The following is a 445849-nucleotide window of genomic DNA, read 5'->3' as shown; positions in this document are numbered from 1 at the left end:
CCCCTGCGGCTGCAAAACGGCTGGTACGTGCAGCGCTACGCGCCGATGCTGCGCGTGGCCGTGCCTTACGGCGAGCTCTCGAGCCGCCAGATCCGCGTGCTGGCCCGCATCGCCCGCGAATATGACGAGCCCGAAGCCGAGGTCTACAAGAAGGCCATCGAGACGCAGGGCCTGCTTGGCAGCCACAAGCTCCCGACCCACTACGCCCATTTCTCGACGCGCCAGAACGTCCAGTACAACTGGATTCCGCTCGCCAAGTCGGCCGACGTGATGGACCTGCTGGCTTCGGTCGACATGCACGGCATTCAGACCAGTGGCAATTGCATCCGCAACATCACAAGCGATGAGCGCGCCGGCATCGCCGTCGACGAAATCGCCGATCCGCGCCCGTTCGCGGAAATCATGCGCCAGTGGAGCACGCTGCACCCCGAGTTCGCGTTCTTGCCGCGCAAGTTCAAGATTGCCATTACCGGCGCCACTGAAGACCGCGCCGCCACCGGCTGGCACGACGTGGGCCTGCACGTGGTGAAGAACGAAGCCGGCGAAATCGGCTTTCGCGTGCAGGTGGGCGGCGGCATGGGCCGCACCCCCATCATCGGCACTGTGCTGCGCGAGTTCCTGCCGTGGCAGCAGATCATGAATTACCTCGAAGCGGTGATCCGGGTCTACAACCGCTATGGCCGCCGCGACAACATCTACAAGGCGCGCATCAAGATTCTGGTGAAGGCCGAAGGCCAGCGCTACATCGACGACGTCGACGCCGAGTACAAGCAGATCCTCGAGCATGACGGTGCGCCGCACACCATCACGCAGGAAGAGTACGACCGCGTGGCCGCCTCCTTCGTGCCGCCGACGCTCGCCACCCGCGTGCTGCAAAGCGCCGAGAAGACCGACGCCGAGCTGCGCGCCCACGCCGCCGACGACGTGCAGTTCGCCCGCTGGCTCGCCCGCAACGTGGCGCCGCACAAGAACCCCGCGCTGCGTGCCGTCACGCTGTCGTTCAAGCGCCTGAAGCAGGCGCCCGGCGACGCATCGGCCGACCAGCTCGACACGCTCGCGCAACTGGCCGACCGCTTCTCGGCCGGCGAAGCCCGCGTGACGCACGACCAGAACGTGGTGCTGCCTTGGGTGCATGCCGAAGACCTGCACGCGCTGTGGCTCGCCGCCCGCGCCGCCGGCCTCGCCAGCGCCAACGTGCACCTGCTGACGGACATGATCGCCTGCCCCGGCGGCGACTTCTGCGCGCTGGCCAATGCGCGCTCCATTCCCATCGCCGAAGCCATCACCGAGCGTTATCAAGACCTCGACGAGCTCGACGACCTGGGCGAGATCGACCTGCACATCAGCGGCTGCATCAACTCGTGCGGCCACCACCACAGCGGCCACATCGGCATCCTGGGCGTCGACAAGGACGGCAAGGAGTGGTACCAGGTCACCCTCGGCGGCTCCGACGGCTCCGAGCTCAGCGGCACGCCGCAGGCCGGCAAGGCTGTCGGCCCCTCGTTCTCGGCGGCGGAAGTGCCGGGCGTGATCGAGGCCGTGCTCACCACCTACCGCGACACCCGCGAAAGCGGCGAGAACTTCATCGACACGCTGCGCCGCGTAGGCCCGGACCCGTTCAAGGCCGCCGCCAACGGTGCACGCTTCAAGGTGGAGGAAGCAGCATGAACAAGAAACTCAACATCCTCTCGGCAGAAGAACACATCGACGACGGCGATCCGAAGGTGCTGCAGCTCGCCAACGATGCCGACCCGCTCGCCATCGAGGTGTGCCTGGCCGACATCGAGCGCATCGACCTGAACTTTCCGAAGTTCACCGATGGCCGCGCCTACAGCCAGGCCTTCCTGCTGCGCCGCCGCCTGGGCTTCCAGGGCGACATCCGCGCCACGGGCGACGTACTGATCGACCAGCTGGTGCAGATGGAACGCACCGGCTTCTCCAGCGCCGTGCTCAAGGAAGGCGTTGACGCCTCCGACGCGCAGCGCCAGTTCGACCGCTTTGCCGCCTTCTACCAGGGCGACGCGGTGCAGACCGCGCCGCACTTCGCGGCCGGCAACTGAGAGCGGATGGGAACCTTCGACATGAGCATCGCCACGGACATCGACTTCGCACGCATCAACACCGAACTCGGCCGCAACGCCGAGGGCCTGGTGGACTGGGCGATCGGCCTGGGCCAGCCCGCGATCATCACCACCAACTTCCGCCCTTTCGAGGCCGTGATCCTGCACATGGTCACGCGCGCAAAGCGCGATGTTCCCGTGGTCTGGATGGACAACGGCTACAACACCGAGGCCACCTACCGCTTTGCCGACGAGGTGACGAAGCAACTGGGCCTGGACCTGCACATCTACCTGCCGCGCCGCTCGCGTGCGCATCGCGAAGCGGTCGAGGGCCCGACCCCGGCGCTCGACGATCCGCGCCATGCCGCGTTCACGGAAGAAGTGAAGCTGGAGCCCTTTGCCCGCGCGCTGCGCGAGACGGCACCGAAGGTCTGGTTCACCGCACTTCGGGCCACCGACACGGCCGTGCGCGCGCAGATGGAACCGGTCAGCGTCAATCCGGACGGCCTGATCAAGGTCGCGCCGCTGCTGCACTGGTCGTCCAAGGATCTTCACGAGTACTGTGTGAAACACGGCCTGCCGAACAACTTCGACTACGTGGACCCGACCAAGGGCGAAGACAACCGCGAGTGCGGATTGCATCTCGCGCACTGAGAGCCAACGGCTCACCGATCCTCTGCATCCAGCACCCCATCCGATGAACGCCCGTACCGAAACCGAACTGCTGCTCTCACCAGCGCACCTCTCCAACACGCACCTCGATGCGCTGGAAGAAGAAACCATCTTCATCCTGCGCGAGGTCGCGGCCGCCTTCGAGCGCCCCACCCTGCTGTTCTCGGGCGGCAAGGATTCGCTGGTGCTGCTGAAGTGCGCGGAAAAGGCCTTCGGCGTGGGCCGCATTCCCTACCCGCTGCTGATGATCGACACCGGCCACAACTTCCCTGAAGTGACGGCCTATCGTGACCAGCGCGCGAAGGAACTGGGCGCCGAGCTGATCGTGCGCAGCGTCGAAGATTCGATGAAGCGCGGCACGGTGCGCCTGGCCCATCCGGGCGAGTCGCGCAACGCGCATCAGTCGGTGACGCTGCTCGAAGCGATCGAAGAATTCCGCTTCGACGCGCTGATCGGCGGCGCCCGCCGCGACGAGGAAAAGGCCCGCGCCAAGGAACGCATCTTTTCGCACCGCGACAGCTTCGGCCAATGGCAGCCCAAGGACCAGCGCCCCGAGCTGTGGACGCTGTTCAACACCCGCCTTGCGCCGGGCGAGCACTTCCGCGTGTTCCCGATCTCGAACTGGACCGAACTCGACGTGTGGCAATACATCGAGCGCGAGCATGTCGGCCTGCCGTCCATCTACTACACGCACAAACGCGAGGTGGTCGAGCGCCGCGGCCTGCTGGTGCCGGTGACCGAGCTCACCCCGCCGCGCGACGGCGAAACGGTACAGGTGCGCGACGTGCGCTTTCGCACCGTAGGCGACATCACGACCACCTGCCCGGTCGAGAGCCTCGCGGCCGACGCGGGCGACGTGGTGCTGGAGACGCTGTCGGTCGACGTCAGCGAACGCGGCGCCACGCGCATGGACGACATGACGTCCGAAGCATCCATGGAAAAACGCAAGAAAGACGGTTACTTCTGATGAGCGCGACGACGACTGCTACCCCTGTGAACACCAACGTCCACGGCGACACCGGCACCGCGCTGCGCTTCATCACCTGCGGCTCGGTCGACGACGGCAAGAGCACGCTCATCGGCCGCCTGCTGGTCGACAGCAAGACCGTGCTGCAAGACCAGCTCGCCGGCGTGCAACGCGGCGGCGAAACCGACCTCGCCCTGCTGACCGACGGTCTCTCGGCCGAGCGCGAACAGGGCATCACGATCGACGTGGCCTACCGCTACTTCTCGACCGCCAAGCGCAAGTTCATCATCGGCGACGCGCCGGGCCACGAGCAGTACACGCGCAACATGGTCACGGCCGCTTCGGCCGCCGACGCTGCCGTGGTGCTGGTCGACGCAACCAAGCTGGCCTGGGCCGCCGAGGTCGAAGACGGCACCGTGGTCAAGCGCGAGCTGCTCCCGCAGACGCGCCGCCACACGCTGCTGTGCCATCTGCTGCGCGTGCAGTCGATCGTGTTCGCGGTGAACAAGCTCGACGCCATCGACGACGCCGGACTGGCATTCGAACGCATCTCGACAGCGCTGCACGCCTTTGCAGAAGCGGCCGGCGTGCAGGTTGCGGGCATCGTTCCGATCTCGGCGCTCAAGGGCTGGAACGTGGCCACGCGCCATGCCGACTGGGTCGGCTACGAAGGCCCGAGCCTGCTCGAGCTGCTCGAGGAGCTGCCCGTCACGGCGCAGGACGAGGCCGTGCCCTTCGCATTCCCGGTGCAGTGGGTCGAGAAGTTCTCTTCTTCCGCCGACACCTCGCAGGGCCGCCGCGTGTTCTGGGGCCGCGTCGCCTCGGGCCACGTGGAACCCGGCCAGCGCGTGACCGTGCTGCCGAGCAACCAGACCGCCACGGTCGCGCAGGTGCTGAGTCACACGCGCCAGCCGAAGGCGGTGCATGCAGGCCACAGCGCCGGCATCGTGCTCGACCGCGAGGTCGATGTGTCGCGCGGCGACTGGCTGCTGGCGCCCGGCGCCTTCGAGCCGGTGCGCGAGATCACCGCCACCGTGGCCTGGCTCGACGACGAGCCGCTGGTCGCGGGCCGCGTGTACTGGGCGCTGCAGGGCCACCGCTGGGTCAAGGCCAAGGTGGCGCGCATCGTCGATCGCGTGAACATCACGACGCTCGAATCGGAGCCGGCAACGCAGCTGGAAGCCAATGCCATCGGCGACGTGGTGCTGGCATTGCAGCAGCCGCTGGCCGTGCTTCCCTTCACGCAATCGCGTGCTTTGGGCTCCCTGGTGCTGGTCGATACCGCCTCCCACAAGACCGCCGCTGCCGTGCTTGTGCAGCCCGCCGCCGCAAAGGCCTAAAATCTCGGGTTTCCCCCGATCTCACACTGACGTTAAAAGACAAATGACTCACGTCGTCTCCGAAGCCTGCATCCGTTGCAAATACACCGACTGCGTGGACGTTTGCCCCGTCGACTGCTTCCGCGAAGGTCCCAACATGTTGGTGATCGACCCGGACGAATGCATCGACTGCGCGGTCTGCATCCCCGAATGCCCGGTCAACGCGATCTACGCCGAGGAAGACCTGCCGGCCAACCAGATCGCCTTCATCAAGATCAACGCCGAGCTGGCCCTGGCCGACGGCTGGAAGAGCATCACCAAGCGCAAGCCCGCCCTGCCTGACGCCGAAGAGTGGAAAGACAAGACGGACAAGATCGGGGAGCTGGTGCGCTGAGCACCTTGGCTACCCCCATCGAAACCGACGCCCTGATCGTCGGTGCCGGCCCCGTGGGGCTGTTCCAGGCCTTCCAGCTGGGCCTGCTCGAAATCTCCTGTCATATCGTCGATGCACTGCCCGCCGCGGGCGGCCAGTGCGTGGCGCTGTATGGCGACAAGCCGATCTACGACATTCCCGGCACGCCGGTGACCAGCGGGCGCGGTCTGGCGCAGTCGCTGTTGCAGCAGGTGGCGCCGTTCAAGCCGCAGTTTCATTTCGGCGAGCAGGTTGCCACGCTGGAGCGCCAGGCTGACGACCGGTTGCTGCTGACGACTTCGGTCGGCACCGCCTTCCTGGCGAAGACGGTGTTCATCGCGGCCGGCGTCGGGGCCTTCGTGCCCAAGCGCATTGCCGTCGAAGGCATTGCGCAGTTCGAAGGCAGCTCGCTCTTCTATCACCCCGATTCGCTGGACCGTTTCGCCGGGCAGACAGTGGTGGTGAATGGCGGCGACGACATCGCGCTCGAAACCGCCATTGCGCTCACGGCCACAGCCAAGCAGGTCACGCTGGTGCACAGGCGCGACGGCTTCCAGGCTGACGAGGCCAACATCTCAGCTATGCGCGCCCTCGTGGCCGCGGGCAAGCTGGCCTTCAAGGTCGGCCAGCCCACTGCCTTCGACGGCAAGCAACTGCAGATCACCACGCCTGACGCCACCACGGTCGATCTGCAGCTCGACGCGCTGATCGCCTGCCTGGGCATCTCGCCGCGCCTCGGCCCCATCGCCGACTGGGGCCTGGAGTTGGAGCGCAAACAGGTGCCTGTCGACACCGAGAAATACGAAACCCGCGAGCGTGGCGTATTTGCGGTGGGCGACATCAACACCTACCCGGGCAAGAAGAAGCTCATCGTCTGCGGCTTCCACGAGGCCACGCTGGCCGCCTGGGGCGCCACGGCCATCGTGTTCCCAGGCAAGGCCGTGCCGCTGCAGTACACGACCACCAGCACGCGTCTGCACGAGCTGCTGGGCGTTTCCGGCTCCCGTTAACGCGCGCCGGGCAGCAGCGCCCGGTATTCGCCGATGAAGCTGCAGATGGCGGCGACGTAGCGGTCGATATCCGCATCCGCCAATGGCAGCGACAGCACGACGAAGCCGCGCGGCGAGGTGTAGATGCCCTCGCTCAGCAGGTGGAAAAAAAGCAGCTGGCGCAGGCGGCCATCGACTGGTGCCAGATCGTCGACGCTGCGCACCTCGCCGCCCACGAAATGCGCGTTCATCAGCGAGCCCAGCCCGGTGAACTGCATCGCAACGCCCTCTTTCACGCACAGCGCATTGAGCCTCGCCCGCATCGCCTCGCCCCGCTCCGCCAGCGCGCCGGCCGCCTCGGGCGTGAACAGCTTGGTGAGGCCTGCATAACCGGCGGCCATCGTCAGCACGTTGTTGTTGAAGGTGCCCGAGTGGGCCAGCGACCCGGTGCGCGGGTCGAACAGCGCCATCACGTCGGCACGCCCGCCGAAAGCGCCGAAAGACATACCACCGCCGATGTACTTGCCCAGCGTGGTGAGGTCCGAGCGGATGCCCAGCTTGTTTGCCAGCCCGTGCGGCGCCAGGCGGGAGGTCATCACCTCGTCGAAAACCAGCAACGCACCGACGCGCGTGGCCGATTCGCGCAGCGCCTCCAGGAAGTCGAGGCTCCCCGGAATGCAGCCACTCGCGCCCTGCATCGGCTCGACCAGAACTGCGGCGATCCCGGCGCCGTGCCTTTCGATCTGCTCGCGCGCCGTCTGCGCATCGTTGTAGGGCAGCACCAGGAAATCGAACGGCACAGTCGTCGGCAGCGGCTTTGCGCCGAAACCCAGCACGCCACCGTGGTAGCCGCCCGCAAACACCACGATCTTGCGACGCCCCGTGAAGTGCAGCGCGGCAGTCAGCGCCATCAGGTTCGCCTCGGTGCCCGAGTTGGTGAAGCGCAACTGCTCGATCTGCGGAAAACGCTCGCAGATAAGCCTTGCCAGCCGGCCTTCGAGCAGGTTGTGGCCCGTGAGGTTGATGCCGCTTTGCATCGCCTCGGTGACGGCTTCACGGATCTCGGGTGCGGTGTGGCCGTAGACGCCGGCCGTGTACTCGGCGATGAAGTCGGCATAGCGGTGGCCGTCGGCATCCCACAGCGCAGCCCCCTCTCCCTTGGCAATGGTCAGCGGAAACGGCGCGTAGAACAGCACCGAACGGCTGTTGGCGCCAGGCATGTAGCGCGCCTGCTCCTCGAACTGATGGCGGCTGGCGGGGTTGCTCTCGGTGAAGCGCTGGTATGCGCCGGCAAGAGCCTGGTCGATGGCGGCATGGGTCATGGCGGATGTCCTTCGGGTGGTGATGCGATCGTCGTTTGCGGCGCAGTTTATTGGTCAGTGCTCAATTAATATTGTTTATACAGTCAACCCGGCTGCCGCACAATGGCCGCAACCATGACGAAGAAATCGCCTCCCAAGCCCCGTACGGCCGGCCGCCCCGCCGGCGGTGGCGGCCTGACGAAACAACGCATCGCCGAAGTCGCACTGGCGCAGATCGACGAATTCGGCCTGGGCGCCTTCAGCATGCGCGAGGTCGCGGCGCGGCTCGATGTCTATCCGGCCACGGTGCACTGGCACGTGAGCACCCGCGAGGCACTGCTGGCCGAAGTGGCCGCCACCGTCATGGCCGAAGTCACGCCGCCGCCCGGCAAGCTCGAATGGCAGGCATGGATCACCGAACTGTTCCGCCGCTGCCGCACCGCGGTGCGGCGCCACCCGAACGTGGCGCAGCTGCTGGGCGCGCAGCTGGTGTCGAACGGCAGCCTGCCGATCGAGCTGGTCGAAGGCGTGCTGGCGGCGCTGACCGAAGCCGGCTTCGAGGGCGAGCCGCTGCTGGAGGCCTACAACTGCGTGGTCGCCGCGATGCTGGGCTTCCTGACGATGGAGTTCTCGCCCCTGCCCGTGGACAACACCCAGGCCTGGGCCGAGGAGCTGCGCGAGCGCGTGCACACGATTCGCCCACTCGACCACCCGGTGCTCACGCGCAACCTGGCGCAGTTGGCCAACAAGGCCTTCATCCTGCGCTGGGACAACGGCACGACGGTGCCGCTCGACAGCAGCTTCGAGCGGCACATCCAGATCACCATCGACGGGCTGGAGGCGTTCGCGCGCAAGGTCAGGGCTGCGTAGGCCCAAACAGCTCGTACAGCACCATGCGCGCCTGCCTGCCGCGCAGCTCGGTCGTTTCCTCGATGCGACGGGTGGCGAGCCGCCCACCCAGTCCCTCGAATGTCGTCTGCGAGATCAGCGTGCGCGTGCCCAGTTCCTTGTTGGCGCCCTCGATGCGGCTTGCCGCATTGATCGCGTCGCCGATGGCGGTGTAAGACAGCCGGTTGCTCGACCCGAGCACGCCCGCGATCACGTGGCCGGTGTGGATGCCTACGCGCGTGCGGAATTCGTGCAGGCCTTCGCCCCGCCACTTGCCGTTGAGCACGTCCATTTCGGCATGCAGTTCGAGCGCCGCGACGCAGGCCCGGTATTCCGCATCTTCCAGGTCGGACGGCGCGCCCCACAGCACCATGATGCCGTCGCCCATGAACTTGTCGACCACGCCGCCATGCCGCGCAAAGATGCCGGCCGCCAGGTTGAAGTACTCGGTCAGCTGCCTCACGAGCACGTCGGCTTCCATCGATTCGGAGATGGTGGTGAAGCCCTCCACGTCGGTGAACATCGCGGTGATGCGGCGCGGCGAGCCGCTGGGCGCGAGCGCGTGGCCCTCGGCGACGAGCTGGCGGATGATGTCCACCGGCACGAACTTGCGAAAGGCCTGCAGGCTGCGCGCCGATTCGTCCAGCGCCTGGTTCAGATGCTGGATCTCCAGAACCCGGCTCGGCTCGAGCGGCAGGTTGTCTAGCTCCAGCCGCCCGATGCGGCGCGCGACAAGCGCGAGGTTTTCGATCGGCTGGGTCACGAGCTTCGACAGCCGCAGCGAGATGAACAGCGCGATGCCGAGAAAGCTCAGCGTCAGCAGCAGCGCCCAGAGCACCGAGCGATGCAGGCCGCCGAGCAGCAGATCTTCGGGCTCCCAGCTGACGAGTTGCCACCGGGTGTGCGGGATGTGCGACGTCTGCACGAGGTATTTGCGCCCTTCATGCTCGATGGAAAAAGCCATGTCGTCGGCGCCACCCGCCTTGCCCGCGGCAAGCATGTGCGCATGCAAGGCGCCTAGCACACCGGTGTCTGGCGACTCCAGTTCGCGCACCGGGTCGGGGTGGTCGCTGCGCGCAATCACGTGATGGTCGGCGCTCAGCAAGGCGCTCTCGCCGGCCCCCAGCGCGCCGAAGATGCGCACGAGCTTCGACAGATGCCCCAGCGACACGTTGCCGTCGATCACGAGCTGGCGTGTGTGCCCCTCGTCGTCGACACGTGCGCTGGGCAATGAATGGCCGATTGCAAGCTCCTGTGAGTCGCTCATCAGGAAAGGCTGGGTCCACACGGGTCCATGCGCCTTCATGGCCTCCCGGTACCAGGTGCGCTTCTCGGGGTCGAAGTCGCTGCGATAGGCCGTGATGGCCGTCGTAGCAAAGCGCTGCTTCGCGTCGCCGCCCTCGGCGTCGGGCGAGCGCTTGTACTGCCAGGTTTCGGTGCTGAAGTCGGGGCCGCGCAACACCTGCCGGATGGCCGGGGTCGGGTAGCGCACAGCCATCAAGACGTGGCCGTCGTCGGTGGCCACGTTGATGCTGTCGAGCTCGGGGGTCTGCTCGAGCATGGTCCAGAGCATCTCGGCGGTCTGTTCGCCATCCTCGCCGGTGGCGTGCACGCTGGGAGAGTCGGCAATCGATCGGATGACTCCCTCGGTCTTGGCGAGGAAGGCGAGCACATTGTCCTCGACCCTGTCATGGTTGATCTTGTGCGAGGCCGTGCCCACCCTGGACACCAGCTTCTCAGCGGCCCAGTAGCCGAATGCCACCAGCAGCAGCGACTGCAACAGCGCGACGGCGCAGATGATGGTGCCTACGTCGACCCTGAAGCGCCGTAGGCCGGTGCCAGCGAAATCCCTATCTGCCATGCAAGTCCTTCTTCATTTCTTGTTCCTGCTCGCTTATCGGCGCGCGCTCCCGTTTCTTTGATTGGCAGTTCTTCTTTGGACGCCGATTCTCTCGTGGCCTGTGCACGCTCTGCGGGTTTTCCCTGCCTCGCAAAGGCACGCATGCTGTTGCGGCTTCCCCGCAGGGGATAAACTCCGCCCCGCGCCGTGGGTTCCTCGCGGCGTACTTGCTAGGGGTGTTGGGCGGCTTGCCGTCCGGCTGAGAAAGTCCCTTTGAACCTGATTGAGGTAATCCTCGCGCAGGGAAGCTGGTCCGGTGGCCTCTCACGTTCTCTCGCGTGATGGCCGCGCCACTGGGGCCCCGCCCACCTGCCAAACCTTTTGCACTGGAGCAAATGGATGGCAAACGACAACAACGACGCGACCGTCTCGAACGAGGCGCTGACGCCGCTGCCCGCGTCCCAGCGCGTGTTCGGCTGGCACGACCATGCTTCGCTCTGGTTCAGCCTCGGCGTGGGCCTGCTGGTGATGCAGATCGGCGCCTACCTGGTGCCGGCCGTGGGTACGCGCGATGCGGTCATTGCCATCGTGCTCGGCTCCTGCGTCGGCGCCGGCCTGCTGGCCTGGACCGCGCGACTTGGCTGCGAGAGCGGCCTGGCGAGCGCCGGCCTGATGCACGCCACCTACGGCAGTGCCTTCGCGCGGCTGCCGGTGCTGCTCAACATCGTTCAGCTGGTGGGCTGGACCACCTTCGAGCTGGTCATCATGCGGGAAGGTACGCAGGCCATCGGCCAGTCGGTGGTCGGCCCCTCGCTGGGCACTGCCTGGGGCGGCGTGCTGACCACGCTGCTGTGGGGCGCGGTGCTGCTGGCGCTGCTCGCGGGCTCGATGGTCAAGCTAGTGCGGCGCTTCGTGAGCCGCTTCGGCCTGCCGCTGGTGGTGCTGTCGCTGATCTGGCTCACATGGCAATTCGCGACGCGGCTTCAGGCCAAGGGCCTGGACGCCTTCTGGGCACGCCCGGGCGACGGCACGATGGGCATGTTCAGCGCGCTCGACCTCGTGATTGCGATGCCGGTGTCTTGGCTGCCGCTGGTGGCCGACTACGCGCGACATGGCAAACGTAATGCCGGAGGGCTGGGCAGCGCGTTCAGCGGCACCTGGATCGGCTATGCGCTGGCGAACATCTGGTGCTACGCATTGGGCGTGATGGTGGTGAGCGTGGCCGAGCCCGGCGTGAGCCTCGTCACCGCGCTGCTGCTGGCGCAAGGCGGACTGGTGGCGCTGGGCCTGATCCTGATCGACGAACTCGACAACGCGTACGGCGATGTCTATTCAGGCTCGGTCTCCACGCACAGCCTGCTGCCGCGCTGGAGCGTGAAGCGCTGGGGCCTGCTGCTGGCCGCGCTGTGCATCGCATTGGCGCTGGTGCTGCCGATGCACACGCTGGAGCCCTTCCTGCTGCTTCTGAGCTCGGTGTTCGTGCCGCTGTACGGCGTGATCATCGGGCGGCTGGGCAGCGGCCAGTCGGTATCACTGGCCGGTACGCGCCAGATCGACTTCGGCGCGGCGCTGATCTGGATCGCGGGCATCGCGGCGTATCACGCGCTGGCCAAGTGGGCGCCGCAGTTCGGCTCCGCCCTGCCGACGCTGGCGGCGACCTTCGTGCTGGCCTGGCTCAGCCGGCCGAAGCTGACAACGGCAGGCGGTGCGTCGGCACTGGCGCAAAGCCGTGGTTGAGGGGGCCATGACCCGCGCCGATCTTCACATCCGCACCGGCAGCCATCGCGCCGAGGATGTAGGTGCGCGCCCGTTCGACCGCCTCGGGCAGCGCCGCACCCAACGCAAGGTGCGCGGCAATGGCGGACGACAGCGTGCATCCCGTGCCGTGCAGGTTGCGGCTGGCAATGCGCCTGGAAGCCAGGCGCCTGCGCTCACCGCCGGATTGCAGCAGCACGTCGACCACCTCATCGCCCGGCAGATGGCCGCCCTTGAGCAGCACGGCCTTCGCGCCGAGCGCGAGCAACTCGTTTGCCGCGTCATCGAGCGCATCGACGCCATCGATGGCATGGCCGATCAGCAAGGCCGCCTCGTCGAGATTGGGCGTGACGACCACGGCGCGCGGGAACAGTTCGCGCACCAGCACCTGCACCGTCTCGGCGGCGATCAGGCGGTCGCCGCTGGTGGCGACCATCACGGGGTCGAGCACCACGTTCTTCAGCTGGTAGCGGTCGATGGCCCAGGCCACCACCTCGACCATCTCGGGCGCATGCAGCATGCCGAGCTTGACGGCATCGACGCCGATGTCCTCCACCACGGCCTGGATCTGCGCCTTGAGGAAATCGGGCGGCACACCGTGGATGCCCGATACGCCGAGCGTGTTCTGCGCAGTGAGCGCGGTGATGGCCGTCATGCCGTAGCAGCCGAGGGCCGCGAAGGTCTTGAGATCGGCCTGGATGCCGGCGCCGCCGCCGCTGTCGGAGCCGGCGATGGAAAGCACGCGTGCGTAGCGCTGGGTGGGTCCTTGGGTCATGCCGAAAATTATCGGCGGTATCGGCAATGCGAAGGAGCACGGCTGTGAGCCTTCCTTTTCAATCGGCCGCCATCCTCGGCGCGGGCCTCATGGGCCGCCTGCTGGCGGTGACGCTCGCGCAGGCTGGCTGCAAGGTCGATCTGTTCGAAGCCGGCAGTCCCGATGCCGAAGGCGCTGCCGCGCGCGTGGCAGCGGCAATGCTTGCGCCGCTTGCCGAATCGGCCGTGGCGCCGGTGTCGGTCGTGCGCATGGGGCAGCACGCGCTCTCGCGCTGGCCCGAACTGCTGGCCTTGCTGGCGCAGCCCGTTTTTTTCCAGCGCGACGGCACGCTGGTGCTCTGGCACCGGCAGGATAGCGCCGAAGCCGCGCGGCTTGCACGCGTGCTCGCCAGCACCGGCACGCAGGTGCCCGAACTCGCGCCAATGCAGACGCTCGACGGCCCGGCCATTACAGCGCTGGAACCTTCACTGGGCCAGCGCTTTGCGCAGGGCCTGTTCCTGCCCGGCGAAGGCCAGCTCGACAACCGTGCGCTGTTGGCCTCGCTGCTCGCGACGCTGCAGGCCAGCCCTCGTGTCACGCTGCACTGGCAATCGCCACGCGCACCGTCTGATTTTTCACCCGGCACGACAGGCCAGCCCGACTGGGTGATCGACTGCCGCGGCCTCGGCGCCAAGCCCCAGTGGAGCGCGCTGCGCGGCGTGCGCGGCGAAGTAATCCGCGTCCATGCGCCCGAAGTGAGCCTGCAGCGCCCCACCCGCCTCGTGCATCCGCGCTACCCGCTCTACATCGCGCCCAAGCCCGGCAACCTGTTCGTGATCGGCGCGACCGAGATCGAGTCCGACGACATGTCGCCCGCCAGCGTGCGCTCAACGCTCGAACTGCTGAGCGCCGCCTATGCCGTGCACAGCGGCTTCGCCGAAGCGCGCATCGTCGAGATCGCCACGCAGTGCCGCCCCACGCTGCCCGACAACCTGCCCGCCATCCGCCAGCCGCAGCCGCGCGTGCTGCAGATCAACGGCCTGTACCGCCACGGTTTCATGATCGCGCCCGCGCTGCTCGACGCCGCGATGGAGCTGCTCGCGCACGGCCACTCGGCCCTCGCAAGGAGCTTCGGCATGGAGACCTCCGACACATGAACATCCTGATCAACGACAAGCCTTTCGTGCTGCCCGACCACGCCACGCTCACCGACGCGCTGGCCGCACTGAACGCCACGCCGCCTTTCGCGGTGGCCGTGAACCGCGAGTTCGTGCCGCGCTCGGCGTATGCCGCGCGCGCACTGCAGTCCGACGACCGCATCGAAGTGATCCGCCCCGTGACGGGCGGCTGAATGATGGAGACAAAGAACATGACGACCACGAACGACCCACTGGTGCTCTACGGCGAAACCTTCCAGAGCCGCCTGCTGCTCGGCACTGCGCGCTACCCCTCGCCCGACTTGCTCGAAGCCGCGGTGAAGCGCGCAAAGCCAGCGATGTTGACCGCCTCGCTGCGCCGCCAGACGGCGAGCCAGGGCTCTGGCAACAGCGACCTCGGCAACGGCTTCTGGGAGTTGCTGCGCAAGCTCGACGTGCCGGTGCTGCCCAACACCGCCGGCTGCCACAGCGTGCAGGAAGTGATCGCCACCGCGCAGATGGCGCGCGAGCTGTTCGACACGCCTTGGATCAAGCTCGAGCTGATCGGCGACGACTACACGCTGCAGCCCGACACGCTGAACCTCGTCGATGCGGCCTCGCAGCTGATCCGCGACGGCTTCAAGGTGCTGCCCTATTGCACCGAAGACCTGGTGCTGTGCCAGCGACTGGTCGATGTCGGCTGCCAGGCGGTGATGCCATGGGCCGCACCCATCGGCACCGGCCGCGGGCCGGTCAACCCCTATGCGCTGCAGGTGCTGCGTGATCGGCTGAAGGTGCCGATGCTGGTCGACGCGGGCCTGGGGCTGCCGTCGCATGCTTGCCAGGTGATGGAATGGGGCTACGACGGCGTGCTGCTCAACACAGCCGTTGCGCTGGCGCAAGACCCGGTCGCGATGGCGGGCGCTTTCGCCGATGCGGTGCAGGCCGGCCGCACCGCATATCGCGCCGGCGCCATGGCAGCGCAAGACGCCGCCCAGCCGAGCACGCCCGTACTCGGCACGCCCTTCTGGCATCACGCACCATGAGCACCGCGAACGACGCCCGCGCCATCGCGCACGCCATTGTCGCGGCCCACGGGCTGCGCTTTGGTGCCATCACATCCGCGCCCATCAGTGCACCGAACTTCTCTTCGGACGATCCGGTCTACCGCGGCGCCAAGCAGGCCTGCACGGCCCTCGGCTTCATCGAGATCGATGCCGAATGCCTGGCCCATGCCTGGCGCGCACAGACACAACGTCTGAGCAACTTCGACGCCACGCTGTGGCCCGACGCGCCCGAAGACTTCGGCATGCGGCCGTTTCCGCCCACCGCGCGCGACGACGCATTTCCGACCTGCCCCGAACGGCTCGGCCTGTACGCCGTGCTGCCCGACGCGCAATGGGTCGGCCGCATGGCGCGTGCAGGAGTACCGACAGTGCAGCTGCGCTTCAAGTCCGACGATGTCGCAGCCATCGAGCGCGAAGTGCAGGCGGCCGTTGAAGCGGTGCAAGGCACCGGTGCGCTGCTCTTCATCAACGACCACTGGCAGATCGCCATCGCGGCCGGCGCCTACGGCATTCACCTCGGCCAGGAAGACCTGGACGCGCTCTCGCCCGACGAACTGGCGCAACTGCGTGCTTCGGGCCTGCGGCTGGGCGTCAGCACGCACGGCTATGCCGAGATGGTGCGCGCCGACAAGGTGAGCCCGAGCTACATCGCGATGGGCGCGGTGTACCCGACCACGCTCAAGAAGATGGCCACCGCGCCGCAGGGCGCGGCCCGGCTCGGCGCCTATGCACGCCTGCTGCGCGGCTATCCGCAGGTCGGCATCGGCGGCATCGATGCCGTGCGGCTGCCCGAGGTGCTGGCCACCGGCGTCGGCTCCGTCGCCGTGGTGCGCGCGCTGGTCGCGGCCGAAGACCCCGAGGCCACGGCCGCGCAATGGATGGCAGCCATGAGCACCGCTGCGGTCAGCAACTGAACAGAATGAAGCAACACACCCTCTCGCCTCTCTCGTGCGCCATCGCCGCAGCCCTTCTTGCCACGGCCTGGAGCGCCAGCGCGCAACAGGCCGCGCTGCCTGAAGTCACCGTCAACGACGCGGCCGCGGCGCCGCAAGCCGACGTCAGCGGCTTTGGCGACGTGCCACTGCGCGAACTGCCGATCTCGGCCACCGTGATCGACAGCAAGCAGCTGCGCGACAGCGGCGCACGCCGGCTCGCCGACCTCACGCAGTTCGACGCCTCGGTCACAGACGCCTACAACTCCGCGGGCTACTGGGACTACCTCACGGTGCGCGGCTTCGTGCTGGACAACCGCTTCAACTACCGGCGCGAAGGCCTGCCGATCAGCGCCGAGACATCGATTCCGCTCGACAACAAGGAGCGCGTCGAAATCTTGCGCGGCACCAGCGGCATCCAGGCCGGCACCAGCGCGCCGGGCGGGCTGGTCAACTACGTCGTGAAACGGCCCACCGAGCAAGACCTGCGCACGGTGCGCATCGAGACCACGAGCCGTGGCAGCGTGCTCGGCGCGCTCGACCTCGGCGGGCGCTTCGGTGAAGACCGCCAGTTCGGCTACCGACTCAACGTGGCGAGCGAAAACCTCAAGCCGCTGACGCACAACCTCGACGGCAACCGCAACCTTTTCTCGCTCGCGGCCGACTGGCGCATCACGCGCGACTCGGTGCTGGAGTTCGAGATCGAGCAAAGCCGCAAGACGCAGCCGAGCCAGAATGGCTACAGCCTGCTGGGCAACGTGCTGCCGGCGCCGGTCGACCCGCGCATCAACCTCAACAACCAGCCGTGGTCGCAGCCCTCGGTGTTCAAGGCGCTGACGGGTACGGTACGCTTCAGCCAGGCGCTGAACGCCGACTGGCGCTGGAGCGCGCAGATCGGCCAGCAACGGCTGAAGAGCGACGACCGCCTGGCCTACGCCTTCGGCTGCAGCGCCGAAGGCAACTACGACCGGTATTGTTCGGACGGCACCTTCGACGTCTACGACTTCCGCAGCGACAACGAGCGCCGCACGCAGACGGCGGGCAGCCTCAACCTCAAGGGCAATGTGATGACGGGCAGCGTGCGGCACGAGCTCGGCTTCGGGCTGCTGCAAAGCCGCGTGCGCAACCGCTTCGACAACCAGGCCTACAACTACGCGGGCACCGGCAACATCTGGGGCACAGCCGTGGTGCCGGCGAGCCCGGACGCCACCACGCCGCAGACCAACCGCGACGAGCGCTCGACCGAACTGTCGGTGCAGGACGCGATCCGCTGGAACGATCGCTTCACCACCTGGCTCGGCGTGCGCCACACGCGGCTCGACCGCAGCAGCATCGGCAACGACGGCTCGAGCCCGACCGGGTACAAGCAGGACGTGACCACGCCGTGGATCGCGGCAAGCTACACCATCCAGCCGGGGCTGCTGGCCTATGCAAGCTGGGGCAAGGGTGTCGAGTCGCAGGTCGTGCCGAACAGGGTCTCGCAGTACAGCAACGCGGGGCAGGCACTGCCCGCGCTCACCTCGCGCCAATGGGAACTGGGCCTGAAGGGCGGCAGCGAGGCATTGAACTGGCAAGTGGCATGGTTCGACATCTCGCGGCCGATGACCAACATCGACCTGTGCGGCGCCTATTGCGAAGTGCGCAACGACGGGCGCGCGGTGCATCGCGGCCTGGAGGCCGGTGCGCAATGGAGCCAGGGGCCGTGGCGCATCGGTGGCAGCGTCGCGGTGATCGATGCCAAGCGGCGCGGCAGCACTGCGAATCCGGCGCTCAATGGGCAATCGCCGACCAACGTGCCCAAGGAAGTGCTGCGTGCGCAGGCTGCGTACCGCGTCGCATCGGTGCCGGGCCTTGAAATCGCGGGGCAGCTTTCGTATGAAGGCCGGCGCAACGTGCTGCCCGATGGTTCGATCACGCTGCCTTCGTGGACACGCGTCGATGCGGTGCTGCGCTACGACACCAAGCTGCGCGGCGTGAACACGAGCTGGACGCTGGCCGTCGACAACTTGTTCGACCGCCGCTACTGGAAGGAATCGCCCTACCAGTTCAGCCACGTGTATCTGTTCCCGGGTGCGCCGCGCACGCTGCGTCTGGGCCTGAGCGTTGCGCTTTGAACGCACTCTTGAGAAGCCGTAAAAAAGCACGCTATAATCTAAGGCTTGTTCCTCGATAGCTCAGTTGGTAGAGCGCCGGACTGTTAATCCGTAGGTCCCTGGTTCGAGCCCAGGTCGAGGAGCCACTACAAAGCCGCAAGGCCTCTGAATGCCCCGCTACTCAAAAGGTAGCGGGGCATTTTCAATTGCGGTGTTGCAGACAGTCATCGCATCAGCGCAAAAAAGCAGCCGGCCGGCTCAGGATCGGTAAATCCATTGCATATAATTTAGGGCTTGTTCCTCGATAGCTCAGTCGGTAGAGCGCCGGACTGTTAATCCGTAGGTCCCTGGTTCGAGCCCAGGTCGAGGAGCCAATACAAGCCGCAAGGCCTCTGGAAAGCCCGCTGTCTTTTACGGACGGCGGGCTTTTTCTTTTTCTTCGCTTCACAACGCTACCAGCGCGCGCGCACGCCAGCAGACCCTTGCAACGACGACCGTGCCCGCGTGTCGCCGCCCATCGCATAGAGGCGACCGATCTCGCCATAGACACTGGCGGCTCGCGAAAGCGGCAAGGTAAATCCACCGGCCAGCTCCACGCTGCGGTAGCCGGTGGCACTGGCGATGCGCGTGACGGCCGCCGCGTTGATGAACTGCGCGACGTCGGTGCCCGCGCTGGCGCTGTAGAGGTTCAGGCGTGCATAGGGCTGCAGCAGGCCGGCGGCCGTCGCAACTTCACCGCGCACGCGTACGCCAAGGCGGCCTAGCCAACCGCCACCGGTTTGCTGCGACACATTGGCACCGGAGAGAACTGCGTCGTCGAGCTTCAGCTTCTGATAGACGACCTGGGCCTGCGGCTCGATGCGCCAGCCCGGAGCGAGCCCGAAGGCCTGTCCGACCTCCAGCGACGCCAGCAGGCCGCGGCCCTTGCCCCAACTGGCCTGGTTGCCCGTCGCTTCCACGCCGTAGCGGTGGCTGCCGCCCTGCAGGACGGCGTCGGCATAGCGATCGTTCTCACCGTCCTTCCACGTGGCGTAGGCCGCCAGGTAGCGCGAGCGCAGGTCGTTGCTGCCCACAGTGCCCTGCACGCCACGCGCAAAGCCTTGCACGCCGACACGGCCTTCGAGCTGGCCGACGTACACACCGGCGCGCCATGCCGAGCCCGTTGGCGCATACAGGTCCACACCGGTCTGGAAGCCGCGCAGGCGCCCGTCGCTTGAGGGCGTGACCGTACCTTGCTGGCGCAGGTCGATGTCGGCGTACACCAGCCGGCCCCATGCGGCACGCTGGCCCTGCGGCGCACTTTCATTCGACGCGACACCATCGCCATCGCCCATGCGCCGGTGCAGGTTGCCCAGCATCGCCAGATCGGCCCGCCGAAGTTGCGACGGCAGCGCGGCGAACAGGGGAACCTCGGCGCGGTAGGTTGGCAAGGTCGCGGTGGCCGGGCCTGTCGGACTCGCGGTCGCCGGCGCGGTCGAGCGCAGGTACCAGTTCTCGCCGGCCCCTGAGGCGTCCGCGCTGTAGAGGCGGTACTCGTAGGCGCCGGCGTCCACATGGCCGCCAGCCAGGGAGAAGCCATTCTTCGTGGTCTGCGCCGTGGTCGTCGCTCCATTGATGGCGCTCACGAGCATGATGCCGTCGCCCGTCGTCAATGCGCCAAGGCCGCCTGCATTGCTCACTTGCAGCGTGGTGGTGCCACTCACGGTGCCTGCGTTGATGACGATGCGATCAGTCAGTGAGCCGGAGTCCCCGAGGGCAGTGCGCATGCCCACGATGCCGCCCTGCCCCACCCAGTTGCCGTTGACGGTGAGCGTCTGCGGCACGAAGCCGGAGCCCGCCGAACCAGGCGGCTGGAAGTCGATTCGCCCCGCGAGCGTCACGCTGCTCAGCGACGAGCTGCCCGTCATCGTCCAGCGGCTCGTGGCATCGACGGTGAGGTCCACCGGATCGATGCTGCCCGCGAGGCTGGAACCGTTCAACAGGCGCATGTCGACGACGCTGGTGGTGTCCGTCACGACGTTGCCGCTCAGCGTGCTGCGATCGGCGGTGAAGGTGAGGCTGCTGCCGTTTAGTGCCTGCAGCAGGTTGCCGGAGCTGCTGGCGGTGGCGCTCGTGTTCTTCAATGTGAGCACCGCGCCAGTGGCTGCATCGACGCGCACGAGGTCGCCCGATACGCTTGTGATTGCAAAGCCGTCGAAGCTTGCCGTCTGGCCTGAGCCCGAGAGAAAGCCCAGCGCACTGCCAGCGGCGGTGATGGAGCCGGTGCCGGTGGCGCTGATCGAAGGGCCGCTGGCGAGCATCGCGGCGCCGTAGCTGCTGGCGTCGGTGGTGGTGATCGCGAGCGAGCCCGTCGCGTTGATCGCGCCGCCGCCGGTGACCAGCAGGCCCGCGGCGTACGACTCCTGCGTGCCGCTTGGCGTGTTCGCCTGAGTGACGCCGGTGGCCTGGATCGCCACGGGGCCCGCCAGGTTCACCTGCGAGCCGGCATCGCGCACCGAGATGCCGATGCTGTTGATGCCGCTCGAATGGATCGTGGTGCTCGACGATGCGGCGGCCGTTGCCACGCCGCCCGTGACCGCACGGATGCCCGACCCGTTGAGGCCCGAGTTGTTCAGGCTTGCCGTGCCCGTGTAGGTGATGGTTCCGGCGCTGGTGATCTTGAGCGCCGAGGCCTGCTGGCCGCTCACGCTCAGGTTCAGGCTGCCGTTGAGTTGCGCGGTGCCGCCAAGATCGGTCGCGATCGCATCGGACCTCGAGTCGCCAGCCGCGCTGATGACCATCGCGCCGTTCGACACGAGGCTGGCCCCCGTAGTCATGCGAATGCCGGGAGAGTACGAAGCCCCGGCTCCCATGGTGATGCTGGTGTCGCCGTTCAGGATGACGCGGGTGTTCGCCAGCTCCGCGTAAATGCCGTAGTTGCTGGCCCCGTTGGACAGCGTGATCGACAACGGCCCGTTCACGGTGACGGTGCCCCCGCTCGCCGCGCGCAGGCCGCGAATGCCCGTGCTTGCGCCGGGGCGGTCCAGCGTCAGGCCACCGAGCAGGTTGATCTGCGAGTCGGTGCCCGTCGCGTACACGCCGTTGATGCCGCTCTGGGACATCGTCATGGTGATGAGGCCCGCGGCATTGACGATGCCGCCGCCCGATGCGCCCAGTGCTGATTGCCCCCCGGGCACGCCGCTGCTGCCGTAGCTGCCGGCCGCGCTGCACACGGAGCCCGCCGTGGCCTGCAGTCTCACGCCCGAAGTGCTGGTGCAGGCCGCCATCGCGTCGCCCGCCGACCACAGCAGCAGCGCGCCGAAAAAGCATGTGCGGGGAAGGACACCAAGGGCGAAGAAATGCGGGTGCTTCAAAGACGGCTCCAGATGCACGCCATGACGATGGTGTGACAGACCGCAACTCTAGATTAGCACCAATGTATTCAATTGTGAACAAATCCGCGTTTGGAGCCTTTCTTCGGGCAGATCAGCAAGCCCCGGCATCTTTTTGAATATGCGCAAAGTCGGCTAAGTACCGGCCCGGCGAAGGATGCAAACTCCCGCGCATGGAAAGCCGTCGAACCGAGCAGGACTACCGGGCCCGCGTGGCGCGCGCAGTCGCGGCCATCGTCGCGGACCCGATGGCCGATCACCGGCTCGAAGACCTTGCGCGGCTCGCGCACTTCTCGCCCTTTCACTTCCACCGCGTCTACGCAAGCGTGGCCGGCGAAACGGTGGCCGCCACGGTCCGCCGCGTTCGGCTGGCGCTCGCCACCCGCCTGCTGGAAGGCGGTACCCAGAGCGTCACGCAGGTCGCGCTGGCCGTGGGCTACGAGAGCCCGCAAGCCTTCACGCGCGCCTTCGGCCAGTTCACCGGACAGTCGCCGCGCGCATTCCAGCAGCAGATGGCGCGGGCGATCCTCGACGTCGATGCGCTGCCGCGTTCCGGTGAGAACAACGAAGGCGCTGCACCGGCCGTGCGGATCGTCGAGTGCCCGGCGCAGCGGCTGCACGCGCTGCGGCACCAGGGGTCATTCGCGACCATTCCCCATACCCATCGGCGGCTGCGCCTGCAGGCCGGTGGGCGAGTCATCTCGGACCGGTGGGGCGCCTCGTTCAACGAACCCGAAGACTCGGCCAGCTTCAGGTACTACGCCGCCGTCGCCTCGCCCGACCCCTGGCCGGAAGACGCCGAGGTCCAGATGCTCGACATTCCCGGTGGCTGCTACGCCGTGCACCGCCTGGCCGGCCCCTACTCCCAGATCAACGCGGCCGTGCGCGCCCTCTATGTCCGGTGGCTGCCGGCCAGCGGCTACGAGCCGGACGACCGGCCCACGCTGGAGCACTACCTGAACTCGTCCCGCAAGGTCTCGCCGTCCGAACTGCGCACCGATCTGCTGATTCCCATCCGCCGCGCGAGCGCTTCGTGACCTTGTCGCAGGTGCCGGCTTTTCTCAGACAACACCTTGGCCCACATCGCGCTTACCGGCAAGGCACGTGAGGCCATTGCTTGATGGTCTCGCAGCACGTCCCTACACTCGTCCGGATGGCCCCCTCGTCCGTGTACCGCAAACACCCTGCACGCGCAGCCCTGCCCCAGGCAGCGGCAGGCCGTCGCGCGGATGTTGCCGCTGCGGCGACTACGGCGGTCTTGCGACGCACCTCCGCACTTTCCTGAGCCCGGCGGTCCGCTACCTTCCTTCCTGATGCGCGAACCATTGACCGCCGGGCACCCGCCGCGCGGCAGCGACTTCGCCCGCTCTCCTGCACAGGGCGAGGTCGCATTCAACTGGAGTGCTTCATGCTTGCAACCATTCACGGGGAGCGCACGCTCACCGAACTCGACTTCGTCCGTCTCGGCAAACTGCCGGGCCAGCAGCTTCCTCCCGCGCTCACCGAGCTTCTCGATGCGGCGGACGTGCTGCCCTCGCGCGAGGTACCTCCGGACATCGTGACGATGAATTCCCAGGTGGAGGTGGAAGACCCTGCCACGCACCAGCGGCAGAAGATCACCCTCTGCTACCCCGGCGACGCGCAGCCGGGTGAGGGCTTCGTCTCGGTGCTGTCGCCCGTAGGTATCGGCCTGCTGGGCGTGAGAACGGGCACGCTCGCACGCTGGCAGATGCCCAACGGCGCGGAAGGCGCGGCGCGCGTGGTCGCTGTGCTGTTCCAGCCGGAGGCCAACGGCGAATACACGCGTTGACGATGCCTGTGCCTCCAGGTCGGTCGATCAGTGCTTCATGACGACGCCGGTGCGGTCCTTTGCGCTGTCGATGGTCGCGCTCACGGCGCTGGTGTTGACGGCCAGGGCCACCAGGATGGAGCCGACGAAAGCCGGGTCGGCGGCTCCGGCGAAGTTCGAGGCCCCTGCGATGGCCAGGGCCTGCTGCACCTGCTGGCGGGTCAGTTCCGCTGCCGCTTCTCCAACGACGTTCTTCCTGGTTGCCATCTGAAAGCTCCTCGGAGTGAAGGCCCGACTGTAGCTGCCGGGTGGGCCACGCCCGCATGCCCATGACTTTCGGCACTGGTGCACCGGACACGCGGAATGTATGTTCGCGCGGTCGCCGGCGGCGCGTCGAATCGGGAGGTCGAACAGGCCATGGCAATTCCATCTTCGGTCTTGATCAAGCGACGTCCGCACCGGGCATCTCATTCTTTTCACCTGACAGATCGGACATGGCTTTTTCCAAACTCTCTCTCGCAAGTGCACTCGCGGGCCTGCTGGCCCTTTCAGGCTGCCAGACCATGGACATGCAAATGGGCAGCCAGTCGGCCAAGACCGTGGCCACCGGCAGCGCCGCAGGCAGCGCAACCTCCGGCGAAAGCAGCCAGCTCGAGCGCTGCGATTCGCCACTCGGCACGGTCTCGCTGATCGAGAACGTCAATGCCGGCTGGTACACCATCCTCACCGGCGAATACAAGCTGCCTCCCACTGCCAACCTGCTGCGCCTGCTGGTGCAGCAATCGAACTGCTTCGTGGTGGTCGAGCGCGGTGCAGCCGGCATGAACGCCATGACGCGCGAGCGCGCGCTGATGCAGTCGGGCGAGATGCGCGGCGGCAGCAACTTCGGGCGCGGCCAGATGGTGGCTTCCGACTACGGCCTGTCGCCCGAGATCGTCTTCAGCAACAGCGACGCCGGCGGCCTGGGTGGCGCTCTTGGCGGCCTGGTGGGTGGCGGCCGCGGCCGCGCCATCGCCCAACTGGGCGCGAGCATGCAGACCAAGGAAGCCAGCGCGCTGCTGACCCTGATCGACAACCGCTCTGGCGTGCAGGTTGCGGCCGCCGAAGGCAGCGCCTCCAAGACCGACTTCGCGGGCTTTGCGGGCCTGGGCGGCCTTTCCGCCGCGGGCGGCATTGGTGGCTACACGCGCACGCCGCAGGGCAAGGTGATTGCCGCGGCCTTCATGGACGCGTTCAACCAGATGGTCCGCTCGCTGCGCAACTACAAGGCGCAGACGGTGCGCGGCCAGGGCCTCGGCGGTGGCGGCCGCCTGGGCGTGGACGGCGGTGCGGCGCCCTCGCAAACCTCGGCGCCGGGAGCAGCAAAGCAGCAGCGCCGCAGCAGCAAGCAGGCGCAGTAGCGCACATCGCCGGCCGGCCCGCCTCGTTCAGAGGTAGCGCGTTTCGGCCGGCGGCTCGAACCAGTTGTTGTTGCGCCCGTCCATGTACCGGACGGGTGCCGCCGACAGCTCTTGCGGCGTGACGTCGTCCAGGCAGCTCACGTTCACGCTGACATAGGCACCACCGATCTCGGGCACATTGCCACGCCCGAACGACCGGATGCCGCAGTGCCTGCAGAACAGGTGCTCGGTGCTGTGCGTGTTGAACTGGTACAGCGACAAGTCTTCTTCTCCCGACAGCAGCGTGAAGGCCTCCGGCTTCACGATCGCGCCCCATGCGCGGGCCTTGGTGCAGATCGAGCAATTGCATTTGCCCGTGCCCTCGGCGAGATCGATCAGGGCCTGGAAGCGAACCTTGCCGCAATGGCAGCTGCCGTTGTATGTCTTCTTCATGGGTCTGTGTCCCGGGGTTGAGATGAAAGCCAAGGCTACGACCCATTGCGGACAGATACTGTCCTCGATCGCGGGCATCATGCGCACATGCTGTCTGCCTCTGCACGCCTGATCCGGCTTCTTTCGTTGTTCCAGGCACAACGCTCCTGGACGGGCGCCGAACTCGCCGCCCGGCTCGAAATCACCGAGCGCACCTTGCGCCGCGACGTGGACCGCCTGCGCAGCCTCGGCTACACGGTCGACTCCACCTCCGGCGTGGCAGGCGGCTACCGGCTGGGCGCGGGCACTGCCCTGCCCCCGCTGCTGCTGGAGGACGAAGAAGCCATCGCCGTCGCGCTCGGCCTGGGCAACCCGGTCGGCGCCGCTGGCGACATCGAGAACGCCTCGATGCGCGCGCTGGCCAAGCTCGAACAGCTGATGCCGCCGCGACTGCGCCGCCGGCTCGACAGCGTGCGCGCGTCGGTGGTGCCGGTGCTGCGCGGCAAGTCGCCGGTGCGGCTGAAGGCCGTGTCCTTTCTTGCCGAGGCCTGCACCGACCGGCTCGAACTGCGCTTCGGCTATCGCGACCACCACGACGCCGTCACCGAACGCACGGTGGAGCCGCACCGCGTGGTGCAGACCGGGCAGCGCTGGTACCTGCTGGCCTGGGACACGACGCGCCAGGACTGGCGCACCTTCCGCCTCGACCGCATCGTCGAACCCACGCCCACCGGCGCGCGATTCACGCCGCGCCGACTGCCCCACGGCGACGTCGCGTCCTACATGGAACACGCGCTGCAGGTGTCGCCCTATCTGCACCATGCGCAGGTCGTGGTGCATGCATCTGCCAAGGCGCTCGAGCCGTACCTCGGCTGGGTCAGCGGCACGCCGCAGGCCATCGACGAAAGCTCTACGCGCATCGCCACCGGTGCCAATTCGCTCGACGCGCTGGCTGTCTGGCTTGGCTGCCTGCCGCATGACTTCGAGGTCGAATCGCCGAAGGAACTGGTCGAGCACCTGGCGCTCGTGGCCGCCCGGCTCGGCAAGGCGGCACGCAGGCCACGGAAAGCGGTGGGCCGCCTCCCCCGTATATAGGATGGGCGGCACGTGGGCCGCCCTCTACTCTTTGCGCCATCCAGCAGCAACCCAGAGCCTTCTCCATGCGCCTCGCCCCCACGTCCTGCATGAGCGCATACAGCCTCCCCGGGCCGGCGCAAGCATGACCGCAGAAACACAGGTTGCCCTCGTCGAAGACGACACCGGCATGCGCGAGCGCATCTCGCGCGTGGTCGATGCCGACCCGTCGCTGAGCCTGGCCTACAGCGCCTCCAACGCCGCCGACATCCTCGGCTGGCTGGTCGACAACCCCATCGACGTGCTGCTGGTCGACCTCGGCCTGCCCGACCGCCCCGGGCTGCAGGTGATCAGCCAGTGCCGCAACATGCAGCCGGCCTGCGCGGTGATGGTGCTGTCGATCTTCGGCGACGAGGCCAACATGGTCCAGGCCTTCGAGGCCGGCGCCAGCGGCTACCTGCTGAAGGACGGCACCGAGGCCGACCTCGCCACCCACATCCGCCACCTGCGCGCCGGCGGCTCGCCGATGTCGCCGGTGATCGCGCGCAAGCTGCTGCGGCGCTGGCAGGCTCATTCGGGCGGAGCGCCACGGCAACAGCAACCCGCTGCCGCCAAGCCCGCCAGCACCGCACCGAGCGCTTCGACGATCGCTCCCGAACGCCTGTCGCCACGCGAGTTCGAGGTGCTCGACCTGGTCTCTCGTGGTTTCACCTATGTCGAAGTCGGAACGCAGATGGGAGTCTCGGCGTCGACGGTCCAAACCCATATCCGCAATATCTACGGCAAGCTGGATGTGCACAACAAATCGGAAGCGGTGTTCGAGGCGCGCAACCTCGGTTGGCTTCCCTAGTGTGGCCGGCGGCATTCATCGCCAGCTCTTTGCGGCGCTGCTGTGCCTGTGGCTTGCGCTGGCGGGCGTCCACGCCCATGCCGCCGGGACACCCGGCTCCACCATCGACATAAGCTCGGCCGAGGCCACGCTCGAACCTGATGGCCTGCCTGCGCAGAGGCGCTGGGTGCAGCTGCCCTTTCGCTGGGACCACGAGTTTCCCGGCCTCGGGGGCAAGGCGACCTACCGCATCGACCTGCCTGCCGCCGCAGTGCCGGGCGATGAACCCGCGGCCCTGCTGATGTCGGGCGCAGGCAACCAGGTGGCGATCTCGTTCAACGACGCGCTGGTGGCCAGCTTCGGCACGCTGGGCGTGCCGAAGCACGACGCGACCAAGAGCAACCTGCTGGTTCCGGTCCCGGCCGTGCTGCACCGTACGGGCCAGCCGCAGTCGCTGGTCGTGCGCACGACCATCCAGCGCCAGCGTGGCGCGGGGCTGGCCAGCGTCCAGTACGACACCGAGGCCTCGCTCGCGGCGCTCTATCGCGACCGGCAAAGCTGGCGCAACACCTCGGCCATCGTGTATGCCGTCAGCCTGCTGCTGATGGGCGGCATTGCCGGCGGCCTGTGGCTGCGCCAGCGCGATGCGCTCTACGGCTGCTTCGCGCTGGCCGCGCTCTCGGGCGTGGCGCGCAACCTCGACCGCGTGTGGCCCGACGTGCCGATTCCCTGGCCGCTGTGGGGCGCGGTGGTGGCGGTCTGCTATGCCTGCCACATCGGGCTGATCGCGCGCTTCGTGCTGCTGGTGCTCGAGCGCAATCCGCCGTGGCTGGTGCGCTCGATCCACGCCGCACTCGCGCTGTCGGTCACGCTGGCATGTGCTTCTTTCGCCTTTGCGCGGCCTTCGCTGTGGACCGCCGGCCTGGTCGTCCTGCAGCTGACCAGCATCGTCTGCCTGCCCTACGTGGTGTACGGCGCGCTGGTGGATCGGCGGCGCATCGCGGGCGTGCTGATGGCGGCGGGCACGCTGGCCATCCTGGCCGGCGCGCACGATCTGCTGCTGGTGCGCATGGGTCTCTTCGGCGGCGCCTACTTCACGCTGACGGCGCACGCGATGTTCTTCTTCGTGATGATCCTGGCCGGCCTCGTGGTCGAGCGCTACAGCCGCACCGTGGCCGACTACCGCGCGCTCAACACCAACCTCGCGGCCCGCGTGGCGGAGCGCGAAGATCAGTTGCGCAGCGCCTTCGAAACCGTGCGCCAGCAGAATCAGGAACAGGCCGTGCTGCTGGAGCGCCAGCGCATCATGCGGGAGATCCACGACGGCGTGGGCTCGCAGCTCGTGGGCCTGCTCAACGTGGTGACGCAGGCCAAGCCGGACCGCGCCGTGATCGAGGAGCACGTGAAGCTCGCGCTCGACGAAATGCGCATGGCCGTCGATTCGCTGCAGCCCACGCACGACGACCTGCCGACCGTGCTGGCCACCCTGCGCTACCGCCTGCAGCCGCGGCTCGACGCAGCCGGCATCGAGCTGGTGTGGGACGTGGAGGTCATTCCGCCGCTGGAGCCCTTCGCCGCGCGGGCGGCCCTGCAGCTGCAGCGCATCCTGCTCGAAGCCTTCACCAACGTGCTGAAGCACGCGGCGGCCACGCGCATCGTGATGCATGCGAGCTGGCATGGCGACGAGACTCCGTCGCTGGTGCGCATCGTGCTCACGGACAACGGACGCGGCCTGCCGACGGCGCCCCCCGGTGGTGGGCACAGGGGACACGGCATCGCGAACATGCATGCGCGAGCCCAGTCCATCGGCGCGCGGCTGCAGATCGAAACGGTGGACCCCGCAACCGGGGGAGCGCGCATGCAGCTCGACTGGCCCTGCGCACGGGCCTGAGGGGCTTCTTTCAGCGCAGCGCGAACGCCAGCGTCACCGCCCCCAGCGCCAGCAGGCCAAGGCCGGCGATGAAGACCATCTCGCCCCAGGCTTCGAGCCGCGCACCCGATCTGCGGGCGCGCATCGAGATGAAAGACAGCAACGCGCTGGCCAGGAAGACCAGCGCGTCGACGGCCAGCAGGCGATCGATCAGCAGCCGCATGTCGTCGCGCGGCCCGAGGTGCCCGATCGACATCACGGTCATGCACACGCCGATCATGGTGGCCGACGTGGGCAGGATGTGCGCCGAGAGGCCGCCGGCCGGCGAGCGTTCGTGGATCACTTCCAGCTGCAGCTTGCCTGGCGGCTTCATCGGGCCGTCGTCCCTTCGATCAGCCGATGCGAACCGGCACGAAGATCTTGTCTTCGCCGCGCTGGATCAAGAGCGCCACCGACTTGTTGCTGGCCTTGGCCACCACTTCGCGCACCTGCTCCACGCTCTGCGCCGGCGTGCCGTTGATGGCCAGCAGCACGTCGCCCGCCTGCACCCCGGCCTGCGCCGAGGGACCGGCCGCGTCTTCGATCAGCAGCCCGTTCTCGACAGCGGCCTCGCGCTTTTCCTGCGGCTGCAGCGGACGCAGCGCCAGGCCCAGCTTGCCCTGCCCCACGTCGGCATCGGCCTTCGCGGCCTTGGCGGGCTTCTCGCTCGCGTCGCCGAGCTTGGCCTGCAGTTCCTGGCGTTCGCCCTGGCGCCACACTTCGAGCGTGACCTTCTTGCCCGGCGCCTGCTGGCCGATCACCGCGGGCAGGTCACCCGAGGACACGATGGCCTGGCCGTCGACCTTGCGGATCACGTCGCCCGCCTTCAAGCCTGCCTTGTCGCCGGGGCCGCCCTTCTCGATGTTCGAGACCAGCGCGCCTTCGGGCTTGTCGAGCTTGAACGAATCGGCAAAGGCCTGGTTCACTTCCTGCACCGCCACGCCGAGCCGGCCGTGCGTGGCCTTGCCGGTCGCGACGATCTGGTCTTTCACCTGGATCGCCACGTCGATCGGAATGGCGAACGACACGCCCTGGTAGCCGCCGCTGCGGCTGTAGATCTGCGAGTTGATGCCGACCACTTCGCCACGCGTGTTGAGCAGCGGCCCGCCGGAATTGCCGGGGTTCACGGCCACGTCGGTCTGGATGAAGGGCACGTAGCTGTCGTCGGGCAGCGAGCGGCCCTTGGCGCTCACCACGCCGGCCGTCACGGTGTTCTCGAAGCCGAAGGGTGAGCCGATGGCCAGCACCCATTCGCCGACCTTCAGGTCCTTGGTGTTGCCGAGCGCGAGCACGGGCAGGTTCTTCGCGTCGATCTTGAGCACCGCAATGTCGGTCTTGGCGTCGGCGCCGAGCACCTTCGCTCGGAATTCGCGGCGGTCGGTCAGCTTGACGGTGACTTCCTTCGCGTCCTTCACGACATGGGCATTGGTGATGATGATGCCGCTGGGGTCGACGATGAAGCCCGAGCCCTGTGCGCGCACCGGCACTTCGCGCTGCTGCTGTTGCTGGCCGCGCGGGTTGATCTGGCCCTGGAAGCGGCGGAAGAACTGGAACATCGGGTCATCGGGGTCGATGCCCTGGATCTCGGCGGCAGCCTCGTCGTCGGAGGCCTTCATGGTGCCGGTCACGCTGATGTTGACCACGGCCGGGCCGTCGCGCGAGGTGATGGTCGAGAAGTCGGGCAGCGTGACCATGGCCGCGGGCGCCACGGCGGTGGCATTGGTGGTCGGCGTGCCCACGGCACGGGCGCTGGTGTAGGCACCGGCACCAACGGCACCGATCACGCCCGCGCTCGCCAGGGCAATCACCAGGGCGCGGGGCGAAGTCAGACGGGAGTTCATTTGTCGGTTCCTTTCAGGGCGCTTGGGCGCCAAAACGATGAAAGGAATGTCGTCGGTCTGACTTAAGCGCCGCTTAAACGCCCCGGCCCGCGGGAAAGCGCACCAGCACGCGCAGGCCGCCGAGGCTGGGCGACTGGTCGAGCGCCACCGTCGCCCCGTGCAGGTCGGCAATCGACTTGACGATGGCCAGGCCCAGGCCGCTGCCGGGCGCCTGCGTTTCGCCCGAGCGATAGAAACGGTCGAGCACGCGCTCGCGTTCATCGGGCGGCAGGCCCGGCCCGCTGTCGTCCACGGTGAGCTCGGCCGCGTCGCTCTGGCGGGTGATGCCGATGTCGACCCGGCCCTCGATGGGCGTGTACTTGATCGCGTTCTCGAGCAGGTTGCGCAGCAGCATGCGCAAGGCCTCTGACTGGCCGTTGACCACAGCCGCATCGGCATGCGCGATGCCGATGTCGATGCCGCGCGCCTGCGCTGCCGCCACGGCATCGGACACCGCGAGCCGCGCAACCTCGGACAGATCGACCGGCTCGGGCTTCGCACCGGCCGCCATGCTGGCTTCGTGCCGGGCCAGCGCGAGCATCTGCTCGACGAGCCGCGTGGCACGGTCGATGCCCGCCACCAAGCGGCTCACGGCGAGGTCTCGCGACGCATCGTCAGGCGCGCGCTGCAGGCCTTGCACCTGCAGTTTCAGCGCAGCCAGCGGTGAGCGCAGTTCGTGCGCGGCATCGGCGACGAAGTGCTTCTGCGCATCGAAGGCGTGGCGCACGCGGTCGAACAGCAGGTTCAGCTCCTGCACCAGCGGACGCACTTCCTCGGGCAGGTTCTCTTCGCTCACCGGCGACAGGTCGTCTGCCTGACGCGACGCTACCTGCTTACGCACGCGCGCCACGGGGGCGAGAGACCGGCTCACGACCCACCACACGACCAGCATCAGCAGCGGCGCCATCAGCGCCACCGGTGCGATGGTGCGCAAGGCCAACGTGCCGGCCATGTGGCGCCGCGCCGCCATGTCCTGCGCCACCTGGATCACCAACCCGCGCGTCTGCATCGAGAACACGCGGTAGGTGGTGCCGCGCGCGTGCACGTCGGCAAAGCCGAGCACCGCTAGCTGCGGCAGCGCGGCATCTTCGGCGGATTCGAAGATGCGCACGCCTTCGGCGGTCCACACCTGCACGACGAAATCGAAATTCTGTTCGCCGGTGCCGATGCCGCCTACCGCCGCACTCGGCGGTAGGCCTGCGCGCAACGAAAGCGCCATCTGCTGCATGTGGTAGTCGAAGATGTCGTCGGCCTCGGCGAGCACCGTGCGATAGGCCACCAGCGCCTGCGCGCCCGCGGCGAGCACGATGGCCGCCAGCAGGAACCACAGCAGCCGTGCGCGCAGCGATCCGGTCAGCGCCCTCCTCATACCTTCGGCACCATGTAGCCGACGCCTCGCACGTTGCGGATCAATTCGGCGCCGAGCTTCTTGCGCAGGCCGTGCACATAGACCTCGACCGCGTTGCTGCTGATCTCGTCCTTCCAGCTGTAGAGCTTTTCCTCGAGCTGGGCACGCGACAGCACCATGCCGGGCCGCGCGAGCAGGGGCTCCAGCACGGCCCATTCGCGGGCCGACAGCACCACCGGCTGGCCGGCCACGGTGACCTCGCGCGTGGCCGGGTTGATGCTCACGCCCATGTGCTCGTACACCGGCTCGGCGCGCCCGGCCGCGCGGCGCAACAGGGCTCGGATGCGGGCCAGCAGTTCGTCGAGGTCGTAGGGCTTGAGCACGTAGTCGTCGGCGCCTGCATCGAGGCCTTCGATGCGCTGCTGCACCGAGTCGCGCGCGGTGGCGATCAGCACCGGCATCCGCTGCTTGCGTGTGCGCAGGTTGCGCAGCACCTCGAGGCCGTCGCGCCGCGGCACGCCGAGGTCGAGCATCACGAGATCGTATTGCTGGGTGCGCAGGGCGGATTCGGCGGCTTCGCCGTCTTTTACCCAGTCCACCGCGTACTGTTCGGCGCGCAGCAGGTCGAGTACAGCCTCGCCGATCATCACGTCGTCTTCTAGAAGGAGGAGTCGCATGGTTGTGTCCGTTTCGGGGGTTCGAGGCGCGGGCCACGGCCAAAGTTCAGATCAGAGCAACGAGCGGACTTCGCGTGCGGCCTCGAAGAGCAGCGGCAGCATGTCCCGCTGCAGGGTCTCTTCCTGATAGCGCGTGCCCGACAGCACCACATTGAGCGCGGCCACCGTGTGGCCCTGCATGTCGCGCAGCGGCACCGCCAGCGCCTGCACGCCGAGCTCGTGCTCCTCGCTGGCAAAACAATAGTCGTCCTTGCGCGCGCGGGCAATCAGCTGCCGCAGGCCGCGCGCCTGCGTCACTGTGTTGGGCGTGAGCCGCGCAAGGTGACGGCCCTTGAGCCATTGCGTGAACTGGGTCGGCGCCAGCGCCGCCAGCAGGACACGGCCGGTGGAGGTGGCATGCGCAGGCAGCCGTGCACCGAGGTGCAGGCCATAGGCCAGCACGCGGGTTGGCGTGCCGTAGCTGCCGCTGCGCGCGACGATGACCACCTCTTCCCCGTCGAGCACCACCGCCGAGAACGACTCGCCGGTCTGCGCCGCGAGCCGGTTCAGCGTAGGCTGCAGCGCGCGCGGCAGACGCGACGATGCGAGATAGCTGCCCGAGAAGCGCAGCACCTTGGGCGCCATCCAGAAATAGCTGCCGTCGGTTTCCAGGTAGCCCAGGTGGGCCAGCGTCAGCAGATGCCGGCGAGCCGCGGCGCGCGTGAGGCCCGCACGCTCGGCGGCCAGCGTGGCATTGAGGCGCTGGCGCTCGGTGTCGAAGCTTTCGAGCACCGCCATTCCCTTGGCGATGCCCTCGATGAAGTCGGCTTTGGCGATGGTCATGCGTCGGTGGTTCGTCGTCCGGTCGAAGTGTTGCGCGATCATCGCGCACGCGTTCGCATGATCGCACAGAGCCTCGCGAGCCACCGCCACAGACGCCCGCATGCGGCCTACGCTCCACGAAACCCTCTCGGAGACACGAACATGCGCACCCAGGTCGCGATCATCGGCGCCGGCCCCGCCGGCCTACTGCTCGGGCAGCTTCTGCACAAGGCTGGCATCGACAACGTCATCGTCGAACGCCAGAGCGGCGACTATGTGCTGGGCCGCATCCGCGCCGGCGTGCTGGAACAGGTCACGATGGACCTGCTGGCGCGTGCCGGCGTCGACGCCCGTGCCAAGGCCGAAGGGCTGCCGCACGAGGGCATCGAGCTGCTGTTCAAGGGGGCACGCCACCGCATCGACATGCACGGCCTCACGGGCGGCAAGCAGGTCACGGTGTACGGCCAGACCGAAGTGACGCGCGACCTGATGGAAGCGCGCACGGCCGAGGGGCTCACCACCATCTACAGCGCGGCGAATGTCAGCCTGCATGACTTCGATTCGGGCAAGCCGCGCGTGCGCTACGAGAAAGACGGCCAGACGCACGAGATCGAATGCGACTTCATCGCCGGCTGCGACGGCTACCACGGCGTGAGCCGCGCGAGCGTGCCGGCCGATGCAATCCACACCTACGAGAAGGTCTACCCCTTCGGCTGGCTCGGCGTGCTGGCCGACGTGCCGCCGGTGTCGCACGAGCTGATCTACGCCAATACCGAACGCGGCTTCGCGCTGTGCAGCATGCGTAGCGCCACGCGCAGCCGCTACTACGTGCAGGTGCCCACTGAAGAGCGCGTGGAGAACTGGAGCGACGAGGCCTTCTGGAACGAACTGCGCGCGCGCCTCGACCCCGAAGCGCGCGAACGGCTGGTGACGGGACCTTCACTCGAGAAAAGCATTGCACCGCTGCGCAGCTTCGTCGCCGAGCCGATGCGCTTCGGCTCGCTGTTCCTGGCTGGCGATGCGGCGCACATCGTGCCGCCGACGGGTGCCAAGGGGCTGAACCTGGCAACTGCCGACGTGGGCTATCTCTCACGCGCTTTCGAGATCTTCTACAGCGAGAAGTCGGCCTCGGCGCTGGACCGCTACTCCGACCTCTGCCTGCGCCGCGTCTGGAAGGCCGAGCGCTTCTCGTGGTGGTTCACCTCTCTGATGCACCAATTTCCGGAAACGGGCGCCTTCGGCCAGAAGATCCAGGAGGCCGAGCTCGATTACCTGGTGCATTCGACCGCTGCCTCCACCGCGCTGGCGGAGAACTACGTCGGCCTGCCGCTGGAAGACTTCTAGGCGGCCGCCGAAACGGTACGCCCTTCGAGCGTGGCCTTCATGGCCGCACCGCCCTGCTCCATCATCGGCCCGATGTAGGCCGCCATGGCGTCGGGCAGCACGTCGGTGATCCAGACGAAGCGCGAACGACCCGCACCTTCCTCGAACACCTGCGCCGTTGCGTGGTGATGCGCGGCCTGTCCACCGGTGACGGTGTAGGCCAACCGGCGATGAGCGTCGTCGATGCCTACCAGCACCTCGCGCGCGACAAGCCCGTTGGCGAAGGTGAGGATGCGGGCACCCTCGGCGTCGATCGTGCAGCCGGTGAGAAAGCCCGGCGCGAGCCGCGTATGCACCGCGCTGAAGTCGCGCAGCGCGTCCCACACATGGGCTGCATCTGCTTCGACGATGAATTCCTTGTAGACCGTGGCCATGGCAAACCTCGCTTCAGGGGCAGACAGCTTCGACGTTGTTGCCGTCGGGATCGATGAGAAACGCCGCGTAGTAGGTCGGGCTGTAGTCCGGCCGCGGGCCCGCGCCGCCGTTGTCGGTGCCGCCTGCTTTCAGGCCGGCCTTGTGGAAAGCCGCCACGGCCTCGTGGTTCGGCGCGCGGAAGGCGATGTGAGTGCCGGACCCTTTCGCGCCCTTGCCCGCGTAGAGCCACAGCGCGGGCTCGTCAGCCGGGCCGATGCCCGCATAGCTGTCGTCATGCGGGCCCGGCACATGGCCGAGCGGCGCGAGCGCGGCTTCGTAGAAGCGGCGGCTCGCGGCGAGGTCTTTGACTTTCAGTCCGATGTGGTCGTACATGATGGCTTCCTGCTCGATGGATGGATCAGGCGGTCATCATGGAAGAGCGCGGCAATGCGGTCTTGGAAAATCTTGCGGTCGCCCTGTGCCGCCTTGCGGAAGCTGCCCGGCGATACACCAGCGGCGCGGTGAAAGGTGCGCACGAAATTGCTGAGGTCGGCAAAGCCCACGTCGAGCGCGACCTCGGTCACGGGCCGGCTGTCGTCGTCGGCCAGCAGGCGCGCGGCATGCCGAAGGCGCGAGCGCACGAGGTACTGATGCGGCGTGACGCCCAGCACCTGCGAGAACAGCCGCAGGAAATGGAAGGAGCTCAGGCCGGCCTCGGCGGCCGCGCCGTCGAGGCCTATGTCGTGCTGCGAGTGGGCGTCGATCCACATCGCGGCATCGACCGCGCGGCGGCGATCACGTGCCACAGCGACGGGCGCGGTCTTGGGCTTGGTCTGATCGGACACGACTTCGACGAAACGGCTCGCGAACCACATGCCCAGCTCATCCAGGCCCACGTCGCTCTGCCCATCGGCCGCAGCCTGCGCGAGCTCGCCGATGACCACGAGCTCGGCCAAGGGCGGCAGGCCGCCGGTGCGCCAGGTTTTCTGGCCGCCGCCGATCAGGTCGACAAAACCCGGTGAAAGGTGAAAGGCCAGGCACTCGTCGCCGCAGACGTGATGATCGTGCGTGCAGACGTACTCATCGCCCGGGCAACCGACCAACACCGAACCGGCGACCAGCTCGTAGGCATGGCCGCGCGTGCGGTAGCCGAAGCTGCCCTTGCGCACATACGAGACCGAATAGCCCTCGTGCAGCTCGGTGAAGGGCTGCGCATCGGGGCCCGCGTCGCAGCGGTAGCTGGAGACGCGGATCGGGTCGGTCTGCAGTTCGGTGGTGACGAGCATGGCCGGCGCCTTTCTGTCCCACGGAAACGATTGCTCAATCGACCGTTTGCATGGCCTGCCACACGCGTGCAGGGCTCAGCGGCATGTGCAGGCGCGGTGCGCGCGTGGCCAGGCCGTTGCGCGCGAAGGCGTCGGCCACCGCATTCACGATGGCCGGTGTGGCGCCGATGGTGCCGAGCTCGCCCACGCCCTTCACGCCCAGCGGGTTGTTCTTGCACGGCGTCGATTCGTCCATCTCCATGTTGAACATGGTGTCGACGATGTCGGCGCGCGGGGCCGCGTAGTCCATCAGGCTGCCGGTGACGGGCTGGCCGGTTTCGTGGTCGTACACCACCTGCTCGTACAGCGCCTGCCCGATGCCCTGCACCGCACCGCCTTCGAGCTGGCCGCGCACGATCATCGGGTTGATGACGCGGCCCACGTCGTTGACCGAGCTGTAGGCCACCACGCTGATTTCGCCGGTGGGCGGATCGATCTCGATCTCGCAGATGTGGCAGCCATTGGGCCAGGTCGGGCCGGCCACGGTGCTGGTGGAATCGACGAAGATTTCGCGCTCGGGCTGCTTGGCGGCGAGCGCGAAGAGGTCGAGCTCGAGGTCAGTGCCGGCCACGTTGAAGACACCACGGCTGTAGACGATGTCGTCGATGGAAGCCTCGAACTCCTGCGCGGCCAGTTCGCGCGCCTTGTCGATGGTGCGCTCGGCGCCGATGCGCACGGCCGAGCCGCCGGTGAACAGCGAGCGCGAGCCGGCGCTGCCGAAGCCGTCGCCTCGATCGGTGTCGCCAAGCACCACGCGCACCTTCTCGATGGGCACGCCGAAGGCATCGACCGCCAGCTGAGCCAGCGAGGTGGCAATGCCCTGCCCCATGGCATTGACGGCGGAGAACACCTCGATCACGCCATCTGCCTGCACCGAGACGGTGACGCGCTCTTCGAACACGTTGCCGCCGGTCCATTCGAGGAACGTGGCAATGCCCAGGCCGCGGTGCTTTCCCTTGCTGGCCGACTCGGCCGCGCGGGTCTCGAAGCCCTGCCAATCGGCGAGCGTCAGCGCCTGGTCCATCACCGACTCGAAGTTGCCGGTGTCGTAGGTCTGCGCCATCGGGTTCTTGTACGGCATCTGCTCGGGGCGGATGAAGTTGCGGCGGCGCAGCACGATGCGGTCGATGCCGGTCTGGCGCGCGGCCTCGTCCATCAGCCGCTCGATGGTGAAGATGGCCTCAGGGCGGCCAGCGCCGCGGTAGGCGCCGGTGGGCGCGGTGTTGGTGAGCACCGCCTTGAAATGGAAGTCGATGGTCTGGATGTCGTAGACGCTGGTTTGCACCCAGGGGCCGATCAGCAGCTGGATCGCGACGCCGGTGCCGGTGGCGTACGCGCCCACGTTGGCAAGGGTCTTGATGCGCAGGGCCAGGATCTTGCCGCTGGCGTCGAGTGCCATTTCGGCACGCGCCTCGATGTCGCGGCCGTGTGCGCTCGAGAGAAATTCCTCGCTGCGGTCGGCCACCCACTTCACCGGCCGGCTGACTTGCAGCGCGGCGAAAGCGACGGCGATGTCTTCGGGGTAGGCGCCGGTCTTCATGCCGAAGCCACCGCCGACGTCGCCCACCACCACGCGCACCTTTTCCTTGGCAAGGCCGATGGCGGCGCAGACGGAATCGCGAACGCCGGAGGGCATCTGCGTGCTCATGCGGATCATGAGGCGGCCGGTTTCGCCGTCGCGCACCGCGAGCACGGAGCGCGGCTCGATCGTGAGGGCGACCACGCGCTGGTTGTTCACGTCGAGCGCAACCACATGGCTGGCCTTGGCGAAGGCGGCGATCGCGGCCTCGCTGCTGCCGTGGCGCATTTCGGCGGCGACGTTGCCGGAGGCTTCTTCGCACAACTGCGGCGCGCCATCGGCGGTGGCGCTTGCGAGATCGACCACCATGGGCAGGTCTTCGTAGTCGACCACGATGGCTTCGGCCGCATCGCGGGCCTGCCGCACCGTGTCGGCCACCACGGCGGCCACTGCCTCGCCGACGAAGCGCGTGCGCTCATGCGCGATGGCGTAGCGCGGCGGGCTGGCGCTGTCGCTGCCGTCTGCGCGCTTGAAGCCCGCGGCGCCCGGCATCGGCTTGACGCCGGCCTGGGCCATTTCCGCGCCCGTGATCACGCGCAGCACGCCGGGCATGGCGGCGGCGGCACTGGTGTCGATCGAGACAATGCGTGCGTGCGGGTAGGAGGATCGGAGGAAAACGAGATGCGCCTGATCGGGGAGCGTGACGTCGTCGGTGTAGCGGCCGGCGCCTGACAGCAGGCTTTCGTCTTCGAGGCGGCGCACCGCCTGGCCGCTGCCGAAGCGCGTGGGATTGGGTTCAGTGGTCAACGTACGTGGTCCTCTTGTGCTCATCCCCGGCGTATGTGCGGGCCTGCCTGATTTGCGTGGGTCTGCGAATGCAAGCTGCGCACTATAGGGTTTCCGGCGGGTTTTGTGGTGCCGTGGCGTGTGAGCCGAACCCTTGTGGCGGTGTCGGCTGTGTGCGATTTTCGCCCAACTGGAGTGGAATTTGCGAAGCCGTGTATACCTACGCCCATGCGACAACTGCCTTGGCTCGAACCCGGAGATGCCTTGCCCGATCCTGCATCGGCCTGGGGTATGGCCGACCCCGTACCCGGCCTGCTGGCGGCCGGTGGCGCACTCGATGTCGATACTTTGATGCAGGCTTATGGCAACTGCGTCTTTCCGTGGTTCAGCGAGGACCAGCCGATCCTCTGGTGGAGCCCGGACCCTCGCATGGTGCTGCAGGTGGCGCAGTTCAAGCTGCACCGCTCGCTTCGCAAGACCCTGACGCGCTTTGCGCAGACGCCGGGTTGCGAGGTGCGCATCGACCACGATTTCGCGGCCGTCATCAAGGCCTGTTCGGGCTCTCCGCGCGTGGGCCAGTCAGGCACGTGGATCGTGCCGGACATGGTGCGGGCCTATACGAATTTGCACCGCGCCGGCCACGCCCACAGTGTCGAAACCTGGATCGACGGCGAACTCGCGGGCGGGCTTTACTGCGTTTCGCTGGGCCGCGCGGTGTTCGGCGAGTCGATGTTCACCCGCCGGCCGGACGCTTCGAAGATCGCGCTGGCCGCGCTGGTGTCGCTGTGCCGGCATTCCGGCGTGCAGATGATCGACTGCCAGCAGAACACCGCCCACCTCGCAAGCCTCGGCGCCCACGAGATGGCACGCAAACGCTTCGTCGCGCACGTGGCCAGGGCGCGACAACAAGAGGGCCCACGGTGGCGATTCGACCCCGTATACTGGTCCGAACTCCTTTCCGCGCGACCTCTTTCCCCGACGTGACGCACCTCAAGGACCTCCCGCTTCACACGCTGCAGTTCTACGCGACGGCGCCCTACCCCTGCAGCTATCTGCCGGACCGGCAGGCCCGCTCGCAAGTGGCCACGCCCAGCCACCTGATCCACAACGACGCTTATTCCGACCTGGTGCTCAGTGGGTTCCGGCGCAGCGGCATGTTCACCTACCGGCCCTATTGCGACGGCTGCCGCGCGTGCATCCCGCTGCGCGTGCTGGCCAACGACTTCCGTCCCACGCGAAGCCAGCGGCGTGCGGTGAAGCAGCATGCCGACCTGCAGGCGCGCGTGCTCAAGCTGTGCTTCATGCCCGAGCACTACCAGCTCTACCTGCGCTACCAGAACGGCCGCCACGCAGGCGGTGGCATGGACCACGACAGCATCGACCAGTACACGCAGTTCCTGCTGCAGAGCCGGGTCAACTCGCGGCTGGTGGAGTTCCGCGAAACGCTGCCCGACGGCAGTGCCGGTGCACTCAAGATGGTGTCGATCCTCGATGTACTGAACGACGGCATCTCGGCCGTCTACACCTTCTACGAACCCGAGACCAGCGCGGGCTACGGCACCTACAGCGTGCTGTGGCAGATCGAACAGGCCCGCAAGCTGGGCCTGCCGCACGTCTACCTCGGGTACTGGATCGAGCACAGCCCGAAGATGAACTACAAGGCGCGCTTCTCCCCGCACGAAGTGTTGGTAGACGGACATTGGCAGGCGCCGGGCAATTTCACAAGGTAAAATGGCGCCCGGTCATCACCGCAAAGCGCCATGAGAAAAAACCAATCCGACATTCCCGCCGTCCCCGTGATCCAGGTGATCGAGCGCATGTTCGCGCTGATCGATGTCCTGGCATCCCGCGAGGAGGCCATTTCGCTGAAGGAGATCAGCGAAAAAACCGGGCTCCACCCGTCGACCACGCACCGCATCCTGAACGACCTGGCGGTTGGTCGTTTTGTCGATCGGCCCGAAGCCGGCAGCTACCGGCTGGGCATGCGCCTGCTGGAACTGGGCAACCTGGTCAAGGGCCGACTCAACGTGCGCGACGCCGCCCTGGGCCCGATGCGCGAGCTGCACAAGCTGACGCAGCAGCCCGTCAACCTGAGCATGCGCCAGGGCGACGAGATCGTGTACATCGAGCGCTCCTACAGCGAGCGCTCGGGCATGCAGGTGGTGCGCGCCATCGGCGGCCGCGCCGCCCTGCACCTCACCTCGACAGGCAAGCTCTTCCTGGCTGCGGACGATCCGCAGCGCGTGCGCAGCTACGCCACGCGCACAGGTCTGGCCGGCCATACGCGCAACAGCATCACCCAGTTGCCGGCACTGGAGCGCGAACTGTCGAAGGCGCGCCAGTACGGCATTGCCCGCGATAACGAGGAGCTGGAGCTGGGCGTGCGCTGCATGGCCGCCGGCATCTACGACGATCAGGGCAAGCTGGTGGCGGGCCTGTCGATCTCCGCACCGGCTGACCGGCTGGACGAAGGCTGGCTACCCAAGCTGCAGGCCACCGCCAATGAAATCTCGGGCGCGCTGGGATTCAAGGACGGCACGGCTGCGACGCCGTCGCCTTCGGGCAGCACGCCGCCAGCAGGCGCCTGACCCGGGCCTGTCCCCAAAAGCAAACAGGCCCTGTGAAGGGCCTGTTTTCGTTACAGCCTGCGGTTGACCGATCAGCCCGCGACCTGATAAGCAGCATTGCGCGACGAAGCTGCCGGCGAACCGACGGAATGCGTAGCCTCAACCCAGCGGCGAACCCGCTCGGCATCTGCAATGCGGCTGAACTTGCCGGCCGAATCCAGGAACACCATGATCAGCTTGCGCCCGGCGACCTTCGCCTGCATCACGAGGCATTGGCCGGCCTCAGAGATGTAGCCCGTCTTCTGCACGCCGATTTCCCAATCGGGGCTCTTCACGAGGCGATTGGTGGTGTTGAATTGCAGCACGCGGTTGCCGACTTCGACCTGGTATTCCGGCGAGGTGGACAGCGAACGTACCGTGGCATCGGAATAGGCGGCATTGACCAGCAGCGCCAGATCTTGCGCGCTCGACTGGTTGCTGCTCGACAGGCCGGTAGGCTCGACGTAGCGCGTGTCCTTCATGCCGAGCATCTTGGCCTTGGCGTTCATGATGCTCACGAAGGTCGTCAGGCCACCCGGGTAGGTGCGGCCCAGCGCATGCGCGGCGCGGTTTTCGCTCGACATCAGCGCCAGGTGCAGCAGTTCGCCGCGCGACAGCGTAGTGCCGACCGTCAGGCGCGAGCTGCTGCGCTTTTCGGTGTCGACGTCGTCCTGCGTGATGGTGATGAGCTCGTCGTTCGAAAGATGGGCTTCGCTGATGAGCAGGCCGGTCATGAGCTTGGTGAGCGACGCGATCGGCAGCACGGCGTGGTCGTTCTTGCTGAACAGCACTTCGTGCGTGTCCTGGTCGATGACCAGCGCGACGCTCGACTTCAGGTCGAGTACGTCTTCGGTGCCATGCAGGCCGGCCATCTGGCCGAAGGATTGGCGCGGGGGCGCCTCGACGACGCGAACCACCGAGCGGCGCTGCACGGCCACCACGGTCTTGCCATTTCTCTTGTGGATGGTGGCTACGACATTGCGGCCACCGCGAACGACCTTCTCGGCGCGCTCACTCTTCTCGGCACGGCCGCCGCGCTTGGCGACAACAACGGGCACAGGACCGCGCGCGGTTTTGGACGAAGCGGCGTTGCGCTTTACCTCGACCGGCACCGGACCCTTCGCCTTCTTGGCGACTGTGGTCTTGGCGGCAGCGGGCTTTTCTTTCTTGGCTGCCTGGGCGCCAGGCAGCAAAAACGCCGTGGCGCACAGCGCGACGGCGATGAATTTGAACGCGGGTAGAAACCGCTGGCTGGAAACTCGGCGTAGACGGGCTTCGGGCATTAATAAATCTCCAGCGGCGACAAACGAGGACCGCAGTGTATCCAAATCAAAAAAAGCACGCAATATCAGTTACTTGCATCCTCTTCTTCAATCGAATACCAAGGATCGCCTGAAAACCTAACCTTGTGCCGCAACTCTCTCAGCTTGGCTCTGTAACTTATTGAGCGCACTCAAATAAGCCTTTGCCGAAGCAACCACGATGTCCGGGTCTGCACCCACACCGTTGACCACCCGCCCTGCGTTTTGTAACCGGACTGTAACTTCTCCTTGGCTTTCCGTCGAGCCACTGATGGCATTTACAGAGTAAAGAACCATCTCGGCGCCGCTCTTGACATGCGACTCGATGGCCTTCAGGGAAGCATCAACCGGGCCATTCCCGTCGGATTCGCCGGTGACTTCCTTGCCCTGGACGGTGAACACGACCTTCGCCTGGGGGCGCTCGCCGGTTTCGCTGTGCTGGGAGAGAGAGACGAAAGCAAACTGCTCACCAACGTTCGACACCTCTTCCGCGCTGACGAGCGCGAGGATGTCCTCGTCGAAAATTTCGGACTTGCGGTCGGCCAACTCCTTGAAGCGCAGGAACGCGGCGTTGATGTCGCCTTCGCTGGCCATGGTCACGCCCAGTTCCTGCAGGCGCTGCTTGAAGGCATTGCGGCCGCTGAGCTTGCCCAGCACGATCTTGTTGGCCGTCCAGCCCACATCCTCGGCACGCATGATCTCGTAGGTGTCGCGCGCCTTGAGCACGCCATCCTGGTGAATGCCCGAGGCGTGCGCGAAGGCATTGGCGCCCACCACCGCCTTGTTGGGCTGCACCACGAAGCCGGTGGTCTGGCTGACCATGCGGCTCGCGGCCACGATGTGCTGCGTGTCAATCCTGAGGTCGAGCCCGAAGTAGTCCTTGCGGGTCTTCACCGCCATGACGACTTCTTCGAGCGAGCAGTTGCCCGCGCGCTCGCCCAGGCCGTTGATGGTGCATTCGACCTGGCGCGCGCCGCCGATCTTCACGCCGGCCAGCGAGTTGGCCACGGCCATGCCGAGGTCGTTGTGGCAATGCACCGACCAGATCGCCTTGTCGCTGTTGGGAATGCGCTCGCGCAGCATCTTGATGAAGTTGCCGTAGAGCTCGGGAATGGCGTAGCCGACGGTGTCGGGCACGTTGATGGTGGTGGCACCCTCGTTGATCACGGTTTCGAGCACGCGGCACAGGAAGTCCGGGTCGCTGCGATAGCCGTCTTCGGGGCTGAACTCCACGTCGGCCATCTGGTTGCGCGCGAAGCGCACGGCCAGCTTGGCCTGTTCATGCACCTCGTCGGGCGACATGCGCAGCTTCTTTTCCATGTGAAGCGGCGACGTTGCGATGAAGGTGTGGATGCGCCCGCGGGCCGCGCCCTTCAGGGCTTCGGCCGCGCGCGCGATGTCGCGGTCGTTGGCACGCGAGAGGCCGCACACCGTCGAGTCCTTGATGGCGTTGGCAATCGCCTTCACGGCCTCGAAGTCGCCGTTCGAGCTGGCGGGAAAGCCAGCCTCGATGACGTCGACCTTCAGCCGCTCCAGCAGCTTGGCAATACGCAGTTTCTCGTCGCGCGTCATCGAGGCGCCGGGCGATTGCTCGCCGTCGCGCAGGGTGGTGTCGAAAATAATAAGTTGGTCGGTCATCGTGGGTCTCCGTTGTTCATCCCCCACGCGCACCCGACCAAGGTCGGCGCGGCAGCGTCAGGCGACTTCAACCGCTGATTGTGCTCCGTGCGCGCCCCGGGTCCGTGCACGCTGCACGCCCGAAACAATCGCTTTCAGCGACGCCGTGATCACGTTTGCGTCGATGCCCACGCCGAACAGCGTCTGGCTTTCGTCGACGCGCAGTTCCAGATATGCCACCGCCTTGGCGTCGGCACCTGCGCCGATGGCGTGCTGGTGGTAGTCCATCACGCGCACCGTGTGGCCGGTGGCCTTGCTCAGTGCCTGCGTGAAGGCATCGATGGGGCCATTGCCGCGGCCTTCGATGGCGTGGACTTCAGCATCCCACGGCAGATCGCCGCGCAGAACCACGGAAGCGTTGGCGCCCTCGCCTTCTTCCTCGATCACGCGGTTCTGCAAAGACTGCGCGGTTTCGATGCCGTACTCGCGCACGAACAGCTGCCAGAGGTCAGCAGCCGTGAGTTCCTTGCCGGCGACGTCCATCACGCGCTGCACGGTCTGCATGAACTCCATCTGCAGGCGGCGCGGCATCTCGATGCCGTATTCGCTCTCGAGCAGATAAGCCATGCCGCCCTTGCCGGACTGGCTGTTAACGCGGATCACGGCTTCATAGCTGCGGCCTACGTCCTTTGGGTCGATGGGGAGGTAGGGCATGTCCCAGATGTCGCCCTCCTTGCGCGCGGCGAAGGCCTTCTTGATCGCGTCCTGGTGCGAGCCCGAGAACGAGGTGTAGACAAGGTCGCCCACATACGGATGGCGCGGATGTACCGGGATCTGGTTGCAATGCTCGACCGTGGCGCGGATCTCGTCGATGTTCGAAAAATCGAGCTCGGGCGAAACGCCCTGCGTGTAGAGGTTGAGCGCAACATTCACGAGATCGAGGTTGCCGGTGCGCTCGCCATTGCCGAACAGGCAGCCTTCGATGCGCTCGGCGCCGGCCATCAAGGCCAGTTCACCGGCGGCGGTGCCGGTGCCGCGGTCGTTGTGCGGATGCACGCAAAGCACGATGGAGTCGCGGCGCGCGAGGTTACGGTGCATCCACTCGATCATGTCCGCGAAGATGTTCGGAGTGGAATGCTCGACCGTGGTTGGCAGGTTGACGATGCACTTGCGCTGCGGCGTAGGCGCCCAGACTTCTGTCACCGCATCGACCACGCGCTTCGAGAACACGACGTCGGTGCCCGAGAACATTTCGGGCGAGTACTGGAAGGTCCACTGCGTGTTCGGCTGCTTGGCGGCGAACTCATTGAACATGCGCGCGTGGCTGCTCGCAAGTTCAACGATCTGGTCTTCATCCATGTTGAGCACCACGCGGCGCATCACGGGCGCGACGGCGTTGTAGAGGTGCACGATGGCGCGCGGAGCACCCTGCAGCGATTCGAAGGTGCGGGCGATGAGGTGGTCGCGCGCCTGCGTCAGCACCTGGATCGTCACGTCGTCGGGAATGCGGTCTTCCTCGATGAGCTTGCGCACGAAGTCGAATTCGATCTGCGAAGCCGAAGGAAAGCCGACTTCGATTTCCTTGAAGCCGATAGCCACGAGGGTCTCGAACATGCGCATCTTGCGCGCGATGTCCATGGGCTCGACCAACGCCTGGTTGCCATCGCGCAGGTCGGTCGACAGCCAGGTCGGCGCCTTGGTCAGCACGGCATCGGGCCAGGTGCGGTCCTTGAGGCCGATCGGGGCGAATGCGCGGTATTTGCTTTGAGGTTGCTTGAGCATGTCGATTTCTCTGAGATGGTTGGTGATCAACCAGCAACCCCAAAAACAAACGGCCCGTTGCTGGTGCGAACGGGCCGTGGTGAGGGATTTGCGCGTGCGCTACCGTCTCCGCCCGTGAGGGAGGGCTAGTAGAGCCAGCAGCGAAATCTTGGTCATGAGGGTTGCGAATGTAGCACAAGCCACCGGGTCAGTTGTGCAGACCCCGTTCGTCGGGCTCTTCCGTCGAGGTGCTGATCACACTGACCGGCTGACCCTTGGCCTTGCGCCACGCATAGACCACGTAGCCGCTCAGGCCGTAGATGACGAACAGGCTGAACAGCACAGTCGGCGGATGGATGTTGATGACGGCAATGCCCAGCGCGATCAGCACGATCACCGCGAAAGGCACGCTCTTCTTCATCTGGATGTCCTTGAAGCTGTAGAACGGCGCATTGGTGACCATCGTGAGACCCGCGTACAGCGTGAAGCCGAAAGTGACCCAGGTGATCTGCGTCCACGAGAGATACAGCACCTCGCCGCCGCGCTTGCCCCACTCGTTCACAAGCCAGATGAAGCCCGCCACGAGCGCAGCGGCCGCGGGCGACGGCAGGCCCTGGAACCAGCGCTTGTCGACCACGCCGGTGTTGACGTTGAAGCGCGCGAGCCGCAGCGCCGCGCAGGCGCAGTACACGAAGGCCGCAATCCAGCCCCAACGGCCCAGGCCCTTGAGCGACCATTCGTAGGCGATGAGCGCGGGCGCCGCACCGAACGACACCATGTCGGACAGCGAATCCATCTGCTCGCCGAACGCGCTCTGTGTATTCGTCATGCGGGCTACGCGCCCATCCAGGCTGTCGAGCACCATCGCGGCGAACACACCGAGCGCCGCGAGGTCGAAGCGCGCATTCATGGCCATCACAACCGAATAGAAGCCGCCGAACAACGCCGCCAGCGTGAACAGGTTCGGCAGGATGTAGATGCCTTTGCGGCGTTTGCGCGGCTGCACATCGTCGGGGAGCGTGTCGTCATGCATTGAATTTGCCTCCGTCCCTCATGGGCACTGCGCGAGCAGCTATCCATTCGATAGCATCTTGATCTTTGAATCGCATGGCTCGCAGTGTAGTTCAGGGGCTGCGTCGCCCCCGTCAAACAAAAGGGCCACCGCAACGGGTGGCCCTTGGGAAACGGGTGCCGAAGCACCCTCGTGGTCCGCAGATCAGTTGCGGGTCTGGTCGACCAGCTTGTTCTTCTTGATCCAGGGCATCATCGCGCGCAGCTTTTCGCCGACGACTTCGATCTGGTGCTCGGAGTTCAGGCGGCGGCGGCTGATCAGCGTCGGAGCGCCGGCAGCGTTTTCCAGCACGAAGCTCTTGGCGTATTCGCCGGTCTGGATGTCCTTCAGCACTTGCTTCATGACCTTCTTGGTCTCTTCGGTCACGACGCGCGGGCCGGTGACGTACTCGCCGTATTCGGCGTTGTTCGAGATCGAGTAGTTCATGTTGGCGATGCCGCCTTCATAGATCAGGTCGACGATCAGCTTCAGTTCGTGCAGGCATTCGAAGTACGCCATTTCGGGCGCGTAGCCGGCTTCCACCAGCGTTTCGAAACCAGCCTTGATCAGCTCGACCGTGCCGCCGCACAGAACCGCTTGTTCGCCGAACAGGTCGGTCTCGGTTTCTTCGCGGAAGTTGGTCTCGATGATGCCGGCCTTGCCGCCGCCGTTGGCGGTGGCATAGCTCAGCGCGAGGTCACGCGCCTTGCCGGTCTTGTCCTGGTGCACGGCCACGAGGTGGGGCACGCCGCCGCCTTGGGTATACGTGCTGCGCACGGTGTGGCCCGGGGCCTTGGGAGCAACCATCCACACGTCGAGGTCGGCGCGGGGCTGGACGAAGCCGTAGTGCACGTTGAAGCCGTGTGCGAAGACCAGCGAAGCGCCTTCCTTGATGTTCGGTGCGACGTCGTTCTTGTAGACGTTGGCGATCTGCTCGTCGGGCAGCAGGATCATCACGACGTCGGCGGCCTTCACGGCGTCGGCGACTTCAGCGACCTTCAGGCCGGCCTTCTCGACCTTGGGCCACGAAGCACCACCCTTGCGCAAGCCGACCACGACCTTGACGCCGCTGTCGTTCAGGTTCTGCGCGTGCGCATGGCCTTGCGAGCCATAACCGATGATTGCCACCGTCTTGCCCTTGATGAGGCTCAGGTCCGCGTCTTTGTCGTAGTAAACCTTCATGTGTATCTCTCCTAAAAAATCTCGAGCATCCGTAGCGGGATGCATTTCACTCAGAGGCCGGAGGAATTCCGGTCCTTCATTTGCTGGTTGATGGACACGAGGCTGTCGTGGATGCGGAACAGCACGATGAGCAATTCACTGTAGATGCGAACGCCAATGGTGCCGAAGATCAGGACCGTGAAAGCCGGCAGGTACTGGCGCTGGTACAGCGCCGCCACCGCCAGGACGATCACACCCAGCAGGCCGAGAAAGTAGAGCCCCCGGACGATCGCCGGGGTCACCATCTTGTCGAAACCGAGCAGACCTCGCATCACTCTTGCCTCATGTGTGGATGAACGTATGAACTGAGGGCGCTTTCACCCTCCTACACGCGCAGGATGCGCTCGCCGCGCCCGATGCCGCTGGCACCGGTACGGACTGTCTCGAGGATAGCGCTACGTTCGATCGCTTCAAGAAAAGCGTCGTTCTTGCCGTGGTCGCCGGTGAGTTCGATGGTGTAGCTCTTGTCGGTCACGTCGATGATGCGGCCGCGGAAGATTTCTGCCATGCGCATCATTTCCTCGCGCTCCTTGCCGACCGCGCGCACCTTCACCATCATGAGTTCGCGTTCGGTGTAGGCGCCTTCGGTCAGGTCGACGACCTTCACCACTTCGATCAGGCGGTTCAGGTGCTTGGTGATCTGCTCGATCACGTCGTCGGAACCGGTAGTAACGATGGTCATGCGCGAGAGGCTTGCGTCCTCCGTGGGCGCCACCGTGAGCGATTCGATGTTGTAGCCGCGGGCCGAGAAAAGGCCCACCACGCGGGAAAGAGCACCCGGCTCGTTTTCCAGCAGCACTGCAATGATGTGTTTCATGTTTGCGTGACTCCTCTTTTCGCCGCCCTCCCCCGCGCACGGTAATGCGCGGGCTCGGCGAGCAATAGATTCGTCAGTAAAGAGTTGAGCGAATGTTCCGAGGATCAGAGATCTTCGGAACCCAACAGCATTTCGGTGATGCCCATGCCGGCCTTCACCATCGGGAACACGTTTTCGGTGGGGTCGGTGCGGAAGTCCATGAACACCGTGCGGTCCTTGAGCTTGCGTGCTTCGCGCAGCGCGGGCTCCACGTCTTGTGGACGCTCGATCAGCATGCCGACGTGGCCATAGGCCTCGGCGAGCTTCACGAAGTTGGGCAGTGCATCCATGTAGCTGTGGCTGTAGCGGCCGGAGTATTCGATCTCCTGCCACTGGCGCACCATGCCCAGGTAGCGGTTGTTGAGCGAGCAGATCTTGATCGGCGTGTTGTATTGCAGGCAGGTGGAGAGTTCCTGGATGCACATCTGCACCGAGCCTTCGCCGGTGATGGTGAACACTTCCGAATCGGGCTTCGCGAGCTTGATGCCCATGGCGTAGGGAATGCCCACGCCCATGGTGCCCAGGCCGCCCGAGTTGATCCAGCGGCGTGGCTCGTCGAAGCGGTAGTACTGGGCAGCCCACATCTGGTGCTGCCCCACGTCCGACGTGATATACGCGTCGGCGTCCTTGGTCATGTTCCAGAGGGTCTCGACCACGTACTGCGGCTTGATCACGTCCTTGTTGCCGCGGTCGTACTTCAGGCAGTCGCGCGAGCGCCAGGCCTCGATGGTCTTCCACCAGTCGGACAGGGCGCCGGCATCGGGCTTGGTGGTGCTCTCGCGGATCATCGAGATCAGCTCGGTGAGCACGTCCTTCACGTCGCCGACGATCGGGATGTCGACCTTCACGCGCTTGGAGATGCTCGACGGGTCGATGTCGATGTGGATGATCTTGCGTTCGTTCTGCGCGAAGTGCTTGGGATTGCCGATCACGCGGTCGTCGAAGCGCGCACCCACGGCCAGCAGCACGTCGCAGTTCTGCATCGCGTTGTTGGCTTCGATGGTGCCGTGCATGCCCAGCATGCCCAGGAACTTGCGGTCGCTCGCCGGATAGGCGCCCAGGCCCATCAGCGTGTTGGTGACCGGGTAGCCGAGCATGTCGACCAGCGTGCGCAGTTCGTTGCAGGCGTTGCCCAGCAACACGCCGCCGCCGGTGTAGATGTACGGACGCTTGGCAGCCAACAGCAGCTGCAGCGCCTTGCGGATCTGGCCGCCGTGGCCCTTGCGCACCGGGTTGTACGAGCGCATCTCGACCTTGTCGGGATAGCCGGTGTACGGGACCTTCTTGAACGAAACGTCCTTGGGCACGTCCACCACCACGGGGCCCGGACGGCCGCTGCGTGCGATGTGGAAGGCCTTCTTCATCGTCATGGCCAGATCCTTCGGATCCTTGACGAGGAAGTTGTGCTTGACGATGGGGCGGGTGATACCGACCGTGTCGCATTCCTGGAAGGCGTCAAGGCCGATGGCAGCCGTTGGCACCTGGCCCGAGATGATCACCATCGGGATGGAGTCCATGTACGCCGTCGCGATGCCGGTGACCGCATTGGTCAGGCCGGGACCGGAAGTGACCAGTGCCACGCCGACTTCGCCGGTGGCGCGCGCATAGCCGTCGGCCGCGTGAACGGCGGCCTGCTCGTGGCGCACCAGCACATGCTGGATGGTGTCCTGCTTGTAGAACGCGTCGTAGATGTAGAGAACCGCGCCGCCGGGGTAACCCCAGACGTACTGGACGCCTTCGGCCTGCAGTGCCTTGACCAGCACTTCAGCGCCCATGAGTTCTTGCGTCGGGTTGCCGGCGCCTGAGGACGCGGCTGCTGCGGAAGCGATTTCCGCCTTGGAGATTTCCATGATCAACCTTTGTTTATTTCGGGAACGAAATACCTTGGGTGCCCCTTGCCAACCCTTGTGAGGTCGCGCCAGGACTTGAGGCCAAAGCCATGAGCGGACTGATGTTCCGCCGGACCGTGACCCGTTTGCCTTTTGACTTGCAGGGCGGATTATGACATTTCCGAGCGTTCAGATTCGCTTCAGCTGCCTTGTAAAGCTACAAAGGCATAATCCGCGGCGGTAAACATACGCGATCGCTAGACCCTCTTCCCCACGCGGCGCGCCCTGCGCGCCCCCTCTCGCTTGGCCACTGAACAAGAACTCTCCGACTTCCTGAAAAGCGTTGAACGACGCGCTTTCAAGCGCTCGGTCTACCACGTGCGGGATGAAGAAGCGGCCCTCGATATCGTGCAGGACAGCATGATGAAGCTGGCGCAGCACTACGGCGACAAGCCCGCGGCCGAACTGCCGATGCTGTTCCAGCGCATCCTGTCGAACTGCACGCTCGACTGGTTCCGCCGCCAGAAAACCCGGCGCGCCCTTTTCTCCAACCTCAGCGATTTCGACTCGGTCGACGACGACGGAGATTTCGACCTGCTGGAGAACTTCGTCTCGCCGACCGACTCTAGGGAATCGGAGAGCGCCGAAGACACGACCCGCCGCGCCCAGGTCTTCCACGAGATCGAGGAACAGATCGCAGCACTGCCGGGCCGTCAACGCGAGGCTTTCCTGATGCGTTACTGGGAGGAAATGGACGTCGCAGAGACGGCCGCTGCGATGGGCTGCTCCGAGGGCAGCGTCAAAACCCATTGCTCGCGAGCCGTTCACGCTCTGAGCAAGGCGCTCAAGGCCAAGGGAATATCGCTATGAACACTAAGGTTCCAACCTCAACATCCACCACCGCCGAAGACCAGTTCGGCCAGCGTCTGGTTGCCCGCCTTTCGGCCGGCAATCGAGAGCTGCCGCACGACATCGGCGAGCGGCTGCGCGTGGCGCGAGCGCAAGCTGTGGCCGCGCGCAAGCAGCCTCCGCAGTTGCGGACTGCGCCTGTGGTGGTGCAGTCGGGCCACACGCTCACACTGGGTGGAAGCTGGTGGACCCGCATCGGCTCCGTGGTGCCGTTGATTGCGCTCGTGGCCGGCCTGATCACCATCAGCGTGATGCAGGACGACGATCGCGCCAGCGAGCTGGCCGAAGTGGATTCCGCGCTGCTGACGGGCGACCTGCCGCCCGCTGCCTACACCGACCCCGGCTTTGCCCAATTCCTGAAGGCCGACAGCGCCTCCGACTGATTTTTCATCGACCGAATGCGACGCCGCTCCACCTCCAGCGCAAACACCCCCCGCCCGTTGCGCCCGCTCCCGGCGGGCGCAGTCGTTTGGGCAGGTGCGCTTGCAGTCGCAGCCTTCAGCCTGACGCTCGCCTGCGCCCAGCCGCCCTCCGAAGCAGCTGCCAAGGCTGCGGCGGGCCCGGCTTCGGCGAGCTCCGCGTCAGCCACCAGCCCCAAGGCCATCTCAACGACCAAGCCGCTCTGGAGCGAACTCACGGCCGAGCAGCAGCAAGCCCTGAAGCCGCTGAACGCTCACTGGAACACGCTGAACGTCGGGCAAAAGAAAAAGTGGCTGGCGCTGTCGCGCAACTTCGCGAGCATGTCGGCGGACGAACAGACCACCCTTCACAGCCGCATGATCGAATGGACCGCCCTGAGCAATCAGCAGCGCGCCCAAGCCCGCTTGAACTTTGCCGAGGTCAAGCGCATTCCGCCTGACGAGCGCAAGGTCAAATGGGAGCAGTACCAGGCCTTGAGCGAGGAAGAAAAGCGCAAGCTCGCGGAACGCGCCCCACCCAAGCCACGCGGTGCCGCCATTCCCGTGCGGCCGGTTTCGTCCCAGAAGCTCGTGCCGGTGCCGGCCGTCACCCCCGGCGTACAGCACACGCCCAGGATTTTGCTGGCCCCGCCGCCCGCCCCCGCTGCCACGCCGGCCACGATCATGGTGGCATCGCCGCCGGAGCGCGTGCCTGCAGCGGCGACACCGGCGGTTTCCATCCTCCCCGCCGCGCCAGCCCCGTCCAGCATCGCTTCTCCACCGGTTCCGGCCGAAGCCCAGGTGCCCGCGCCGTCGTCGGCAGCCGAGCCATCCTCCCCCGCCCCCTGATCCCAAGGCTTCGATGGTTTCCAGCTCTCCCGAGGCTTCGGGCCCCGATCAGCCCGCCTCGCCGATCTCTCCTGCAGCCAGCGCTCCTGTTTCGATAGTGCCCGGCCTCTGGCGCCGCATGGCCTGCTGGCTCTACGAGGGCATGCTGCTGTTTGCGGTGGTGTTCGTTTCGGGCTGGCTCTTCAGCACGCTTGGTCAGATGCGCGACGCCATGGATTCGCGCCGCCATCTATTTCAGGCTTTTCTTTTCGTGGTGTTCGGCGTGTACTTCGTCTGGTTCTGGACCAAAGGCCAGACCCTCGCCATGAAAACCTGGAACATCCGCATCGTCGACGCGCACGGCCAGCCCATCAGCCAACGCCGCGCGCTGGCGCGCTACCTGCTGAGCTGGGTCTGGTTCCTGCCGCCGCTGGCCGCCATTGCGCCCTTCAAGCTGTCGGGCGGCGAATCGACCGTCCTGATCTTCGGCTGGGTCGCTGTCTGGGCCCTGCTGGCGCGTTTTCACCCCGAGCGCCAGTTCTGGCACGACGCCTGGGCCGGTACACGGCTCATCACCTCCAAACCGATGAGTCGCCAATGAGTGCCTTGCCCAAGCTTCCCGATCCCGCCGTCAATCCGCAAAAAGCCCGCAAGGGCTTCGAACGCGTCTGGCACGCCACGCTGATCTCGCTACACGGCCTGCACGCCGGCTGGAGCGAGCCCGCCTTCCGCCAGGAAGCCATCATGTCGATCGTGATGATTCCGGCCTCCTTCTGGCTCGGGCGCAGCTGGGTCGAGGTGGCGCTGCTCGCGGGCAGCGCCATCCTGGTGATGATCGTCGAGCTGCTCAACACCGCGGTGGAAGCCGCCATCGACCGCATCGGCCCCGAGTGGCACGACCTCTCCAAGCGCGCCAAGGACATGGGTAGCGCCGCCGTGCTGCTGTCGCTCACGCTGTGCGGCGGCATCTGGGCGGCAGCGTTGTGGCAACGCTTCGTGTCATGAGAAGGCCCACGGGCTGCGGCATGATGGCAGGATGAATCCTGAATTTTCGATCTGTGTGTATTGCGGCTCGCGCCCCGGCGAGCGCCCCGAGTTTTCCCAGGCCGCGCAAGCCGTCGGCCAATGGATCGGCCAGCACGGCGGCCAGCTTGTCTACGGCGGAGGTCGCACCGGCCTGATGGGCACGGTGGCCGAGGCCACCCGCCTTGCCGGCGGCCGAGTGGTCGGCATCATCCCCAAGGCATTGGTCGACAAGGAACTGGCCAACCCGCTGTGCGACGAACTGCACGTGGTCGACACCATGCACGAACGCAAGGCCATGATGGGCGAGCGCGCCGATGCCTTCGTCGCCCTGGCGGGCGGCATCGGCACCTTCGAGGAACTGTTCGAGATCTGGACCTGGCGCCAGCTCGGCTACCACGACAAGCCCACCGGCATCCTCAACACCGCCGGCTACTACGACGGCCTGCTTGGCTTCCTGGCGCACAGCGTGCGCGAGGGCTTCATGGGCGAATGGCAGATGAGCCTGATCCGCACCGGCACCGATGTGCCCGAGCTGCTCACGGCATTGCGCGCCGAAGTGCCGCTCCATCCACGCGAAGACAGGCTGTCGGAAAACCTCTGACGACCATGTCGAAAGCCCCGTCGCCGGGGCTTTCTTGCTTCAAACAGCGTTTTCGTTTTCCTCACCCGTACGGATACGCACAATGCGCTCCACGCCGGTGACAAAAATCTTCCCGTCGCCGATCTTCCCGGTGCGCGCGGAACTGACGATGGCTTCGATGCAGCGCTCCACATCGGCCTCGTTGACGACCACTTCGACCTTCATCTTGGGCAGGAAGTCGACCACGTATTCGGCGCCACGGTAGAGCTCTGTGTGCCCCTTCTGGCGGCCGAAGCCCTTGACTTCGGTGACGGTCAGGCCGGTGACGCCCACTTCGGCCAAGGCCTCGCGCACGTCCTCGAGCTTGAAGGGTTTGACGATGGCGGTGATCTGCTTCATGGTTTTCGTGCTCCGGCGGTTTCGTTGAATTTGCTGGTGATAGGGTAACGCCAATCCTTGCCGAAGCTTCGATGGGTGACCCGGATGCCTACCGGCGCCTGGCGCCGCTTGTATTCGTTGATCCTGATGAGCCGCGCAACCCGCTCGACCACCGCACGGTCGTAACCCGCGGCAATGATCTCGTCGATGCCCTCGTCGTCCTGCATGTAGCGTGCCAGGATTCCGTCGAGGATGTCGTAGGGCGGGAGGCTGTCTTGATCGGTCTGATCGGGCCGAAGTTCGGCGCTGGGAGGCCGCGTGATGATCCGCTCGGGAATCGGCTCGGTGCCCGTGCCGTACGGATCGTGGGCATTTCGCCAGCGCGCCAGCGCGAACACGGTTGTCTTGAGCAGGTCCTTGATGACCGCGAAACCGCCTGCCATGTCGCCGTACAGCGTGCAGTAGCCGGTGGCCATTTCGCTCTTGTTGCCCGTGGTGAGCACGATGGCGCCGAACTTGTTCGAAAGCCCCATCAGCAGCGTGCCGCGGATGCGGGCCTGGATGTTTTCCTCGGCCGTGTCCTCGGGCCGTCCCTTGAATTCTTCGGCCAGAGCGCCCTTGAAGGACTCGAAGGTGTGCTTGATGGAAATCTCGTCGTAGCGCACGCCCAGGCGGGCGGCCATGTCGCGCGCATCGATCCAGCTGATGTCGGCGGTGTAAGGCGAAGGCATCATCACCGCACGGACCTTGTCCTTGCCCAGTGCATCAACCGCGATGGCAAGCACCAATGCGGAGTCGATACCGCCCGAAAGCCCCAGGATGGCGCCCGGAAAACCGTTCTTGCCGACATAGTCGCGCACGCCGAGCACCAGGGCGTCCCAGAGTTGTGCTTCAGCGTCGCGTGGCGGTGCGATGGCCGCCGGCTCGGCTACGAAGCCAACGCCGCCTTGAGGCGTGCGCTCCAACTGCGCGAAGACCAGTTTTTCCCGGAAGCTCTCGGCCTGCATGGCCGCAGCGCCATCGGCCTGCAACGCGAACGAAGCGCCGTCAAACACCACCTCGTCCTGCCCGCCGACCAGGTGCGCGTACACCAGCGGCAGGCCGACCGCGCGCGCCCGATCGGCCATGCGCGCGACGCGCTCGCCTTCCTTGCCCACGTGGTACGGCGACGCATTGATCACCGCCAGCACCTCGGCACCACCTTCGCGTGCCAGTTCGGCCGGCTGGTCGAACCAGGCGTCCTCGCAGATCAGCAGGCCGACCGAGACACCGCCCGCCTCGAACACGCAGGTGCCCTGCCCCGGCGTGAAGTAGCGGCGCTCGTCGAACACCTGGTAGTTGGGCAGTTCGCGCTTGGCATACGTTTCGAGGATGCGGCCTTCCTTGATGACGCTTGCCGCGTTGTGGCGCATCTGCACGGCCACCGAGCGGCTGCGCAGGCTGCCGCCGGTCGGATGCCCCACCACCACCACCATGTCTTTGAGATCGGCCAGAGCAGCGGCAATGCCTTTCACGGCATCATCACAGGCTTCGGTGAAGGCGGGACGGAGGAACAGGTCCTCCGCCGCATAGCCGGCAATCGAGAGTTCGGGCGTCAACAAGAGGCGCGCGCCCTGTGCGTGGGCATCGCGCGCGGCGTCGACGATCTTTTTCGCGTTGCCGGCGAGGTCGCCCACCACAAAATTGAGTTGCGCGATGGCGAGCTTGAGCGTCATACAGAAGGAAGAAAAAGGCTTGAACGATTATGTCATTCGGGTTCTGTCGTCGCCGGCTGACGTGAGCCCGGACGCGTGGAACGCGCTGCTGGCCGCCGAGGCCGAGCCATCGCCCTTCATGCGCCATGAATACCTCGCGGCGCTGAACGACAGCCGCAGCGCCACGCCGGAGAGCGGATGGATGCCGCAGTTCGTCACGCTGTGGCAAGGCGAGCAGTTGCAGGCCGCGTGCCCGTTCTACATCAAGGACCATTCCTACGGCGAGTACGTCTTCGACTGGGCCTGGGCCAATGCCTACGAGCAGCACGGGCTCGCGTACTACCCGAAGGCCGTGGTCGCGGTGCCCTTCACGCCCGTGCCCGGCACGCGGCTGCTGGCGCGCGATGCTCAAAGCCGCACGTTGCTGGTGCAAGGACTCGTCGCGCTGTGCAAGCAGGAGGAGCTGTCGTCGCTGCACCTGCTGTTCGGCGCCGATGCCGACATCGCCGCCTGCACCGAAGCAGGCCTGATGCTGCGCAACACGGTGCAGTTCCACTGGACCAACGCCCAGTACCCCGACTTCGACTCCTTCCTCGCCAGCCTCTCGCACGACAAGCGCAAGAAGATCCGCCAGGAGCGCCGCAAGGTGGCCGACGCCGGCGTGAGCTTCCGGTGGTCGCGCGGCACCGACATCTCGAAGGCCGACTGGGACTTCTTCTACCGCTGCTACGAGCGCACCTACCGCGAGCACGGCAACCCGCCCTACCTCACGCGCGACTTCTTCCGGCGCATGGCCGACACGATGCCCGAGGCCTGGCTGCTGTTCGTCGCCGAGCGCAATGGCAAACCGATGGCCACCAGCCTGATCGCCCTTTCGACGCAGCGCGATGCACCGCTCGTTGCCTACGGCCGCTACTGGGGCGCGCTGGAGCGCGTCGACTGCCTGCACTTCGAGGCTTGCTACTACCAGCCGCTGGCCTGGTGCATCGAACACGGCGCCCAGCGCTTCGAGGGCGGCGCCCAGGGCGAGCACAAGATGGCGCGCGCGCTGATGCCGGTGAAAACCACCAGCGCCCACTGGCTGGCGCATCCGGCGTTTGCCGATGCGGTCGAGCGCTTCCTGGAGCGCGAGGGCGCGGGCATCGAGAACTACATGGACCACCTGGGCGAGCGCAGCCCGTTCAAGGCCGCTTGACCAGCCTTTCTTGCCATGCGGGGCTGCTATAAAAGCGCCCGATATCCACAACAACTCAGAGAGAACTCGATGCCATTCGTCGGACTGGGGCTGCACGTCCTCATTGCGCTGTTCTTCGCCGTGCACGCAATGCGCCACGGCAAGCAGATGTACTGGCTCCTCATTCTTTTCAGCTTCCCGCTGCTGGGAAGCATCGTGTACTTCGTGGTCGAGTACCTGCCCGCCTCGCGCATGCAGCGCACCGCCGGCAAGGTGGCCAGCGCGGCCATCGGCTTCATCGACCCCGAGCGCGAATACCGCGCGGCCACCGAGGCCTACGACCTCGCCCCCACGGCCCAGAACAAGCTGCGCCTTGCCAAGGCAGCGCTCGACAAGGGGCAGGCCGCCGATGCCGTCGGCCATTACCGCGACGCACTGAAGGGCCCGCTGGCCTCCGATCCCGAACTGCAGTTCGGCCTGGCCAGCGCCCTGTTGGCTGCGGGTGGAGCGACTGCCGGCCGCGAGGCATTGCAGGCGCTCCAGGCCCTGCGCGCCACGCGCGACGACTACCGCAAGGACGAAGTCGCCGTGCTCACCGCCCGCGCCCTCGCCGCCGACGGACGCCAGCCGGAAGCGCGCGAAGCCTTCGAGGCCGCGCTGAGCCAGTACAACACCGTCGAGGCCCGCGCCCGCTACATCGCATGGCTTGCCCAGCAAGGCGATGCCACCGGTGCACAGCGCCAGTGGGACGAACTCCAGCAGGCCGCTCGCCACTGGAACTCGCATGCGCGTTCGGTCAATCGCGAATGGATGCGGCTGGCCAGCGACGCGGTCCGCGCCTGAAGCGTCTCCTCTGTCCAAGGGCATAGTGCCCTTGACCATTCGGCACATCGACGGCGCGCGGCGCCTCTCCTAGCATCCGCATCGAGGAGAGAGAACCGCATGCCGCCCTTCACACGCCCTGCCCTCGTGGCACTCTGCTTCATGGCGGCCAGCCAGTTGGCCACGGCCGCCAGCTTCGACTGCGCCAAGGCCGGCAACGCCACCGAGAAAGCCATCTGCGCCGATCCCGGCCTGTCGCGCCAAGACGAAGCCATGGCCGCCCTCTACAAGCGGCAAGTCGAAATGCCCGGCACGGGCCAGTGGGCGACGTTCCTGAAACGCGACCAGCGTGACTGGATAGCTGTACGCAACCGCGAATGCCGCGGCAAGACCGAATGCCTCAAGCAGGACTACGAGCGGCGCATCACCTACCTGAGTCACCCGCTGCTGCATTGGATGGGACGCTATGTGGAAGGCCAATGCCCGAAGGACGGGCGCTTCCTCGACGTGACGCCCGAACTGGGCGGCACGCTGGACATCCAGATCTACGTTTGCCCCGACCCGCGCGGCAACATGCTGCTGCAGGGCAAGAACGTGCTCGACGGGCAGCGGCGCCTCGTGGTGCAGGAAGGCGGGCGTTGCACCCGCACACTCCAGTTCGACACCGACCGCGTCACCGTCTCGGACACGCCGGGCTGCGCGCCATCGCTGGCCGGCAGCTTCACGCGCGACCCGCGCCGCTCGCCCTTCGAGAACGAATAAATTACTTCTTGTAGCTGGCGATGCCGTCCAGGATTTCCTTCTTGGCCGCGTCGATGCCTTCCCAGCCCAGCACCTTGACCCACTTGCCTTCTTCCAGGTCCTTGTAGTGCTCGAAGAAGTGGCTGATGGCCTTCAGGCGCATCGGGTTCACGTCGTCGACCGACTTCCAGTGGCTGTAGATGGGCAGCACCTTGTCGGTGGGCACGGCCAGCACCTTGCCGTCGACGCCGGCTTCGTCTTCCATCATCAGGATGCCCAGGGGGCGGCACGGCACCACCACGCCCGGCAGCAGCGGATACGGAGCGATCACCAGCACGTCGACCGGGTCGCCGTCGCCCGACAGGGTCTGCGGCACGTAGCCGTAGTTGGCCGGGTAGTACATGGCCGTCGTCATGAAGCGGTCGACAAAAATCGCGCCCGATTCCTTGTCGACTTCGTACTTGATCGGGTCGGCGTTCATCGGGATTTCGATCACGACGTTGAAGGAATCGGGGACGTTCTTGCCGGGGGAAACTTTGTCGAAGGACATGACGTTTTTCGAGTAGTGGAAAAGTATGAGAGAGATGGGGACAAACCCGGAGTTTACTTTCCGTGTCACCGACCGGTCGCACGCGCACTCGTATTTGCCTGTAAATTGCAACCGTTGGCCAATCGGCTCCTCACCCTTGGTGCAGTGAGCTTCGAGGAAGCAACGCGGCGGAAAACATGGTCCCGTACGCGTTGCACGCAGGGCCCATGCTGTCCGTCTCCACAAGTCGCAACGAACGAATGGAGAAGCAAAGCATGATCGGCAACACCCCCCTGATACTGGCTATCGTCTGCGGCCTCGTGGCCGTGGCCTACGGTTTCTGGGCTCGAAGTTGGATTCTCGCGAAGGACGCAGGCAATGCCCGCATGCAGGAAATTGCAGCGGCCATCCAGGCCGGCGCCTCCGCCTACCTCGCCAAGCAGTACAGCACCATCGCCATCGTCGGCGTGGTGCTCGCCATCCTCATCGCCATCTTCCTGGACCTGACCACGGCAGTCGGCTTCATCGTGGGCGCGGTGCTCTCGGGTGCCTGCGGCTTCATCGGCATGAACGTGTCGGTGCGCGCCAATGTGCGCACCGCGCAGGCGGCCACTCAAGGCATCGGCCCGGCACTCGACGTCGCGTTCCGCGGCGGCGCCATCACCGGCATGCTGGTGGTGGGCCTGGGCCTGCTGGGCGTGTCGGCCTTCTACTGGGTCTTGATCGGCAGCAGCACGCCGGCGGCGGGCCACAGCCTTGCGGCCACCCTCAATCCGCTGATCGGCTTTGCCTTCGGCTCCTCGCTGATCTCGATCTTCGCGCGGCTGGGCGGCGGCATCTTCACCAAGGGCGCCGACGTCGGCGCCGACCTGGTGGGCAAGGTCGAGGCCGGCATCCCCGAAGACGACCCGCGCAACCCGGCCGTGATTGCCGACAACGTGGGCGACAACGTCGGCGACTGCGCCGGCATGGCGGCCGACCTGTTCGAAACCTACGCCGTGACGCTGATCGCCACCATGGTGCTGGGCGCGCTGATGGTTACCGCGGCGCCCACCAACGCGGTGCTGTACCCGCTCGCGCTGGGCGGTGTGTCGATCATCGCGTCGATCATCGGGTGCTTCTTCGTGAAGGCCTCGCCGGGCATGGTCAACGTGATGCCGGCGCTCTACAAGGGCCTGGCGGTGGCGGGCATCCTGTCGCTGATCGCGTTCTGGTTCGTCACCAGCTGGCTGATTCCCGACAACGCGATCGCCCCGAGCGGCAGCCAGCTGAAGCTGTTCGGCGCCTGCTTCGTCGGCCTCGCATTGACGGCCGCGCTCGTGTGGATCACCGAGTACTACACCGGCACGCAGTACAAGCCCGTGCAGCACATCGCGCAGGCCTCGACCACGGGCCACGGCACGAACATCATCGCGGGCCTGGGCGTGTCGATGCGCTCCACGGCGTGGCCGGTGATCTTCGTGTGCATCGCCATCCTGGCTTCGTACTCGCTGGCAGGCCTCTTCGGCATTGCGGTGGCTGCCACGTCGATGCTGAGCATGGCCGGCATCGTGGTGGCGCTGGACGCCTACGGCCCCATCACCGACAACGCCGGCGGCATTGCCGAGATGAGCGACCTGCCCGCCAGCGTGCGCGCCGTGACCGACCCGCTCGACGCGGTCGGCAACACCACCAAGGCCGTGACCAAGGGCTACGCCATCGGCTCTGCGGGCCTGGCCTCGCTGGTGCTTTTCGCCGACTACACGCACAAGCTGGAGAGCTTCGGGCTGAACATCAGCTTCAACCTGAGCGACCCGATGGTGATCGTCGGCCTCTTCATCGGCGGGTTGATTCCCTACCTGTTCGGCGCGATGGCCATGGAGGCCGTGGGCCGCGCGGCGGGCGCGGTGGTGGAAGAAGTGCGGCGCCAGTTCCGCGACATCCCCGGCATCATGGAAGGCACCGGCAAGCCCGAGTACGGCAAGGCCGTGAGCATGCTGACCGGCGCGGCCATCAAGGAAATGATGATCCCGTCGCTGCTGCCAGTGCTGGTGCCGATCGTCGTCGGCCTGGTGCTGGGGCCGAAGGCGCTGGGCGGGCTGCTGATGGGCACCATCGTCACGGGCCTGTTCGTCGCCATCAGCATGTGCACCGGCGGTGGCGCCTGGGACAACGCCAAGAAGTACATCGAGGACGGCCACTTCGGCGGCAAGGGCAGCGAGACGCACAAGGCCGCCGTCACCGGCGACACCGTGGGCGACCCCTACAAGGACACGGCCGGCCCGGCCGTGAACCCGCTGATCAAGATCATCAACATCGTGGCGCTGCTCATCGTGCCGCTGGTGGTGAAGTTCCATGCCGGCGATGCGGCGGCTGCCGTGCCGGCGAAGGTCGAGATGCCGCCGGCCGCGACCGCGCCCGCCGCGATGGCTCCGTCGACGCCTGCCGCGGTGGTTGCTTCGGGCGCTGTGTCGGCCGCAGAAGCCGCAGCGGTGAAGGTCGAGAACGGCGTCGTGAAGTTCTACTTCGCGAGCGCCAGTTCCGAGGTAGCGCCCAACGCCAAGGAAGCCCTGGCCGACGTCATCAAGGCCGTGCAAACCGGTAGCACCGTGCTCGTGAGCGGCTACCACGATGCCAGCGGCGACCCGGCCAAGAATGCCGAGCTTGCCAAGCAGCGCGCGATGGCCGTGAGCGATGCGCTCAAGGCCGCTGGTGCGCCAGAAGACAAGATCGAGCTGGCCAAGCCCGAGCAATCGCAGGCCGATGGGCCGCCCGCCGAGGCGCGCCGCGTTGAAGTCAAAGTAAAGTCCTGAAATGCCCACGCCCGAACGACTCGAATCATTCATCGCCGCCGTCGAAGGCGGCGCGCATGCCAAGGCCATCGAGGACTACTACACCGAAGATGCCACCATGCGCGAGAACCAGGCCGAGCCGCGGCGCGGCCGCAGCACGCTGGTGGCGCAGGAAAGCGCCGTGCTCGACCGCACCGAGTCGGTGGTTTCCACCTGCGTGCGGCCGGTGCTGGTGAACGGCGACCACGTAGCGATCCACTGGATCTTCGAGTTCACGTTCAAGGGCGGCAGCAAGATGCGAATGGAAGAAATCGCCTGGCAGCGCTGGGAAGGCGAGCGCATCGCGGAAGAGCAATTCTTCTACGACCCCGCCCAGAAAAAGCCGGGCTGACCGCTTCTGCGCGCAAACCCCACCGCCATGGCGCTGCTGCAGACCTCCTAGCCCCATGCGATACCTTCACGCACTGTTCGCCGGTACCTGGGCCATCGCCCGGGCCGAGCTGGCGATCGTGCGGCGCTTTCCGCGCATCCTGCTGGCCGTGGTGGCGGTCGGCGTGGTGCCGGCGCTCTATGCGCTGATCTACCTCACGAGCGTGTGGGACCCGGCCGGGCACACGGCCGACCTGCCCGCCGCCATCGTCAACCAGGACCAGGGCGTGACCTACATGTCGCGCACCGTCAATGTCGGCGACGAACTCACGCACACCCTGCTCGACAAGCGCGCCTTCGGCTTCCGCGCGATGACCGACGCGGAAGCCGCGCGCGCCGAAGTGCGGCGCGGCACGCTGGCTTTCGCGCTGCTGATTCCAGCGGACTTCAGTGCCAACGCGGTACCGGGTGCGCAGCGCGGCGCCGGGCAACTGGTGGTCTACACCTCCGAAGGCAACAACTACAGCTCGGCCGGCCTGGCGCGGCGCTTCGCGGGCGAGCTGGGGCACCAGGTCAACGAGATGCTCAACGAGCAGCGCTGGGGGCTGGTGCTGAATGCGGCCTCCGGTTCGCAGCAGCGGCTCGACAGGCTCAAGCAGGCGCTGCTGGAACTGCGCGACGGCAGCCAGACGCTGGCCAACGGCGCGGCCCAATACAGCGCCGCCGCGCAGCAAGTGAGCAGCGGGTTCAAGCAGGTGAACGGCGGCATCCGAACCATCGAATCGAAGCTGCCGGCGGACGCTGACCTGCGTGCGCTGAAGGCCGGCTCGCAGCAACTCGCGGCAGGCCAGCGCGAGCTCGGCAGCGGGCTCGCGCAGATCGGCGACGGACTCGGCCAGCTCGAAGCCGGTGCCGGACAGCTCGGCGACGGCGCGCGCAAGATGCAGAAGGATTCCGCCGACATCCCCTTCGTGGGCGAGCGCATCGCCAAGGGCGCGGGCGAGCTCGCGGCCGGCGCCGACAAGCTGCGCGGCGGCATCGATCAGGCGCAGGGGGCCATGGCCAAGGCACAGGACGGCAATCACAAGCTCGCGGCTGGCGCCACTGCGCTCGACGGCGGCGTGGGCAAGCTCACCGACGGCATGGGGGCGCTGTCCGGCGGCATCCGCACCATGGCCGGCAAGCTGCCGGCGGACAAGAAGCTCGACGAGTTCGTGCAGGGTGGCGCTCAGCTTGCGCAAGGCGCGCAGCGCCTGCTGACCGGCGTGCGCACCATCGAAGCCGCCCTGCCCGCTTCGATCACCCGCATCCAGGGCAGCGCCTCGGGGCTGGCCGACTCGGTCGAGCCCAAGGTCGAGGTGGTAGCACCGGTGGACAACAACGGCAGCGCCTTCGTGCCGAACATGGTGTCGGTGGCGCTGTGGATCGGCGCGGTGATGGCCGGCTACCTGTTCAACATCCGCATCGTGCTGGCGGACCACACCCACTACCCGAAGCTCGCCAAGACGCTCGGCAAGATCACCATGCCGGCGCTGATCGTGCTGCTGCAGGTGGCGCTGGTGCTGGCCACGCTGCTGGGCGTGCTGCAGGTGCAGGCGCCGCACGTGGCCGCCCTGGCGCTCACGATGGCGCTGGCCTCGCTGGTCTTCCTGGTGGTGCTGTTCGCGATCCTGCATGTGTTCGGCGACTTCGGCCGCATCCTCACGGTGCTGCTGCTCACGCTGCAGCTGTCGGCCGGTGGCGGGGTGTTGCCCGTGGAGCTTTCGGCCGGCTTCTTCCGCACGGTGCACAGCTGGCTGCCGTTCAGCTGGGTGGTGCAGGCCTTTCGCGCGGTGATGTTCGGTGCCTTCGACGACGGATGGGCGCATGCATGCTGGGTAGTGGTGCTGTCGGGCGCAGTGGCCGTCGGGCTGATGGCCCTGTTCGGCAAATGGAAGGAAGTGCTGCTGGCGGACTACCGGCCAACGGTGCAGATCTGAACAGCCCCCTGAAACGATGACACGCTGCCGCCAAGCCCTTTCTCCTTCTCTGTGCCTGCTGCCGGCACTGCTGGTGCTGGGCACCGCGGCTTTCGCGCAGGCCCAGGCCCGCAACGACGACACCCTGTCGCTGAGCTTCGAAGCGGCCCGCGCCCGCATGCTCGATCGCTCCGACAAGCTGGCCGCGGCCCGCGCGGCGGTCGAGTCGAAGGAACTGCAGGGCCAGGGCCTCAAGGGGCTCGGCGGCCCGACGATCAGCGTCTCGGGGCTGGCCTATGCCTACAACGCGAACCTGAATCTCGACCTCGATCCACTCAACCAGAAACTCGGGCAGATCGGCTCGGCGCTGCCGTCGTCCATCCAGAGCGTGATCGCGCGCGTGCCGATTCCGCAGCTGCCCAACAGCTACACGCTCAACCGCCACGACACCGGCGCCAACACATCGATCTCGGCCGTGTGGCCGCTCTACGTCGGCGGCGCGACCGATGCGGTGCGCGGCTTCGTCTCGGCGCAGACGCGCGAAGCGCAGGCCGATGCCGAACAGGCCGGCCACGAGGTCGACACGCTGCTGGTACAGCGCTACTTCGGCGCCCAGCTCGCGCAGCGCGCGGCCACGCTGCGCGCGCAGGCCGAGCGAACGATCGCACAGCATGATTCGGCGGCGCAGAAGATGCTCGCGGCCGGCGTGATCTCGCGCGTCGAGCGGCTGCAGGCCAGCGCCGCGTATGAGGAAGCACGGCGCAATGCGCGCAAGGCCGAGAACGACGCGGCGCTCGCCGCCGTGGCCCTGGCCCGCACGGTGCGCGCCGACGGCAGCGTGGCGCCGCAGACGCCGCTCTTTCTCATCAGCACGCCGATCGAACCGCTCGGCTATTTCATCGACTCGGCGCTCACGCGGCACCCGGGCCTGGGCAAGGTCGCGGCCAAGAAATCGCAGGCCAAGCAATTGCACGAAGGCGAAGAGGCGTTGCGCCGCCCGCAAGTCATTGCCTTCGGCACGCGCGAACTCAAGGGCGGCAACGCCGACTGGGTGGCCGGCCTCGGCGTGCGCTGGACGCTGTACGACTCGGTCGACCGCGACGCCCTGTCGGCTGCTTCACTCAAGCAGGTCGAGCAGGCCGAGCGCACCGACGCTCAGGCGCGCAGCGACATCTCGCTGCTGGTCGAACGCAACTGGCGCGCGCTGGAGAACTCGCGCCGCCAATACCTCGAGATGAAGGCCTCGGTGGAGCTGGCGCAAGAGGTCGTGAAGCTGCGCACCTCGGGCCTGCGCGAAGGCACGAGCACCACGCTCGACCTGATCGACGCCGAGACCAACCAGGCCAAGGTGCTGACCGAACGCGCGCAAGCCGCCAACGACTACGTGCAAGCGCTTGCGCAACTGCTCGAAAGCGCGGGCCTTTCCGAAAGGTTTTCCGACTACATCGCGCGTGCCGACGTGAAGGTGAATTGATGATGAGTGCCAAGACCCGAAAACTGATCGCGATATTCGCCGCCCTGCTCGTGCTGGCGGTGCTCGTCTGGGGTTTCTGGCGCGCGTCGCAGCCCGCGCCCGAGGTGTTCCAGGGCCAGATGGAGGCGCGCGAGACCGACGTCGCAGGCAAGGTGACGGCGCGCATCGCCGAAGTGCCGGTGAAGGAAGGCGATCGCATACAGGCCGGCGCGGTGCTGGTGCGCATGGACAGCCCCGAAGTGCGCGCCAAGCTCGCACAGGCCACTGCCGCCGAACAGGCCGCGCAGGCCGTCGCCGACAAAGCGCAGAACGGCGCCCGCCCGCAGGAGGTCGAGATGGCGCGCATGCAGTGGCAGCGCGCCGAAACCGCGGCCCAGCTGGCGCAGACCTCGTACCGCCGTGTCGACGGACTTGCGCGCGAAGGCCTGGTGGCCGACCAGAAACGCGACGAGGCCGAAGCCAACTGGAAGGCCTCGCGCGACGCCGCCATTGCCGCCAAGGCGCAGTACGACATGGCACGCATCGGCGCCCGCCCCGAGGACAAGACCGCCGCCAGCGCGCAAGCGCGCCAGGTCGCCGGCGTGGTAGCCGAGGCCGAAGCCGCCAAGGCCGAGACCGAGCTACGCAGCCCCGTCGGGGGCGAGGTGGCCAAGGTGCTGGCCAAGGTCGGCGAGCTGTCGCCACAGGGCGTGGCCGTGGTCACGGTGGTCGACCTGAGCGACCAGTGGGTGGTGCTCAACGTGCGCGAAGACCGGCTCGCCCACTTCGCGCTCGGCAACGAATTCGATGCGCGCCTGCCGGCGCTGCCGGAAGAGAGGCGCACGGCCCGCTTCAAGGTCTACTACAGCGCCGTGCTGCCCGACTTCGCGACGTGGCGCGCCACGCGCGGCGGCACCGGCTTCGACGTGCGCACCTTCGAGGTCCGCGCGCGGCCGCTCAAGCCCATCGACGGCGCTCGGCCCGGCATGAGCGTGCTGGTCGACTGAGTTAGCGATGAGCCTGCGCGGCTTTTCCGCAGCCAGCGCACGGCGCGAGTTCGCGCTGCTGCGCACGCGCCCCTGGGATCTGGCGATGGTCTCGTGGGTGCCGCTGCTCGCGGTGTTCCTGATCTGGTGGATCTTCTCGGCCGGCCTCCCCGAGCGGCTGCCGATCGGCGTGCTCGACCAGGACCACTCGTCGCTCTCGCGCCAGCTGGTGCGCTTTCTGGACGCCACGCCCGGCCTGCGCGTGGTGCAGCGGTACGGCGACGAAGGCGAGATGGCGCGGGCCTTGACCAGCGGCGCGGTCGACGCGGCGGTGCAGTTGCCGCGCGACCTGAGCCGTGACGTCAAGCAGGGCCGCGTCGGGCAGGTCGTGCTGCTGCACAACGCGCAGCTCGGCACGCATTCGAGCCTGATCCAGCGCGACGTGCGCACCGCCGTGGCCACGGTTTCGGGCGGTGTCGAGCTCACGGTGCGCAACAAGCGCGGCGAGTCGATGACGGCGGCGCGCGTGAGCATGGAGCCGATCAAGGCGAGCATGGTGGCGCTGTTCAACACCTCGACCGACTACGAGCAGTTTCTCGGTGCAGCGCTGATCCCGGCGCTGCTGCACATCCTTGCGATGACGGCCGGCGCCTGGGCCGTGGGGCGCGAGCTGCGCGACCGCAGCATCGGCGAGTGGCTGGGCGCCGCGCCACGATGGCACGAGGCGCTGGCAGCGCTGGCGGGCAAGCTGGCGCTGCCGTTCGCGAGCCTTTCGGCGGTGGCCATCGCGGCGATGCTGTGGATCACCGCGGGTCGCGGGTGGCATCCGGTCGGTTCGCTCGGGTGGACGCTGTTCGCGCTGGTTGTGTTCCTGGCGCTGTCGATCGCGCTCGGGGCTTTCGCGGCGGCACTCACGCGTTCGCTGCGTACCGCGCTGTCGGCCACGGGCTTCATCACTGCGCCAGCCTTCGCGTTCGGTGGCGTGGGCTTTCCGCTGGTCGCGATGCCCTTCTTCGCGCAGATATGGGCCGGCCTGCTGCCCTACACGCACTACATCCGCGTGCAGATGGAGCAGTTGCAGATGGGCGCGCCGGTGGTGTATTCGGTCGCCACGCCGCTGTGGATGGTGCTGGGCACGGGCGTGCTGCTTGCCGCGTCCGCCGGTGCGCTGGTGCGCGCAGCCGGAGCGCCCGGCAGTTGGGGTGGACGCTGATGACTGACGAACGGCTCCACCTCGGCGCCGCATGGCGCGACACCGCGCTCGCCGTGCTGCGCGACAAGGGCGTGCTGCTGATCATGCTGCTCGCGCCCATCATCTACGGCTTCTTCTACCCGTGGCCCTATGGCACGCAGGCCGTGACGCGCGTGCCGGTGGCAGTGGTCGACCAGGACCACACAGCGCTGTCGCGGCAGATCGCGCGCTTCGCGCTGGCCAATCCGCGGCTCGACGTGCGCATGGTCACGGGCGATGTGCACGAGGCGCAGCAGGCGCTGTGGCGCGGCGACATCGAAGGCTATGCGCTGCTGCCGGCCGACCTCAAGCGCGACGTGCTGCGCGGCACCTCGGCCGTCGTCACCATCGAAGGCAACGGCGCCTATGCGCTGCTGAACAAGGCGGTGCTGTATGGCTTCTCGGAGGCCGTGGGTACGGTGTCGGCCGGGGTCGAGATCCGCAAGCTGCAGGCTGGCGGCCAGAGCGCGATTCAAGCCGCTCGCAGCCGCAGTCCGCTCAACACGCAGCTGGTCGCGCTGTTCAACCCGACCGAAGGCTATGGCAGCTACGTGGTGCCGGCGGTGGCACTGCTGATCCTGCAGCAGACGCTGCTGATGGGCGTGGCGATGCTGGCTGGCACCTGGGCCGAGGCGGGGCGGCTGCGGGCGTCGATGGGAGCCTGGCTGGGCCGGCTGGGGGCGCTCTCGGCGTTCGGCTTTCTGAGCGGGCTTTTTTATTTCGGCTGGGTGTTCTTCTTGCAGGACTACCCGCGCGGTGGCAATCCGCTCGGCGCGCTGGTGTTGCTCGCGTTCTACGTGCCGGCGATCTGCACGCTGGGCTTGGTGCTCGGCTGCTGGTTCCGAGACCGCGAGCGGGCCTTGCAGGTGCTGCTGTTCACCGCCCTGCCGATGGCCTTTCTCTCGGGCTTCTCGTGGCCAGTGGAGGCCTTGCCGGGGCCGCTGCAGGCACTGCGCTGGCTCTTCCCGAGCACGGCGGGCATACAGGCCTCGCTTCGGCTCAACCAGATGGGCGCGCCGCTGCATGACGTGCTGCCCTACCTCGGCATGCTGCTGTCGCTGACTCTTGCGGGGCTGCTGGCGCTGTGGCTCGCGGCCACCCAGCGCACCGCCGGGTCGAAGCGCGTCTAGCGCTGGCTCTCGGCCGCCACGGCGCGCACCAGCCGCGTGGCGGGCGCCACCAGCTCGCGCAGGTCGCCCGCGCGGTCCTGCTCGATGGCCTGCAGCACCAGTTCGTTGATGCCGCCGACCACGGTCATCGCCATCTCGCTCGTCAGGTGCACGGCGGGGCCATCCGCGCTGTCGCTGCTGTTGATCGCCACCTGGATGAAGTTGGCGATCTCGTCGTTCACCCGGCGCCGCACCACCAGGCCCGGCATGCCGAGCCCCAGGATCTCGACGAAGAGCGTGCGCAGCAGCACCGGGTCTTGCGCGAGGTAATCGAAGTACGCGGTCATGGCCTGCTCGACCTGCGCATGCCAGGGCTGCACCGGGTCGAAGGCCTCGCTCACCGCCTGCAGCGCGAGCCGGCTGGCGGTTTCGTAGAGCGCGATCAGGCACTCGGTCTTGGTGCTGAAGTGTTCGTAGAAAGTGCGGCGCGACACGGCGGCCTCGCGCACGATGTCGGCAATGGTTGTCTCGGCGTAGCCCTTGGCTGCCACGGCGTGCGCCATGCCCTGCAGCAGACGCTTGTAGTGCTCGCTCCCTGGGCCCTCGGCGGACTTGGAAGGGGCTGCTTTTTCGATGGTTTCGCTCATGAACGGCACATTTTCCTACGTCTCGGTACTTGACAGTACCAATTCACAATTGCAACATGGCGGCATGCGGTACTGATTTGTACCAACCATCCATCCACGCAACCCGTGCTTTTTCCAAGGCTTGTTTCATGACCGATCTCGTTGTCCGCCGCCTTCTGATCGACCTGCAACCGCCCTTTGCCCGCAACTGGTGCGGCGGCGATGCATTCTCGACCGCTTTCTTCAACGCCCTGTCGATGAGTTTCCCTTTCGGCGAGCAGTTCTTCATCGACGCGGTGCGCGACGCCGTCGCCACGCTGCCGGCCGAGGTGCAGGAAAAACACAAGGCCGACGTGCGCGGCTTCATCGGGCAGGAAGCCACGCACCGGCGCATTCATTCGCTCTTCAACAACCATCTGGAAAGCCAGGGCCTGGTCGACGGCTGGACGGCGCGCGCCAGCAAGCGCATGGCCCTGATGGAAGAAGCCGACCCACGCCACGCGCTGGCTGTGACGGCGGCCACCGAGCATTTCACGGCGATGTTCGCCGAGTGGCTGCTGGCGCACCCGCAGGTCCTCGACGGCGCCGAGCCCCGGCTGCGCACCATGTGGCTGTGGCACAGCGCGGAAGAGCTGGAGCACAAGAGCGTGGCCTTCGACATCTACCAGGCCGCGGGTGGCTCCGACGAATGGCGCACGCGCTGGTTCCGCCGCGTCACGATGATGTTCCTGGGCGACCTGATGCACCAGACCATCGACAACCTGCGCCACGAAAAGCAGCTGTGGAAATGGTCGACCTGGAAGAGCGCCGCGCGCATCCTGCTGAGCCGCGACGGCCTGCTGCGCGGCAACCTGGCCGGCTGGCGCAGCTACCTGCGGGTGGACTTCCATCCGATGCAGCAGGACAGCAGCCTGTCGGAGCGCTGGCTGGCGGACAACCGTGCGCAGTACACACCGGTGGGCGCGGCGCCTGAGGCGGCCGCTGCCGGCTGACGGGCAAGAAACTCAGTAGAAATTGGCGCGGTGCGGCGCGCCGCTGCCGGCCTGCTGTTGCTGTTCAGGGCGCAGCGTCAGGTCGTGCAGGGTGTCGAAATCGGACGGAGCATCCGGCACGCGCATCACCACTTCGAGCTCGTGCATCGACGCGACCCAACGGCCGGCTGGGGATTCGGCCGGCTCGTCATTGGCGAACACGCCGTCGCGGATGTAGAAGGTCTCGCCCTCCGGGCGCTCGGCATGCAGCTCGATCAGGCGCGCGATCGAGAAGTTGTACGTCACGAGCTTCTCGCGCGTCTTGCGGTCCTTGCCACCGCAGTTGAACGAGCCTTCGGCGGCGATGACGATGCAGGAGCCGTCTACCCCGCCGTCCATCTCGATCTCGTTGCCCGAGCGCCAGATGGCGTTGGGCAGGCGCACGCGCACCTTGTCGATCACGAGGTCGCGCTGCTTGTTGAGGCTGCCCAGGGGAGGCACCAGCGAACGCAGCTGCCGCAGGCGCTCGGCGAAGTTGTCGTCCATCAGGAATTCGACATGGTGCGTGGCGCTGCCGGACGAGCGTTTGACCACCTGCATGACCACGTGGCGCGACTTAGCCATGGCAGGGCCCCTTTGCAAGCGTTGAATTCCATGTCCCGCGAGGGGCGTCGACGGTGTGGCTGCAATTCATTGGAAATCGGCTACTAGTAGAACTTTAGATTACATGCAATTACATGCATCATTTGTGTCCAACTGTATAACGATTGCCGGCAATGCGGAAGGCCATTCCGTGACTTATGCACGAGGAAATGTCTCCAAAATGCCTCCCCGATGTGCTAGCAGGCGCACTGCCAGCAGCCGGGGTCGATCCCCTATTCGAGGGATTCGTCGAGCGCCTTGCAGGAAGGCGCGCACACGGTCTGGGACTTGCCCAGCACCTGACGAGTACGCAGCTGCGAGCGCACGCGATGCTTGCCGCACATGAAGCACGACATGGTCGCGCCGCTGAACGACGCCGAGGCGCGGAACGGCGAACCCGGCGTCTTGGACTTGTAACGCAGCCCGTCCGCCACCACTGCCGTCTTCACTTCACCCTTCGCCATGCGTCTTGTCCTTGCTGTTCAGTTATGCACTGCGCATTGCGCGTGCAATGGCTTCCCGTGCGCTGATTTCAGCGGCCAGGGAAGCGTCCAACGCCGAGCGGCAAAGCCCGGCATGCTTGTAATTGAGGTTCTCGTAAACCTCGGCCGCGGCCGGATAGGCATCGAGCAGGCGGCCTAGTTCGGCGCCCTGCTCGACGTCCTCGAACTCATGCACGAGGTGCTCGACCACGGAGCGGTACTGCTCTGCGCCTACGGGCACAGGGCTGTGCTCAAGCTTTTCCAGCAGTTGCGCCAGCACGTGGGTCACTGCCAGATCGGTCTTGGGAGACGGATTATCGGTCGTGTTCATGGTTTCCATCTGGGGGCAGCATACGCCTATGCAAGTGGCTGCTCGTATAGGGATGTCTCCGGCTCCCCCGCCTTTTGCGCCGCCTGCATCCGCTGGAGCAGGCTGTGCAGCATCTCGGTCGAGAGCCCGTGGATCACCAGCCGGTGCCCCGCCCGCAGGGTCGACAGGGGCACCAGCGGATGCTTGTTGTTGACCAGGATCAGGTGTTCGGGCGCGTTCAGGAGCGTCGCCGTGTAGATGCCGATGGTTTCGTCCAGCTGCAAGGAATTGGCCGCGCGCCAGAAATCGTTGTCCGTGAGCATCAGCTGGTAGAGCGGCGTGAACAGCTCGATGGCGCTCTGCAGGTCGAGAAAATTGAGCTTGCCCTGGGGCATGTCCTCCAGCCGCAGCCCTGGCTCCCTGATCATCGAAAAATCGACCTTCTCCGCCTTGCACAGCGCCACGCCCTTGTCGCGCAGCGCCTTGTTCAGCCGGATCACGAAGTTGAAGAGGTTCAGGTCGTGCTTCAGGAACATCTCGTCCTTCAGCGCGTCGATGTCGGCCGGCTCCAGCGGATTGGTGGCCACCGGAGCCGGCGAATTCCGCCCGATGAAGGCCAGCACCTGCGAGCCCAGGTGAAAGTGCCGCAGGATGAGCCAGTTGGCCTCCGGCGACACGAAGCGCATCAGCCCCCAGGCCAGAAACCGGTGCAGCAGCATCGAATGCGACCAGTTGCGCGGCACGAACACCTTCACGATCTGGATCAGGATGATCGTCAGCCGCGCGATCGGCCGCAGGAACGGCAGCAGATACTGCCGCGAGCCCGAACTCGAATCGGCCAGCCACGCCGCCTTGACGTTGTCGGGCAGCGGCGTGCTCTGGTCGAGGTAGAGCGCCAGCCAGGGGCTGGGGTCGCGCTCGTCGTGCGCCTGCGTCAGGAAATCAGGTGTTCGGTCCATGGGGCATACGCTCCGTGATGTGCTGGAACTGCATCAGGTACAGCGCGGCCGTGTGGCGCGCGGTGTCTGTGATCTGGCGGGCGGCGCGCGCCTGCCCTTCCACGGCCATCACCATTTCGACCGCCGTGAGCCAGCGGCTCAGGTGGTGCTCGTCGTTGTGGCCGTGGTACTCGAGAAAACGGAAGGCATCGGGCGGCAGCTTCAGGCTGGACTTCAGCAGCGGCAACAGCGCCGGCACGATGCGCTGGCCCGTGCCTTCGATGATGTAGATCGCGCCCAGCAGGCCGATCGGGTCGCGCGTGGCGGCCAGGCCGTGCAGATAGGCGTTGAGCGCCTCGCCGCCCGGGTTGCGGCGCAGGTCCTCGATGCGCTCGACCGTGCCGCCCGCCTTGCGGTAATCGCTGAAGAGGATGTTGAAGTCGTTCTGCTCCTCGCCCGCGTGCACGCCGATCAGCGAGGCCAGCACCTGGTACGGCTCGCTCAGCGAGGCGGCGCCTTCGCGCATCCACAGGCTGCCCTCGCGCACCTGCGGCACCCATTGCTCCATCCAGTTCAGGTAGTCGGGCACGGCAAAACGGCGCTCGCGGATCTGGCGGATCAGCGGCGTGCGCCAGACGCGCGAGCGGTAGTCGTGCCAGATGGCGGCCAGCTCGGTGAGCAAGGCGCCGAGTCCTTCGGGTGCGGCGGCCGGGTCATGCGGAGGCGCAATGACGAGGTCGTCGTCGGGCACCGCTGCCGCGCGGGGCGCAACCACCACGGGCGCCGCATCGGCTGCCTCCTCCACTTCGAGCAGCATGTACGCCGCCATGAAGCGCCCCGATTCCGGCACGTAGCAGAAGATCTGCTCGCCGGGCTTCAGCGTCTTGGTGTGCAGGAACTCAGCCAGCATCACGAGGATTGACGCCGCCCCGGTGTTGCCGCGCCATGCGAGGTTGCTCCACCAGCGCTCACGGGGAATCGACAGGTCGGCCTTCGCCATCAGGTCCTCGACCACCGGGATGAATTTCTCCGACGAGTAATGGCACAGGAAGTGATCGACCCGCTTCGGATCGACCCAGCCGTCGCGCACCAGCCCCGCGTATTCGTGGATGCCGATGTCGAACAGATGCGGCAGCAGGCGGATGTCCTGCCGCAGCGACAAGGCGCCCGCCGCCTCGGCCTCGCCCCAGGAGCCGAAGTCGAGATGGCCGCGCGCGCGGTCTTCGGTCAGGCCCAGCTGCATGCAGACCGGGTAGTCGCCCGAGAACGCACGTTGATGCACCCACTTCAGCTTCAGGCGCAACCCAGGCGCGCCGGCCAGTGCGGGCGTGCCGTCGGACAGCAGCAAGGCGCCCGCGCCATCCGACAGCATCCAGCGTAGAAAGTGCGAGTCGAAGTCGGTTTCATAGCCGCGCGCCGCGAAGCGCGAGCGCTTGAAGAGGCGCGACGGCATCTCGCTCGCCACCGCCATCGCCGAGCGGTGCGCGCCCAGCTCGATGCCCTGCGCGGCAGTCTGGATCGCCGACACGCCTGCCGCGCAGATGCCGTGCACCGAATGCGTTTCCATCGGCTGCGCCGCCAGTTCGCCCTGGATCATGTTGGCGAATCCCGGCATCAGCGTGTCTCCGCCCGACGAGCCGCTGGCCAGCAGCGACACGCGCGACAGCTCCGCACCGCCCCGCCGCAGGCAGTCGCGGATCGCGCCGGCCGCCAGCTGCGCGTTGGTGTGCTGCGTCACGCCTTCCGCATCGATGGCGTAGTGCCGCGTGAGGATGCCGTTCTCTGCCAGGATGCGCCGCTTGATGCGCTCCGACATGCGGTTCAGCGGCGCGATGTACGCGTCCATGCGGTCGTTGGGAATGGGCTCGCCCGGCATGAAGTAACCGGCGCTTTCGAGATAGACGCGTTGGAATGAGACAGGCATGGTTCAGGTGATGGATGAATCGGGAGGCATCAGCGGGCGGCTGCGAAAACGCGGCCACACGGTCCCCAGCACGAACACGCGCACCATGTACGGCACCAGCCCGCCCTCGTTGAGCACAGGATCCACCCGCGCGCGGTAACGCGTGCGATGCAGATGCGTGAGCTCGGACCAATGGGCATGCGGGTTCTCGTGGTGTGCGGTGTGCAGGCCGATGTTGAACAGCAAGGGGTTCACCAGCCCTTCGAAATTGCGGGCGTAGTTCAGCTGGCTACCCGAGGTATCGCCCGGCGCCTCCTTGCGCACGGGTTTTCGGCCGTCGGCATGCGCGTGCTGCAGGTAGTTGGTCGCCAGCAACCAGTGCAGGCCATGCAGCTGCGGCACGATCACAAACAGCAGGGCCTTGCGCCAATCGAGCGCCAGCAGCACCGTCCAGCTGACCAGCCACAGCACGTACTGCGCCATGCAGTAGCGCCATGCGCCGCGCCCATGCTCCCGCAGCCGCGCGAGCCACGCGAAGAACACCGGCATCAGCACCCACACGGCCTGGAACGGATGCAGCAGATAGCCCCGCAGATGATTGGTGTCGCCACCGAAGCGGTAGGTGCGCGCCACGTCCCTCGGCCCGTGCCGGTGGCGATGATGGTTGGCCACGTGCGCGGGCCAGAACACGAAGGTCGGGTGGCCCTGCAGCAGCGTGATCCAGAAATCCGTCAGCCGGTTCATGCGCCGCCCGCGCCACATGCGCAGGTGCACGTGGTTGTGATGGATCACGCCGACGCCGAGCGTCAGGAACAGCATCAGCCCATACAGCAGCGCGTTGAAACCGTGGAGCCATTGCCACGCCGCCAGAGCAGGCAAGGCGCCGAGGTAGACAAGGCTCTGCCAGTCGCGCCAGTGGCGCAGCCCCGGCAGGCGACGGCTCGCGTCAGGCCGCGGTCGCGCCATGCTTCTTTCGGAAAGCCTGAAGCACCGGCTCTGCCGCATCGGCCGCAATGCGCGTCCTGAAGAGCCGGTCCATGAACGTGAACTGGAAACCGTAGTTGCCGTTGTGCACAGCATGGTGCAGGTGGTGGCGGCGGCTTGCCGCGAACCAGTGGCTGTACGACACGCCCGTGAAGAAGTCGTAGTTCGAATGCCCGATGCAGTTGAAGAACAGGCTGAACACCGGCACCGCCGCCAGCGACCAGAAGCTGAAGTCGTGCACCACCATCGGCAGCAGGATCACGTTGCCGAGCATCAGCGCCTCGACGGGATGGAAGCTGTAGGTCGCCCAGGGCGTAGTCACGAACGAGCGGTGATGCGGCCCGTGAAAGCGCCGCAGCCAGCGCGTGTGCAGCAATCGGTGGTTGATCCAGAAATGCACGTCGTTCCAGAACGCGAGCACAAGGATCTCGACCGCGATCTGCCGCCACCCCGCGTCGCCGTCGAGCCGCGCCCAGCCAAGCTGAAGCAGCCCCCAGGGAAACACCATGCCCAGCCCGAAGATCAGCACCGACACGCCCGACTGCCCCAGCTCGCGCCGCAGTTGCCCCGGCTGCAGCGGCCGCGGATCGAGTTCACGCCCGATGCCCAGCGCCGGCAGCACCCGCTTCGTCAGCAGCCACGTGATGCCGCCGAAGCCGAGATAGATGCCGCCGAAAAAAAGCACGCCCCACAGCATGACCTGCGGGGCGGACAACGAAGTGAAAGTCTGCGCCATCCCCCGAGGCTACAACAGCATCTCGGGAACGATCGGCGCTATGAGCATGTTGTAGAAGCGCTGGAAGAAGCTCGACTCCGGCTCCGAGGTCAGGATCACTTCTTTCTCGCCGTCGTTCGTCAGCCATTGCAGCGTGCCGGTGTCCTTGGCCAGCCGCAGCCGGTAGGAGTTCTGCAGCTTGCTGATGTTGATGACGCGCATCATCTCGCGCGCCAGCTGCGGGCTGTCGACCACCAGCCCCATCTCGGTGTTCTGGCTGGCCGAGCGCGGGTCGAGGTTCATCGAACCGATGAAGATGCGTGTCTTGTCGATGGCCGCGGTCTTGGCATGCAGCCGCCCGAGCGACTTGCCGAACATGCCGAAGCGCTCGCCTGCGCTGGTGCGCTGCGGGCTCAGCTCGTACAGGTCGGCGCCGCCCTGCAGCAGCCGCTCGCGATAGCGCGCGTAGCCGGTGTGCACCAGCGGCTCGTCGTTGGCGGCCAGCGAATTGGTCAGCAGCGTGAGCTTGACCTTGCGCCGGGTCAGGTCCTCGAAGGCCTCCATGCCGCGCTCGCCCGGCACCAGGTACGGCGAGGTCATGTCGACCTCGGTCTTGGCGTCGAGCAGCAGCGCCCAGACCTTCATCGTCACGCTGGTGGAGATGGCCTCGTCGGCTGTCATGGTCGCGGGCTTGGTGGGCGGGTCGGCGATGGCACGGGCCTCGCCCCACAGCAGGCCCATGCGGCCGCCGTCGAGCTCTTCGGCGATGGGGCCGTAGCCGAGGATGTCGGACGGCGGCAGCACGATCTTCGGCGGCGGCGCGGCCATGCCCACCCAGCTGTCGAAGTCGGTGCCGGTCGGCTTGCGGCCGCCCTCGCCCGTCACGATGTCGGCAATGGGCCAGACCTGTTCGCTGTTCCAGTAGGCGTCGAAGATCGACTCGAGCTGCGGCACCACCTTGCCGACCACCAGCGCGTCCATGTCGATGAAGTTCTGCGCCTCGCTCAGCACGAAATACTCGTCGGCGATGTTGCGCCCGCCCACCACCGCCATCACGCCGTCGGCAATGAAGAGCTTGTTGTGCATGCGGTGGTTGAGTCGCGGAATCTCCCACGGCGACGCCGCAAAGCGCGAGAGGAAACCGTTGCGCCCGCAGCAGAACGGGTTGAACAGGCGCACGTCGACATTGGGCGTCTCGGACAGCGCCAGCAGCAACTGCTGACTCTTCACTGTGTACAGGTCGTCCACCAGCACCCTCACCTTCACGCCTCGGCCTGCGGCCTCGCGCAGCGTGCGCAGCAGCAGGCGGCCGACGGCGTCGTTCTCGAGCTGGTAGTACTGCACCACCAGCGAGCGCTGGGCCCGCTGGGCCAGCTGGATGCGCGCATCGAGCGAGTACACGCCCAGCGGCATCAACCGGAAGCCCGAGTGCTCGTCGGGCGGCGTGGAGGCGGCGACGATCTTCGCCAGCGTGGTCGACGGGTCGGCCGAGGCGGCGAACTCGGCGGGCCGCTCCCGCGCCGGCGGCAGCGAGCCGCAGGCGCCGAGTACCGCTATCAGGACGCCGGCGAGCGCGATGCGCAGAAACGAGAGCCAGGTGTTCATGATGGTTTGCCCATTGCTTGGTGCTTCCCGCCGTTTTTCGGTTGTTGTGTTCAATACGCCGGCCAGCCCGCGCCGGTTTCAAAGGCTCATTCAGGGGATGCTCAAGCCTAGAATTCGCTCCACATCGCTCGGAGTTACATCATGGCTCGTTCGCACCTCCATCGCATCGCATGGATGACGATTTTTGCAGCCCTTGCCCACCCTGCCTGGGCCGCCCTGGACATCGGCGACCCGGTGCCCAAGTTCACCGCCAACGCCGCCCTGGGCGGCAAGACCTTCCGCTACTCGCTGGCCGACGCGCTCGCCAAGGGACCGGTGGTGTTGTACTTCTTTCCTGCTGCCGATTCCAACGACTGCTCGATCGAGGCCCACGCCTTCGCCGAAGCCGTCGACCAGTTCGCCGCGCTGGGCGCCACCGTGATCGGCGTCTCGGCGGACGACATAGGTACCCTGTCGAAGTTCTCGGTCAAGTCGTGCCAGAGCCGATTTCCGGTGGCGTCGGACGAGAACAAGACCGTGATCCAGGGTTTCGACGCGCTGATGCAGACGCGGCCGGACTTCGCCAACCGCCTGTCGTACGTGATTTCGCCGGACGGCAAGGTCGCCTACTACTACCAGAACCTGAATCCGGACAAGCACGTGGAGCGCATGTTGAATGCCGTGAAGGCGCTGCCGAAGGCCACCGCCGCCAAGTAGACACGAGCAGAGGGACGCCGGGCCGCCCGGCCACGGATTGCGCGTGCTTCGCGCAAAATCCAGCCCCATGCAGCTCAACTACATCGCCAACGCGGACGTCCCGTCCTCCTCCGGCCGCATCCTGCCGGTCATCGATCCTTCCGACGGCCAGGCCTTCGACGAAATCCAGCGCAGCAATGCCGCCGACATCGACTCCGCCGTGCGCGCCGCGCGCGACTGCTTCGAGGGTGTCTGGCACAAGGTCAGCGCTGCCGACCGCAGCCGCCTGCTCTACAAGCTCTCGCAAAAGATCGCCGAGCACGTCGACGAACTGGCGCTCATCGAGCAGCGCGACTGCGGCAAGCCCGTCAAGCAGGCGCGTGCCGATGCGGTGGCGCTGGTGCGCTACTTCGAGTTCTATGCCGGCGCCTGCGACAAGCTGCACGGCGAGACCATCCCCTACCAGGACGGCTACAGCGTCTTCACCTGGCGCGAGCCGCACGGCGTTACCGGCCACATCATTCCGTGGAACTACCCGATGCAGATCTTCGGGCGCAGCGTGGGCGGCGCCTTGGCGGCGGGCAACGTGTGCGTGGTGAAGCCGGCCGAAGACGCCTGCCTCTCGCTGATCCGCGTGGCGCAGCTGGCGGCCGAGGTCGGCTTTCCGGCCGGCGCGCTCAACATCGTGACGGGCTACGGCCATGAAGTGGGCGACGCGCTCGCGCGGCACGAAGGCATCGACCACATCAGCTTCACCGGCAGCCCGAAGATCGGCACGCTGATCCAGCAGGTGGCAGCCGAGCGGCATTGCCCTGTCACGCTGGAGCTGGGCGGCAAGAGCCCGCAGATCATCTTTGCGGACGCCGACCTCGACGCGGCCATTCCCGTTGTCATCAACGCGATCGTGCAGAACGCCGGCCAGACCTGCTCGGCCGGCTCGCGGGTGCTGATCCAGCGCGGCATCTACGAGCCGCTGCTCGAGCGCCTGGGCCACGCCTTCGAAGCCCTGCGCGTCGGCCCCGCGGCCATGGACCTCGACGTGGGCCCGCTGATCCGCCAGACGCAGCAGCAGCGCGTGTGGGACTTCCTGAGCGACGCGCAGCATGCCGGCATCCCGATGGTGGCGCAGGGCATCGTGGTCGAGGAAGCACCCGAGACCGGCTTCTACCAGGCGCCCACTCTGCTGCGCGACGTGCCGGTCGGGCATCGACTGGCGCAGGAAGAAGTGTTCGGCCCGGTGCTGGCCGCGATGTCCTTCACCGACGAAGACGAAGCGGTCGCGCTCGCCAATGCCACGCAGTTCGGCTTGGTGGCGGGCGTGTGGACCGCCGACGGTTCGCGCCAGTTCCGCATGGCCAAGCGCGTGCGCAGCGGCCAGGTGTTCATCAACAACTACGGCGCGGGCGGAGGCGTCGAGCTGCCCTTCGGCGGCGTGAAGTCTTCAGGCTACGGGCGCGAGAAGGGCTTCGAGGCGCTGTACGGTTTCACCACGCTGAAAACCGTCGCCGTCAAGCACGGCTGACCGCGCGGGGCTGGTCAGGCCAGCGCGGTGTCCAGCAGCATCATCAGCACGAAGCCGATCATCAGCCCGCTCGTGGCAAAGGCTTCGTGCCCCTTGCGGTGCGACTCGGGAATGATCTCGTGGCTGATCACGAACAGCATCGCGCCTGCCGCAAAGCCAAGTCCCCAGGGCAGCAGCATCGCCGAATGGCCGACCACGGCCGCGCCCAGCACCGCACCCAGCGGCTCCACCAGCCCCGAGGCCATGCCGATCAGCACCGCGAACATGCGGCTGTAGCCGGCGGCCAGCAGCGCCACCGCGACCACCAGGCCCTCGGGCACGTCCTGGATTGCGATGCCGGTGGCCAGCGCGTCGGCGCGCAGCCCGTTGTTGGCCGCGTAGCCCACGCCGATGGCCAGGCCTTCGGGCACGTTGTGCAACGCGATCGCAAACACGAAGAGCCAGGTGCGGCGCAGCTGCCTGGCGGCCTGGCCTTCGCGGCCCTTGATGAAGTGTTCGTGCGGCAGCACGCGGTCCATCAGCATCAGCACGATGCCGCCGAGCAGGATGGCGGAGCCGATCACCCCGCCCGCCGCCCAGTTGCCGCCGCCGAACACGCCCACGTTCTTTGCGGCCTCCAGGCCCGGGATGATCAGCGAGAAGGCGCTGGCCGCCAGCATCACGCCAGCGCCGAAGCCGAACAGCGTGTCCTGCAGCCGCTCCGGAAGCTTCTGCGAGAACAGCACCGGCAGCGTGCCGAGCGCGGTCGCCAGCGCGGCGACCGCTCCGCCTAGCAAGGCGTTCCACACCAACAGGTCGCCACGCACGAACTGCCAGAACTGCAACACGCCCACCAGCACGCCGGCCGCGACGATGGCGAAGCCGACCCACTCGCGCATCGGGCGGGCCTGCCTGGGTTGCCGTCCTGCCATCGCGCGCTGCTGCGGCTCGTTCATGGGCCTGCTCCTCAGCCGCCGGTCGCGGCGGCGTGACGCCGGGCCACCTCGGCCCAGTTCACGACGTTGTAGAAGGCCGCGATGTATTCGGGGCGGCGGTTCTGGTACTTGAGGTAGTAGGCGTGCTCCCATACGTCGAGTCCGAGGATCGGCGTGTTGCCAGAGCCGATACCGCGCATCAGCGGACTGTCCTGGTTGCCGCTGCTCTCCACGGCGAGCTTGCCGCCGGGGCCTGCCGACAGCCACGCCCAGCCACTGCCGAAGCGCGTGAGGGCGGCCTTGGTGAAGGCCTCCTTGAAGGCGTCGAAACCGCCCAGGTCGGTGTCGATGGCTTCCGCGAGCTCCCCCGTAGGCGTGCCACCACCGCCCTGCCCGACTGGCGCCATCACGGTCCAGAACAGGCTGTGGTTGGCGTGCCCGCCGCCGTTGTTGCGCACCGATGCGCGCAGCGCCTCGGGCAGCTGCTCGACGTTGACGATCAGTTCTTCGACCGGCGTTCCCTCGTGCGGCGTGTCTTTCAGGGCCGCATTGAGTTTGTTCACATAGGTCTGGTGGTGCTTGCCGTGGTGGATTTCCATCGTCTGCGCGTCGATGTGCGGTTCGAGCGCATCGAAGGCATAGGGCAAGGCTGGCAGGGTGTACGGCACGGTCGAAAAGCTCCTTGGTTGGAAGAGCCCTTTGCGTTGTCGGCGTGTTGCGTACTCAGGCGCCTAAATGATAGGAATTCTCATTGTCCATGTCAAGACATCTGCGGCAGAGATGGCGCAAACCGGCCATTTCAGGAAGCTTTCGGCAACGATAGATACACTGCGCTGCGGCACGTTTCCTGGGAGATTTCCAACGATGAAGCTCAAGAGCATCCTTCCCTTCGCCCTGCTCGCCTGCGCCGGCCTCGCCGCCGCGCAGACCGCCACGCCGCCGGCCGGCGACTACATCTACGAACGGGGCAGCGGCTCGCTGCGCGTCAAGCCCGACGGGCACTTCGACATCACCACCATCGGCGCCAACGCACACACCTGCGCACTCGACGGCACCATCGTGCGCGGCAAGGCCAAGCTCGACGACTCGGCGTGCGTGGTGAACTTCGCGGTCAACGCCGACAAGGTGCAGGTCACGACCAACGGCGCGGATCAATGCCGCGACAACTGCGGCGCGCGCGCCGGCTTCGAGGGCACCTACACCCGCCCCATCCCCGCCTGCACCGACAAGGCCGTGGCCAACTCGCGCAAGACTTTCAAGCGCCAGTACGACGCGAAGGACTACGCTGCCGCGCAGACCACCCTCGCGCCCGTGCTCTCGGACTGCGACAAGACCCTCGACTGGATCACCAAGGCTTGGCTGCGCAACGACCTCGCGCTCACGCAGTTCAAGCTCAACGACCGCGCCGCCTGCCTCAAGACCTTGCAGCCGCTGGCCGAGGACGCCGACCGCACCGACGACGGCATCAAGGACAACTACCCGCCGGCCGACGCCGAGATCTTCCTGCCCGTGGTCCGCGCCACCCGCACGAACCTGAAGCTCTGCCGCGGATAGCCCGCAGCCGCCCACGAGAGGTGGCACAGGTTTTCCATTCACAACAAGACGGAGACAACACCATGAGATTCCTGAAGCGCAGCCTGCGCGCGGCCGTGCTCGGCCTGGCCCTTCCCCTGCTGGCGGCGGCGCAATCGCTGCCGACAGCCAGGCCCGAACAGGTCGGTCTCTCGACCGGGCGCCTGCAGATGCTCACAGACGTGCTCAAGGCCGACGTGGCCGCCGGCAAGATTCCGGGCGCAGTGCTGCTGGTGGCACGCCAGGGCAAGGTCGCGTGGTTCGAGCCGGTCGGCAAGCTCGACCCTGTGGCCGGCACTCCAATGCCGCGCGACGGCATCTTCCGCATCTATTCGATGAGCAAGCCCATCACCACGGTGGCCGCGATGATGCTGGTGGAAGACGGCCGGCTGAAGCTCGACGACCCGATCTCGACCTACCTGCCCGAGTTCGCCACCATGACGGTGGGCGTCGAGAAGCCCGGCGCCGACGGCAAGCCGGTGCTCGACACCGTGCCCGCGCGCCGCCCGATCACCGTGCAGGACCTGATGCGCCACACATCGGGCCTGACCTACGGCTTCTTCGGCCCGGGCCTCGTGAAGCAGGCCTACAACGCCGCCGACCTGGGCGCCGGCGACCCGACGCTGGCCGAGTTCTCCCAGCGCCTCGCCAAGCTGCCGCTGGCCTACCAGCCCGGCACGACCTGGGAGTACAGCCAGTCGACCGACATCCTCGGCCGCGTGATCGAGGTGGTGTCGGGCCAGTCGCTCTACCAGTTCGAGAAAACCCGCCTGCTCGACCCGCTGGGCATGAAGGACACCAGCTACTACGTGCCCGAGCCGGCGCGCCAGCCGCGCATTGCCGAGCCGCTGGCCAGCGACCGCAGCTTCGGCGTGGGCGCCGAGTTCAACGACCCGCGCGTCGTGCGCAAGTACGAGTCGGGCGGCGGCGGGCTGGTGTCGACCGCGAACGACTACGCGCGCTTCCTGCAGATGCTGCTCAATGGCGGCTCGCTCGACGGCAAGCGCTACCTCGGCCCGCGCACCATCGCGCTGATGACCGCCGACCACTCCAATGCGGGCGCCGGCATCGTGCCCGGCCCGCTCTACCTGCCGGGCCCGGGCTACGGCTTCGGCCTGGGCTTTGCCGTGCGCCGCAACGACGGCGAGGCGCCCTACCCGTCGGCCGGCGGTGAATACAACTGGGGCGGCGCGGGCGGCACCTACATGTGGGTCGACCCGAAGAACGAGATGTTCGTCTTGCTCATGCTGCAGTCGCCAAAGTACAGAACACATTACAGAACATTGACCCGGGACATGATTTATGCGGCGGTGATCAAGTAGCCTCCGATTCACAGGCCCTTGGGGCCTGGCGCAAAATCGGAGCCCCCTTCCACGAAGCCATGAAGAACAGCAGCAGCACCGTCATCCCGATCTCCGCGGTCGGCCGCGCACGCCCCGCCGTGGCGGTACCGGAGATTGCCGTGCCCGCCACGGGGCTGCTGCTCGACCGCCTGGGCCGGCCCATGACCGACCTGCGCATCAGCGTGACCGACCGCTGCAACTTCCGCTGCAGCTACTGCATGCCGAAGGATGTGTTCGACAAGGACTACAAGTACCTGCCGCACAGCGCGCTGCTGAGCTTCGAGGAAATGACGCGGCTGGCCCGCCTGTTCGCCGCCCACGGCGTGCGCAAGATCCGCCTGACCGGCGGCGAGCCGCTGCTGCGCAAGAACATCGAAGGGCTCATCGAACAGCTCGCCGAGATCCGCACACCCGCTGGCGAACCGCTGGCGCTGACGCTCACCACCAACGGCTCGCTGCTCGCGCGCAAGGCCGGCGCGCTCAAGGCTGCCGGCCTGCAGCGCGTGACGGTGAGCCTCGACAGCCTCGACGACGCCGTGTTCCGCCACATGAACGACGTCGACTTTCCGGTGGCCGACGTGCTCGCCGGCATCGATGCGGCAATCGCCGCTGGCCTCGGCCCCATCAAGGTCAACATGGTGGTCAAGCGCGGCGCCAACGATCAAGAAATCCTGCCGATGGCCCGCTACTTCCGTACGCACCACAGCGGCAAGGTGGTGCTGCGCTTCATCGAGTACATGGACGTGGGCGCCACCAACGGCTGGCGCATGGACGAAGTGCTGCCCTCGGCCGACGTCATCGCGCGCATCCATGCCGAATTTCCCCTGGTGCCGCTCGAAGCCGCCACGCCCGGCGAAACCGCCCAGCGCTGGGCCTATGCCGACGGCACCGGCGAAATCGGCGTGATCAGCAGCGTCACCCAGGCCTTCTGCCACGACTGCAGCCGCGCGCGCCTGTCGACCGAAGGCAAGCTCTACCTCTGCCTCTTCGCCAGCGCCGGCCACGACCTGCGCCCATTGCTGCGCGGCACCGCCAGCGACGACGACATCTCCTCGGCCATCGGCCACATCTGGCAGGGCCGCGCCGACCGCTACTCGGAGCTGCGCGCCCTGCACGGTCCGGACGACGACAGCGGCGATGCCGGCGACAAGGCCCCGCGCCGCGTCGAGATGAGCTACATCGGCGGATGACGCAGGCGGCCGCCATGCCCGCGCACGCCACCATCGCAACCGCCGACATCACGGGGCTGCTGCTGGCCGGCGGACGCGGCTCGCGCATGGGCGGTGTCGACAAGGGGCTGCAGCCTTTCAATGGCGAATCGCTGGCGCTGCATGCAATACGGCGGCTGGGGCCGCAGGTCGGCCGGCTGATGGTCAATGCCAATCGCAACCTCGCCGACTACGAAGCCTTCGGCGTGCCGGTGCGGCCCGACAGCCTCGCGGACTATGCGGGGCCGCTCGCGGGCTTTCTGGCCGGGCTGGAGCACTGCACCACGCCCTGGCTGCTGACCGTGCCTTGCGACACCCCCCTGTTCCCGAACGACCTGGCCGCCCGGCTCGCTGAAGCGGTCGTTGCCGGCAATGCGGAAATCGCCATCGCCACCGCGCCCGAAGCCGCCGAGGGCGACGTGGTGCTGCGCCCCCAACCCGTCTTCTGCCTGCTGCGCGCCGACCTGCGCGGCAGCCTGCAGCGCTACACCGAAGCCGGCGGCCGCAAGGTCCACGCATGGACCGCGCAGCACCGTACGGTGCACGTGCCCTTCGACCGCCCCGGCGACGCGCCCGACGCCTTTTTCAACGCCAACACCCTGGCCGAACTGCACGCCCTCGAAAACCGATGAGCCGCATCGCAGACATCGCTTCCACCCTCACGGGCTATGACGACGCCGCCGACCTGAGCGTCGAGGCCGTCCACGCCTTCCTTTCGCAACTGACGGCCACGGCCGTCGTCACGCAGCGCGAGAGCGTTTCGTTGCTCGATGCCCTCGGCCGCGTGCTGGCCGAAGACATCGTCTCGCCCATCAGCGTGCCGCCGCACGACAACTCCGCCATGGACGGCTACGCCTTCGACGGCTCGGTGCTGCCCAAGGACGCCCCCATCGACGCCTCCATCACGCTGCGCGTGGCGGGCACGGCGCTGGCCGGTGCGGCCTGGCGCGGCGCGCTGGGCGCGGGCGATGCGGTGCGCATCATGACCGGCGCGATGATGCCGGCGGGCCTCGACACCGTCATTCCGCAGGAGTTCTGCAAGGTCGACGGCGACCGCGTGTGCTTCCCGGCCAAGGTGCTGCGCCGCGGCGACAACCGCCGCTTCGCGGGCGAAGACCTGATGAAGGGCCAGCCCGCGCTGCGCAAGGGCGAACGCCTCTCGCCCGCCGCACTCGGCATGGTCGCGAGCCTCGGCCTGCCGGGCGTGCCCGCGCTGCGGCGGCTGCGGGTGGCCTGTTTTTCGACCGGCGACGAGATCCTGAGCCTCGGCGACGCGCCGCGCGAAGGCGCCGTGTACGACAGCAACCGCTACACCGTGATCGGCCTGCTCACGCGGCTGGGCTGCGAGGTGATCGACCTCGGCCTGGTGCGCGACGACCCGGCCACGCTCGCCGCCACGCTGCAGCGCGCCGCGCGCGAGGCCGATGCCATCGTCACCAGTGGTGGCGTCAGCGCGGGCGCGGCCGACCACACGCGCGACGTGATGCAGCAGCTGGGCGACATGGCGTTCTGGCGCGTGGCCATGCGCCCGGGCCGTCCACTCGCTGTGGGGTTGATTCCGCGCGAGGCGTCACCGCAGCCGGCCGTGCTGTTCGGCCTGCCGGGCAATCCGGTGGCGGTGATGGTCACCTTCCTGGCCTTCGTGCGGCCGGCGCTGCTGCGCATGATGGGCTGCCATGAAGCAGCCGCCGCGCCGCCACCGCTGCTGCGCGCGCGCAGCACGAGCCCGATCCGCAAGAAGCCGGGCCGCACCGAATACCAGCGCGGCTTCGTGAAGAACGTGCGGGGCGCGTTGCCCGAAGTGTGCGTTGCGAGCCACCAGGGCTCCGGGGTGCTCAGCTCGATGGTCGAGGCCAACGGGCTTGTGGTGCTGCACCACGATCAAGGCAGCGTGGCGGCGGGCGACGAAGTCGACGTGATGATGTTCGACGGCGTGATCTAGCCGCCAGGGAAAGAAAGAGCGGCCCGCGGCCGCCCGGTTCAGAGGCGCCCCAGCGCCTTGTCCACGCCCTTGTTGGCCAGCATGTCGGCGCGCTCGTTGCCCGGATCGCCCGAGTGGCCCTTGACCCAGCGCCATTCGATCTGGTGGCCGCCTTCGCTCACCAGCTTGTCGAGCCGCTGCCAGAGCTCGACGTTCTTTACCGGCTGCTTGCTCGCGGTGAGCCAGCCCTTGGCCTTCCAGCCGCGGATCCATTCGGTGATGCCCTTGCGCACGTACTGGCTGTCGAGATACAGCAGCACCTTGCAGGGCCGCTTGAGCGCGGCCAGGCCCTCGATGACGGCGGTCAGCTCCATACGGTTGTTGGTGGTGTTGAGTTCACCGCCGAACAGGTCCTTCTCGGTGGCGCCCGACTTGAGCCACGCGCCCCAGCCACCGGGGCCGGGATTGCCCTTGCACGCACCATCGGTGTAGATCACGACTTCGTTCAAACTGACTTTTCCTTCTCTTTCATTCGATCCTCTTCATTCGATTTCGATCATTTCAATTCTTGTTCGGCTCGCTGCGATGCACCTTGCCGGCAATGGGCACGGGCGCGGTGGCGCGGGCGCCTGCGCGCCGCCAGTCGGCGCTCAGCAGGCGCATGCCGCGCACCCGCTTCACAGCGACCAAAAAATAGGCTGCGCCAAAGATCGGCCACCAGCGCTCGCCGGCCGCGTCCATCCAGCGCGAGCGCTCCAGCCAGGCCTCGCTGCGCACTGCCGGCCGGTAGATGCCGAAGCGGCCCGACTCCACCTCGAAGCTCAGCAGGCGCAGCCAGTCGCGCATGCGCCAGTAGCCGATGAACTCCCCGCCTTCGGGCAGGTAAAGATCGCCGATGCCCAGCCGGCGGTAGATGTGCGCGCGGCGCTGCCGCATGCCCCAGAGGCTGGCGGGGTTGAGCCCGCAGATCACCACACGGCCTTCGGGCACCAGCACCCGCTCGACCTCGCGCAGGGTGGCGTGCGGGTCGGGGCTCAGTTCGAGCGCGTGCGGCATCACCACCAAGTCGAGGCTGTTGGCTGCAAAAGGCAGCGCCGCGAAGTCGGTCAGGAGCGTTGCCTTGCTGGCGCGGGCGGGGTCGTCCAGTGCCAGCCAGCGGTGCGGCATGCGGTTGGCGCGCAGCCCGTCGACCTCTGCCGCGCCCAGCTGCAACGCGTGATAGCCGAACACATCGGCCACCGCCTGATCGAACTGGGCCTGCTCCCAAGCCAGAAGGTAGCGCCCCGGGGGGGTCGCGAACCAATCCTGCAAACCTATAATTTGACCGCTCATGACCCTTGTTCCGCTGCCCGCCTTCGCTGACAACTACATCTGGATGCTGCACGACGGGTCCCACGCCATCGTGGTGGATCCGGGCGATGCCCAACCGGTGTTCGACGCGCTGGCGCGCCACAAGCTGCAGCTGGCCGCGATTCTAGTCACGCACCACCACCCCGATCACACGGGGGGCGTGGCCGCGCTGCATACAGCCACCGGCGCCCCGGTCTGGGGGCCCGCGCGCGAGCGCATTCCCGAGCCGTACACGCCGCTGGCGCAGGGCGACATCGCGGAAGTGCTCGGCCTGCGCTTCGAGGTCATCGACGTGCCGGGCCATACGGCCGGCCATATCGCCTACTTCCTCCCCGCCGCGCAAACCGCGCTCAACGACGCACCGCTGCTGTTCTGTGGCGACACGCTGTTCTCCGGTGGCTGCGGACGGCTGTTCGAGGGCACGCCTGCGCAAATGCTGGCCTCGCTCGATGCGCTCGCCGCTTTGCCCGGCGACACGCGCGTCTGCTGCGCTCACGAGTACACACTTTCTAACCTGCGTTTCGCCCAGGCGGTGGAACCGGCCAACGCCGAACTGAGTCACTACAACGCGCGCTGCGAAAGCCTGCGCGCGAAGGGGCAGCCCACGCTGCCGTCACAACTGGCAATCGAACGCCAGGTCAACCCCTTTCTTCGCAGCCGCGAAGCCACTGTCCTTAGAGCGGTGCGTGCCCACGCCGAGCTTGCTGCCGATGCAGCCGAAGCCGACGTGTTTGCCGCACTGCGCCAATGGAAAAACGACTTCCGATGAAATTTATCGCTGCCACCTGCCTTGCAGGTTCACTGGTGCTCGCGGGCTGCGCGGGCACGAACAACAACAGCTCTTCCACCTCTTCTTCATCGTCACCCCAGGCCGGCGGCACCGGCTCCAAGATCGCCGGCAGCGCGGCCCCCATCTACCCCCGCGACTCGCTCTCCCCCCTCCCCAGCGGCCAGGCCCATTCGCAGAGCGTGGTCACGCTCGCGCCGCCGGTCGACATGTGGGACCGCATCCGCCGCGGCTTCAAGATGCCCAACCTCGACAGCGACCTGGTGCGCGACCGCGAGCAGTGGTACGCCAGCCGGCCCGACTACATCCAGCGCATGACGGAGCGCTCGAACAAGTACATCTTCCACATCGTCGAGGAACTCGAGCGGCGCAACATGCCGACCGAACTCGCGCTGCTGCCCTACATCGAGAGCGCGTTCAACCCTCAGGCTATCTCCAGCGCGCGCGCCGCGGGCATGTGGCAGTTCATGCCGGCCACCGGCACCGATTTCGACCTGAAGCAGAACATCTTCCGCGACGACCGCCGCGACGTGGTGGCCTCCACCCGCGCCGCGCTCGACTACCTGCAGAAGCTCTACGGCATGTTCGGCGACTGGCAACTGGCCCTGGCCGCCTACAACTGGGGTGAAGGCAGCGTGAGCCGCGCCATCGCCAAGAACCAGCGCCTGGGCCTGCCCACCACCTACAGCGACCTCACCATGCCCGCCGAAACGCGCATGTACGTGCCCAAGCTGCAGGCCGTGAAGAACATCGTGGCGAACCCGCAGGCCTTCAACACCGAACTGCCGCTGATCGCCAACCACCCGTACTTCCAGACCGTCACGCTCACGCGCGACCTCGACGTGGAGCTAGCCGCCAAGCTGGCCGACGTGCGGCTCGACGACTTCCGCGCCCTCAACCCCGCCGCCCACAAGCCGGTGCTGATCGCGGCCGGCACGCCGCAGATCCTGCTGCCATGGGACAACGCAGCCGTGTTCCAGCGCAACTTCGACGCCTATTCACAGGGCCAGTACGCCAGCTGGACCGCCTGGGTCGTGCCCAACACCATGACGGTGGCCGACGCAGCCCAGCGCTCGGGCATGAGCGAAGCCGACCTGCGCGCCATGAACAACGTGCCGCCGCGCATGCTCATCAAGGCCGGCTCGACGCTGATCGTGCCGCGCGGCGCCCGCGTGAAGGAAGACGTGGCGGCCGTGGTGGCCGACGGCGGCCACCTGAGCTTCCAGCCCGAGATCGTCACGCGCCGCACGACCGTCAAGGCCGGACGCGCCGACAGCGTTGCCAGCATCGCGCGCCGCTACAACCTCAAGCCGGCCAACGTGGCCGAGTGGAACGACGTGAAGCCCAATCACGCGTTCAAGCGTGGCTACAGCGTGGTGGTGTATCTGCCCGTTCGCGCGACGGTTGCGACCCGCGCGGGCACCGGCATCCGGCCCGTGCAGACGTCGCACGTCGCGGCCGCTCCCGCACGCCGTGGCGGTGCGTCCTCGAAGGCTGCCGCGCCGCGGGGCTCCAATGTGGCCAAGGTGCCTGCCAGCAGCAAGCAGCAGGTCGTGCGCGAGAAGCGCGGCGGCACGCCGGCGAAGAAGAAGCGCTAAGGGCCGCCTTCAGTGGGCCTTGGCGGCCCACGCCCTGCGGCGTACCACGGCCTCCAGCGCGGCCACGACGATCATGATGACCGTTGTGAGCGTGCCCACCACCATCACCGTCATGTGCGACGCGAAGACCGCAAGCACCGCCAGCAGGCCCAGCCCATAGAGATGCGATTGCGGCAGGAAGCCGCGCACCACGCGCTTGAACAGCGCATTGCCGAACAGATAGAGCGCCGGTCCGCCGATCAGCGCGCCGAGGTACTTGAGTTCGGCATGGTGCGAGCCCTCTCCGATGGTCAGCTCGTCCGCCACCGCGCAGACGATGATGCCCGCCACCAGAATGACGTGCGTGTAGTGGAACTTGGCGCCGACGCCGCCCGGGTCCGCCGCATGCTCGATGACGTGGGTCGCCTCCTTGGCGCTGGTGTCGAAGTACATCCACCACATCGCCAGGCTGCCTGCGAAGCCCACGAGCAGCGCGAACAGATCGCTCCCATGCCATTCGGGGTGGTGCCCGAAGGCGATGCCGGTCGCCAGCACCGACTCGCCCAGCGCAACAATCACGAACAGCTGGCAGCGCTCGGCGAGATGGCCGCCGTCGATGGTCCAGTCGCTGGTCAGCGAACGGCCCAGGCCCGGAAAGCGCAAGCCGATCATCGGTGCGATGTACTCGCACAGCACGCCGCCGAACCAGAGCGCGAGGCGCGCCGGCCCATCGGCCAGTCCGCCGGCGATCCAGAACACGCCGGCCACGCAATTCCACGCCAGCAAGCGCCGGAAGTTGGGTGTGAGCGGATCGTTCGGGCCGATGGCGATCAGCATGCAGAGCGTGCGCCCCGCCTGGATGCCCACAAAGCACAGCGCGAACGCCAGTCCCCGCTCGGCAAAGGCCCCTGGCAGCGCCGAGGCCATCACCATCGCCAGCAGCATGATTGCGAACAGTACGCCGCGGATGCGCAGCGCGCTGGGGTTGAACCAGTTGGTGGTCCAGGCCGTGTACTGCCAACCCAGCCAGACGGCAAACCACATGACCAGCGTCTGCAGCGCCCCCAATAGCGTGAGGTGGTCCAGCAGGTAGTGGGAAAGCTGCGTGACTGAAAACGCGTAGACCAGGTCGAAGAACAGCTCTTCGTTCGAAACCTTGGCGGCCTGGTCGCGCGAGCGCAAGGTCGTGGCCCGCTTGTGGTCGTGGCTCATTGTTCGTTTACCCCCGTGGATCGTTGCGGCACTCCTCAGCGCCGCGCAGGATCATCGCATGAGGGCTCTAGAGCTTTTCGGTCTCGCCGGTCTTCGGCTGCCACTTCATCAGGCGCTTTTCGATGAGCCCGACGATCCCGTCGAGAGCCAGCGCAAAGGCCGTGAGCACCACGATACCGGCGAACACCGTGTTGACGTCGAAGGTGCCCTCAGCCTGCAGAATCAGATAACCCACGCCCCGCGCCGAGCCCAGGTACTCGCCCACCACCGCCCCCACGAAGGCCAGTCCGACCGAAGTGTGCAGGCTGGAAAACACCCAGCTGGTCGCGCTCGGCAGGTACACCGTGCGCAGCAGCTGCCGCTGGTTGGCGCCCAGCATCTTCGCGTTGGCCAGCACCACCGGGCTCACCTCGCGCACGCCCTGGTAGACGTTGAAGAACACGATGAAGAACACCAGCGTGACCGCCAGCGCCACCTTGCTCCAGATGCCCAGCCCGAACCACAGCGCGAAGATGGGCGCGAGGATCACGCGCGGCATCGAATTGGCAGCCTTGATGTAGGGGTCGAGGATCAGGCTCGCCGTGGGCGCGAGCGCCAGCCACAGCCCGCAGGCCAGGCCCAGCACTGTGCCAATGACGAAGGCCAGCACTGTCTCCAGCAGCGTGGTGCCCAGGTGCTGGTAGATGTCGGCGTTGCCCTTCAGCCCTTCGGGAAAGAGCGCATTGGCCGGCAGTTCGAACGGCAGGAACCAACTCCAGATGCGGCCCGCCACCTGGATCGGCTCGCCGAGGAAGAAGGCGAACTGCTGGTTGCGCGAGGCGATGTGCCAAGCCACCAGGATCACCACCAGCAGCGCCAGCTGCCAGAAGCGCGCGTTGCGTTCATTGAGTCCGAGGCGCGGCATCAGGCGGCCTTCCTCAGTTGCTGCGCATAACCCTTGAGCACCTCGTCGCGCAGCACCTCCCAGATCTGGGTGTGCAGCTCGACGAAGCGCGGCTGCGTGCGCACCTCGGCCACGTCGCGCGGCCTTGCAAGGTCGATGGCGAACTCGCCGATGGGGTGCGTCGCAGGGCCGGCCGACAGCACCACCACGCGGTCGCTCATCGCAATGGCCTCGTCGAGGTCGTGCGTGATGAACAGCACCGCCTTCTTCTTCGCGCTCCAGAGGTCGAGCACCTCGTTCTCCATCAACTGGCGCGTCTGGACGTCGAGTGCGCTGAAGGGTTCGTCCATGAGGATGATGTCGGGGTCAAGCACCAGCGTCTGAGCCAGCGCCACGCGCTTTCGCATGCCACCGGAAAGCTGGTGCGGATAGCGGCCGCCGAAGCCCGAGAGCCCCACGCGCGAGAGCCAGGCCTCGGCCTGCTCGCGCGCCTCGGCATCGGGCACGCCGCGGTATTGCAGGCCCACCATCACGTTGTCGACGGCACTGCGCCAGGGCATCAGTGCCTCGGTCTGGAACATGTAGCCGGCGCGCGTGTTGATGCCCTCGAGCGTCTGGCCGAAGACCTTCACGGTGCCCGAAGAGGGCTCGAGCAGGCCCGCGCCCACGTTCAGCAGCGTCGACTTGCCGCAGCCTGTGGGTCCGACCACCGAGACGAACTCCCCTGCCCTGATGCGCAGCGTGGTGTCGGCCACCGCCGTGTAGCGCTGGCCCGGATCGTCCTTCGAATGGAAGGTGCAGCCGATGGAGAGAAGTTCGAGTGCGTAGTCGGACATGGCGTAAAAAACCCGGCCGAGGCCGGGTCGCGGGGACGTTCGGAATCAGGCTTTGAACCTGTCTTTCGCGCGCCTAGCAAAATCGTTGGTGTAGGTTTTCGCGAGGTCGATCTTGTCGGCCTTCACGGTGGTATCGAAGCTTGCAATCGCGGTGAGCGCCGTCTTGGGGCCGTCGACCGGCACGAGGCCGTCGGTGGCGATCGATTCGCGCACTTTGTCGAACGACGCGAGATACAGCGCGCGGTCGCCGAGCAGATAAGTCTCGGGCACCGTCTTGATGATGTCGCCGGGCCCCGCCGTCTGCAGCCATTTGAGGCCGTGCACGATGGCATTCGCCAGCGCCTGGCAGGTGTTGGGATTCTTCTGGATGAACTCGCTCGACGCATACAGGCAGGCCGCCGGCATCGTGCCGCCGAACACCTGCAGCGTGCCCTTGAGCGTGCGCGTGTCGCTGATGATCTTCACGTCACCCTTCTGCTCCAGCATCGTCATCACCGGGTCGGTGTTGCTGATGGCGTCGATCTGGCCCGAGCGCAGCGCGGTGAGCGCACCGGCCGCCACGCCCACGCCGATGAAGCTCACGTCACTGGCCTTGAGCCCACCGCGCGAGAGCACGAGGTTGGCCACCATGTTGGTCGACGAGCCCGGCGCGGAGACGCCGATCTTCTTCCCCTTGAGATCCTGGATGCCGGTGTAGCCGGCCATGTTCTTGGTCGACACGCCCACCGCGATCTGCGGTGCACGGCCCTGCAACACGAAGGCCTGGAAGAACTGGTTCTTGGCCTGCAGGTTGATGGTGTGTTCGTAGGCGCCTGAGCAGACATCGGCCGAACCGCCGACTACCGCCTGCAGCGCACGCGCGCCGCCGGCGAAATCGGAAATCTCCACATCGAGCCCTTCGGCCTTGAAGTAGCCGAGCTGCTCCGAAATGGTGAGCGGCAGGTAGTAGAACGCCGCCTTGCCGCCGACCGCGATGGAGATCTTCGTCTTCTCCAGCTTCGCCTGCTGTGCAAAGACACGCGGCAACGCGATGGTTGCAGCGGCAATGGCGGCAGTAGCTGAAATGAGAGTGCGGCGATGAAGCATGAAACGTTGCCCGTTGGCTCTGTGACTCGTAAGAACTGAATCGAGCTTAGGGGCCGCACCACACGGCTGCATCGGGGTGATCCCGTGCGGGTTTTCACGTAAGCACGAAGGCCTCTCCGAGAAGCCTTCGCCAAGGCTTCATCGCGCCGGAAAAAGTATTGCGATATCGAGCGGAAACGCGAGTGCCCAGACAACGCTGTGCGCGCTACCTGCGGTCTACCAGGGCATGGGCGATGGTGCCAAGATCGACGTACTCGAGCTCGCTGCCTGCCGGCACGCCGCGTGCAAGGCGCGTCACGGTCAGGCCATGCTGCTTCAGAGCTTCGCCGATCACGTGCGCGGTGGCCTCGCCCTCAGCGGTGAAGTTCGTGGCAAGGATGACCTCGCTCACCGTGCCGTCGCGCGCGCGGTCGAAGAGCTTCTGCAGGCCGATGTCCTTCGGCCCGATGCCGTCGAGCGGGCTGAGCTTGCCCATCAGCACGAAGTAATAGCCGCGGAACGCGCCGGTGCGTTCGAGCGCGGCCTGGTCGGCCGGCGTCTCGACCACGCAGAGCTTGCTCGCATCGCGCCGCGTGTCGAGGCAGACGTTGCAGACCGGCGCCTCGGTAAAGGTGTTGCAGCGCTCGCAATGCCGCACGTGGCCTGCGGCCTGCTGCAGTGCGCGTGCGAGCAGCTGTGCGCCCTCGCGGTCGTGCTGCAGCAGGTGGAATGCCATGCGCGAGGCCGACTTGACGCCGACACCGGGCAGGCGGCGCAGCGCATCGACCAAGGCGTCGAGCGAACTGGCGTCTGCCATTTATTGCGACCGCTCGCTCAGAACGGCAGCTTCATGCCTGGCGGCAGACCTGGCATGCCGGCCGTCAGCTTGCCCATCTTCTGCTCGCTGGTTTCCTCGGCCTTGCGCACGGCGGCGTTGAAGGCGGCAGCCACGAGGTCTTCGAGCATGTCCTTGTCGTCCGCCAGCAGGCTGGGGTCGATGGTGATGCGCTTGACGTCGTGCTTGCAAGTCATGACGACCTTGACGAGGCCGGCGCCGGATTCGCCTTCGACCTCGATGTGGGCCAGCTCTTCCTGGGCCTTCTTGAGGTTGTCCTGCATTGCCTGCGCCTGCTTCATGAGGCCGGCCAGTTGTCCTTTGTTGAACATCGTTGGTCCTGTGTCTGGTTGGAAAGTGGGTGAAGGATAAGAGAGACGGAAGCTCAGGCTGGTTTCAGCGTGCCAGGGACGATCTTCGCATCGAAGTCGCGCATCAGTGCCTGCACTTCGGGGTCGCTGAGGATGGCCTCTTCGGCCACGCGCTGCCGCTCGTCCGCGGCCTGTTTGTTGCGGCGCGCGGGGCTGTCGACCACGCTGCCGATCTCGATGGCGAGCTTGACGTCGTGGCCCAGGCTGCCCAGCGCAGCCGTCAGCTTTTCGCGGCTGGACGGCTGGTTGAGCGTTTCCCGCTCGATGCGCAGCAGCCACTGGTCGGTGTCGCGGCCCACCAGCTGCGATTGCAGTGCCAGTTCACGCGCCAAGGCGGCGATGGCCTCGGCCGCGATCAGTTGGGAGACCGTGGCGTACCAGAAATCGCCGTCTTCGCTGGTCGGAATGGGGGTGAATGTGCTGCGCGGCTCGTCGGCGCGCGGCGTGTCGCGGGCACTGGGCGGAGGCTGCACGCGGATGGGCACGCCGACGACCCGGGCGGGTGCTTCGGCGGCAGCGCCGGGGCGGGGTTCGGCCTGCCGGGGTTCGTCGACCACGGCGAGGCGATGGCCGGCGGGAACCGAGGCAGCGTAGGCAGGCGCTGGCGCGGGTGCAGCAGGCGATTCGACCGGGGGGCGAGCCACCGGCGCGGGGGCCGGAGCGGGTGGCACGGTGCGCGCCGGAGCTACCGGCGCCACGGCCGCAGCTTCATTCAGAGTTTTTTTTTCCGGGGAGGCCGTCGAAGCAGCCGCGCTGGAAGGTTTGAAGGCCAATAGCCGCAACAGCACCATGGTCAGGGCAGCGTACTCGTCGGGGGCCAGGCCCAGCTCGCCGCGGCCATGCAGGCACAGGCTGTACAGCAGTTGCGTCTCGTCGGCCGGCATCAGCGCGGCGAGGCGAGCGGTGTCGGCCGCGTCGGGGTCGGTGGCGGAATCGGCCGACTCCGCCCGAGAAGGCACGGCCTGCAGCACTGCCATGGCCTGCAGCACTGCCGTCATTTCCTCGAGCGTGGAGGCGGCGGACATGCCGTCTACGCGCAGCGCCTCCGATGTCTCGACCACCGTCCTGCCATCGCCCTGCGCCAGCGCCTCGATCAGGCGGAACACATGGCCGCGATCGACGCTGCCGAGCATCTGACGCACGCCGGCCTCGACCAGCTCGCCGTTGCCGAATGCGATGGCCTGGTCGGTGAGCGAGAGCGCGTCGCGCATCGAGCCGCGCGCCGCGCGCGCCAGCAGGCGCAGCGCCTGCGGCTCGGCCGGGACGTTCTCGGTCTGCAGCACGCTGGTGAGGTGCTCGAGCACCGTCTCGGGCGCCATCGGCCGCAGGTTGAACTGCAGGCAGCGCGACAACACCGTGACCGGCACCTTCTGCGGATCGGTCGTGGCCAACACGAACTTGAGGTACTCGGGCGGCTCCTCGAGCGTCTTCAGCATCGCGTTGAACGCGGTGTTCGTGAGCATGTGCACTTCGTCGATCATGAAGACCTTGAAGCGCCCCTGCACCGGCTTGTAGACGGCCTGTTCGAGCAACGACTGCACCTCGTCCACGCCGCGGTTCGAGGCCGCGTCGAGCTCGGTGTAGTCCACGAAGCGGCCGGAATCGATGTCGCGGCAGGCCTGGCAGACACCGCAAGGAGTGGCCGTGATGCCGCCCTGCCCATCCGGGCCCTGGCAGTTGAGCGACTTCGCCAGGATCCGCGAGACCGTGGTCTTGCCGACCCCCCGGGTGCCGGTGAAAAGATAGGCGTGATGCAGGCGCTGCGTGGTCAACGCGTTCTCGAGCGCCTGAACCACATGCCCCTGGCCGACCATCTCACCGAAGGTTTTCGGACGGAACTTGCGAGCGAGCACGAGATAAGACATTGCGGGCATTCTAAAAGGCACGGCGCCAGCCCTCAGCCCTACCCCGCAATCAAAAAGGCCTGCCTTTTCGTGGGACACCGAGGAACCAGCTTCGCCGGGGCCTCAGGTGTCGCCCCCAGCAGGGGGAAGGAGAAGCGACACGAAGTGCGCGCATCCTGGCGGGTTACAATGCGTGCTGACGGGCCTCCCTGCATGGTGAAGTGGCCAACCGGGTCAGGTGGGGAACCAAGCAGCCCTAACTGCGTAGTCAGTGCCAGGGGTAAGGCTCGTCAACTATCAACAGTGCCACAGTTCTCCCTCAGAACCAGCATTCATGCGGCCTGCGGCGCGATAACTGTGGCACCCTGCTGTAGCACTCGGCTCGATGACAGATCGTAAAAATCGTCATCGGAGAGCACATGGCATCGAAAATACCGGGTCTGTTTCAGCGTGGGGGAATGTGGTGGCTGCGCGTGATCGCGCCGCTTGATCTACAGACCGCCTTCCCTTCTATAGCGGAAAGCGTATCGCGTTCAGCGGGTCCTTGGGCACCAGCGACCCCCAGGAGGCGCGAGTTCGTGCAGCAGCGAAGCGGGCTGAGCTTGAGGCTCAATTCCTCCGTCAGCGGCGCGAACAATCCCCGCCCAAGCTGGCTTCCCTGGCGCCTGAGGTGCGGCAATGTATCGTTGGCACCTTACTCGCGGACGAGGCGGCAAAAGACGCAAAACAGCGCATGCTCAAGGACAAAACCGTGCGGGTCTACAGCCCCGTATCGTTCGTCTATGAACTCGCGGATGGCTCACTACCCGAGCATCCCGCAGCGCCTCCCGTGCCCCTCTTACGTCCTCTGCCTCCTGCAACTGTCGCAGCCCGCGCCGCGCTCAACCAGCAGCGGCAGGAAATCGTGCGCGAGGCCCTGGCAAGTGGCAATCTCGAAGTCATGATCCCTATCGTGCAACCCATCGTAAGCCGCTTGGGCCTCGCCATCGACTACGAGACAGCAGATGGAGCCCTACTCCTTCAAGAGTGCTTGGCTGCGTACAGCAACGCTCGGGAGATTGCAGTGCAGCGGGACAAAGGGCTTGTCGTTCCCACGCCGCCGCCCGCCGTGTCGCCCGAAATTGTGAAGGCCTCAGATGTGCCGGGAACTGTCAACACCGCCTTGCACCTCAAGGACATCAAAGCAGACTGGCTCGCACTCAAAACCCGCACCCGCCCGGCCATCAAGATCACGGAACGTTCCTTGAAGCTACTGGCAGAGGCTGGCGTTGATGTGCCACTCTCCGAACTAGACCGCACGCACGGTGCAAAACTACGGGCCCACCTCGTCGCCAAGGGCATCAAAGGGCAGTCCGTCAAGAACCTGATCGGTCCCCTACAAGCCCTCCTGAACGTTGCGGTGGACGCCGGGAAGCTCACGGTCAATCCATGGTCTGGGCTGAAGATCGACACCAGCGACAGCACCAAGCGACTTCCATGGCGCATGGAAGACCTGAAGAAGTTGGTCGCCACGAACAATGCCCGCGCTGACGCGGGCCGATGGCTACTGCCCTTGGGCCTCTACACGTCCGCCCGTATCGGCGAGCTTGCTCAGTTGGAGCTGACCGACATCAAGCAGATCGACGACGTGTGGTGCATCGAAGTCCACGACAGGAGGACCGAGGGCCACCAGAATCGCACGGTCAAGACCAAGGCCGGGGAACGCTTGATCCCAATTCATCAGCATCTGATTGATCTGGGATTCTTGCGGTTCGTAGAGACCGCCAAAGAGGCCCGAGAGAGGTTCGTCTTCCCGAAGTTCATTCAGCGCGGCAAGCGCCGTCCGGGCGACCTCGCCGGTCTCGATTTCCTGAAGCTGCGCGAGGCTGCGGGTGTTGAGCTTGACGAGCGCTTCACCTTCCATTCGCTACGACACAACGGTCGGTCCATGCTGGCGTCTGCAGGCGTCAACGAGCAGATTATTGATAAGCTGGTCGGCCACGAAAGTGGCACGGTCCAGGGCCGGTACACGCACGCCGATACCGCAACCCTCGCCGCATCGATTGCCAAGCTGGACTGGGCTCTCCTCGGAGTCCAATAGGCCGGGACTGAGCGTCCCCCCTAGTCTTCGCTACTTCGCCAAGGCGCCGAGGGGCGCTTAGGCTCCTCTGGCTCCTTCGCCGCATCGATCTTCTGCCGGACCCATGCAGCACCGCCCAGGCGGTCGAGTTTCGCCCGTTGTTCCTCCGAGAGGCGCAGGCGGACGTGGACAGGGTTTCCGGAGATCAGCTTGGGACGTCCTCGGGGTGCAGCGGATTCTTGCAGGTCACTCATGCTACCTATTGTCGGGCTTATTTATGGGGCCCCAAAATTGTTGAGCGCGCCCAAGGGGCATTGGCTCAACTTTATTTTTGGAGCCCCATAATTAGCCCGTCTTCAACGCCCGAACAGGCCCCAAATTATGCAACTGCAAACCGCTTTCTCTGCTACCCAACGCGCTGCCATCGAGGCCCTGCGCGAGGACCTCACCCGCAGCATGCACCGCGTCGTGACCACTGAGTACGGCTCTACAGACGATGGTCAGCACTGGGCTGCCCTGTGCACCGAGGATGCCAAGAGGGTCCCAACCGCCTTTGTCTCCATCGTGGTCGGGACTGGTGTCCCCGGTGAGACGGCAGTCGTTTCCCGGGATGGTCGGCCGGTGTGTGAAGGTGTCTCGTTTTCCGCCGCACTTCGCTCCGCGCGGCGCCTGGGTATTCGTGGGCAAGGGGTAAGTCATCGGTCGACGACGCAGTGAGGCGAGGATGCCCAAAGGTGCCACTTTCACAGCAGCAGAGGCCATCGGACACCCGGCGATTCGGGTAGCGATCTTGGTGGGCAGAGAGGTCGCTGACGCAACTGACCATCATCCTGAGCCCGCCACACTAATCGCACTCGTAAACGCAGCGTTGCCAGTCGTTGCGCTGATCGAGGAAAGGTATCGTCCTACTATCGGTGACGAAGATATTGAGGGTGCTGCGTGGACGGAGCGAGTCTTGGCCGCAATGCTCTCCGGAGCGCTCAGGGCCGCTCAACAGCGCCCTTCGAATAGCCGCTGAGCCGTGCTTCGCGATTACGCCTGCGCGGCCAAAATTGATGAAATTAGGTTCTGCACGCCGACCAAGTCTTCCGACGTGATCGAAGAAGCAAAGTATTGAAGGCATAGCTCCTGCGAGAGCCCAAGATGCTTTGACAACTCGAAGAACTCGTTGTGCTTCCCCGCCTGCATCGCATACTCGATTGCCGCCGCAAGCTCCTCGGGCTCACTACCGAGGGTCGCGGCCAAGTGCGGTAGTACTTCCCCTGCTTTTTGAAGCAGCCACGACTCCGGCCAAGTGGGTCCCGGCAGATAGCAAACTCGCGCATTGAACCATTCTGCAAAATCCGGTTTCGGATTTTCGGCCATGTTCTTGGCATGAGCGAAATTATCTGCTGCTTTAGAGATTTGATCTCCATCAAAAACGGCCAGTACTGGTCGCGCTTCCTTTCGAACATACGCTGCAGCGAGTTGTCTTGCTAGTGCAGTAGCCGACCCGATCACGTTGAATGAGCTTCGGACGCGCACCGAGGAAGGCAGTTTTGCCATCAATATTGCCTTTGCCACATCATCTTCTAAGTAAATCTCCAACTCAGCCTCGGGAGAGCCTCCCATCTTATTAAAAGCAAAATCAGATGAAATGCCCTGCATAACCTTAGTTTTTCCACCGACTACTTCAACGAAAAATCTTGCGTCAGGCGGCAAGCAATCAAATATCTCCCTGGAATGAGTGGTGCAAATTATTTGCGTATGCATTTCGAGGCAAACATCTTTAAGCTTTTCAATAAATTTCTTCTGAGCATCGGCATGCAAGCCCAGCTCGACCTCATCCATTACCAGTAATGCTCCTTCTCCAGCGGAATAGATAGTCGAAAAAATCTCAAAAAGCGCGTTCTCACCCGCCCCCATATTGAAGCCCGAATAGATGTGATCTTTTGTTTTTACAATTGGGAGAGTATATTTGGAGTGCTCCAAGTATCTGAAGCCAAGATAGGTTTTCCCAAGGATGTAGCCAACAATATCCTTGACCTTTTCTTCCCACCCCTTGGGCTTCCCATCCTTGAATACTTTAGAGTATGAACGCGACTGACTTCTCTCGCTATGCGGCACAATTCGCTCAATCCCAAGAAAAACAACTGTCCTGTTGACGCGCTTGTCGTAATCATTCCATTTCCCCCCTTTCTTTTTCTTTCGAATCTGAGTCCCTACACCAACACCATCCGGAAGAGTTGGACTCTTTTTCCAATTATTATGTGCAATCTTGTAATATATGACGGTATCTTTTTGCGAAGCCTCAGCCAAGTTTTGCACAAAAAAATCGGAAAATGTATAGTAGGAATTTCTTCGCTTTGGAAGTTTAAATCCCCAATCATGATTATGAAAGGCGCAACACGCCAAAGCTAGTATGGTAGATTTTCCCGCGCCATTTCTTCCAGCAATTGCGGTAATCGGATAATGGAACTCGATATTTAGGTTATTCAGACCGCGAAACTCACCTTGAGTCAACACAATCTGCTTAAGGGCTGCTCGCGTCAAGTCTTCAGAAAACCGTGCGCGTAGCTTTTTGTCCTTGGCGCTTTCCCGGTATTTCATATCTTCTTGCTACTCGAAGTTAAGCGCGCTATCACATCATTTTTTACAAGCTGACACAAGAGTGGGAAACAGAATGGTCGCGCCTTGGACGCGTGCAGATCACGATCAATTCACGCAGGCGCGGAGCCGGAAGTAAAACCTCCAACCACCGTTGGAATGCTTGCCACGCAGAGGCGTTCGGACAAGTGCCCGCAAAGTGAAGCGCCCTATCGTCGGCACTGGCCTGGAATAAACCCCCGCAGAATGACGACCCTACCGTCAACCCGATTCCTGCGCCGCCGTGGCGCCCTCCACTTCTCCACGACACCCCCGCCCTCGCGGGCGCCTCAGGCCCTTTCGGGTCGTCCGGGCGCGAACCAAGGATCGTGATTCCCGATGGCCTACGCTGGCTCGGAGTCGGTTGCCGGCGAAACCTACGCCGACCATCTGTGCAACGTGAGCGGAATCCGAGTGATGGCCCTTAACTCGCCGCTGGCTTCAATGCCATCACCGACCACAGATCGAAGCCGCGTCCCGAGGGGCCTTCGGCCCCGTCAGGGGACGAATGATTTTTAAGAGGTCATGGTGACTCTGAAGCTGTCAAAGGACATTCCTTCGACGACTTCACGAGCATCAGAGACTTGGAATTGTCGAAGAGACTACACGGTGTAGTAGTCCAGAAGAACAAGAGCAAGGAGACATAGGACATCTTAGTGAACTCCTTGCTTCCTTGGTCGTCGCCAAATCCCCTTCGTGATCGTCCCAGCAGGGATGGTCGCGCATCTCGGCACCTCGCCGCGTCTCTCCCGATCCCGGCCCATCGCGGCCCTCTGCCGGAAGTACCCATGCCGACCAAACATTGCTCCCGCTGCGGCGAGCACAAGCCCTGCTCCACCTTCGGAAAGAACGTGAAGCGCCCCGATGGTCTACAGGACCACTGCAAGGCCTGTCGGGCCGCCCACTACGCCGCCAACGCCGAGCAGATCAAAGCCGCTGTCGCCGCATACCGCCAAGCGAATCAGGAAAAGATCGCCGAGAAGCAGGCCGCATACCGCGCAGGCCACAAGGATCGCATTCGCGTACAGCAGCGCGAGTACTTCCGCAAAGCCTATGCGACATTTCATGCGCAGTTTGTCGGACCACGCCGCACCGCGCGAAGGCCCAAAGGCGTAGGGCCGCTCACGAGCCCTGGTGCCATCACGCAGCCGAAGCCCACCCGGAAACTCCCGCCGCCTCCCCCGCCTCCTTTGACCCCCGAGGAAGTCGTGGAGGCTCAACGTCTCATCGCCAAGTTTGAGGCCGAGCGCAAGGCAACCGCCCCTGCAAGCCCCATCCCCTCGGGCTCCTCGCGCAAAAGCACGTTTCAACGTATCGCCGATGCCGAGCAAGCACGCGCCGATGGTGTCGAGGCCCTAGAGCAGGCTCGGGTCCCAGCCGAGCTATGCGGCCGTCGCTCCGCAGTCTAGCCGTAGCGCAGGCCGTCGCCGCGAAGGTCTCTGGCCCGGTCCGTGTGTCCCGTGTCGCCTATGCCCCCCAGGCCCAAGCCTGACAGTTCCTCCACCAATCTTTGGAGCATCGCCGAGACGGCGCCCTCCCCATGATCGATCAGACCAACAGCCTCAACCTGCCTCGCTTTCGAGGCGGACGATTGACCCGCCACGACCGACGCGTCCTCAATGCCACGGCGGAAGCCAAGACTGCCGCATGGCTCGCTACTCCTGAGATGGTGGCGCACCGCGAAACCTTGCTCACCCAGGCGAGCGCTGTGGCTGCCTTCACAACCCGTCCCACCCGGGTACTCATTCGCTCCCGCGCCGCCCTCTGACGGCATCTCTCTTTTCTGAGTCCTGCCACCGGCCGCCTGTGCAAGGGGTTGCACAACGGCCGTGCCCGTGCGTCATTGCGGGCCGGCAGGACTCACCCTGCATTTCACGGTGATGTCTCGGTAGGACTTGGCCCCGGCTTCGGCCGGGGCGCTTTTTCCTCCCACGCCACCCACAAGAACAAGGCCGCACAGGCCTGTGCGTCCTGGCGCTTCCGGGCCTTCCTACCACTACCAATGAATCACCGAATCACTTTTCCGTCCGTCCATTCCATGGGCGGCAAACCCTTTGTTGCCGAGGTCTCGGTCACCCCTTGGGCACGTTCGAGCCGTCCTGCGAGTGGCTGGAATCTCGAAGCCTTCCAAGGTCTTTTGAAGAACAGCACTCCGAATACTCCAGCCTTCGAGGGAGCATCAACGCCCATGAGCTGGCTCAAGCTCGCCAAGAATGACATCGGGGGGGCAGAGGGCAATGAGTCTTTTGCGTATCACGGACTTCTATCGGCTGAGCGCAAGGCCGGCAAAGTTCGTGTGACCGAAGGAGACAACGTCAACGGCCACGAGGTCAGCGTGGGCTACGGCTTCAACCTGACCCAGCCCGGCGGGCGGGAACTGTACGAGGCCGCTGTCGGCCGGGACGGCCCTGCCTACGAGGACGTTCTCAACGGGCGCAAGCCCATCTCCCAGGCCAACGCTGTAGCGCTGCAGGAATACATGATCTTGAAGAAGAACGTTGTGCTAAGCAGCATGCTCGGCGACACGCCAGTCCGTGACCATCAGCGAGCGGCCCTCGTCTCGATGCTCTATCAAGGCGTGGTCCCGCGAGCGGCAGTAGATGCCATCAAGCGCGGAGAATCGGACGCCAATGTCGCAGACATCATTCGCCAGAGTGGCCCAGCCCGTTTCCAGACTCGCCGCAACCACGAGGCCTCGCGCTTCATGGGTGCAGCCGCAGAGAGGTACTTCGACAACTCGTCGAACGGGCTCCCCGGGCGAACCCAGGCGGTCGAAGTGAATCCCAGGTATCGCAGATGACCATGGGCGAGCACATCGAATACCGGACCAGCAACGGACACCTCGTCTTGATGAACAGCCAAGACTGGCATTCGCTTCAGCCCTTGATAGACGCTGGCGTCCGCCTGCAATCGCGCATGCACGTCCGGGAGGGCCTACGGGTCCTCTTACGCGAGTACGGGCGACAGGGTGAACCGCAGCGCACCATGTTGCTGGCCAAGGTGCTCCTGAGCGCTTCGGCACATCAGGTAGTCGCAATGCTCAATGGTCCCTTGGACCACCGGCGCCGCTTCATGGTCCTGGAGGATGCCGGGCGCGAACAAGGGTGGTCCAGTCGGATTCACAGATTGCAAACCGAATGAGCCGACAGCGGCTATATCTGCGTGAAACTGCCATTGAACCGGCGTCTTAGCAAACTGACCAGTTCATCAATGGACAGGACCTCCTTGCGCCTGTGAAGCATCGAATGGCAATTGGGACATACCGGCCGCAGATCGTTCTCCGGGTCTAGCAGGTATTCTGCGCCAACAGTGTGGATTGGCTTCAGATGGTGCACGTGTATGAAGCCTGCGCCAAGCTCGCCATATACCGCGCCAAAATCGAAGTCACACACAGTGCAGATCGTTCCCCACCTCTTGATGCACCGAGGCTTTGCGGTCGGATCGCGTTCGTAAGCATTGACAGTCACCTGCTTCTTCGCGCCCTCCACCACTCCCTGAAGTGTTCGCAAGTCGTCAGGATGCGTGTTCTTGTCCGGGAAGCCCCACCTCACCTCGATGGGTATCGTGTCCTGAACACTGACAGCACTTCCTACCCCCGCGTAAGTAAAGGGGTCATGATCGGCGAGGCGAAAGAAAACATGAACAGGTGCAGTCCCAGACACCAGATCGCCGAACGCAGGATGGGTTAGCTTCGCCCCTTCCCTCGGATGCCAGACCAGTTCCTCGCCCTCGAAGAAATTGTTGTAGTTGTGCCCTGTGCGCCCAGCAATGTCGATATTACAGAAAATGAAGTGTTCGCCGTCGTGTCTGGCGTGGCCGGTATCCCACTTGCCGCCCCTGGTTCCCTCGACGCCTAGCAACTGACGTATCGCTGCCCGCGTGTACTGCTGATCGATTACGAACATAGCCCCTCGTCCTAATAAATGGAGGGCCAATACTAGTCAGGTGCTGTCGCGCGGGCCTTTCCTCCAGATTGGAAATTCGGACCTTGTGAACGTCATTGACGTAGAAATTTGCCCCGAAAATTCCTCAGCACTGCTTCGCCCCGCCGCGCAAGCAGGCGCCCCCGTGGGGGGTGGGGTCACCCCTGGCAGCGCCGAGCCCTTAGGTCTCCCCGGCCCTCCTCGCCCACCCGGGGCCGCCGGGGCTGTCCCTAGGCGCCCTGCTGCGTCGAATCCCCTACCTGCAGCCCCTACCCTGCCCCATGTGCGGGGCTCTCTCCCCTCTGTAGATGGCCTGGCGATCATCGGACTCTAGGAACGACGACCGGGCAAACAGGGGTTGCTAGAGCCCGTGGGAGGCCTGGGCCATCCAACCGCCTAGGCGCCCTTGCATGGGGTGCAAGGGGGCTTACTGAGGGCATGCTCATCCCAGCGAGGCCCCGGGACAGCCGTGACGCGTCTTCGCCCCGCGTCGCGTATTTCTCACAGTGAGCCCGAGGGTTCGCGTGCCCGTCTTTGAACGAGCGCGTGCACTCCTGAGCCACTGTTTTTTAGGTCAGTTGACGGGCTTGCACTGCTGAGCGCCCTCAGTGAGATCGAAAATCGTAGGTACCTTCACCAAATTCGCCTGCACTGCGGCAGTTACGGCAGTCACGAGCGTCAAAACGGCCAACGCGCCTTGTAGGCGCAGGTTCTCCCTGTGGCGGCGCTCCTGCTCCTGAGTTTCTTCGAGTGCTTTAAGGGCCAAGCCCGTCGGCGCATAACGATGGCCCACTTTTCGCAACTCCCCCGAATCCACAAGCATCTCAAGATGGAATTCAACTCCACTGTTGAGTGACTCCCAATCCGGATGACCGGCCCACCGATAACCGTGCCTGTTACTTAGCAGCGCCATCGCACTCACGCCGGACTCCCCGTGCTCGACGAGACTAACCACTTCGGCGAGTATTTCGCTGCGGCGGCGCGTTGTGAGTGTGCGCCGATTGAAAATGTATTGAGCGATATGGTTCTGCAGTCGGACGGCGTGGACGCGGACGTAAGGCCAGCCAGTGATGCGACCCAAAGCCACTGCCAAGATTCCCGTGTAGTCGACCGTATCGAGGCCGTAATAGTGCCGAACCTGGAGCCCCTGCGGGTCAATCGAACTAAGAGGAATCACAGCGTCAACTGAATACTTCTCGCCGTCGTGCTCCAGGGCAGCCACCATCTCGCCCCGCATACCTACCAGCACGTATCGCGCCTGAGGCGTCTCGCCCGTCTTGACAGTAAAGGCGTTCATCTTGGCGCCTTCTGGACCGCTCCGTGGCACAGTAGCTTCAGCGTTGCGAGCAAGAAGACGGGGCAAAAAATAGCGCAGCAGGGTGTGATTTAGGTTCGGCATGGCCGATTGTCCCAAAGTGGGTCTATGCAACCCTGCACAATGCTGTGCAATGGACAAAGTCACGCCCCCTTCACAAAGCGCCGATGACGACCGAACCACGTCAACGGGCCTTGCCCGGTATGCCTTCGAGTACATCCAAGCTGCGCGACTAGTTGATGAAGATGCGGCGGAACGGTCGCCTCATCGAGCCACCTCGCCGATCCCGGCGTTCTTCCTTGCCTATCACGGCATCGAATTGAGCCTCAAGGCGTACCTGCGATACCGGGGACTCAGTCCGCGTGCGCTTGCGAGCAAAGCTTATGGACATGATCTCCATGCGTGCTACCGAAAGGCGAAAGAGCTTGGCTTGCTGGAGGTCTTCAAGGAGCACCCGAACGACAGGCACGCTCTACACCTTCTCGCGGACCTGAATGTCAATCATGGGCTGCGGTACATCAAGACGGGCGCCAAGGTGTTCCCATCGTGGTCGATAGTTGACCCCTTGGCAGTCCGGCTGCATCAAGCTGTAGCCCCGCTGGCAGGGTTCCATTCGTTCACGCACAGCTATCCTGCCCATGCGTGAACTCCGTCGCACCTCAGACTGGATCGGGTCAGCCGAACCCCTCGCCCATCAGAGCTTTTTGATGTGAATCAACTTGCTCACGGTCGAAGGGTGCCAAGAGTCCACGAGACCGTGACGCCTTTCGCGCGGGTCGGCGTACATCACGTTCGCACTCAAGCGCCCTAGGTAGTAGTGCCACGATGCGAACCTGATTGCCCCCTGAAGTTCGCGGGCCTCAATCTGGGTCATGCCTGCTGCTCGCACTGGAAACTCATCGCAGACCGCGAATGCGATATGAACCCTTGGATGCGCCTCACCTCGCAGAATGGCTTGGGCGAACTCGGCTAGGTCTAGCGGGACGGAATGCTCCGCGATCAGACACCCGAACAACTTGAGAAAGTACAGATGAACATCCAACATGGACGCGCGAACACATCCGGGAAATACGGGCGCAAGTCTGACCACGGTCCCCGGCCGAATCGGGGGTACGCGCCCCCGAAGGTACTGAGACAGCGCCGCCCATGCTCGATCATGCGGCTGGGTGCGGTCGTTGTTACAACGGGCGCACAGCAGCGACGTGAACTTGAGTTTGGCCGAGTTGATCCCGGGAACCGGCAAATTGCGCCGCTCATCCGTGTGAAAGAAGAGTGGCGCCCTCTGGGTCACGGGACCAAACATGGAACGGAGGTCGGAAGCCTTCGTCATGTGCTCGCCGGTGGTTGCCTCGTCACCGCAAATCCAGCATTTCATGCTTGGAGCGTAAGCCATGTTTCAATGTCAGACTGCCTGAGTCGAACAGGACCCTAGTCTTCCTAGGAAAACCAGGCTGAAACACAGCCTCGCTTCCCCTCACTACATCGAACCTTCTCGAACCCCGCGCCTTGAACTGCCTTGCGCTACCATCGAGACGTCATCGGTGTTGTAGCACTCGCCGACAAACACCTTGGTGCAACAGTCGAGATTTCCCCAATGAAATCAACGCTTTAGCTCCTGTGCGGTAAGGCTCGTCAACCTCTTCAGCGGCTTCGTTTTATTCCGTGCGAAATGAAACGAGGGGCGATTTCAAATCCCAAGTGCAACGATGGGTTGAATGTCGACATTCTGGTTGAAGCAGTCCTCGAAGAGGACTTGAGCCGGTGTGCGGAAGCCCAAGGTTTTGCGTGGGCGGGTGTTCAAACTCCAGGCGATGTGATCGAGATGGCGCTGAGAGTGGACGCTCAGGTCTGTTCCTTTGGGCAGGTACTGCCTGATCAGGCCGTTGGTGTTCTCGTTGATGCCGCGCTGCCAAGGGCTGTGAGGGTCTGCAAAATAGATCTTCAGCCCCGTGCTTTCGGCGAGTTTCTTGTGCAAAGCCATCTCTTTGCCTTGGTCGTAGGTCAAGGTTTTGCGAAGCGCTTCGTCCAATGGCGAGAAGGCCTGCTCGTAGCCCTTGAGGGCATCCAGCGCCGTGGCGCCATCCATCTTGACCAGCATCACGAACAAGGTCTTGCGGCATACCAGGGTGCCCACGGCCGAACGGTTCAGCGCTCCTTTGATCAAGTCGCCCTCCCAATGTCCGGGCAGCAGGCGATCGTTGGCCTCGGGCGGACGCACATGAATGCTCACCATGTCCTGCAGCGAACCACGCCTGTCTTCTCCCCGAGTACGAGGCTTGCGCGCGCCGCGGCCCTGGCGCAGCAAGGCCACCAATTCCTTGCGCAATCCGCCACGCGGGGCAGCATAGATGGCCGTGTATATCGTCTCGTGAGAAGCTTGCAATTCGCGCTGTCCAGGGTGCTCTTGCTTGAGTGTGCCGGCGATCTGCTCGGGCGACCAGCACTGCTCCAGCAGCGCCCGAACCTTGCGCCAGAGCGCGCCCTCGAAGTGAAGTTTGCACCGACGCCGTGCCTGGCGTCGCACACGGCGCGAACGTACCCCGGCCCTGACCGCATCGTAGCCACCCGCGATGCGCGGGCGCCCCATTGGGCCGAACTCTGCATCGGACTTGAAGCCATTGCGCCGCAACTCCCGCGTGATCGTGCTGGGCGCGCGCCCCAACGTTGCGGCAATCGATCTGGCGCTGCTGCCTTGCAGCTTCAGCGCCATGATCATTCCTCGCTCTTCGGCGCTCAGTTGTTCGTAACTTCTGTTCATGCAAGCTCTTCCCTTGAGGATCGAGTGTGTTGCACTTCAGACTTGAAACCGCCAGGCTTGCAAAAACTCTCAGCAGCAGAAACTCCAACCGCGCGAGGCCCTCACAGGCCCAGCCGCTGGATCGCGCCGCGCGCTGCCGCAGCGCCGCTGGCCATCGACGCCGTCAGCAAGTAACCACCAGTCGGCGCTTCCCAATCGAGCATCTCCCCTGCCGCGAACACGCCGGGCAGTGCGTTCGCCATCAACTGCGCATCCAGCGCATCAAAGCGCACGCCGCCAGCCGTGCTGATCGCCTCGTCGACCAGCCGCGTCGCGACGAGCTTCAAAGGCACGGCCTTGATCGTCGCCGCCAGTTGCGCCGCATCCTGCATCGCTTCGCGGCTCAATGCTTCGTGCAACACGCCGGCCTTGATGCCTTCTAGCCCGAGCCGGCTCTTGAGGTGGCTGCTGAGCGAGCGAGCGCCGCGCGGATGCGTCACTGCGGCCAGCACCTGCTCGGCGCTGCGATCGGGCAGCAGGTCCAGCAGCAGCGTCGCGCTCCCTTTTGCAGCGATCTCGTCGCGCAGCAGCGCCGATGCCGCATAGATCAGGCTGCCTTCGATACCCGTGGCCGTCGCAACGAACTCGCCCTTGCGTGCAAAGTGCCGTCCCTGGCTGTCAGTGAAGGAAATCGCGACCGACTTGAAGGGCTGCCCCGCGAAGCGGCTGGAAAAATGCTCGCTCCAGCCCGCACCGTCGAAGCCGGAGTTGGCGGGCAGCAGCGGCGCCACCTCCACGCCCTGCGCCTGCAGCCATGGCGCCCACGCGCCGTCGGAGCCGAGGCGCGCCCAGCTTGCGCCGCCCAGTGCCAGCACCACGGCGTCGGCCTTTGCAGTGACGTCGCCAGCGGGTGTCGAGAATCGCAACGCCGCCGCATCGAACGGCCCATCGCCCACCCAGCGATGCCGCATATGAAACCGCACACCCGCCGCACGCAGCCGATGCAGCCACGCACGCAGCAACGGCGCGGCCTTCATGTCGGTCGGAAACACACGCCCCGACGTGCCGACAAAGGTTTCGATTCCAAGGCTGGTCGCCCATTCGCGCACCTGCTGCGGCCCGAACTGCGCAAGCATCGGCTCCAATTGCGCGCGGCGCTCGCCGAAGCGGCTCATGAACACATCGAAGGGCTCCGAATGCGTGAGATTCAGCCCGCCGCGGCCGGCCAGCAAAAACTTGCGGCCCACCGAAGGCATCGCGTCATAGACGTGCACTTGCGCACCGGAGGCGCTCAAGACTTCAGCCGCCATCAGGCCGGCAGGTCCGCCGCCGATGACGGCGACGGTAGGGGAAACAGTCATTCGAGATTTACCAGTTCGCCCTGCCCGGTGAGGAACGCGACGCGCACCGTGGCACCGGGATAGGCATGTTGCACTGCCGCGCGGTAGCGCTGCATCTGTGCGATCAGCGCAGCGTCCCGTTCGGGGCGCGCCGCGGATTTGTAGTCGAGGATCCACCAGGCGCCGCCGTCGCGCTCGCGCACCAGACGGTCGATGCGCAAGGTTTCGCCTTCATGCACCAGCGTGACTTCGTTGCCATGCCAGTCGACCCTGCGATCGTCCCACACCCACGCTCCTTCGCCCGCGCGGATGCGCTGGGCCAGCGCGGCGGCACCGCGTGCCTGCTGGGCGTCGAGCATGAATTCGCGGGCTGCGGCGCGCACGTGGGCGGCCGGTAGCGGCTCGCCCGGCACCGCCCATTCGAGCAGCCGGTGCATGGCCTGGCCGAAAGCGGCGGCTCGCGCATCGATCGTGGTGTTCGCAGCCTTCTTTGCAGACGGTTGTTCGGTGGGTGCAGGCGCTACCGGCATGTGCTTCATCGAGAAGCTGGCGGCGCCGGTCTCGGTTGGAAGCGCGACCAGCGGCTCGTCGGCCTCGGTGGGCTCGCACAGGGGCTCCAGGCGCGTCCACCAGCTGCCTTCGTTGGCACGCGCCGGACGCACCGACGACAGCACCAGCCGCTCGCGCGCCCGCGTGGTGGCCACATAAAGGCCATTGAGTTCTTCGCGGTGGCGCGCGCGTTGCTCTTCTTCGAGCAGCGTTGCGGCGCAGGCCGGCGGCGTCTTCTCGCTTGCGAGGAACACGAAGCGCGTTGGTGCGCTGTCGCTGCCCTTCCATTCGACAAGCACGCCCATGGTCTGGGCGCGCGGTGGCGGCGCGTCGCAATCGAGCATGAGCACGGTGTCGGCTTCCAGCCCCTTCGCGCCGTGCACGGTCAGCAATTGCACCGCATCGGGCGCTGCTACTGTCGGGGCGCGAACGCCGCCCGCACGCAGCGCGCGCACCAGTGCATACGGCGTGGCGAAACGCGCGCCATCGATGTCGAGCGACGCGGACAACACGCCGCGCAGATTGGCCAGCGCGCTCTGGCGCATCGCGGCCGGAACCGCGGCGCCGAATTTCGCGAGCAGGTCGCCGTCGTGAAAGATCGCGTCGAGCGCATCGTGGGGCGGCAGAGTCATCAGCCAGCGCTGCCATTTCTTGAGCTTCGGGCCCACTTCGATCAACGCTGGAGGCAGGCTCTCGTCCTTCTGGATCAACGCGAACCAGCTCACCGCGCCGCGCTCGCGCTGGCGCAGCGCGAGTTGCACCAGCGCCTCGTCGTCGATGCCGAACACCGGCGACTTCAGCGCCCGCGCCAGCGAAAGATCGTGCGCGGGCGACACCAGCGCGTCGATCAGCGCGACCACGTCCTGCACTTCGGGCGCGTCGTGCAGGTCGTTTTTCTCGGGCTGCTGCACGGGGATGTGGCGCTGGCGCAGCGCGTCCTGCATGGCCGAGAGCCGGCTGCGCCTGCGCGCCAGCACCATGATCTGCCACGGCGGCGTGCCGTCGGCGATGCGCTGCGCCACCCATTGCGCGGCCTGTTCGCATTCTTTCTGCAGCAATTGCTCTTCGGGCAGCACGCGCGGCGTGACGAGGCTGTCGCGCCAGTGCAGCATGCCGTCGTCGGCCGGCGCTGCTTCGGCCGTATCGCCGAGCGCATCACGGTCGATGGCCGGCAGCTTGAGCAGTTCGCCTTCGTCGCCGCGCTCGGTGGTGTGGGCGCGGTAGCCGTCGAACTCGCCGGCCTCCTGTGCGGCCAGCATCGCTGCGTTGACCAGTCCGACCACGGAACGCGCATTGCGGTGGGTGTGGTCGCAGTTCAGCAGCTCGCCGTCGAGCCCTTCGCGCACGAACTTCTTGGCAGCGATAAACACCTGCGGCTCGGCCCGACGGAAGCGGTAGATGCTCTGCTTGGGATCGCCCACGATGAACACGCGCGGCGCGCGGCCCTGAGCGCCCGTGTACGCGCTGAGCCAGCCGTAGAGCGCCTGCCATTGCAGCGGGTTGGTGTCCTGGAACTCGTCGATCAGCAGGTGCGCGATGCGCGCGTCGAGCCGCTCCTGCACCCATCCCGACAGGGCCGACTGGCCGAGCAGCAACTGCGCAGCCTGCTCGACGTCGTTCATGTCGACCCAACCGTGGGCGCGCTTCACATCGGCAAAGGCCGCGATCAGGATGCGCGTGAGCCGCGTCATGCGCTGCTGGTAGAGCCATGCGGCGTGTTGGGCCTGTGCGCCGCAAAGCACCTGCAGCTCGACCTCGGCCTCTTGCGCGGCAGGGAATTTCTGCAGGTTCTTGTTGAGGCGGTCCTCGGTCGCCACGAAGAAGTTCTTGCGCAGGTGCGCGAGCGCGGCCGCCAGCGAATCGCCGGAGGGTTCGCCCGTGCCGAACACGTCGATGATGGCTTCGGCCGCCTTCTGCGGCGTCTTGTTGCTCTCGCGGCCGAGCGCAGCGGCGCGGTCGAGCCAACGCTGGCGAACCTGCTCGCCCCGCAAGGCCTCGGTCGGATCGTCCAGGCCTGCGAGCGACGGATAGAACACGCTGAAGTGCAGCACGGCGTTCTCCGCATCGGCCAGAGAGAATTCGACACGCTTCGACAGCGCCTCGCTCAAAGCCTTGGCCGTCTGCGAGCGGCCGTGCGTGGCGACGACGGCGTAGTAGTCGGCCAGCGCGTTCTTGTCGGCGGTCACGGCCTCGAAGAATGGCCGCCATGTGTGCCCGCGCGCCTCGGCGTCGTCTTCGAGCAGTTCGTAGTTCGAGGGCAGGCCCAGCTCGCGCAGCACCGCGAGCGGCGCGTTGCGCAGCAGACCCGCGAACCAGGCGTGGAAGGTGCGGAACTGCACCGGCCGGCCGCCTTCGAGCAAGCGTCGGTAGAGGCCTTTCAGGCGCGGCACGGCAGCCAGCGCGGCTGCAGGCTCGACGCCGCGCATCACGAGCTGGCTGACCAGCTCTTCCGGTGTTCGTTCGGCGAAGTCTTCGAGCCACTGGTCGAGCCGCTCGCGCATTTCACCGGCCGCCTTCTTCGTGAAGGTGATGGCCAGGATCTCGTGCGGCTCGCAGGCGGATTCGCCCTCTTCGAGCAGCGCACGCAGGATGCGCGACACCAGCATCCAGGTCTTGCCGGCGCCAGCACAGGCCTCGACGGCAACCGAGCGGCGCGGGTCGCATGCGACGGTGTAGAAGGCCTCGCGCGTGACGTGCTGGCCGTTGTGCTCGTAGGCTGCGCCGTTCATTTCGACGCCTCCCAGAAGTCCTTGCGGCAGAGGCCTCTTGCGGCGCAGTAATCGCAGACGGCGCCCTCCCCCAATGGCGGTAGCGCCGCACCCTGCGCGATGCGCGTGAAGTCATGGATGATGCCGGCCACCAGTGCGTCCCTGGCTTCCACGACGGCAGGCTGCTCGACGGTCTGCGTGCCGGAGGATTTTTCGCCCACGTTGACGTAGGCCGCGCGCAAGGTGTCGTCGGCCACCAGTGCGGCGTAGAAGGCCAGCTGCGTGTCTTCGGTCGGATCTTTCACGCGCTCCTTGCTGACGGCTGCCGACTCGGTCTTGTAGTCGATCACGAAGGCTTGGCCGTCGGGCATGCGGTCGATGCGGTCGAGCCGGCCGATCAGCCGCAGGTTGCCCAGCGGCTGCTCTTTCCACGGCTCGGCTTCGGCGAAGACGGCTCCGGCCGCCTCGTGCCCGGTGAGCCAGCCGAGATAGCCGTCGCGCACCGCAGGCCATGCCGCAGCGAAAGGCAGGAACTCGGCCTCGGAGAGGCTGAGCTCGTGCATCGACCGCCGGGCCGCCTCTTCGATGAGGGCGGTGCGTTCCTGCGCATCCTGCGTCGGGGTAGCGGCCAGCGCCTCGTGGAAGTGGCCGAGCACGGCATGCAACCAGTTGCCGAAGTCGCGCTTGTCGATCTCGGCGTCGAGTTCGTCCGCGCTGCGCAGGCCCAGTTGCCGCAGCGCGAAAAAACGGTAGGGGCAGCGCCGCAGGTCTTCGTACACGCTGGTGGAGATGTTCTCCAGCGGCAGGAGCGCGCCCGAGGGGGTCGGATATTTTGTTGGCTGCACTACCACCTCACGCGGCGTGCGCGGGTCGACCGATGGCTGCAGCGCGTGGTCGAGCTGCAGCGCCTGCACGAGGGGGCTGGGCCGCACCGGCTCGCCGCTGGCATCAGATTGGCGCCAGATCAACTCGCACGACGGGTTGTGCAAGGCCGCGGCCCAGGCCGCACGCTGTGCAGCTTCGAGCGTTTCGCGCGACGGCAGGCCCAGTTCGAGGCGCTGCGCCGCGCTCCAGTTGCCGGGCGGCTCGGGCGATGCGGGTAGGCGGCGGTCGTCGCAACCGGGAATGACCACCGCGCCGAACGCGCGGCCCAGCAGTTGGTATAGCGGCAGCACCACGACCTTCGGGGCCTGGTCGCCAGCGGGGGGCACGAAGCTCGCGTCTTCCAGCACGTCGCGGACCCAGGCGGTGAATTCGGCCAGCGTGTGACGGCCACCGGGGAATTCGTCGTCGTCGCCGTGCGCGCCGGCATCGAGCCACAGGGCGCCGATCACTTTGCCGCCGGCGAGGTCTTCGTCGAGCAACGCCCATTGGCCGCTGGCCTCCAGCAGTTCGCGCAGCGCGTGCAGCCATTCGGCCAAGGGGCGCGAGCGGGTCATGGGCGCTCGGCGCTCTTCGATGGCCTCGGTGAAGGACAGCAGCGTGGCGTCTTGTGGTTTCTCGCTGCGCGCCATGAATGCACACCACGCCGACCAGTCGCGCTGGCCTTCACGGCGCAGACGTGCTTCGAGCAGCTGTACGGTCGGTGCGTCACCGTCGGCGCCGCTCTTGAGCCATTCGAGCACCTGGTCGCTGGCGGCGTCGTGGGCGCAGGCGCGCAACGCGCTCATCAGCGTGGCGGCGGCGCGCGTGGTCGAAAGCTTCCAGCCGGTTTCGTCGTGCGTGACGACGCCTTGCGCGCTCAACTGGGCGCTGATACGGCGCGTGAGGGCACGGTCGGTCGCGACCAGGGCGACCGGTGCGCGGTCTTCGGCGAGGTGGCGCAGCACGCAGGCGGCGGCGAGTTCGGCCTCGTCTTCGGGGTCGAGGGCGATGTGCAAGGCACAGGGTTGCGCCAGCACACCGGAGGGCACGAGCGAGAGATGAAGGGCATGGTCGCCCCACAGCTTGCAGAGAGATTGCGTGAGCGGATCGGTCTGGAAGCCCTCGAGCACGATCAGCGCATCGACCTGCGCGCGGATGCTGTCGCGCTGGAGCACGTCGGTTGCGTAGCCCGAGGTCGAGGTCCACGCGACGGCGATGCGGATCAGCGCGCTTTCTATGCGGAACCACTCCGATTCGCTGCCCGCCTCGGCCACGCCTGCCGCGCGCTGCGCCCATTCGCCGCCCCGCTCCTCGGGCGTCACGGCAGCGGCGAGGGGCGCCAGTTGATACGCCAGCTCGACGACGCGGCCGGCCAAGGCGAAGCGCTCGGCGTTGAAACCGGCCTGCGACAGCAGTGCCTGCGCCGTGACGAGATCACGCGCCATGTCGTGCGCGATGTCGTAGCCGGTCGGCACGAAACCGCCCGCACTGCGGGCCCAGTTGTAGGTGGTTTCGAAGCGCGGCACGAAGCCGGGGCTGCCACATCGCGCCCACATGGCGCGCGCCACGCCCATCAGCTGCGCATAGGGCACCAGCACCACGGTGCGGGCGGCATGCAGCTGGCGCTCGGCGAGCGCGCGGACGATCCGCGCGACGACGCCGTCGGCGGGATCGCACCACAGGGCCTGGACGGGGTGGCCTTCGTTCATGTTCTATCGAGGGGTTGGAGAGCACGTGGACGTGACACGTAAGGGCTTTGGCTATCGCCGCCATAGCGGCCCTGCAAGGCACGCCACCCCTTGGTTTCTGTCACAATGACCAGCACTTTAGCTGCACCGAAACTCTCTGCGCACAAGGATCCATCACATGGCCAGCGAACTCATCAAACACATCTCCGATTCCTCCTTCGAGGCCGACGTGCTCAAGTCCAGCCAGCCCGTGCTGGTCGACTACTGGGCCGAATGGTGCGGCCCCTGCAAGATGATCGCCCCCATCCTGGACGAAGTGTCGGCCACCTACGAAGGCAAGCTGCAGATCGCCAAGCTGAACGTGGACGAGAACCGCGACATCCCCGCCAAGTTCGGCATTCGCGGCATCCCCACGCTGATGCTGTTCAAGGACGGCCAGCTGGCCGCCACCAAGGTCGGCGCCATGAGCAAGGCGCAACTCACGGCCTTCATCGACCAGCAACTCGCTTAAGCGACATTTCAACCGGCCAGCGCGCAATGCGTTGGCCGGCGCGTTTTTCCTGTCATAATCTCCCATAGATCACCGGCCCTTTCATTCAGGCAACCGGTTCGAGTTCCCCGGTTGGTGAGGCAGTTCTCGCTTCACACCCAACCTCCCCCCGTTTTCCGTTCGATTACCCCGCGAGGGGTCATTCCATGCACTTAAACGAACTCAAGGCACTCCACGTGTCTGAAGTCCTCAAGCAGGCTGAAGCGCTTGAGATCGAAAACGTCGGCCGCATGCGCAAGCAGGAGCTGATGTTCGCGATCATCAAGAAGCGCGCAAAAGCCGGCGAGCAGGTCTTCGCCGACGGTGTGCTCGAAATACTGCCCGACGGCTTCGGCTTCCTGCGCAGCCCCGACACCAGCTTCACGGCCAGCACGGACGACATCTACATCTCGCCCAGCCAGGTGCGTCGCTTCAACCTGCACACCGGCGACATGATCGAAGGCGAAGTGCGCACGCCCAAGGACGGCGAGCGCTATTTCGCACTGACCAAGCTCGACAAGGTCAACGACGGTCCGCCGGAGCAGAACAAGCACAAGGTGATGTTCGAAAACCTGACGCCGCTGTTCCCCAAGGAGCAGATGAAGCTGGAACGCGACGGCGTCAAGGGCGAAGAGAACATCACGGGCCGCATCATCGACATCATCGCCCCCATCGGCAAAGGCCAGCGCGCCCTGCTCGTGGCGCCGCCCAAGAGCGGCAAGACGGTGATGATGCAGCACATCGCCCACGCGATCAGTGCCAACTACCCCGACGTTCACATGATGGTGCTGCTCGTCGACGAGCGCCCTGAAGAAGTGACCGAAATGCAGCGCACGGTGAAGGGTGAAGTCATTGCTTCGACCTTCGACGAGCCCGCTGCGCGCCATGTGCACGTCGCCGAAATGGTGATCGAGCGCGCCAAGCGCCTGGTCGAACTCAAGAAGGACGTGGTGATCCTGCTCGACTCGATCACCCGCCTGGCCCGCGCCTACAACAACGTCGTGCCCTCGTCGGGCAAGGTGCTGACGGGCGGTGTCGATTCCAACGCGCTGCAGCGCCCCAAGCGCTTCCTGGGCGCCGCGCGGAACGTGGAAGAAGGCGGCTCGCTGACCATCATCGGCACCGCGCTGATCGATACCGGCAGCCGCATGGACGAGGTGATCTTCGAAGAGTTCAAGGGCACCGGCAACTCCGAAATCCACCTCGACCGCCGCCTGTACGAAAAGCGCGTGTTCCCCTCGATCCAGCTCAATCGCAGCGGCACCCGCCGCGAAGAACTGCTGCTGGCTCCCGAGATCCTGCAGAAGACCCGCATCCTGCGTCAGCTCATGTACAACATGGACGAGATCGAGTCGATGGAGCTGATGCTCAAGAACATGAAGGCGACGAAGACCAATGTCGAGTTCTTCGACATGATGCGTCGCGGCGGCTGAGCATCACGCTCTCCCGCAAAAGCGCGTTGGCCCTAACGGGTCAACGCGCTTTTTTCATGGGCGCCCTGCATGCAGGGCGCGGCCTTCGAGGGCGCTCTGGCGGCCGAGGTCGAGCAGTTCCATCAGTGCGACAGCCTGCTCGGGCGGCACGGGGTTCGAGCCGCGGCCGAGGATGGCGTCGCGCACAGCGACGTAGTAGTCGACATAGTTGCCGGCGCGGGTGGGAATGTTGCGCTTGCTGGATGCTCCATCACTGCCAATCAGCGTGAGCTCACCATCGAGCGGATCGGCGCCCCACCCTTCGGCCGGCGGCCGCTGCCCGGCGCGCAGCGCATCTTCCTGCGTATCGACGCCGTACTTGACGTAGCTGCCGCGCGTGCCGTGGACGATGTAGCGCGGTGCCGCATGCGCTGCCAACGTCGTCGAATGCAGCACCACGCGCAGCGGCGCGTGCGGCCCACTGTCGTACCGCAGCACGGCATGAAAGTAGTCCTCGACCACGGCGCCATCGCGCAGGACCGCAGTGTCGAGCTGAACCGTGTCAGGCCGGCCGAACAGTTGCACCACCTGGTCGACCAGATGAGCACCAAGGTCCACCCAAAGGCCCGAACCCGGCACGGCCTGCTCGCGCCAGCGCTCCTTCACCTCGGGCCGGAAGCGGTCGAAATGCGACTCCAGATACACGGGGCGGCCCAGCTCACCGGACGCCAGAACATCCTTGAGCGTCAGGAAATCGGCATCGAAACGCCGGTTCTGGTAGACCGCCAGGACACGATTGTTGCGCTTAGACAACAATTCAAGCCCCCTCGCCTCGGCCACATCGAGCGTGAAAGGCTTGTCCACTACCACGTGCTTGCCGGCCTCCAGCGCCGCTCTGGCGACCGGATAGTGCTGGGCGTTGGGCGTGGCCACCACAACCAGGTCGATGTCGGAGCGGGCCACGAGCGCCGCTACGTCCGGCACCACGGCCACAACGGGCCAGTCGGCGTGCACCTTATGCGGCTGCGAGCTCGCCACGGCCGCCAACTCGAGCCCCGGAACGGCCGAAAGCACGGGCGCGTGGAAAGTCTGGCCGGCAAAACCATAGCCAACGAGGCCGACACGAAGAGGTGCAGAGGTCATGGGGGAGGCCCGGTTTGCTCGGAAATGGGGCAGTATGCGATAATCATGGGCTCCGCGAAAAGTGCGGCTGGGCAGCTTCGTCCGGCACGTGGCTCTCGCATCGACCGCGCATTGATTCCAACAGCGCAAAAGGAAAGACCATGGCAAAAGAAGGCATCCACCCGAATTACCGCGAAGTTCTGTTCGTCGACATGTCGAACGGCTTCAAGTTCGTGACCCGTTCGTGCGCGAACACCAAGGAAATGGGCAAGACCGACGACGGTCGCGAACTGCCGCTGTTCAAGCTCGACACCACGAGCGAATCGCACCCGTTCTACACCGGCACTCAGAAGTCGGTCGACAACATGGGCGGCCGCGTCGAGAAGTTCCGCAACCGCTTCGGCAAGACCACCGGCGCTGCTTCGAAGTAAGGCACGCGCTTTTGCGTCGAGGGCAGCCCGGTTTACCGCGCTGCCCTTTTTCTTTCTGAATCCTGCCTTTTTCCGCCACTTGAACCTGCCCACTCCCGCGATCGTTGCCCAGAGCGCCGTGCGCCGGCTGCCGCGCATCGCATTGCTTCTGCTGTGCGCGGCCTACCTGCTGCCGGGCCTGGTTGGCCGGGGTCCCTGGAAGAGCGCCGACATCACGGCCTTCGGCTACATGTCCGAACTGGCCCGCAGCACCGAAGGCATCGCACGCTGGTTCGACCCCATGCTGCTGGGCCTGCGCCCGGAAACACCCGCCCTGATCCCTTACTGGATCGGCGCCCTGGCCATCAAGATCGCCCCGTCGTGGCTGAACCCCGACCTGGCCGTGCGCGTTGCGTTCGCGTTTCTGCTCTGGGGCGCCTTCACCGCCACCTGGTACGCCGTGTACTACCTGGCCCGCACGGCGCGCGCCCAGCCCGTGGCTTTCGCCTTCGGCGGCGAGGCCCGGCCGACCGACTACGCACGCGCCATCGCCGACGGCGGCCTGCTGGCATTGATCGCCTGCCTCGGCCTGGCCCAGCTCGGCCACGAGACCACGCCCGCACTGGCGCAGCTGTTCTTCGCCTCGCACCTGTTCTATGGCGTGGCCGCACTGCCCTACCGCCGCACCGGCCCGGTGATCGCGCTGACCGTGGGCACCATCGGCATTACGCTGAGCGGCGCGCCCACCGTCGGGCTCGCGCTGGCCATCGGCAGCGCGCTGTACATTGCGTACGAACGCCGGCTTGCCGCGCAGTCCGAACGCGAAAACGCCGACAACAACGAAGACAACGGCCCCGGCTACACACGAGGTGCCCTCCTCACGATGATCGGCATCACGGTGCTGGCGGCGGTGCTGGTGTTCGGCCTGAAGCTGCCGACATGGAAGATCACCGTGGTCGGCGGTTCGCTGATCGGCGACGTGCGCAGCCAGGCAAAGCTGCTGCTGTGGTTCACCTGGCCGGTCTGGCCGCTCGCCATCTGGACGCTGTGGCGCTGGCGGCGCCAGCTCACGTCGCGCCACGTCGCGCTGCCCTTCTGGTTCGCGCTGGTGCCGCTGGCCGCCACCTGGACCACCGACTACTCCGACCGTTCGCTGCTGCTGGCTCTGCCCGCCTTCGCCACGCTCGCCGCATTCGCCCTGCCCACCTTCCGGCGCAGCGCCGCGGCGCTGATCGACTGGTTCAACGTGCTGTTCTTCAGCGGCCTCGCCGTTCTGGGCTGGATCTACTGGATCGCCATGCAGACCGGCGTTCCACCCAAGCCGGCCGCCAGCGTCACGCGACTGGTGCCCGGCTTCGTGCCCGAGTTCTCTCCCATTGCCGTGGCGCTCGCCGTGGCTGCGACCATTGCCTGGTGCTGGCTGGTGCGCTGGCGCACGGGGCGGCACCGCGCTGCGCTCTGGAAGACTCTGGTGCTGCCAGCCGGCGGCACGGCACTGTGCTGGATGCTGCTGATGACGCTGTGGCTTCCGCCCATCGACTACGCACGCAGCTTCGCGCCGCAAGTGCGCGCCGTGGCTGAACGCGTCGGCCAGCCGCGCTGCATCGCCGAGCTCGCGCTCAGCCGTCCGCACATTGCCGCGCTGCGCCACCACGGCAATTTCAACGTGCAGCCGCTGCTGCTGGGCACCGACTGCCCGTGGCTGCTCGCAAGCCCCGAAACCATCGAGCGCCTGCACACCATCATTCCCTTCGACCAGTGGCGCTTTGCCGGCACGCTGCGCCGCCCCAGCAGCGCGGCCGACGACCTCTTGCTCTACCAGAAGATCACGCCGCAGTGAGGAGCGAACGGGCTCTGATCGCGCGGCACGCGGGCACGGTGCTCGTGGGCCAGCTGGCCGTGATGGCTTTCGGCGTGACCGACACCATCATCGCGGGCCGCTACTCCGAGCACGCGCTGGCCGCCCTCTCGGTCGGCGCCGCCATCTTCGTCAGCGTATACGTCTCGCTGATGGGCGTGCTGCAAGCTCTGCTGCCGGTCTGGGCCGAACTACATGGCGGCGGCCGCGGCAGTGAGGTGGGCCGCTCGGTGCGGCAATCGCTATACCTCGCCGCGATTGCCGTTGTGGTCGGCATGACGATCCTGCTGCTGCCGGGCGCAGCCCTGCGATGGACCCAGGTGCCGCCGGAAATGCGCGGCGAAGTCGAAGCCTATCTCGCGGTGCTGGCCTTTGCGCTGGCGCCGGCTCTGCTCTTCCGCCTGTTCAGCACGCTCAACCAGAGCCTGGGCAGGCCTCAGCTCGTGACGTGGCTGCAGTTGGGCTCGCTGGTCGTGAAGCTGCCCTTGTCGATCTGGTTCACTTTCGGCGGCGCGGGCCTGCCGGCCATGGGCCTCGTGGGCTGCGGCTGGGCCACGCTGTGCGTGAACTGGGCGATGCTCGGCTGCGCCATCTGGCTGCTGCGCAACCGTCCGTTCTACCGCGACTACGGGCTCTGGAAGCGCCTCGAGGCGCCCGACTGGCAGCAGATCCGCAAGTTCGCGCGGCTCGGCGTGCCAGGCGGCTTGGCAGTACTGGTCGAAGTGACCTCGTTCACGCTGATGGCCTTGTTCATCGCACGGCTCGGCACCGCAGCCGCGGCGGCGCACCAGATCGCGTCGAACCTGCTGGCCGTGGCCTACATGACCCCACTGTCGCTGGCCATCGCGACCAGCGCGCGCGTGAGCTTCTGGCTCGGCGCCGGGGACGCAGCCAAGGCTCGCCACGCTTGCCGCCTGGGCTTCGAACTGACGGCGCTGTGTGCACTGTTCTATGCCACCGCCATGGCCGTGCTGCGCTACGAGCTCGCCAACGTGTATTCCGACAACCCGGCCGTGATCGCGATGGCCGGCGCGTTGTTGCTGGCCGTGGCCCTGTATCACTTCGCGGATGCGGTGCAGACCTTCTGCGTGTTCGTGCTGCGGTGCTACCGGGTCACGCTGGCACCGCTGGTGATCTATTGCGCGATGTTGTGGGGACTGGGTTTGGGCGGGAGCTATCTGCTGGCGTACCACGGTCTGGGCCCCTGGGCGGCCATGCAGTCACCGCTGGCGTTCTGGATCATGAGCGCCGCCGCGCTGGCCCTGACGGCCCTGCTGTTCGGTGCACTGCTGCGCTGGACGATGCGCCAGCGCGCGAGATAAGCCGCGCCTACTTGGCCAGCACTCGCGCTTCCCGCACGCGCGCTGCCGGAAACAACAGAGCAAAGCGGGAGCCCTTGCCCACCGTGCTTTCGATACGCAGTTCGGCACCGTGCCGCTGGGCGATGTGCTTGACGATCGCCAGTCCCAGTCCCGTGCCGCCAGTCTCGCGCGAGCGGCTGCGGTCGATGCGGTAGAAGCGCTCGGTCAGCCGCGGAATGTGCTCGGCGGCGATGCCGGGGCCGGTGTCCTTCACGGCGTATTCGCCGCGCCCGTCGGGCAGTGTCCGCCAGCTCACGGCCACCTCGCCGCCGCCGGGCGTGTAGCGGATGGCGTTGCTCAGCAGGTTCGACATCGCGCTCTGCAGCTCGGTCGGCGCGCCCGACAGCTCCGACTCCGCGTCGACCGTGAACGACAGTCGATGCCCCTGCGGCGTCAGACGCCCCGACAGCCCTCGCCCCTCGTCTTCGCACTGTGCGAGCAGCGCACGAGTGCGAATCCACTGGTTGCCCGAAGGTGCCGCGCTGCCCTCCAGCCGCGACAGCGTCAGCAGGTCGTTCACCAGCGTCTCCATGCGGTGCGATTGCTGCCCCATCAGCGACAGATAGCGCATGCGCTCTTCCGCATCGAGCGGCAGGTTCTGCAGCGTCTCGACGAAACCCGCAAGTACCGTCAGCGGCGTGCGGATTTCATGCGACACGTTGGCCACGAAATCGCGCCGCATCGCCTCGGCCTGCTCCAGCGCCGTGATGTCACGCGTCAGCAGCATGCGGCGATTGCCGGCATAGGGATGCACCTGCACCGACAACCGCACCGGATGACCGCGCTGATGCCCATGGCCGAGTCCGGAGGCGTCGATGACCACGTCGCGGCTGTAATTCCAGGACGCGAGGTAGGCCACGAAGGCGGGATCGCGCACGAGGTTGGCGAGGTGCTGCGCCAGATCGCGTTCCGCGTCGATACCGAACTGGCTGGCCGCCGTCTGGTTGCACCATTCGATGCGGCCCTGCTCGTCGAGCAGCACCACGCCATTGGGCGACGCCTGGATAGCGGCGAGGAATTCCTGCAGCCGGTCTTCGGCCTGCCGGGTCTGCTGCTCGCGGTCGCGCAGCAGCTTGCGGATGCGCTCGGACAACTCACCCCACACGCCGGACCCGCGCGACGGCAGGCCGGCGGCATCGTTGCGCAACACCCGCATCAGCCGCTCGGCGCGCCAAGCGTCAAGCCCCAGCCAGAGTACCGCACCCAGCCAGGCGCCCAGCCACCCGAACTTCCATCCAAAAATGACGATAGCGCCCGCTCCTATTAAGAGGGACGCTATTAAAAATGTAGCAATTCGGAAAGGCATGGCGGGCGATTATCCGCGCCCGCGGCCAAAGGGTGCCACGGCGGTCAAACCGTGACTTGGGCGGTCAGGCGGTAGCCCGCTCCGCGGACGGTTTCGACCATCGGCGCAGCCGCACCCAGCGATTCGCGCAGGCGCTTGACGTGCACGTCGACCGTGCGCTCTTCGATGTAGACGTGGTCGCCCCAGACCTTGTCGAGCAGCTGAGCACGGCTGTGCACACGCTCGGCATGCTGCATCAGATAGGCCAGCAGCTTGAACTCGGTCGGCCCGACCTTCAGGGCACCGCCCTGCCAGGTCACGCGGTGCGTGGAGGTGTCGAGTGCCAGTTCGCCAATTTCGACGCGCTCCGTGACCACTTCCGGTGCCCGGCGGCGCAGCACCGCACGGATGCGGGCCAGCATTTCCTGGGTCGAGAACGGCTTGGTGATGTAGTCGTCGGCGCCTGCGTCGAGGCCGGCGACCTTGTCGGGTTCGTCGCCGCGCGCGGTCAGCATCAGGATCGGGATGGCCTTGGTGCGCGGGTCCTTGCGCCACTGGCGCGCGAGCTGCAGGCCGCTCTGGCCGGGCAGCATCCAGTCGAGCAGGATCAGATCCGGCAGGAAGGCGTCGATCTCACGCTGGGCCGCAGCACCATCTTCCGACCAGATCGGCTCGAAGCCGTTGTGGCGCAGGTTGACGGCGATCAGCTCGGCGATCGAGGACTCGTCTTCGACGATAAGGACACGGGGTTTCTTCATGCTTTCTTGGGAGTCTTGCCGCTGTTGTTACTGCAGCGCGGACTCGATTTCCTGCATCGAAGTGTGCCGCACATCGGCGCCCTTGACGATGTAGATGATGAATTCGGCGATGTTCTTGGCGTGGTCGCCAATGCGTTCGATGGCCTTCGCCAGGAACAGCAGGTCCAGGCTGGCGGAGATCGTGCGCGGGTCTTCCATCATGTAGGTGACCAGCTTGCGCACGAAACCGTCAAACTCCTTGTCGATCAGGTCGTCGTCCTTGAGGATGGACAACGCTGCGGAGGTGTCGAGCCGCGCGAATGCGTCGAGCGCCTTGCGCAGCAGGCCCGAGGCCAGGTCGGCCGCGATACGCAGCTCGGTCGTCGGCAATTGCCGGGCCGAACCGCTCTCGATGATCGACTTGACCATGCGCGCAATCTTGTTGGCCTCGTCACCCACGCGCTCGAGGTTGGCGGTGGTCTTGCTGATGGCGATCAGCAGGCGCAGGTCGCGTGCCGTGGGCTGGCGGCGCGCAATGATCGAAGACAGCTCGCGGTCGATGTCGATTTCCATCGCATTGACGCGCTGCTCGGTTTCCATCACGCGGTCGGCCGCTTCGACGTCGAACTGCAGCAGCGCGTACACGGCCTGGTGAATCTGCGACTCGACCATGCCGCCGAGCTCCATCACGCGCGACGAGACGCCGTTGAGTTCGCTGTCGAACTGGCTGGAAAGGTGTTTCTCGGTCATGTTGTCTCCTTTGACTTCAACCGAAGCGGCCGGTGATGTAGTCCTCGGTCTCCTTGCGCTGCGGCTTGAAGAACATCTGCTCGGTGGCGCCGAACTCGATCAGATCGCCGAGGTACATGTAGGCGGTGTAGTCGCTGCAGCGGGCGGCCTGCTGCATGTTATGCGTCACGATGACCACCGTGTACTCATTCTTGAGTTCGGCGATCAGCTCCTCGATCTTCGCGGTCGAGATCGGGTCGAGCGCCGAGCAGGGTTCGTCGAGCAGCAGCACTTCGGGCTTGATCGCGATGCCGCGCGCAATGCACAGGCGCTGCTGCTGGCCGCCGGAGAGGCCCGAGCCGCTTTGCTGCAGCTTGTCGCGCACTTCGGTCCACAGCGCGGCCTTCTTCAGGGCCCATTCAACGCGGTCGTCCATTTCACTGGCCGAGAGGTTCTCGAACAGCTTCACGCCAAAGGCGATGTTGTCGTAGATCGACATCGGGAACGGCGTGGGCTTCTGGAACACCATGCCGACCTTGGCGCGAATCAGTGCCACGTCTTGCTTCGAGGTGAGCAGGTTCTCGCCATCGAGGGCGATGGTGCCTTCGGCGCGCTGCTCAGGATAAAGCTCGAACATGCGGTTGAAGGTGCGCAGCAGGGTCGACTTGCCGCAGCCCGACGGGCCGATGAAGGCCGTGACCTTGTTCTCGGGAATCTCGAGGTTGATGCCCTTGAGCGCGTGGAACTTGCCGTAGTAGAAATTCAGGTCCTTGACCGAGATCTTCGAGCGCGACGGTTGTGCAACGGTATTTGGCATGTTGTCTTCTTCTGCTGGGTTCAGTGTTTGTTGCGCGTCAGGACCCGCGCCAGGATGTTGAGGGCGAGCACGGCGACAGTGATCAGGAACACGCCGGCCCATGCCAGCTGTTGCCAGTTCTCGTACGGGCTCATCGCGAACTTGAAGATCGTGACCGGCAGGCTGGCCATTGGCTGGCTCACGTCAGCGGTCCAGAACTGATTGTTCAGCGCGGTGAAGAGCAGCGGTGCGGTTTCGCCGGCGATGCGAGCCACGGCCAGCAGCACACCGGTGACCACGCCGGCGCGGGCAGCGCGCAGCGTGATGCTGAGGATGACCTTCCACTTCGGCGTGCCGAGCGCGTAGGCCGCTTCGCGCAGGCCAGGCGGCACCAGCTGCAGCATGTTCTCGGTGGTGCGGATCACGACCGGAATCACGATCAGCGCCAGTGCAATCGCACCCGCCAGACCCGAGAAGGTCTTGAAATAGGCCACCACCACGGCATACACGAACAGGCCGATCACGATCGACGGCGCCGACAACAGGATGTCGTTGACGAAGCGCGTGACCGAGGCGAGCCAGCCCTTGGGGTTGTATTCGGCCAGATAGATGCCGGCCATGATGCCGATGGGCGTACCCACGCAGGTGGCCAGCATCACCATCACGAACGAGCCGAAGATCGCATTCGCAATACCGCCCGCCTCGTTTGGCGGCGGCGTCATTTCGGTGAAGGTGGCGAGAGCGAGGCCGCCCACGCCCTGACGCAGCGTTTCCCAAAGGATCCAGACCAGCCAGAACACGCCAAAGGCCATCGCGGCGAGCGACAGCGTGAGCGCGATCTTGTTGACGCGGTTGCGCGAGGCAAACTTGGCCTGGCGCGTTTCGGCCAATGCCTTGGCCGCGAGAAGATTCTGGGCGGTGCTCACGATTTGGTTCCTTCGCTCTTCTTCATCTTGGCCAGCAGCATCTTGGAGAGCGACAGCACGACGAAGGTGATGAAGAACAGCACGAGGCCGAGGTACATCAGCGCGGCCTGATGCAGGCCCGCGCCGGCTTCGGCGAATTCGTTGGCGAGTGCCGAGGTGATGCTGTTGGCAGCCTCGAACACGGAAAGGGAGTTGAGCTGGTTCATGTTGCCGATCACGAACGTGACCGCCATCGTTTCACCCAGCGCCCGGCCGAGGCCGAGCATGATGCCGCCGATCACGCCGGCCTTGGTGTAAGGCAGCACGACCTTGGAAACGACTTCCCAGGTGGTGGAGCCGAGGCCGTAGGCCGACTCTTTCAGCAGCGGCGGCGTCACTTCGAACACGTCGCGCATCACCGAAGCGATGAACGGAATGATCATGATCGCGAGGATGATGCCGGCCGACAGGATACCGATACCCACTGGTGGGCCGGACACCAGCGCACCGAGGTACGGCACGCCGCTGAGCAGCTTCTGCAGCGGCTGCTGCACCCAGGTGGAAAGGATCGGGCCGAACACCAGCAGGCCCCACATGCCGTAGACGATGGAAGGCACCGCTGCCAGCAATTCAATGGCCGTGCCCAGCGGGCGCTTGAGCCAGTTGGGCGAGAGTTCCGTCAGGAAGAGCGCAATACCGAAGCTCACCGGCACCGCGATCACCAGCGCGATGATCGAAGTGGCCAGCGTGCCGTAGATCATGACCAGGCCGCCGTACTCCTCCTTGACCGGATCCCACACGCTGCTCGTGAGAAAGCCGAGGCCGTACTTCGAAATAGCGGGCCAGGCGCCGACAACCAGCGACAACAGGATGCCGATGAGCATCGCGAGCGTCAGCAGCGCGGCGCCCTTGGCGGCCCAGCCGAACAGCCGGTCAGCCATCGGGCCGGAGCGCGGAGCCTTCACGGGCGGCGGGGGTGCAGTAGCACGACCGCGCTCGGCCGCGAGGTCGAGAGAGGTGGTGGCAGCGGGAAAGGTGGATGACACTGGTCGCTCCGGCAAAGACGAAAGCGGCGCGTCCTGGAGCGAAGAATTGCTCATGGGCGCGCCGTCCTGGACTGATAGGTAGATTTACTTGAACGCGACGGCCTTGCCCGACGCGTCCTTCACATCACCCCATGCCTTGGCGATGGTGGCCTTCACGGCGTCAGGCATCGGCACGTAGTCGAGATCGTCGGCCGTCTTGTCGCCGCTCTTGTAGGCCCAGTCGAAGAACTTGAGCACGGTGGTCGCGTTGGCGGGCTTGTCCTGCACCTTGTGCATCAGGATGAAGGTGGCGCCGGTGATGGGCCATGCGTCCTTGCCGGCCTGGTTGGTCAGCACCTGGTAGAAGCTCTTGCTCCATTCAGCACCAGCGGCGGCGGCCTTGAATGCCGAGTCGTCGGGCGACACGAAGGTGCCGGCGGCGTTCTGCAGCTGGGCGTACGTCATCTTGTTCTGCTTCACGTAGGCGTACTCGACGTAGCCGATCGAGTTGGGCAGGCGGTTCACGAAAGCGGCGACGCCTTCATTGCCCTTGCCACCCGCGCCGGTGGGCCAGTTCACGGCCGTGCCTTCGCCGACCTTGGTCTTCCACTCGGCGTTGACCTTGCTCAGGTAGTTGGTGAACAGGAAGCTGGTGCCCGAACCGTCGGCGCGGCGAACCGGGGCGATGGCGGCGTCAGGCAGGGCCAGCGAACCGTTCAGTGCCTTGATGGCGGGGTCGTTCCACTTGGTGATCTTGCCGAGGTAGATGTCGCCCAGAACCTGGCCGTTGAGCTTCAGCTCGCCGGGCTTGATGCCCTGAATGTTGACCACGGGAATCACGCCACCGATGACGGTGGGGAACTGCATCAGGCCCTTGGCCTGCAGTTCGTCGTCCTTCAGGGGAGCGTCCGAAGCGCCGAAGTCGACGGTCTTGGCTTCGATCTGCTTGATGCCGGCGCCCGAGCCAACCGACTGGTAGTTGATCTTGACGCCGGTGGCCTTGTTGAAGTCAGAGGCCCACTTGGCGTACAGCGGTGCCGGGAAGCTGGCACCAGCGCCGGTCACGTCTTGTGCAAAGGCGGGAATAGAGAACACCGCGGCCACCAGGCCGGCTGTTGCAAATTTGAACGTCGTTTTCATGAAGCTTCCTTTAGAAGTAAGAAGTAGTCCCTTTTTCGGGCTTGGACGGACTCTAGAAAGCTTGTGTGACATCGGTGTGACACCCCTCTGTCGAGGGAAAATGCCTTTATTCCTCCGGTGGTTCGTGTGACGCTGTCACATAACCGTCATGCGCCGCGCCTAGCCTTCCAAACCTCGCCATTGCGCGATCCGAGAGGTGGCGCGCCCTGTCACGGCGCTACGATCAAACACAAAGACACCGCCTTCTTCTTCAGAACCACATGCAAAACGGCACCCGCCTCGCAGCAGTCGACCTGGGCTCGAACAGCTTCAGGCTCGAAATCGGACAGGTCGACCACGGCCAGATCCACCGCACCGAATATCTCAAGGAGACGGTTCGCCAGGGCAACGGCCTGGACAGCGCACGCAACCTCACGGCCGAGGCCATGCAGCGCGGCTGGGACGCGCTCGCGCGTTTCGGCGAACGCCTGGCCGGCTTCAAACGCTCGCAGGTTCGGGCTGTGGCCACGCAAACGCTGCGCGAAGCGCGCAACCGCGAAGAATTCCTGTTGCGCGCACGCACCATTCTGGGCTTCGGCATCGACGTGATCCCGGGCCGGGAGGAGGCCCGCCTCATATATCAGGGCGTGGCGCACATGCTGCCGCACACCGACGCCTCCGACAGCGAGCGCCGGCTGGTGGTCGACATCGGCGGGCGCTCAACCGAAATGATCATCGGCCACGCCCTCGAGGCCGACCGCATGGAGTCGTACCGGGTCGGCAGCGTCGCCTGGTCGATGAAACACTTCGGCGAAGGCCTGTTTACCGCCAGCGCCTTTCGCGCGGCCGAAGTGGCTGCCAAGGCCGTGCTCGACGACGCCCTCGCCACTTACACCCGCGACCAGTGGGACGTGGCCTACGGCGCGTCCGGCACCATCGGCGCCGTCGGCGACGTGCTGGCCGCGGCGGGTGGCGAGCCCGGCCTCGTCACGCGCGAAGGCCTCGACTGGCTGCTCGACCGCCTGCTCAAGGCCGGCAGCGCCGACAAGCTGCGCATCGACGGCATGCGGGAAGACCGCAAGGCCGTCATCGGCGGCGGAGTGAGCGTGCTGCGCGCGGTGTTCGACCTGCTCGGCATCCAGGAAATGAAAGTCGCCCAGGGCGCCCTGCGCCACGGCGTGCTCTATGAATTGCTGGAACGCGACGAAAGCGTGGCCGACATGCGCACCGCCACGGTGGCGCGGCTGGCCAATCGCTTCACCGTCGACACGGCACAGGCCAAGCGCGTGGGCGAAACGGCCGCTGCGCTGTTCGTGCAGCTCTCCCCCGCCGCGCGCGGCGGCAGTACATCAAGCCGGGCTGGCCGGGCCCTGCGCAAGCTGGGCTGGGCGGCGCAGTTGCACGAGATCGGCACGCTGATCTCACACAGCGACTATCACAAGCACGGCGCCTACATCCTCGACAACACCGACGCGCCCGGCTTTGCGGTGAACGAGATGCACGCGCTCGGCCAGTTGGTGCTGGGCCAGCGCGGCAAGCTGCGCAAGCTCGAAGCATCGCTGGACGATGAGACCTTCGTGATGCAGTTGCTGTCACTTCGGCTCGCGGTGATCCTGTGCCACGCGCGCCGCGATCCCGATCCGCTGGCGCTGCACCTCGCGGCGCTGGGCGCACGGGCCTTCACCATTGTTTGTGCCCCGGACTGGGCCGAGGCGTTTCCGCAATCGGCGCACCTCCTGCGCGAAGAAGTGCTGGCCTGGCAGAAGATCAGCAGTTGGCGCGTCGAGCTCAGCGGCTGCTGAGCCACCCGCCCCATTAGTTAGTTAGAGCAGTTCCGGCGACTGCACCGTCACAACGACGGTCTGCACGTCGCCGTCGCGCTCGCGCGTGCGAATCCACCACAGCGCACCCTTGCGCACCGGGCAGCTGTCCTGCTTGAGGCCCAGGAGCAGGGAGATAGCCTGCCCCACCGACGGCTGGTGGCCAATCATCAACACCACCGACTTGCCGTTGGGCCAGCCGGCTGCGCCAAGCAGCGCCTCTGCCGTCGTGTCGGGCGCGAGTTCTGAACGCAGCTTGTATTTGCGACCCAGCGCCAGCGCAGTCTGTTCGCAGCGCCGCGCGGGGCTGCAGATGATGCGCGTGCCGTCCGGCAACTGACGATCCAGCCAAGTGGCCATCCGCTTGGCCTGCTTTTCGCCGCGTGCGGTGAGGGAGCGCTGCATGTCGTCGCAACCCTCGGTCCAGTCCTCGGCTTCGGCGTGACGCCAGAAGATCAAGTCCATGGTCATCGTCTTTCGATCTTCAGTTGCTGGATGCATCTCTGAGATGCCCTCTGGATGCGTAGCGGTTCATGAGCGCGGCCTGCGCACCGTGGGCCTCGACGACAGGCGATGCGCCTGCCTCGCCCGAATGCGTATCGTGATCGACGCGCGTGTAGATGCCGTCCGCGCCCAGATCCCAGGCGTCGCGCCCGTCGTGCAGGTAGGCCACCAGGCACTCGTCGATCAGCCGCTGGCGCAGTCCCGGGTCCGTTACAGGCCACGCCAGCTCGATGCGCCGCATCATGTTCCGGTTCATCCAGTCGGCGCTCGACAGGTACAGCGATTCATCCTCGCCATTGCGGAAATAGAAGACCCGCGAATGCTCCAGGAAGCGACCGATCACCGAGCGCACGCGGATGTTGTCGGTGAGCCCCGGCACCTGCGCGGGCAGCGTGCATGCGCCGCGCACGATCAGATCGATCTTCACGCCCTTCTGCCCCGCACGGACCAGCGAGGCGATGATCTCGTCGTCGGTCAGCGCGTTCATCTTGGCGACGATGCGCGTCGACTGGCCGGCCGCTGCGGCCAGGCCCAGCGCATCGATCTGCGCCACGATGTTCTTGTGCAGGTCGAACGGCGCCAGCCACATGCGGTTGAGCTTGGGCAAGCGGCTCTGGCTCGCCAGATGCACGAACACGGCTTCCATGTCGGCCGTCAGCATCGGATCGGCCGTGAGGTGGCTGATGTCGGTGTAGAGCCTGGCAGTGCGCGGGTTGTAATTGCCCGTGGACAGATGGCCGTAGCGGCGCAATTGCTTGCCCTCGCGCCGCGTCACCAGCAGCATCTTGGCGTGGGTCTTCAGGCCGACCACGCCGTACACCACCTGCGCGCCGATCGATTCGAGCATTTCAGCCCAGTTGATGTTGGCCTCTTCGTCGAAGCGCGCCTTCAGCTCCACCACTACCGTGACTTCCTTGCCGCGACGAACGGCTTCGCGCAGCAGATCCATCATTTCTGAATCAGCGCCCGTGCGGTAGATGGTCTGCTTGATCGCCAGCACCTGCGGGTCGAGCACCGCTTCGCGCAGGAAGGCCAGCACGCCCTCGAAGCTTTCGAAGGGCTGGTGAATCAGCACATCGCCGCGCTGCAGCCGCTCGAAGAACGACTGCCCGGGCGACAGCGCAACGGGGTAGGAAGCCGGATACGGCGGAAAGCGCAGTTGCGGCTCGTCGAGCAGGTCGGCCAGTTGCGTGAGCCGGGCCAGGTTGACCGGGCCATGCACGCGGTACAGCGCCTCGGGCGGCAGGTTGAACTGCGCCAGCAGGAAACTCGCAAGAGACTCGGCGCAGCTCGCCGACACTTCCAGCCGCACGGCCTGGCCATAGTGCCTGTGCTGCAGCCCCTGGCGCAACGCGGTGCGCAGGTTCTTGACGTCTTCCTCGTCCACCGCAAGGTCGGAATGCCGGGTAACGCGGAACTGCGAGAAATCGCCCACCTCGCGCCCGGGGAACATGCTCGCGAGATGCGCGCGCACCACGCTAGACAGTGCCACGAACAGCGTCTTGCCATCCGACACCTTGGCCGGCATCTTGATCAGACGTGGCAGAACTCGCGGCAGCTTGACGATCTGGATCGGGTTTTCGCGCCCGAAAGCATCCTTGCCACCCAGCCTCACGATGAAGTTGAGCGACTTGTTGGCCACCTGCGGGAACGGGTGCGCCGGGTCGAGACCGACTGGAATCAGCAACGGGCGTACTTCGCGCTCGAAATACTCGCTGACCCACTTGCGCTGCGCCGGGTTGCGCTCGCCATGCGAAATGATGTGGATGCCGTGCGTCGCGAACGTCGGCATCAGCTCGTCGTTGTACAGCGCGTACTGGCGCGCCACGAGCTTGTGAGCCGCCTCGGCCAGCCGTTCGAAGGACTCGACCGTGTAAGTGCCCTTGTGGTCCCCAGCGCTGCCCGCGATCAGGTGCGGTGCGGCGCGGACCTCGAAGAATTCATCGAGGTTCGACGAAACGATGCACAGGTAGCGCAGCCGCTCGATCAGCGGCACCTCTTTGCGATGCGCCCAGTCGAGCACACGCTCGTTGAACGAAAGAATGCTGTGGTCGCGGTCCAGCAATGTGAACGTGGGTGCCGCCACGTCAAGCGACGGATCTGCGGAGGCGGGTGACATGGGCACTGATTCTGGAGCAAGCGGCACAGGAGAACACGTAGGCTGAAATATGACAGTGTCAGCCCCTCTTGTGACAGTTCCATGACTATCCCGTGACGCCTCTGAGCCAGCCGCGTGCTGGCTGGCAGCGCCAAGCGTAGAAGCGGGCGGCCCGGTTTCGGGCCGGTCGGCCGCCGGCTTCATGCGCCCAGGAAGTGCTTGCGGTAGCGCGCCGGCAGATCGTCTATGCGCATCAGCATCGGCAGGTCGGCGGCGTTGAAATCCGGATCCCAGGCGGGCGCACCGAGCACCTTCGCACCCAGGCGCAGGTAGCCCTTGATGAGCGCCGGCGGCTCCACGTCGAGCGTGCTGTCGAGCCGCTCGACCGGCAACGGCAGGCGGGGCTGCACCTGATACTGGATCGGTGCCATGTGCTTGGCCGATACCTGGCGCCAGATGCTGGCCGCGGCGTCACCGTTCGTGACACCGTTGTGTGACATCGGAATGCTCGCGCAACCAATCATCGTGTCCAGTTTGTTGCGGTGCATGAAGCCAGCCAGCGCACCCCAGAGTGCGAGGATCACGCCGCCCTGGCGGTGGTCGGGATGCACGCAGCTGCGGCCCAACTCGACCATACGCTCGCGCAGGTCGCGCAGGCGGGTGAGGTCGAATTCAGTATCGCTGTAGGTGCTGCCCACGCGGCGGGCCTGGGCGGGTGTGAGCACGCGATAGGTGCCGATGACCTGCCCGGTCAGTTCGTCGCGCACCAGCAGGTGTTCGCAGAAGTCGTCGAACAGGTCGATGTCGTGGCCGGCCAGCGGCGACGAAACCCGGGCGCCCATTTCGCCGACGAACACGTCGTAGCGAAGGCGTTGGGCAGCGCGCACGTCGTCAAGGTGGCGGGCCCAGCCCACGGTGATGCCTTGCTTGGACTCGACGGCCGGCGGCAGGATGACAGCGGGCGCCTGGGGCACCGATGTGCGGGCAGCAGCAACAGCGGTAGACACACCGGTTGCAGGAGCGGGCCACAAGGCCGCGCGCAGCCCGATCTGCGAAAGCGGAAACGTCGGGTTGGGCAGTTCTTTCATGGGGAACCCTTTCTGCCGAGGGAGTCTCCGCACCTGCGATGAAGCGGGCATGTCAGGAACATTGCAGGCACGTGACGTTGTTACAGCCCAAAGCCGCCTGTGAAACGCCTGCAAACCACTTGGTGCCGCTTCGTCGTCTAATGCGGTGGATTCGCGAAATGGAGCTTCCACCCATGGCCACCACCAACGCAACCGGCACCGACAGCAGCCGCCTTCACCAGACTTTCCCCGTCCTCAGTGACACTGAGATTGCGCGCATTGCACGCTTTGGCAGTGTTCAGCAATTCGCACGCGGCACCAGACTATTTACGGCAGGCGAAACCGGCCCCGGCATGTTCGTGCTGCTGAAAGGCGTTGTCGCCGTCACGCAACGCGACGGCCTTGGTCATGTAGTGCCGATCGTGCGGCAAGGGCCAGGTGAATTCCTGGCCGAAGTCGGCCAGCTGAGCGGCCGCCCTGCCCTGGTCGACGGCCATGCCGACGAAGACGTCGAAGCGCTGCTCGTATCGCCCGCGCAACTGCGTGCGCTGCTGGTGGCCGAAGCCGACTTGGGCGAGCGTATCACCCGCGCGCTGATCCTGCGGCGCGTGGCACTGATCGAGTCCGGCGCCAGCGGCCCGGTGCTGATCGGCCAGCCCCAGTCACCCGACATGGCACGGCTGGAAAACTTCCTTCGCCGCAACGGCTATCCATATCACCTGGTCGACGCCGCCGAAGACCCCGACGCGGCCGCGCTGCTCGCGCAGTACGGCGCCAGCAAACTGCTGGCCGTGTGCCCTGACGGCTCGGTGCTGGTCAACCCGGCCGACGAGGCGCTGGCGCGCTGCCTCGGCATGGTCGACACCGCCGAGCGCAACGAGTTGTTCGACGTGGCCGTTGTCGGCGCCGGGCCGGCCGGCCTGGCGACCGCTGTTTACGCGGCCTCGGAAGGCCTGCGCGTGATCGTGCTCGACTGCCGCGCCTTCGGCGGCCAGGCCGGCGCCAGCGCGCGCATCGAGAACTACCTGGGCTTTCCCACCGGCATCTCGGGACAGGCGCTGGCGGGGCGCGCGTTCGTGCAGGCGCAGAAGTTCGGTGTCGAGATGCTGATTCCGGCCAAGGTCGTGTCGCTCGACTGCTCGCGCGACAACCCACTTGAAAGCCTTGCCATTGCGCTGGCCGACGGCCGCACGATCCATGCGCGCACGGTGGTCATCGCCAGCGGCGCACGCTACCGCCGCCCCGACGTTCCTCGCCTCGCCGAATTCGAAGGCCGCGGCGTCTGGTACTGGGCCTCGGCCATCGAGGCAAAGATCTGCTCTCAGCAAGAAGTGGCGCTGGTCGGCGGCGGCAACTCGGCCGGCCAAGCTGCGGTGTTCCTGTCGCGCCACGCGGCCAAGGTCAACGTGCTGGTGCGCGGGCCGTCGCTGGCGGCCAGCATGTCACGCTACCTCATCGACCGCATCGAGGCCACGCCGAACATCTCGTTGCAGCCTCACACCGAGCTCGTACGCCTGCATGGCGGCTCCGACGAAGGCCTCACCGGCGCGACATGGCGTTGTCACACCTCGGGCACCGAACATGACTGCGCGGCGCGCAACATCTTCCTGTTCGTCGGCGCAGAGCCTGAGACTTCGTGGCTCGACGGCTGCGGGGTGGCGGTCGACAAGCACGGCTTCGTGCTGACGGGCACCGCCGCCAGCAGCGGCTTTCCGGCGCGGCCGTCCACGGCGCTCGAATCGAGCGTATCGGGCGTGTTCGCCGTGGGCGACGTGCGCTCGGGCTCGGTCAAGCGTGTGGGCGGCGCCATCGGTGAGGGCGCGGCCGCGGTCGCGCTGATTCATCAGCACCTGTCGCAGGCCTCGGCCGTCGCCTGAAGCGCGCCCCCAATCAATCCATCGTCAAGACAAAGGAGCCCAACGTTGCCCATCAAACCCTGCGACCACGTGCCCGCCGAGATCGCGCAGCCTCATATCCAGCACGGCCAACGCGGCTGCGAAGACTGCCTGAAGACCGGCGACACCTGGGTCCACCTTCGCCTCTGCGTGCACTGCGGCCACGTGGGTTGCTGCGATTCGTCGAAGAACCGTCATGCAACAAGGCATTCGCACGCTGAAGGCCACCCCGTCATCCAATCGCTCGAACCCGGCGAAGACTGGATGTGGTGCAACGCACACGAGAAGCAGGTCGGCTGAGATCCCGTCTGGCAGATTGCGAATGAATTCCCGCGCCTGCACGCGTTTGAACTCGCACGTATAAGCTGCCGGGCTCGCATCAAATCCACCGGAGTGCCAGACAACATGCCTGCATCGCCCATCGAGGTCTATTCGTGGCCCACGCCGAACGGCCACAAGATTCACATCATGCTTGAGGAGTGCGGCCTGCCCTACCATGCGCACCCCGTGAACATCGGCAAGGGTGACCAGTTTGCGCCCGACTTCCTGCAGATCAGCCCGAACAACAAGATCCCCGCCATCACCGACCCCGACGGTCCGGACGGCAAGCCGATCTCGCTCTTCGAATCGGGTGCCATCCTCGTCTACCTCGCGGGCAAGACCGGCAAGTTTCTGCCTGCCGGCGACCGTGAACGCTACGACGTGCTGCAGTGGCTCATGTTCCAGATGGGAGGCGTCGGCCCGATGCTCGGCCAGGCGCACCACTTCCGCCTGTACGCGCCCGAGAAGGTCGCCTATGCGATCGACCGCTACAGCAACGAGGCCAAGCGCCTCTACGGCGTGATCGACAAGCAGTTGTCGAAGAACAAGTTCATTGCCGGCAAGAGCTATTCGATTGCCGACATCGCCATCTTCCCGTGGCTGCGCAGTTGGGAAAACCAGGGCATCACCCTCACCGACTTCCCGCAGCTGAAGGAATGGTTCGACGGCATCGCTGCACGTCCGGCCGTGCAGCGCGGCGTGAAGGTGCTGGCCGATCTGCGCCAGCCGATCACCGGCGATAAAGAACGCGAGATTCTCTTCGGCAAGACGCAGTACGAGAAACGCTGACTGAGAAACTTCGGGGATCGGCCAATATCCGGGCTAGAATAGAAGGCTTGTCGGGGTGTAGCGCAGCCTGGTAGCGCATCTGGTTTGGGACCAGAGGGTCGAAGGTTCGAATCCTTTCGCCCCGACCATAAAAATGAAATGCACACAGTCACCAGCGGGCTGTGTGCATTTTTCGTTTTGGATCGTGGAGTGCAGCGAGCCAAGGTGTGGAACTCGGTAGAATCCGCCGCTGCTGCTTAAGAGAAAAAGCTCCTAAGTCATTGATTTTCTTGGCTTCTCTCCAGCCTGAAATCTGCCCGTAGCTCAGTTGGATAGAGCACCTGCCTTCTAAGCAGGTTGTCGGGGGTTCGATCCCCTCCGGGCAGGCCAATTTCCAGTTTCAAGTAGCTCAGAACCATCCTGAAACCCGCCCTCCTTCGAGGAGAAGCGGGTTTTTCTTTGCTCCACGGCAGATCGGGGCATCGCATGTCTTGTCGGTACTTTTGTGGGTACCTGCGCTGTTGCCCAAACCAGGTACCGACAGCAAGGGGAAAAATCCAATGCTGACAGACACTTTCGTGAGGCAAGTGAAGCACAAGGGCACCGAGACCGGCGAGCGCTACGCGGACGGCGGCGGCATGTACCTGCGCGTCAAGCCGCGGGCACGTACTGGCGCATGGACTACCGGTTCAACGGCAAGGCGAAGACGCTGGCCCTGGGCGTCTACCCTGCCCTCATAGCCGCACAAGGACTTTGCCTCGGAGTTTCGACGTCGTCCAGCGACCGCCGCGTCCAAGCCGCCGGAACGCCCACACGGCCGCCGCATAAATTTCCTCACGGCTCCGCCAAGCAGAAGACCTCCGCTGTTGCCACCGTTCGGGACTTTCTCGGTGTTCGGCATGCCGAACACCGAGAGAAAGCTACGGACAGAGAGGTGAATCCGGCACGTAGAGAATTCGCAGGGGAAGCATCGAATGGGCATCCGCGTCGCCCGCGCAGCGCGGCAGGGCCGCCAAGAACAGCCTACTCTCGCAGCGTGAACACCACTGACAGGTAAGAGACTGGCTGAGTCTGAATGGCCTCGATCCCATGGAGTGCGGTCGCATCGAACAGCAGCGAGTCCCCTGCCCTCACCTCCGCAGTCCTGCCGCCGTAACGGTAGCTGACCTCCCCGGACAGGAAGTACAGGAACTTGAGACCCCGGTGCTGGAAGGTCACGTAGGGATCAGCGCCGGGCAGCAGCGTGACCAGATAGGGCTCGACGAACAGGTTGCCCGACAGGAGGTGACCCAGCAGCTCGTAGCGGTAGTCCGCCACGGCGCCGATCCGATCGACCAAGACACCATGTCCTGCACGCACATGGCAAAAGTCAGTGCGCCGCGCCTGATCACTGAAGAAGCGTGAGGCCGGCACATGCAGGCCCTGCGCGAGGCGCTCCAAGGTCTCGACCGAAGGCGAGACCAGACCGCGCTCGATGCGAGAAAGCATCGAGGCAGAAATCCCCGAGGTCTTGGCCAGTTCGCCGCCAGACACCTCGGCCGCCATGCGCAGCGCCCTCACCTGCGCGCCGATGCGAGCCGCGGACAGGCTGCGCACGACGGGTGCGGGCTGCCGCGGTTGGACACGCGTCACCGAAACGGGCAACCGCAGAGGTCGGGCCGTTGGCAGAGGTGAGGCGACTTGTCGACGCGTCATTGGATTCGTTGGCAGCGGTAGGAGCTTTGCATCTCGGCAACAGAGGCAACCCGCAGGAGGAGCGATCCATTGCGAAATTAGAAACGCAGATGCGCAACTCATTATGTACCATACAGGCGGGTGCATAAAGAAGTCCATGCAGCGAGATTCGTTGCATGCGATCGACGCAGGATCCCGCACTACTGAAAGCCTTTGCGGCCGAGCTGAAGGCTCGGCGGGCAGTGCGCGGGTTCAATCAGGAAGAGCTCGGTTTTGCGTCGGGCCTCAATCGCACATTCATTGCCAAATTGGAGACGGCCACTACCAGCCCTTCATTGACCAGTTTCATCTTCTTGTGCAATGGGCTCGAGGTAGAGCCGTCGGAACTCATGAGTTCCTTGATGAAGCGCTACAAGAAAGAGCTGCGGACTAAGTCGGCGGCCGAGTAGGAGATCTCGCCGATCATCCAGGGCAATCGCTACTCCGATTGAAGCCATCTCTGTAGATGCCGCTGACCGGCTCCGAAGTCGGAGCGCGTCGGCCATCTGCCCCAAGGCCTGCTCAGCAGGCAAAGCGCAAAAGGGACAAGACTTTTCAGCCCCTGCAGATCACCCGACCACCCGTCGGAACGACGCTCGATAGTCAATGGGCTCCAGATGAACCTGGTCTTCCAAGCTGCCCTTGAGGATGTAAAGCTTCGGCTGTTCGCGGAACTGAAACACACGATAGAGATGAAACGCCTCCTCCGCCTCTGCGGCGAAGTCCAACTCGTTGCGGCTGATGATGAAGGAGGAGGCATGCCCACCGTTGGTGGTCTTGACCTCGATGAAACGATGCTCGCCGGGCCGCTCGTGCGAGAGGATGTCGTAGCCAATCCCGTCGCCGAGGCGATCCGAGACCCAGTCCAGCTGCTGAAATAGTTCCGGGTGCCCGGCGTCTGCGAGCCGCCATTGCTCGAAGCCGATGACCCACTGCTCACCGGCGCGGCCAAGATTCCGGTTCGCTTCGTCGCGCTGAGCCCAGTTCGTTTGACGCGGCAACCTGACCTTCGGCCCTCCCTCGACACCTGCACCAGCGTCTCAGAATCCGGCGGTTCGACCACGGAGGCATGAAAAACCTGCTGGTCCGGCGTCTTGACCTCCTCCATCGCATCGACGGCGCTGCCGCGTGGAAGTCGCGATTGATGAGGTTCTCGGGCGCCGGACTGATCAGTCGAAACAGGAAGCGCAGGCTTTGGTTGTGGAATTCGGCTGCATCAGCCAAGCCAGCGGATCCGTCGGTACTTTTGTCGGTATTGCTGATGGGTAAACGCAAGAGATTGCACATTCTTGCACCCTGCAGCAGGGTGTTCGCTCCCCTCCGGGCTCCAAACCGTCCTGTGACTTGAGGCAAACCTCGGCCATTCGAGGTGCGTTAAGAAGATTTTTTCTTGGCCAAACTGACGTAGCTTCCAACGGCCAGCCAATGCCCGGCACAAATTCTGTGCAGTCGGGTCACTTTTCTGGAGGCTGCTCAGCCATCTTCAGACTACGCTTCCAGCTCGCTTTGAAGACTTTGCTGCTTCGCAGCAACCGGATTGCTTCGGCGATGCGCCGGCACGAAGGCCGTTAGACCGAACGCTGGAGAACATAGCGCTGTGTGGTCACACTGGAAGATCGATCTGCTGGCACCATTGGTGCTCGAGAGCCTGCTCTGGTCCGCGACACGCAGTGTGCGTTTTCGCTCCCTCTCTTCAACCCGCCTGTCCACCTGCTCTTGCTCTACAAGGGTTCGGTACGTTCCTCGAGGACGTACCCCTCGCCTCGCACCGTATGCAGCAGCTTCGACTCGAACGGGGCGTCAAGTTTGCTGCGCAGGCGAAGGATGGCTACGTCGACCACGTTGGTCTTGGCATTGAATTCCATATCCCAGACGCGCCTGGCGAGCTGGGACCGTGAAAGTACCTTGCCCTGGTTGCGAAGCAACACCACCAGCAACGTGAACTCCATCCTGGTCAGTTCGAGTTCGGTCCCATCGCGGGAGAACTTTGAGCGCCGTTCGTCGAGCTCCAGATCGGCCAGGCGCAGCACTGGTTGATGGCGTACACCGGTGCTGCGGGCCAGTGCCTTGACGCGGGCCAGCAGTTCGGAAAACTGGAACGGCTTGACCAGATAGTCGTTCGCTCCAAGCTCCAGGCCCGCTATGCGAGCGGCAACGCTGTCGCGTTCGGTCAGAACCAGGAGAGGTGCATCCGTCTTGCGCCGGATCGTTCGAACGGCATGGACTCCGTCCTGGCCAGGTCGCATCGAGTTCAGGAGGATGAGCGCGTAGTCCTGTGCGATGGCCGGGTTCACGGTTGCGTTTTCGCTGTTCACGATGTCCACGGTGAAACCGTTTCTCTCCAGTCCTTCGTTGAAGGTCTTGCACTGGGTCGATTGATGGTCGATGAGCAAGACCCGCATGAGGTCCATGTCCTCGTCGAGCTCTGCGCTGCGTGCATGGCTGGTGCCGAGAAACGAGCCGCTCAGTGCGGTTTCAAGAGGAAGCGGGGAAACATACAGTCGCACAAGTTCTCCTGTTCCAGCGCCCAGGTGGAGCCGTTGCACTTTTATATGCATCGAGGAGTTATTGATCTAATTCATCATTTCTGCCGATGAGGCGGCGTTGCCTCTCTGCGTTCGCAAAGACGGTGTTCGAATGCCCGACCTGGGCTTACGTGGTCTGTGCGTAGATTTCCAGGCTCGCTTGCCCACCTCTGTTACCCAAGTACATCAGGGTGTTCGACGGCAGCGTCTCGTCCAGCAGCTTGCGCGCCGTCTCGACACCCGCCACCGGCAGCAGCTTCGCATCGAGCAGGCCCACCTGCACCAGCACGCTGGCCTGGTCCCAGTAGATATGCTCGTGATAGAGCTTGTCGCCGCGGAACTTGATGACCGCGAGCAGTGGCACTTCGACGCGCTTGCCCGTGGGCGCGACGCCCGGGAGCATCCACGGGATTTCGGTGGTGTGGGTGAAGCAGAACAGCATCTCGTCCACCACCTGCGTGGCGCCCACCGTGCGCGAGATCGGCACCAGCGAGGTGTCGGGCGGATTGCTGTTGACGAAGTGGTTCGTATAGAACGCATGCAGCGCCTTGTAGCCCACGCCGCCGGTCATGGTCGGGATGTGGTTGACGTACGGCTCGGCCACCATGGTCGACATGGTGTCGTCGACGTTGCGGGTGGCGAACTCGCATTCGCAGTGCTTGTCCCACAGCGCCGAGAGGTCGTAGTGCGGGCCGATGGCGTCCTTCAGCGTGGCGATGCTGCGCTCGTGCGCCATCAGCGCCGAGGGCTTGTGGAAGTGCTCGCCGCCGGCGCGTGCGAAGGCGTGGTCCATGCCGGGATACACGTAGAGCGAGACACCGGACCGGCCCCGGAGCACGGCGACGATGCGGTCGCGCGCCTCGGGCGGGCAGAACTTGTCGAGCTCTGCGATGTGCAGCGTGAGCGGGCGCTTGATCTTGTCGGCTTCGTCGAGTGCGGCGTCGATGCCCACGCCGTAGTAGCCGACGGCAACATCCGCATCGGTGCGACAGGCCGCCAGGTAGGCCAGCTTGCCGCCCAGGCAGAAGCCGAGCACGCCGACTTTCTTCGAAGGCACCTCGGCGCGGCCGCGCAGCGCATCGATGGCGGTCTGCATGTCTTCCATGCCCTTGGCCTCGTCGAAGCCGCCGTAGAGCGCGAAGGCGCGTTGCCAGTCGTCTGGCGAGTAGCCCAGCTCCACGTTCGGCTCCTGCCGCCAGAACAGGTCAGGCACCAGCGCCACATAGCCTTCTTCGGCGTAGTAGTCGGCCACCTCGCGCATCGTGTGGTTGATGCCGAAGATTTCCTGTGCGAGCACCAAGCCGGGGCCGCTGCCCGAGCTCGGCACGGCGAGGTAGCCGCTGAAACTGCCGCTGCCGTCGGTGGCCTGGATGCGGATGTGGTGCGTGGCGTCGGGCGCTTTTTCCTGCATATGAACTGCTCCGTTCAAGGGTTGGATGATGGTGCGGGCCATGCGCTCATTGCACGCATTCCGGATGTCGCGTGGTCACCTGGTAGTAGCCCGAATGAAAGACCAGCGGCTCGCCGTCGAAGCGGTCGTAGCGCTCGACTTCGCCGATGAAGATCAGGTGGTCGCCGCCGTCGTATTGCTTCACGTTGCGGCAGATGAACCGGGCGACGACGCCACTCAGCAACGGCACGCCGGCCGTGCCTTCGCAGCAGTCCACCCCGCCGAACTTGTCCGCCTGCGGCGTCGAGAACTGGCGCGACAGGTGGTGTTGATGTGCCGCCAGCACATTGATCGCGAAGTGGCTGGCGCCGGTGAAGTCGGCCACGCTCGGCGCCTGCCGGGCCAGGCTCCACAGCACTAGCGGCGGGTCCAGCGAGACCGAAGAGAACGAATTGGCGGTCATGCCCACGCGACGGCCGTCGAGGGCCCGGGTCGTGATGACGGTCACGCCGGTGGTGAACTGTCCGAGGGCCTTGCGAAGGTCGCGTCGGTCGAAGCGGTCGACAACCGCCTCGCGCGCCCGGGTTTCCAGAAAACGGTCTGCCTCGACGCCATCGAACCACCAGGGCGCGAAGATGCGCGGATCATCGAAGCCGTTGACGATGGTGCTCGCAACCGCGGGCATGTGGGTGGCGCTTTGCAGCAGCTTCAGCAGGTGCGGCTTCGGCGGCGCGAGCAGGCTGTTCGTCCAGTCGGTGGCCCAGCGGGCATAGCCTTCCCAGTAACGGTCGAAGGTTTCCTGCATCCACGCGGCGTCGAACGGTGCGTCGCCGTGTTCGAGGATCCGCTTCAGGTAGATGTCGGCGCACTTGGCTGCGTTGTTGGCGCCCTGGCCGGTGATCGGATCGTTGAGCACCACAGCGTCGGCCAGGCCCAGCACCTTGCGCCCCGAAGGCAGCGTCGCCACTGGCTTGCGCACCGTCGGCGCGAAGCGGCCCGCGAGAATGCCGTTGTCGTCGGTCAACTCGATGTTCGTGCAGCGTTCCGCTTCCCACGGCAGGAAGGTGTCGAGAATCCACTTGCTGCGCGCGAGGTGTTCCTGCGGCGTCTTCACATCGGTCCAGCAATCCATCGGGCCGCCGGGCACGCCTTCGAACACCATGATCTCGCAGGGCCCCGTCGTGGTCAGCGCCGGAAACACGAAGTACTCGCCCACGCCGGGAATGAGGTTGAAGCACACGGCCGAGTACGGCTCGCGCGGCTTCATCCCCTTCACGTAGGTCAGGGCCAATGCACGCTGAGGTCGATCGAATGGCGAGCGCTCCGTGTCGCGCTCGAACAATTGCGAGATCTCGCCCTTGCCGCTTGCAACGACCACAAGATCGTGCGTTGCGGCGCAAGCCTCCAACGCATCGAGCCCCACGTCCTGCAGCACGAGCCGGCCGCCGCGCTTCTCGAACTCCGCCATCCAGGCGGGTATCTTGAGCCGCTGGTCGATCGACTGCGCAGGCCCGTCGAGCCTCGCGCTCCATTCGAGGGCCTTGCCACCTTCCGGGTTGCGCACCGTCATTCCGATGCTTTCCACCGGTGGGCATTTGTCCGTCCACCAGTCCAGCGCCAGCTCGCGCTCGGTCTGCAGCGCGGTCTCGAACATGCACTGGCTGGACATCACCGGCCCTTCGAAAATCTCCCTCGCCGTGCGGTTCGAAAGAACCGTCACCTCGTGCCCCGCGCGCTGCAGGCCGAGCGCGAGCTGCAGGCCGGACTGTCCGGCGCCGACGATGGCCACGCGTCGCTTCATGCGTTCGCTCCAGGCTATGCGACGGACGCGCAGGTTTCGATGTAGCGATCCGCCTCCGCGGGTTCCGCGAACCACGGGAAGAATGTGCGCGGATCGTCGAACCCGTTGGCGAAGGCACTGGCCAGCGGCGGCATCGCGCCGGCGGTGCCGAGCAGCTTGAGTACATGGGGCGGCGGCGGTGCGAGCAGCATGTTGGTCCACTGCGTGACCCATTGCGCGTAGCCGAACCAGTAGCGGTCGAAGGTCTGCTGCATCCACGCAGCATCGGCCGCGCCATCTCCGCGCGCGAGGATGCTCTTGAGGTACGTGTCGGCGCACTTGGCCGCGTTGTTGGAACCTTGCCCCGTGATCGGGTCGTTGAGCACCACCACGTCGGCCAGACCCAGCACCTTGCGCCCCGAAGGCAGCGTCGCCACCGGCTTGCGCACCGTCGGCGCGAAGCGGCCCGCGAGGATGCCGTTGTCGTCGGTCAACTCGATGTTCGTGCAGCGCTCGGCTTCCCACGGCAGGAAGGTGTCGAGAATCCACTTGCTGCGCGCGAGGTGTTCCTGCGGCGTCTTCACATCGGTCCAGCAGTCCATCGGGCCACCGGGCACGCCTTCGAACACCATGATCTCGCAGGGCCCCGTCGTGGTCAGCGCCGGAAACACGAAGTACTCGCCCACGCCGGGAATGAGGTTGAAGCACACGGCCGAGTACGGCTCGCGCGGCTTCATCCCCTTCACGTAGGTCAGCGCCAGTGCACGCTGCGGCTTGTCGAAGCTCGACTTGTGCGCGTCGCGCTCGAAGAGCTTCGAGACCTCGCCCTTGCCGCTGGCCACCAGCGTGAGGTCGTGGCTTTGCGTACAGGCCTCGAGCTCGTCGATGCCCGCGTCCTTGAAGACGAGTTCGCCGCCCTTCTTCTGGAACTCGCCCATCCAGGCCGGGATCTTGACGCGCTGGTCGACCGACTGGGCGCTCGAATTCAGCCGTGCGACCCAGTCGATGGCCTTGGCCCCCTTCTGCTCGGGATGCGGCACGGCCAGCCCGATGCCGTCCACCGTGGGACAGTCGTGCGCCCAGAGGTCCAGGTCCAGGTCGCGCTCGATCTGCAGCGAGGTGTGGAACATGCACTGGCTCGACATGACCTTGCCGTGGCGGATGTCTTCGCCCGTACGGTTGCTGAACATCGTGACCTCGTAGCCTGCCGCGAGCAGTCCGAGACCCAGTTGCAGGCCCGACTGGCCCGCGCCGACGATGGCGATTCGCTTCATTGCTTGCTCCTTGATGCTCCGTTCGGAGCTAGTCCATCAACTTGGGAATGGCGGGCACGGCCTGCTCGGGGCCCATGGCGGCATAGCCGCCGTCCACCGCGTAGTCGGCGCCGGTCACGAAGCTCGCGTGGTCCGAGCAGAGGAACAGCACGACCTGCGCCACCTCGTCCGGATCGCCGACGCGCCCAAGCAGATGGAAAGGCGCGGCCACGCGGTCGGTCTTGGCGCGGTCACCGCCGCTGAGGCGGTCCATCACCGCCGACCATGTCCAGCCCGGCGACACGCTGTTCACGCGGATGCCATCCGACGCAAGGTCCATCGCCATGTTGCGGGTGAGCTGCGCCATCGCGGCCTTGCTCACCGGATAGAGCCAGCGCCCCGTCTGCGCCACGCGCGACGAGATGCTCGTGAAATTGACCACCGCCCCGCCGCCGGCCGCCACCATGTGCGGGTGCACCGCCTGCAGCATCGCCACCGCGCTCGCCACGTTCACGTTGAACGACGTGAGCCAGTCGGCGCGTGGCGACTTGAAGCCGTCGTCCACATACGAGCACGCAAGGTTCACGAGAAAGTGCACGCCGCCATGCTGCGCGGCCGCCTGCGCCACGCAGGCCTGCACTTGCGCGTCGTCGGTGATGTCGGTGCGCACGAAGCGCACGCCGGAGCCGAGTGAATCGGCCAGTGCCTGGCCGTTGACGGCATCGATATCGGCGACAACGACCTTCACGCCGGCCGCGTGCAGCGCGCGCACCACGCCGGCGCCTATCAGTGTGGAGCCACCGGTGACGATGGCGCTCCTGCCTTCGAGTCCCTTGAACATGACGCTTGCTCTCCTCGGTTGATCGGGCAGGCCGGCTGGCCTGTGGAGCGAACGTTATGAGCAAGCAGGCGTTCGGCGAATCCCGCAAACGCAGGCCCTGTCCCTGGCGCGCAGGTTTTTGTCGAGGGGTGATCCGAATTGTGGGTGGGGATGGTTTTTGCTAGGGTGACTGCGCCCCATGGAAACCGTCACGACCCCACCGCTGCCGCTGCAGCGCTACCGGCTTTTCGAGAGCCACGACATGGACGAGGCCCGCGAAAGCGTGGCCCGCGTGTTCTGTCCGCACGGCCTGGTCATGCTGCGACCCCGCACCGAACTCGACGCCTGCCACCACAGCGCGCGGTTGCATCGGGACGTGAGCCTCAATTACGTGCAGTACGGCCCCGGCGTGCAGATCGACCCGGGCTACCTGCAGGATTTCTTCCTGTTGCAGATCCCGTTGCGCGGCGGCGCCGAGATCCACTGCGGCGCGCAGCACGTGGAAGCGACGCCCCGTCTCGCATCGCTGCCCTCGCCCACCGAACCGCTGTCGATGCGCTGGGCCGACGACAGCCCGCACCTGATCGTGCGGCTGGCGCGCTCGGCGCTGCTCTCGCGGCTCGAGTCGCTGCTGCAGGCCCCCGTCAGGCAGGCCCTGGTGTTCGATCTGGGCGTGCCGCTGGACAGCCCCGCGCTGGCGCCGGTGGTGCATTTCATCGACTATCTGCGGCTCACGCTCGACGCCGGCAACACGCTGCAGGCCGGCGGCCCTTTGGCCGAGCATGCCGAGGCGTACCTGATGGCGAGCCTGCTGATGTCGGCAGGGCACAACCATTCGCGCGCCCTGGCCGGCGAAGCGCAGCGCAGCCTGCTGCCGCGCGTGGTCCGCAGGGCGCAGGAATACATGGCAGCCCATGCCGATGAACCGCTGTCGCTGGCCGACGTCTGCAGCGAAGTCGGCTGCAGTGCGCGCGCGCTGCAGCTGGCGTTTCGCCAGCACGCGGGCCAGGGGCCGATGGAGTTTCTGCGCGAGATCAGGCTCGACCGGGTGCGGGCCGAGTTGCTGGCATCGGCCGGCATCGCCGCAGTCGGCGTGCGAGAGGTGGCGCAGAAGTACGGCTTTCTTCATTTGGGCCACTTCGCGGCGCAATACCGCGCCCGCTTCGGCGAGCGGCCGTCCGAGACTCGGGCATCGCGCACCTTCTGATGCGCCTCCCCCACCCTGTTCGATGCCCCCCGCTTCGTCGAGGGTCTGAAACGCCGCATCGACGGTGCGCAATTCCACCAGTCTGGCCTGAGACCCATCTCGATCTCAAATGTCCCATTGACAGAACATTGAAACTGCAAAAACATCAAAGGCATGTCGCAAATGCCTTTGCCCAAATATCACCAGATCTACTTGGTCCTGCGTGAACAGTTGCACGAAGGGCGTTTCGCGGAGGGCCTGCCCGGCGAGCTCGCGCTCATGGCGCAATTCGGTGTGGCGCGCGTCACGGTGCGCCGCGCACTCGAACAGCTGTCTTCCGAAGGCCTGATCGCGCGCAACCCCGGCCGCCGCACGCGTGCCCTGCCACCGCCGGTCAGCGGTGAGAGCCCCGGCACCAAAGGCATGGAACGCGCCAATCTGCGCGGCCTGCTCGAGAACCTGGTCACCATGGGCCTGCACACCTCGGTCAAAGTCATCGAGGTCGCGACCATCACCGCCTCCACCCAGGTGGCCGAGGCGCTGCAGCTGCAGCTCGGCGACCCGGTGCAGAAAGCCGTGCGCGTGCGTTCCACCAAGGAGGGCCCGCTCTCCCACATCACCACCTACGTGCCCGACACGATCGCGCGCCGCTTCGGCCGCCGCGAGCTGTCGAAGAAGCCCATCCTCGTGCTGCTCGAGGAGTCGGGCGTCAAGGTGGGCCGCGCGCACCAGACCATCTCCGCGCGCCTGGCCGACAACGTTCTCGCACAGCACCTTGATGTCTCGGTCGGCTCGGCCCTGCTCGCGGTGCGCCGCCTGATCTACGACGAAGACGAGCGGCCCGTGCAATGGCTGCACGGCCTCTACCGCCCCGATCGCTACACCTACGAGATGCAGCTCTCCCGCGTGGGCAGCATCGACGCGAAGGTGTGGGTCAGCAAAGACGTGTCAGCCCAGTTCAACTGAAGAGAAAAGGAAAGCCCCACCATGCAGAACCGCCGCCGTTTCGTGTCGCAGTCCGCCGCCCTGGCGACTGCCGTTGCCTTCCCGCTCGTGGCAGGGGCGCAGCCCAGGACCGTCAAGGTCGGCGTGCTGCATCCGGTCACCGGGGCACTGGCCTATTCGGGCCAGCAATGCCGCCTCGGCGCGCTGATGGCCATCGAGGACATCAACGCCGCGGGCGGCATCAAGTCGCTCGGCGGCGCGAAGCTGGAGGCCCTGCTGGGCGATGCGCAATCGCAGCCGCAGGCCGGCTCGGCCGAGGTCGAGAAGATGAACGAGGCCGGCGTCTCGGCCATCGTCGGCGCCTATGCCTCGGCCATCTGCCTCGCAACCACGCAGGCCGCGGCCAAGTACAACCTGCCGCACGTGGTGGACGTGGGCGTGGCCGACCAGATCGTGGAGCGCGGCCTGAAGAACACCTTCCGCTTCGGCCCGGGCTACAAGAAGTCGACCGAGGTGGCCATGGCCAACCTGCTGGTGCTCAACAAGGCCGCGGGCAACCCGGCCAGGACCGTGATGATCATCCACGAAGAGTCGCTGTTCGGCGCCGGCACCGCACAGCTGCTCTCGCGCGAGCTGCCGGGCTACGGCTTCGAGGTGAAGGAGGTGGTGAAGCACGCCAACCCCACGCGCGACTTCAACAACATCGTGCTGCGCATGAAGTCGATCAACCCCGACATCGTGATCCCGGCCAACTACTACAACGAATACGCGCTGCTGGTGCGTACCATGCAGCAGCAGAAGGTGGTGCCCAAGGCGATCTTCTCGGTGCTGGGCGGCGCGGCATCGAGCTACAAGTTCGTGAAGGAATTTCCGGACGCGGCCAACGGCATCATCGACTGCAACCACTGGTTCAACCCGAAGGACAAGCGCGCGCAGGACCTGCGCAAGCGCGTCGAGGCCAAGGGCCAGTTCTTCAGCTACGAGGTCTTCATGACCTACACCGCGATGTGGCTGCTGGCCGATGCGCTGGAGCGCGCCAAGTCGACGGAGCGTGCCGCAATCGTCGACGCGCTCGAGAAGAGCACCTTCGGCAACCACTTCATGCCCTATGGCCCCACGAAGTTCGTCAACGGCCAGAACGAAGGCGCGCAGCCGCTCATGACGCAGGTGGTGAAGAACGACATCAAGGTCATCATTCCGCGCGACTATCGCGAGGTCGAGCCGGTGTTCCCGCTGCGCGCTGCCTGATCGGAAGGCAGGATGTTCGATTTCGGCATTCTTTTCCCGTCGGTCCTGAACGGGCTGACGACGGGCGCGGTGTACGCACTGATCGCGCTGGGGCTTACGCTGATCTACGGCGTCCTGCACATCATCAACTTCGCGCATGGCGCCAGCCTGATGCTGGCGCTGTACGCGGTGTACTTCCTCAAGGAGCGCCTGGGCGTCGACCCCTACCTTGCGTTGCCCATCGTGGTGCTCGGCATGTTCGCGCTCGGCTACGCGCTGCAGCGCGTGGTCATCAACCGCGCGGGTCACGGCAAGGACGAGAACATCCTGCTCGCCACGCTCGGCATCGCCATCGTCATGGAGAACCTCGCGCTGCTGTTCTTCAAGTCCGACACGCGCAACATCGACACCGCCTACTCGCTGAGCACCGTCGCCATCGGCCCCGCGATGATCGCCGTGCCCAAGCTCGTCGCCTTCGCGGGTGCGCTGGTCGTCTCGGGCATCCTGTTCTGGATCATGGGCCGCACCGACCTCGGCCGCGCGATCCGCGCCGTCGCCAAGGAGAAAGAGGGCGCCAAGCTCATGGGCATCGACGTCGACCATGTCTACGCGATGAGCTTCGGAATCGGCCTCGCTTGCCTCGGCGCGGCCGCTTGCTTCCTGCTGCCGGCCTACTACGTCAACCCACAGGTCGGCGGCGGCTTCGTGCTCGTGGCCTTCACCATCGTCGTGCTCGGCGGCATGGGCAGTTTCGTCGGGGCGCTGATCGGCGGCTTCCTCGTCGGCGTGGTCGAGTCGCTCGGCGGGCTGTACCTCGGGGAATCGCTCGGCCAGATCGGCATCTTCGCGATCTTCATCGGCGTGGTGCTCTTCAGGCCACAGGGCATGTTCGGAGCCAAGGCATGAGCGCGGGCCTGAAGCAACTCCCGGGCATTGCGCTCTTTGCCGTGCTGGTCGGCTGCGTGCCGTTCGTCACCACCTCGGGCGTCACGCTCAACTTCGTGATGATGGCGCTCTACGCCACGCTCATCGCACAGGCCTGGAACATCCTCGGCGGCTTCGGCGGGCAGTTCTCGTTCGGGCATGCGCTGTTCTTCGGCACCGGTGCGTACATCCAGGCGATCGCGCAGCTGCAGGGCGGCATCAACGCCTGGGTCGCGCTGCCGCTCGCGGTGATCGGTGCCGCGCTCGTCGGCCTCTTCATGGGCGCCCTCACCTTCCGCTACGGCCTCAAGGGCTCGTATTTCGCGCTCGTCACGCTGGCCTTTGCCGAGGTGTTTCGCATCCTTGCACTGTCGGTCGACTTCACCGGTGGCGGCGTCGGGCTCATGGTGCCGCTGCGCGAGTCAGTGGCCAACCTGCAGTTCTCGACGCGCGCTGGCTACCTCTGGGTGGTGCTCGCGATGGTCGTCGCCGCGCTGCTCGTGACCTGGTGGCTGCGCAACGGCCGCTTCGGCGCCTACCTGCAGGCGGTGCGCGACAACGAGGATGCGGCGCGCGCCGTCGGCGTCAATCCGTTCCGCGTCAAGCTGGCGGCCATCGGTCTGTCGGCAGCCTTCATGGGCGCGGCCGGCGCGTTCTACGTGCAGGTGTTCCAGTACATCGATGCCGGGATCGCCTACGGCCCGGCCGTGTCGATCGAGGCGCTGGTCGCGGCCATCGTGGGCGGCATGGGCACGATGTGGGGGCCGGTGCTCGGCGCCGTCGTGCTGCACCTGCTGTCGGACTTCACGCGCAACCTCTTCGGCGAACTGCCCGGCATCAACATGGTGATCTACGGCACGGTGCTGGTGCTCATCGTCATCTTCGTGCCACGCGGCATCGCGGGCATCGGGCTGTCGGTGCGGCAACTGTGGAAGGCGAAGGGAGACCGCAATGACTGAAGCCCTGCTGGCCATCGATGGCCTCTCGCGCTCCTTCGGCGGCCTGAAGGCCGTGCAGAACGTGAGCCTCTCGGTGCGCGAGGGCAGCCTGAGCGCGCTGATCGGCCCGAACGGCGCGGGCAAGACCACGCTGTTCGCGCTGATGTCCGGCTTCCTCAAGCCCGACACCGGCTCCGTGCGCTTCGCGGGGCAGGACATCACCGGCCGCGAGCCGCACCGCAACGCCGCGCTCGGCATGACCCGCACCTTCCAGATCGTGAAGCCCTTCGCCGCGCAGACCGTGCGCGAGAACATCGCCGTCGGCGCGCACCTGCATGTGCGCGGCCGCGCCGAGGCGCTGCAGAACGCCGAAGCTGTCGCGCTGCGCGTGGGCCTCGCGCCGCAGCTCGACAAGCCCGCCTCGGACCTCACCGTGGCCGGCCGCAAGCGCCTCGAACTGGCCCGCGCGCTCGCGACACGGCCGCGCCTGCTGCTGCTCGACGAAGTGCTCGCCGGTCTCAACCCGCAGGAGATCGCCGAGATGATGCCGGTGGTGCACGGCATCGCCGACAGCGGCGTCACCGTGCTGATGATCGAGCACGTCATGCAGGCCGTGATGCACCTGGCCGAGCATGTGTGGGTGCTGGCGCAGGGCCGGCTGATCGCAGAGGGCACCCCGGCGCAGGTGACTTCCGACGACAAGGTCGTCGAAGCCTATCTGGGCCACGGCACCGCGGCGCGGCTGCGCAAGGCCGCATCGGGAGTTGCAGCATGAGCGCACTGCTCGATATTCAGGGCCTGCGCGGCGGCTACGGTCGCGTCGAGGTGCTGCGCGGCGTCGACCTGCACGTGAACGCGGGCGAGATGGTCGCGCTGCTCGGCAGCAACGGCGCGGGCAAGTCCACGCTCAACAAGATGGTCTGCGGCCTCTGCCCGGCCTGGGGCGGCACGGTGCGTTTCGACGGCAAGGACCTGAGCGGCGCGCACTACCGCGACGTCGTCAAGGCCGGCCTGATCCAGGTGCCCGAAGGCCGCAAGGTGTTCCCCAACCTCAGCGTGCGCGAGAACCTGGAACTCGGCTCCTTCACGCGGGCACGCGAGCGCCGTGCGGCGAACCTGGAGAAGTCGTTCCACATCTTCCCGCGGCTGCGCGAGCGCATGGATCAGCACGCCGGCACCATGAGCGGCGGCGAGCAGCAGATGCTGGCCATCGCGCGCGGCCTCATGGCCGAGCCGGTGCTGCTGATCCTCGACGAGCCCTCGCTCGGCCTTTCGCCGCTGCTGGTCGAAGAGATGTTCTCGCTGATCCGCGAACTGCGCGACGGCGGCCTCGCGGTGATGCTGGTCGAGCAGAACGTCGGCCAGTCGCTCGAAATTGCCGACCGCGCCTACGTGCTGGAAAACGGCAGCGTGCGCTTCTCGGGCCTGCCCGGCGAGTTGCTCGGCAGCGACGAACTGCGGCGCGCGTACCTGGGGCTCTGAGCCCTCAAAAAAAAGCACCCCATCTCCCTGGAGACACAACACATGAAAAGACGCGACATCCTCCTCTCGTCGCTGGCCGCGGCATGGGCCGGCAGTGCCTTTGCACAGATCGGCAATGCGCCGGTGCGCATCCTCGTCGGCGCGCCCGCGGGCGGCTCGACCGACACGCTGGCACGCTCGCTCGCCGTCAGCATGGGCCCGGCACTCGGCCGCACGGTCATCGTCGAGAACCGGCCGGGCGCGGGCGGCAACATCGCCGCCGATGCGGTGGCCAAGGCCACGCCCGACGGCAACACACTGCTGATGAGCTTCACCAGCCACGCGATCAACGCCACGCTCTACCCGACGCTGCCCTTCGACCCGGTGAAGGACTTCACCGCGCTCACCTGCGTGGCGACCTCGCCCTCGATCCTCGTCGCGCACCCGTCGGTGCCTGCGAAGGACGTGCGTGAACTCATCGCGCTCGCCAAGGCAAAGCCGGGCCAGCTCAACTTCGCGATCGGTGCGGTGGGCTCGTCGCTGCACATGGCGGGCGAGGCTTTCAAGATGCAATCGGGCGTGAACATCGTGAACATCCCCTACAAGGGCACCGCGCCCGCCGTGCAGGACGTGCTCGCCGGCCAGGTGCAGCTGATGTTCGCGGCCGTGGGCAACGTCAAGGCGCACATCCAGGCCGGCAAGCTCAAGGCGCTGGGCGTGACCACGGCGAAACGGCTGCCGGCCTTTCCGAATGTGCCGGCGATTGCCGAGGCGCTGCCCGGCTACGAATCGAGCGCATGGTTCGGCCTCTTCGGCCCGGCCCGCATGCCTGCCGACCGCGTCAAGCAGATCGGCGACGCGGCGCGCCATGCGCTGCAGCAGCCCGACATGCGCCAGCGCCTCGATACCGAGGGCGCGATTCCGGTCGGCAACTCGTCCGAACAGTTCTCGGCCTTCGTGCAGAGCGAGATCGTGCGCTGGGCCGAGGTCGTCAAGTTCTCGGGAGCCAAGCCGGAATGACATCGATGGCTCCAACCCGCGCGCCAGCCCTGACCCTGGCGCAGAAGCTCATCGCACGCGCGAGCGGACGCGAGCGGGTGTCGGTGGGCGAGATCGTGACCTGCGGCGTCGACATGGCGATGTTCCACGACTCCTCGGGCCCGCGCCGGCTGCAGCCGATGCTGGAAGAGCTCGGCGCGCAGATCTGGGACCGCTCGCGCGTGGTGCTCGTCATGGACCATTACGTGCCCGAGCGCGACGACGATTCGCGCCGCATCGTGCGCATCGCACGCGACTGGGCGCGCGACCAGAAGCTGCCGCACGTGTACGACAGCCAGGGCATCTGCCACGTGGTGGTACCGCAGCACGGCCACATCCGACCCGGCATGCTGTGCGTGGGCGGCGACTCGCACTCGCCCACGGGCGGCGCTTTCGGCGCCTACATGTTCGGCATCGGCAGCACCGAGATGCTGGGCGTGATGGTCACCGGCGAGATCTGGCTGCGCGTGCCCGAGACCATCCGCATGTGGTGGGACGGCGCGCTGCCCGCGGGCGTGACCGCCAAGGACATGATGCTGCACATGATCGGCCGCTTCGGCATGAACGGCGGGCGCTACCAGGCGGTCGAGTTCGCCGGGCCTGCGGTCGCTGCGCTGTCGATGCAGGAGCGCATGACGCTCTCCAACATGAGCGCCGAACTCGGCGCGCAGGCCGGATTGATCGCGCCCGATGCGACCACGGCGCAATTCCTGGCCGAGGCCGGCGCGCCGCCAGTGGACATGGCGCCCTGGTTCACCGACGACGATGCCGCGCTCACGGACCACCGCTTCGATGCATCCACGCTCGAACCGTACATCGCCGCACCGCACAGCCCGGCCAACGCCCACGGCGTGAGCCGGTACGTGGGCACGCGCGTCGACGTGGCCTACATCGGCGCCTGCACCGGCGCCAAGCTGGACGACCTGCGCGCTGCCGCGCAGGTGCTGCGCGGCCACAAGGTGGCGAGCGGTATCCGTCTCATCGTGGCGCCCGCCAGCCTGCGCGACCAGGAGCAGGCGCGCGAGGAAGGCGTGCTCCAGGTGCTGATGGATGCCGGCGGCGAACTTTTCCCGACGGCCTGCGGCGCTTGCTCGGGCTACGGCGACCCGATGGGCGACGACATCACCGTCATCTCGACCACGGCGCGCAACTTCAAGGGCCGCATGGGCTCGCCGACTGCGCAGGTCTACCTGGGCTCGCCCTACACGGTGGCGGCGGCCGCATTGCGCGGCTGCGTGACCGATCCGCGCGAGGTGCTTGCATGAGCGCAACCAAAGCGACGCACCGCGTCTGGCGCCTGGGCGCCGACATCGACACCGACCTGCTCGCGCCGGGCCATGCCATGAAGCATGGCATCGACATCATCGCGCAGCACTGCCTCGAAGCCATCCGCCCCGACTTCGCCCGCGGCGTGCAGCGCGGCGACGTGCTGGTGGCCGGGCCCAACTTCGGCATCGGCTCCTCCCGCGAGCAGGCTGCCGCCGTGCTGGTGCACCTGGGCGTGACGGCGGTCATCGCGCCCTCGTACAGCGGCCTGTATTTCCGCAATGCCTTCAACGTGGGCCTGCTGCTGCTGACCTGCGCCGAGGCCGAGACCTTGAGCGAAGGCGAGCAGATCGCCCTCGACACCACGGCTCCCGAGATCGTCGCACCCGGCCGCAAGCGCCTGGCCTGCGAGCCGGTGCCCGGATTCCTCATGGACATGGTCCGCGCCGGCGGACTGTTGAACCAGTTGCGCCAGCGCTCCGGCCGCCCCGCCTTCAAGAAAGCCCCCGATGCATGATCCTTCTTCCGCCACAACCCTCGACCCCGTCACGCTCGCCGTCCTGCGCGGCCGTCTCGAGCAGGTGGCCGATGAGATGGACGCCACGCTCTACCGCAGCGCCTTCAACCCCATCATTGCCGAGGCGCACGACGCCTGCCACGGCCTCTACGACGCGGCGAGCGGCGACACGCTGGTGCAGGGCAAGTCGGGCCTGCCGGTGTTCGTCGGCGCCATGGCTTTCGCGGTGCGCGCCACAGCCAAGGCAGCCGAGCCGCGCGGCGGCATGAACGACGGCGACATCTGGATCAGCAACGACGCCTACGACGGCGGCACGCACGCCAACGACTTCAAGCTGGTGAAGCCGTTCTTTCGCAACGGCAAGCTCTACTGCTACATGGCCTCGGCTGCGCACTGGCACGACGTGGGCGGCGCGGTGCCGGGCAACTACAACCCGGCCGCCACCGAGTGCTGGCAGGAGGCCGTGCAGATTCCGCCAGTGCGCATCGTGCAGGGCGGCGTGCTCGATGCGGACGTACTCGCGATCCTGCAGGCCAACACGCGCCTGCCCGACAGCCTCTGGGGCGACCTGAACGGACAGCTCGCCGCGCTGGAGCTCGGCGAGAAGCGGCTGAACGGTTTGCTCGACGAGTATGGCGACGACCTGGTGCTCAACGCCCTCGGCGAGCTGCGCAGCCGCGCGCTGCGCCTGATGCGCTCGCACATCGCCTCGCTGCCCGACGGGCGCTACAGCTTCCAGGACGTGCTCGACAACGACGGCATCGTGAACGAGCCGCTGACCATCGCGCTCGACATGACGGTGGCCGGCGACCGGCTGCTGCTCGACTTCTCGCGCACCTCGCCGCAATGCGCGGGGCCTGTGAACATCTCGCGCGCCACGGCGGTGGCCGCCTGCTACGTCGCGCTCAAGCACCTGTTCCCCGATGTACCCCCCAATGCCGGCGTGCTCGATGCGGTGGACTTCGACATTCCCGACAAGCTCGTGATCAGCTGCGAGCGCCCGCGTCCGGTCGGCGGCTACACCGAAACCATCCTGCGCATGATCGACGTGATCTTCAGCGCGGCGGCGCAGGCCGACCCGACGCGCGCGGTGGCGCAGGCCTACGGCACGATCAATGCGCTGTCGATCGCGGGCCACCGCAGCGACAAGGGCCGCGAAGGCCAGCGCTGGGTGATGTTCAGCTTCTTTGGCGGCGGCCATGGCGGCCACTCGGGCGGCGATGGGCTCTCGCACGGCAATGCGCCGATCTCGACCGCGACGATTCCGCCGCTCGAAATTCTCGAAGCCGCCTACCCGGTGCGCTTCACCGAATGGTCGCTGCGCGCCGATTCGGGCGGCGACGGCCGGCATCGCGGCGGCCTCGGCGCCGTCTACGAAATCGAGCTGCTGGAAAAAGACGCCGAAGTGTTCGTCTTCGGCGAGCGCGGCACCTTGCCGCCCAAGGGCATCGCGGGCGGCGGCGAAGGCGCGGTCAACAAGTTCAGCTACGAGAACGCAGGCGAGTGGCACACGCCGCCAATGGTGTCGAAGATGCGCGGCATCCAGCTCACGCGCGGCGAGCGCGTGCGGCTCGAAACGCCCGGCGGCGGCGGCTGGGGCAGCGCCGCCGAGCGGCCTGCGCAACAGCGCGAGGCCGACAGCGCGATGGGCTATGTGACAACCGGCACCCCCACCGGCGGCAGCAAGAAGAAGGCGTCCGAATGACTCCCACTGGTAAATCCCTTGTCGTCGGCGTCGATGTCGGCGGCACCTTCACCGACCTCTTCGTGCTCGACGAAGCGAACGGCACGGCGCGCATCGTCAAGGTGCCCTCCACGCGCGGCGAAGAAGCGCGCGGCTTCATGAACGGCGTGGCGCGCGTGGCCGACTCGGCCGCGGCCATCGCCACCATCGTCCACGGCACCACGGTGGGCACCAACGCGCTGCTCGAACGCAAGGTGGCGCGCACCGGCATCATCACCACGCGCGGTTTTCGCGACGTGCTGGAGATGCGCCGCCGCGACCGGCCCGAGACCTGGGGCCTGCGCGGCAGCTTCACGCCGGTGGTGCCGCGCGACCTGCGCCGCGAAGTCGACGAGCGCGTGCTCGCCGACGGCACGCTGCACACCGCAGTCGATCTGGACCAGGTGCGCGCCGAAGCCCGCTCGCTGCTCGACGCCGGCTGCGAGGCCGTGTGCGTGTTCTTCATCAACACCTACGCGAACCCCGAGAACGAGCGCCTGGCCGTCGAGGCGGTGCGCGCGCTCTGGCCCAACCCGCACGTCACCTCGGCCAGCGAAGTGCTGCCCGAGATCCGCGAGTTCGAGCGCTGCTCGACCGCCACGCTCAATGCGGCGCTGCAGCCCGTGGTGGGCGGCTACCTCGAGCGGCTCGAATCCGACCTGCGCGGCCAGGGCTTTGCCGGCGAGCTGCTGGTGGTGCAGAGCAACGGCGGCGTGATGTCGCGGCAGACCGCGAGCGACCTGCCGGTGCGCACGGCGCTGTCGGGCCCGGCGGCCGGCGTGATCGCCTGCGCGGCCATTGCGCGCGCGGCGGGCTTTCCGAACGCGATCACCGGCGACATGGGCGGCACCTCGTTCGACGTGTCGCTGGTGGCGAACGGCGAAGCCGCATTGGCCGCGCAGACCGCGATCGAGTTTGGCATGGTGATCCGCTCGCCGATGATCCAGATCGAGACCATCGGCGCCGGCGGCGGTTCCATCGCCTCGGTGGATGCGAGCGGCATGCTGCAGGTCGGCCCCGAGTCGGCCGGCAGCGTGCCGGGGCCGGCCTGCTACGGGCGAGGCAACATGCGCCCGACGGTGACCGATGCGAACGTGCTGCTGGGCCGCATCGCTGCCGATCGCCCGCTGGGTGGAGGGCTGCTCGCGGCGCTGGATGCGCAGAAGTCGCGCCAGGCGATCGAGGAGCACGTCGCCCGGCCACTCGGCCTGGACGTGCATGCGGCCGCGGAAGCCATCCTCACCGTGGCCAATGCGCGCATGGCGGGCGCGATCCGCCTTGTGTCCATCGAACGCGGCCACGACCCGCGTCGCTTCGCCTACATGCCTTTCGGCGGTGGCGGTGCGCTGCATGTGTGCGCGATGATGCGCGAGGTGGGCGTCGCGACCGGCATCGTGCCGCGCTATCCCGGCGTGACCTCGGCCCTCGGCTGCGTGATCGCCGACATGCGCCACGACGCGGTGCAGACCCTCAACAAGCCTTTGACCGAGCTCGATGTGGGTGACCTGCAGCGCCGCATCGACGAGCTGGCCGCGAGTTGCCAGCAGCGCCTGGATTCATCGGGCGTGCGCTTCGACGAGGTGCGCGAGGTCATCGCACTCGACATGCTCTACGCGGGCCAGACGCACACGCTGCCTGTGGTGCTCGCCGACGCGGGCAAGGCGCCGATCACGGCCGCATCGATCCGCGCCGCGTTCGAGGCCAGCTACACCGCCGCATTCGGCCGGGTGCTCGAAGGCATCCCGATCCGCGTGATGAACCTGCGCTATGCACGCATCGGCGTGCGACCGAAGTTCGACCTGAAGGTGCTGGCACCCGAAGGGCGAGGCAGCATCGTGCCGCTGGGCACGCAGCGCGTGTTCCACCACGGCCAGTGGCATGAGGCCGTGCGCTACGCGCGGCTCGAACTGCCAGTGGCTGCGCGCATCGAAGGCCCTGCAATCCTCGAACAGGCCGACACCACCGTGTGGCTCGAACCCGGATTCCACGCCGAGGTCGACCCGCACGGCAACCTTCTGGTGAGGCTGTCATGAGCACAGGCAAGACATTCGTTGCAGCGAAGACCGCGCTGGTCGTCATCGACCTGCAGAACGACTTTCTCGATGCCAACGGTGCCTATGCGCGCGGCGGCGACACCAATCCGCCGGCGCTGCTGCTGCCGGTGCGCGTGGCCGAGGTGGCGCGCGCACTCAAGGCGGCGGGTGGCCTCGTGGCCGCAAGCCAGTTCACACTGTGGCCGGACGCGGCCGGCGAGCCGATGGTGTCGCCGCACCTCAAGGCGATGCGCCCCTATCTGAAAAAGGGCGACTTCGCGCCCGGCAGCTGGGGCCAGGCGAACGTCGACGCGTTGACCGGGCTGGTCGACGTGACGGTGAGCAAGGTCGCGTACTCGGCCTTCTTCAACACACAGCTCGACTGGGTGCTGCGCCACGCCGGCATCGACACGGTGGCGGTCTGCGGCATCGTCACCAATGGCGGCGTCGCGAGCACCGTGCGCGATGCGCACATGCGCGACTACCGCACGCTGGTGCTGTCCGATGGGTGCGCGGCCTTCGGCGAAGAACGCCACCAGACCTCGCTGGCCGACATGCGCAACGTGGCCGAGGTGACGGACTGCGCGGCCTTCATCGCATCGCTCGCATGACGACAAAGCCTTCACGCCACATCCGTCGCGCCGCGCAGGTCGAGGCCGAAGTGCACGTGCCGGTGGCCATCGTCGGCGGCGGTGCCTGCGGGCTCACGACCGCACTGATGCTGAGCGATGCGGGTGTGGCCTCTGTGGTGCTGGAGCGCGACGCGCTGCCGAGCGGATCGACCGCGCTGTCCTCCGGCTTCATCCCCGCGCCCGGCACTCGCGCGCAGCGAGCGCATGGCGTGCATGACGACAGCGCCGGGCGCTTCGCCGCCGACATCCAGGCCAAGGCCCATGGCCAGGCCGCGCCTGCGCTGGTCGAGGCCTATGCGACGTCCATCGGTCCGGCACTCGATGCGCTGCAGGAACGGCACGGCCTGCAGTGGATGCTGCTCGACGGCTTTCTCTATCCGGGTCACAGCGTACATCGCATGCATTCGCTGCCGCAGAAAACCGGTGCGTCGCTGATGGCGGCCTTGCAAGCGGCCGTCGAAGCGGCGGGCATTCCCGTGCTGACGCAAGCGTTGGTCGATACATTGGTACTCGATGCCGAAGACCGCGTGATCGGCGCCGACTACTTGCGCCCCGATGGCAGCCGCGAAACACTGGCCTGCGATGCGCTGCTGCTCGCGTGCAATGGCTTCGGCGGCAATGCGGAAATGGTCCGCACGCTGCTGCCCGAGATGGCCGAAGCCACCTTCGGCGGTCACGCCGGCAACGACGGCAGCGCGATCCTGTGGGGCCAATCGCTGGGTGCACGTCTGCGCGACCTCGGCGGCTACCAGGGCCATGGCTCGTGGGTCACGCCGCAAGGGGCCCTGATGTCGTGGGCCGTGATGATGGAAGGCGGCGTACAGCTCAACTGCGAAGGCCGGCGCTTTCACGACGAGACGCTGGGCTACTCGGAGGCCGCGGTACACGTGCTCGCACAACCGGGCGGCATTGCCTGGAACGTGTTCGACACGCCGCTGCTCGCACTGGCGCGGGGCTTCCCCGACTTCTGCGAGGCTGAAGCGGCGGGCGCGTTGCGCCGCTGCGAATCGGTGGCTGCGCTGGCGGATTGCATCGGCTGCGAGTCTTCCGTGCTGCAAGGCACGTTCGACTCCATGCGCGCCAGCACGCCACCGCCCGATGGCCGCGTGTTCGCGCGCGCGCTCGAAGCGCCGTACTTCGCAGTGAAGGTCACGGGCGCGCTGTTCCACACCCAGGGCGGCCTCGACACCGCGCCCGACATGCGCGTGCTGCGGCACGACGGCACGCCCTTCGCCAACCTGTTCGCCGCCGGTGGCGCGGCGGGCGGTGTTTCTGGCGATGAGGTGTGGGGTTATCTCTCCGGCAACGGCCTGCTGAGCGCGGTGGCCGGAGGCTACATCGCGGCGCGCACCGCCGCTGCATTGATCCATTCGACGAAAGCGTCTCCATGACGAACCCTTCCCTCAAGACCCGGCTCGCGCGCCACGACATCGTGCTTGCGCCCGGCGTGTACGACGCGCTCAGCGCCCTCGTGGCCGAGCGGGCCGGTTTCGAGGCGCTCTACCTCTCGGGCGCCTCCATCGCCTATACGCGCCTGGGCCGCTCCGACGTCGGCCTCACCACCTACACCGAGGTGGCCGATACCCTGGCCCGCATCACCGAGCGCGTGAGCCTGCCGGTGATCGTCGATGCCGACACCGGTTTCGGCAACGCGCTCAACACCCAGCGCACCGTGCGCGGCTTCGAGCGCGCGGGCGCGGCGATGGTGCAGATCGAAGACCAGACCTTTCCCAAGCGCTGCGGCCACCTCGACGGCAAGGCCGTGGTGCCCGAGCGCGAGATGGTCGGCAAGCTCAAAGCCGCGCTGGACGCGCGCACCTCGAGCGACACGCTGATCCTCGCGCGCACCGATGCGGTGGCGGTCGAAGGCCTGGAGGCCGCGCTCGACCGCGCCGAGGCCTACCTCGCCTGCGGCGTGGACGCGCTCTTCGTCGAGGCGCTGCGCTCGCCCGAGCAAATGGACGCGGCCTGCCGGCGCTTCGGCGACCGGGTGCCGCTCCTGGCCAACATGGTCGAAGGCGGCAAGACGCCGATCCAGGACGCGGACGCGCTGCAGAAGCACGGCTTTCGCATCGCGATCTTTCCGGGCGGCACGGCGCGCGCGGTGGTGCACACGCTGCAGGGCTACTACGCGAGCCTGCACCAGCACCGCACCACGCAGCCGTGGCGCTCGCAGATGCTGGACTTCGAGGAACTCAACGAAGTGATCGGTACACCAGATTTGATACGCAACGGGCAGAAGTACGAATAAGCTAAGCCGCTGTCATGCATTTCTGAACGTAGCGCGCAATGGCTTCCACGCTACGAAACTCGTCTACGGAGCGTGCTGGCGTATCGGCGTACCGGCCGTTCCACATGCGCGCCAGTGCCCGCCCTGGACCAATCTCGATCACGCATGCCACTCGTCGCCCGGCGATGCTTTCCATGCATTCGTCCCACCGCACTGCGTGATCGATCTGCCTGGCCAACGCGTGCTTGAGTTGAGGCGGCTCGGCAACGCGGCCCGCCGCATCGCTGAAGAGAGGAATTCCGGCAGCGCGAAACGCCAGTGGCGCAATGTGCGCAGCAAAGCCCTGCGCCGCCGCAGCCATCCACCGCGTATGGGATGCCACCTGCACGTTGAGAAGCAAGGCGTGCGCGCCCTGGCGTTGCGCCGCTTCGACTGCGAGCGGCAGCACGACTTGCAGGCCCCCGAGCACAACGCTGTCGATGCCGTTTCTTATGGCGACGGCCAGATCGAATTCCTCGCACAGCCGTCCAAGCAGCGATTCGGTCACCCCGCTGACACCCATCAGGCCTGTGGAATTCGACTCACCAGCACAGTCCATCAGCGCTGCGCGGCGATGCGCCAGTTCAAGGGCCGTGTTCGCATCGAAAACGCCAGCGGCCGAGAACGCCGCCAGTTCGCCAACACTGTAGCCAGCCGCCGCCGCTGGCGCTGGAAGACATGGGGCAAGCTGGGCCCACGCAGCCAACGCCAGGCCTGTCAGCAGAACCTGGGCATTCGCATTGCACCCTGCCCAGACGGGATCTTTTACGCATGCTCTCCAGTCGTCGATGCCGAGTAACTGCTGCATGGCGTGCACCGTTTCATCATCCGCGAGCCAGGGCAGCATGTCGGGGTGCTGCATGCCCTGGCCCGAAAAGACGATGGCGTAGCTCATTCCGCCACGCCGCAGATGCGCTGCATCCAGCACGCTGCGGCCAGGGTATCTGCAGCGCCACCAGGCGACAGACGGAGCGCGACGAAGTCACGGTGAACCGCGTGTGCGGCTTCCATGCCCCCCTGCCCTGCTGCACCGCCCTTCGCAAGAAAATCGCGCGCTGCCTGCTGTGCGTTGCGCAGGCCCTGAATTCCGCCGCGGTGCGCCAGATTGCTGTCGTCCAGTACAGCCATGACGGCGAACAATGTATCGACACGCGCCTGCTCCGGGCTCAGACCGCGCCGCACTGAACGAAAAAGTGTCGGAACGGCTGTGTCGAACAACACCGGAAATCCAAGCGCGGCCTCTTGCGATGCGCTTCGCAATCCATGGCGGCGGGCCGCGATGCCGCCTGGCAAAGTGGAAATGCGGTGGCTGCGGGCCTGCAACGCATCGCCCCAATGCCGACGCAATGCAGTCCGCAATGTGGCTGGACGCGCCGGCTCGCCGTCGCGCCGCGCCGCGCCGGCGGCGGCACAGAGCAGGCCCAAGGTAAAGACGGCGCCACGGTGTGTGTTCACGCCACCCGTCGCCTCCAACATCCGTGCCTCCGCGGCAATTCCACAAGCTTCCAGTGCCTTGAAAGGTGCATGCGCCTCGCCCAACTCGGCGATCTGCACGAAGTAGTGCCGCAGCGCGATGAGGCTTCGCATGAAGGTGTGTGCGTCCATGTCGTCATGACTGCCGTTGTCGACGAAGGACACCAGTCCCGGCTTCGGTGCCAACGCCAGCTCGTCGTACAGCGCCAGCGTTGCCGCGCAGCCGATTGCATGCGATGAAGGCGGCGAAGAGAACGCTGTCGGGATGAGGGCGAGAGGTAGCGCAGTGCTCATGCCGCAAGACCCATCTCTTGACTGTCTTCGGGCACGAAGGCGTTTGTCTCCAGCCGGGCGCCGCACACGTGCTTCACCAGCACGCTGCGCGAATGGCCGGCCCGCCAGGCGCTCCACTCGCGCCAATTGACCGCGCTGCCGTCGCGAAAGACAAGTTCGCCATCAAGCCGCAACCGCCCGGGTGCCTGGGCCTGCAGACAGGCAGCCACGAAGTCCGCGTGGCGTGCATCGTCGACTGCAATCCACAAGTCCAGATCGGATCCCGGATGCGCGTACCGCAAGCCCGTGAGTTGTTGCCAACCATAGCTGCCGTAGGCGCGCACCTGCACGCGCTCCATTTCGAACGCTGTCGCCAACCTGTGCCAGGCCGCGCGCGCATCGCGCGGCAGCAAATGCAGCACCTCGTGTGCGCGCGGAAATTCACCGAAGCACAGGATGGCCGAACGCGGCACCTGCAAGCCGAGCCGGCGGCGTCCCCAGTGAGTTGGGGCGGGAAGGCCGAGCGAGACAGTCTCCTCCTGCGCAGTTGCAAGCTCGTGCTGGCGTGTCACCACGAGCGGAAGGCCTCGCTCTGCCCAGTGCGCGATGCACGCCTTGCCCTCGCTGTCCCATGGGCGGGCCAGCACTTGCGTCCAGCCCTGGGCGGACAGGTGAGCGAGCCGATGGCGGCGCAGCAGCTTCATGCCAACACCTCAGGCAGCATCGAGCACACGTTGCGCCACGTCGGCGGCGAGCTTGCGGCCGCCGCGCAAGGCGCCGTCCTTGGCACGTCGGTCCTCGCCTGTCGCTTCGGACAACGCAGCACGCAATGCCTCCTGCAGATTGCCCTCCCAGAGGGCGCGCACTCCGCCCATGGCCACGTAGTTGCCGACACCGGGCGCAAACACAGGATTCGATTCGGAAAGCTCAGTGAGCATGGCCTCCGGCAACTTGGTCACGCGTGCCATCGCAGGGATGCGCATGACACGGATTTCCGCCTCAGGCAGCGCATCGCAGGCATCCGCGATCAGTCCCGAGGTGATGAAGCCGCCCGACAACGCCTGGTCGTACACCAGTCCAATCACTCGATGCCCGTTCCGCCGCGCAAGGTCAATACACATACCGAGGTGTGCCATGGCGCGATTGATACCGAGCAATTCGTCGCGTCGGCGCAGCTGCTGGCCCTGGGTATCGATGAGCAGCAGGATCGGTCGACCCGGATGCTGCGAGATCGTGTCAAGCACCACGCGGGCTTGCGCCAACGCGAGCCGAACGCCGATCGAAGCATGATTCGTTGTCCCGATGACCGTGAGCAACTCGCCCTCGAACAAGACCTCCCCCTGGAGAAAATCGCCGGCCTCACGCATGCCGTGGAAAGGGCCGAAAAGTTGCGTGACCAACGTGTTCCATTTCATTTTTGTGCCTCCGTGGCCACGCGCAAGGCATGCATGGCGGCCACGTCAATGTCGGGAATGCGCTGCGCATCGGCCACGCCCAGACGCTGCCAGAGCGCCATTGCGTCGTCCAGGTCATCGCTGGGTGGCGGCATATCGCGCAAGCGCGCACTCAGCAGCGCGTGTTCGGTCTCCAGCAATGCCGACGTGACCGGCTTCGCGGCCGAGAGCGCGCAGATGGCCGCCTCGCGGAAGGCCTGCACATCGTCTTCGACGAGCTCGTCGCAATCGCCTGTCAGCCAACGGTGTTTGCCGCCGGTGGTACGCCACACCAGGGCGCGGTCGCGCGAATCGAACTCCTCCACACCGAAGGAAGCCTCGATCACCTCGGGGCCGGACATGGCCAGCCGGCCGCTGTCGCTCATCACGATGTAGTCGGTGCAGCGCGCGACGATGCCCATGCCGCCGAAGCAGCCGTTCGCGCCGCCGATCAGCGTGATCACAGGGATGCCCGCCGCACGCACGTCGAGCACCGAACGCATCACCTCCGACACTGCAATCAGGCCGGCATTGGCTTCGTGCAGCCGCACTCCACCGGACTCGGCCAGCAGCAGCACGGCCGTTGGCCGATCGCGCAGTGCGCGCTGCAGCAGGCCCACGAGCTTGGCGCCATGCACCTCGCCAACGCCGCCGCCCATGAAGGCGCCCTCCTGCGCGGCAACGAAGACCGTGCGGCCGGCCAATGTGGCGCGGCCGATCGCAACGCCATCGTCGAAAGCACAGGGCACACCCAGTTGGGCAAGGTGCGGGCTGGTCAGCCGCTCGGACGGCGGCAGCCACTCGTGGAAGCTGCCCGCATCCAGCAGAAGGTCCAGGCGCTCACGCGCCGTGCATTCGGCATAGCTGAGGCTCATGACGATGCTCCCGGCAGTTCGGCCACGGCCTGGCCGAGCCGCAGGCCCACCACTGCGGGGGTGGCGCCCATGTCATTGATCGAGATGCGGATGCCTCCGAGCGGATGCCGTTCGTGAAAGTCCGCCAGCACGGCCCGCCAGATGGGTTCGAAGCCGCGCGCCGAGGTCTCGATGCGCACGGTGCAGTCATCGCCGGCAGCGCTCTCGAGCATCACCTCGAGGTTGCCCGAGCCGACCACGCCGACCAGGACTGGCGCAAAGGTGTCCGCGATGCGCTGCCCGGGGAAGGAAAAGTCCAGGATTTCGAGTCCTGCTGGAATGCTCATGATGGTTGTTTCCTACCAGTTCCTGAATCGTTGGGGCGGCTGGTACAGCCCACCCGAGGCGCGCACGATGTCGCGCATGCTGCGAGCGGCCAGAAGGTTGCGCGTGGCGTCGCGCGGGTCGATGCCCAGATCCTCCGGCCGGCGAATCACGCCGCGGTCGCGCAGGTTCTCCACCGCGCGCTTGTCGCGCCCCAGCCCGACCGCCGTGTAGCCCGCTACGCCTCGGATCGCCTGCTCGCGCTCTGCATCGTTGCGGCACAACAGCAGGTTGGCGATGCCTTCCTCGGTGAGGATGTGGCTCACGTCGTCGCCGTAGATCATGATCGGCGGCAGTTCCATGCCCGACTGTTCCGCCAACTGCCATGCGTCCAGCCGGGCGACGAAGGCGGGCTGCATGTGCTCGCGGAAGGTTTCGACCATCTGCACCACCAGCTTCTGGCCACGCGGCGTGCCGGCCGCGCCGCCGCGGCCCGCGCGCGCTTCCTGGCCCGCCTTGAGCCAGGCCGGGCTCGTGTGGCGGCGACCGCGCGCGTCGGCGCCCATGTTGGGCGCACCGCCGAAGCCCGCGATGCGTCCCAGCGTGGCGGTCGAGCTGTTGCCGTCGAGGTCGATCTGCAGCGTCGACCCGATGAAGAGGTCGCAGGCGTAGTGCCCTGCGGCCTGGCAGAACGCGCGGTTGCTGCGCAGCGACCCGTCCGGGCCGGTGAAGAACACGTCGGAGCGCGCGCGGATGTAGTCCTCCATGCCCAGCTCGGAGCCGAAGGAATGCACCGATTCGACCCAGCCTGCCTCGATCGCCGGAATCAGCGCGGGATGCGGGTTGAGCGCCCAGTGCTTGCAGATCTTGCCCTTGAGGCCGAGCGACTCGGCATAGGTCGGCAGCAGCAGCTCGATCGCTGCCGTGTCGAAGCCGATGCCGTGGTTCAGGCGCTGCACGCCGTATTCGGCGTAGATGCCCTTGATCGCCATCATGGCCATCAGCACCTGAATCTCGCTGATCTGCGCCGGGTCGCGCGTGAACAAAGGTTCGATGAAATTGGGGCGCGGCGCTTTCACCACGAAGCTCACCCAGTCCGCCGGTATGTCGATGCGCGGCAGCGTGGTGGTGTGGCCATCCACCAGTTCGTTGACCTGCGCGATCACGATGCCGCCGGAAAAAGCGGTGGCTTCGACAATGGCGGGAGTGTCCTCGGTGTTGGGGCCGGTGTAGAGGTTCCCCTCCGCGTCCGCGGCATGGGCCGCCACCAACGCCACGCGTGGCGTAAGGTCGACGAAGTAGCGCGCGAAAAGCTCCAGGTAGGTGTGGATCGCGCCGATCTCGATGCGCCCGGCCGACACCAGCTTGGCCAGGCGCGCGCCCTGCGGCCCCGAGAAGCTGAAGTCCAGCCGGCTCGCCACGCCGTTTTCGAACAAGTCCAGGTGTTCGGGCAGCGCGAGCACCGACTGCACCATGTGCAGGCCGTGCACCCGCGCCGTGTCGACCTGCACCAGCGCTCGGGCCAGAAAGTCGGCCTGCTTCTGGTTGTTGCCTTCCAGGCAGACCCGGTCGCCCGGCTCCAGCACGGCCTCCAGCAGCGTGCCGATCGCTTCGGTGGCCACCAGCTTGTCCTGGCGCTGCGTGCCAAGCGCCTGCGCGGCGCGGGCCAACCGGCCTGCGCGGTTTTCGGTCCTGGTGTTCCAGTTCATGCGATCCATTCGTCCATTCCTCAACCCATCACCGCCTTGACGGCAAAAAACAGCACGGACGGGCCCAGAAGGCAACCCAGTCCGGTATGGAAAGTAGCGACCAGCGCACCGTAGGGCACCAGCTTGCGATCGGTGGCAGCGAGGCCGGCCGACACGCCGCTCACAGTACCGGCAAGGCCGCCGAAGACCATCGCCGAGCGCGGCGTCTTCAGGCGCAGGAAGCGTGCGGCCATCGGGGTGCCGACCATCACGAGGATGGCCTTGACCAGGCCGGTCGCGATGCTCAGCGCCATCACGTCGGGGCTGGCACCGATGGCCGCCCCCGTGACGGGGCCCACGATGTAGGTGACGGCCCCGGCGCCGATCGTTGTCATGCTGACCGCGTCGGAGTAGCCGAAGCTCCAGGCGATCGCCGCGCCCACTACAAAGGGCAGCAGCGTCCCGAGCAACAGCGAGATCACTCCGATGAGCCCCGCCTGGCGAGCTTCGGTCACCTGCACTTCAAAGGCCGTGGCAACAATCGCGAAATCGCGCAGCATGGCCCCGCCCATCAGGCCGATGCCTCCAAACAGCGACATATCGGCCAGGCCTTTGTGGCCCCCGGTCCGGGTGCCGCCCCAATAGGCGAGGATGAGTCCGATCACGATGGCGATGGCCGATCCGTGCACGCGCCCGAAAGTCAGGCGGCGCGAGATCTGGCCGGAAAGCAGCACGATCAGCCCCACGACCATGAAGGCGCTGACCAGGCCGTTCTGCAAGGCAGCTTTTTCGAGGATTTCAAGCATGGCGCTCATTCCGCCTCGTTGAGAAGAGGGTTGTCGTTGCGCACCGGCTCGGCCAGCGAGCTGGCGACCGGATGCTCCATGCGATTGATCAGCGAGATCACCACCGCGCAGACGGCAACGGCCGCCAGCGCCGAAAGTAGTGCGACGGGTCCACCGCGCAACGCGGAAACCATGTCCTGCTGCGCCGCCATGGCGACCACCACCGGGATGTACATGGCGCCCCAGTACTCCACGCCCAGTTCGGTCAGCTTGGGCAGGATGCCCTTCCTGTTCATGTAGATGCGCGCCGTGATGAGCAGCAGCATCGCGATGCCCACGCCGCCGACGTTGGTCTTTACGCCCAGCGCCTGCCCCAGCAGGTCGCCTAGAAAAATGCCCAGCAGATGGCACAAAGCCAGCAGCGCGGTGCCGTAGATGATCATGGGTTATGTCTCCGGAGTGACGGCGCGCGAGGGGCGCTGTTCCTGGAGACGTACGGTATCGGCTTGCCCGGCCGCAATCAATTAACGGCAGTCGACGACAGTTACTCTCAGCGAAACGATCGAGGGTGCCAATGCGATGGCGCGCTCAGGCCAGTTCGGCTCTGGCGCTCCTGCATACCGCGAGCAGCGCAAGCAGGTTCGGGTCGCGCTCGCGTGTACGCAGGAAGCTGACTCCCAAGGTCTGGCGCATCAGGTACTTAGGCGCCAGCGGAATCAGTTGGACCTTCTGCGAGAACAGGTCGCGCACGCGCCCTGGCAGCAGCGTGTAGCCAATGCCACCGCTGACCAGGTTCATCAGCGAGAAGATGTCGCCGGTCTTCATCACCACGTTGGGAGTGAAGTTCGCCACCCGAAAGGCCTCCACGAACCCGTTGTAAGTAGCGAACCCCTCCTTGAGGCTGACGAATTTCTCGTCGGAACATTCGCTCAGATCGACGCAATCGAGCGTAGCGAAGCGCGATCCCATAGGGGCCGCGAAGTAGATGTCGTCTTCGAACAGCGGCTCCGAAACGATGTCGCCAGCCTCTTCCGGGACCGCCATCAGCGCCGCATCGACGGCGCCGTCGCGAATTTTCTGCAGCAGATCCGCGTTGGAGCCGAGTACGAGCTCGGTCTCAAGGCTGGGCTTGCGCACCTTCATGTGGACGAGGACCGCGGGCACAGTGCGGATGGTCAGCGAGTAGAGCGACCCGATACGGATGCGATCGGCCGAGTAGCCGGCGACCTCGCGCGTGGAGCGGATGCCCGCGGACATGGTGTGCAGCACCTCACGCGCCACTTCGGCCAGCGCATGCGCGGCTTCGGTGGGATGGAGGTTACGGCCCTCATGACGAAACAGCGCGCAGCGCACGCCGACTTCCAGGGAGTGCAAGGCACGGTGAACGCTCACCGTGCTGACCTCGAGCCGCTCGGCCGCGCGCGCAAGATTGCCGGTTTCCATGAACGCAATCAGCGTCTCAAGCTTGCGGAAAGTGATTTCTTCGTCGACACGGGCGTGCATGATGGTCTCGCAGATCAGTCCGCATCCTAGCCCTTTGGAGCGCCCGGCCGGCCTGGCGCTCCAAGGACGCGGGCGTGCAGTGAACTTTCTGGCCCCCTCGGAGTACGCACCGGAGGCAAAGTTGATGGCGTGGCCGCGCCGGGCGTTCGTTCGAAGGATCGGCATTCACGCTGGAGAGGTCGGGATGTTCATCGAACCGCTGCCTGCTTGCGCCATGCCGTCCGAACCAAAGTACAGGACGCATCGATGCGCAGGGCCAGGTGACTGCCGACATGAATTTCTCGCACCCACATCGCATCGCGGCTAGCGGGCCGCATTCCGATCGGTAATCATCTTCGGGGTGATGAAGATCAGCAGTTCGCTCTTCTTGACCTCGCGGGTGCGTGATCGGAACAGCACCCCGACATAAGGCAATTCGCCGAGTACCGGTATCCGTGACTCGTCGTTCGTTTCCGACAGTTCGAAGATCCCGCCGATCACGACAGTCCCTCCGTTTTCAACGAGCACTTCGGTCTGAACGTGCTTCGTGTTGATGGCGTAGCCCGCAGTGGTCGATTGGCCGACGGAATCCTTGTTCACATCCAGGATGGCCTGATCGAGGAGTTGCTCACGCTGCATCGCCTGGAGGCTGGTGCGTCTGTCGCGCCACTGGAGCGGGTGGATCTGATCGAGCTGCTGGACGACATCACGGAAGACGCCGACTTCGAAGCCCGCGCCACGGGTCGCCGCGTGAGCACCGATGCTCACGGAAGTTTTGTCGTTGAAGTGCATGGCGAGTTGATCTATCGCGCGTTCGAGAACGTCATCCGCAACGCCGTCAAGTACAGCCCGCCGTGCGGCATCGTGGAAGTCAATGTGCAGGTCGATTCGCAGACAGGCGCTCTCGTCATCGCGGTGGCTGATCGAGCCCCGGGCGTGTCGCCCTCGTTGCTGGAAAAAATTTTTGAGCCCTTCTTCCGTGCCGAAGAAGGCGAGCAGGTGCACGGCGTGGGCCTCGGCCTGGCCATTGCTCGTCGCGCGATGCAGATGCACAACGGAAGCGTCACGGCATCGCCGCGCGAAGGCGGAGGCCTTTTGGTGAAGCTGATCTTGCCTTCTTCCCAAGGAGCGTCCGCCCCCTTCGAGTGAGACAGGTGTCGCGCGACTCTGCGGTGCCCGCATGGCCATGAAGCTTCGCCGGGTGGATGGCACCTTTACATAACTTGCGTCGGCCAAACGGCGGCACGCGGCCCCGGCGGTCAGGTCAGGTTGCCCTGGCCGTCAGCCACTTGTCGGAAGTCAGGGGGACGCCAACGATGCGGATTTCACCAATGCTTCCCAAGAAGCCGGTCGACATGTTCCCGGCCCACTGACCGCAGCCGATGGCAATTTGCTGGGTGGGGCTCACGTATTGAATGCCCTGCATGTTCGTGTTGTTCCGCAGGACGGGCGCTCCTTCCACGTACATGGTGGTCGCGTACGACGCGGAGGGGTCGTTCACGATGGCAATGTGCAGCCACTGGCCGGCCGACACGCCTCCGGACCAGCAGGTCAGATTGGTCGCCTGGTTCACCGGGACAATTTCCCACTGGAATTCCATCAGGTTTGAAAAGGCGAACATCAGTGCGCAATCGCCCTCGCCCGATCCGAAACCAGGCAGCTGCGATCGCGCGCCCAGGCGGTACAGGATGCCCATCCATCCATTCGTCGTTGCATCGAAACCTGGATCGATATTGACGAATGCCTCGATGGTGTAGCCCGAGGGGAAGGTTTCCACGTTCAGCGTCGAATTCTGGTCGGTGGTGAAGTAGGAAGACTTGGTCTTCGTGGCATTCAGGAAACGCAGGCTTCCGGGCGCGGCCGACAGCGGATGATGGCTTGTCGACCAGACCAGATCACCGGGCGAGCCCATCCACGTGTTCACCGAAATCGGGTTCTTTCCCCCAGCCGAACTGTCCTGGATTTGCTGCCCGGGCTGATAGGGAAAAAGATCCCCGTCGGCTGCCGACGCATTGAAGAAACGCCAGTGCGCCAGCGTGCTGCCGACCTTCGGGTAATCCTCGGTGCTCGTCGGAAGCCTTGCGGCCTTCTGTGGAGGCTGGCTGTAGTTTGTCAGGATGATTTTCCTGGCCGCGTCTGTCAGGCCGCTGTCCGATGAACCGTCCGGAACGGTGAAGTTCGGATTGAAGGAAGCAAACCTCCGGACAAAATCCAGGTCCAGCGTGAAGGACTGGTTCGAGTCGGACAGCCAGGCGGCGTCGAACTCGTTGAGCGTGGCGGCCGGCTTCAAGGGAACCCATGGAGAGAACGAGCTGGCAATGATCTTCTTGTTGGTGAGATCGAACTCGAACATCCGCATGAGACCGTTGCCGCCCATGTAGGCCATCTGGTAGTCCACCACCATCAGGTAGACATCGTTGCCACGGGAATTCTTCTTCGTGCTCGTGCAGGAGCCGTGGTAGTGACCACTGACCGCCATGAAGATCTGGTCGTTGTCCTTGATGAGCTTGTCCCACATGTAGTTCGAATAGGCGGTATCGGCGGCGGTCTTCCCGTCGCTGCCGATTCCGACTAACTGGTGATTCACCAGGATGACGGGGAGCGTCTTGTTCGCCTGGATGACCTGGTTGGCCCAGCCGATCGCATCGTCAGATGCTCGCCACGACATCGACAGCACAAGGAATTTGTTTCCTTCGGCTTCGAAGACGTGATATTCGTGGAACCCGGAAACGTGCCTTCCGCCGAATGTCGCCTGCCTCTTCGCGCGCTCCGCGGGGAACACCTGCAAGTAGGGCTCGAACAGGCCCACCCGATGACTGCCGCCGTCCTGGTAGCCGTCGTTGTTGGCGAAGCCGGTGACTCCGACGCCCCAGTCCGGGCCCCATTGCATATCGGAGTCGATGGCCCCTACGTCATGATTTCCCGCGCAGATTGAATACGGGCATTGGGCCGCCTCGAGCACCTGCATTGCCTGGCTTGCAAGCTCCCATTCCTTCGTGACCTGGCCATTGCCGATCTGGCCATTGCCAACGAGATCGGTCGAGGCGCTCCAGGGGGTCGATTTTTCCGATGTGTAGTACCAGGACTGGTCAACGATATCGCCAAGATGGATGGTGAATGGCATTTTCAGCAGCTTGGCGTTTTGCGCGATCCATTGCGTTTGGGTTTTGAATGGATTGTCGTATTTCGGATCTATTCCCGAATACAGTTTTTGATAGAGCCCGCCCATCTTTTCCGATGCATACCTGGGATAGAACTGGGTATCAGGAAGCACGGAAATGGTAAAGCTGGATATCTTTTGAGCGGCGGCGCCAGGACTGGCTGGGGGCGGCGAATTGCCCGGCGACGCACCTGCCGATGTCCCGCTCCCTCCTGTTGCCGGAAAGGCCGTGGCGCTAGCGCCATTGCCGCCACCGCCGCACCCGGGCAACGCGATTGCCATGCCGGTGACCGAGCCGGCCAACATGATCTTCAGCAGTTCCCGGCGCCTGTTTTCCGGAACGGAAGCCAATTGATCGAGGCCGGCATTTTCTTCAGGAGCGTAATTTTCAGTCATGGCATAAAAGTCAGGAACGCATCGAAGTTCTTCCGCGGAATTGCGAACGACTTCGAAAAGCGGAACTTTATTTGCCAAATATGATGTTTTCGTGAATTAATTACCGCGCAAAACGTACGAATTCACAAGTCATTGACTCAATATTCCGGGAAATCGACCCAGGCAATTAACCCGCCAATTGGCGGCAGGAATTAATCCTGACCCAGGCCTGACTCGCTTACCGAACATTCATGGTCGAGGCATCACTCAAACAGGTGCAGCTCCCACAGGGTGCGGGGACCGGTCGCAATACTCGATCAGGAGTTCGGTGAGGACCCGTATCTTCCGTGCGGGATGCTGACCTGGCGGTCGGATGACATATGCACCTGCCGGGGGTGGTGGATGACGTGTCATGACCGGCACGAGTGCCCCGGAGGCCACATGTTCATGGGTGAGCCAATCGGGCAGGTAAGCGATCCCGAGTCCTGCTGTAGCAGCGGCGACCAAAGCAGTGCCGTTGTCGGCCTTGAAGCGCCCCTGCGGACGAACCGTGATGATCTTGTCGCCATCCGTGAGCTGCCAGGCCTCGGTCCCCTGCATGAGGGCCTGATGAGCGACGAGTTCCTCCGGCGTCTCGGGCGACCCATGCGCCTTGACATAGTCCGGGCTCGCGACGAGCTTCCCGTGGACCGGGCCGATGCGTCTTGCAATCAGGTTGGAGTCCTGAAGATAGCCAACCCGTATCGCACAGTCGTAACCCTCCGCGATGAGATCAACGAAGCGATCGCTGTAGCAGGTCTGGATGTGAAGCCTAGGGTGGCGTCGTGCCATTTCCGCGAGGATGGGCGCGAAGTGAGTCGGGCCCAGGGAAAACGGCACAGCAACACGCAAGCGGCCGCGAAGGTCACCAGCGGGCAGGATCGCTTCCCTGGCCACGTCGATCTCGGCGCAGACCCTGGCTGCATAGTCCCGGAACGTGGCCCCGGCTTCAGTGAGAGCAGCCCCGCGGGTGGATCGCGCGAGCAGCTGTACACCAAGTTCTTCTTCAAGCCGGACGAGACGACGACTGACGATCGACTTGGACACCCCAAGCCGCAGCGCAGCAGACGAAACGCCCCCGGCATCGGCAACTTCCACGAATGTCTGCAGTTCTTCGATATCCAATTTGGCGTTCCCCATTTCGCGACACAGCTCGCCGCGAAATGCTACTACCGCATCAAAAGGGGGAACAACAAAATCCTGCTTCGGGCAACGTCGCCGCCGGCGAATGTTTCCCGAAAACCAATCCCGCTCAAAACGGCAACAAAGGATCCATCAATGACTTTTCGCAACGGTCTGGCTTCGCTTCTTCGTCCCGAGGACTCGGTACTCGTCCTTATCGACCACCAGCCCTACCAGCTCGCCAATCTGAACAGCCACGACCCGCAGGCCGTGGTGAACAACACGACCGCCCTGGCGAAGTCCGCCAAGGCCTTCGGCGTCCCTACCATCCTGACGAGCGTGATCGCGGCGCGAGGCGGTCTGCTCTTCCCGCACATCACTGACGTGTTCCCCGGCCAGGAGGTGATCGACCGGACCTTCATCAATACCTGGGAGGATCGGAAGGTCGTCGATGCGGTCAAGGCGACGGGCCGCAAGCAACTGATCATCGCCGGCCTGTGGACGGAGATCTGCGTCGCCATGCCGACGATCCAGGCGCTGGGCGAGGGCTGGGATGTGACGGTGGTCACGGATGCGTCGGGCGGCACTTCGGTTGAGGCCCATGAGGTCGCGATCCAGCGCATGATCCGCGCGGGCGCGAACATGATGACCTGGTTGGCGGTGGCCTCGGAGTGGCAACGCGACTGGGCGCGCACCGAGCACGCCGCAGAGCTGACGGAAGTTCTCAAGCAGCACGCCGGCGGCAGCGGCATAGCCTATCTGTGGGAGCAGCAGCTGCTCAACACGCCGGTGCCGAGCACCGCGGGCTGATCTGGGTGGGGATGAAGAGGACTCCTGAGCGACGCGTCGCGAGAAGGTGGATTGCTTTTCGCAGCCTCGTCATCCCTCTTTCCATGCGCGGCATCTACGGAAGATTCTCCCGAAAGATCACCTGGCTGCGCGTCGTTTCCACGCCGCTCAGCGCCTCGCGCTTGTCGCGCAGGTTGGTGAAGATGCGCACGCAGCTCATCAGCGTGGTGTGCGGACTTTGCGTGATCACCGCGTCCATGCTGCCGTCGATCAGCAGTGAGCGCGTATCGGGCGTGAGCCCATGGCCGATGAAGACCACCTTCTGCTCGCGCCCTGCCTCCTTCAGCGCGCGCGCCACGCCGTCCGATGCGCCACCGATGTTGTAGATGCCGCCCATGTCCGGGTACTGCTCCAGCAGCGCACGCGTCTGCCGGTAGTTCTTGCCCGCGTCGTCCTGCCCTTCGCGCAGCCCCACCACTTCGAGCCGCGGGAACATCTCGTCGATGACGTGCAGGAAGCCGGCCTCGCGCTCTTCGTGCGCCTTGTAGCTCAGGCTGCCCGCAATGAGCGCGACCTTGGCGGCGCGTGCGCCGATGAACCGGCCGATGAGATAGCCCGCCGTGCGACCCGCGGCCCGGTTGTCGAGCCCCACGAACGCGGCGCGCTCGGAGTTCGACAGGTCCGAGATCAGCGTCACCACCGGCAGCCCGCGTGCAGCGAGCGCGGCCACCGCCTCGCGCACCGCCGGATGCTCCAGCGCCATCATCGCAATGCCGTCGCAGCGCTGGCCGTGCCGGCGCAACGCGTCGGCCAGCTCGTGCGGATTGAAGCTCTCGATGAACACCGTACGGCACTGCACGTTGAACGGCGCCCAGTGCTCCTGCGAGTAGCCCACCATATCGCCCAGCATGCGAATGAAGCGGTTGGTGCCGGCCGGCAGCAGGAACACCAGCCGCAGCGGCGGCGGCGTGAGCGCCGCATACAGCTCGGGGCCGGGCAGGTAGTCGAGCTCGCCCGCGGCCTTGAGCACGCGCTGCACCGTGGCGTCGCGCACGCCGGGGCGGCGGTTGAGCACGCGGTCGACCGTGGCGGTCGAGACCTGCGCCGCGCGGGCGATGTCGACCACGCGGGCACGCCGCACGTCGCGTGGCGAATCCGTGGGCCCGGAAATGAGTGAAGGGTTTTCCCGCATACATCAAAAACCATCAGGCAGAAGTTTGACCCAAATCATGCATCCTTCTATCTTCCCTGGGCCTTGAAGCCCATGGTGCATCAGATTGCATCAATCGCATAACGGAGACAGACATGACCTCGCTGACCCGCAGGAGTGCCCTGCGCACCCTTTCCGCCCTCCCCGCCGCCGGCATCGTCGCGGCCCTGCCGCGCATCGCACGCGCCGCCGAGTTCTCGTACAAGTACGGCAACAACCTGCCGCTGACGCACCCGCTGAACATCCGCGCACAGGAGGCGGCCGACCGCATCGCGAAAGAAACCAAGGGCCGCGTCGAGATCAAGATCTTCCCCAACAACCAGCTCGGCGGCGACACCGACATGCTTGCGCAGGTGCGCTCGGGCGGCATCGAGTTCTTCACGCCCTCGGCGCTCGTCATCGCCACGCTGGTGCCGGTGGCTGCCATCAATGCAGTGGGCTTCGCGTTCAGCGACTACAGCCAGGTGTGGGCCGCCATGGACGGCAAGCTCGGCGCGCACGTGCGCGGCGCCATTGCCAAGTCACGCCTCTATGCCTTCGAGAAGATGTGGGACAACGGCTTTCGCCAGACCACCAGCAGCAAGGCCGCGGTGGCGAACGCCAAGGACATGGACGGCCTGAAGATCCGCGTGCCCGTGAGCCCGCTGTCGATCTCGATGTTCAAGGGCCTGGGCGCCGCACCCGCAAGCCTGCAGTTCAGCGAGGTGTATTCGGCGCTGCAGACGAAGATCGTCGACGCGCAGGAAAACCCGTTGCCCATCATCCAGGTGGCCAAGCTGTTCGAGGTGCAGAAGTTCTGCTCGCTCACCAACCACATCTGGGACGGCTACTGGTTCATTGCCAACGGCCGCGCCTGGGACGCCCTGCCCGACGACCTGAAGACCATCGTGGCGCGCGCGATCAACGACGCCGGCATGCAGCAGCGCGACGACATCAGGAAGCTCAACGAGTCGGTGGTCGGCGACCTGCAGGCCAAGGGCCTCACCATCAACCGGCCGGCTGCCGACAGCTTCCGCGCCAAGCTGCGAGAGTCGGGTTTCTACGGCGAATGGAAGGGCCGCTTCGGCCCGGAGGCCTGGGCGCTGCTCGAAGGCGCGGTCGGCAAGCTGGCCTGACGATCCATGGCGCATGAATCGACTTTCGAGGCGGCCGCCTTTGCTGGCGCCGGCGCTTCGGCCAACCCGCTGAGCGGCATGGCGTCGCGCTGCGACCGCTTGCTCGGCGCAGCGGTCGAGGCCGTGGCCGCGCTGCTGGTGCTGGCCGAGATCTGCGTGCTGTTCGCTGGCGTGGTGTCGCGCTACGTGTTCCATGCGCCACTGGTGTGGTCGGACGAGCTCGCATCCATCCTCTTCCTGTGGCTGTCGATGCTCGGCGCCGTAGTGGCACTGCGGCGCGGCGAGCACATGCGCATGACCGCGCTGGTGCAGAAGGTGCAGCCGCAGACGCGCGCCATGCTCGACGCCTTCGCCATCGCCGCGTCGGTCACGTTCCTGGTGCTGATCATCTGGCCCTCGATCGACTACGCGCACGAAGAGTCGTTCATCGTCACGCCCGCACTCGAGATCAGCAACGCATGGCGCGCTGCGGCCATTCCGGCGGGCATCGGCATCATGCTGGTGATGGCGCTGCTGCGCCTGTTGCGCGTGTGCACCGGCCGGCAGATTGCGGTCGCCCTCGTCGGCATGGCCGCGCTGGTGGGCGCCTTCTGGCTTGCCGCACCGGTGTTCGCGACGCTCGGCAAATTCAACCTGGTGATCTTCTTCGTGGTCATCGTGGCGGCCACGGTGCTCTCGGGCGTGCCCATTGCCTTCTCGTTCGCGCTGGCCACCTTCGGCTACCTGGCGCTCACCACGCGCACGCCGCTGCTGGTGATGGTCGGGCGGCTCGACGAAGGCATGTCGCACCTCATCCTGCTGGCGGTGCCGCTGTTCATCTTCCTGGGTGCGCTCATCGAGATGACCGGCATGGCGCGCGCCATGATCCAGTTCCTGGCCAGCCTGCTGGGCCACGTGCGTGGCGGCCTCTCCTACGTACTGATCGGCGCCATGTACCTGGTGTCGGGCATCTCGGGTTCGAAGATTGCCGACATGGCGGCCATCGCGCCCGTTCTCTTCCCCGAGATGACCAAGCGTGGCGCCAAGCCCGGCGACCTGGTGGCGCTGCTGGCGGCCACCGGCGCGCAGACCGAGACCATTCCGCCGTCGATCGTGCTGATCACCATCGGCTCGGTCACCGGCATCTCGATTGCGGCGCTGTTCACGGGCGGCCTGTTGCCGGCCGTGGTGCTGGGCGCCGCGCTGTGCGTGGTGGTCTGGTGGCGCTATCGCCGCGAAGACCTGAGCGCCGTGCAGCGCTACAGCAAACGAGAAATCGGCAAGCTGCTGCTGGTTGCGCTGCCCGCCGTGCTGTTGCCCTTCGTGATCCGCGCCGCCGTGGTCGAGGGTGTGGCCACGGCCACCGAAGTGTCGACTATCGGCATCGTCTACTCGGCCATCGTCGGCCTGGTTGTCTACCGCCAGTTCGACTGGAAGCGGCTCAAGCCGATGCTGATCGACACCGCCTCGCTGTCGGGCGCCATCATCTTCATCGTCGGCTGCGCCACGGCCATGGCCTGGGGCCTCACGCAGTCGGGCTTCTCGCAGGACCTGGCGCGACTCATGGGCACGCTGCCCGGCGGAGCCTACGGTTTCCTGGCCGTGTCGATCGTCGCCTTCATCGTGCTGGGCAGCGTGCTCGAGGGTATTCCGGCCATCGTGCTGTTCGGGCCACTGCTGTTCCCCATCGCCAAGGCCGCGGGGGTGCACGAGGTGCACTACGCGATGGTCGTGATCTTCTCCATGGGCATCGGCCTGTTCGCGCCGCCCTTCGGCGTCGGCTACTACGGCGCCTGCGCCGTGAGCAAGGTCAATCCCGACGAAGGCATCAGGCACATCTGGGGCTACATCGGCGCGATGCTGGTCGGCCTGGTGATCGTGGCCGCGTTTCCGTGGTTCTCGACCGGCTTCCTCAAATTCTGATGAACACCACAACAACACACTCACATCCACGGAGCCAACCGCAATGAGTCGATTCCTCGGCGAGATCCGCCAGCTGGGCTATGTCGTGCACGACATCGAAGCCGCCATGGACTACTGGAGCACCAGGCTGGGCGTGGGCCCCTGGTTCTACAACCCGCGCGTGCCCATCAAAAACTACCGCTACAACGGCGAAGCGCACGAGCCGCACAACTCGGTAGCACTCGCCAACTCGGGCTATGTGCAGGTCGAACTCATCCAGACGCGCAACGACGTGCCTTCGATGTACCGAGACTTCCTGCAGGCCGGCCGCACAGGGCTGCAGCACGTCGCCTACTGGACGGCCGACTACGACGCCGACCTCGCGCGCCTCACCAAGCAGGGCTTCAAGCCGGTGATGAGTGGCGAAGTGGGCGAGCGCGGGCGCTTCATCTACTTCGACACCGAGTACCACCCGGGCACCGTCATCGAGCTGTCGGAAGTCGCGGGCCCGAAGGGCAGGATGTTCGACCTCATCCGCAACGCGTCGGAAGGCTGGGACGGCAGCGAGCCGGTGCGGCCCTTTCCCGACCTGAGCAAGCTGTGAGCGTGATGGCGCCTGAACGCATCCGCGCTCGCTATCTCATCGAGACGCCGCTGGACCCGGCCGCCGTGGCCGAGGTGATGGCCGGCGAGCAATCGTGCGGCACCTTCACACGGGTCGAAGGCGAGACCGATGCGCTGCGCGAACGCGCACGCGCCACGGTCGAAGCGATCACCGAACTGGCACCAGCTGCGACGCCATCGCTGCCCAATGCCCTGCTCGAACGCAAAGGCACGCGCGGCCCGTGGCGGCGTGCGCATGTCGACATCGCGTTTCCGGTAGCGAACATCGGCGCCAACCTGCCGACCCTGGCCGCAACGGTGTCGGGCAACCTGTATGACCTGGGCGAAGTGACGGGGCTGCGGCTGGAATCGCTGCAGGTGCCCGCGAGCTATCGCGCTCAGTTCGAGATGCCGCGCGCCGGCATCGCCGGCACACGGCGCGCGACCGGCGTGGCGAGCGGCGCGCTGGTCGGCACCATCATCAAGCCGAACGTCGGCCTTTCCGCCGCGCAGACCGCCGACCTCGTCGGCCGGCTCTGTGCGGCAGGCGTCGACTTCATCAAGGACGACGAGGTGTGCGCCGACCCCGCACACGCCCCGCTGGCCGAGCGCGTGCCCGCCGTGATGGCTGTCGTGCGCGCGCACCAGCAGCGCACCGGCAAGCACGTGATGGTGGCCTTCAACATCACCGACGAGACCGACGCGATGAAGCGGCATGCCGATCTCGTCGAGCGCGAAGGCGGCTCGTGCGTCATGGCCAGTTTGAACTGGTGCGGGCACTCGGGTATCCAGACGCTGCGTCGGCACACGGGGCTTGCGCTGCACGGCCACCGCAATGGCTACGGTGCACTGTCGCGGCATCCGCTGCTGGGCATTTCGTTCCAGGCGTACCAGACGCTGTGGCGCCTGGCGGGTGTGGACCACATGCACGTTCACGGGCTGCAGGGCAAGTTCTCGCAGCCCGACAGCGAAGTGATCGAGTCGGCGCAGGACTGCTTCACACCGCTGACCGATGCGGCGGACGATCGCGTGATGCCGGCGTTTTCTTCGGGCCAATGGGCCGGCACCGTGCCTGCGACTTGGAAAGCCATCGGCAGCGACGACCTGCTCTTCATGGCCGGCGGCGGCATCCTCGCGCACCCCGGCGGCGCGGCGGCGGGCGTGACGAGCATCCGGCAAGCATGGTCGGCCGCTCGGGCGGGCGTGTCGCTGGCGGATGCAGCCAAGGACCAGCCCGAGCTGGCCCACGCCCTCGCCTTCTTCGGCAAGCCATGAGGCCCTGCCCGCCGATCGTCTACTACGGCGACGATTTCACCGGCGCAACCGACACCCTCGGCACCGCGGCGCGCGCGGGACTGCGTGCACTGCTGTTCCTGAAGACGCCCGATGCCGCGCGGCTGGAGCGCACGGGGCCGCTCGACGTGCTGGGCATCGCGGGCGCGGCGCGCGCCATGACGCCCGAGGAAATGCAGGCCGAACTCCGCCCCGTGGCCACGCTGTTCCGCTCGCTCGGCGCGCGCGTGCTGCACTACAAGACCTGTTCGACCTTCGACAGCGCGCCGCACATCGGTTCGATCGGTGCGGCAGTGCGCGTGCTGCGCGCGGCGGTGCAGCAGCCATGGACCGCCATCGTCGGCGGGCAGCCCAACCTGGGCCGCTACTGCCTCTTCGGCAACCTCTTCGCTGCGGCGGGTAGCGGCGGCGAGGTCTTTCGCATCGACCGGCATCCAACGATGAGCCGGCATCCCGTCACACCGATGGACGAGGCGGATCTGCGGCTGCACCTGACAAAGCAGGGGCTGGCAGATGTGCGCTCCATGCCGTTCACCGCCGCATCGCGCGGCAGCGATTCGCTCGACACCGCGCTGCGGCAGGCACTGCACTCGCCGCCAGCAGATGCAGTGCTGTTCGACGTGGCCGACGCGACGCAGCTGCGGGCCATCGGCGAAGTGCTGTGGGCCAGGGCGCAAAGCGCCACGCTGCTGGCTGCGGGGCCGAGCAGCGTGGTGGATGCGCTGGCAATGGCGATGCCCTCGTCGCACAAGGAAGGCGGCAGTGCCCCGACGGCGCGTACCGCCGTGCCTCCGGCGAAGGGGCCGGTGCTGGTGCTTGCGGGAAGCCTGTCGCCTGTCACGGCGCGGCAGGTGGCGGCGGCGAAATCGTTCGATATCGTGTGGCTCGATGCGTCAGGAATCGCGCAGCGGGACGCAGCCACGCTGGAACGTCATGCTCGAGACATCGCGAACGGGCTCGTCAGCGGCCGCAATGTGCTGGCCTGCACCCGTCCCCCCAAGCCGCTGCCGCTCGAAAGAGGCATCGATCCCCAAGCCTTGGCGCGCGCTGGCGGCGATCTGCTCGCCAGAGTGCTGGCAATGGTGCCATTGCAGCGCGTGGGCATTGCCGGAGGCGACACCTCGAGTCATGCAGTGCAGGCGCTCAATGCCTGGGGGCTTTCCTACGTGGCGGACATGGGCGCCGGCACCTCGTTGTGTCGCGTGCACAGCGACGACGACGCGCTCGACGGGTTGGAAATCATGCTCAAGGGTGGCCAGATGGGCTCGGACGACGTGTTCGAGCGTCTGGTGCGCGGCTCAGCCTAGACCTGGCTCCCGGCGTCCAACAGGCTGTCGCTTTGCGCATCCTATAAATGCGGGATCCCGAAAAAGCTCTCTTCAGGTCAACTGCGCCTTCGGGAAGTTTGACGGAAGCGAAGCAATGCCTAGACCCCCCATTCACAACGCAACGATCACCTTGAAGCTGCCATCCGACATGGAGACCAACGCCGAGATCAAGGCCTTGCGCGCCGCCGGCATACCGGTCGACGCGCTCGGCAACGCGGAGCGGGGCTTTCTTTTCGTGCGCTTCAGCGACGGATGGAGAAACCACGCCAACATCTTCCGATGGTTCGCCGGTGACATCGGACAAGACCCTCGCAACAGCGGCATCAAGCCGGGTCCCCGGCGGCGCAGAGCGGCATTCTCAAGCTGCATGCCCAATCATCGCTAGACGCCCATCCATCGATTGGCACGGGGGGCGCCTCAGACGGCGCCGTGGGCTTCGACATAGAGCGCATAGAGCGAATGGCTGCTTGCCATGTAGAGGCGATTGCGCTTCGGGCCCCCGAATTCGAGATTCGGGCAGCGCTCGGGCAGGCGGATGAAGCCGATGGGCTTGCCCTGCGAATTGAAGATCTTCACGCCGTCCATCTCTTCCGACTTGCCTGTCGGCAGGTAAGCCTTCATGCCACCACCGATGTCCGTAGGTTCGGCCGCAACCGCGCCCGTGTAGCCCCACCCGCACCAGAGATTGCCGTCGCGGTCGACGCGAAAGCCGTCAAAAGCACCCGGCCCGTCGGCGTCGATCAGCTTGGTCTTGTTCGAAACGCCTGTGCCGTCCGGTGACACGTCGTAGCTCCAGATGCTGCGGTTTGGCGTTCCCTTCCATTCGACGACGTAGAGCTTCTTCTCGTCGGGCGAGAACGCCAGGCCGTTCGGATTGACGAGATCGGTGATCACCGCGGTGAGCTTGCCGTCCTTCGCGATGCGGTACACGTTGGTCGTCGCCTGCTCCGGCACGGCCTTGAAACCTTCCCACTCGCCGTTGATGCCGAAGGTGGGATCGGTGAACCAGACGGTGTCGTCCGACTTGACGACGACGTCATTCGGCGCGTTGAGGCGTCTGCCTTCGTAGTTGTCGGCCAGCACTGTCATGCGCCCATCCTTCTCGGTGCGGACCACGCGCCGCGTCACCGAGTGCTCGCAGGTGATCAACCGCCCCTGCCGATCACGGGTGTTGCCATTGGCATAGTTCACGTTGGTCTTGTGCACGGAGAACTTACCGGTCTTCTCGTCGTACTTCATCAGCCGGTTGTTCGGAATGTCGCTCAGGAGCAGGTAGCCATGCTCGGGAAAGTAGACCGGGCCCTCGGCCCAACGCATGCCCGTGCCGAGCTGTTCCACCGTGCTGCTGTAGATCCGGTACTTGGCGAAGCTCGGGTCGAGGATCATCACGGACGGATCGGGGTAGCGCTGGTTGGGTTTGAAATCGAAAGCTTGCGCGCCGGCCAGGCCGCTGAGCGCCGCGGCTCCTGCGCCCGCAGCCGTCCTGAGCAACTGGCGTCGTCGATGGTTGATATCGCTCTGCATCGGAGGTCTCCTCATGTGGTTGCGAAAACTCAATCGGCCACCGCGCCCGACTTCTTCACCAGCTCGGCCCAGCGCGGAATTTCCTTGGCCATGAAGTCACGCAGTTCTTCCGGCGTACTGCCCACAATCTCCATCGCCAGCTGGTCCGAGAGCTTGGCCTGCACGTCGGGCTGCCTGAGCGCCTTCACGATCTCTGCATTGAGGCGCTGCACGATCGGCCTGGGCGTGCCCTTGGGCGCGTACACCGCCTGCCACGACGACATCTCGAAGCCGGGAATGCCCGACTCGATCATGGTCGGCAGCTCGGGCACCAGCGCGATGCGCTTGCCGGTGGTCACGGCCAGCAGCTTGAGCTTGCCGCTCTTGACCAGTGGCAGCGCGGCCGTCACCTGGTCGAACACGAAGGGCACCTGCCCTGCGGCCACGTCGGTCAGGGCCGGCGGCGTGCCCTTGTACGGCACGTGGGTGAGCTTCACGCCGATGAGGTCGGCGAACATCTCGCCGGCCAGGTGGGTGGAGGTGCCGGCACCGGAAGAGGCAAAGGTGCGCTTGCTTTCGTCCTTCTTCAGCAGGGCCACCAGTTCGGCCACCGAGTTCACGCCTAGTTGGCTGTTGACGATCAGCACGTTGGGCAGGCGCGCGACCAGCGAGACGGGCTCGAAGTCCTTCATCGGGTCGTAGGTCAGCTTCTTGTACAGGCTGGCGTTGATCGCGTGCGTGCTGATGGTCCCGCCGAAGAGCGTGTAGCCGTCGGGTGCGGCCCTGGCCACGTAGGCGGCGCCGATGCCGCCGGCCTGGCCGGGCTTGTTGTCGACCACCACCGATTGCTTGAGGCTCTCGCCCAGCTTCTGGGCCAGCGTGCGGCCCACGATGTCGGTGGAGCCACCGGGGGTGAACGGCACAACGTAGACAATGGGCTTGGCAGCCGGCCATTCGGTGGTCTGGGCCAATGCGACAACGGGGGCGAGCGCGGCCGAAAGCAGCGCCGCAGCGAGGCGGATGAAACGCATGTCTTGTCTCCTTTGTTTTCTTGTCGATGGGCTCAGCGGCCCTTGGCCTGGCGCCAGGTTGCGAAGTCAGTGCGGCTTTGCTCGTCAGTGGGCGGATAGAGGCCGAGGATGGAACGACCTTCGAGCACCTTTTCCTGCACGAAGTCTTCGAAGACGGTCATCTCGGTTGCTTCGGCCGCGACCTCGTCGGCCATGTGGGCCGGTATGACGATCACGCCTTCGGCATCGCCCACGATCACGTCGCCCGGAAACACCGGCGCATCGCCGCAGCCGATGGGCACGTTGATGTCGATGGCCTGGTGCAGCGTGAGGTTGGTCGGCGCGCTGGGGCGATGGTGATAGGCCGCAAAGCCGAGCTTCGCGATGTCGGGACTGTCGCGAAAGCCGCCGTCGGTCACCACGCCGGCCACGCCGCGCTTCATCAGCCGCGTTACCAGGATGCCGCCAGCCGAGGCGGCGCGCGCATCCTTGCGGCTGTCGATGACCAGCACGGCGCCTTCGGGGCACTGCTCCACCGCCTTGCGCTGCGGATGGTGACGGTCGAGGAAGACGCTGATCGGGTTCAGGTCTTCGCGCGCCGGCATGTAGCGCAGCGTGAAGGCCTCGCCCACCATGTTGGGCAGGCCCGCGTTGAGCGGCCGCACGTCCTGGATGAACTGGTTGCGCAGGCCGCGCTTGAACAAGGCCGTGCACAGGGTGGCGGTGCTCACCTTCATGAGCAGCTCGCGGGTGGCTGGATTCACGTGTTGTCTCCGTTCCTGAAATGAAATGGGAAATGAATTGGCGTTGAAAGGCGAATCAGAAGATGTCGGGCTCTGGCACAGGCTTGCCGAAGCTGGTCTCCAGGAAGTCGAAGTCGCAGCCTTCGTTGGCCTGCTTGATGTGGCGGCCGAACATCCATCCGTAGCCGCGCTCGTAGCGCGGCGGCGGCGGTGTCCACCGGGCCTTGCGCAGGGCGAGTTCCTCGTCACTGATGTCGAGGTGGATGCGCCGTGCGGGCACGTCCACGGTGATGCGGTCACCTGTCTGCACCAGTGCGAGCGGCCCGCCGATGGCCGCCTCGGGCGAACAGTGCAGCAGGCAGCCGCCGTAGCTGGTACCGCTCATGCGCGCATCGGACAGGCGCAGCATGTCTTTCACGCCCTGCTTCAGGAGCTTGGTCGGAATCGGCAACATACCCCACTCCGGCATGCCGGCGCCGCGCGGGCCGGCGTTGCGCAGCACGAGGATGTCGTCGCCCGTCACGTCCAGGTCAGGGTCTTCCACCGCCTTCTTGAGCGCGGGGTAGTCGTCGAACACCAGCGCACGGCCGCTGTGCTGCAGCAGGTGCGGCGCGCAGGCGCTGGGCTTGATCACCACGCCGTCGGGAGCCAGGTTGCCGCGCAAGACGGCCAGCGCGCCTTCGGCATAGATGGGGTTGGCAAGCGGCCGGATGACGTCATCGTCGTAGACCTCGGCGCCTTCGATGTTCTCGCCGAGCGTGCGGCCATTGACGGTGCGCGCGTCGGTGCGCAGGTGGCCGCGGATGCGCTCCAGCATCGCAGGCAGGCCGCCGGCATAGAAGAAGTCTTCCATCAGGTAGGTGTCGCCGCTGGGCCGGATGTTGGCGATGACGGGCACGCGGCGGCTGACGGCATCGAAGTCATCCAGGCTCACGGCATGGCCGGCGCGGCGTGACATCGCGATCAGGTGCACGACGGCATTGGTGCTGCAGCCCATGGCCATCGCGCAGGCGATGCCGTTCTCGAAGTTGGCGCGCGTGAGCATCTTCGCGGGCGTGAGGTCTTCCCACACCATCTCGACAATGCGGCGGCCGCAGTCGGCGCTCATGCGGATGTGGTTGGCGTCCGCTGCGGGAATGCTGGAGGCGCCCGGCAAGCTCAGGCCCACCGCCTCGGCAATGCCCATCATGGTGGCGGCCGTTCCCATGGTCATGCAGGTGCCGTGGCTGCGGGCGATGCCGGCCTCCATCTCTGCCCAGGCCTGCTCGCCCAGCCGGCCGGCGCGGCGCTCGTCCCAGTACTTGAAGGCATCGGAACCGGAGCCCAGCACCTTGCCCTTCCAGTTGCCGCGCAGCATGGGGCCGGCCGGCAGGTAGATGAAGGGAATGTCCATGCTCAGCGCGCCCATCACGAGGCCGGGTGTGGTCTTGTCGCAGCCTCCCATCAGCACCGCACCGTCTATCGGGTGGCTGCGCAGCAGCTCTTCCGTTTCCATCGCGAGGAAGTTGCGGTAGAGCATGGTGGTGGGCTTGACCATGCTTTCCGAAAGCGAAATGGCCGGAAGCTCGAGCGGGAATCCGCCCGCCTGCAGCACGCCGCGCTTGACGTCTTCCACGCGTTGCTTGAAGTGCGCGTGGCACTGGTTGGCGTCGCTCCAGGTGTTGACGATGGCGATTACCGGCTTGCCCATCCAGTCGGCGTAGCTGTAGCCCATCTGCAGCACGCGCGAGCGATGGCCGAAGGAGCGGAAGTCGTCGGGCGCGAACCAGCGGGCGCTGCGAAGGGATTCGTAGGGGCGTTTCATCAGGGTTGTCTCCAGGGCGCGCTGCACCATGAGTGCCGCCTCGCCGATCGCAATCCGGAAATTAAAACACTAATATATCAGTCAGGTCAATGACACAATCGGCAGCGATGAGCGCCCCTCCCAAGATCCGACTTGACCGTACCCGCCTGGCCGCGCCCCAGGTGCTGGAAAAACTGCGCGAGGCCATCCTCTCGCTGGAACTGGCGCCCGGTACCGTGCTGGTGCGGCAGGAACTGGCCGACCGTTTTGGCGTGAGCCAGACGCCGGTGCGCGAAGCGCTGCTGCGCCTGAGCGAAGAAGCACTGGTGGACGTGTTTCCGCAGCATGCGACGCTGGTCAGCCGCATCGACATCGCGGCGGCGCGCGAAGCACATTTCCTGCGCCGCTCCATCGAGCTGGAACTGGTGCACCAGCTGGCACAGCAGGAGTCAGCCGGGCTGGTCGCGCAGCTGAAAGCCATCATCGCCCAGCAGGCTGCGCTGTCGGCGGGGCAGCGCTACGGCGACTTCGTCGACGCCGATCGCGCGTTCCATCGCCTGATGTACGAAGCCGGCAACGTCCTTGGCCTGTGGGACCTGGTGGGTCGGGTGTCCGGGCACGTCGACCGGCTGCGTCGCCTGCACCTGCCTACCGCCGGCAAGACCGAGGCGATCCTGCGCGACCACCGCGCCATCGTGCGCGCCATCGAAGCACAGGACCCGGCCGCCGCCCAGGCCGCGCTTCGCAAGCATCTGTCAGGCACGCTCAGTGCGGTGAACGAGATCTGCCGGCAGTACCCCGACTACGTGCTCGCCTGAATCTTTGGATGCTCGACTTCGGCGAGCCCCTCCCCCGTTCAGAAATCGAGCCGCAACGCGCTGGCTGCGACAACTGCGCCGCCCCGTCTCCACCAGTACTCACCAAGGTAGTTCGTCGCCAACACCTGCCCAATGTTCAGGACCGCCGCGATCTGGTCATCACCATGCGACATTGCCGGACCAGCCGATGGGACATCGTATGCTGTGGCATTCTTCGATTGCACACAGTTTGTAGACAAATCATATGAAACCCAAAGCCGCGATCAAGCCAACGCCGCATGCGAAGCCCGGAAAGACGGCTTCGCCCGGCAAGGTCTCGCGCGCTCGCAAGCCCGCGCAGGCGCCCGTGAAGCGCGCGAAGACCGCTCCGGACGCTTCCGGCGAAGCCTCGACGAACCTGACCGACCGGGCCTACGCGGTCGTGCGGCGGCTCATTCTGCAGCGCGAGCTGACCGGCGGCGAGGTGCTGGTGGAGGGGCGCCTGGCCGAACGGCTCCAGATGTCGCGCACGCCTCTGCGCGAAGCCTTGCTTCGACTCGAAGGCGAAGGCTTGCTTGTGCGGGCCAACGCGCGCTCCTATGCGGTGCGACGCATCACGGCGTCGCACTACTTCCAGTGCCTGCAGGTACGCGAACGACTCGAGTCGCAGGCCGTGTCGCTCTCCATAGGGCATGTGCCCGCAGACCTGGTGCAGCGCCTGCGCAACGACATCCTGTCCCTGGATTCGAGCCAGCAGGGCTCGAGCCACTGGCACGCCGATGACGAGATCCACGGCATGTTCGCGCGTGCATCCGGCAACGCGATGCTGGCCGAGACCATCGCTCATCTGCGCGTGCTGTGCCGCCTCTTCGAGGTGGTCGACCCTTTCAATCGCATCGAGGACGACAGGGCCGAGCACCTGGCGATCCTGGACGCCTACATCGCAGGCAACGAGAAGGCAGCCGAGCAAGCGGTCGTCGCCCACCTGCGCAACCTTGCGCGCTATACGCTCTCAAGGCTCAGCAACGGGCTGGTGACCGAACTCCCGCAGTAGGCCGGGCCGGCAGCGGCGCACGAGCCGATCAGTGCCGCAGTATCTTGCCGACGAACTCGCGGGTGCGTGCCTCGCGGGGTTCGTCGAAGATCTGCCGCGGCGCGCCGATCTCGACCACGTGCCCGTCGGCCATGAAAACGACCTTGCTCGATACCTCGCGTACGAAGCCCATCTCGTGCGAGACGATGAACATCGTCATGCCCTCGGCCGCCAGGAGCCGCACCGTGTCCAGCACTTCGTTGACGAGTTCGGGGTCGAGGGCGGCCGTGACTTCGTCGAGCAGCAGGATGCCCGGCTGCAGCGCCAGTGCGCGCGCGATTGCAACGCGCTGCTGCTGGCCGCCCGACAGCTGGTCGGGGTACGCCTTCAGCTTGGAGCCCATGCCCACCTTCTCGAGCAGCTGGATCGCATAGTCCTCGACCTGCTTGCGCGGGCGTCCCTTGACCTTGATCGGTGCGACGGTCACGTTGTCGAGCACCGTCATGTTCTGGAACAGGTTGTACTGCTGGAACACGATGGCCATCTGCGAACGCAGGCGGCGCAGCTGTTCGCGGTCGTTGTAGTCGAGCGCCTGGCCGTCGATGCGCACCTGGCCCTCGATCGGCGGCAGCAGGCCCATCAGCACGCGCAGCAAGGTGCTCTTGCCCGAGCCCGACGGGCCGATGAGGCTGACGATCTCGCCCTTGTCGACCGACAGGTTGATGCGCTCGAGTACGGTGTGTGAGCCGTAGTTGGCCTTCAGGTCAACGATTTCGAGTTGGGGCAAGCTTTTTCTCCAGGTGTTTTCCGAACCGGGCAAGCGGATAGGACAGCATGAAATAAAGGGCCAGCACCGTGCCGTAGACAAGCGTGGCCGAGAAGCCCTTGTTGTTCATCGTCTTGCCGGCAAAGGCCAGTTCGACGACACCGATCTGCGAGGCCAGCGCGGTGTCCTTGATGAACAGGACGAAGAAGCCGAAGACCGGCGGAAGAATGATCTTCCAGGCCTGCGGGACGATCACGAGGCGCAGCGTCTGCACGTAGCTGAAGTTCATCGCCGCCGCAGCGTCCCACTGGTTGCGGTGCACCGATTCGAGCCCGCTTCGCACGATCTCGGCGATGAATGCGGTGGCGATCAGGCAGACGCTGATCAACGCCACGGTGAACATGGCGAGGTCGGCGTTGAGCCCCTGGAAGATGAAGAACACCAGCATCAGGGTCACGAGGAAGGGGATGCGCCTGAACAGCTCTATGAAGACCGTCGAAGCAACGCGCAGGGGCCGGCCTGCCGGCCGGGTGTCCAGCCTCACGGCCGCGAGCAGAAAGCCCAGCGAGAACCCGACGACGCAGCCGATGGCCGACAAGGCAAAGGTCACGCCCAGCGCCTTCGCGAAGAAGAGCAGGTTGTAGTAGCTGAAGAAACGAGGCAGCTCCTGGAGGATCTGGTCGAGCATCAGAACCACCTCATCTTGGCGCGGAAGAATCGCTTTCCGACGAAGGCCAGCGACAGCGTGGCGATCAGCGTGATCACGATGTAGAGCACCGCGGCAACCGAGAACACCTCGATCGAACGGAAGGTCTCGGAGTTGATGTTGTAGGCCCTTCCGGTGAGTTCCTCGACACCGAATACGGCCGCCATCGACGTGCCGAGGGTCATCAGGATGTACTGGTTGGACAGCGGCGGAAACAGCACGCGCACGATGTGCGGCAGGATCACGTAGCGGATGGTCTGGATGCGCGTGAAGCCCAGCGTCTCGGCGGCCTCCAGCTCAGGCAGGCGCACCGATTCGAAGCCCGCGCGCTGGATCTCTGTGAGGTAGGCACCGGCATTGAGCGTCATGCCGATCAGCACGGCCTGGTACGGCGACAGCAGGATGCCGGCATCGGGCAGCGCGAAGAAGATGAAGAAGATCTGAACCAGCTGCGGCGTATTGGTGAAGAACACCACGTAGGCACCGACGATGCGTCGCGCCCAGCGCGGGCCGTAGGCGCGCACCGAGGCACCGCCAAGGCCGAGCAGCATTCCGAAGGCAAACGCGAGGAACGCGATCTGCAGGCTCAGCCAGGCGCCGCCGATCAGATAGGGCAGGCGCTCCAGCACCGGTGTGTAGTCGAATTGCATGCCCTCCCCTCGCGGCCTTATTTATAGGTCGGTGCGGTGCGCGGATCGTGCAGCATCGGGCCACCGAACCACTTCTTCCAGCGTTCGTCCACGTAGCCGCTCTTGTGCATTTCCTTGACGGCCGCGCTGAGTTTCTCGCGCAAGGCGTCATTGCCCTTCTGCACGCCGATGCCGCAGAAGTAGACCTCGATCGGTGCGTCCACGATGCGCCAGTCGACCTTGTGCTTGGCCGTGTGCTCGGTCATGAAGTCCATCACGTCGATCATTGCATCGGCCCGGCCCTGGGCAATGGCGCGCACCGCATCGGGGTAGTTGTCGAGCAGCAGCAGTTGCGCCTTGGGCAGCTTTTCCTGTACCAGCTTCACGGGCGTCGCGCCGCGCACCTCGACCAGTCTCACTGCCGGGTCGTTGAGCTCCATCCAGTCCTTGTAGGGTTTGGCCTTGGTGGTCAGCACGCCCAGCACCTCGGTGTGCAGCGGCACGGTGAAGTCGATCACCTTCTGGCGCTCGGCCGTGATCGTCATGGCGCCGAGCACCGCATCGATCTTGCCGCTGCTCACGAAGGGAATGCGGTCGGGCGAGCCGACCTGCACGATCTCGGTCTTGACGCCCAGCAGTTCGCCGAGCTTGCGCGCGATGTCCACATCGAAGCCGTCGATTTCATTCTTGTCATTGAAGATGCCCAGCGGAGGCAAGGTCGGATTGACGCCGATCACGAGCTTCTTGCTGGCCACGATTTCATCGAGCGTGCGTGCCGAGCCCGTGGCCGGCAGGCCCATCAGCGCCGAACCCAGCGCGAGCGATCCGGCAACCAGGAGGGTGCGGCGGATGGTGTTCCTTATCTGCTTCATCGAGAAAAACTCCTAGAGGGTGAAGGTTGAACCAGTCGCCGAAGCGGCCCGGATGTCGGGAAAAACGGATGCAAGACGAATGCCAGATCGCATTTTGTCTTCAAAAAATATAAGATATATATATTGAATGTATACAATAAACTTCGAGCGGTCCAGTCCAGGCTTCCAGTTCGCGTTTACCCGTTCATTCCGTCACTTCCTCTCATGACGAAAAGCTCAACTTCTGCGATGCCATCGCTGCGCGCCGACCAGGCAGTGCAGCGCGGACCTGCGGTGCGTTTCATGGCCGACGGCTGTATGGTCGACGCGTTCGAGGGCGAGAGCGTCGCGGCGGCGCTGTTTGCCGCAGGACAGCGCGAACTCCGGCGCAGTCCGCGCGACAACGCACCGCGCGGAATGTTCTGCCTCATGGGCTCCTGCCAGGAATGCCTCGTATGGGTGGGCGGGCACAAGCTGCCGGCCTGCCAGGTGCCGGCGGCGGCGGGCCTGGAGATCGAGTCGCTCGACTACCGGGAGCAGCGTCTTGGCTGAAGCGCCCCCTTCCCCCATCGATCTGCTGGTGATCGGCGCCGGACCGGCCGGCGCACGCGCCGCGCTGCGCGCGCAGGCCTGCGGCCTCGACGTCTTGCTGGTCGATGAGAACTCCGACGCGGGAGGACAGGTGTGGCGTCCCCTGCCCCCGGGCTTCACGCGGGCGGCGGGCATTCGGCCCTCGGACGAAGCCGTACAGGGCGACGCCCTGCGCGACGAGTTAAGTCGTTCCGGCATCCGATGCCTGTTCGGTCACAAGGTGTGGAACGTGGGCAGCAGCCTTCGCACCGACCTGATCGGCCCAAAGGGCGTGACAAGCTGGCAGCCGCGCGCATTGCTCGTGGCAACGGGCACGACCGAGCGGGTCATTCCCTTCGCCGGCTGGACCCTGCCCGGCGTCATCGGCCTGGCCGCCGCCACGATCCTCCTCAAGTCCCAGAACATGCTGCCCGGGCGCCGCACGGTGGTGGCAGGCAGCGGCCCCCTGCTGCTGGCTGTGGCGAGCGGCATCCTCAAGGCCGGCGGCGAGGTCGCTGCCGTGCTGGACCTGTCCAGCCGGGCCGATTGGCTGCAGACCTTGCCTTCGCTGACCGGCCGGCCCGATCTGCTGTGGCAGGGCGTGCAATGGAAGGCGCTCCTGCGCAAGGCGCGTGTGCCGCTGCTCTATCGCCACGGCATCGCGTCGGTCGAAGCGCTCGGCGACGGATTCCTCGTTCACGCGCGGCAGGTCGACATGACCGGTGCGCCCGTTGCGCATGCCGCGCCTGTGGCTTTCGAGGCGGACGCTGTTGCGGTGGGGCACGGCCTTGTGCCCGGCACCGACGTCACCCGGCTGCTGCGTGCGCGCCACCGCTACGAAGCGGCGCGTGGCGGCTGGATTGCCGAGACCGATGCGCAGGGCCGCACCTCCGTCGCCGGTCTGTACGTCGCGGGCGACGGGGCTGGCATTGCCGGTGCCGCCGCAGCCGGCGCCCACGGCGAGCTTGCTGCCGTGGCCTGCGCCCACGATCTGGGCCGATTGACGGCCGAGGCCCACTCGCGCGAACGCGATCGACTGCTCGCGCAATGGCACAAGCCCGCCCGCTTCGGGCGCGCAATGGCGGGTCTGATGGCACTGCGCGAAGGCGCCGTCGCGAGCATTGCGCCCGACACGGTGGTCTGCCGCTGCGAAGACGTGACCCGAGCCGAGATCGATGCCGCCGCGCGCGATGGCGCCCGCGACATGAACCAGCTCAAGGCCTGGACACGCTGCGGCATGGGCCCCTGCCAGGGCCGCACCTGCGGGGACATCGCGGGCGCCCTGCTCGCTGCTCACGCAGGCAGCCGCGAAGCCGTGGGCTGCTTCACGGGCCGGGCCCCGCTGCGTCCGGTCTCGCTCGCCGAGGTGGCCGGCAACTACACCTATGCCGACATCCCGATCCCGAAGGCGGCGCCGCTGTGAGCGGCAACGTGCGCTCCTCGGCCGCGTACGACGCGGTCGTGATCGGTGGCGGCGTCATGGGCTGCTCAACCGCGCTGCATCTCGCGCAAGGCGGCATGCGGGTCGCACTGGTCGATCGCGGGCCCCTGTGCCGCGAGGCATCCGGCGTCAACGCCGGCACGCTGACGCTGCACATGACACGCGCCGCGCTGGTGCCCTATGCAATGCGCGCCTGGCAAATGTGGATGGACGCCGAGAAATGGCTGGGCATGAGCGTGCTCGCGACCCATGTGCCGGGCCTCACGCTGGCCTTTACCGAGGCCGAGTGCGAACTGGTCGAACTGCGCGCCAAGGCGCGCCGCGAATACGGTGCGCCGATCGAAGTCATTTCGCCGGCGCGCGCGAGAGAGATCGAGCCCGGCGTGCACCCCGGCCTGCTGAAGGCGGGCTACTGCGACATCGATGGCTTCGCAAGCGCCTATCTCACGGGCCGCGCCTTCCGCCATGCGCTCACGGCCGCCGGCGTCGACGTGCTCGAGAACGCGCCCGTCGAGGGCATCGACTCCGGGGACGCGGGCCACGTGATCCGCTTTGGCGGCGCGGCGAGCCGGCCGCCCTTGCAGGCGACGCGCGTGGTCCTCGCAGGCGGGGTGTGGATCGAGAACATGCTCGCCTGGCTCGGCGTGCAGATCCCGATCAAGGTGCTGATCAACCAGCTCATCATCACCGAGCGCGTGCGACCGGTGATGCGCACAGTGCTCAGCGTCGCCAACGGGTTGTTGTCGCTCAAGCAGTTCGCCAACGGCACCGTGCTGATCGGCGGCGGCTGGCAGGGCGAAGGCGACCGCGAGCGCGGTGGCATCGAAGCCCGTCCGCAGAATCTCGTGGGCAACATGCGCCTGGCGGCCTATGCCCTCCCCGCTTTGGCCGAGGCCCGCATCGCGCGCATCTGGCTCGGCCTTGAGGCCGAGACGGCCGACGCCATGCCGATCATCGGCGACGTGCCCGGCGTGCCGCGGGCCTACGTGGTCGGCAGCGCCCACTCGGGCTACACCAGCGGTCCGTTCATGGGCCGGATCATGGCCCAGCACATCCTCGGGCAGCAGCCCGAACTGCCTCTTTTCGATCCCGCCCGCCTGTTGGGCATGCCGATGCCCGGCACTTGATAACCCGATCCATGATTCCCCAACAACCCGACGCTTTCCACGGCATCTATGCTGCCACCCTGTGCCCGCTGCTCGACGACGGCCGCATCGACGAAGCAACGCTGGCGCGCCATCTCGAGGCCAACGCCTTTGTGCCGGGCATGAAGGGCCTGCTGATCAACGGCCATGCCGGCGAGAACTTCTCGCTCTCGCGCGAGGAAAAGCGCCGGGTGACCGAGATCGCATTCGAGGTTTGCGGCGAACGATCGCTGCTGGTGTGCGGCATCAATGCCGAAGACAGCTTCGAGGCCCAGCGCCATGTCGACGACGCCAAGGCGGCCCGGGCCGATGCCGCGCTGGTCTTCCCGCCGTTCTCGTGGGCACTCTCGCAGGACTCGCGCATGGCGGTAACGCACCACCGGATTGCCAATGCCAACGCGCGGATGCCCCTGATGCTCTACCAGGCCGGCGTCAACGCAGGCACCCTCGCCTATCGTCCCGAGGTGCTGGCAGAGCTCGCCCAGATGCCGCATGTGGTCGGCATCAAGGAAGGAAGCTGGGAGGCGGCGGCCTACGAGGCCAACCGCCGCCTGGTGAAGCGGGTGGCGCCGCACGTCGCGATGATGGCCTCGGGCGACGAGCATCTGCTGACCTGCTTCGCGATCGGCAGCGAAGGCAGCCTGGTGAGCCTGGCCGCGGTCGTTCCCGAACTGGTGATCGACCTCGACCTTGCGATCAAGCGTGGCGACCTCGCGCAGGCACGCAAGCTCAACGACCGCATCTACCCGCTCGCCAAGGCGATCTACGGCACCGCGCCCGGCGGATATGCCACGGCGCGCCTGAAGACCTGCCTCAAGCTGCTGGGCCGCTTTCCGAGCGACGCCATGCGCCCCCCGATAGGACCGCTGCCGCGCGATGAAATCGCGGCACTGGAACGTGCGCTGGCCGAGGCCGGCGTGCACGCCTGAACCGAGCCGACCAAGGAGAGCCCCGCCCATGACCCGCAAGATCATCCGCAACGGCCGCATCGTCACGGCCGTGGACGACTACACCGCCGACCTGCTGATCGACGATGGCTGCATCGTCGCCATTGGCCGCGCACTCGATGTCGGAGCCGACGTCGAGGTCATCGACGCCGCCGGCATGCTGGTGCTGCCCGGCGGGGTGGATTGCCACACCCACATGGACAACACCTTCGGCGACTCGACCACCTGCGACAGCTTCGAGTCGGGCACGCGTTCGGCCGCTTTCGGGGGCACCACGACGATCGTGGACTTCGCCTTCCAGCGCAAGGGCGTGGGCGTGCTCGAGGCCATCGAGCGGGCCCGGGTGAAGGGCGCCGACGGGGCCTGCATCGACTACGGCTTCCATGTCATCGTGACCGGCGTGGACGACCAGGCGCTGGCCGACATGCAGCACGCAATCAGGCATGAAGGAGTCTCGAGCTTCAAGATGTTCATGGCCTACCCGGGTTCGGTGATGGTCGACGACGCGGCCATCTTCCAGGCCATGCGCATGGTCGGGCAGCACGGCGGCATGATCGCGCTGCACGCCGAGAACGGGACCATCATCGAACTCCTCATCAAGGAGGCGCTCGCGCAGGGGCACACCGCACCCAAGTACCACGCGCTCACACGGCCGGCGATCATGGAGGGCGAAGCCACGCACCGCGGCATCAAGCTCGCCGAGCTCGCCGACGCGCCCGTGTACTTCGTCCATCTCTCGGCCAGGGAAGCGCTCAAGCATGTGGTCGAGGCCCGGGACATGGGGGTGCCGGTGTTTGCCGAAACCTGTCCGCACTATCTGTTCTTCGACGACAGCGCCTACGACAGCGAAGACTTCGATCTGGCGCGCTACGTGATGAGTCCGCCGCTTCGCTCCAAGGAGTCGCAGCAGGCCTTGTGGACCGCACTGCGCACCGACGACCTGCAGCTGGTCTCGACCGACCATTGCCCCTTCTGCATGAAGGAAGGGCACCTGGGGCGCGTGAACCAGAAGCCGTACGGCCGCAATGATTTCTCGAAGATCCCCAACGGCGTACCCGGCGTGGAAACACGCATGGCGACGCTCTACGACGGCGGCGTGCGCGCCGGCCGCATCTCGCTCAACCGCTTCGTCGAGCTGGTGTCCACGGCGCCCTCGAAGCTGTTCGGACTGTTTCCGCAAAAGGGCACGATCGCCGTCGGCAGCGATGCCGACCTGGTGATCTTCGACCCCGATGCGCCGCACGTCATCTCGGCGAAGACGCAGCACGGCAACTGCGATTTCACGCTGTTCGAAGGCCGGGGCGTAACGGGACAGGTTAAGAAAGTGCTGTTGCGCGGCGAACTCATCGTCGACGGCGACCGATGGCTCGGCAAGAGCGGCAGCGGCCGCTATGTGGCGCGTGGTGAATCGGGCGGCTGGTAACTCCGTGCCCACCTACGACTACGCCTGCCCGCGCTGCGGACCATTCGTCGAACGGCGGCCGATGGCCCTGTTCGACAGGCCGGCGCCCTGCCCCGCATGCGGATCGGAGTCCGGCCGCGTGCTGAGCGTGCCGGCTTCACTGGGTGGGCAGCGAAGCGGCGAAAAGTTGCGGCATGCTGCGGCGCAGAGCGACGGTTCGAGCTATCGGCGACTCCGGCAGAGTGGCGCTTGCGCCTGCTGTCCGCGAGCCGGTGCCTGAACCTCCAGGCGGGACCAGGCAGGCCGCGCCGATCGCAGCAAGGGCGTGCAGTCGAAAACGCTCAGGTCCGCGCGATGGCATTGCCGTCGGCCAGCAACGCCTCGCGGATTCGCCGGGCAAACACGACGGCGCCGGGCTGGTCGCCGTGAAGGCAAAGGGTGTCGGCGGTCACCGGCACGTCCACGCCGTTCACGGAGCGAACGACACCCTCGAGCACCATGCGCCGCACCTGTGCGATGGCCTGCTCGACGTCTTCGATCATGGCGCCCGGCTGCGAGCGCGGCGTCAACGTGCCGTCGTCCTGGTAGCTGCGGTCTGCGAAGACCTCGGAGCACACCGCCAGGCCCTTGTCGCGCGCGGCCTGGGCCATGTTCCTGTTCGCCACGAAGAGCTGCAGCGTCGGATCGAAATCGAACACCGCCTGCGCCACCGCTTCGGCGAGCGCCGGCTGCCGCACGGTCATGTTGTAGAGAGCGCCGTGGGTCTTCACGTGGTGCAGCGATGCGCCCTGGGACCGCGCAAAGCCCTGCAGCGCGCCGACCTGGTAGATCACCAGCGCATAGACCTCGGCCGGCGACATGTCCATCGCGCGTCGTCCGAAGCCCTGGCGGTCCGGCAGGCCGGGATGGGCGCCCAGCGCCACGCCGTTGGCAATGGCCGCACGCACGGTCTTCAGCATGGTGTCGGGGTCGCTCGCATGAAAGCCGCAGGCGATGTTCGCGGAGGTCACGTGCGGGAGGATCTCGAGGTCCTGCCCCATGACCCAGGGGCCGAAGCTCTCGCCCATGTCGCAGTTGATGTCGATCGATGGCATGGCTGTGTTTCCTTGTTCCTTGTAAGTGGGCGCGTGCGGCTCGATGCGGGCTCAGGCGAGCGCATGCGCGGCCATCTCCCGCACCAGCGCCAGCCGGTCTTCGAGATCGAGCCATGCCTGCTCGGCCGCCTGCTGGGCCACCGGAGTGAAGCGGATGGACGCACCCGGAAGCGCCTGGGCCAGGCGCGGGAGGTCGGCGCTCGCGACATAGGCGATCTTGGGATAGCCGCCTGCGCTTTGGCGGTCGGCCATCAGTACGATCGGCTGGCCGTCGGGCGGCACTTGCACCGTGCCGAAACTCGTGGCCTCCGAAATCATCTCCAGCGGCTGCGTGAGCTGCAGGCCGGGGCCTTCGAGTCGGTAGCCCATGCGGTTGGATCGCGACGAGATCGCGAAGGGCTGGCTGACAAAACGCTCTCTCGCCTCGGCAGAGAAGGCGTTCCACTGCGGCCCCGGTATGAAGCGAACGCCTTCGGGCGATCCGTCCGGCAGTTCGGTGCCGATGCGCGCTGCCGCCACGAACGGCAAGCCGCTCTGCACCAGGATGCGCTCGAGCGCCAGCGTGGGCGCATCCGGATCCGACGCAGCGAGTGGCACCCGGTCGCTCTTGCGCAACGCCCGCCCCTCGTGACCGCCGAAGTTTCCGGGCAGATACGTGCTGCGACTGCCGAGCACGGGCGTCGTCGCGAAGCCGCCGCGCACCGCCAGGTACATCCGGGCGCCGCTGCTGCGCTCGCCGAAAGCCAGCGTCACGCCGCGGCGCAACAGCACGGCACAACCCATGGGAACGGGCCGGTCCCCTGCGGTGATGCGGACCTGCGCACCGCAGACGGCCAGCAGCGTGTCCCGGGTGAATTGAACGGCGGGGCCGGTCAGCGTGCACTCGAGCACGGCCGCATCGTCGGCGTTGCCGACCAGCATGTTGGCAGCCCGGTGCGACCACTCGTCCATGGCACCGGTCACCGGAACGCCATGGTGCTGATGGCCCAGGCGCCCCAGGTCCTGCACCACCGAGAACATGCCCGGTTGCAGAACCTGCATGTGCGCGAACGAGCTCCTGGTCATGACCTGGGCTCCTGCATCTGCGCGAATTGCGAAGGCGAGATCGGATGGAAGCGCACCCGGGCGCCGGGCTGCATCCGCGTTGGCGGGGTCTTCGTCACATCGAACATGCTCCACGGGGTACGGGCGATCACGTTCCAGCCGCCGGGCAGCGCCGTCTGGTAGATGGACGTGATGCCGTTGGCGATGGCGACCGACCCTGCCTCCACCAGCAGGCGCGGCGTCGCGCGGCGCGGAACCTTCAGCCGGGGATCGACCGGACCGAAGAACGGGTTGCCCGGAGAGAAGAAATAGACGTAGAGCGACATCGGCGCCGCGGAATGCAGACCGACGACTTCCTCGGCCGTCAGGCCGCAGCGCCGGGCCACGTCCTCCAGGTCGGGGCCGTATTCGCCGCCATAGCAGGCGGGGATGTCGATCACCTGGTCGTTCACTGGCAGCGTGGGAATATCACCGCCCAGCAGCCGCTCGATGCGCCGTGCCAACTGAAGGGACGCCGCCCCCTGGCGTCGCGCGAATGCGAGCGGCTGATAGTGCAGGGCCACGGTCGTGAATGCGGGCACCACATCGAACACGCCGGGCAGGTTTGCCGATGACAGGTATGCAGCGACGTTCTGCACGGTGCGACTGGTCTCTGCACCGACCTGATCGCCCAGACGCACCAGGAGGCATCGATCGCCCACCGGTTCGATTTGCCAGCCCGTGAGACGGTGCGCAGAGCCGCTGGCCCGACCGGGAGGAATCGCCGGCATTGCATCTTGCATGTTGGTTGAAGGTATTTTCAAGTTTGGTATGCCAGTCAGCCGAGGTGCTGCACCCACTGGGTGCCGCAACGCCTGCAATACGCCTTGCACGCCTGTCGCGCGATGTCGGCGGTGCGCAGCACGATGGGCGTCGCATTGGACTGGTGCGAGAGCGCCACGCCGAGTGAGGGTGGCGCGGGCAACGGCAGCACCACGAGCTCGCCGCGTTCGATGTGTTCCCTGACCAGCAAGCCGGGGATGATGCCGACACCGACGCCTTCCCGCACCAGCGACACCAATGCCGCCAGCGACGGTGAACCGGAGATGCGCAGATCGCCCTGCGCCATGCCCTGGCGCGCCGCGAGCTGCTGCGCGAGATTGACCGCGGCGATGTGTGGTGTCGTACCGCGCACCTGCGTCAGCAACTGGTGCGAGAGTGTCTTGCGCAGTGCGTCGCGCTTGGGGATGAGCCCGCGCCTGGCGACCCAGTGGATCGGCAACGACATCAGGTCTTCCATGACCGAATAACTGCTGCCGACCTCGTTGCTCACCCGCAGGATGAAGTCCAGGGTGCCCCGCATCAACTGGTCGGCCAGATCCACGGTGAGGTCGACCGTGAGATCGACTTCGACCTGCGGCAGTTGGGTCCGCATCGCTTTCATGAAGTCGGGCAACCATGTGTGCACGGCCGTCTCGAGCACGCCGACGCGGATGCGGCCGCCGATCGCGCTGCCGCTTGCCGCAGCAGCCTGGATGGCGCGCGTTGCCTCCAGCACACCTTCGGCATGGCGCAGCAGGCGCGCGCCATCCGGCGTGATGCGCATGGTCTTGTGGTCGTAGTCGAACAGCGTGACGCCCAGTTCCTCCTCGAGACTGCGCACACGCATCGAGATGGTCCCGGGCGTGGCATTGAGGTGCTCCGCCACGCGGCGCACGCTGCAGATGCGGGCCAGCATCACGAAGGTCTCGATGAATTTGGTGTTCACTTGCTCCTGATCCAGTGCGCGAGCGCACTACGTTGCAGCCTCATTCCCCGGTGTGGGGCGTGCGCTGTTCAATTTCTCTGAACAGTGCCCGCGCAAATTCCTCGATGGACGCGGTGCACTGCGATTTCTACAGTAAGCAAATTCCTTGCTCACTTCCCTTGAGAACCCGATGAACTCCACGATCTGGATGAATCCTGACGATCTGCGCCGCGAGATTCGGGAAGGCCGCTTCAGGGGCCCGACCGCAGGCCACAGCCCCGGCTATACACAGGGAAACCTGGCGATCCTGCCGCGCGAATTCTCCGAAGAATTCCTGCGCTTTTGCCGCCTCAATCCGAAGGCCTGCCCGGTGATCGGCGTCAGCGAGCCCGGCGACTGGCGCGTGCCCGAACTCGGCGAGGTAGACCTGCGCACCGATGCACCGGCCTACTGCGTCTTCCGCGACGGCGAGCCGGCCGGCGAAGTGCTCGACCTGCGCGAACTGTGGACCGACGACATGGTCGGCTTCGTCATCGGATGCTCGATGTCCTTCGAAGAAGCCTTGCTGGAGGCCGGACTGCCGATACGCCACATCGAGCAGGCCACCACGGTGCCGATGTACGACACCAGCATCGCCAACGTCCCGAGCGGCCGCTTCGGCGGCACGATGGTCGTGAGCATGCGGCCGATGACGCCGCAGCAGGCCATCCGGGCGATCCAGATCACATCGCGCTTTCCTGGCGTGCACGGCGCGCCGGTGCATTTCGGCGACCCGGCGGCCATCGGCATCCGGGATATCGAGCAGCCCGACTACGGCGAGCGCTCCGAGATCCGGCCCGGCGAAGTGCCCGTGTTCTGGGCCTGCGGCGTGACACCGCAACGCGCAATTCGCACAGCGCGCCCGAAACTTGCAATCACCCACAAGCCTGGGCAGATGCTGGTCTCGGACGTCCGCAACAGCCACCTCGCGGTGTTCTGACTTTTCATCGCCTTCACGCTTCCTCCCCGATTCACCCCTGCAGTACCGGAGATTCATTTATGAAACGCAGACAAGCCCTCATTGGCATTGCCGGCACCGTGGCATTGAACGGCGCCTTCACCCAGGCCCTGGCCCAGAAAGGCGAGGTCGTCATCGGTGTGATCTACCCGTTGACGGGGTCCAGCGCGCAGGTCGGCGTGGACAGCAAGCACGCGATCGACACCGCACTGGAAATCATCAACACCGCCAGCACGCTCGACCTGCCGGGTGCCCGGAATGCCGGCCTTGCAGGCCTGGGGAACGCAAAGGTGCGGGTGGTCTACGCCGACCACCAGGGCGACCCGCAAAAAGGCCGCTCCGAGGCTGAACGCCTGATCACGCAGGAAAACGTCTGCACCATCGTGGGTGCATTCCACTCGGCCGTCTCCGCCACGGTGAGCGCCACCTGCGAGCGCTACGAGGTGCCCTATCTCTGCGCCGACTCGTCTTCCCCGAGCCTGAGCCGGCGCGGCCTGAAGTACTTCTTTCGCACCTCGGCGCATGACGAGATGTTCAGCGAGGCCATGTTCGACTTCATGGATGCGATGAAGGGCAAGGGCAAGCCGATCGGCAGCGTCGGCATCTTCTACGAAGACACCATCTTCGGCACGGACTCGTCCGCCGTGCAGCGCAAGCTGGCCAACGAGCGGGGCTACAAGATCGCCTGCGACATCAAGTACCGCGCCAACTCGCCCTCGCTGAGCGCCGAGGCACAGCAGATCAAGACGGCCAACCCCGACGTCCTGCTGCCCTCCAGCTACACCAGCGACGCAATCCTGCTGACCAATGCGATGGCGTCGATCGGCTACAAGCCAAAGAACCTCGTGACGCAAGCGGCCGGCTATATCGAGAAGCCCACGCTCGAATCGGTGGGCGACAAGCTCCAGGGCATGATCTCGCGCGCCAGCTTCTCCGCCGACATGGGCGACAAGCGGCCGTCGGCCAAGGCCGTGAACGACATGTTCAAGGCGCGCGCCGGACGCGACCTCAACGACCAGACCTCGCGGGTGTTCACCGCGATGATGGTGCTGGCGGAGGCCATAGACCGCGCCAGATCGGTCGAGCCGAAGAAGATCCGCGAAGCGCTGGTCGCCACCGACATTCCCGGCGAGAAAACCATCATGCCGTGGAAGCGCGTGAAGTTCGACGCCACGGGCCAGAACACATTTGCCAGCCCCGTGCTGATCCAGTTCAAGGCAGGCAAGTTCTCGACGGTGTTTCCGTTCGAAGTCGCAACCGCGACGCCGGTCTGGCCGATGAACCCATGACCGCCTCCGCCCTGCCGCAGATCCTGGCCACCGGCTTGCTGATGGGGCTGATCTATGCCCTCATCGCCGCCGGCCTCTCGCTCATCTTCGGGCTGATGGACGTGGTGAACTTCGCCCATGGCGAGTTCCTCATGCTCGCCATGTACGCGACCTTCGGCTTCGCGGTGTTCGCGCACCTCGATCCGGTGCTCTCGCTGCCGCTGGTGGCGGCCGTCATGTTCATCGTCGGCGCGAGCGTCTATGCGGGCGTGGTGCGGCATGCGATGCGCTCCAAGGTCAACACGGGCATGGTCCAGATCTTCTCCACCTTCGGCCTGGCGACGCTGATCCAGGGCGGTGCGCAGTTCTTCTTCACGCCGGACTTCCGCAATGTCGACCACACCTGGCTCAGCGCGAAGACGCTCGACCTCGGCGGCATCTTCCTGCCCTGGTCGCAGATCTTCGGTGGCCTCATCTCACTGGTCGCCTTCGGCGGCCTGTACCTGATGATGACGCGCACCGACTTCGGCCGGGCGCTGGAGGCCACGCGCGAGGACAAGGGCGCGGTCGCGCTGGTCGGCATCGACAGCAACCGCGTGTTCGCGCTCGGCTGGGGCCTGGGTGCGGCGCTGGTCGGCGTGGCAGGCGCGGTACTCGCGACCTCGTACGCCATTCATCCCCAGGTGGGAGCCGGCTTTGCGACCATCGCCTACATCACTGTCGCGCTCGGCGGTTTCGGCAGCGTATTCGGCGCGCTCGTCGCGGGCATCGTCGTCGGGCTGGTCGAAGCCCTCACTGCCAACATCCTGCCGCCGGCCATGAAATCGATGGGTATCTACGCGCTCTATCTGGTCGTCATCTTTCTTCGCCCGCAGGGGCTGTTCGGGAAGCTTTGATGTCCATCCCATCTTCCCCTGCGGCTGTGCCGTCTTCTTCGTCTTCTTCGTCTTCTTTGCTGGCCGGCGTCACCCGGCATCGGCGCCGCCAGCTCATCGAGGCGGTGGTGGTGTTCGCACTCATCGCCCTGCTGCCCCTGCTGGTGAAGAACGCCTACCTGCGCAACGTGATCGTGCTGACGCTGATGTACGCCGCCCTCGCCCAGAGCTGGAACGTCCTCGGCGGCTACTGCGGCCAGATCTCGCTCGGGCACGCGCTGTACTTCGGCGTTGGTGCGTATGCGGTCAGCAAGCTCTATGTGAGCTACGGCGTGCTGCCCTGGTTCGGCATGCTCGCCGGTGGCGGACTGGCGGTGTTGCTGGCCCTGGCGCTCGGCTACGGCACCTTCCGGCTGAAGGGCCACTACTTCTCGATCGCGACCCTGGTGATTGCCGAGATGGGGCTGCTGATCGTCCACAACTGGGACTGGCTCGGCGGCGCCACGGGCATCCAATGGCCCTTCGGCCCTGACAGCTGGGCCACGCTGCAGTTTGCGCGCGACAAGACGCCCTACATCTTCTTCGCGCTCGGGCTGCTCGTCGTGACCTGGCTGCTGACCTTCTTCATCGAAGGCTCGAAATGGGGCTACTGGTGGCGCGCCGTGAAGGACCACCCCGAAGCTGCCGAAAGCCTCGGCGTGACCGTGTTCCGGTCCAAGATGGCGGCCGCCGCGCTGTCGGCCTTCTTCACCGCGATTGGCGGCGGCTTCTATGCGGCCTTCGTGTCCTACGTCGATCCCGACAGCGTGATGCACTTCAGGTTCTCGCTGCTGATGGTGCTGCCCGTGGTACTCGGCGGCATCGGCACGCTGTGGGGGCCGATCCTCGGCGCTGCGATCCTCGTGCCGCTGTCGGAGTTCACGCGCAGCTACGTCGGCGGCTCCGGTGGCGGCCTCGACCTGATGCTGTACGGCGGCCTCGTCATGGCGGTTGCGCTGCTCAAGCCCGAAGGGCTGATCAAGCTGTTCGCCAGGAAGACCCGGATCCGGGAGGCTGCACGATGAGCATCGACATTCTTCTGGAGACGATCGACGTCACGCGCCGCTTCGGCGGCCTCGTCGCGAACCGGGACGTGAGCATCCGCGTGCACCGGGGCGAGATCCTCGGGCTGATCGGGCCCAACGGCGCGGGCAAGTCGACCCTGTTCAACCTGATCGCCGGCGCCTATCTGCCGACCTCGGGCAGCATCCGCTTCGACGGCCGCGACATCACCGAACTGCCGGCCACGCGGCGCTGTGCGCTCGGCATTGCGCGCACCTACCAGGTCCCGCGCTCCTTCGATTCCATGACGGTGCTGGAGAACGTGATGGTCGGCGGCTTCGTGCGCCACGCCTCGTCGAAGGCGGCTCGCCTGGCCGCACTGCAGGTGCTCGACTTCACCGGCCTCTCGCGCACGGCCGGCACCCTCACCGGCGAACTCACGCCGCCCGAGAAGCGCCGCCTGGAGGTTGCGCGGGCGCTGGCCACCGAACCCAAGCTGCTGCTGCTCGACGAAGTGCTCACGGGCCTCACGCCGAGCGAGGCGCAACTGGGCGTCGAGCTGATCCGGCGCGTGCGCGACGCGGGCATCACCGTGGTCATGGTCGAGCATGTGATGCAGATCGTGATGCCGCTGGTCGACCGCGCCATCGTCCTCAACCTCGGCACCGTCCTTGCCAGCGGCAGCCCCGCCGACGTCGTGCGCGACCCGGCGGTGATCTCCGCCTACCTTGGAACGCGCCATGCTGCTTGAAGTCAATGGCCTGACCACGGCTTATGCCGGCATGGTCGCCATCGCCGATATTTCGGTGTCCGTGAACGAGGGCGAGATCGTCGTCGTCGCCGGTGCCAACGGTGCCGGCAAGTCGACCCTGCTCCAGTCGATTGCCGGGCTGGTCAAGACGCAGTCGGGCCAGGTCCGCTTCGCCGGCGAGGCCATCGATGCCCTGCCCGGCCACCAGATCGCCGCACGCGGGCTGGCGTTCGTTCCCGAAAGCCGGCGGCTGTTTCCGCGCCTGTCGGTGGAAGATAACCTGCGCCTGGGCAGCTACCTGCATCGCAAGAAGGCAGACCGCGACGCACCGCTGGCCCAGGTGTTCACGCTGTTTCCGCGCTTGAAGGAGCGCCTGAAGCAACGGGCGGAGACGCTGTCGGGTGGCGAGCAGCAGATGCTGGCCATCGGCCGCGCCTTGATGACGCGGCCGCGTCTTCTGATGCTGGATGAACCCTCGCAAGGAATCATGCCCAAGCTGGTCGACGAAATCTTCGAGGCCGTCCTGACGATTCGCAAGGCTGGCGTGACCGTGCTTCTGGTCGAGCAGCGCCTGGCTGAAAGCCTGGAGATCGCGGAGCGTGCCTACGTGCTGCAGACAGGCCGACTGATGCTGTCAGGCAAGGCAGCCGAGGTGCGCGACAACCCCGAAGTACGTCGCGTGTATCTGGGCATGTGACCCTTCTTCGCAGCATCAACCGAGGCCATTCATGAACCATCGAGTCACTCGTCGTACCTTTACCCTGCTGGCGTGCGGCGCGGGGGCTCTTTCCACTGCACGCGGTGCAACCGTTTGGCGGATCGCAACGGGATACCCGCTGGAGAACTTTCACACGGCCAATCTCATTGCGATGGCCAAGGATGTTGAGCTCGCGACGCAGGGGCAGCTTCATATCGACGTCTATCCCAAGAACTCCCTGTATGCGCTGAACGCCATTCAGTCCGCCGTGCAGGACGGAAAAGTCGAAGCTGGCGAAGTCATCATGAGCAGTCTTGTCGCCGACCTTCCGATCGCGGGCGCAGATTCGGTTCCATTCATCACCGACAGCTATGCCGATGCACTTCGGCTCTGGCGAATTCAGCGTCCCCTGATCGAGAAAGCCTTCGCAAGTCGGGGACTTGAGGTTCTGTATGCCGTGCCGTGGCCACCGCAAGGCTTGTACTCGACCCGACCGCTTGGCGGATTGGGGGACATGCGTGGCATGCGAATGCGCACGTTCAACGCAAACACTGCAAAGATCGCAACGCTCATGGGCACCGAAGCCGTCGATGTTCCAGCTACCGAACTCAACAAGGCACTCGCTGATGGACGCATCGACTGCATGATGACGTCCGCCGTGACTGGAGTGGAAAGCCGTGCATGGCAGTCCATGCACTACTTCTACGAAATCAATGCGTTCTTTCCCAAGAACATTGTGTTTGCCAACAAGAAGGCATGGGACGCCATTGGCGCCCCGTTGCGCGAGGCATTGAAGAACGCGAGCGCAGCGGCAGAACTTCGCGGATGGTCCAACAGCGCATCGGTTGCCGCTCAGTCCCTGGAAGAATTGAAGCGAAGCGGCATGAAGATCGAATCACCTTCCTATTTGTTCGGCCGAGACGTCAAGCGTCTCGGGGAACGTTTTTCGCTGGATTGGGTGAAGCAAGTAGGCGTATCCGCCAACGATGTCTTCATTCCCTATTTCGACAAGCGATAGATATCTCCCGGATCCGTCTCGCGACGCCGGAAATCCAGCTCCTGAAGAACTTCTGCCGTGCCGCGGACAAGACGGGTGGCCGGACGCGCGGTCGGTGTCGCAAGCACCAATGCATTCCAGATGCTGGGCGGCCCGATCGGCGCCCGCGGCAATGCCTCGCCGCCGGGTGCGCCGAGGGCGCTCTCCGGAAGAATCGTGCACCCGACCCCGGTTGCAACGAGCGCAAGCACGGTGTGGACAGCTCCCACCTCCGCAAGCACCTGGAGCTCGATGCGACGCGGGCCAAGGACGGAGTCGAGCAGGTGCCGGATTGCGTTTGGCGCGCTGGGCAACACCATCGGGTAGTTCGCGAGTGCCGCCAGTCCGACACGTGCTGGCAGCTTGCTCTTGGGCGGTGCGACCAGCAATAGTTTTTCGCGCATCAAGGGCTGAAAGCTCAGCTGGGGCGAAGCGGCGGGATCGAACAGCAGCGCCAGATCCAGCCGCCCCGCGATCAGGGATTCGCGCAGTGAGACGCTCAGGCCTTCGAGGATGGTGATGACGGCGCGCGGAAACCTCTCCCGGAACTGCTGGATCAGGGGCGTGCTCAGGCCCAGGGCCACCCGCGGCGGCATGCCGACCACGATACGGCCGCCGGGACTCTCATCCAGTTCCTGCAATTCGTCGCGGGCACGGCGGGAGATGTCCAGCATCGCGCGTGCGTGAACGAGCAGCGCAACGCCTGCATCCGTCGTGGTCACGCCGCGTCCGGTTCTCACCAGCAAGCGTTGCCCGAGATCTGCCTCCAGCAAGGCGATCTGCCTGCTCAAGCTGGGCTGCGCCAGGTTGAGCGCCACTGCGCCGCGGCTGAAGCTCCCCGCATCGACCACGGTGACGAAATACAGAAGCTGGCGCAATTCCATAGGAATTCAGCATAGCTGATATAGGCATGTTGTCCTTACGCCGGTGGCTATCGGTGGGGAAACTGCCTGCATGACCTTCCCCCTTCCCCCAGGCGCCTGCAACGCCCACTGTCATGTGTTCGGGCCCGGCGCGCGCTTTCCTTACGCCCCGGACGCCGCCTTCATTCCCGAAACAGATGCGCCCAAGGAAGCCCTGTATGCGCTGAACGACCGCCTTGGCCTGCAACGCTGCGTGGTCGTGCAGTCGACCTGCCACGGCTTCGACAACCGCGCCGCCGAGGACGCCGTTGCGTCGCGGCCCTCGAGCTACCGGGCGATCGCCCTGCTGCCGACCGACGTCGACGACGCAGAACTCGAGCGGCTCCACGCCGCAGGCTTTCGTGGCGTCCGCTTCAACTTCATGGGCCACCTCGGCCGGCACGCGGACATGGAGGACGTCCTGTCGTTGGCGGGCCGCTTCGCGCCGCTTGGCTGGCATCTGCAGATTCACGGCGATCCCGCGCTGCTCACGGACCTAGCGCCCGCACTGCGTCGCTCGCCCACGCCGGTGGTGATCGACCACATCGGGCGCATCGATGCGGCGTTGGGTCTTGACCAGCCGGACTTCCGGGCGCTGCTGCGGCTGATGGCGGATGAGCGTTTCTGGGTCAAGGTGAGCGGCATGGACCGCATCACACGGCTGGGCCCGCCCTACGCCGACGCCCAGTCCTTTGCCCGAACGCTGGTCGCCGAGTTCGGCGACCGGGTCGTATGGGGCAACGATTGGCCGCACCCGAACCACGCCGGCCCCATTCCCGACGAGCAGCAACTCGTCGACCTCATTGCCGAGATCGCCCCTACGGAATCTGCGCTCCATGCGCTGCTGGTCGGCAATCCGGAACGCCTCTATCAGTTTGGAGACAGGCCATGAGCCTCCGATTCGAGAACAAGATCGCCATCGTGACCGGCGCCGGTTGCGTCGGCGCCGGCTGGGGCAATGGCCGCGCCATCGCCGTGCGCCTCGCCCAGGAGGGCGCCAGGGTCCTGGCGGTCGATCGCGACCGTGCCCGGCTCGACGAGACGCTCGAGCTGGCCGGCGACGTCCGCGCGTCGATCACGCCATGGGTCTGCGACGTCACGAACAGCGAGAGCGTGGCGGCCATGGCGGCCGCGTGCCTGGACGCGTACGGGACCGTCGACGTCCTCGTCAACAACGTGGGAGGGTCCGCAGCGGGCGGGCCGGTGGAACTGCCCGAAGAGACATGGGATCTGCAGGTCGACACCAACCTCAAGAGCGTGTTCCTGACCTGCAAGCATGTGCTTCCCACGATGCTGGCGAAAGGCGCGGGTTCGATCGTCAACATCTCTTCGACTTCCGGCCTGCGCTGGACCGGCAGCGCGCAGGTGGCGTACGCCGCGACCAAGGCCGGCGTCATCCAGATGTCGCGCGTGATCGCGGTCCAGCACGCGGCCAAGGGTGTCCGGGTCAACAGCGTCGTGCCAGGGCAACTGCACACGCCGATGGTCGAAACACGCCTGGCGAAGCAGCGCGCAGGCGGTGATGTCGACGCACTGCTGGCCCAGCGCCAGAAACGCATTCCACTCGGCTTCATGGGCGACGGCCGGGACACGGCGAGCGCGGTACTGTTCCTGGCCAGCGACGAGGCACGATTCATCACCGGCACAGAACTGATCGTCGACGGCGGCATGACCGCGCGCTGCGACTGAGATTCGAGTTACCCAAAAAAAGACGGAGACATTCATGACCATCCAACGCATCCTGCTCGCGGCAGCATTTGCCATGGCGCTGGCGCCCGCTGTCCATGCACAGCCGAAGACGACGCGGATCGTCGTTTCCTTCACCTCCGGGGGACCTGTCGACTCGGTCGCCCGCATCCTCTCCGAACAGCTCGGCAAGGAGCTGGGCCGCACGGTCATCATCGACAACAAGCCCGGCGCCAACGGCGCGATCGGCGCCGTCGATGTCATGAAGTCGGCCCCGGACGGCGGCACGCTGTGGTTCACCAGCGTCGGCGCGGCTGCGATCAATTCTTCGCTGTACGAGAAGCTCCCCTACGACATGCAGCGCGACTTCGCGCCGGTCTCGCTGGTCGTCAACAACGTCGAACTGCTGGTGACCCAGCAGAGCAACCCGGCCAAGGACGCGGCCGATTTCGTGGCAGCAACGAAGAAGCGCGCCGAAGCAACGCCGATGGGCTCCTCCGGCACGGGCAGCATTCCGCATCTGGCAATCGAGCAGTTGGCCGATTCGAGCGGCGCCAGGCTGCTTCATGTCCCCTACAAGGGTGCAGCGCCGGCCATCACGGACCTGATGGGAGGCCAGATCGGCGGATTCTTCGGCGACGTGCCCGGGCTGCTTGGACATCTGCAAGGCGGACGGCTCAAGGCGCTGGGTGTGGCTTCAAGCAAGCGACACCCTTCTTTGCCGGACGTGAAGACTCTGGAAGAGCAAGGCATCAGGGGCGTCGACACCAACAACTGGTATGCGCTGTTTGCGCCTGCGAAGACGCCGCCCGAAATCGTCGAGGCGCTCAGCAAGGCGGTGCGCAACACACTGGCCAACCCGGGCGTGCGCGAGAAGCTGCTGAAGACGGGCACGGAGCCTGCCGGATCCACGCCCCAGGAACTGGCGACCATCCAGAAGCGGGACACCGAGAAGTGGGCGAAGCTGATCCACACCAAGAACATCAAGGCCGAGTGATGACGACCACCCCTGTCCGCGTACCCCTCGTGCAGCCCGGCACACGCCCCGAGCTGGCCGAGATCGAGTCCCGCATCATGGCGCAGCGCGGTCGCGTGTCGCTGCTCTATCAGGTGCTCCTCAACAGCGAACCGATCGCCTCGGGCTGGGAGCGCATGCTCACGGCGGTTCGCAACCAGACTGGCGTACCCGCCGATCTTCGCGAACTGATGATCCTTCGGGTCGCCGTGCTCAACGGCGCCAGCTTCGAGTACGACGCGCACGTGCCGCATGCACAGAAGGCAGGCGTCAGCGCCGAGAAGATCGACGCCGTCCGGCAAGAGGTGCTGCCCGGCGTATTCGCGCCGCTGGAGCGCCTGGTGCTCGAGCTCACGGATGCCATGACCCGCGAGATCGTGGTTGCGGAAGAGCTCATGGGCCGGATCCAGCAGCACTTCGACCCCAAGGGAGTGGTGGAAGTCGTGGCGACAGTGGCGGCTTACAACATGGTGTCGCGCCTGCTGGTTGCTCTGAACGTCGCGCATTGAACGAGGAGCCCGGAATGCAGGATCTATGGCTTCTCAAGTCCGACACATCCATGGCCGAACAGCCGCTCGCGCCGGTCCGAACGCTGCTGCCTGGAGTTCAGCCATGGCAGGCAATGAATGGCGCTTTGGTCTATTTCTACGCGGCAGGGAACACGCCGCCGGTGCTCACGCCCCAGGGTGTTGCCGGCGAGTGGAAACGGCTCGCCTGCTTGCAGGAGGTGCAGGGCGCGTCGGCCGGCCAGGTTGCTTCGCACCACTATGTTGTGGAAACGGACGTGCTTCCCGAGTTCGAGGACGACCTCAACGCCTGGTACGCGCAGGAACACCTGCCCGGACTGGCCGCCGTGCCGGGGACCATCCGGGCGGCCCGGTACATCGACACCGCAGGCTCGCCGCGCTACTACGCCTGCTACGACCTCGCGGGCGCCGAGACCCTGGGCAGCCCCGAGTGGCTGGCCGTGCGTGCAACGCCCTGGAGCTCGCGGGTTCGCCCCGCTTTCCAGAACACGGGGCGAACCATGTTTCGTCGGCTGTCGGCCGCACGCTGAGCACGGCTCGCATCGCCGAAGCCTATCGCGCGGATGGTCTGGCCAGCGTAGCGAGCTTCTTCCTGGCCGCCTCCAAAAGACTGCCCCGTTCGACAGGCAGTGCCGCCTTGGTATCCCCGAGCGCGACGACCTCATGCACGGTGGTCGCGGAAAGCTTCGAGGACAACGGATCGCGCGGCGACATGCCGTTGAGCCTGGTGATCGGGATGACGTGCACCTTGAGGTGGCGGCCCATGGTCTTCGACAACTTCTGACAAGCTGTCGTCATGGTGGCTTCGTCAGGGACCAGCCGGCCATGCACGACCAGCAGTTCCACAGTGCCTTGCGCGTCCTCTCCCAGCACGAACGCGCGCACAACCGAGTCCTTGAACTTGGAACGCAGCATGGCGCGGATAGGTTCTGCCGCGGCGAACGATTTCAGCGCGATGTTCCGCAGCTCGTTGTGGAAGACGAACGAGCGATCGACCTGAACGGTATCGCCCTGGTCTGCCTTCGCCGCCAGCCGCTTCACGATGCCGCTGCGGACGAGATGCTCCACGGTGAGGGCGGTCTCGGCCTCCTCCAGCTTCGCCCGCCGTGCAAGCTCATTCGTCGAGAACTGTTGATCGGGCGCCGCGTACAGGACCGTGAGGAGCTTCTGTACTTCGGGAGAGAAAAGGAAATCCGCGGCACTCATTCTTGCTTTGCTGCTGACACAAAGACCGCATTATCCAAGCGGCATGGAAGCGGGCGACACCGGCGCATCATCTATCGCTGGGGCAGCACCTGAGTATGAGAAGAAAAGTGACAGCGGTCGGCATCGAGGCGGTTTCCCTGAGCGGCTTTTTTCTCCCTGGCCTCTACCAGCGCCGAACCACTGTCGAGAGGCAGTGTGCGCGCCCCCATCGAAGCCAACGTGGAGTCTGTGTGGGAGTTCTGTAAAACGATACCTGCCGTCCTGTGAGGTGCGACCTCGAGGCCTTCGACAAGGTCTCAAGGAGGCCAAAGTAATCCTTTCGAGGAACAATCACAGAAACCAGAAAAGGACTTTTGATTGCCTCATTGAGCATGTCGTTACGCTTGTTCCGGTCATTGCGGCACGATCTGTGTGCCCGACAAAGTCGGCCAATGCATCTGCAGATGCCGGCCGTAGAACTGTTTGCGGACCAGTTGCCGAAGCGACTCGATGAGACAAGGCCCTGAACGCATGCATGCAGACCGCGAAGAAAAACTGGTCGCCGCCCGCAAGGCATACACGGAGGGCCTGCTTTATCTGGCCTTTGATCTCTATCAAGTGCAGGCAGACGAAGGGTATGTCGAAAGCCAGGTTTTTGTCGCCTGGATGTTGTCTCAAGGGGTTGGCTGCGAGAAAGACGAGAGCCAAGCTGCTGCCTACTACGAGCGAGCTGCAGTTCACGGGCATCCGCTGGGCTGCTTCTACTTCGCCCGTTGGTTGACGCGAGCTGGCGAACATGCGAAGGCCCATCGCTTCTATGCGATGGGCGCAGAAAAGCGGCATCTGCCCTCGATGTTTCGTGTCGGCTATTCGTTGGCTCATGGCAAAGGCGTTTCACGCGATCTTCAGCGGTCCTATGAAGTCCTGAAAGAAGCTGCGATGCATGGTCATGCCTTCGCGCTGCGAGAACTGGGTCTTCAAGATCTGCGCGGCAGACGAGGTATTGTTTGGCAGCCTATCGGGCTCGTGGAGATTCTTGCCGCAGTGTGCTGGGGCTTCATGGTCTCCATGGTCAATGACGATTCGGATCTTTTGATCTCCTAGACCTTGCTCTGCCGCACAACAATGCTCACGCGGCCGTGATTCGCGTCGAAGAAGTAGATTAAGGCCCTCTTCCTCCAACCTCGTCGTGAGTCCCGTCGCTACAGTCCTAGCAAGTCATCCATGAGAGATTTTTTTGTGAAGTGGCGAAGGCTCGTTGTGTTCAGCAGCGTGGCGGTAGTTTGGGTCGGAGTTCTTCTCTATTTCGGAGTCTCCCCGGATCGAGCTGGTGAAAAGCGCCGCAACGCTTGCACTGCTCAGTGCAAGCCACTTGTCGGAGTTCTGGAGGGAGAGAAGTACGTCGGACCGAGCTGGAAAACCAACGAAATCAATTCAACGTGCGTTTGTAGATAGTGACTGTGAGGTTCGCCGCGTTGGGGCTGGGAACAGACACCGGGGCTTTGTCGCGGCCTGCAGATCGACCTTGAATCCCCTCCGGGAGACCGGTCAACCGGCACCTCCAAATTTCGGCCCAAGTGGTGGCATAGGCTGAGCCTCCGTTGTTCAAAGGAGCTCAACCAACATGCGATACATCACCCAGAAACTCACCGCGATCTCAATGGCCGCCATCGTTGCCGCATCCACTCTCGGTGGCTGCGTGGTCGCACCAACGCCCGTTGCCACCAATGTGGTCCTGGCGCCTGGCTCGCCTCTGCCACCCGGGTATCAAGGCGAGGTGTATGTCGTGAGCGACTGGCAGTCCAGGGGTCTCTACGCGCCACCGCAGGGCTACGCTTGGCGCTATGTCGACGGGCAATATGTGCTCGTGGCCGTAGCCACCGGAATCATCGCTGCGACTTTCCTCGCTGCATTTTTTGGACATGGCGGCCATGGCGGGCCGGGGCCAGGTTTTGGTCCTCGCTGAAATAGCGCATCTGTTGAATTGCAGGACAGTGAACTTGCTGGACGCACTCCGGGCTTTATGGGCGGCAATGGTCGCCATCGGTCAATTCTTCAACTGGCTCCTGAGCCTGTTGGCGTGACTCAATCTGCTCCGCGCTCCTGCGGCTCGCCCAGCGACAGCATCAGCCGGTTGGCCCAGTTGAAGAACGCCGCGCCGTGGATGACGTCGGCAATCGCGAGGTCGTCCAGGCCTTGCGCACGCAGCTGCTCGATGTGCTCCGCGCCAAACGCAGATGGCGTAGCCGACAACGCAACCGAGGCCGCCACGATCGCATTCCAGCGCTCGCCCAGGTCGGCCTTCACGCCTTCGTCCAGCAGGCGCTGCACATCGTCCGTGCGCTGCGAGAAATGCGAGGCGAAGCGCGCATGCACCGAGGCGCAGTAGATGCAGCCGTTGTAGCGCGAGGCCGCGGCGGCCGAGAGTTCACGCTCGGCGCGCGGCAGGCCGGCTTCGGGGTTGTAGAAGATGTCCTTGTCGGTGCGCGTGCGCGCGCCCAATATGTCCGGGTCGCGCGCCAGCAGGCGGAAGTACGGCGACTTGGCACGCGATGCGTCCACCAGCCCGGCGAAATGCCGCTCGGTCAGTTCGGCCTCGGGCAGCGGTTCGAGCCAGGGCAGCCATTCGAGCTGCGCCTGCGTGAAGGCATTCGGGTGCGTGTTGTGGGGATGGCTCAGAGCCGATTCGGCAGTCATGGTGTTCCTCGGGTCAATCGACAAGGGTGACGGGGCGTTGCGCCAGCGCCCTGAGGCCGGTGACGACACGGATCTGGAATGCCAGGAAGGCCACGAGCTGCGACAGGGTCACGATCTCGGTGCTCGACCACCCCGCATCGAGCAGCGACTGCAGCGCAACCGGGCTTGCATCGCGTGGATGAAAGACCAGCAGGTGCGCATGCGCGAGGCCGGCCGAAAGCCGCTCGCCAAGCACCGGGCGCTGCGCGGCGCCCACCACATACGAAGGGCCAGGGGCATCTTCGGCGCTGAGCGGGCCTGCGGGATAGCGCCCGTACGGCCCTTGCGTGGAACCTCGCTTCGTTTCGATGGCGATGGCCTCTGCCACCCCGGCACGAGCGCCCTGCCCCGCCAGCGCATCGGCATAGAAGCGCGCCACGTCGGCCTGCCCATGCAGTCCGGCGACGAAGGCCGCAACGGCGAACCGGTCTGCGATTTCGAAATGCCCGAACACGGGCGGCGTCGGCGCGAACAGCGAGAGATAACTCTGCTGCGCATGGGTACGCGCCTGCTCGCGCTGCACGCGGATCTGGTCGAGGTGGCTGCCCGGCTCGATGCCGACGAGCCGGTCGATGACATCAGGCACAGCAGACGCAGAAGAAGAAGAAGAAACGGTGGCGTTCATGAAATCCAGCCTAGAGAAGTGCAAGGGATTGAAGGTCCGACACGCTCGCATCGCGCGCCCAGCCGAGGGCCGGCGCGACCACGGTGGCGGTCAGTTCGATGGAGCGCAGGATCGCCTCGTGCGGCGGATCGACCGAATGCACCTGGCAGACCAGGTCGGTCACGCGTGCGAGCGTTCTGTCGGCGCGCAGCGAGGCGATCACGTCGTCGGGCGATCCAACGTGCACGTCGTACGCGGCGATCAATTGTTCGAGCGATGCATCAGGGCCGGCGCGGTCAGCGAGGCCGATCTGTCCCGAAGCGGCAAAGCGGGCCGCCGAGCGGCGCAGACCGATGTCGGCCAGGCGCAGCGCCTCCTTGCGGGTCTCCGCGACGAAGACACTGCGCGAACCCACGATGCGCGGCGTGCTGCCGGGCGGCAATGCAGCCAGGTAGGCATCGACGATCGGGTTCTGGATGTCGGCAAGCGATGCGTCGAGCGCGTGCTCGGGGCGCGGCTGCGTGCGCGAGAGCATCAGGCCGTCGCCGGCCTCCCCCGCTCGCGTGCCGCCGCTCACCGAGAACGTGGCCTGCCAGATGCGGGCCAGCAGCGACGAGCCCGCGGGGTACAGCGTGTCGCCGCCCTGCAGCGGCTTGCCGGCCCACGCTGCGCGCACCGCGGCAAGCTGTCTCGCGAAGATGGCCGAACGGTCGTTGCCATCCAGCCCGAAGGCCGCGAAAGATTCGGGCGTGCCGCCGGTTCCCACGCCCACTTCGAGCCGGCCTTGCGAGAGCAGATCCAGCACGACCGCGTCCTCCGCCACGCGCACGGCGTTTTCCAGCGGCAGCGTGACGATGCCCGTGCCCAGGCGAATGCGCTTCGTGCGCGAGGTCACATAGGCCAGGAAGACGAACGGCGACGGCAGCCCTCCCTCGTGTTCGTGAAAGTGATGCTGCGCCACCCAGGCCGAATCGAAGCCGAAGGCCTCGGCGTGGGCGATCTGCGCAGCGGCGAGACGGTAGCGCTCGGCAGCTGTCGCGTCGTCGAGCAGGCGGCTGAAGAAGCCGAGGCGAAGCTGGCGCGGGGAGTGAGAAGTGCCGGGCATCCGAAGAGAAGAAGGCTGGGTTGTCGAAAGCCTTCGAGTCTTGCCCGTGATGCGGTCCGCAGGGAAATCCGGATTTCGCGCTTGTTTATGCGGTTTGCGTGTATCGCCGCCTGTCCTCGCAGCGGGAGCGCGGAAAGCCGTTCACGCCGTCGTCGGACGTATCTCCGCCGTGCAAACGCGATTCCGGCCTCCCATCTTGGCCGCGTACAGGGCCTTGTCAGCGGACTGAATCAACTCCTTCGGCGGTCCGTGGGTGACCGAGGGGCTGAGCGCATCCACGCCGGCGCTCAGCGTCACGAAGCCGTCGGGAGCACCGGCGTGCACGATTGCCAGGTCGCGCACCGCGCTGCGGATTCTTTCCGCCAGCACGGCCGCGCCAGCCACATCGGTGTTCGGCAACAGCACGGCCAGTTCTTCCCCGCCGTAGCGGGCCGCGAGGTCTCCCGGGCGGCGGGATGCGAGGCCCGAGATGGTGCGGCCGATCGTCTGCAGGCACTCGTCCCCGGCCGTATGGCCGTAGATGTCGTTGAACTGCTTGAAGCAATCGACGTCGATCAGGATGAGCGCCAGGGTGCTCGCGTCTCGCATGGCCCGGCTGAACTCGTTGTCGAGCGTCACGTCGAACTGCCGGCGATTTGCCAAACCCGTAAGGCCGTCCTCCATCGCGAGGGTGTTCAGGGTCTTGTTGAGCGTCTCCAGCGCGTCGCGTGCGCGCCGCAGCTCGGCCTCGGTCTTGCTGCGCAGCTCCATCTGCTTCACCAGCCGCCATCCCACGAAACCGACGATCAACGCCAGGAGAATGACGCCTCCCGTATGCCAAAGCGTTTCCCGCCACCAGGCGGCCAGGATCTCGTCCTTGGAGAGGGCCGCCGCAACGAACAGCGGGTAGTTGGTGAGGCGCCGGAAGCTGTTCAGCCGCGTGATGCCGTCCTGCGCCGACAGGATTTCGGCCGTCCCCACCGGGCCCTGGGTCACGTACGAACGGTAGAGGCCGGTGTCCAGCATGTTTCTTCCGACCATGTCGGTGCTGTACGGCCGGCGAGTCATCATCGTCCCGCTCTCGAGAACCAGCGCGACTGCGCCAGCCTGGCCTATGTCGAGGCTGTCGTAGAACTTCGTGAAGAAGCTGATGTCGATCGTCGCGAGCGCCACCCCGCCGAAGCTGCCGTCCGCGCGATTGATGCGCCGTGACACGGGAATGAGCAGTTTGCCGTTGACGCGGCTCTTCACCGGCACACCGATGTGCGGTCCGCGCTCCTCGTGTTCGCGGTGATAAAGAAAGTACTCCCGGTTCGCGTTGTTCAGGTTTTGCGGCGGTGTTTGCCGGGAGTTTGCGACCCAGTTTCCATCCTTGTCGTAGATGTGAAGCCCGTCGAGCTGCGGGAGCTCGGCCACCCGTATCGCGAGCACCTTGCGAAGCCGTTCGATGGCGGCCGGCCCCGTGCCGTCGTATTCCATGCGTTCGACCATGCCGACCAACGCGGTGTCGGCCTGCTTGATCGTGTCGTCCGCCTGCTGTGCCATTGCACGTGCGAGATTCGACGTCGCAACGCTCATCTGCTGAAGCTGGACCCTTCGCGAGTGCCAGCTGTTCAAGCCGTCGAGCGCCACGAGGGCGAGGCAAACCACGGCCACGAAGGCCGTCGTCCGGAAGGTGATGGATGGTCGACGAAACACGATGCGCTTTCGAAGCAGTGATGTCTGAAGCCTTGCCCGACTTTGACACAGCTGCGACCGAATCGTCACCCTCCGCGCAATCTGCAGGCGCGGTCGTCAGAGCGGCTCAGATCGGTCGCACGTCGAAAAACGCCTCGTCGGTGTCTCCCAGGTCGCGAAAGCCCGCGGTGCGCGCCGCGTCGTAGGCCTTGGCCCAGCGCTTGGCCATCGCGATCTCCGCCTTCGACAGATCGCTTTCGCTCGATTCGCTCGCGTTCTGGAATGCGCGCAGCGCCTCGACCACATCGGCGCCCAGTTGCCGGTCGATCTCGCGCCGGAAGCGCTGCTCGGCGACCTTCACGGCATCGGCTGCCGGGTGCGGATAGTCGGCTAGCCGCACGGCGTACGTGACACGCGCCTCGACCTCGACGTCTTCGAACTGGAACGGCTCCTCGCGATCTTCTTGCGGCAATGGCGGCGGCGCTTGTTGCGACAATGCGATGGGCAATGCCGTTGCTGCGACCCGCGGGAAGAAAAGCTCAAACTGGTTCATGGTTCATCGCCCCCAAGCGCGTACCGCGCTGAACAAGGCTTGCGGCCAAAATACTGTACGAATATACAGTTTTTTGCCATTGTTAACCAGTCTGCGGCCGCTTGGGCAGTCGATTCAGCGACTGCCGTGTGTTCGGTTGCACCGCCGCGGCGACCAAATTAGGGGCGATCAGTCGGGCTTCGCAGGCAGGTCGCCCTCACGCAGCTTGCGGCCCACCCACATCATTCCCGTCGCGTAGTCGGCAGCCCCGACCTGGATGCCGCCCACAGTTCGCAGCGCACCCGTGCCGTCGTCGGTGGCCGGCCCTTCACCGGTGTATTCGCCCGGCACCAGCACCCGCCCGTCTTTCAGGAAATCGGCGATGCGCAGTTCGCGCATGGCGCGGCCCCAGTGCCATTGCTTCTTGATGTCGTAGCTGCTGGTCTTCTTCGGTGGGTTGGTTTTCTTCATATCATTTGGCCGCATCAAAAACTGCCGCCGAGCATAGCCCCGCCCGGCACCACGTCCTCATGAAGAACCGTTCAGCGACCCCGTGGAAGAAGAGCCGAACCTTCGGCGACATCTATGGCGGGCGCATGCATCGCCGGCTCACGGACAACATCTTTGCCCGTGCCCACTCGCTTCAACGGCCAGCCCCAGGCCAGGCGTTGCCTCTGCTCATTCAGGACAACCCGTCGCGCGAGTTCTTCTTTCCCGTGTCGGTGGAGGAATGTGCGGCGGCGTTGCGTGCGCTCCCAGTCGACCATGGCAAGGGCGTCACGCATATCTGGCTTCGCCGCAGGCCGGTGCGCATGACCGGGCCCAACGCGCCGCTGGCACAGTTCATCTACGGTAGCGGCGTGCGCGTCATCGTTCTCTATCCCTGGCGGGTGGATGGACGCTTGTACGTCGGCCGCAAAAAGCCGAAGCCCCAGCATGTAGCGCCCTATGTGCGCTACGGCGCCAAGGTTGTCAGTGACCAAGGCCGCTGGCACGTCGACTTTTCACAAGCCGATCTCAGGCGCTTCTACATCGAGCACCTGTTCTGCCACGAGGTCGGCCACCATGTCGACTGGTACACGAGGCACTGGAGCGGCGCGAACGCCCGCCAGACCGAAGAGTTCGCAGACCAATACGCCGTGCAGTTGGCCTCGGACGCCAGCGTTGTCGTATCGACGCCCTACTCGGCGCAAGGCCTGGCCGCGCCCCCCGGCACCGACGGCTGAAGCTTCACCGGCTCAGTTGCCTCCCCTGCCTCCACATAGTTGAGGTCAACAGGATGAACAATTGCCGCGGCGAACTCGCCGTCGAACTTGACGAGGACATGTTCCCCGCTGGCACCGGTGATGACACCGAATCTGCCGTTGAGCTCGACACGGCTTCCGCGTCGCGCGGGCACTTTGAAACGCACACGGATGTAGGGCAGTCCTACCCGGAAATACTCGACCATTTGATTCCCCGACTTTCTTGTGGCTCGCATCGGCGGCTGTCTTGACAGGACACACCCACCGGCCGCGACACCTGCGACATGCAGTGATGCACTGTCTGCGCATGGCCACGGGGATACGTGTCGGTCAGAGCCTACGCTTGCTGACAGCCATTGGACATCCGCCAATTGGCTAACACCACCCATGTTTGTGGGTTCCGTCAATCGGTATAGGCGCGCAGGCGGGCGCAAATTTCGGCGCGACCAACTTCTGCGCGCCGACAGCGAAAGATTGGGGGGATGCGCCGCTAGTCGAGCTCGCCGACAGCGTCGTCTTCTTCAGCGAACAACGATTCGTCGACCTCTTCGCGCGGGCCGACGTTCAGGTCTTCCGACAGGCCGCGCAGCACGGTGTAGCCCGCCTGCAACGCCTCGGCGTAGGTATGAAAGCCCTTGGCCGCCTCCATCAGCGGTTCGAACTCCATCGAGTTGTCGAAGGATTCCAGCAGCACCCAGAAATAGTCGCCCTCGTCGTGTTGATCCACTGTCAGGGCGATGGAGATAAGTTGACCAGCCATCCGCGCATGGTGGCGCGCCCAAATGACAATCCGAAGAAGCGGGTGTGAACGTTCGGCTTCTACGTTGCCTTCTCCGCCGGCCACCGCTCACCGGTCAGCCGGCGGCCTCCAGAAACTCGAAGCCCATCGTCCGCGCGTGGTAGTGCAGCCCGCCGTCCTGCACGATGAGGAAGAGCGCGCCGCGCGGGCCTGCGTTGTGGTGCGAATGCGGCGCACCGGGTGGCGTGACCAGCGTGGACCACGGCGCCCACGGGCACACCGCATCGCCCACCACCGAATGGCAGCCCTCGCCCTGCACAACCAGCGTGATGGCGGCGGAGTTGTGGCGGTGCGTGCGCTGGTGCGTGTTCGGCTCGAGCGTGTTGAAGCTCAATGTCAGCGTGGGCGTGAGGTTGCGTGCGGCGGCCTGCCGGTCGGACGAGAAGATCAGCGCGCGGCCCGAGGTCTCCTCGCTCGTGCCGCTCGAAAAAATCAGCGCGAACTGGCGCTCGATATCCGCGGCCGAATAGTGCACGGCGTCGATGGTCGCCTTGGCCACGGGCGCCGGCTGCGCGCGTTCAAAAGCCAGCTGCGGCTCGTTGCCGACAGTCCACAGCAGCACGTCCTCGGCGCCCGCTTCGAGCCGGTAGCCCGGCGCGCCGGGCAGCAGGAACACGTCGCCCTTGCCGAAGGTCAACCTGTCGACCGCGCCTGTCAGGCTGCCGCTGCCGGAAATCACGTACCAGACCGACCCGGTGGCGCACACGTCCAGCGGCAGCAGCGCATCGCGGGCGGCAATGCGCACGTAGCGCGCGAGCATCAGCGGCGTGGTGGCCGGGAAGCCACAGCCCAGCGCCCGCGACTGGTCGCAATCGAACATGCCATAGCGTCCTTCCGGCGGCGGCGAGAAGAGCCGCGCGGGCACCTCTGGCAGCTTCACGTTGAAGGCGTTGCCGGAATTGAAGAAGCGCGCCCTGGCCTGCGCGACGCTGGCCGGCGCGCGCGGATGCTGCATCGGCAGATCGGCCATGTCGACGACGGTGGCGATGTCTGCGGCAGTCATGCTCCGGCTCCCACGTAGGGCATCAGCACACGCAGCAGCACGTTCGCGCCAGCCGCCACGTGCGCCGGCTCCGCCCACTCGTGTTCCGCATGGCTCACGCCGTCGCGGCAGGGAATGAAGATCATCGCGCTCGGGCACAGCGGCGCCATGTGGCGCGCGTCGTGGCCGGCAGCCGAAAGAATCGGCATGTGCGGCTGTCCGATGCGCTCGGCGGCTTGCGCAATCGCCTGCTGCAAGGCGGGATCGAAGCCGTTGGACGGCGCATCGACCAAGGGGGTCACGCTCGCCTGGCACGGCGCGGCAAGCGAATCGCACAGCGCGGCCAATCGCTGACCCAGATGTTCGAGCACCGCGTTGTCGGGATGCCGCAGGTCGATGCGCAGCGTCACCCGCTCGGGCACCACCGAGGGCGCGTTCGGCTCGACCTGCAGCCGGCCGATGGTGAATTTCACCGCGTCGTCGTGGCCGCCGATCTCGGCATAGAGCGCCGTCGCGATGCGCGTGAAGGCTGCGAGCGCATCGCGCCGCTCGACCATCGCGAGCGTGCCGGCGTGACCACGCTCACCCTCGATCACGACATCGAATGTCTTCTTGCCCTGGATGCCGGTGACGACACCGATCACGCACTCCTGCGCTTCCAGTATCGGCCCCTGCTCGATGTGCGCCTCTACATAAGCCGCCATCGGAAAGCCCAGCGACCGCCGCCGCAGCGACGGGAACGCAGCGTGCAAGGCATCGAGCGCATCGGCGACAGAGATGCCGCTGGCATCGCGCACCGCACGCACGGCCTCGAGGCTGCGCACGCCGGCAAAGGCCTCCGAGCCCATCATGCCGGGCGCGAAGCGCGAGCCCTCTTCATTCATCCACGCCACGCAGACGATGTCCACCGGCGGACGCACGCCACGCCCGGCCAGCGTGGTCAGCACCTCCAGCGCAGCCACCACGCCGTACACGCCGTCGAAGCGGCCGCCGCCGGGCTGGCTGTCGAGATGGCTGCCCGCAAGCACGGGCGGTGCATCACGGTCGGCGCCCGGCAGCGCGATGAAGAGATTGCCGGCCGCATCGGTCGAAGGCTCCAGCCCTGCCGACAGGGCCCAGTCGATCATCGTGCGCCACGACGCGATCTCTTCCGCGCTCAGCGCCTGCCGGTCTACGCCGCCGCCAGGCGTGGCGCCGATGCAGGCGAGCGTCATGAGCCGGTCCCAGAGCCGGTCGGCATCGATGCGCCAGATGCCTTGCTCTCCGGCGACTTCTTCGGTGGCGGTTTCGGCGGTCATCAGTCGGTCTTCATGATCTGGCTGGGGAGCGCACGCGGATCACGCGGCTTCCACTGGCCGGCCTCGACCTGCGCGAAGAACTCGGCCAGCAAGGCGTTGAACGCGGCTGGCTCTTCCAGGTTGAGCGTGTGGCCGGTCTTGGGCATCACGGCCAAACCGCAGGCCGGTACGGTCTTCTTCAGGAAGATGCCGGGCTGCAGGCAGTGGTCGTCCTCGTCGCCGACCACCACGAGCGAGGGCACGTTCATCACGCGCAGATCGCTCTCCAGGTCGTAGATCGACGGGCGCCGTGCCTGCACGCCGCGCATGGTGTTGGCCGCGCCGACGGCATCGTGCTCGCCGAGCCAGGTCGCGAATTCCTGCCAGCCGCGCGGGTCCTTGTTCTGGAACTGCACGCGGCTCGCGCCCAGCGAATAGGTGCGGGCGAATTTCTCGGAGCCCTGCGCTTCGAACTGCTTGGCCACTTCGAGCGAGACGCCGCGGAAATATTCCTCGTGCTCTTTCTCCGCGCCGTAGCCCGCGCCGGCAATCACCAGCGACGAGGCCCGCTTCGCATGGCGAAGGCCGAAGTGCAGCGTAGCGAAGCCGCCCATCGACAGGCCCACGATGTGCGCGCGCTCCAGTTCCAGCGCGTCCATCACGGCGGCGATGTCGTCGGCCGCGGTGGCTTGCGAATAGCGCTCCATGTCGGCCGGCACGTCCGACGGCGGATAGCCGCGCGCACCGAAAGTCACGCACTGGTGGCGCCGCGCGAAGTAGCGCATCTGCGGCTCCCAGCTGCGGTGGTCGCCGCCGAACTCGTGCACGAACACGATGGGCGTGCCGCTGCCGGCGGTCTCGTAGTAGAGGCGAACGCCGTCGGGGGTGATGGCAAAACTCATCGTCGGCCTTTCTTCTTCAGGACGCTCAGAACAGCGCTGCCGTGGCCGGCAGGCTGCGCGCACGCTCGACCGCCTGCGGCAGCACGTCGCACAGCGCCTGCGCCCAGGCCTTCGGTACGGTGGTGGAGATCTTCACGAAGCGATGTCCGAAGCGCGGCGTGTGATACGTGCCCTGCCGCACCATGATGTCGTGCTCGCCCAGCGCGGTGACCAGCGCCTCGGGCGTCACGCCCGCCTTGCTGCACTCGACCACGATGAAGTTGGCCTGCGACGGGAACACCGGCACCTCGAAGCCCGGCAGCTTGGCGAAGGCGTCGACGATCATTTGCTGGTTCTCGCGCTGCTGCGCGATCACTTCGGCCATCCATTCGTCCTTGACGCCCAGGCCCGCGATGGCTGCGCGCTGCGCCAGCACGCTCGCGCCCAGCGGCGCCTGCGAATGCGGCAGGATGCGCGCGAGCAGTTCGGGCGAGGCCACCAGTGCCCCGAGGCGCAGGCCCGCGAGGCCGAGCCATTTCGAAAAGCTCACGATGGTCACGGTGCCTTCCGGGTAGAAGCGCGAAGCCAGCGTGTGGCTGTCGGCAAAGTCGCGGTAGGTGCAGTCGTGAATGAGGATGGCGCCGATCTCGCGCGCACGGTCTGCGAAGGCGCGGATTTCGTCTTCGGTGTAGGTGGTGCCCAGCGGGTTGTTCGGGTCCACGAGATAGATGACGGCCGTGTTCCCGTCGGTCGACGCGGCCAGCGCCTCGGCCGACAGCTTGAAGCCGTACTCCGGCCCGTAGATCGGAATCTCGGTGATCGCCGAGCCGGCCTTGGCGGCGAACTGCAGCGGCCATTTCCAGCCCGGGTCGGTGGTCACGAAGCCCTTGCCCGCCACGCAGAAAGCACGGCAGGCCAGCGCCAGCGCAGACACCGCGCCGTCGGTCACCACGGCCGACTGGTCCGGCACGCCCAGGTCTTCCACGATGGCCGAGCGCAGCGCTTCCATGCCCAGCGGCGGCGCATAGGCGTGAAAGCTCTCGTCGTCGATGGCGTCGTGCAGCGCCTTTCGCACGGCAGGGTGCAGCGGAAAGTGATTGGTGTTCTGGCCCAGCCACATCAGGTCTGGGTTGGTGAACAGCCGGTCGAAATACTGGTTGCGGGTTTCGGCGTCGCTCGTCACGGCCGGCACTGCAGCGGCGGGGTTCAGCGCCGCGTTCATGCCGCGAGCCTCCGGGCCTGTTCGGCCTCGACCACCTTCTTGCTGGTCTTGATGATCGAGCCGCGCGCCGCGATGCCGCCGTCGATGGTCACCACCGTGCCGGTGATGTAGCCCGCACGCGGCGAAGCCAGGAACACCATCAGCTCGGCCACTTCTTCCGGCGTGGCCGGGCGGCCGCCGGGGTAGTTGTCGAACAGCTCTTCCCAGCGGCCTTCGTCGCCATGGGTGTCGAAGGCGCGGCGCTTCATGAGCTTGACCATGCGATCGGTCGCCACGGGGCCGGGGTTCACGCCCACCACGCGGATGCCGTCGTCCAGGCTCACGCCGCCCAGGGCGCGCGTGAAGGCCATCACTGCGGCGTTGCCGGTGGAGCCGGCGATGTAGTTGGCGTCCCAGTTCTCGCCGGAGTTGCCGATGTCGTTCACGATCACGCCGCCGCCCGCGGCCTTCATGCGCGCGTAGTAGATCTGGCTGAGCTCCATGTAGCCCAGCACCTTGAGCTGGAAGCCCCGGCGCACCACGGCGAAGTCGAGCGACTCGATGGGGCCGGCCGGAATGTCGCCCGCGTTGTTCACGAGGATGTCGACGTGCCCGGCCGCTTCGGCCAGCTGCGCCATCGCGCCGGGCGCGGCCAGGTCCATCGGGTGGATGCGCACGTTGATCGGGTAGATCTTCTCGATCTCTTCCTTGGCGGCCGCCAGGGCGGCGCCGTCGCGTGCGGCCAGTTGCAGGTGGCAGCCTTCGGCCGCGAACGAATGGGCGGCCGCAAGGCCGATGCCCTTGGAGGCGCCGGTGATGAGTACGGTCTTGCCTTCGAGTTCGAGTTTCATGGAGTGATGTCCTGGGATGCGATCGAAAAAGGGTGGCGTTGAGTGCGTTGAAAGAAGGGGCTCAGGCAGCCCCGTTGTCCTGCTCGGACAGCGCGGCGATCAGGTCGACGATGTCGTCCTCGAGCAGGCTCACGTGGTCGATGGCGGCGTTGAACGCTGCCCCCGGGTCGTTGCGCCGGATGGCGTCGAGGATGGCGCCGTGCTCGCCGATGGTGGCGGTCATGCGGCCGGGCTGGAAGGTCACGTAGCGGCGGTACACGCGCACGCGCTTGCGCAGCGCGCGCGTCTGCTCGGCGAGGTAATGCGTGTTGGAGGCTTCGTAGAGCGCGTCGTGGAAGTCCTGGTTCACGTCGTAGAAGCGCGAGTGGTCGCCCGAGGCAAGGATGCTCGTCAGCTCGTCGTGCAGCTGGCTCATGCGCTGCTTCTGCACCTCGGTGGCACGGCGCGCGGCGAACTTGGCGCACAGGCCTTCCATCACCGCCATCATCTGGAACATCTCGATGAGCATGGGCAGCGAGATGCGCGCCACGCACACGCCCCCCTGGCGGCTGCGCAGGTCGACGAGGCCGGTGGCGGCCAGCGCCTTGAGCGCCTCGCGCACCGGCGTGCGCGACACCTTGAAGCGTTCGGCCAGCTCGGCTTCGTCGAGCCGCGCGCCGGGCTTCATGACACCGCTGACGATCAGGTCTTCGAGCGTGTCCTTCAGTTCGTCGGACAGCGTGGCGCCCTTGCCGCGCTGGCGCTCGCGTCCGCGCAGCGCCGGAGGTTCTGCTGCCATCTCGGGTTCGTTCGGTTCCATGTTCTTGCCTTCCTTGTTGTGCTTGTCTTTGTCGGTTTTCTTCAAACGCGGGGCCTGCCTGGCAGGTGGGAAAAGTGTCAGAAGGGGCGGTCGCCAGCCACGGTGGTGCGATGCATCACGCGGCGGTACACGTTGTCGTCGTACGGCGTGGCGCGGTGCATGGTGCAGCGGTTGTCCCACACCAGCAGGTCGCCCGCGAGCCACTTGTGGCGGTAGCTGAACTCCGGCGAGATGGCGTGCGCGTTCAGCTCGGCCAGCAGCGCGGTGCTCTCCTCCGCCGGCAGGCCGTCGATGTGCTTGACCACGTCTTCGCCCACGTACAGCGAGAGGCGGCCGGTTTCGGGATGCGTGCGCACCAGCGGATGCACCACGTCGGGCGTGGCCGCCAGTTGCTCGGGCGTGAGCGGGTTGCGGTCGGCAAAAGCCTTGCCGTAGTAGTTGGCGTAGCTGTGCGTGGCCGTCATGTGGCGGATGCGCGCCTTCGTGTCGTCGTCAAGCGCTTCGTAGGCGGCGTGCATCGAGGCGAAGAAGGTGTCGCCTTCCACCGGCGGCACTTCGAGCGCGTAGAGCAGCGCGCCCATCGAGGGTTCGGCCTTGTACGAGAGGTCGGAGTGCCAGTTCCAGCCCTCCTTGTGGTTGCCGATCGGCTTGCCGTTTTCCGACACGTTCGACAGCACGTAGACCTCGGGGTGCTCCTTCTTCAGGAACTGCGTGAGCACGTGGCCCAGCAGCGGGCCGAAACGGCGCGAGAAAGCCACGTGCTGCGATTCGTTGATGCTCTGGCCGCGAAACAGCAGCACCGAGCGCTGGTTGAGCGTGTCGCGCAGCACCGCGAAGTCGGCGTCGCTCACGGGCTCGCGCAGGTCGATGTTTTTGACTTCGGTGCCGATGAAAGAGGTGAGGTTCTCTAGTTGCATGGTCGAAATGTGTCTCTGGGAATGAAGAGGAAAGTGCCGGCGCTCAAAGCCGGTAGTCGGGTTGGGTGCGCTCCAGCATGCGCAGGAACGCAGGCCATTCGCGCGTGCCGGGCGGCAGGATGTCGCCGGCGAATTCGGTGAACTGGCGCGCGGCCAGATCGCTCACTTCGGGCTGCGGGTACACCAGCGATTCGCCGGGGGCCACACCGCCCTGTGCGAGCAGCTGCACCTTGGCCGCCTTCTCGAAGTAGTACATGAGGATGAAGGCCTCGGGAATCGTGCGGCCCACCGTCAGGATCCCGTGGTTGCGCAGCACCAGCGTGTGGTGCGGGCCCAGGTCGCGCACCAGCCGCTCGCGCTCGCCGGTTTCCAGCGCCACGCCTTCGTAGTCGTGGAAGGCGGTATGGCCCTGGTAGCGCATCGCGAACTGGCTCAGCGGCGCCAGGCCGTTGGGCATGGCGGCAATGGCGGTGCCGGCCTCGGAGTGGGTGTGCAGCACGCACAGCGCATCGGGGCGCCCTGCATGGATCGCGCTGTGGATCACAAAGCCGGCCTGGTTGACCTCGGCGTCCGTGTCGTCCACCTTGTTGCCGTCGAGGTCGATCTTCACCAGCGACGAAGCCGTCACCTCGGAGAACAGCAGCCCGTAAGGGTTGATGAGGAAGTGATGTTCCGGCCCCGGCACGCGTGCCGAGATGTGGTTGTAGATCAGGTCGTCCATGCCGAAGTGCGCCACCAGCCGGTAGCAGGCGGCGAGCTGCACGCGCAGCCCGGCTTCGGTGTCGGGGTATGCCGCGGGATTCGTCTTTGCCATCAGCGCCACCACACCAGTTTCTGGTCGATCCACACGAGCAGGCCGTAGAAGACCATGCTCGCGATCGATGCAACGAGCACCGCCGACCACACGCTCAGCAGGTCGACCTGCTGCGTCGATTCATAGATCATTCGCCCGAGCCCCGCATAGGCGCCCAGCATCTCGCCGACGATCGCGACGATCATGCTGCGCGGCACGCCGATGCGCAGCGCGGTGACCACCGAGGGCATTGCCACCGGCAGGCGCAGGCGCCACACGATCTTCAACTGCCCTGCCCCGAAGCTGCGCATCAGGTTCACGGCAGCGACGTCGGCCTGCTTCAAGCCGTGCAGCGCGTTCACCAGCATGGTGAAGCCGACAGCCAGCGCCACCAGCGCGATCTTCGAAGCGGCGCCGAGGCCGAACCAGATCAGGAACAGCGGCGCATAGGCCACGGTTGGCACGGCGTTCACCGCCACCGCCAGCGGCATCACGATACGCTCCAGCGGCGGCGCCAGCAGCAACACAACTGCCAGCAACAGCCCGAGCACGCTGCCCAGTGCATAGCCGCCGAGCGCCTCGCCCAGCGTGGCCAGCAATGCGCTCATCAAGCGCCCCGTGTCGGTGAACGCATGCTGCACGATCGTGCCCAGGCTCGGCAGCACGAACGGCGGAATCTTGAAGAGCAATATCGCGCCCTCCCACACCGCGAGCAGCACGACGATGCCCAGCACCACCGGCACGACGGGCGACTCCATCAGCTTTCGCTGCGCCACCATACGAGCCTCCTTTCCACGAAGGTGAGCAGCCCGTAGAGCAGCGCACCCATCAGCCCGCAGGCAAACATCACCACCCACAGGCGCACCACGAGGTCGGCGTTCATCGCCTCCATGAGCATCACGCCCAGGCCCACGGTTTCGCCGAACCATTCGCCCACCACCGAGCCGATCAGGCTGAGGCCAATGGCCACGCGCAGCCCGACCATGATCTGCGGCAGCGCCGAAGGCACGGCCAGCTTGAAGAACATCACCAGGCGGTTGGCGCCGAAGCTCTTCATCAGCGCGATGCGCTGCGGGTCACACGACTTCAGGCCGCGCAGCGTGTTCACCGTGACGGGGAAGAAGGTCAGGAAGAACGCCGTCATCACCTTGGCCAGCAGCGAGTTGCCGAACCAGATGACGATGAGCGCGCCGAAGGCCACCACCGGCACCGTCTGCGACACCACGAACAGCGGGAACACCGAGCGCTCCATCCAGCGCGAATAGGTGAACACCGTGCCGCAGGCGCAGCCGAACACCGCGCCCATCGCGAAGCCGAGCACGGTTTCGAGCAGCGTGCGGCCGAAGCCACGCGCAAGCTGCGGCCACACTGACCACGCGTCCTGCGCGATGGCGCTCAGCGCCGGCAGGTAGCGCGGCGACGGCGCGAAGGCGTGCACGCAGATCTCCCACACCAGCGCCAGGCCCACAAAGGCCAGCGCGGGCGAGCGCACTGCGCGCTGCAAGAGGGCGTTCACGAGGCGGTGCCCTCCTGTGCGAAGGTCTTCTGGCTTTCTTCCTCGATCTCGGCCAGCAGGCGCTGCTTGATGCGGATGAACTCCGGCGACAGCACCACCGACGGGTCGCGCGGGCGCGGCAGGTCGATCACGGTCTCGCTCTTCACCGTGCCGGGGCGCGCCGTCATCACCAGCACCTTGTCGCCGAGCAGGATCGCTTCGTCGATGTCGTGCGTGATGAACAGCACCGTGCGACGGTGCCTGGCCCAGAGCTCCAGCAGCCAGTGCTGCATGCGGGTGCGCGTGAGCGCGTCGAGCGCGCCGAAGGGTTCGTCGAGCAGCATCAGGTCGCGCTCGAACAGGAAGGTGCGCATCAGCGCGACACGCTGGCGCATGCCGCCCGAGAGCTGGTGCGGATAGTGGTTGGCAAAACCCGCCAGGCCGAACTCAGGCAGCATGGCGCGGGCCCGTTCGCGCGCTTCCTTGCGTGGCACGCCTTCCACCTCGAGCGCGAGGATGGCGTTGTCGAGCACGGTGCGCCATGGAAACAGCAAGTCGCGCTGCGGCATGAACGACACCTTGCCGAGCAGCTGGCCGTCGCGCTGCGGTGCGCCGCCGAACAGCAGCGAGCCGTCGTCGTCAGGCGGCAGCAGGCCCGCGATCATGTTGAAGAGGGTCGACTTGCCGCAACCCGAGGGGCCCACGAGCGTGACGAACTCGCTCTTCGCGATCCGCAGGTTGACGCCCGACACCGCGACGGTCCTGGCCTGCGCTTCGCCGAAGCGCTTCCATACGTTGACCAGCTCGAGCATGGGCGGCGCCGTGTCGCTCACGGCGGGCGGCATCACTTCGTGAGGCATGAATTTCATGGCTGCGGCGATGCGGCTCAGAACTTCTTGTCGGCCGCGGGCACCTGCGTCCAGAAGCTGGCGTCGTAGGCCTTCGACAGATCGGCCGGCGCCTTCAGCGCCTTGTAGCCGACGAGCTGTGCCTGCATCTTCTCCACCGTGGGCAGGTCGATGGCGAGGATGCCGTCGGTGGTGCCCTTGCCAGCCTTCACGAGCTTCTCGAATTCATCGAGCATGGCTTCCTGGTGCGCGCGGTTCAGGCTGGGGGCGGCGGCCATGACGATGTCGATGGCTTCCTTCTTGTTCTGCAGCGCGTACTTCCAGCCCTTGATGGTGGCGGTCAGGAAGGCCTGCACCTGCTGCGGCTTCTCGTTGCGGTACTTCTCCGACACGAGCACGGTGTCCTGCTGCACGACCACGCCGTAGTCGTCGGGCTTGATGAGCGTGAGCTTGTCGCCCAGGCCCTGCTCCTTCAGCGTGTTGAGCTCGTTGTAGTAGGTGGCCGCGGCCACGTCGAACTGCTTCTCGACGAAGGGCGCCATGGAGCCCGACTGGGGAACGATGGTGAGGTCGCTCTGCTTTACGCCGGCCGAGGCGAGCATCGAGTACAGCGTGTACTGCGTGCCGGTGAACCAGGTCGCGACCTTCTTGCCTGCGAAGTCCTTCACCTTGGTGATGCCGGAGTCCTTGTAGGTCACGTATGTGAAGGGCGTGTTCTGCACGGTCACGCCGATGCAGACCAGCGGCAGGCCTTTCTCGCGGGCGAGCAGCACGGTCTCGGTGCCGCCGGCCAGGCCGAAGGTGTCGTTGCCCGAGGCGACCAGCGTCTCGACGTTGAGGTTGGGGCCGCCCGGGTTGATCGTCAGGTCGAGGCCGCCCTGGTCATAGAAGCCCTTGGCCTTGGCTACGTAGAAGCCGGCGAACTGCGCCTGCGCCAGCCACTTGAGGCGCAGCGAGACCTTCTCGGCGGCAGACGCGGGCATGCCCGCCAGAAGAGCCATCGACGTTGCGACGGCGGCCAGGATACGCAAGGACTTGAAAGACATTGGATGGCCTCATGGATACAAAAAACTCTTTAAGCAGTATCCATGCCATGCAATTTCAGCCTGTTTTCTGGCGCCAGAAGCGCGAATTGGCCCGAAACATGCACCGGAGTGCAGCTTCCGCCCCACTTCGAGCCTTCATGAACCGAATCCATGCGCTGACCGATCTTTCCGCCCGCGAGGCCGCCGGGCAGATGGCGCGCGGCGAACTGCGCGCCACCGACTACGCGCAGGCGCTGCTGGAACGCGCCGGCGCAATCGCACCCTTCGGCGCCCTGCTCCACCAGGACCCCGCGGCGCTTCGCGCAGCCGCCGCCGCGCTCGATGCAGCGCCGCGCCCCGTGCCGGGAACGCTGCCTCTATATGGCGTGCCGTTGGCCTTCAAGGACAACATCGACGTCGCCGGCATGCCGACCACGGCCGGCAGCCCGTGGATGGCGGACCACCGGCCGCGCATGCACGCCGGCGTGACGCAGCGGTTGATCGACGCAGGCGCGCTGGTGCTCGGCAAGACGAATCTGCATGAGTGGTCGCAGGGCGTTACCGGCAACAACCACGGCTTCGGGCCGTCGCGCAATCCGTTCGACGCTGCACGCGTCACGGGCGGCTCCAGCGGCGGCAACGCTGCGCTGCTGGGTCTGCGCGCCGCGCCGCTGGCCATCGGCACCGACACGGGCGGCTCGGTGCGCGTGCCGGCCGCGCTGTGCGGGCTGGCGGGCTTCAGGCCGACGGTGCACCGCTGGCCGGACGAGGGGCTGGTGCCGATATCGCCAACCTTCGACACCGCCGGCGTCATGGCGCGCTGCGTGGGCGATTGCGTGCTGGTCGACCACGCGGTGGCTGGCGGGCCGCTGCAGATTGCCCCGACACCGCTCACAGGCGTGCGCCTTGGCGTGCCCGAGGCCTACTTCTGGGAAGAGGTCGATCCGCCCGTGGCCGAGCTGGCCCGCGAGCGCCTCGAGCTGCTGCGCACAGCCGGCGCCGTGCTGGTGCCTTGCGACCTGGCCGAAGCCGGCGCACTGTTCGAGGAAGGATCGATGACGATCTCGCTGCACGAGATCCTGCCCGCACTGGCCGCCTACTTTGCGCGGCACGACCGCCCCTTCGACGCGCGTGCGCTCACCGACGCGGTGGTCAGCCCCGACGTGCGCCCGCTGTTCGAGCGCCTCTTCGGCGCGACGGCCATCACGCCCGAGGCCTACGCCCACGCGCTGCACACCCTGCGCCCGCGCATGCAGGCGGCGTACCGCGATTGCTTCGCGCGGCACGACCTGGCCGCCCTCGTCTTCCCGACCAGCCCGCTGACCGCCGCGCGCATCGGAGAAGACGTGGAAGTAACGCTGTGCGGCCGCCCCACCTCGGCTTTTTCGGCCTACATCCGCAACACCGGCCCGGCCGGCATGGCGGGCTTGCCGGCGGTGAGCCTGCCGATGGGCCTCGCCTCCAACGGCCTGCCTGCCGGGCTGGAATTGACAGGCGCGCAAGGCACCGACACGGCGCTGCTGGCACTGGCGCTCGGCATCGAAGCCGCGCTGCCTGAAGCACCAATCGCCCCAAGCGTGCAGAAGTTGGCAAGCAACTGAACGCGGCGTCGCCAAAACACTACGCCCCTTCGCGTAACAGGCCTTCACGGCTTGATGCGGGATCGGCGATGCTCAAGGCATGCCCGCAAATTCACGACCGCCCCAACGCCCCGGATGGCGCGCCGCCGCACTGATCTACACGATCACCGGCGCCGTCTGCATCCTGGCCTGTGCTGTCGTGCCCGACAGCGAGGCCGGCATGCTGGTCGCCATCGCGGGCGGGTTGCCGTGGTCGCTGAGCCTGCTGACGCTCGACCTCTCGCCCGGCGTCGCGAACACGGCGCTGATGATGCTGGCCGGCAGCTGGGCGATCAATGCCGCGCTGCTGTGGTGGCTGGCGCTGCGGCGGCCCGGGCACCATGGGCCGTCGCACCCGGCATAGCGTCACCCTCTGCGGCATCGGCATCCAGCCCCAGGTAGGCGCGCCGCAGCTCCGGCCGCGCCATCAGTTCTTCCGGCCGGCCCAGCGCGACGATGCGCCCTTCTTCCAGCACCGCGGCGCGCTCGGCCACGTCGAGCGCCATGCCCACGTTCTGCTCCACCAGCAGCACCGCGATGCCGTCGGCATGGATGCGCCGGATGGCGGTGAACATGTCGAGCACGATGCTCGGCGCCAGCCCCAGCGAGGGCTCGTCGAGCAGCAGCAGCTTGGGGCGCGCCATGAGCGCGCGGCCGATGGCCACCATCTGCTGCTGGCCGCCCGATAGCGAACCGGCCGGCTGCTCCAGCTTTTCGGTCAGCGCCGGGAACAGCGTGCAGACATGCTCCATCGAGCGAGCGCGTTCGAGCCGCGCCGCGCGCAGGTAGCTGCCGAGCTCCAGGTTCTCGCGCACCGTCATCTCGGTGAAGAGGCGCCGCCCCTCCGGCACCAGCGCGATGCCCTGGGCGCAGAAGCGATGCGGCGCCAGGCGCGAGATGTCCTGCCCCTCGAAACGCATGCGCCCGGCGCTGATGCGGTGCAGCCCCGCCACCGCATTGATGAGCGTGCTCTTGCCCGCGCTGTTCGGCCCGACGATGCACAGCAGTTCGCCCTTGCCGATGGACAGCGACACATCCCACAGCGCGGTGGCCTGCCCGTAGGCGACGCGGATGGATTCGAGTTCAAGCATGGGCCAGTTCCCTTTCGACACCCGCCACGGACGACGCGGCGGCTGGCGCGGCGGGCGCCTCCGGCTCCATGGCCTGGCCCAGGTAGGCCGACACCACTTCGGGCCGCTGCATCACGTCATGCGGCGCGCCTTCGGCCAGCACCTCGCCGCGGTTGAAGACCACGATGCGGTCGCACAGCGCCATCACCGCGCGCATCACGTGCTCGACGAAGACGATGGTCGCGCCCTGGTCGCGGATGCGGCGGATGAGCGCCACGGCCTCGTCGATTTCTGACGGTGTGAGGCCCGACAGCACCTCGTCGAGCATCAGCACCTGCGGCCGCGAGGCCAGTGCGCGCGCGAACTCCAGGAACTTGCGCTGGTGCAGGTTCAGTTCCGCCGGCAAGGCGTGCGCGCGCTCGGTCAGGCCAGTGAAGGCCAGCCATTGCCAGGCTTCGGCCTCGGCCGTCCTGCGGTCGAGCGCGGCTGCGCCGAACATCGCCGGCAGCGCCACGTTCTCCAGCACCGTCAGGTGCGCGAAGGGACGTGGGATCTGGTACGTGCGCGCAATGCCGCCCTGCGCGATGCGGTGCGCCGGCACGCCCGAGATGCGTCGCCCCTCGAACTCGATGACCCCGGCGGTCACCGCATAGTGGCCGCTCGCGACATTGATGAAGGTCGACTTGCCAGAGCCGTTGGGCCCGAGCAGGCCGAGGATCTCGCCGCGCCGCACTTCGAGGCTCACGCCGCGCAGCGCGTGCACGCCCTTGAAGGACTTGCGCACGCCCTCGGCACGCAGCAGCACTTCGCCGGTGATGCCGGCAGGCTTCTTCGCTTCATCAGCCACGGCCACATGGACCGGCGCGGACGAGGCCGCGGGCGCACCGCGCCGAGCGTTCCACCACTTCAGCGCCTGCCCCAGCAGGCCTTCGGGCATGAAGAGGATCACCACGATCAGCACCAGCCCCGTCAGGCCCTTGCCGATGATCGCGCTGTCGCCGCCCGTGAAGGCATACAGCAGCAGCGTGATCGCCGTCGCGCCGACGATCGGCCCGGCCCAGTGGCGCGTGCCGCCGAGCACCGACATCAGCACCACCGTGAGCGGCATCGCGATGGTGAAGGTATCGCCCGTGGTCACGTACGACACGAAGAGCGCATGCACGCCGCCCACCACGCCCGCCAGCCCGCACGAGAGCGCGAAGGCGCCGAGCTTGAAGCGGTACGTCGGCACGCCCATCACCTCGGCCACGTCTTCGTCGTCATGAATGGCGAACAGCCCGGTGCCGAAGCGCGAGTGGTACACGGCCAGCGACGCCAGCACCGTCAGCACTGCTACGCCCAAGGCCAGCAGGTAGAAAGTGCCGGAAGCTGTCGGCCCGATCTGCGGCACCGCCACCGCGCTCATGTACACGCCGGGTCCGCCATCGATGGGCGTGTTGAGGATGATGGTCGCCACCACGAAGGTGGCAGCCAGCGTCAGCAACGAGAACAGCTCGGCGCGCACCGCCTGCACGCGGAAAGCCACGGCGCCCAGCAGCGTGCCGAACAGCGCGGCCACCACGGCGGCGGCCGGCAGCGTCCAGAGAAACGGAATGTCGAAGCGCGTTGCCAGCGTGGCCGTGGTGTACATGCCGATGCCGAAGAACGCACCGTGCCCGAACGAGAAATACCCCGAGTAGCCCGACAGCAGGTTCCACGAGGTGGCGAGCGCGACCCAGTGCAGCGCCAGGTACAGGATCGATTCGTAGAACGCCGGCAGCCCGAGCCACGGCACCACGGCAAGCCCCGCGCCGGCCGCAAGAATCAGCAGGAACGAGCGCTTCATGCCACCCTCCCCGGCCGCACCAGCAGCACGAACATCAGCAGCGAGAACGACACCAGCGGCGCCCACGATGGCGCGGTGACGGTCATGGTGACGGCCTCGGTCACGCCGATGATGCAACCCGCGATCAGCGGCCCGAGCGGGCGCCCGAGCCCACCCAGCATCACGGCCGCGAACACCACGCCGATCCACGCGTAGATCTGCGAGGGCGACAGCGTGTACGCCAGCGCAATGCACACACCCGCCACGCCGGCCAGCGCCGCGTTGAGGCCCGAGAGCATCAGCGCCAGCGCGTTCTGGTTCACGCCAAAGGCCGCGGCGATGGGCGCGTCTTCGGAGGCAGCGCGCATCGCCTTGCCCAGGTCGGTGCGGCGCAGCGCGAACCACACCGCAAGCGAGATGCCCACGCCCAGCGCCAGCGTGATGAGCTCGGGCACCGGCAGGTAGAGCGGGCCGATCTGCAGCTTGTGCTCCGCGTAGCTCGATTCGAGCTTGCGGTAGTCGGCCGTCCAGGTCCACTGCAAGAGCGCCTCGATGATCACTGTGATGCCGAAGGTCACAAGCAGCGAGTTGAAGGGGCTCACCCGAAAGCGCGTCAGCACCCAGTGCAATGCCACGCCCAGCACGAAGAACAGCGGCACGATCACCACCAGCGTGAGCAGCGGATCGACGCCATGGTGGCTCGACAGTTCGTACGTGAGGTAAGCGCCGAGAAAGGCGAGCGCGAAGTGCGCGAGGTTGATCTGCCGCAGCATCCCCCACGACAGGCTGAGGCCGAGCCCCAGCAGGCCGTAGAGCGCCCCGGTGAACAGGCCCGCCAGGATCGACTGGGCCAGCAGCGTGGCACTGGGGAAGCTCATCAGCTGGTCACCCCGCGCGTCTGCAGCTTCGCGCCGGGGGCGGCCCACTCCTTCGGCCACACCACTACCCACTTGCCGTTCTGCACCTGCTTCACCTTGCCCAGGTCGTCGCCGAAGTTGCCGCGCTCGTTGAAGCGCAGCTTGCCCTGGATGGTGTCGACCTTGTTGGCGCGCAGCCAGGTGGCCATGGCCTTGTCGTCGATGCCCTTGGTGGCGACCACGGCGGCCTCGATGATCTGCCAAGCCGAGAACGACGCGGCCGCTTGTGTCTCCACCGCCGTGTCGGGCATGCCGGCCTTGGCCGCGCGCTCGCGGTAGACCTTCACGAACTCGGCGGCCGTCGGGTTGTCGGTAAACGGCGGATGGTCTTCGAAGATGGTGGTGGCCAATGCGCCGTTGGCCTCGGGCGCCTTGAGCATCGGCGCGGGCGCAGGCACGTGATAGAAGTGATGCAGCGGCGCGTAGTCGATCTTCTTCATCGCATCGAGCAGCTGATTGCCCTCGAGGCCGATGGCGCCGTTCCAGATGAAGTCGGGGTTGGCCTCCTTCAGCCGGCCTGCGATGGGGCCGAAGTCGCGGTTGCCGAAGTCCCATTCGAGGAACAGCACTTCCTTCAGGCCGCGCTGCTTGGCCACCTCGCGCGCGCCCAGCGCCACGAAGTGCACCGAGGGGAACTTGCTTGTGACGATGGCGATGGTCTTCGGCGGCTTGGGCGAGGTGGCCAGCGCATCCATGACCATGGCGGGCATCGTCTTCTCGGGGTCGGGGCCGAGCGACCACGCCGGAAACTGCTGGTCGTACTTGGCCAGGCTCGGAATGCCGAAGGTGTGGTGCACCAGCGTCTTGTTGTAGCGCTGGGCCACGCCCATGGCCGAAAGAATTGCGCCCGTGGCATACGGGCCGATGAGCAGGTCGACCTTGTCGGCCGTCACAAGCTGCTCGTACAGCGTGCGCGCGAGGTCGGGCTTGGACTGGTCGTCCTTCAGCACCCACTCCACCGGCCGGCCGAGCAGGCCGCCGCGCTGGTTGAGCGACTCCACGTAGATCTCGCCCGTGAGCTTGTGCACGAGCCCCGTGGCCGAGAGCGGCCCGGTGAGCGCCAGCGTGCCGCCCACGCGGATGGGCTTGCCCGAAGGCTGCTGTGCGGCGGCGGTGCCGCTGAACAGCGCGCCAGTGCCGAGGGCACCGAAAGCGCTGGCGGCCGCGACGAAGGAACGACGATCGATGCTCATTTTTTGTCTCCGTAATTGTTTTGGTCAGCGCGGCCTTGGTGCTGCTGCCGCTGCTCAGTCTCCGTCGACGACGGGGTTCGAAAGAAGGCCCACGCCTTCGATCTCCACTTCGCACACGTCGCCGGCCTTCATGAAGATCTGCGGCTTGCGCGCCAGGCCCACGCCCGAGGGCGTGCCGGCGATGATGATGTCGCCCGGCTGCAGCGCGAAGGGCTCGGAGCACACCGACACCAGCGTGGCGACGTCGAAGATCATGTCGCGCGTGTTCGCGTCCTGCAGCACGGTGCCGTTCAGGCGCGTCTGCAGCTTCAGGCCGGTGGCGCCCGCGGGCAGCTCGTCGGCGGTGACGAACTCGGGGCCGAAGGAGCCCGAGCGGTCGAAGTTCTTGCCCATCATCCATTGCGCGGACTTGAACTGGTAGTCGCGGATGGAACCGTCGTTGAACACCGAGTAGCCCGCCACGTGGTTCAGCGCATCGCCCTTCTTGATGTAGCGCCCGGCCTTGCCGATGACCACCAGCAGCTCGCCTTCGTAGTCGAACTGCGTCGACACGTGCGGACGCACGATCGGCTGCTTGTGGCCGACCCAAGACGACGGAAAGCGATGGAACAGCACCGGGTAGGTCGGCGGGTCGAATTTGCTTTCAGCGGCGTGGTCGATGTAGTTGAGGCCCACGGCGATGGCCTTGGAGGGCGACTGCACCGGCGGCAGCCAGTCGATGCCTGCGAGCGGCAGGCGCGCGCGGGCCGCGTCGCCGGCCTTCTTCGCGGCGGCCATGGCTTCGGGGCCGGCGCGCAACAGTTCATCGAGCGTGGCGGGCAGGCCTTCGGCTGTGAGGTCGACGACCTCCTGGCCGAGGCGCAGGCCGAGGGCCGGCTTGCCGTTATGGTTGAAGGCGAGGAGACGCATGGGATTCCTTTGTGATTCGGATGCAGAGAAGAAGCGGTCTCAGGCCTTGGCGGCCTCGACCTCGAAATTGGTGACGAAGTCCTCGGGCACTTTCGGGCCCCAGGCGTAGAAGGAGTCTTCGGGCGGGTGGTCTGCGGCGCGCCAGTCGTAGTCGCCGGGCACGAAGTCCATGTCGCAGGAGTACTCCGAGTAGCTGCCCCACGGGTCGCGCACGTAGTGGAAGTAGTTCGAGCCCAGCACATGGCGCCCCACGCCCCAGCCGCGCACGTGGCCCGCTGCATACATCTGCTCCATGCCCCGGCCGACTTCGTCGATGTTCGCGACGTCCCAGCTCAGGTGGTGCAGCCCCGGGCCGTTCGAATGCGCCATCGCAATCAGGTGGTGGTCGCTGCCGTGCACGCCGTGCATGAACACGATGAGATCGCCCGAGCGGTCGGTAACGCGCAAGCCCAGCGCGTCTTCGTAAAAGCGCAAAGCCTCTGGCACCTTGGCGCAGAACATCAGGATGTGCGAGAGCCGGCGCGGATGCACCTTCGGAATGCGCGCGCGGTTCGGCGAGGCGCCAGTGCCCACGGGCGGGCGCGGCGCGACGACGGGCTCGCTGCCCGCGTCCGGCGCGCTCTTCGCGGCCACGACGACCTGCACCGGAAAACCCTCCGGGTGCAGCACCCACAGGCCGCGGTCGTCGCCCAGCGGGTGCGGCGAGCAGCGCGGCACGCCCAGGCGCTCGATGCGCGCGGCGATGGCGTCGAAGTCTTCCGCGAAGCAGGCGAAACGCAGGTACTGCAGCTTCTTCACCCCGGGCGCCTGGTACAGCGAACCCCAGGCGTGCGGGTGGCCTGCGGTGTACAGGTCGAGCCGGTCGCCCTCACGTTTCGGCTCCAGCCCGAAGGCGTCGTAGAAGCGCGCGGCCTCGTCGAGGTCGGGCACGGTGAAGACGAAGGCATCGAGCGAATGAACGCTGTGCAACGCCGCGCGCTCGGGGCTTTTGTGGGTGCGAAGCTGGATATCGGCCATGTCGTATGTCTCCAATCGGCTATCCATGTTGGAACAAATAATATATTCTTTCGACGTTAGTCTATTGTTTAGCCATCCATGGATCATTAGGGTTAACAAGTAACATCAGGCCGTTTTTCGCGGTGACGGGAGTGCAATGAACGAAAAAACGAAAGGCATGAGCCAGACACGACAGGTGTTCACCGAGCTGCGCACGGCCATCGTGGGCGGGCGGCTGCTGCCGGGCTCGAAGCTCAACATCGCCGCGCTGGCCGAAGAGCTGGACGTGAGCGCAGGCGCGGTGCGCGAAGGCCTCGCCATGCTGGAAGCCGAGGCGCTGGTGGTGTCGGAGCCGGCGCGCGGCTACCGCGTGAGCCCCATTTCGGCGACCGATCTCGAAGAGCTGGTGAAGGCGCGCATCGAGATCGAAAAGCTGTGCCTCGCTGAAGCCATCCGCCACGGCGACCTCGCCTGGGAAGGCAGCGTGGTCTCGGCGCACCACCGCCTCTCGCGGCTGGCCGAGCGCGACGCGGCCATGCCCACGATGCTGAGCGCCGAATGGACGGCGAGCCACGCGGAGTTCCACAACGCGCTGGTGGCGGGCTGCCCGAACGGCTGGCTGCTGCGCATGCACCAGATGCTCTACCAGCAGAGCGAACGCTACCGGCAGCTGTCGGCGCCGCTGTCGAAGCAGGCGCGTGACGTGGGGGCCGAACACCAGGCGCTGCTCGATGCGGTGCTCAACCGAGACATCCAGGCGGCGCAGACGCTGATTGCCGAGCACCTGCAGACCACCGGCCGCCTGCTGATGACGGCGCTGAAGGCGAACCCGCCGGCCGACAGATAGGAGGCAGGCATTTCGGTGCGATCATCTCGCCCCGATCTCCTCCACAAAGCGCCTCCACGAAGGCTTTTCCCCGATGCCCCAAGACCTGCTGCAAGTCAACGCGCCGCTGATCGGCGTTCCCGGCGGACGCCATCTTCTCGACACCCCCGCCCTGCTGATCGAGCTGCCCGCGATGACGCGCAACATCGAACGAATGGCTGCCTTTGCCAAGGCCCGCGGCGTCAACCTGCGCCCGCACGTGAAGACGCACAAGTCGGTCGAGATCGCACGGCGCCAGGTGGCGGCCGGCGCCGTCGGCGTGAGCTGCGTCACGCTGGGCGAGGCGGAGGTGATGGTCCAGGGCGGCATTCCGGGCGTGCTCATCACCTCGCCCGCAGTCACGCCGAGCAAGATCGCGCGGCTCATCAAGCTGGCGCAGCGCGCGCGCCCAGGCGACGTGATGGTGGTGGTCGACAACCCGCAGAACCTGGCCGACCTGGCGCGCGCCGCGAGCGAACTCACGCACCCGCTCGACGTGCTGGTGGACTACGGCGCGGGCTACAACCGCACCGGCGCCGCCACGCAGGCGAAGGTGCTCGAGCTGGCGGCGCTGGCAGCTGCCGAGCCACGCCTGCGACTGCGCGGACTGCAGTCGTATGCGGGCAACCTGCAGCACATCGTGTCGCGCGACGAGCGCAGCGCGGCGGCGGCCGGCCTGCGCGAAACCGTGGCGGGCATCGTCGCGGCGGCAAAGCGGCAGGGCCTGAACTTCGACATCGTGACGGGCGCGGGCACCGGCACGCACGACCTCGATTCGCAGGAAAACGCGTTCACCGAACTGCAGGCGGGCTCGTATGTGTTCATGGACGCCGAATACACGAGCGTGCTGGCCAGCGGCGAACAGCCCTCGCCCTTCGACGTCTCGCTGTTCGTGCAGACGGCGGTGGTCAGCACGAATGCGCCCGACTGGGTGACGGTGGACGGCGGCACCAAGTGCTTCTCGACCGACAGCGGCGTGCCGCTGGTGGCGAAAGGCGCCGACGCGTCGAGCCGCTACGCCTTCTTCGGCGACGAGCACGGCAAGCTGATGCTGCCCCCGGGCTCGCAGGCGCAGCGGCCGGCGCTGGGCGCTCGCGTGGAGTTCATCACGCCGCACTGCGACCCCACGGTCAATCTGCATGACGCGTACCACGTGGTCGAGGGCGGCACGCTGGTCGCCATCTGGCCGGTGGACGCGCGCGGCAGGCGGTAAGGGATAGGAACGGGCGGCATAAGAAAACTCGAAAAGCGTATTTCACAAGGGCCCCGCCGCGGGGGACAGTCGGGCGCCTGTCTCTCTCTTTCCGGGCGCCCTTCCGGGGCCGCCCAGCCTCCATGGAATCCATCCAAGCAACGACGCGGCCCGCAACGCACGTCCCAGGCGTGCAAGCGCCTTCCTCGCAGCAGCTCGCAGCCCGCTTCCGCCCCATCTTCCAGCGCATCGCCGAGCATGCGGCGCAGCGCGAGAACGAACGCGAGCTCGCCTACGAGCCCGTGGCCTGGCTCAACGCAGAGCGCTTCGGCGCGCTGCGTGTGCCGCTCGAACATGGCGGCCTGGGCGGCTCGGTCGAACAGCTCTACGACCTGCTCATCGAACTTGGCGAGGCCGACTCCAACCTGCCGCAGATCCTGCGCGCGCACTTCGGCTTCATCGAGCGGCTGTTCGCGGAGATCGACCCCGCCCTGCACGGCCCATGGATGCGCCTCGCGGCCGAGGGTGTGATCTTCGGCAACGCCACCACCGAGCTTGGCGAAGGCCCGCTCGGGGCACTGCAGACCACGCTGAAGCGCGACGGCGACGCGTGGCGGCTCGATGGCGACAAGTACTACAGCACCGGCACGCTGTACGCCGACTGGATCTCGGTTTCAGCCCAGCGCTTGAACGACGACGGCAGCAGCGATCGCGTGATTGCGCTCGTGCCGGCCGAAGCACAGGGCGTGGAGCGCGTGGACGACTGGCGCGGTTTCGGCCAGCGGCTGAGCGCATCGGGCACCACGCGCTTTCGCAACGTGCGGGTGAAAGCCGAGAACGTGCTGCTGTACGTGCGCGACCAGCCCACGCCGCTGACCGCGCATTTCCAGCTCACGCACCTCGCCACGCTGGCCGGCATTGCCCGCGCCATCGTGCGCGACGCCGTGGCCTTCGTGCAGCCGCGCAAGCGCGTCTACAGCCACGGCAGCGGCGACACGCCGCGCGAAGATCCGCTGGTGCAGCAGGTCATCGGCCAACTCGCGAGCACGGCGTTCATCGCGACCTCGACCGTGCAGGCCGTGGCGCGCGGGCTGGGCGAAGTCGACCGCTTCCGCCAACGCGGCGAAGCCGTGCCCGAAAGCCTGCTGTTCGAGGTAGAGCTGAACACCGCCAAGGCACAGGCCGGCATCGTTGATGCGGTGCTGCAGGCGGGCACGCGGCTGTTCGACATCGGCGGCGCCTCGGCGCTGCAGGAAGACCGACGGCTAGACCGGCACTGGCGCAATGCGCGCACGCTGGCGTCGCACAATCCGACCATCTACAAAGGGCGCGTGGTGGGCGACCATCTGCTCAACGGGGCAAGGCCGACTTTCTATTGGGCGGTGGGAAGCAGCAGCGCTTAAAGTCGCGGGTCTTTCACCGGACCCGTCTTCTTTCATGCGCCGATTGCTGCTCGCCCTTCTTCCCCTCGCCACCGTCATTGCCGGCTGTGCCACTCCCGTGACCGGCGTGGTGCGTCTCTACGACGGGATCCTTCGGGCGGCGAGTCCGCAGGAAGCGGAGGCCTACTGCCGCAAGGACGGAAACCCGATCCGCTTCCTGGAGCAGGCCGATGCGCCGAACACACCGGGCAGCGGCGTGCTCTTCAGGTGCGACTGAAGGGAGTGCGTCAGACGCGCGGAAGCGCCGCCAGGAAGGTGGACACGACAATCGCGGCGGCGCGGTCGAGCTGCAGGATGTCTCCCACTTCGAAAGCGTGCGGCGCTGTGCGTCCACTCGAACCGAGTGGTTTGCGGATCTCGACAAGAACTTCGGCCGCCAGCTCGCGGTCACTGCGCGGCTGGCCGTCGGGGTGCATCACCCATTCATCGACTTGATCGAATGGAATGCTGCGAAAGACCCCCACGATGGGGATGTACTTGTAGCGATCCTCGCCCACCAGAATGGGCACGCTGAGGTTGCAAAAAAACGTGGTCGTCGACATGCAGGATCGCCGTCGCTAAGCAAAGCTTTCAATTGTTAATGAGTGCGCTGTCAGGAGCCATCCTCCGCGGAAGCCATCAGAGAGGAAGACGTGACCTTCTGCACACAAATTGCCTCCATTCCCGTTCATTCTCCCTTTAAAACAACTACTTAATTCTTACACAAAGACACTTAAAAAGCACTTTGCATTCTTTTCGGCTGTTTGGGCGCGAGATTGAAGGGCCCGCCCACAGGCAAACGCGTGCTCGACTGCACCCGTAGAAGATGGGGTGCGAGGGTGCGCGAAGTTCGGCCCCGGCGGGCTGGGGGATTACCCGGCTGCCCGGGCACAAATGATGAGTCGCACGGGCCCGGGAGCCCGGCGGATCAGGCCGGAGCGCTGAAACGCGGCGCGCGCCGCTCGATGTTGGCCTTTACCGCTTCGACCTGGTTCGGGCTGCCGATCAGGGCCTTCTGCTCTACCGACTCGGCCAGCAGCATCTCGGCCGCGCTGTGCGATGCCGACGCGTTGAGCAGCCGCTTGCCGGCGCGGATCGCGTCGGGGCTCTTGCCGGCGATCTCGTGTGCCATCTGCAGCGCCTCGGCCAGCGGATCGGCTGCGACGCGGGTGGCGAAGCCGATGCGCAAGGCTTCCTCGCCCGAGAAGATGCGGCCCGTGAAGGTGAGTTCGCGCACCACGTCGCTGCGGGCGAGTTCGCGCATCAGCACCATGCCGGCCATGTCGGGCACCAGGCCCCACTTGATTTCCATCACCGAAAGCTTGGTGTCGGGCGCGACGATGCGGATGTCCGCACCCAACGCTACCTGCAAGCCGCCGCCGAAGGCCACGCCATGCACGGCGGCGATGACCGGCACCGGCACCTCGCGCCAGACCATCGCCACCTGCTGCGCGGCGTTCGAGATACCGTGCGTGCGCACCAGCAGGTCGGCGCCGGCAGCGCCCTCGCCCAGCACTCCGGAGCCCGCGCCTTGCTGCTGCATGCGCTCGAAAGACGCCATGTCGAGCCCCGCGCAGAAAGCCTTGCCGCGGCCCGAAATCACCACGGCCCGCACCGCCTTGTCGTCGCGCAGCGCCTCGCCGGCTTCGATCAGCGCGTCGAACATCGCGGGGTCGAGCGCGTTCATCTTGTCGGCGCGTGCGAGCTGCAGTTCCACCACGCCGTCGGCGTGGCGGGTCCATTCGATGCGGTCGGTCATTCGATGTCTCCTGGGCGGTTGCCGCGCCAGTATCGCCGGGTGCGGCGCCCGGCGATGATCGTGGCTGTCGCCTACACAACAACACCCACTGCCATGCCCCTGGATCGTCGTCACTTTCTTCTGCAATCGGGCTCCGCCGCTGCCGTGGTGGCGCTCTTCGGCCAGGGTTGCGCCGTGCCTTCCTCGCCCACGGGCCGCGGCAACGTGCTGGGTTTCACGGGCGTGCCGGCCTCGTTGCGCGACGGCATCGTCGTGCCGCCCGAATACGAGTGGCAATTGCTCTATCCCTGGGGCACGCCCACCGGCGTCGCGGGCAGCATGCCGGCCTTCGCGCCCGATGCCGGCAACAGCGCCGACGACCAGGCCGTGCAGGCCGGCATGCATCACGACGGCATGCACTTCTTCGCGCTCGACGCAAGCGGCGACCGCGGCCTGCTCGTAATGAACCACGAATACACCGACGAGCAACTGCTGCACACCGACGGCGTCAAGGCGTGGACCGCCGAGAAGGTGCGCAAGTCGCTGCACGCCATGGGTGTCTCGGTGATCGAGATCCGGTGCACCGGCCAGGGGTGGCAGCAGGTGCGGCCCTCGCCCTTTGCGCGTCGCGTGCACGGCAACACGCCGATGCGCATCACCGGCCCCGCCGCGGGCACGCCGCTGATGCGCACTGCCGCCAACCCGGCGGGCGACGCGGTGTTCGGCACCTTCGCCAACTGCGCAATGGGCGTCACGCCCTGGGGCACCTACCTCACCTGCGAGGAAAACTTCCATGGCTATTTCGGCGGCCCGAAGGAAGCGGCTCAGGGCGCAACGGCGGCGCAGCGCCGCTACGGCACGGTGGCCGGCTCGCAGTGGGTCGAGTACTGGCGCTTCGACGAGCGCTTCGACCTGAGCCGGCATCCGAACGAGCCGCACCGCTTCGGCTGGGTGGTCGAAATCGACCCCTTCGATCCGACCGCCGCGCCCATCAAGCGCACCGCACTCGGCCGCAAGCGGCAAGAGAGCGCCACCTGCACCGTCGCCAGGGACGGCCGGCTGGTGGTCTACATGGGCGACGACTCGCGCTTCGAATACATCTACAAGTTCATCAGCCGCGAGAAGGTGCGTCCCGGCACCGATGCCGCCGCTCGTGCCGCCAACCGCCACCTGCTGGACGACGGCACCCTCCACGTGGCGCGCTACGACGCCGGCGGCCGCGGCCGATGGCTCGAGCTCGTGCACGGCCGCGATGGCCTCGACGCGGCGCACGGCTTCGCCGACCAGGCCGAGGTGCTGATCCATGCGCGGCTGGCGGGCGACGTCGTAGGCGGCACGAAGATGGACCGCCCCGAGTGGATTGCCATCCACCCGCAAAGCGGCGAGGTCTACGTCACCCTCACCAACAACAGCCAGCGCGGCGACGCCGGCAAGCCCGCCCCCGACGCGGCCAACCCGCGTGCCAACAACCTCTTCGGCGGCATCCTGCGCTGGCGCGAGGACGGCGGCGACGCCGCCAGCACCGGCTTTGCCTGGGACCACTTCGCACTCGCCGGCGATCCGGCGCAGCCCGGCAGCGGCGCACGCTATCCGTCGGGCGATGCCGACATGTTCGGTGCTCCCGACGGCCTGCACTTCGACCGGGGTGGCCTGCTCTGGATCCAGACCGACCTGAGCGGCCAGGTGCTCGGCAAGCCGCCCTACACCTCGCTGGGCAACAACCAGATGCTGTGCGCCGACCCGGCTTCGGGCCGCATCAAGCGCTTTCTTACCGGGCCCAACGGCTGCGAGATCACGGGCTCCGTGGTCACGCCCGACCGGCACACGCTGTTCGTCAACATCCAGCATCCGGGCGAGGCGCGCGACGACGGCGACACCAGGCACAACAGCGCCTGGCCCGATGGCACCGAGCCGGGCAGCGCGCGGCCGCGCTCGGCAACGCTGGCAATACGCCGGCGCGACGGCGGTATCGTCGGCACCTGAGACATCGACTCAAAGCCCAAGGGAAAAGGAAGAACACCATGAGCATCCGCATCGTCCGCCTGGGCACCCCGCGTGCGCCCGGCGAAGGCCTGCGCGTCGGCACCGTGCGCCGTCCGCCGCGCGGCGTTCCGAAGACCGAGTTCGCCTCGCAGGACTGGTACGACGTGTGGTACCCGAACCTCGCGCCCTCCGTCGAGACGATGAAGCAGGCGCAGGAGGCCCAGAAAGCCGACTCGCCCGCGCAATGGAACGCCTTCGTGCGCAAGTTCAAGGCCGAGATGGCCGAGTCCGACGCGAGCCGCAGCCTCGACCTGCTGGCCGCGCTATCGCACAGCACGGCCCTGTCGGTGGGCTGCTACTGCGAGGACGAAGCGCACTGCCACCGCTCCGTGCTGCGCAGCCTGCTGGCCGAGCGCGGCGCAGACATTGCGGACTGAGCAAGGGCAAAGCGAACCTCGCATGAACATCGACAGGAAAGACCGGCAGATCCTCGAAGCGCTGCAGGCTGACGCGCGCCAGAGCCTGGCCGCGCTGGGCAAGCGCATCGGCCTCTCGCAGCCGGCCATGAGCGAGCGCGTGCGCAAGCTCGAAGAGGCCGGCGTGATCGAGGGCTACGGCGCGCGCGTCAACCTGCGCGCGCTGGGCGTGGGCCTGCAGGCCATCATCCGCATCGACACCACGCACGCGGGCATCGCCAAGTACCTGAAGCTGTTCGACGCCATGCCCGAGGTGCTGAGCGCCGACCGCGTGACCGGCGAAAGCTGCTTCATCGTGCGCTGCGCGATCGCCGAGCCGGCCGACCTGGAGCGCGTGGTGGACGCGCTGGCGGTCGACGGCTCGGTGACGACATCGCTGGTGCTGTCGAGCCCGGTGAACAAGCACGTCACCGTGCAGGCGGCCAGGACGCCAAAGAAGTAGTCAGCGCTGCGCCTTGTCCTTCTGGTTCTGCGCCTCGATGCGTTCGCGCGCGGCCAGCCAGTCGGCGTCGCTCCACTGGCGCAGCTCGTAGAAGTTGCCGCCGGTGGCCAGCGCATTGCCGCCGTCCATCATGATGCTCTGGCCCGTGAGCCAGTCGCACTGCCCCGGCGCCATCAGGAAGGACGCGAGGTTCTGCAGCTCGCTCATGCGGCCGGTGCGCGCCATCGGGTTGCTCTGCTTGCTGCGTGCGCCGGGCTCCTCGCCAGGGTTCAGGCGCTTGCTCATGCCCTCGGTCGGAATCTCGCCGGGGCCGACGGCATTCAGGCGGATGCCGTGGCGCGCCCACTCCACCGCGAGCGACTTGGTCATCACCTCGATGCCGGCCTTGCTCATGGCCGAGGGCACGACGTAGGGGCTGCCGTTGTCGACCCAGGTGACGATGATGCTCATCACGCTGCGGAAGGCATCGCCCTGCTTCCACTGGCCCGACTTGGCCTGGGCCACCCAGCGCTTGCCCACGGCCTGCGTCACGTAGAAGCTGCCGTGGAACACGATGTTGGCGATGGCGTCGAAGGCGCGCGGCGAGAGGTTTTCGGTCGGAGAGACGAAGTTGCCCGCCGCGTTGTTGACGAGCCCCGTGAGGCCGCCGCTCTGGAACAGGCTCTCGACCATCTCGTCGACCTGCTGCGCGATGCGGATGTCCACGCCGAAGGTGTCGATGCGCCGGCCCGGGAACTGCTGCCGCCATTCGGCCGCGGTTTCTTCGCAGACCGACTGGCGCCGGCCGCAGATGGCCACGTCGGCGCCAAGGCTCAGGAAGCGCTCGGCCATCGCGCGGCCGAGGCCCGTGCCGCCGCCGGTCACGAGGATGCGCTGGCCGTTCATCAGGGAAGCTTCGAACATGTTTCGTCTCCTTGGTCGTTGCGGCAGCGGCAAGGACGAGCGCTGCCATGGCGCATGCTACGCGCGCCGCCTCGATGGCGGCTTGCGGAATCTGGCTTCCCGTGCCGCACGGGTGAGAATGGCTGCTGGCCTGTTTTCCGGATCGACGCCTCATGTCCAGCCCCACCCAAGATTCCTTCCAGCCGCTCGAAGGCGTGCGCGTGCTGAGCCTTGCGCTCAACCTGCCCGGGCCGGCCGCGCTGCTGCGCTGCCGCGGAATGGGCGCCACCTGCCTGAAGCTCGAGCCGCCGGGCGGCGACCCGATGGCGCTCTACAACAAGCCCGCGTATGCCGCACTGCACGAAGGCATCGCCATCGAAACGGCCGACCTGAAGACGGACGCGGGCCAGCAGCAACTGCACGCCGAACTCACGAAGACGGACGTGCTGCTCACCTCGTTCCGCCCTTCCGCGCTGCGCAAGCTCGGCCTCGATTGGCCTGCGCTGCAGGCGCGCCATCCGTCGCTGTCGCAAGTGGCCATCGTCGGCGCGCCGGGCGAACGCGCCGAGGAGCCGGGCCATGACCTGACCTATCTCGCCGAAAGCGGACTGGTCACCGGCACCGAACTGCCGCCGACGCTCTACGCCGACATGGGCGGCGCACTGCTCGCAAGCGAAGCGGTGCTGAAGGCCATGCTGCTGCAGTCACGCAAGGCGGGCGGCGTGTACCTCGAAGTGGCGCTGAACGCCTCGGCCGACTGGCTCGCCCTCCCCCGCACCTGGGGGCTGACGCAACCCTCGGGCACGGTCGGCGGCGCGCATGCCGGCTACCGCGTCTACCCCTGCGCCGATGGCCGCGTGGCCGTTGCCGCGCTGGAGCCGCATTTCGCCAGCCGGCTCTGCGAGGCGGCGCAGATCGACTCGCGCGACATGCTGGCGCCGGCCACGCACGAAGCGCTGGCCGCATGGCTGGCGACGCGCACGCGCGCCGAACTCGAAGCCATGGGTCGCGAGCGCGACGTGCCGCTGCTCACGCTGGCCAGCTGATTCATCAGCGACTGGCGCCCTCGCGCTGCCGGTCTTCGCGCTTGAGCGCGAGGTAAGTGTCGAGATCGACTTCGTGCAGCTGGCGCGGGTACTGCTCGGCCGCCGCGAACCAGCGACGCTGACGACGGTCGGCCTGCTCCGGCCCCGGCGCCGAGAGGTAGGCATCCAGCGTCAGGAAGTAGCGCATCGCATTGCGCTCCACCAGCCCGCGCAGGCCGCGGATGTAGTCGGGCTGGCCTTCCGGCGTCTTGCCCAGCACGGTAAAGCCCACCTTGTCGCTGCCGAAGGTCGCCAGGTAGGCCATGGTGCCCAGCCGCACCATGGTGTTGTGGTCATAGCTGTAGCTGAAGTGCAGGAAGCTCTTGCGCTCGTCGAGCGCCACGGCCTCCAGCGTGACGCGATAGTTGCTGGTGCCCAGCGGCCCGCTCTCGGCCGACAACTCGACCATCAGGTGCTCTGGCGTGGCACTGGCGACCCGGTAGACGAACGGCAGCTCGAAGGCCTGGTCGATGGGCTTGTCATAGCGCCGCACCACGTAGAGCGTCAGCATCTCGCGTCCCTGCGGGCCGCTGGCCGTGCTGCAGCGCCGGTTGTTGATGTGCAGGGTCAGCACCTCGCACCAGTGGGCCGACCCCTTCAGCGCGGTGCCGATTTCCGCGAGCGGATGCTCGACCACGGCGTAGACGTCGCCCTGCAGGCCATCGGCCGTCTCCATGGAATCGAGCTGCACGGGCCGCCCGAAGCTGCTCTTGTCGAGCTTGTCGCTCAAGCGCTGGTGCGTGGCGCGCAGCGCCTGGGCGGAAGAATTCTCCGGTGCGGCGGCAAGCGCCTGTTGCGCCGAGGCTGCGAGCAGTAGCAGCAGCGCTCCCGCCAGGGTGCGCATCGTCCATGAAGCCGACGGGTAGTACGAACTGCTCATGGACCACACCATACAGCGGACCGCCCCACCCTCGCCTTCAGTCGGACTGCGTGGGCTTGCTGCGCCGCACCAACAGCGGCATTGCGCCCGCCATGGCCGATCGATACGGGATGTACCTTAGGCTTCCACTCTTTTTCGAGGAACCACAGATGCCACTCGTCCGGATCGATCTTTCCAATGACAGCCCCGAGACCCTGGGTCCGGCCATCGGGGATCTCATTTATCAGGCCATGCGGGACACCATCAACGTGCCGGAAGACGACAAGTTCCAGGTCATCACGCGGCACGATGCACGCGAGCTGGTCCATCCGGCAAGCTACCTCGGTGTTGTCTACTCGCCGGGCTTCGTGCTGATCCAGATCACGCTGAATCACGGAAGAACGACGGAGATGAAGAAAGCCTTCTACAAGCGCGTGGCCGATGACCTGCACGCCCGGCTGGGCATCCGGCGCGAGGATGTCTTCATCAACCTCGTCGAGGTGGCGAAGGAGAACTGGTCGTTCGGAAATGGCGAGATGCAGTACGCATAGCGGCGAGAATCCCGCCGATGAAACGCCAGGGCACGCTAGTTCGATGGGAAAAGGACCGGGGCTTCGGCTTCATCCGCTGCCCCGAAATCTCCGCCGATGTGTTCGTGCACCTGCGCGACTTCACCGACCGGGGCACCGCGCCGCAAGTCGGCATGAGGGTGAACTTCGAGGAGATCCATGTGGGCGGCAAGGGGCCGCGTGCGATGTCGGTGCAGGCAGCCGGTGCGGCGCGGCAGCCGCAATCACAACCGCAGCGGAGGTCCGCGCCGCCTCGCCGGCAACCTGATCGCTCGGTGCGTTCCTCGGCCTCTTCTTCGTCCCCTTTGCCGATGGTTCTTCTGCTCGTGGCATACGGCGCGCTGCTCGGCTATGGCGTTTGGACCACACGCCTTCCGCCGATCGCGCTCGGCGTATTGGCGCTGCTCAGCCTGCTGACTTTCTTCATCTACGGCTTCGACAAGAACGCAGCCGAAACAGGCCGCTGGCGCACCGCGGAGAACACGCTGCACCTGCTCTCGCTGATCGGGGGTTGGCCGGGCGCCTGGGTCGCGCAGCGGCTGTTTCGCCACAAGGTGCGCAAGGCGAGCTTCATGGCGGGCTACTGGGCCACGGTGCTGGCACACATGGCAGCCATGGTTGCCTGGGTCGGCAAGCTGCTGCCAGCGGGCCTGCTGGCGTTCTGAAGCTCAGCGCGGCTTGCGGATGCTGCCGCGCACCGGGCCGGCAGCCTTGCGCGGCGCCGCGGCCGAACCGTTGTCGCGCGGCGGCAGGCCGGTGTGCTGCGTGAGGATGCGGCCCTTCGAGGGCTTCACCGGCGCCAGCTTGACCGGCGCGGACTTGTTGACCGCCGGAGCGACGGTCGAGTTCTTGCGACGCGCGCTCGTGTAGCCGCCGTCGGTCAGCGGCTGCCACGTCGGGATGAGGTGGTGCTTGCCGTTGCCGATCAGGTCGGCGCGGCCCATGCTCTTGAGCGCCTCGCGCAGCAGCGGCCAGTTGTTGGCGTCGTGGTAGCGCAGGAAGGCCTTGTGCAGGCGGCGGCGCTTGTCGCCGCGCACGATGTCCACCGTTTCGCTCTCGCGCGTGATCTTGCGCAGCGGGTTCTTGTTGGTGTGGTACATCGTCGTGGCCGTGGCCATCGGGCTCGGGTAGAACGTTTGCACCTGGTCGGCGCGAAAGCCGTTCTTCTTGAGCCAGATCGCAAGGTTCATCATGTCTTCGTCGCTGGTGCCCGGATGCGCGGCAATGAAGTACGGAATCAGGTACTGCTTCTTGCCCGCCTCGGCCGAGTACTTCTCGAACATCTGCTTGAACTTGTCATAGCTGCCGATGCCGGGCTTCATCATCTTCGTGAGCGGACCCTGCTCGGTGTGCTCGGGCGCGATCTTCAGGTAGCCGCCAACGTGGTGCTGCACCAGCTCTTTCACGTACTCCGGCGACTGCACGGCCAGGTCGTAGCGCAGGCCCGAGCCGATGAGAATTTTCTTGATGCCCTTCAATGCACGCGCCCGACGGTAGATCTTGATCAGCGGGTCGTGATTGGTGTTGAGGTTCGGGCAGATGCCCGGGTACACGCAGCTGGGCTTGCGGCAGGCCGATTCGATCTCGGGCGACTTGCAGCCGATGCGGTACATGTTGGCCGTGGGGCCGCCGAGGTCGGAGATGGTGCCGGTGAAGCCCTTCACCGAATCGCGGATGGCCTCGACCTCCTTGATGATCGAATCTTCCGAGCGGCTCTGGATGATGCGGCCCTCATGCTCGGTGATCGAGCAGAAGGTGCAGCCGCCGAAGCAGCCGCGCATGATGTTCACGCTGAAGCGGATCATTTCCCACGCGGGGATCTTGGTCGCGCCGTCGTGGCTGCCGTTCTCGTCGGCGTAGCGCGGATGCGGGCTGCGAGCGTACGGCAGGTCGAACACGTGGTCCATCTCGGCCGTGGTGAGCGGAATGGGCGGCGGGTTGATCCACACGTCGCGCGCAGTGGCGCCTTCGCCGTGCGCCTGCACCAGCGCGCGGGCGTTGCCCGGGTTGGTTTCGAGATGCAGCACGCGGTTGGCGTGCGCGTAGAGCACCGGGTCGCTGCGCACCTGCTCGTAGGCCGGCAGGCGGATCACCGAACGGTCGCGCGGCGGAACGGCGATCTTGCCGCGGGGCTGCAGCGCCAGGTTGGGCACGAAGTTCAGCGGCTTGATGGCTGGGTTGACCACCGAGCCGGCGGCCGACCCAGCGGCTTCGGCCGCCTTGGCAACGGCGTCAGCCTCGTCTTCCTTCGCGCAGGTGGCGCCGTTGGCCTTGGCCTGGTCGGACACCATCAGGTAGGGGTTGACGTGCGCCTCGACGCGGCCGGGTTCGTCCACGCTGGTGGAGTTGATCTCGAACCAGCCCTCGGGCGTTTCGCGCCGCACATAGGCGGTGCCGCGCACGTCGGTGATCTGCTGCACCGGCTCCTTGGCGGCCAGGCGGTGCGCGATCTCGACGATGGCGCGCTCGGCGTTGCCGTACAGCAGCAGGTCGCACTTCGAGTCGACGACGATGGAGCGGCGCACCTTGTCCGACCAGTAGTCGTAGTGGGCGATGCGGCGCAGGCTGCCTTCGATGCCGCCGAGGATGATCGGCACGTCGTTCCAGGCTTCCTTGCAGCGCTGCGAATACACGATGGCCGCGCGGTCGGGGCGCGAGCCGCCGACGTCGCCGGGGGTGTAGGCGTCGTCGCTGCGGATCTTCCGGTCGGCCGTGTAGCGGTTGATCATCGAATCCATGTTGCCGGCAGTCACGCCGAAGAACAGGTTCGGTTTGCCCAGCGCTTTGAAGGGTTCGGCGCTCTGCCAGTCGGGCTGCGCGATGATGCCGACGCGAAAGCCCTGCGCCTCCAGCATGCGGCCGATGACCGACATGCCGAAGCTGGGGTGGTCGACGTAGGCGTCGCCCGTGACCACGATGATGTCGCAGCTGTCCCAGCCGAGCGCTTCCATTTCCTTGCGCGAAGTCGGCAGGAACTTGGCCGTGCCGAAACGGGCCGCCCAGTACTTGCGGTAGCTGGTCAGCGGCTTGGCGGCGCGCGCGAAAAAGGAGACGTCGACGGGGGCGTTCATCGGTGGGAGTAGACAGCGCCGTGGGAGCGCCGTTGTGGGCAACCCTCGATTTTAGGGTTTTCCATCATGTCTGTCGCGGCAAACATCCTGTGACCGGGCCCCTTCGGTGCCTCTATTGATTGCCAAAGTCAACCTTCTACATGACAATAGCAACCATGTCAGCGACTTTACCCAACATCGACCCCGCCGCCGTCAAGGCGATCCGCCAATTCAACCGCTTCTACACCCGCCGCATCGGCGCCCTCGACCCCTACCTCGGCAGCGCCATGTCGTTGACCGACGTGCGCGTGCTGTACGAGCTGGCGCACCGCGAGGTGGCGGTCGCGAGCGAAATCGGGCGCGACCTCGGGCTCGACGCGGGCTACATGAGCCGCATCCTGCGCCGCTTCGAAAACGAAGGCTGGCTCACGCGCGAGCCGCATCCGCGCGATGCGCGCCAGAGCGTCCTGCGCCTGACCGAGGCCGGCCACGCCGCATTCGCGCCGCTGCAACAGAAATCGCGTGAAGAAGCCACCGCCCTGCTCGCCTCGCTCGCGCCACCTCAGCGCCAGCAGCTGGTGCAGGCCATGGGCACGGTGCAGTCGCTGCTCGACCCCGAAGCCGCCCCGGCCAAGACCCAGGCCGCCATCCTGCGCGACCCGGCACCCGGCGACATCGGCTGGGTGGTGCAGCAGCACGGCGAGATCTATGCGCGCGAGTACGGCTGGAACAGCACCTTCGAGGCGCTGGTGGCCGGCATCGCGGGTGAATTCCTGCTCAAGTTCCAGCCCGAGTGGGAGCGCTGCTGGATCGCCGAGCTCAACGGCGAGCGGGTGGGCGCGATCTTCGTGGTGCGCAAGTCGGCCGCGGTGGCGCAGCTGCGCCTGCTGATCCTCGCGCCCGCCGCGCGCGGGCTCGGCCTGGGCGGCAAGCTGGTGGACGAATGCATCGCCTTCGCGCGCCTCAAGGGCTACAAGAAGATGGTGCTGTGGACCAACAGCTGCCTGGTGGCCGCACGCGGCATTTACGCCAAGCGCGGCTTCCAGCTCACCAAGTCGGAGCCGCACGAGGGCTACGGCTCGCCACAGGTCGGTGAAACCTGGGAGTTGAAGCTGTAGCGTCTGCTTATTGCATGAACCAGCCGTGGCTCACCACCAGCGACTGGCCGGTGAGTGCATTGGTCGGGAAGCCCGCGAACAGCAGCGCGACGCGCGCCACGTCTTCCGTGGTCGTGAATTCGCCGTCGACCGTTTCCTTCAGCATCACGTTCTTGATGACTTCCTGCTCGCTGATGCCCAGGGTCTTGGCCTGCTCGGGAATCTGCTTTTCGACGAGCGGCGTGCGAACGAAGCCCGGGCAGATCACGTTGGCACGCACGCCGTGCTTGGCGCCTTCCTTCGCAACCGTCTTGGCCAGGCCGATGAGACCGTGCTTGGCGGTGACGTAAGGAGCCTTCAGCAGCGAGGCTTCCTTCGAGTGCACCGAGCCCATGTAGATCACGCTGCCGCCGCGACCTTGTGCATACATGTGCTTCAGGCAAGCTTTCGTGGTGAGGAAGGCGCCGTCGAGGTGAATGGCGAGCATCTTCTTCCAGTCGGCGAAGCTGAACTCTTCCACCGGGTGAACGATCTGGATGCCGGCGTTGCTGATGAGGATGTCGATGCCGCCGAAGGCCGCAGCGCCCTCTTCGACCGAGGCGTTGACCTGGTCTTCGTTCGTCACGTCGACACCTACGCCGATGGCCTGTGCGCCCGTGGCCTTGAGCTCGGCCGCGGTGGCGTTGGCCGCTTCCTTGTTGAGGTCGGCAATGATGATCTTGGCGCCCTCCTGCGCGAACAGGATGGCGATTTCCTTGCCGATGCCGCTGGCCGAGCCAGTGATGTAGGCGACCTTGTCCTTGAGTTGCATGGTGATGTTCCTTGGTAAGAGTCGGGTTTGAAAAGGGGCAGCAAGAATCAGGCGAGATAGTCGTGCTCGACCGTGCCGAGTGCGAGCGTCATGTCCGCGATGTAGTGCACGGCCGATTCGACCTTGAGCACCGGCAGGTCGGCCACGGGCGCCAGCGCATGCGGGTGCAGTTCGAGCGAGCCGGGCCCGCCCCATGCGCCGTGCAGCGTGACGTCGACCATGTGATAGCGCACCAGTTCGCAGATGCGCGCCGTGCCGTCGACGTGCGGAATGATCTTGAGCAGAAAGTTCGGCTGCGCGATGCCCGCGAGGATGGGCTCCGGGTCGAGCGCGCGGTGCTTGAAGCCCATCGTGGCCTTGGCGACGCGCACCTTGCCGTAGTCGAGCGTGCCGACCACCACGTCGGTCTCGTAGTCGAGCACCGGCGAGGCGAGCTTCTTCGGAAAGCCCCAGAGCTCGCGGCCGCCGGCAATGGGCGGATGGTCGTTGAGGTACATCGCGTGCACGTACGCGCCCTTCTCCACGCCCCTGGCGGTGCGCAGCTGCACCGGAATGACCTGGCCCGACTCGGTGTAGTCGCCGAAGCCGGTGGAGTCGGGCATGCGGATGAATTCGTACTTGACCAGCGGCTCGACCACTTCGAGCGGCTCGGGCACCACGGCGCGCAGGGCGTCCATGTCGGTGCGGTACGTGAGGATGAGAAATTCGCGCCGCACAAAGCGGTACGGACCGGGCGGAAAGGCGGGATTGGTCAGCGGCATCGCGAATGCCGTTCGTCGCACATCTTCAATGTTCATGAAAACATTTCCTCCTGTTGAAGTGACGGCCCAGTCTCGCGCTGGTTTCTTAGTTGAGGCTGAATCGTCCGTGTCAGCGCGACAGGCCCGGCCGCTTGACGCGCCCCGAGCCGTGCTCGCCAAGGTCGAAAGTGGTCACACCGTTGACGGTTGCATCGGCGCGCAGCGTCTCGGGGTGGGCCAGCGTGTTGCGCATGTCGCGCGCGCCCGAATCCCAGTGCTCTTCAACGGCGGCGCGCGAGAACTCGTAGTCCTTGGACTCCAACTCGTAGGGCTTGTCGCGGTAGATCAGGTGGAAGATGTCTATGGGCTCGTGCGTGAGCTGCGACTGCACCGCGAGCACGCTCGGGTCGTTGCGCAGGCCTGCCGGCAGCTTGGAGATCAGGTCGGCAATCGCCTGCTGCAGGTTCATGTTGGCGGCCAGCGCATCGGTGTTCATGCGGGTGCGGCTCGAGTAGGTGATGTCCTTCTGCCGCTCCATCACGCCCGCCATGGTGCGCGGCATCTCGCCGCGCGCATTGAACAGGTCGACCTGCAGCACCACCAGCGGCTCGCTGCGCGGATGCGTGTCGAGCACGTACTGCAGCGGCGTGTTCGACACGATGCCGCCGTCCCAGTAGTCATCGCCATCGATGCTGATTGGCGCGAAGCCCGGCGGCAGCGCGCCGCTGGCCATGATGTGCTCGGGCCCGATGAGCTGGCGCGTGTTATCGAAATACACCGAGTTGCCGGTGCGCACATTGACCGCACCCACGCTGAAGCGCGCCTCGCAGGCATTGATGCGGTCGAAGTCGACGAGGCGCTCCAGAGTGGACTTGAGCGCGGAGGTGTCGTAATAGCTCAGCAGCGGCGCCGCCCCGCCCATCAGGAAGGCCGGCGAGTACCGCGGCTCGAAGAAGCCCGGAATGCCCACCAGCGAGGCCATGGTGGCGCTGTACTGGTTCTGCAGGGCCCGGTCGCCCAGCCAAGAAGGCAGGCGCTGCGAGGGGCCCGAAGACACAAGGTGCCAGAACTCGCGCAGCCGGTCGACGCGCGTTTCCGGTGCATTGCCCGCAATCAGTGCCGCGTTGATGGCGCCGATGGAGACGCCGGCAATCCAGTGCGGCTGCAGCTCGGTTTCGCTGAGCGCCGCATACACGCCGGCCTGGTAGGCGCCGAGCGCGCCCCCACCCTGCAGCACCAGCGCCTTGCGGGCGGTGCGCATGTCTTCGCGGCGCGAAGCAAAAGGGTTGAGGGGCTTGGAGGAGGCGGCACGGGGTTTCTTCTTCGGTGGTGTCGTCGTCATGCGTTCATTTGACACCAGCCCCGCGACACCAACCTGACCAGGGGTTGTTGCCCCCGGGACGATGTCACATCTTCGGCAGCATCTGTCCGCGGATCTCGCCGCCCGGGTTGGCGGCGGTGTGCACATTGGCGTACCACTTGCCCGCGGACAGGTCGGCGGCCTGTGCCGGCGTGAGCGTGGCCTGGCCTTCGATCGGGCTCGCCGGGTTGGCAAAGGGCAGCACCACGCCCGCATTGGCGCCCGCGGCGGCCGGGCCGTGGAAGTGCGCCATGGTGGCCGGGCCGCTCAGGCCGGTGTAGGTGATCTTGTACTTGAGCACGTTGGTGTCGCGGTCGAGCCAGGCCTCGGCCATGCCGCTGCCGCGCGTCATGTTGGGCGGGACTTCGCTGGCTGCGTTCATCGCGCCGCTGAAGCTCGCGACGTTCGACTTCGACATCATTCCGCAGCCGACCAGCGCGGCACTGGCCACCCCAGTGATGAGGGCTGCGCGCAAAAGGGTGCCATATTTGGTCATGAGCTTGATCTCCTGAGTTATGAAAGCCTCCACAGCATAGGCAGCACGGCGGGCTTGGCTTGTCGGCCACCACCCCGACTTTGACGGCCGCCCAACGGCTGAAAAAGGGCTGAAAGGCTGAAAGAAAATGCAACGATGACTTTCAACGCCCTCCCCACCGCCCGCGACGTGGTCGATTTCTGGCGCGAAGCCGGCCCGGACCGCTGGTTTGCCAAGAACGACGCCTTCGACGCCGACTTCGCCGCCCGCTTCTCGCACGCCCATCAGGCCGCAGCCCGTGGCGAACTCGACCACTGGACATCCGATGCCGAAGGCGCCCTGGCCTTGCTGGTGCTGTTCGACCAGTTTCCCCGCAACACCTGGCGCGGCAGCCCGCACATGCTGGCCACCGACGGCAAGGCGCTGGCCGTGGCGAAGCAGGCAGTCGAATCAGGCTTCGACCTGCAGTGCGAACCGGTGCTGCGACGTTTCTTCTACCTGCCCTTCATGCATTCCGAAGTGCTGGCCGAGCAGGAGCGCTCGGTCGAACTCAACGCGGCGCTCGACGCCAATACGCAGCGCTACGCGGTGCTGCACCGGGACATCATTGCGCGCTTCGGCCGCTTTCCGCACCGCAACAGGATGATGGGGCGCAGCACCACGGCGGAAGAGCAGAAGTACCTCGACGAAGGCGGCTTCGCCGGCTGAAGCGAGGCTCAGGTGTCGTTGTGTGGCAGCGGCACGTTGCGCGTCGGCGACGGGTTCAGGTCGGCGATGCCCTTCGTGTCCTTCATCGAGCCGTAGGTACGCGCATAGACCCAGGTGAACTCGGCCCCCAGCAGGAAGATCTGCGCCGAGTAGTAAACCCACACCAGCACCACCACCAGCGAGCCCGCGGCCCCGTAGCCCGAGGCCACGCTGCTCTTGCCGATGTACAGCCCGATCAGGTGCTTGCCCACGGTGAAGAGCAGCGCCGTGACGGCCGCCCCCACCCACACGTCGCGCCACTGCACCTTGGCGCGCGGCATGATCTTGTAGATCATCGCGAAGATCGCCGTCACCATCGCGAAGCTGAAGACGAAGTTGACGGCCTGCGCCGTTGTCTCCCACGCTCCGAACACCGGCGACCACCACTTACCCAGGGCCGCGAGCGCCGCACTCGCCACCAGCGACACCATCAGCAAAAAGCCGATGCCCATGATCATGCTGAACGACAGCATCCGCACGCGCAGCATGTTGAACAGCCCCTTGTTCTTGGCGCGGGCCGGCGCGCGCCAGATGCGGTCGAGCGCGTCCTGCAGTTCGCCGAAGACGGTGGTGGCGCCCAGCACCAGCAGCCCGATGCCGATCACCGTGGCGACGATGCCTTCGGCCGGCTTGTTGACGGCCTTCAGCATGCCCTGCACCGCAGCCGCACCCTGCTCGCCCATCAGGCCCGAGAGCTGCGCGAAGATCTCGCCGCGCGCGGCCTCCTGCCCGAAGACCAGGCCGGCCACCGCAATCACGATCAGCAGCAGCGGTGCAATGGAGAACACTGTGTAGTAGGCCAGCGCGGCGCCCATGCTCGGGGCGTAATCGTTCGACCAGGAGTTGAAGGCCCGCTGGCAGAGATCGAAGAGTGCGCGCAGTTGCTTGACCATGCTGAAGTGTCCCTGTGGAATCGCCCGGCGCCATGTCGATCCGGCGCCCGGCATGTTGAAAGCGTGCCTACGATAATCGCTCCACATGCACCCGTCTCCCCCCGCTGCCCAGCCCCAGTCGCCACGCGACCTTTTTGTTTCATTCACCTGGCTCGCGTTGCAGGGCTTCGGCGGTGTGCTCGCCATCGTCCAGCGCGAGATGGTCGAGAAGAAGAAATGGCTCACGCCCGAGCAGTTCCTCGAAGACTGGGCGGTGGCGCAGGTGATGCCGGGTCCCAACGTGATCAACCTCGCGCTGATGATCGGCGACCGCTACTTCGGCTTGCGCGGCGCGCTCGCCGCCCTGGCGGGCATGTTGACCATCCCTCTGGTCGTCATTCTTGCGCTGGCCGTGCTGTATGCGCACTTCGCCGGCAACCCGCAGGTGGCGGCCGCGCTGCGCGGCATGGGCGCGGTGTCGGGCGGACTGATTGCCGCGACCGGCATCAAGCTGGTGCCGCAGCTGCGCAAGCATCCGCTGGGCTTTGCAACCTGCCTCTCCTTCATGGCGCTGGTGTTCGTGGCCATTACGGTGTTCAAGATTCCGCTCGGATGGGTGCTGCTGGTGGTCGGCGGCGTCGCCTGCGTGTGGACCTGGAAGAAGATCGCGCCATGACCATCACGATGCAATGGCACGACTGGCTGGCCCTGTTCGGTCAATACGCGCTGCTGTCGCTGCTGTCGATCAGCGGCGCCATCACCACGGTGCCCGACATGCACCGCTACCTCGTGGTCCAGCACAGCTGGCTCACCGACGCGCAGTTCAGCTCCTCCATTGCCATCGCGCAGGCCGCGCCCGGCCCCAACGTGCTGTTCGTGGCGCTGATGGGCTGGAACGTCGGGCTCAACGCGGGCGGCGGCATCGGCGCCGGGCCCTCGGCCTGGCTGCTCGGCTTCTTCGGGCTGATGCTCACCATGGTCGGCATCATGCTGCCGAGTACCACCCTCACCTACTTCGCCACGCGCTGGGGCCACCGCAACCGCACGCGCCGAGAGGTCCGCGCCTTCAAGCAGGGCATGGCGCCCGTGGTGGTGGGCCTGCTGATCGCCACCGGCTGGGTGCTGGCTGCGGGAAACCATGCCGGCAATGCGCCTGCCTGGCACCTGTGGCTGCTGACCGGCGTTTCCGCCCTTATTGTCTGGCGCACGCGCATTCATCTGCTCTGGCTGCTCGGCGCCGGGGCGGCGCTGGGCGCCGTGGGCTTCGTCTGATCCTTCGTCTCATCCCTTTCTTCTTCAGGAACACTCGACATGTCGCAACTCCGCCCGCTCGGCCGCTCCGGCCTCCTGGTTTCCCCGCTCGCCTTCGGCGGCAACGTGTTCGGCTGGACCGTCGACGAAGCGGCGTCGTTCAAGCTGCTCGATGCCTGGCTGGACGCGGGCTTCAACTTCGTCGACACCGCGGACGTGTATTCGGCATGGGTGCCGGGCCACACCGGCGGCGAGTCGGAGACGATCATCGGCAAGTGGCTCAAGCACAGCGGCAAGCGCAACCGCGTGGTGCTGGCCACCAAGGTCGGCAAGCCGATGGGCGAAGGCAAGGTGGGCCTGGCACCAAAGTACATCCGCGAAGCCGTCGAGGCCTCGCTCAAGCGCCTGCAGACGGACTACATCGACCTCTACCAGTCGCACGACGACGATGCCAGCACGCCTCTCGAAGAATCGCTCGGCGCCTTCGACGACCTGATCAAGGAAGGCAAGGTGCGCGCCATCGGCGCCTCGAACTACAGCGCACCGCGGCTGGCCGAGGCGCTCGACGTGTCGGAACGCCTGGGCATCGCCCGCTATGAAAGCCTGCAGCCGCTGTACAACCTGTACGACCGCGCCGTGTTCGAAGATGCGCTGGAGCCGCTGTGCATCAAGCGCGAAGTGGGCGTGATCAACTTCTACGCTCTGGCCGCCGGCTTCCTCACGGGCAAGTACCGCACCGAGGCCGATGCCGCCAAGAGCGCGCGCGGCGCCAACACCACGAAGAAGTACCTCAACGAGCGCGGCCTGCGCATCCTCGACGCACTCGACAAGGTGGCCCAGCAGTACAACGCCAAGCCGGGCCAGGTCGCCATCGCCTGGCAGATCGCGCGGCCGGGCGTGACGGCGCCCATTGCCAGCGCCACCTCCATCGCGCAGCTCGAAGAGCTCGTGGTCGCGACGCAGCTGAAGCTCGACGCGGGCACCATCGAGATGCTCGACCGCGCCAGCGCTGAAGCAAAACCCGCTGCCTGAGCGGCTCCCGGCGATGAGCGTGTTCGACACCATTGCAGCGCCCGCACTCGAGCACTTCGTCGACCTGCGCGTCGAGGTGGGCGTGCCGCAGGTGCTGGGCAACAGCCCGCGCGGACTGCGCCGCGTGGTGCCGATCACGGGCGGCGAAGCCATCGGCCACGGCTGGCGGGCGCGCGTGCTGCCGGGCGGCAGCGACTTTCAGCTGATAGTGAGCGACACGCTCTCCGAACTCGATGCGCGCTATGGACTGGAGACCGATGCCGGCGATATGGTCTACGTGCAGAACCATGCAGTGCGTTCGGCCTCGCCCGAGGTGATGGGCAAGCTGCTGCGCGGCGAGCCGGTCGATCCGTCGCAGGTGTACTTTCGCTGCAGCCCGCGCTTCGAGACCGCCTCGCCTTCGCTGAAGTGGATCAACGAGCGCATGTTCGTCGGCGCCGGTGTGCGCCACCCGGCCGAGGTGGTGATGCGCTTCTTCGCGCTGATCTAGCTGCTAACCGTCGACCGGATTCATCGGCGTCGCAAGAATGCGCTGGTAGAAGGCCACGTCGAGCCAGCGGCCGAACTTGAAACCGGCCTGCCGCACCGAGCCCGAATGCTCGAAGCCCAGGCGCTCGTGCAGCGCGATGCTGCCGGCGTTGGCTGCATCGATGGCGCCGACCATCACATGCACGTCGCGCGCGATGGCCTCGGCAATGATCGCTTCCATCAGCGTGCGGCCCAGGCCCTCGCCGCGGTGCGCGCTGTCGACATAGACCGAGTGTTCCACCGTGTACTTGTAGGCAGGAAAGGCGCGGAACGTGCCGTAGCTCGCGAAACCCAGCAGCTTGCCGGCATCGTCCACGGCACCGATCACGGGAAAGCCGTTGGCGCGCTTGGTGGCAAACCACGCGACCATGTTCTCTGGCGTGCGCGGCTTGTAGTCGTACAGCGCGGTAGAAGTGACGATGGCCTCGTTGAGGATGGCCAGGATCGCGGCGGAGTGCGCTTCTTCTGTGCAGGGGATGAGACGCATGGTGTCCTCGTTGAAATTTCGTTCAATATAGGAGAATAATAATCTCATATGAGAAACGATTCATCTCCTGCCGACGCGCCCGGCCAGGACATCGACATGCTCATCGCCACCCGGCTGCTGGCGCTGAGGCAGGCGCAAGCACTGAGCCTCGCGGAGCTGGCTGAGCGTTCGGGCGTGAGCAAGGCCATGATTTCCAAGGTGGAGCGTGCGCAGAGCAGCCCCACGGCCGTGCTGCTGGGCCGGCTGGCCGCCGGGCTCGGGGTGCCGCTGGCGCAGCTCCTGACGGAAGAGAAAGAGCAGCCACAGCGCCTGCGCACGCGCGCCGAGCAAGAAATCTGGCGCGACCCGAAGGCCGGCTACCTGCGGCGCCAGGTCGCCGAGCGTCATGCGGGCGGCGGCGTCGAGTTGGTCGAGGTCGAGCTGCCGTGCTCGGCGCAGGTCGACTACCCGCGCTGGAGCGGCAAGCCCTACCGGCAATGCCTGTGGATGCTCGAAGGCGCGCTGCGGGTGGACTACGGCGACGAGCGCTTCGAACTCGCACCGGGCGACTGCCTCGACTTCGGCGTGGACCGGCCACTGGTCTTCAAGGCGCTGGGGCGCACCGCCTGCCGCTATCTGCTGGCGGCAAGCCCGGAGTAGCCGTACGCGCAGGGTAGGCAAGCTCCGACACGCACTGGCGGTCGACGCCTGTGCGGCGCCTGCCACCCCTCGGGATACTGCAAGGCATCTCAGCTTCAGAGGAACGACGATGTCATTCGCGCTCTACATGATCGGTTTCGTGATCTTCCTGGGCGGCCTCATCTGGGGCGCCTCCGTCGCCGGCGTGCCGACGCTCTACATCGGCATCGGGGCGGTGATCCTGCTGGGGATCGGCATCTTCAGCGCGGTGAGCCGCACGCGTGGCAAGGATCCGTCCTGACCGGCCGGGTGCATCCAGCAGGTTCACACAGGCTTCACGCCGCACGCACATGGCGTAGCTAACTTCGCATGCGCACCGCAGACCGCGGTGCGCATCGAATCCAGTTGGCTGCCCCATGCACACTTCTTCCAGCTTCTTTTATCCCCTCGCCTCCTCATCCTGCGCAGCGCCCCAGCCGGCCCCGGCTCCGGCAACAAGCCCCGGCAACATCAAAGTCGACCTTCTCGTCGTGGGCGCGAGCTTTGCGGGCCTAGCCTGTGCCCGGGCCGCGGCCCTTGCAGGTCTCAGCGTGATGGTGCTGGAGAAGAAGAGCAGTGCCGGCGCCAAGCTGCACACCACCGGCATCATCGTCAAGGACGCGGTCGACAGCGTGCCGTGGCTGGCCGAAGTGCCACCCGCGCTAGTGCGCCGCATCGAAGGCGTGCGGCTCTATGCGCCCAACATGCGCCACGTCGACCTGCACGCGCCGGGCTACTGGTTCTGGGCCACCGACGCGCCCGCCCTGCTCGACTGGATGGTCGGCTCGGCCCGCGCCAGCGGCGTCGACGTGCGGCTGGGCACGCTGTTCGAGCAGGCGCTGTGGCTCAACGGCCGGTGGGAAGTGCCGGTGACGCAAGGGCCCTGCATCACGGCCACCTACCTCGTGGGCGCTGACGGCCCCCACTCGCGCGTTGCCAAGGCCCTGGGCCTGTCGCGCAACACGCGCTTCCTCTACGGCATCGAGCACGAGTACCAGGGCGCGCGTATGACGCCCGGCCTGCTGCATTGCTTCATCGACCGCAAGCTCGCGCCAGGCTATATCGGCTGGGCGCTCGACGGGGTCGGCGTGAGTCAGATCGGGCTGGCGCGCCGCATGGTGCACAACAGCGCGGGCGCACTGAAGCTCGATCCGCTGCTGCGCAAAATTGCCTCGGTGGTCACGCCCGGCGACGCCCCGCCTGTCGCGGTGCGCGCGGGAATGATCCCGTGCGGCGGCGTGCTGCCGATGGTGGCGCGCGAGCGGGCCCTGCTGGTGGGTGATGCGGCGGGCATGGTGTCGCCGGTGACTGCCGGCGGTATCCACACAGCGCTGCTGCACGGCGAGCGCGCGGGCGAGGCCGTAGCGCGCTTCGTGCGCGGCGAGGCCGGCGACCCGGCCACGTGGTTCGTTCGTGGCTACCCGGGCTTCCGGCTCAAGCGCGCGCTGCGCTGGGCCTTCGACCATTTCCAGAGCGACTGGATGTTCAACCACCTGCTGGGCACGCCGCAGATGCGGCGGGTGGCGGAGCTCATCTACTTCCACCGCAAGGGTGGATCGCTGCCCAAAAGCTAAAAGAGACGACGCTCAGGCGCCGCGCTGGCGCATCGCCTCGTAGAGGCACACGCCACTGGCCACCGAGACATTCAGGCTCTCGACCGCGCCGGCCATCGGAATGCTCACCAGCTCGTCGCAGGTCTTGCGCGTGAGCTGCCGCATGCCTTCGCCTTCGGCGCCCAGCACCAGCGCCAGGGGGCGCTTGAAATCGCTCTGGTAGATGGTGCCCGGGGCATCGTCGCTGGTGCCCACGCACCAGATGTTGCGTTCCTTGAGTTCGTTCAGGGTGCGCGCGAGGTTGGTGACCATGAAGTAAGGCACCGTCTCGGCCGCGCCGCTCGCCACCTTGGCCACGGTGGCGTTGATGCCGGCCGCGTGGTCCTTGGGCGCGATGACCGCATGCGCGCCGGCGCCATCGGCCACGCGCAGGCAGGCGCCGAGGTTGTGCGGGTCGGTCACGCCATCGAGCACCAGCAGCAGGGGCACGGTGCCGGCCTCTTCGAGGCCCTCGAGCAGTTCGTCGAGCGAGCGGACCTGGGCCACGGGTTCAACCCGTGCCACCACGCCCTGATGGCCGTGGCTGCCGCTGAGCTTGGACAGCCGCAGGCCGTCAGCCTCGACCAGCCGCACACCGGCTTCCTGCGCACGCGCGATGAACTGTTTCATGCGCGCATCGCGCCGGCTGGCGTCGAACATCACTTCGAGCACCGATTTAGGCGCGGTCTTGATGCGCACGCCCACGGCATGGAAGCCGAAGATCACTTTGGGGGAAGACATCCCTGGATTATCCCTACCCCCGGGACCCGGCCATTTCGCGTGGTCAGGCGATCGGCAAACCACTGAGCGCCCGGGTGCGCTCGTCGTGCAGTTCCTGCACCGCCAGCGCGCTCGGATGCACCTTCGCACCGTTGCCCACGCTCTCCAGGTACTGGCAGGCCGCATGGCCCTCAGCTGCCTTTTCGTAGCGCGCGATCCAGGCGTCGCGCGCAGGCAGCTTCTCGGGCGACACTGGCCATATGCCCGGCTGGGGCCGCATGTGTTCGCCGATGCCGATGCGCCAGGGCTTGGCGCTCACCCGGGCACGAAAGCATTTCTGGTTGCGGCACATGCGTGCGTAGACCTTGTCGACGCCCATTGCATGAAAGCAGTCGGCCACCGCGGTGTCGGTCGGATCGAAGACGTCGTGCATCGCCAGCACCCGGAAGCCTGCGGGCGTGCGGTAGATGCGCAGGTGCCAGTCGGGGTGCTGCTGCATGAAGCGCCCGATGCGCTCGGCCGCCCGCTTCTCAGGCGCGGGGTTGCCGCTGTGCTCGCCGCGCTTCTTGCGCTGGCCGATGACCCATGCCACGACGAAGACCACGATGCCCGCGATCAGCCCCCCCAGCCAGGTCTTGGCGGCCCAGCCACCGACCACCCCGGCGATCAGCGCCGGCACCAGCGCAAAGCCGAACACGCTGCCGCGCAAGGGCTCCTCGAAGTCGATGTCGACGAACAGCACGTCGGGCGTGTTGAGGCAGCGCGCGCCGTAGGTGTTGCGCGTGATGACGGTGTCGCCCTGGCGCTCGACGATTTCCTCGCGGATCGGCATGCCGTCGGCACCGTTGTAGGGCATCTTGCGTTCGCGGCGCTCGAGCTTCTCGCCCTTGTGGACGATGCGATCGAAGGCATCGCGCGTGCGCTGGTCGGCGTGCGCCTGCGCGGCCAGCGGGCTCTCGTCGGACCAGCCGAAGCGGCGCACGGTGAACTGCTTGCCGGCCACGCTCTCCTGGATACGGCCTTCGGCCCAGAACTGGGGAACGATCATCGACTCAAGCCTTTCCGGCAATCAACAACCAGGCCATGACCGCCGCCAGCACGATGATCAACGCCGGCAGCCATTTGTAGCCGTCGCCATGCACGCGGCCCGGTTCCTCCATCTGGCGGCGGGGCATGTGCTGGGTCAGGGGGCTGAAACTTCCGAGCGCCGGATCGTCATGGTTGTCGACCAGCCGCTTGGCCGCGGACAGGCTCAGGCCCGTGGCTTCGCGCGTGAGGCGGATGGCCTCGATCTTGTTGCCCTGCGCCAGGGCTGCGAGTGCGATGGAGGGCATGGAGGCGAAGCCGCGGTCCTGCATGGCGGCGGCAGGCGCACCGCGTCCGCTGGCTTCGCCTTCCCCCCGCTCCAGCCTGTCGGCGTAGCGATCGACAGCGTCCTTGGCCGACTTGAGGTCCACGCCCGTGCGGGCGCGCACGATCTTGATGGCCTCGATCATCCTGCCGCGCTGCAGCGCCAGGACGGCGTCGGTCGGAAGCTCCTCCATGAATATCTCCTGTGTGGCTGGCTATTTACTTATGTTTAATAGCTTATTGCGCTTGTCAGGCGGGCGCCAGAGCCACTTTTTCATTAAGTGCGACACGACCGGCCTCGATGGTGATGCGTCGCTCGCATCGGGCTGCGATGCCCCGGTCGTGGGTAACGAGCACGAGCGTGGTGCCGAGCTCGCGATTGAGATCGAACATCAGCCGCATCACCTGCTCGCCGGTGGCGAAGTCGAGGCTGCCGGTGGGTTCGTCGGCCAGCAGCAGCGCCGGTTGCACCACGAAGGCGCGGGCCAGCGCCACGCGCTGCTGCTCGCCGCCCGAGAGCACCTTGGGGTAGTGCCCGAGCCGCTGGCCAAGGCCGACGCGGCCGAGCATTTCGGTGGCAGCCTTGCGCGCATCCTTGCGGTTGGCCAGCTCCAGCGGCAGCATCACGTTTTCGAGCGCGCTCAGGTTGCCGAGCAGTTGAAAGCTCTGGAACACAAAGCCCACGCGCTGCGCGCGCACGGCGGCGCGCTCGTCCTCGTCGATGGCGAAGATGTCTTCGCCGGCGATGCGCACCGTGCCGCGCGTGGGCGTGTCCAGCCCCGCGATGATCGACAGCAGCGTGCTCTTGCCGGAGCCCGAGGCGCCAACGATGGCCGCGGTTTCCCGCGCGCCGAGGGTGAAATCGATGTCCTGCAGAATGTCCAGCGTGCCGGCCGAATCGGTGACGGACTTGAAGACATGCTCGACGGCGACAATTGCATCAGACGGGGGTTGGGACATGGAAAGGCTTTGGTTTTGAATCGACGTGACTTTATCTTGACCACCGCCGCGCTCGGCAGCGCGGGGCTATGGACGACCGCGGCGCAGGCCCAGGCTCAGGCCCAAGTACCGACGGCTGGCAAGCCGGTGATCCTGGTGCTCGGCGATTCGCTGAGCGCAGAGTACGGCCTCAAGCGCGGCGAAGGCTGGGTACCCTTGCTGGAAAAAAGGCTTGCGCAGCAGAAGATCGCGGCCACCGTGGTCAACGCCAGCATCAGCGGCGACACCAGCTCCGGCGGGCGCTCGCGCCTTGCTTCGCTGCTGGCGCAGCACAAGCCCAGCCACGTGGTGCTGGAGCTCGGCGCAAACGACGCCCTGCGCGGCCTGCCGCTCTCGGACACCGAAAGCAACCTGATGCAGATCACCAAGGCCGCGCAGGCCGCGGGCGCGAAGGTGCTGATCGTCGGCATCCAGGTGCCGCCGAACTATGGCGGCGACTACACGCGGCGCTTCGAGGCGGTGTTCTCCAAGGTGGCGGGCGCGACCAAGTCCGCGCTCGTGCCCTTCCTGCTCAAGGGCGTGGCCGATGCGCCTGACGCGCTCTCGCTGTTCCAGGCCGACCGCATCCACCCGACGGCCGCGGCGCAGCCGCAACTGCTGGACAACGTCTGGCCCGAGCTGCGCAAGCTGCTGCCGAAATAATCAAGAAAAAAGCCGCCGCAGGCGCAGGCCTGCGGCGGCTTCTTGATGGGTACGCCAGGAGCGGATCAACCGTTCTTGGTGGGCAACTCGGGCACCGTGGGTGGATCGCGTTCGAGCGAGGCCACGTCGGTTTCCGGATCTCCGGGGGCCAAGCCGTCGCTGCTCGGATTGAGTTTGCGGTTCGCCTTTTCCCGGAGCTTTTCTTCCTTCTTCTTCTTCTTGGCCAGCTCTTTCTGGCGCTTCTCGTAGCCGTAATTGGGTGTTGCCACTGCTTCTCCTTGGGCGAGGCAGTCAGGGTGACTGCGCGTGGCCTACTGTAAGCGATAACGGTGCAGTCCCAAGACGGTACCCACTGACGCTCCCAGAGAGCGAGAAGCGATTTTTTACATCCGCGCCAGCGCCTGCTGCAAGTCGGCGCGCAGGTCCTCCACATCTTCGAGGCCGATCGAAAAACGAACGAGCGTGCCCTTGTAAGGCCAGCGTGCCACGGAGGCATCGCGCATCAGGCCGATGTCGTACGGCACCACCAGGCTGATGGGACCGCCCCACGAATAGCCGAGGCGGAACAGCTGCAGGCTGTCGCAGAAACGGTCGACCTGCTCGGTGCTGTAGCGCTCGTCGAACACCACCGAGAACAGGCCTGCGGCCAGGTCGGTCTCGCCGCACAGCGCGCGCCAGTGCACGTGCCCGGGCGAGTCTTCGAGCGCGGGGTGCAGCACCTGCGCGATCTCGTCGCAGCCGTTGAGCCAGCCGGCCAACTCGCGCGCCGCGCGGTCGTGGGCGGCATAGCGCAACGCGATGCTGGGCAGCGAGCGCAGCAGCGTCTCTACGTCGCCCACACCAATGCCGAAGCCCATGCGCATGTGCGTGAGCTTGAGCGCGCGGTGCAGCCGCTCGTCGCGCGTGATCACGCTGCCCATGAGCACGTCGCCGCCGCCGCTCGGGTACTTGGTGAGCGCGTGCACCGAGATGTCGACGCCCTGCCCGCTGTCGTTGAAATCGAAAGGCGCAAAGGCCAGGCCCGCGCCCCAGGTGTTGTCGAGCGCGGTCATCACGCCGCGCGCGCGGCAAACGTTCACGAGCGCAGGCAGGTCGGGAAACTCCATCGTCACCGAACCCGCCGCCTCGACCCAGACCAGCCGCGTGCGGTCCGACAGCTTGGCCGTGAGGTCGGCCGGATTCATCGCGTCGTACATGCGATGGGTAATGCCGAAATTCGCCAGTTCGCCGGTGGCCAGCGCCTTGTTGGGACCGTAGGCGTTGGCGGGGATCAGCACCTCGTCGCCGGTCTTGAGGAAGGCGAACGACACCAGCGCGATGGCCGCAAGCCCGCTGGGCACGAGCAGGCATTCGGTGCCGCCTTCGAGCGTGGCCAGGCGCTCTTCGAGCGTGAAGGTGGTGGGCGTGCCGTGCAGGCCGTAGGTGTAGCCGGCCTTGGTGCGCCAGTCGCGCGCGCGCATGGCGGCCACGTCGGCGAAGAACACGGTCGATGCCTTGAACACGCCGGGCTGCGGCGCGGCGAAGGTGGCTGGCGGAACGTAGGGGTGGTGGATCAGGGTCGTGGAAGGCTTGCTCATGGAGCGATGCTAGCGCGAGCGCCGCATCCGGGGATTTCGCGGGCGGGGTGATTGCGCCGCGTGGCGGCTCGGCAGACACTTCCCGCGTCATGCAGCTGACCCGACCACCCTCCCCCCATCTGCGACCCTTTGTGCGGCTCCTGTGGGCCTCCGCGCCCGATGAGCCGCACGAGGGACGGCCGGGCGCGCGCGAACACGTGCTGCCCACGGGTGGCATGCACCTCGTGTTCCGGCTTTCGGGGCCGCCCTTGCGCCTGTTCCAGGACGATGCCGATGCGCGGGGCTTCACGGTGGGCCATGCCATGGTGGGCGGAGCCCGCTCGGCGTTCTTCGTGCGCGACGTGTCGGTGCAAACACGCTCGGTGGGCGCCATGCTGCAGCCGGGTGCGGCCAAGGCGCTGCTCGGTGTACCCGAGGACGCGCTGGCCGACCGCCACACATCGCTGGACGCGCTCTGGGGCGCGGACGCTGACTTCGCGTTAGAGCAGTTCCACGGCACCGACTCGCTGGCGCAGCAACTCGCGATCGCCGATGCCCTGCTGGGCGCACGCCTCGCCGCCTCCGCCATGCACGGACTGCATCCTGCGGTGGCACAGGCACTGGCCAGCATGGCAAGCGCGAGCGCCCGTGACGACGATGCGCAGGCCGGCGCCATCCGCGAACTGGTGAAGCAAAGCGGCTACAGCCACCGGCGCTTCATCTCTCTGTTCCGCCGCATGACCGGCCTGGCGCCCAAGCAGTACGCGCGCATGCTGCGCTTCGACCGCGTGATCGGGCAGTTCGCCATGGACCCCACCCAGCCCTGGGTCGATCTGGCGCTGCAGGCCGGCTACAGCGACCAGGCGCACTTCAACCGCGATTTCCTGGCCATCGCCGGCATGTCGCCGCAGGCGTACCGGCGAGCAGCGCCAGCATCGTCCCGGCATGTGCGAATCTGACTACTCACCCGCAGGTCAAATTTGTTCAAGACCTGAAAAGCAACGGTCGCCAGAATCGCAGCCGTCTCATCAACCCGACTGGACAAGAGCATGGCCATCCACGAACTGTTTCCGTACCTCTGCGTCCACGATGCCGGCGCAGCCATCGAGTTCTATTGCAAGGTCTTCGAGGTGAAGGAAATCTTTCGCCTGACCGAGCCGAGCGGCCGCATCGGCCATGCGGAGCTGGACTTCAACAATGGCGCGATCCTGATGATCTCAGACGAATTTGCCGAATTCAACATCCACAGCGCAAAGACGCTGGGCGGCACGGCCGTCACGTTGCACCTGCACGTGGACGATGCCGACGCGGTGGTGGCGCGCGCGGTCGCCGCGGGCGCCACGTTGAACATGGCGCCGCAGGATCAGTTTTATGGGGAACGTTCCGGCGTCTTTCATGACCCCTTCGGCCATCGCTGGAACGTGGGGCACAGCATCGAGAAGCTGACGCCGGAAGAAATGCAGCGGCGCTACACCGCGATGCTCAGCGACGCCGGGTGAGCCGGCGGCGCTGCTTATTGCCGAAGGGTCGGCCGATGGATCAGACCGACCACTTCTCGATCAGCTTCTCGGCGCCCATGGAGTCGTAGCCTTCGAAGGGCTGGTGGATCCACGGGTTGGTGGCAAGGAATTCCACCTGGTAGTCGGGCGTGAAGGTCGACAGTGCCTTGGTCCAGATCACCGCGCTGCGCAGCTCGGTGATGGGCGGGTAGTTGTTGCGCAGCATGTCCATCACGGCATGCAGCGTGTGGCCCGAGTCGGCCAGGTCGTCCACCAGCAGCACGCGGCCGGCGATCTCGCCCTTGGGCGTGGTGATGAAGCGGGCGATGTCGAGGTGGCCCTGCACCGTGCCGGCATCGGCGCGGTACGAGCTGGTCGACATGATCGCCAGCGGCTTGTCGAAGATGCGCGAGAGCACGTCGCCAGGGCGCATGCCGCCGCGCGCCAGGCACAGGATGGTGTCGAACTGCCAGCCCGACTGGTGCACCTTGATCGCGAGCTTTTCGATCAGGTTGTGGTACTCGTCGTAGCTGACATAGAGATGCTTGCCGTCTTCGGTCAACATGGTTCTTCTTTTCCTCTTCAGTCGGCCAGGTAGGGGTGGCGCATCATGATCGTGTGGTCGCGGTCGGGGCTGGTCGACACCATGTGGATCGGCACGCCAGTGACCTGCTCGATGCGCTGCAGGTACAGGCGCGCATTGATCGGCAGCTTGTCGTACTGCGTGACGCCGACGGTGCTTTCGCTCCAGCCTTCGAGGGTTTCGTAGATCGGCGTGCAGCGCTCGATCTCGTCAGCGCCCATCGGCAGGATGTCGGTGATTTCGCCGTCGAGTTCGTAGCCGGTGCACAGCTCGAGCTTTTCGAGGCCGTCCAGCACGTCGAGCTTGGTGATGCACAGGCCCGACAGGCCGTTGACCTGCGCCGAGCGCTTGAGCAGCGCGGCGTCGAACCAGCCGCAACGGCGGCTGCGGCCGGTGGTCACGCCCTTTTCGGCGCCCACGGTGCTCATGTGGTAGCCCGGGGTGCCGGGCGTGGCCCAGTCGAGTTCGGTGGGGAACGGACCGCCGCCCACGCGCGTGCAGTAGGCCTTGGTGATGCCGAGGATGTAATGCAGCATGCCCGGGCCCACGCCCGAACCGGCAGCGGCATTGCCGGCCACGCAGTTGCTGGAAGTGACGTACGGGTAGGTGCCGTGGTCGACGTCGAGCAGCGTGCCCTGTGCGCCTTCGAACAGCAGGTTGGCGCCGTTCCTGTGCGCGTCGTTCAGCTCGCGCGAAACGTCGGCCATCATGGGCTTGAGCAGCTCGGCGTGCCTCATGGCCTCGTTGAAGACTTCGTCGAAGTCGATGGCCGGGGCGCTCAGCACCTGCGTCAGCACGTGGTTGTGCAGGTCGAGCAACACGCGCAGCTTGGCCGCGAAACGCTCAGGGTGCTTCAGGTCCTGCACGCGCAGGGCGCGGCGGGCGATCTTGTCTTCGTAGGCCGGGCCGATGCCGCGGCCGGTGGTGCCGATTTTCTCGATGCCGCCCTTTTCGCGGTAGGCCTCGCGCGCGATGTCCAGCGCGGCATGGAACGGCAGGATCAGCGGGCAGGCCTCGCTGATGCGCAGGCGCGAACGCACCTCGACGCCGGCTTTCTCCAGCCCTTCGATTTCCTCGAACAGCTTGGCGGCCGACAGCACCACGCCGTTGCCGATGTAGCACTTGACGCCGGGCCGCATGATGCCGCTCGGGATCAGGTGCAACGCGGTTTTCACACCGTTGATGACCAGCGTGTGGCCCGCGTTGTGGCCGCCCTGGAAGCGGACCACGCCCTGGGCGCTTTCCGTCAGCCAGTCGACCAGCTTGCCTTTGCCCTCGTCGCCCCATTGGGTGCCGACGACGACCACGTTTCTTCCGGTGGTTACGCTCATGCTCGTTCCATTACTTCAAAAATTCAGATCGCTCGGACATTCCACTGGCCAGCTTGCTCGACGAGCTCGCGGTCGCAGTGGAATTCATCGATTTCGCTGCCATGGCCCGGCAGCACGCAGACTACCGTTTCGCCGGCCTTGCGCAATTGGGCAATTGCCTGACGCAGCCCGGCCGCGTCGCTCCAAGGTGCACGGATGGCGGCGCGCAGCGGGCGGGCCGGCAGCACGCCAACCAGTTCGCGCACGTCGAGGCTGAAGCCGACCGCCGGACGGTTGCGGCCGAACACGGCCCCCACTTCGTCATAGCGGCCGCCGCGCACCAGCGAATCGGCCGCGCCGGGCACGTAGATGCCGAAGCGCATACCGCTGTAATACGCATAGCCGCGCAGGTCGGCCAGGTCGAAGCTGATCTGGCGACCGGCCACGCCCTGCAGACCGGCGGCGAGCTGCTTCAGGTCGGCCAGAGCAGCGCCCACGGCGGGCGTGCCTTTCAGGGCCTTGGCGGCCTCGTCGAGCACCGACGCGTCGCCGTACAGCTGGATGAGGGCACGCAGCCCCTCGCGCGAGGCGGCGGGGAAATCCTTGGTGAGCGATTCGAGTTCGCTCGCGTCCTTGGCGGCCAGCGCTGCATGCACCCGGGCCAGCGCGGCCGCATCGACCGGCACGCCAGCGAACAAGGCGCGCACGATGCGAGCATCGGCCAGGTCGACGATCACGCCGTCGCGCAGGCCGGCGGCATCGAGGCAGTCGAGCGCCAGCAGCAAGGTTTCGATGTCCGCTTCGAGACCGGCATGGCCGTAGATCTCGGCGCCGAACTGCAGGGGCTCACGGGTGGCGTGCGGGCGATCTGGCCGGGTGTGAAGCACCGGACCGCAATAGCACAGGCGGGCAACACCGTCACGGTTCAGCAGGTGGGCATCGATGCGCGCCACCTGGGGGGTGGTGTCGGCACGCAGGCCCATGCTGCGGCCGGAAAGCTGGTCGACAAGCTTGAAGGTTTGGAGATCGAGTGCCTCGCCGGTGCCCGAGAGCAGCGATTCGAGATGCTCGAGCAGCGGCGGCATCACCAGCTCGTAGCCATAGCCACGGGCGGTATCGAGCAGCTGGCGTCGAAGTTCTTCGATGTGGCGCGCCTCGGAGGGCAGCACATCGGCAATGTGATCCGGGAGGACCCAGGCGGACATGGGGATCGGGGGCGTGGTTAAACCGGGATTCTACCGGGACCGCGACCAGCCCAAGACTAGGCCAGGATCCAGAGCAGTATCAAACCCAGCAGGATGCTGCAAAGTCCGAAGAAACGAAGCTGGCCGTCGCGCAGCTGCATGAGCTGCCCGAAGCCGCGCCGCCACCCTCCCGGCGAGACGAAAGGCAGGATGCCTTCGATCACCAGGACGAGCGCCAATGCGCTCCAGAAAGTGTCGGCGCTCACGGCTCCTGGCGAAGAATCAACGACGAGATGCGTTGGTGGTGGAGCCCGAGCCTTGCATGGCGCGGAAGAAGTCCGACGATGGGTCGAGCACCATCACGTCGCTCTTCTTGTTGAAGCTCTGCTTGTAGGCATCGAGGCTTCGGTAGAACTGCGCAAACTGCGGATCGCGGCCGAAGGCCTCGCTGTAAGCGGAAGCGGCCTGGGCATCGCCCTCACCCTTGATCTTCTGGGCGTCGCGGTAGGCGTTCGCCACGATCACCTCGCGTTGGCGATCGGCATCGGCGCGAATCTTTTCGCCTTCAGCCGTACCGGTCGAACGCAGCTCGTTGGCCACGCGCTTGCGTTCGGCTTCCATGCGGCGATAGACCGATTCAGTGATGGCTTCCACGTAGTCGACACGCGTGATGCGCACGTCGACCACGTCCACGCCCCAGGGCTTGGCACCCTTCACCACCGACAGCACTTCGCGCTGCACGTCGGCCATGAGGGCTTCGCGGCGCACCGAGATCAGGTCGCGCACGGTGCGCTTGTTGATGTTCTCCTGGAACGCATTGCGCACCACGCGGTTGAGCTGCATTGCACCGGCGTTCTCGTCGAGGCCGACGTTACGGATGTAGGCCTGCGGGTCGGAGATGCGCCAGCGCACGTACCAGTCGATCACCACGCGCTGCTTCTCGGCGGTGAGCATGGGCTCGGTGTCCACGCTCGACAGAGTCAGCAGGCGCTTGTCGATGTACGACACGTTCTGGAACGGCGGCGGCAGCTTGAAGTTCAGGCCGGGCTCGGTAATGACCTGCTTGATCTGGCCGAGGGCATAGACCACGCCGAACTGGCGCTGGTCGACCACGAAGAGGGTCGAGCTTGCCAGCACGAGCAGCACGAGGATCGACGTGGCGATGAATCCGATTCTGTTCATATTCTTTCGGGCCTTTCTCAACGCACGTCGCGGTCACGCGAGCGGCCATCGCGGCCACGCACGTCGGTCGTCGCAGGGGCCACCGGGATCACCGAGGACTGGGCCGGCGCGGTGCCGGCAACGTTGGGACTGGCCGCATCGACCGGGGTGGCCGCGGCGGCGCCGCTGTTGCCACTCATCTGCATGAGCTTGTCGAGTGGCAGGTACAGCAGGTTCGAGCCCTGCTTGCTGTCGACCAGCACCTTGGTCGTGCTGGCGTAGATCTGCTGCATGGCGTCGGTGTACATGCGGTCGCGCGTCACCTGCGGGGCTTTCTGGTATTCAGCCAGCACCGCGCTGAAGCGGCCTGCATCACCCTGGGCCTGCGCCACGATCCGCGCCTTGTAGGCCTCGGACTCCTCCTTCAGGCGCGAAGCCGTACCAGTGGCGAGCGGCACCACGTTGTTGGCATAAGCCTGCGCATCGTTCTTGGTGCGCTCGCGCTCCTGGCCAGCCTTGAGCACGTCGTCGAACGCGGCCTGCACCTGCTCGGGCGGACGCACGCCGCCCTGCTGCAGGTTGATGCCGACGACTTCGACGCCGATCTTGTAGCGGTCGAGGATGGTCTGCATCAGCGCACGCACGCGCGGTGCGATCTGGTCGCGCTCTTCGGCCAGCGCGGCGTCCATCTTCATCTTGCCTACCACCTCGCGCACGGAGGTCTCGGCCACCTGCACGACGGTGTCGGCGGGCGACTTGCTCTCGTAGAGCCAGGCGCGCGGGTCGCTCAGGCGGTACTGCACGGCGAACTTGATTTCGACGATGTTCTCGTCTTCGGTCAGCATGGCCGATTCGCGCAGGCCGGTGGAGCGCACGATGGCATCGCGGCCCACGTCGGCGGAGCGGATCTGCGTGGTCACCACCACTTCGTGGCGCTGAATGGGATACGGCAGGCGCCAGTTGAAGCCTGCACCCACGGTGCTCTTGTAGCTGCCGAACTGCGTGACGACGGCCTGCTGGCCTTCGTTCACGATGAAGAAGCCGGTGCCGAGCCAGATCAGGACGGCCACTGCGGCCACGAGGCCGAGGCCGAATCCTGCATTTTTCATGTCGGGCCTGTAGCCGTTGCCACCACCGCCGCTGCTGCCGCCGTTGGGACGGTTGCCGCCACCCTTGCCGCCGAAGAAGCCACCGAGCTTGCGATTGAGGTCGCGCCAGAGTTCGTCGAGGTCAGGCGGGCCCTGGTTGGGGCCTTGTCCGCGGGGACGGTTGTCGTTGCTGTTGTTGTTGCCCGGAGGCGGGGGCGTCGGTGCGCCGGGGGGATTGGCATCGGGGGGGCGGTTGCCGGCCGGGCGGTCGCCGTTGGAGGACGACGGCTCGTCGCCGCGCCCCCATCGGCCATCGTTCAGGTTGAACATGCCCAGAAACCCTCTCCGCGCTGGCTTTGAATTCATTCGCTTCGTTCTCTTGTCAGTGGCGGGATTGTGCCCAATCAATCGGCTGCATCGTGCAATTCAGCGTTTGCCCCAGGGGTCATCGTATCGGCTACGGAACCCGACTGCCGGGCGAGCTCGGCGCGCAGCAGCGGCACGCCCTCGCCGCTCTTGGCGCTGAGGAAGATGCGGGGGACCTGCACGCCGTCGATTTCCATCTCGTCCTGCAGATGCAGCGGATGTTGCGCGCTTTCAAGGGCGTCGAGCTTGTTGAATACCAAAAGCTGCGGAACGGTGTCGGCACCGATCTCGCGCAGCACCGCCTGCACCTCGGCCATCTGCTCGGGGTAATGCGGGTTGGAGGCGTCGATCACGTGCAGCAGCAGGTCGGCGTCGACCGCCTCCTGCAGCGTGGCCTTGAAGGCATCGACCAGGCCGTGCGGCAGGTCGCGGATGAAACCCACGGTGTCGGAGATCGATACCTGCCGCCTCCGTCCATCTTCGGTATTGCCCAGGTAGAGGTTGCGCGTGGTGGTGTCGAGCGTGGCGAACAGCTGGTCGGCCGCATAGGCGCGGGCCTTGACCAGCGCATTGAACAGCGACGACTTGCCCGCGTTGGTGTAGCCCACCAGGGAGATGTTGAAGGTCTCGCGGCGCTCGCGCTGGCGGCGCTGCGTGCCGCGCTGCTTCTGCACCTTGGCGAGACGCTCGCGTGTGCGCTTGATCGACTCGCTGATCATCCGGCGGTCGAGCTCGATCTGCTTTTCACCCGGGCCGCCGCGCACCCCGGCGCCGCCGGTCTGGCGCTCCAGGTGGGACCAGCGACGGACCAGCCGTGTGCTGAGGTACTGCAGGCGAGCCAGTTCGACCTGCAGCTTGCCTTCGTGCGAACGCGCACGCTGGGCGAAGATTTCGAGGATGAGGAAGGTCCGGTCGTAGACGGCAACGTCGAGCTGGCGCTCGAGGTTGCGCTGCTGCGCGGGGCTCAGGGCCTGGTCGAAGATGACCTCGCTCGCCCTGTACAGGGCAGCCAGCTCCTTGATTTCTTCGGCCTTGCCGCTGCCAACGAACAATGCCGCATCGGGCGCCTTGCGCTTGCACGCAAGACGGGCGACGGGCGTCAGGCCCGCGGTCTGCGCAAGCAGACCGAGTTCCTCGAGTTCGCTGTCGAAATGGGGCAGCCCGAAATCGACGCCGACGAGAACGGCGGCGCCTTCCTGGCGGGGGATCAGTTCAGACAAGCGGGATCAGAAATTGGGAAAAAGCGCGGCAGCAGAGCTGCCGCGCTCCGCGCGATCAGGCTGCGGCGTCGTCGTTCTCGGCAGCCGAGAAGTTGACGGCACGACCCGGCACGATGGTGGAAATGGCGTGCTTGTAGACCATTTGCGTCACCGTATTGCGAAGCAACACGACGTACTGGTCAAAAGACTCGATCTGGCCCTGCAGCTTGATACCGTTCACCAAATAAATGGAAACCGGCACGTGCTCACGACGCAGGGTGTTCAGAAACGGGTCTTGCAGAAGTTGCCCTTTATTGCTCACGATATTCTCCGTGTTCAAGAGTAGTTGTTGGAGAGATGACCTTAACACAGGGTTTCTGCGCTGCAGCAATCGGGGTCAAAAGCCTTGAGAAAATAACGGTTCTCAAAAGGCGGAACTTCCACTGCTGCTGCAACTCATTGGCCGCCATCGGCGGCCAAGCTCCCTCAATCGTCCTTGTCGGCAAATGGATTGTGCGAGCTCTTGAACTCGATGCGCAAGGGGGTACCCACAAGGTCGAATTCCTTACGGAAGCGCCCCTCGAGGAAGCGCTTGTAAGCGTCGGTGACATGCTCCAGCGAATTCCCGTGGATCACGATCACCGGCGGGTTCATACCCCCCTGATGCGCATAGCGCAGCTTGGGGCGGTACATGCCGCCACGCTTGGGCGCCTGGAACTGCACCGCCTCCAGCAGCAGGCGTGTCAGCACCGGGGTCGACATCTTGCGCGTGGCCGACTTGTGGGCCTGCGCAATCGCCTGCCACACCGGGCCCAGGCCCTGGCGCTTGATGGCCGAGATGAAATGCAGCGCCGCGAACTTCAGGAACGGCAGCCGGGTCTCGATCTGCCGCTGGATCTGCTCGCGCTGGTAGCTGTCGACCGCGTCCCACTTGTTGATGGCGATCACCACCGCGCGGCCACTCTCGAGGATGTAGCCGGCAATGTGCGCATCCTGGTCGGTCACGCCCTGCGTGGCGTCGAGCAGCAGCAGCACGACATTGGCCGACTCGATGGCCTGCAGCGTCTTGACCACCGAGAACTTCTCGATCGCCTCGAACACCCTGCCCTTGCGGCGCAGGCCGGCCGTGTCGATCAGCTCGAAGCGCTGGCCGTTTCGCTCAAAAGGCACGGAGATGGCGTCGCGCGTGGTGCCCGGCATGTCGAAGGCCACCAGGCGCTCTTCACCCAGCCAGGTGTTGATCAGCGTGGACTTGCCCACATTGGGCCGGCCGGCCACGGCCAGCTTGATCGGCTTGTTGACCTCGTCCTCGTCCGTCTCGTCGTCGGGATCAGGCAGGTTCAGCGGCTCGAGGGCAAGCTCGACAAGGTCGCGCATGCCCTGCCCGTGCGCAGCCGACACGCCATGCACGTCGCCGAAGCCGAGTTCGTAGAAGTCGACCAGCTTGGTGCCGTCGTGCATGCCCTCGGCCTTGTTGGCCGCCAGCACGCAGGGCTTGCCAAGGCGGCGCAGTTCGTTGGCAATGTCGTGGTCTTGAGCCGAGAGGCCCTCACGGGCGTCGACCACGAAGATCACCACGTCGGCCTCGGCCACGGCCTGCCGAGTCTGCTTGGCCATTTCCTTGTAGATGCCGCTGCCCGCGTCAGGCTCGAAGCCGCCGGTGTCAATCACGATGAACTCGTGCTTGCCCAGGCGGCCATTGCCGTAGTGACGGTCACGCGTGAGTCCGGCGAAGTCGGCGACGATGGCGTCGCGCGTCTGGGTCAGGCGGTTGAAGAGGGTCGACTTGCCAACGTTGGGCCGCCCGACCAGGGCCACGACCGGCTTCATGGCCGGCCTTTCGATGGCTCGGTATTCATGGTCGGGCCTTGGAAAAAGAAAGAAAAGTTATTCAGGGCGATAGCCAAAAACGCCACCCTTGGCAGTCACTACCACGACCGTGTTGCCGGCCAGTACCGGCGTGACGGTGATGGCCGAGCCATCGGGCGTGATGCGATTGAGCAGCGCACCATCTTCGCGCGAGACGAAATGCAGCATGCCAGTGTCTTCGCCGACGATCAGCGAACGGCCCACGGCCAACGGTGCGGTGAGGTTGCGATTCTTGAAGCGGCTCATCTGCCAGGCGCGTTCACCATCGGCACGGCGCCAGGCCACGACGCTGCCGTCGGACTCGGTGCCGTAGACAAAACCGCTGTCGCCGCTGACGCCGTCCGCGCCCGAAGCCGGCTTGCTCCAGACCAGCGAACCTCGCACGGTCTCGACGCAGCCGACGCTGGCGTAGTAAGCGCGGGCGCAAACCGTGTCTCCAAAGCGGCTCACGCTGCCGGTCAGGTCAACCAGGCGCTCCACGTCGTTGGTGCCGCGCGGAGCCGCAATGGGCGACTCCCAGCGCGAAGTGCCGTTGGCGGGGTTGATGCCAACCAACCGGCCGCCGATGCCGGCCACCAGCGTGTCGCCCACGGCGATGAGTACGCCCGACTTGCGCAGCACCAGGTTTTCTCCGGCGCGCTGCTGGATCCAGAGGCGACGGCCGCTCTGGCCGTCCCAGGCGCTGATGCTGCGGTCGGCGGTCTGCACGAACACGCGGCGGCCTGCCACCAGCGGTGCGGTGAAAGCCTGGGCCGAGAGCTTCTGCTTCCACAGGACCTTGCCGTTCTCGATGGCGACCAGCTCGTTGCTGGTGGTGACGACCGCAGCCATCGACCCGTCGCTGCCGACACCTGCAGCCAGTGGGGCACCGGCACTGACGCGCCAGGTTTCGCGGCCGGCGCGGGCGTCGATGGCGACCACCGTGCCGTCACTGCCAGCCACGGTAACCGTGTCGCCGCTGACGTCGGTGCTGAGCGGGAACTGGACATCGGGGATGCGCACAGTCCAGGCCTGGCGCACGCCCATCAGGGCCGGGTTGGCGGGCAGTTCGGCCGGCTTCGGCTTGCTGGTGCCAGAACAGGCGGCGAGAAACGCGACCACAACAAGAGCTGATCCCGCACGCAGGGCGGTCGATTCAGGCATGAAACGCTTGAAATTCATGATGCGGTCAGGGAGTTTTGGGGGCTGCGGGTGTGACGGTGACGACGGGTGCCAGGCTCTTCGGATCGACGCCGACCGCGTTGAGCTTGATTTCAACCAGACGGCGATAGTCCGAGGTGGCGCCAAGGCCGGTCCACGCCTTGCGGTATTCGGTCTGCGCTTCGGCGCGCTTGCCTTGAGCCAGGTAGATGTCGCCCTTGCGGTCGGCCACCAACGGTTCGAATTCCTTGGGCACGCTGCCGTCGAGCTGCTTGAGGGCATCGTCGTAAGACTTGCTGTCGAGCAGTTCGGCCGCCAGCCGCAGCCGGGCGATGGCCTTGTAGCCGGGGTCGATGGCGTTCTGCGCGACCCATTCGAGCTCGGCGCGCGAGCCTGCGGCATTGCCCTTCTCGTACAGCGTCTTGGCGACCAGCAGGCCGGCCTGTTGCGCGTAGGCGGTGCCGGCGAAGCGCTTCTTCATGTCGTCGAGCACGAGAGCGATGCGTGCCGGGTCGCCCGCCTGCGCGGTCTTCTCGACCTCGTCGTAGAGCGACGAGGCCTGCGCCGCCTTGTTGCGGCCATACCATTGCCAGCCGTTCCAGGCCACGAAGGCGCCAGCGACGAGCAGCACGACCGAAATGATCAGGGTGCCGTATGTATTCCAGAAATGCTTGAGCTGGTCGAGCTGTTCCTGTTCTTCGAGATCGAGATGGGTTGCCATGCGCTGTCAGTTGTTGGGAGCCGGCGATTGTAGGGTGGCGGCCCAGGCGGCCACTTCAGCAAGTGGCCGGGAGGTTTGCGCGCCGCTTCCGTCGCGCAGCGCCTTGAGAGTCACTTCGCCGCGTGCAAGTTCATCGGCGCCGAAGATCAGGGCGTAGGTGGCGCCGCTGTTGTCGGCCCGCTTGAACTGCGACTTGAAGCTGCCGAGGCCATCCGCCGTGGCGGCGTGCATCTGCACACGTGTGCCGGCGTCACGCAACTGCTGCAGCGTGCGCAGCACCACCGGCATGGCGGAGGCATCGGGCACGACGGCATAGACATCGGGGGCCCGTACCGGGATCTGGGTGCCCTGCTCCTTCATCAGGTCGAGCACGCGCTCCACGCCGATCGCCCATCCCACTGCAGGCGCAGGCTTGCCGCCGAGTTGCTCGAACAGGCCGTCATAACGGCCGCCGGCGCACACCGTGCCCTGCGAGCCGAGCCGGTCGGTCACGAACTCGAACACGCTGAGGTTGTAGTAGTCGAGGCCGCGCACGAGGCGCGGGTTGATGGTGTAGGCAACGCCGTTGGCATCGAGGATGGCCTTCAACCCCTCGAAGTGCGCCAGCGATTCGGCACCGAGGAAATCCATCAGTCTCGGCGCCGACTCGACCACATCCTTCATCGCCGGATTCTTGGTGTCGAGGATGCGCAGCGGGTTGCTGTGCAGGCGGCGCTTGCCGTCCTCGTCGAGCTTGTCGGCATGTGCCTCGAAGTGCGCGATAAGCTGGGCACGGTGCTGCGCCCGCTCTGCCGGTTGGCCAAGGCTGTTGAGTTCCAGCCGCACGTCGGTCAAGCCGATCGCCTTCCAGAGCGCGCTCGCGAGCAGGATCAATTCAGCGTCGACGTCGGGACCAGCAAAGCCCAGCGCCTCGACGTCGATCTGGTGGAACTGCCGGAAACGCCCGCGCTGCGGCTTCTCGCGCCGGAACATCGGCCCGATGGCCCACAGGCGCTTGCCGCCGTCGTAGAGCATGTTGTGCTCGATCGCGGCCCGCACGATGCCGGCGGTGTTCTCGGGGCGCAGCGTCAGGTGATCGTTGTCGCCGTACTTGTCCGAACGGTCGTGGAAGGAGTACATCTCCTTCTCGACGATGTCCGTCACTTCGCCGATGCCGCGCACGAACAGCGCCGTGTGCTCGAGGATCGGCGTGCGGACGTTACGGTACGCATAGCGCCCCATCAGATCGCGCACGGTGGCCTCGAGCCATTCCCAGCGCGCCGATTCGGGCGGCAATATGTCGTTCATGCCTTTGACGGCATTCAATTTTTCAGCCATGAGTCTGCGGAGGTGTCAGGCCGCGACAGCGTGTTCGCCGCCGAAGCGCTTTTCGATGTAGGTTTCGACGAGCTGGTGAAACTCGTTGGCGATATTGTCGCCGCGCAGCGTGAGTGCCTTTTCGCCGTCGATGAAGACCGGCGCGGCGGGCGCCTCGCCGGTGCCGGGCAGGCTGATGCCGATGTCGGCATGCTTGCTTTCGCCAGGGCCGTTGACGATGCAGCCCATGACGGCCACCTTCATCGTCTCGACGCCCGGATATTTCTTGCGCCAGACCGGCATCTGCATGCGCAGATAGTCGTCGATCTGCTTGGCCAACTCTTGAAAAGTAGTGCTGGTGGTGCGGCCGCAGCCCGGGCAGGCCGTAACGCTGGGCACGAACACGCGCAGCCCCAGCGCCTGGAGGATTTCGGAGGCGATCACCACCTCCTGCGTGCGCGACTCGCCCGGCTGCGGCGTGAGCGACACGCGAATGGTGTCGCCGATGCCCTCCTGCAGCAGGATCGACAGCGCCGTGGCCGATGCCACCGTGCCCTTGGTGCCCATGCCGGCCTCGGTGAGGCCCAGGTGCAGCGCATAGTCGCAGCGGCGGGCCAGCTCGCGGTAAACCGAGATCAGGTCCTGCACACCGCTCACCTTGCACGACAGGATGACCTGGTTGCCGGCCATGCCCATCGATTCGGCGAGCTTCGCGGACTCGATGGCCGAGGTGATCAGCGCCTCGTACATCACCTGCTTGGCGTCCCACGGCTCAGCGCGCTGGCTGTTGGTGTCCATCAGGCTGGCGAGCAGTTCCTGGTCGAGGCTGCCCCAGTTGACGCCGATGCGCACCGGCTTGTTCCAGCGCATGGCCGCGTCGATCATCTGGCCGAACTGGCGGTCGCGCTTGTCGCCCTTGCCCACGTTGCCGGGGTTGATGCGGTACTTGCTCAGCGCTTCGGCGCAGGCCGGATAGTCGGTGAGCAGACGGTGGCCGTTGTAGTGGAAGTCGCCGATCAGCGGCACGTCGATGCCCATGCGATCGAGCTGATCGCGGATGTAGGGCACCTGCGCCGCGGCTTCGGGCGTGTTGACTGTGATACGGACCATTTCCGAGCCGGCGATGGCCAGCTCCTTCACCTGGATCGCGGTGCCGATGGCATCCACGGTGTCGGTGTTGGTCATGGACTGCACGCGCACGGGGGCGTCGCCGCCCACCGTGACCACACGCGAGCCCCAGGTCACGCTGGACTGGCGCGAGCGGCGCGCCTTGGGCGCCGCCGATGGAATGGGATCGGGATAGCAGTCGGTCACGATTTCACCTCGAAGCGCGCCACGCCACCGCCGCGCGTGACAGGCGTCAGATCGTAAGGCTTGCCGCTTACCTGCACATCGACCGCCGACGCACGGCCCACCACCACCGACAGTGGCAGCGCGCCCGACAGGCCGACCGTTTCGCCGGCCTGCAGGCTGCGACGCAGCAACTGCTTGCCGCCGGCTTCGGTTACGGTGATCCAGCACTCTTCACGTGCCACGAAAACGAGTTGCTGGCTGCTTGCGCTTGCGGCAGTCGCCACGGGAGCGGCGGGGGCAACCGCAACCGCCGCGGGGGCAGATGGCGCATTGGCAGCGACTGCGGCGGGCGCTTGGCCCACCGGAGCGCTCGGTGCCACAGCCTGCGAGGGCACCGTTTCGGCCACGGCGCCAGTTGCGCTGGCCGAAGCCGGTCCGTTCGCGGGCGCCGATTCGGTATCAGTCTCGCTGCGCGCCGTCAGGCGCGACACGGAAGCACTGATCTGGTCGAACACCGATTGCGGCAACCAGAACAACGCAGCCGCGCCAACCAGCAGCACCAGCACCACGATCAGCAATCCGCGCGAAGGCAGCCCGCTGGAGCGTCCGCTGCTGTTCCAGCGCGGCGTGCCCGAGGTGATGTTCGTCCGAAGGGTTCGGTCGGCCTCGGCCAGCGACACCCTTTGCGTGCTGGGCAGCTTCGCAAGCACGGGCGCCGGGTCGATGCGCAAAGCACGGCAGACACTGCTCGCCAGGGCGCGAGCGAAGACCGGGTCCGGCAACGAAGCAATGTCGTCTGCTTCAAGCGCCATGAGCTTCTGCGGCGGCACCTTGAGGGCGGCCGCCACCATCTCGATGTGCAGGCCATGGGCCTCGCGCGCTTCGCGCAGCAGGTCGCCGGCGGTCTTGTGCGTGATGTCGCCTTCTTCCAGCGGCAGCGCTGCGGAAGTGCCGAACTCCGAAACCCGATCAGTCATTGAAATTCCCGCGCTCGTACGCTGTTGCCTCCCGCGACTGGGGGAAGCGTCGTTGCAGTTGGCCTCCCAACTGCGCGACTGCCTCGCGGTTGTTCAGCTTTCGTTCGATCTTTATGCCGAGCCAGAGCGTCTCGGCGCTGGCCGAGGCACTGTTGTTGACGCGGCGAATGTAGAACTGCGCGCGCGACCATTCTTCGCGCTGCGCCAACACCGAAGCAAGGTTGAAGCCAACCACCGGATTGCCGGCGTCGATCTCGTAAGCCTGCATGAGGCTGCGCTCGGCTTGCACGCGCTGCCCAGCCTTGAGCTCGCACACGCCCTGCGTCATGAGCGTCTTGGCGCGGTCGGCATAGCTCGGCACTGCCAGCGCCTCGGTGAACTGCGCAGCCGCATCCCCATAGCGGTTCTGCTGGCACAGCAGCCAGCCGTAGTTGTGGCGCGCGTTGGGGTCGCGCGGATTGATGGCAATGGCACGGCGGAAGCTGTCTTCGGCCATGCCGGCATCGTCGAGCCGCATGTAGACCAGGCCGCGCAGGTTGTAGGCGTCGGCGTTATTGGGGTCGGCGACCAGCGCCTGCTTGATCTCGTCGAGCGCGACGGTGGTCTGGCCATGCTCGAAATAGCCGGCGGCCAGTTCCATGCGCAGGCGCGCGCGGCGCTGCCGGCTGGATTCGTCGGATTCGGTGACCACCTCGGTCCCCTTGCCCGAACTGGTGTCGGCCAGGCTGGTGGTGGTGGTGCGCGTGTTCACGCAGCCCGCAAGCAGCAATGCCACGGCGACACCCGCGAAACCTGTAGTCAGCATCCGCTGCACGTTCGCGGTCGTCGTCGGAATGACCATGCTCATCAGTTCAATGCTCCTGGGGGGCGGCCTTGCGGACCGGATGCAAAACAACGGGGCGCTCGGTTGCACGGCGCTGGGCCATGCGCTCGGCCGCGCGGGTGCGGTCCTTGACGTCGCCGGCGAGCTGGCCGCAGGCGGCATCGATGTCATCACCGCGCGTCTTGCGCACGGTGGTCACGAGACCAGCTTCGCTCAGTGTCCTGGCGAATGCCAGCACGCGCGGCTGCGGCGAACGCAGCAGACCCGAGGCCGGAAACGGGTTGAAAGGAATCAGGTTGAACTTGCACGAGATGCCGTGCGTGCGCACCAGTTCGACGAGCTGCCGCGCATGCTCGGGCTGGTCGTTCACGCCATCCAGCATGCAATATTCGAAGGTGATGAAGTCGCGCGGCGCGTGCGCCAGATAGCGCTTGCAGGCCTCGATCAGTTCGGCGATCGGGTATTTGCGATTGAGCGGCACGAGGTCGTCGCGCAGCGCGTCGTTCGGCGCATGCAGCGAAACGGCCATGGCCACCGGGCAATCGGCGCCCAGGCGGTCGATCATCGGCACCACGCCGGAGGTCGACACCGTCACGCGGCGGCGCGACAGCCCGTAGGCGTTGTCGTCGAGCATGGTGCGCAGCGCGGGCACCAGCGCGGAATAGTTCTGCAGCGGCTCGCCCATGCCCATCATCACCACGTTGGAGATGACGCGCTCGTCGCGCTTCAAGTGCTTGCGCAGGAAGTGTTCGGCAAACCAGAGCTGGGCGACGATTTCCCCCGTGCTCAGGTTGCGGCTGAAGCCCTGATGCCCAGTCGAGCAAAAGCGGCAACCGACCGCACAGCCGGCCTGGGACGACACGCACAAGGTGCCGCGGTCGTCCTCGGGAATGAATACGGCTTCGACGGCATTGCCGTCACCGACGTCGAACAGCCACTTGATCGTGCCGTCCTTGGATTCGTGCTGCGTTATGACCGGCAGGGCCTCCACGCGCGCAGTGGTCGCGAGTTTCTCGCGCAGCGACTTCGCCAGATCGGTCATCTGGGTGAAGTCGCTGGCGCCACGCTGGTGAATCCAGCGGAACAGCTGCGTGGCGCGGAATTTTTTCTCGCCGAGTTTTTCGCAGAACGCCGCCAACCCCTCGAGATCGAAGTCGAGCAGATTGGCCGTGGTCATGGAATCGGTCGAGATGCGGCTTCAGCGTGCGTAGACGTTGAGGCCGGCGAAGAAGAAAGCGACTTCGTTCGCTGCGGTTTCGGCAGCGTCCGAACCGTGCACGGCGTTGGCGTCGATGCTGTCGGCGAAGTCGGCGCGGATGGTGCCGGCGGCTGCCTTCTTGGGGTCGGTGGCGCCCATCAGATCGCGGTTCTTGGCGATGGCGTTTTCGCCTTCGAGCACTTGCACGAACACGGGGCCCGAGATCATGAACTCGACCAGGTCCTTGAAGAAGGGACGTTCCTTGTGCACGGCGTAGAACTGTTCGGCTTCGTTGCGCGACAGGTGCACCAGCTTGGCGGCGACGATCTTGAGGCCAGCAGCTTCAAAACGGGAAACGATCTTGCCGATGACGTTCTTGGCAACTGCGTCGGGCTTGATGATGGAGAGGGTACGTTCGATAGCCATTGAAATGCTTCCTGGAGCTTTGATTTTGAAGTGTTTTGTCACAACTGCAACGAATTTGTTGCGTCACATGTCGACAAAGCCTCTGATTTTAACCGGCGCAGCCTTGCGGATTGGTGAAAACCCCGCGAAAGGCCGCGCTCCGACGGCTGGCTTTCAGCGCCCGCGACGGCGTCCGCCGCCTTGGCCGCCCTGACCGCCGAAGCCGCCACCACCGCCCCCGCCTCCACCACGACGCGGGCCTCCGCGCTGCTCCTTGCGCTGGCGCGAGAAGCTGTCGGCACCGATGTACCCCAACGAGGTCTTCATCGGATCGGGCTGATTGGCGCCGCTCGGTTGACGGTCGTCGCCCTGCTGGCGATTGCCGCCGCCCTGGCGGTTGCCGCTGTTGCCACGGCGTCCCTGCCCCTGGGGCGGGCCGCCATTGCCACCGCCACGATTGGGGCGGGCACCCCGGTCGCCGCGCGGCGGACGGCCATCGCCAAGCGGATTCGGAATCGGCGCTTCGCGTCCGCCATCTTCGCGTGCATCGCGCATGTCGCGCGGCGGCTGTCCACCACCGCCACCATTGCGGTTGCCCCGGCGCTTCTTGTTGCGCCCGTTGCGGCCATTGCCGCCACCGCCCTCTTGCCCGGGGCCGCGCTGCTGCTGCGGACCGGGCCGGGCAGCCGCGCCACCGGAGGCCTGGAACAGCGCTCGGATGTCGCGCTCGTCGAGCTCCATCCAGGCACCGCGCTTCAGGCCGCGCGGCAGCACCATGGCACCGTAGCGGATGCGGATCAGCCGGCTGACCGCATGGCCCACCGACTCGAACAGGCGGCGCACTTCGCGGTTGCGCCCTTCGGAAATGGTCACGCGATACCAGCAATTCGAGCCCTCGCCGCCACCGTCTTCGATGGTGCCGAACTGCGCCATACCGTCGTCGAGGCGCACGCCGTCGAGCAGCTTCTGCTTTTCTTCGCTGGTGAGCGCGCCCAGCACGCGCACCGCGTACTCGCGCTCCAGGCCGAAGCGCGGGTGCATGAGCTGATTGGCCAGGTCGCCAGAGCTGCTGAACAGCAGCAGGCCTTCGGTGTTCAGGTCGAGGCGACCGACCGACTGCCACTTGCCCTGTTGCAGGCGCGGCAGCTTGCGGAACACGGTCGGGCGGTTCTGCGGATCGTCATGCGTGACCACTTCGCCCACGGGCTTGTGATACGCGATCACGCGGGGCGGCGGAGGCGCGATGCGGTAGCGGATCGGCTTGCCGTTGATCTTGACCTGGTCGCCGAACTGGATGCGCTGGCCGATGTGGGCCGGCTCGTTGTTGACGGAAATGCGGCCCTGGAGAATCAGCTGCTCCATTTCGAGCCGCGAGCCGAGGCCGGCTTGCGCCAGCACCTTGTGCAGTTTGGGCGAATCGGCCTCGGGCAGCAGCACGCGCTTGAGCGGCGGGACTTCGGGGCTTTCTTCGTCGGCATCGAACTGGCCGGAGATGACGTCCGCGAAGCGGATCGGCTCGGGCGGCAACGCATTGCGCTGCTCGCGCTCGGCGGCGCGACGGGCACGGTCGAGGTCGTCTTCTTCCTCGTCGGGCTCTTCTTCGTCTTCGTCCTCGTCCCGTTCTTCGTCGTCCTGGTCGTGGATGCGATCGGCTTGTTCGGGCCGTGGCGCCTGGCGCGCGGCCTCGACCGGCGCCGGATCTCGAGCTTCTTCTTCGACGGCAGCGAAAACAACCGGAGCTTCCTCTGCAACAACAGCTACCGGCACGGCCATCTCGGACGCTTCCGCGACGGGCAACGCCGCCGCCTCATCCGCCACAGCCTGCTCCACCGGCTTCTTCTTGCGAGGCGCGCGTGGCTTCTTGGGTGCTTCAGCCTCCGCCGGCGCTGCGACTTCCTGCGCCGCAACCTCTGGCGCTACCGATTCAATAGCATCACCTGCAGCCTTCTTGGGCGTGGTCGCCCTCTTCTTCTTTTTGACTTCGGGCTCGGCCGGCAGCATCGCCGCGTCTTCGGTGTCGGTTGTGCTCATGAGGTTTTTCCGGGAGAGGGAGCGTGGGGGTCGGCCTCGTCCTGAGACGGGGCATCGGGTTCTGGCGACGGCGCCTGGGCGGGCTCGGCGGGGGATTCGGTGTCTGCCGCGTTCTCGGCAAACTGCGCTTCGGCGGCTTCGACCGCTTCTTCGGCGACTTCTGGCGCCATGTCGATGACGGCGGGCTCTTCTGCCGGCACTTCTTCGTCCTGCTGCGAGGCAGCGACTTCCTGCTCCGCCTCAGTAACTTCGGCTTCGGCTGCGGCGGGCTCCAGCTCTGCCATCGCCGATGCATCCGCATCGCCCTCGGCCAATGCTTCGGCCTCCGGCGCGGCATCGATAGGCAGCCCCTGCTGCTCACCCGACGCCCGTTCGAGCGCATCGACCAGCGCGGCCTGCTGCGCGGGCGTCTCGATCAGCGGGAGCTGATCGAGCGAGGCAAGGCCCAGGTCGTCAAGAAACTGGCGCGTGGTTGCATACAGCGCCGGTCGGCCGACCGTTTCGCGGTGGCCGATGACCTCGACCCAGCCGCGATCTTCCAGCTGCTTGAGGATCAACGAATTGATCGTCACGCCGCGGATGTCTTCCATGTCGCCGCGCGTGGCCGGCTGCCGATAGGCAATGATGGCCAGCGTTTCGAGTGCGGCCCGCGTGTAGCGCGGCGGCTTCTCGGGGTGCAGGCGGTCGAGGTGGTCGCGCATCTCCGGCCGGCTCTGGAAGCGCCAGCCGCTGCCGACGCTCACAAGCTCCAGGCCGCGTTGCGCCCAGTCTTCCTGCAGTTCAAGCAACAGCACCTTGATGGTGTCCACACCCAGTTCGTCGTCGAACAGCACGCGCATATCGCGCACCGGCAACGGCTGGCTCGAACAGATCAAGGCGGTTTCGAGAATGCGCTTGGCATCCGCCGTATTCATGGTTCGCGTTATCCGGGAAAAGGCGCCTCAGGGACGCTTGTTCAGAAGGATGAAAGGAGTAGGCGCTGCAGGCACGCGGCAAATGCAACGCAAGGCCGGCCTTGGGTGACCGGCGCGGCCCTCGGGCCGTCAGGCGCGATTGTAATCCAGCCCCCAGGACTGCAAAGCCTGGACGAGATCTGGCGGCGGCGGCGAATGGAACTCCATCGCCTCTTGCGTGACGGGATGCACGAAGGCCAGCCTGAATGCATGCAGCGCCTGGCGAGACAGCCCGGCAGCCGGCGCGCCGCCATAAAGCGCGTCTCCCACCAGCGGATGACCGATCGACGCCATGTGCACGCGGATCTGGTGGGTGCGCCCGGTTTCGAGCGTGCAGCGCACAGCGCAGCCTTCGGCGTTGCTGTCGAGCCGCTCGATCAGCGTGCGCGCCGTCTTGCCCGCATGCCGCTCGAGATCGACCACGGCCATGCGCAGCCGGTTGCGCGGGTCGCGGCCGATGGGGGCGTCGACCTGGCGGGCCGCCGCGCCCTCCCACGGCTTGTGGCCGATGGCCAGGTACTGCCGCTTGACCTCGCGGGCGGCGATCAGCGCCACCATCGCGTCCATGGTGGCGCGGGTGCGCGCCACCACCATCAGGCCGCTGGTGTCGCGGTCGAGCCGGTGCACGATGCCGGCGCGCGGCAGCAGCACCGCCTTCGGGTCCAGCGCCAGCAGGCCGTTCAGCAGCGTGCCGCTCCAGTGCCCGGGTGCCGGATGCACCACGAGGCCGGCCGGCTTGTCGACGATGCGCAGGTGCTCGTCCTCGTACACGGTGACGATGTCCATCGCCTCGGGCCGGAAGGCCTGGCTCTGGGGCGTGGGGCGCAATTCGATGCGGCCGGCCTGCCCCGCCTTCACGGTAGCCGAGACCTTGGTGAGCGTGCGGCCCTGCAGCTCCACCGCGCCAGCCTCGATCAATTGCTGCAGGTAACTGCGGGAAAACTCGGGTACCAGCGCGGCAAGCGCGCGGTCCAGCCGCTGGCCGTGCTGAGCCGGATCGATGACGAAAGGCCGCTGCTCGCTGGGCTCGATCGGATCGGCGCCCTCTTCGAGCTCGGCCACCTCGGCGGTCTCGGGGATATTGCCCAAAGGGTCGGTCGATATAATTGAGGGCAACTGTTTCACGAAAGCCGTATGTGATGTTTCGCGCCAAATTATCGGTCCCCAGCTGGATCGCGCTCAGCGCGGCGGCTCTGCTGGCAGCTGGCTGCTCGTCGACCTCCGTCGACAAGACTGCCAACTGGAGCCCCAACCGCATCTACTCTGAAGCCAAGGAAGAGGCCGGATCGGGCGCCTACGACAAGGCCGTTCCGCTCTACGAGAAGCTCGAAGGCCGCGCTGCCGGCACACCGCTCGCGCAGCAGGCGCAGCTGGAAAAGGCCTACGCCCAGTACAAGTCGGGCGAAAAGGCGAGCGCCATCGCCACCATCGACCGCTTCATGAAGTTGCATCCGGCGAGCACGGCTCTCGACTATGCGCTGTACCTCAAGGGCGTGATCAACTTCAACGACGACCTCGGCATGTTCGCGTTCATGACGCGCCAGGACCTGTCCGAGCGCGACCAGAAGGCCGCCAAGGAATCGTTCGAATCGTTCAAGGACCTCGTCACGCGCTTCCCCGATTCGCGCTACGCCCCTGACGCGCGCCAGCGCATGAACTACATCGTGAACTCGCTCGCGCAGTACGAAGTTCACGTGGCACGCTACTACTACTCGCGCGGCGCCTACCTGGCAGCCATCAACCGGGCCCAGATTGCACTGGCCGACTACCGCGAAGTGCCGGCGCTCGAAGAAGCCCTGTTCATCATGGTGAAGTCGTACGACGCCCTCGGCATGAAGGACCTGCGCGACGACGCCCAGCGCGTGCTGACCACCAACTATCCGCAGAGCACCTACCTCGCTAACGGTTTCAAGGGCAAGGACGACCCTTGGTGGAAGCTCTGGTAAGCCACCAGAGCACGCGCTCTTCCTGGCCAGAAGCTAGGTCTTGAGCGCGTCCAGCGCGGCCTCGAAATCCGATTCGTTTTCGAGCCGCCGCATCGGCGGCAGCGCCGACAGCAACCGGCGGCCATAGCCCATGGCCACCAGCCGCGTATCGCAGATCGCCAGCACGCCACTGTCGGTTTCCCGCCGAATCAACCGCCCCGCCCCCTGCTTGAGCGCCACGGCCGCCTCAGGCAGCGAATAGTCGGAAAACGAACTGCGCCCCTGTGATTCCAGGCGCTGCGAGCGCGCCTCGACCAGCGGATCGTTGGGCGGCGGGAACGGCAGCTTGTCGATCACCACCAGCTGCAGCGCATCGCCCGGCGCATCGAAGCCCTCCCAGAACGAAGCCGATGCCACCAGCACGCAGCCAGCGCGCCCGGCGCTCGCGCCTTCGCGAAAGCGGTCCATCAGCACGCGCTTGGGCAACTCGCCCTGCACCAGCACCTCGGGCCGCACTTGCGCGTCGAGCAGTTCGAACTGCTGCTTCATCGCATCGCCGATGGTGCGCAGCGCTCGCAGCGTGGTCGTCAGCACCAGCGTGCGACCGCCAAGCTCCGTCGCGCCGCGCGCAGCCAATTCCGCGACGCGTTGACTGTGCGACGGATCGTTGGGCTTGGGAAACGCACGCGGCACATAGAGCGCGGCCTGCGACGCATAGTCGAACGGGCTCTGTACGCGCAGCACTTCCGCGTCCTGCAGTCCGCAGGGCTCGGTGAACCAGCGCAGCGTGGGCTCATCGCCCAGCGTGGCGGAGGTGAAGACCCAGGCGCGGCCGCTGTCTTCCTGCACCGCCGCTGCTGCCTCGCGCGCCGGCCGCTCGCCATAGCCATCGAGATCATCGTCGTCGCCATCGTCGCCAACATCAGCGTCTGCCTCGACGATCTTGAGCACCCGCTTGCGCATGGCATCGGCGATGTCCAGCGGCGATTCGATGAGCCGCAACTGCGTGCCCACGTCGACCCAGCGCACCGAATCGACCTCGCATGGCAAGGCGAAGCGCGCGGTACGTTTCGCGAGTTGGCGGGCCCGCTCGTGCAGCCGCACGAAGTCGGGCGAGATTTCGCTGACGGTGGCAAGTCCCTCCGCCGCCAGCTCGAACGCGTGCAGCAGATCGTCCAATGCGCGCTGCCATGCGTCGGGATCGATGCCCTCGGGCGACGCACCCAGCCAGCGCAGCTTGGCGCCCGGCCATTGCTTGCCGACCACCAGCCGCAGTTCGCGCGCAGCCCGTTCGAGCGCGCCGACCAGTTGCTGCCAGTCGACGAGGCCGCGCGCATGCTGCAAGCCGGCCGCCAGCATGTCGCGCGCGAAGTCGAGCGCCTGGCCGCTGCCGAGCTGCGCGCCAAGAAACTGCACGCCGGTTTCGTTGAGCTGGTGGGCTTCGTCGAACACCACCACGCTCACTGTCGGCAGCAGCTCGGCCATGCCGGTCTCGCGCACTGCGAGGTCGGCAAAGAAAAGATGGTGGTTGATGACCACGATGTCGGCCGCCAGCGCCTCGCGCCGCGCCAGGTTGACATGGCAGGGCTTGAACTGCGGGCATTGCGCGCCCAGGCAGTTCTCTCGCGTGGAGGTGATCAGCGGAATCAGCGGCGAGCGCTCGTCGAGCCCCGGCAGCTCGGCCAGGTCGCCCGTGCGCGTGGCCTTCGACCACTGCTCGATCTTGGCGAGCGTGCGCAGGCTGCCGCGCTCCGGCAATGAAGCGTCATGGCGCGCCTGGTCGAGCCGATGCAGGCACAGGTAGCTGGCGCGCCCCTTGAGCAGCGCCGTGCGCACCGGCAGGCCGAAAGCTTCGACAAGACGCGGCAGGTCACGGCCGAACAGCTGGTCCTGTAGCGTCTTGGTGGCGGTCGACAGCAGCACGCGCTCGCCACTCAGCAGGGCCGGCACGAGGTACGAAAAGGTCTTGCCCACCCCGGTGCCCGCCTCGACCACCAGCACGCCGCCCTGGTCGATGGTGCGGGCGACGGCCATTGCCATTTCAGTTTGTCCCGAGCGTTCGCGGAACTGGTCGGCGGCACGCGACAGCGCGCCGTCCTGCGCGAAGGCATCGCGCACCTTGTCTTCGAGCGCACCTGTCACGCCGGCTCTTTCGGATCGAGGTCGTTTTCGAGGCGCGTGATCTGGTCACGCAGCGCGAGGCGGCGCTTTTTCAGGCGCCGCAGCAGCAGCTCGTCTTGCGGCGAGCCCTCGGCCAGCCGGTCGATGGTGGCGTCGAGATCGGCGTGCTCGATACGCAGTTCGATCAGCTGACGGGAAAGGGAGTGAAGATTGGAGTCCAACGGTGGGGAGCGCGCGCGAGGTTTTTGCGGCACATGTTCATTCGATAATACGTCCTGACACGAATCTCCGAGCAGACAGAAACACGCGCTTCAGGCGCATATGCCTCATGACCCAAGGCTTTCGACTCGCCGCGGCCACCGGACTCCACAAGGGAGACCGCCCGTACCAACAAGACCAGGTGCTGCTGATGAGCCATCCGCGCGTGCCTGGCTGCGTGCTGGGCATCGTGGCCGACGGCATGGGCGGCCGCAGCGGCGGGCGCAAGGCCTCCGACCAGGTGCTGATGACGGCACGCCAGCTCTTCACCCGCTACCAGCCCGGCCGCGACGACCCGGAAGCCGTGCTGAAGCAGATCCTCGAAGATTCGCACACGGTCATCAAGCTCACCGCCGTCTCCAGCGAGCAGGAGCCGCACAGCACGCTGGCGGCCTTCCTCATGACCCCCAAGGGCGACTGCGCCTGGATCCACGCCGGCGACTCGCGCATCTATCACTTCCACGACGGCCAGCTCATCAGGCGCACGCGCGACCATTCGTACGTGCAGGTGCTGATTGACCGCGGCCAGATCACCGAGGCCGAGGCCAACATCCATCCGCAGGGCAACATCCTGCTCGGCTGCCTGGGCATGACGACCACGCCGCCACCCATCGACCCCTACTACATCCCGAAGCTGGCGCCGGGAGACCTGTTGATGGCTTGCAGCGACGGGCTCTGGCACTACTTCAGCCCAGAAGAACTGGCGAGCGTGCTGTATGCACAGCCGCCGCGCGATGCGGTCGAAATCCTGGTGGGTGAAGCGCGCCGCCGGGCCCGGGGCACGGGCGACAACATCTCGATTGCCGTTCTGAAGCTCGATCCGCTGCCAGTCGCCGCCTGAGCGGTGCCCGGTCAGGGCGTGGGCGACGAAGCTGCCGGCGCCGGCAGTGGTGCCCCGCGCGGCTTGCTGCGGTTGGCGTTCTGCCGCTCGCGGCTGGCCCTATGCTCTTCGGCGCGTTTCTGCTTGTCTTCGAAACGCTTGGCGGCCGTGGGCGCCTCGGCCTGACGCTGGGCCGCCTTGGCCTGCTCGTCGGCATGCGCCTGCTGCTTGGATTGGAACTGGCGCTCGCGCTCGGCCGCCTCGGCCGCTGTAGCCGCGCGGCTGGTCGCGTGGTCGGCAGCGCGCTGCTCGCGCTCCTTCTGGCCCTGGATCGACTGTTCCTGCTTCTCGCGAGAGTCCTGCGGGCGCTGGGTGCCAGCCTTCTGGTCGAGCTTCTGCAGCTCGGCCGCGCCGCTGCGCTGGCGCAGGATGTCGTTGATCGCGGTTTCCTGCCGCTTGATGTTGTCGGTTTCCGTGCGGCGACGGCTGCGGCTCTCGCGCAGGCAGTCTTCCACCGCGAACTTCTTGTAGCAGGCAGCCCGCTCTTCGACGAAGCGCTTCTCGATGGCCTCGCGCTCGGTGGAAAGCCGGCGCTTTTCGCCCTCGAGGTCGGCACTGCCCGCGGCGGCGTTGGACTGCGCCCACAGCGGCAGGCTGGCCAACGTCATGAGCAGGGCAAGAGCGAATTTTTTCATGTGAGTCGGGTGTCGACGATGCGGCGTTCCAGGGCGAGAAACTCGCTCGATTGCATTTCGGTGAGCCGGGAAACCGTGCGCGGAAACTCGTGCGACAGCGGCCCCTCGGTGTACAACGCCTCGGGCGGAACCTCAGCCGACATGATGAGCTTGCAGCGCCGGTCGTACAAGACGTCGACCAGCCAGGTGAAACGACGTGCTTCCGAAGCCATGCGCACCGGCATGTGCGGCACGTCGGACAGCAGCACCGTGTGGAACTGGCTCGCGATTTCGAGATAGTCGTTCTGCGAACGCGGACCACCGCACAGCGTCTTGAAATCGAACCAGACCACGCCGCCGGCCTTGCGCCGCGCACGGATCTCGCGCTGCTCGATGTGCAGCACCGGGTTTTCGTCGGCCGTCTCGGCCAGCTTGTCGAAGGCCTTGCGCATTTCCTTCTCAGCCACCGCGTCATTCGGCGTGAGGTACATGCGCAGTTGTTCGAGCGTGCGGCGCCGGTAGTCGGTGCCGTTATCGACGCTCAGCACTTCGAGCTTTTCGTTCAGCAGTGCAATGGCCGGCAGGATGCGGTCGCGGTGCAAGCCACCGGGATACAGATCGTCCGGCTTGAAATTCGAGGTGGTGACGAAACCCACGCCGTTCTCGAACAGCGACACCAGCAGCCGATGAAGAATCATCGCGTCAGTGATGTCCGCCACATGGAACTCGTCGAAGCAGATCAGCTTGTAGCGCTTGGAAATGCGCAGCCCAAGCTCGTCGAGCGGATTGACCGTGCCCTGCAACTCGCGCAGTTCGCGGTGCACCTCGCGCATGAACTCGTGAAAGTGCAGCCGCGTCTTGCGCCGCAGCGGTACGGCGTTGAAGAACAGGTCCATCAGGAAGCTCTTGCCCCGCCCGACGCCACCGTACATGTAGACGCCGCGCGGAAGCTCCGGCCGGTTGATGAACTTCTTCAGCGCATTCGAGCGCTGGGCCTTGTACTCGGCCCATTCGTTGGCGCAGCGATCCAGCGCCTCCACGGCGTGCAGTTGCGCTGGATCGCTGTGGAACCCGCGCGCTGCGAGTTCCGCCTCATAGGCCTGTTTGACGCTGGTCAAAAGAAAGATCGCGAGATCAGAAGTTCAGCGTGCGCTTGTCCACGGCGAGTGCCGCTTCCTTCGTTGCTTCCGACAGCGACGGGTGAGCGTGGCAGATGCGCGCGATGTCTTCGGCGCTGGCCTTGAACTCCATCGCCACGACGGCTTCGGAGATCAGCTCGCTGGCCTGCGGGCCCACGATGTGCACGCCCAGGATCTCGTCGGTGGCAGCATCGGCCAGGAACTTGACCATGCCGGTCGTGTCGCCCAGCGCGCGCGCGCGGCCGTTCGCGAGGAACGGGAAGGTGCCGGCCTTGTAGGCACGGCCCGCGGCCTTGAGCTGCTGCTCGGTCTGGCCGACCCACGCGATCTCGGGATTGGTGTAGATCACCCACGGGATCGTGTTGAAGTTGACGTGACCGTGCTGGCCCGCAATGCGCTCCGCCACGGCAACGCCCTCTTCCTCGGCCTTGTGCGCCAGCATCGGGCCGCGCACCACGTCGCCGATGGCCCAGACGTTGGGCAGGCTCGTCTTGCACTCGTCGTCCACGGCAATGGCGCCGCGCTCGTCGAGCTTCAGGCCCACGGCTTCGGCGTTCAGGCCGATTGTGTTGGGCACGCGGCCGATCGACACGATCAGCTTGTCGACTTCCAGCGTCTGGGCTTCGCCCTTGGCATTGGTCCACGCAACGCTCACGCCCTTCTTCGACGACTTGATCTCGCCGACCTTCACGCCGAGTTCGATCTTGAGCTTCTGCTTGTCGAAGGCCTTCTTGGCTTCCTTGGCGATCTGCTCGTCCACCGCGCCGAGGAACGTCGGCAGTGCTTCGAGCACCGTGACTTCCGCGCCGAGGCGACGCCACACCGACCCCATTTCGAGGCCGATGACGCCCGAGCCGATCAGGCCCAGCTTCTTCGGCACCGCGCCGATGCGCAGCGCGCCGTCGTTCGAGAGGATGTTCTCCTCGTCGAACGGCGCACCGGGCAGTGCGCGGGCGTTGGAGCCCGTGGCCACGATGATGTGCTTGCCGCTGATCGACTCTTCGGCGGCGCCCGCCACCTTGATCTCATAGCCGGCTTCGTCGGTCTTCACGAACGAGCCACGGCCATGGAAGAAGGTGATCTTGTTCTTCTTGAACAGGTACAGGATGCCGTCGTTGTTCTGCTTCACGACCTGGTCCTTGCGGGCCAGCATCTTGTCGAGGTCGAGGCCCAGGCCTTCGACCTTGATGCCGTGGTCGGCAAAGTGGTGGCCGGCCTGGTCGAAATGCTCCGACGATTGCAGCAGCGCCTTCGAAGGGATGCAGCCGACGTTGGTGCAGGTGCCGCCCGGCGCGGGGCCGCCCTTGCCGTTCTTCCACTCGTCGATGCAGGCGACGTTGAAGCCGAGTTGCGCGGCGCGAATGGCCGCGATGTAGCCGCCGGGGCCGCCGCCGATGACGACGACGTCGAATTGCTTGTTTGCCATCTGGTTCTTTCTCCTCAGATGTCGAACAGCAGGCGCGACGGGTCTTCCAGCGCTTCCTTCATGGCAACCAGGCCCAGCACGGCTTCGCGGCCGTCGATGATGCGGTGGTCATAGCTCATGGCGAGGTAGTTCATCGGACGGATCACGATCTGGCCGTTTTCAACCACGGCGCGATCCTTCGTGGCGTGCACGCCGAGGATGGCCGACTGGGGCGGGTTGATGATCGGGGTCGAGAGCATCGAGCCGAAGGTGCCGCCGTTCGAGATGGAGAACGTGCCACCGGTCATGTCTTCGATGCCCAGCTTGCCGTCTTGCGCCTTCTTGCCGAACTCGGCGATCTTCTTCTCGATGTCGGCAAAGCTCATCTGGTCGGCGTTACGCAGGATCGGCACCACCAGGCCGCGCGGCGAACCGACGGCAATGCCGATGTCGAAGTAGCCGTGGTACAGAATGTCGTTGCCGTCGACCGAGGCGTTGATCACCGGGTACTTCTTCAGCGCATGCACAGCGGCCTTCACGAAGAAGCTCATGAAGCCGAGCTTCACGCCGTGTTCCTTGGTGAAGTTGTCCTGGAAGCGCTTGCGCAGCTCCATGACGGGCGCCATGTTGACTTCGTTGAACGTGGTCAGGATGGCGTTGGTCGACTGCGATTGCAGCAGGCGCTCGGCGATGCGGGCGCGCAGGCGGCTCATCGGCACGCGCTGTTCCGGACGCTCGCCCAGGTCGGGCGCGCCGGTCGGTGCAGCGACTTGCGGCAGGGCCGGCTTGGCGGCCGGTGCCGCGATGGTGGCGGCAGCCGCGGCAGGCTTGGCGCCCGAGGCAACCGCGCCGAGCACGTCGCCCTTGGTGACGCGGCCGTCCTTGCCGGTGCCGGCAACGTCGCTGGTCTTCAGGTTGTTGTCGGCCAGCAGCTTGGCCGCGGCGGGCATGGCAACGTCGGACTTCGAACCGCCGGCGGCGGCTGCAGCTGCTGCCGGGGCAGGCGCGGCGGCAGCCGGAGCTGCTGCTGCGGGCGCTGCCGCCGGGGCGCCAGCCGAAGCCTTGCCTTCGGTGTCGATCTTGGCGATCAGCTGATCGGCCACCACGGTGGCGCCATCGGGCTGCACGATTTCGGCCAGCACGCCAGCCGAAGGCGCGGGCACTTCGAGCACGACCTTGTCGGTCTCGATCTCGATCAGGATTTCATCGACGGCGACGGCTTCGCCGGCCTTCTTCTTCCACGTGAGCATGGTGGCTTCGGCCACGGATTCGGAAAGCTGGGGGACTTTGACTTCTACGATAGACATTTGGAGTGAGCTCCGTTTTGTTCTTCAGGGTATTCGTGTGAAAAGAAACTGGTTTTACTTGGTCAGCACGAAGCCCTTGAGCTTGCCAAACGCGCCATCGACGAGCGCCTTCTGCTGTTCCTGGTGCAGGTGCGAGTAGCCCACCGCCGGCGATGCCGAAGCGGCACGGCCGGAGTAGCCGAGCTTCTGGCCGTCCTGCATGTTTTCGTGGATGTAGTGCTGCACGAAGAACCAGGCGCCCTGGTTCTGCGGCTCGTCCTGACACCAGACCACGTCGACGAGGTTGGGGTACTTCTTGATCTCGGCGGCGAAAGCCTTGTGCGGGAACGGATAGAGCTGCTCGACGCGGATGATCGCCACGTCTTCGTCGCCACGTTCTTCGCGCTTCTTGGCCAGGTCGTAGTACACCTTGCCCGAGCAGGCGATCAGGCGCTTGACCTTCTCGGCCTTCAGGCCCTTGCTGTCGGGAATGACGGTCTGGAAGCTGCCCTTGGTGAACTCGGACAGCGGCGAGGTCGCGTCCTTGTTACGCAGCAGCGACTTCGGCGTCATGATGATCAGCGGCTTGCGCAGGTTGCGCACCATCTGGCGGCGCAGCACGTGGAAGATCTGGCTGGCCGTGGTCGGCTGCACCACCTGCATGTTGGTGTCGGCGCTCAGCTGCATGAAACGCTCCAGGCGTGCCGAGCTGTGCTCGGGGCCCTGGCCTTCGTAGCCGTGCGGCAGCATCATCGTGATGCCGTTGACGCGGCCCCACTTCACTTCGCCCGAAGCGATGAACTGGTCGATCACCACTTGCGCGCCGTTCACGAAGTCGCCGAACTGGGCTTCCCAGATGACGAGCGTGTTCGGGTCGTTCGAGGCGTAGCCGTATTCGAACGCGAGCACGGCTTCTTCCGACAGGATCGAGTCGATCACGACGAACGGAGCCTGGTTGTCGGCCACGTTCTGCAGCGGCGTGTAGGTGCCGGTGTCGAACTTCTCGCGGTTCTGGTCGTGCAGCACGGCGTGGCGGTGCGTGAACGTGCCGCGGCCCGAGTCTTCACCCGACAGGCGCACCGGGTAGCCGCTGGCCACCAGCGAGGCGAAGGCCATGTGCTCGCCCATGCCCCAGTCGACGTTGACGTCGCCGCGGCCCATGGCTGCGCGGTCGTCCAGCACCTTCTTCACGAGCGGATGCACCGTGAAGCCTTGCGGCACGGTGGTGATCTTCTCGGCCAGGCGCTTCCATTCGGTGGACGGGATGGCGGTGTCGCCGGCGTCGGTCCACTTCTTGTTGAGGTACGGGCTCCAGTCGACGGCGTACTTGCTCTTGAAGTTGGTGAGCACGGGGTCGACGGTGTTCTTGCCTTCGTCGAAGGCGGCGCGCTGCGCCTTGACCATGTCGTCGCCGAGCGTGTCGCCCAGGCCTTGAGCGGCCAGCTTGTCGGCGTACAGCTTGCGCGTGCCGGGGTGCTGGGCGATCTTCTTGTACATCAGCGGCTGCGTGAGCGAAGGCGTGTCCTGCTCGTTGTGGCCCAGCTTGCGGAAGCAGATGATGTCGACGACCACGTCCTTCTGGAACTCCATGCGGAAGTCGAGCGCGATCTGGGTGGCGAGCACCACGGCTTCGGGATCGTCGCCGTTCACGTGCAGCACCGGCGCTTCGATCATCTTGACGATGTCCGAGCAGTACAGCGTCGAGCGGCTGTCGCGCGGGTCGCTGGTGGTGAAGCCGATCTGGTTGTTGATGACGATGTGCACCGTGCCGCCGGTGGAGTAGCCACGGGTTTCGGCCAGCGCCAGCGTTTCCATCACGACGCCCTGGCCTGCGAAGGCGGCGTCGCCGTGCACGATCACGGGCAGCACCTGCTTGCCCAGCGGGTCGCCGCGGCGGTCCATGCGGGCGCGCACCGAGCCTTCGACCACGGGGTTCACGATTTCAAGGTGCGAGGGGTTGAACGCGAGGCTCAGGTGCACCGGGCCGCCGGGGGTGGTCACGTCCGAGCTGAAGCCCTGGTGGTACTTGACGTCGCCGCTGGGCAGGTCTTCGGGGGCGGTGTGGTCGAACTCGGCGAACAGGTCGGCCGGCATCTTGCCGAGCGAGTTGACCAGCACGTTCAGGCGGCCGCGGTGGGCCATGCCGATCACGATTTCCTGCACGCCCTTGACGCCGGCCTGGTTGATCAGCTCGTCCATGGCGACGATGAAGCTCTCGCCGCCTTCGAGCGAGAAGCGCTTCTGGCCGACGTACTTGGTGTGCAGGAAGCGCTCGAGGCCTTCTGCCGCGGTCAGGCGGTTGAGCACATGCTTCTTCTGCTCGGCGCTCAGCTTGGGGTTGGTGCGGGCGCTTTCGAGCCGCTGCTGCCACCAGCGCTTGTGGTTCTGGTCGGTGGTGTACATGTACTCGGCGCCCATCGTGCCGCAGTACGTTTCGCGCAAGGCGTTGAGCAGGTCGCGCAGCGACATGGTCTCCTTGCCGAAGAAGGTGTTGCTGGTGTTGAACACCGTCTCGAGGTCGGCGTCGGTGAAGCCGTAGAACGAGGGCTCGAGTTCCGGAATGGCGGGACGCTCGGCGCGCTTGAGCGGGTCGAGGTCGGCCCAGCGGGCGCCGACGTTGCGGTAGGCGGCAATCAGTTGCTGGACGGAAGTGCGCTTGCGGCCGAGTTCGGAATCGGCGCCGCTGGCCTGCACGACCTTGGTCGTGCCCTGCTTCGCGCGTTCGGCGAAAGCGTTGATGACCGGCAGGTGCGGGACATCGCGGGTGTTGGTGCCGTCGGCGGCGGGAACGTTCTGCAACGCGTCGAAATACGAACGCCAGTTGTCAGGCACGCTGCCGGGGTTGGAGAGGTAGTTCTCGTACATCTCCTCGACATAGGGCGCATTGCCGCCGAAGAGGTACGTGTTGCCTTGATAGGCGGTATACGCCGATGGCGTCGATGAATCGCTCATGATCCGCTGACCTTCGCTTCCCTGAAGGAAGCACTAGCTGGTTAAGAAACCTTCCGCGACACGGCTGAACCGATTGGCGGATGCGACTGTGGCTGGGGAAGGGCCTGAGTACCTTGGCATTGTGCCACGTCAACCATATGACGGTTCGACGGGGCTTCGCAACCCCCTGCCCTGCTCACTCAGCCCGAAGAAAGTAACTGTTTGATCTGCTGCAGCGTGGCGGGGTCGTCGATGGTGGTCAGGTCGCCGGGGTCGCGCTGCTCGCACACGGCCTGGATGGCGCGGCGCAGCAACTTGCCGCTGCGGGTCTTGGGCAGGCCGCTGACGAAGCGCACGCGGGCCGGCCGCGCCAGGGCGCCGAGCTGGTCGGCGACTACTTTCATGATCTCGCCTTCGAGCTTGAGTGCCACGTCGGCGTCAATCACGGCCTTGCCGTCCCTGGGGACCACGAAGGCCATCGCGACCTGCCCCTTCAGGGCATCGGCCACGCCGACCACCGCCACTTCGGCCACGTTGGAATGGCCCGAAATGCTTTCCTCGATCTCGCGCGTGCCAAGGCGATGGCCCGCCACGTTGATCACGTCGTCGGTGCGGCCAAGAATGTAGAAATAGCCATCCTCGTCGCGAATGCCCCAGTCGAAGGTCGAATAAACCATCTTGCCGGGCACGCTTTTCCAGTACGTATTGACGAAGCGCACATCGTCCTTCCACACGGTCTGCATGAAGCCCGGCGGGGTCGGCCCCTCGACCACGACCACGCCCTTCTCGTTCGCGCCGGTCAGCTCTTCGCCCGTCGACTCGTGCAGGATCTTGATGCTGTAGCCGTACATCGGCACGCCCGGGCTGCCGAACTTGCTGGCCTTGGCCTCCACCCCGTTGGCGATCGTGATCATCGGCCAGCCCGATTCGGTCTGCCAGTAGTTGTCGATGATCGGCACGCCCAGGCCTTCGCTGATCCAGCGGGCGGTCGGCTCGTCGAGCGGCTCGCCGGCCAGGAACAGCGCGCGCAGTGTCGACAGGTCGTATTTTTTCAGCAGTGCCGGATCCTGCTTCTTGAGCACGCGCACGGCCGTGGGCGCGCTGAACATCACCGTGACCTTGTACTTCTCGACAAGGCGCCACCAGATGCCGCCATCGGGCTGCCGGTCGATGCCCTGCGTGGGCAGGCCCTCGTACATGATCGTCGCCATACCGGCGATCAGCGGGCCGTAGACGATGTAGCTATGGCCCACCACCCAGCCGATGTCGCTGGTGGAGAAGTAGGTTTCCCCGGGCCGGCCATCGAAGATGTGCTTCATGCTCGCAGCCAGCGCGACCGCATAGCCGCCCACGTCGCGCTGCACGCCCTTGGGCTTGCCGGTCGTGCCGCTCGTGTAGATGGTGTAGCTGATGTCGGTCGAGGCGAGCCACGTGCAAGGCACCTTGGCATCGATGTGCTTCTGCCGCAGTTCGGCGGCGAGATGGTCACAACCCGCCGTCAGTTTCATCGGCGCGAGACCGCGGTCGGTCAGCAGCACCGCCGCAGGCTTGTGCTTCGACAGCCGGATCGCCTCGTCGAGCAGCGGCTTGTATGCGATGACCTTGCCGCCGCGCGAGCCGGCATCGGCGCTCACGATCACCTTGGGCTCGGCGTCTTCGATGCGCGTGGCCAGCGAGCCACTCGCGAAGCCGCCGAACACCACGCAGTGGATCGCGCCGATGCGCGCGCAGGCCAGCATGGCAAAGGCGGCTTCCGGAATCATCGGCATGTAGATGAGCACGCGGTCGCCCTTGCCCACACCCAGCTCGACAAGGCTGGCGGCAGTGCGCTGCACCTCGGCGTGCAGCTCAGTGAAGCTGTAGCTCTTCTCGACGCCGGTTTCGGTGGAAACGAAGATCAGCGCGGGCTGGTCGCCTCGTGCCGCCAGATGACGGTCGATGGCGTTGTGGCAAAGATTGGTCGTGCCGCCCACGAACCAGCGCGCGAACGGCGGCTGGCTGGCGTCGAGGATCTGTTGCGCGGGCGCCTGCCAGTCGATCAGCTTCGCCTGCTCGGCCCAGAAGGCCTCGGGCGCATTGACGGATTGGCGATAGAACTCTTCGTAGCGGCTCATCTTGATTTGTCTCCTGTTATTCGTTCTGTTCCGGCGGCAGCGCCAAAACTGAATTCATAATTATGGAGACCGATCTTGCAGCAAGCTGACGGCCGGAACAATCCGGCCGAGCCCTGCCGCGCAGGCTGCAGGGCCTGCGGTCCGATTACCGGACGAGAGAAAGCAATTCAGGAAATGCGGGGTGCTCCGCCGTGCGCAGCCACTCGAAGCCGACCATCTCGGTCGTCACGAGCTCGGCGCCGGCGCCGGCCAGCCGGTCGAAGGCGGCGTCACGGTTGCGCTCGGTGCGCGAACTGCAGGCATCAGTAACGACCCAGACTTCGAATTCGTCTTCCAGCAGGTCGAGCGCGGTCTGCAGCAGGCAGACATGGGCTTCGCAGCCGGCGATCACGATGCTGTTGCGCTCCTCGGCCGCGGCAGCGGGCTTCTGCAGATGCTTGGGCAGGCTGCGTGCGTTGCCCTGCGGCGCCTTGGCCGGCACGCGCAGCCACTCGCCCAGGCCCTCTTCCACGCCGCTGAAGTGCATCTTCGACAGAGTGCGCTGGCACAGCGCGCGAATGTCGGGCAGGTTTTCGCCCAGGCTGGAGGGGTTGTGCTCGGTGCCGAACACCGGCACCTGGAACAGCCGCGCCATCTTGCCGAGCCGCACTGCGTTCTGCGCGACCGCCTCCCCCTCGAAGATCGCCGGCATCAGCCGCGCCTGGTAGTCGACCAGAACGAGTTGGGATTGCGAGGCGTCGAGCAGCATGAACAGTTTCTTTCAGGTATCGGTTGAATTGGGCTGAACCGTACCACCGAAAAGACCGGCTTGGCGCGGGCCGCCATCGACGCGTTGCACGAGTTGCGCCACGTAGGCTTTGAACAGCGCATCGGCCGACTGCCTGAACATGCGGATGCGCCCGGTGTGCTGCATCAGCAGCAGGCCGACGCCGTGCGCGAACAGCGAAGTATTTTCCCGCAGGGCGTTGTCCGCATCGAGCCCCATCGCCTGCAGCGCTTCTTCGCACGGGCGCAAGGCCTGGTAGAGGTGGTCGTTCAGTTCGTGGTCTAGCTCGCTGGTCAGGCCGCGCGGGCGCATGCCCTGCACCAGATAGAAGCCCAGGTCGAGTTCGCGCGGGTTCGCGGCATAGAAATCGAACCACGCCTGGGCCTTGGCGGCGAGCGTCTGGTCGGGGCTGTCCGGCGCCACGGGGGCATCGGCCACCGCCGCCTGCAAGCGCTGGATCGACTCGCCGAGCAAGGCCGCGTAGATCGCCTCCTTGCTCTCGAAGTACGAATAGATCGCGCCCGGCGTGTAGCCGGCCTTGCGGGCAATTTCGCGAATGCTCGCGCCTTCGATGCCGGCCTCCAGGAAGACCGCGCGAGCGGCGTCGAGCACGAGCGTACGGCGGGCGTCGGTGAGCGCCTGGCGGCGTTGGAGCTTGGCGTGCATGGGCGGGACTATAGCCCCTGGATTGATCGCCGCTCCATTTTTTTAATCGTTGATTGAAAAATTGAACGGTGTTTAAATTTAGGCCAAAACCAGGAGACAAGCACGATGAACGCCCCGCTCCCCAGCGCCACCCTCATGTCCGGCACCGACTACCGCGAGTCGCTGCGCCGCTACAGCCCCAACGTCTTCGTCGATGGCCGCCGCGTCGACAGCGTGGCCGACGAACCGGCGTTCCAGCCCGGCATCAATGCCATCGCCCTCACCTACGACTACGCCCTGAAGAAGGAATACGAGCCACTGATGACCGCCGTGCAGCACACCAGCGGCAAGCGAGTCAACCGGCTGTCCCACATCAACACGGGCGCTGGCGACCTGCTCAACAAGCTCGAAGCCGTGCGGCTGGTCTGCCAGGAAACAGGCTGCGCCCAGCGCTACCTGACGCACGATGCGCTCAACGCCATCGCCCAGGTGTCGGCCCGCATCGACGACGCCCGCGGCAGCACCGAGCACACCGCCCGCTTCCACGACTACCTGCACCGCGTGCAGGACCAGGACCTGACGCTGGGCGTTGCCATGACCGACGCCAAGGGCGACCGCAGCCGCCGGCCGCACGAGCAGGCCAACGTCGACAGCTACCTGCACGTGGTGGAGCGCAACGCACGCGGCATCGTCATCTCGGGCACCAAGGCCATCGTGACTGGCGCGCCCTATGTGCACGAACTGTTGGTCATGCCCTGCCGCAACATGGGCAGGGAGGATGCCGATTTCGCCGCCTGCTGCGCCGTGCCGCTGGACGCGCCCGGCCTCACCATCGTCGCCCGGCCAGCCGGCCGGCCCGGTGAAAAGCTCGAGCACGGCGATGCGCTTTTCAGCCGCAAGTACGGTCAGAGCACCGGCGTGTGCATGTTCGACAGGGTCTTCGTGCCGTGGGAGCGCGTGTTCTACGCCGGCGAATGGGAGCACTCCGGCCACCTGACCTACAGCTACGCCACGCACCACCGCCACAGCTGCATCGGCGCCCGCGCCGGCTTCGGCGACCTGCTGATCGGCGCCGGCGCACTGATGTGCGAGGCCAACGGCTTCGACCCGGGCAAGGAAAGCCACCTGCGCGAGCAGATGGTCGAGCTCATCACCATCACCGAGAGTTTCTTCGCCTGCGGCGTGGCGGCCAGCGTCTACGGCAAGGCCGACGAGCACTGCGAAGTCTTCATGCCCGACCCGGTATTCAGCAACATCGGCAAGCTGCTGCTGGCCACGAAGATCTACGACATGCACCGCATCGCACACTACGTGAGCGGCGGCCTGATCGTCACCCTCCCCGGCCCCGACGAAGACCACAACCCCGAGACCGCCGCCCGCCTTTCGGACGTGCTGCGGGCCAACCCGGCCATTCCCTACGAACAGCGCATCGAAACGGCCCGCTTCATCGAAGACCTGACGGCTGGCTACCAGGGCGGCTGGTACAGCGTGATCAGCCTGCACGGCGGCGGTTCGCCCGCAGCGATGAAGCAGGAAATCTGGCGCAACTACCCTGTCGGCTCCAAGGTCGAACTGGTCGAACGCATCCTCGAACGCGGCATCGCGGCCGACGGCTCGCCCGCCGCCGCGCCGCACGACCCGGGCCGTGCCATCACCCGCAACCGCCAGCCCGGCAAATGCTGCGACACCGGCTGCACCACGCCCGGGCAACCCGTGATGGTCGATCTGCCGGCATCGCGGCGCGCCTAGACTCAGGCGGATGAAGATCTTCTCGAAGCGGCTGTGCCTCGCAGCGCTGGGCGTGGGTGCCGCGCTGCTCGTCGTGGCCTGCGGCGGCGTGCGCAAGGCCACGGTGCCGATGGCGACCTCGCTCGAAAAAAGCAGCTGCTCGCGCAGCGATGTCGACACGCTGCTGGTGATGCTTCCCGGCGCGTACTCGACGCCTGACGAGTTCGAGCGCGAAGGCTTCGTCCGCGCCGTCCGCGACAACCGCATCGCGGCGGACGTGATGCTGGTCGACGCGCATCTCGGCTACTACAACAACAAGACCATCCTCGATCGCTTGAGCGCCGACGTGATGGCGCCGGCGCGCAACCAAGGCTACAAGCACATCTGGTTCGTCGGAATTTCCCTCGGCGGCTTCGGCGGAATGCTCTATGCGCAGACGCGCCCGGGCGAGCTTGCGGGGCTGGTGACGCTCGCGCCCTACCTCGGCGAGCGCACGCTTGGCACCGATATCGCCAATGCCGGCGGCCTTGCCAAGTGGAACGGACCGCTTGTCGATCCGGCCGAGAGCCCTCCACGCACGCCCAACGAAACACAGCTCTGGCAATGGCTGCGCGGCTATACGGGATTCACGAACACGGCGGGCGCCCGGCCGCCGCTCTATCTCGGCTATGGCGTCGACGACCGCTTTGCCTTCAGCAACCGCTTGCTTGCGGAAGTGCTGCCGGCCGAACGCGCATTCACGACCGAGGGCGGCCACGACTGGCCCGAATGGACTCGCCTCTGGCGCCGCATGCTGCCGACCTTGCCGCTGCCGGGCTGCCCCGGCTGAACGCGCCGCGCTTCAATTCGGCCGCAGGCGCAGCAGCTTGCCATCCGCCTCGTCGGTCAGCACGTAGAGCAATCCGTCGGGCCCCTGCTTCACGTCGCGAATGCGGGCACGGCCCTCGGCCAGCAGCTTGTGCTCGGCCACTACCTTGCCGCCCTTCAATTCGATGCGGTCGAGGTAGCCGAACTTGAGCGAACCCACGAACAGATTGCCCTTCCAGCCCGCGCCATAGCGGTCACTGGTCAGAAACGCCATGCCGGACGGTGCGATCGACGGCACCCAGTAGTGCAGCGGCTGCTCCATGCCGTCTTTGGCGGTGATGCCGTCGCCGATCTTGCCGCCGCCGTAGTTCTCGCCGTAGGTGATCACGGGCCAGCCGTAGTTGCGGCCGGCCTGCGGGATATTGATTTCGTCGCCGCCTTGCGGGCCGTGCTCGGTCATCCAGAGGCGGCCATCGGGCGCGAGCGTGGCGCCCTGCCCGTTGCGGTGGCCGTAGCTCCAGATCTCTGGCAATGCACCCGCCTTGCCGACGAAGGGGTTGTCCTTGGGCACCGCGCCGTCCTTGCCGATGCGCACGATCTTGCCAAGGTGGTTGTCGAGCTTCTGCGCATCTTCCTTGCGGCTGAAACGGTCGCCGAGCGTGAGGAACAGAGTGCCGTCGCGCGCCTCGACGATGCGGCAGCCGAAGTGATTGCGGCTCGCCACCTTGGGCTGCTGGCTGAAGATGATCTTCAGGTCTTCGAGCTTCGTGCCGTCGGCCGACAGATTGGCGCGGGCCAGCGCCGTGCTGTTAGTTGAGCCGCCCGCGTCGGGTTCGGAGAAGCAGAAGTACAGCGTGCGGTTTTTCTCGAAGCCCGAGTCGGCCAGCACGTCGAGCAAACCGCCCTGGCCGCCCGCCGCGATAGGAGGCAAACCTGCGATGGGTGCGCCGATTTTCCCGTCGGCACCGATCAGTCGCAGACGGCCCGGCCGCTCCGTCACCACGAATCGACCGCCCGACAGAAAGGCGACGCCCCAAGGGTTTTCCAGGCCCGTAGCCACCGTTTCGGGGCGCATCTGCGCCATCGCATTGACACAAAAACCCAGCGCGGCAACCGCCGCAAAGCGGCAGACAAGAGAAAAGGACGGCTGAATCTGCAAGTTCATGACTTTTCCGGGTAGTTGCGGCGATCTTGGCGAGAAATAGCGACCGAATCCAGCCTAACCGCCTGTTCACCCGAAGTCCGAGGGCCCATTCGCGGTCAACCACTTATGGGCAATAAACGTTCACCGTTACATTTTTTCTTCGGTCGGATCAAAATTTTTCATGTAAATCAATGACTTACAAGTGCATTCGCTAATTCTGATTAAATTGACATAACCGCGCGTCATCAATATCCTACGCGCCATGCGTTTTTTCGTCCTACCCGCGTCCCTCCTATTTGCCGTCGCTGTTCATGCGGCCCCCCAACAGGAAAAAACCGATGACGAGTTGGCACGAATGCTCGCCGACAAAGGCATCATCGGACAGCTCAAGCAGGTTCGCCAAACCGTCACGGAGCGCACCTCCGACCTGGTGGTGACCGCCATCGGTTTCTTGGGCGTCCCCTATCGCCGCGGCGGCAACACCGCCGAATCGGGTTTCGATTGCAGCGGCTTCGTCCGTGCCATGTACAACCAGACGGTCGGCCACATGCTCCCTCGCCGCGCCGAAGAGCAAGCCGCCGCCACCGAGAAGATCGATGCCAGCCAGCTCAAGCCCGGCGACCTCGTGTTCTTCAACACCATGCGCCGCGCCTTCAGCCATGTCGGCATCTATGTCGGTGAAGGCAAGTTCATCCACTCGCCCCGCTCCGGCGCCCAGGTTCGCGTGGAAGACATGAACGGCAGCTACTGGCAACGCCGCTTCGACGGCGCCCGCCGCGTGCTCGGCGGCCCGACGGATGAAGTGAAGGCTGCGGCCGTCGCCAATACCGGCAACTGAGCCTCCCCCCGAATTCAGAACGAAAAAAATCCCGCCTCGGCGGGATTTTTCATGGGCGCTCGATCAGCAGCGCCCTTCTGTCTTGTCAGCTCTTCTTCGCAGGCGGCAGGTCGGTACAGGTACCGTGCGCCACTTCCGCCGCCATGCCAATGCTTTCGCCCAGCGTCGGATGCGGGTGGATGGTCTTGCCGATGTCGATCTCGTCCGCGCCCATCTCGATGGCCAGCGCGATCTCTCCGATCATGTCGCCGGCATGCGTGCCGACGATGCCGCCGCCAAGGATGCGATGCGTCTCGGCGTCGAACAGCAGCTTGGTGAAGCCTTCGTCACGGCCGTTGGCAATGGCGCGGCCCGAAGCAGTCCACGGGAAGTGGCCCTTCTTGACCTTGATGCCTTCGGCCTTCGCCTGGTCTTCGGTGAGGCCCACCCACGCCACCTCGGGGTCGGTGTAGGCCACGCTCGGGATCACTCGGGCGTTGAAGGCGGCGCTGGAGAGCTCCTTGTCGCCCTTCTGCTCGCCGGCAATGACTTCAGCCGCCACGTGCGCCTCATGCACCGCCTTGTGCGCCAGCATGGGCTGGCCCACGATGTCGCCGATGGCGAAGATGTGGGGCACGTTGGTACGCATCTGGATGTCGACCGGAATGAAGCCGCGGTCGCTCACGGCTACGCCGGCCTTCTCGGCACCGATCTTCTTGCCGTTGGGGCTGCGGCCCACGGCCTGCAGCACCAGGTCGTACACCTGCGGCTCCTTCGGCGCCTGCTCGCCCTCGAAGGTGACCTTGATGCCCTCCTTCGTGGCTTCGGCGCCGACCGTCTTGGTCTTGAGCATGATGTTGTCGAAACGCGGCGCGTTCATCTTCTGCCAGACCTTCACGAGGTCGCGGTCGGCGCCCTGCATGAGGCCGTCGAGCATTTCGACCACGTCCAGGCGCGCGCCCAGCGTGGAATACACCGTGCCCATTTCGAGGCCGATGATGCCGCCGCCCAGCACCAGCATGCGCTTGGGGTCGGTGCCCATCTCGAGCGCGCCGGTCGAGTCGACCACGCGCGGGTCTTTCGGCATGAAGGGCAGGCTCACCGACTGCGAACCGGCCGCAATGATCGCGTTGCGGAACTTGACGGTCTGCTTGCTGCCCGTGGTGTCCCAGCTGGTGCCGGAGGTTTCCTCGACCTCGATGTGGTACGGGTCGATGAAGTTGCCGACGCCGCGCAGCACCGTCACCTTGCGCATCTTGGCCATGGCCGTGAGGCCGCCGGTGAGCTTGCCCACCACCTTGTTCTTGTGGCCGAGCAGCTTGGCGCGGTCGACCGTGGGCGCGGCAAAGCTCACACCGAGATCGGCGAAGTGCTTGACCTCGTCCATGACGGAAGCCACGTGCAGCAGCGCCTTCGACGGGATGCAACCGACGTTCAGGCACACGCCGCCGAGAGTGGCGTAGCGCTCGATCAGCACGACCTTCAAGCCGAGGTCGGCTGCGCGGAAAGCGGCCGAATAGCCCCCGGGGCCGGCGCCGAGCACGATCACGTCGCACTCGACGTCGACCTTGCCGCCGTAGGTGGATGCCACGGGTGCCGATACCGGAGCCGGCGCAGCCGTCTTCGGTGCCGGGACTGCAGCCGCTGGCGCAGGCGCCGCCGCTGCGGGCGCGGACGCCGCGGCGCCGCTCACCTCCAGCGTCAGCACGACCGAGCCTTCCTTGACCTTGTCGCCCACCTTCACGGCCAGCGCCTTCACCACGCCGGCAGCGGACGACGGAATCTCCATCGAGGCCTTGTCCGATTCGACCGTGATCAGCGACTGCTCGGCCTTGACCGTGTCTCCGACATTGACCAGCACCTCGATCACCGCGACTTCGTCGAAGTCGCCGATATCGGGCACCTTGATTTGTTGTTCGCTCATTTGGACACTTTCAGTTTGAGTGTGAGAACGTCGACCGGTGGGGCCGAATTGCGATCGAATTCGCAGGCGGCGGCAATGCCTGCCTCCGCCACGTCGCGCGAGCTGCGCGACTTGATGTCATAGGCCGCGTGCATGGCGCCGAGTGCGAAGCTGCGTCCCGAGCCGATGGCCCAGAACTCCTTGAACTCGAACACCTCGCGGTAGCTGTAGATGCCGTAGATGCCGCTCTGGTTGGCCATCAGCATCGTGAACTGGCTCGACTCGTAGGGCTCGTGCTCGTCTTCCTTGGTCTGCATGAAGAACGTGTCCTTCAGCACCGGATGCAGCATCGTGAAGGTGCGGAAGATCTCGTGCTTGCTGCCGAACAGCAGTTTCTCGCGCTCCTGCGCGGCCAGCGCGTGCTGCAGCACCAGGAAGTGCGCGGCGGCGCCGGCCATCGCGAACAGGCTGGTGCCCGCCGCGTCCTCGACGGTGAAGATCTTCTGGTTGGCTTCGGCGCGGTGCGAAAGCCGCGTGTCGCCGAAGGTCACCAGAGAATCGGCTGCCATCGTGACCTGGCCGCCTTTGCGGACGGCCACTACGGTGGTCATAGCAGGATTCGACGGTAGTCCGCGAGCACCTGGCCCAGGTAGGCGTTGAAACGCGCAGCCAGGGCGCCGTCGATCACGCGGTGGTCGTACGACAGCGACAGCGGCAGCGTGAGACGCGGCACGAACTGCTTGCCGTCCCACACCGGCTTCATCTGGCCCTTGGAGAGGCCGAGGATGGCCACTTCAGGAGCGTTGATGATGGGCGTGAAGTGCGTGCCGCCGATGCCGCCGAGCGAGCTGATCGAGAAGCAGCCGCCTTGCATGTCGGCCGAGCCGAGCTTGCCGTCGCGCGCCTTCTTGGCGAGTTCGCCCATCTCGGCGCTGATCTGCAGGATGCCCTTCTTGTCGGCATCTTTCAGCACCGGCACCACGAGCCCGTTGGGCGTGTCGGCCGCAAAGCCGATGTGGAAGTACTGCTTGTAGACCAGCTGGTCGCCGTCGAGGCTGGCGTTGAAGTCGGGGAACTTCTTCAGCGCCGAAACCACCGCCTTGATCACGAAGGCCAGCATCGTGACCTTGACGCCCGACTTCTCGTTCTCCTTGTTGGTGGAAACGCGGAAGGCTTCGAGCTCGGTGATGTCGGCTTCGTCGTTGTTGGTGACGTGCGGAATCATCACCCAGTTGCGGTGCAGGTTCGCGCCGCTGAGCTTCTTGATGCGCGACAGGTCCTTGCGCTCGACCGCGCCGAACTTGGTGAAGTCGACCTTCGGCCATGGGATCAGGCCCAGCGCCGCGCCATCAGCGCCGCCACCTGCCGGCGCCTTGGCCGCCGAGGCCTTGGTGCTGGCCTGGCCACTCATCACGGCCTTGGTGAAGCTCTGGACGTCTTCCTGCGTGATGCGGCCCTTGGGACCGGAGCCCTTGACCTCTTCGAGCGGCACGCCGAGTTCGCGGGCGAACTTGCGCACCGAGGGCGAGGCGTGCGGCAGGCTGGCGCTGGGCGCGACCGTCGGCTGATGGGCCGGGGCGGCTGCAGCAGGCGCCGATGCGGCGGCCGCCGGTGCAGGCGCGCTGGCAGTTGCGGTTGCCGGTGCGGCGGCTGCAGCCTGTGCAGGCGCCGGGGCTGCAGCACCCGCAGCACCTTCAAGCACGGCGATCAGGTCACCGATGTTGACCGTGTCGCCGACCTTGACCTTGAGTTCCTTGAGCACGCCGGCAGCCGACGACGGAATCTCCATCGAGGCCTTGTCCGACTCCACCGTGATCAGCGACTGTTCGACCTTGATCGCGTCGCCCGGCTTCACGAGCACTTCAATGACGGCGACGTCCTTGAAATCGCCGATGTCCGGCACCTTGATCTCGACCGGACCCGAGGCTGCCGGAGCGGCAACAGGAGGCGGCGCGGGCGCCGCAGCGGCCGGCGCGGCGGCTGCGGGAGCCGCTGCAGGCGCAGGGGCCGGCGCTGCAGCAGCACCCGCTCCCTCGGCCTCGAGCACGAGCACCACCGAGCCCTCTTTCACCTTGCTGCCGACTTCGACCTTCAGTTCCTTGACCACACCGGCCGTGGACGACGGGATTTCCATCGACGCCTTGTCCGATTCGACCGTGATGAGCGACTGTTCGGCCTTGACCGTGTCGCCCACCTTCACGAGCACCTCGATCACCGCGACTTCATCGAAATCGCCGATGTCCGGCACCTTCACTTCCACTGCTGCCATATCGTTGTCTCCCGCCGTAAGGCGCCGTTCGTTCGTTGGTTGTTGATGTTCAAGCGTAAAGCGGGTTGACCTTGTCGACATTGATGCCGTACTTCTTGATCGCTTCCACCACCTTGGCAACCGGCACGGTGCCATCTTCGCTCAGCGCCTTGAGCGCGGCCACCACGATGTAGTGGCGGTTGATCTCGAAGTGCTCGCGCAGCTTGTTGCGGAAGTCGCTTCGGCCGAAGCCGTCGGTGCCGAGCACCTTGTAGGTGCGGCCCTTCGGGATGAAGGGGCGGATCTGCTCGGCATAAGCCTTCATGTAGTCGGTCGATGCGACCACCGGGCCGGTCGAGGCCCCGAGCTGCTCGGCCACGAAGGGCACGCGCGGCGTCTGGTCCGGGTGCAGCAGGTTCCAGCGGTCGGCGTCCTGGCCGTCGCGGGTGAGTTCGTTGAAGCTCGGGCAGCTCCACACGGAAGCCGACACGCCCCAGTCCTTTTCGAGCAGCTCTTGCGCAGCGAAGCTTTCGCGCAGGATGGTGCCGCTGCCCAGCAGTTGCACCGTGGGTGCCTTGGCCTTGAGCGCGGGCCCCTGCTTCGACAGGTACATGCCCTTGATGATCTGCTCTTCGGTACCGGGCTGCAGGCCGGGCATCGCGTAGTTCTCGTTGAGCAGCGTCAGGTAGTAGTAGACGTTGTCCTGCTTCTCGACCATGCGCTTGAGGCCATGGTGCAGGATGACGCCGACTTCGTGCGCGAAGGTCGGGTCGTAGCTCACGCAGTTCGGGATGGTGTTGGCCAGAATGTGGCTGTGACCGTCTTCGTGCTGCAGGCCTTCGCCGTTCAGCGTGGTGCGCCCCGAGGTGCCGCCGAGCAGGAAGCCGCGCGCCTGCATGTCGCCGGCCGCCCAGGCCAGGTCGCCGATGCGCTGGAAGCCGAACATCGAGTAGTACACGTAGAACGGCACCATGATGCGGTTGTTCGTGCTGTACGACGTGGCCGCCGCGATCCAGCTCGACATGCCGCCGGCTTCGTTGATGCCTTCCTGCAGGATCTGCCCGCCCTTGTCTTCCTTGTAGTACATGACCTGGTCTTTATCGACCGGGGTGTACTGCTGACCGTGCGGGTTGTAGATGCCGATCTGGCGGAACAGGCCTTCCATGCCGAAGGTGCGCGCCTCGTCCACGAGGATCGGCACCACGCGCGGGCCGAGCGCCTTGTCGCGCAGCAGTTGCGTGAGGAAGCGCACATAGGCCTGAGTGGTCGAGATCTCGCGGCCCTCGGCCGTGGGCTCCATCACCGCCTTGAAGGTGTCGAGCGACGGCACCGTGAAGCTCTCGTCGGCCTTGACACGGCGGTGCGGCAGGTAGCCGCCCAGGGCCTTGCGGCGCTCGTGCAGGTAACGCATTTCCGGCGTGTCGTCAGCCGGCTTGTAGAACGGCAGCTCGGCAATCTGGCTGTCTGGAATCGGGATGTTGAAGCGGTCGCGGAAGGCCTTGATGTCCTCGTCGCTGAGCTTCTTGGTCTGGTGGACCGTGTTCTTGCCCTCGCCGATCTTGCCCATGCCGAAGCCCTTGACGGTCTTGACGAGCAGCACCGTGGGCTGGCCCGTGTGGTTCTGGGCGGCGTGGAAGGCGGCAAACACCTTCTGCGAGTCGTGGCCGCCGCGCTGGAGGTTCCAGACCTCGTCGTCGGTCAGGTGCTCGACCATCTTCAGCGTGCGCGGGTCGCGGCCGAAGAAGTTCTTGCGGACGTAGGCGCCGTCGTTGGCCTTGAACGACTGGTAGTCGCCGTCGTTGCACTCCATCATGATCTTGCGCAGCGCGCCGTCATGGTCCTTCTCGAGCAGGGCGTCCCAGCCCTTGCCCCAGATCAGCTTGACGACGTTCCAGTTGGCACCGCGGAACTCGCCTTCGAGCTCCTGGATGATCTTGCCGTTGCCGCGCACCGGGCCGTCGAGGCGCTGCAGGTTGCAGTTGATGACGAAGATCAGGTTGTCGAGGTTCTCGCGTGCCGCGAGGCCGATGGCGCCCAGCGATTCGACCTCGTCCATTTCACCGTCGCCGCAGAACACCCACACCTTGCGGTTCTCGGTGTTGGCGATGCCGCGTGCGTGCAGGTACTTGAGGAAGCGCGCCTGGTAGATCGCCATCAGCGGGCCCAGGCCCATCGACACGGTGGGGAACTGCCAGAACTCCGGCATCAGCTTGGGGTGCGGGTAGCTCGACAGGCCCTTGCCGTCCACTTCCTGGCGGAAGTTGAGCAGTTGCTCTTCGGACAGGCGGCCTTCGAGGTAGGCGCGGGCATAGATGCCGGGCGAAACGTGGCCCTGGATGTAGAGCAGGTCGCCGCCGTGGTTTTCGCTCTCGGCGTGCCAGAAGTGGTTGAAACCGGCGCCGAACATGCTCGCCAGCGACGCGAAGGAGCCGATGTGGCCGCCCAGGTCGCCCCCTTCGGCCGGATGGTGGCGGTTGGCCTTGACCACCATGGCCATGGCGTTCCAGCGCATGTAGGCGCGCAGGCGCTGTTCGATCTCGAGATTGCCGGGGCTGCGAGCCTCCTGCGAAGGCTCGATGGTGTTGACATAGCCGGTGTTGGCCGAGAACGGCATGTCGACCGTGTTCTGGCGGGCATGCTCGAGCAGCTGCTCGAGAAGGAAGTGGGCCCGCTCCGGACCCTCGCTCTGGATGACGGAGGACAGTGCATCCATCCATTCACGGGTTTCCTGGGCGTCCGCATCGTTTGCGGCCGAGCCGAACAGGTTCTCGGGATTTGCCGACATGCTTGTCTCTCCTTTTAGGGCTGTGGCGGTAATTTAGTGCGCTATGGGATCAGCGCGGCGGAGTTTCTCATAGAAACATTGGGATTTCAAATAGTGCATGGCGATTTCTTAATGTGATATTTATGACAATGCACCGATCGGGACGGCAACCATCCCGCAACCGCTACCGAGCTCATCCCACGGCAGCCCACATCGCTTCCGAGAGGGGCTTCACCTAAACTCGGGTGATGCCTCTTTCCTCCCCGCTGGCCGTTGCCCGCAGTGCCTCACCCCTGTCCTGGTGGCGCAGGTGGTGGCGCCGGCAGACGCCGGTGCTGCAGGACGCGGTCGCCATGCTCGCGCCGATGGCGGCTGTGCTGTTGTTTCTTGCCGCCATCGTTTCCGCCTTCTGGTACCTGCGCACTGAAGAAGTCGAGCGCGAGCAGGAGTCGGTACGCCGCGACGTCGAATACGCCCAGCAACGCATGCGGCTGCGGCTGCTGGAGCGGCAAGAGCAATTGATGCGCATCGCGCGCGATGCCTCTAACCGCGAGATCGACCCGGTCGAATTCACCAGCCGCGCCGAGTCCCTGGTGAGCCAGTTCCCCGAACTGCAGACCATCACCTGGATCGACGACCGCCGCCGCTTCAAGGCCGGCTATGCGGCGCCCAGCGTGCACCCGGCGCAGCAGCACCTGATCGGCGATGTGCTGCGCCCCGGCGACATCGAGAGCAACTACGCGCTGGCGCGCGAACTGCGCCAGCCGGTGTATTCGCAACCCGTGGCCGGAGGCGATCCAGCGGCGATGCTGCAGTTGCACATTCCCCTTTTCGACCAGGGCCTGTTCGCAGGCGTGGTGCTGGGCGAGTTCTCGGTCGACGGGCTGCTGCGCTATGGCATGCCGTCGGAGGTCCAGGCGCGCTACGCGGTATCGCTGCTCGACGCCAAGGGCCATGTAATTGCCGGCAACACCACCAACCTGAAAGACAGCGGCACGCGCCTGCTGCCCTGGAGCGAGCGAACCAACGAGTACGAAGTGCCGGTGTCGCCCGTGGGCAACGCGCTGGTGCTGCGGGCGCAGGCCTACCGCACCTCGCAGGGCGTGGTCGGCAACGGCCTGTTCTGGCTGGTCTGCGCTCTCAGCGTGCTCACGAGCTGGATGCTGATCGGCACCTGGCGCCACACGCGGCGACGGCTCCAGGCACAGCAGCGGCTGGTGGCCGAGACCAATTTCCGCCGGGCAATGGAAAACTCCATGCTCACGGGTATGCGCGTGCTCGATCTGCAAGGGCGCATCACTTACGTGAACGCTGCCTTCTGCGCCATGACGGGCTGGAGCGAGGAAGAACTGGTCGGCCAGACGCCGCCCTTTCCCTACTGGCTCGAGTCCGACCGCGAGGTGATGAACGAGCGGCTTGAAGAAGAGCTGCACGGCCGCGCCCTCCCCGGCGGCTTCCAGGTGCGCGTAAAGCGCAAGAACGGCAGCGTGTTCAACGCGCGGCTGTACGTGTCACCACTGATCGACGCGCGCGGCCACCAGACCGGCTGGATGACGTCGATGACCGACATCACCGAGCCCACGCGCATCCGCGAGCAGTTGTCGGCCTCCTACGAGCGCTTCACCACCGTGCTGGAAGCGCTCGACGCAGCGGTGTCGGTCGCCCCCATCGGCAGCGAGGAACTGCTGTTCGCCAACAAGCTGTATCGCCTGTGGTTCGGCTCGGACACCGTGGGGCACCTGGGCATGGTCGCGCAAGCAGGCGTGCCCGCATCCAATGCACACGACGAAGGCCTCGACGACGTGGACCCGTATGCCGGCCTGCCCATCGACACGCTCACCGCCGCGCAGACTGCCAACAACGAAATCTTCGTGCCCCACCTCGGCAAGTGGCTCGAAGTGCGTTCGCGCTACCTGACCTGGGTCGACGGCCGCCTGGCTCAGCTCGTCATCGCCACCGACATCACGCCGCGCCGCGACGCCGAAGAGCAGGCCGCCGCGCAGGCCGACAAGGCCCAGGCCGCAAGCCGCCTCATCACGATGGGCGAAATGGCGTCGAGCGTGGCGCACGAGCTCAACCAGCCGCTGACCGCCATCACCAACTACTGCAACGGGATGATGTCGCGCATCAAGGGCCAGTCGATCGACACCGAGGCCCTGCTCGCCGCGCTCGAAAAGACCTCGAAGCAGGCGCAGCGCGCGGGCCAGATCATCCAGCGCATCCGCTCCTTCGTGAAGCGCAGCGAACCCAACCGCACGCCGGCCGACGTGGCCACCATGGTGAGCGAGGCGGTCGAACTCGCCGGCATCGAGCTTCGTCGGCGCAACGTACGCCTGAACCACTACGTGGCCGCGCGGCTGCCGGTGGTGCGCGTCGACCCGATCCTCATCGAGCAGGTGATGGTCAACCTGCTGAAGAACGCCGCCGAATCCATCGACATCGCCGACCGCCCGCTGGCACGCCGCAGCGTCGAGCTGCGGGTGCTGCCCAAGGTGATCGAGGGCCACAACGCCATCGAATTCTCGGTGCAGGACACGGGCAAGGGCCTGGCTCCCGAAGTGATGGACCGGCTCTACGAAGCCTTCTTCTCGACCAAGCCCGAAGGCATGGGCATCGGGCTGAATCTGTGCCGCACCATCGTCGAGTCGCACCGCGGCCGGATGCAGGCGGAGAACATCTACAATGGCCCGGATGTGATCGGATGCCGCTTTTCCTTCTGGATTCCGGTGTTGGACGCTATCAGTTCCGTAGCTAGCGACGAGGCAAAGGTACCTGCATGAGTTTGATTCCGAAGAAGGGCACGGTCTATGTCGTCGACGACGACGAAGCCGTACGCGATTCGCTGCAATGGCTGCTCGAAGGCAAGGACTACAGAGTCCGCTGTTTCGATTCCGCCGAATCCTTTCTCTCCCGATACGACCCGCGCGAAGTCGCCTGTTTGATCGTCGACATCCGCATGGCCGGCATGACCGGCCTCGAATTGCAGGATCGGCTGATCGAACGGCGCTCCCCGCTGCCGATCGTGGTCATCACCGGCCACGGCGACGTGCCGATGGCGGTCGACAGCATGAAGAAAGGCGCGATGGATTTCATCCAGAAGCCCTTCAACGACGAAGAGCTGGTCACGCTGGTCGAGCGTATGCTCGAACACGCACGCGGCGCCTTCACGCAGCACCAGCAGTCGGCCAGCCGCGACGCGCTGCTGTCCAAGCTCACGGGCCGCGAGGCGCAGGTGCTCGAACGCATCGTCGCCGGCCGCCTGAACAAGCAGATCGCCGACGACCTGGGCATCAGCATCAAGACGGTCGAGGCGCACCGCGCCAACATCATGGAAAAGCTCAACGCCAACACCGTGGCCGATCTGCTCAAGATCGCCCTGGGACAGGCGGCGCCCGCTGCCAAGGCCTAGAAGCTATCCGGCAGATAGCGACGAATGAATCCCACGCCTGCGCAAGCGGGCGTTTTTACTTGGAAAATCGAAATCGATGACCGCCCAACTGATCGACGGCAACGCCCTCGCCAAAACCATTCGCGCCGAAGTTGCCGGCCGCACCGCCGCACTCAAGGCCCGTGGCGTGAACCCGGCCCTTTCAATCATCCTCGTGGGCGAAGACCCGGCCAGCCAGGTCTATACGAAGCACAAGGTCAACGACAGCGCCCAGACCGGCCTGGAAGCCACGCTCGAAACCTACCCCGCCGACATGAGCGAGGCCGATCTGCTGGCCCGCATCCGCACCCTCAACGACGACCCGAAGGTACACGGCATCCTGGTCCAGTTGCCGCTGCCCAGGCACATGGACAGCCAGAAGGTCATCGAGACGATCTCGCCCGCAAAGGACGTCGACGGCTTTCACGTTGCCAGCGCCGGTGCGCTGATGACCGGCGCCCCAGGCTTCTGGCCCTGCACACCGCACGGCTGCATGAAGATGCTCGAATCCATCGGCTACGACCTGCGCGGCAAGCACGCCGTGGTCATCGGCCGCAGCAACATCGTCGGCAAGCCGATGGCCATGATGCTGCTCGCCAAGAGCGCCACCGTGACCATCTGCCACAGCGCCACGCAAGACCTGGGCGCCATCACGCGCCAGGCCGACGTGATCGTCGCGGCGGTGGGCAAGCTCAATCTCCTGACCGCCGACATGGTGAAGCCGGGCGCGGTCGTCATCGACGTGGGCATGAACCGCAAGGAAGACGGCAAGCTGGCCGGCGACGTCGATTTCGACGGCGTGAAGGAAGTGGCCGGCTGGATCACGCCCGTGCCCGGTGGCGTCGGCCCCATGACGCGCGCCATGCTTCTGGCAAACACCCTTGAAGCGGCCGAACGCGCCGCCAAGTAACTTTCATGGCCATGACGAACAATCCTCTCCTCGATTTCAACGATCTCCCGCTGTTCGATCGCATCAAGCCCGAGCACGTCGCGCCCGCCGTCGACGCGCTGCTGGCCGATGCCGAGACCGCGCTGCAGACCGTGACGGCGCCCGGCTTTCCCGCTGACTGGAATGCGATCTCGAAGGTGCTCGACGTGGCCTCCGAACGCTTCAGCCGCGCCTGGAGCGCCGTCGGCCACCTCAACGCAGTGGCCGACACGCCCGAGTTGCGCGCCGCCTACAACGAGGCCATGCCGCGCGTGACCGCCTTCTGGACCCGGCTGGGCTCCGACGAGCAGCTGTACGCCAAGTACAAGGCCATCGACGTCGCCACGCTCAACGCAGAGCAGCGCCAGGCGCATCGCAATGCCGTGCGCAACTTCGTGCTGGGCGGTGCCGAGCTGCAGGGCGACGCCAAGAAGCGCTTCGCCGAGATCCAGGAGCGCCAGGCCGAGCTGAGCCAGAAGTTCAGCGAAAACGCACTCGACGCAACCGATGCCTTCGCCTACTACGCCGCGCTCGGCGAACTCGAAGGCGTGCCCGAAGACGTGGTGAGCGCCGCGCGCGCCGCCGCAGAGGCCGATGGCAAGGAAGGCTACAAGCTCACACTCAAGATGCCGTGCTACCTGCCGGTGATGCAGTTCGCCAAGAGCAGCGCGCTGCGCGAGAAGCTCTACCGCGCCTACGTCACCCGCGCCAGCGAGTTCGGCGACGCCGCCTTCGACAACACCGCGCTCATCACCGAAATCCTCGCGCTGCGCGAGGAAGAAGCGAAGCTGCTGGGCTACAGGAACTACGGCGAACTCTCGGTCGTGCCGAAGATGGCCGAGTCGCCCGAGCAGGTCGTCAAGTTCCTGCGCGATCTCGCAATCAAGGCCAAGCCCTATGGCGAGCGCGACCTGGCCGACCTGCGGGTCTTCGCCTCGGAGCAGTTGAGCATCACCGACCCCCAGCCCTGGGACTGGAGCTACATCGGCGAGAAGCTCAAGGAAGCGCGCTACGCCTTCAGCGAGCAGGAGGTGAAGCAGTACTTCCCCGCGCCGAAGGTCATGGCCGGGCTGTTCAAGATCGTCGAGACGCTGTTCGAGGTGTCGATCCGCCGCGACTCGGCGCCTACTTGGCACCCGAGCGTCGAGTTCTACCGCATCGAACGCGCCGGTCAGAAGGTCGGCCAGTTCTATCTCGACCCCTCGGCCCGCGCCGCCAAGCGCGGTGGTGCCTGGATGGACGACGTGCGCGCCCGCTGGCTGCGCCCCGACAACGGTGCGCTGCAAACCCCCATCGCGCAACTGGTGTGCAACTTTGCCAGCGGCGTCGACGGCAAGCCGCCGCTGCTCACGCATGACGACGTGACCACCCTCTTCCACGAGTTCGGCCACGGCCTGCACCACATGCTCACTCAGGTGAACGAGCGCGACGTCTCGGGCATCAGCGGCGTCGAGTGGGATGCAGTCGAGCTGCCGAGCCAGTTCATGGAAAACTTCTGCTGGGAGTGGGATGTGCTCAAGCACATGACCGCCCACGTCGACACCGGCGAACCGCTGCCCCGCGCGCTGTTCGACAAGATGACCGCTGCCAAGAACTTCCAGAGCGGCCTGCAGACGCTGCGCCAGATCGAGTTCTCGCTGTTCGACATGCTGCTGCACACCGAGTACCACGCGGCCGCCGCCAAGACCGGCGACGTGATGGCGCTGCTCGGCAAGGTGCGCGCCGAGGTGGCCGTGATGCCCTCGCCGCCGTTCAGCCGCACGCCGAATACTTTCAGCCACATCTTCTCGGGCGGCTACGCAGCCGGCTACTACAGTTACAAGTGGGCCGAGGTGCTGAGCGCCGACGCCTACGCGGCCTTCGAGGAAACCGTGGGTGCCGACGGCGAGCCGAACATCGAAACCGGCCGCAAGTACCGCCAGGCCATCCTGGAGGCCGGCGGCAGCCGCAGCGCCATGGATTCGTTCAAGGCTTTCCGTGGTCGCGAACCCCAGCTTGATGCGCTGCTGCGACACCAGGGCATGGCGGAGCCTCAGCCTGCTTGATGCGGCGCTGAAGCTTGCGATACTCGGGCGATGCATCCGATTTACAAATTCTCACTGCATCGCCTGACCGGCCTGGCCCTGGTGCTCGTCGCCACGGGCGCCATGGCGCAACAGGTCTATCGCCAGGTCGACAAGAATGGCAAGGTCACGTTCTCGGACCGCGCCCCCACGGCCAGCACCGAGCCGGCCTCGGCCTCGCAAGGCGGCTCCACCACGCCGGCAAATGCGGGCCTGCCCTACGAGCTGCGGCAAGTGGCTCAGCGCTACCCCGTCACGCTGTACAGCAGCGACGAATGCGGGCCGTGCAGCACGGCTCGCTCGCTGCTCATTACGCGGGGCATTCCGTTCGAGGAACGCACCGTCAAGAGCAACGAGGAAATCGAGGCGCTGCAGCGCCTGAGCAGCCAGAGCTCGCTGCCATTGCTGACCATCGGGTCGCAGCAGCTCAAGGGCTTCTCGGATGTCGAGTGGTCGCAGTACCTCGACGCGGCCGGCTACCCCAAGAGCAACAGCCTGCCCGCCGGTTACCGCAACGGCCCCGCGCGACCGCTGATCGCGCAGCAGGCAGCACCCGCACCCCGTGCCGCCGCAGCACCGGCCGCACAGCCGGCGCCGCCGCCCCCCGCATCGAGCGAGCCGAGCCCGAGCAACCCCGCCGGCATCAAGTTCTGAGCCAGGCCGCTCGCGCGGCCTTTCATTCCTAGGCGCCGAACTGCAGCGTCTTCACGCCAGTCGAGGTGCCCAGCAGGCACACGTCGGCCTTCTGGTGCGCGAAGACGCCGACCGTCACCACGCCCGGCCACTGGCTCACTTCGGACTCGAAAGCCAGCGGATCGGTGATTCGAAGGCCCGTCACGTCGACGATGTGCTGGCCGTTGTCCGTGACCAGCGGCAGGCCGTCTTTCTCGCGCACCTGGGCGATGCCACCCATGCTGGCGAACTGGCGCATCACGCGGCGCGCGGCCATCGGAATCACTTCCACCGGCAGCGGAAAGGCGCCCAGCACCTCTACCAGCTTGGATGCGTCGGCAATGCAGACGAACTTGCGCGACTGGGCCGCGACGATCTTCTCGCGCGTGAGTGCAGCACCGCCGCCCTTCACCATGAAACCGCGGTGGTCGATTTCGTCCGCGCCGTCGATGTAGACCGCCAGCTCTTCCACCTCGTTGCTGTCGAACACCGGAATGCCGAGGGCGCGCAGTCGCTCGGTCGAGGCGACCGAGCTGGAGACGGCGCCCTTGATCTCGTCCTTGATGGTGGCCAGCGCATCGATGAACTTGTTCACCGTCGAGCCAGTGCCGACGCCGACGATCTCGCCCTTGACCACATAGGCCAGCGCGGCAAGGCCGACCTGGGCCTTGAGTTCGTCCTGAGAAAGAGGGGTTGGGGAGGCGGGTGCGGTCATCGCGGAGAATCCTTGGCTCATTGAAGCCCCGAATTATCCGATGCCCCTGCTGATGCCCTCCTCGCTCTACGGCCTGGCCCGCCCTTTCCTGTTCGGTTTCGACCCCGAGCATGCCCACGAAATCACGCTGGATGGGCTTGCTCGCACCCAGAACACGCCGCTGGCCTGCGCTTACTCGGCGCCCCGCGTCGACGACCCCGTCCAGCTCGCCGGGCTGACCTTTCCGAACCGCGTGGGCCTGGCGGCCGGGCTCGACAAAAACGCCCGCTGCATCGACGCCTTTGCCGCCATGGGCTTCGGCTTCGTCGAGGTCGGCACGGTGACGCCGAAGGCCCAGCCGGGCAATCCCAAGCCGCGCATGTTCCGCCTGCCGCAGCGCGACGCGCTGATCAACCGGCTAGGCTTCAACAACGAAGGGCTCGACGCCTTCCTGGCCAACGTGCAGAAGGCGCGCTTTCGCAAGGGCGGCGGCGGTGCGAAGCAGCCGATGCTGCTGGGCCTCAACATCGGCAAGAACGCCGCCACGCCGATCGAGCGCGCGGTGGACGACTATCTGATCTGCCTCGACGGCGTGTACCCGCATGCCGACTATGTGACGATCAACATCTCGAGCCCCAACACAGCCAACCTGCGCACGCTGCAAAGCGACGAAGCGCTCGATGCGCTGCTCGGCGCGGTGGCCGAACGGCGCGAGGCTCTGGCAGCACGCCACAACAAGCGCTCGCCGCTGTTCGTGAAGATCGCGCCCGATCTCGACGAAGCCCAGGTGGCAGTCATCGCCGCCACGCTGAAGCGCCACGGCATGGACGGCGTGATCGCCACCAACACCACGCTTGCGCGTGATGCCGTCAAAGGCCTGCCGCATGCCGAAGAAGCGGGTGGACTGTCGGGTGCACCGGTGCGCGAGGCAAGCAACCGCGTGATCGCCCAATTGCGCGCGGCGCTGGGCTCGGGCTTTCCGATCATCGGGGTGGGCGGCATCCTCAGTGGCGCGGATGCCAAGGCCAAGATCGCCGCGGGTGCGGACGTGGTGCAGATCTACACCGGCCTGATCTACCGCGGACCGGCGCTGGTCCGCGAAGCAGCCCAGGCGCTGCTGCGCGATCGCAGCAAGGCCTGAGAGCTTTTTCTTTCCTCTTCAGCGCATGCGCCAGAGCACTGGCGCGATGACCGCAGCCCAGCGCAGCAGGCGCCTCGGCTTGATCACCGCCACGGCCGCCGCGGCAACGACGCCGGTGGCCACGGGATGTGCACGGGCGATGCGCAAGGCCGCAGCAGCAGCCGATTCATTGGGCGGAGGCGCTTCGCCTTCGCCCGAGCCGCCCGCAGGCTGTGCCTCGCGTCCACCCTGCAGCGTCGCGATGCGCTCGCGTTGACGCTCCATGCGCGCCAGCAGCTCTTCGCGCGTGGCCGGCCGCGGGGGGCGCGGCGCTTCTTCGTCCTGCTCCGGATCCTTGCCCAGGCCGAAGCTGTCCTGGACCCAGGCCCAGTCGCGCTCGAACTCTTGGCGTGCCGGCACGAAGCTGTTGGACGCATTGCGCAGGGTCAGCAGCAAGCCGACGGCGGCCGCCAGCCAGAGCACGATCCACACGCCTGCCACCGACCACGCAGCGGTGATGCGGTACGGTGTTTCCCAGAAATGAACCACCACCGCCACGGACAGCAAGGCCACCGTGACCGTGGTGAGCCCCAGCACGGCCAGACTGAAGACGAGCATCAGCTTGAGGCGCTGCTTCTCGTCCTCCCAGGCCATGCGCAGCAATTGCACCCGGTCTTCGGCCGCCAAGGCGCCTTCGGCCGCGGCAATGCGCAGCCGGCGAATCCGGGCGTTCAGCCCGAACAGGGACAGCAGCCTCATGGGCTGGCTCCGGCCATGTCCGGATGAACGATCTTGCTGCCGTGCGCGCTCAGGTCAGCGGCGGCCAAGCAGCAGGCCCACCAGCACGCCGACGGCCAGTGCGGCACCGGCGATCTGCCATGGTTCGTCGTGGGCGTAGGCGTTGGCGGAAGTGGCCGCTTCACGGGCCTTCTTGGCGGCGAGCTTGCTCTTCTCGGCCGCGAGTTCGCGTGCGATGGCCAGCTTGGTGTCGATGCGCTGGCGCAGCGCCTTGATGTGGGGAACCGAATCCAGGTCCTTGCTTGCCAGCACGCCGCGCACGTCGCTTGCAATGTCTTCGGCTGCTGCTTCAAGATTTTGGGATGCACTCATTGGAAACTTTCCTCCGTGATGACACCGGCACCGCGCCGGCGGCTTCGCGCCAGCAAATGGCGTGCTGTCATGTTACAGGCTCAAAAGACCCTCAGGCGCTACAGATGTGCAGACTTTGACGCGAGATGCCACTTCGCGACGTGCAAAGCGCGCTTCACGCGTCCGCCAGCAAGCCGGCCACATGGCGCCCGATGGCCAGGCTGCTCGTGAGGCCTGGCGACTCGATGCCGAAGAGATTGACCAGCCCCGGCACACCGTGCGATGCAGGTCCGTCGATCATGAAGTCGGCCGCCGGCTCGCCCGGGCCCGAGATCTTCGGCCGCATGCCCGCGTAGCCCGGGATCAGGGCGCCATCGGGCAGCGCGGGCCAGTACTTGCGCACCTCGGCATAGAAACCCTCGCCGCGGGCCGGGTCCACCACAAGCTCACCGGCCGAAGACACCCACTGCACGTCGGGCCCGAACTTGGCCTGGCCGCCCAGGTCGATCGTGAGGTGCACGCCCAGCCCGCCCGGCTCGGGCACGGGATAGATCAGACGCCCGAACGGCGCTCGCCCCGACAGGGTGAAGTAGTTGCCCTTGGCGAAGTATTCCCTGGGCACCGCCGAGGCCGGCAGGCCCTCGAAACGCCGCGCCAGCGCAGGGGCACCGAGACCCGCTGCATTGACCACGCTGCGGCAACGCAGCGCAGTGCCATCCTCAGCCATCAGGACGATGGCGCCATCGCCGCATTCGGCACGCACGATGGGCGATTTCAGTGCCAACATGCCGCCCGCATTCTCGAGGTCGCCGAGCAGGCTCAGCATGAGCGAGTGGCTATCGACGATGCCTGTGCTCGGCGAATGCAGCGCCGCCACGCAATGCAGCTGCGGCTCCATCGCCACAGCCTGCTGCGCGGTGATCAACGTCAGATCACCGACGCCGTTCGCAGCCGCCTTCGTCCGGATGACATCGAGCTGGTCCGCCTGCTCGGGCAAGGTCGCCACGATCAGCTTGCCGCAGCGCCTATGCGGCACACCACGCTCCGCCGCGTAGGCGTACAGCATTTCCTTGCCTTCGACGCACAGCCTCGCCTTGAGCGAGCCCTGCGGGTAGTAGATGCCGGCGTGAATGACTTCGCTGTTGCGCGAACTTGTCCCCGTGCCGATGGCACCTTCGGATTCGAGCACCAGCACTTCCCGGCCCGCGAGCGCCAAGGCGCGCGCCACTGCCAGCCCCACCACACCAGCGCCGATGACAGCGCAATCTATTTCGTCCATCGCGCGAGCTTAGCGCGGCTCGCTCGCGGATTTCCTCATTGCACGGAGGGCGGCGGCTCCGGATCGGTGGGTTCGTCGGGTGGCGTCTCAGCCCCTTCGTCGGGCTCGACGGGCAGGTTCGGCGTGACGGGGGTCGGAAGATCTGGATGAGTGGCCATGGCGGTGCTCCTTGCCCATTAGTTCTAGGCCGCCACTACGGGAAGTTCAACAGCCCTTGGCTGCACTTGCCGTCGGTGCAGGCCGACAGTTCAGTCGATGAATGAAGTCGGCGCGACAAACGAAAACGGCACCCGAAGGTGCCGTAAGTCGTTGCTTTGAATGGTGGGCGGTGGAGGTTTCGAACCTCCGACCCCAGCAGTGTGAATGCTGTGCTCTACCCCTGAGCTAACCGCCCGAAACGCTGCTGTTTGACTGCAGCGTTCTGAAAACGTATCGCGTTGTGCGAAGCCTCAGATTATGCCATAGCTTTTCAGCCGATTTCGCGAAACAGCGTGCGACCGCCGCTCGATTTGTCGAGTTGCCCCAACACCGCTTCGTGCGCGGTCAGTTCGTGCTCGGCGGCCAGGATCACCGGCAGCTCGAACTGGCTCAGGTCGATGGCTACCACGGTGGTGCCCAGCTGAGGCTCGTTCGAAGCCACGTCGATCAGCAGCGCATCCTGGCCTCGCGTGAGGTTGATGTAGACGTCTGCCAGCAGCTGCGCGTCGAGCTTGGCGCCGTGGAAGGTTCGGTTCGAGCGGTCGACACCGAAGCGGTCGCACAGCGCGTCCAGCGAATTGCGCTTACCCGGGTACACCTGCTTGGCCATGGCCAGCGTGTCGGTCACTTCGCTGACGAAGGTGCGCAGCGGCGGCAAACCGGCACGCTCGAACTCCTTGTTGAGAAAGCCGACGTCGAAGGCCGCGTTGTGAATGATCAACTCGGCATCGCGCAGGTACTCGACGATGTCGTTGGCCAGGGTGGCGAACTTCGGCTTGTCGCGCAGGAAGTCAGTCGTCAGGCCGTGGACCTTGAGTGCGTCCTCGTGGCTCTCACGCTCGGGGTTGAAGTAGATGTGCAGGTCGTTGCCGGTGAGCTTGCGAGCGAACAGCTCCACGCAGCCGAGCTCGATGACACGGTCGCCGTTCTCCGCAGAGAGGCCGGTGGTTTCGGTATCAAGAACGATCTGGCGCGACATCAGTGGTTTTCCTTGGCGTGGTTGATCGAGTACTTCGGAATCTCGATGGTCACATTCTCCTGCGCCAGGATCGATTGGCAACTCAGGCGCGACTGCGGCTCCAGGCCCCAGGCGCGGTCGAGCAAGTCTTCTTCGCCCTCTTCCGCCTCGTTCAGCGAGTTGAAGCCCTCGCGCACGATCACGTGGCAGGTGGTGCAGGCGCAGCTCATCTCGCAGGCATGCTCGATGTTGATGTCGTTGTCGAGCAGCGCCTCGCAGATCGAGGTGCCGGCGGGCGCGGTGATTTCAGCGCCCTGCGGGCAGTACTCGGGATGCGGGTAGATCTTGATCGTGGGCATGTTGTTGTTCTAGAGAGATTCGACCTTGCGGCCGGCAAGTGCGCGCGCAATGCCCGCGTTCATTCGCTGTGCGGCAAAGGCCTCGGTGTCGTCGGCCAGCTTCTTGGTGGCAGCCTCGATGGCGGCGGCCTCGTTGCTGCCCTTGGCGGTTTCACGCAACTGCGCCATCGATGCGTCTATGACGGCGCGCTCTCCGTCGCTCAGCAGGTCGCCATCGGCATCGAGCGCGCTCTGCGTGGCGAGCAGCATGCGATCGGCATCGACGCGCGCCTCGACCAGCGCGCGGGCCAGCATGTCCTGCTGCGCCGTGGAAAAGCTCTCCTGCAGCATGGTCGCGATCTGGTCGTCCGACAGGCCGTATGACGGCTTGACCGCCACGCTGGCTTCGACGCCGCTGCCCTGCTCCTTGGCACTCACGCTCAGCAGACCGTCTGCGTCGACCGTGAAGGTCACGCGGATGCGTGCCGCGCCGGCCGCCATCGGCGGGATACCGCGCAGCGTGAAGCGCGCGAGGCTGCGGCAGTCGGCCACGAGATCGCGCTCGCCCTGCACCACATGCAATGCCAGCGCAGTCTGGCCGTCTTGATAGGTCGTGAAGTCCTGCGCCATCGCGGTGGGGATGGTCTGGTTGCGCGGCACGATGCGCTCGACCAGACCGCCCATGGTCTCGATGCCGAGTGAGAGCGGGATCACGTCGAGCAACAGCAGCTCGCCCGCGCCGTTGTTGCCGGCGAGCTGGTTGGCCTGGATGGCAGCACCGAGGGCCACGACTTCATCAGGGTTCAGGTTGACCAGCGGCTCGCGGCCGAAGAACTCGGCGACGGCGCTGCGGACCTGCGGCATGCGGGTGGAGCCGCCGACAAGCACGATGCCCTGCAGGTCGTCGGGCTTGAGCTTCGCGTCGCGCAGTGCCTTGCGGACGGCAGCAATGGTGCGATCGGTGAGCGGCCGCGTGGCGGTGTAGAACTGTTCGCGGGTCAGGTCGAACGAAGCGGTCTTGCCTGCCACGTCAGCCTTGAACAGGGCCGATTCCGAATCGGTCAGCGCCTCTTTCGCGGCCCGTGCGGCGACCAGCAACGCTGCCTTGTCGGCATCGCTGCCGGCTTGCAGGCCCGTCTGCGCGAGCACGAAGCCGGCCAGCGCGTGGTCATAGTCGTCGCCGCCAAGGGCCGAATCGCCACCCGTGGCGATCACTTCGAACACGCCCTGCGTGAGCCGCAGGATCGAGATGTCGAAGGTGCCGCCGCCCAGGTCGTAGACCGCGTAGACACCTTCGCTCGCGTTGTCGAGGCCATACGCGATGGCGGCCGCCGTGGGCTCGCTGATAAGACGCAGCACGTTGAGGCCGGCGAGCTGCGCAGCATCCTTGGTCGCCTGGCGCTGGCCTTCGTCGAAGTACGCCGGCACGGTGATGACAGCACCGTAGAGCTCGTCGTCGAAGGTGTCCTCGGCACGAAAGCGCAGCGTGGCCAGGATCTCGGCGCTGATCTCGACCGGCGACTTTTCGCCCGCCAGGGTCTGCACCTGCACCATGCCGCCATCGCTGCTGCCGATGCGGTACGACATCGCTTCGCGGTTCGCGATGTCGGCCAGGCCGCGGCCCATGAGCCGCTTCACCGAAGTGATCGTGTTGGCCGGGTCCTTGGCGCGCGCCGCCAGCGCATCGAAGCCGATCTGGCGGCGGTCGTTTTCAAGGTAGCGCACGGCCGAAGGCAGCAGCACGCGACCCTGGTCGTCGGGCAGGCATTCGGCCACGCCATTGCGCACCGCGGCCACCAGCGAATGGGTGGTGCCGAGGTCGATGCCCACGGCAATGCGACGCTGATGCGGGTCGGGCGCCTGGCCGGGTTCTGAAATCTGAAGAAGAGCCATGCCTCTATTGTCCCAACTGATCGAATCTGGCTTCGACGTCCTGTCCGAAGCGCTCAATGAACATGAGGGCTCTCACCTGCTGCGCGGCGGCGGGGTAGTCGCCTTTTTCGTCGATCAGCCAGTCGAGCGACGACAGTGCGCGGGCGCGAGCAGCCTCGACCTCGGCCTGGAGTTTCTCGAGCGAAGCGGCGTCTTCGACATCGTCGAGCGCCTCGCGCCACTCCATCTGCTGCATCAGGAACTCCGGCGGCATCGCCGTGTTGTTCTCGGCGTTCAGCGGCGCGCCGTGCATCTCGCAGATGTAGCTGGCGCGGTGGATCGGATCCTTGAGCCGCTGGTAAGCCTCGTTGATGCGCACCGACCACTGCATGGCCACGCGCTGCGCGGCGGCGCCCTGCGCGGCAAAGCGGTCCGGGTGGGCTTCGCGCTGCAGCTCTTTCCAGCGCGCGTCGAGCACCGCACGGTCCTGCGCGAAAGTCGCCGGGACGGCGAACAGTTGAAAGTCGGTGTCGTTCAGGTTCATGGCAAGAAAAAACCGCCAGCACATGACATGGTGGCGGCTGTTGTCGCGGTCAGCGACGGCGCATCAGATGCGAAAACTTTCCCCGCAGCCGCAACGGTCGCGTTCGTTGGGGTTGATGAACTTGAAACCCTCGTTCAGGCCCTCGCGCACGAAGTCGAGCTGCGTGCCGTCGATGTAGGCCAGGCTCTTCGGGTCGACCAGCACCTTCACGCCGTGGTCTTCGAACACCACGTCTTCAGGCGTGAACTCGTCCACGTACTCGAGCTTGTAGGCCAGGCCGGAGCAGCCCGTGGTCTTCACGCCCAGCCGCACGCCCACGCCCTTGCCCCGTTTGCCGAGGTAGCGGGTGACGTGTCGCGCAGCGGCTTCGGTCAGCGTGACGGCCATGTCAGTGGACAGCTTCGGCAGCAGCAGCTTCGGTCTTGACGCCGTGCTTGGCCTTGTAGTCGCTCACGGCGGCCTTGATCGCGTCTTCGGCCAGGATGGAGCAGTGGATCTTCACGGGCGGCAGCGCCAGCTCTTCGGCGATCTGCGCGTTCTTGAGCGCAGCCGCTTCGTCGAGCGTCTTGCCCTTGACCCATTCGGTCACGAGCGACGACGACGCAATGGCCGAGCCGCAGCCGTAGGTCTTGAAGCGTGCGTCTTCGATCACGCCGGTTTCGGGGTTGACCTTGATCTGCAGCTTCATCACGTCGCCGCAGGCCGGTGCACCGACCATGCCGGTGCCTACCGAGTCGTCGCCCTTTTCGAAGGAGCCGACGTTGCGTGGATTTTCGTAGTGGTCGATGACCTTGGAAGAATATGCCATGGTGTACCTCTCAAACTTTGTTCAATCGTGGAGCCTGGTGCGGGCCTGCGTCAGTGGGCCGACCACTGGATCGTGCTGATGTCGACGCCGTCCTGGAACATCTCCCACAGGGGGCTCAGCTCACGCAGCTTGGCAACGTTGTGCTTGATGGTCGAAATGGCGTAGTCGATTTCTTCTTCGGTCGTGAAACGGCCGATGGTCATGCGAAGGCTGCTGTGGGCCAGCTCGTCGCTGCGGCCCAGGGCGCGCAGCACATAGCTGGGCTCCAGGCTGGCCGAGGTGCAGGCCGAACCCGACGACACCGCCAGGCCCTTGATGCCCATGATCAGCGACTCGCCTTCGACGTAGTTGAAGCTCATGTTCAGGTTGTGCGGCACACGGTGTTCGAGGTCGCCGTTGATGAACACCTGCTCGACATCCTTCAGGCCATCGAGCAGACGCTTCTGCAGGCGGCGCGCATGGGCGATGTCGTCCTTCATTTCGAGCTTGGCGATGCGGTAGGCCTCGCCCATGCCGACGATCTGATGCGTGGGCAAGGTGCCCGAACGCATGCCGCGTTCGTGACCGCCGCCATGCATTTGCGCCTCGAGCCGCACTCGCGGCTTGCGGCGCACGTACAGCGCGCCGATGCCCTTGGGGCCGTAGGTCTTGTGCGAGGCGAGGCTCATCAGGTCGATGGGCAGCTTCGTGATGTCGATGTCGACCTTGCCGGTGGCCTGGGCCGAATCGACGTGGAAGATGATTCCCTTTTCGCGGCAGACATTGCCGATCGCGACCACGTCCTGGATCACGCCGATTTCGTTGTTCACGAACAGCACGCTGGCCAGGATGGTGTCAGGGCGGATCGCGGCCTTGAACTTTTCAAGGTCGACGAGGCCGTTTTCCTCGACGTCGAGGTAGGTGACTTCGAAGCCCTGGCGCTCGAGTTCGCGCATCGTGTCGAGCACGGCCTTGTGCTCGGTCTTCAGGGTAATCAGGTGCTTGCCCTTGCCCTTGTAGAACTGGGCCGCGCCCTTGAGCGCGAGATTGATCGATTCGGTCGCGCCCGACGTCCAGACGATTTCGCGGGGATCCGCATTGATCAGGTCAGCCACCTGGCCGCGCGCCTTCTCGACCGCCTCTTCAGCCTCCCAGCCCCAAGCGTGACTGCGCGACGCCGGGTTGCCGAAGTGTTCGCGCAACCAGGGAATCATGGCGTCGACCACACGCGGGTCGACCGGCGTGGTCGCGCCGTAATCGAGATAGATCGGGAAATGAGGAGTTACGTCCATGGCTGGCTCGTGCTGGCGTGGGGGTTGTTTTTTGATCTGGGCGGCTCAAGGTGGCGCCCGAAGGCGCCGCCGGGGACTCAGTACTCAGGACTTGGCGAAGGCGTTGCCGAGGGCGAACACCGAATTCGGTGCGTTCACGCGGATCGGCTTGACCACCGGCTGGGCCGAGATCGCACGCTTGACGACTGGCTTGTTTTCGATCTGCACGCCCTTGGCGATCTGGTCGTCGACCAGCTTCTGCAGCGTGACGGAATCGAGGAACTCGACCATGCGCTGGTTCAGCGAGGCCCAGAGCTCGTGCGTCATGCAGCGGCCGGCTTCGCCGAGGCAGTTTTCCTTGCCGCCGCACTGGGTGGCATCGATGGGTTCATCGACGGAAACGATGATGTCGGCCACGGTGATGTCCGCGGCCTTGCGACCGAGGCTGTAGCCGCCGCCGGGGCCGCGGGTCGACTCGACCAGCTCGTGACGGCGCAGTTTGCCGAACAGCTGTTCGAGGTACGACAACGAAATCTGCTGCCGCTGGCTGATCGCAGCCAGCGTGACCGGACCGGTGTTCTGACGCAACGCCAGATCGATCATTGCTGTGACCGCAAAACGGCCTTTGGTAGTGAGACGCATCGCAAGCTCCTTCAAGTGCTTACCGTTGAAATGACACCGTGGTCCTGGACCGCGGTGACTTCGTCTCCGCCCTGCCCGACCCCTGACGCTGGTGAACCAGTCGGTAGGAGTCGGTCCTTCATCGCGAAGTTCTTTTCTTGTTGTTGACTGTTTCGCTCAAGTATAACAGAAGCCCCCGAGGTCTGCTGGGGTAAACCCCAGCGCGGTTCGCTTGAAGAATGCGAACGTCTGACCTACTGCGGCGGTATCGCGATGTTGTCGCCGCCCGACGCCCCGAACGCCTGCTCCCGCAGCAGCGCCAACTGGTCGCGCACCCGGGCTGCCTTCTCGAATTCGAGGTTGCGGGCGTGTTCCAGCATCTGCTTTTCCAGCCGCTTGATCTCCCGGGCGATGTCCTTTTCGCTCATGTCCTCGACCTTGGCGCGTTCCAGGTCGAGCTTGGCCATTTCCTTGCCCGTTTTCTCGCTGTAGACACCGTCGATCAGGTCGCGCACCTGCTTGACGATGCTGCGCGGCGTGATGCCGTTGGCTTCGTTGTAGGCAATCTGCCGGGCACGGCGGCGCTCGGTTTCGCCGATGGCCTTCTTCATCGACTCGGTCATCCGGTCGGCGTAGAGGATGGCCTTGCCGTTCAGGTTCCGCGCTGCGCGGCCAATGGTCTGGATCAGCGAGCGCTCTGCGCGCAAGAAGCCTTCCTTGTCGGCGTCGAGGATCGCCACCAGCGATACCTCGGGAATATCCAGCCCCTCGCGCAGCAGATTGATGCCCACCAGCACGTCGAAGGTGCCCAGGCGCAGATCGCGCAGGATTTCCACCCGCTCGACCGTGTCGACGTCACTGTGCAGGTAGCGCACCTTCACCCCGTTGTCGCCCAGGTAGTCGGTCAGCTGCTCGGCCATGCGCTTGGTCAGCGTGGTGATCAGCACGCGCTCGTTCTTGTCCACGCGCACGCGGATCTCGCCCAGCACGTCGTCCACCTGATGCGTGGCGGGCCGCACCTCGACCTCGGGGTCGATCAGTCCGGTGGGCCGCACCAGCTGTTCGACCACGTTGCCGGCATGGTCCTTCTCGTATTGCGCCGGCGTGGCCGAAACGAAGATGCACTGGCGCATGCGCTTTTCGAACTCTTCCATCTTGAGCGGCCGGTTGTCCAGCGCACTCGGCAGTCGAAAGCCGTACTCGACCAGCGTGGTCTTGCGCGCCCGGTCGCCGTTGTACATGGCGCTGAGCTGGCCGATCATCTGGTGACTTTCGTCGAGGAACATCAGCGCGTCCTTCGGCAGGTAATCGGTCAGCGTTGCCGGCGGGTCGCCTGGCGCAGCGCCCGAGAGGTGGCGCGTGTAGTTCTCGATGCCCTTGCAATGGCCGATTTCGGCGAGCATTTCGAGGTCGAAACGGGTGCGCTGCTCCAGCCGCTGCGCCTCGACCAGCTTGCCCGCCCCCACCAGTTCCTTGAGCCGATCGCCAAGCTCGATCTTGATGGTTTCCACCGCCGCCATGACCTTGTCGCGCGGCGTGACGTAGTGGCTCGACGGATACACGGTGAAGCGCGGCACCTTCTGGCGGATGCGGCCGGTCAGCGGGTCGAAGAGCTGCAGCGACTCGATCTCGTCGTCGAACAGCTCGAAGCGGATCGCCAGCTCGCTGTGCTCCGCCGGGAACACGTCGATGGTGTCGCCCCGCACGCGAAAGGTGCCGCGGGCAAAGTCCTGCTCGTTGCGCAGGTACTGCATGCGGATGAGCCGCGAGATCAGGTCGCGCTGGCCGACCTTGTCGCCGACGCGGGCAATCAGCCGCATCTCCATGTAGTCCTCGGGCGTGCCGATGCCGTAGATGGCGCTCACCGTGGCCACGATGACGGTGTCGCGCCGCTCCAGCACGCTCTTGGTGGCCGACAGCCGCATCTGCTCGATGTGCTCGTTGATCGATGAATCTTTCTCGATGAACAAGTCGCGCTGGGGCACATAGGCCTCGGGCTGGTAGTAGTCGTAGTAGCTCACGAAGTACTCGACGGCGTTCTTCGGGAAGAACTCTCGGAATTCGCTGTAGAGCTGCGCCGCCAGCGTCTTGTTGGGCGCAAACACGATGGCCGGGCGGCCCAGCCGGGCGATCACGTTGGCCATGGTGAAGGTCTTGCCCGAACCGGTCACGCCCAGCAGGGTCTGGAACACTTCGCCATCGATCACGCCCTCGACCAGCCCCTCGATCGCTTTCGGCTGGTCGCCGGCCGGTTGATAGGGCTGGAAAAGCTCGAAAGGCGAGTCCGGATAGCGGATGAATTCCCCCTGTTTCGCCGGCCCGATCGGGTCCAGTTTCTTCAGGTCTGCTATGGCTTCGTTGTTCTCTGGCATGGCTGTTCCCGACAGGTGGCGCTCGCGCCGGTAAAATTCAAGGCAACCGGAAAGGATAAAGCCTCCTCCGGTTGCAGCGAAGCTTTCATCCCAAAGGACCTTTCCATGTCTATGTTCACCGCGGTCGAAATGGCGCCGCGCGACCCGATCCTCGGCCTCAACGAGCAATTTGCAGCCGATACCAACCCCAACAAGGTCAATCTCGGCGTCGGCGTCTATTACGACGACAACGGCAAGCTGCCACTGCTGCAGTGCGTGCAAGCGGCAGAGCAGAACATGATGAAAGCGCCCACGGCGCGCGGCTACCTCCCCATCGACGGCATTGCCGCATACGACAACGCTGTCAAGGCGCTGGTCTTCGGCGCCGACAGCGAACCCGTCACCTCGGGCCGCGTGGCCACCATCCAGGCCATCGGCGGCACTGGCGGCCTGAAGGTCGGCGCCGACTTCCTGAAGAAGCTCAACCCCAACGCCAAGGTGCTGATCAGCGACCCGAGCTGGGAAAACCACCGCGCGCTGTTCACCAACGCCGGCTTCGAAGTCGAAAGCTACCCCTACTACGACGCCGCCAAGCGCGGCATCAACTTCGACGGCATGCTGGCCGCGCTCAACGCAGCCCCTGCCGGCACCGTCGTCGTGCTGCACGCCTGCTGCCACAACCCGACCGGCTACGACATCACGTCGCAGCAGTGGGACCAGGTCGTCGCCACTGTCAAGGCCAAGGGTCTCGTGCCTTTCCTCGACATGGCCTACCAGGGCTTCGGCTACGGCCTGAAGGAAGACGGCGCCGCCGTCGCCAAGTTCGTCGATGCCGGCCTGACCTTCTTCGTCTCGACCTCGTTCTCCAAGAGCTTCAGCCTGTACGGCGAGCGCGTGGGCGCCCTGTCGGTGCTGTGCGAGAGCAAGGAAGAAGCCGGCCGCGTGCTGTCGCAGCTCAAGATCGCCATCCGTACCAACTACAGCAACCCGCCCACGCACGGCGGCGCCGTGGTGGCCGCGGTGCTCGGCAACCCCGAACTGCGCGCCCTGTGGGAAAAGGAACTGGGCGAGATGCGCGTGCGCATCAAGGCCATGCGCCAGAAGCTGGTCGACGGCCTCAAGGCCGCCGGCGTGAAGGAAGACATGAGCTTCATCACCACGCAGATCGGCATGTTCAGCTACTCGGGCCTGAGCAAGGACCAGATGGTGCGCCTGCGCAATGAGTTCGGCGTGTACGGCACCGACACCGGCCGCATGTGCGTGGCCGCGCTCAACAGCAAGAACATCGAGTACGTCTGTGCCTCGATCGCCAAAGTCATCTAGGTGACAACAAGGTGTGAGGGAATCGCCTTCGCGACGATTCCTTCACATTCTGTGGAAGAAGGCTCCTCGCGGCGGGGCCGATGTAGGGGTTAGGCCCCCTGCAATGCAGCGAATGCGCTGATATATTGCACCGCAACATTCCACTCCAAGACCAGCGATGCTCTATCAACTCTACGAAGCCCAGCGTTCCCTGATGGAGCCGTTCTCGGACTTCGCACAGGCTGCCTCCAAGCTCTACGGCCAGGGCGCCGTGTGGGGCCAGCTGCCCATGGCCCAGCGCATGGCCGCCGGCTACGACCTGCTCTATCGCCTCGGCAAGGACTACGAGAAGCCCGAGTTCAACATCAAGTCCGTCAAGGTCGACGGCGAAGAGGTCGTGATCCAGGAGGCTGTCGAACTCGACAAGCCGTTCTGCGAGCTGCGCCGCTTCAAGCGCTTCACCGACGAGCCGCACATTCTCAAGACGCTCAAGAGCCAGCCCGTGGTGCTGATCGTGGCGCCCCTGTCGGGCCACTACGCCACGCTGCTGCGCGACACCGTGCGCACCATGCTGCAGGACCACAAGGTCTACATCACCGACTGGAAGAACGCGCGCCTCGTGCCGCTGTCCGAAGGCGAGTTCCACCTCGACGACTACATCAACTACGTGCAGGAGTTCATCCGCCGCCTGCAGGCCGAATACGGCAACTGCCACGTGGTGAGCGTGTGCCAGCCGACGGTGCCGGTACTCGCGGCCGTGTCGCTCATGGCCAGCCGCGGCGAACAGCTGCCGCTGACCATGACCATGATGGGCGGCCCCATCGACGCACGCAAGTCGCCGACCGCGGTGAACAACCTCGCGATGAACAAGAGCTACGAGTGGTTCGAGAACAACGTGATTTACCGCGTGCCGCAGGGCTTTCCGGGCGCGGGCCGCAAGGTCTACCCTGGCTTCCTGCAGCACACCGGCTTCGTGGCGATGAACCCCGACCGCCACGCCAGCAGCCACTACGACTACTTCAAGGACCTGATCAAGGGCGATGACGCCAGCGCCGAGGCCCATCGCAAGTTCTACGACGAGTACAACGCCGTGCTCGACATGGACGCCGATTACTACCTCGAGACCATCCGCACCGTGTTCCAGGAATTCGACCTGGTCAACGGCACCTGGGACGTCAAGAACCCCCAGGGTCAGGTGGAGCGCGTGCACCCGCAAGACATCCACTCGACCGCCCTGCTCACGGTCGAAGGCGAACTCGACGACATCTCGGGCTCGGGCCAGACCGAAGCGGCGCACAGCCTGTGCACCGGCATCGCCAATGACAAGCGCGAGCACTACGAAGTGAAAGGCGCCGGCCACTACGGCATCTTCAGCGGCCGCCGCTGGCGCGAACTGGTCTACCCGAAGGTGCTGAAATTCATCGCGGCCAACGACCAGCCCCAGAGCCGCGCCGGCAACCGCGGCGGCCTGGCCGCCGAAGACAGCATCAAGCCCGGCCGCAAGGTGCCCGCCGTCGCGGCCAAGAAACTGCCGGCAAAGAAGGCCACGGCCGTGGCAGTGAAGAAGCCCGTCGCGCGCAAGAAGCCCGGCACCGGTGCGGCGCGCTGAAGAGCGCACGCAACCTCATCACCAAGTGAACGGGCTGGCCGCACGCATCAACGACGCACTGCCTCAAACGCAGTGCACACGGTGCGGCTACCCGGATTGCGCAGGCTACGCACAGGCCGTGGCTGACGGCGAGGCCGGCATCAACCAGTGCCCGCCGGGCGGCGCTGAAGGCATCGAGCGGCTCGCACTGCTCACCGGCCGCGCAACGCTCCCCCTCGATCCCCAGTTCGGCACCGAAGGCCCGCGCGCCATGGCCGTCATCGACGAGGCCTGGTGCATCGGCTGCACGCTGTGCCTCGACGCCTGCCCCACCGACGCCATCGTCGGCATCAACAAGCGCATGCACACCGTGATCGAGGCCCACTGCACGGGCTGCGAACTGTGCATTCCGGTCTGCCCCGTCGATTGCATCTCGCTCGAAGTCGAGACGCCGGGCCTCAGCGGCTGGCAAGCCTGGTCGGCCGAGCAGGCCGAAAGTGCCCGGCACCGCTACGAAGTGCATGGCAGGCACCGCAACACCGACGCCCGGCTGGCCGAAACGGCGCCCGAGCCCGAAGCCCCGCAAGACGCCGGCGCCCGCAAGCGCGCCATCGTCGAAGCCGCCCTGGCGCGTGCCCGCGCCGCCTCGCAACAACGCCCACCAGCCACCAAACCATGACGCTCGACACCCTGCTCATCTACATCGTCGCTTCGCTCGCGCTGGCCCTGATTCCGGGGCCAACGATGCTGCTGGCGCTGTCCAACGGCATCGAGGGCGGCATGCGCCGCGCGAGCTGGGGCATTGCGGGTGCGTCGCTCGGCAGCATCACCCTGATCGCCGTCGTCGCGCTCGGACTGGGCTCGTTGCTGGCGGCCTCGGAGTGGCTCTTCAATGCGATCCGCGTCGCAGGCGTGGCCTACCTCGTATGGCTGGGCATCAAGCTGTGGCGCAGCGAAACCACCGACCTGCGCACCGCGCTGGCCAAGTCGCCGCTCGAAGTCCGTCCGCAGGGCCGTGTCGCGCTGCTGCGCAGCCTGATGGTGGCGCTGTCGAACCCGAAGACGGTGCTGTTCTTCGCGGCATTCCTGCCGCAGTTCGTCGACATCGCGAAGCCGCAAGGCCCGCAGTACCTGCTGCTGGGTGCAGTGTTCGTCGTGCTCGATACCTGCGTGATGCTGGCCTATGCATCGGCCGGCACGCAGGCCGTGCGCTTCCTCTCGCAGCGGGGCCTCAGGGCAATGAACCGCGGTTGCGCGGCCGGCATGTGGTTGCTCGCGGCTACCCTGGCTGTGTGGCGCCGCCCCGGCGCTTGAAGAGCAACAGCAGCACACCCGCCAGTACCACGGCCACCGCATACCACTCGAAGCGCGTGACCGCCTCGTTGGCGATCCACACGCCCAGCAGCATCGCGATCACCGGGTTCACGAAGGTGTAGCTCGCCGCCAGCGCGGCCGGCGCCCTGGCCAGCAGCACCATGTAGGCGTTGAAGGCAATCAGCGAGCCGAACACCACCAGATAGATCCACGCAGCGACCGCTTCGGCCTGTGGCGGCCAGCTCATCGTTTCGCCAGACACCGCGGCGAGCCCCATCAGCACCACGCCGCCGCAGAGCATTTCGCTCGCGAAGCCCATCGCACCGGACGCCAGCGGCAGGCTGCGCTGGCTCAGCACGCTGCCAAGCGACCAGCAGACGCAGGCAATGCAGATGGCAACCAGTCCTTCGGGCGAAGAGCGGAAGCCGCTGCCCTGCGTGAGCATCAGCACGCCGGCGAGGCCGAGAGCGATGCCCGCAGCTTCGAGCCGCGACGGCTTCACACCCCAAATCAAATTGAGCAGCGCAATCAGAAGCGGGATCACCGCGATGAACGCCACCACCAGCCCCGAACCGATCGACACCTCGGCGTTCGCCGTGCCGCCCATGCCGCCGCCCAGCATCAGCGCGCCGACGATGAAGGCGTTGCGCCACTGCACCAGCGAGGGCCACGGCGCGCCGCGCCAGCGCATCCACGCTGCCAGCAGCACACCCGCGACCAGGAAGCGCGAGCCCATCTGCAAGAACGGCGGAAAGCTGATCAGCGCGTACTTGATCGCAAGGTAGGTCGAGCCCCACACCACCCAGGTGGCGGCAAGGCAGAGCCACAGCAGCGGCGGCAATCCGGGGCGGCCCGCGGCTGGCGTGGCATGAGCGGGAGAAGCGAAGGTAGGCATGTCGAAGGTGTCTCTTCTGATTCTTGGTATTGGGTGCCGGTCATGGTATGAAAGCCGTCCCTCGGCAGCCATGCAGATTTCATGGTTCTGCCCTCGCCAAACCGTCGATTTGAAGGAGTTTCATGGACTTTCCCTTGAACCCCGCGCTGGACGCCCATGACACCCGCATCCTCGCCGAACTGCAGGCCGATGCGCGCCTGACCATGGCCGAACTGGGCCGCCGCGTGCACCTGAGCCAGCCGGCAGTAACCGAGCGCGTGAAGAAATTGGAGGCTGCGGGCGTCATCAGCGGCTACCGCGCCACCGTCAACCTCGGCAAGCTGGGCTACGGCATCCGCGCGATCATCCGCGTCGGGCGCGCGGACTACGACCTCGTCGTGAAACTGGTGCAGGACACGCCCGAATGCGTCAATGCCTACAACGTAACCGGAGAGGACAGCTGGATCCTCGAGATCGCGGTGATCGACGTGAGCCACCTCGACGCGGTGGTCACCAAGTTCTGCATCCTCACGGAGACGGCGACCTCGATCATCCTGAATCCGGCGCGCGAGCATCAGGCGATGCTGCCGCCTCAGCGCTCCGACGTGAAGCCGCCGATCAGGAAAGTGCTCAACGCGTAGCAGCGAGCGCGCTGAACGCCGCTACCACCTCGGGCGGCGCCTGCACCATCTCGATGAGCACGCCCTCGCCCGCGATCGGAAACTCGTCGTTCGCCTTCGGGTGCAGGAAGCAGATGTCGAAGCCGGCGGCACCCTTGCGGATGCCACCCGGCGCAAAGCGCACGCCCTGCGCCGTGAGCCATTCGACGGCCTTGGGCAAGTCGTCGATCCACAGCCCCACGTGATTGAGCGGCGTCGTGTGAACGGCGGGCTTCTTCTCCGGGTCCAGCGGCTGCATCAGGTCGACCTCGACCTTGAACGGGCCCACGCCCATCGCGCAGATGTCTTCATCCACGTTCTCGCGTTCGCTCTTGAACGTGCCCGTGACTTCGAGCCCCAGCATGTCGACCCACAGCTTCTGCAGCCGCAGCTTGTCGGGTCCGCCGATGGCGATCTGCTGGATGCCCAGCACCTTGAAGGGGCGTGCGACAGTGGTCATGCGGCACAGCCTTCCGGCTGCTCCTGAACCTGCCGCGCATTCAGGCCCAGCTTGCGCAGCAGCACCGTGTCGGCTTCGACGTCGGGATTGCCGGTAACGAGCAGCTTGTCGCCGTAGAAGATCGAATTTGCGCCCGCCATGAAGCACAGCGCCTGCACCGCGTCGCCCATCTGCTGTCGGCCGGCCGACAGGCGCACGCGCGCGGTCGGCATGGTGATGCGCGCGACCGCGATCATGCGCACGAAGTCGAAGGGGTCGACCGGGTCCGAGTCGGCCAGCGGCGTGCCGGGCACGCGCACCAGGCTGTTGATCGGCACCGATTCCGGGTACGGATTCAGGTTGGCCAGTTGCGCGATCAGCCCCGCACGGTGCACCGGTGCTTCGCCCATGCCGACGATGCCGCCGCAGCACACGCTGATGCCCGCGCTGCGCACATGGGCCAGCGTGTCGAGCCGGTCCTGGTAGGTGCGTGTGTCGACCACGTCGGTGTAGTACTCGGGCGCGGTGTCGAGGTTGTGGTTGTAGTAATCGAGGCCCGCGGCCTTGAGCTGGTGCGCATGGTGCGGCTCCAGCATGCCGAGCGTGGCGCAGGTCTGCATGCCGAGCCCCTTCACGGCCTCTACCAGCACGGCCACCTTCTCCACGTCACGGTCCTTCGGGGCGCGCCATGCGGCGCCCATGCAGAAGCGCGTGGCACCGGCATCCTTGGCGGCCTGCGCGGCGCGCAGCACCTCGTCGACCTCCATGAGCTTCTGCGCCTTCACGCCGGTATCGAACTCGGCCGACTGCGGGCAATAGCCGCAGTTCTCGGGGCAGCCGCCGGTCTTGACCGACAGCAGCGTGGCCAGCTCGATGTCGCCTTCGGGGAAATGCTGGCGGTGCACGGTCTGCGCCTCGAACAGCAGGTCCATCAGCGGCTTGTCGAGCAGCGTCTGGATCGCCTCGACGGACCACGGGCCCTCGGTCTTGGAGGCAGCGGCCTTCGCGGGCCGGTGCAGCGTGATCGCCTGTTGCAAGTCGTTGGCACCCATCAGTTGAACTCCAGAATGATTTGATCGACGGCGAGCGATTCGCCCTTGCCCGCCGAAATCTTGCCGACCACGCCGTCCTGCGTGGCGAACAGCACGTTTTCCATCTTCATGGCCTCGATCACGGCCAGCTTCTCGCCAGCGCGCACCTGCTGGCCCGGCTGCACCGACACCTCGACCAGCAGGCCCGGCATCGGTGACATCAGGAACTTGCTCAGGTCCGGCGGCGCCTTGTAGGGCATCAACTCGAGCAGGCGCGCGCCCAGCGGCGACAGCACCATCGCCTCGATCTGCGTACCGTCATGCGACACGCGCAGCGCCAGCGGGCTCTTGCCCGCGCCACGCTCCACCTGCGCGGTGAAGGGCTTGTCGTTGACCGTGCCCTGCACGCGGATCGCTCCCAGCGCCAGGCTGCTGTCGATCTTGTAGGTCTTGCCGCCCACGGCCACTGCGCTCGCGCCGGTCTTGCCATGGAAGTCGGTGACCGACACCGGATGGTGCACGTGTTTGCCTTCCGGCCCCAGCTCGACCACCACGAACTGCTCGCCCACCTTCACGCCGTGGCCTTCGAGCTGCCCGCTGATGCCCGAGGCACGCGCGCGGTAGCGGCGATGCACGTAGGCCGCGAGCGCGATCAGGAACGACGGATCGGCGTGCGGCACGTCTTCCGCGTGGAAGCCCTTGCCGTAGTGCTCGGCGATGAAGCCGGTGTTGAAGTCGCCCGCCACGAACTTCGGATGCGCCAGCAGCGCCGCCTGGAACGGAATGTTGCTGCTGATGCCGCGGATCACGAAGCCGTTGAGCGCCTCGCGCATACGTGCGATCGCATGCTGGCGGTCCTTGCCGTGCACGATGAGCTTGGCGATCATCGAGTCGTAATACATCGGGATCTCGCCGCCGTCGTACACACCCGTGTCCACGCGCACGCCTTGCAGGTGCTCGGTGTCGCTCGCGAACATGGTCTCGCCCGGCGGCTGGAACTTCACCAGCCGGCCGGTCGACGGCAAGAAATTGCGGAACGGGTCTTCGGCATTGATGCGGCACTCGATCGCCCAGCCGTTGCGCTTCACCTCGGCTTGCGTCAGCGGCAGCTTCTCGCCGGCCGCCACGCGGATCATCAGCTCGACGAGGTCGAGGCCGGTGATGCACTCGGTCACCGGGTGCTCCACCTGCAGGCGCGTGTTCATCTCCAGGAAGTAGAAGCTCTGGTCCTTGCCGACCACGAACTCCACCGTGCCCGCGCTCTGGTACTTCACGGCCTTGGCCAGTTGCACCGCCTGCTCGCCCATCGCCTTGCGCGTGGCGTCGGAGATGAAGGGCGACGGCGCCTCCTCGATCACCTTCTGGTGGCGCCGCTGGATCGAGCACTCGCGCTCGTTCAGGTAGATCACGTTGCCGTGCGAGTCGCCCAGCACCTGGATTTCGATGTGGCGCGGCTCCTCGACGAACTTCTCGATGAACACGCGGTCGTCGCCGAAGCTGTTGCGCGCCTCGTTGCGGCATGAGGTGAAGCCCTCGAAGGCTTCCTTGTCGTTGAAGGCCACGCGAAGGCCCTTGCCACCGCCGCCGGCCGAGGCCTTGATCATCACGGGGTAGCCGATGTCCTTGGCAATCTCGACGGCGCGCTCAGCCGTCTCGATGGCGTCGTTCCAGCCCGGAATAGTATTGACCTGGGCTTCGTTCGCGAGCTTCTTCGAGGCGATCTTGTCGCCCATCGCTGCAATCGAATAGTGCTTCGGCCCGATGAAGGCGATGCCTTCTTCCTCGACCTTGCGCGCGAAGGCTTCGTTCTCCGACAGGAAGCCGTAGCCCGGATGCACGGCCTCGGCGCCAGTTTGCTTGCATGCCGCGATGATGCGGTCGGCCTGCAGGTAGCTCTCGCGGCTGGGCGCTGCACCGATGTGCACGGCCTCATCGGCCAGCTCGACGTGGCGGGCTTCCTTGTCGGCGTCGGAATAGACAGCGACCGTGAGGATGCCCATCTTCTTCGCCGTCTGAATGACGCGGCAGGCGATTTCGCCACGGTTCGCAATCAGGATCTTCTTGAACATGCTCTTCTTCTCCGTGCCGCTCACAGTGGAATGTTCCCGTGCTTGCGCCACGGGTTCTCGAGCTTCTTCTCGCGCAGCATCACCAGCGAACGGCAAATGCGCTTGCGCGTCTCGTGCGGCAGGATCACGTCGTCGATGTAGCCGCGTGCGCTCGCCACGTACGGGTTGGCGAAACGGGCCTTGTATTCAGCCTCGCGGGCGGCGAGTTTTTCGGGGTCGTTCTTGTCCTCGCGGAAGATGATTTCCACCGCGCCCTTGGCGCCCATCACCGCGATCTCGGCACGCGGCCAGGCAAGGTTGACGTCGCCACGCAGATGCTTCGAGGCCATCACGTCGTAGGCGCCGCCGTAGGCCTTGCGCGTGATGACGGTGATCTTGGGCACCGTGCACTCGGCGTAGGCATAGAGCAGCTTGGCGCCGTGCTTGATGATGCCGCCGTACTCCTGCCCCGTACCGGGCATGAAGCCAGGCACGTCGACGAAGGTGACAACCGGAATGTTGAACGCATCGCAGAAGCGCACGAAGCGCGCGGCCTTGATGCTGCTCTTGATGTCGAGGCAGCCCGCGAGCACCAACGGCTGGTTCGCAACGATGCCAATGGTCTGGCCTTCCATGCGGGCAAAGCCGATCACGATGTTCTTCGCGTAGTCGGGCTGAAGCTCGAAGAAGTCGCCGTCGTCCACTACCTTCAGGATCAGCTCCTTGATGTCGTAGGGCTTGTTCGGGTTGTCGGGCACCAGCGTATCGAGCGAGTAGTCGGGGCGGTCGGCCGGGTCGCCCAGGCCGTTGTTGCCCAGGCGCACCGGAGGCTTCTCGCGGTTGTTGAGCGGCAGGTAGTTGTACAGGCGGCGCAGCATCAGCAGCGCCTCGACGTCGTTCTCGAACGCCATGTCGGCCACGCCGCTACGCGTGGTGTGGGTGATGGCGCCGCCCAGCTCTTCGGCCGTGACGCTTTCGTGCGTCACGGTCTTCACCACCTCGGGGCCGGTGACGAACATGTAGCTGCTGTCCTTCACCATGAAGATGAAGTCGGTCATGGCGGGCGAATACACGGCGCCGCCCGCGCAGGGGCCCATGATCATGCTGATCTGCGGCACCACGCCCGAGGCCATCACGTTGCGCTGGAACACGTCGGCATAGCCGCCGAGCGAGGCCACGCCTTCCTGGATGCGAGCGCCGCCCGAGTCGTTCAGCCCGATGACGGGCGCGCCGACCTTCATGGCCTGATCCATCACCTTGCAGATTTTTTCGGCATGCGCTTCGCTGAGCGCGCCGCCGAAGACAGTGAAGTCCTGGCTGAACACGAACACCAGGCGGCCGTTGATCATGCCGTAGCCGGTGACCACGCCGTCGCCGGGAATCTTCTGCTCGGCCATGCCGAAATCGACCGAGCGGTGCTCGACGAACATGTCCCACTCTTCAAAGGTGTTGTCGTCGAGCAGCAGCTCGATGCGCTCGCGCGCCGTGAGCTTGCCCTTGGCATGTTGCGCGTCGATGCGCTTCTGCCCGCCGCCGAGACGCGCCTGGGCGCGACGCTTTTCGAGTTGTTCGATCAGTTCTTGCATGGTGTGCTTCCGAAGCTGTGGTCCTGAATTTCGTGTCTCATGGTCTGGCCGTGATGGCGGCTGCGGCGAGCAGATTGCGCGCCGCAGTCGATGCCGGCAACGTGCCCTGCGCCACCTGCTGCGTGAGCTGGGGCAGCAGCTCGCGCACCTGCGGGTGATGCCTGAAGGCGTGCTTGAGGCCAGCGTCGATGCGCTCCCACATCCACGCGGTGGCCTGCTTCTCGCGGCGCTTGGCGAGCTTGCCGTTGGCGGTCTGCAGTTGTCTGAATTGCGTGACGGCGTCCCAGAAGGCATCGACGCCGGTGTTGGCGAGCGCGCTCAGCTGCAGTACCCTGGGGAGCCAGAAGCGCACCTCCGCGCCGCTGTGCGCGTCATGCACCGCGTGTGCATGGTCTGGGTTGCCCTGGTGGCCGAAAAGCCGCAGCGCCGAGGTGATCTGAGCCTGCGCGCGCGTGGCGGCGTCCTTGTCGAGATCGGCCTTGTTGATGACGACAAGGTCGGCCAGCTCCATCACGCCCTTCTTGATCGCCTGCAGGTCGTCGCCGGCATTGGGCAACTGCATCAGCACGAACATGTCGGTCATGCCGGCCACAGCGGTTTCGCTCTGGCCCACGCCGACGGTTTCGACGATCACGATGTCATAACCGGCGGCCTCGCACACCAGCATTGCCTCGCGCGTCTTCTCGGCCACGCCGCCCAGCGTGCCGCTCGAAGGGCTCGGCCGGATGTAGGCGCGCTCGTGCACCGAGAGCCGTTCCATGCGCGTCTTGTCGCCGAGGATGGAGCCGCCCGACACGGTGGACGACGGGTCGATGGTGAGCACCGCCACGCGATGGCCCTTGCCGATCAGCAGCAGGCCCAGCGTTTCGATGAAGGTCGACTTGCCCACGCCCGGCACGCCCGAGATGCCGAGGCGGAACGAGTTGCCCGTGCGCGGCAGCAATGCCGTGAGCAGTTCGTCGGCCTGCGTGCGGTGGTCGGCGCGCGTCGACTCGAGCAGCGTGATGGCTTTTGCAACGGCGCGCCGTTGCGCCATGCCGTCGGTTTCAGCGACGGCGCGTTCGAGCGCCTGTGCCGTATTCAGCACGCAGCCTCCGAAGCCACGCGCCAGCGGTAGTGCAGGTCGACGCCCTCCCCGCCCTCGAGCACGAAGCCGTGCCGCAGGTAGAAGCGGTTGGCGTCGCTCTTCACGAGCGCGGTGAGCTTGATGTCCAGCCGCTGCGCGCGCGCCTGCGACTTGGCCCATTCCAGCACCCATTCACCGATGCCCAGGCCCTGGAAGCCGGTGCGCAGGTAGAGATGGTCGAGGCGCAGCGCATCGCTGTCCTCGGGCTTGAGCGTGACGAAGCCGATGCGCTGGTCGCCGTCGAGCACGATGTGGTGCATGTACGGCACGAGAAAGCCCGCGCTCAGGCGCTCGCGCGAACGCGCTGCATCGAAACGGCCCACGCGCTCCAGGCTCGGGCGCATCGCGTCGATGCGCAGGGCCAGCATGGCTTCGAAATCGCTGGAATCCACCGGCTGCAGCGACAGCCGCGACAAGAGATCGCCCACGTCGCGCCTCAGGCCGTGACCGCCGCGCGAATCTGCTCCAGCACGTCCTTGGCGCTGGCCGGAATGGGCGTGCCCGGTCCGTAGATGCCCTTGACGCCGGCTTCGTAGAGAAAGTCGTAGTCCTGCCGCGGAATCACGCCGCCGACGAACACGATGATGTCGTCCGCGCCCTGCTTCTTGAGCTCATTGATGATGGCCGGCACAAGAGTCTTGTGGCCGGCTGCGAGCGTGCTCACGCCCACTGCATGCACGTCGTTCTCGATGGCCTGGCGCGCGCATTCCTCGGGCGTCTGGAAGAGCGGCCCCATGTCCACGTCGAAACCCAGGTCGGCAAATGCCGTGGCCACCACCTTCGCGCCGCGGTCGTGGCCGTCCTGCCCGAGCTTGGAGATCATCACGCGCGGACGGCGGCCCTGCTCCTCCGCGAAGGCGTTGATTTCGGTCTTGAGGGCTTCCCAGCCTTCGGCGGAGTCATAGGCAGCTGCGTACACACCGGTCACCTTTTGCGTGTCGGCCCGATGGCGGCCGAATGATTTCTCGAGCGCGTCCGAAATCTCGCCCACCGTGGCGCGCAGACGCACGGCGTCGATGCTCAGCGCCAGCAGGTTGCCGGTGTTGTTCTCGGCAGCAGTGGTCAGCGCGTCGAGCGCGGCCTGCACCTTGGCGGTGTCGCGCGAGGCACGGATCTTCTGCAGCCGCGCCACCTGCTGGTCGCGCACCTTCACGTTGTCGATCGAGAGGCTGTCGATCGCGTCTTCGTTCTTCAGCTTGTACTTGTTGACGCCGACGATCACGTCCTTGCCCGAGTCGATGCGCGCCTGCTTCTCGGCGGCAGCCGCCTCGATCTTGAGCTTGGCCCAGCCGCTGTCGACCGCCTTGGTCATGCCGCCCATCGCCTCGACCTCTTCGATGATGGCCCAGGCCGCGTCGGCCATGTCCTGCGTGAGCTTCTCCATCATGTAGCTGCCGGCCCAGGGATCGATCACGTTGGTGATGTGCGTCTCTTCCTGGATGATGAGCTGTGTGTTGCGCGCGATGCGGGCGCTGAATTCGGTGGGCAGCGCAATGGCTTCGTCGAGCGCGTTGGTGTGCAGGCTCTGCGTGCCGCCGAACACCGCGGCCATCGCTTCGATGGTGGTGCGCACCACGTTGTTGTACGGGTCCTGCTCGGTGAGCGACCAGCCCGAGGTCTGGCAGTGCGTGCGCAGCATCAGGCTCTTGGGGTTCTTGGGGTTGAACTCCTTCATGATGCGGCACCACAGCAGGCGCGCCGCACGCATCTTGGCCACTTCGAGATAGAAGTTCATGCCGATGGCCCAGAAGAAGCTCAGGCGTCCGGCAAAGCCGTCGACGTCGAGGCCCTTGGCCAGTGCGGTCTTCACGTATTCCTTGCCGTCGGCCAGCGTGAAGGCGAGTTCGAGCGCCTGGTTGGCGCCGGCTTCCTGCATGTGATAGCCGCTGATCGAGATCGAGTTGAACTTGGGCATGTTCTGCGCCGTGTACTCGATGATGTCGCCGATGATCCGCATGCTCGGCGCTGGCGGAAAGATGTACGTGTTGCGGACCATGAACTCCTTGAGGATGTCGTTCTGGATGGTTCCGCTCAGTTGGTCCTGCGCCACGCCCTGCTCTTCGGCCGCGACCACGTAGCCCGCCAGCACCGGCAGCACGGCGCCGTTCATCGTCATCGACACGCTGACCTTGTCGAGCGGGATCTGGTCGAACAGGATCTTCATGTCCTCGACCGAGTCGATTGCCACGCCTGCCTTGCCGACGTCGCCGGTCACGCGCGGGTGGTCGCTGTCGTAGCCGCGATGCGTGGCGAGGTCGAAGGCCACGCTCACGCCCTGCCCGCCGGCGGCCAGCGCCTTGCGATAGAAGGCGTTCGACTCTTCGGCGGTGGAGAAGCCGGCGTACTGGCGGATGGTCCAGGGGCGCACTGCGTACATGGTGGCCTGCGGACCGCGCAGGTAGGGCTCGAAGCCGGGCAGCGTGTCGGTGTACTTCAGGCCCTGCAGGTCGGCGGCGGTGTACAGCGGCTTCACGGCGATGCCGTCGGGCGTGATCCAGTTCAGCGCGTTCACGTCGCCGCCGGGTGCGGACTTGGCAGCAGCCTTGGCCCAGGCTTCGAGGTCGGCGGGCTTGAAAGAGGGTTCGGGTGTGCTGCTCATGAAGGGGCCGTTCGCAGTGTCTTGCAGGGTATTCGCAAATTCGCCTGCACGGATTTGCAAGCCGGCCGCGAGTCTAACCGATCCATAATTATTAATTCAAACAACGTTTTTGAAGTACAGTCCGGCCCATGTCCGCCGTCACCCTCACCCCCCGCGCCCTCTATGAAGAGGTGGCCGAACTGCTGCGCCAGCGGATCTTTCGCCGCGAGCTGGAGCCCGGCAGCTGGATCGACGAACTCAAGCTGGCCGAGGAATACGGCATCAGCCGCACGCCGCTGCGCGAGGCGCTGAAGGTGCTGGCGGCCGAAGGCCTGGTGACGATGAAGGTGCGGCGCGGCGCGTACGTGACCGAGGTGTCGGAGCAGGACCTGACCGACGTGTACCACCTGCTCTCGCTGCTGGAGAGCGACGCCGCCGGCGTGGTGGCCGAGCGCGCCACCGACGCGCAGCGCGCCGAGCTGAAGGCGCTGCACGCCGAGCTGGAAGCAGCAGCCTCGCCCGAGAACCGGGAGCACTTCTTCGCCCTGAACGAGCGCTTTCACATGCGATTGCTGGCCATCGCCAACAACAAGTGGCGCGACCAGATGGTGGCCGACCTGCGCAAGGTGATGAAGCTCAACCGGCACAACTCGCTGCTGAAAGCCGGCCGGATCGCCGAGTCGCTGGCGGAGCACCGCTCGGTGATGGCGGCCATCGAGGCGCGGGACGCGGAAGCCGCCATGGCCCGCATGCGCGAGCACTTCCAGAACGGGCTCGAAGCCGCGAACTAGCGCCTTTCAGCGCGGCGCGGCACCGGCGAGGAACATGTCGACGGCGCGCTGAACCAGCGCGTGAATCTGCTCTACCGACACGGGCTCGGGGTCGACCTGGAAGAGCCGCGCCTGGGTCTCCGCCGTGATCAACGTGGTGAACTGCAGCGCGGTCACGTGTGGGTCCCGGCGCCGTAGTTCGCCACGCTTCATCGCCGCATCCATGAACCCCGCGAGGGTTCGGATGTATTCGGCAGGCCCCGACTCCTGGAACTGCTGCCCCACGTCGGAGCGCCCGGCTTCGGCAAGAACCATCCGGTAGACCGCCAGCGCGTCCGCGTCGTTGGTCAACACGAACAGCATCCGCTCGCCGAACCGCATCAACTGCGCCTCGAGCGTGGCGGTCTCGTTCGCCTCCTGCAACTCGGCCGCGGCCTCAGCCAGATGCGAAACGGCCACGGTTTGCACGACCGCCCTGAAGAGCTCCTCTTTCGAGGCGAAGTATCCGTACAGGGTGGCCTTCGACCCACCCAGGCGCTTTGCGAGCTCGTTCATCGACGTGCGCTCGTAACCCAGCTCCTTGAACAGCGCCACCGCCGCTTCAAGGATGACGTTGCGCCGCGCTTCTGTCCTGACCTTCATCGCATTTCCCTCAAAAGAATACCCAACTGTACAGTTTTCTTGACATCGCCAAAATCCACCTCAATAATGAACCGTACCGTACAGTTTTAAATCTGGACACGGTCGTTGCCTTCTTCATTCACTTGTCCATTCACTTCTTCCCAATTCAAGGAACGCGATGCGTGCTCTTTCCGATGCTCCCAAGGCCATCACCCTGGCGGTCTGCCTGATCCTGACGGCGTGTGCCAGCACACAGCCGGTGCCGTATGCCGGCATCGCCTCCGCGTCCCAGCTGCGACCCAGCCAGCATGACGACTCCGGCCGCATTCCATTCGAATACAAGGCAAACATCGACTGGCGGCGGTATTCGGATTTCGTCCTCGATCCGGTCGCCATCTACCGCGGCAGCGACGGCCAGTTCGAAGACGTGTCGGAAGACGACAAGGCATTCCTGGCGCGCTACATGCAGAACCAGTTCACTGACAAGCTGAATGCGCGCTTCCGGAACGCTCCTGGCAGAAACGCCAACGCCGTACGGATCAAGCTGACGCTCACCGGCGCCAAGACGAACACCGCCGTTCTCAGCACCTTCTCGCGCTTCGACCTGCTGGGCGGCCCGTACAACGCCGTGCAGGCCATCCGCGGCAAGGAAGGCGCGATGACGGGCTCGGTGAGCTTTGCCGTCGAAATCTACGACGCCTCGACCAACGAACTGCTCGGCGCCTACGTCACCAAGCAATACCCGAACGCATGGAATCTCAAGGCCGGCATCGGGGCCCGGAGCGCTTCCATCGCAGGCATTGAAAACGGCGCCGACCAGCTGGTCGCGTACCTGCAATGACGACGGCGCTCTGGAGACGGCTGCGCAGGGCCTGCATCAAGTTGCGGTGCGCCTTCGCACGGGCCCGCCGGTCCAGGCTCGGCATCTTCCACGCGAAATGACTTCCTCCCTCACACACAGCCGGAGCATTCCATGACCTTCCTTCATTTCTTCCGCCTCGCGGGTATCACAGCCGTACTCACCACGGCCTTCAATGCACAGGCCGACAGCTTCACGTCGTCCGTGGCCTCCAGTGCCGGCTCGGCATCGAGCGGCAGCGTGTCGGCATCGCTGCGCGGTTCGAGCAAGAGTTCGTTCGACGGAGACAAGGTGGCCGAAGGCGACTACCGCATCACCGAAGTCGCGCAAGCCACAGGTCGCGAGGGCTTCACGCGCGTCGCGATGCAGAGCGACAGCGACGCGCAGCAGCGCATCGTGCTCGAACTGCCGCAAGCCACTTTCGCGAAGGAACGCCTGGGCCTCGGCGACCTCGTGCACGCGCAACAGCGCACCTACGGCACCGCCTTCGCACGTGGCGACACGCGCGAGGCGTTCTACCTCGTGCTTGCCGACGATTGGTACGGGGGGCTTGCCGCGCGCCCCGTGAGCCTTTGACCGTCGCCCGCCGTCTGTTGCTGCTGGGGCTCTCGGCCTTCCTCGCCTTGGCGGGTGGCGTTGCGCACGCGGCGTCGTCGCAATTCTGCGATCGCGCGAAACCGCTCACAGCAGGTCAGCAGGATCGCTTGCTGCGCTTCACCGCCGTCGTGCAGGAAGCGCTTTCGAACACAGGCAGCGACGCCGTGCTGATCAGCCGCTCCGGACTCGATCTCTCGCGCTTTCACATCCGCTACTCCCACGCCGCCATCGCCTGGAAAGCCGCGGACGGCACATGGTCCGCGCGGCAGCTGTACTACGCCTGCGACGAAGGACACCCTCGCCTCTATGACCAGGGCCTGGCCGGTTTCGTCATGGGCATCGACGACTCTGCGCTGGGCTACGTCTCCATCGTGGCCCTGCCCTCCGAAGCGGCACAGGCGCTGCGCGGCGCGGCGCTCGACACGCCGCGCGCCCTGCATCTGCTGGCTGCGCGCTACAGCGCCAATGCCTATCCGTTCAGCCTGCGCTACCAGAACTGCAACCAGTGGGTGATGGAACTGCTCGCCGTGGCGTGGGGCGAGTTGCCCGACGGAGACGATCTGCGCGAGCGCGCCCAGCAATGGCTGCGCGAGGCGCCCTACAAGCCCGAGCCGGTCGATGTCGGCTCGCATGCGCTCGTCTTCGCGTCGAGCTTCGTGCCGCTGCTGCACTTGGACGACCACCCGCAGGACGACATCTATGCGCTGAAGCTGCGCGTCAGCCTGCCCTCGACCGTGGAAGCCTTCGTGCGCGAACAGCGCCCCGCAAGCGAGCGCATCGAGCTGTGCCACGACAGCAGGCAGGTCGTGGTGCACCGCAGCTGGGAACCCGTCTTCGACGGCTGCCAACCCACCGGCGGCGATCGCGTCGTCCTTCTCGACTGAAACACTCAAGGGCAAACGACAGCAAATGAAGTACCTCTCCAGCTTTGCAGTTGCCCACGCCGCGGTGCTCGCGATGGTGGTCGGCGTCTTTCTGATGGACGGTTGCGCGCACAGGCAACCCGACATGTCCCCGAATGCTCCAGCCGCGCTGGCTTCGACACCGGCAAAGGGCTCCACCCCATGAATGTCCTGCTTCTCAGATCCGGAAACGGAACGCGCGACGAACTTGGCGGCGTGCTCGGACGATGTGGCCTGGCTGTCGACGTGATCGACTCCCGCGATGCCGACGCGTGGCTCTTCACAGGCAAGCCGTACGCACTGATTCTTCTTGACGCCGCGCAACCGGCCGCCGCGCACGTGGCGATACGCTCCGTTCGCCGCAGCAGCAGTGCCCCGCTGCTGGTGCTGACGCAACGAGACCAGGTGGCCGACCGTCTCGAAGGACTGGCGCAGGGCGCGACCGAGTACCTGGTCAAGCCTTGTGCACCGGCCGATCTGGTGGCGCGCGCCTGGGCGCTGGCGTCAGGCGGTCATGGTCCGGAGGCGGCCGTCCTGCGGCTGGCGGACCTGGCCATCGATCGCGCGAGCGGCAAGGCGTTTCGTCAAGGCGTGGATCTCGGCCTCAGTGCCACGCTGTTCGAGCTTCTGGACGCGCTGATGGCACGCAGAGGCCAGGTGCTGTCGCGCGCCGAGCTGATCAAGGCCGCGTGGGGATCAAGCACCAGCGAGCGGGACAACATGGTCACGGTCGGCATCCTCAGGCTTCGCCAGAAACTGGACGATCCGTTCGACCTGAAGCTGCTCCATACCGTGCGCGGCGAGGGGTACGTGCTGGCGCTGCGCAACGACCACTAGGGCCGGACGGCCCCAGTTCTAGGTCGACGTACCGGTTTCCCCGACGAGACGCTGCGCCGTCTCCAGCAGCAGCGGCGCGATGCGCACAACCATCGTGTCCTTGGGCAGAAGATAGGCGGGGCCGCCGCAGCTCACGGAGTAGCGCTCGCCGCGCGGGCCCTCCAGTGCGAAGCCGATGGCGTGGATGTGCGGATTCCATTCGCCAAAAGAGCCGCAGTAGCCCAGCCGGTCGTACTCGTCGAGGCTGGCCATCAGGCCAGCCTCGATGGCGCTCCAGCTTTCCCCGCTTTCGGTCCGGATCTGCTCCAGCAGTTCGGCTTTTTCCGGCGCGGGCAGCGCCGCCAGGTAGGCGCGCCCGGCGGCCGAAGTGGCGATGGCCATGCGCGTGCCCACCTCGATGCGCGAGCTGATGACCACGGAACGCGGCCGCAGCGAATCGATGACGAGCATGTCGAGCTCGTCGCGCACGCCCATGTGCACGCTCACGCCGGCCGACTCCGACAACGCCGCCAAGTGCGGCCGCGCCACCGTGCGCAGGTCGAAATGGCGCAGGTAGCGGCTGCTCATGTCCAGCAGCGCCGGGCCGAGGCTGAAGCGCTCGCTGTCCTGCGACTGTCGCAAATACCCCGCACTCACCAGCGTGGCGGTGAGCCGCGACACCGTGGCCTTGGGGATGCCCGTGGTGTCTGCCAGTTCGCGATTGCCTATCGGTGCCGATGCCATGCCGATGACCCTGAGGAGAGCCAGACCCCTGGCGAGCGCACTTACTTCTTCTTTGCCGCCAATCGCGTCATTCATGTATCCAAACCTTTTTATGTCCCTGATGCTCCTCATTTTTCAGCAAAAAACGGTTGACGCGCCACTTATCGTGAAGTAGCGTTTTTTGGAACAACGTTTCAACTGAAAATTTGGGGGCCGTGACAGGCCCGCTTCCCGGGGAGAAAGCGCGTGATGCGCTTCGGGTTCAGGCGGCTTGCGTGACAGGCTCGCGCGCCATCGCCATCACCTCGTGCGCAGGCAGCGTCTTGAGCCGGTGATCGCTCCAGACCTGGCGCCAGCGGCGCGCGCCCGGCAGGCCGTTGCGCAGGCCCAGCATGTGCCGCGCGATCGACCACCACTGCGTGCCGTGCTCGGCCGCCTCGCGGGCCATGTAGTCGCACATCAGCGACTCGACCTCTTCGCGCGTCAGCGGCTGTGCTTCGGCGCCGAAGAACTCGGCGTCCCATTCGGCCAGCCACCAGGGGTTGTGATACGCCTCGCGCCCGACCATCACGCCGTCGAGCAGACGCAGGTGTTCATGCACCTGTGCATTGACCGAAATGCCGCCATTGATCGAAAAGCACAACGCCGGAAACTCGTGCTTCAGCCTGTGCACCAGCTCGTAGCGCAGCGGCGGAATCTCGCGATTCTGCTTCGGGCTCAAACCCTGCAGCCACGCATTGCGCGCATGCACGATGAAAGTCTGGCAGCCAGCCTCACTCACCTGGCCGACGAAGTCGCGCACGAATTCGTAGCTCTCGATCTTGTCGATGCCGATGCGATGCTTGACCGTGACGGGCACGCTCACCACGTCGACCATCGCTTTCACGCAGTCGGCCACCAGTTGCGGCTCGTTCATCAGGCAGGCACCGAACGCGCCGCGCTGCACGCGCTCGCTCGGGCAGCCGCAATTGAGGTTGATCTCGTCGTAGCCCCACTCTTCGCCGAGCTTCGCGCAATGCGCAAGGTCAGCCGGCTCGCTGCCGCCGAGCTGCAGCGCCACCGGATGCTCTTCAGCGTTGAAGCGCAGGTGACGGGGCACGTCGCCATGCACCAGCGCGCCGGTCGTCACCATCTCGGTGTAGAGCAGCGCGTGGCGCGACAGCAGACGATGGAAGTACCGGCAATGGCGGTCCGTCCAGTCCATCATCGGGGCGACCGAGATGGTTTTCTCTTTTAAATTCAATGGCTTAGCGTTGTCACTCATACACTTGGAACCCCGCCAACCGTTCGAAGACCAGGGATCCGACCTCGCTCGCCGGTCCTGTCAGCATCTGCACGGGCATCGGCTACATCAAGCCGGTAGTTTCTCACGCGGCAACGATTCAGGGGATTCGCGCGCGACAGAAGATCGCGGCCCTAGGGCAGGCGGATGAAGTAGGCCGCCTGCCCGCCGACCGCCTAGAAGTTCTTCACCGTGTCCAACTGAGCCTGGGTCAGGCCCCGCTGGTACGCGAAGTTGGTCCGGAAGTTATTGGCAATGTCCGCAAGCTGCGTATCCACTTCGGTCGCCCTTGCCGTGATGTCCGTGGCAACGAGGCCCGTGTCCGTGCCCGACATCACCAGGAAGTTCATCAGCGTGACGCTGCCGCCTGCCGGGACCGAGATGTTGAACTGGAATAGCACGTCATCGGTCCCGGCTCCAACGCCAAGTGCCGTGTCGGACCTGTAGTTGACGACATCCGCAGTGCCGAATGCAAAACCGACATCCCGATCTCCGACATTTCCACTGTTCGACTTGTAGTCCCACGTGCTCAGCGCTTTCTGGGTTGCGCCCGGCGTGGGGTAAATGATGCCCAAGCTGTCGGAGCCGAGGTTGGTCGCGTAGGACACCACGGCATCGATAGGCGCGGCGGTGGTATTGCGGAAGACATCGGTCATGCGCGCCCACAGCAGGTTGGGTTGCGTATAGAACGTGCGCTGCACCTCGAGTCCGTTGAGGGTTCTCACGCCAGTACGCACGTTCTGCACGATCTTCGAGGCCGAAACCGTCCAGCCCGCGCCTGCGGCTTCGAAGTCGCCATTGACGACGAATTCCGTGTTGGCACCGTCCTTGACGGACACGTTGTCAATGGCCGAACCGCTAACCCATACCCGCTGCTCGAACGACAGCACCACGGTCTGGCCGACAAACGCTGCCAGCGAGGCCGAGCCCCACGTTCCGGAAACCCCATTGAGATCGACCTTGAAGAGCGTAGCCAACAGCGCGCCCGCCGTATCGCGCACAACCACCTGGCCGAACTGGCCCGGATCCGACATCGGAGCAGCGGCATTGCCTGGACTGGGAACTCCATCCCAGACCAGCGAGATCCCGGGTCCGACGGCACTGCCAAGGTTCAAGGTTTGCTGAAGGCGAACCTCGGCGCCCGCGTGCAGATAGGCGTACCCACCTGTGGTTTGCAGGAAATTGGTATCCGAGGTGAAGGTCACCGCCTTGACGCCGTCCGAAGGCCCCATCTCCGGGCCCAGTGCGGTCAGTTCCGCGTAGGTCTGGTCTGAAGGGAATCCGGCCTGCACGCCGCCGACGTCCACGAGCAGATGCAAGGTCCCGTCGAACTGGTCGTCACCTCCATCCTCGATCGAGAAGTCCTCATTCAGGTCCCAGATATTGGCCTGTCCGGGCGCGATGGAACGATCACCGTCGGTCGCGGCAACGGTTTGCAGGAACGCCGTGCCGGCCGGCAGGGACGTCGGCGTTGCAAGCTCGGGTGCCGTAGGTACGACAGGGCCGGGATCGGGCACCGGCGCTGGCACGGGAGGCGCCACCTCGGGTGCAGGAGCGGGCGGCGCACTCGCAATCGGGGGAAACGCAAACCCACCACCTCCCCCGCCTCCTCCGCACCCGGCCAACACTGCCGCGCCCACCATCGTGAGCGAAAACTTTCTACGGTCCATTACTTTTCCTAGGTGATTTTTGGAATGTCCCAAGCAGTCCTCGGCTTCCGGATTTCGGGCCTTGCCGATCAGACGTGATCACGCGAGCCCGGAAATGCAACAGCAATCAGGCCTCACGTAACCAAAGACATCTGGGCGAAAAGCATTCGTCCCGACACCGCCAGATGGAGGAGATCGACGTCGGTCGATCAGCTACGGCAGCTTGGCTGTGCACGCAAAAGTGCACAGATTTGATTGAATCGATTTATTTCTCTCTAGGCATCACCCGAAATAGTGATATCGGTGACATGTAAATGCGGTAAGCCACCGGCGCTGCCAAGTTATGGCGCGAGGCGAGTCAGGGCTGGCTGCTCACGTCCGACGCCGCCGCACCAGTCGCAAATTCGCAGAAATCGAGCTCAATAAATTACAAGTGCTACAAAACAATTCTTCCCAGCTGAGATTTGTTATCATTTAGTCATCTACAGGACTAGATCAATCCAAATGCCGTCGTTGACCGTAGTTCCTTCCGAGCCGGGGCAAAGCCGTTACGCCGCGCTCGCGGCGGCCTTGCGGGCACGGGTCGTGGCAGGCGAATGGCCACCTGGTGCTGCACTGCCGGCGGAGCAGACGCTGGCCTCCGAACACGGGGTCGCCCTTGGCACCTTGCGTCATGCGCTGGAGCTTCTTGCAAGCGACGGATTGATCGAACGCATTCAGGGCCGCGGCACATTCGTGCGAGTCGGCATGACCACCGCCGGGACCATGATGCGGTTCTTCCGCTTTGGCGAAGGCACCGGGGAAGTGCCTGTCTCCCGCATCGTCTCGCGCAAGGTGCTGGTTGCGCCTTCGGACGTCGCGCGGCGCCTTCGGCTTGAGTCCGGCAGCACGGCATTGCGTCTGCTGCGCGTACGCTCCCTGTCGGGGCAGCCATGTGTTGCCGAAGAAATCTGGCTCCCGCTCGATCTGTTCACCAGCCTGGTCGATGACGATCCTGTTCAGTGGGGCGATTTGCTGTACCCCATGTTCGCCGAGCGCTGCGGCGTCGCCGTGCATCGCGCCGTCGACGAAATCGCGTTCGGCACCCTCGCTCGTCTGCACGCGAGCCAATTGGACTTGCCGGCGGGCCACCCCTGCGCTCTGGTGACCCGCAGCGCGTACGACTTCAGCGGTCGCTGCATCGAGGCCCGCTACACGCGGGGCGACGCCTACGCCTTCCACTACACCGTCACGATCACCTGAACCGGTGCGACGCACCACCCCTTGCCCTTAACCTTTTGCGAGAGCGCCATGAAAGAAGCATCGATTTCCAGTTTCAGCCAGGTCACGGTTGATCGCTCGCGGCGCCAGTTGCTGCGCGCCGGTGCTGCCGTTGCGGCGGCACCTTGGGCCCTGGCCCGCGCCGCGGGTCAGATCGCAGGCGGCAAGACCATCACGCTGGTCGTGTCCTATGCGGCCGGCGGTGGTGCCGACCTGATGGCACGCCTGATTGCACCGCGGCTCGCCGATGCACTGGGCCAGACGGTGGTGGTGGACAACAAGCCCGGTGCCAGCGGACAGATTGCCGCCGGGCAGGTGGCCCGTGCCAACCCCGACGGCACGCAGTTGCTGGTGGACGCGTCTTCGTTTGCCGTGAACCCTGCGCTCTTCCCCAAGCTCCCCTACGACAACGACAAGTCCTTCACGCCGCTCGGCATCCTGGCGCTGTTTCCGAACGTGCTGGTCTGCACGCCGAGCTTCGAAGCCAAGAGCGTGAAAGATCTCGTGCAGATGGCCAAGGCCAAGCCGGGGCAGATCGCCTATGCATCCTCCGGCAACGGCTCTGCCCAGCATCTCGCGGGCGCACTCTTCGAAGACCGCGCGGGCGTGACCCTCACGCACGTTCCGTACAAGGGCGGCGGCCCGGCCATGAATGACGTGATGGGCGGGCAAGTGCCGCTCTTCTTTGCCAACGTTGCGTCGTCTCTGGGGCAGATCCAGTCTGGCCGTCTGCGTCCGCTTGCCGTGACCACGCGCCGGCGCACCCGGGCGCTGCCCACCATCCCGACAATGGAAGAAGCCGGCGTGCCGGCCTACGAAGTGCTCGAATGGAATCCGGTGCTGGCGCCCGCCGGCATCGACCCGGCGACCAAGGCTGTGCTGGTCGCGGCCATTCGCAAATCCATGACCGACCCCGAAGTGCTCGGCCGCATCCGGGCGCTGAGTGGCGAGGCTTTCCCCGATGGCCCGGAAGGCCTGGTGACGGGTTTTCTTTCAGCCCAACGGGCTCAGTGGGCGCGCATCGTGCGCGACCGCAAGATTGTCGTGGGCTGAGCAAGTGATGCGGGATGTCGCGGGCGGCCTTGGCTGGGACAGCCATGTACACGTCTTCGACGCGCAAGCCCCGATCGTGCCGGGCCACTACCGGCCGGTGGATCGATCGCTGGCAGACATCGAGCAACTGGCTGGGCACCATGGTGTCGCGCACCTGGTGCTGGTGCAACCCAGCGTCTATGGCTACGACAACACGGTGATGCTCGAAGCCCTGCGCCAGGGCAATGGCCGGCACCGAGGCGTCGCAGTGCTGGAGCCCCGCACGAGCGACGCGCAATTGGCATCGATGCACTCCCTCGGCGTGCGGGGCGTGCGGTTCAACCTTGTGTCGCCGGTTGGCAATGACAAGGACATCGACGCGCACTTCCATGCACTCGCCCCCCGCATCCAGGCGATGGGGTGGCATATGCAGTGGTACGCGCGGCCGGAGCATTGGCCCCGGATCGCAGACCTGCATGCCAGCTGCAAAGTAACTGCCGTGCTCGATCACCTCGCAGGCGTGGATGCGAACACGCAGTTGTCCAGCGAGAACCGGCAGGCACTCGAGCGACTTGTGCAAGGGGGCGCGTGGCTCAAGCTGTCGGGTTGGTATCGCCTCGCAGCACAGGCACCGTACGACTCTCTGGACGCCCGCATCGATCAGCTTGCGCAGTTGTTCTCCGGGCGCACAGTGTGGGGCTCCGACTGGCCGCACACGAGCTTCGCGCCTGACGCCTTGCCGGACTATGCGAGCGTCTGGGAGCCGGTCGCTCGTGTCATCGACGCAGCCCAGCAGGTGCAGATCATGCGCATTTCTCCCGAGGCGCTGTACCGCTGAAGACGGCCCAGGGCATCCATCGCAGTGCGTCGTCCAGGCGAATAGCCCCCTCCCCGACCGACAGCGACTCTCCAGTCAGCAGGTTCTCGAGCGTCACCGCGCCAACGCCTTCGGGAAGACACGCCGTCGTGCCCTTCCATCTCGTCGCCTCGGGAAGCGCCGGAATCGCACCCTCATCCGCACCGCGGCGCGAGAGATCGACGAACAACCGCCCCGCCACAACCACGAGCACCTGATCCTCATGCCTGCGCGCAAAGGCCACGACGTGCCTCGACAGCGGCCCCTCGACCGCCAGCGGCTCGTAGCTTCCTTCGCTGAACAGCAAAGGCTGCTCCCGCCGCAACGACAGCAGGCGCCAGATGAACCAGAGCTTGCCGCGTCCGTCATGCGGCGCCTCGACCATCGAGCGCACCCGCGCTGCCCGGCCATCCCCTTCCTGGCCAACCATTGCCCGCAGTGCGGCCAGCCGCCGCTGGCGCAGGGCGTAGTCCACCGGGCGCCGGTTGTCCGGATCGACCAGGCTCAGCTCGATGAGCTCGCTGCCCTGGTAGAGATCGGGCACACCGGGCGAGCTGTATTTCAGCAGCGTGAGCGTGAGGCTGTTCCATGCACCGAACCATGACAGCGTGTCAGCCAGCCGCTGGATGTCCGCAAGGCACTCGCCCTTTTCCGGATCGGCCAGCAGCTCGCGCACGAAACGCTCGAGCGCGGCCTCGTAGTCCGCATCGGGCTGGGACCATCGCGTGCGCAGCTTGGCCTCGCGGGCGGCCTTCTGCATGTATTGCCAGATGCGGTCGCTGTAGCCCGGCGCGGTGCCGGCGTCGAGCCCACCCAGAGGCAGGGTGCCGAGCAGCGTCTGGTACAGCAGGTATTCGTCGGCACGCGACGGCGCCTCGCCGCCGGCCAGCTTCTTCCGCGTGCCGCGGCACAGGCCATGCCAGCGCGTCAGCGCCAGCACCCACTCGTTGGGCATTTCGGACAGCACGTCGATCCGGTTGCGCACGTCTTCCGAACGCTTGTTGTCGTGCGTCGAAGTCGCCAGCATGGTGTGGGGCCAGCGCAGCGCGCGGTCGGCGCTCGCCGCGTGGAATGCGTCGACCTCGATGCCGAACAGGTCCGGCTCGCCGCCCACCTCGTTGAGCGAGCTGAGCGGAAAGTAGCGGTAGAAAGCCGTGTCTTCCACGCCCTTCGCCGCCACCGGTGCGCTGAACTGCTGGAAGCGCAATGCGAAGCGGCGCACCCGCTCGCCCAGCGCCGGCGAAGCGGAGGCAACCGCCTCCCCCCGCAGCGCGCACCGCACGAAATCGAAGATCGACCGGTCGGCATCCCCGCTCTGCCGGGCGGCTTCGTCGACGGCCTCGTCGATGAAGCGCCCGTCCTGTTCCGACGGCCGTTCGACGATGTAGGTCCGGTAGACCGGCATGCACGCACCGACATCCGCCAGCGCGCGGCGCAGCGCATTGAGCGTGTAGTCGCGCGTGCTGCGGTGGGCCCTTGCGATGCGCAGCAGCTCGGTCGACAACACGTTCAGCTCCGACGCGAGCGCATTGCGCATCACCTCGCGCCGGCCGGCACGCGACACCGAGGCGAAGTCTTCCATCTCGCCGGTGAAGCGTTGCCACGCGTGCACCACGCTCGCCTCGGCCGCGGTGTCGACCAGCACGCCGTTTGCCACGTTCGCAAAGCGATAGCCGGTGGTGCCGTGCACATGCCAGCTCTCGGGCACTTCCTCGTGCGCGCCGGCGATCTTCTCGGCCACCACGTACAGGGGCCGCGCGGGCCGCCCCTGCGCGTCGTGCGTGGGCAGCACCAGTCCGGCGCGTCGCGCATAGCCTTCCTGCAGCTTGCGGAAGTACTCGGCCGGGTCGTAGAGCCCGTCGGGGTGGTCGATGCGCAGGCCGTCCACCACGCCGGATGCGGCAAGGTCCAGCGCAAAAGACTGCGTGGCCTCGAACACCTCCTCACGCTCCATGCGCACGGCCGCGAGATCGTTGATGTCGAAGAAGCGCCGGTAGTTGATCTCGTCCGCCGCCACCCGCCAGTGCGCGAGCCGGTACGCCTGCAACTCGATGAGCTTGTGCAGTGCGTCGCGCGCTTCCGGCAATGCGAGGTTCAGTTCCGCCACCGACGCCACGAGCGCCTGCGCCACCGAAGGATGGCGCTGTGCCAGCCGCGCCAGCCGGGCCTTGAGCAATTCCTTGTCGCGCACGCGTTCTGCCTGTTCTTGCGCAGAGGCCGTGCCGCGCCCCGGCAGATGACCGAAAGCCGTCGACAGGCTCGCCAGCCGCCCCGACGCCGCTGCATCGCCCAGCCGCGCCAGCGCCCGTTCGAGCACCATGGGATAGCTCTCGGGCGCCAGCGGAAACCGGTGGTCGTAGTAGCCGATGGCAAAGCTGCCGCTCGCGTCCTCGAAGCGCAGGATCAGTTCGCCGTTCTCCAGCGCCTCGCCGTAGTGCACGCCCAGCACGGGCAGCAGCACCTTGCCGGTCAGCTCGACGTTGAGTGGCTGCCAGTCGATGTCGAAGTGCTGCGCGAACAGCGACGCGGGTCCGTTCTCCAGCACGTCCATCCACCACGCGTTGTCGGCGCCGAACACGCCCATGTGGTTGGGCACCATGTCCAGCAGCTGCCCGAGGCCGTTGGCCTTCAGCGCCGCGACGAAGCGCGCAAAGCCTTCTTCGCCACCGAGTTCGGGGTTGATCTCCGCATGCGCCACCACGTCGTAGCCGTGCATGCTGCCCGCGCGGGCGCGCTGGATCGGCGAGCAGTACACATGGCTCACGCCGAGCTTCGCGAGATACGGCAGCACACGGATCGCGTCGTCGAAGCCGAAGTCCTTGTGGAACTGCAGCCGGTAGGTGGCGCGAGGCACGCGAGTCGTCAGACCCGGCGATGCACTCCGCCCGGCCGATTCCACCTGGCGCGGCCGCGCCGCACGCAGGGCCTCGCCCAGCCCGCGCATGCGCTCGCCGCCGGCCAGCGCCGCCACCGGCTCGGGCAGCTTGCGCCGCCAGTTCGGATGCTCGTCCACCGTGCCGGGCATGTTGGCCTGCGCCACCACGCCTGCCACGTCCTCCAGCTGCACCATCATCAGCGCCGACGGCGCAGCCGCCAGAAAGGCGTGCGCCGCTTCCACGATGCGCGCGGACGGCATCGCGAGCCCGGCCGCCTGCGCCACTTCCTCGCGCAACAGCAGGCCCGCCTGCTGCAAGGCCTGCATCAACTCGATGCGCTCCTGCGCCCGGTCCATCAGCTGCTTGTCGAAGATCGCCGGATCGGGAAACAGGCCCAGCGCGAGCCGCTCGCGCAGGTCGTCGGCCGTCCACCAGCCCGCGAAGGTCGCGAGGTCGTGCGTGCTGATCGCGACCAGGGCAGCCGGCGGATAGGCCGCGGGCTGCGTGAAACGGCCGTCGCGCCGCTTCTCGAAATACAGCAGTCGGTAAGACAGCACGTCGGCCTGCGCCAGCGCATCGCGCACCGCATCTTCGACCGTGCCGAGATCCTCGCCCACGACCATGCAGCGGTGGCGGTGGCTCTCGATCGCCACGATGGCGAGCATCTCGTCGAGCGGGTAGTAGACGTACGCGCCCTCGCGCGCACCGCAGCCCTGCGGAATCCAGAACAGGCGCATGAGGCCCATCACGTGGTCGATGCGCAGCGCACCGGCGCCGCGCATGCCCGCGCGCAGCGTTTCGATGAAGAAGCGATAGCCATCGGTGCGCAGGCGGTCAGGGCGCAGCGGCGGCAGGCCCCAGCCTTGCCCGGCGGGGTTGAACTCGTCCGGCGGCGCGCCGACGCTGGCGCCTTCCGCAAACACCTGCTGCGCGCCCCAGGTGTCGGAGCCGGCGCGGTCGACCGACACCGCCAGGTCCACGTACAGGCCCACACCCATGCCGAGCGCATCGCAGCGCGCGGCCGCCCGTGCCAGTTGCCGGGTGGCCAGCCACTGAAGGTACTGGTGGAACTGCACGCGCTGCGCGTGCGCCACGGCGAATGCGGTCACCTCGGCGGAATCCGGATTCCTGTAGGCGACCGGCCATGCATGCCAGTCCCACGCGCCGCCTTCGGCTGCAAGAAAGTGCGCCTGCAGTGCTTCGAAAAGAGCGTGCTGCCGCAACGCTTCGCCGCGCTCCGCGACGAAGGCCAGAAACTCCCTGCCCGCCTCGTCGGGCGCGCCCTCCGGAGGCAGGTGCCGCGCGCAGAAGTGGCCGAAGAGCAATTCGAGCACTTCGAACTTCGCCGCGGCCACGCCCGCGTAATCCACCAGCTGCGTTGCACGCAGCGCGGCGAGCCGCGCCTGGAAGTCGGGCGAATGCACCCGCTCGCGGGCCGGGTCGCAGTCTGCAAAGCCATCCACCGCTTCCACGTCGATGTAGAGCACGTTGAGCTGCTGGCGCGACGACGGGCTGTACGGGCTCGCATTCGACGGCGTGCTCGCGAACAGCGCGTGCAACGGGTTGAGGCCGATGATGTCCGCGCCCTGCGCTGCCATGCGCACGGCGAGTTCTTCCAGATCGCTGAAGTCGCCGATGCCCCAGTTCCGTGGCGAGCGCAAGCTGTAGAGCTGCACTGCCGTGCCCCAGACGCGACCGCCATCGCGCACTGCGGGCGGCCGGTAGCAGCGGCCGGGCGTTGCAAGAACCAGCGTCTCGCCACGCAGACCTTCGATGCGCAGCCGGTGGTAGCCCGCTTCGAGCGCCAGCGGCATCTGCAGAACGCGCTCGCACAGCCAGATGCCGTCGATGTCGATACGGCCGGTCTCGGGCAACACCTCGGCATCGGCCTCGCCTTGCAATTCACGCCCCTGCTCGTCACCGAGCTGCCAGCGCAGCCGCCGCACGGACGCCGGCAGCCACAACGTCACCGACCACGCAGCGCTGCCGGCCTGCACGACCCGCACCGGCGGCAGCGCCTGCGCCCAGCGCGCGCGGTGTGCGGCCTCCAATGCGCGCCCCGCGTCGGCCGCGCCATCGAGCCGCACGCCGAACTCGGCCAGCAGCGCGATCAGGCTTTCAGCGGAAGCCTCGCGCCGCGCGCCGAAGGCATCGAAATAACCGGTGGCGATGCCGAAGTGCGCACACAGCCGCCCGAGATCGCCCGTCACAGGGCCGTGGCCTGCTTCATCCACCATGCAGCGCTTCCAGCGTCACGCGCACTGCGCCGCGCGCCAGGTGCAACGCCCCTTCGCGGTCGGTCGTCGCCCCGTCGCTGTAGACCACCTCGCCGGGTGGCGCCATAGCGCCCTCCACAGGCTGCGCCCCGAAATGAGCGAGCAGATGCAAGCGCGCCGACGCCATGTCCCACTGCACCTGGAGCATGTCGTTCTCGCACCGGTAGACGCCTGCGCCCGCCATGCCGGCCAGGCGCGGCACGATCAGGCGATGACGCAGATCCAGCAGCTGCTGCACCTCGCTGAGCCTCGAAAAATGCGCGCGTGTCCCGCGCTCGCGCCAGCGCAGCTTCGAGGCCAGGAAGGTCGCTTCGTCATTCGGGTCCGGAATGCGCGCGCGAGCGGCTTCGTCCGCAAACATCGCGAACCCGCCGAATTCCGCACGCCGCCCTTCGGACACCGCCGCCGCAAGCTCCGGCCCGAAGTGGCAGAAATACTGGAAAGGCGTGGAGGCCGCGAACTCGTCGCCCATGAACAGCATCGGCACGTGCGGCGACAGCAGCAGGCAGGCCAGCGCCGCGCGCACCAGCACCGGATCGCCGAGCGCGTGAATGCGCTCGCCGAAGGCGCGGTTGCCGACCTGGTCGTGCGTCTGCAGGAAGGACACGAACGCCTGCGGCGGCAACCGCGTGCTCGGCTCGCCGCGCCGCTCGCCATGCCTGAAAGCCGACGGCTGCCCCTGGTAGATGAAGCCCTCGGCCAGCGCGCAGGCGAAGCGGCACACCGGGTCGTCGGAATAGTCGGCGTAGTAGCCATCGCGCTCGCCGGTGGCCAGCACGTGCACCGCGTGGTGCAGGTCGTCGTTCCACTGCGCCGTGCCGGCCACGGGCATGCTGCGGCCGTCGCGCATCAGCATCGAGGCCTGGTTGGCGTCGTTCTCCAGCACCAGGTGAACGTGGCGCTCGCGGGCCGGCCCGGCATCGAGCGCCTCGCGGATCTCGTTCACGATGTGCGGCCGCGTCTCGTCGTGAATGGCATGAATGGCATCCATGCGCAGGCCGTCGAAGCGGAACTCCTCCACCCAGTAGAGCGCGTTGTGAATGAAAAAGTCGCGCACCGTGCGCGAGCCCGGCCCGTCGAAGTTGATCGCAGCGCCCCACGGCGTCTGGTGTCCGGGGTTGAAGAACTCGGGGCAGTACGCATGCAGGTAGTTGCCTTCCGGCCCGAAGTGGTTGTAGACCACGTCGAGCAGCACCATCAGCCCCAGCGAATGCGCCGTGTCGACCAGCGCCTTGAGTTCGTCGGGCGCGCCGTACGAGGCGTCGGGCGCAAACGGCAGCACGCCGTCGTAGCCCCAGTTGCGCTGCCCCGGAAAGTCTGCGAGCGGCATGAGTTCGATGGCGGTGATGCCGAGCTCGGCAAGTTCGCCCAGCCGTTCGCGCGCGGCACTGAAGCTCCCCTCTTCGGTGAAGGTGCCGACGTGCAGCTCGTAGACCACCGCTTCTTCCCAGGGGCGGCCGCGCCATGCGCCGTCGGTCCACTCGAAGCGCTGCGGGTCGATGACCGCGCTCGGGCCGTGCACGTCCTCGGGGTTGAAGCGCGACGCCGGGTCGGGCACGCGCGTGCCGTCGGGCAGCCGGTAGCGGTAGCTGTCGCCATGCCCCACCCCGGGCACGGCCAGGCGATGCCAGCCCTTGCCGTCGCGCGTCATCGGCTGCGACGAGGTTTCGCCAGCCACCGCGTGGTGTTCGAGCATGACGATTTCCGCCGACGGAGCCCAGAGCGCGAAGTCCGCGCCATCGGCATCCACCGTGGCGCCGAACGGCATGCGATGTGTATGAGCGCTCATTGGCGAACCTCCGTGCTTCGCACTGCGGTGCGAGCTTGCTTGGGGCGGCCCGGCGCTGCGCTCATGGCCGCACATCCGGCCGGCTCAGCACCACGAGCGAGCGGCATTGAAGTGGATAGCTGGGCTGCGCCCATGCCGGGGCGAGCGCGGCTGCGTCCTCGGTGGCGAGCGGCGGCGTGCTGCTGGCCGTATCGACCAGCAACCGCCACGCGCCGTGCGGCATCGGCGGCAGCGTGAAGGCGATCTCGTCGTGGTGTGCATTGAGCAGCACGAGAAAGTCGTCGTCGTGCTGCACCTCGCCGCGTGGCCCGCGGTCGGCAATGCCGCCACCGGGGATGTACATCGCGATGCAGCGCGCATTGGCGTCGTTCCAGTCTTCCGGCCGCATCTCCTGCCCGTCGGGCTTGAGCCAGTGAACGTCGGTCACGGTCTCGCCTTCCGCGGGCCTGCCCGCGAAGAAGGTGCGGCGCCGGAACGAAGGATGCGCGCGGCGCAGCGCCACCATGCGCTCGACGAAAGTCGCGAGCGCCAGCCGCTCGGGCGTGGAGGTCCAGTCGATCCAGCCGAGCTCGTTGTCCTGGCAGTAGACGTTGTTGTTGCCCTGCTGCGTGTGGCCGCGCTCGTCGCCCGCCAGCAGCATCGGAACGCCCTGCGACAGCAGCAGCGTGGCCAGCAGGTTGCGCTTCTGGCGTTCGCGCAGGGCCACAACTTCGGGGTCGTCGGTGGGGCCCTCGACGCCGCAGTTCCATGAGACGTTGTGGCTGTTGCCGTCGCGGTTGTCCTCGCCGTTGGCTTCGTTGTGCTTGTCGTTGTAGGAGACCAGGTCGTGCAGCGTGAAGCCGTCGTGCGCGGTGATGAAGTTGATGCTGGCGCTGGGCCGCTTGCCCGACCAGCCGTACAGGTCCTCGGAACCGGTGACGCGCTTGGCCACTTCGCCAATGAGCCCGCCGTCGCCTTTCCAGAAGCCGCGCAGGCCATCGCGGTACTGGTCGTTCCACTCCGCCCAGCCCAGCGGAAAGTTGCCGACCTGATAGCCGCCGTGGCCCAGGTCCCAGGGCTCGGCGATGAGTTTCACGCGGTTGAGCGTGGGGTCCTGGCGGATCGCATCGAAGAAGCCGCCGAGGTTCTCGACCTTGCCGGCCTCGCGCGCCAGCGCCGAGGCCAGGTCGAAGCGGAAGCCGTCGACGTGCATCTCCTCGGCCCAGTAGCGCAGCGAGTCCATCACCAGCTGCAGCGCGTGCGGATGCTCCAGGTTCACGGTGTTGCCGCAGCCCGTGAAGTCGTCGTAGTAGCGGCGGTTCTCTGCGTTGGCGATGTAGTACGAGGCGTTGTCCACGCCGCGCATCGACAGCGTGGGCCCGAGCTGGTTGCCTTCGCAGGTGTGGTTGTAGACCACGTCGAGGATCACCTCGATGCCCGCCGAGTGCAGCGTCTTCACCATGGTCTTGAACTCCTTCACCTTGCCCGAGGCGCTGTAGCGCATCTCGGGGGCGAAGTAGGCCAGCGTGTTGTAGCCCCAGTAGTTCTGCAGGCCCTTCTCGGCCAGGTGCCGGTCGTTGAGGAAGCTGTGCACGGGCAGCAGCTCGACCGTGGTCACGCCCAGGCGCTTGAGGTAGTCGACCACCGGCGCGCAGCCGAGTGCGGCATAGGTGCCGCGCAGCCCGGGTGGAACGTCGGGGTGCGTCATGGTGAAGCCGCGCACGTGCATCTCGTAGATCACCATGTCCTGCCACGGCACCGAGGGGCGGCGGTCGTCGCCCCAGGTGAAGGCGGTTTCGAGCACGCGGCCCTTGGGCATCAGCGGTGCGCTGTCGCGTCGGTCGAAGGAGAGGTCTTCGCGCTTGCTGCCCACGGTGTAGCCGTAGAGCGCATCGCCCCAGCGCAGGTCGCCCACCAGGTCCTTGGCGTACGGGTCGACCAGCAGCTTGTGGGCATTGAAGCGGTGCCCCTCCTCGGGCTTGTAGGGCCCATGCACGCGGTACCCGTAGGCCTGCCCGGGGCGCGCCTCGGGCAGGTAGCAGTGCCATACGCCGTCCGTGCGTTCGCGCATCAGGATGCGCTGCAGCTCCTGGCGGCCGCGCTCGTCGAACAGGCACAGCTCGACCTTGTCCGAGTGCTGCGAGAACAAGGCGAAGTTGACGCCCTCCCCGTCCCAGGTCGCACCACGGGGATAGGGCCGGCCGGGCCACACGGCGCTGATCGTCGGATTGGTTTTTCGTGTCATTCGGGTGCGTTCAGCGGGGTTCAGCGGGGTGGACGGTCGTTGTCGAAACGCGTGGGACTGCTGCTGCCGACGGTGGTCACGCTCGGCGATGCCTTGGTGTCCTTGATCTGCCGCGGCCACCAGCGCTCGATCTGGGCTTTTGCCCAATCCTTGCCGGCCAGCCCGAATGCCAGGGCCAACGCAAAAACCACGCCCGCCAGAATCACGAGGAAGCTCTCGCGCACGATGTCGCCGCCCACCTTGATCTGGTCGAGCGCGATGAGAATCACGAAGGCCATCACCGCGTACTGCGCGACCTTGCCGAAGAGCACCGCGTCCTGCATCTTCACGCCGCGGAAGTAGCTGCCCACCGCTTCGCCCACGAAGCGCGCGAAGTAGGAGCCGAAGGCCAGCACCAGCAGCGCCACGAACACGTTCGGCACGAACCAGACGATGCGCCCCAGCAGATCGGCGATGTAGCTCAGCCCCATGCCGTTGAAGGCGATGAGCAGCGAGGCCAGGATCACCAGCCAGTACGTCAGGATGCCGAACAGGCTGCTGGTGTCCCCCGCCAGCCCGCCCTGGCGCAGGAAGTTGTCGAGCCCGGCGCGTTCGGTGAGCACGTTGAAGTTGATGGCGCGCAGCGCCTTCGTCACCGCGAAGCGGGCCGCCTTGGCGACCAGCCAGCCGACGAATACCACCACCAGCCCGATCAGCAGGCGCGGAATGAAGGCGCCGACCTGGTAGAGGATGGCGCGCAGCGGCTCCAGGTGAATGCCGAAATTTTCCATGGTGTGTCTTCCGGTGAAGGGGTGGCGTCGGTGGTGTCAGGCGCGGGCCGGCTGGATCAGCGCGAGCACGCCGTGCAGCGGAACCTGCGCCCATTCGATGCGGTTGCCGAGCTCGTAGCGCAGCTCGTAGAGGGCCTTGTCGAGCTCGAACAGCGAGAGCAGTTCGGCATCGAGCGGCGCGCCGTCGGGCGGCGCCAGCGCGGCGCCGTAGCCGGCCAGGAAGGCGCCGCGCGTCGCCTGCTCCCAGGCGATGGCCGGCGCGGCCAGCCGCTCGGCTTCGTCAGTGCTCTGCGCCACCCGGCGCAGCGCCGACCAGCGGGCGTAGTTGAACGAGCGCAGCATGCTCGCCACGTCGCGCAGGGGCGAGCTCTTGGCGCGGCGCTCCTCGAAGCTGCGGGCAGGCTCGCCCTCGAAGTCGATGATGACGAAGTCGTTGTCCTTCACCAGCACCTGGCCCAGGTGGTAGTCGCCGTGGTAGCGGCTCTTGATGCCGCCGCCTTCCACCGGGTGCCGCGCCTGGATGCCGGCGTGCAGCGCATCGGCCGCTTCCAGCAGGTTGCGCGCATCGGCCTGCGCGGTGGACGGCAGCAGGTCGAGCCGTTCGCGCAACAACGCGAGCGTGGTCGTGGCGTCGTTCGCCGCATGCGTCTTGAAGCCGGCGAAATCGGCGGCGGCCAGCGGCTCGGGGTCGAAGGCGGCCGAGCCGGTGCGCATGGCGAGCGCGCGGTGCAACTCGGCAGTGCGCCGCCCCAGCGTGGCCATGAGTGCGAGGAAACCGCCGTGCACCGCGGACACGTCGGGCATGTCACCGTCGGTGGTGGCCACATCGCGCAGGAAGCGTTCCAGGTAGCCGAGCGTGTAGTCCCAGCCGTCGCCCTGGTTGGCCATGTAGCTCTGCACCATCGCGAGCGTCATCGTGCGCCCGTCGTTGGTCATGTACTCGAGCGCGCCGAGCACCGGCACGCAATGCGGGTAGCGCGCCACCTCGGTCAGGAAGCGGCCCATCTCCAGCTCGGGGTTGATGCCTTCGCGCACGTGACGGTAGCCCTTGAGGAACAGGGTCTCGTCCAGCGTGACCACGGTGTTGCTGCTCACGCCGCTCGGGCGGCCGACGGGCAGCGCGTCTATGTCGATGTCGGCGGCGATCTCCGCGAAGGCGGCCGTCGGCCTGAAGACCAGCTTGCCATTCAGCGTCGGCAGCTCGGTGCCGCTTGCGATGGCGTGCACCAGCGCGCGACAGAAGGCCTCGTCGTAGAAGGCATCGCCCATCAGGCCCACCTGCGCCTGCTGCCGCACCTTGGCGAGCGCGGCCTGCGCCACGCCGGCCATGCGCTCCTCGTCTCGCTCTTCCCAGGCCAGCGCAAGCGGCATGAAGTAGGTGGCGCCCCCGGCCGGGCCTTCGAGGTCGAGCAGCGACAGCATCCAGCTCAGGCCATTCACGTCCCACACGGCGTGGTCGAACAGCCGTGCGCGTTGGATGGCTGTGCCCTTGGAGGCGTACCAGCGCTGGATCTCGATGTGGCGCGGCAGCGTCTCCAGCTCGAACTGGTTGCGCATGCGCTCTGACATGCCGATGCGCCAAGGCATCACGCGGTCGCGGAAGAAGCTGGTCCAGCCGTCGAAGAGCACCAGCGTGGGCCACTCCTGCAGCGCCACGCCCTGCTCGTGCCAGCTCGGCGCGTCGGCCTCTGCCGTGAGCTTGAACCAGTAGAAGCCGTACGAGGCCAGCGTGAGCAGGTATGGCAGCTCGCCGATGGGCGGGAACGGCGCGCGGCCCAGCATCTCGATTGGCACGAAGCCCTTGAACTCCGACAGGTCGAGTTCCACCGGTTGCGCGGCGCGCGACAGGTTGAACACCGTGAGGATCACGTCGCCGTCGTACTCGCTCAGGTAGGCCAGGATCTTGCGGTTGCCCGGCTTCAGGAAGCGCCGCCTGCCGCGCCCGAAGGCATGGCTGGTCTTGCGCACGGCGAGCATGCGCTTGGTCCAGTTCAGCAGCGAGCTGCTGTCGCGCGCCTGCGTCTCGACGTTGAGCGCCTCGTAGCCGAACATCGGGTCCATGATCGGCTGCAGGTACAGGCGCTGCGGGTCGGCACGCGAGAAGCCGGCGTTGCGGTCGGGGCTCCATTGCATGGGCGTGCGCACGCCGTTGCGGTCGCCCACGAACACGTTGTCGCCCATGCCGATCTCGTCGCCGTAGTAGATGATCGGCGAGCCCGGCATCGACAGCAGCATGCCGTTCATGAGCTTCACACGGTCGAGGTCGTTCTCCATCAACGGCGCCAGGCGCCTGCGAATGCCCAGGTTGATGCGCGCGCGCATGTCGGCCGCGTACATGGTGTACATGTAGTCGCGCTCCTTGCTGGTGACCATCTCGAGCGTGAGCTCGTCGTGGTTGCGCAGGAAGATGGCCCACTGGCAGCCCTCGGGAATGTCGGGCGTCTGCGCCATGATCTCGACGATGGGGTGCCGGTCTTCCTGCGCGATGGCCATGTACATGCGCGGCATCAACGGGAAGTGATACGCCATGTGGCACTCGTCGCCATCGCCGAAATACTCGCGCACGTCCTCCGGCCACATGTTGGCTTCGGCCAGCAGGAAGCGGTTCTTGTACTCGGCGTCGATGGCCGCGCGCAGCTGCTTGATCACCGCGTGGGTCTCGGGCAGGTTCTCGTTGCTGGTGCCGTCGCGCTCCACCAGGTAGGGAATGGCGTCGAGCCGGAAGCCGTCCACGCCCATGTCGAGCCAGAAGCGCATGGTCTTCAGGATCGCCTCCATCAGCTTCGGGTTGTCGAAGTTCAGGTCGGGCTGGTGGCTGAAGAAGCGGTGCCAGAAGTACTGCTTGGCCACCGGGTCCCAGGTCCAGTTCGAGGTCTCGGTGTCGGTGAAGATGATCCGCGTGCCCTGGTAGAGCTGGTCGGTGTCGCTCCACACATAGAAATCGCGCTCGGGCGAACCGGGCGGCGCAAGACGCGCGGCCTTGAACCACGGGTGCTCGTTCGATGTGTGGTTGATGACCAGTTCGGTGATCACGCGCAGGCCCCGCTTGTGCGCCTCGGCCAGCATCTCGCGGAAGTCGTCGAGCGTGCCGTACTGCGGGTGCACATCTTCGTAGCCGGAGATGTCGTAACCGTCGTCGCGCAGCGGCGAGGGATAGAACGGCATCAGCCAGATGGTGTTGACGCCCAGCTCCTTCACGTAGTCGAGCTTGGCGGTAACGCCCTTGAAGTCGCCCATGCCGTCGTTGTTGGAGTCGAAGAAGGCCTTGACGTTGAGCTGGTAGATCACCGCGTCGCGATACCACAGCGGATCGTCGCTGGTGTCGATCTCGACGGTCTCTAGTGCGATGTGGGAGACGGGTGCGTTCATGGGCAGGCGACCTCACAGGAAGTAATCGAAGTCGCGCTCGTCGCCGTGGCGGCGACGGACCACGAAGATGTGCGCGGGCACGCTGTGGGGATCGAGCCGCACGTAGTGCCAGTCGCCCTGCCAGGTGAAGCGCTGGCCGCTGAGCAGGTCGTGCATCTGGAAGCTGCGCCCGGCCGGCACGCCCACGCTGCCGGGTTCCAGCCCGAGCCAGCCCGACTGCATGTTGTGCAGATCGAGGTTGACCACGGTGACGATCACGTTGTCGCCGTCGGGCGATTCCTTGGCATAGGCCAGCAACTGGTCGTTGTCGATGTGCAGGAAGCGCAGGCCCCTGTCCCGGTGCAGCGCCGGGTTCTCGCGGCGGATGTGGTTCACCCGCGCGATGAAGGGGGCGAGGCTTGCGGGGTCGTCGTGGTTCCAGTGGCGCAGCTGGTATTTCTCGGAATCAAGGTATTCCTCGCTGCCGGGTCCGCGCGGCAGGTGCTCGAGCAGCTCATAGGCCGGCCCGTACATGCCGTAGTTGGCTGCGAGCGTGGCGGCCAGCACCAGCCGCGACATGAACATGGCGGGCTCGCCGGCCTGCAGCTGCTCGTGCAGGATGTCGGGCGTGTTGGGCCACGCGTTGGGTCGGAAGTAGTCGACGCCGGGGCCGCTCGAGAGTTCGGTGAAGTACTCCTGCAACTCCTCCTTCGTGTTGCGCCAGGTGAAGTAGGTGTACGACTGCGAGAAGCCCAGCTTCGCGAGCCGGTGCATCACTTTCGGCCGCGTGAAGGCTTCGGCCAGGAAGATCACGTCGGGGTGCACCCGCTTCACCTCGCCGATGGCCCACTCCCAGAACGGAAAGGCCTTGGTGTGGGGGTTGTCCACGCGAAAGATGCGCACACCCTGCGCGATCCAGTGGTCGAACACGCTCTTGAGTTCGGCCCAGAGGCCGCGCCAGTCTTCGCACTCGAAGTTGAAGGGATAGATGTCCTGGTACTTCTTGGGCGGGTTCTCGGCGTACTGCACGCTGCCGTCGGGGCGCCAGCGGAACCAGTCGGGGTGCGCCTTCACGTAGGGGTGGTCGGGCGCGCACTGGAAGGCGATGTCCAGCGCGATCTCCAGGCCGTGCTCCGCCGCGCGTGCGAGCAGGTGCCTGAAGTCTTCTTCGGTGCCAAGCTCCGGAAGGATCGACTTGTGCCCGCCTTCGGCCGCACCGATGGCCCACGGGCTTCCCACGTCGCCGGGACCGGCTTCGAGCGCGTTGTTGGGGCCCTTGCGCTGCTCGCGGCCGACGGGGTGGATCGGCGGAAAGTACAGCACGTCGAAGCCCATGGCGGCGATGGCCGGCAGGCGCGCTTCCACGTCCCTGAAGGTGCCGTGCACGCCGGGCGCGGGGCCGGTCGAGCGCGGGAACAGCTCGTACCAGGTACTGAAGCGCGCGCGCTCGCGGTCGGCCACCAGCGGCAGCTCGACCGGGTGGCGCACCTGATGCCGGCGGTCTGGATGGCGGCGCGCCAGCTCGGCGTACTCGTCGTCGAGCGCCAGCGCCTTCAGCGAGACGACGTCGTACGCGGGGCTGGCCGCCACGGCATCGAGCTCGGTGGCCCAGCGGTTCAACGCGGTGCGGTCGGCGCCTTCGGCGCGCGCGGCGGCGGCCGCAATCTCCAGTGCACCGACCTGCGCGGCAATGCGCACGTCATCGGGGTCGACGCGCCGCGTCATCTCGCTGCGCCACGACTCGAACGGGTCCACCCAGGCGACTGCGGTATAGACATAGCGCCCGATCGATGGCGGTGAAAACGTGGCCTCCCACACGTCGTTGCCGAGCGGCTTCATCGGCACTTCGCGGAATGCGGCCTGGGCTTGGTCGTGCGCGCGCCAGCACAGCTGCACGCGCAGCACATCGTGCCCGTCGGTGAAGCAATGAGCGCGAACCCGCACCCGCTCGCCGGCCACGCATTTCACCGGGAAGCGGCCGTTGTCCACGCACGGCAGCACGGCGTCGATGACCGCGCGGACCGCGCCGTCGTCGAAGTCGATGTCGGTCCCGGCCGCTGCGGGGGCGGGCTTGGTCGAGAAAATGTTCTTCATCAGGGACGGTGCTCCAGGATCAGCGTGGACAGCGGCGGCAAGGTGATGCACACCGATTGCCTGCGGCCATGGGAACGCACGGGCGCCGCTTCGACGCCCCCGAAATTGCCCCAGCCCGCCCCGCCGAACTCCGCCGCGTCGGTGTTGATCAGCTCGCGCCAGTGGCCGCCCAGCGGCACGCCGAGCAGGTAGTTGGTGCGCGGCACCGGGGTCATGTTGCTCACCGCCAGCAAGGGCGGACTGCCGTCGCTCGCCTTGCGCAGGAAGGCGAACACGCTGGTGTCGGTGTCGTCGGCCGCGACCCACTCGAACCCCGAGGACGAAAAGTCGACCTGGTGGAGCGCGGGCGCACCGCGGTAGACGCGGTTGAGCTGGGCCACAAGGCGCTGCAGGCCGCGGTGCCCTTCCTGTTCGCAGACCCACCATTCGAGCTCGCCGTCGTGTGTCCACTCGCGTCGCTGGCCGAACTCGCCGCCCATGAAGAGCAGCTTCTTCCCCGGATGCGCCCACATGAAGCCGTACAACGCGCGCAGGTTGGCGAACTGCTGCCAGGCGTCGCCGGGCATCTTGTTGAGCAGCGAGCCCTTGCCGTGCACCACCTCGTCGTGCGAGAGCGGCAGCACGAAGTTCTCGTGGAAGGCGTACATCAACGCAAAGGTCAGCTTGTGATGGTGGTACTTGCGGTGGACCGGGTCCTGCTTCATGTAGGCCAGCACGTCGTGCATCCAGCCCATGTTCCATTTCTCGCCGAAGCCCAGGCCGTCCATGTCGGTGGGCCGTGACACGCGCGGCCACGCGGTCGATTCCTCGGCCACCGTGATCGTGTCGGGGTGCTCGCGGTACACGGCGCGGTTCAGCGTCTGGAGGAAGTCGATGGCCTCCAGGTTCTCGCGGCCGCCGTGGCGGTTGGGAATCCACTCGCCGTGCTCTCGCGCGTAGTCGAGGTACAGCATCGACGCAACAGCGTCCACGCGCAGCCCGTCGAGGTGGTACACGTTCAGCCAGAACAGCCCCGACGACACCAGGAAGCTGCGCACCTCGGGCCGGCCGTAGTTGAAGATGCTGGAGTTCCACTCCGGATGGAAGCCCTGGCGCGGATCGGCGTGTTCGTAGAGATGCGTGCCGTCGAAATACCCGAGCCCGTGCTCGTCGGTCGGAAAGTGCGAGGGCACCCAATCGAGCAGCACGCCAATGCCCTGCTGGTGCAGGTGGTCGACGAGGTACATGAAGTCCTGCGGCGACCCGAAGCGCGCGGTGGGCGCGAAGTAGCCGGTGGTCTGGTAGCCCCACGAACCGTAGAAGGGATGCTCGGTCACGGGCATGAGCTCCACGTGCGTGAAGCCCATCTCGTTCACGTAGGCGGCAAGCTGGTGCGCCATCTCGCGGTAGTCGAGAAACAACCCATCGCGGCGCCGCCACGAGCCCAGGTGCACCTCGTAGACCGACATGGGGGCGTCCAGCGCATTGCGCGGCCCGCGCGTCGCCATCCACTTGGCGTCACCCCATTCGCAAGAAAGTTCGCAGATGCGCGACGCGGTGGCGGGCGGCGGCTCCGCGCTGAAGGCGACAGGGTCGGCCTTGTCGACCGTGTAGCCGCCATGGCGGGAACGGATGCGGTACTTGTAGGCCTGGCCGATCGCGGCATGGGGAACCTGCCCTTGCCATATGCCCGTGCCGTCGGGGCTAGGTGCCAGCGGGTCGGCGTCGCCGGACCAGTAGTTCCAGTCGCCGACCACCGAGACGGACTCCGCATTCGGCGCCCACACCGCGAACCGTGCGCCGCCCTCTTCCAGAGGGTGGCAACCCAGCAGGTCGTACAGGCGGGAGTGGGTTCCCTCGCGGAAAAGATAAGCGTCTCGCTCGCTCTGGAGTGAATGGTTCGACTGCACCGGCGCTCCTGTTGAAGGCCTGCGGAACTGTTGTTCGAAGACCGACTTCGGTTCTCGCATGGCCTGTGCCAATTTGCAGGCGTGCGGCACGCCGCGGTTACGGTCTGCGCCGCCTCGCCGTGTCGGAGAGTTGCCCGAGTCGCCCGCCGGTGCGCACGCCGGCGGGTGATAAAAAGACAGCCCCAGGCCACGATGTGTGTTCATGACCGACCTTGATGCCCCCGCGCTCGCATTGCTCGACACCTGCTCGCAGGCTTCTCTCGCGCTTCTGGAACGAAACCTGACGCCGCACGGCATCCTCGCGGCGCTGCGGACCGAAGCCGCCGAGGCACGGCGCTACACGCGAATCTTCGGACGCGACGCCGCGATATGCGTGATCGCGATGTGCGGCAGCGGCGTGCCCGCGCTGGAACAAGGTGCGGTGGCCAGCCTCGACGCGCTCGCGGCGCAACAGGCGGCCAACGGGCAGATTCCCAAATACGTCGACCCCGAAGGGCGCGATGCCGACTTCTGGTACCTGGGCTGCATCGACGCCACCCTGTGGTGGCTGATTGCCGTGGACCACGTGCGCCGCCATGGGCAGGTCGGCCCGTCGCACTGGGCCCGCGAAGTGAGCCGCGCGGTCGACTGGCTACTGGCGCAGGAGCACCAGCACTTCCGGCTGCTGCAGCAGAACGAAGCCAGCGACTGGGCCGACATCATGCCGCGCTCGGGCTACGTGCTGTACAGCAACGCGCTCTGGTATGAGGTCAAGCGCCGCTATGCGCTCGATCATGCCGAGGCGACGCAGCACCACTTCAACCACCTGTTCAATCCGTTCCAGCGCGACCTGCCCGAATACCACCGGGCCCGGCTGCTGCAGCACTATGCGCGCCGCGGCCGGCGCGACCCGGGCCTGTACCTCAGCTTCGTCAACCTGGCCGTGGTCGGCGACGAAGGGGACGTGTTCGGCAACGTGCTGGCCATACAGAGCGGGCTGGCCGATCCGGCCATGGCACACCGCATCGTCGACACCATCACGCAGGCGCATGCCGGCGAGCCCTACCCCGTGCGCGTGGTGCTGCATCCGCTGTCGCGCCAGCACCCGCTGTGGCGGGCCTACATGGGGCGCCATCAGCAGAACATCGTGCACCAGTACCACAACGGTGGCATCTGGCCCTTCGTGGGCGGCTTCTGGGTGATGGCGCTCGCCAGGCTGGGCTTGCATGAACAGGCCTGGTCCGAGCTCGTTCGGCTGGCGCAGGTCAACGCGCTCGACGACTGGCGTTTCACCGAGTGGTTCCACGGCCGGACGCTGGCGCCCATGGGCATGGCCGGGCAGAGCTGGAATGCCGCGACCTTCCTGCTCGCCCGGCGCGCCTTGCTGGGCGGCGAGGCGGCTTACTGACGCCCCCCGGCCAAGCCCCCGCCTAAGCAGCACTGCCCCATCCGCCTCCAAGGGCCTTGTACAGATTGACCGTGTTCACGGCCGCCTTGAGCTGCAGTTCGATCAGCTGCTGCTGCTCGGCATAGAGTTCGCGCTGCGCGTCCTGGCTGGAGAAGTAGTCCTCCATGCCGCTGCGAAAGCGCGTGCGCGAAATGCTGGCCACCTTCTCGAGCGCCTGCACGCGTGCCTGCTGCGCCTCGAGTTGCGGGAGCAGATGGTCGTCGGCAATCAGGGCGTTGGCAGTTTCGCGAAAAGCCACTTGCGCCGCGGATTCGTAAGAGGCCATTGCTGCCGCGAGCCGCGCTTCGTTGCCCTTGACATTGGCCGACCGGCTCCCCCAGTCGAACAGGGGCAACGACACGCCCAGCACGCCGGCCCAGCTGCTGTTGCTGCCATTCAGCAGCGTCGACAGCTCCCGGCTGACCCCGCCCGTGAGGGCCGTCAGCGAGATGGTCGGCAGCATGGCGGCCTTGGCAGCGCCCACGCCCGAATTGGCGGCTTCGACGCGTGCATAGGCCGCCAGCAGGTCGGGCCGACGCTGCAGCAGGCTGGAGGGCAACCCGGGCGCGACCTGCGCGGTGGAACGCTGCGGCCAGGGCCGGGCGGCGCCCGTGTCCGGCGGCACGGGTTGGCCCACCAGCACGTTCAGCCCCTGCAGATCCTGGGCGACGCGCATGCGGAACTCTTCCTGCCGCACCCGGGCGTTCTGCAACAGCGATTGCGCGCGATAGACGTCCAGCTGCGCAGCACCGCCGACCGCCTTGGCGCGTCCGATCATGTCGGCATTGGCGTTCAGCGCGGCCTCGTTGGTGTCGGCCAGACTCAGCAAGGCGCGGTCTGCGCGCAACGTGAGGTAGGCATTCGACACCTCGCCCACCAGGTTCATGCGCGCTGCAGCGTAGTCCTTGTCGCCGGCCTCGGCCAGGGAGCCGCTTTGCTGCGCGCTGCTCTGCTGGCGGCCGAAGAAATCGAGCTCGTACGAGGTCACGCCGGCCTGGATGTCGAAGCTGTTGGAAACGCTCCCGTCGGACGGCAGGTTGCCGACCGGGCTGAGCGAGCCCTGCGGCGTGGTCTGCGCCCGCTGGGCATGGGCCGACAGTCCCAGTGGCGGGAACAGCGAGGCGCGGCTTCCGGCATACACGGCCCGCGCTTCGCGTGCCTTCGCGGCATAGACGCGCAGGTCGCGGTTGCGATCCAGCGCGGTTGTTATCAGCCCCCGCAGCTCGTCGTCCTGCACGAAGCCGCGCCAGTCCACGGGATCCGCGGCCGGCCGCGTCGCGCCGGCCGGCCATTGCGAAGGCATCGACAGGTCGGGCTGCTTGAGTGGCGGCGTGAAATTGCATCCGCTCACCACCAGCAGGATGCACACCGCCAGCACCAGCAGGAACAGCCGCAGGCTCAGGCGCACGAACCCTGCTTCGGGCGACCGGAAGCCCGCGCTCGCGAGCAGCGCCGACGCGGCCCGCCATGGCCGCACCTGAACGGCAACGTGGCTCGGAGGCACATTGAACACGTGGCTCACAAGATGCTCGCGCTGCGCCTCGGTGCCGGCAAACCGCAGTTCGGCGCCGGCACGGCTGCGGCCAGCAAGTCGGGCCGGTAGCCAGCCGACGGGGTCGATGTAGACCTCCAGCAGCTGCCCGATGTGCAGGCGCTTGAACAAGCCACCCCCCTCCATCAGTGCGCCGTCCGAAGCGATGTTGACGAAGCGCGAATCGCCCTCTCCCGCCGCGGTGCGGATACGGGTGCGAGCGCGCCAGGGGAAGCGCTCCTCCTGCTCCGGCCGGGGCAGGTCGATGCAGGCGATGAGCGCACCCAGGCAGAGGATCAGCGCAATGCCGGTCCACACGAGATTGAGCTCGTCGCCGGGCGTGAGCGCCGCACCGCGCATCACAGCCGATGCGCCCCCGCCCTGCAGCGCAACCAGCAGCCCGCCGAACACGGCGACCAGCTTCCAGTGCACGACGGTCCTGGTGCGATCGAGCCCCTTGGCCGTCACCTTGAACGGGCGACCGAAGGGCCGCACCATCGCGCTGGCCAGCGTGCCGGTGACGGCCATCGCCGCCACAAGCTGGCTCACCTCGCTGAACACGGGCAGACAGCGCCGCTGGCTGATCCAGTAGCTGTAGGCCCAGAACATCATGAGCGGCGGCAGCCCGTAGGCGGCGAAGGCCTGCGGCGTGGCGTGAAAGACCGAGACGCCGGCATACCAGTACAGCACCGGCGCCAGCACGATCAACGCCATGAAAGGCTTGCCGAGCCAATGCAGCACCCCGTGCAGAAAATGCAGCCGCGCCGAGAGGCTGTAGCCGCTGCCGCGCAACGGCCCTTCGGGCAGCAACGCGAGCTGCACCGTGCCCAGGCACCAGCGGCTGCGCTGGTTGATGTAGTCGACGATGCTCTCGGCCGACAACCCGTTCGACAGCCGCTCGCCCAGCCAGCGCGTGACGTGGCCGTGCCGCAGCAGCAGGTAGGTGGTGTGGATGTCTTCGCACACGCTGCCGACCGGAAAGCCGCCCGCGGCGGTGATCAGGTCGCGCCGCACGATGAACGACGTGCCCACGCAGAAGGCGGAATCCGCCGCGTCCTTCGCCGGCTGCAGCACGTCGAAGAACACGCGCTGCTCGTCGACCCAGCTGTCGGTGGCGCGCAGGTTGTGCTGGATGGGGTCGGCGTTGTAGTAGAACTGCGGCGTCTGCACCAGCCCGACACGGCGGTCCCCGAACAGCCCGAGCATGCGGTAGACGATCTCGCGCTGCGGCGCGAAGTCTGCGTCGAGCACAAGGATGTAGGGCGCATTGGTCACGTCCGCCGACAGGCGCAGCCCGTTGTTCAGGTTGCCGGCCTTGGCGTGGCTATTGTCGGGCCGCCGCGCATAGTGCACGCCGCGGCGCTCGCAATAGTCGCGCAGCCAGTCGCGCCGGGTGTCGTCGAGCACCCAGACCTTCAGCTGCGGGTAGTCGATGGCCTGGGCGGCAATGATGGTCTTCTCCAGCACGGCCAGCTCTTCGTTGTACGTGCAGATGAAGACGTCCACCGCCGGCACCTGCCCGCCGCGAGCACGCAGCAGGGCCTCTCCCCGGTCGGCCAATGACTGGTTGTCGCGACGCTTCACCAGCATGTGGATGGACATCAGCGTGTAGACGATGGCGGTCATCTCGAAGCAAAGGAACACCCAGGCGAACAGTGTTTCGAAGCCGAGGTCCGAAGGCGGCATGGTGGCGACCACGCGCCAGGCTGCGTACCGCAGCAGCAGCAGCGCGGTCAGCGCGCCGAACAGCGCGCGATGGGTGATGCGATCGACCCTGGCCCAGGTCATCAGGAGCAACGCGAGCCCCGCGACGAGTGCGTTGAGCTGGAATTCCGGTGTGGCGATCAGGCTGGACATGATGGAATGACTCCCGGTGCGGCGGTCTTGCCGGTGAAGGGGTTGAAACCCGTGGCAGCCAGGGCGATCCACGCAGTGGCCCCCAGGTGCGGCCAGCGGTAGTAATAGAAGTCCGCGCCGGCCGAGTCGGGGCCGATGGCCAGGCCGGTGGAAATGCGCGAACTCGGCGTTGCGTAGTACAGGCCGTTGCCGGCGCGTTGCGATGCGAGCAATTGCCACAGCGCCTCGGGCGCCGAGCCTGTGCGCGCCACCAGCGTGGCGGCGGCCTGCGCGCTGCCTTCGGTCCAGATGCCGTCGGGATTGCGCGAGAAGCCGTAGCCCACCTCGAAGCGATGGTGCTTCTCCACCCATTCGAGCCCGCGGGCCCAGGCACAGGAACCCTCGGGCGCTGCCAGCAGTGGCCACAGTTGCGCATCCAGGCCCGAGCTCTCGGTGGAGATGGTCGCGCCGTCTTCCTTGGTGCCGATGTTGAAACGCTGCTCCGACGGATTCCACATGCGTCCCACGAAGTCGAGCGCTGTGCGCGCCTGTCGTTGCTCCGGCCCGCCCTGCTGGCCGGCGGCACGCGCAGCCCAGGCGGCCGCCATGGCGATGTCGATGTTGTGCTCGGTGGACTTCCAGGTCTGGGCGCGCTGCGCGTTGTCCCAACCGTAGCGCCCGCCGTTGTAGCCATCCACACCGTTCGTGGCGCGCGTGTTCTGCTCGGTCCAGGCCAGCAGCTTGCGTGCGGTCGCCAGATAGGCCGGCGACGGCTCGACCTGGAACAGGTTCAGCATGAGCAACGCGGCCCAGGCCACATTGCCGGTGGCGGTGCTGACCTGGTAGGCGTCGGCAATCCACTGCTTGCGGCCTGCGTCCCAGCGGCCGGGCAGCGCGGGCTTTTCTTCGGTGACAGGCCCGGCACGATAGGCGTTGCGCACGCGCCCGTCGGTGAAGTTCTGGTCGTGCGCAACGGCACGCACCACGGCATCGCCGATGCGCCTGGCGGCGGCACGGTCGCCGCAGGCCAGCAGCGCGATGCCGGCCAATGCGTTGTCGTAGGTGAAGGCGGCGCCCGCCAACGCGGGCTCGAACGGCGGCTCGCCCTGTCCGGCGTCCGTCGGCCTGTAGCTGTTGAGGAACAACGGCCCCGACGCGACGCCCGCCTGGTCGTGCGCGACCGCGCGCCGCAACCCGTCGCAGCTGTCACGTGCGAGCGCCTGCTGCGTGGCGCCGGGCTGGGCCGCCGAAGTCGCCGCTGCCGCGCAGGCCAGCGCCATCGATGCGACGGTGCACCGCATGCACCGCATCCGTGCGCGGGAAAAAACGGAGATCGGCATGTCGTTCTCTTGAAGAAGAAGCGCAACGTGCCCGTGCTCAGGTCTTGAGGCTGGCCGAAACCACCTTGCCCGGCACGCAGAGACTCTGCCTGCGGGATTCGGCCTGTTGCACCCCGCTGTCCTCGATGCGTGCCACGGCATAGATGGAGCCCTGCTCGGCATAGGGGAAGGGCACGCTGTACGTGCTCTGCAGCGCCTCGGAAGCCTCGGGCAGCAATTGCTCGACACGTGCAGGCAACGCGGTGCTGTTCTCGCCGATCTTCACGTCGAGCATGGAGCCGATGCTCAACCGCTTGGCCAGCCGCGCGGGAAACACCGCGACGACGCCGATCCGGCTGCAATCGGTGACGCGCACCAGCGAGGCACCGGCCGTGACGTACGCGCCCTCGGGCGCCAGCACGGTGTGCACCAGGCCGGGCTGGGTGGCCGTGACCTGGTACGCGGCGAGCTTCTCGACGCGGCGGCGCTCATCGTCTTCAAGCTGTGTGATCTGCTTGAGCTGCTTGAAGATGGCGGTGCCGTCCTGCTGGGCACGGTCGATGCTGTTGCGCAATGCTTCGCGCCGGCTCGAGAGCGTCTGGAACAGGTTGCTGCCGCCGGTGCCCACGAAGGCGCCCTGCCCCGCGCTCACCACGGTCTGCGCCTGCCCGGCAAAGGCCTGCTCGGCCACCGCCGCGTTGGCGCGCGCTGTGCTCAGCTGGGCCTCGGCCGCGTTCATCACCTGCTCGCTGATGGCGCCCTCTTTCAGCAATGCCTCGTTGGTGCGGACCTTGTTCTCCTGCTCGGCCACCACGCTATGCGCCACGTCGCGCTGCCGCTGGGCAATTTGCCATGCGTCCCATGTCTGGGCCAGGGAAGCCTGGCGGTGAACCTGGGCCTCTTGCCCGACGGATCTCATCTCCTGGCTGTCGGCCTTGAACTGATTGCCCAGCTGCGACAGCTGGCTTTGCAAGGCAAGACGCTGCGTTGTCAGCGTGGTGAGGATCTCCTGGCTGACCGTGGGATTGCGCACCGTGGCCACCAGGGAGCCCGGCACCACCGCGTCGCGCGTATGCACCGCCATCTGCGTCACCACGCCGTTGATCGGCGAGGTGACCAGTCCCACGGGCGCCTCCAGGACGGCCCGCGTCGCCTGCGCGGACAGCAGCGGCTGGATCAAGGTCGCGATCATGAGCCACAGCACGAAAGCCAGCAGCGCGTAGGCCGCCAGCTTGGGAACGAATGAACCCCTCTGCCGACTTCGACCGGGCCGCGATCGGGCGCGGCGGTCGATGGTGCCGGCAATGCGCGCCGGGCGACGAAAGAGCAGATACGAAATCGGTTTGGACGCACGCATAGCCACCTCTTGAAACGTCGACGGCGCGCACCGGCAACCGTGCCGGCACATCGCCCATTGATGAAAGGGACTTGACCGAAGAACCCTGTCGAACCACGAGCCCGGAGGCTCGTTTTTTTGATGCTGCAGTGCAATAAAAGTACGTCGAAACCGCAATCCGTTCTGCTTCCGTGAGAAACAAGATGTGCGAACTTCCCATTCAGTTCGGCCGCTGAATCGGGGCAGATTCCTACATTGGTTCTAGAGTGAAGGAGATTGACAACGCAGGGCCGATCCGGCTGGCCGGCGCAGCGCGTTGTTCAGGTTCTCAGGAGATTCAAGGGCGGCGCCATTTCGAGCGCCCGGCTTGCGCCGATGCCCACAGGCAGGTCTCAAGATGTGTTCGACAGGCTCACGAACAACAGCTGGTAACGATGCTGCTGTTTTCGGGCGCGTTTATCGATCCGCAGCGTTGCTTGCCTGCCGATTGAAATCGGTGCCGGTGTTGGTTTTTTGCTGGCACTCGCGGGCGGGTTGCGCTGCCAACGCGAGCGTCCGATGTCAGGTCAACGCCTCGGCCAGCGCCACGGCGTCCGCGCCAGCGGGAATCCGGATCGGGCACGACGGGTCATTCGCCGCGCGCCATACAGCTTGCGCCACATCCAGCGCGTGCGTGACCGGCCCTGGCGATTGCCCCATTGCCGTGAATACGCCCTGCGCAAACTCGGCGTACGCCTGCGGAATTCCCGCCTGCATCCGGGGCTGTGCGTTCTTGCTGAAGGGAGTCCCCGGAGACCGCCCGGGCAGGACCAGGTTCACCCGCACATTGAACTGCCGGAGTTCAAGCGCGAGCGACTCGCTGAATGCGTTGACCGCCGCCTTGCTCGCGGTGTACACGGAAAGCATCGGGAGCGGCTTCAGCGTGGTGCTCGACGATACATTCACGATGACACCTGCCCTGCGTTGCCTGAACTGAGGCAGCACCGCCTGGGTCACCATCAGCGTGCCCATCGTGTTCGTCTCGAAGATTTCGCGGGCAAGCTCCATCGAGCTGTCTTCGAGAACGCCCAGCAATCCGATGCCTGCGTTGTTGACCAGCACGTCGATTGGCCCCGCGGCCTCCACGGCCTGGCGAATGCTTTCAGGGTCGGTGACGTCGAGCGCGAGCACGCGCAGGCGATCAGAACGGGGCAAAACGTCTTCGCGTGGCGTGCGCATCCGCGCCTCGCGGTTGCAATCCGGCAGATGCACGAAAGCCCGACCCGGCCCTGGACAGTTGCGCAGCTGGCGAAAGAGGCGGCCCTCTCACGCTCGACGTTCTTCGAGCGCTTCAGCCGCGCAGTGGGTGTCGCGCCGATGGAATACCTCCTTGCCTGGCGAATGGCCATGGCAAAGAACCTGCTGCGACGCAAGGAAGCTGGCATTGCCGAAGTTGCGCAGCGCGTGGGGTACAGCTCCGCAAGCACATTCAACGTCGCGTTCACCCGGTATGTCGGGATGCCGCCGGGGCGCTATGCGCGTGCCATGTAGTTGCCCGGCGTCACGCCGAAGCAGCGGCGGAACCAGCGCGAGAAATGAGCCTGGTCCGTGAAGCCGCATTGCGCCGCCACATCGGCTGCCGCACACCCCTCGCGCAGCAGCGCCTTGGCCCTGCCGATGCGCGCGAGCCGCGCATAGTGCGCCGGCGTCACGCCGACGGCCACGCGGAACAGGCGATGAAAGTGCTCGCGCGACATGCCCAGCCGCCGGGCCAGCCCGCCCGGATCGATGCGGCAGGCATCCTCGGTCGCCAGCGCGTCGCAGACGGCCTCCACGCGCGCGTCGCCCGCATGCCGTTCGACCGCCACCAGTTCGCCGCTGGTCTGCGCTCCAAGAACCTGCTCCAGGAGCCGGCCGACCTGCGCACCGTCTTCCGCCAGCGCTGCAACAGCCAGTGCATCGACCATGGCCGCGTCTTGCCAGACGCTCCGGCGCAGCGCGCCCCGCTGGCCCTGCGGCCATCCGAAGCGCGCGCCAACCCAGACGTGCGGCACATACAGCATCACCATGCGAAAGCCCTGCGCGCTCACGCCGGCGGTGTGAAGCATGAAGGGCGCCATCAGCACCAGGTCGCCCGCCTGTGCCACCTGCCGCTCGCCGGCGCAGGTGAATTCGCAGCGGCCTTCGAGGATTGCGCCAACGCTCCACTCTGCATGCCAATGCAACTCGAAGCGCGCCTTGGGGTCGGCCGCGAACATCGCCTCGACCTGCGCGCCGTCTTCCATCGGCAGGCCGATCACATGCGAGGCGGGTGAGCTTGTGCGCGGGTTCATCCCTCCAAGGGTAGCGCCCCCCGCACCGTGATGCCCATCCAGCCGGCGCTGGCGGTCGTGGCGTCCACAGGTCCGAGCAGCGCCAGTTCTTCGACCGGGTGATCGTGGAACCGCAGCGTGGCACTGCCACCGGCCCAACCCGACTCGACGCGGTCGATGATGTCGGCGCGCAGATAGCGCGGCACAGCCACGCTGCCCGGCTGCGTCAGGTCGGGCCAGCCGATGGCGCCGATGGTCGGTGCCGCCAGAAAACCCAGGCGCCCGGCCTTCTCGCCCGACAGCGTGACCGAAGCGTCGACGAGCCGTCGCTCCTTCACGCTGAGACTCGCGCCCAATTGGCTGCCGGCCGACAACGGCGCAGCCGCCGGATGGATCAGCGGCATGCTGCGCGTGAGCCAGGTCTGGCCGATCTTCTTGGGCCAGCCCTGGAGCCAGCCGCGCAGCAGCGAGATGTCCTGGTCCACGTAGATCAGCGGGCAATAGAAGCACAAGCGCGCATCGCCAACGCCCGGCTTTGCCGCGATTTCGAGCACAACGATGGTCTCGCGGTACTGCGCGTACACGGGGTCGAGCAGCTCGCGGCCATCGTCACCGCAGGCCTGCCAGTCGGCGAAATGGACGCAGCCCTTGCCGGTGGCCGTGCCAAGCTCGGCCGGCACCAGCGCCGCACCAAGCGCGGCATCGAATTCGAAGGCTACGTTGACGAGCCAGCCGGCGTAGTGCCAGGGCGGTGCCTGCACAAGCGCGCTGCGGCCGGAGGATGTGAAAGGAGGCGTAAAAGATTGCGGCATCGGATGTGGACAAGTTCAAGACCGCCGCACGATATGGCCGCATACGCCGCCGCGTCTTGTACGCCAGTGATCCCGCTACGACAGATGACGGTGTTGTCCGACTCGCCCCACCCCGTCGGCAGACACAATGACCGCCTCGGCCGAGACAAGCCGAACGAACACAACGAGAAGCTCCCGGCTCCGCACGATGACCCCGATGACCCGTATCTATCTGATTGAAGACAACCCCCTGATCGCCACCACGCTGACCGACGGGCTGCAAGAATTTTCCGAATGCAATGTGATCGGCACCGCCACCACCTCCGGCGCCGCCATCGACTGGCTCAAGAAAAACCCCGAAGGCTGGGACGCGGCCGTCATCGACATCTTCCTGGCCGAAGGCAACGGGCTCACCGTGGCGCAGTACCTGCAGGAGCACAAGTCACCAGCGCAGCGCACGGTGGTTCTCATGAACTACGCGACCTCCGAGGTGCGCGAAGGCGCGCTGTCCGCGGGCGTGGATGCGGTGTTCGACAAATCGCTGCAGCTCGAAGCCTTCTACGACTTCTGCAAGACGCTGAATATCTCGCCGCGCCGTTGAGGCGGCGGTCGCAAGCGGAGCGGCTCATCGCGGCACAATCGCCAGCGTGCCGACCTTCAAACACAGCCTGACTGCCGGCCTCGCGCTGGCGTTCGCCCTTGGTGCCGCGGCCGAGCCGGTGCTACTCGTCACGTCGCCCGCCGCCTTGCAGGCCGCGGAAAATTCCGGCGCAGGTTTCGCGCACTGGACCGGCGAGACGCCGGGTAGCGACGGCATCGCCACCAACCAGGCCCTGATGCGCTCGCCCGCCTGGCGCTCCATCACCGAGTCGATCAGCGCGAGCCTCTCCAGCCTTCAGCGGCGCGACAGGCAGGCCGGCGTCGGCATCTCCAAATATCCGCACCGGCTGTTCGATGCGCGCTGGCTTGCGAGCCCCGATGCCTTCTTCGAACTGGTGGGCGTCGCCAACCGCATGGACCGTCGGCCCTTCCAGAGCAACGCATGTGGCGAGACGCGGCTGGTGTACCGCCTGGCCTATCGCACCGCCGCGATGCAGTCGCGCCTGCCGATGACGGTCAACGTCGAGCTACGCGGCGATGCGCCCGATGCCGATGGCAGTTGCGCGAGCGCCGCGAAGCGCTGGCAGCCGCCGCAAGCGTCGATGACCGACGAGGCAACGGGCCGCTGGCTGGTATCGGCCGATGGTCCGCTGGCGCCGCAGCGCCTGGCGCTCGCGCGCATCGCGCAGGTCACGACCAACCTGCAGAGCGTTCGCTGGCCCTCGGCGGTGCGGCCCGATCTGGGCGGCCATGCCGAATACATGCTGCGCGCCTTTCGCTGGAATGCAGGCGCGAAGCGCTTCGACGTTGCGCCGCTGGAAAACACACCCGACATCGCAAAGCTCAAGGCCAGCGCCTCGCTGCGCAAGGAGCTGCAGCAATGGCTGCAGCAGCCCGCGAACCTGCGCGCGCTGGACGAAGCTACCTTGCAGATTCCCGAGAAATTTCTCGCCACCGAAGCCGTCTCGGTCGCGCCGCGTGGGCTCGAACGGCTGGCGAACCGACCCTTCGAGCAGCTCTTCGCACCAGGCGAATGGCAGGCCGTTCAGGGCAGCCGAACGCTGCAATCACCGCAGGCAGTGCTGCGCCGCCTCGACGACCTGAGTTGCGCGGGCTGCCACCAGAGCCGCGCAGTCGCGGGCTTTCACCTGCTCGGAGTAGACCGGCGCGGTGCATCGCGGACCTTCACCACGGGCAACGCGCTGGCGGTGCCGCACTCGCCGCATGTGCAAGACGAACTGGCACGTCGCGGCACCTATGTGCGGGCCGCGCTGTCGACGCCGCGGCCCGATCCGTTCCGCCCGCTGGCCGAGCCCGACGATGCGAACGCCATGGCCGAGAAGCCGACGGTCGGCGCGCGCTGCGAGCCCACCCGCATCACCGCATCCGCCAACCCATGGCTGGACCGCGCTGAAAAACTGCCGCGCATCTCCTGCGAAGGCATGCTCTCCGTGTGCGAGAAAACCTCGGTCGGCTTTCCGGGCGGCATGTGCTCGGGCCCCTGCGATCCGGGCGACAAGAACGGCACCTGCGGCGGCATCGCGATCCTCAGCGACTTCAACAGCTGCCTCGCCGCGAAGAAGCCCTTCGGCGAATGCCTGGCGAAGCACACGCGGCCCGGCAACCTGCGCAGCTGCTCGGTGCAGCAGCCCTGCCGCGACGACTACATCTGCGCGCAGGCCGAGGGCCAGCCCGAAGGGCGCGGTGCGTGCATACCGCCCTACTTCCTTTTCCAGATGCGGGTGGACGGGCACTCCTGACGACGGTCACTTCGCTCATTCGTTCGCGGTCGGGCGCATCAGCCAGGCAGAGACGGCGGCCACCACACCGAGCACCGCGACATAGATGCCCACCGGCACGATGCTCGAATACTTCGCCACCAGCGTGGCCGCGATGATCGGCGCAAGCCCGCCGCCGATCGCCGCCGCGAACTGGATGCCGATCGAGATGCCCGAGTAGCGCAGCTCGGCCGGAAATTGCGCCGCATACAGGTTCGACTGCGGCGCGAACATCAGCGGGTAGTTGATCGACAGTGCCACCACCATGGCCACGGTGTACGCCGTGAGCGATCCGCTGCCGATGGCCTGGAACAGCGGCACCGCCATGATCGCCAGCAGCAGCCCGCCGAATACATAGAGCCGCCGCGCGCCCACCTTGTCGGCAAGCCAGCCGCTGGCCGGAATGGTGAAGACCATCACGGTCGAGCCGGCGATCAGCGCGTGCAGCGCATCGGAGCGCGAGAAGCCCAGGCGGCTGGTCGCATACGAGATCGAGAACACAAGAATGGTGTAGATCAGCGTCACCTCGGCCAGCTTGCCGCCGATGGTCAGCAGCAAGGGCTTCAGGTGCGCGACCACGACCTCGCGCGCCGGCAGCGCCGCCGTTTTCTGGTGCACCTTGACCTGCATGAACTCAGGCGACTCCTGCACCTTCATGCGGATGAACACGCCCAGCACGATCAGCACCGCGCTCGCAAGAAACGGCAGCCGCCAGCCCCAGCTCAGGAAGCTGGCCTCCGGCAGTTGCGTGACCAGCGCGAAGGCGCCCGACGACAGCAGCACGCCGATGGGTGCGCCCATCTGCGGCATGCTGCCGACCAGCGATTTCCATTTGGGCGGCGCATGCTCCACGGCCATCAGCATCGCGCCGCCGAGCTCGCCGCCGAACGACAGGCCCTGCCCGATGCGCAGCAGCACCAGCAGCACCGCGGCCCACAGGCCGATCGATTCGTAGGTCGGCAAAAGGCCGATCAGCACGGTGCAGATGCCCATCAGCAGCAGGCTCAGCGTGAGCATCGACTTGCGGCCCAGCCGGTCGCCGTAGTGCCCGAAGATGATGCCTCCCAGCGGCCGGGCGAGCATGCCGCTGGCGAAGGTGCCGAAGGCCGCCAGCGTGCCGACTGTGGGGTCGAAGTTGGGAAAGAAGAGCTTGTTGAACACCAGCGCCGCGGCCGTGCCGTAGGCAAGGAAGTCGAAGGCCTCGATGGCCGTGCCGACCATGGTGGCGGCGCCGATCTTCCACACGCTCTGCTGCTTTCGCTCCGCAGTAGCCACTTTTGCTTGCAATGGCGAGGCGATGCTGTTCATGGCTGCTCCTGCGTGATCTGCCGCGCGAACATCGCGAAACTGGCGTTGACGATGCTGCGCTGCAGAAGGAAGTCGTGCGACTCCTTCGCCAGTACCGGATCCACCAGCTTGAGCCGCCCGTAGGCCGATTGCGCGATCAGCTGGTTGCGCGCCGCGCGCTCGATGAGCACCGACATGTAGAGCGACTCCTCGATGGTCGCCGTGGCGGCCAGGAAGCCGTGGTTGGCCAGGAGCACGCAGCGCTTCTTGCCCAGGGCTGCGGAGATGATCTCGCCTTCGACGTCGGCAATCGGCAGGCCGGGCCACTCGGGCAGGAACGCGCAGTCGTCGAAGAAAGGCGTGGCGTCCATGTGTGCGATCTGCAGCGGCTCGCCCGTCATCGAGAGCGCCGAGACGTACGGCGGGTGCGTGTGGATCACGCAGTTCACGTCGGGCCTGCGCCTGTAGACCCACAGGTGGAAGCGCACCGCGGGGTTGGGCACGCCGCGGCCTTCGAGCACGCGCAGCGAATCGTCGATGCGCATGACCGACTGCGGGCGGATCTCGGCGAAGGCATGCGCGAGAGGTGTCGTCAGGAAGGTGCCGTCGGGCTGGCGCACGGTGACCTGTCCGGCCAGGGTTTCGGAGTGCCCTTCCTTGGCGAGGATGCGGCAGCTGAGCGCGAGCTTTTCGGCCTCGCTCCAGTTGCCGTAGCTGAGGCCGTCGAGAGACGGCGCGGGGGTGTCGTGGGTTCCAGGGCTCGTATCGTTCACGCTTGGCTCCTTTGCATCGGCGGGGTGCGGCCAATGTAAGAAGCGGTGTGCGGTTTGCTCTTGCGCGTGGGCGCACGCGGGTTGATCCAGCGTGCCAACTAGTGGAAAGTCTTGACTCCTGCCCGACGGATGGCCGACGGATGGCCGCCTAGACTGCATCCGACTGCACCTGCTTGGCACGAAGCGTGCGGGCCAACGGCAGGAGCCCCACCCATGCACCACGACACAGCAGCCTCCGACCTGAGCTTCGCGCCCTGCTTCCGCCCGTTCTATCCGGGCGACGTGCAGGGCTACTCGAATGCGCTCGATTCGCTGGTCTACCCCGGCGAACTGAGCGTGCAGGACAGCAACCCGCGCATGAGCCTCGAAGCCTGCCGCCTCGTGGGTGGCGGGCTGGCCATCAGCTTCGCCTCGACGCCGCTGGCGGTTCGCCATGACACGGCGCTGGCCTCCACCGGAGGTATGGGCGGCACGGGCGACGTGCTCGCCATGATTGCCGTCGAAGGCGAAGGCACCATCGACCAGGGCGGCCGGCGCATGCCCTTCCGCAAGGGCGACATCACCTTCCGCACCACGCGGCTTCCCTCCACCTGCACGCTGACCTCGCCCGGCAAGCTGGTGATGCTGCGCCTGCCCTCCGACCGGTTCTTCGGCATCTATGCCGACCTGCACGACCGCTTCGTGCCCTCGATCGCGCAGGCCGATTCGCGCCTGGCCGAGGCTGCCCGCGCGCACATGGGCCATGTGTTTCCCGGCACGGCACAGGCAGCGCCTGCGCTGGCGTATTTTTCGGAGCAGTCGCTCGTCTCGCTGCTGGCGGCGACCTATTGCGAATCGATGGGCGAATCGGTCGCCGAAGACGCGGCCGACGGCAAGCGCCGCGAGCGCGACCGCTGGCAGCGGCTGGTAGCGTTCATCGAGGCGCACCTCGGCGATGCGGAGCTGTCGGTCGATGCGGTCTCGAAGGAGCTTGGCATTTCGAAGCGGCTCACGCACCGCCTGTTCGAGATGCAGCGCACGCAGTACGGCACGTACCTCAAGGTGCGCCGCCTGGAGCGCGCGAAGGACGAACTGCAGAACCGGCGACTCGACCACCTGAGCGTTTCGGAGATCGCCTATCGCAACGGCTTTGGCGATGCGAGCCATTTCAGCCGCTGCTTCAGGAGCCAGTTCGGAACCCCGCCCGGGGCCTATCGCAGATCGCCGGACTGAAGGGTTCGCGCGGCCGGAGAAATATTGCTTGCCATTAGATCGCACGCGATCTAATATTCGCCCATGCCTGCCAAGCGCTCCACCGCCCAACCCGTCGACGCCCCTGCGAGCAATTCACTGGTATTGGACGAACAGCTCTGCTTCGCCGTCTACTCGACGATGTTGAGCCTCAACAAGGTGTACCGCGGCCTGCTGCGCGACCTGGATCTCACCTACCTGCAATACCTTGTCATGCTGGTGCTGTGGGAAAAGGACGAGATCAACGTCTCCGAAATCTGCACCCGCCTGTCGCTCGAGACCACCACCCTCACCCCGCTGCTCAAGCGGCTCGAAGCCCGCGGACTGATCCAGCGCGTGCGTTCGCCCAGGGACGAGCGCCAGGTCATCGTGTCGCTCACGGCCGGTGGCCGTGCGCTGCGCGCCAAGGCGCAGGGGCTGCCGGGTTGCGTCGCGCAGGCCATGGAGTTGTCTCCCGACCAGATCGGCGCGCTGCGCACCCAGTTGCTGGGTCTGCGCGCCAGCCTCGACAGGAACGCGTGATGCGCAGCCGCTTCGCCGTTTCTGTTTTTTCAGGCCAATTACATCGCATGCGATATTAATTCATACGATACAAAACTCATCTCAACCACGTCACTCAAGGAGCGCACCATGTCCGCAAACAGCAAGAACCCCACCGCCACCCCGACCCGCCGCAGCCTGTTGGTCGGTGGCGCTTCCGTCGCAGCCGGAGCCCTCGTGGGGACCGGCTTTTCCCAGGCGGCGTCCGCCGCCTCCACTTCTGCGCCGAACCAAGGCGCCATCCATCGTTCTTTGAAAGGAACACGCACCATGAGCAACACCATCGTCACCAAGGACGGCACACAGCTGTATTTCAAGGACTGGGGTTCCGGCCAGCCCGTCGTGTTCAGCCACGGCTGGCCACTGAACTCCGACAGCTGGGAATCGCAGATGCTGTTCCTCGCATCGCAGGGCTATCGCACCGTGGCGCATGACCGCCGCGGCCATGGCCGCTCCAGCCAGCCCTGGAACGGCAACGACATGGACACCTACGCCGACGACCTCGCCACCGTCATCGAGACGCTGGACCTGAAGAACGTGATCCTGGTCGGCTTCTCGACCGGCGGCGGCGAAGTGGCGCGCTACATCGGCCGCCACGGCACCAAGCGAGTGGCCAAGGCCGCGCTGATCTCGGCCGTGCCGCCGCTGATGCTGAAGACTGCCGCCAACCCCGGCGGCCTGCCGATCGAAGTGTTCGACGGCCTGCGCGCCGCGCAGCTCGCGAACCGCTCGCAGTTCTACAAGGACGTGCCCTCGGGCCCCTTCTTCGGCTTCAACCGCCCCGGCGCCAAGGTGTCGCAGGGCCTCATCGACTCGTGGTGGGCGCAAGGCATGGCGGGCGGCCACAAGAACACCTACGACTCGATCAAGGCGTTCTCGGAAACCGACTTCACCGAAGACCTGAAGAAGTTCGACGTGCCCACGCTCATCGTTCACGGCGACGACGACCAGATCGTGCCGATCGGCGCCGCCGGCCTGGCCTCGGCCAAGCTGGTGAAGAACAACAAGCTGATCGTCTACCCCGGCGCACCGCACGGCCTGACCGATACGCACAAGGACAAGTTCAACGCCGACCTGCTGGCGTTCGTGAAATCCTGATAGCCCCGACAGCCTGATGAAAAGGGGCCCGCAACCGGGCCCCTTTTCTTTTCATCAGGTGAGGATGAATCAACCTCTTAGTATTCGGGGAAAACAACACCAAGACCGAGGACTCCAATGGACATCTTCGAAAACGTGCTGGTCATGCTGATCGCCGCCTGCCTGCTGTTGCAGCTCTCGCGGCGCCTCGCACTGCCCTATCCGTCGATGCTGGCGCTGGCCGGCGTGTGCCTGGGCGCAATGCCCTGGGTGCCGCACATCAGCCTCGACCCGCATCTGGCGCTGGCGCTCTTCATCGCGCCTGCCCTCCTCGATTCAGCCTTCGACATCTCGCCGCGCGAGTTGCGGCGCAACTGGATGCCGCTGATCTCGCTGGTGCTGGTGGCGGTGCTGCTGACCACGGCGGTGGTCGCATGGGCCGGCTGGGCTTTCGCGGGCCTGCCGCTGGCGGCCGCGATCACGCTCGGCGCCATCGTCGCGCCGCCCGACGCTGTGGCCGCGGCTGCGGTGATGCAGCAGTTCCGCATTCCGCGACGCACGCTTTCGATCATCAACGGCGAGAGCCTGCTCAACGACGCAGTGGCGCTGCTGGTGTTCGGCGTGGCGGTGTCGGCAGCCGGCGCCGCGCACGTGCCCATGACGAGTTCGCTGCCGATGCTGCTGGTCGCGGTGCCGGGCGGTGCGCTGGTCGGCTTCGCGTTCGCCAAGCTCAACATCCACTTCGGCTCACCGCTCTTCGCGGGCACGCGCTCGGCCATCATCTTCCAGTTCGTGATGACCTTCGGCGCGTGGATCGTGGCCGAGCGGCTGCACCTGTCGCCGATCATCTCGGTGGTTGCCTTCGGCATGACGCTGGGCCAGTTCGCGCCAAAGCACCACGCTCCGCGCGACCGCGTGCACTCCTATGCGGTGTGGGGCGCGGTGGTGTTCACGCTCAACGTGCTGGCCTTCTTCCTGATGGGGCTGCAGGCGCGCAGCATCCTCGAGCGGCTGTCGGGGCCGCAGCTGGTGCATGCCCTGCAGTTCGCCGGCCTCGTGCTGGTGCTGGTCATCGCGGTGCGGGTGGTCTGGGTGCAGATCTACGGGGCCGCGATGCGCACGTACAAGCTGCGCCTGATCGCCCAGGGGCACGACATTCCGGTGCCGTCCAGGCGCATCGGGTTGCTGGTCGGCTGGTCGGGCATGCGCGGGCTGGTGACGATGGCCACGGCCTTCGCGCTGCCGGCGGATTTTCCGGGGCGCGACCTCATCGTGCTCAGCGCGTTCGCGGTGGTGCTGGGCACGCTGGTGATCCAGGGCTTCACCATCGGGCCGCTGATCAGGGCATTGAAGATCGAGCCCGACGCATCGCTCGACAAGGAGGTCTCGCTCGCGCGCACCGCGATGATGGATGCGGCGCTGTCGGCCCTCGAAGCCGAAGAAAGCCGCGAGGCCGACGCCGTGCGCGACGAATACCGCGCGGCGCGCGTGCTGGCGCAAGACGAGCGCCAGCCGCAGGCGAAGACGGCGCACGACCGGCTACGCGCCGTGGCCATCCGCGCGCAACGGCAGGCGCTCGAAGCACTGCGCCACAGCGGGCAGATCGAGGACGACGCCTACCACCAGCTGGAAGAAGAGATGGACTGGGCCGAGCTCAACGCCATTCCCGCGAACGACGTGCGCCTGCAGAGCGTCTAGAACCCTGCGCTCAGGATTCCTCGTACCACCTGTCCTTCGCCAGCATCACCCGGTGGTGCCCGTGCCCCGAGGGCATCATCGGAAAGCAGTTCTCCTGCGCCGCAACCTGCACGTCGAGAAAGAACGGCCCCTGGCTCGCTAGGCATTCGGCCAGCGCGTCTTCCAGCTCGGCCGGGTCCGACACCCGCCGCGCGCCCCAGCCGAAGGCCTTGGCCAGCGCCACGAAGTCGGGCAGCGCCTCGTTCCAGCTGTGGCTCAGGCGGTTGCCGTGGTTCAGCTCCTGCCATTGCCGCACCATGCCCATGTAGCCGTTGTTGCACAGCACCAGCTTCACCGGCACGCGGTGCTGCACGGCAGTGGAGAGCTCCTGGATGTTCATCAGCACCGAGGCATCGCCGCTCACGCACACGGTCAGCGCCCCGGGGTGGCCGATCTGCGCGCCGATGGCGGCGGGCAGGCCGTAGCCCATGGTCCCTGCCCCGCCCGAGGTGAGCCAGTGGTGCGGGCTGTCGAAGCGCAGGTACTGCGCGGCCCACATCTGGTGCTGGCCCACGTCGGTCGACACGATGGCATTGCGACCGCCGATGGCGCTCTGCAGCGACGACATCAGCTGCTGCGGCAGGATCGAGTCCTCGCGCGCTTCGAAGGCCAGGCAGTCTTCCGCGCGCCAGCGCTCGATGCGCGCCCACCACGGTGCGAGGCGCTCGGGCGCGAAGCCCTCCGCTGGCAGCAGCGCCAGCAGGCCTTCGAGGATCACCTCGCAGTCGCCCACCATCGGCACGTCCACGCGCACCACCTTGTTGATGCTGCCAGGGTCGATGTCGATGTGGATCTTGCGTGCATGCGGACAGAACTCGTCGAGCTTGCCGGTCACGCGGTCGTCGAAGCGCGCGCCGACGCACACCACGAGGTCGGCCTCGTGCATTGCAAGATTGGCTTCGAGCATGCCGTGCATGCCCAACATGCCGATGAACTTCGGGTCGGACGCGGGGAACGCGCCCAGCCCCATCAGCGTGAGCGTGCACGGTGCGTGCAGCAGGTTCACGAGCTTCGCAAAGGCCTCGCACGCGGCAGGCCCCGAATTGACCAGCCCGCCGCCGCCGTAGATGACGGGCCGGCGCGCGGTCGAGAGCAGGTCGGCGGCGCGCTGCATCATGGCCTTGGGCGGCAGCGCCATGCGGCTCGTGCGCAGGGCCCGCAGCGGCGCTGGCTCGGGGGCCTGGCCCAGGCGGTCGAGCTGGATGTCCTTCGGCACGTCGAGCAGCACTGGCCCAGGGCGGCCGGTGGTGGCGATCTCCAGCGCACGGCGCACCAGCGAGGGCACGTCGTCGGCCGAGCGCACCTGCCGGTTCCACTTGGTCACCGAACGCGACATGCCCAGCGCATCGCTCTCCTGGAACGCCTGCGTACCGATGACGGCCGTTGCCACCTGTCCGCTGATGCACAGCACCGGCACCGAATCGCTCATGGCATCAAGCAGCCCGGTGATCGTGTTGCCCACGCCCGGCCCCGAAGTGACCAGCACCACGCCCACGCGGCCGGTGCTGCGCGCATAGCCTTCGGCCGCATGCACGGCCGCCTGCTCGTGGCGCACCAGCACATGGCGCAGCCGCGGCTCGCCGTGCAGCGCGTCGTACAGCGGCAGCGCCGCGCCGCCGGGGTAGCCGAAGATGGTGTCCACGCCGCACTCGACCAGCGTGTCGAGCAGGGCTTCGGCGCCGTTGCGAATGCGCGCTGGCGTTTCCGGGTGAAGAGAGAGGGAGGGCGTGAGGGGTAGGTCGAGCAGTCGCATGCCGTCAATTCTTCCGGTTCGGGAGCAAAATATGCTTCTTTCTTTTGGCTCTTTAAGCTCGATTAATGAAAACCAATCGGCAAACACCCGGCGACAACGAAGGATCTTTTGACAAGACCGACCTGGCGATCCTGCGCGTGCTGCTGCTCGACTCGCGCAAGACCCTGCAGGAGATCGGCAACGAGGTCGGCCTGTCGCCCACCAGTTGCTGGACGCGCATCAAGAAGCTCGAAGCCTCCGGCGTCATCAAGCGCTACACGGTCGACGTGGACCCGGCCAAGCTCGGCTATCACGACTCGGTGATCGTGCAGGTCACGCTCGAAAGCCACACCGACGAGACCCTGTACGACTTCGGCCGCGTGCTCGCGACCATTCCCGAGATACAGGAGGCCTATCTGGTGTCGGGCGACTACGACTACTACATCCGCATCGCCGTGCGCGACACGCGCGACTACGAGCGGCTGCTGCGCGAAAAGCTCTACAAGATCCCGGGCATCCGGCACAGCAAGTCGCACTTCGTGCTGCGCGTGCTGAAGGAAACCAGCGTGCCGGTCATCTGAGGGCGGTGCGAGCAAGCTCCTTCATAAGCGGATCAGTTCCACCCGCCGGTTCTTCGCCCGCCCCGCCTCGTTGCCGTTGGGTGCCACCGGCTCTGACGCGCCCGCACCGCGCGTGGTGAAGCGGCGCGGGTCCACCCCGGCCTTTACCAGCACCGCGATCACCGCCAGCGCGCGGCGCTTCGACAGGTCGTCGTTGTGCTTCGCCTCGCCCTGCGCATCGGTGTGCCCCACCACCGACAGCTTCAGCGGCGGGTTGCTGCGCATCAGCTTGGTCATCTCGTCGAGCGTGGGCTGCGACTCGGGGCGGATGATGTCCTTGTCGAGGTCGAACAGGATGCCGTAGAGATTGACGCGCCCCGTCTCCGCCAGGCTCTTCTGCATGGCCGTCGCGTCGACGAACACGATCTTGTTGTCTTCCATCGCCTTGCTCTCGACCACGCGCACGAAGGCGTGGTTGCCGACATCGGCGTTGTGTTCGGCCAGCGCGATGCTGGCGTAGACGGTGCCCGTGGGCCCGGTCTTCTTCGCCAGCAGGTAGCGGCCGCTCACCGAAAAATAGTTGCGCGCGTAGTCGCCGCGGCTGCCCAGGCGCGGCCACTCGGGGTCGTCGAAGGCCAGCGCAAAGTCGTAGGGCGTGTTGGTGTCCACGCTGCCTGGCCGCGGCTTGTAGCAGGAGGCATTGGCCGTGCCGCAGGTAAAGAGCACCTCGAAGCCCTTGGCCTTCAGGCTGGACTCGTAGTTGCGCTGCACTTCGAGGAGCGAACGGTCCTTCGGCAGCTTGTAGAGGTAGAGCGTCACCTTGCCCTCGACCTTGAGCAGGTCGGGCTTGCCGCCGGCCCAGTTCTGGAACGGCTCCTTGATGAGGCCGACCTCGTCGTAGGCGGCGGCCTTGTAGCCGTCGAGCACAGCGCCCTCGTAGCGGCCAACCAGCGGGTGGTCCTTGGCGGGCTCGGCGGCACCCGTGGCGAGCGAAAGCAATGCCATGCCGGCGAGGCTGGCCAGGAACGCGAGCGTTTTCATCGGTGCATCGGGCAGAGTGCGGCAAGAGCGGCGACGCGCTCCATGCTAGGGGGCGAGGCCGCCGCTGTGCATTCGACGGACGGTCTATGCCATTCAAGAATTTGCGGCAAGTTGCCCGGTTTGGCCGGAAAGGCTGGGCGAGGACATAATTGCGCCCGCCCGCGTGAGCGGGAGTCTGGGCTCGTCAAAAGATGGCTACAGCACGGTGCCGGCAATCGTCCGGCGCATCCACAGCACGCGAAAAGTGATTTCCGAGGCAGAAGCGATCTATGAGGCTAGGCAGCAAAGGCTGTTGGCGAATCAGCCGGTGGATCGCAAGGCTTTGGCTGGCCCTGCCGCTGGCCTTCCTGTCTTTTGCGTACGCCGATGAACTCCCGGCGGATGCGGTGCCGCAGCACGACGGCCCTGTCCACATCACGCAGGCCGAGTTGCTCTCGGTTTCCGGCACGGGCTATTCCGCACCTCCGCGGCATATCGTGGACGCCGCTCTGCCAACCGATGGCTGGAAGACGGTCAGCCTCCCCCACACAGCCCGGCGCGAACTGGTGCCCAATGCGTCGAGCGGCGAGCGAACCGTCACCGACTGGTACCGCATCGAACTGTCCGGGCTGACGCCGAAGACGCAGCAGCAGCTTCTCTACCTCCCACGCTGGAAAACCCTGGGCAACATCGCGGTGTACGGCGACGGCGTGCTGCTCTACCAGTCGCATGGCAGCCCCATCCACAACGGCTACAACCATCCGCTCCTGCTGCCGTTGAACGCGACCGCCAATACGCCCGCCCCGGCATCTGTGCTGATTCGCGTCGACCGCCTGCGCAACAGCGGCAGCGGCTTTTCGACCCTGTGGGTGGGCGACGAGGAATCGCTGAGCTGGCGCTACCAGATCCGCCAGTTGCTCCAGGTGCAGTTGCCCTTCATGGGCAGCGCCGCGTTCCTGGCGGTTGGCGCATTCGCGTTCGCGGTGTGGCTGTTCAAGAGGCGCGAATCGCTCTACCTGCTGTTCTTTGCCATCTCGGCGCTCGCCTTCCTGCGCACGCTTCACTACTACGCGGGCGGCAGCTTCATCCCGATTTCGGACGACTGGTTCGAATGGATGACAGTGGCCAGCCTGCTCTGGCTGATCGTCCTCATCCACCTGTTCTTGCAGCGCCTGCACCAGCAGCCATCACCCTGGCTGACCCGTGTGTCGGTGACCCTGGCGCTGGCCTGCAATATCGCAACGCTGCCCCATGTGTCGACGGATATCGTCAGTCTCTACCTGTTCACGCCCCTGCTCAACCTGATGGTGCTGCCCGTCGCGGTGACGATCTTTGCGGTGAACCTGCGCAAGGCGCTGCGCGCGCAACTGCCCGAGGGACGCCTGGTGGCGGGCTGGACTGTCTTCGCCGTCGCATTCACTTCCTATGACGGGCTTCTGCAGAACAACCTGGTCAGCCCGGAGGCCGTGTACACCTCTCCCTACGCCATCATCAGCCTGTTCTTCGTCTTCTCGTACATCATGTTCCAGCGCTACACAGGCGCGTTCGCCGAAGTGGCCCGGCTGAACAAGGGCCTGGCCCAGCGCCTGCAGGCGCGCGAAGCCGAGCTGGAGCAAAGCTACCAGCGGCTGCGCGTGATCGAGAACCAGCACATGCTCAATGCCGAGCGCCGCCGCCTCATGCAGGACATGCACGACGGGCTGGGCTCTTCGCTGATCAGCGCCATCCGCTCGGTGGAGCGAGGCGTCATGAGCGAGGCCGAGATTTCGCGCGTGCTCAAGGGTTGCATGGAAGACCTGAGGCTGGTGATCGACTCCATGGAAAACGTGGAAGCCGACCTGCTGCTCCTGCTGGCAACCATGCGCTTTCGCCTGGCTCCGCGCATCGAGAGCGCCGGCATCACGCTGCAATGGGAAGTGCAACCCGTGCCCTCGCTGCCCTGGCTGGACCCGGACGGCGCGCTGCACATCCTGCGCATCGTGCAGGAATGCGTGGCCAACGTGCTGCGCCACACGCGGGCCACCGTCATCTGCGTGAGCACCGCGACGGTCGATGAAGGCGTGAACGTGGTGATCGAAGACAACGGCGAAGGCTTCGACGTGGAAGAGGCCCTGCGCCGAAGCGGACGAGGGCTGCGCAACCAGCAGCGGCGCGCGCAGGTGATCGGTGGCACGGTGAGCTGGCAGTCCGGCAGCACGGGGACGCGCTTCACGCTGTGGCTGCCGCTGCACCGCAAGGCGGAAACCGACAAGGCCATCAGCGCTTTCTGAGCCCGCCCCTTCCGAGCCCGGCTCAGAGGCTCGCAACGATCTGCTCGCGCAGCCACTTGTGCGCCGGGTCGCGGTGCCGGCGCTCGTGCCAGAGCATCGCCATCTCGTAGCCGGGCACTTCGAGCGGCGCCTCCACCATCCGCAGCCCGGCCGCGCCGCGCGCCAGCCGCTCGGGCAGCATCGCGACCATGTCGGTGCTGGCCAGCACCGACATCATGAAGAGGAAGTGCGGCACCGACAGCGCCACGCGCCGCGTCAAACCCTTTTCGGCCAGCGCCTCGTCCGTTGGCCCGGCGAAGCCTCCGCCGGCGAGCGACACCACCACATGCTCCAGCGCGCAGAACTGCGCGAGCGTGGGCCGGCGCTTCAGGCGCGGATGCCCTGCCCGCCCGGCCAGCACGTAGCGTTCGTGGAAGAGCACGCGCGCGTGCAGGCCACGCGGCGCGCCCACGCTGGTGTGAAAGAACAGGTCGACCTCACCGCTCTCCAGCTGCCGCGCCATGCGCGAAGGCACGGCCTCCACCACGGCCAGCCGCGTGTGTGGCGCCGCGGCACGCAGCCCGGCCAGCGCCGGCAGCAGGATGGCCAACTCGGCATAGTCGGCCGCGGCAACGCGCCAGGTGGTGGTCGCCTCGGCCGGATCGAAAGGCCGAGTTGGCGCCACTGCACGGCCCAGCGATTCAAGCGCCTCGCGCAGAGGCTCGCGCAGTTCATCGGCGCGCGCAGTGGGCCGCATGCCGCGCTGCGCGGGCACCAGCAGCGGGTCGTCGAACGCTTCGCGCAGCTTGGCGAGCTGCACGCTCACCGAGGGCTGCGACAGGTTCAGCCGCCCGGCCGCACGCGTGACATTGCGCTCGGCCAGCAGCGTGTCGAGCGTGATCAGCAGGTTGAGGTCTAGGCGGTTGAAATTGTTCATGGCAATTCCTGGAATTCAGACTATTCATTTCCAATATATCGCCACGAAGCCTAACCTGAGGGCATCTTCATTCGAACCCTTGTGAAACCGTGAACATCCTTCTGGTACTTGCCCACCCCGAAGCCGCCTCGCTCAATGGCGCGCTCCATCGCTTCATGCTCGAACGCCTGGCGGCTCCGGGCCATTCAGTGCAGGTGTCCGACCTGTACGCCATGCGCTGGAAGCCCGCGCTCGACGCCGACGACTTCCCCGCGCGCGACACCGCCGCGCGCTTCGACCCCTCCCTCGAATCGCTCCATGCCTTCGAGGCCGGCACGCAAACCGCGGACATCGCCGCCGAGCAGCAAAAACTGCTGTGGGCCGACGCGGTCGTCCTGCAATTTCCGCTGTGGTGGTACTCGATGCCCGCCATCCTCAAGGGCTGGGTCGAGCGTATCTACGCCTATGGCTTTGCCTATGGCCTCGGCGAGCATTCGGACACGCACTGGGGCGACCGCTTCGGCGAAGGCGTGATGGCCGGCAAGCGCGCCATGCTGGTGGTGACGACCGGCGGCTGGGCATCGCACTACGCGCCGCGCGGCATCAACGGGCCGATGGACGACCTGCTGTTTCCCATCCACCACGGCATCCTCTACTACCCCGGATTCGACGTGCTGCCGCCGTACGTGGTGCATCGCACGCACAAGGTCGACGAGGCTGCCTACGCACGCATCACCGAGGAATTGGGTCAGCGGCTCGACACGCTGTTCACCACAGACCCGATCCCGTTCCGCCGGCAGAACGCCGGCGACTACGAGATTCCCGCGCTCACCCTGCGCGAAGACATCGCGCCGGGCGAGACGGGCTTTGGGGTGCACTCGGCTTAAGGAAGCACCGGGTTGGCAATCGCGCTGGCAATCGCTGCGTCGGCATCCACACGCAGCATGAAGCGCTTCGCCACCAGATCATTGGCGGCCGCAGTCAAGGCCGCGATGTAGCCCGCCTGATCCACATAGCGCTCCTGCAGCGACGGGCGCGGATCACTTCCGCGCAGCGCCGCCGTCTTGGCAAACGCAAAGTACGACCCGAACAGGCCCGCCTGGTCGATCCTGCCCGGCTGGTTGGTGTAGTTCCAACCGGTGTTCGTGCCCAGCGGCACGGTGACGTCCAGGCTGCGGATGCCTGCGATGTCGTTGCCGTCCGCATCCACCTGCGGCACCAGGATCGCGTAGTCGCGGCCCAGGTAGGCCGGCGGCACCTGCGTGGCGATGCCGCTCTCGTCCTGCGGCCTGTAGTTGGGGCCCCAGTCCAGCAGCGAATAGGTGTTGACCAGCCCCGTGTAGCTCACGCCCGGAATCGCCGGGAACTTGACCTGCCGCGGCCGCACCAGCGTAGTGTCTGCCAGCTTCGGCACCTGGCTGTCGGGCGGTGTCGTGCCCTTGACGACCCAGTCTTCCAGGTTCTGGTACAGCGCGCGCACGACCGGAATCACGCCGGCATTGCCGTTGGTCGCATACAGCGCCCCTGCGCTTGCGCCCGGCAGCGACGGGAGGCCCAGCAGATGGTGCGTGCTCGCGTAGTAGTAGATGCGCGCGTTGCCGGGCTGCACGAGGTCGGTCGTGCCCCAGGCATCGGTCAGCAGCGGCGAGCCCTGCAGGGTCCAGAACTCGGTGCCGCTGAAGCCGATGAAGAGCTTGGGACAGGTGCCGCTCGCCTCGCAGCGCGACAGAATGCCGCCGCGCCGCTGCGCCACGTCGTCCACGTAGTCCTTCGAAAGGCCGCGCGTGCCGGCCTGGCCGAAGGCCGTGTGGTCGGCGCGCACGCCACCGCCGCCGCCAGGAATGGAGAAGCGCATGTTGATGTTGGTCTGCCGCGCCGCGATTTGCGCGAACACGCCGTCGAACACCTTCTGGCCCGCACGGTCCTCGTTGAAGCCCAAGTGCACGAAGGTCTTCATGAAGTTGCCGCACTGCGAGACGCCCGAGGCAATGGTGTTCTTGATGGCAGCAGCCACCGGGTTGGCCGTGCCCGCCGCATCGCTCGCGTCGCGGTGGAAGAAGGTGATCATGTCGCGCAGCGCCGCGAGGCCCAGGCCCATGACCTTCGGGTCTTTCGCGATGTAGACCAGTTCATACAGGTAGGCCGGGTCCCATTTGTCCTTGAGGCAGACGTTCGTCTCATCGGGCGTACCGGGGAACGGCGTGGCGGCGCTGCACTTCGCAAACTTCCACTCGCTCGCGGGAATGAGCTGGCGCGCGTCGCCTTCGTTGATGCGGCGAGTGAGCACATAGCCGGGCTTCGTGTTGTCGAGGCTCGCGGTGGCATAGGCCTGCATCGCCGCATTGAACGGGCCGCCTGGCAAGGGCAGCGAATCGTTGTTCGCTGCGGTAGGCAGCAACTCGGCGCGGTAGGTGCCGGTGATGCTGCTGCCATCGGCGTTCTTCGCGACCGGCACCTTCAGCGTGAGCTTGCCGGGCCCGGCCGGCACATCGCCCTGCCAGGCGGCCGTCAGGAACACGTAGCCGCGCGAGGCGAAGTACGGATCGAGGCTCACGATGTTGCCGCGGTTCGGCGCGTCGTAGCGCAGCACGCCGCTGGCCTTCGTCATGTCCTTCGGCTTGAAGAGCACGAAGTCCGACGTGTACTCGACCTTGCCGTTCGCATTGAGCGGCGCGAGCGACAGGTCCTGGATGATGGCGTTGCGAGCGTCCTTCGGATCGACCTCGCCGGTGAAGGTGCCGGTGATCTTCTCGTAGGCGCCCACGCTGCCGAATGTGCCGGGCACGTCTTCGGTCGCGGTGATGGCGAGCTTGTACTTGGGCGCGGTGGCAGTCACGGGCGGTGTGGTGGGTGTCGTGGCGGTGGGCGGTGGCAGCAGCACGCCACCTCCTCCGCCGCTTCCACCGCATGCGCTCAGAAAAAGGGCGGCCGAAGCCACCGTGGCAGCCCAAAGGCTCCAGCGTTTCATGGTTTGTCTCCTTCGTTGTGTGTCTTGTCGTGTTGCGGCGCCGGTCCCCGCTACGGCGCGCGGGCTACTCGGCCTCGATGCCGGCCGACTTCACGATGCGGCCCCACTTCTGGGACTCGTTGGCCTGGAACTTCGCAAGCTCTTCGGGCGAGGTCGTGAACACCTCGGTACCGGTCGGCTCGTAGAACGCGGTCTTCGCAGCCTCGCTCTTCGCGGCCTTCACCAGCAGTTCGTTGAGCCGCTTGACCACTGCGGGCGGCGTCTTCGCGGGCGCATAGGCCGCGAACCAGTAGCCCATCTCGTAGCCCTTCACGCCGGCCTCGGAGATGGTGGGCACGTCAGGTGCGAGCGGCGAGCGTGCCGAGCTGGAGATGCCCAGCGCGCGCAGCTTGCCGGCCTTGACCTGCGGCAGGCCGGTGGCCGTGTCGGTGATCATCATGTTGATCTGGCTGCCCAGCAGGTCGGTCACAGCGAGCGTGTTGCTCTTGTAGGGCACGTGCAGCAGCTTGATGTCGGCCATCTGCTGCAGCAGCTCGCCCGCCATGCGGCTGGACGAACTGCCGCTGCCGAAGCTGTACTTGCCCGGATCCTTCTTCGCGAGCGCGATGAACTCGGCCACGTTCTTCGCAGGGAACGAGGGATTCACCACCATGATCTGCCCGCCCTTGCCGAGCGCCGCGATGGGCGCGAAGTCTTTCACCGGGTCGTAGGGCAGCTTCTTGAACAGGTGCTCATTGGCCGCGTGCGTGGTGTTGGTGGTGATGAGCACCGTGTAGCCGTCGGCGGGCGCCTTGGCCACGTTCTGCGAGGCGATGAAGCCGCTGGCGCCGGCCTTGTTGTCGATGATGACGGCCTGCTTCGTCTCCGCCGCGATCTGGTTGCCGAGCGCGCGTGCGATCTGGTCAGTGGCGGTGCCGGCCGCGAAGGGCACGACGAAGGTGATGGCCTTCTCGGGGAAGGCCTGCGCATGGCTCAGCAGTGGCATCAGGGCCAGTGCGGCGGTCAGCACGGTGAGGGGAAATCGTTTCATTGTTTTGTCTCCGGATGGAATGGCTAGGGGAAAAGAAAAGAGCTGCGGCTATGGTCCGGCCAGCAAGTGCACAAGCGCACGAGGCACGCGAACAGGCATGTCGAGCAGCAGGAAGGACAACGCCTTGCCATGTGCGTCGAGGTTCAGCGCGTCGTTGACGCCCCCGTCCAGCACCGCGTCGAGCACGAAGTTCATCGCGTGCAGCTTCGGCAACACGAAACGCTGCACCTGCGACGGCGCACGGTGGTGGAATTGCGCGGCGACGCGCTCGGGCGTGAGCTGCTCGACCAGCAAGGGATAGAGCTCGGCGTGCCAGGCGATGACACTGATGTTGGAGCGATCGCCCTTGTCGCCGGTGCGGCCGTGCGCGGCGCGGTACAGCGGCACTTCGACGGTGTCGGTAGTGGTGTTCATGCCAGGGCCTCCTCGCCGAGCAGTTCGAAGCGCACCGGCACCGCCTCGCGCGGCAGCAGGCACGACAGCGTGTTGAGCCGCGGCGTGAGCGCGGTGCGCACGCCGCCGCCGCCTGCCGGGCCGCAGGTGTAGAGCGCCATGACCTCGCGCGCCAGTCGCTCGGCCTGCGCGCGATCGGCATGCGTGGCCGCGACGCGCAGGCGCACGTCGCGCAGGCCGGCGTCGGGTGTGTCCGCCAGCGCACGGCCCGCGTCGTCGCCCAGGATGCTCAGCGCGCCGATCAGGTCCACGCGCAACGCGAGTCCGGCCAGGCGCTTGCGCAGCACGTCCGCCGCGAGCCGCGCACGGGCCTCGGCGCGCGGCCCCGCATAGGAGATTTCGCCCTCAGCCAGCCAGCCTCCTTCATGGCAGACGTTGACCTTGTAGCGGCCCGGCCGCGCATGGCCGCGCACGCCGGAGAGCGCAACGCGATCCGCGCCGGGCAGCGCGTGCACTTCGGCGTCGGCAATATCGGCGACCACGTCGGGCGTCAGGTAGGCCGCAGGGTCGTGCACTTCGTAGAGCAGCTGTTCCTTCACCGTGGCTTCGCTCACGAGGCCGCCGGTGCCGTCGGCCTTGCCGATGGTGCAGCGGCCGTCGGCGTCGATCTCTGCGATGGGGAAACCCACCGCTTCCAGCCCCGGCACGTTCTTGTAGCCAGGGTCGGCGAAGTAGCCGCCGCACACCTGCGCACCGCATTCGAGCAGATGCCCCGCCATGGTCGCTCGGCCCAGCCGGTCCCAGTCGTCGGCGCGCCAGCCGAAGTGCGACATGGCCGGCCCTACGGTGAGCGACGGGTCGGCCACACGGCCGCACACCACGATCTGCGCGCCCGCGTCGAGCGCGGCGGCAATCGGCTCGGCGCCGATGTAGGCATTGGCGCTGACCATGCGCAGCCCTTCCATCTGCGCGCCGAGCGCTTCGTTCAGCAGCGCGCGGTGTTCGGGCCCCGACAGGTCGTCGCCCTCCACCACCGCGATGCGCGGCGCGCTCGCACCCAGTTCGCGCGCCATGCGGGCAATGTGCCGGGCGGCGGCGCGCGGGTTGGCGGCGCCGAAGTTGCTCACGATGCGAATGCCATGCGCCAGGCAACGCGCGAGCACGGGGCGCAGCATGTGGTCGAGTAGCGGCTCGTAGCCCGCTTCAGGGTTATCGCGGCGGCGCAGTTGGGCCAGCGCGAGCGTGCGCTCGGCCAGCGTCTCGAAGATCAGGAAGGCGCGCTGCCCCTTGGGGCCGCTGGCCAGCCGAGCGATCAGCGTGTCGACCACCGGCCCGGCGGCATCGGTGCGGTCGCCCGAGAAGCCGGCGGCGCAACCTATCAGTAGCGTGGGCGGATCAATGGAGTTCATTGCCGTGCACTGTAGGCAGCGGCCGGTCATCCGTAAAATCGAAAATACGGATCGATTGATCCGCTTTTCAAATAACAAGAGAGACATGATGAGAAAGACGCCCGACCTCTCCACGCGGCAGCTGCGCGCCTTTCTCGCGCTGGCAGAGCACCGCAACTTCACGCGCGCGGCGCAGAGCAGCCATCTCTCGCAGCCCGCGTTCAGCGCGCTGATCCGCACGCTGGAAGACGCAATCGGCACCCGCCTTTTCGACCGCGACACGCGCAGCGTGCAGCTCACGCCCGAAGGCCGGCTGTTCGAGGGCTCCGCGCGCCGGCTGCTCGACGACATGGGCAGCGCCATGGGCGACCTTGCCGACCACGTGGAGCGCCGCAAGGGCCGCGTGCGCGTAGCGGCCCTGCCCTCACTCGCGGCCGGTTGGCTGCCCACGGTGTTCGCAGAATTCATACAAGCCTGGCCGGGCATCCGCATCGACCTGGACGACGCGCTGTCCGACGCCTGCATCGCGCTGGTGCGCAACGGCCAGGCCGACTTCGCGCTCGCCGCCTCGGGCGCCGGAGGCACGGCAGACAGCGACCTGCGTGCGCGCAAGCTCTGCACCGACCGCTTCCACCTCGTGTGCCGCGCCGACCACCCGCTGGCGCGCGAGCCGCGCCTCACGGTGAAGAAGATCGCGCCCCACCCCTTCATCCAGATGGCGCGCAACAGCAGCGTGCGGCAGGCGCTCGACGCGGCGCTGCATCCGCAAAGGCTGAATGCGGTGTTCGAGGTGGAGCACCTGGCCACCGTGATGGGGCTGGTCGAGGCCGGGCTGGGCATCAGCGTGGTGCCCGCGCTCACGCTGTTCCACTTCCAGCGCGAGACGCTGGTGACGCGGCCGCTGCCCCTGCCTTCCCTCACGCGAACGCTCTACATGGTGCAGCGGCGCGAAGGCAGCCTGTCGGTGGCTGCGCAGACGCTGCACGACCTGATCGTCGCGCGGCTGGGGTCGCTGCGGCTGGATTGACGCTGAGCGCCACGCGAGCGCCCAGCCATGCCGAAAAACTATATCTCCCAGTGCGAACGCGATCTTGCCGGGGGCTGACCCACGGGCAATAGTTCGGGTCGGCGGCGCGCAAGGCCGCACACAAGTTCAACAAGGAGACACATGAGACATTCCCGTCGCGGCTTCGTCGGCCTGATGCTGACCCTGGCCGCCGGTTTGCGCGCATCGCCCGCGCTGGCCGCCCCCCTGTCTTCGCGTCCGATCCGCCTGGTCGTGCCCTTCGGTGCCGGCGGCGTCGCGGACCTGGTCGCGCGCAGCGTGGCCCAGAAGATGTCCGAATCGATGGGCCAGAGCATCGTGGTCGACAACAAGCCCGGCGCGGGTGGCGTGGTGGCTTCCGACACGGTAGCCAAGGCGCCGCCGGACGGCCACACGCTGCTGCTGATGTCCAACGGCAATGCCGTGAGCGTGGGCCTGTTCAAGTCGCTGCCCTACGACACGGTGAAAGATTTCGCGCCGATCTCCACGCTCGGCTACTTCGACATGGCGGTACTCGCCGCGAGCAACAGCAAGTTCAAGACATTCACCGACCTGGTGGCTCACGCCAAGGCCCATCCAGGCCAGCTCAACATCGGCACCATCAACGTCGGCAGTACGCAGAACCTGGCAGGAGAGCTGCTGAAGAGTTCACTCGGCATCGATGCGCAGGTCGTGCCCTTCAACGGCACGCCGGCCGTGGTCACGGCGCTGCGTGGCGGGCAGGTCGACGTGGCGGTGGAAATCCTCTCGCCCGTTCTCTCGCAGATCGAAGGCAAGGCCATGCGCGCGCTGGCGGTCATGGGCGACAAGCGCTCGCCCAGCCTGCCGGACGTGCCGACCGTTGCGGAAAGCGGGACGCCAGGCTTCCAGGTCGCATCGTGGAACGCGCTGGCCGCGCCCGCCAAGACACCGCCCGACGTGATCGCCCGCCTGAACCAGGAGGCCCGTGCGGCGCTGGCTTCGCCCGAAGTCAAGAAACGCCTGCAGAACCTCGGCGTGGAGCCGCGTGGCAGCACACCGCAAGAGCAGGCGCGGCTGCTCGACAGCGAGATCCAACGTTGGTCGGCCGTGATCCAGCGCGCCGGCATTCCCAAGCAGTAAGCAGTGAGCCCGCCTTGATGAAAACCATCGCCCCGCCCCATCCAAACCCGAGCCGCCCCACATTCCGCCTGCCCGCTGGCGCCTGCGACGCGCACTGCCATGTGTTCGGCCCCGGTGACGTGTTTCCGTATTCGGACAACCGCCGCTACACGCCGCCCGATGCGCCCGCCGCAAAGCTGCGCGCCCTACACGAACTGCTGGGCATCGAACGCGTGGTGCTGGTGCAGGCCAGCGTGCATGGCCATGACAACCGCGCCATGCTCGACGCCATTGCGCAATCGCCCGACACCTATCGCGGCGTGGCCATGGTGGGCGCGGGCATCACCGATGCCGAACTCGCCGCGCTGCACAAGGCCGGCGTGCGCTCGGTGCGCTTCAACTTCGTGCAGCACCTGGGCGGCGCGCCCGACCTGCCCACGGTGCTGCGCATGGCCGAGCGCATCCGGCCGCTGGGCTGGCACCTGGTGCTGCATCTGGACGCAGATGACCTTGTCACCTACCGCGCATTCCTCGACACGCTGCCGGTGCCCTTCGTCATCGACCACATGGGCCGCACGATGGTCGAGCACGGCCTCGACCAAAAGGCCTGCGAGATGATGCTGGAGCTGATGCGCGACGAGCGCGCGTGGGTCAAGGTGAGCGGCGCCGAGCGCATCTCGCAGACCCTCTCGACCCAGGGCCAGCCCTATGCGGATGCCGTGCCCTTCGCGCGCCGGCTGATCGAAGCCGCGCCCGACCGCGTGCTGTGGGGCACCGACTGGCCACACCCCAACGTGCGCGAAATGCCCGACGACGGCAAGCTGGTCGATCTGCTGCCGCTGTTCAGCGACGACCCGACGCAGCTTCGCAAGCTGCTGGTCGACAACCCGAGCCGCCTGTACTGGTACGACTGAGCGCCGCCGCCGCGCCTCGTACACGCCACTGACACCGCCCCCACGCCACGGCACAACCGTGGCGTGCGGATGCGCGCGCCTGCGCCCTTGCAGGCTACGAATCACAACGAGGAGACAGACGACATGAGAAGACTTTCCCGCCTTCAGGCACTTTCGCTGCGCGCCCTGCCGGTGCTGGCTCTGTGCACCACCACGCATTCCCCGTGGGCACAGACTGCCGCAGACCCTGGGGCCAGCGTGCAGATCTACGGCCTGCTCGATGCCTTCGTCGGATCGATGCAGCGCAGCGACGAGCCCGGCCGCACCAAGGTGCTCGGCAGCGGCGGCATGACGACGGCGTACTGGGGCGTACGAGGCAGCGAGAGCCTCGGCGATGGGCTGCAGGCGCAGTTCGCACTGGAAAGCTTCTTCCAGACCGACTCCGGCACCTTCGGGCGCAACAGCACCGACCCGTACTTCTCGCGGAACGCGTGGGTGGGCCTGGCCGGCGGCTTCGGCCAGCTGTCGCTCGGCCGGCAGACCAATCCGATGTTCGTGGCCAGCGGCGCCTTCAATCCGTTCGGCGTGTCGCTGCAGTTCTCGCCCGTCATGCTCCACACATGGCAGCCCACGTACAACCGCGCCGTGCTCGGCGACAGCGTGTGGAGCAATGCCGTGCAATACACCTCGCCTACCTTCGCCGGGCTGCGCGCCAGCCTGCTCTACGGCATGGGCGAAGTGCAGGACCGCGAAGGCATCCGCAACCTGAACCTGACCCTCAACTACGCGGCCGGGCCCTTTGCCGCCGTGGTGTCGGTGCAGCAGGCCAAGACGGGCCCCGGCTTCACCACGACCATCGGCCGGCAGGATGCCGCGCTGATCGGCGCCTCCTACGACTTCAAGGCCGTGCAGCTGTACGGCCAGTTGCAGCGCACCCGCACGCCCGACATTCGCACTACCGCCAATACCGCGCAGCTGGGCGCGGCGGTTCCGGTGGGTGCAGGGCGTTTCCTCGCCTCGGTGGCGCGCACCGAGCGCAAGGTGACGGGCGCCGCCGAAACACACCGCACCACCTGGACGGCCGGCTATGACCACTTTCTGTCAAAGCGGACCGACCTGTACGCGGTCTACATGCAAGACCGGCTGACCGGTTTTCGAAACAGCGGCAGCGTGGGTGTGGGCATGCGTCACCGTTTCTGAGCTGCATCGGCCACTGCATTGGCACCGAGGTGCTGCTGCACGAGCTCGCGCAGCAGTTCCCCCATGGCCCGCTGCGTGCGCGTGACTGGCCGCTGCGAACTGGTCGCCAGCGCCAGCCGGCTGCGCAGGCCGGGCTTGACGATGGGCCTGATCGCATAGCGCTGCGATCGTCCCGCGAGGGTGACCGCATTGCGCGACAGCACGGCATGGCCGGCGCCATCGGCCACCAGCGCGAGGATGGCCGGAACGCCGTCGATCTCCAGCGCGATCTGCGGCCGCCGGCCAATAGCAGCAAGCTCCGCCTCGACCAGCATGCGGATCGCATTGGGCCGGGTCGGGATCACCAGTTGCAGCTCGGCCAGCTGATGCAAGGCCAGTGGCGCGCCACGCCGCGCCGGCCCAGTGCCCTTGGTCGCGCTGACCAGGAACAGGTCTTCCTCCAGCACCGTCTCGCTGTCCACGTCGGGCGAAGGCTGCGGGTTGTAGAGCAGCGCAATGTCGAGCCGGCCGGTGAGCAGCGATTCCTGCATCGCCGTCGAGAGGTTCTCGGTGATCGACAGCGCCGCATCGGGCAGCCGCTCACGCACGGCCCGCACCAGCGGCACCGTCAGCACACCGGCCACGCTGGGCGGCAGGCCGACGGCGACCCGACCGGCCAGCGCATCCCGCATGAGGCTCATGTCTTCCCGTGCCCGCTCGACCTGGTGGAGGATGCCGCGGCCATGCTCCAGCAAGCGTTTGCCGGCATCCGTGGTCACCACGCCGCGGCCGTTGCGCACCAGCAGGTTCTGCCGCAACTCCACTTCCAGCTGGCGCACCTGGCGGCTCAATGCGGGCTGCGCGATGTCGATGACGTCCGACGCGCGGGTGAAGCTGCCGAGTTCGGCCACGCGGATGAAGTACTCCAGCTGTTTCAGGTCCATGCCCTGAGGCTATCGATATAACCGGTTATGAGCTATGCGTGTTTGTTCTATCCGGGCAGAGAAACACGACCAGTTGAAGCAAGCCGCCGCACGACTCGCTCGCCACAATCGCGCGCATGCAGCATGAAGAACAGATTGCACTGATCCGGCGCGCTCTCGCGCTGATCGAGACCGGCGGCAGCGAGCGCGGTGAGCCGGGCGTCAGTCCGGTGACGCGCTATCTCGATCCTGAACGCCATGAGCGGGAGGTCGAACGCATCTTCAGGCGCTATCCGCTGGCGCTGTGCCCTTCGGCGTCTCTCCCGAATGCCGGCGATTCGTTCGCCATCGACGTGGCCGGCATGCCGCTGGTGTTCGTGCGCGGGCAAGAAGGAGAACTCAACGGCTTCGTCAATGCCTGCCGCCACCGCGGCGCGCGGTTGAAGCCGCCCGGCGCATCGAATCAACGCGCCCTGATCTGTCCATACCACAGCTGGACCTACGGGCTCGATGGCACGCTGCGCGGGCGCCCGTCGGCGGAAGACTTTCCGCATGCGCCAGCATCGGATTGCAGCCTGGCGCGCGTGCCGGTTGCCGAAGCGCTGGGCTTCGTCTGGGCCATCCCCCGTGTGGTGGCGAACGGCGAAAGCGCCAGGATCGACATCGACAACTGGCTGGGGCGATTCGGCGCCGACCTGCGCTCATGGGGCTACGACAGCTGGGTGCCGTTTCACCAGCGCGCCTTCGACAACGCAGCCAACTGGAAGATCCCTTTCGAAGCCAACCTCGAGACGTATCACTTCCAGTACGCGCATCGCAACAGCATCGCCGCGCTGTTCTACGACAACCTGTTGATGGCCGACCACGACCGGCAGCACCAGCGCCTGTTCCTGCCCAAGCGCAGCATCGAAGGCCTGCGCGGCACGCCCACGCAGGCATGGCAGGTGGGGCCGCACTCGAACATCATTTACTACTTCTTCCCGGCGACTTTCATCCTGCACGAGGGCGACCACGCCAACGCGTTCACCGTGCTGCCCGAATCGCCGGGGCGCTCGCGCCTGATCGCGAGCACGCTCGTTCCCGAGCTTCCGAAGACCGAGAAGTCGGTGAACTACTGGCGCAAGAACGTCGAATCGTTCTGGGGCGCGCTCGACGAAGACTTCGCGCTCGGCGTGTCTGCGCAATCGACGCTCGCGAGCGGTGCGCAAGCGTCGCTGTACTTCGGCGCGACCGAGTGGTGCTCGGCCAAGTTCCACGCGGACGTGGAAGCGGCACTCGCGAAGTAGCGGCTCAGGCTGCGGCGTTTGCCGCCATTGCCGCCATTGCAGCCTGTGCAGTCGGGTTCGGCGTGGGCTCGCCGATCTTGCGCAGCGTGTTGCGGTCGGTGTGGCTGAAGGGCTCGGGCTTTCCGAGCACGCTGAGCACCGTTTCAAGCTCGTACGACCAGCTGCCGTCGTCGTGGATGGTCACTTCGATGCTGTAGCGCAGCGTCTTGAACGCATGCTCCAGGAACGGGTTGGCCACGATGCCGTTGGTCTCGCCGCCGCGCACAGCTTCGAGCCTGAAGCTGCGGTCTTCGGCCTTCGCGTGCCCCGTGGCCATGGCCGTGAGCCCGCGCGGGATCGACAGCGTCTGGATCAGCGCGCCCGTGGCGGGCTCCCACAGCCAATAGCCGACCTGGTCATGAAAGGTTTCCACGTCGTCGGGCTTGACGATGCGCAGGTGGTAGCGCAGCCCGTAGAAGATCTGCGGCCCGTTGGTCTGCGCGTCGATGGGCTGGAACTCCGCATGCTCGATGTAGGCCTCGGCCTCGGGGCCGTCTTCCTTCGGGCTCACGTCGTGGCCGGCCTTGCCGATCCACAGGCCCGCCAGGCCCGTGAGCGGGCCCAGGTTGGCGAGCGTGTGCGGATCGGGCTCGGGTTCCGTGTAGATATCGCGGGGAAACTGCTGTTCCATGTTCTTTCTCTTCCTGGAGTCTTCTGGCGTGGGTTTGTGAGCTTGTTATTGGTCGAGGCGGATGCCAACCTTGGCAATGATCGCACCCCATTTGCGGCCTTCGCTGTCGATGAAGGCCTTGAATTCTTCCGGCGAGCCGCCACCCGCCACCAGCCCCTGGTTGGCCAGCAGCTCGCGCACGGCCGGCTCCTGCAGCACGGCGTTGACGTCGGCATTGATGCGGCGCACCACCTCGGGTGGCGTGCCGCTGGCGGTGAACAAGCCGTTCCAGGCCAGCGACTCGAAACCCGGGTAGCCCGACTCGGCCACGGTGGGCAGGTCTTTCATGAGTTCAGAGCGCCTGGCGCTGGTCACGGCAATGAGCTTCACGCGCTGGCCCTGGATCAGCGGCAGCAGCGCGGGCGCCACCGTGAACAGCGCCTGCGTGTCGCCGGCCGCCAGAGACAGCCCCGCGGGCGGCGAACCCGAGTACGGCACGTGCACCGCCTCGATATGCGCCGCGCTGCGAAACAACTCCATCGTGAGATGCGACGAACTGCCCGCGCCCACCGATGCATAGCTGAACTTGCTGCCGCGCTTCTTCGCCCATTCGACGAACTCGGGCAGCGTGTTCGCGGGGTTGCCCGCCTGCACCGCCAGCACGTTGGGCTGCGAGGTCGTGAGCACGATGGGCACAAGGTCGCGCGCGGGCGCATAGGGCATGCGTGCGTACATGTAGGGGCCGAAGGCAATCGGGCCGTTGAAGCCGATGCCGAGCGTGTAGCCGTCGTGCGGCGCCTTGGCCACCGTGTCCATGCCGATCAGGCCGCCCGCGCCTGCCTTGGTCTCGACCACCACGGGCTGCTTCCACATCACGCGCAGGCGGTCGGCCAGCGTGCGCACGATCAGGTCGAGCGAGCTGCCGGCCGGCGCGGGCACGATCACGCGCACGGGCTTGGCGGGCCAGTCCTGGGCCCAGGCGCTGGCGGCCACTAGGCCAGCGAGCAACAGCGTGGCGAGTTTGTTCTTCTTCACTTCGGTCCTTCGATGGATCGCTCGAGGTCGGGCGAAGGTATCACTGACGGTGCCGCGCCGCGTCGATCTGCGCATGGTTCGCCTCGGCCCAGCGGTCTACGGCGATCAGCGTCTTGCTCAATGACAGGCCGAGCGGGCTGAGCCTGTACTCGACGTGCGGCGGCACCGTCTGGTGGTCTTCGCGCAGCACCAGCCCGTTGAGCTCGAGGTCGCGCAGGGTCTGAGTGAGCATCTTCTGCGAGATGCCGCCCACCTTGCGCAGCAGCTCGTTGTTGCGCTGCGGCTTGCCGCGCAACAGCGGAATGACCAGCAACGCCCACTTGTTGGCAATGAGCTCCAGCACGCGGCGCGAAGGGCAGTCGGCATTCCACACATCGGCGGGTGCTGCCTCGGCTTCTTCCACAGGCTCAGACTTCTTCGATGGCGTCTTTGAATTTCCCATGGTTACCAAAAGGTGCGTACTTGTTGATCGGTGCCCGGCCCGGAATTATCCGGCTCAGCTCTACCTGCAACAGCATCGAAGGAGTTTTTTCATGGGTTGGATATTTCTACTGGCGGCAGGTCTCGTCGAGATCGCGATGGCCGCCGCACTCAAGCAATCGGAAGACTGGACACGGCTCGTGCCGTCGGTCGTCGGCGTATCGACCGCGCTGCTCAGCATCTACCTGCTGGCCAGGGCGCTGCGCTACCTGCCGCTGGGCCCGGCCTACGCAATCTGGACCGGCATCGGCTCGGTGGGCGTGGTGCTGATGGGCGTTTTGTTCTTCGGCGAGGCCCTTTCCGCACCGCGAATGGCATGCATCGCGCTGGTAATCGGCGGTACCGTGGGCCTTCGATTCATCGAAGGCTGATGCGTGAAGCACACACATTCGTGACCACACGCAACCTGCGCACCGAAGATATGGAACTTCAGTATTCCTTACATGCTGAATCACAATCCGAAAGGCTCCCAGAGCCATTCAAATGAATTCGCGGTCTTTAACCATGTCGCGAATGGGCCGATTTTCTGGCTACTTCTAATCGCCACGGCATCGCGGCAAGATGCGCATCCGCCGATTCTTGCGTCACCCCGATTGCCCGAAGGAGCTTTCTCATGTTCGCTACCGCAGAACGCACCATCAAGACCCCCGGCCCCGACCATCCGATCACCATTGCACCCAACCCGCTTCGCGTGGTGGTGTCGGTCGATGGCTGCGTCGTCGCCGATACGCGCGAAGCGCTGACGCTGCGCGAGGCGCACTTCGGAACCGTGCACTACATACCCCGCAAGGACGTGAAGATGTCGCTGCTCGAGCGCACGTCTCATGCAACCTACTGCCCGTACAAGGGCGAGTGCAACTACTACAGCATTCCGGCCGGCGGCGAGCGCTCGGTGAATGCGGTGTGGACCTACGAGTCGCCGTACGAGCATGTCTCGCAGATCAAGGACTACGTGGCGTTCTATCCGGACCGCGTGGGGCCGATCGAAGAACGCGTCTACTAGCTCGCCCCCTGGACAAACAAACAAAAAGCCGGGCCCCGCTTTCGCAGGGCCCGGCTTTTATTTATGCGCGTTGCCGTTGTCGATTACAGCGGCAGAGCGTCACCACGAGCAGCAGCGCGGGCTGCGGCACGCACGGTGGAACGATCGACACCGCTTGCCAGCACCGGAGCGACACGCGAGGTCACGCCTTCGGCATACGGGTTCTCGCTGTGGGCGGCAGCCACCGCTTCAGCACGGACTGCAGCGCGGCTGGTCGTCGAGGCGATCAGTTGCACGGGGCCCGAGTTGGCGCCGTCAGCGTAGGGGTTGCCGCTGCGGGCGGCTACCACAGCCTGGCTGGCAACGTCGGCGCGGCTGGTGGCCGAGGTCAGTTGATGCACGCCGTCATAGCTTTCGGCATGAGCGGCACCGGCAGCAGCCAGCAGTGCGAGGGAGATGGCGGAGAGGAGCTTCGAGGCGGTCATTTGGATTTCCTTCAATTCAGTTCTTTGCATACGGGATGATTTCGAACCGGTCTTGGGTGGGTCACCGTCCCTTCGGGGGGCGGCCACCTCGCTCGGGGCCTGTTCATCCAGATTCGCTTGTGGGCTGGTCTGTGAGATGAATTGTGAGCCGATGAGTAGGTAAAAACCCGCAGCAAAAGGAACCGCGGCGTTCATGCGGCGGAAACAATCGCGCCGCGCCCATGCCTATTTGCCCTCGGCACTGGCCACGTTCACCACGCCCTTCATCCCCGCGTCGTAGTGCCCCGCTTGCAGGCATCCGAAGTCGACCTTGCCCGCCTTGGTGAACTGCCAGACGACCTCGCCGGTCTTGCCTGGCGCGAGCGTCACCATGTTCGGCTCGGCGTGTTCCATCTCGGGGTTCTTCATCATGGAAGCGTAGTGCGCCTTCAGGTCCTGTTGGGTGCCAAGTACCAACTCGTGCTTCAGCTTGCCGGAGTTTCTGACCACGAAGCGCACGGTCTCGCCCTGCTTGACGCTGATGTCGGCTGGCGTGAAGCGCATGCCATCGGTCATGTCGACCTGGACCGTGCGAGTCGCCTTGGCGGCCACGCCGGGTTTGCCGATAGCGTTGTCGTGCGTGCCCGATGCGGCGGCGCCTGTGACAGATGCGGCGAGCAACGTGGCGAAAGCGGTGGTGGTGAGGAATGCGCGTTTCATGAATGGTGTTCCTTGTGTGATGAATGACGAGTGATGAGAACTGCACGCGCTGGATTCTGGAAAGCCCATCCGGCCATCGCCTGACACGCGGATTACAAGAAAGCAATCTGCGCCCGCGCCCGTAAGATGGCGCCCGCCCCTTGCCCGGAGCGAAGAAGATGTCCCACCCCGTCTACCTGTCCAGCTCGACCCTGCCCCGCATGCCCGAAGGCAGCCGCAACGAATGGCGCGGCTTCTTCGGCCATGGCGGGGAGCTCGAGGCCAATGCCTTCTTTCCGTTGTTCTGGCGGGCGCTCTTCAGCGAGAGCGACATCCGCCACGCACGCTTCGTCGAGGCATACGACATCGATGATGAAGACAGCGCCATCGAGCGCGAGGAATGCCAGGAAGAGTTCGGCGCCGACGCCGCCTACCCGTACCTCATCACCGACAAAACCACCGCGCTGCAGCGGCTCGCATCGCGGCGCGAAGCCGTGATCGCGGCCGTCGGCGAGCGCTACCGACCTCTCTACGAAGGCTTCGAAGCCTGGACCGCACACGGCTTCGCGGACCACATCCTGCTGCGGACCCAGGGGCTGCCTGATGCCGCCGATGCAGAGCCGTGGCTGCGCGCCGAGCTGGCCTCCATCGACCGCTTGAACGACAAGAAGGTGCTCGATGGCCTCATGCCGGATCTCTCGCGCCGCGATGCGGACGCGGTCTGGCAACTGGCGGGCATCGGCGCATCGCCGGACGACGCATGGCCCACGCCGGCGCTGAGAGCTCTCTTCCCCGACCCAAGGCAACGAAAGCCGCGAAAGCCGCAAACCCAGCAGCAGATCGAGAAACACGAACGCGCATTGGCCGCGCAACGCAGCAGCAAGCCCAGAAGCTGGATCGACCCGGTGCTCGAATGGCTGGCCGTGGCGCTCGCCGCGAGCGCCACGCTGGGCACCTATGCGTTCACGCGGTCGGTCTGGCTCGCGTTGCTGGTTTTTCTCTGCGCGGCTCTGGCGCTGGGCTTCGGCGTCGCCAAGCTGCGTGGCCCGCGGTCGTGATGACGGCAAGAGAAACTATCGGGGCCCACCGCAGTCCCAGGCTGCTCAAGGAGCCCATCGACACCATGCGCAAATTCGCCGCGAGCACCCTCTTCCTTTCTCTTTTCGCTCTCGCGAACACCGGCAGCGCATCGGCCCAATCGCTGAGTTGCAACGGCTCGCTCTCGGGCGTCGGCGACTCCAAGTTCTCTGTGGTGCAGAAGTGCGGCGAGCCGATGTCGAAGGAGTTCGTCTGTGTGCCCCGCCCGCAGGTGGCGTGGGTGCTGTCGCCCTACCCCGGTGGCCCCGCGCAGCAAGTGATAACGCAGCAGTGCGTGCCGATGGAAGACTGGGTCTACCACCGCGGCCAGGGCAACTTCCTGGGCATCGTTCGCTTCTACAACGGCGCGGTGGAGTCGGTGCGCGACGGAGACCGGGTGCGGTAGCTCAGGGTGGCAGCAGCAGCGGCCCGCAGTTCTCTTCCGCCACGAACACCGCCACCAGCTTCGCAGGTTTCACCGGATCGGGGTTCTCCGCGAACAGATGCAGCGTGCGCGGCGGCTCGAAGAAGGTCTCGCCGGGCCTGTAGTCGCCTACCGGACCGCCGGCCAGCTGCGAGCGCACAGTGCCTTCCAGAATGATGGCGGTCACCGAGCCCGGATGCCTGTGAGCCGGCGAATAGGCCATCGGCGGAAAGTCGACGAGGACGGTGGTGACCGACTTGCCGGGCACGTTGGGCAGCGCCTCGCAGGAGATCACCTTGGTCGAGGTCTGCGGCCGTGCCGCGGCGGCTGAGCCTTCGGGGGCCGGCGCCGATGCGAACATCGGTCGGCTCACGGCGCTGCAGATGTCGTCGATGAACTGCACGGTCGATTGCCTGCTCGCGTGCGGCAGCAATGCCCAACCCATGGCTGCAACAGTCAGCGCCGCAAGCCCGGCGCGCGCACGGTGGCGCAGGAAGAGAGACATCGCGTTCATGGCATGGCTCCTTGAGACAGCCGCGCATCGGCACGCCAGCCCAGCGTGCGCTTTGCCTTCTCGGTGCTGACCTCGGCGCCGTCTTCGGCGATGTTGAAGATGCCGCCGGTCGAACGCTGCAATGCCAGCAACGCAGCCCGCGCCGCGGCCGCGACGTGCAACGGGCTCGGGCCTTTGGGTGTATCGGTCGAAGTGTTCGGACCGTAGAGCTGCCCATAGCGCAGCACAGTGGCGGTCATGCCCTGCGCAGCCATCACGCATTTCTCCAGCGCAACCACGCCGTCGACGCTGATGCGGCGCACACCTTCCGCCTCCGTATCGAGCGGCTGCTCTTCCGTAAATGGCTTGGGGCCGGGCGCATAGGCCCAGGCGATGCTCTGCGCCACCAGCCGCTTCGTACCCGAAGCCTGCGCGGCGGCCACGAGGTTGCGTGTGCCCTCGGTGCGCACACGCGCATTGAACACCGCAGCCGTGGCCATGCGGCCGGGATCCAGGTCTTTGGGCAGGTCGGTGAGCTGATGGATCACTCCCCACGGCGCGATGCGCACCAGCGCGGCCCGCAACTCCGCAGCGTCGAACACGTCGACGACGACCGGATGCACGCCCTGCGCCTCCAGCACGCCCGCATGGTCAGCGCGACGCGTGCTGCCATGCACGGTATAGCCCGCTTCGATAAGCAACGGAACCAGCGCGGCGCCGACCGCTCCGGTGGCGCCTGCCAAAAATACCTTCTCGCTCATTGCGTTTCTTCCTTCCAGGCTGTTTGGAAGGTCGATCATGGATTTACGATGCCCCATCGAAAAGAGCCAAGAATCTTGAAAATGACCAGGCCATGACACCGAAGCTCGACCGCGCGAAAGAAACGCCGCTGTTCCGCCAGATCTACGAGCGCTACCGAAGCGCCATCGAACAAGGCACGCTGCGCCCCGGCGACCGCGTGGCATCGGCGCGCAGCCTGGCCGGTGAGCTCGGCGTGGCGCGCGGCACCGTCGAGACGGCCTACAACCAGCTGATGGGCGAAGGCTATTTTTCTTCGCGCGGGCAGGCGGGCACCGTGGTTTCGCCGTCGCTGCCGCTGCATAGGGCAGCACGGCGGGAGCCCCGGCGCACGGATGCACGGGCGTCCGGCGATGCTCTCAAACAGCCGGGCGAGCCGCCACCCATGCAGCTGGGCATTCCGGCGCTCGACGCGTTCCCGCGCAAGCTGTGGTCGCGCCTCACGGCCCGCCGTGCGCGGGCCACGAACGCGGCCGACATGTTCTACGGTGACCCTTGCGGCTACCCCCCGCTGCGCGAAGCCATCGCGGCCTATCTGCTGGTGTCGCGCGGCGTGTCGTGCCACGCCTCTCAGGTGCTGGTGACGGGCGGCTACCGCGCATCGCTCGCGCTCGTCGCGCGCACGCTGCTGAAGAAAGACGACCGCGTGTGGATCGAAGACCCGGGCTTTCCGCCGACGCAGGAAGTGCTACGCGCCGCCAGCCAGCGCACGGTGCCCGTGCCGGTGGACGAAGACGGCCTCGTCGTCGCGCGCGGCCTGCGCAAGGCACCGAAGGCACGCATGGCCGTCGTCACACCCTCGCACCAGGCGCCGCTGGGCGTGTCGATGACGCTCTCTCGCCGGCTGCAGCTGCTCGAATGGGCCTCGCAGGCGAACGCGTGGATCATCGAGGACGATTACGACGGCGAGTACCGCTATGCCGGAGCGCCGCTGCCGGCGCTCAAGAGCCTCGACGGCCACGACCGCGTGCTGTACGCGGGCAGCTTCTCGAAGGTACTCTACCCCGGGCTGGCGCTGGGCTACCTGGTCGTTCCCGAATCGCTGCGTGCGCGCTTCGAGGAGGCCGCGCGCGCATGGTCGAACGGCAGTCCGCAGATCACGCAAGCCGTGGTGGCGGATTTCATGCGCGAGGGGCACTTCTCGCGCCACCTGAAGAAGATGCGCCTGCTCTATGCACGGCGGCGCGCAATGCTCGTGGCCGGCTTGCTGAAGGCCTTCGGCAACACGGTGCGCGTCGACCTGCGCAGTGGCGGCATGCACCTGATCGCGCGATTCGACGGGCGCCGTGAAGGCGATGTGGCGCTGGCCCGCCGCGCACAGCAGGCGGGGCTGAACTGCCAGCCGCTGTCGGCACGCGGCGTTGCGGGGCCTGCCGACCAGGGCCTGCTGATGGGCTTCACCAACATCGCCACCGCCGCTGAAGCGAACCGGCTCGCGGCGAAGCTGCGCGCGGCTTTCGGTTCTTCGGGTTGACCGGCGCTCAGGCCGTTTCGTCGTCGAGGACCGCGCTTCGATCCTTGATGCGCGTGACCTGCGACAGCACTGCGTCTGCAGGCGTCATGTCCGGCCGCTGGCCCTTGTAGACGGGCTGCTCGAACTTGCCGCCCGCATAGCGGTAGAGATAGCGCACCTCGACCAGCATGCCCACGGCCGGCAGCGCCTCGTTGGGCGGCACGGTCACGTTGCCCAGGTCGATCATCACGCCCGCCTCGTCGCGCAGCCCCACGGCCACCGAGCGCTGAGCGTTGACGCGGATCACCTCACAGGTCGCGCTCTGGTTGAACTTGAACTTCAGGCTGGTGGTGCTGCGGCCCGCGGAGAACGGCGCGTCGAGCGCCTTGAGCACGTAGCCTTCGCCATGCGCGGCCAGCAACTCGGCGGCGCGGCGGCGCTTGCCCTCGGCGGTGAGTTCGAGTTCGAGCACGGTCATCCACGAAACAAGCTCAGCGACCTTGCGCAGATGCCCGAAGCGCTCGATGAACGGCGCGGCGCGCAGGTCTTGCCCGCCGAGCTCCAGCAGGTCGAAGGCCATGAAGGCATCGCCCACGTGCTCGCCGGCAACCACGGTGCGCCCCGCGGGCGCATCTGCAACGCCGACCCAGGCCTGCGGAATGTCGACGAACAGTCCGCGCCGGTTGGTGCCGCGCACCGCCTCGCCCTCGATCAGCAGGATGCGGTTCTCGCCATCGGCCTTTTCCTGCAGGCCCCAGCCCGGGTCGTCGAAGTAGCGCGCGGCCTGCTCTTCGAGGATCAGCGTGGGCAGTTGCGGCAGCTCGCCACTCATGCGGCCGGCCAGGTCGGTCGAGGTGTAGAGCGCGCCGGACTGGTCGGGTGTGTAGCCTTTCGACGTCTTTTCCTTCACGACCTTGTCGTAGATCTTCAGCGCCGCCTCGTAGGCGACCGGGCTGCTGGTCTTGGTGCCGGTTGAGAGTGTGCCGCCTCGCCGGCCGTTGCCGTAGTCGACCACCCAACCGTCGTCCTTGGGGCGCAGGTGCACTTGGTAGACCTTGTCCGAGCCCTGGCCCGTGAAGTAGAGAAAGCTCGACTGAGGGGTCTGTTCTGCATTCGGCATGGGAAAGATGTGCGGGGGTGAATCTCAGGCCGCGATGCTACACACGCGCAAATTGGCACGCATGGCCGCTAAGATGCGCAGCGAAACAAAAAGCACAAGCACCCAACCGAAGGCAGGGAGGCCTCCGCGTGAAGCGCATTCGCTCCGAGAAATTGATCCGCACGAAGCCGGGCGCGACAGGCGCCGCGGGCTTCAGCACCGTGGAACTGTTCGCCCTGCCGGAAGCGCCGGGCCACGTGGTGCACGTGAGCACCAGCCGCGACGGGCTGCAGTGGAAGGAAACGGTCTACACGCCGTCGCCGCTGCCGCTGGAGGCCGCCAACGCCGCCTTCGAACGCGCCGTGGCAGCGCAGATCGCGCAGGGCTATGCGATCGAAGGGGCGGTCGCCGAGGCCGTCATCACCACCACTGCAACCGCCGTGCTCGCACACCCCGGCGACGCCGTGCTGCTGGCCAGCATCCGCCCCGATGCATGGCGCCTGCTGGCCCCGGTGCGCAGAAGCCGCGTGGTGTGGCGCATCGGCGAGCGCCGGCTGGCTGCAGCCGTGCCGCAACTTATCGACCACATCGAAACCGGCGAGCCGCTGCTCGACTACTGCATCGCCTGGGCCATCGGCCGCTGCGGCGACGGCGGTGCGTTCGAGGCGATGCGCGAACTCTCCCGGCGCGGCCGCACGCCCGTAGTCACCCGCGCTGCGCGCTGGGCCGCGCTGAACCTTTGGCCTGCCGAACAACGCGCGGCCGAAACGGCGCGCATCGTGGACGACTGGCCCGCGCCGCTGCGCCGCGCCTGGGCCACCATGAGCGAGCTGCCCGTTGAACAAGCCATGCCGCTGCTTCGGCAGCACCTGGCCGACCCAGCGCTCTGGAATGGTCTGAAGTACGCGGCCTGGGTCGAGCAGCTGTTCGATCTCGCGCTGCTCGAAAGCCCGGCAACCGATGGACTCGCGCGCACGGCCCTGATGGAAATTGCGCCAACACTGCAGCTCGCAGCCGGCAGCTTCCGCGCATGGCGCCGGCTGTACAAGGGCGCGGAGTTCGCGGGCGACTACGCCCTGCTCGGCGTGCTGCACCAGCGCCTCGAAACGCAGCGCGCGGCCTTCCGCACGGGTGGCCGCTGGGCGCAGGTCAATGGCCGCTATGTCGAGATCGCGAAGGAAATCGTGCGGCCCGACAGCCGCCTCGCCTACAGCCAGCGCACACGCGACTACCTGCGCCGCCGCACTTGGCGCAGCCTGCGCCGGCTGGCTCTGGCCGGCACGGCCGACGAGGCAAGCTGGCTGCAGCTGGCCATGGGCGTGCTGCTCGCGGCCGACGATGCCGAAGCCGGCACCGCCGGCCAGCAGCGCGAAACCCGCTGGACACCCGAGCCCCGCAGCTGGCACACCGGCCCCTACAGCCGCTGGCTGGTGCTGATGCAGCTGCTGCACCGCCATGACGCCGAATGGGAAGCCCAGCGCGGCGGCCTGCGCTGGCGCCGCAACACACCGCTGCCCGCGCAGCGCCTGAACCGCACCGAAGCCTGGCCCGAGCGCTGGGACCGCCATCCACGGGCCCTGCTGCAGTTGATGCAGCAAGGCCGCTGCGGCGCGGTGCATGCCTTTGCGGCGCGCGCGCTGCAGGACAACAAGCCCTTCTGCGAAGCGCTCGAGGCGCCCGCCGTCTGGCGCCTGCTGGGCAGCAGCTGGGATGACACCGCGCGCTTCGCCCTTGCCATCGCGCACCAGCGCATCGCGGCGGGTGCGCCGGCCCTGCCCTGGCTGCCTGCGCTGCTGAGCTCGCCGCTGGCCGAGGCGCGCGCCCTTGCGCTCGAATGCATCACGCAGGACCCGGGCCTCTACAGTCAGCAGGTCGACCTTCTTCTGATGCTGCTGACCTCGGCCGATGCCGAAGTGCGCCGCGCGTCGCGCCTGCTTCTGCAGGCCGCCGCCCCGAACCCGTCAACGCTCGATGCCCTGTGCGGCAGCCTGCTCGCATGGCTTTCGGCCTGCGATGCCGGGCAACCCGAGCTCGACGCCATCTGCGAGAACCTGCAGTGGGCCCTGCAAGGCCTGCTGCGCAACCCGGCCGCCAAGGCGCCGCTGCCCGAACTGCTCGCGCTCTTCGACCATGCGAGCCCTGACGTGGTGCGCACCGCCGCCGAATGGCTGCTGCTGCACCCGGCGTCGGTCCAGGGCCTGCCGGTGGGCGTGCTCACGCGGCTGCTGCAGTCCGACGACGAGCGTCTGCGCGGTGCCGGCGTGCGGCTGTTCACGGCCCTGCTCGACGCCACGCTGGTTACCCAGCCCGAGCTGTTCGCCGCCTTCTGCAGCAGCCCGATGCCGGCCGTGCGCGCAGCTGTCGCGCCCCGGCTCGCGCAGTTGCTGCCCACGCACCCGGACTTCGGTGCCGCGCTGATGCCGTTGCTGCGCGACGAACTGTTCCGCGCCGAAGCCGCCGAGGGCGTGTTCGATGCGCTGCTGCAATGGCTGTGCGGCCCGCTGGCCGAGCACACGCGCCGCGGCGAGCCCGCCGTCACGCTGCGTCTGCTCGAAGCGCGCAGCAAGGGCGCACAGCGCCTCGGCGCATGGCTGCTTCCTCAGCAAGACCCACAAGGCTTCGACATGCTGCAGACCGCCAGCCTCGGCCTCGTCGACACCGCCGCCGCACGCCGCTGGGCCATGGACCAACTGGCGGCGAACCCGGAACGCACGCTGGCACAGCTCGGCGACGCGCTTCGCATGTTCGACAGCCGCTGGGACGATGCGCGTGACTGGGCCCGTCAATGGTTCGGCGCGCAAAGCGGCGCGAGCCAGTGGACGCCGGCGCTGCTGGTGCGCCTGTGCGATCACAAGGACGCAGGCGCCCAGCGCCTGGGCCGCGAACTGCTCACCACGCATTTCGACGTGACCGACGTCACCACCTACATGCTGCAGTTGAGCCAGCATCCATCGCCCGGCATGCAGTTGTTCGTCACCAACTGGCTGGCCTCGGCCGCGAGCCAGAAGCCCGACGTGCTCGCGCGGCTGGAGCCCTACTTCCTGAGCGTGCTGTCGCAGGCCAACCGGGGCCGGTTGGCCAAGGCACGAGTCATGCAGTTCCTGGCCGCGCAGGCGATGCATTCGGAAGACATCGCACGCATCGTCGCGCGCGTGTTCGCAAGGCAGGCCGTCACTGGCGCCATCACCGAGCGCGCCCAGTACGTGGCCGGCCTGCGCAGCATCCAGGCTGCCTTCCCCGGGCTGGACAACCCATTGCAGACCGCTCCGGTGCGCAGCGTTGCGCCGCGCCGCGCACCAACTGCAGCCCCCACCGGAGGGCCCGCCGCATGAGATTCCAGTACCGCTACTTCGGCCACTCCGGCGCACAGCACACCGCGAACAGCACGGCACTGCAGTTCGCGCCCGACACGCTGCGCGCGCCGGTGCACTTCGTTGCCGACATCAACCGGCACCTGCCGTTTCGCGAAGGTATGTCGGCGCTGCACGACGTGGTGGTGGGCGACCTGCGCTTCAAGCCGCGCGACAAGAGCGCGTACCTCGAATGGCTGGCCGGGCAAGAGAACGAATTGCTCGCGCAGTTCATGGCGCGCAGCGACCAGCTGAAGGCGCAGATGGCGCCCATCAGCAACGAGCTGACCGAGCTGCGCAAGAGCAAGCGGGCCGTGCTGCAGCCCTTCATGAGCGCGCAGCAGCGCTACTTCGACCACATCTACAAGGTCAACCGCGAAGCCTGGTTCGTGCTCGACCCGGTGATCACGGTGCACCCCGACCGCGTGTTCTTCGAGTGCTTCAGCCAGGACGAGTCGAGCTACGGCATGTTCTCGTGCAGCCACGACATCTTCGACCGCGCGAGCGACCATGCCTTCGGCACCACCAACGTCGACTACTCCGAATCGCTGTACGACGAGTTCCAGAAGATCCGCGACTACAAGACCACGCGCCTGGCCATCGACCCCGGCGGCTTCCAGGTGCAGAGCGACAACGACCCGGCCTTCCACGAGCCGAAGATCGACGTGCCCGACAGCTGGGTGCGCGGCTTCCTGCAAGTGAGCAGCGCGATGCTGCTGCCCGCGCAGCGGCTGCAGCTGCACCCGATGGACGTGCACAACATCTGCCTCGTGCTGCGCCGGCGCAAGGAGCGCGTGGGCCCGCGCTCGCTGCGCTTCATCCTGCGGCCGGGGCAGCCGGTGCGCATCCTGTTCGAGCCCTGGGGCCACGAGCTGGTGTGCCCGCGCTCCACGCACAGCGCCACCTCCGACATCGACATCCGCGTGTGGGGCCGGCGCCGCCTGCTGCAGCTCGAACGCCTCGTGCCGGTGGCGCAGGGCTTCACGGTGCACCTGCTGGGCACGGGCATGCCGAGCTTCTGGGTAGCGCAACTGCCCGATATGGAATTCACGCTCGGCCTCTCGGGCTGGACCGCCAACGACTGGTCGCGCAACGGCCACTTCGAGCTGCTGCAGCCGCGCCACACGGTCGACCAGGACAGCCAACTGCGCGTGTTCGCGGCGCTGGGCGAACGCTGGCGCGCCACTACGGCCGAGCTGGCAGCGGCCACCGGCCTGTCGACCCTCACGGTCGATGCAGCCCTCGGCGGCTATGTGCAGGCCGGGCGCGTGGTGTACGACCTTGCGCACGGCGTGTGGCGGCTGCGCGAGCTGAGCCGCGAGCCGCTGCCCATGGACAAGCTGCGCTACGCCAGCCCCGAAGAAGAGGCAGCGGCCGAACTGGTGCAGGCGCGCCGCATCGCCAACGTGAAGACGCTGGCTCGCCCCGACGGCGGCCTCACGCTGAGCGGCAAGTGCAAGGGCGCTTCGGGGCAGCGCGAATACCTCATGAGCCTGCAGCTCGACGCCGACCAGCGCGTGGCCTCGGGCGACTGCCAGTGCTCCCACTTCATCCGCCACCGCATGACCAAGGGCCCGTGCGAGCACATGCTCGCGCTGCGCCTGTCGGCCAATCCGGCAGCAACATCGACCGATCAGGAAAGGACCACCGCACACATCGGCTGATACACTGTTTTTTGCGAACGGAGCGGGAAGGCTCTTGCAATCCGGACGGCGTATCGCCGTCCTCGTACACAGCACTTCCCAAGCGTCACTGGACGTCTCTTCACTGTGCCGTATGGCCATGGTGACGCGATAACAGTGCGGCTTCCTCGAAGCTCATCGGCGTCACCATGGCCATACGGCGTCGAGTGGAGCCCTCCAGTCCCGCGGCTCTTCGACGAGATTCCCGCTTCGTTCGCAATTTTTCTGATTCATCATCAGCAGTGCATCGGCCAGTGGCGCAGCGCCATGACCATGCAGTCTCCCGCCTCCTCTTCTTCCATTCCCGACTCGGCACTCACGCGCGAGGAGCTGTACGAGCGCATCCGCAAGGGCTCCAAGCAGGAAGTCGTCCTCGAGGAAATGCAGCGCCTCGGCTTCTGGCCGCAGGACGCGGCGCAGCCGACGGTCGAAGCCCAGTTGATCCGCCGCGAAAGCGAACTGCAGACGGCGCTCTCCAAGCTCGGCGACGAACTGCGCGGCATCGAGGACCGCGACAGGGCCCTGAAGACGATGCGCCAAGAACGCATGGCCAAGGCCCGCGAACGCCGCGAGGAAACCCGCCAGCGCCTCGCACAAGGCCGCCATGCGCGAGCCGTGGCGTGGCACGAGCGGCGTCAGCGCGAGCTGCTCTACGTGGGCGACGGCGTTTCGGGCGGTCTCAACGAAGCGCACAGCGACAGCCAGGCACTGGCCCGCAACGCCCTGCCCGCGCTGGACCACGCAGGCGACCTGGCGCAGGCGATGGGCATCGGCCTCGGCGAGCTGCGCTTTCTCGCCTGGCACCGCGACGTGGCGAGCGTGAGCCACTACCAGCGCTTCACCATCGCCAAGAAGAGCGGCGGCGAGCGCCACATCTCCGCGCCCATGCCGCGCATGAAGCGCGCGCAGTACTGGGTGCTCGACAACATCCTCGCGAAGATGCCGGTTCACGAGGCCGTGCACGGCTTTCTGCCGGGTCGCTCGATCCTCACCAATGCCGCACCGCACGTGGGCCAGGACGTGGTGATCAACCTCGACCTGAAAGACTTCTTTCCCTCCATCGGCATGCGCCGCGTGCGCGGCGTGTTCCGCCAGCTCGGCTATTCGTCGCAGGTGGCGAGCCTGCTGGCGCTGGTGTGCACCGAGGCGCCTACCGACGAAGTGCAGCTCGACGGCCGGCGCTACTTCGTCGCGCGCGGCGAACGCGTGCTGCCGCAGGGCGCCCCCACCAGCCCGATGCTGACCAACCTGCTGTGCCGCCGCCTCGACGCGCGGCTGGCCGCGAGTGCCGCCAAACTGGGCTTTCGCTACACACGCTATGCGGACGACCTGAGCTTCTCGGCCGGCCCCGAGCACAGCCGCGACACCGGCAAGCTGCTGTGGCGCGTGAAGCAGATCGTGGCCAGCGAAGGCCTCACGGTGCACCCGGACAAGCAGCAGGTCATGCGCAAGCACCAGCAGCAGCATGTGACGGGCATCGTGGTGAACGACAAGCTCTCGATCGACCGCGACACCCTGCGGCGTTTTCGCGCCGTACTGCACCAGGCGGAGCGGCACGGACCGCAGGGCCTGCAATGGAACGGCAACAGCGACGTGATCGGCGCGCTGCGCGGCTACGCGAACTTCATCGCGATGACCGACCCGGCGCGTGGCGAGCCGTACCTGCAGCGCGTGCGTGCGCTGGCTGCCAAGCACCAACGAAGCGGTACAGCGACACCTGCAGTCCCGCAGGCCTCTCAACGCAAGCTCCCTGCAGGTGAGTTCCGCAAGCAATCCGCCGCAGGCAAGGCGCCCTGGCCCGCATGGTGGCAGCCGACAGAGGCGCCCGCACCGGTGCTGGAGAAAACCGCCGAGCAACTGGCGGAAGAAAAGAAGGCCCAGCGCGAAGCGGCACGGCCCCAGCCAGCCAAGCCCGCAACACCTGCAACGGCACGCACGACCACCGCGGCACCGCCGCCCGGGCAAGCCGCCGCGCAGGTGCCAAGCCTCGCTTCCCAACTCGGCTGGATCTTCAGCGTGATGCTGCAAGCCCTCTACGTTGTCAGCGTCTTCCTCGCGGGCACCAGCCCGCTGATCTGGCTGCTGACGGGCGGCGTGGCGATCAGCAACTTCGTGCAGCGCAAGCCCGGCTGGCTGCGCTTCATCGCGGCCGTCTTCGTGTCTTCGTTGCTGGCGTCGATCGTGCACGGCATGAAGAACTGACGCGTTGCATGCGCCAAAACCACACGCCACTTCACAGCACGCGGCAAGCCCGCTACATTCGCTCCTTCGACAACCACACAGAAAGCGGAGGTGCGCGATG

Annotated in this window: 416 protein-coding genes, 5 tRNA genes, 1 other RNA gene, 4 pseudogenes and 1 riboswitch (1 of these 427 running past the window's edge); of the genes and pseudogenes, 191 read left to right on the top strand and 235 right to left on the bottom strand. The window is 66.2% G+C overall.

The features are described from left to right. The 7 genes in view from ACTG4X_RS16390 to ACTG4X_RS16360 are tightly spaced (at most 43 nt apart) and all read left to right on the top strand, a layout consistent with a single transcriptional unit that may run on beyond the window. Positions 1 to 1668: the 3' portion of a nitrite/sulfite reductase gene (locus tag ACTG4X_RS16390; RefSeq protein ID WP_354336039.1), read on the top strand. 111 nt of this gene lie to the left of the window's left edge; only the last 1668 of its 1779 coding nucleotides appear in the window; its start codon lies beyond the left edge, outside the window; its stop codon occupies positions 1666 to 1668. Next, the gene (locus ACTG4X_RS16385; RefSeq protein ID WP_093054503.1) at positions 1665 to 2060 is read left to right on the top strand and encodes a DUF934 domain-containing protein; all 396 of its coding nucleotides are present in this window, start codon (positions 1665 to 1667) and stop codon (positions 2058 to 2060) included. Before ACTG4X_RS16390 ends, ACTG4X_RS16385 begins: the two co-directional genes overlap by 4 nt. 21 nt (positions 2061 to 2081) lie before the next feature. Then, positions 2082 to 2714: a phosphoadenosine phosphosulfate reductase domain-containing protein gene (locus ACTG4X_RS16380; RefSeq protein WP_440534301.1), complete on the top strand. Its 633-nt coding sequence runs from the start codon at positions 2082 to 2084 to the stop codon at positions 2712 to 2714. Between the two features lie 43 nt (positions 2715 to 2757). After that, positions 2758 to 3699 carry a sulfate adenylyltransferase subunit CysD gene (gene cysD / locus ACTG4X_RS16375; protein WP_093054501.1) on the top strand — a complete coding sequence of 314 codons (942 nt, stop codon included), beginning with the start codon at positions 2758 to 2760 and terminating at the stop codon, positions 3697 to 3699. Beyond that, complete coding sequence (locus ACTG4X_RS16370) at positions 3699 to 5039, top strand: sulfate adenylyltransferase subunit 1 (protein ID WP_440534300.1); 1341 nt, start codon at positions 3699 to 3701, stop codon at positions 5037 to 5039. The genes cysD and ACTG4X_RS16370 overlap by 1 nt, the downstream gene beginning before the upstream one ends. Before the next feature lie 43 nt (positions 5040 to 5082). Beyond that, entirely contained in the window at positions 5083 to 5412 is a 330-nt protein-coding gene (gene fdxA / locus ACTG4X_RS16365; protein ID WP_056599092.1) for a ferredoxin FdxA, read from the top strand. Continuing rightward, positions 5370 to 6440, top strand: coding sequence for an NAD(P)/FAD-dependent oxidoreductase (locus ACTG4X_RS16360; RefSeq protein ID WP_440534299.1), 1071 nt, complete (start codon positions 5370 to 5372; stop codon positions 6438 to 6440). The genes fdxA and ACTG4X_RS16360 overlap by 43 nt, the downstream gene beginning before the upstream one ends. Here the strand turns inward: ACTG4X_RS16360 and ACTG4X_RS16355 are convergent. Next, a complete protein-coding gene (locus tag ACTG4X_RS16355) occupies positions 6437 to 7741 on the bottom strand; it encodes an aspartate aminotransferase family protein (protein WP_440534298.1) in 1305 nt (434 codons plus the stop codon). The two genes, ACTG4X_RS16360 and ACTG4X_RS16355, sit on opposite strands and share 4 nt — an antisense overlap. A gap of 114 nt (positions 7742 to 7855) precedes the next feature. Between ACTG4X_RS16355 and ACTG4X_RS16350 the strand changes: the two genes are divergently transcribed. Next, a complete protein-coding gene (locus tag ACTG4X_RS16350) occupies positions 7856 to 8590 on the top strand; it encodes a TetR/AcrR family transcriptional regulator (RefSeq protein WP_440534297.1) in 735 nt (244 codons plus the stop codon). On the opposite strand, the gene ACTG4X_RS16345 is transcribed toward ACTG4X_RS16350, so the two are convergent. Continuing rightward, positions 8577 to 10469 (bottom strand): adenylate/guanylate cyclase domain-containing protein, encoded by a 1893-nt coding sequence (locus ACTG4X_RS16345; protein WP_440534296.1) that lies wholly within the window; start codon positions 10467 to 10469, stop codon positions 8577 to 8579. The two genes, ACTG4X_RS16350 and ACTG4X_RS16345, sit on opposite strands and share 14 nt — an antisense overlap. A gap of 201 nt (positions 10470 to 10670) precedes the next feature. Further along, a riboswitch (TPP riboswitch) is annotated at positions 10671 to 10771 on the top strand. A gap of 76 nt (positions 10772 to 10847) precedes the next feature. Here ACTG4X_RS16345 and ACTG4X_RS16340 point away from each other — a divergent pair. Further along, positions 10848 to 12185 (top strand): purine-cytosine permease family protein, encoded by a 1338-nt coding sequence (locus tag ACTG4X_RS16340; RefSeq protein ID WP_440534295.1) that lies wholly within the window; start codon positions 10848 to 10850, stop codon positions 12183 to 12185. Here the strand turns inward: ACTG4X_RS16340 and thiD are convergent. Further along, on the bottom strand, positions 12124 to 12978 hold the full coding sequence (gene thiD, locus ACTG4X_RS16335) for a bifunctional hydroxymethylpyrimidine kinase/phosphomethylpyrimidine kinase (RefSeq protein WP_440534294.1): 855 nt from the start codon (positions 12976 to 12978) through the stop codon (positions 12124 to 12126). The genes ACTG4X_RS16340 and thiD overlap by 62 nt on opposite strands. A gap of 44 nt (positions 12979 to 13022) precedes the next feature. Between thiD and ACTG4X_RS16330 the strand changes: the two genes are divergently transcribed. The 7 genes from ACTG4X_RS16330 to ACTG4X_RS16300 all read left to right on the top strand — a co-directional run bounded on the left by ACTG4X_RS16330 (position 13023) and on the right by ACTG4X_RS16300 (position 18559). After that, positions 13023 to 14114, top strand: coding sequence for an FAD-dependent oxidoreductase (locus ACTG4X_RS16330; protein WP_440534293.1), 1092 nt, complete (start codon positions 13023 to 13025; stop codon positions 14112 to 14114). Continuing rightward, positions 14111 to 14308 (top strand): sulfur carrier protein ThiS, encoded by a 198-nt coding sequence (thiS, locus tag ACTG4X_RS16325; protein ID WP_093074833.1) that lies wholly within the window; start codon positions 14111 to 14113, stop codon positions 14306 to 14308. Before ACTG4X_RS16330 ends, thiS begins: the two co-directional genes overlap by 4 nt. 18 nt (positions 14309 to 14326) lie before the next feature. Continuing rightward, positions 14327 to 15139, top strand: a complete 813-nt coding sequence (locus ACTG4X_RS16320) for a thiazole synthase (protein ID WP_440534292.1) — start codon at positions 14327 to 14329, stop codon at positions 15137 to 15139. Beyond that, the gene (locus ACTG4X_RS16315) at positions 15136 to 16074 is read left to right on the top strand and encodes a thiamine phosphate synthase (protein ID WP_440534291.1); all 939 of its coding nucleotides are present in this window, start codon (positions 15136 to 15138) and stop codon (positions 16072 to 16074) included. The genes ACTG4X_RS16320 and ACTG4X_RS16315 overlap by 4 nt, the downstream gene beginning before the upstream one ends. A gap of 5 nt (positions 16075 to 16079) precedes the next feature. After that, positions 16080 to 18206, top strand: coding sequence for a TonB-dependent siderophore receptor (locus ACTG4X_RS16310; RefSeq protein WP_440534290.1), 2127 nt, complete (start codon positions 16080 to 16082; stop codon positions 18204 to 18206). Between the two features lie 49 nt (positions 18207 to 18255). Then, positions 18256 to 18331 (top strand) — tRNA-Asn (locus ACTG4X_RS16305). A gap of 152 nt (positions 18332 to 18483) precedes the next feature. Then, positions 18484 to 18559, top strand: a tRNA-Asn gene (locus ACTG4X_RS16300). Between the two features lie 78 nt (positions 18560 to 18637). On the opposite strand, the gene ACTG4X_RS16295 is transcribed toward ACTG4X_RS16300, so the two are convergent. Next, on the bottom strand, positions 18638 to 21538 hold the full coding sequence (locus ACTG4X_RS16295; protein ID WP_440534289.1) for an autotransporter family protein: 2901 nt from the start codon (positions 21536 to 21538) through the stop codon (positions 18638 to 18640). Between the two features lie 191 nt (positions 21539 to 21729). On the opposite strand from ACTG4X_RS16295, the gene ACTG4X_RS16290 reads away from it, so the two are divergent. Together ACTG4X_RS16290 and ACTG4X_RS16285 are read left to right on the top strand one after the other, a co-directional pair. Continuing rightward, positions 21730 to 22593, top strand: coding sequence for an AraC family transcriptional regulator (locus ACTG4X_RS16290; protein ID WP_093054926.1), 864 nt, complete (start codon positions 21730 to 21732; stop codon positions 22591 to 22593). Between the two features lie 371 nt (positions 22594 to 22964). Then, positions 22965 to 23366, top strand: a complete 402-nt coding sequence (locus ACTG4X_RS16285) for a GreA/GreB family elongation factor (RefSeq protein ID WP_093054479.1) — start codon at positions 22965 to 22967, stop codon at positions 23364 to 23366. Between the two features lie 27 nt (positions 23367 to 23393). Here ACTG4X_RS16285 and ACTG4X_RS16280 read toward each other — a convergent pair whose 3' ends face one another. After that, positions 23394 to 23612, bottom strand: a complete 219-nt coding sequence (locus tag ACTG4X_RS16280) for a hypothetical protein (protein WP_440534288.1) — start codon at positions 23610 to 23612, stop codon at positions 23394 to 23396. A 227-nt stretch (positions 23613 to 23839) separates the two neighbouring features. On the opposite strand from ACTG4X_RS16280, the gene ACTG4X_RS16275 reads away from it, so the two are divergent. Further along, positions 23840 to 24745: a CsgG/HfaB family protein gene (locus tag ACTG4X_RS16275; RefSeq protein ID WP_093054475.1), complete on the top strand. Its 906-nt coding sequence runs from the start codon at positions 23840 to 23842 to the stop codon at positions 24743 to 24745. A 27-nt stretch (positions 24746 to 24772) separates the two neighbouring features. Here ACTG4X_RS16275 and ACTG4X_RS16270 read toward each other — a convergent pair whose 3' ends face one another. Then, entirely contained in the window at positions 24773 to 25177 is a 405-nt protein-coding gene (locus ACTG4X_RS16270; protein ID WP_093054473.1) for a GFA family protein, read from the bottom strand. 87 nt (positions 25178 to 25264) lie between these two features. On the opposite strand from ACTG4X_RS16270, the gene ACTG4X_RS16265 reads away from it, so the two are divergent. The 3 genes from ACTG4X_RS16265 to ACTG4X_RS16255 all read left to right on the top strand — a co-directional run bounded on the left by ACTG4X_RS16265 (position 25265) and on the right by ACTG4X_RS16255 (position 28950). Next, positions 25265 to 26251 carry a helix-turn-helix transcriptional regulator gene (locus tag ACTG4X_RS16265; RefSeq protein WP_440534287.1) on the top strand — a complete coding sequence of 329 codons (987 nt, stop codon included), beginning with the start codon at positions 25265 to 25267 and terminating at the stop codon, positions 26249 to 26251. A 124-nt stretch (positions 26252 to 26375) separates the two neighbouring features. Next, complete coding sequence (locus ACTG4X_RS16260) at positions 26376 to 27080, top strand: response regulator transcription factor (protein WP_093054469.1); 705 nt, start codon at positions 26376 to 26378, stop codon at positions 27078 to 27080. Position 27081: 1 nt separating this feature from the next. Next, positions 27082 to 28950, top strand: coding sequence for a sensor histidine kinase (locus ACTG4X_RS16255; RefSeq protein WP_440534286.1), 1869 nt, complete (start codon positions 27082 to 27084; stop codon positions 28948 to 28950). A 10-nt stretch (positions 28951 to 28960) separates the two neighbouring features. Here the strand turns inward: ACTG4X_RS16255 and ACTG4X_RS16250 are convergent, their stop codons facing one another. The 5 genes from ACTG4X_RS16250 to ACTG4X_RS16230 form a co-directional block, all read right to left on the bottom strand. Continuing rightward, a complete protein-coding gene (locus ACTG4X_RS16250) occupies positions 28961 to 29302 on the bottom strand; it encodes a hypothetical protein (RefSeq protein WP_093054465.1) in 342 nt (113 codons plus the stop codon). 19 nt (positions 29303 to 29321) lie between these two features. After that, positions 29322 to 30809: a DegQ family serine endoprotease gene (locus tag ACTG4X_RS16245; RefSeq protein ID WP_440534285.1), complete on the bottom strand. Its 1488-nt coding sequence runs from the start codon at positions 30807 to 30809 to the stop codon at positions 29322 to 29324. Positions 30810 to 30882: 73 nt separating this feature from the next. Next, entirely contained in the window at positions 30883 to 32217 is a 1335-nt protein-coding gene (locus tag ACTG4X_RS16240) for an ATP-binding protein (RefSeq protein ID WP_440534284.1), read from the bottom strand. Continuing rightward, positions 32214 to 32873: a response regulator gene (locus tag ACTG4X_RS16235; protein WP_440534283.1), complete on the bottom strand. Its 660-nt coding sequence runs from the start codon at positions 32871 to 32873 to the stop codon at positions 32214 to 32216. Before ACTG4X_RS16235 ends, ACTG4X_RS16240 begins: the two co-directional genes overlap by 4 nt. Before the next feature lie 51 nt (positions 32874 to 32924). After that, positions 32925 to 33695 carry an IclR family transcriptional regulator domain-containing protein gene (locus ACTG4X_RS16230; RefSeq protein WP_093054457.1) on the bottom strand — a complete coding sequence of 257 codons (771 nt, stop codon included), beginning with the start codon at positions 33693 to 33695 and terminating at the stop codon, positions 32925 to 32927. Between the two features lie 141 nt (positions 33696 to 33836). Between ACTG4X_RS16230 and pobA the strand changes: the two genes are divergently transcribed. Continuing rightward, a complete protein-coding gene (pobA, locus tag ACTG4X_RS16225) occupies positions 33837 to 35018 on the top strand; it encodes a 4-hydroxybenzoate 3-monooxygenase (protein WP_093174049.1) in 1182 nt (393 codons plus the stop codon). Here pobA and ACTG4X_RS16220 read toward each other — a convergent pair. Genes ACTG4X_RS16220 through ACTG4X_RS16205 form a run of 4 tightly spaced genes read right to left on the bottom strand, consistent with a single transcriptional unit; the run spans position 35015 to position 39062 of the window. Then, entirely contained in the window at positions 35015 to 35431 is a 417-nt protein-coding gene (locus ACTG4X_RS16220; protein WP_307614016.1) for an SRPBCC family protein, read from the bottom strand. The two genes, pobA and ACTG4X_RS16220, sit on opposite strands and share 4 nt — an antisense overlap. Positions 35432 to 35444: 13 nt before the next feature. Further along, positions 35445 to 35804, bottom strand: coding sequence for a VOC family protein (locus ACTG4X_RS16215; protein WP_440534282.1), 360 nt, complete (start codon positions 35802 to 35804; stop codon positions 35445 to 35447). Continuing rightward, positions 35783 to 36697 (bottom strand): helix-turn-helix domain-containing protein, encoded by a 915-nt coding sequence (locus ACTG4X_RS16210; RefSeq protein WP_440534281.1) that lies wholly within the window; start codon positions 36695 to 36697, stop codon positions 35783 to 35785. The genes ACTG4X_RS16215 and ACTG4X_RS16210 overlap by 22 nt, the downstream gene beginning before the upstream one ends. Before the next feature lie 34 nt (positions 36698 to 36731). Then, positions 36732 to 39062: a xanthine dehydrogenase family protein molybdopterin-binding subunit gene (locus ACTG4X_RS16205; protein WP_440534280.1), complete on the bottom strand. Its 2331-nt coding sequence runs from the start codon at positions 39060 to 39062 to the stop codon at positions 36732 to 36734. 207 nt (positions 39063 to 39269) lie between these two features. On the opposite strand from ACTG4X_RS16205, the gene aat reads away from it, so the two are divergent. Genes aat through ACTG4X_RS16190 form a run of 3 tightly spaced genes read left to right on the top strand, consistent with a single transcriptional unit; the run spans position 39270 to position 41629 of the window. Continuing rightward, entirely contained in the window at positions 39270 to 40025 is a 756-nt protein-coding gene (gene aat / locus ACTG4X_RS16200) for a leucyl/phenylalanyl-tRNA--protein transferase (RefSeq protein ID WP_093054440.1), read from the top strand. Further along, positions 40022 to 40771 (top strand): arginyltransferase, encoded by a 750-nt coding sequence (locus ACTG4X_RS16195; protein WP_093074879.1) that lies wholly within the window; start codon positions 40022 to 40024, stop codon positions 40769 to 40771. Before aat ends, ACTG4X_RS16195 begins: the two co-directional genes overlap by 4 nt. 30 nt (positions 40772 to 40801) lie before the next feature. Further along, on the top strand, positions 40802 to 41629 hold the full coding sequence (locus tag ACTG4X_RS16190) for an IclR family transcriptional regulator (protein ID WP_093054436.1): 828 nt from the start codon (positions 40802 to 40804) through the stop codon (positions 41627 to 41629). A gap of 71 nt (positions 41630 to 41700) precedes the next feature. On the opposite strand, the gene ACTG4X_RS16185 is transcribed toward ACTG4X_RS16190, so the two are convergent. From ACTG4X_RS16185 to ACTG4X_RS16150, 8 genes are all read right to left on the bottom strand, one after another. Beyond that, complete coding sequence (locus ACTG4X_RS16185) at positions 41701 to 42930, bottom strand: D-alanyl-D-alanine carboxypeptidase family protein (protein ID WP_440534279.1); 1230 nt, start codon at positions 42928 to 42930, stop codon at positions 41701 to 41703. Positions 42931 to 43047: 117 nt separating this feature from the next. Then, positions 43048 to 44586, bottom strand: coding sequence for a 2-isopropylmalate synthase (locus ACTG4X_RS16180; RefSeq protein ID WP_093054432.1), 1539 nt, complete (start codon positions 44584 to 44586; stop codon positions 43048 to 43050). Between the two features lie 57 nt (positions 44587 to 44643). Continuing rightward, positions 44644 to 46347, bottom strand: a complete 1704-nt coding sequence (gene leuA, locus ACTG4X_RS16175; protein ID WP_440534278.1) for a 2-isopropylmalate synthase — start codon at positions 46345 to 46347, stop codon at positions 44644 to 44646. Positions 46348 to 46534: 187 nt separating this feature from the next. Then, a complete protein-coding gene (gene pssA, locus ACTG4X_RS16170) occupies positions 46535 to 47359 on the bottom strand; it encodes a CDP-diacylglycerol--serine O-phosphatidyltransferase (protein WP_093054430.1) in 825 nt (274 codons plus the stop codon). A 183-nt stretch (positions 47360 to 47542) separates the two neighbouring features. Then, positions 47543 to 48559 (bottom strand): ketol-acid reductoisomerase, encoded by a 1017-nt coding sequence (ilvC, locus tag ACTG4X_RS16165; protein WP_093054428.1) that lies wholly within the window; start codon positions 48557 to 48559, stop codon positions 47543 to 47545. Positions 48560 to 48609: 50 nt separating this feature from the next. Continuing rightward, on the bottom strand, positions 48610 to 48870 hold the full coding sequence (locus ACTG4X_RS16160; RefSeq protein WP_093054426.1) for a DUF4282 domain-containing protein: 261 nt from the start codon (positions 48868 to 48870) through the stop codon (positions 48610 to 48612). 53 nt (positions 48871 to 48923) lie between these two features. After that, positions 48924 to 49415, bottom strand: a complete 492-nt coding sequence (gene ilvN, locus ACTG4X_RS16155; RefSeq protein WP_007834236.1) for an acetolactate synthase small subunit — start codon at positions 49413 to 49415, stop codon at positions 48924 to 48926. A 104-nt stretch (positions 49416 to 49519) separates the two neighbouring features. After that, positions 49520 to 51304: an acetolactate synthase 3 catalytic subunit gene (locus ACTG4X_RS16150; protein ID WP_440534277.1), complete on the bottom strand. Its 1785-nt coding sequence runs from the start codon at positions 51302 to 51304 to the stop codon at positions 49520 to 49522. A gap of 282 nt (positions 51305 to 51586) precedes the next feature. Between ACTG4X_RS16150 and ACTG4X_RS16145 the strand changes: the two genes are divergently transcribed. Genes ACTG4X_RS16145 through ACTG4X_RS16120 form a run of 6 tightly spaced genes read left to right on the top strand, consistent with a single transcriptional unit; the run spans position 51587 to position 55045 of the window. After that, complete coding sequence (locus ACTG4X_RS16145; protein ID WP_093054421.1) at positions 51587 to 52153, top strand: RNA polymerase sigma factor; 567 nt, start codon at positions 51587 to 51589, stop codon at positions 52151 to 52153. Then, positions 52150 to 52575, top strand: coding sequence for a DUF3619 family protein (locus ACTG4X_RS16140; RefSeq protein WP_440534276.1), 426 nt, complete (start codon positions 52150 to 52152; stop codon positions 52573 to 52575). The genes ACTG4X_RS16145 and ACTG4X_RS16140 overlap by 4 nt, the downstream gene beginning before the upstream one ends. A 57-nt stretch (positions 52576 to 52632) precedes the next feature. Then, positions 52633 to 53439 carry a DUF3106 domain-containing protein gene (locus tag ACTG4X_RS16135; protein WP_307614012.1) on the top strand — a complete coding sequence of 269 codons (807 nt, stop codon included), beginning with the start codon at positions 52633 to 52635 and terminating at the stop codon, positions 53437 to 53439. 13 nt (positions 53440 to 53452) lie between these two features. Then, positions 53453 to 54019 (top strand): RDD family protein, encoded by a 567-nt coding sequence (locus ACTG4X_RS16130; RefSeq protein ID WP_093074888.1) that lies wholly within the window; start codon positions 53453 to 53455, stop codon positions 54017 to 54019. Next, the gene (locus ACTG4X_RS16125; RefSeq protein ID WP_093054413.1) at positions 54016 to 54423 is read left to right on the top strand and encodes a diacylglycerol kinase; all 408 of its coding nucleotides are present in this window, start codon (positions 54016 to 54018) and stop codon (positions 54421 to 54423) included. The genes ACTG4X_RS16130 and ACTG4X_RS16125 overlap by 4 nt, the downstream gene beginning before the upstream one ends. Positions 54424 to 54454: 31 nt before the next feature. Next, complete coding sequence (locus tag ACTG4X_RS16120) at positions 54455 to 55045, top strand: TIGR00730 family Rossman fold protein (protein ID WP_093054411.1); 591 nt, start codon at positions 54455 to 54457, stop codon at positions 55043 to 55045. Positions 55046 to 55084: 39 nt separating this feature from the next. On the opposite strand, the gene ACTG4X_RS16115 is transcribed toward ACTG4X_RS16120, so the two are convergent. After that, the gene (locus ACTG4X_RS16115) at positions 55085 to 55423 is read right to left on the bottom strand and encodes a P-II family nitrogen regulator (protein WP_093054409.1); all 339 of its coding nucleotides are present in this window, start codon (positions 55421 to 55423) and stop codon (positions 55085 to 55087) included. Then, positions 55420 to 57117 (bottom strand): NAD+ synthase, encoded by a 1698-nt coding sequence (locus ACTG4X_RS16110; protein WP_093174064.1) that lies wholly within the window; start codon positions 57115 to 57117, stop codon positions 55420 to 55422. The genes ACTG4X_RS16115 and ACTG4X_RS16110 overlap by 4 nt, the downstream gene beginning before the upstream one ends. Positions 57118 to 57136: 19 nt before the next feature. On the opposite strand from ACTG4X_RS16110, the gene ACTG4X_RS16105 reads away from it, so the two are divergent. The 3 genes from ACTG4X_RS16105 to ACTG4X_RS16095 all read left to right on the top strand — a co-directional run bounded on the left by ACTG4X_RS16105 (position 57137) and on the right by ACTG4X_RS16095 (position 59854). Further along, positions 57137 to 58291, top strand: a complete 1155-nt coding sequence (locus ACTG4X_RS16105) for a GNAT family N-acetyltransferase (RefSeq protein ID WP_093074894.1) — start codon at positions 57137 to 57139, stop codon at positions 58289 to 58291. 69 nt (positions 58292 to 58360) lie between these two features. After that, entirely contained in the window at positions 58361 to 59113 is a 753-nt protein-coding gene (locus ACTG4X_RS16100; RefSeq protein WP_093174068.1) for a hypothetical protein, read from the top strand. A gap of 99 nt (positions 59114 to 59212) precedes the next feature. Further along, complete coding sequence (locus ACTG4X_RS16095) at positions 59213 to 59854, top strand: lysozyme inhibitor LprI family protein (RefSeq protein ID WP_093054401.1); 642 nt, start codon at positions 59213 to 59215, stop codon at positions 59852 to 59854. A gap of 1 nt (position 59855) precedes the next feature. Here the strand turns inward: ACTG4X_RS16095 and ppa are convergent, their stop codons facing one another. Further along, a complete protein-coding gene (gene ppa / locus ACTG4X_RS16090) occupies positions 59856 to 60383 on the bottom strand; it encodes an inorganic diphosphatase (protein WP_093054399.1) in 528 nt (175 codons plus the stop codon). A 254-nt stretch (positions 60384 to 60637) separates the two neighbouring features. Here ppa and ACTG4X_RS16085 point away from each other — a divergent pair, with 254 nt between their 5' ends. Genes ACTG4X_RS16085 through ACTG4X_RS16055 form a run of 7 tightly spaced genes read left to right on the top strand, consistent with a single transcriptional unit; the run spans position 60638 to position 70260 of the window. Next, entirely contained in the window at positions 60638 to 63154 is a 2517-nt protein-coding gene (locus ACTG4X_RS16085) for a sodium-translocating pyrophosphatase (protein WP_440534275.1), read from the top strand. A 1-nt stretch (position 63155) separates the two neighbouring features. Continuing rightward, complete coding sequence (locus ACTG4X_RS16080) at positions 63156 to 63524, top strand: nuclear transport factor 2 family protein (protein ID WP_093054397.1); 369 nt, start codon at positions 63156 to 63158, stop codon at positions 63522 to 63524. A 55-nt stretch (positions 63525 to 63579) separates the two neighbouring features. Beyond that, positions 63580 to 65481: a YhgE/Pip family protein gene (locus ACTG4X_RS16075; RefSeq protein ID WP_440534274.1), complete on the top strand. Its 1902-nt coding sequence runs from the start codon at positions 63580 to 63582 to the stop codon at positions 65479 to 65481. Between the two features lie 16 nt (positions 65482 to 65497). Continuing rightward, on the top strand, positions 65498 to 66934 hold the full coding sequence (locus ACTG4X_RS16070; protein ID WP_440534273.1) for a TolC family protein: 1437 nt from the start codon (positions 65498 to 65500) through the stop codon (positions 66932 to 66934). Next, on the top strand, positions 66934 to 67920 hold the full coding sequence (locus tag ACTG4X_RS16065; RefSeq protein ID WP_440534272.1) for an HlyD family secretion protein: 987 nt from the start codon (positions 66934 to 66936) through the stop codon (positions 67918 to 67920). The genes ACTG4X_RS16070 and ACTG4X_RS16065 overlap by 1 nt, the downstream gene beginning before the upstream one ends. A gap of 7 nt (positions 67921 to 67927) precedes the next feature. Continuing rightward, entirely contained in the window at positions 67928 to 69112 is a 1185-nt protein-coding gene (locus tag ACTG4X_RS16060; RefSeq protein ID WP_440534271.1) for an ABC transporter permease, read from the top strand. Then, positions 69112 to 70260: an ABC transporter permease gene (locus ACTG4X_RS16055; protein ID WP_440534270.1), complete on the top strand. Its 1149-nt coding sequence runs from the start codon at positions 69112 to 69114 to the stop codon at positions 70258 to 70260. Before ACTG4X_RS16060 ends, ACTG4X_RS16055 begins: the two co-directional genes overlap by 1 nt. On the opposite strand, the gene ACTG4X_RS16050 is transcribed toward ACTG4X_RS16055, so the two are convergent. After that, on the bottom strand, positions 70257 to 70886 hold the full coding sequence (locus tag ACTG4X_RS16050) for a TetR/AcrR family transcriptional regulator (protein WP_093074921.1): 630 nt from the start codon (positions 70884 to 70886) through the stop codon (positions 70257 to 70259). The two genes, ACTG4X_RS16055 and ACTG4X_RS16050, sit on opposite strands and share 4 nt — an antisense overlap. A 128-nt stretch (positions 70887 to 71014) precedes the next feature. Between ACTG4X_RS16050 and ACTG4X_RS16045 the strand changes: the two genes are divergently transcribed. Then, on the top strand, positions 71015 to 71857 hold the full coding sequence (locus ACTG4X_RS16045) for a metal-dependent hydrolase (RefSeq protein ID WP_440534269.1): 843 nt from the start codon (positions 71015 to 71017) through the stop codon (positions 71855 to 71857). Between the two features lie 12 nt (positions 71858 to 71869). On the opposite strand, the gene ACTG4X_RS16040 is transcribed toward ACTG4X_RS16045, so the two are convergent. The 8 genes from ACTG4X_RS16040 to ACTG4X_RS16005 form a co-directional block, all read right to left on the bottom strand. After that, positions 71870 to 72460: a hypothetical protein gene (locus ACTG4X_RS16040; RefSeq protein WP_093054383.1), complete on the bottom strand. Its 591-nt coding sequence runs from the start codon at positions 72458 to 72460 to the stop codon at positions 71870 to 71872. Positions 72461 to 72711: 251 nt separating this feature from the next. Further along, positions 72712 to 72942: a hypothetical protein gene (locus ACTG4X_RS16035; RefSeq protein ID WP_007836713.1), complete on the bottom strand. Its 231-nt coding sequence runs from the start codon at positions 72940 to 72942 to the stop codon at positions 72712 to 72714. Between the two features lie 22 nt (positions 72943 to 72964). Further along, the gene (locus ACTG4X_RS16030) at positions 72965 to 73300 is read right to left on the bottom strand and encodes a hypothetical protein (protein WP_093054381.1); all 336 of its coding nucleotides are present in this window, start codon (positions 73298 to 73300) and stop codon (positions 72965 to 72967) included. A gap of 17 nt (positions 73301 to 73317) precedes the next feature. Beyond that, entirely contained in the window at positions 73318 to 74229 is a 912-nt protein-coding gene (locus tag ACTG4X_RS16025; RefSeq protein ID WP_440534268.1) for a DUF6999 family protein, read from the bottom strand. Further along, on the bottom strand, positions 74213 to 76132 hold the full coding sequence (locus ACTG4X_RS16020) for a beta-ketoacyl-ACP synthase III (RefSeq protein ID WP_440534267.1): 1920 nt from the start codon (positions 76130 to 76132) through the stop codon (positions 74213 to 74215). The genes ACTG4X_RS16025 and ACTG4X_RS16020 overlap by 17 nt, the downstream gene beginning before the upstream one ends. Positions 76133 to 76135: 3 nt before the next feature. Then, the gene (locus tag ACTG4X_RS16015) at positions 76136 to 77077 is read right to left on the bottom strand and encodes a fatty acid desaturase family protein (protein WP_307613999.1); all 942 of its coding nucleotides are present in this window, start codon (positions 77075 to 77077) and stop codon (positions 76136 to 76138) included. Further along, entirely contained in the window at positions 77058 to 77831 is a 774-nt protein-coding gene (locus ACTG4X_RS16010; RefSeq protein ID WP_093074936.1) for a sterol desaturase family protein, read from the bottom strand. Before ACTG4X_RS16010 ends, ACTG4X_RS16015 begins: the two co-directional genes overlap by 20 nt. 9 nt (positions 77832 to 77840) lie before the next feature. Further along, positions 77841 to 79415, bottom strand: coding sequence for a phospholipase D family protein (locus ACTG4X_RS16005; RefSeq protein ID WP_440534266.1), 1575 nt, complete (start codon positions 79413 to 79415; stop codon positions 77841 to 77843). 141 nt (positions 79416 to 79556) lie between these two features. Here ACTG4X_RS16005 and ACTG4X_RS16000 point away from each other — a divergent pair, with 141 nt between their 5' ends. Both ACTG4X_RS16000 and ACTG4X_RS15995 read left to right on the top strand, forming a co-directional pair. Beyond that, entirely contained in the window at positions 79557 to 80111 is a 555-nt protein-coding gene (locus tag ACTG4X_RS16000) for a peroxiredoxin (RefSeq protein ID WP_093054369.1), read from the top strand. Between the two features lie 67 nt (positions 80112 to 80178). After that, positions 80179 to 81612, top strand: coding sequence for an aldehyde dehydrogenase family protein (locus tag ACTG4X_RS15995; protein ID WP_440534265.1), 1434 nt, complete (start codon positions 80179 to 80181; stop codon positions 81610 to 81612). 14 nt (positions 81613 to 81626) lie between these two features. Here the strand turns inward: ACTG4X_RS15995 and ACTG4X_RS15990 are convergent, their stop codons facing one another. Both ACTG4X_RS15990 and ACTG4X_RS15985 read right to left on the bottom strand, forming a co-directional pair. Beyond that, positions 81627 to 82547 (bottom strand): ZIP family metal transporter, encoded by a 921-nt coding sequence (locus tag ACTG4X_RS15990; protein ID WP_440534264.1) that lies wholly within the window; start codon positions 82545 to 82547, stop codon positions 81627 to 81629. Between the two features lie 11 nt (positions 82548 to 82558). Next, on the bottom strand, positions 82559 to 83194 hold the full coding sequence (locus ACTG4X_RS15985) for a superoxide dismutase (protein ID WP_440534263.1): 636 nt from the start codon (positions 83192 to 83194) through the stop codon (positions 82559 to 82561). Between the two features lie 196 nt (positions 83195 to 83390). Here ACTG4X_RS15985 and ACTG4X_RS15980 point away from each other — a divergent pair, with 196 nt between their 5' ends. The 5 genes from ACTG4X_RS15980 to moeA all read left to right on the top strand — a co-directional run bounded on the left by ACTG4X_RS15980 (position 83391) and on the right by moeA (position 88591). After that, a complete protein-coding gene (locus ACTG4X_RS15980) occupies positions 83391 to 84080 on the top strand; it encodes a hypothetical protein (RefSeq protein ID WP_093054363.1) in 690 nt (229 codons plus the stop codon). A 62-nt stretch (positions 84081 to 84142) separates the two neighbouring features. Next, a complete protein-coding gene (locus tag ACTG4X_RS15975; protein WP_093054361.1) occupies positions 84143 to 85420 on the top strand; it encodes a serine hydrolase domain-containing protein in 1278 nt (425 codons plus the stop codon). A 59-nt stretch (positions 85421 to 85479) separates the two neighbouring features. After that, positions 85480 to 86631, top strand: coding sequence for a GTP 3',8-cyclase MoaA (gene moaA, locus ACTG4X_RS15970; RefSeq protein ID WP_440534262.1), 1152 nt, complete (start codon positions 85480 to 85482; stop codon positions 86629 to 86631). 14 nt (positions 86632 to 86645) lie between these two features. Then, positions 86646 to 87281 (top strand): molybdenum cofactor guanylyltransferase MobA, encoded by a 636-nt coding sequence (gene mobA, locus ACTG4X_RS15965; RefSeq protein WP_440534261.1) that lies wholly within the window; start codon positions 86646 to 86648, stop codon positions 87279 to 87281. Next, positions 87278 to 88591: a molybdopterin molybdotransferase MoeA gene (gene moeA, locus ACTG4X_RS15960; RefSeq protein WP_440534260.1), complete on the top strand. Its 1314-nt coding sequence runs from the start codon at positions 87278 to 87280 to the stop codon at positions 88589 to 88591. The genes mobA and moeA overlap by 4 nt, the downstream gene beginning before the upstream one ends. Positions 88592 to 88629: 38 nt before the next feature. On the opposite strand, the gene rnhA is transcribed toward moeA, so the two are convergent. Next, positions 88630 to 89079: a ribonuclease HI gene (gene rnhA / locus ACTG4X_RS15955; protein WP_093054353.1), complete on the bottom strand. Its 450-nt coding sequence runs from the start codon at positions 89077 to 89079 to the stop codon at positions 88630 to 88632. Between the two features lie 52 nt (positions 89080 to 89131). Further along, positions 89132 to 89902, bottom strand: coding sequence for a class I SAM-dependent methyltransferase (locus tag ACTG4X_RS15950; RefSeq protein WP_256216672.1), 771 nt, complete (start codon positions 89900 to 89902; stop codon positions 89132 to 89134). Between ACTG4X_RS15950 and gloB the strand changes: the two genes are divergently transcribed. Both gloB and ACTG4X_RS15940 read left to right on the top strand, forming a co-directional pair. Continuing rightward, on the top strand, positions 89901 to 90689 hold the full coding sequence (gloB, locus tag ACTG4X_RS15945) for a hydroxyacylglutathione hydrolase (RefSeq protein WP_093054349.1): 789 nt from the start codon (positions 89901 to 89903) through the stop codon (positions 90687 to 90689). The genes ACTG4X_RS15950 and gloB overlap by 2 nt on opposite strands. Further along, positions 90686 to 92305, top strand: a complete 1620-nt coding sequence (locus tag ACTG4X_RS15940) for a transglycosylase SLT domain-containing protein (protein WP_440534259.1) — start codon at positions 90686 to 90688, stop codon at positions 92303 to 92305. Before gloB ends, ACTG4X_RS15940 begins: the two co-directional genes overlap by 4 nt. A 9-nt stretch (positions 92306 to 92314) precedes the next feature. On the opposite strand, the gene ACTG4X_RS15935 is transcribed toward ACTG4X_RS15940, so the two are convergent. From ACTG4X_RS15935 to dnaX, 7 genes are all read right to left on the bottom strand, one after another. Next, a complete protein-coding gene (locus ACTG4X_RS15935; protein ID WP_440534258.1) occupies positions 92315 to 93496 on the bottom strand; it encodes a low temperature requirement protein A in 1182 nt (393 codons plus the stop codon). 67 nt (positions 93497 to 93563) lie between these two features. Continuing rightward, positions 93564 to 94400 carry an ABC transporter permease gene (locus ACTG4X_RS15930; RefSeq protein WP_093054343.1) on the bottom strand — a complete coding sequence of 279 codons (837 nt, stop codon included), beginning with the start codon at positions 94398 to 94400 and terminating at the stop codon, positions 93564 to 93566. Further along, the gene (locus tag ACTG4X_RS15925) at positions 94400 to 95215 is read right to left on the bottom strand and encodes an ABC transporter ATP-binding protein (RefSeq protein WP_440534257.1); all 816 of its coding nucleotides are present in this window, start codon (positions 95213 to 95215) and stop codon (positions 94400 to 94402) included. The genes ACTG4X_RS15930 and ACTG4X_RS15925 overlap by 1 nt, the downstream gene beginning before the upstream one ends. Before the next feature lie 45 nt (positions 95216 to 95260). Further along, a complete protein-coding gene (locus tag ACTG4X_RS15920; RefSeq protein WP_093054339.1) occupies positions 95261 to 96301 on the bottom strand; it encodes an ABC transporter substrate-binding protein in 1041 nt (346 codons plus the stop codon). A gap of 205 nt (positions 96302 to 96506) precedes the next feature. Then, entirely contained in the window at positions 96507 to 97097 is a 591-nt protein-coding gene (gene recR / locus ACTG4X_RS15915) for a recombination mediator RecR (RefSeq protein WP_093054337.1), read from the bottom strand. Between the two features lie 17 nt (positions 97098 to 97114). Next, positions 97115 to 97447 carry a YbaB/EbfC family nucleoid-associated protein gene (locus ACTG4X_RS15910; protein WP_007836669.1) on the bottom strand — a complete coding sequence of 111 codons (333 nt, stop codon included), beginning with the start codon at positions 97445 to 97447 and terminating at the stop codon, positions 97115 to 97117. Positions 97448 to 97500: 53 nt separating this feature from the next. After that, positions 97501 to 99351 carry a DNA polymerase III subunit gamma/tau gene (gene dnaX, locus ACTG4X_RS15905; RefSeq protein WP_440534256.1) on the bottom strand — a complete coding sequence of 617 codons (1851 nt, stop codon included), beginning with the start codon at positions 99349 to 99351 and terminating at the stop codon, positions 97501 to 97503. A gap of 177 nt (positions 99352 to 99528) precedes the next feature. Here dnaX and ffs point away from each other — a divergent pair. Further along, an RNA gene (gene ffs, locus ACTG4X_RS15900) (signal recognition particle sRNA small type) lies at positions 99529 to 99625 on the top strand. 249 nt (positions 99626 to 99874) lie between these two features. Continuing rightward, positions 99875 to 101410: a tyrosine-type recombinase/integrase gene (locus ACTG4X_RS15895; RefSeq protein WP_440534255.1), complete on the top strand. Its 1536-nt coding sequence runs from the start codon at positions 99875 to 99877 to the stop codon at positions 101408 to 101410. A gap of 1011 nt (positions 101411 to 102421) precedes the next feature. On the opposite strand, the gene ACTG4X_RS15890 is transcribed toward ACTG4X_RS15895, so the two are convergent. Further along, the gene (locus tag ACTG4X_RS15890) at positions 102422 to 103978 is read right to left on the bottom strand and encodes an ATP-dependent nuclease (protein WP_440534254.1); all 1557 of its coding nucleotides are present in this window, start codon (positions 103976 to 103978) and stop codon (positions 102422 to 102424) included. A gap of 824 nt (positions 103979 to 104802) precedes the next feature. Between ACTG4X_RS15890 and ACTG4X_RS15885 the strand changes: the two genes are divergently transcribed. The 4 genes from ACTG4X_RS15885 to ACTG4X_RS15870 all read left to right on the top strand — a co-directional run bounded on the left by ACTG4X_RS15885 (position 104803) and on the right by ACTG4X_RS15870 (position 107155). After that, entirely contained in the window at positions 104803 to 105423 is a 621-nt protein-coding gene (locus tag ACTG4X_RS15885; protein ID WP_440534253.1) for a hypothetical protein, read from the top strand. A 131-nt stretch (positions 105424 to 105554) separates the two neighbouring features. Then, complete coding sequence (locus ACTG4X_RS15880) at positions 105555 to 105782, top strand: hypothetical protein (RefSeq protein WP_440534252.1); 228 nt, start codon at positions 105555 to 105557, stop codon at positions 105780 to 105782. Positions 105783 to 106052: 270 nt separating this feature from the next. Continuing rightward, a complete protein-coding gene (locus ACTG4X_RS15875; RefSeq protein WP_440534251.1) occupies positions 106053 to 106814 on the top strand; it encodes a hypothetical protein in 762 nt (253 codons plus the stop codon). Positions 106815 to 106816: 2 nt separating this feature from the next. Next, positions 106817 to 107155 carry a hypothetical protein gene (locus ACTG4X_RS15870; protein WP_440534250.1) on the top strand — a complete coding sequence of 113 codons (339 nt, stop codon included), beginning with the start codon at positions 106817 to 106819 and terminating at the stop codon, positions 107153 to 107155. 11 nt (positions 107156 to 107166) lie between these two features. Here the strand turns inward: ACTG4X_RS15870 and ACTG4X_RS15865 are convergent, their stop codons facing one another. Continuing rightward, the gene (locus ACTG4X_RS15865) at positions 107167 to 107919 is read right to left on the bottom strand and encodes an HNH endonuclease (RefSeq protein ID WP_440534249.1); all 753 of its coding nucleotides are present in this window, start codon (positions 107917 to 107919) and stop codon (positions 107167 to 107169) included. A 592-nt stretch (positions 107920 to 108511) separates the two neighbouring features. Further along, positions 108512 to 109234 carry a hypothetical protein gene (locus ACTG4X_RS15860; protein ID WP_440534248.1) on the bottom strand — a complete coding sequence of 241 codons (723 nt, stop codon included), beginning with the start codon at positions 109232 to 109234 and terminating at the stop codon, positions 108512 to 108514. Positions 109235 to 109385: 151 nt separating this feature from the next. Between ACTG4X_RS15860 and ACTG4X_RS15855 the strand changes: the two genes are divergently transcribed. Then, the gene (locus ACTG4X_RS15855; protein WP_440534247.1) at positions 109386 to 109898 is read left to right on the top strand and encodes a hypothetical protein; all 513 of its coding nucleotides are present in this window, start codon (positions 109386 to 109388) and stop codon (positions 109896 to 109898) included. A gap of 1041 nt (positions 109899 to 110939) precedes the next feature. Here ACTG4X_RS15855 and ACTG4X_RS15850 read toward each other — a convergent pair. The 4 genes from ACTG4X_RS15850 to ACTG4X_RS15835 form a co-directional block, all read right to left on the bottom strand. After that, the gene (locus ACTG4X_RS15850) at positions 110940 to 112010 is read right to left on the bottom strand and encodes an IS30 family transposase (protein ID WP_440534246.1); all 1071 of its coding nucleotides are present in this window, start codon (positions 112008 to 112010) and stop codon (positions 110940 to 110942) included. 101 nt (positions 112011 to 112111) lie between these two features. After that, the gene (locus ACTG4X_RS15845; RefSeq protein ID WP_440534245.1) at positions 112112 to 113350 is read right to left on the bottom strand and encodes a TIGR03862 family flavoprotein; all 1239 of its coding nucleotides are present in this window, start codon (positions 113348 to 113350) and stop codon (positions 112112 to 112114) included. Continuing rightward, positions 113347 to 116607, bottom strand: coding sequence for a UvrD-helicase domain-containing protein (locus ACTG4X_RS15840; RefSeq protein ID WP_440534244.1), 3261 nt, complete (start codon positions 116605 to 116607; stop codon positions 113347 to 113349). The genes ACTG4X_RS15845 and ACTG4X_RS15840 overlap by 4 nt, the downstream gene beginning before the upstream one ends. Beyond that, on the bottom strand, positions 116604 to 119159 hold the full coding sequence (locus ACTG4X_RS15835; protein ID WP_440534243.1) for a PD-(D/E)XK nuclease family protein: 2556 nt from the start codon (positions 119157 to 119159) through the stop codon (positions 116604 to 116606). Before ACTG4X_RS15835 ends, ACTG4X_RS15840 begins: the two co-directional genes overlap by 4 nt. A 157-nt stretch (positions 119160 to 119316) precedes the next feature. On the opposite strand from ACTG4X_RS15835, the gene trxA reads away from it, so the two are divergent. Together trxA and rho are read left to right on the top strand one after the other, a co-directional pair. Next, positions 119317 to 119649, top strand: a complete 333-nt coding sequence (gene trxA, locus ACTG4X_RS15830; protein WP_042578306.1) for a thioredoxin TrxA — start codon at positions 119317 to 119319, stop codon at positions 119647 to 119649. A gap of 185 nt (positions 119650 to 119834) precedes the next feature. Beyond that, entirely contained in the window at positions 119835 to 121100 is a 1266-nt protein-coding gene (rho, locus tag ACTG4X_RS15825; protein WP_013540932.1) for a transcription termination factor Rho, read from the top strand. A gap of 54 nt (positions 121101 to 121154) precedes the next feature. Here the strand turns inward: rho and ACTG4X_RS15820 are convergent, their stop codons facing one another. Then, complete coding sequence (locus ACTG4X_RS15820) at positions 121155 to 122222, bottom strand: oxidoreductase (RefSeq protein WP_307613981.1); 1068 nt, start codon at positions 122220 to 122222, stop codon at positions 121155 to 121157. 140 nt (positions 122223 to 122362) lie between these two features. On the opposite strand from ACTG4X_RS15820, the gene ACTG4X_RS15815 reads away from it, so the two are divergent. The 3 genes from ACTG4X_RS15815 to ACTG4X_RS15805 all read left to right on the top strand — a co-directional run bounded on the left by ACTG4X_RS15815 (position 122363) and on the right by ACTG4X_RS15805 (position 125791). After that, positions 122363 to 122632 carry a type B 50S ribosomal protein L31 gene (locus ACTG4X_RS15815; protein ID WP_019653042.1) on the top strand — a complete coding sequence of 90 codons (270 nt, stop codon included), beginning with the start codon at positions 122363 to 122365 and terminating at the stop codon, positions 122630 to 122632. A 79-nt stretch (positions 122633 to 122711) separates the two neighbouring features. Beyond that, positions 122712 to 124451, top strand: coding sequence for a hypothetical protein (locus ACTG4X_RS15810; RefSeq protein WP_440534242.1), 1740 nt, complete (start codon positions 122712 to 122714; stop codon positions 124449 to 124451). Beyond that, positions 124448 to 125791, top strand: a complete 1344-nt coding sequence (locus ACTG4X_RS15805) for an MATE family efflux transporter (RefSeq protein ID WP_093174119.1) — start codon at positions 124448 to 124450, stop codon at positions 125789 to 125791. The genes ACTG4X_RS15810 and ACTG4X_RS15805 overlap by 4 nt, the downstream gene beginning before the upstream one ends. Before the next feature lie 7 nt (positions 125792 to 125798). On the opposite strand, the gene phoR is transcribed toward ACTG4X_RS15805, so the two are convergent. From phoR to pstS, 7 genes are read right to left on the bottom strand one after another with little or no spacing between them, the layout of a single operon-like run. After that, positions 125799 to 127136 carry a phosphate regulon sensor histidine kinase PhoR gene (gene phoR / locus ACTG4X_RS15800; RefSeq protein WP_307613979.1) on the bottom strand — a complete coding sequence of 446 codons (1338 nt, stop codon included), beginning with the start codon at positions 127134 to 127136 and terminating at the stop codon, positions 125799 to 125801. Positions 127137 to 127180: 44 nt separating this feature from the next. After that, complete coding sequence (gene phoB / locus ACTG4X_RS15795) at positions 127181 to 127873, bottom strand: phosphate regulon transcriptional regulator PhoB (RefSeq protein WP_007836652.1); 693 nt, start codon at positions 127871 to 127873, stop codon at positions 127181 to 127183. Positions 127874 to 127900: 27 nt separating this feature from the next. Next, a complete protein-coding gene (phoU, locus tag ACTG4X_RS15790) occupies positions 127901 to 128602 on the bottom strand; it encodes a phosphate signaling complex protein PhoU (RefSeq protein WP_093054321.1) in 702 nt (233 codons plus the stop codon). 16 nt (positions 128603 to 128618) lie between these two features. Continuing rightward, entirely contained in the window at positions 128619 to 129398 is a 780-nt protein-coding gene (gene pstB / locus ACTG4X_RS15785; protein ID WP_021007056.1) for a phosphate ABC transporter ATP-binding protein PstB, read from the bottom strand. A gap of 20 nt (positions 129399 to 129418) precedes the next feature. Continuing rightward, the gene (gene pstA, locus ACTG4X_RS15780) at positions 129419 to 130303 is read right to left on the bottom strand and encodes a phosphate ABC transporter permease PstA (RefSeq protein WP_093075052.1); all 885 of its coding nucleotides are present in this window, start codon (positions 130301 to 130303) and stop codon (positions 129419 to 129421) included. Then, on the bottom strand, positions 130300 to 131382 hold the full coding sequence (gene pstC, locus ACTG4X_RS15775; RefSeq protein WP_093054317.1) for a phosphate ABC transporter permease subunit PstC: 1083 nt from the start codon (positions 131380 to 131382) through the stop codon (positions 130300 to 130302). The genes pstA and pstC overlap by 4 nt, the downstream gene beginning before the upstream one ends. 30 nt (positions 131383 to 131412) lie before the next feature. After that, positions 131413 to 132447, bottom strand: coding sequence for a phosphate ABC transporter substrate-binding protein PstS (gene pstS / locus ACTG4X_RS15770; protein ID WP_093054315.1), 1035 nt, complete (start codon positions 132445 to 132447; stop codon positions 131413 to 131415). A 260-nt stretch (positions 132448 to 132707) separates the two neighbouring features. Here pstS and ACTG4X_RS15765 point away from each other — a divergent pair, with 260 nt between their 5' ends. Next, positions 132708 to 134228, top strand: coding sequence for a Ppx/GppA phosphatase family protein (locus ACTG4X_RS15765; RefSeq protein WP_440534241.1), 1521 nt, complete (start codon positions 132708 to 132710; stop codon positions 134226 to 134228). Between the two features lie 21 nt (positions 134229 to 134249). Here ACTG4X_RS15765 and ACTG4X_RS15760 read toward each other — a convergent pair whose 3' ends face one another. From ACTG4X_RS15760 to ACTG4X_RS15750, 3 genes are read right to left on the bottom strand one after another with little or no spacing between them, the layout of a single operon-like run. Beyond that, positions 134250 to 134711 (bottom strand): SixA phosphatase family protein, encoded by a 462-nt coding sequence (locus tag ACTG4X_RS15760; RefSeq protein WP_176928784.1) that lies wholly within the window; start codon positions 134709 to 134711, stop codon positions 134250 to 134252. 19 nt (positions 134712 to 134730) lie between these two features. Beyond that, a complete protein-coding gene (ppk1, locus tag ACTG4X_RS15755; protein ID WP_440534240.1) occupies positions 134731 to 137052 on the bottom strand; it encodes a polyphosphate kinase 1 in 2322 nt (773 codons plus the stop codon). After that, on the bottom strand, positions 137049 to 137936 hold the full coding sequence (locus ACTG4X_RS15750; RefSeq protein ID WP_093174123.1) for a GNAT family N-acetyltransferase: 888 nt from the start codon (positions 137934 to 137936) through the stop codon (positions 137049 to 137051). The genes ppk1 and ACTG4X_RS15750 overlap by 4 nt, the downstream gene beginning before the upstream one ends. A 173-nt stretch (positions 137937 to 138109) precedes the next feature. Here ACTG4X_RS15750 and ACTG4X_RS15745 point away from each other — a divergent pair, with 173 nt between their 5' ends. From ACTG4X_RS15745 to ACTG4X_RS15725, 5 genes are all read left to right on the top strand, one after another. Further along, complete coding sequence (locus ACTG4X_RS15745; protein ID WP_307613975.1) at positions 138110 to 139792, top strand: FAD-dependent oxidoreductase; 1683 nt, start codon at positions 138110 to 138112, stop codon at positions 139790 to 139792. Between the two features lie 45 nt (positions 139793 to 139837). Further along, entirely contained in the window at positions 139838 to 140110 is a 273-nt protein-coding gene (locus tag ACTG4X_RS15740) for a UBP-type zinc finger domain-containing protein (protein WP_307613974.1), read from the top strand. 105 nt (positions 140111 to 140215) lie between these two features. After that, positions 140216 to 140920, top strand: coding sequence for a glutathione binding-like protein (locus ACTG4X_RS15735; RefSeq protein WP_307613973.1), 705 nt, complete (start codon positions 140216 to 140218; stop codon positions 140918 to 140920). 51 nt (positions 140921 to 140971) lie between these two features. Then, positions 140972 to 141048, top strand: a tRNA-Pro gene (locus tag ACTG4X_RS15730). 164 nt (positions 141049 to 141212) lie between these two features. Then, a tRNA-Arg gene (locus ACTG4X_RS15725) sits at positions 141213 to 141289 on the top strand. Positions 141290 to 141922: 633 nt separating this feature from the next. Here ACTG4X_RS15725 and ACTG4X_RS15720 read toward each other — a convergent pair. Continuing rightward, positions 141923 to 142444, bottom strand: a complete 522-nt coding sequence (locus ACTG4X_RS15720) for a helix-turn-helix domain-containing protein (protein WP_440534395.1) — start codon at positions 142442 to 142444, stop codon at positions 141923 to 141925. A 305-nt stretch (positions 142445 to 142749) separates the two neighbouring features. Here ACTG4X_RS15720 and ACTG4X_RS15715 point away from each other — a divergent pair, with 305 nt between their 5' ends. Next, positions 142750 to 143022 (top strand): helix-turn-helix domain-containing protein, encoded by a 273-nt coding sequence (locus tag ACTG4X_RS15715; RefSeq protein ID WP_307613971.1) that lies wholly within the window; start codon positions 142750 to 142752, stop codon positions 143020 to 143022. Between the two features lie 159 nt (positions 143023 to 143181). Here ACTG4X_RS15715 and ACTG4X_RS15710 read toward each other — a convergent pair whose 3' ends face one another. Next, on the bottom strand, positions 143182 to 143613 hold the full coding sequence (locus ACTG4X_RS15710) for a DUF3883 domain-containing protein (protein WP_373423577.1): 432 nt from the start codon (positions 143611 to 143613) through the stop codon (positions 143182 to 143184). Positions 143614 to 143740: 127 nt separating this feature from the next. Here ACTG4X_RS15710 and ACTG4X_RS15705 point away from each other — a divergent pair, with 127 nt between their 5' ends. After that, positions 143741 to 143881, top strand: coding sequence for a hypothetical protein (locus tag ACTG4X_RS15705; RefSeq protein ID WP_307613970.1), 141 nt, complete (start codon positions 143741 to 143743; stop codon positions 143879 to 143881). A gap of 452 nt (positions 143882 to 144333) precedes the next feature. On the opposite strand, the gene ACTG4X_RS15700 is transcribed toward ACTG4X_RS15705, so the two are convergent. The 6 genes and pseudogenes from ACTG4X_RS15700 to ACTG4X_RS15675 all read right to left on the bottom strand — a co-directional run bounded on the left by ACTG4X_RS15700 (position 144334) and on the right by ACTG4X_RS15675 (position 150401). Beyond that, entirely contained in the window at positions 144334 to 145119 is a 786-nt protein-coding gene (locus tag ACTG4X_RS15700; RefSeq protein WP_307613969.1) for a winged helix-turn-helix domain-containing protein, read from the bottom strand. A 145-nt stretch (positions 145120 to 145264) separates the two neighbouring features. Then, on the bottom strand, positions 145265 to 146548 hold the full coding sequence (locus ACTG4X_RS15695) for a dienelactone hydrolase family protein (protein ID WP_440534239.1): 1284 nt from the start codon (positions 146546 to 146548) through the stop codon (positions 145265 to 145267). 46 nt (positions 146549 to 146594) lie between these two features. Further along, on the bottom strand, positions 146595 to 147119 hold the full coding sequence (locus ACTG4X_RS15690) for a flavin reductase family protein (protein WP_307614633.1): 525 nt from the start codon (positions 147117 to 147119) through the stop codon (positions 146595 to 146597). After that, positions 147096 to 148328: pseudogene (locus ACTG4X_RS15685) on the bottom strand (styrene monooxygenase/indole monooxygenase family protein); the annotation flags it as partial. The gene ACTG4X_RS15690 and the pseudogene ACTG4X_RS15685, both read right to left, overlap by 24 nt. 14 nt (positions 148329 to 148342) lie before the next feature. Next, positions 148343 to 149581 (bottom strand): styrene monooxygenase/indole monooxygenase family protein, encoded by a 1239-nt coding sequence (locus ACTG4X_RS15680; RefSeq protein ID WP_440534238.1) that lies wholly within the window; start codon positions 149579 to 149581, stop codon positions 148343 to 148345. Between the two features lie 28 nt (positions 149582 to 149609). Further along, entirely contained in the window at positions 149610 to 150401 is a 792-nt protein-coding gene (locus ACTG4X_RS15675; RefSeq protein ID WP_307614620.1) for an SDR family oxidoreductase, read from the bottom strand. Positions 150402 to 150579: 178 nt separating this feature from the next. Between ACTG4X_RS15675 and ACTG4X_RS15670 the strand changes: the two genes are divergently transcribed. The 15 genes from ACTG4X_RS15670 (at position 150580) to ACTG4X_RS15600 (ending at position 166521) form a co-directional block, all read left to right on the top strand. Next, the gene (locus ACTG4X_RS15670) at positions 150580 to 151587 is read left to right on the top strand and encodes an AraC family transcriptional regulator (protein WP_307614619.1); all 1008 of its coding nucleotides are present in this window, start codon (positions 150580 to 150582) and stop codon (positions 151585 to 151587) included. Positions 151588 to 151749: 162 nt separating this feature from the next. After that, entirely contained in the window at positions 151750 to 152532 is a 783-nt protein-coding gene (locus ACTG4X_RS15665; RefSeq protein ID WP_093176804.1) for a GntR family transcriptional regulator, read from the top strand. A 21-nt stretch (positions 152533 to 152553) separates the two neighbouring features. Further along, a complete protein-coding gene (locus tag ACTG4X_RS15660) occupies positions 152554 to 153759 on the top strand; it encodes an ABC transporter substrate-binding protein (protein ID WP_307614618.1) in 1206 nt (401 codons plus the stop codon). A 12-nt stretch (positions 153760 to 153771) separates the two neighbouring features. Further along, positions 153772 to 154644, top strand: a complete 873-nt coding sequence (locus tag ACTG4X_RS15655; RefSeq protein ID WP_093058989.1) for a branched-chain amino acid ABC transporter permease — start codon at positions 153772 to 153774, stop codon at positions 154642 to 154644. Next, positions 154641 to 155621, top strand: coding sequence for a branched-chain amino acid ABC transporter permease (locus tag ACTG4X_RS15650; RefSeq protein ID WP_440534237.1), 981 nt, complete (start codon positions 154641 to 154643; stop codon positions 155619 to 155621). Before ACTG4X_RS15655 ends, ACTG4X_RS15650 begins: the two co-directional genes overlap by 4 nt. Continuing rightward, positions 155614 to 156375 carry an ABC transporter ATP-binding protein gene (locus ACTG4X_RS15645; protein ID WP_440534236.1) on the top strand — a complete coding sequence of 254 codons (762 nt, stop codon included), beginning with the start codon at positions 155614 to 155616 and terminating at the stop codon, positions 156373 to 156375. Before ACTG4X_RS15650 ends, ACTG4X_RS15645 begins: the two co-directional genes overlap by 8 nt. Then, entirely contained in the window at positions 156372 to 157082 is a 711-nt protein-coding gene (locus ACTG4X_RS15640) for an ABC transporter ATP-binding protein (protein ID WP_307614615.1), read from the top strand. The genes ACTG4X_RS15645 and ACTG4X_RS15640 overlap by 4 nt, the downstream gene beginning before the upstream one ends. A gap of 42 nt (positions 157083 to 157124) precedes the next feature. After that, positions 157125 to 158081: a tripartite tricarboxylate transporter substrate binding protein gene (locus ACTG4X_RS15635; protein ID WP_307614614.1), complete on the top strand. Its 957-nt coding sequence runs from the start codon at positions 157125 to 157127 to the stop codon at positions 158079 to 158081. Then, entirely contained in the window at positions 158078 to 159364 is a 1287-nt protein-coding gene (locus ACTG4X_RS15630) for a 3-isopropylmalate dehydratase large subunit (protein WP_093078251.1), read from the top strand. The genes ACTG4X_RS15635 and ACTG4X_RS15630 overlap by 4 nt, the downstream gene beginning before the upstream one ends. Next, a complete protein-coding gene (locus tag ACTG4X_RS15625; RefSeq protein WP_307614613.1) occupies positions 159361 to 159882 on the top strand; it encodes a LeuD/DmdB family oxidoreductase small subunit in 522 nt (173 codons plus the stop codon). The genes ACTG4X_RS15630 and ACTG4X_RS15625 overlap by 4 nt, the downstream gene beginning before the upstream one ends. Beyond that, positions 159875 to 161587, top strand: coding sequence for a hydantoinase B/oxoprolinase family protein (locus ACTG4X_RS15620; RefSeq protein ID WP_440534235.1), 1713 nt, complete (start codon positions 159875 to 159877; stop codon positions 161585 to 161587). The genes ACTG4X_RS15625 and ACTG4X_RS15620 overlap by 8 nt, the downstream gene beginning before the upstream one ends. Next, positions 161584 to 163638 (top strand): hydantoinase/oxoprolinase family protein, encoded by a 2055-nt coding sequence (locus ACTG4X_RS15615; protein ID WP_307614611.1) that lies wholly within the window; start codon positions 161584 to 161586, stop codon positions 163636 to 163638. The genes ACTG4X_RS15620 and ACTG4X_RS15615 overlap by 4 nt, the downstream gene beginning before the upstream one ends. Continuing rightward, the gene (locus ACTG4X_RS15610; RefSeq protein ID WP_440534234.1) at positions 163635 to 164249 is read left to right on the top strand and encodes a cysteine hydrolase family protein; all 615 of its coding nucleotides are present in this window, start codon (positions 163635 to 163637) and stop codon (positions 164247 to 164249) included. The genes ACTG4X_RS15615 and ACTG4X_RS15610 overlap by 4 nt, the downstream gene beginning before the upstream one ends. Continuing rightward, positions 164246 to 165661, top strand: coding sequence for an FAD-dependent oxidoreductase (locus ACTG4X_RS15605; protein WP_307614609.1), 1416 nt, complete (start codon positions 164246 to 164248; stop codon positions 165659 to 165661). Before ACTG4X_RS15610 ends, ACTG4X_RS15605 begins: the two co-directional genes overlap by 4 nt. Beyond that, positions 165658 to 166521 carry an isocitrate lyase/PEP mutase family protein gene (locus tag ACTG4X_RS15600; RefSeq protein WP_307614608.1) on the top strand — a complete coding sequence of 288 codons (864 nt, stop codon included), beginning with the start codon at positions 165658 to 165660 and terminating at the stop codon, positions 166519 to 166521. The genes ACTG4X_RS15605 and ACTG4X_RS15600 overlap by 4 nt, the downstream gene beginning before the upstream one ends. 1 nt (position 166522) lies before the next feature. Here ACTG4X_RS15600 and ACTG4X_RS15595 read toward each other — a convergent pair whose 3' ends face one another. From ACTG4X_RS15595 to ACTG4X_RS15545, 11 genes and pseudogenes are all read right to left on the bottom strand, one after another. Further along, positions 166523 to 167434 (bottom strand): acyltransferase domain-containing protein, encoded by a 912-nt coding sequence (locus ACTG4X_RS15595; RefSeq protein WP_307614607.1) that lies wholly within the window; start codon positions 167432 to 167434, stop codon positions 166523 to 166525. Then, positions 167431 to 168306: a triphosphoribosyl-dephospho-CoA synthase MdcB gene (gene mdcB / locus ACTG4X_RS15590; protein WP_440534233.1), complete on the bottom strand. Its 876-nt coding sequence runs from the start codon at positions 168304 to 168306 to the stop codon at positions 167431 to 167433. The genes ACTG4X_RS15595 and mdcB overlap by 4 nt, the downstream gene beginning before the upstream one ends. Then, a complete protein-coding gene (gene mdcG, locus ACTG4X_RS15585) occupies positions 168303 to 168989 on the bottom strand; it encodes a malonate decarboxylase holo-[acyl-carrier-protein] synthase (RefSeq protein WP_440534232.1) in 687 nt (228 codons plus the stop codon). Before mdcG ends, mdcB begins: the two co-directional genes overlap by 4 nt. Positions 168990 to 168998: 9 nt before the next feature. After that, complete coding sequence (locus ACTG4X_RS15580; RefSeq protein ID WP_307614603.1) at positions 168999 to 169700, bottom strand: biotin-independent malonate decarboxylase subunit gamma; 702 nt, start codon at positions 169698 to 169700, stop codon at positions 168999 to 169001. Beyond that, the gene (locus ACTG4X_RS15575; RefSeq protein WP_440534231.1) at positions 169697 to 170593 is read right to left on the bottom strand and encodes a biotin-independent malonate decarboxylase subunit beta; all 897 of its coding nucleotides are present in this window, start codon (positions 170591 to 170593) and stop codon (positions 169697 to 169699) included. The genes ACTG4X_RS15580 and ACTG4X_RS15575 overlap by 4 nt, the downstream gene beginning before the upstream one ends. Further along, entirely contained in the window at positions 170590 to 170919 is a 330-nt protein-coding gene (gene mdcC, locus ACTG4X_RS15570) for a malonate decarboxylase acyl carrier protein (RefSeq protein ID WP_371127418.1), read from the bottom strand. The genes ACTG4X_RS15575 and mdcC overlap by 4 nt, the downstream gene beginning before the upstream one ends. A gap of 12 nt (positions 170920 to 170931) precedes the next feature. Further along, complete coding sequence (mdcA, locus tag ACTG4X_RS15565) at positions 170932 to 172614, bottom strand: malonate decarboxylase subunit alpha (protein WP_440534230.1); 1683 nt, start codon at positions 172612 to 172614, stop codon at positions 170932 to 170934. 11 nt (positions 172615 to 172625) lie between these two features. After that, the gene (gene madM / locus ACTG4X_RS15560; RefSeq protein WP_093059033.1) at positions 172626 to 173390 is read right to left on the bottom strand and encodes a malonate transporter subunit MadM; all 765 of its coding nucleotides are present in this window, start codon (positions 173388 to 173390) and stop codon (positions 172626 to 172628) included. Between the two features lie 5 nt (positions 173391 to 173395). Beyond that, the gene (gene madL / locus ACTG4X_RS15555; protein WP_307614600.1) at positions 173396 to 173812 is read right to left on the bottom strand and encodes a malonate transporter subunit MadL; all 417 of its coding nucleotides are present in this window, start codon (positions 173810 to 173812) and stop codon (positions 173396 to 173398) included. Positions 173813 to 173957: 145 nt separating this feature from the next. After that, positions 173958 to 174872 (bottom strand): LysR family transcriptional regulator, encoded by a 915-nt coding sequence (locus tag ACTG4X_RS15550; RefSeq protein ID WP_093078231.1) that lies wholly within the window; start codon positions 174870 to 174872, stop codon positions 173958 to 173960. A 303-nt stretch (positions 174873 to 175175) separates the two neighbouring features. Further along, positions 175176 to 175457: pseudogene (locus tag ACTG4X_RS15545) on the bottom strand (type IV pilus secretin PilQ); the annotation flags it as partial. A 144-nt stretch (positions 175458 to 175601) separates the two neighbouring features. Here ACTG4X_RS15545 and ACTG4X_RS15540 point away from each other — a divergent pair. After that, positions 175602 to 176000, top strand: coding sequence for a sensor histidine kinase (locus ACTG4X_RS15540; protein ID WP_440534229.1), 399 nt, complete (start codon positions 175602 to 175604; stop codon positions 175998 to 176000). Between the two features lie 115 nt (positions 176001 to 176115). Here the strand turns inward: ACTG4X_RS15540 and ACTG4X_RS15535 are convergent, their stop codons facing one another. Both ACTG4X_RS15535 and ACTG4X_RS15530 read right to left on the bottom strand, forming a co-directional pair. Next, complete coding sequence (locus ACTG4X_RS15535; RefSeq protein ID WP_440534228.1) at positions 176116 to 178407, bottom strand: LamG-like jellyroll fold domain-containing protein; 2292 nt, start codon at positions 178405 to 178407, stop codon at positions 176116 to 176118. A 246-nt stretch (positions 178408 to 178653) separates the two neighbouring features. Next, positions 178654 to 179550, bottom strand: coding sequence for a LysR family transcriptional regulator (locus ACTG4X_RS15530; RefSeq protein ID WP_440534227.1), 897 nt, complete (start codon positions 179548 to 179550; stop codon positions 178654 to 178656). A 153-nt stretch (positions 179551 to 179703) separates the two neighbouring features. Here ACTG4X_RS15530 and ACTG4X_RS15525 point away from each other — a divergent pair, with 153 nt between their 5' ends. Further along, on the top strand, positions 179704 to 180357 hold the full coding sequence (locus ACTG4X_RS15525; protein WP_307614597.1) for a hydrolase: 654 nt from the start codon (positions 179704 to 179706) through the stop codon (positions 180355 to 180357). Between the two features lie 94 nt (positions 180358 to 180451). Here the strand turns inward: ACTG4X_RS15525 and ACTG4X_RS15520 are convergent, their stop codons facing one another. Then, the gene (locus ACTG4X_RS15520; RefSeq protein WP_307614596.1) at positions 180452 to 181528 is read right to left on the bottom strand and encodes a LacI family DNA-binding transcriptional regulator; all 1077 of its coding nucleotides are present in this window, start codon (positions 181526 to 181528) and stop codon (positions 180452 to 180454) included. 113 nt (positions 181529 to 181641) lie between these two features. Here ACTG4X_RS15520 and ACTG4X_RS15515 point away from each other — a divergent pair, with 113 nt between their 5' ends. From ACTG4X_RS15515 to ACTG4X_RS15490, 6 genes are all read left to right on the top strand, one after another. After that, positions 181642 to 182661 (top strand): TRAP transporter substrate-binding protein, encoded by a 1020-nt coding sequence (locus ACTG4X_RS15515; RefSeq protein WP_093176764.1) that lies wholly within the window; start codon positions 181642 to 181644, stop codon positions 182659 to 182661. Positions 182662 to 182667: 6 nt separating this feature from the next. Further along, a complete protein-coding gene (locus ACTG4X_RS15510) occupies positions 182668 to 184563 on the top strand; it encodes a TRAP transporter large permease (RefSeq protein ID WP_307614595.1) in 1896 nt (631 codons plus the stop codon). A 43-nt stretch (positions 184564 to 184606) separates the two neighbouring features. Then, a complete protein-coding gene (locus ACTG4X_RS15505; RefSeq protein ID WP_307614594.1) occupies positions 184607 to 185146 on the top strand; it encodes a VOC family protein in 540 nt (179 codons plus the stop codon). A 5-nt stretch (positions 185147 to 185151) separates the two neighbouring features. Then, positions 185152 to 186420: a ribulose-bisphosphate carboxylase large subunit family protein gene (locus ACTG4X_RS15500; protein WP_440534226.1), complete on the top strand. Its 1269-nt coding sequence runs from the start codon at positions 185152 to 185154 to the stop codon at positions 186418 to 186420. Then, complete coding sequence (locus tag ACTG4X_RS15495; RefSeq protein WP_440534225.1) at positions 186417 to 187745, top strand: four-carbon acid sugar kinase family protein; 1329 nt, start codon at positions 186417 to 186419, stop codon at positions 187743 to 187745. Before ACTG4X_RS15500 ends, ACTG4X_RS15495 begins: the two co-directional genes overlap by 4 nt. 169 nt (positions 187746 to 187914) lie before the next feature. Further along, positions 187915 to 188151, top strand: a complete 237-nt coding sequence (locus ACTG4X_RS15490) for a hypothetical protein (protein WP_307614591.1) — start codon at positions 187915 to 187917, stop codon at positions 188149 to 188151. A 32-nt stretch (positions 188152 to 188183) separates the two neighbouring features. Here ACTG4X_RS15490 and ACTG4X_RS15485 read toward each other — a convergent pair whose 3' ends face one another. From ACTG4X_RS15485 to araD, 4 genes are read right to left on the bottom strand one after another with little or no spacing between them, the layout of a single operon-like run. After that, positions 188184 to 189290, bottom strand: coding sequence for an SMP-30/gluconolactonase/LRE family protein (locus ACTG4X_RS15485; protein ID WP_093078213.1), 1107 nt, complete (start codon positions 189288 to 189290; stop codon positions 188184 to 188186). A gap of 29 nt (positions 189291 to 189319) precedes the next feature. Continuing rightward, positions 189320 to 190300 (bottom strand): Bug family tripartite tricarboxylate transporter substrate binding protein, encoded by a 981-nt coding sequence (locus ACTG4X_RS15480; RefSeq protein ID WP_307614590.1) that lies wholly within the window; start codon positions 190298 to 190300, stop codon positions 189320 to 189322. A gap of 32 nt (positions 190301 to 190332) precedes the next feature. Then, positions 190333 to 191043 carry a ribonuclease activity regulator RraA gene (locus ACTG4X_RS15475; protein WP_307614589.1) on the bottom strand — a complete coding sequence of 237 codons (711 nt, stop codon included), beginning with the start codon at positions 191041 to 191043 and terminating at the stop codon, positions 190333 to 190335. Positions 191044 to 191098: 55 nt separating this feature from the next. Continuing rightward, on the bottom strand, positions 191099 to 192826 hold the full coding sequence (gene araD / locus ACTG4X_RS15470; RefSeq protein ID WP_307614588.1) for an L-arabinonate dehydratase: 1728 nt from the start codon (positions 192824 to 192826) through the stop codon (positions 191099 to 191101). A gap of 107 nt (positions 192827 to 192933) precedes the next feature. Here araD and ACTG4X_RS15465 point away from each other — a divergent pair, with 107 nt between their 5' ends. Then, on the top strand, positions 192934 to 193623 hold the full coding sequence (locus tag ACTG4X_RS15465) for a GntR family transcriptional regulator (RefSeq protein WP_093176754.1): 690 nt from the start codon (positions 192934 to 192936) through the stop codon (positions 193621 to 193623). 244 nt (positions 193624 to 193867) lie between these two features. After that, complete coding sequence (locus tag ACTG4X_RS15460; protein WP_440534224.1) at positions 193868 to 194656, top strand: GntR family transcriptional regulator; 789 nt, start codon at positions 193868 to 193870, stop codon at positions 194654 to 194656. 28 nt (positions 194657 to 194684) lie between these two features. Here ACTG4X_RS15460 and ACTG4X_RS15455 read toward each other — a convergent pair whose 3' ends face one another. From ACTG4X_RS15455 to ACTG4X_RS15440, 4 genes are read right to left on the bottom strand one after another with little or no spacing between them, the layout of a single operon-like run. Then, a complete protein-coding gene (locus ACTG4X_RS15455) occupies positions 194685 to 195422 on the bottom strand; it encodes an amino acid ABC transporter ATP-binding protein (RefSeq protein ID WP_093051925.1) in 738 nt (245 codons plus the stop codon). Then, positions 195400 to 196089 carry an amino acid ABC transporter permease gene (locus tag ACTG4X_RS15450; RefSeq protein ID WP_440534223.1) on the bottom strand — a complete coding sequence of 230 codons (690 nt, stop codon included), beginning with the start codon at positions 196087 to 196089 and terminating at the stop codon, positions 195400 to 195402. Before ACTG4X_RS15450 ends, ACTG4X_RS15455 begins: the two co-directional genes overlap by 23 nt. Further along, entirely contained in the window at positions 196089 to 196757 is a 669-nt protein-coding gene (locus tag ACTG4X_RS15445) for an amino acid ABC transporter permease (RefSeq protein WP_354337903.1), read from the bottom strand. Before ACTG4X_RS15445 ends, ACTG4X_RS15450 begins: the two co-directional genes overlap by 1 nt. 17 nt (positions 196758 to 196774) lie before the next feature. Continuing rightward, a complete protein-coding gene (locus ACTG4X_RS15440) occupies positions 196775 to 197608 on the bottom strand; it encodes a transporter substrate-binding domain-containing protein (RefSeq protein WP_093176751.1) in 834 nt (277 codons plus the stop codon). A 204-nt stretch (positions 197609 to 197812) separates the two neighbouring features. Here ACTG4X_RS15440 and ACTG4X_RS15435 point away from each other — a divergent pair, with 204 nt between their 5' ends. The 6 genes from ACTG4X_RS15435 to ACTG4X_RS15410 are packed head-to-tail and all read left to right on the top strand — an operon-like array spanning position 197813 to position 203372. Next, entirely contained in the window at positions 197813 to 198139 is a 327-nt protein-coding gene (locus ACTG4X_RS15435; protein ID WP_440534222.1) for a (2Fe-2S)-binding protein, read from the top strand. Continuing rightward, positions 198132 to 199580, top strand: coding sequence for an FAD-dependent oxidoreductase (locus ACTG4X_RS15430; RefSeq protein WP_440534221.1), 1449 nt, complete (start codon positions 198132 to 198134; stop codon positions 199578 to 199580). The genes ACTG4X_RS15435 and ACTG4X_RS15430 overlap by 8 nt, the downstream gene beginning before the upstream one ends. Beyond that, positions 199577 to 200725 carry an NAD(P)/FAD-dependent oxidoreductase gene (locus ACTG4X_RS15425; RefSeq protein WP_440534220.1) on the top strand — a complete coding sequence of 383 codons (1149 nt, stop codon included), beginning with the start codon at positions 199577 to 199579 and terminating at the stop codon, positions 200723 to 200725. The genes ACTG4X_RS15430 and ACTG4X_RS15425 overlap by 4 nt, the downstream gene beginning before the upstream one ends. A gap of 11 nt (positions 200726 to 200736) precedes the next feature. After that, positions 200737 to 201672: a dihydrodipicolinate synthase family protein gene (locus tag ACTG4X_RS15420; RefSeq protein ID WP_440534219.1), complete on the top strand. Its 936-nt coding sequence runs from the start codon at positions 200737 to 200739 to the stop codon at positions 201670 to 201672. A 28-nt stretch (positions 201673 to 201700) separates the two neighbouring features. Next, complete coding sequence (gene hydA, locus ACTG4X_RS15415; RefSeq protein WP_354337898.1) at positions 201701 to 203113, top strand: dihydropyrimidinase; 1413 nt, start codon at positions 201701 to 201703, stop codon at positions 203111 to 203113. After that, positions 203082 to 203372 carry an FmdB family zinc ribbon protein gene (locus ACTG4X_RS15410; RefSeq protein WP_354337897.1) on the top strand — a complete coding sequence of 97 codons (291 nt, stop codon included), beginning with the start codon at positions 203082 to 203084 and terminating at the stop codon, positions 203370 to 203372. Before hydA ends, ACTG4X_RS15410 begins: the two co-directional genes overlap by 32 nt. Before the next feature lie 61 nt (positions 203373 to 203433). Here the strand turns inward: ACTG4X_RS15410 and ACTG4X_RS15405 are convergent, their stop codons facing one another. Genes ACTG4X_RS15405 through ACTG4X_RS15390 form a run of 4 tightly spaced genes read right to left on the bottom strand, consistent with a single transcriptional unit; the run spans position 203434 to position 206977 of the window. Further along, positions 203434 to 204186: a LamB/YcsF family protein gene (locus ACTG4X_RS15405; RefSeq protein ID WP_440534218.1), complete on the bottom strand. Its 753-nt coding sequence runs from the start codon at positions 204184 to 204186 to the stop codon at positions 203434 to 203436. Between the two features lie 51 nt (positions 204187 to 204237). Beyond that, entirely contained in the window at positions 204238 to 205251 is a 1014-nt protein-coding gene (locus tag ACTG4X_RS15400) for a biotin-dependent carboxyltransferase family protein (protein WP_354337896.1), read from the bottom strand. Next, entirely contained in the window at positions 205248 to 206000 is a 753-nt protein-coding gene (gene pxpB / locus ACTG4X_RS15395; protein WP_440534217.1) for a 5-oxoprolinase subunit PxpB, read from the bottom strand. Before pxpB ends, ACTG4X_RS15400 begins: the two co-directional genes overlap by 4 nt. A 47-nt stretch (positions 206001 to 206047) precedes the next feature. Next, entirely contained in the window at positions 206048 to 206977 is a 930-nt protein-coding gene (locus ACTG4X_RS15390) for a LysR family transcriptional regulator (protein ID WP_093051958.1), read from the bottom strand. Between the two features lie 169 nt (positions 206978 to 207146). Here ACTG4X_RS15390 and ACTG4X_RS15385 point away from each other — a divergent pair, with 169 nt between their 5' ends. The 7 genes from ACTG4X_RS15385 to ACTG4X_RS15355 are packed head-to-tail and all read left to right on the top strand — an operon-like array spanning position 207147 to position 213603. Beyond that, positions 207147 to 207935: a putative hydro-lyase gene (locus ACTG4X_RS15385; RefSeq protein WP_093176740.1), complete on the top strand. Its 789-nt coding sequence runs from the start codon at positions 207147 to 207149 to the stop codon at positions 207933 to 207935. A 59-nt stretch (positions 207936 to 207994) separates the two neighbouring features. Beyond that, entirely contained in the window at positions 207995 to 209242 is a 1248-nt protein-coding gene (locus ACTG4X_RS15380; protein ID WP_093051963.1) for an ABC transporter substrate-binding protein, read from the top strand. Beyond that, on the top strand, positions 209239 to 210117 hold the full coding sequence (locus tag ACTG4X_RS15375; RefSeq protein ID WP_093051966.1) for a branched-chain amino acid ABC transporter permease: 879 nt from the start codon (positions 209239 to 209241) through the stop codon (positions 210115 to 210117). The genes ACTG4X_RS15380 and ACTG4X_RS15375 overlap by 4 nt, the downstream gene beginning before the upstream one ends. Continuing rightward, positions 210117 to 211160 carry a branched-chain amino acid ABC transporter permease gene (locus ACTG4X_RS15370; protein WP_440534216.1) on the top strand — a complete coding sequence of 348 codons (1044 nt, stop codon included), beginning with the start codon at positions 210117 to 210119 and terminating at the stop codon, positions 211158 to 211160. Before ACTG4X_RS15375 ends, ACTG4X_RS15370 begins: the two co-directional genes overlap by 1 nt. Next, the gene (locus tag ACTG4X_RS15365; RefSeq protein ID WP_258349771.1) at positions 211157 to 211888 is read left to right on the top strand and encodes an ABC transporter ATP-binding protein; all 732 of its coding nucleotides are present in this window, start codon (positions 211157 to 211159) and stop codon (positions 211886 to 211888) included. The genes ACTG4X_RS15370 and ACTG4X_RS15365 overlap by 4 nt, the downstream gene beginning before the upstream one ends. After that, positions 211878 to 212585 (top strand): ABC transporter ATP-binding protein, encoded by a 708-nt coding sequence (locus ACTG4X_RS15360; protein ID WP_093051974.1) that lies wholly within the window; start codon positions 211878 to 211880, stop codon positions 212583 to 212585. Before ACTG4X_RS15365 ends, ACTG4X_RS15360 begins: the two co-directional genes overlap by 11 nt. Positions 212586 to 212616: 31 nt before the next feature. Further along, positions 212617 to 213603 (top strand): TRAP transporter substrate-binding protein, encoded by a 987-nt coding sequence (locus tag ACTG4X_RS15355; protein ID WP_093176737.1) that lies wholly within the window; start codon positions 212617 to 212619, stop codon positions 213601 to 213603. On the opposite strand, the gene ACTG4X_RS15350 is transcribed toward ACTG4X_RS15355, so the two are convergent. Beyond that, a complete protein-coding gene (locus ACTG4X_RS15350) occupies positions 213585 to 214505 on the bottom strand; it encodes a LysR substrate-binding domain-containing protein (protein WP_440534215.1) in 921 nt (306 codons plus the stop codon). The genes ACTG4X_RS15355 and ACTG4X_RS15350 overlap by 19 nt on opposite strands. A 70-nt stretch (positions 214506 to 214575) precedes the next feature. Between ACTG4X_RS15350 and ACTG4X_RS15345 the strand changes: the two genes are divergently transcribed. From ACTG4X_RS15345 to ACTG4X_RS15325, 5 genes are read left to right on the top strand one after another with little or no spacing between them, the layout of a single operon-like run. Then, on the top strand, positions 214576 to 215415 hold the full coding sequence (locus tag ACTG4X_RS15345; RefSeq protein ID WP_440534214.1) for an amidohydrolase family protein: 840 nt from the start codon (positions 214576 to 214578) through the stop codon (positions 215413 to 215415). Next, on the top strand, positions 215412 to 216212 hold the full coding sequence (locus tag ACTG4X_RS15340) for an SDR family NAD(P)-dependent oxidoreductase (RefSeq protein WP_440534213.1): 801 nt from the start codon (positions 215412 to 215414) through the stop codon (positions 216210 to 216212). The genes ACTG4X_RS15345 and ACTG4X_RS15340 overlap by 4 nt, the downstream gene beginning before the upstream one ends. Positions 216213 to 216246: 34 nt before the next feature. After that, a complete protein-coding gene (locus ACTG4X_RS15335) occupies positions 216247 to 217206 on the top strand; it encodes a Bug family tripartite tricarboxylate transporter substrate binding protein (RefSeq protein ID WP_440534212.1) in 960 nt (319 codons plus the stop codon). Beyond that, entirely contained in the window at positions 217206 to 217733 is a 528-nt protein-coding gene (locus ACTG4X_RS15330; RefSeq protein WP_440534211.1) for a carboxymuconolactone decarboxylase family protein, read from the top strand. Before ACTG4X_RS15335 ends, ACTG4X_RS15330 begins: the two co-directional genes overlap by 1 nt. Before the next feature lie 14 nt (positions 217734 to 217747). Continuing rightward, a complete protein-coding gene (locus ACTG4X_RS15325) occupies positions 217748 to 218281 on the top strand; it encodes a hypothetical protein (RefSeq protein WP_440534210.1) in 534 nt (177 codons plus the stop codon). 22 nt (positions 218282 to 218303) lie between these two features. Here ACTG4X_RS15325 and ACTG4X_RS15320 read toward each other — a convergent pair whose 3' ends face one another. Next, entirely contained in the window at positions 218304 to 218957 is a 654-nt protein-coding gene (locus tag ACTG4X_RS15320; RefSeq protein WP_440534209.1) for a hypothetical protein, read from the bottom strand. A 510-nt stretch (positions 218958 to 219467) separates the two neighbouring features. Here ACTG4X_RS15320 and ACTG4X_RS15315 point away from each other — a divergent pair. Together ACTG4X_RS15315 and ACTG4X_RS15310 are read left to right on the top strand one after the other, a co-directional pair. Further along, complete coding sequence (locus ACTG4X_RS15315; RefSeq protein WP_440534208.1) at positions 219468 to 220040, top strand: tetratricopeptide repeat protein; 573 nt, start codon at positions 219468 to 219470, stop codon at positions 220038 to 220040. 520 nt (positions 220041 to 220560) lie between these two features. Continuing rightward, a complete protein-coding gene (locus tag ACTG4X_RS15310; RefSeq protein ID WP_440534207.1) occupies positions 220561 to 220902 on the top strand; it encodes an RcnB family protein in 342 nt (113 codons plus the stop codon). A 119-nt stretch (positions 220903 to 221021) separates the two neighbouring features. On the opposite strand, the gene ACTG4X_RS15305 is transcribed toward ACTG4X_RS15310, so the two are convergent. The 6 genes from ACTG4X_RS15305 to ACTG4X_RS15280 all read right to left on the bottom strand — a co-directional run bounded on the left by ACTG4X_RS15305 (position 221022) and on the right by ACTG4X_RS15280 (position 226040). Next, positions 221022 to 221633 carry an alkylhydroperoxidase domain protein gene (locus tag ACTG4X_RS15305; protein ID WP_354337883.1) on the bottom strand — a complete coding sequence of 204 codons (612 nt, stop codon included), beginning with the start codon at positions 221631 to 221633 and terminating at the stop codon, positions 221022 to 221024. A gap of 13 nt (positions 221634 to 221646) precedes the next feature. Next, the gene (locus tag ACTG4X_RS15300; RefSeq protein WP_440534206.1) at positions 221647 to 222297 is read right to left on the bottom strand and encodes a CMD domain protein; all 651 of its coding nucleotides are present in this window, start codon (positions 222295 to 222297) and stop codon (positions 221647 to 221649) included. A gap of 10 nt (positions 222298 to 222307) precedes the next feature. Then, a complete protein-coding gene (locus ACTG4X_RS15295; RefSeq protein ID WP_440534205.1) occupies positions 222308 to 223381 on the bottom strand; it encodes a putative FMN-dependent luciferase-like monooxygenase in 1074 nt (357 codons plus the stop codon). 141 nt (positions 223382 to 223522) lie between these two features. Then, positions 223523 to 225058 carry a diguanylate cyclase gene (locus tag ACTG4X_RS15290; RefSeq protein ID WP_440534204.1) on the bottom strand — a complete coding sequence of 512 codons (1536 nt, stop codon included), beginning with the start codon at positions 225056 to 225058 and terminating at the stop codon, positions 223523 to 223525. A gap of 106 nt (positions 225059 to 225164) precedes the next feature. Continuing rightward, complete coding sequence (locus ACTG4X_RS15285) at positions 225165 to 225509, bottom strand: hypothetical protein (protein WP_371127553.1); 345 nt, start codon at positions 225507 to 225509, stop codon at positions 225165 to 225167. Positions 225510 to 225758: 249 nt separating this feature from the next. Next, positions 225759 to 226040 carry a hypothetical protein gene (locus ACTG4X_RS15280; protein ID WP_093176717.1) on the bottom strand — a complete coding sequence of 94 codons (282 nt, stop codon included), beginning with the start codon at positions 226038 to 226040 and terminating at the stop codon, positions 225759 to 225761. Between the two features lie 59 nt (positions 226041 to 226099). On the opposite strand from ACTG4X_RS15280, the gene ACTG4X_RS15275 reads away from it, so the two are divergent. Next, complete coding sequence (locus tag ACTG4X_RS15275) at positions 226100 to 226795, top strand: hypothetical protein (protein WP_440534203.1); 696 nt, start codon at positions 226100 to 226102, stop codon at positions 226793 to 226795. A 508-nt stretch (positions 226796 to 227303) separates the two neighbouring features. Here the strand turns inward: ACTG4X_RS15275 and ACTG4X_RS15270 are convergent. The 13 genes from ACTG4X_RS15270 to ACTG4X_RS15210 form a co-directional block, all read right to left on the bottom strand. Next, positions 227304 to 227573 (bottom strand): hypothetical protein, encoded by a 270-nt coding sequence (locus ACTG4X_RS15270; RefSeq protein ID WP_440534202.1) that lies wholly within the window; start codon positions 227571 to 227573, stop codon positions 227304 to 227306. Positions 227574 to 227667: 94 nt separating this feature from the next. Then, complete coding sequence (locus tag ACTG4X_RS15265) at positions 227668 to 228615, bottom strand: cupin domain-containing protein (protein ID WP_440534201.1); 948 nt, start codon at positions 228613 to 228615, stop codon at positions 227668 to 227670. Continuing rightward, positions 228612 to 229892: a Zn-dependent hydrolase gene (locus tag ACTG4X_RS15260; RefSeq protein ID WP_440534200.1), complete on the bottom strand. Its 1281-nt coding sequence runs from the start codon at positions 229890 to 229892 to the stop codon at positions 228612 to 228614. The genes ACTG4X_RS15265 and ACTG4X_RS15260 overlap by 4 nt, the downstream gene beginning before the upstream one ends. After that, the gene (locus ACTG4X_RS15255; protein ID WP_440534199.1) at positions 229892 to 230773 is read right to left on the bottom strand and encodes an alpha/beta fold hydrolase; all 882 of its coding nucleotides are present in this window, start codon (positions 230771 to 230773) and stop codon (positions 229892 to 229894) included. The genes ACTG4X_RS15260 and ACTG4X_RS15255 overlap by 1 nt, the downstream gene beginning before the upstream one ends. 25 nt (positions 230774 to 230798) lie before the next feature. Beyond that, positions 230799 to 231974: a pyridoxal phosphate-dependent aminotransferase gene (locus ACTG4X_RS15250; protein ID WP_440534198.1), complete on the bottom strand. Its 1176-nt coding sequence runs from the start codon at positions 231972 to 231974 to the stop codon at positions 230799 to 230801. Continuing rightward, complete coding sequence (locus ACTG4X_RS15245; protein ID WP_258349796.1) at positions 231971 to 232804, bottom strand: SDR family oxidoreductase; 834 nt, start codon at positions 232802 to 232804, stop codon at positions 231971 to 231973. The genes ACTG4X_RS15250 and ACTG4X_RS15245 overlap by 4 nt, the downstream gene beginning before the upstream one ends. Positions 232805 to 232865: 61 nt before the next feature. After that, on the bottom strand, positions 232866 to 233603 hold the full coding sequence (locus ACTG4X_RS15240; protein ID WP_258349797.1) for a GntR family transcriptional regulator: 738 nt from the start codon (positions 233601 to 233603) through the stop codon (positions 232866 to 232868). 77 nt (positions 233604 to 233680) lie between these two features. Continuing rightward, a complete protein-coding gene (locus ACTG4X_RS15235; RefSeq protein WP_440534197.1) occupies positions 233681 to 234520 on the bottom strand; it encodes a TauD/TfdA dioxygenase family protein in 840 nt (279 codons plus the stop codon). A 43-nt stretch (positions 234521 to 234563) separates the two neighbouring features. Beyond that, a complete protein-coding gene (locus ACTG4X_RS15230) occupies positions 234564 to 235334 on the bottom strand; it encodes a class II aldolase/adducin family protein (RefSeq protein ID WP_307614562.1) in 771 nt (256 codons plus the stop codon). After that, complete coding sequence (locus tag ACTG4X_RS15225; RefSeq protein ID WP_440534196.1) at positions 235334 to 236092, bottom strand: ABC transporter permease; 759 nt, start codon at positions 236090 to 236092, stop codon at positions 235334 to 235336. Before ACTG4X_RS15225 ends, ACTG4X_RS15230 begins: the two co-directional genes overlap by 1 nt. Next, positions 236071 to 236829 carry an ABC transporter permease gene (locus ACTG4X_RS15220; RefSeq protein WP_307614560.1) on the bottom strand — a complete coding sequence of 253 codons (759 nt, stop codon included), beginning with the start codon at positions 236827 to 236829 and terminating at the stop codon, positions 236071 to 236073. The genes ACTG4X_RS15225 and ACTG4X_RS15220 overlap by 22 nt, the downstream gene beginning before the upstream one ends. After that, on the bottom strand, positions 236826 to 237677 hold the full coding sequence (locus ACTG4X_RS15215) for an ABC transporter ATP-binding protein (protein ID WP_093078147.1): 852 nt from the start codon (positions 237675 to 237677) through the stop codon (positions 236826 to 236828). Before ACTG4X_RS15215 ends, ACTG4X_RS15220 begins: the two co-directional genes overlap by 4 nt. A 17-nt stretch (positions 237678 to 237694) precedes the next feature. Then, complete coding sequence (locus ACTG4X_RS15210; RefSeq protein ID WP_093052056.1) at positions 237695 to 238702, bottom strand: ABC transporter substrate-binding protein; 1008 nt, start codon at positions 238700 to 238702, stop codon at positions 237695 to 237697. A gap of 137 nt (positions 238703 to 238839) precedes the next feature. On the opposite strand from ACTG4X_RS15210, the gene ACTG4X_RS15205 reads away from it, so the two are divergent. After that, a complete protein-coding gene (locus ACTG4X_RS15205) occupies positions 238840 to 240282 on the top strand; it encodes an amidase family protein (protein ID WP_440534195.1) in 1443 nt (480 codons plus the stop codon). A 79-nt stretch (positions 240283 to 240361) separates the two neighbouring features. Then, positions 240362 to 240664 (top strand): hypothetical protein, encoded by a 303-nt coding sequence (locus ACTG4X_RS15200; RefSeq protein ID WP_093052060.1) that lies wholly within the window; start codon positions 240362 to 240364, stop codon positions 240662 to 240664. On the opposite strand, the gene ACTG4X_RS15195 is transcribed toward ACTG4X_RS15200, so the two are convergent. The 6 genes from ACTG4X_RS15195 to ACTG4X_RS15170 are packed head-to-tail and all read right to left on the bottom strand — an operon-like array spanning position 240594 to position 247210. Then, the gene (locus ACTG4X_RS15195) at positions 240594 to 241391 is read right to left on the bottom strand and encodes an ABC transporter ATP-binding protein (protein ID WP_307614558.1); all 798 of its coding nucleotides are present in this window, start codon (positions 241389 to 241391) and stop codon (positions 240594 to 240596) included. The genes ACTG4X_RS15200 and ACTG4X_RS15195 overlap by 71 nt on opposite strands. Then, entirely contained in the window at positions 241384 to 243195 is a 1812-nt protein-coding gene (locus ACTG4X_RS15190) for a branched-chain amino acid ABC transporter ATP-binding protein/permease (RefSeq protein WP_440534194.1), read from the bottom strand. The genes ACTG4X_RS15195 and ACTG4X_RS15190 overlap by 8 nt, the downstream gene beginning before the upstream one ends. Continuing rightward, the gene (locus ACTG4X_RS15185) at positions 243192 to 244052 is read right to left on the bottom strand and encodes a branched-chain amino acid ABC transporter permease (protein WP_440534193.1); all 861 of its coding nucleotides are present in this window, start codon (positions 244050 to 244052) and stop codon (positions 243192 to 243194) included. Before ACTG4X_RS15185 ends, ACTG4X_RS15190 begins: the two co-directional genes overlap by 4 nt. Next, positions 244052 to 245284, bottom strand: coding sequence for an amino acid ABC transporter substrate-binding protein (locus ACTG4X_RS15180; protein ID WP_093052069.1), 1233 nt, complete (start codon positions 245282 to 245284; stop codon positions 244052 to 244054). The genes ACTG4X_RS15185 and ACTG4X_RS15180 overlap by 1 nt, the downstream gene beginning before the upstream one ends. Positions 245285 to 245338: 54 nt before the next feature. Next, on the bottom strand, positions 245339 to 246193 hold the full coding sequence (locus ACTG4X_RS15175) for a fumarylacetoacetate hydrolase family protein (RefSeq protein ID WP_093176698.1): 855 nt from the start codon (positions 246191 to 246193) through the stop codon (positions 245339 to 245341). A gap of 39 nt (positions 246194 to 246232) precedes the next feature. Next, a complete protein-coding gene (locus ACTG4X_RS15170; protein WP_093053158.1) occupies positions 246233 to 247210 on the bottom strand; it encodes a VOC family protein in 978 nt (325 codons plus the stop codon). A gap of 157 nt (positions 247211 to 247367) precedes the next feature. On the opposite strand from ACTG4X_RS15170, the gene ACTG4X_RS15165 reads away from it, so the two are divergent. The 4 genes from ACTG4X_RS15165 (at position 247368) to ACTG4X_RS15150 (ending at position 250905) form a co-directional block, all read left to right on the top strand. Beyond that, entirely contained in the window at positions 247368 to 248036 is a 669-nt protein-coding gene (locus ACTG4X_RS15165) for a GntR family transcriptional regulator (protein ID WP_176928732.1), read from the top strand. A gap of 73 nt (positions 248037 to 248109) precedes the next feature. Further along, on the top strand, positions 248110 to 249267 hold the full coding sequence (locus tag ACTG4X_RS15160) for a DSD1 family PLP-dependent enzyme (protein WP_440534192.1): 1158 nt from the start codon (positions 248110 to 248112) through the stop codon (positions 249265 to 249267). A 122-nt stretch (positions 249268 to 249389) separates the two neighbouring features. After that, a complete protein-coding gene (locus tag ACTG4X_RS15155; protein WP_440534191.1) occupies positions 249390 to 250649 on the top strand; it encodes an acyl-CoA dehydrogenase family protein in 1260 nt (419 codons plus the stop codon). 34 nt (positions 250650 to 250683) lie between these two features. Beyond that, on the top strand, positions 250684 to 250905 hold the full coding sequence (locus tag ACTG4X_RS15150; RefSeq protein WP_093176691.1) for a hypothetical protein: 222 nt from the start codon (positions 250684 to 250686) through the stop codon (positions 250903 to 250905). A 10-nt stretch (positions 250906 to 250915) separates the two neighbouring features. On the opposite strand, the gene ACTG4X_RS15145 is transcribed toward ACTG4X_RS15150, so the two are convergent. Beyond that, positions 250916 to 251230 (bottom strand): hypothetical protein, encoded by a 315-nt coding sequence (locus tag ACTG4X_RS15145; protein WP_093052086.1) that lies wholly within the window; start codon positions 251228 to 251230, stop codon positions 250916 to 250918. Positions 251231 to 251595: 365 nt separating this feature from the next. Beyond that, positions 251596 to 252426, bottom strand: coding sequence for a crotonase/enoyl-CoA hydratase family protein (locus ACTG4X_RS15140; protein ID WP_440534190.1), 831 nt, complete (start codon positions 252424 to 252426; stop codon positions 251596 to 251598). 93 nt (positions 252427 to 252519) lie between these two features. Here ACTG4X_RS15140 and ACTG4X_RS15135 point away from each other — a divergent pair, with 93 nt between their 5' ends. From ACTG4X_RS15135 to ACTG4X_RS15125, 3 genes are read left to right on the top strand one after another with little or no spacing between them, the layout of a single operon-like run. Then, positions 252520 to 254388, top strand: coding sequence for a PhoX family protein (locus ACTG4X_RS15135; RefSeq protein WP_440534189.1), 1869 nt, complete (start codon positions 252520 to 252522; stop codon positions 254386 to 254388). Positions 254389 to 254426: 38 nt separating this feature from the next. Further along, positions 254427 to 254825 carry a DUF488 domain-containing protein gene (locus ACTG4X_RS15130; RefSeq protein WP_093176688.1) on the top strand — a complete coding sequence of 133 codons (399 nt, stop codon included), beginning with the start codon at positions 254427 to 254429 and terminating at the stop codon, positions 254823 to 254825. A 22-nt stretch (positions 254826 to 254847) separates the two neighbouring features. After that, positions 254848 to 255306, top strand: a complete 459-nt coding sequence (locus tag ACTG4X_RS15125) for an Lrp/AsnC family transcriptional regulator (protein ID WP_307614549.1) — start codon at positions 254848 to 254850, stop codon at positions 255304 to 255306. Here the strand turns inward: ACTG4X_RS15125 and ACTG4X_RS15120 are convergent, their stop codons facing one another. Continuing rightward, a complete protein-coding gene (locus tag ACTG4X_RS15120) occupies positions 255307 to 256209 on the bottom strand; it encodes an SDR family oxidoreductase (RefSeq protein WP_093052098.1) in 903 nt (300 codons plus the stop codon). It abuts the gene before it with no gap. Positions 256210 to 256361: 152 nt separating this feature from the next. Between ACTG4X_RS15120 and ACTG4X_RS15115 the strand changes: the two genes are divergently transcribed. Then, entirely contained in the window at positions 256362 to 257234 is an 873-nt protein-coding gene (locus ACTG4X_RS15115; protein WP_440534188.1) for a CoA transferase, read from the top strand. Positions 257235 to 257238: 4 nt separating this feature from the next. On the opposite strand, the gene ACTG4X_RS15110 is transcribed toward ACTG4X_RS15115, so the two are convergent. Beyond that, complete coding sequence (locus ACTG4X_RS15110; protein ID WP_440534187.1) at positions 257239 to 258153, bottom strand: hypothetical protein; 915 nt, start codon at positions 258151 to 258153, stop codon at positions 257239 to 257241. Positions 258154 to 258302: 149 nt separating this feature from the next. On the opposite strand from ACTG4X_RS15110, the gene ACTG4X_RS15105 reads away from it, so the two are divergent. Together ACTG4X_RS15105 and ACTG4X_RS15100 are read left to right on the top strand one after the other, a co-directional pair. Beyond that, the gene (locus ACTG4X_RS15105; RefSeq protein ID WP_093176684.1) at positions 258303 to 258683 is read left to right on the top strand and encodes a tautomerase family protein; all 381 of its coding nucleotides are present in this window, start codon (positions 258303 to 258305) and stop codon (positions 258681 to 258683) included. A gap of 17 nt (positions 258684 to 258700) precedes the next feature. Further along, positions 258701 to 259366 (top strand): DUF1294 domain-containing protein, encoded by a 666-nt coding sequence (locus tag ACTG4X_RS15100; protein ID WP_440534186.1) that lies wholly within the window; start codon positions 258701 to 258703, stop codon positions 259364 to 259366. A gap of 3 nt (positions 259367 to 259369) precedes the next feature. Here the strand turns inward: ACTG4X_RS15100 and ACTG4X_RS15095 are convergent, their stop codons facing one another. Then, positions 259370 to 261772 carry a YgiQ family radical SAM protein gene (locus ACTG4X_RS15095; protein WP_440534185.1) on the bottom strand — a complete coding sequence of 801 codons (2403 nt, stop codon included), beginning with the start codon at positions 261770 to 261772 and terminating at the stop codon, positions 259370 to 259372. A 140-nt stretch (positions 261773 to 261912) separates the two neighbouring features. On the opposite strand from ACTG4X_RS15095, the gene ACTG4X_RS15090 reads away from it, so the two are divergent. Beyond that, positions 261913 to 262869, top strand: a complete 957-nt coding sequence (locus ACTG4X_RS15090; RefSeq protein WP_373423604.1) for a bifunctional helix-turn-helix transcriptional regulator/GNAT family N-acetyltransferase — start codon at positions 261913 to 261915, stop codon at positions 262867 to 262869. 7 nt (positions 262870 to 262876) lie between these two features. On the opposite strand, the gene ACTG4X_RS15085 is transcribed toward ACTG4X_RS15090, so the two are convergent. The 4 genes from ACTG4X_RS15085 to ACTG4X_RS15070 all read right to left on the bottom strand — a co-directional run bounded on the left by ACTG4X_RS15085 (position 262877) and on the right by ACTG4X_RS15070 (position 266255). Continuing rightward, positions 262877 to 263659, bottom strand: a complete 783-nt coding sequence (locus ACTG4X_RS15085; protein WP_440534184.1) for a 3-hydroxybutyrate dehydrogenase — start codon at positions 263657 to 263659, stop codon at positions 262877 to 262879. Positions 263660 to 263706: 47 nt separating this feature from the next. Next, positions 263707 to 264456, bottom strand: a complete 750-nt coding sequence (locus ACTG4X_RS15080) for an acetoacetate decarboxylase (RefSeq protein WP_093052120.1) — start codon at positions 264454 to 264456, stop codon at positions 263707 to 263709. Positions 264457 to 264529: 73 nt separating this feature from the next. Beyond that, positions 264530 to 265741: a patatin-like phospholipase family protein gene (locus ACTG4X_RS15075; protein ID WP_093052123.1), complete on the bottom strand. Its 1212-nt coding sequence runs from the start codon at positions 265739 to 265741 to the stop codon at positions 264530 to 264532. A 64-nt stretch (positions 265742 to 265805) separates the two neighbouring features. Further along, entirely contained in the window at positions 265806 to 266255 is a 450-nt protein-coding gene (locus ACTG4X_RS15070; protein ID WP_093052127.1) for a CHRD domain-containing protein, read from the bottom strand. A gap of 135 nt (positions 266256 to 266390) precedes the next feature. Between ACTG4X_RS15070 and ACTG4X_RS15065 the strand changes: the two genes are divergently transcribed. Then, the gene (locus ACTG4X_RS15065; protein ID WP_093078120.1) at positions 266391 to 266942 is read left to right on the top strand and encodes a DUF924 family protein; all 552 of its coding nucleotides are present in this window, start codon (positions 266391 to 266393) and stop codon (positions 266940 to 266942) included. Positions 266943 to 266950: 8 nt separating this feature from the next. On the opposite strand, the gene ACTG4X_RS15060 is transcribed toward ACTG4X_RS15065, so the two are convergent. Beyond that, positions 266951 to 267874 carry a YihY/virulence factor BrkB family protein gene (locus tag ACTG4X_RS15060; RefSeq protein ID WP_093052133.1) on the bottom strand — a complete coding sequence of 308 codons (924 nt, stop codon included), beginning with the start codon at positions 267872 to 267874 and terminating at the stop codon, positions 266951 to 266953. Between the two features lie 85 nt (positions 267875 to 267959). On the opposite strand from ACTG4X_RS15060, the gene ACTG4X_RS15055 reads away from it, so the two are divergent. The 4 genes from ACTG4X_RS15055 to ACTG4X_RS15040 are packed head-to-tail and all read left to right on the top strand — an operon-like array spanning position 267960 to position 270626. Then, positions 267960 to 268529 (top strand): chromate transporter, encoded by a 570-nt coding sequence (locus tag ACTG4X_RS15055; protein ID WP_440534183.1) that lies wholly within the window; start codon positions 267960 to 267962, stop codon positions 268527 to 268529. Further along, a complete protein-coding gene (locus ACTG4X_RS15050; RefSeq protein ID WP_093053164.1) occupies positions 268526 to 269125 on the top strand; it encodes a chromate transporter in 600 nt (199 codons plus the stop codon). Before ACTG4X_RS15055 ends, ACTG4X_RS15050 begins: the two co-directional genes overlap by 4 nt. A 39-nt stretch (positions 269126 to 269164) precedes the next feature. Further along, a complete protein-coding gene (locus tag ACTG4X_RS15045) occupies positions 269165 to 270136 on the top strand; it encodes an aldo/keto reductase (protein ID WP_354337857.1) in 972 nt (323 codons plus the stop codon). A 13-nt stretch (positions 270137 to 270149) separates the two neighbouring features. Then, positions 270150 to 270626 carry a DUF3237 domain-containing protein gene (locus tag ACTG4X_RS15040; protein ID WP_426392651.1) on the top strand — a complete coding sequence of 159 codons (477 nt, stop codon included), beginning with the start codon at positions 270150 to 270152 and terminating at the stop codon, positions 270624 to 270626. A gap of 3 nt (positions 270627 to 270629) precedes the next feature. On the opposite strand, the gene ACTG4X_RS15035 is transcribed toward ACTG4X_RS15040, so the two are convergent. Beyond that, positions 270630 to 271151, bottom strand: a complete 522-nt coding sequence (locus ACTG4X_RS15035) for an N-acetyltransferase family protein (RefSeq protein WP_440534182.1) — start codon at positions 271149 to 271151, stop codon at positions 270630 to 270632. Between the two features lie 48 nt (positions 271152 to 271199). Between ACTG4X_RS15035 and ACTG4X_RS15030 the strand changes: the two genes are divergently transcribed. From ACTG4X_RS15030 to ACTG4X_RS15020, 3 genes are all read left to right on the top strand, one after another. Beyond that, positions 271200 to 271790, top strand: coding sequence for a helix-turn-helix domain-containing protein (locus ACTG4X_RS15030; protein ID WP_440534181.1), 591 nt, complete (start codon positions 271200 to 271202; stop codon positions 271788 to 271790). A 109-nt stretch (positions 271791 to 271899) separates the two neighbouring features. After that, positions 271900 to 272070, top strand: coding sequence for a hypothetical protein (locus ACTG4X_RS15025; RefSeq protein ID WP_176928733.1), 171 nt, complete (start codon positions 271900 to 271902; stop codon positions 272068 to 272070). Between the two features lie 115 nt (positions 272071 to 272185). Continuing rightward, complete coding sequence (locus ACTG4X_RS15020; RefSeq protein ID WP_440534180.1) at positions 272186 to 273382, top strand: NAD(P)/FAD-dependent oxidoreductase; 1197 nt, start codon at positions 272186 to 272188, stop codon at positions 273380 to 273382. 12 nt (positions 273383 to 273394) lie between these two features. Here ACTG4X_RS15020 and rlmB read toward each other — a convergent pair whose 3' ends face one another. Genes rlmB through ACTG4X_RS15000 form a run of 4 tightly spaced genes read right to left on the bottom strand, consistent with a single transcriptional unit; the run spans position 273395 to position 276430 of the window. Next, positions 273395 to 274141 carry a 23S rRNA (guanosine(2251)-2'-O)-methyltransferase RlmB gene (gene rlmB, locus ACTG4X_RS15015; protein WP_007828317.1) on the bottom strand — a complete coding sequence of 249 codons (747 nt, stop codon included), beginning with the start codon at positions 274139 to 274141 and terminating at the stop codon, positions 273395 to 273397. Between the two features lie 43 nt (positions 274142 to 274184). After that, positions 274185 to 275168: a hypothetical protein gene (locus ACTG4X_RS15010; RefSeq protein ID WP_093052157.1), complete on the bottom strand. Its 984-nt coding sequence runs from the start codon at positions 275166 to 275168 to the stop codon at positions 274185 to 274187. Positions 275169 to 275172: 4 nt separating this feature from the next. Further along, complete coding sequence (locus ACTG4X_RS15005; protein ID WP_307614535.1) at positions 275173 to 275664, bottom strand: hypothetical protein; 492 nt, start codon at positions 275662 to 275664, stop codon at positions 275173 to 275175. 55 nt (positions 275665 to 275719) lie between these two features. Next, a complete protein-coding gene (locus tag ACTG4X_RS15000; RefSeq protein ID WP_093052161.1) occupies positions 275720 to 276430 on the bottom strand; it encodes an ABC transporter ATP-binding protein in 711 nt (236 codons plus the stop codon). Between the two features lie 36 nt (positions 276431 to 276466). Between ACTG4X_RS15000 and ACTG4X_RS14995 the strand changes: the two genes are divergently transcribed. Continuing rightward, positions 276467 to 277111 (top strand): arylesterase, encoded by a 645-nt coding sequence (locus ACTG4X_RS14995; RefSeq protein ID WP_440534179.1) that lies wholly within the window; start codon positions 276467 to 276469, stop codon positions 277109 to 277111. Positions 277112 to 277176: 65 nt separating this feature from the next. On the opposite strand, the gene ACTG4X_RS14990 is transcribed toward ACTG4X_RS14995, so the two are convergent. Both ACTG4X_RS14990 and ACTG4X_RS14985 read right to left on the bottom strand, forming a co-directional pair. Beyond that, positions 277177 to 277380 (bottom strand): hypothetical protein, encoded by a 204-nt coding sequence (locus ACTG4X_RS14990; protein ID WP_093052173.1) that lies wholly within the window; start codon positions 277378 to 277380, stop codon positions 277177 to 277179. A gap of 114 nt (positions 277381 to 277494) precedes the next feature. Next, a complete protein-coding gene (locus ACTG4X_RS14985; RefSeq protein WP_440534178.1) occupies positions 277495 to 278688 on the bottom strand; it encodes a PLP-dependent transferase in 1194 nt (397 codons plus the stop codon). A gap of 89 nt (positions 278689 to 278777) precedes the next feature. On the opposite strand from ACTG4X_RS14985, the gene ACTG4X_RS14980 reads away from it, so the two are divergent. Both ACTG4X_RS14980 and ACTG4X_RS14975 read left to right on the top strand, forming a co-directional pair. Beyond that, entirely contained in the window at positions 278778 to 279626 is an 849-nt protein-coding gene (locus tag ACTG4X_RS14980) for an AraC family transcriptional regulator (RefSeq protein WP_440534177.1), read from the top strand. Positions 279627 to 279716: 90 nt separating this feature from the next. Then, entirely contained in the window at positions 279717 to 280166 is a 450-nt protein-coding gene (locus tag ACTG4X_RS14975; protein WP_093052182.1) for a VOC family protein, read from the top strand. A 40-nt stretch (positions 280167 to 280206) separates the two neighbouring features. On the opposite strand, the gene ACTG4X_RS14970 is transcribed toward ACTG4X_RS14975, so the two are convergent. From ACTG4X_RS14970 to ACTG4X_RS14875, 20 genes are all read right to left on the bottom strand, one after another. Next, positions 280207 to 280731: a phosphoribosyltransferase gene (locus ACTG4X_RS14970; RefSeq protein WP_081269111.1), complete on the bottom strand. Its 525-nt coding sequence runs from the start codon at positions 280729 to 280731 to the stop codon at positions 280207 to 280209. Between the two features lie 17 nt (positions 280732 to 280748). Continuing rightward, a complete protein-coding gene (locus ACTG4X_RS14965; RefSeq protein WP_093078104.1) occupies positions 280749 to 282080 on the bottom strand; it encodes an adenylosuccinate synthase in 1332 nt (443 codons plus the stop codon). Positions 282081 to 282103: 23 nt separating this feature from the next. Beyond that, positions 282104 to 283264, bottom strand: a complete 1161-nt coding sequence (locus ACTG4X_RS14960) for an ATP phosphoribosyltransferase regulatory subunit (RefSeq protein WP_097199416.1) — start codon at positions 283262 to 283264, stop codon at positions 282104 to 282106. Between the two features lie 56 nt (positions 283265 to 283320). Beyond that, positions 283321 to 283509 carry a DUF2065 domain-containing protein gene (locus ACTG4X_RS14955; RefSeq protein ID WP_081269108.1) on the bottom strand — a complete coding sequence of 63 codons (189 nt, stop codon included), beginning with the start codon at positions 283507 to 283509 and terminating at the stop codon, positions 283321 to 283323. A gap of 16 nt (positions 283510 to 283525) precedes the next feature. After that, on the bottom strand, positions 283526 to 284425 hold the full coding sequence (gene hflC, locus ACTG4X_RS14950) for a protease modulator HflC (protein ID WP_093052191.1): 900 nt from the start codon (positions 284423 to 284425) through the stop codon (positions 283526 to 283528). 17 nt (positions 284426 to 284442) lie between these two features. Beyond that, positions 284443 to 285822 carry an FtsH protease activity modulator HflK gene (hflK, locus tag ACTG4X_RS14945; RefSeq protein ID WP_093052194.1) on the bottom strand — a complete coding sequence of 460 codons (1380 nt, stop codon included), beginning with the start codon at positions 285820 to 285822 and terminating at the stop codon, positions 284443 to 284445. 74 nt (positions 285823 to 285896) lie between these two features. After that, positions 285897 to 287078 carry a GTPase HflX gene (gene hflX, locus ACTG4X_RS14940; protein ID WP_093078099.1) on the bottom strand — a complete coding sequence of 394 codons (1182 nt, stop codon included), beginning with the start codon at positions 287076 to 287078 and terminating at the stop codon, positions 285897 to 285899. 55 nt (positions 287079 to 287133) lie between these two features. Then, positions 287134 to 287379 carry an RNA chaperone Hfq gene (hfq, locus tag ACTG4X_RS14935; RefSeq protein WP_012747311.1) on the bottom strand — a complete coding sequence of 82 codons (246 nt, stop codon included), beginning with the start codon at positions 287377 to 287379 and terminating at the stop codon, positions 287134 to 287136. Between the two features lie 164 nt (positions 287380 to 287543). Continuing rightward, complete coding sequence (gene der, locus ACTG4X_RS14930; RefSeq protein WP_056598124.1) at positions 287544 to 288887, bottom strand: ribosome biogenesis GTPase Der; 1344 nt, start codon at positions 288885 to 288887, stop codon at positions 287544 to 287546. 57 nt (positions 288888 to 288944) lie between these two features. Then, positions 288945 to 290087: an outer membrane protein assembly factor BamB gene (bamB, locus tag ACTG4X_RS14925; RefSeq protein WP_440534176.1), complete on the bottom strand. Its 1143-nt coding sequence runs from the start codon at positions 290085 to 290087 to the stop codon at positions 288945 to 288947. 7 nt (positions 290088 to 290094) lie between these two features. Then, positions 290095 to 290787 carry a YfgM family protein gene (locus tag ACTG4X_RS14920; protein ID WP_440534175.1) on the bottom strand — a complete coding sequence of 231 codons (693 nt, stop codon included), beginning with the start codon at positions 290785 to 290787 and terminating at the stop codon, positions 290095 to 290097. A gap of 6 nt (positions 290788 to 290793) precedes the next feature. Beyond that, a complete protein-coding gene (gene hisS, locus ACTG4X_RS14915) occupies positions 290794 to 292104 on the bottom strand; it encodes a histidine--tRNA ligase (protein WP_440534174.1) in 1311 nt (436 codons plus the stop codon). A 15-nt stretch (positions 292105 to 292119) separates the two neighbouring features. Continuing rightward, complete coding sequence (gene ispG / locus ACTG4X_RS14910; protein ID WP_093176655.1) at positions 292120 to 293397, bottom strand: flavodoxin-dependent (E)-4-hydroxy-3-methylbut-2-enyl-diphosphate synthase; 1278 nt, start codon at positions 293395 to 293397, stop codon at positions 292120 to 292122. Next, complete coding sequence (locus tag ACTG4X_RS14905; protein WP_426392633.1) at positions 293394 to 294353, bottom strand: RodZ domain-containing protein; 960 nt, start codon at positions 294351 to 294353, stop codon at positions 293394 to 293396. Before ACTG4X_RS14905 ends, ispG begins: the two co-directional genes overlap by 4 nt. Beyond that, the gene (gene pilW / locus ACTG4X_RS14900; protein ID WP_093052215.1) at positions 294346 to 295200 is read right to left on the bottom strand and encodes a type IV pilus biogenesis/stability protein PilW; all 855 of its coding nucleotides are present in this window, start codon (positions 295198 to 295200) and stop codon (positions 294346 to 294348) included. The genes ACTG4X_RS14905 and pilW overlap by 8 nt, the downstream gene beginning before the upstream one ends. A 4-nt stretch (positions 295201 to 295204) precedes the next feature. Next, positions 295205 to 296353: a 23S rRNA (adenine(2503)-C(2))-methyltransferase RlmN gene (gene rlmN / locus ACTG4X_RS14895; RefSeq protein ID WP_093052217.1), complete on the bottom strand. Its 1149-nt coding sequence runs from the start codon at positions 296351 to 296353 to the stop codon at positions 295205 to 295207. Positions 296354 to 296374: 21 nt separating this feature from the next. Then, positions 296375 to 296800 carry a nucleoside-diphosphate kinase gene (ndk, locus tag ACTG4X_RS14890; protein ID WP_093052220.1) on the bottom strand — a complete coding sequence of 142 codons (426 nt, stop codon included), beginning with the start codon at positions 296798 to 296800 and terminating at the stop codon, positions 296375 to 296377. Between the two features lie 153 nt (positions 296801 to 296953). Next, a complete protein-coding gene (locus ACTG4X_RS14885) occupies positions 296954 to 298810 on the bottom strand; it encodes a pseudouridine synthase (RefSeq protein ID WP_093052224.1) in 1857 nt (618 codons plus the stop codon). Then, entirely contained in the window at positions 298807 to 299724 is a 918-nt protein-coding gene (gene scpB, locus ACTG4X_RS14880) for an SMC-Scp complex subunit ScpB (RefSeq protein ID WP_440534173.1), read from the bottom strand. Before scpB ends, ACTG4X_RS14885 begins: the two co-directional genes overlap by 4 nt. 129 nt (positions 299725 to 299853) lie before the next feature. Continuing rightward, positions 299854 to 300852, bottom strand: a complete 999-nt coding sequence (locus tag ACTG4X_RS14875; RefSeq protein ID WP_440534172.1) for an RluA family pseudouridine synthase — start codon at positions 300850 to 300852, stop codon at positions 299854 to 299856. A 50-nt stretch (positions 300853 to 300902) separates the two neighbouring features. Between ACTG4X_RS14875 and ACTG4X_RS14870 the strand changes: the two genes are divergently transcribed. Then, positions 300903 to 301709, top strand: a complete 807-nt coding sequence (locus tag ACTG4X_RS14870) for an outer membrane protein assembly factor BamD (RefSeq protein WP_093052233.1) — start codon at positions 300903 to 300905, stop codon at positions 301707 to 301709. 33 nt (positions 301710 to 301742) lie between these two features. On the opposite strand, the gene ACTG4X_RS14865 is transcribed toward ACTG4X_RS14870, so the two are convergent. Both ACTG4X_RS14865 and ACTG4X_RS14860 read right to left on the bottom strand, forming a co-directional pair. Next, a complete protein-coding gene (locus ACTG4X_RS14865) occupies positions 301743 to 303830 on the bottom strand; it encodes an ATP-dependent DNA helicase (RefSeq protein ID WP_440534171.1) in 2088 nt (695 codons plus the stop codon). Next, positions 303827 to 304030, bottom strand: coding sequence for a YdcH family protein (locus tag ACTG4X_RS14860; protein WP_093052238.1), 204 nt, complete (start codon positions 304028 to 304030; stop codon positions 303827 to 303829). The genes ACTG4X_RS14865 and ACTG4X_RS14860 overlap by 4 nt, the downstream gene beginning before the upstream one ends. A gap of 107 nt (positions 304031 to 304137) precedes the next feature. Between ACTG4X_RS14860 and ACTG4X_RS14855 the strand changes: the two genes are divergently transcribed. Then, positions 304138 to 304908: a PP2C family protein-serine/threonine phosphatase gene (locus tag ACTG4X_RS14855; RefSeq protein WP_093052241.1), complete on the top strand. Its 771-nt coding sequence runs from the start codon at positions 304138 to 304140 to the stop codon at positions 304906 to 304908. Between the two features lie 11 nt (positions 304909 to 304919). Here ACTG4X_RS14855 and ACTG4X_RS14850 read toward each other — a convergent pair whose 3' ends face one another. The 8 genes from ACTG4X_RS14850 to ACTG4X_RS14815 all read right to left on the bottom strand — a co-directional run bounded on the left by ACTG4X_RS14850 (position 304920) and on the right by ACTG4X_RS14815 (position 315868). Next, on the bottom strand, positions 304920 to 305582 hold the full coding sequence (locus ACTG4X_RS14850; protein WP_440534170.1) for a hypothetical protein: 663 nt from the start codon (positions 305580 to 305582) through the stop codon (positions 304920 to 304922). After that, on the bottom strand, positions 305579 to 306679 hold the full coding sequence (gene zapE / locus ACTG4X_RS14845; protein WP_093078086.1) for a cell division protein ZapE: 1101 nt from the start codon (positions 306677 to 306679) through the stop codon (positions 305579 to 305581). Before zapE ends, ACTG4X_RS14850 begins: the two co-directional genes overlap by 4 nt. A gap of 16 nt (positions 306680 to 306695) precedes the next feature. After that, positions 306696 to 308126 carry a dihydrolipoyl dehydrogenase gene (gene lpdA, locus ACTG4X_RS14840; RefSeq protein WP_093052249.1) on the bottom strand — a complete coding sequence of 477 codons (1431 nt, stop codon included), beginning with the start codon at positions 308124 to 308126 and terminating at the stop codon, positions 306696 to 306698. A gap of 14 nt (positions 308127 to 308140) precedes the next feature. Beyond that, complete coding sequence (gene odhB / locus ACTG4X_RS14835) at positions 308141 to 309412, bottom strand: 2-oxoglutarate dehydrogenase complex dihydrolipoyllysine-residue succinyltransferase (protein WP_440534169.1); 1272 nt, start codon at positions 309410 to 309412, stop codon at positions 308141 to 308143. A gap of 54 nt (positions 309413 to 309466) precedes the next feature. Further along, on the bottom strand, positions 309467 to 312343 hold the full coding sequence (locus tag ACTG4X_RS14830; RefSeq protein ID WP_093052255.1) for a 2-oxoglutarate dehydrogenase E1 component: 2877 nt from the start codon (positions 312341 to 312343) through the stop codon (positions 309467 to 309469). A 179-nt stretch (positions 312344 to 312522) separates the two neighbouring features. Further along, complete coding sequence (locus tag ACTG4X_RS14825) at positions 312523 to 314436, bottom strand: propionate--CoA ligase (protein WP_440534168.1); 1914 nt, start codon at positions 314434 to 314436, stop codon at positions 312523 to 312525. Positions 314437 to 314581: 145 nt separating this feature from the next. After that, complete coding sequence (locus tag ACTG4X_RS14820; RefSeq protein WP_093052261.1) at positions 314582 to 315184, bottom strand: isochorismatase family protein; 603 nt, start codon at positions 315182 to 315184, stop codon at positions 314582 to 314584. Between the two features lie 12 nt (positions 315185 to 315196). Continuing rightward, on the bottom strand, positions 315197 to 315868 hold the full coding sequence (locus tag ACTG4X_RS14815; RefSeq protein WP_440534167.1) for a TetR/AcrR family transcriptional regulator: 672 nt from the start codon (positions 315866 to 315868) through the stop codon (positions 315197 to 315199). A gap of 105 nt (positions 315869 to 315973) precedes the next feature. Between ACTG4X_RS14815 and ACTG4X_RS14810 the strand changes: the two genes are divergently transcribed. Then, the gene (locus tag ACTG4X_RS14810) at positions 315974 to 317596 is read left to right on the top strand and encodes a 4-hydroxyphenylacetate 3-hydroxylase family protein (RefSeq protein WP_440534166.1); all 1623 of its coding nucleotides are present in this window, start codon (positions 315974 to 315976) and stop codon (positions 317594 to 317596) included. A gap of 10 nt (positions 317597 to 317606) precedes the next feature. Further along, positions 317607 to 318404 (top strand): alpha/beta hydrolase, encoded by a 798-nt coding sequence (locus ACTG4X_RS14805; RefSeq protein ID WP_440534165.1) that lies wholly within the window; start codon positions 317607 to 317609, stop codon positions 318402 to 318404. Between the two features lie 12 nt (positions 318405 to 318416). On the opposite strand, the gene ACTG4X_RS14800 is transcribed toward ACTG4X_RS14805, so the two are convergent. Continuing rightward, entirely contained in the window at positions 318417 to 319547 is a 1131-nt protein-coding gene (locus ACTG4X_RS14800; protein WP_440534164.1) for a PQQ-dependent sugar dehydrogenase, read from the bottom strand. A gap of 241 nt (positions 319548 to 319788) precedes the next feature. On the opposite strand from ACTG4X_RS14800, the gene ACTG4X_RS14795 reads away from it, so the two are divergent. Beyond that, entirely contained in the window at positions 319789 to 320364 is a 576-nt protein-coding gene (locus ACTG4X_RS14795) for a C40 family peptidase (RefSeq protein ID WP_093052277.1), read from the top strand. An 85-nt stretch (positions 320365 to 320449) separates the two neighbouring features. Here the strand turns inward: ACTG4X_RS14795 and lpdA (ACTG4X_RS14790) are convergent, their stop codons facing one another. Genes lpdA (ACTG4X_RS14790) through aceE form a run of 4 tightly spaced genes read right to left on the bottom strand, consistent with a single transcriptional unit; the run spans position 320450 to position 327279 of the window. Further along, entirely contained in the window at positions 320450 to 322267 is a 1818-nt protein-coding gene (gene lpdA / locus ACTG4X_RS14790) for a dihydrolipoyl dehydrogenase (protein ID WP_440534163.1), read from the bottom strand. Beyond that, on the bottom strand, positions 322264 to 322857 hold the full coding sequence (locus ACTG4X_RS14785; protein WP_093052283.1) for an MFS transporter: 594 nt from the start codon (positions 322855 to 322857) through the stop codon (positions 322264 to 322266). The genes lpdA (ACTG4X_RS14790) and ACTG4X_RS14785 overlap by 4 nt, the downstream gene beginning before the upstream one ends. Next, positions 322854 to 324515, bottom strand: coding sequence for a dihydrolipoyllysine-residue acetyltransferase (gene aceF / locus ACTG4X_RS14780; RefSeq protein WP_440534162.1), 1662 nt, complete (start codon positions 324513 to 324515; stop codon positions 322854 to 322856). The genes ACTG4X_RS14785 and aceF overlap by 4 nt, the downstream gene beginning before the upstream one ends. A gap of 49 nt (positions 324516 to 324564) precedes the next feature. After that, positions 324565 to 327279, bottom strand: coding sequence for a pyruvate dehydrogenase (acetyl-transferring), homodimeric type (gene aceE, locus ACTG4X_RS14775; RefSeq protein ID WP_093052289.1), 2715 nt, complete (start codon positions 327277 to 327279; stop codon positions 324565 to 324567). A 227-nt stretch (positions 327280 to 327506) separates the two neighbouring features. Here aceE and ACTG4X_RS14770 point away from each other — a divergent pair, with 227 nt between their 5' ends. From ACTG4X_RS14770 to ACTG4X_RS14750, 5 genes are all read left to right on the top strand, one after another. Then, positions 327507 to 330038, top strand: a complete 2532-nt coding sequence (locus ACTG4X_RS14770; RefSeq protein ID WP_093052292.1) for a PAS domain-containing sensor histidine kinase — start codon at positions 327507 to 327509, stop codon at positions 330036 to 330038. Then, the gene (locus ACTG4X_RS14765; RefSeq protein WP_012747279.1) at positions 330035 to 330667 is read left to right on the top strand and encodes a response regulator transcription factor; all 633 of its coding nucleotides are present in this window, start codon (positions 330035 to 330037) and stop codon (positions 330665 to 330667) included. Before ACTG4X_RS14770 ends, ACTG4X_RS14765 begins: the two co-directional genes overlap by 4 nt. A 76-nt stretch (positions 330668 to 330743) precedes the next feature. Continuing rightward, complete coding sequence (folD, locus tag ACTG4X_RS14760; protein ID WP_093176627.1) at positions 330744 to 331595, top strand: bifunctional methylenetetrahydrofolate dehydrogenase/methenyltetrahydrofolate cyclohydrolase FolD; 852 nt, start codon at positions 330744 to 330746, stop codon at positions 331593 to 331595. A gap of 5 nt (positions 331596 to 331600) precedes the next feature. After that, complete coding sequence (locus tag ACTG4X_RS14755) at positions 331601 to 333658, top strand: M3 family metallopeptidase (RefSeq protein ID WP_426392612.1); 2058 nt, start codon at positions 331601 to 331603, stop codon at positions 333656 to 333658. Positions 333659 to 333688: 30 nt separating this feature from the next. Further along, on the top strand, positions 333689 to 334330 hold the full coding sequence (locus ACTG4X_RS14750) for a glutaredoxin family protein (protein ID WP_093176624.1): 642 nt from the start codon (positions 333689 to 333691) through the stop codon (positions 334328 to 334330). A 28-nt stretch (positions 334331 to 334358) separates the two neighbouring features. Here the strand turns inward: ACTG4X_RS14750 and rpiA are convergent, their stop codons facing one another. Next, a complete protein-coding gene (gene rpiA, locus ACTG4X_RS14745) occupies positions 334359 to 335063 on the bottom strand; it encodes a ribose-5-phosphate isomerase RpiA (protein ID WP_093176623.1) in 705 nt (234 codons plus the stop codon). Between the two features lie 40 nt (positions 335064 to 335103). On the opposite strand from rpiA, the gene ACTG4X_RS14740 reads away from it, so the two are divergent. Further along, positions 335104 to 336183 carry a quinone-dependent dihydroorotate dehydrogenase gene (locus ACTG4X_RS14740; RefSeq protein WP_426392608.1) on the top strand — a complete coding sequence of 360 codons (1080 nt, stop codon included), beginning with the start codon at positions 335104 to 335106 and terminating at the stop codon, positions 336181 to 336183. 18 nt (positions 336184 to 336201) lie between these two features. Here ACTG4X_RS14740 and ACTG4X_RS14735 read toward each other — a convergent pair whose 3' ends face one another. From ACTG4X_RS14735 to uvrB, 14 genes are all read right to left on the bottom strand, one after another. Beyond that, on the bottom strand, positions 336202 to 336921 hold the full coding sequence (locus ACTG4X_RS14735) for a phage holin family protein (protein ID WP_440534161.1): 720 nt from the start codon (positions 336919 to 336921) through the stop codon (positions 336202 to 336204). A 54-nt stretch (positions 336922 to 336975) separates the two neighbouring features. Continuing rightward, complete coding sequence (locus ACTG4X_RS14730; protein ID WP_093052316.1) at positions 336976 to 337272, bottom strand: glycine zipper domain-containing protein; 297 nt, start codon at positions 337270 to 337272, stop codon at positions 336976 to 336978. 154 nt (positions 337273 to 337426) lie between these two features. After that, positions 337427 to 338530 carry an NAD(P)/FAD-dependent oxidoreductase gene (locus ACTG4X_RS14725; RefSeq protein WP_440534160.1) on the bottom strand — a complete coding sequence of 368 codons (1104 nt, stop codon included), beginning with the start codon at positions 338528 to 338530 and terminating at the stop codon, positions 337427 to 337429. Between the two features lie 35 nt (positions 338531 to 338565). Continuing rightward, the gene (locus ACTG4X_RS14720; RefSeq protein ID WP_093052323.1) at positions 338566 to 338688 is read right to left on the bottom strand and encodes a stereocilin; all 123 of its coding nucleotides are present in this window, start codon (positions 338686 to 338688) and stop codon (positions 338566 to 338568) included. 161 nt (positions 338689 to 338849) lie between these two features. After that, a tRNA-Val gene (locus ACTG4X_RS14715) sits at positions 338850 to 338924 on the bottom strand. Positions 338925 to 338999: 75 nt separating this feature from the next. Next, positions 339000 to 339707: a DNA polymerase III subunit epsilon gene (gene dnaQ / locus ACTG4X_RS14710; protein ID WP_440534159.1), complete on the bottom strand. Its 708-nt coding sequence runs from the start codon at positions 339705 to 339707 to the stop codon at positions 339000 to 339002. Then, positions 339707 to 340045, bottom strand: coding sequence for an ISC system 2Fe-2S type ferredoxin (gene fdx, locus ACTG4X_RS14705; RefSeq protein ID WP_007828193.1), 339 nt, complete (start codon positions 340043 to 340045; stop codon positions 339707 to 339709). The genes dnaQ and fdx overlap by 1 nt, the downstream gene beginning before the upstream one ends. A gap of 9 nt (positions 340046 to 340054) precedes the next feature. Continuing rightward, the gene (gene hscA, locus ACTG4X_RS14700) at positions 340055 to 341917 is read right to left on the bottom strand and encodes a Fe-S protein assembly chaperone HscA (RefSeq protein WP_440534158.1); all 1863 of its coding nucleotides are present in this window, start codon (positions 341915 to 341917) and stop codon (positions 340055 to 340057) included. Between the two features lie 4 nt (positions 341918 to 341921). Then, entirely contained in the window at positions 341922 to 342440 is a 519-nt protein-coding gene (hscB, locus tag ACTG4X_RS14695) for a Fe-S protein assembly co-chaperone HscB (protein WP_440534157.1), read from the bottom strand. 63 nt (positions 342441 to 342503) lie between these two features. Continuing rightward, the gene (gene iscA, locus ACTG4X_RS14690) at positions 342504 to 342827 is read right to left on the bottom strand and encodes an iron-sulfur cluster assembly protein IscA (RefSeq protein ID WP_007828190.1); all 324 of its coding nucleotides are present in this window, start codon (positions 342825 to 342827) and stop codon (positions 342504 to 342506) included. A 1-nt stretch (position 342828) separates the two neighbouring features. Further along, on the bottom strand, positions 342829 to 343248 hold the full coding sequence (iscU, locus tag ACTG4X_RS14685; protein ID WP_093052335.1) for a Fe-S cluster assembly scaffold IscU: 420 nt from the start codon (positions 343246 to 343248) through the stop codon (positions 342829 to 342831). Positions 343249 to 343298: 50 nt separating this feature from the next. Then, positions 343299 to 344519, bottom strand: coding sequence for an IscS subfamily cysteine desulfurase (locus tag ACTG4X_RS14680; RefSeq protein WP_093052338.1), 1221 nt, complete (start codon positions 344517 to 344519; stop codon positions 343299 to 343301). 84 nt (positions 344520 to 344603) lie between these two features. Continuing rightward, the gene (gene iscR / locus ACTG4X_RS14675; RefSeq protein WP_007828186.1) at positions 344604 to 345140 is read right to left on the bottom strand and encodes a Fe-S cluster assembly transcriptional regulator IscR; all 537 of its coding nucleotides are present in this window, start codon (positions 345138 to 345140) and stop codon (positions 344604 to 344606) included. A 233-nt stretch (positions 345141 to 345373) separates the two neighbouring features. Then, positions 345374 to 347491, bottom strand: coding sequence for an excinuclease ABC subunit UvrB (gene uvrB, locus ACTG4X_RS14670; RefSeq protein ID WP_440534156.1), 2118 nt, complete (start codon positions 347489 to 347491; stop codon positions 345374 to 345376). 105 nt (positions 347492 to 347596) lie between these two features. Here uvrB and ACTG4X_RS14665 point away from each other — a divergent pair, with 105 nt between their 5' ends. The 4 genes from ACTG4X_RS14665 (at position 347597) to ACTG4X_RS14650 (ending at position 351674) form a co-directional block, all read left to right on the top strand. Continuing rightward, positions 347597 to 348793 (top strand): amino acid aminotransferase, encoded by a 1197-nt coding sequence (locus tag ACTG4X_RS14665; protein ID WP_440534155.1) that lies wholly within the window; start codon positions 347597 to 347599, stop codon positions 348791 to 348793. 157 nt (positions 348794 to 348950) lie between these two features. Then, on the top strand, positions 348951 to 350381 hold the full coding sequence (locus ACTG4X_RS14660; protein ID WP_440534154.1) for a polyhydroxyalkanoate depolymerase: 1431 nt from the start codon (positions 348951 to 348953) through the stop codon (positions 350379 to 350381). Between the two features lie 25 nt (positions 350382 to 350406). Next, on the top strand, positions 350407 to 351039 hold the full coding sequence (locus tag ACTG4X_RS14655) for an RnfABCDGE type electron transport complex subunit B (RefSeq protein WP_440534153.1): 633 nt from the start codon (positions 350407 to 350409) through the stop codon (positions 351037 to 351039). Continuing rightward, positions 351036 to 351674 carry a LysE family translocator gene (locus ACTG4X_RS14650; protein WP_093052353.1) on the top strand — a complete coding sequence of 213 codons (639 nt, stop codon included), beginning with the start codon at positions 351036 to 351038 and terminating at the stop codon, positions 351672 to 351674. The genes ACTG4X_RS14655 and ACTG4X_RS14650 overlap by 4 nt, the downstream gene beginning before the upstream one ends. Here the strand turns inward: ACTG4X_RS14650 and yedA are convergent. Then, complete coding sequence (yedA, locus tag ACTG4X_RS14645; RefSeq protein WP_440534152.1) at positions 351640 to 352569, bottom strand: drug/metabolite exporter YedA; 930 nt, start codon at positions 352567 to 352569, stop codon at positions 351640 to 351642. The genes ACTG4X_RS14650 and yedA overlap by 35 nt on opposite strands. A 122-nt stretch (positions 352570 to 352691) precedes the next feature. Here yedA and ACTG4X_RS14640 point away from each other — a divergent pair, with 122 nt between their 5' ends. Next, the gene (locus ACTG4X_RS14640; protein WP_093052359.1) at positions 352692 to 353189 is read left to right on the top strand and encodes an Lrp/AsnC family transcriptional regulator; all 498 of its coding nucleotides are present in this window, start codon (positions 352692 to 352694) and stop codon (positions 353187 to 353189) included. On the opposite strand, the gene ACTG4X_RS14635 is transcribed toward ACTG4X_RS14640, so the two are convergent. The 7 genes from ACTG4X_RS14635 to scpA are packed head-to-tail and all read right to left on the bottom strand — an operon-like array spanning position 353179 to position 362036. Continuing rightward, on the bottom strand, positions 353179 to 353667 hold the full coding sequence (locus ACTG4X_RS14635) for a VOC family protein (RefSeq protein WP_093052362.1): 489 nt from the start codon (positions 353665 to 353667) through the stop codon (positions 353179 to 353181). The two genes, ACTG4X_RS14640 and ACTG4X_RS14635, sit on opposite strands and share 11 nt — an antisense overlap. Then, a complete protein-coding gene (gene bioB / locus ACTG4X_RS14630; protein WP_093176609.1) occupies positions 353664 to 354698 on the bottom strand; it encodes a biotin synthase BioB in 1035 nt (344 codons plus the stop codon). Before bioB ends, ACTG4X_RS14635 begins: the two co-directional genes overlap by 4 nt. Continuing rightward, complete coding sequence (gene accC, locus ACTG4X_RS14625) at positions 354698 to 356746, bottom strand: acetyl-CoA carboxylase biotin carboxylase subunit (RefSeq protein ID WP_440534151.1); 2049 nt, start codon at positions 356744 to 356746, stop codon at positions 354698 to 354700. Before accC ends, bioB begins: the two co-directional genes overlap by 1 nt. A 20-nt stretch (positions 356747 to 356766) precedes the next feature. Further along, on the bottom strand, positions 356767 to 358311 hold the full coding sequence (locus ACTG4X_RS14620) for an acyl-CoA carboxylase subunit beta (protein WP_093052368.1): 1545 nt from the start codon (positions 358309 to 358311) through the stop codon (positions 356767 to 356769). Positions 358312 to 358348: 37 nt separating this feature from the next. Further along, a complete protein-coding gene (gene meaB, locus ACTG4X_RS14615; RefSeq protein ID WP_440534150.1) occupies positions 358349 to 359398 on the bottom strand; it encodes a methylmalonyl Co-A mutase-associated GTPase MeaB in 1050 nt (349 codons plus the stop codon). After that, positions 359392 to 359865: a GNAT family N-acetyltransferase gene (locus tag ACTG4X_RS14610; RefSeq protein ID WP_093052372.1), complete on the bottom strand. Its 474-nt coding sequence runs from the start codon at positions 359863 to 359865 to the stop codon at positions 359392 to 359394. Before ACTG4X_RS14610 ends, meaB begins: the two co-directional genes overlap by 7 nt. A gap of 8 nt (positions 359866 to 359873) precedes the next feature. Then, on the bottom strand, positions 359874 to 362036 hold the full coding sequence (scpA, locus tag ACTG4X_RS14605; protein WP_440534149.1) for a methylmalonyl-CoA mutase: 2163 nt from the start codon (positions 362034 to 362036) through the stop codon (positions 359874 to 359876). 128 nt (positions 362037 to 362164) lie between these two features. Between scpA and ACTG4X_RS14600 the strand changes: the two genes are divergently transcribed. Continuing rightward, complete coding sequence (locus ACTG4X_RS14600) at positions 362165 to 362806, top strand: GntR family transcriptional regulator (RefSeq protein WP_093052379.1); 642 nt, start codon at positions 362165 to 362167, stop codon at positions 362804 to 362806. 6 nt (positions 362807 to 362812) lie between these two features. On the opposite strand, the gene ACTG4X_RS14595 is transcribed toward ACTG4X_RS14600, so the two are convergent. Continuing rightward, the gene (locus ACTG4X_RS14595) at positions 362813 to 363427 is read right to left on the bottom strand and encodes a TetR/AcrR family transcriptional regulator (RefSeq protein ID WP_093052382.1); all 615 of its coding nucleotides are present in this window, start codon (positions 363425 to 363427) and stop codon (positions 362813 to 362815) included. A gap of 157 nt (positions 363428 to 363584) precedes the next feature. Here ACTG4X_RS14595 and ACTG4X_RS14590 point away from each other — a divergent pair, with 157 nt between their 5' ends. The 5 genes from ACTG4X_RS14590 to ACTG4X_RS14570 all read left to right on the top strand — a co-directional run bounded on the left by ACTG4X_RS14590 (position 363585) and on the right by ACTG4X_RS14570 (position 366601). Continuing rightward, a complete protein-coding gene (locus ACTG4X_RS14590; RefSeq protein ID WP_440534148.1) occupies positions 363585 to 364247 on the top strand; it encodes a DUF3313 domain-containing protein in 663 nt (220 codons plus the stop codon). A 132-nt stretch (positions 364248 to 364379) separates the two neighbouring features. Then, on the top strand, positions 364380 to 364841 hold the full coding sequence (locus tag ACTG4X_RS14585; protein ID WP_440534147.1) for a hypothetical protein: 462 nt from the start codon (positions 364380 to 364382) through the stop codon (positions 364839 to 364841). Continuing rightward, a complete protein-coding gene (locus ACTG4X_RS14580; RefSeq protein ID WP_440534146.1) occupies positions 364838 to 365746 on the top strand; it encodes a DUF2145 domain-containing protein in 909 nt (302 codons plus the stop codon). The genes ACTG4X_RS14585 and ACTG4X_RS14580 overlap by 4 nt, the downstream gene beginning before the upstream one ends. 25 nt (positions 365747 to 365771) lie before the next feature. Next, entirely contained in the window at positions 365772 to 365930 is a 159-nt protein-coding gene (locus ACTG4X_RS14575; RefSeq protein WP_176928735.1) for a hypothetical protein, read from the top strand. Beyond that, the gene (locus ACTG4X_RS14570; RefSeq protein ID WP_440534145.1) at positions 365927 to 366601 is read left to right on the top strand and encodes a winged helix-turn-helix domain-containing protein; all 675 of its coding nucleotides are present in this window, start codon (positions 365927 to 365929) and stop codon (positions 366599 to 366601) included. Before ACTG4X_RS14575 ends, ACTG4X_RS14570 begins: the two co-directional genes overlap by 4 nt. Positions 366602 to 366619: 18 nt before the next feature. Here ACTG4X_RS14570 and ACTG4X_RS14565 read toward each other — a convergent pair whose 3' ends face one another. The 3 genes from ACTG4X_RS14565 to ACTG4X_RS14555 all read right to left on the bottom strand — a co-directional run bounded on the left by ACTG4X_RS14565 (position 366620) and on the right by ACTG4X_RS14555 (position 370114). Further along, complete coding sequence (locus ACTG4X_RS14565) at positions 366620 to 367399, bottom strand: IclR family transcriptional regulator (protein ID WP_093078044.1); 780 nt, start codon at positions 367397 to 367399, stop codon at positions 366620 to 366622. Positions 367400 to 367565: 166 nt separating this feature from the next. After that, on the bottom strand, positions 367566 to 368567 hold the full coding sequence (gene dusA, locus ACTG4X_RS14560; protein WP_093052401.1) for a tRNA dihydrouridine(20/20a) synthase DusA: 1002 nt from the start codon (positions 368565 to 368567) through the stop codon (positions 367566 to 367568). A 194-nt stretch (positions 368568 to 368761) separates the two neighbouring features. After that, positions 368762 to 370114 carry a hypothetical protein gene (locus ACTG4X_RS14555; protein WP_440534144.1) on the bottom strand — a complete coding sequence of 451 codons (1353 nt, stop codon included), beginning with the start codon at positions 370112 to 370114 and terminating at the stop codon, positions 368762 to 368764. 624 nt (positions 370115 to 370738) lie between these two features. Here ACTG4X_RS14555 and ACTG4X_RS14550 point away from each other — a divergent pair. The 3 genes from ACTG4X_RS14550 to ACTG4X_RS14540 are packed head-to-tail and all read left to right on the top strand — an operon-like array spanning position 370739 to position 373364. Further along, complete coding sequence (locus ACTG4X_RS14550; protein WP_440534143.1) at positions 370739 to 371476, top strand: GntR family transcriptional regulator; 738 nt, start codon at positions 370739 to 370741, stop codon at positions 371474 to 371476. Positions 371477 to 371524: 48 nt separating this feature from the next. Next, positions 371525 to 372547, top strand: a complete 1023-nt coding sequence (locus tag ACTG4X_RS14545) for a tripartite tricarboxylate transporter substrate binding protein (protein ID WP_440534142.1) — start codon at positions 371525 to 371527, stop codon at positions 372545 to 372547. A gap of 7 nt (positions 372548 to 372554) precedes the next feature. Then, positions 372555 to 373364, top strand: coding sequence for an amidohydrolase family protein (locus ACTG4X_RS14540; RefSeq protein ID WP_440534141.1), 810 nt, complete (start codon positions 372555 to 372557; stop codon positions 373362 to 373364). Here the strand turns inward: ACTG4X_RS14540 and ACTG4X_RS14535 are convergent. The 7 genes from ACTG4X_RS14535 to glgB all read right to left on the bottom strand — a co-directional run bounded on the left by ACTG4X_RS14535 (position 373330) and on the right by glgB (position 390648). Next, the gene (locus tag ACTG4X_RS14535) at positions 373330 to 378495 is read right to left on the bottom strand and encodes a malto-oligosyltrehalose synthase (protein ID WP_440534140.1); all 5166 of its coding nucleotides are present in this window, start codon (positions 378493 to 378495) and stop codon (positions 373330 to 373332) included. The two genes, ACTG4X_RS14540 and ACTG4X_RS14535, sit on opposite strands and share 35 nt — an antisense overlap. Continuing rightward, a complete protein-coding gene (gene treZ, locus ACTG4X_RS14530) occupies positions 378485 to 380323 on the bottom strand; it encodes a malto-oligosyltrehalose trehalohydrolase (RefSeq protein ID WP_440534139.1) in 1839 nt (612 codons plus the stop codon). The genes ACTG4X_RS14535 and treZ overlap by 11 nt, the downstream gene beginning before the upstream one ends. Before the next feature lie 61 nt (positions 380324 to 380384). Further along, entirely contained in the window at positions 380385 to 382547 is a 2163-nt protein-coding gene (glgX, locus tag ACTG4X_RS14525; RefSeq protein ID WP_093176597.1) for a glycogen debranching protein GlgX, read from the bottom strand. A gap of 20 nt (positions 382548 to 382567) precedes the next feature. Then, a complete protein-coding gene (locus ACTG4X_RS14520) occupies positions 382568 to 383317 on the bottom strand; it encodes a mechanosensitive ion channel family protein (protein ID WP_440534138.1) in 750 nt (249 codons plus the stop codon). A 36-nt stretch (positions 383318 to 383353) separates the two neighbouring features. Then, positions 383354 to 386686: a maltose alpha-D-glucosyltransferase gene (gene treS / locus ACTG4X_RS14515; RefSeq protein WP_440534137.1), complete on the bottom strand. Its 3333-nt coding sequence runs from the start codon at positions 386684 to 386686 to the stop codon at positions 383354 to 383356. Between the two features lie 12 nt (positions 386687 to 386698). Then, entirely contained in the window at positions 386699 to 388759 is a 2061-nt protein-coding gene (locus tag ACTG4X_RS14510) for an alpha-1,4-glucan--maltose-1-phosphate maltosyltransferase (protein ID WP_440534136.1), read from the bottom strand. After that, a complete protein-coding gene (gene glgB, locus ACTG4X_RS14505; protein WP_440534135.1) occupies positions 388759 to 390648 on the bottom strand; it encodes a 1,4-alpha-glucan branching protein GlgB in 1890 nt (629 codons plus the stop codon). Before glgB ends, ACTG4X_RS14510 begins: the two co-directional genes overlap by 1 nt. A 202-nt stretch (positions 390649 to 390850) precedes the next feature. Between glgB and ACTG4X_RS14500 the strand changes: the two genes are divergently transcribed. Then, complete coding sequence (locus ACTG4X_RS14500) at positions 390851 to 392035, top strand: amylo-alpha-1,6-glucosidase (protein WP_093176591.1); 1185 nt, start codon at positions 390851 to 390853, stop codon at positions 392033 to 392035. A gap of 22 nt (positions 392036 to 392057) precedes the next feature. Here ACTG4X_RS14500 and ACTG4X_RS14495 read toward each other — a convergent pair whose 3' ends face one another. From ACTG4X_RS14495 to ACTG4X_RS14480, 4 genes and pseudogenes are all read right to left on the bottom strand, one after another. Continuing rightward, on the bottom strand, positions 392058 to 395462 hold the full coding sequence (locus ACTG4X_RS14495; protein WP_440534134.1) for an efflux transporter outer membrane subunit: 3405 nt from the start codon (positions 395460 to 395462) through the stop codon (positions 392058 to 392060). After that, positions 395450 to 396781, bottom strand: a complete 1332-nt coding sequence (locus ACTG4X_RS14490) for a hypothetical protein (RefSeq protein ID WP_440534133.1) — start codon at positions 396779 to 396781, stop codon at positions 395450 to 395452. The genes ACTG4X_RS14495 and ACTG4X_RS14490 overlap by 13 nt, the downstream gene beginning before the upstream one ends. Before the next feature lie 37 nt (positions 396782 to 396818). Continuing rightward, positions 396819 to 398117 carry an HlyD family efflux transporter periplasmic adaptor subunit gene (locus ACTG4X_RS14485; protein WP_093052436.1) on the bottom strand — a complete coding sequence of 433 codons (1299 nt, stop codon included), beginning with the start codon at positions 398115 to 398117 and terminating at the stop codon, positions 396819 to 396821. A gap of 540 nt (positions 398118 to 398657) precedes the next feature. Continuing rightward, positions 398658 to 399320: pseudogene (locus ACTG4X_RS14480) on the bottom strand (SDR family NAD(P)-dependent oxidoreductase); the annotation flags it as partial. On the opposite strand from ACTG4X_RS14480, the pseudogene ACTG4X_RS14475 reads away from it, so the two are divergent. Next, positions 399309 to 399626 (top strand): annotated as a pseudogene (locus ACTG4X_RS14475) (helix-turn-helix transcriptional regulator); the annotation flags it as partial. The pseudogenes ACTG4X_RS14480 and ACTG4X_RS14475 sit on opposite strands and share 12 nt — an antisense overlap. Here ACTG4X_RS14475 and ACTG4X_RS14470 read toward each other — a convergent pair. Continuing rightward, positions 399608 to 400408, bottom strand: coding sequence for an AraC family transcriptional regulator (locus ACTG4X_RS14470; protein ID WP_440534132.1), 801 nt, complete (start codon positions 400406 to 400408; stop codon positions 399608 to 399610). The pseudogene ACTG4X_RS14475 and the gene ACTG4X_RS14470 sit on opposite strands and share 19 nt — an antisense overlap. Beyond that, positions 400405 to 401199, bottom strand: coding sequence for an acetoacetate decarboxylase family protein (locus ACTG4X_RS14465; protein ID WP_093080419.1), 795 nt, complete (start codon positions 401197 to 401199; stop codon positions 400405 to 400407). The genes ACTG4X_RS14470 and ACTG4X_RS14465 overlap by 4 nt, the downstream gene beginning before the upstream one ends. Before the next feature lie 196 nt (positions 401200 to 401395). Here ACTG4X_RS14465 and ACTG4X_RS14460 point away from each other — a divergent pair, with 196 nt between their 5' ends. Both ACTG4X_RS14460 and ACTG4X_RS14455 read left to right on the top strand, forming a co-directional pair. Then, a complete protein-coding gene (locus ACTG4X_RS14460) occupies positions 401396 to 401779 on the top strand; it encodes a response regulator (protein WP_093052451.1) in 384 nt (127 codons plus the stop codon). Positions 401780 to 401825: 46 nt separating this feature from the next. After that, a complete protein-coding gene (locus ACTG4X_RS14455) occupies positions 401826 to 403538 on the top strand; it encodes a hypothetical protein (RefSeq protein ID WP_440534131.1) in 1713 nt (570 codons plus the stop codon). A gap of 15 nt (positions 403539 to 403553) precedes the next feature. Here the strand turns inward: ACTG4X_RS14455 and ACTG4X_RS14450 are convergent, their stop codons facing one another. Both ACTG4X_RS14450 and ACTG4X_RS14445 read right to left on the bottom strand, forming a co-directional pair. Next, positions 403554 to 404864 carry an MFS transporter gene (locus tag ACTG4X_RS14450; protein ID WP_440534130.1) on the bottom strand — a complete coding sequence of 437 codons (1311 nt, stop codon included), beginning with the start codon at positions 404862 to 404864 and terminating at the stop codon, positions 403554 to 403556. Continuing rightward, positions 404861 to 405616 carry an aldolase gene (locus tag ACTG4X_RS14445; RefSeq protein WP_256216937.1) on the bottom strand — a complete coding sequence of 252 codons (756 nt, stop codon included), beginning with the start codon at positions 405614 to 405616 and terminating at the stop codon, positions 404861 to 404863. The genes ACTG4X_RS14450 and ACTG4X_RS14445 overlap by 4 nt, the downstream gene beginning before the upstream one ends. A gap of 213 nt (positions 405617 to 405829) precedes the next feature. On the opposite strand from ACTG4X_RS14445, the gene ACTG4X_RS14440 reads away from it, so the two are divergent. From ACTG4X_RS14440 to ACTG4X_RS14425, 4 genes are all read left to right on the top strand, one after another. Beyond that, positions 405830 to 406828: an AraC family transcriptional regulator gene (locus tag ACTG4X_RS14440; protein ID WP_093176575.1), complete on the top strand. Its 999-nt coding sequence runs from the start codon at positions 405830 to 405832 to the stop codon at positions 406826 to 406828. Between the two features lie 63 nt (positions 406829 to 406891). Further along, a complete protein-coding gene (locus ACTG4X_RS14435) occupies positions 406892 to 407368 on the top strand; it encodes a MarR family winged helix-turn-helix transcriptional regulator (RefSeq protein ID WP_093080409.1) in 477 nt (158 codons plus the stop codon). A 288-nt stretch (positions 407369 to 407656) separates the two neighbouring features. Continuing rightward, entirely contained in the window at positions 407657 to 408484 is an 828-nt protein-coding gene (locus ACTG4X_RS14430; RefSeq protein ID WP_093176573.1) for an alpha/beta fold hydrolase, read from the top strand. Between the two features lie 117 nt (positions 408485 to 408601). Then, positions 408602 to 410161, top strand: a complete 1560-nt coding sequence (locus tag ACTG4X_RS14425; RefSeq protein WP_093176571.1) for a cation:proton antiporter — start codon at positions 408602 to 408604, stop codon at positions 410159 to 410161. Positions 410162 to 410171: 10 nt separating this feature from the next. On the opposite strand, the gene ilvB is transcribed toward ACTG4X_RS14425, so the two are convergent. Further along, positions 410172 to 411953 (bottom strand): biosynthetic-type acetolactate synthase large subunit, encoded by a 1782-nt coding sequence (gene ilvB / locus ACTG4X_RS14420; protein ID WP_440534129.1) that lies wholly within the window; start codon positions 411951 to 411953, stop codon positions 410172 to 410174. A 65-nt stretch (positions 411954 to 412018) separates the two neighbouring features. Between ilvB and ACTG4X_RS14415 the strand changes: the two genes are divergently transcribed. Continuing rightward, entirely contained in the window at positions 412019 to 412513 is a 495-nt protein-coding gene (locus ACTG4X_RS14415; protein ID WP_177142350.1) for an Lrp/AsnC family transcriptional regulator, read from the top strand. A gap of 21 nt (positions 412514 to 412534) precedes the next feature. Here ACTG4X_RS14415 and ACTG4X_RS14410 read toward each other — a convergent pair whose 3' ends face one another. Further along, on the bottom strand, positions 412535 to 413533 hold the full coding sequence (locus ACTG4X_RS14410) for an OmpA family protein (RefSeq protein ID WP_440534128.1): 999 nt from the start codon (positions 413531 to 413533) through the stop codon (positions 412535 to 412537). Between the two features lie 269 nt (positions 413534 to 413802). Here ACTG4X_RS14410 and ACTG4X_RS14405 point away from each other — a divergent pair, with 269 nt between their 5' ends. Next, complete coding sequence (locus tag ACTG4X_RS14405) at positions 413803 to 415782, top strand: ATP-binding protein (protein WP_440534127.1); 1980 nt, start codon at positions 413803 to 413805, stop codon at positions 415780 to 415782. A 22-nt stretch (positions 415783 to 415804) separates the two neighbouring features. Here the strand turns inward: ACTG4X_RS14405 and ACTG4X_RS14400 are convergent, their stop codons facing one another. Beyond that, positions 415805 to 416698 carry a LysR family transcriptional regulator gene (locus tag ACTG4X_RS14400; RefSeq protein ID WP_440534126.1) on the bottom strand — a complete coding sequence of 298 codons (894 nt, stop codon included), beginning with the start codon at positions 416696 to 416698 and terminating at the stop codon, positions 415805 to 415807. 89 nt (positions 416699 to 416787) lie between these two features. Here ACTG4X_RS14400 and ACTG4X_RS14395 point away from each other — a divergent pair, with 89 nt between their 5' ends. Beyond that, entirely contained in the window at positions 416788 to 417564 is a 777-nt protein-coding gene (locus tag ACTG4X_RS14395; RefSeq protein WP_440534125.1) for an NAD(P)H-dependent oxidoreductase, read from the top strand. On the opposite strand, the gene ACTG4X_RS14390 is transcribed toward ACTG4X_RS14395, so the two are convergent. The 4 genes from ACTG4X_RS14390 to ACTG4X_RS14375 form a co-directional block, all read right to left on the bottom strand. Further along, on the bottom strand, positions 417561 to 419645 hold the full coding sequence (locus ACTG4X_RS14390; RefSeq protein WP_440534124.1) for an alpha/beta hydrolase domain-containing protein: 2085 nt from the start codon (positions 419643 to 419645) through the stop codon (positions 417561 to 417563). The genes ACTG4X_RS14395 and ACTG4X_RS14390 overlap by 4 nt on opposite strands. A gap of 64 nt (positions 419646 to 419709) precedes the next feature. Then, positions 419710 to 420675, bottom strand: coding sequence for a Bug family tripartite tricarboxylate transporter substrate binding protein (locus ACTG4X_RS14385; protein WP_354338365.1), 966 nt, complete (start codon positions 420673 to 420675; stop codon positions 419710 to 419712). Positions 420676 to 420723: 48 nt separating this feature from the next. Continuing rightward, positions 420724 to 421089 carry an AtuA-related protein gene (locus ACTG4X_RS14380; protein WP_440534123.1) on the bottom strand — a complete coding sequence of 122 codons (366 nt, stop codon included), beginning with the start codon at positions 421087 to 421089 and terminating at the stop codon, positions 420724 to 420726. Then, complete coding sequence (locus tag ACTG4X_RS14375) at positions 421086 to 422477, bottom strand: acyclic terpene utilization AtuA family protein (RefSeq protein ID WP_440534122.1); 1392 nt, start codon at positions 422475 to 422477, stop codon at positions 421086 to 421088. Before ACTG4X_RS14375 ends, ACTG4X_RS14380 begins: the two co-directional genes overlap by 4 nt. A gap of 88 nt (positions 422478 to 422565) precedes the next feature. Between ACTG4X_RS14375 and ACTG4X_RS14370 the strand changes: the two genes are divergently transcribed. From ACTG4X_RS14370 to ACTG4X_RS14355, 4 genes are all read left to right on the top strand, one after another. Then, entirely contained in the window at positions 422566 to 423483 is a 918-nt protein-coding gene (locus ACTG4X_RS14370; RefSeq protein ID WP_440534121.1) for a LysR family transcriptional regulator, read from the top strand. 141 nt (positions 423484 to 423624) lie between these two features. After that, positions 423625 to 424602 carry a Bug family tripartite tricarboxylate transporter substrate binding protein gene (locus ACTG4X_RS14365; protein ID WP_440534120.1) on the top strand — a complete coding sequence of 326 codons (978 nt, stop codon included), beginning with the start codon at positions 423625 to 423627 and terminating at the stop codon, positions 424600 to 424602. 17 nt (positions 424603 to 424619) lie between these two features. Next, positions 424620 to 425495: an amidohydrolase family protein gene (locus ACTG4X_RS14360; protein WP_307614469.1), complete on the top strand. Its 876-nt coding sequence runs from the start codon at positions 424620 to 424622 to the stop codon at positions 425493 to 425495. Positions 425496 to 425618: 123 nt separating this feature from the next. Continuing rightward, positions 425619 to 426674, top strand: coding sequence for a porin (locus ACTG4X_RS14355; protein ID WP_354338357.1), 1056 nt, complete (start codon positions 425619 to 425621; stop codon positions 426672 to 426674). On the opposite strand, the gene ACTG4X_RS14350 is transcribed toward ACTG4X_RS14355, so the two are convergent. Further along, positions 426662 to 427597 (bottom strand): LysR substrate-binding domain-containing protein, encoded by a 936-nt coding sequence (locus ACTG4X_RS14350; RefSeq protein ID WP_440534119.1) that lies wholly within the window; start codon positions 427595 to 427597, stop codon positions 426662 to 426664. The two genes, ACTG4X_RS14355 and ACTG4X_RS14350, sit on opposite strands and share 13 nt — an antisense overlap. A 116-nt stretch (positions 427598 to 427713) precedes the next feature. Here ACTG4X_RS14350 and ACTG4X_RS14345 point away from each other — a divergent pair, with 116 nt between their 5' ends. Then, positions 427714 to 428862, top strand: a complete 1149-nt coding sequence (locus tag ACTG4X_RS14345) for an aromatic ring-hydroxylating oxygenase subunit alpha (protein WP_440534118.1) — start codon at positions 427714 to 427716, stop codon at positions 428860 to 428862. Positions 428863 to 428866: 4 nt separating this feature from the next. On the opposite strand, the gene ACTG4X_RS14340 is transcribed toward ACTG4X_RS14345, so the two are convergent. From ACTG4X_RS14340 to ACTG4X_RS14330, 3 genes are read right to left on the bottom strand one after another with little or no spacing between them, the layout of a single operon-like run. Then, positions 428867 to 429532, bottom strand: coding sequence for an FABP family protein (locus ACTG4X_RS14340; protein WP_440534117.1), 666 nt, complete (start codon positions 429530 to 429532; stop codon positions 428867 to 428869). Positions 429533 to 429577: 45 nt separating this feature from the next. Beyond that, positions 429578 to 430546, bottom strand: coding sequence for a Bug family tripartite tricarboxylate transporter substrate binding protein (locus ACTG4X_RS14335; protein ID WP_440534116.1), 969 nt, complete (start codon positions 430544 to 430546; stop codon positions 429578 to 429580). Between the two features lie 40 nt (positions 430547 to 430586). Continuing rightward, positions 430587 to 430988, bottom strand: coding sequence for a winged helix-turn-helix transcriptional regulator (locus ACTG4X_RS14330; protein ID WP_093080363.1), 402 nt, complete (start codon positions 430986 to 430988; stop codon positions 430587 to 430589). Positions 430989 to 431079: 91 nt separating this feature from the next. Between ACTG4X_RS14330 and ACTG4X_RS14325 the strand changes: the two genes are divergently transcribed. Together ACTG4X_RS14325 and ACTG4X_RS14320 are read left to right on the top strand one after the other, a co-directional pair. Further along, on the top strand, positions 431080 to 431397 hold the full coding sequence (locus tag ACTG4X_RS14325) for a DMT family transporter (protein ID WP_097199444.1): 318 nt from the start codon (positions 431080 to 431082) through the stop codon (positions 431395 to 431397). A 242-nt stretch (positions 431398 to 431639) separates the two neighbouring features. Next, positions 431640 to 432029 (top strand): DUF427 domain-containing protein, encoded by a 390-nt coding sequence (locus tag ACTG4X_RS14320; protein ID WP_093052527.1) that lies wholly within the window; start codon positions 431640 to 431642, stop codon positions 432027 to 432029. 83 nt (positions 432030 to 432112) lie between these two features. Here the strand turns inward: ACTG4X_RS14320 and ACTG4X_RS14315 are convergent, their stop codons facing one another. Together ACTG4X_RS14315 and ACTG4X_RS14310 are read right to left on the bottom strand one after the other, a co-directional pair. After that, on the bottom strand, positions 432113 to 432493 hold the full coding sequence (locus ACTG4X_RS14315) for a helicase SNF2 (protein WP_258349943.1): 381 nt from the start codon (positions 432491 to 432493) through the stop codon (positions 432113 to 432115). Positions 432494 to 432718: 225 nt separating this feature from the next. Then, on the bottom strand, positions 432719 to 433192 hold the full coding sequence (locus ACTG4X_RS14310) for a cupredoxin domain-containing protein (RefSeq protein ID WP_426392522.1): 474 nt from the start codon (positions 433190 to 433192) through the stop codon (positions 432719 to 432721). A gap of 158 nt (positions 433193 to 433350) precedes the next feature. Here ACTG4X_RS14310 and ACTG4X_RS14305 point away from each other — a divergent pair, with 158 nt between their 5' ends. Then, positions 433351 to 434229, top strand: coding sequence for a hypothetical protein (locus tag ACTG4X_RS14305; RefSeq protein ID WP_440534115.1), 879 nt, complete (start codon positions 433351 to 433353; stop codon positions 434227 to 434229). Positions 434230 to 434294: 65 nt separating this feature from the next. Next, on the top strand, positions 434295 to 434654 hold the full coding sequence (locus ACTG4X_RS14300; RefSeq protein WP_440534114.1) for a DUF2845 domain-containing protein: 360 nt from the start codon (positions 434295 to 434297) through the stop codon (positions 434652 to 434654). Position 434655: 1 nt separating this feature from the next. On the opposite strand, the gene ACTG4X_RS14295 is transcribed toward ACTG4X_RS14300, so the two are convergent. Continuing rightward, a complete protein-coding gene (locus ACTG4X_RS14295) occupies positions 434656 to 435186 on the bottom strand; it encodes a cupin domain-containing protein (RefSeq protein WP_440534113.1) in 531 nt (176 codons plus the stop codon). Further along, entirely contained in the window at positions 435183 to 435926 is a 744-nt protein-coding gene (locus ACTG4X_RS14290; protein ID WP_440534112.1) for an NAD-dependent epimerase/dehydratase family protein, read from the bottom strand. Before ACTG4X_RS14290 ends, ACTG4X_RS14295 begins: the two co-directional genes overlap by 4 nt. A 92-nt stretch (positions 435927 to 436018) precedes the next feature. Between ACTG4X_RS14290 and pdxR the strand changes: the two genes are divergently transcribed. Beyond that, positions 436019 to 437437, top strand: coding sequence for a MocR-like pyridoxine biosynthesis transcription factor PdxR (gene pdxR / locus ACTG4X_RS14285; protein WP_440534111.1), 1419 nt, complete (start codon positions 436019 to 436021; stop codon positions 437435 to 437437). Positions 437438 to 437444: 7 nt separating this feature from the next. Here the strand turns inward: pdxR and ACTG4X_RS14280 are convergent, their stop codons facing one another. Further along, positions 437445 to 438536 (bottom strand): hypothetical protein, encoded by a 1092-nt coding sequence (locus ACTG4X_RS14280; protein WP_307614456.1) that lies wholly within the window; start codon positions 438534 to 438536, stop codon positions 437445 to 437447. A 128-nt stretch (positions 438537 to 438664) separates the two neighbouring features. On the opposite strand from ACTG4X_RS14280, the gene ACTG4X_RS14275 reads away from it, so the two are divergent. From ACTG4X_RS14275 to ACTG4X_RS14265, 3 genes are all read left to right on the top strand, one after another. Further along, complete coding sequence (locus ACTG4X_RS14275) at positions 438665 to 441847, top strand: hypothetical protein (protein WP_440534110.1); 3183 nt, start codon at positions 438665 to 438667, stop codon at positions 441845 to 441847. Continuing rightward, positions 441844 to 443529, top strand: a complete 1686-nt coding sequence (locus tag ACTG4X_RS14270) for an SWIM zinc finger family protein (RefSeq protein ID WP_440534109.1) — start codon at positions 441844 to 441846, stop codon at positions 443527 to 443529. Before ACTG4X_RS14275 ends, ACTG4X_RS14270 begins: the two co-directional genes overlap by 4 nt. Before the next feature lie 285 nt (positions 443530 to 443814). Further along, positions 443815 to 445749, top strand: coding sequence for a reverse transcriptase family protein (locus tag ACTG4X_RS14265; RefSeq protein ID WP_440534108.1), 1935 nt, complete (start codon positions 443815 to 443817; stop codon positions 445747 to 445749). The last annotated feature ends 100 nt before the right edge of the window (positions 445750 to 445849 follow it).

This window comes from Variovorax sp. YR566 (genome assembly GCF_051992195.1).
Lineage (GTDB): Bacteria > Pseudomonadota > Gammaproteobacteria > Burkholderiales > Burkholderiaceae_C > Variovorax.
This window is presented reverse-complemented; position numbering and strand designations above follow the sequence as displayed.

What these genes read in the sequence shown, in the direction of transcription:
- ACTG4X_RS16275 (WP_093054475.1), top strand. Translation starts at nt 23,840, where the DNA reads ATGGCTTTTTCCAAACTCTCTCTCGCAAGTGCACTCGCGGGCCTGCTG.
- ACTG4X_RS16340 (WP_440534295.1), top strand. Translation starts at nt 10,848, where the DNA reads ATGGCAAACGACAACAACGACGCGACCGTCTCGAACGAGGCGCTGACG.
- ACTG4X_RS15275 (WP_440534203.1), top strand. Translation starts at nt 226,100, where the DNA reads ATGAAGAACCGTTCAGCGACCCCGTGGAAGAAGAGCCGAACCTTCGGC.
- ACTG4X_RS15090 (WP_373423604.1), top strand. Translation starts at nt 261,913, where the DNA reads ATGACAATAGCAACCATGTCAGCGACTTTACCCAACATCGACCCCGCC.
- ACTG4X_RS14620 (WP_093052368.1), bottom strand. Translation starts at nt 358,311, where the DNA reads ATGCAAGAACTGATCGAACAACTCGAAAAGCGTCGCGCCCAGGCGCGT.
- ACTG4X_RS14470 (WP_440534132.1), bottom strand. Translation starts at nt 400,408, where the DNA reads ATGAACCCGCGCACAAGCTCACCCGCCTCGCATGTGATCGGCCTGCCG.
- ACTG4X_RS14350 (WP_440534119.1), bottom strand. Translation starts at nt 427,597, where the DNA reads ATGGACCTGAAACAGCTGGAGTACTTCATCCGCGTGGCCGAACTCGGC.
- ACTG4X_RS16085 (WP_440534275.1), top strand. Translation starts at nt 60,638, where the DNA reads ATGATCGGCAACACCCCCCTGATACTGGCTATCGTCTGCGGCCTCGTG.
- ACTG4X_RS15440 (WP_093176751.1), bottom strand. Translation starts at nt 197,608, where the DNA reads ATGAAGCAGATAAGGAACACCATCCGCCGCACCCTCCTGGTTGCCGGA.
- ACTG4X_RS14510 (WP_440534136.1), bottom strand. Translation starts at nt 388,759, where the DNA reads ATGAAGAACATTTTCTCGACCAAGCCCGCCCCCGCAGCGGCCGGGACC.
- ACTG4X_RS16350 (WP_440534297.1), top strand. Translation starts at nt 7,856, where the DNA reads ATGACGAAGAAATCGCCTCCCAAGCCCCGTACGGCCGGCCGCCCCGCC.
- ACTG4X_RS14535 (WP_440534140.1), bottom strand. Translation starts at nt 378,495, where the DNA reads ATGGTGGATGAAGCAGGCCACGGCCCTGTGACGGGCGATCTCGGGCGG.
- aceE (WP_093052289.1), bottom strand. Translation starts at nt 327,279, where the DNA reads ATGTCGGCAAATCCCGAGAACCTGTTCGGCTCGGCCGCAAACGATGCG.
- ACTG4X_RS15670 (WP_307614619.1), top strand. Translation starts at nt 150,580, where the DNA reads ATGGAAACCGTCACGACCCCACCGCTGCCGCTGCAGCGCTACCGGCTT.
- ACTG4X_RS15405 (WP_440534218.1), bottom strand. Translation starts at nt 204,186, where the DNA reads ATGCCATCGATCGACATCAACTGCGACATGGGCGAGAGCTTCGGCCCC.
- ACTG4X_RS15865 (WP_440534249.1), bottom strand. Translation starts at nt 107,919, where the DNA reads ATGTTCGTAATCGATCAGCAGTACACGCGGGCAGCGATACGTCAGTTG.
- ACTG4X_RS15500 (WP_440534226.1), top strand. Translation starts at nt 185,152, where the DNA reads ATGGCGCCTGAACGCATCCGCGCTCGCTATCTCATCGAGACGCCGCTG.
- treZ (WP_440534139.1), bottom strand. Translation starts at nt 380,323, where the DNA reads ATGAGCGCTCATACACATCGCATGCCGTTCGGCGCCACGGTGGATGCC.
- ACTG4X_RS16010 (WP_093074936.1), bottom strand. Translation starts at nt 77,831, where the DNA reads ATGGCGCAGACTTTCACTTCGTTGTCCGCCCCGCAGGTCATGCTGTGG.
- ACTG4X_RS14650 (WP_093052353.1), top strand. Translation starts at nt 351,036, where the DNA reads ATGACGCTCGACACCCTGCTCATCTACATCGTCGCTTCGCTCGCGCTG.
- ACTG4X_RS16115 (WP_093054409.1), bottom strand. Translation starts at nt 55,423, where the DNA reads ATGAAGCAGATCACCGCCATCGTCAAACCCTTCAAGCTCGAGGACGTG.
- ACTG4X_RS15715 (WP_307613971.1), top strand. Translation starts at nt 142,750, where the DNA reads ATGCGATCGACGCAGGATCCCGCACTACTGAAAGCCTTTGCGGCCGAG.
- ppa (WP_093054399.1), bottom strand. Translation starts at nt 60,383, where the DNA reads ATGTCCTTCGACAAAGTTTCCCCCGGCAAGAACGTCCCCGATTCCTTC.
- rpiA (WP_093176623.1), bottom strand. Translation starts at nt 335,063, where the DNA reads ATGACCGCACCCGCCTCCCCAACCCCTCTTTCTCAGGACGAACTCAAG.
- ACTG4X_RS14315 (WP_258349943.1), bottom strand. Translation starts at nt 432,493, where the DNA reads ATGACCGCCTCGAAGCTCCTCTCCGCCATCTCCCTCGCACTGCTGGCT.
- ACTG4X_RS14905 (WP_426392633.1), bottom strand. Translation starts at nt 294,353, where the DNA reads ATGACTGATCGGGTTTCGGAGTTCGGCACTTCCGCAGCGCTGCCGCTG.
- ACTG4X_RS15665 (WP_093176804.1), top strand. Translation starts at nt 151,750, where the DNA reads ATGCCTTTGCCCAAATATCACCAGATCTACTTGGTCCTGCGTGAACAG.
- ACTG4X_RS14290 (WP_440534112.1), bottom strand. Translation starts at nt 435,926, where the DNA reads ATGAGCGAGAAGGTATTTTTGGCAGGCGCCACCGGAGCGGTCGGCGCC.
- ACTG4X_RS15660 (WP_307614618.1), top strand. Translation starts at nt 152,554, where the DNA reads ATGCAGAACCGCCGCCGTTTCGTGTCGCAGTCCGCCGCCCTGGCGACT.
- bioB (WP_093176609.1), bottom strand. Translation starts at nt 354,698, where the DNA reads ATGGGTGCCAACGACTTGCAACAGGCGATCACGCTGCACCGGCCCGCG.
- ACTG4X_RS16035 (WP_007836713.1), bottom strand. Translation starts at nt 72,942, where the DNA reads ATGGCGAAGGGTGAAGTGAAGACGGCAGTGGTGGCGGACGGGCTGCGT.
- ACTG4X_RS15760 (WP_176928784.1), bottom strand. Translation starts at nt 134,711, where the DNA reads ATGGACTTGATCTTCTGGCGTCACGCCGAAGCCGAGGACTGGACCGAG.
- ACTG4X_RS14370 (WP_440534121.1), top strand. Translation starts at nt 422,566, where the DNA reads ATGAGAAAGACGCCCGACCTCTCCACGCGGCAGCTGCGCGCCTTTCTC.
- ACTG4X_RS15850 (WP_440534246.1), bottom strand. Translation starts at nt 112,010, where the DNA reads ATGAACAGAAGTTACGAACAACTGAGCGCCGAAGAGCGAGGAATGATC.
- ACTG4X_RS14870 (WP_093052233.1), top strand. Translation starts at nt 300,903, where the DNA reads ATGTTTCGCGCCAAATTATCGGTCCCCAGCTGGATCGCGCTCAGCGCG.
- ACTG4X_RS16000 (WP_093054369.1), top strand. Translation starts at nt 79,557, where the DNA reads ATGGCTCGTTCGCACCTCCATCGCATCGCATGGATGACGATTTTTGCA.
- ACTG4X_RS14440 (WP_093176575.1), top strand. Translation starts at nt 405,830, where the DNA reads ATGCACCACGACACAGCAGCCTCCGACCTGAGCTTCGCGCCCTGCTTC.
- ACTG4X_RS15005 (WP_307614535.1), bottom strand. Translation starts at nt 275,664, where the DNA reads ATGGAGGAGCTTCCGACCGACGCCGTCCTGGCGCTGCAGCGCGGCAGG.
- ACTG4X_RS15615 (WP_307614611.1), top strand. Translation starts at nt 161,584, where the DNA reads ATGACTCCCACTGGTAAATCCCTTGTCGTCGGCGTCGATGTCGGCGGC.
- ACTG4X_RS15305 (WP_354337883.1), bottom strand. Translation starts at nt 221,633, where the DNA reads ATGACTGCCGAATCGGCTCTGAGCCATCCCCACAACACGCACCCGAAT.
- fdx (WP_007828193.1), bottom strand. Translation starts at nt 340,045, where the DNA reads ATGCCCACGATCAAGATCTACCCGCATCCCGAGTACTGCCCGCAGGGC.
- ACTG4X_RS14885 (WP_093052224.1), bottom strand. Translation starts at nt 298,810, where the DNA reads ATGAGCACAACCGACACCGAAGACGCGGCGATGCTGCCGGCCGAGCCC.
- ACTG4X_RS15930 (WP_093054343.1), bottom strand. Translation starts at nt 94,400, where the DNA reads ATGCCGCGCCTCGGACTCAATGAACGCAACGCGCGCTTCTGGCAGCTG.
- odhB (WP_440534169.1), bottom strand. Translation starts at nt 309,412, where the DNA reads ATGTCTATCGTAGAAGTCAAAGTCCCCCAGCTTTCCGAATCCGTGGCC.
- iscR (WP_007828186.1), bottom strand. Translation starts at nt 345,140, where the DNA reads ATGCGTCTCACTACCAAAGGCCGTTTTGCGGTCACAGCAATGATCGAT.
- ACTG4X_RS15750 (WP_093174123.1), bottom strand. Translation starts at nt 137,936, where the DNA reads ATGAAAGAACTGCCCAACCCGACGTTTCCGCTTTCGCAGATCGGGCTG.
- ACTG4X_RS15035 (WP_440534182.1), bottom strand. Translation starts at nt 271,151, where the DNA reads ATGCGTCTCATCCCCTGCACAGAAGAAGCGCACTCCGCCGCGATCCTG.
- ACTG4X_RS14310 (WP_426392522.1), bottom strand. Translation starts at nt 433,192, where the DNA reads ATGAAACGCGCATTCCTCACCACCACCGCTTTCGCCACGTTGCTCGCC.
- ACTG4X_RS14735 (WP_440534161.1), bottom strand. Translation starts at nt 336,921, where the DNA reads ATGAGGCTGCTGTCCCTGTTCGGGCTGAACGCCCGGATTCGCCGGCTG.
- ACTG4X_RS14985 (WP_440534178.1), bottom strand. Translation starts at nt 278,688, where the DNA reads ATGAGCAAGCCTTCCACGACCCTGATCCACCACCCCTACGTTCCGCCA.
- ACTG4X_RS14565 (WP_093078044.1), bottom strand. Translation starts at nt 367,399, where the DNA reads ATGAATGACGCGATTGGCGGCAAAGAAGAAGTAAGTGCGCTCGCCAGG.
- ACTG4X_RS14970 (WP_081269111.1), bottom strand. Translation starts at nt 280,731, where the DNA reads ATGTTGACCGAAGACGGCAAGCATCTCTATGTCAGCTACGACGAGTAC.
- treS (WP_440534137.1), bottom strand. Translation starts at nt 386,686, where the DNA reads ATGAACGCACCCGTCTCCCACATCGCACTAGAGACCGTCGAGATCGAC.
- ACTG4X_RS14430 (WP_093176573.1), top strand. Translation starts at nt 407,657, where the DNA reads ATGAGCAACACCATCGTCACCAAGGACGGCACACAGCTGTATTTCAAG.
- ACTG4X_RS15620 (WP_440534235.1), top strand. Translation starts at nt 159,875, where the DNA reads ATGCATGATCCTTCTTCCGCCACAACCCTCGACCCCGTCACGCTCGCC.
- ACTG4X_RS15935 (WP_440534258.1), bottom strand. Translation starts at nt 93,496, where the DNA reads ATGAGCCACGACCACAAGCGGGCCACGACCTTGCGCTCGCGCGACCAG.
- ACTG4X_RS15125 (WP_307614549.1), top strand. Translation starts at nt 254,848, where the DNA reads ATGAACATCGACAGGAAAGACCGGCAGATCCTCGAAGCGCTGCAGGCT.
- scpB (WP_440534173.1), bottom strand. Translation starts at nt 299,724, where the DNA reads ATGAATACGGCGGATGCCAAGCGCATTCTCGAAACCGCCTTGATCTGT.
- ACTG4X_RS14305 (WP_440534115.1), top strand. Translation starts at nt 433,351, where the DNA reads ATGTCCCACCCCGTCTACCTGTCCAGCTCGACCCTGCCCCGCATGCCC.
- ACTG4X_RS15135 (WP_440534189.1), top strand. Translation starts at nt 252,520, where the DNA reads ATGCCCCTGGATCGTCGTCACTTTCTTCTGCAATCGGGCTCCGCCGCT.
- ACTG4X_RS14965 (WP_093078104.1), bottom strand. Translation starts at nt 282,080, where the DNA reads ATGAGCGTAACCACCGGAAGAAACGTGGTCGTCGTCGGCACCCAATGG.
- ACTG4X_RS15235 (WP_440534197.1), bottom strand. Translation starts at nt 234,520, where the DNA reads ATGCAACTAGAGAACCTCACCTCTTTCATCGGCACCGAAGTCAAAAAC.
- dnaX (WP_440534256.1), bottom strand. Translation starts at nt 99,351, where the DNA reads ATGTCTTATCTCGTGCTCGCTCGCAAGTTCCGTCCGAAAACCTTCGGT.
- ACTG4X_RS14330 (WP_093080363.1), bottom strand. Translation starts at nt 430,988, where the DNA reads ATGGGAAATTCAAAGACGCCATCGAAGAAGTCTGAGCCTGTGGAAGAA.
- ACTG4X_RS16385 (WP_093054503.1), top strand. Translation starts at nt 1,665, where the DNA reads ATGAACAAGAAACTCAACATCCTCTCGGCAGAAGAACACATCGACGAC.
- ACTG4X_RS15325 (WP_440534210.1), top strand. Translation starts at nt 217,748, where the DNA reads ATGCAGGATCTATGGCTTCTCAAGTCCGACACATCCATGGCCGAACAG.
- scpA (WP_440534149.1), bottom strand. Translation starts at nt 362,036, where the DNA reads ATGAGCAGCACACCCGAACCCTCTTTCAAGCCCGCCGACCTCGAAGCC.
- ACTG4X_RS15835 (WP_440534243.1), bottom strand. Translation starts at nt 119,159, where the DNA reads ATGAACGAAGGCCACCCCGTCCAGGCCCTGTGGTGCGATCCCGCCGAC.
- ACTG4X_RS15940 (WP_440534259.1), top strand. Translation starts at nt 90,686, where the DNA reads ATGAAATTTATCGCTGCCACCTGCCTTGCAGGTTCACTGGTGCTCGCG.
- ACTG4X_RS15380 (WP_093051963.1), top strand. Translation starts at nt 207,995, where the DNA reads ATGAAACGCAGACAAGCCCTCATTGGCATTGCCGGCACCGTGGCATTG.
- ACTG4X_RS15185 (WP_440534193.1), bottom strand. Translation starts at nt 244,052, where the DNA reads ATGAGCTTCCCCAGTGCCACGCTGCTGGCCCAGTCGATCCTGGCGGGC.
- ACTG4X_RS15480 (WP_307614590.1), bottom strand. Translation starts at nt 190,300, where the DNA reads ATGCGTTTCATCCGCCTCGCTGCGGCGCTGCTTTCGGCCGCGCTCGCC.
- ACTG4X_RS16320 (WP_440534292.1), top strand. Translation starts at nt 14,327, where the DNA reads ATGACGACCACGAACGACCCACTGGTGCTCTACGGCGAAACCTTCCAG.
- pxpB (WP_440534217.1), bottom strand. Translation starts at nt 206,000, where the DNA reads ATGCCGGCGATTCCTCCCGGTCGGGCCAGCGGCTCTGCGCACCGTCTC.
- ACTG4X_RS15365 (WP_258349771.1), top strand. Translation starts at nt 211,157, where the DNA reads ATGAGCATCGACATTCTTCTGGAGACGATCGACGTCACGCGCCGCTTC.
- ACTG4X_RS15355 (WP_093176737.1), top strand. Translation starts at nt 212,617, where the DNA reads ATGAACCATCGAGTCACTCGTCGTACCTTTACCCTGCTGGCGTGCGGC.
- ACTG4X_RS15695 (WP_440534239.1), bottom strand. Translation starts at nt 146,548, where the DNA reads ATGCAGGAAAAAGCGCCCGACGCCACGCACCACATCCGCATCCAGGCC.
- ACTG4X_RS14595 (WP_093052382.1), bottom strand. Translation starts at nt 363,427, where the DNA reads ATGAAGGTCAGGACAGAAGCGCGGCGCAACGTCATCCTTGAAGCGGCG.
- ACTG4X_RS14920 (WP_440534175.1), bottom strand. Translation starts at nt 290,787, where the DNA reads ATGGCAACCCATCTCGATCTCGAAGAACAGGAACAGCTCGACCAGCTC.
- recR (WP_093054337.1), bottom strand. Translation starts at nt 97,097, where the DNA reads ATGGCAGACGCCAGTTCGCTCGACGCCTTGGTCGATGCGCTGCGCCGC.
- ACTG4X_RS15635 (WP_307614614.1), top strand. Translation starts at nt 157,125, where the DNA reads ATGAAAAGACGCGACATCCTCCTCTCGTCGCTGGCCGCGGCATGGGCC.
- ACTG4X_RS15080 (WP_093052120.1), bottom strand. Translation starts at nt 264,456, where the DNA reads ATGAACATTGAAGATGTGCGACGAACGGCATTCGCGATGCCGCTGACC.
- ACTG4X_RS14805 (WP_440534165.1), top strand. Translation starts at nt 317,607, where the DNA reads ATGAAGATCTTCTCGAAGCGGCTGTGCCTCGCAGCGCTGGGCGTGGGT.
- ACTG4X_RS15205 (WP_440534195.1), top strand. Translation starts at nt 238,840, where the DNA reads ATGAACCGAATCCATGCGCTGACCGATCTTTCCGCCCGCGAGGCCGCC.
- thiD (WP_440534294.1), bottom strand. Translation starts at nt 12,978, where the DNA reads ATGACCCAAGGACCCACCCAGCGCTACGCACGCGTGCTTTCCATCGCC.
- ACTG4X_RS14450 (WP_440534130.1), bottom strand. Translation starts at nt 404,864, where the DNA reads ATGAACAGCATCGCCTCGCCATTGCAAGCAAAAGTGGCTACTGCGGAG.
- ACTG4X_RS15265 (WP_440534201.1), bottom strand. Translation starts at nt 228,615, where the DNA reads ATGACTGCCGCAGACATCGCCACCGTCGTCGACATGGCCGATCTGCCG.
- ACTG4X_RS15175 (WP_093176698.1), bottom strand. Translation starts at nt 246,193, where the DNA reads ATGCGTCTCCTCGCCTTCAACCATAACGGCAAGCCGGCCCTCGGCCTG.
- ACTG4X_RS15980 (WP_093054363.1), top strand. Translation starts at nt 83,391, where the DNA reads ATGAAGCTCAAGAGCATCCTTCCCTTCGCCCTGCTCGCCTGCGCCGGC.
- ACTG4X_RS14575 (WP_176928735.1), top strand. Translation starts at nt 365,772, where the DNA reads ATGAAGTACCTCTCCAGCTTTGCAGTTGCCCACGCCGCGGTGCTCGCG.
- ACTG4X_RS16210 (WP_440534281.1), bottom strand. Translation starts at nt 36,697, where the DNA reads ATGCTCGTCACCACCGAACTGCAGACCGACCCGATCCGCGTCTCCAGC.
- ACTG4X_RS14500 (WP_093176591.1), top strand. Translation starts at nt 390,851, where the DNA reads ATGACCGACCTTGATGCCCCCGCGCTCGCATTGCTCGACACCTGCTCG.
- ACTG4X_RS15600 (WP_307614608.1), top strand. Translation starts at nt 165,658, where the DNA reads ATGACGAACCCTTCCCTCAAGACCCGGCTCGCGCGCCACGACATCGTG.
- ppk1 (WP_440534240.1), bottom strand. Translation starts at nt 137,052, where the DNA reads ATGAAGCCGGCGGCCGACCGGCCCGAAACCGGGCCGCCCGCTTCTACG.
- ACTG4X_RS15450 (WP_440534223.1), bottom strand. Translation starts at nt 196,089, where the DNA reads ATGCTCGACCAGATCCTCCAGGAGCTGCCTCGTTTCTTCAGCTACTAC.
- ACTG4X_RS14720 (WP_093052323.1), bottom strand. Translation starts at nt 338,688, where the DNA reads ATGGCCACTCATCCAGATCTTCCGACCCCCGTCACGCCGAACCTGCCC.
- ACTG4X_RS16060 (WP_440534271.1), top strand. Translation starts at nt 67,928, where the DNA reads ATGAGCCTGCGCGGCTTTTCCGCAGCCAGCGCACGGCGCGAGTTCGCG.
- pstS (WP_093054315.1), bottom strand. Translation starts at nt 132,447, where the DNA reads ATGAAAACGACGTTCAAATTTGCAACAGCCGGCCTGGTGGCCGCGGTG.
- ACTG4X_RS15535 (WP_440534228.1), bottom strand. Translation starts at nt 178,407, where the DNA reads ATGACTGAAAATTACGCTCCTGAAGAAAATGCCGGCCTCGATCAATTG.
- ACTG4X_RS15875 (WP_440534251.1), top strand. Translation starts at nt 106,053, where the DNA reads ATGGGCGGCAAACCCTTTGTTGCCGAGGTCTCGGTCACCCCTTGGGCA.
- ACTG4X_RS16280 (WP_440534288.1), bottom strand. Translation starts at nt 23,612, where the DNA reads ATGGCAACCAGGAAGAACGTCGTTGGAGAAGCGGCAGCGGAACTGACC.
- ACTG4X_RS14810 (WP_440534166.1), top strand. Translation starts at nt 315,974, where the DNA reads ATGAACGCCCCGCTCCCCAGCGCCACCCTCATGTCCGGCACCGACTAC.
- ACTG4X_RS14665 (WP_440534155.1), top strand. Translation starts at nt 347,597, where the DNA reads ATGTCTATGTTCACCGCGGTCGAAATGGCGCCGCGCGACCCGATCCTC.
- pobA (WP_093174049.1), top strand. Translation starts at nt 33,837, where the DNA reads ATGCGCACCCAGGTCGCGATCATCGGCGCCGGCCCCGCCGGCCTACTG.
- ACTG4X_RS16055 (WP_440534270.1), top strand. Translation starts at nt 69,112, where the DNA reads ATGACTGACGAACGGCTCCACCTCGGCGCCGCATGGCGCGACACCGCG.
- ACTG4X_RS16180 (WP_093054432.1), bottom strand. Translation starts at nt 44,586, where the DNA reads ATGACCGACCAACTTATTATTTTCGACACCACCCTGCGCGACGGCGAG.
- ACTG4X_RS16315 (WP_440534291.1), top strand. Translation starts at nt 15,136, where the DNA reads ATGAGCACCGCGAACGACGCCCGCGCCATCGCGCACGCCATTGTCGCG.
- ACTG4X_RS15840 (WP_440534244.1), bottom strand. Translation starts at nt 116,607, where the DNA reads ATGAACGGCGCAGCCTACGAGCACAACGGCCAGCACGTCACGCGCGAG.
- ACTG4X_RS14820 (WP_093052261.1), bottom strand. Translation starts at nt 315,184, where the DNA reads ATGCTGCTCGACGCCTCGCAATCCCAACTCGTTCTGGTCGACTACCAG.
- ACTG4X_RS15870 (WP_440534250.1), top strand. Translation starts at nt 106,817, where the DNA reads ATGGGCGAGCACATCGAATACCGGACCAGCAACGGACACCTCGTCTTG.
- ACTG4X_RS16265 (WP_440534287.1), top strand. Translation starts at nt 25,265, where the DNA reads ATGCTGTCTGCCTCTGCACGCCTGATCCGGCTTCTTTCGTTGTTCCAG.
- ACTG4X_RS15240 (WP_258349797.1), bottom strand. Translation starts at nt 233,603, where the DNA reads ATGGAACCGAACGAACCCGAGATGGCAGCAGAACCTCCGGCGCTGCGC.
- ACTG4X_RS15485 (WP_093078213.1), bottom strand. Translation starts at nt 189,290, where the DNA reads ATGCAGAGCGATATCAACCATCGACGACGCCAGTTGCTCAGGACGGCT.
- ACTG4X_RS15110 (WP_440534187.1), bottom strand. Translation starts at nt 258,153, where the DNA reads ATGAGCAGTTCGTACTACCCGTCGGCTTCATGGACGATGCGCACCCTG.
- ACTG4X_RS15855 (WP_440534247.1), top strand. Translation starts at nt 109,386, where the DNA reads ATGGACAAAGTCACGCCCCCTTCACAAAGCGCCGATGACGACCGAACC.
- ACTG4X_RS15155 (WP_440534191.1), top strand. Translation starts at nt 249,390, where the DNA reads ATGGAATCCATCCAAGCAACGACGCGGCCCGCAACGCACGTCCCAGGC.
- ACTG4X_RS14755 (WP_426392612.1), top strand. Translation starts at nt 331,601, where the DNA reads ATGGCCATGACGAACAATCCTCTCCTCGATTTCAACGATCTCCCGCTG.
- trxA (WP_042578306.1), top strand. Translation starts at nt 119,317, where the DNA reads ATGGCCAGCGAACTCATCAAACACATCTCCGATTCCTCCTTCGAGGCC.
- moeA (WP_440534260.1), top strand. Translation starts at nt 87,278, where the DNA reads ATGAGCCGCATCGCAGACATCGCTTCCACCCTCACGGGCTATGACGAC.
- ACTG4X_RS15410 (WP_354337897.1), top strand. Translation starts at nt 203,082, where the DNA reads ATGTGGCGCGTGGTGAATCGGGCGGCTGGTAACTCCGTGCCCACCTAC.
- ACTG4X_RS15140 (WP_440534190.1), bottom strand. Translation starts at nt 252,426, where the DNA reads ATGACCGACCGCATCGAATGGACCCGCCACGCCGACGGCGTGGTGGAA.
- ACTG4X_RS14340 (WP_440534117.1), bottom strand. Translation starts at nt 429,532, where the DNA reads ATGGAACAGCAGTTTCCCCGCGATATCTACACGGAACCCGAGCCCGAT.
- ACTG4X_RS14570 (WP_440534145.1), top strand. Translation starts at nt 365,927, where the DNA reads ATGAATGTCCTGCTTCTCAGATCCGGAAACGGAACGCGCGACGAACTT.
- ACTG4X_RS15510 (WP_307614595.1), top strand. Translation starts at nt 182,668, where the DNA reads ATGGCGCATGAATCGACTTTCGAGGCGGCCGCCTTTGCTGGCGCCGGC.
- der (WP_056598124.1), bottom strand. Translation starts at nt 288,887, where the DNA reads ATGAAGCCGGTCGTGGCCCTGGTCGGGCGGCCCAACGTTGGCAAGTCG.
- hisS (WP_440534174.1), bottom strand. Translation starts at nt 292,104, where the DNA reads ATGGCTGAAAAATTGAATGCCGTCAAAGGCATGAACGACATATTGCCG.
- ACTG4X_RS14750 (WP_093176624.1), top strand. Translation starts at nt 333,689, where the DNA reads ATGCATCCGATTTACAAATTCTCACTGCATCGCCTGACCGGCCTGGCC.
- ACTG4X_RS16370 (WP_440534300.1), top strand. Translation starts at nt 3,699, where the DNA reads ATGAGCGCGACGACGACTGCTACCCCTGTGAACACCAACGTCCACGGC.
- ACTG4X_RS16025 (WP_440534268.1), bottom strand. Translation starts at nt 74,229, where the DNA reads ATGGACCGAACACCTGATTTCCTGACGCAGGCGCACGACGAGCGCGAC.
- ACTG4X_RS14465 (WP_093080419.1), bottom strand. Translation starts at nt 401,199, where the DNA reads ATGCCGCAATCTTTTACGCCTCCTTTCACATCCTCCGGCCGCAGCGCG.
- ACTG4X_RS15230 (WP_307614562.1), bottom strand. Translation starts at nt 235,334, where the DNA reads ATGGCAAAGACGAATCCCGCGGCATACCCCGACACCGAAGCCGGGCTG.
- gloB (WP_093054349.1), top strand. Translation starts at nt 89,901, where the DNA reads ATGACCCTTGTTCCGCTGCCCGCCTTCGCTGACAACTACATCTGGATG.
- ACTG4X_RS15350 (WP_440534215.1), bottom strand. Translation starts at nt 214,505, where the DNA reads ATGGAATTGCGCCAGCTTCTGTATTTCGTCACCGTGGTCGATGCGGGG.
- ACTG4X_RS16285 (WP_093054479.1), top strand. Translation starts at nt 22,965, where the DNA reads ATGCTTGCAACCATTCACGGGGAGCGCACGCTCACCGAACTCGACTTC.
- mdcB (WP_440534233.1), bottom strand. Translation starts at nt 168,306, where the DNA reads ATGAGCACTGCGCTACCTCTCGCCCTCATCCCGACAGCGTTCTCTTCG.
- ACTG4X_RS14295 (WP_440534113.1), bottom strand. Translation starts at nt 435,186, where the DNA reads ATGAACGCGATGTCTCTCTTCCTGCGCCACCGTGCGCGCGCCGGGCTT.
- pilW (WP_093052215.1), bottom strand. Translation starts at nt 295,200, where the DNA reads ATGAGCATGGTCATTCCGACGACGACCGCGAACGTGCAGCGGATGCTG.
- moaA (WP_440534262.1), top strand. Translation starts at nt 85,480, where the DNA reads ATGAAGAACAGCAGCAGCACCGTCATCCCGATCTCCGCGGTCGGCCGC.
- ACTG4X_RS15815 (WP_019653042.1), top strand. Translation starts at nt 122,363, where the DNA reads ATGGCAAAAGAAGGCATCCACCCGAATTACCGCGAAGTTCTGTTCGTC.
- ACTG4X_RS14680 (WP_093052338.1), bottom strand. Translation starts at nt 344,519, where the DNA reads ATGGACGTAACTCCTCATTTCCCGATCTATCTCGATTACGGCGCGACC.
- ACTG4X_RS15225 (WP_440534196.1), bottom strand. Translation starts at nt 236,092, where the DNA reads ATGGTGGCGCAGCGAAAGCTGATGGAGTCGCCCGTCGTGCCGGTGGTG.
- mdcC (WP_371127418.1), bottom strand. Translation starts at nt 170,919, where the DNA reads ATGAGCATTCCAGCAGGACTCGAAATCCTGGACTTTTCCTTCCCCGGG.
- ACTG4X_RS15630 (WP_093078251.1), top strand. Translation starts at nt 158,078, where the DNA reads ATGACATCGATGGCTCCAACCCGCGCGCCAGCCCTGACCCTGGCGCAG.
- ACTG4X_RS14730 (WP_093052316.1), bottom strand. Translation starts at nt 337,272, where the DNA reads ATGAGTGCATCCCAAAATCTTGAAGCAGCAGCCGAAGACATTGCAAGC.
- ACTG4X_RS16310 (WP_440534290.1), top strand. Translation starts at nt 16,080, where the DNA reads ATGAAGCAACACACCCTCTCGCCTCTCTCGTGCGCCATCGCCGCAGCC.
- ACTG4X_RS15050 (WP_093053164.1), top strand. Translation starts at nt 268,526, where the DNA reads ATGACCATCACGATGCAATGGCACGACTGGCTGGCCCTGTTCGGTCAA.
- ACTG4X_RS15920 (WP_093054339.1), bottom strand. Translation starts at nt 96,301, where the DNA reads ATGCTTCATCGCCGCACTCTCATTTCAGCTACTGCCGCCATTGCCGCT.
- ACTG4X_RS14980 (WP_440534177.1), top strand. Translation starts at nt 278,778, where the DNA reads ATGCAGCTGACCCGACCACCCTCCCCCCATCTGCGACCCTTTGTGCGG.
- ACTG4X_RS15445 (WP_354337903.1), bottom strand. Translation starts at nt 196,757, where the DNA reads ATGCAATTCGACTACACACCGGTGCTGGAGCGCCTGCCCTATCTGATC.
- ACTG4X_RS14660 (WP_440534154.1), top strand. Translation starts at nt 348,951, where the DNA reads ATGCTCTATCAACTCTACGAAGCCCAGCGTTCCCTGATGGAGCCGTTC.
- accC (WP_440534151.1), bottom strand. Translation starts at nt 356,746, where the DNA reads ATGTTCAAGAAGATCCTGATTGCGAACCGTGGCGAAATCGCCTGCCGC.
- ACTG4X_RS15385 (WP_093176740.1), top strand. Translation starts at nt 207,147, where the DNA reads ATGAACTCCACGATCTGGATGAATCCTGACGATCTGCGCCGCGAGATT.
- ACTG4X_RS16245 (WP_440534285.1), bottom strand. Translation starts at nt 30,809, where the DNA reads ATGAACTCCCGTCTGACTTCGCCCCGCGCCCTGGTGATTGCCCTGGCG.
- ACTG4X_RS16215 (WP_440534282.1), bottom strand. Translation starts at nt 35,804, where the DNA reads ATGTACGACCACATCGGACTGAAAGTCAAAGACCTCGCCGCGAGCCGC.
- yedA (WP_440534152.1), bottom strand. Translation starts at nt 352,569, where the DNA reads ATGCCTACCTTCGCTTCTCCCGCTCATGCCACGCCAGCCGCGGGCCGC.
- ACTG4X_RS16040 (WP_093054383.1), bottom strand. Translation starts at nt 72,460, where the DNA reads ATGGCTAAGTCGCGCCACGTGGTCATGCAGGTGGTCAAACGCTCGTCC.
- ACTG4X_RS15640 (WP_307614615.1), top strand. Translation starts at nt 156,372, where the DNA reads ATGAGCGCACTGCTCGATATTCAGGGCCTGCGCGGCGGCTACGGTCGC.
- ACTG4X_RS15340 (WP_440534213.1), top strand. Translation starts at nt 215,412, where the DNA reads ATGAGCCTCCGATTCGAGAACAAGATCGCCATCGTGACCGGCGCCGGT.
- ACTG4X_RS16240 (WP_440534284.1), bottom strand. Translation starts at nt 32,217, where the DNA reads ATGAGGAGGGCGCTGACCGGATCGCTGCGCGCACGGCTGCTGTGGTTC.
- ACTG4X_RS14815 (WP_440534167.1), bottom strand. Translation starts at nt 315,868, where the DNA reads ATGCACGCCAAGCTCCAACGCCGCCAGGCGCTCACCGACGCCCGCCGT.
- ACTG4X_RS14975 (WP_093052182.1), top strand. Translation starts at nt 279,717, where the DNA reads ATGGCCATCCACGAACTGTTTCCGTACCTCTGCGTCCACGATGCCGGC.
- ACTG4X_RS15195 (WP_307614558.1), bottom strand. Translation starts at nt 241,391, where the DNA reads ATGCTTGAACTCGAATCCATCCGCGTCGCCTACGGGCAGGCCACCGCG.
- ACTG4X_RS15675 (WP_307614620.1), bottom strand. Translation starts at nt 150,401, where the DNA reads ATGTTCAAGGGACTCGAAGGCAGGAGCGCCATCGTCACCGGTGGCTCC.
- ACTG4X_RS14825 (WP_440534168.1), bottom strand. Translation starts at nt 314,436, where the DNA reads ATGAGCCGCTACGAAGAGTTCTATCGCCAATCCGTCAATGCGCCCGAG.
- ACTG4X_RS14325 (WP_097199444.1), top strand. Translation starts at nt 431,080, where the DNA reads ATGGGTTGGATATTTCTACTGGCGGCAGGTCTCGTCGAGATCGCGATG.
- ACTG4X_RS15150 (WP_093176691.1), top strand. Translation starts at nt 250,684, where the DNA reads ATGCGCCGATTGCTGCTCGCCCTTCTTCCCCTCGCCACCGTCATTGCC.
- rlmB (WP_007828317.1), bottom strand. Translation starts at nt 274,141, where the DNA reads ATGTCTTCCCCCAAAGTGATCTTCGGCTTCCATGCCGTGGGCGTGCGC.
- ACTG4X_RS15400 (WP_354337896.1), bottom strand. Translation starts at nt 205,251, where the DNA reads ATGACCAGGAGCTCGTTCGCGCACATGCAGGTTCTGCAACCGGGCATG.
- iscU (WP_093052335.1), bottom strand. Translation starts at nt 343,248, where the DNA reads ATGGCATATTCTTCCAAGGTCATCGACCACTACGAAAATCCACGCAAC.
- lpdA (WP_440534163.1), bottom strand. Translation starts at nt 322,267, where the DNA reads ATGAGCGAACAACAAATCAAGGTGCCCGATATCGGCGACTTCGACGAA.
- dnaQ (WP_440534159.1), bottom strand. Translation starts at nt 339,707, where the DNA reads ATGTCGCGCCAGATCGTTCTTGATACCGAAACCACCGGCCTCTCTGCG.
- ACTG4X_RS14385 (WP_354338365.1), bottom strand. Translation starts at nt 420,675, where the DNA reads ATGAAACGATTTCCCCTCACCGTGCTGACCGCCGCACTGGCCCTGATG.
- ACTG4X_RS14405 (WP_440534127.1), top strand. Translation starts at nt 413,803, where the DNA reads ATGAGGCTAGGCAGCAAAGGCTGTTGGCGAATCAGCCGGTGGATCGCA.
- ACTG4X_RS15160 (WP_440534192.1), top strand. Translation starts at nt 248,110, where the DNA reads ATGCCCCAAGACCTGCTGCAAGTCAACGCGCCGCTGATCGGCGTTCCC.
- ACTG4X_RS14425 (WP_093176571.1), top strand. Translation starts at nt 408,602, where the DNA reads ATGGACATCTTCGAAAACGTGCTGGTCATGCTGATCGCCGCCTGCCTG.
- ACTG4X_RS15375 (WP_093051966.1), top strand. Translation starts at nt 209,239, where the DNA reads ATGACCGCCTCCGCCCTGCCGCAGATCCTGGCCACCGGCTTGCTGATG.
- ACTG4X_RS15465 (WP_093176754.1), top strand. Translation starts at nt 192,934, where the DNA reads ATGAGCGCCCCTCCCAAGATCCGACTTGACCGTACCCGCCTGGCCGCG.
- ACTG4X_RS14495 (WP_440534134.1), bottom strand. Translation starts at nt 395,462, where the DNA reads ATGTCCAGCCTGATCGCCACACCGGAATTCCAGCTCAACGCACTCGTC.
- ACTG4X_RS15095 (WP_440534185.1), bottom strand. Translation starts at nt 261,772, where the DNA reads ATGAACGCCCCCGTCGACGTCTCCTTTTTCGCGCGCGCCGCCAAGCCG.
- ACTG4X_RS16075 (WP_440534274.1), top strand. Translation starts at nt 63,580, where the DNA reads ATGCGATACCTTCACGCACTGTTCGCCGGTACCTGGGCCATCGCCCGG.
- ACTG4X_RS14960 (WP_097199416.1), bottom strand. Translation starts at nt 283,264, where the DNA reads ATGTCCGCCTGGGTCCTCCCGGATCACATTGCCGATGTGCTGCCCTCC.
- ACTG4X_RS14300 (WP_440534114.1), top strand. Translation starts at nt 434,295, where the DNA reads ATGCGCAAATTCGCCGCGAGCACCCTCTTCCTTTCTCTTTTCGCTCTC.
- ACTG4X_RS16140 (WP_440534276.1), top strand. Translation starts at nt 52,150, where the DNA reads ATGAACACTAAGGTTCCAACCTCAACATCCACCACCGCCGAAGACCAG.
- ACTG4X_RS14355 (WP_354338357.1), top strand. Translation starts at nt 425,619, where the DNA reads ATGAGAAGACTTTCCCGCCTTCAGGCACTTTCGCTGCGCGCCCTGCCG.
- pssA (WP_093054430.1), bottom strand. Translation starts at nt 47,359, where the DNA reads ATGCATGACGACACGCTCCCCGACGATGTGCAGCCGCGCAAACGCCGC.
- ACTG4X_RS15165 (WP_176928732.1), top strand. Translation starts at nt 247,368, where the DNA reads ATGAGCCAGACACGACAGGTGTTCACCGAGCTGCGCACGGCCATCGTG.
- ACTG4X_RS15335 (WP_440534212.1), top strand. Translation starts at nt 216,247, where the DNA reads ATGACCATCCAACGCATCCTGCTCGCGGCAGCATTTGCCATGGCGCTG.
- ACTG4X_RS15360 (WP_093051974.1), top strand. Translation starts at nt 211,878, where the DNA reads ATGCTGCTTGAAGTCAATGGCCTGACCACGGCTTATGCCGGCATGGTC.
- ACTG4X_RS15595 (WP_307614607.1), bottom strand. Translation starts at nt 167,434, where the DNA reads ATGAGCTACGCCATCGTCTTTTCGGGCCAGGGCATGCAGCACCCCGAC.
- ACTG4X_RS15735 (WP_307613973.1), top strand. Translation starts at nt 140,216, where the DNA reads ATGCCTGCATCGCCCATCGAGGTCTATTCGTGGCCCACGCCGAACGGC.
- ACTG4X_RS14585 (WP_440534147.1), top strand. Translation starts at nt 364,380, where the DNA reads ATGACCTTCCTTCATTTCTTCCGCCTCGCGGGTATCACAGCCGTACTC.
- ACTG4X_RS15330 (WP_440534211.1), top strand. Translation starts at nt 217,206, where the DNA reads ATGACGACCACCCCTGTCCGCGTACCCCTCGTGCAGCCCGGCACACGC.
- hflK (WP_093052194.1), bottom strand. Translation starts at nt 285,822, where the DNA reads ATGTTCAACCTGAACGATGGCCGATGGGGGCGCGGCGACGAGCCGTCG.
- ACTG4X_RS14485 (WP_093052436.1), bottom strand. Translation starts at nt 398,117, where the DNA reads ATGCGTGCGTCCAAACCGATTTCGTATCTGCTCTTTCGTCGCCCGGCG.
- ACTG4X_RS15060 (WP_093052133.1), bottom strand. Translation starts at nt 267,874, where the DNA reads ATGGTCAAGCAACTGCGCGCACTCTTCGATCTCTGCCAGCGGGCCTTC.
- ACTG4X_RS16230 (WP_093054457.1), bottom strand. Translation starts at nt 33,695, where the DNA reads ATGACCATCGCCAAAGCCGACTTCATCGAGGGCATCGCCAAGGGAATG.
- ACTG4X_RS16345 (WP_440534296.1), bottom strand. Translation starts at nt 10,469, where the DNA reads ATGGCAGATAGGGATTTCGCTGGCACCGGCCTACGGCGCTTCAGGGTC.
- ACTG4X_RS15495 (WP_440534225.1), top strand. Translation starts at nt 186,417, where the DNA reads ATGAGGCCCTGCCCGCCGATCGTCTACTACGGCGACGATTTCACCGGC.
- ACTG4X_RS15070 (WP_093052127.1), bottom strand. Translation starts at nt 266,255, where the DNA reads ATGACCAAATATGGCACCCTTTTGCGCGCAGCCCTCATCACTGGGGTG.
- thiS (WP_093074833.1), top strand. Translation starts at nt 14,111, where the DNA reads ATGAACATCCTGATCAACGACAAGCCTTTCGTGCTGCCCGACCACGCC.
- madL (WP_307614600.1), bottom strand. Translation starts at nt 173,812, where the DNA reads ATGATCATCTACGGCACCGCGCTGCTGGCTTTGTGCCATCTGCTGGGC.
- lpdA (WP_093052249.1), bottom strand. Translation starts at nt 308,126, where the DNA reads ATGGCAAACAAGCAATTCGACGTCGTCGTCATCGGCGGCGGCCCCGGC.
- hflC (WP_093052191.1), bottom strand. Translation starts at nt 284,425, where the DNA reads ATGAACAGAATCGGATTCATCGCCACGTCGATCCTCGTGCTGCTCGTG.
- ACTG4X_RS15345 (WP_440534214.1), top strand. Translation starts at nt 214,576, where the DNA reads ATGACCTTCCCCCTTCCCCCAGGCGCCTGCAACGCCCACTGTCATGTG.
- ACTG4X_RS16235 (WP_440534283.1), bottom strand. Translation starts at nt 32,873, where the DNA reads ATGCGACTCCTCCTTCTAGAAGACGACGTGATGATCGGCGAGGCTGTA.
- ACTG4X_RS14770 (WP_093052292.1), top strand. Translation starts at nt 327,507, where the DNA reads ATGCCTCTTTCCTCCCCGCTGGCCGTTGCCCGCAGTGCCTCACCCCTG.
- ACTG4X_RS15020 (WP_440534180.1), top strand. Translation starts at nt 272,186, where the DNA reads ATGCACACTTCTTCCAGCTTCTTTTATCCCCTCGCCTCCTCATCCTGC.
- ACTG4X_RS15250 (WP_440534198.1), bottom strand. Translation starts at nt 231,974, where the DNA reads ATGAACGCGGCGCTGAACCCCGCCGCTGCAGTGCCGGCCGTGACGAGC.
- ACTG4X_RS14850 (WP_440534170.1), bottom strand. Translation starts at nt 305,582, where the DNA reads ATGAAAAAATTCGCTCTTGCCCTGCTCATGACGTTGGCCAGCCTGCCG.
- ACTG4X_RS14550 (WP_440534143.1), top strand. Translation starts at nt 370,739, where the DNA reads ATGCCGTCGTTGACCGTAGTTCCTTCCGAGCCGGGGCAAAGCCGTTAC.
- ACTG4X_RS15995 (WP_440534265.1), top strand. Translation starts at nt 80,179, where the DNA reads ATGCAGCTCAACTACATCGCCAACGCGGACGTCCCGTCCTCCTCCGGC.
- araD (WP_307614588.1), bottom strand. Translation starts at nt 192,826, where the DNA reads ATGAAACGCCCCTACGAATCCCTTCGCAGCGCCCGCTGGTTCGCGCCC.
- iscA (WP_007828190.1), bottom strand. Translation starts at nt 342,827, where the DNA reads ATGGCCGTCACGCTGACCGAAGCCGCTGCGCGACACGTCACCCGCTAC.
- ACTG4X_RS14390 (WP_440534124.1), bottom strand. Translation starts at nt 419,645, where the DNA reads ATGAAACGCTGGAGCCTTTGGGCTGCCACGGTGGCTTCGGCCGCCCTT.
- uvrB (WP_440534156.1), bottom strand. Translation starts at nt 347,491, where the DNA reads ATGCCAGAGAACAACGAAGCCATAGCAGACCTGAAGAAACTGGACCCG.
- ACTG4X_RS15460 (WP_440534224.1), top strand. Translation starts at nt 193,868, where the DNA reads ATGAAACCCAAAGCCGCGATCAAGCCAACGCCGCATGCGAAGCCCGGA.
- mdcG (WP_440534232.1), bottom strand. Translation starts at nt 168,989, where the DNA reads ATGAAGCTGCTGCGCCGCCATCGGCTCGCTCACCTGTCCGCCCAGGGC.
- ACTG4X_RS15490 (WP_307614591.1), top strand. Translation starts at nt 187,915, where the DNA reads ATGGAGACCAACGCCGAGATCAAGGCCTTGCGCGCCGCCGGCATACCG.
- ACTG4X_RS15860 (WP_440534248.1), bottom strand. Translation starts at nt 109,234, where the DNA reads ATGAACGCCTTTACTGTCAAGACGGGCGAGACGCCTCAGGCGCGATAC.
- ACTG4X_RS14640 (WP_093052359.1), top strand. Translation starts at nt 352,692, where the DNA reads ATGGACTTTCCCTTGAACCCCGCGCTGGACGCCCATGACACCCGCATC.
- ACTG4X_RS15520 (WP_307614596.1), bottom strand. Translation starts at nt 181,528, where the DNA reads ATGCGGGAAAACCCTTCACTCATTTCCGGGCCCACGGATTCGCCACGC.
- ACTG4X_RS15040 (WP_426392651.1), top strand. Translation starts at nt 270,150, where the DNA reads ATGAGCGTGTTCGACACCATTGCAGCGCCCGCACTCGAGCACTTCGTC.
- ACTG4X_RS14490 (WP_440534133.1), bottom strand. Translation starts at nt 396,781, where the DNA reads ATGCCGATCTCCGTTTTTTCCCGCGCACGGATGCGGTGCATGCGGTGC.
- pstB (WP_021007056.1), bottom strand. Translation starts at nt 129,398, where the DNA reads ATGCCAAATACCGTTGCACAACCGTCGCGCTCGAAGATCTCGGTCAAG.
- dusA (WP_093052401.1), bottom strand. Translation starts at nt 368,567, where the DNA reads ATGAGTGACAACGCTAAGCCATTGAATTTAAAAGAGAAAACCATCTCG.
- ACTG4X_RS14520 (WP_440534138.1), bottom strand. Translation starts at nt 383,317, where the DNA reads ATGGAAAATTTCGGCATTCACCTGGAGCCGCTGCGCGCCATCCTCTAC.
- ACTG4X_RS15130 (WP_093176688.1), top strand. Translation starts at nt 254,427, where the DNA reads ATGAGCATCCGCATCGTCCGCCTGGGCACCCCGCGTGCGCCCGGCGAA.
- ACTG4X_RS15055 (WP_440534183.1), top strand. Translation starts at nt 267,960, where the DNA reads ATGCACCCGTCTCCCCCCGCTGCCCAGCCCCAGTCGCCACGCGACCTT.
- ACTG4X_RS15370 (WP_440534216.1), top strand. Translation starts at nt 210,117, where the DNA reads ATGTCCATCCCATCTTCCCCTGCGGCTGTGCCGTCTTCTTCGTCTTCT.
- ACTG4X_RS14540 (WP_440534141.1), top strand. Translation starts at nt 372,555, where the DNA reads ATGCGGGATGTCGCGGGCGGCCTTGGCTGGGACAGCCATGTACACGTC.
- ACTG4X_RS15515 (WP_093176764.1), top strand. Translation starts at nt 181,642, where the DNA reads ATGACCTCGCTGACCCGCAGGAGTGCCCTGCGCACCCTTTCCGCCCTC.
- ilvB (WP_440534129.1), bottom strand. Translation starts at nt 411,953, where the DNA reads ATGCGACTGCTCGACCTACCCCTCACGCCCTCCCTCTCTCTTCACCCG.
- ACTG4X_RS15280 (WP_093176717.1), bottom strand. Translation starts at nt 226,040, where the DNA reads ATGAAGAAAACCAACCCACCGAAGAAGACCAGCAGCTACGACATCAAG.
- ACTG4X_RS15845 (WP_440534245.1), bottom strand. Translation starts at nt 113,350, where the DNA reads ATGACTGTTTCCCCTACCGTCGCCGTCATCGGCGGCGGACCTGCCGGC.
- ACTG4X_RS15145 (WP_093052086.1), bottom strand. Translation starts at nt 251,230, where the DNA reads ATGTCGACGACCACGTTTTTTTGCAACCTCAGCGTGCCCATTCTGGTG.
- ACTG4X_RS14855 (WP_093052241.1), top strand. Translation starts at nt 304,138, where the DNA reads ATGACCCAAGGCTTTCGACTCGCCGCGGCCACCGGACTCCACAAGGGA.
- ACTG4X_RS15680 (WP_440534238.1), bottom strand. Translation starts at nt 149,581, where the DNA reads ATGAAGCGAATCGCCATCGTCGGCGCGGGCCAGTCGGGCCTGCAACTG.
- ACTG4X_RS16185 (WP_440534279.1), bottom strand. Translation starts at nt 42,930, where the DNA reads ATGCCCGAAGCCCGTCTACGCCGAGTTTCCAGCCAGCGGTTTCTACCC.
- ACTG4X_RS15885 (WP_440534253.1), top strand. Translation starts at nt 104,803, where the DNA reads ATGCCGACCAAACATTGCTCCCGCTGCGGCGAGCACAAGCCCTGCTCC.
- ACTG4X_RS15085 (WP_440534184.1), bottom strand. Translation starts at nt 263,659, where the DNA reads ATGCAACTCAAGGACAAGGTCGCCTACATCACTGGCTCGGCCAGCGGC.
- ACTG4X_RS14795 (WP_093052277.1), top strand. Translation starts at nt 319,789, where the DNA reads ATGCGTTTTTTCGTCCTACCCGCGTCCCTCCTATTTGCCGTCGCTGTT.
- ACTG4X_RS15525 (WP_307614597.1), top strand. Translation starts at nt 179,704, where the DNA reads ATGACTTTTCGCAACGGTCTGGCTTCGCTTCTTCGTCCCGAGGACTCG.
- ACTG4X_RS16160 (WP_093054426.1), bottom strand. Translation starts at nt 48,870, where the DNA reads ATGCGAGGTCTGCTCGGTTTCGACAAGATGGTGACCCCGGCGATCGTC.
- ilvN (WP_007834236.1), bottom strand. Translation starts at nt 49,415, where the DNA reads ATGAAACACATCATTGCAGTGCTGCTGGAAAACGAGCCGGGTGCTCTT.
- ACTG4X_RS15645 (WP_440534236.1), top strand. Translation starts at nt 155,614, where the DNA reads ATGACTGAAGCCCTGCTGGCCATCGATGGCCTCTCGCGCTCCTTCGGC.
- ACTG4X_RS15625 (WP_307614613.1), top strand. Translation starts at nt 159,361, where the DNA reads ATGAGCGCAACCAAAGCGACGCACCGCGTCTGGCGCCTGGGCGCCGAC.
- ACTG4X_RS16260 (WP_093054469.1), top strand. Translation starts at nt 26,376, where the DNA reads ATGACCGCAGAAACACAGGTTGCCCTCGTCGAAGACGACACCGGCATG.
- ACTG4X_RS14410 (WP_440534128.1), bottom strand. Translation starts at nt 413,533, where the DNA reads ATGAAAACGCTCGCGTTCCTGGCCAGCCTCGCCGGCATGGCATTGCTT.
- mdcA (WP_440534230.1), bottom strand. Translation starts at nt 172,614, where the DNA reads ATGGATCGCATGAACTGGAACACCAGGACCGAAAACCGCGCAGGCCGG.
- ACTG4X_RS15210 (WP_093052056.1), bottom strand. Translation starts at nt 238,702, where the DNA reads ATGTCTTTCAAGTCCTTGCGTATCCTGGCCGCCGTCGCAACGTCGATG.
- ACTG4X_RS16030 (WP_093054381.1), bottom strand. Translation starts at nt 73,300, where the DNA reads ATGGAAACCATGAACACGACCGATAATCCGTCTCCCAAGACCGATCTG.
- ACTG4X_RS16045 (WP_440534269.1), top strand. Translation starts at nt 71,015, where the DNA reads ATGACCGATCTCGTTGTCCGCCGCCTTCTGATCGACCTGCAACCGCCC.
- ACTG4X_RS15745 (WP_307613975.1), top strand. Translation starts at nt 138,110, where the DNA reads ATGGCCACCACCAACGCAACCGGCACCGACAGCAGCCGCCTTCACCAG.
- ACTG4X_RS14375 (WP_440534122.1), bottom strand. Translation starts at nt 422,477, where the DNA reads ATGAACTCCATTGATCCGCCCACGCTACTGATAGGTTGCGCCGCCGGC.
- ACTG4X_RS14635 (WP_093052362.1), bottom strand. Translation starts at nt 353,667, where the DNA reads ATGACCACTGTCGCACGCCCCTTCAAGGTGCTGGGCATCCAGCAGATC.
- ACTG4X_RS14600 (WP_093052379.1), top strand. Translation starts at nt 362,165, where the DNA reads ATGTCCGCCGTCACCCTCACCCCCCGCGCCCTCTATGAAGAGGTGGCC.
- ACTG4X_RS15435 (WP_440534222.1), top strand. Translation starts at nt 197,813, where the DNA reads ATGACGAAAAGCTCAACTTCTGCGATGCCATCGCTGCGCGCCGACCAG.
- ACTG4X_RS16380 (WP_440534301.1), top strand. Translation starts at nt 2,082, where the DNA reads ATGAGCATCGCCACGGACATCGACTTCGCACGCATCAACACCGAACTC.
- ACTG4X_RS14830 (WP_093052255.1), bottom strand. Translation starts at nt 312,343, where the DNA reads ATGAGCGATTCATCGACGCCATCGGCGTATACCGCCTATCAAGGCAAC.
- ACTG4X_RS16120 (WP_093054411.1), top strand. Translation starts at nt 54,455, where the DNA reads ATGAATCCTGAATTTTCGATCTGTGTGTATTGCGGCTCGCGCCCCGGC.
- ACTG4X_RS15550 (WP_093078231.1), bottom strand. Translation starts at nt 174,872, where the DNA reads ATGCACGCCCGTGTCGACGAAGAAATCACTTTCCGCAAGCTTGAGACG.
- ACTG4X_RS16110 (WP_093174064.1), bottom strand. Translation starts at nt 57,117, where the DNA reads ATGACGCTCAAGCTCGCCATCGCGCAACTCAATTTTGTGGTGGGCGAC.
- ACTG4X_RS16015 (WP_307613999.1), bottom strand. Translation starts at nt 77,077, where the DNA reads ATGGCGCGACCGCGGCCTGACGCGAGCCGTCGCCTGCCGGGGCTGCGC.
- phoU (WP_093054321.1), bottom strand. Translation starts at nt 128,602, where the DNA reads ATGACCGAGAAACACCTTTCCAGCCAGTTCGACAGCGAACTCAACGGC.
- folD (WP_093176627.1), top strand. Translation starts at nt 330,744, where the DNA reads ATGACCGCCCAACTGATCGACGGCAACGCCCTCGCCAAAACCATTCGC.
- ACTG4X_RS15105 (WP_093176684.1), top strand. Translation starts at nt 258,303, where the DNA reads ATGCCACTCGTCCGGATCGATCTTTCCAATGACAGCCCCGAGACCCTG.
- ACTG4X_RS15300 (WP_440534206.1), bottom strand. Translation starts at nt 222,297, where the DNA reads ATGAACGCCACCGTTTCTTCTTCTTCTTCTGCGTCTGCTGTGCCTGAT.
- hscA (WP_440534158.1), bottom strand. Translation starts at nt 341,917, where the DNA reads ATGGCTCTTCTTCAGATTTCAGAACCCGGCCAGGCGCCCGACCCGCAT.
- ACTG4X_RS14280 (WP_307614456.1), bottom strand. Translation starts at nt 438,536, where the DNA reads ATGCCGAATGCAGAACAGACCCCTCAGTCGAGCTTTCTCTACTTCACG.
- rlmN (WP_093052217.1), bottom strand. Translation starts at nt 296,353, where the DNA reads ATGACCACGGCCAATCTGCTCGACTTCGATCTCGAGGGGTTGGCGGCG.
- ACTG4X_RS15925 (WP_440534257.1), bottom strand. Translation starts at nt 95,215, where the DNA reads ATGTCCGACTACGCACTCGAACTTCTCTCCATCGGCTGCACCTTCCAT.
- ACTG4X_RS16150 (WP_440534277.1), bottom strand. Translation starts at nt 51,304, where the DNA reads ATGGAAATCTCCAAGGCGGAAATCGCTTCCGCAGCAGCCGCGTCCTCA.
- ACTG4X_RS15010 (WP_093052157.1), bottom strand. Translation starts at nt 275,168, where the DNA reads ATGATCGTTCCCCAGTTCTGGGCCGAAGGCCGTATCCAGGAGAGCGTG.
- ACTG4X_RS16130 (WP_093074888.1), top strand. Translation starts at nt 53,453, where the DNA reads ATGGTTTCCAGCTCTCCCGAGGCTTCGGGCCCCGATCAGCCCGCCTCG.
- ACTG4X_RS15100 (WP_440534186.1), top strand. Translation starts at nt 258,701, where the DNA reads ATGAAACGCCAGGGCACGCTAGTTCGATGGGAAAAGGACCGGGGCTTC.
- ACTG4X_RS15820 (WP_307613981.1), bottom strand. Translation starts at nt 122,222, where the DNA reads ATGACCTCTGCACCTCTTCGTGTCGGCCTCGTTGGCTATGGTTTTGCC.
- ACTG4X_RS15310 (WP_440534207.1), top strand. Translation starts at nt 220,561, where the DNA reads ATGCGATACATCACCCAGAAACTCACCGCGATCTCAATGGCCGCCATC.
- ACTG4X_RS15245 (WP_258349796.1), bottom strand. Translation starts at nt 232,804, where the DNA reads ATGAAACTCGAACTCGAAGGCAAGACCGTACTCATCACCGGCGCCTCC.
- ACTG4X_RS14460 (WP_093052451.1), top strand. Translation starts at nt 401,396, where the DNA reads ATGACCCGTATCTATCTGATTGAAGACAACCCCCTGATCGCCACCACG.
- ACTG4X_RS14545 (WP_440534142.1), top strand. Translation starts at nt 371,525, where the DNA reads ATGAAAGAAGCATCGATTTCCAGTTTCAGCCAGGTCACGGTTGATCGC.
- aat (WP_093054440.1), top strand. Translation starts at nt 39,270, where the DNA reads ATGCGACAACTGCCTTGGCTCGAACCCGGAGATGCCTTGCCCGATCCT.
- ACTG4X_RS15505 (WP_307614594.1), top strand. Translation starts at nt 184,607, where the DNA reads ATGAGTCGATTCCTCGGCGAGATCCGCCAGCTGGGCTATGTCGTGCAC.
- ACTG4X_RS15990 (WP_440534264.1), bottom strand. Translation starts at nt 82,547, where the DNA reads ATGAACGAGCCGCAGCAGCGCGCGATGGCAGGACGGCAACCCAGGCAG.
- ACTG4X_RS15000 (WP_093052161.1), bottom strand. Translation starts at nt 276,430, where the DNA reads ATGTCCCAACCCCCGTCTGATGCAATTGTCGCCGTCGAGCATGTCTTC.
- ACTG4X_RS15115 (WP_440534188.1), top strand. Translation starts at nt 256,362, where the DNA reads ATGTCCAGCCCCACCCAAGATTCCTTCCAGCCGCTCGAAGGCGTGCGC.
- ACTG4X_RS14320 (WP_093052527.1), top strand. Translation starts at nt 431,640, where the DNA reads ATGTTCGCTACCGCAGAACGCACCATCAAGACCCCCGGCCCCGACCAT.
- ACTG4X_RS15030 (WP_440534181.1), top strand. Translation starts at nt 271,200, where the DNA reads ATGAGAAACGATTCATCTCCTGCCGACGCGCCCGGCCAGGACATCGAC.
- ACTG4X_RS15045 (WP_354337857.1), top strand. Translation starts at nt 269,165, where the DNA reads ATGTCGCAACTCCGCCCGCTCGGCCGCTCCGGCCTCCTGGTTTCCCCG.
- ACTG4X_RS16070 (WP_440534273.1), top strand. Translation starts at nt 65,498, where the DNA reads ATGACACGCTGCCGCCAAGCCCTTTCTCCTTCTCTGTGCCTGCTGCCG.
- glgX (WP_093176597.1), bottom strand. Translation starts at nt 382,547, where the DNA reads ATGACACGAAAAACCAATCCGACGATCAGCGCCGTGTGGCCCGGCCGG.
- ACTG4X_RS16125 (WP_093054413.1), top strand. Translation starts at nt 54,016, where the DNA reads ATGAGTGCCTTGCCCAAGCTTCCCGATCCCGCCGTCAATCCGCAAAAA.
- phoR (WP_307613979.1), bottom strand. Translation starts at nt 127,136, where the DNA reads ATGCCTTTCCGAATTGCTACATTTTTAATAGCGTCCCTCTTAATAGGA.
- ACTG4X_RS15315 (WP_440534208.1), top strand. Translation starts at nt 219,468, where the DNA reads ATGCATGCAGACCGCGAAGAAAAACTGGTCGCCGCCCGCAAGGCATAC.
- ACTG4X_RS16100 (WP_093174068.1), top strand. Translation starts at nt 58,361, where the DNA reads ATGCCATTCGTCGGACTGGGGCTGCACGTCCTCATTGCGCTGTTCTTC.
- ACTG4X_RS15580 (WP_307614603.1), bottom strand. Translation starts at nt 169,700, where the DNA reads ATGAAATGGAACACGTTGGTCACGCAACTTTTCGGCCCTTTCCACGGC.
- ACTG4X_RS14345 (WP_440534118.1), top strand. Translation starts at nt 427,714, where the DNA reads ATGCAGCATGAAGAACAGATTGCACTGATCCGGCGCGCTCTCGCGCTG.
- ACTG4X_RS14740 (WP_426392608.1), top strand. Translation starts at nt 335,104, where the DNA reads ATGCCCCTGCTGATGCCCTCCTCGCTCTACGGCCTGGCCCGCCCTTTC.
- ACTG4X_RS16190 (WP_093054436.1), top strand. Translation starts at nt 40,802, where the DNA reads ATGAGAAAAAACCAATCCGACATTCCCGCCGTCCCCGTGATCCAGGTG.
- ACTG4X_RS15890 (WP_440534254.1), bottom strand. Translation starts at nt 103,978, where the DNA reads ATGAAATACCGGGAAAGCGCCAAGGACAAAAAGCTACGCGCACGGTTT.
- hscB (WP_440534157.1), bottom strand. Translation starts at nt 342,440, where the DNA reads ATGAACCTGAACGACACCGACTTTCAACTGTTCGCCGTCCCGGCGACT.
- ACTG4X_RS15215 (WP_093078147.1), bottom strand. Translation starts at nt 237,677, where the DNA reads ATGAAATTCATGCCTCACGAAGTGATGCCGCCCGCCGTGAGCGACACG.
- pdxR (WP_440534111.1), top strand. Translation starts at nt 436,019, where the DNA reads ATGACACCGAAGCTCGACCGCGCGAAAGAAACGCCGCTGTTCCGCCAG.
- ACTG4X_RS14800 (WP_440534164.1), bottom strand. Translation starts at nt 319,547, where the DNA reads ATGAACTTGCAGATTCAGCCGTCCTTTTCTCTTGTCTGCCGCTTTGCG.
- ACTG4X_RS15975 (WP_093054361.1), top strand. Translation starts at nt 84,143, where the DNA reads ATGAGATTCCTGAAGCGCAGCCTGCGCGCGGCCGTGCTCGGCCTGGCC.
- ACTG4X_RS15075 (WP_093052123.1), bottom strand. Translation starts at nt 265,741, where the DNA reads ATGACGACGACACCACCGAAGAAGAAACCCCGTGCCGCCTCCTCCAAG.
- ACTG4X_RS15295 (WP_440534205.1), bottom strand. Translation starts at nt 223,381, where the DNA reads ATGCCCGGCACTTCTCACTCCCCGCGCCAGCTTCGCCTCGGCTTCTTC.
- rho (WP_013540932.1), top strand. Translation starts at nt 119,835, where the DNA reads ATGCACTTAAACGAACTCAAGGCACTCCACGTGTCTGAAGTCCTCAAG.
- ACTG4X_RS16250 (WP_093054465.1), bottom strand. Translation starts at nt 29,302, where the DNA reads ATGAAGCCGCCAGGCAAGCTGCAGCTGGAAGTGATCCACGAACGCTCG.
- ACTG4X_RS15575 (WP_440534231.1), bottom strand. Translation starts at nt 170,593, where the DNA reads ATGAGCCTCAGCTATGCCGAATGCACGGCGCGTGAGCGCCTGGACCTT.
- ACTG4X_RS15065 (WP_093078120.1), top strand. Translation starts at nt 266,391, where the DNA reads ATGACTTTCAACGCCCTCCCCACCGCCCGCGACGTGGTCGATTTCTGG.
- ACTG4X_RS14380 (WP_440534123.1), bottom strand. Translation starts at nt 421,089, where the DNA reads ATGAACACCACTACCGACACCGTCGAAGTGCCGCTGTACCGCGCCGCG.
- ACTG4X_RS14435 (WP_093080409.1), top strand. Translation starts at nt 406,892, where the DNA reads ATGCCTGCCAAGCGCTCCACCGCCCAACCCGTCGACGCCCCTGCGAGC.
- ACTG4X_RS16220 (WP_307614016.1), bottom strand. Translation starts at nt 35,431, where the DNA reads ATGGCCACGGTCTACAAGGAATTCATCGTCGAAGCAGATGCAGCCCAT.
- ACTG4X_RS16355 (WP_440534298.1), bottom strand. Translation starts at nt 7,741, where the DNA reads ATGACCCATGCCGCCATCGACCAGGCTCTTGCCGGCGCATACCAGCGC.
- ACTG4X_RS15720 (WP_440534395.1), bottom strand. Translation starts at nt 142,444, where the DNA reads ATGGCGGCCGAGGTGTCTGGCGGCGAACTGGCCAAGACCTCGGGGATT.
- ACTG4X_RS15420 (WP_440534219.1), top strand. Translation starts at nt 200,737, where the DNA reads ATGATTCCCCAACAACCCGACGCTTTCCACGGCATCTATGCTGCCACC.
- ACTG4X_RS16080 (WP_093054397.1), top strand. Translation starts at nt 63,156, where the DNA reads ATGCCCACGCCCGAACGACTCGAATCATTCATCGCCGCCGTCGAAGGC.
- ACTG4X_RS16270 (WP_093054473.1), bottom strand. Translation starts at nt 25,177, where the DNA reads ATGAAGAAGACATACAACGGCAGCTGCCATTGCGGCAAGGTTCGCTTC.
- ACTG4X_RS16050 (WP_093074921.1), bottom strand. Translation starts at nt 70,886, where the DNA reads ATGAGCGAAACCATCGAAAAAGCAGCCCCTTCCAAGTCCGCCGAGGGC.
- ACTG4X_RS15200 (WP_093052060.1), top strand. Translation starts at nt 240,362, where the DNA reads ATGCCCGCAAATTCACGACCGCCCCAACGCCCCGGATGGCGCGCCGCC.
- ACTG4X_RS15655 (WP_093058989.1), top strand. Translation starts at nt 153,772, where the DNA reads ATGTTCGATTTCGGCATTCTTTTCCCGTCGGTCCTGAACGGGCTGACG.
- ACTG4X_RS14590 (WP_440534148.1), top strand. Translation starts at nt 363,585, where the DNA reads ATGCGTGCTCTTTCCGATGCTCCCAAGGCCATCACCCTGGCGGTCTGC.
- ACTG4X_RS15120 (WP_093052098.1), bottom strand. Translation starts at nt 256,209, where the DNA reads ATGTTCGAAGCTTCCCTGATGAACGGCCAGCGCATCCTCGTGACCGGC.
- ACTG4X_RS15610 (WP_440534234.1), top strand. Translation starts at nt 163,635, where the DNA reads ATGAGCACAGGCAAGACATTCGTTGCAGCGAAGACCGCGCTGGTCGTC.
- ACTG4X_RS14270 (WP_440534109.1), top strand. Translation starts at nt 441,844, where the DNA reads ATGAGATTCCAGTACCGCTACTTCGGCCACTCCGGCGCACAGCACACC.
- ACTG4X_RS14365 (WP_440534120.1), top strand. Translation starts at nt 423,625, where the DNA reads ATGAGACATTCCCGTCGCGGCTTCGTCGGCCTGATGCTGACCCTGGCC.
- ACTG4X_RS16290 (WP_093054926.1), top strand. Translation starts at nt 21,730, where the DNA reads ATGGAAAGCCGTCGAACCGAGCAGGACTACCGGGCCCGCGTGGCGCGC.
- ACTG4X_RS15950 (WP_256216672.1), bottom strand. Translation starts at nt 89,902, where the DNA reads ATGAGCGGTCAAATTATAGGTTTGCAGGATTGGTTCGCGACCCCCCCG.
- ACTG4X_RS15880 (WP_440534252.1), top strand. Translation starts at nt 105,555, where the DNA reads ATGATCGATCAGACCAACAGCCTCAACCTGCCTCGCTTTCGAGGCGGA.
- ACTG4X_RS14265 (WP_440534108.1), top strand. Translation starts at nt 443,815, where the DNA reads ATGACCATGCAGTCTCCCGCCTCCTCTTCTTCCATTCCCGACTCGGCA.
- ilvC (WP_093054428.1), bottom strand. Translation starts at nt 48,559, where the DNA reads ATGAAGGTTTACTACGACAAAGACGCGGACCTGAGCCTCATCAAGGGC.
- hydA (WP_354337898.1), top strand. Translation starts at nt 201,701, where the DNA reads ATGACCCGCAAGATCATCCGCAACGGCCGCATCGTCACGGCCGTGGAC.
- ACTG4X_RS15650 (WP_440534237.1), top strand. Translation starts at nt 154,641, where the DNA reads ATGAGCGCGGGCCTGAAGCAACTCCCGGGCATTGCGCTCTTTGCCGTG.
- ACTG4X_RS14785 (WP_093052283.1), bottom strand. Translation starts at nt 322,857, where the DNA reads ATGACCACCGTAGTGGCCGTCCGCAAAGGCGGCCAGGTCACGATGGCA.
- ndk (WP_093052220.1), bottom strand. Translation starts at nt 296,800, where the DNA reads ATGGCTATCGAACGTACCCTCTCCATCATCAAGCCCGACGCAGTTGCC.
- ACTG4X_RS16095 (WP_093054401.1), top strand. Translation starts at nt 59,213, where the DNA reads ATGCCGCCCTTCACACGCCCTGCCCTCGTGGCACTCTGCTTCATGGCG.
- fdxA (WP_056599092.1), top strand. Translation starts at nt 5,083, where the DNA reads ATGACTCACGTCGTCTCCGAAGCCTGCATCCGTTGCAAATACACCGAC.
- ACTG4X_RS14400 (WP_440534126.1), bottom strand. Translation starts at nt 416,698, where the DNA reads ATGAACAATTTCAACCGCCTAGACCTCAACCTGCTGATCACGCTCGAC.
- ACTG4X_RS15910 (WP_007836669.1), bottom strand. Translation starts at nt 97,447, where the DNA reads ATGTTCAACAAAGGACAACTGGCCGGCCTCATGAAGCAGGCGCAGGCA.
- ACTG4X_RS15320 (WP_440534209.1), bottom strand. Translation starts at nt 218,957, where the DNA reads ATGAGTGCCGCGGATTTCCTTTTCTCTCCCGAAGTACAGAAGCTCCTC.
- aceF (WP_440534162.1), bottom strand. Translation starts at nt 324,515, where the DNA reads ATGGCAGCAGTGGAAGTGAAGGTGCCGGACATCGGCGATTTCGATGAA.
- ACTG4X_RS16005 (WP_440534266.1), bottom strand. Translation starts at nt 79,415, where the DNA reads ATGAACACCTGGCTCTCGTTTCTGCGCATCGCGCTCGCCGGCGTCCTG.
- ACTG4X_RS15270 (WP_440534202.1), bottom strand. Translation starts at nt 227,573, where the DNA reads ATGGCTGGTCAACTTATCTCCATCGCCCTGACAGTGGATCAACACGAC.
- madM (WP_093059033.1), bottom strand. Translation starts at nt 173,390, where the DNA reads ATGCTTGAAATCCTCGAAAAAGCTGCCTTGCAGAACGGCCTGGTCAGC.
- ACTG4X_RS15190 (WP_440534194.1), bottom strand. Translation starts at nt 243,195, where the DNA reads ATGAAGCGCTCGTTCCTGCTGATTCTTGCGGCCGGCGCGGGGCTTGCC.
- ACTG4X_RS14415 (WP_177142350.1), top strand. Translation starts at nt 412,019, where the DNA reads ATGAAAACCAATCGGCAAACACCCGGCGACAACGAAGGATCTTTTGAC.
- cysD (WP_093054501.1), top strand. Translation starts at nt 2,758, where the DNA reads ATGAACGCCCGTACCGAAACCGAACTGCTGCTCTCACCAGCGCACCTC.
- leuA (WP_440534278.1), bottom strand. Translation starts at nt 46,347, where the DNA reads ATGCTCAAGCAACCTCAAAGCAAATACCGCGCATTCGCCCCGATCGGC.
- ACTG4X_RS14725 (WP_440534160.1), bottom strand. Translation starts at nt 338,530, where the DNA reads ATGGACGAAATAGATTGCGCTGTCATCGGCGCTGGTGTGGTGGGGCTG.
- bamB (WP_440534176.1), bottom strand. Translation starts at nt 290,087, where the DNA reads ATGAATTTCAAGCGTTTCATGCCTGAATCGACCGCCCTGCGTGCGGGA.
- ACTG4X_RS16020 (WP_440534267.1), bottom strand. Translation starts at nt 76,132, where the DNA reads ATGCCTGTCTCATTCCAACGCGTCTATCTCGAAAGCGCCGGTTACTTC.
- ACTG4X_RS16065 (WP_440534272.1), top strand. Translation starts at nt 66,934, where the DNA reads ATGATGAGTGCCAAGACCCGAAAACTGATCGCGATATTCGCCGCCCTG.
- phoB (WP_007836652.1), bottom strand. Translation starts at nt 127,873, where the DNA reads ATGAAGAAACCCCGTGTCCTTATCGTCGAAGACGAGTCCTCGATCGCC.
- ACTG4X_RS15255 (WP_440534199.1), bottom strand. Translation starts at nt 230,773, where the DNA reads ATGAGTTTTGCCATCACCCCCGACGGCGTTCGCCTCTACTACGAGACC.
- mobA (WP_440534261.1), top strand. Translation starts at nt 86,646, where the DNA reads ATGCCCGCGCACGCCACCATCGCAACCGCCGACATCACGGGGCTGCTG.
- ACTG4X_RS15765 (WP_440534241.1), top strand. Translation starts at nt 132,708, where the DNA reads ATGCAAAACGGCACCCGCCTCGCAGCAGTCGACCTGGGCTCGAACAGC.
- ACTG4X_RS14360 (WP_307614469.1), top strand. Translation starts at nt 424,620, where the DNA reads ATGAAAACCATCGCCCCGCCCCATCCAAACCCGAGCCGCCCCACATTC.
- ACTG4X_RS15170 (WP_093053158.1), bottom strand. Translation starts at nt 247,210, where the DNA reads ATGGCCGATATCCAGCTTCGCACCCACAAAAGCCCCGAGCGCGCGGCG.
- ACTG4X_RS15180 (WP_093052069.1), bottom strand. Translation starts at nt 245,284, where the DNA reads ATGAGCATCGATCGTCGTTCCTTCGTCGCGGCCGCCAGCGCTTTCGGT.
- ACTG4X_RS15605 (WP_307614609.1), top strand. Translation starts at nt 164,246, where the DNA reads ATGACGACAAAGCCTTCACGCCACATCCGTCGCGCCGCGCAGGTCGAG.
- ACTG4X_RS14765 (WP_012747279.1), top strand. Translation starts at nt 330,035, where the DNA reads ATGAGTTTGATTCCGAAGAAGGGCACGGTCTATGTCGTCGACGACGAC.
- pstC (WP_093054317.1), bottom strand. Translation starts at nt 131,382, where the DNA reads ATGAGCAATTCTTCGCTCCAGGACGCGCCGCTTTCGTCTTTGCCGGAG.
- ACTG4X_RS15260 (WP_440534200.1), bottom strand. Translation starts at nt 229,892, where the DNA reads ATGACCGCCGAAACCGCCACCGAAGAAGTCGCCGGAGAGCAAGGCATC.
- ACTG4X_RS15025 (WP_176928733.1), top strand. Translation starts at nt 271,900, where the DNA reads ATGTCATTCGCGCTCTACATGATCGGTTTCGTGATCTTCCTGGGCGGC.